This is a genomic window from Dyadobacter sp. CY312 (assembly GCF_021390535.1).
Classification (GTDB): domain Bacteria; phylum Bacteroidota; class Bacteroidia; order Cytophagales; family Spirosomataceae; genus Dyadobacter.
This window is the reverse complement of record NZ_JAJUXG010000001.1, coordinates 1-461,373: the sequence shown is the minus strand read 5'-3', so window position 1 is coordinate 461,373 and position 461,373 is coordinate 1. Positions and strand designations below refer to the sequence as shown.

The following is a 461,373-nucleotide window of genomic DNA, read 5'->3' as shown; positions in this document are numbered from 1 at the left end:
GCACAAAGGTAACGGGCTTTTGCTATGGGATTTTAAGTGTATTGTGTTGCAATTCCGGAATTATGATACAACATTTGCCATTTGTACAATTACTTCTGTGTAATAAATTTTACTTTATACAACAATAACTTGGCGTATTAATTAGAAGAAGTACAGGTTTGCAAGGATTAGATGAAATCGGTAAGATCCTATCGGGTTTTCAATAAGAGGTAACCGACCTATAAAAAAGGTCAAATGTAATACTCCCTACCCTAATATCTGGACAGCTACTTAGTTGCTCCTTTCGATGGAGAATTCGGACAGCTTGACCATCTGATTCCGTGGCAGATTGACCATTAATGGATGCTTATCCGTCTGAAGTAGCATCGCTATCAACCAATTATTTAAGCTGGTCAATTCTGACCGGAACGATGTGACCGTAATTTCCAAACTGTGGTGGTCACGGGCTCCAAATTCTCCAGTTTTTGGATTGGATTATATGTTAACACGAGTTTAATCAAACGGAGGTGCTACATACGTTGGAATTCAGTTAGTTGGTGATACGATACATGCAACGTTGGGCACCAGACACAATATGACTCACCCGTTCTACATGATGATCCTGACCAATGAGAGCCTTAAAGTTTTTAAGCTCCGCACGGCAGAAACCCTGGCACTCCGTAGCAGCAGCGCAAATCGGACAGTGGTTTTCAATCAGGAAATACTCTTCGCCTTCTTTCTTCCATTCTGCCATATAACCCTCACGGCTGCGTATGTCGACAAGGACGTCCAGTCTCTCTTCAAGCGAATCCGTTTTTTTCAGTAATGCTTCATAGCGCTCATATGTTTGTTTTTCCCGGTCCCCGATCAACAGTTCCAGGGCATTTTCACCTAACAGTTTTCTTACTGATTTTAATAGATCCACTGTGACCTCTGCATGGGTATCGGGAAATCCGGATAACCCTTTTTCTGTTAAGCAATAATACGTGGAAGGGCGTCCTACCCCTTCGCTTTTTATGGTCGTTTGTACCAAGCCGTCAGCAGCGAGGGTCAGCAGGTGTTTGCGCGCTCCTTCCTTGGTAATAGCCAGTTCTGTCGCAATGAGCAGCGAAGTAGCCTCACCTTTCATTTTCAGTAGCATGAGTATTCTGTCGGCTGGATTCTTCTTCATTTAACAAAAAAATGGTTGTTATATATAATTGAGAAATTGGTTAAACTGGAATGTTTATCCTTTACTTATAACAAAGCTACTCAATAAAATGGATATCTGGAATAATTAAACAACTATTTGGTTGTTTAATTATTAATCCTTTACCTTTGCCAAAGTAAAAACCATTATTAAAAACGCAGAAATTATGAGCAGTTTTGAATTACCGGCACTTCCATATGCCTATGAAGCCCTGGAACCACATTTTGATAGGGAAACAATGACGATCCACCATTCGCGCCATCATCAGGCCTATGTTGATAACCTTAACAAGGCCATTGCCGGCACAGAAGCAGAGGATAAATCCCTGGAAGAAATTTTACGGAGTATCAGCAAGTACAGCCCCGCAGTAAGAAACAATGGTGGCGGGCATTATAACCACTCCTTATTTTGGAAAATTCTTTTCCCAGCCAATCAGCCAACAGCGCCGAAAGGAGAACTGGCGGAAAAAATCAATACTATTTTCGGAAGTCTTGACGAGTTGAAGGCGCAGATCAAACAAGCAGGTCTGGGACAGTTCGGCTCTGGCTGGGCTTGGCTATTTGTCAAGTATAACGGAAGCCTAGGCATTTCGGCCACAGCCAATCAGGATAACCCCTTGATGGATTCCAATATTACCAACCAAGGTTATCCGATTTTAGGTGTCGATGTTTGGGAGCATGCCTATTATCTGAAATATCAAAACAAACGTGCTGATTATCTGGATTCATTCTGGTCGGTCTTAGACTGGTCAGCCGTGGAGAAAAACTACGAAGAAGCAATTTCAAAAATAAAATAAGCAAGCAACGGCGGCATCGGAATAAGTTGAAAATCCGAACTGCTATTTAAGGTATGGATAATTTTATCAATAAAGTAGAGGCGTCGGGCATCGTAGCGCTGGATCTGATAGACTTCAAGCCCTCAATGGAAATAGCGGAATTCGACATCAAAGATCATCTTTTTATGGGTGTCATCGTGAAAGAAAAGCACTTCCGGGAGTCTGTGTCCGGGATCGATTTCACTAGCTTCAACGGAAAGGCAGTGGCGGTTTTTTGCTCGGTGGATGCGATTGTACCGCCTTGGGTATATATGCTACTGGCCGAAAAACTTCATTCCAATGCCGCGTGTTTTGATTTTAAGTACCCGTCATCGTTAGAACTGGATCTGTGGAAAGCCAATCTGATGAATGCGGACCTATCCGTATACAAAGGTAAGAAGACAGTAATACGAGCGCGGCCGGATATGCCGGCTGCGCTCTACATGATCGCCACCAACCGCCTGAAACCATTGGTAAAAGCGCTGATGTACGGTGAGGTGGGCATGCCTAAGGTTATTTTTAAAAATTAATTTCAATGAAAGCAATAATATTTAACGGCGCTCTGGAAAGAAGGCCGCATTCTACCTCGGGGTTGCTTTCGGCATATATTTCCGAACAGCTAAGCGGTTGTGGTGTCGAAAACCAGGTTTTCAACCTTGCCGAATCCGGTATCCCCCTGTATGACATTACCAACACCAGGATTCCGATGGGTGTGGAGGTCATGAAAAACCTGTTCCTGGAAGCTGACGTACATTTCTGGCTGGCGCCGTTGTACCACGGCAGCATTCCAGGCGTGATGAAAAACTGTCTGGACTGGTTGGAAATTACTGCTAAAAATGCCCGTCCGTACCTGACCGACAAAACAGTGGGGCTTGTGTGCTGGGCAGATGGGCTGCATGCCTTGCAAGGCATCAACACCATGGACGCAATAGCAAAAGCACTTAGGGCATGGCCTCTTCCATTTAATGTACCAATAGCGAGGAGCGCTTTATATGATCAGGCCGGAGATTTGTCCCAGGTTTACAAAAACAAATTGGACCTGCTGGTCCATCTTGCTGCGACCAGGACCATTAAAGTAAGTTCAAATATTAATGACCAGGTATGATAGAGACTGATATATTGATAATAGGTGCTGGACCGACAGGACTGTTCACCGTGTTTGAGGCGGGTTTGCTGCGGATGCGTTGCCATATCATTGATGCATTGCCTCAGATTGGTGGACAGCTATCAGAGCTCTATCCTAAAAAGCCCATTTTTGACATACCTGGCTTTCCGAGCATTCAGGCAGCTGAGCTGATAGAGAACCTTTACGAACAGATCAGGCAGTTTCAGCCTGGCTTTACGCTTAATGAACAGGCAGTCGAATTGAATAAACTGGAAGAAAATCTGTTTGAGGTCATTACTGATAAAGGAACCGTACACCGTGCCAAAGCTGTAGTGATTGCAGGTGGTCTGGGGAGTTTTGAGCCTAAAAAGCCTCCTTTGGAAAATATTGCTGCCTACGAGGATAAAGGCGTGAATTACTTTGTAAAGCGCCCCGAGGATTACAGGGGGAAGCGCGTGGTGATAGCAGGAGGTGGCGATTCCGCCCTCGACTGGACAATCCATCTGGCAGAAATTGCCTCATCACTTACCCTGATCCACAGAAGGAGTGAATTTCGAGGTGCACTGGATTCCGTAGAGAAAGTAACAGCTCTAAAACACGAAGGGAAAATTAACCTGGTTACCCCTGCTGAGGTTATTGGACTGCAAGGGAATGATGAAGGTTACCTAACAGCCTTGACCATCACAAAAGAAGAAGTAGCAGAAATACTTGAAACAGACTATTTCATCCCCTTGTTCGGTTTGGTGCCTAAGCTGGGTGCCATTGCTAATTGGGGATTGGAAATTGAAAAGAATGCAATACGAGTAAACAATGCCAGCGATTACAGTACCAATATTCCGGGAATATATGCTGTTGGTGACATTAACACCTATCCCTATAAGATGAAGTTGATTTTATGCGGTTTTCACGAAACTTCAATCGTTTGCCAAAGCATATACCAGCGCTTGAACCCCAATAGAAAATTTATCTTGAAATATACTACCGTTAGCGGTGTGGATGGTTTTGATGGCTCGCGCAAGGAAGCAGAAAAACAAGTTGTTGCGAGTATAGAATAGCATTAAGTAATATGGAACAAGAAATAGTTATCAAAGTAAAAGACCCACAGGGAAATCTGCACACCCTGGATTGCCCTGTCGATATGGGGCTTTCCCTGAAAGATATCTGCAAAGCATATGAATTGCCCATGGAGGCAGTGTGCGGAGGAATGTGCATGTGCGCAACCTGCCATTGTTATTTGCTCAGCCATACAGAAGCATTAAACGAGAAATCGTCTGAGGAAAAAGCATTGCTGTCGGAATTATTTAATGCCAAAGCCAATAGCAGGCTTGCGTGTCAGGTTCCGCTGACTGCTGAACTGAATGGTCTGTGCATTGAAATTGTACCTGATTAACAAGTGGATATTCAGGAGCAAAGGGAGCCCACCTATTCCGGATAACTTGAGTCAGTTTAAAATAGCGAGGACCTTGACACCGACGGTCCGCCGCGCGCCATAATTGAGCCACTTGAATCGCTCTTCAAAGTTATTCCGGGAATTGAGCCAGTGAATTTTTGGTATTGAAGTAATCATTACTACCATCTTTTGTGAAAAACAAAAGTAACGGATGGAATTCGGATAATGTGACCACCAGGTTCCGAGGTAGATTGATCATCGATACTGTATGAGTTAAATGACTTTCTCACTTTTTTAAACTGGTCAATGCCGACCTAAATGATGTGTCCTTAATTTCCGAATTGCAGTGGTCAATAGCTCCTAATTCTCCAGCCACTGCGATCTGGTAGTTGTTTTATGGATAAAATATGGAAGGAGTTTTCAAACAGCATAAAAGTCGGGTGACCAAAATTTAATTTTTACGTCAAATAATCCTACACTACAAGTAGTGGAGGGTTTACGTGGAAAAATGACCTGGATCTTCCGGGTCTTTTTTTTAGAACACTTAAAGACTCGAAGTATAAACCCAAACATGAGTTCATTAACTTTATTGAAATTGCCAGCCATTTTAAAAAAATGGATAAATCTGACTGAAACGTGAGTATATGGTTAGGCTCGCTGAATTGTTTAACTATTTCGCATTAAAATCCTATACTATCTATATTTTTTATAATTTAATTTTACATTCATTCACATTCTAAAAAATCAATAAAATGATGAAGCAAGCCCTACTCGGCGAATTTTTGCACGAAGCTGAGAACACCAGAAAACTATTGCGGGCAATCCCTGATTCAGCATTGGACTACCGCCCGCAGCCGCATCTTTGGTCAGTTGCACAACTGGCATCGCATGTCGCTGAAGTGTATAACTGGTATGATGGCACTTACAATAAGGACTATTTTGATATGGGTTCTTATGTTTACGACAAAGGCGATATCAGCAGAGCATCTAACATCGTCGAAAAATTTGAAGCCAACGTAAAAGCCGCCCAACATATACTTGAAAATTCCGATGAAGAGGCTTACATGAACCCGTGGTCTATGGGGGCAAACGGCCATACTTTTTTTGGACCAATGCCAAAAGCACAAGTTATAAGAGGGTTCCTGAACAACCATCTTTATCATCACCGAGGAGAATTGATCGCGCATCTGAGAGCTTCGGGAAACAAAGTTCCGGGGCTATATGGTCCGACTTTTGAAGAATCACAGCCACAATCTTAGAGTAAAAGCATCCAAACAGATAAGCATTCAGATTCTATAAATCTGTGTTCGGTGGAGAATTCACAGATATAGGGAAATTAGCCACCTATTTTTGGATGCTTTTTATCTCATTGAACGAAATAAGAAAAAGTGAAAGTGGCCAGGCTGGTTGATTATAAATTAGGCAACCTCAAACAAAGACTATGTCCTTGATAAATCAATTTGCAAAGGCAGAGATGCTGATCCGAAAACCAGTTAGCGAAGTTTTTGAGGCTTTCATTAATCCGGAAATCACAACCAAATTCTGGTTTACACAAAGTACGGGCCGTCTTCAAGTAGCCCAGCCCGTGGAATGGACCTGGGAGATGTATAATATGACAATCCCGATTACTGTAAAGGCGATTGAACCCTTCAAAAGGATATTGATCGAATGGGGAAATCCTAGCGACCTGACTTCGGTAGAATGGAGGTTTTCGGAACTGAGCACAGATGCTACACTTGTGTCCATAGTAAATACAATTATTGGTGATGATATAGAAAAAGCAATGGCTATGGTGAGAGATTCCACCGAAGGTTTTACATTGGTGCTTGCAGGATTGAAGGCATTGCTGGAATACAATATTACCCTGAATCTTGTTGGAGACAGATTCCCAAAGGGTTTAAATCCGTAATAGTAAAAAATACTGACATACAAAATGATACAAAACACAGTATAAAAGCCTCTGGTGTTTATGTATTCTTGAATCTATCTCTTTCGGCAGTAACATTGTAAAGTCTTGGCACAACATTCAGCTCAGCCAATGTCGTGTATTTCTAAGGTTTCAAAACGGTACATCGTAAATGACCCTTTTGGTCTGGGTTTTTCCGTACCCTACCCTGGCGGTATTTACTGCTTTTACTTCTGAAACTGGTTGCTGGGATAGTTCAGCTTTGCCCCCTATAATAACTTGTGATTAATTTTACATGGATCACAGTATTTGAAGCTCCCAAAATCTGTTTCCCTTACCGTTGTCGTCTCGTCAACTTGTATGTACAAGTTGGCCAGTGCCTCTCGTCTGAGTGCATTACAGGCATCGTAGGCATTATTGGTCAGGGTTGAAGGAGGTATCTTCACCGCCGACGGATCGGATAATGGTAAATGATCTACAAACTTAGTGGTTAGCCAGTCTCGAGAATATTTTCATTGAAGCTTCCGTGTAATTGGGCATAACAGATTTTCATTGTCGGGTATCATCTATTCAGCCGTTTGACCCAATGCGACAACTCTTAAATCGGTCGTCTTAGTTCTCTTCCCTACTTTTCTAGCGCCTGTGAAATGTTTAATGACTCAATAGTTTTAAGAATTACACTTGTAATTCCTAAATAATTTAGACAAGCATATTGGGGCTTTTATACAAATTTAATGTACTGAATTTCAATAAATTAATCCAAATCATACTACCTTTTTAATGCTACTTTTTCACTCGATGGGTGGGTTCTTATTCCCTTTAACAATAAAAAATAGATAGATCTATCTATTTTTTGCACCTTTGATTAAAAACATATGGAAAAAAAAATCAGTGTGCAGCAGAGAATTTTAGATACGGCGTCCCGCTTGTTCTATTGTCAGGGTTTCAATAATACAGGGATTAATCAAGTCATTGCTGAAGCAGATATTGCCATTGGCTCATTATATAAACATTACAAGTCTAAAAACGAGTTGTTGTATCATTATCTGGAAATGCAGGAGATTGAATTCTTTTACAATCTGAATGAATATTTAAAAGGCGAAGGAAATCCGAAGGAAAAACTTTTGAAATTAATAAACTACCGTATCCAGCTTGGAGAATTCGGATGACTTGACCACTAGATTCCGTGGCAGATTGACCACCAACCCATTCTTCTATTTCATGAGTTACGCAACTATCAGTCAGTCATTTATACTGATCAATTTAATCCGAAATGACATGATCTTATTTCCCGAGTTAAGGTGGTCAACGGCTCCGTATTCTCCAATCCTGTCTACTGCGGTAAAATATTTATTACGCCGTACAAAGACGAAACAGGATATCTAGCAAATGGGCAACATGAGCCGTTAATATCCGAAGGACAATTTGACCAGGTGCAAGCTACACTGGACGGCAGAAGAAGAAATATTGAAAGTAGGCCAAAGGTTGTTGCCCCGGATAATCTTCCGCTAAGAGGCTTTCTAATGTGCCCTAGGTGCAACAGTCGGATGCTTACAGGAAGTGCCTCTAAGGGAAAGACTGCCTATCATTACTATTATCACTGTACGTCAAAATGCGGCCTGCGCTTTAAGGCTGGCTTGGCCAATGATATTTTTGTGGATGTCCTCAAGACTTTCATTCCCAAGCTGGCTGCACTGGAAATATACACGAGTGCTATTATTTCTGACTTCAAGGAAACGACCAAAGGGCAGGACAGGGAACGGCGTCAGATTATTTCTGAACGGGAAAACATTAGCAAACGAATGCAAAATGCCAGAATCATGAGGGTTGATGGTCAACTTGATGATAAAGATTTCAAAAGATTGAAGCAAGAATCAAACAAAAGAGAAGCAGAGTTGGAAAAGCAGCTGGGTAATCTTTCCGGCAAATACAGTGAAATGGGCAATCTATTGGAGACAGGACTTAAAAAGCTTTCAGGCTTAGCTAAGTTATATGAGAACGGTTCAGTTTCAGAAAAGAGGGAGATAGTGAGTTCGATATTTCCAGAAAATCTCGTTTTTGACGGAATGCGGTATCGAACTCTCAGAATTAATGAAGTCGTTCGTCTGATCTACCAGAAAACCAGCGATTTATCTTCAAAAAAAATGGGACAAATATTTTGGAAATAGATTTGTCCCATGAGGTGATCCCGCTGGGATTCGAACCCAGGACCCATACATTAAAAGTGTATTGCTCTACCAGCTGAGCTACGGAATCAGTAATTTTTTATTAGCAAATTCATCAAGCAATTTCTGTTTTAATGAATCTCACAATTTGTTGGATTAGCCGTTGCGTTTCCCGTAATTGCGATGCAAAAGTAGAATTCTTAAAAGTATAATGCAAATCCTGTTAAAGAAATACCTGTTTATTTTTCTTCTGAGCGCTGTTTTTAATAAGCCAAATACAGCCTTTTCTGCCAACTTAAAAGAGCTAAAAACAGCTGATTCTCTGTTTGCTATGGCGAAGTATACGGAGGCAGAAATACTGTATAAAAAAAATTTTACAGAAGGTAAAAAAAATAATCAAAACTTGCTTTTGAAGCTGGCTTTTTTGTCTGAAAAGCGAAATAACTATACGTCCTGCCTCTATTATTTAAGCAAACTGGCTTTAACAGATCCGTCGCGGCGACTTTTTGAGAAAATGGATAATTTGGCTGCTGAGCAAAATTTAACTGGTTATGAATTTGACGATTACAACTATTTTGTAATTTTTTACCGTCGATATGGTGACTACATTCCAATATTGCTCCTAACTTTGGGGCTCTACATCGTTTTCATCATGGTGATAAAAACGAAGAGGAAGGAATCAATTTTACCGATTCACAAGATTTCGACGCTGGTATATCTCTTGATAATACTTGCTGTGATTAACATTCCGTCGTTATACAATACGGCTGTAATTGCACATGACAATACATTTTTGAGAGAGGACCCTTCGTCGGCATCGGGCGTGGTGGAAGTGGTAAAAAAGGGGCACAAGTTGATACTGTTAGGGTCTGTAGACCATTGGAACAGGGTTATGTGGAACAACAAGATTGTATATATACGCAAGAATGATTTGCTTGCCATCTGATTGTGTCAGTCTGGTATCATTTTTGTAGGCTAGCAAGTTTATGTTTATTTTTAAGGGTTAACTGTTTTAAAATTTAAGATGTATGAAAAAGCCAATGAAACGTTTTTTACTATTTATGACCGGTATTGCCATGTTAGGTTCCATATCTTCCTGTAAAGAAGAAGGTCCTCACAAAGAAGACATCGTAAAATTCTCTGCGGCGATTAACGTTCAGCCTGCGGTTGGTACGGGAGCTTTTGAATACAACAAGAACACGAAGGAATTAACCTACAACATATCGTATAGCGGGGTTACTCCAAGTGCTGTCAACATCAACATAGCTGATCCGGGTTGGGAAAGAGGTTCTAGCCTGTTTGTACTACCGGGGTTTACAGCTTCACAGGTATCTGGCAAAACGCGTGTGCTTTCTAACACGGAGGTTAATAACCTGTTATCTGGTATGCTTTATGTAAACATTACAACTGCTGCAGATCCGCTAAAAGAATACAGAGGGCAAATATTACCAGTTGAGTAAACAGGTATTCAACAACATAAAAAATGGACTGGCGGAATTACCCGTCAGTCCATTTTTTATGGTTTAATGAAGCTACTTCTTTTTCTTCTTCTTTCTATTTCCTTCAAATTCCTCCACTTCTTTCATCAGTGCATTGAGATCGTAAGTCGTATCTGCTGTAAAATCCAATGTTTCGGAATAATCATTTGGACTGATCTTAACCACTTCTATCGGCTTGCCCAGGTACACCTCTATTTCTTCAAGCAACGTTTTTTCCTCGGGGCTGCAAAATGATACAGCAAGGCCTTTTTGAGTTCCGCGACCGGTACGTCCTACCCGGTGTACGTAATTTTCGGGCTGTTCAGGAAGATCGTAGTTTATCACATAATCTACATTAGCGATATCAATTCCCCTCGAACTTATATCCGTTGCAATAAGAACTTTGGTATCGCCTTTTCTGAATTGCGTTAAAGCTTCCAAACGGTCCGTTTGGTCTTTGTCGCCATGCAGTGTCATGCTTTTTATTTCCATGCGTTCCAGTGCGCTGAAAACACGCTCCGCTCTCACTTTTGTACGTACAAACACAAGGATCTTGCTTTCAGGATTTTCCTTGACCACTCTTTCAAGAAAAAAACGTTTGTCATCCATTCCCACAAATGCAACCGAGTGCGTGATATTTCTCGCCACCGGATTATTTGGTGAGACCTGTATCCGGATCGCATTTCGAACGAGGGAATATGCCAGCTTCTTAATCTTCTCGTTGATTGTCGCTGAAAAAAACAAGGTCTGCCGGTTTTTAGGGAGAAATTTAATCAGATCCTGAATATCCTTTATAAAACCCAGATCCAGCATGTGATCCGCTTCGTCGAGCACAAGAATTTCTATTCGATTGAGTTTAATATGTCCCTGGCTCACGAGATCGAACATACGTCCAGGTGTGGAAATAAGGACATCTATACCTTTTTCAAGCTGAGCAATCTGAGGGCCCTGCTCCACACCACCAAATACGCTGAAAGCCTTTACTTTGGTATGTTGTCCAATTTTATCAAAAACCTCGGTGATTTGTATAGCTAGTTCTCTGGTCGGAACCATCACGATACATTTAATTCCTTCGGTACGTGATGATGCTTTTTGGCTGTGAAGCAGATCAATTACGGGAATTGCGAACGCTGCTGTTTTTCCGGTTCCGGTCTGGGCTATTGCAAGCACATCCTCACCCTTCATGATGGCAGGAATAGCCTTAAACTGAATGTCGGTGGGACGCTTAAAACCTGCCGTTTCAAGACTTCTTTTTATTTCAGGGGCAATACGGTAATCCTCAAATTTCATAGCAATGTATTTCTGGCAACTTTAATAATGTTCTGATTTGAGATAATCAGCCTGCAAAGATACATTCGTTATCTGGCATTCAGCGAGATTTGCTCAAAACGGAGTTCCATCCGGAATTATTCGGGGGAATGAATAAAAAACGCTGCGAGTAAATTAACCGGTTAAACCCATTAATTTACTCGCAGCGTACGTGAAAGGCGGACGAACAATTTACCTATTCTCCTTCTTTCGTTTTGCGTTTTCTTCGTCTTCCTCCGGTGAGGTAAGTTTCGCGTTTTTAGCAGGATCGTTGGGCATGCTTCCCATTTCTTCGCGGCCTGCCTTTGCGTTAGGCGCATTGGTGTCGTTGTCGTACACTTCATCTACACCTTTGACCGTCCTATCATTTTCATTCTTATTTTTCATAACATTCAAATTTTATAGGTTAATATTTTTCGTGTCAAAATCTGCGCCACGGAATTATGCGTGTTGATTACTATGGTTAGAGAACTTTCTGGACCAAAAAAACTGACGGGTATTTTAGTCTAAATCGCTGATCAGGTTGTTGTATCTGTCCACCTGGCTCTCAAAACTTCTGATACCGGTTTCATAAATGATTTTAAGCGCGTCCAGATCAACCACATCCTTCTCATAAATTTCACCACCTTTTAAGTCCCTGTCCAGTTCCGATAGTAAGTGGACCAGCTTATCTAGCGATTGCCTGTTCTGTTCCAATCGGTAAGTATTCCAGTCTACCATTTGCTGATAGGCTTTTTTCAGTTTTGCCTTTTCGTTCATAGCGTTTTCACAAGTGTCAGTATTTTTGTAAAGTGCGATTTCTAAAATCAGTTACGTTTCTCACCCCATACTGAAACGGACTTCTCTCTGACAATAAATTCAGCCTGTCCGTTTTCGTCAATAACGAGCTCCTCTGTCACATTACCCATATAATCCACGAAGGTTTTTCCAGCGTGCCGGGTGCCAAGTTGCATCGTTTTGGTCTGGTCATCTGCATTGGATATTAACACTGCCACGCCTGATCCTTCAAATTCGTCGTTGCCTTCCCTTGTCCAGCCAATACAGTTTGGATCATCAAAATAGTCATTCTGGTTTCCGTAGGCCAAATGTTTGCGGGCATACAAGAGCGCTTCCAGTTTGTCAATTTTTTCGAGCGTTATTTCATGCTCCTTACCGTCATTGCCAGTGTCCTTATATGTCGAACCGTACAAATCAGTATAAAAGATGCAGGGATAACCCGCTTCGCGCAGTAAAATCAATGCATACGCAATTGGCCTGAACCAGCTGTCTACCGTCTGTTCCAGAGATTGTAGAGGTTGCGTATCATGATTTTCGACAAGTGTGACTGCAAGTTCCGGAAGAACATTGACAAGTGTATTGTCAAAAATGTTGCAGAGGTTAAAGTCGCTGTGCTCTTTGGATGCCTTGAAAAAGTTGGCCTGCAACGGAGCATCAAAAATTGACATTCTTCTTCCCGTTGCCTCAATGTAATTCAGTATTGATTCAAGGTCGTAGGGCGACCAATACTCCCCTACTGTATAGAATTCCTGACCGTATTTGCCTCGCAGGTGATCAAGCCATTCATTGAAAAATTCCGGATCCATGTGTTTGATCGCATCCAGTCGGAAACCATTAAAACCAGCCGTTTCGTAAAACCATTCTCCCCAGCGTTTCAACTCTTCCCGCACATGAGGGTTCCTGAATTCTATATCAGAGAGCATGAGGTAGTCATAATTCCCATTTTCAAGATCCAGAACATCCTGCCAACCTTCGCCGTACTGGTTCTGAATGCTGTATATCGCGGTTTCCTTCGTTGTAGCGTTGTAATCCACCCCCGAGAAACACTGATAGTCCCACTGGAAATCGGAGTACCGGCCCGCCCTGCCCGGAAAGGTAAATTTGGTATAGGCTTCTATTTCAAACGGTTCACTCATGAACTCGTTTCTGTTATCAGGAATTACTTGTTTCACTGTAACAGTTTCTTTCTCATCCGCGCCACCCATGTGATTAAGAACGATGTCCACATATACTTTCAAACCAGCCTCTTTACCAGCGGAAATGCAATTGATAAACTCTTCCCTGGTTCCGTATTTCGTACGGACAGAGCCCTTCTGATCAAATTCTCCCAAATCGTAAATATCGTAGGCATCATAACCTGTCGACTGGTCACCCTCCATTCCTTTGTGAGCGGGAGGAAGCCAAACAGAGTCTATTCCTAGTTTTTTGAGTCTTGTTGCCTCATTAGCGAAGTGTTTCCATAAGCTTCCATCTGCGGGATAGTACCATTCGAAAAACTGAAGCATTGTATAATTTTCCATGTGTTGGTGTTGAGTTGTATTTTAACTCTGCTTTAAATTATGAGAGCTCGTTTTCAAGCAATTTTTTTATGTCCCGCGTAAGCGTATCAATGGATCCCGACTTTTCGAGAAAATTGTCAATACCCATTGCCTCAAGTTTCGCCTGCCACAAAACAGGTATTGAGGTTGAATAAATAACAATGACGGGATGATCGAATTCTCTTAATTTTTGGAGTTGAACCAGGCATTCGTCGCCGCGCATCCTGGGCAGATTCAGATCAATGAGAACGAAACCAGGCGCTTTTGCACCTTTGTTACCAAAATGATCCAACGCTTTTTCGCAATCGGAGAAGGAAAGTAATTGTAATGGCAAATCAATCTCTCTAATGGCGATTTCAAAAATTTCATGATCTTCACTGTCATCATTAATCATCACCAGCAGATTTTTATCTTTCATCATTTTCGGAGCATTTCCTTTGTGTTATGTTAAAATTCACATTGCTTCCAGCAAGCAATTATAATCATGCCAGTCGAAGCCACTCCTTTTCTTCGCCGGATTGGCTTTACAAGCGAGACTTTAATTCAGATGTACGTACCAGAATTGGGGCTAAGTGATTTCAACCAAGGAACTGTCGCAGGGATTGCTTTTTATAAGTCAAGAACCTATGTAGCATTTCATTGCGTATTCCAGGTCTTGATGAAGGGATTTAGAATATTTAATTACTGGAATACCAAAAGTGGTCTGACTCAAACGCGAACGGGTGGTAGATTTGGAATTGGATATCATTTTGTCTGAGACCAACATAGCCATTGCTGTTGTACAACAATAGCTTGCTTGTGCTATCTGACTTAAGAACAAAACGATTACGGACATCACAATCTTTCACGGTCGTACTATTCAGTGGACCAAAATTCTGGTTCACAATGTGTAAGGATTTCTACTGAAATCGTAAAGCCCCGATTAGAAAACTGCTGCCACCGCGTCTACCTCGATGAGATATCCATGATGCAATTCAGGAACCGGAATAATTGCACGGGCAGGTTTTTCCTCGCCAAGCATTTCCGAATATATTGAATTGAATTCCTGCCAATGGGACACTCCTACTATGTATACATTCACTTTTAAGAGATTTGATGCTTCACCACCAGCCGCCTTTAAGATTTCAAGAAGATTGCTGATTGCTTGTCTGGCCTGTATTCCGAACGGTTCTTCGAATGTGTGTCGTCCATCAGATTGCACAGGTAATTGACCTGAAATATATAGCTGATTTTGAAACAAGGTCGCTTGCACATAATGTCCGCCAGCGGGTGCAGCCCGTTCTGTTTCTATTGTTCTGATTGAATTATTCATGAAATATGCTTTTGTTTTACCTTAGAACTTATGGCCAATTTCAGCAAGAAACCCACTTTATTTTAAAAATGGTGAAAATTTAATTCAGGCAAGAGAACTATTGTCATATTGTCTCAGTTAATAGGAATATCGGGAAAAGTCGATATGTAAAGATGGTAGATCAACTTGAAATTTTTAAGGCACTTTCTAATAAATCCAGATTAGATATTCTAAACTGGCTTAAAGAACCTCAATCCAGCTTTCCTGGCCAGGAAGTTTATGGTTTTGAGCACGGTGTATGCGTTGGGCAGATACAGCAAAAGGCTGGTCTGACGCAATCGACTGTATCTGAATACTTATCTATACTTCAACGTGCCGGACTTGTAAAGTCAACCCGTGTAGGACAGTGGACTTATTACCAGCGTAATGAGGAAACGTTCCAGGTTCTGAGCCGGCTCATTCAGTCAGAAATTTAATTATCTCACAAATTATCTGACAGTATTTATTAACTAATTAATTAACAATCTGGTAGTTATTGAGCTTATTGGTAATAAGCTGATGGCCAACGGCTACTCAAAATTATTCGTTTATGCAAACAGACTCGCTTTTCAGGTCGTTCAGCCTGAAGTCATTGAATATGAAGAACCGGATCGTAATGGCCCCGATGACCCGTTCTTTTTCCCCTGAAGGTGTACCAACAGACGCAGTTGCCGACTACTATGCGAGCCGCGCACAAGGCGAGGTAGGTCTGATACTTTCAGAAGGAACCGTTATTGACCGTGTATCCTCTTCCAATGATCCTAACATACCACATTTTTACGGAGAACAAGCATTGGCCGGGTGGCAGCAAGTGATTGACAAAGTGCACACTGCTGGTGGAAAAATGGGTCCGCAGATCTGGCACATGGGCGTGATGGACAACCATCGTTCGGGCTGGCTTCCATCACAACCTTTTGAAGGTCCGTCGGGTATGGGTAAGCCGGGCGTAGTGAATGGACAACCGATGACCGAGAGTGACATTGCAGACACCATCGCAGCTTATGGCCGGGCAGCTGCCGACGCCAAAAGGCTGGGCTTCGATACCGTAGAATTACATGGCGCACATGGTTACCTTATCGACCAGTTTTTTTGGCATGAGACCAACAGACGTTCTGATATTTTTGGTGGAAAAACACTTGTCGAACGGAGCCGTTTTGCAATTGAAGTGATTAAGGAAGTGCGCAGGCAGGTAGGAGAAGATTTTGCGATGATCCTGCGTTTGTCTCAATTTAAGCCTTCGGCATATGACAATAAACTGGCAGCAACTCCGGAAGAAATGGAGGCATGGCTAAATCCATTGGCGGATGCCGGCGTTGATATTTTCCATTGCTCACAGCGTCGTTTCTGGGAGCCTGAATTTGAAGGTTCGGATCTGAACTTTGCAGGATGGGCGAAAAAATTGACAGGAAAGGCAACCATCACCGTTGGGTCTGTTGGTCTTACAGGTGAATTTCTGGCTGCCTTTGCCGGGGAAAGCTCACAACCAAGTTCGTTGGACGAACTGGTCAGAAGAATGGATCGCGGTGACTTTGATCTTGTTGCCGTAGGAAGACCACTACTTTCTGATCCTGCCTGGACCAAAAAGATCCGCGAGCAACGTACCGATGAATTGAAAGGTTTTAGCGTAGAAGCACTGGGACAGCTTGTGCTGGAATAACAGATGTATATTAAAAAATCACCCGACTCCGACGATTGAAGATTTACAATTCGTGAAATCGGGTGATTTTTGTCATTTCACCAGGGAAGATGTGTTAATATCAGTGTAAAATGTCGTTTTGGTGGTGGAATTTACATTTAAACCACATCCATCACCTCTGTAACCACATCATCAGAAGACTTTCTTAATCCTTTCTTTCTGAGAAGCTGCCCGATTGTCCGTGCCATATCAACAGAAGCTTCGATCTCGGATTTACGAATCGCAACGCTTTCTATGTTGAAACCGAATGGAATGGATCGTTCGATGCAGAAGTCTGTGAGCGCCGAGGCAATTTCCATGCAGATGTTCACTGATTTTTCCAGCATGTCATCCGCTGCTCTCAAATCGTCTTTCACTTGCTCAGGAATGTGAATTCCCAACCATTCCATAAATTCCAGTGTTTTGCCAGAGCCGCAAGCTGTAATGGTGAATATAATCGTAGGAGGATTTATTTGCTTGCTTTCGCAACTGGCAGCAAGGTCTTCGATAATCTGTTTGGCATAATCCAGATTAAAAACACACTGTGAAATAAAGTACGATACTCCGCTATTCATCTTGTCGAGAATCCTGACGTCCTCATCATTTAAAACTTTGTGTCTCTCCGGGATGGTTACAGCACCAATTACAGAGGTTTCCTGATGCTTCTCCCAGATTTTATATGCTTCCGGAAGACTCGTTTTTACGGGATAATCGGGAGCTGGAATACCCACAAAAACGGGATGGAATTTCTGTTTGTGCAACTCTTCCAGCCAGTTGGATAGTTCTGTGGCTGAAAATTTACCGGCAGGACGATAGATTATTTTTGGAATCTCCAACGCAGTTAAATGCTCAGAAGCAAACGTCAGCGGATCCAGTGCATTGATGAACGGAAACGGCCTCTCGTCTTTTGTTCTGGCCGACTCATCCTGTACATCGTATACAACCAGCGCATCAATATCCAGCGCCGATAACCGGTCAATTGTTCTCTGGGCAATTTCTGCTACGCGTTCTTCCGTAGTACCGGCCTTTGGAGGTGTAATGCCATAAAGCAACACACCTGATTCTGCATTTTTTATCTTTTCTAAAAACATTGTAATAATCGTCAAGCTTGAATCCAATGAAGGATTAAAAATCTACACAAAACTATACATGTAGTACATATTCTCTACATACTTACGCAATTTTAGATTTAATATCTTCAAAATTAAAATTGTAAGATTATTTATCTTTTTTGAATGATAAGTGTATGCGTTAAAAGATGAAAATTCTGGTTGAAAATCAAATTTTCATAATGGAATAAGACAAGATGCTCCCATGATAATATTTATAAAACATAAAAAAAGCAGGACTCATATTCCAGAGATTCCTAATCTTCAACTCTTTTGGCAAAAGTCCTAGGGAATTCAGTGGTCACAGTAAGTCAATGCCTTTAGGCATGCCATATCGGTAGCCGTTTTTCAAGACGAACGTTACATACCGTTAGGTATGTAACCATTGATAAACGTGTTGGTTCAGTGATGTAATTTATTGTTGTTACATCCCTGCTGGGATTTAGTTTTCGCTAAAATGGGACTTATTTACCAATATTAAATCGCTACGCGATTTGGGTGCGGAGTCAATGTGTTTTTAAATGCCGCCAGGCATATTATACAGGTATCGAAAGTTCCGTATTTAAATCAGTGAATAAGAATCAAATGGTCGTGACCGAAACCTCACAGGAAGATTTTAAAACCATACAGCGCATTGCCAAAGAAACTTTTTTTGAAACGTTTTCGGGCTCCAATACCGAGGCCGATATGCAGTAGTACACTGATACAGGTTACCGGAAAGATCACATATAAAAAAGGTTGTTTGAAAATTGTGTAGTTGCACATCTCAAAAGTTGGGAAAGTAAGCAAGTTATAGGGATGAGACAATACATTGCTGATCATTACTGAAATAATCAGGAGGTGAATGTTATAAATTCATTCGGAACAACCAATTCCGAGTCCTTTCAGTTATTTTTGAAAGTCAACGAACTGAATAGATTGTTTTATTTTAACAAACTCTTTTAATGCACAGCATTTTACCCTTTTTATTAGCAATGGTTGCTGCCATTGTTCTTTTACAAATGTTGGCTGCCAAACTGAAAATAGCCTACCCTATTTTACTTGTAGTCGCAGGGTTATTGGTTAGTTTTTTCCCCGGTTTGCCTGCTGTGAAAATTGACCCTGACCTCATCTTTTTCATTTTCCTGCCACCATTGCTTTTTGAAGCGTGCTGGAGTATCTCATTTAAGGAGATGAAAAAATGGTACCGAATCATCACCAGTTTTGCCTTTCTGGTTGTGTTCTTTACAGCTTTATCGGTGGCGATTGTAACGAATTACTACATTCCGGGATTCACCATTGCTTTAGGCTTCCTGCTGGGTGGTATCGTTTCTCCGCCCGATGCGGTGAGTACGGGGGCTATTACAAAGTTTGTGAAAATACCCGGATCCACATCCGCTATTCTTGAAGGTGAAAGCCTGCTGAACGACGCCTCGTCACTTATCATTTTTCGATTTGCGTTGGTTGCCGTTGGTACCGGGCAATTTGTATGGCAGGAAGCAGCAGTAAGTTTTCTCTGGATGGTTATCGGCGGTGTTGGAATTGGTTTGCTGCTTGCCTGGTTGTTTGTTGAAGCCCAAAAACGCTTACCAACAGACGCGCCGTCTGATACCGTTCTGACGCTCATAGAGCCATATGTTGTGTACTGGGTGGCTGAGCAGGTACACAGTTCTGGTGTTCTGGCGGTGGTAGCAGGTGGGCTTTACATGTCGGAAAAACGGTTTGTATTTTTGAACAGTGCAAGCCGGATAAGAGGTTACAGTGTTTGGGAAAGCTTTGTGTTTGTTCTGAACGGAATTGTTTTCCTCATTATTGGCCTCGAACTTCCCGAAATTGTGAATGGCATCAGGTCAGAGGGTATCCCCATATCCACTGCAATTGGTTATGGTGTATTGGTGACCGGTATATTGGTGGCAGCCAGGATGATCAGCAGCTACGCAGCTTTGATCGCTACGCTGATTTTCAGGCGCAGCGCATTACCACATGCAGGGAACAAAAGAAGGCGATACCTCATGCCTGCCCTGCTCGGCTGGACCGGAATGCGCGGTGTGGTTTCCTTGGCAGCAGCTTTGGCAATACCTGTAACGCTGGAAAATGGCATGGCTTTCCCCCACAGGCACCTGATTTTGTTCATTACTTTTGTAGCCATTTTGCTCACACTGGTTGTACAGGGACTTACCTTGCCCTACATTATTCGGAGAAGCCGCTTATTCGACAATATTTTTTATGAATCGGGAGAAGAGCAGACTCGTAAAACAATGAAGCAGGGTCTGAAAAAGCATGTGTATGGATTCCTTAAAGAAAAATATGAGTCCGACGTAAATGGTCATGCAGGTATGGAGAGATTTTTGAAACAATGGGAAGAAAGAGCGAAGGTGGCAGACGACAGCTGGATGAATGAAAAGACAAAGGTTATTTTTGTTGAACTCCTGGAAATCCAGCGGCAGTATCTTTCTGAACTTAACAAGGACCCAGCTATCAACGAAGAAATTATTCGCCAGCAGTTATATCAGCTTGACCTCGAAGAAGAGAGATTGAAGATTATTTGAAATAATTATAAATGAGGTTGTTATGACTAATTGTTAATTTTTCTCTGCAAGAATGTGTCTTGCTTTTGCAACGAATTTTAACAAAACAAAAAACAGATCCCGATTGATTTCAGGATCTGTTTTTTGTGTGCGTCAGTGTGTGTTGGGAACTCAGGTAAATTAATCGCCCTGATTCTCTTCCTGTCTTTCGTGGTTATCTCCACCCAGGCTGTAATAGTTATTTTCTTCATCTTCCCTGCCAATCTCCTCATCCTGGTCATCTAACTCGGAGCCCGGAACGTCCAGATCGTCACCTACCAGATCTTCCTCAAAGGATTTTTCGTTCCAGTCGTCCGAATCAATATCCTGTGGAATTTTTGTCCTGGATGTGTCTTCGGGATCTACATCCGGATCCACAAGACCCTGGCGAAATATGTCCTCATTAGCTGGATAATTTCCCGGCAGATCGTCCTCGTATTCTTCTTCGTCAATTCTATTGCTTGCCATGATACTTTTGGTTTAAAGGTTTCTGTGTGTTTTCACTTCTATTAAAAAAGCATTCCCGAAATGATAATCCACAACAAATACCAGTTCATGGTGTGACTTTGTATAGCGATGAAGTAATTGTAGCATTTACCTCCACTATCCTGATGTTCGTGACGAACTGCCTATTCTTGACAAAAATTGGTTTATTCACTTTTGAGAACGTCGACTGGGTTACTCCCGGCTGCTTTCATTGTTTGCGAACCGATCATGAATATGGCGATCAGTAACACCGCCACCAGACCAGCACTCAGTTCGAAAATTTGTACTGGTTTGTGGTATGGGAATTTGGTTAGGAACATTTTTTCAAAGAATAGATAAGTTGCAGGTAAAGCTATGAGCGATGAAATTGATAGAAGCATTAAAAAACTACGGCTCAATAAGTACACCAGATTACCCGAGCTGGCGCCCATCACCTTTCTTATAGCAATTTCTTTCAAGCGCGTTTCCGTTGTGAATACAACCATTCCAAAGAGTCCCATTGACGCGATGGAAATGGCGAGCACCGAAAGGAAACCGATGATCTTGATCATAGTAGAAAACTCGCTGTATGCCTTCTCTATTTCATCTTCGTAAAACTCAGCTTTGAAGGAGTGAACGGGATCGATCTTTTTCCAGAGAGACTCGATCCGAGCCCTGGTTGCCAGTATATCAGTACTTTGTATTTTGGCGTTAACTACGGCTCCGTCGCCTGGTGTCCAAAACATGAAAGCGACGGGCTCTATCAGGTTATCCATTTTGCCGTAATGAAAGTCTTTCATCACACCTACAATCGTCATCCTTCGATTTTTTATGCCAAAACTGTTGAATGTAATTTCTTGCCCATTGCCCTTTGCGGGTCGTCGGCACTGATGTTAAATCGTTTTAATACCTTTTCATTAACAATGACCTCTCTCACCGCATCTGCCTCTGTTGGTTTGGATATGAAATTGCTGCCGGCAATGAGCTTGTAGTCGTGCAGTGCTAAATAATTTTCATCCACATGATTGGTCATTACCAAAGCAGAGTCACGTGAGTCTTTGTACTTCATATGTCCACCCCAGGCATTGCCGACGCTTGTCACGATAAGCGACCGCGATACTGCATTCACCTCGGGCAGCTCGCTCAGTTCTTTTACGAGTGCGTCGGGCTTGTTCCCCTGCATGTGAATGTTCAGGATGTTTTCGGTATTGAACCCCAAATCGAAGCCAAGAATGTTTTTATACTGCACGTAACCCACGGCGGTTGTAGTGATAAAGATCAGTGTCACAGTATATTGGATCACTACCAAAGCCCGACGGAGTGTTACGTTTTTGAAGACTTTTACGGACGAAACATTTCCCAACGCGTGAATTGCACTAACTCTGGAAAAGAACATAGCGGGTAAGAAGCCGGCAAGAACCCCTACTGTGATAGAAAAAACTACAAACGCCAAAATCGTATTAAGCGAAAGATCCAGCTTCACAGTCTGCTGCATCTCGGGGGCCATGTTGATTAACTGTGGGCGTAAAAGCAGGAATATAAAGTATGAAAGAACAAGCGCTCCCAACGAGATCAGGATTGCTTCAGTCAAAAACTGCTGCCTTATCTGACTTTTTTGAGCTCCGATGGCTTTGCGGAGGCCCACTTCCTTAAACCTGCGCATGGCACGCGCTAAGGAAAGATTAGTATAATTAAAACAGGCCGATAATATCACGATGAACGCCAAACCGGCCAATATCCAAAGCACAACGGGTGGCATGTGAGGGCCGACGGAGCCACTCATGGAGCCGGAACGAATGCTCTCCCCTACCACAATATTGTACAACGGGAGAAGCTCAAGCTGAATCCTTGTGTTCTTTTCTGCCAGATTTTCCTCTTGGGAAATGGCGTCGAGCTGAGACTGGACGGCGTTAATGTCGGCCTTTTTAGGTAACATAATATACACCGAATTGGAAAACATATTAGCCCAGTTTCCAAAGTCTTTGTCATTTTTATTGAGCTGTTCCGCTGTGGACAAGGAAATTAATGCTTCGAAGTTGATGTGGGAAAAGAATGGAACATCCCTCATAATGCCAGTCACCTGGTATTCGAGTGTATCGAACCTTACAGATTTGCCAAGTGCGGATTCCTTTCCAAACAGCTTTTTTGCGGATGTTTCCGTAAGGACAATCGAATAAGGATCTTTAAGGGCAGTTTCGGCATTGCCTTCCAGAATGGGAAAGGAAAAAATCCTGAAAAAAGACGGATCTGCCCAAAAGCCTTTAACGGGAAGGACTTTATTACCAACCTTCGCATCCTGAAGAAAGTCATTACGCAAGATGGCGACCTCTTCCACGCCGGTTACTTTCTGTCTTATAAGTTTACCCGTCTTAATTGATGTGGATGCGTATTTCTCACTTCCCTGCTCGCCTTTGAATGTCGCTACATTTGTAATGCGATATATCCGCTCCCCATTATTATGAAAGCGGTCATACGAGCGAAGGTCGAGTACGAATGCGATCAGCAACAAGCCCACAGACATGCTGATCGCAAGACCTACGACATTGATGGACGAAAAAAGCTTGTTGCGCATCAGACTGCGTCCGGAGGTTTTAAAGTAGCTTCCAATCATGATCAGGTATTTAGAGTACAAGGATCAACATTCATGTACGTCGAAATATCAATAAAATTCATACCGGATTCATAATTGTTTTTAAATCACCCATTTAAGAATTTGCGCATTGCTGAAATTGTTCAATTATGAACAATATATCCTGAAATCGTACAATGTAAAAAGGTGATATTTGCTTTCTATTTACTGGAATTGATGGAAATCAGTAACTTTTTCTGGTAATTTTTGCTAAAATAATTGATTGATATTGAATAGTTTATACTTTATAAATCGACATTTTTTAATGTTGGCGTAGAAAATACTTTGTATTGGTGTGACCTGATCGAAATATCGCGTCTAAAGGAAACTACAAAACTAGTAGTGGAGGGTTTACTAACAAAGAGATCTGGAATTTCCGGATCTCTTTTTTGCTTTTATATCTGAGACTAACTTCTATCAACGAACCCTTCTTTTAGATCGTTTTCAGTTACCCATGGTTGGCCACGAAACATCGCCAACTGTTATATTTCGATTGACGATTAATGTTGAATCAATGCTGCACTGAGCTGGTGAACCCAACTGGACTAGCAGGGTTATTAAAAAATGGATGACATGTGCAATCCTCGAATGAATTACTTTTAGGTTGAATAAAGCCAGCCTGACAAGGTGCCAGGGCTGGTAGTATCGTTCTTTCACAGTTAAAATGCCATTAGCATATTGATATTCAAATGAACTTGCAAGACCTGATTATTAACGACAAGGAAGTTGTGGATTTGGAAGATGTATTACTTAGCCGGGGAAATAAGCAAAGGGTTTTACAGCTGATTAAAGAGCACAAGTATGTAGAGGAACTTCACAAATATGGTCTGACTGTAAACAACAAGATTTTGCTGCATGGAAATTCTGGTTGCGGAAAGACGATTACAGCAAAAGCGATAGCGAATGCTTTAAAAAAGAATCTAATCACATTGAACCTGAGTAATGTTGTGAGTGCGAGAATTGGAGAAACCTCACAAAATATCAGAATGGTTTTTGAAAAAGCGGGAAAAGAGAAGGCGATTCTGTTTTTGGATGAATTCGATCAGATAGGTAAAGCACGGGGCAACGACGAAAAAGATGTTGGAGAAATGAGAAGGCTTGTCAATTCCATTATTCAGTTGATCGATTATTATCCGAAAAACGCCTTGCTGATCTCTGCCACAAACCATGTCGAAGTTATTGATACGGCGCTGTTGAGGCGTTTCCAGTTAAAGATGGATTTCGAAATGCCTTCGGGAGACACGCTGGATAAATATTATGATAAAATTCTGTCGGCTTTTCCAAATCATTTGCAATCCATTACCCGAAGGTACGATGTATCGTTCGCAGAGGCAAAGGATTACGCCCATACCGTAGTGAAGTCGATGTTGATTGAAGAATTAGAAAAACAAGAAATTGTACCATGAGTGAACATGTTATGGAGAATCTGCAAGTGATTCTTGAAAGAATAGAGATTGCCTGCATCAAATGCGGGCGGGATCCCAAAGAAGTAAGGTTGCTGCTCGCCACCAAAACCGTAACAGCTGAAAATATCAAAATCGCATTGCAGGCCGGTCAGACATTAATCGGAGAAAACAAGGTGCAGGAAGTAAAGGAAAAGTACGAAAGTCTGAAATCAGTTCCTCACGACAAACACTTCATCGGGCATCTGCAAACCAACAAGGTTAAGGATATTCTCAAATACGATATAACCTGTATACAATCTTTGGATCGCATGGATCTTGCCCAAAAGTTACATCAGCGGCTGTTAGTTGAAAATAAAACCATTTCTGTTTTCATACAGGTAAATACTTCGGATGAGGAAAGCAAATTTGGCGTGCATCCAGATGAAGCATTGGAGCTTGTTAAGCAGGTTTCAGAACTCCATACCTTGAAGATAAAAGGTTTGATGGCAATAGGATTATTCAGCGCAGAGACTGAAAAAGTGAGAGCATGTTTTAAATTACTGAAAACGTTACAACAGCGAATCATGTCCGAAAATATTCCAAACGTGTCGGTTGATGAGCTGTCTATGGGAATGAGTGGAGATCTGGAAACTGCCATTGAAGAGGGAGCTACAATGGTACGGGTTGGAACGGCAATATTCGGACAGAGAACTTATCCCGACAGTTTTTATTGGAATGAGCATGCCTGATAATTAAAACGGTAAAATCACGACCTTACTGCTTCCTGAATGGCTGTCGTTTCTTGTAAGTTAGTGAACGCCAAAGCCATTCCATTGGGCCAAAATGGAACGCTTTGATCCATAAATGACTGTAAACGATCTGAAAAACGTAGATTCCCAGTGCTATTAGCGAAAGCCTGGCCGGACCTATTTTTGCTTCCATACCAAATCCATAACTCATAAAAATGATGGCACAAAGCAGCGACTGCATGAGATAGTTTGTAAGCGCAAGCTGGCCAACCGGAGCGAAAATCATCAGCTTCGTTTTCCACTCCGGATTTTGGTACAATAACGCAAAAATGGAAGCATAACAAAGTGCAAGAGCCGGCACACCAAAAGCATATACCAACGACTGAATAATTCCCGTAGGTTCCAGATTGTAGTACGCTTCCGTGGTCATCATCATGGCAAGCACAAGGTTGCAGGGTATACCAATGACTGCTCCCCAAATCATCACCCTGCGAAAAAGTCGGCGATTTTCACCAAGGTTTGAATGAATCATGTTTTTAGCAACGTAAAAGCCAATCAGGAACATGGCTAAAACTTTAAAAAACCTGCCCGTAAAGAAAAGATCAGGGTAACGTCCCATAATGAGGCCGCCGGTGTTCATCTGGATGATTTCGAGGTAACTTCCCGTTTGAAATACCCGGATGACTTCGTCCAGAAAACGTGGTCCCTCCTCTACTACTGGTGGCGAAGGATTTATAAGATTGATGCCCCAGAAAACAGCATACTGCAGTACGGGCAGCAGAAATAGGATTATTGCAGATCGCAGGAGGATCTTGTCCGGTGCGTTGCGAAAGAGGATGAGCACAAATCCGGTTAAAGCATACACAGTTAGGATATCTCCGACAAACAGCAATACCGCGTGAAGCAAACCGATCACAAACATAATAAAAAGGCGACGGCGGAAACGAGATGTAAAATGAACATCGGATGCCGATGCCCGTTTCATTTGCAAAGCGAAACCGATTCCGAAAAGAAGTGAAAACAGGGAATAGAATTTTCCATCAATTAGAAAATGCTCCACCCATTCAACGTAGTGATCTACTTCCAAGGTACCCAACGCTTCCTGGCCCGACTTAGATATGAAGAAGTACCCTGAATGAGAAACCATGTTGGCGAGCAAAACGCCCAGTAAAGCAAACCCCCGGAGAATATCAAGCAAACTTTGGCGTTCGCTTACGGAAGTGGGATGTAAAGATTTTTCCATGTTGAGATCATATTTCCTTGTTACAAATAAATACTGGTCACTAAAAATAAAGCGCAAAGCAAAGTCAGGATAGCAAGCAGAGGCATAATGAACCGTATCCAGACTTTGAGGCTCACATTTACCAAAGCAAGCGATGGTAGCAGCAAAGAAGTTGGCGATACAAAAAACATGAGATTCATCCCGTACAGATAGGCGTTGACGATTTCACTTCCAGGTACGTTGACCAAAAGAGCCAATGTGCCAAGTATCGGCATGGTTAACACGGCCATACCAGAAGTGGAGGTGATGAATAATGAGAAGAAAATGAAGAAGGCAAAAAGCAGAAGAATAAAAACCGCTGGCGGAACCTGAGAAACAAAATTGCCGGTGTAGTATAGAATTGAATCGCTCACATGGCCATCGTTGAGAATGATTGTTACGCCACGAGCCACCCCAACGATAAATGCAACGGACAATAAACTTTCGGCACCTCTGACAAAGGAAGTGATAAAAGTGCGTTCGTCCATACCGGCGACCAGCGCCGTGAGAACGGAGGCAGCTAAAAGCAGAGAAGACATTTCCAGCGTCCACCATTGAAGAAATAACGTTCCGCCGATCATGGCTACAAACGAAGCGAAAAAGACCAACAGGAGCAATCTGGTTTTCATTTGTAACTTTTCAGGAGCAGCCTGAACGCCGGGATTTGCCTCGTAGGGAGGTGCCACCACCCCATCAATTTTGTATACCAGTGAGGCTGTCGGATCTTTTTTCACCCTGGCAGCATAACGTAAAATATACCAGATAAAAATGGAAGTAAATAAAACGAATAGTATCAGACGTTCATAAATACCGTCTTTCCAGTTGATGCCGGCAGCATTGGAAGCTATAATCGTTGAAAACGGATTAGAGAAGGCAGCAATTCCACCTACGGAATTCCCTCCGAAGATTATCGCCAGTGGGACCAGTAAATCGTAACCGGCAGCTAAAAAAACGGGTACCAGAATGGGGTAAAACATCAATGCCTCCTCCTCCATCCCATAACTTGCCCTGCAAAATGCGAAAATAAACGTAAGGACCACAATGAGGTAAGGCTCCCTTCCTTTCATTGAGAAGGCAAGCGAAGCGACTCCCTTCTCAATGGCCCTGGTTTCATTAAAAATAAATATAAATCCGCCGATTACGAGAATGAAGACAATTACATCGATGCTATCGTAAATACCTTTAATGGGAGCCTGCACAATCCGGATAAATCCTTGCGGGTTGCTATCTTCTTTTTTGTACGTATGGGGAATGGAGATTGGTTTGAGTACCTCTCCATTTTTGAATTTCTCCAAAGGAATTGCAAGGCCGAGTCTGTCAAGCGTTTCCTGCGTGAATGGTAAAATGGAGTCGCCGCTTACAGTGGTGATGGAAAATGTTTTGTTGTCGACCATCTTGAGTTTTTCGTACTGTCCTGCTGGTATTAGCCAGGTAGCTGCGGCGGCAAGTATAATTGCAACCATCAGAATCGTAAGTGGCTGTGGAAATGACTTTTTCTTCATTCAATTGGGTGGAAGGAGTGAATCAGGTAATCGTGCATTACGTGTTTTTTCCTGAATCAGGATGACGGTACCAGGTTCACACGGACGGGTAACAACACATCCGAGCTTCATTGGTCATTTGATTAAGCAAACCTGATAAATGAAATATCGCAGAAGTTACGAATCAGGCTTTAAAACATCAAAACTTATCTATTGAGCGGTAGTATCGTGAGAAGAATTGTGATTTTAATAGATTGTCACTTGTTTCTTATCACCGTATCTAAAAATAAATTAAAATTTTTTTCAAGCTTTAAACCTTTCAAATTGAGAATATTGGCTGTTTGTGATGAATAAACTTAAAAAAAATATTTGTCACAAATTTGGATTGAACCAACAAACTACTACTTTTGCACCACGATACAACGAAACGGAAACAACATCTGGTATCGCAAGTCTGAAAGTTAATAGAGATATTCGCCAAAAGATTAAAGTTGAGATTAAACTGGAATCGATCAGTTTTAAAAAAAGTCGAAAGCGATTCCGTAGCTCAGCTGGTAGAGCAATACACTTTTAATGTATGGGTCCTGGGTTCGAATCCCAGCGGGATCACCTCATGGGACAAATCTATATCCAAAAGATTTGTCCCATTTTTTATGCCTGCTAATTCACTGTGTTTTTAGTGAAATTTTTTATTTATCCCGTCTTCGCCAATAGTATACAGGTTATATTTGTTGACCCTCCGAAGATTTATGATAGTCTTGAATGATGGTATCATCAACCATTTTGGAAGTCATCCAAACCCTTTCAGTTAAACTTAAATGGCAAATATTTCCAAGCAAATTTCCGTAGGCACCAGGCTGGGGTCGATGTTATTAGATCATTTCTTTATGACCATGATCGCAGTTGTCTTTTCTCTCCCCGGTATGATTTATACCTTTGCAGACGCCTTTGAAGTAACACATGAACAACAAAGTGTTGATTTTTTGGGTGGTTCATTCTTGTACGTTAACCTACTTGGCTTTGCATTTTATTTTTGCAAAGACTGTATTGGTGGTCAGAGTATTGTAAAACGAATTTTAAAGTTACGAGTCGTTGATAATGAAACAGGGTTGTCGGCAAGCCCTATGAAATGTCTTGTACGCAATTTGTCAATTGTACTATGGCCGATTGAAGCATTAGTAACATTGACAAATACCAGTAGACGACTTGGCGACAGAATTGCGGGTACTAAACTAGTTGTTTGTGACAAAGCAATTGAACAGCCTAGGGTTCAAATTGGGCAGGTGCTAATCTCAGTTGTGATAGCATACGGGCTTATGCTGTTGCTAGTATTACCCTTTAAAAACCTCATTTCTTCGGTTGAACAAAAGAAAATAGACTTTGTTGAATCCTCGTATAATGACCTGGCAAGCAAGGAGGCGGAAAAGCTTTTTGCCGATAGCCTGGGACAGTACTTATCTGCTAGCATTAGAGTTTATGACCAGGTTCAGAACAGTCCATCGAAATATATTTCTTTAATAATTCAGCTTAAGGAAAATTATCTTGAAAGCGACCAAGACTTTGAAAGGTTAGAATCGTTAACCAAGCCGGTGCTATTTTCAAAGTTCCCTGAAAGAACTTTCGTTGGTCAAATCAAGTACGTTTATAAAACAGGTGGAAGTATTCAGATACGGATTGTTCCGATAGACTGGACGCCTCAGAAACCTTAAAGATTATTTTGTGTGATACTTGAAACTTTTCCGGTAGGTAATACATTCGCCGGCATGCGTGATTACAACTTATTGATAGTTATAACTCTATGAGTTTGCCAACCGGAGCAGCAGAGTTGTCTCACAATTGACTTCGACCTCCTCGATCAGATAATCTCCCAGTGCTCTGCGATCTTGCCGTTGCACATCCGGAACGTTCTGTATCCATAAAAAACCTCGGCTCTCCCGCTGACCTCATCTGTCATACAAACTGCGCTCACACTGATCCTGATATGGCAGATAACCAATTCTCCCAAAGTGGTCAGTCCGACTATTTCTGTTGTATGCGAAACTGTCCGGGTCAGCTCGTGCAGGTAAAGCAAAAGCCCATCCTTGTTTCGAACAGAGACATGCGGCATGGAATGATCTATATAGTCATCGTCCAGATAGACTGATAGCTCTGCGAACCTTTTCTGGTTCCAAACCCTGTCGAGGTACTTTACCACCAAATCCACATCCGGATTAGACTGTGATTCAGCGTGGTGCGCTTTTAGCATAGCCATATTGTTCATTCTTACTTAGCTATTTATTAAGTGAAACTTACCGCAGATCAATGCGCTCGGTGATCAGTTGGAGTGTTTGCGGGTCAAGCCCATAGAATTCGATGTACTCGATATCCGGCGCCAGGGCACTTCCGCCTGTAATGCGGATGTACACCCTTTTAAGCTCACAGGTCTGCTAACTCATTTTCATTTTGACCTGTTTGGGAATGCCAGCGCTTTTACCACATTCCACCCAGGCCAACCAGTGTCAAGCTCATTAGCAGCAACAATTTTGTTGTTTTCATTTGAAACCTGGTTTTAACGTTGACTGGCCAGTCCCTTTTTAATCTTCATCATGATACCATCAGGTACAAAATTTGGGAGTTTAGAGTTGAACCAGTTTTGAAAACCCACTACTTTTTTTCCATTTCCTTCTAACAGATGCTCTACACCCTGGCTTGCCACTTCTTTGGGATGCATGGCTTTGGTTTTATGAAGATTGGTAGATGCCATCTCAGCGGTGGTAAAACCAGTATCTACGGTACCTGGATACAGAGAGATAACGGTAACACCAGTGCCTTCCAATTCTGCATCAAGTGTTTCGCTGAATGCCTTTACAAAAGCTTTGGTAGCAGAATAAACAGAAAAATAAGGCATTGGTAAAAATGAAACCACCGAGCCTACATTCATGATCCGGCCGGACTTGCGGCTGACCATATCTTGTGCAAAGAGCTTGGTAAGTGCCACCAGACTGGAAATGTTTAACTGAATCATGCTTAGTTCTTCGTCCAGAGACGTTTCAGTAAAATGGCCATAGTTGCCTACACCTGCATTATTGATCAGGTGGGTTATGATAAACTTTTCCTGTTTGACCGCCTTGTAGATGCTCATCGCAGCATTTACATCAGAGAGGTCGGCAGCATAGTACTCAACATCTACGCCATATTTACTTGTTAGTTCAGCCTGCATCTGCTGCAATTTGGATTCGGTACGGGCGACCAGGATCAGGTTCAATTTTTTCGCAGCCAATTGATTGGCCATCTCATAGCCAATACCGGATGATGCACCGGTGAGCAATATGTATTTTTTCATTCTCTGTAAAATTTAAATTATTAATATTTGGCCCGTCTGAACCGGGCATGCACTATTTCAAAAAATCAGAATCTTCGTTTGCAGGGACTACGTATGTACCATCCAAATCTCCATCATTTATCACTCATCATCCATTTCATTATCAATACTTGGCGGGATGAGCTTGTACATCACCGGGGTAACGATCCGCGATAGTATCGTTGAGCTGATCAGTCCGCCGATCAGTACTATGGCAAGTGGCGCTATCTGCGGATTGGGGTTCATTGCAATCGGGATCAGACCGCATATCGCCGTTATCGAAGTAAGAACCACGGGCAGGAACCTGGTTTCACCGGCAATGCTGATCGCTTCCTCTATGCTTTTACCTTCTGCTCTGAGCTGGTTGGTAAAGTCTACCAGCAGCAGCGAGTTTTTGACCTGTATGCCTGAGAGCCCGATAAAGCCAATGATCGAGACAAGCGACATCGGGTTGCCGGTCATCAGCAGAAATACCACACCACCTAAAACGCCTAGTGGGATGATTGATAAGACAATGATAATTCCCTTGAAGGTTTTGAACTGTAAGAGCAGCACGCCAATAAAGAGAAATGTGCTTAGAATGATAACCGACAGGAAATTTCCGCCCAGCGCATCGCCTTCTGATTCGGCCTCACCGGATAATTTGTAATAATAACCCTTCGGCATTTTCAATTTGTTGAGCTGTGGCACCACATCTTTCAATATATCGTTGGCCAGCATGTTATCCTTTGTCAGAGAAGTAACCTTGGCAAACCGCGATTTGTTGAAGTGGTTAATAGCCGTTGGCGAGGTTTCAAAACCGATGGTTGCAATCTGGTCTATCTGTACCGGGGCACCCTGGATATTGCTTACATAAAGATTTTTCAATGCATCCAGATTTGAGAACTTGTTACGCGGGATGGTGATGACCACATTTCTGGCATCGCCCCTATCATCAATATAATCTCCGACATTTAGTCCGGCAACGGCCATTCTGATCACCTTATCGATGTCACTGGTCATCACGCCCAATGTCCTGGCCTTTTCTTTGTCGATGCTGATCTTCACATCCGATTTATAGGTGGTCAGCTCATTGTTGATAAAAAAGGTGCCCGGGTGTTTTCTCAGAATCTCTTCCACTTTGAAGGTAAGTGCGCGCAGCGTATCCTGATTATCTCCGAAAACCCTTACCACGATATTGGCTTCAATCGGGGTACCCTGGTCAAAATCCTTTACCTCTATTTTGGCATAAGGAAAATCGCCAAACTTGCCTCTTAATCTTTTGATCAGCTGCGTTTTGGCATCCGGACTTGTTTCTTCTTCCAATTGCACAAAAATCTGTGCAAAGTCCGGTTTAATATCTTGCTGATGAACGTTGTAATAAATTTGCGGATTACCTTTTCCTACATTGGAGGTATAATAAACGATTTCCTCATGCTCTTTCAGCTCCGTTTCCACCAGCTTAGTTGCCCGGTCAGTCTCGGGGATGTTGGCTTGCAAAGGCATTTTAATGTTGATCAGAAACATCGGTTTTTCTGAGGTAGGGAAAAGTTTAAACCCTGCCAGGGGGAAAAGTAAAAATGCCAGTACGCTCAATGCAAGCGATATACCGATCGTTACCTTTGGCCACTTTAAGGCCAGGGGCATGATCCCACGGTAGGAAAAGGTCAGAAAGCCCTGCAATTTTTTAAGGAAATAATTACCCTCGCTGTGCTCATGGGTTTTCAGGATCTTGCTTCCAATGAAAGGCACCAGCGTCAGCGCTACGATCATCGATGCCAGTACACTGGTAATGATCGCCATCGGAAGACTGCGGATGAACTCTCCTGCCATATCTGGCAGAAATGCCAATGGTAAAAATGCAATGACCAGTGTGGCAGTACAACCAACCACGGCTGCCCCGATCTGCCGGGTTCCTTTCAGGACGGCATCCTTTCTGGAATGCCCTTCCCTGAGCCACCTTTCAATATTTTCAACCACTACAATGCTGTCGTCAACCAAGAGTCCCAATGCGACCACAAGACCAACAATACTGAGCTGATTGAGCGAGTAACCCAAAAGGTTCATCGCGATAAGACCAAGAGCGAGCGAGAGTGGAATTGAGATCATTACGATCAGCGATGGTCTGAAACCCAAGGGCAGCAGCGTGACGATCACCAGCACAATGGCCAGTCCGAAATCAAAACCCAGGTGGCCTAGCCGCTTGGAAACCATATCGGCCTGATCAAAGTTTTTGACCATTTTGATGTTTGCAGGCAGTATTTCGCTGAATTCTTCCAATACAGGTGTGTACTGTTCTTTAACCTGACTGATGTCAACATCGTTTTTCATGGCAGCGGTCACCAGAATACAGCGCTGTCCGTTGATGCGGGTGATGTGACTGACCGTTCCGTCCTTGTAGCTCACCCGTGCAACGTCTTTGAGGTACACTATTTTCCCGTTGGCGTTGTAGATAACCGTATTGGCAACATCTTCTGCATTTTTGAACTTGCCGCTGGTTTTGACATTAAAAACCTTGCTGTCCATATGGATGCTTCCGCCGGGAATGTCGGCCGCTTCACTTTGCAAACTGCCTGCGACCAGGTTCATCGGGATTTTCAGCTGTGCAAGCTTATCCAGCTGCAAATCAATCCGTATTTCCTGCTCTGGCATACCGGTGTATTTCACCTCCCGAAGGTTGGTGATCTTTTCCAGTTTAGTCTTTAAGATATCTGCATTGTCTCTTAATGTTTTAGACGAGGCCGTATTGGATATGAGTGCAACCTGAATGATTTTCACATCGGAGGAAGCGATTTTTTCGGTCTTGATCTGGTAGATCTCCTTTGGAAGCTCGCTGTTTTTCAGCGCGTTGATTTCCGTGGAAATTTCCTGGTACTTATTGTCCACATCAACGCCATATTTGAACTTGATCTGGATGGCGGCTACACCGTCTTCCACCGTTGTCAGGATCTTATCAATATTCTCCAGACCGTAAATTTTATTTTCGATAGGTTTAACCACCTGTTCTTCCATGTCCTTGGGACTCGTGCCAGGGTAAATTACCGTGACCAGATATTGTGGCGGATGGGTAGTCGGGTCTTCCGAGCGTGGCATGGTCAGCAGCGTCAGCACGCCGACAACAGCAACCAGAAGGAAAATAATCAGGGTGAACTGATAATTTTTAACAGCGAAACTGGTAATTTTCATTGCTTTGAGATTACTGTATTACTTTAATGGTAGATTCTTCGTTCAGGTAGGCGCTATTGGAAATCACCACCTGGTCGGTTGGTTTAAGCCCGTCTTTCAAATACACGGTTTTGTTGTCGAAACTGGCAATATCAACAGCTACCTTCTTCACTTTTCCGGGCCCATTCAAAATGAATGCATAGGCGCTGTATCCATCCGCTTCCACCAGAGCATCGTAGGGAATGCTCATTACATGCTGCGCTTTGCCGGTAACGATCTGTGCTTTGCCAAACATGCCCACGGCAGGTTTGATGTCGGTCAGTTTCAGTTTCAATTCTACCTGAAAAGAGGCTGCGGCCACATCGGCAGTTTGAGATTTTCGCAGTACGTAGGCATCAATTGGTCTGTCCGGATATCCATCGAGCGAAACCGTTGCCTTTTGTCCGGCAGTAACAGCGGCCCACTCCTTATCAGTAAGCCCTACCTTGAGCAGAAAGCTTTTGTCCTGTTTGGTCTCATTGATAACCAGCACCGGGCTGCCCGGGGCAATCACCTCTCCTTCCGAAGCCAGCCGCTGTGCTACAAAACCATCGGAAGCGGCGTAAATCCTGGAATACTGCTCATTGAAGGAAACGGTTTCATCCCCTTTTTTGGCGATGTCAAGCTGTGTTTTGGTATTCTGCAGCTGCTCTTTGGTGTACACACTGTCACGGTAAAGATTCACCGCCCGGTCATAGTCGCGCTGCGCTTTTTCTACATTCAGATTCGACTGGCTTAATCCCGCTGCAATTTCTGTGGCGTTCAAAACGGCCAATAATTGCCCCTTTTTGAAAGATTGCCCTTCCTCGACCAGAATGCGGCTGATCACCCCGCCTATTTTAAAGCCATACTTTGCTTCGTGTTCTGTGCTCACAAGACCTGTGGCAGTGATATTTCCCGAAACATCAAGTGAGCTGACCACGGAAACTTTTACAGGAATTGCTTCCCTGTCATCGAAATGGACTTCCTGCTTAGGTGTTTGTTTGCAGCCCAGAAAGGCCGCAGTGCCTAAAATCAGTAATGGTATCGTTTTCATATATTCTATTTTTTTGAATTAGTTAAAAGTAAAACTGGCACTGGCGCGCTCGATGGATGCCTGGGTAATCCAGATGTCGAACAGCGCGATATTGGCATCCAGACGTGCATTGATCAGCTGGTTTTGCGCATCGAGCAGTTCGATGTAAATCGCCACGCCTTCCCGGTACAATTTCAGCTCGTCGTTGTAGTAGGTTTGGGCGGTTTTAAGCTGCGACTGTGCGGATTGATACTGTGCCACCGCGCTCTGCATCTGGTTCTGGCGTACTTTCAGCTCGGTTTCCAACTGCTTTGCGATGTAATCGGTCTGTGCCGAAATGCTTCTTTGTTCAGCGGCCGCTTTTTTGATTTTGTAATTATTCTTTCCAAAAGCGAAAAGGTCCCAGTCCAGTGACACACCCCAGAAGTAGTAGCGGCTCTTTTTGTTAAAATCCCACTCGAATGCCTGCGAACCCAGGTCTATAAACGTTCCTACTTTGGGTACGATGTAAGATTTGGCAAGATCCGTCAGGTTAGTGCTGATTCCTTGTGAAATTCTGAGTTTCTCCAGCTCTTCCCTTCCGGTCACATCGCCAGCCAGCAGCATGCCAAGTTCCGGCAGACTGGTAATCGAATCTATCTTGACGCTGTCAGTTAAAGGCCGGTTGAGCAGAAAATTAAAGTAGTTGCGGGCAGATTCTTTCGTTTGTCTTGCCGCACTCAAAGACGCATTAATTTTAGTTACTTCATTGGTGCTTCGGATCACCCCGGTCCGGTTAACCTTCTCATTGTCAAAAAGAACCTGGTTGATACGCTTGCCTTCCTGTACCAGACCGAGTGAGGATTCGTAGATTTCAACCGCGTTAATCGCCTTGGCATATTGATAGTAGGCGGTTTTGATCTCTTTGACCAGTTCGCGCTTGTATACAAGTACCTCCGCTTTTTGCAGATCTACCTGCTGGCCTTTGATACGCTTGTTATAAACCAGTTCCGCATTGATCAGAGGCAGCGTGGTCCGGAATTTCGCATCGTAAAAATTGTCAGGAAAAAGCTGGATGCTCTGGTTTTGCAAATTGGGAAAGGCACTACTGCCCGTCAGGTGGTTGAGCGTAGAATACACCCCATTTAAAAGATCTCCTGTCGGAAAATCGATTGTCCGTCCGCCGCTCGCCTTGGTGTAGGTGGCAGAAAATGATACGCTGGGCAGAAACATGGTTTTGGCTTCTGCCAGGGCCAGCACGTTTCTTTCCAACAGAAAATTCTGCTGTTTGATGCTCTGATTGGACCCCAGCCCTTCGGTGATGTAATCATTCAGCCTGCTCTGTCCGCGAGCCGGATAAGCTAGCATGGCAAGCATAGGAAACGACAGCGCCGTTTTCCAAACGCCTGACTTTTTTATAAATTTGTTCACTGTAATAATTTTAAACACTGTTTAATAAATATTCAAAAAAACAGACCAATTCATTCAGGATGAAAAACATCCTGTCTCAGCCGGCCTAAAATAATGCTTATACTTTTTGACTTAATTTAAATACTTCTGATCCTATTTCGACTCTATCAAGGCAATGAAGGTTTCATACCCGTGAATCATCAGCTCTTCACTTGATTTTTCAAAAAAGCCCGACATCCGGTCTTTGCAGTACAACGAACAAATACCATGTACCAAAGAAAGCGTCATTAATGTTAAGTACTTATTGTCCAGCCCCCGGAACCTTCCCTGATCCTGGCATTGCTGTATTACGCCCGATAAATGCTCAATCGCTCCCTGCGCGATTTGAAATCCTTCCCCCTCGGCTTTACCAGTCTCACTGACCAAAAACATCAGGTTGTAATAATCGGTATGGTTCTGTGCAAAACGGATGAATACCAAACCCAGCGCTTTGTAGCGCTCATACGGGTCTTCAATCACATCCAAAGCTTTCATCTGGCTTAAAAACAACCTGAACCCCTCTTTATGGAGCTCGTGAAAAATCTCGTTCTTGTCCTTAAAGTAAAAATAGATTGAACCCGGACTGTAACTGATCGCACTTGCAATGTTGCGAATGCTGGTCTGTTCGTAGCCCTTTTCAAGAAATATCTTGCGCGCACTGTCCAGTATGCGTTTGTGCATTTCTATCTTTTCCTGCTCTTTTCTTTTCGCTACCGACATGTTAAACTCATTTGATATGCAAATGTATTGAACGGTGTTCAATAAAACAAACTAACATCTAATTTTTTTGAACAGTGTTCAAAAAATATAAGAAAAGGCCTTGTAACAAACTAACCCATGTGCATCAGAGCTACCACAGGCGTGAAATGAAATGTTTTCCTGCTTACCTTGTCGTCCCGTTATTATTTGGTCATGAAACAGAAAAAAGAAATCCCAATTCTGACACTTGAAGAAATCACCCGGCATGGGCTCAAAATTACGAGGTACCAGGGAACTGACGATCAGGCCCTGCTTTCAAAAGCTGCCCATCGTGACGACCATTACATATTTGTGGTCCAGTTGACAGGTCAGAGCACAATCATGGTTGATTTTAACGAAATAGAGATCAACGGCTGTGCCATTCTTTGTATCCTGCCCGGCCAGGTTCATCAAGGCATTTCCGCTAAGGAGGTGAAGGCATTGTTCATTGCTATTGAAACAGCATTGATAAAGGATTCCCTGCAATATATTTTTGAAGACAAAGTACCTTTACAAGGTTGCATGGCTCTGGACGACGTTGATGCAGTTTTATTGGAAAGAAGTATTGAATTACTCACGGATATATCGGACAGACCTGGTGAAAGTAATCTTCAGGCTGAAATCAGCCGCTCCTTAACGGATGCCTGTATAGCCATGATCGCCAGCGCATTTGATAGCATGGAGGATGCAGCATCTGGTAGCCATCTTCGCCCGGTTATTATTGCCAAACAATTTAAAAGACTTTTGTCTCAATCCTACAAGACTGAGCGTACACCTTCCGGCTATGCCGGATTACTGAATATCTCCGCATCTTACCTGAACGAGGTTGTAAAAAGAGTCACGGGATTTTCGGCAAGCCATTGGATACAGCAGCAAATCGTCATCGAGGCCAAAAGGGTTTTGTTTTACACCGATCGTTCCGTAAAAGAAATTTCGGCGATGCTTGGTTTTGACGACCATCATTATTTTTCACGTTTTTTCACGAAGGGTGCAGGCATGTCGCCCATGTCGTTCAGACAGAAGTACCGTAAATAGTCCATCGTTTACATCCGATTCGCCATTGGTGCAGCTCCCTTTATGCCATTGTTTTGCAGTTAAAATAATTCAGAACATGAGCATACATCAAATCACAGCGAGCCCCGTAGTGAACATTCTCGGCCTGCTTGTCCTGCTTCGGATAACTTATCTACTTTTAAACTTTGTCTACACTTACATAAGGCCATCGTCAATTTTAAAGTACAAAACAGATGGAGCATACGCAGTTGTAACGGGTGCCTCAGACGGAATTGGTAAAGCTATTGCTCTTGAGCTGGCGGCAAAAGGTTTCAATCTTATCCTGCATGGCAGGGATCCGGATAAAATAGACACAGTTAACCGCGAAGTATTGACGATAAACCCTCTGCTGGATATCCGGTCTTTCATCCATGACAGCAGTGTGAACCACTTATCTGATATTTCGGAGATTCAACAATTACCAATTAAAGTGCTGGTTAATAACGTGGGAATCGGACCAATCAAGTCATTCTCCCAGCTTTCAAAGGCTGAGATTGATGCAACTGTGAATGTGAACGTACTTTTCCCTACCCATCTGACAAACTGTTTGCTTCCCTTTCTTTCGGGGCCGGCACTTGTGCTGAATATATCGTCCTATGCAGGGATACATCCACCACCCTACCTGGCGGTCTATGCGGCCACCAAGGCTTATAATAATGCATTCTCAAAATCGCTATCGGTAGAACTGGATACTATCGAGACCATTTCGATACTGACGGGAAGTGTCCATACAGGGTCCAACAAAAAACCAGTCAGTTTTCTGAGACCATCCAGCCGGCAATTTGCAAAGAAGGTGTTGTCGGTGGTTGGCTGTGGGAAAAAAAGTGTAATGCCCTACTGGCCCCACGCTGTTCAGACCTATCTTCTCTCGCTGTTGCCGGAACGGATGATGGACCGTGCTATGAAAAATGCCATTCGGCAGGAATTGAAATAGTCTGTTTAGTTACAGGCAAAATCACGGTGCAAGAGGACATTTGTTTTTATGACTTGCGGCTGTACCAAGCCGGCTTGCCAGCCTGTATATTGCGGGGAATGGGTCAGACTATGGTGTGTTTCACACACTTCGGATGAGGTAACCGATCAACAGTATACTTACAACTGTATTTGCCCTGATTCCAGCGTTTAAGGTTTGTTAATTTGCTTGTCGCCACACTACTAAATATCCGTGCCGGTTCACAAAAATCGGGAGAATCATATTTTCTCAATGTAGCGAAGTTTTCACGGCTCATCCTTCCACAGCTTTTTGAGTATGTGCACTTGTAAGTTGATGGCTTGTAGTCACTTTCAACTTATGATGAATCTTTTTTCAGGTTTTGGTATTGAAATATGAGAAAGTGACACAGACGGTTTTGCTAAATTGCAATTGTTGTCTTCTATACCCTGGAATGTTTGCCAACAATTAAGTGCTACCTATACATGAACATATACCCTTTAATAGATGGAGGTTTCTCCGTAGACAACAACAAAGTATTCAGCGATCTGGAAAGATCCGGTAATGCGCCGGGATTAAAAATGGCGGTGCAACCATTTTTGATCGAAACTGATGAACAGCTCGTTCTTCTCGATGCAGGTTTGGGATGGCTGGATGAAGGTGTGCCCAGAATTATCCGAAACATTAAAAAAGCAGATTTTCAGCCAGAGAACGTGGATAAGGTACTTTTGTCACATCTACATAAGGATCATATCAATGGGTTGGTTAGCCAGCAGGATCAGGATTGGGCACTGAACTTTCCCAATGCCAAAATTTATATGCAGAAAAGAGAATACGATTTTGCTGTTTCAAAAGCAGGAAACCATTCTTACGATCAGGAAGTCCTTAGTTTCATTACAGAACATGCAGCAATGGTGTGGATGGATGCCGACAGTGGCAATATTACCCCTGAAATTTCTTTCGAGGTTTCTGGTGGTCATACTCCCTATCATCAGGTTTTCCTGATCAGCGAAGCAGGAAAGACCGCCTTTTACGGTGGTGATAATCTTCCGACTGCTGGTTATTTAAAGTATCCAATTGCTTTTAAAACTGATTTTGATGGCAAAAAAGCATTGCAGCAACGTATCAATTGGGAAGAAAAGGCCAAGGCCGAGAATTGGGAAATACTTCTGTACCACGATCTGAAACAGCCTATACTTCGGTTTTGAAGCAGGGATACTCTTTCCTGGCATGAAAATAGCAGTTGTGCGTTTATATCTATATCCATAATTGAACCAGGCTGGAAAACGCCGGTTCTAATGTAAACTAAAACAGAAGTAAAATTGAAAAATCGTCAAAACTCCTATCTCAAAACTTCATCAATAGGATTGTTTCTTTTATTGTCAATCATAGGAACGTCCTGCTCAAAAAAGTTTACTTTTTCTGAATCCGTTATCGTACCGGCAGCTCAGGGATCAGTAAAATTTAAAAAAGATAAAAATGATAACTATGCTGTGAATTTGGTTGTTCACAATCTCTCAGAGCCAGGCAGGCTGGTCGAATCCAGAAATACCTATGTAGTCTGGACAAATACGGATAACAAGGGGGTCAAAAATCTTGGTCAGTTGAAAAACGCTTCGGGTCTGTTTTCAAAGAATTTAAAGAGCGAGTTAAAAACCACAACACCTTTCAAACCTACCGGTTTTTTTATAACAGCGGAGAATCAGGCTGACATCAGCATTCCAAGAGGACAGGTTGTTCTTACAACAAGATAAAAATCTTACTTCAATCACAAATGAGGCTTTCTTCATTGGATTGCCTCGTTTTTTTGAAGGGCTGTCATTATGACTGAAAATGAACCAACTGAACCTTTGAAAATACGATTGGCTGCGTGTTTTATCTTTCTGGCATTTGTAATCAAAGTTCGTTTGTTAGCTCTTTTATAAGTGTGCTAGCTGCAAGGTCGGCCGCCGATAGGACAATTTCCTCAGGAAATCCGTAAAAAACTTCCCTCACCGCTATGGAACGGTCACGAACCAGAAAGTGGATGAAGATAGTGCCTACAGGTTTTTCCTTCGTCTCGCTTCCGCCGGGAGTTGTCAACCCAGTCACGCCCACCTGAATGTCGGACCTGATGAGGTTTCTAAGTCGGGTAGCCAACTTCTGCGTGACTTCTTTGGATTCGGCTGTACATCCCTGAATAAATACCGGATCGATTCCTAAAACATCTGTTTTTACTTCGGCATCGTAACATACAAGTCCTCCTTTCAAAATACTTCCTGAATGTTCGGTCAGCGAAAATTCTGAGGCGATCCTTCCTGCCGTTGCACTTTCAGCGAAGGCGATGGTTAACCCAAGTTCTCTTAGTGTTTTACTACATTCAATGATAAGTTTTGATGGCATAGTTCTGCTGAAATCGATACGTTTTAAATGAGCGGTACAGTGTGGTTTAATCTTTTTTTAAGCAACACATTAAAAAAAATGTGCCATGTTCATATGATTTACAGTTGAAATTCTGTGGTGCAGGTTTGCATTTTTATACCCACAAATACGCCCACATACACCGGCTATAATCACAAGTTGTCGGTAGAACAGATGATTCATTTGAGCAGGTTTGCAGTGAATTTCGTTGGTCAGGAAATAATTGGAAAGGAAAGGTTTGTTTCTAAACATATTATTTTCAATAATTGGGAAATGATGTACTGGTTTTTATAACCACTGGCATAGGATTTGATCCTTCACCAATTGAACCTTTGGAAACTTTCCTGAATGCGTAAGAAAATTTTAATAATTGAAGATGATTCTGACATGCTCGAATTACTGAAGATCGTTTTTCGAGACTCAGGATTCGATGTCATTTTCTCCAAAACCCAAATCGACACCGATTATATACAGGTGATTCATCCAGACCTGATTCTGCTTGATGTGCGTTTGAAGGGGTCTTCCAGATCCGGTTTTGATATTTGCAAAGATTTGAAGGCTAATCCTCAGATGGAGAGCGTACCCGTAATTTTATGTTCGGGAGAATACAATTTGCCAGAGATCGCACAGGAATGTCATGCCGATATGTATATTCAAAAACCTTATGATGTAATATCATTGATGTTACAGGTGAACAAATACCTTTCCTAGAAAATTATGAATCGAAGAGACGATATTAATGTAAACCTTGATGAACTAGAAAAATTCTTTATTCACCACCTCAACAAAATATATGCTGCTAAAAAACTGCTGGTAGCAGAGCTTCCTGAGGTGCTGGACAATGCCCACTTCTCAGATCTGCGTGAAGCCATGATCGACACCATAGAGAGTGTTAAAAATCAGATAGTTAGAATGGAGGAAATTTACATGATAATGCCTGCAGCCTTTTCCAAGCTTGACTCAAATGGGCTAGAAGGTTTGGTTGAGGAGTCTTTTGAAGATATCAAACTGTACGGCGCAAGTCCGGAGTTAAGGGATATGTCAATTCTGTTTTATCTTCACAATATCGAAAGTATAGAAATGGCATCCTTTCAAATTCTCGAAATGGCGGCGGTGAAGTTGAAAAACGATCGTATCAAGGAGCTCATAAAACAGAATTATGACGAGGCAAAATCGGACAGAACTTTACTTTTGCTCATCAGTGCAAAGTATATTTCGACCGTTTGAGTCTGTTCTGGTTAGCAAATGTCATCCTGTTAGTGAATGTGCACCCCATGATTTTTCCCGTCTCAGCGTTTCTCACTAAGGGGTGCACATGCTACAAGTGTTGACCTAAATACAACTCGTCAGGTGAAATAGGATGACGTCCCTGATAAAACGCTGCTTTGCATGAGGTCCATTCAAATTCGGAAGATCCGGGACCGTTCATTTTGCAAGATTCATCGAGATTGAGTAAATCCTGAATCGGAATTACAGCCATTTTTGCAACGGAAGAATAGGCCAGTCTGCTTTTGCCGGAAGGTAACATTGTAATTGCTTCATTATTAGTGCATAATTACAATGCCTTCGTAATCTTCCAGTGTGCCGAGGTGCAACTTTAAAATGTTATTGGTCCATTCAAATTTCACAGGTTTTTTACTGTTCATGGCAAACACCTTTGATGGTTTGAAGCCCGACTGTATTTCGAATTTCAGATCATGAACCGGCAGATTATCGAAGTAAGTAATGCCGCTGAAACCTGTCAGGTTGATCAGATGCAGGATCAGGCCTTCCATTTCCGTCTTGTTCTGGTTTTCTTTTGTATTTCTTGCAAACTCTTTGAGGATCACCTCAACCCTTGCAGGAGCATTGGTTACCACCTGCTGCGCTGCTTCCGGCATAATATAGTCGAGTACATCCAGCAAAATGTTTTTGTCCTGCTGATAACCATGCATGTAGTACAGTCTACCCAGGTTGACCGGTAAAAGCACCGCCTTACTTTTTGGATGGTTTTTTATTCCCATTGCATAATATCCGGTAGCTTCATGGCCGCCAATAATTTCGGGCGGGCCAGGGCGGCCTTTGCTCATAATGGGAAGGAAAGTCTGATCAGTTCCTGAAAGGTTATACAGCCCCAGATTGTATTTCCAGAACAGCATTTTCTGTTTCTCAAACCTTTTGAAAACAGTCTTATCAGGAATCAGATAATTTCCGGCTCCGTCATTGTCTTTCTGGTCGATACTGGCGCCAAACATGGAGGCGAGCGTTTCGGGATGTGCTGCCAGTGACCGGTTGGTGGCAATCACATGGGAACCGTGATCCAGTGCGTACTGCAAAGCTTTTAATGAGGAAGAATCCAGCGAAACGATTTCAGGAATAATGATGGTTTTGTACTTTTTTAGCCGCTCCACCTGATTGCCCAATTGCGTAAATTCAATGATGTCAAAGTTAATATGTGCCTCACGCAGCATCAGCTGTATGCCCCTGAATTCCTGACCGGCTTCTCCATGTATCCACGAACCGGGTGCCACCACCACCACTTTTGCTACCGATTTGTATTTACCATAATACTGTTCAAATTTCTTATGATGACCATAGATTTTTTTAAACACCGGATAATTGCGCTCGTCTTCATATCCGCGCATATCGCCCATCATGCTCAGGTCCAGGCCCGAACCGTTCGCTATGTTTTCGTAAAGCCGTATTTGCGCCTCTACCGGCTCCACAGCATTGTAACGAGATTGAAAGGAAATTTGCTGAATGTGTGCGTTACTGATGATGTGTTCCGGATAGGAATTGCTTGCATTGCCCACATTTTCGGAGGCCGTGTATGGCCAGTAAGGCACCGACGGATTGCTTTGGGATTCGTGACGAATGATGTCCACATATTTGTCCATATAGGTGCAAATCGCTGTCTGAGGATTTTTAGCTTTTACGATCTTATGCAGCTTTTGGGACCACTCCTCAACACTATGCTTTTTAAATTCTGAATATTTCCTGAAAACAGGGTCGGCCGAATTCTCTTCAAGCGGGAGTTTCAAACCATTGCTATATACTGCAAATGCTTTCTGGTCATACTCGTTCTGATCTACTCCGTGGTATTTGTCTTCATAAGGATTACGGGTCTGGTAGCCGGGCATGTTCAGAAAAATGCCGTCAACCGGAAAGAAATCTATTATTTCTTCAATGATCCGGAAAGCCTTTTCTTGCACATAAGGCGCATTTATTGAGACCACATACATGTCCGTATTGATAATCCTTTCCCCTTTTGGTGAGATGTAACACCAGTCGGGGTTCTTTTTATAAATGCTTTCGTGAATACGGCTGAAATCTACCCGGACAATTACCCTGATATTATTTTCATGACACTTGCTGACTACTTCCTTCATAACATTCGGTCTTGCGTGAGGATTCTGATAGTGAAAATCCAGCTTCGTAGGATAAAATGCCATGATACCGCCAGCATTAATGATAAGTGTATTGGCTGAATACGCTTTGAGGTCAGCAACTAGCGAATCCGCGTTCAGCGTCGCGGCTTCGTAGTCAGGGAGATTGGTCTGGATTACACGGAGGTTATTACGTTTCCACCAAAGTTCATCGTTGTCAATTGCCAAGGCGCTTATCACGTTTCCCAACACTGCAAGCAGGATAAGTACTGTTTTTTTCATAAAAGGATAAAGCACAAGTTTCGGTATTATAATCAGGTTACGGGCGAAATTCTGCTTCTTCCGCTATTTTAACATCGTTTTGAACCTGTGGATAGAATGCTTTCCAGGAAAATGCGCTGAATTCGGGCACTACTTCCGCAAAGTCAGATTTTTCTTAATCCTGCTAAGTGTTTCCGGAGCTATTCCCAGGTAAGAAGCAATGAGGTTTTGAGGAACGCGTTCAATCATTTTAGGATTCGATTGCGTCAGTTGAACGTACTTTTCTTCGGCACTATGAGTAATCGAACTCATCAGTCTTCGTTCTTTTGTGACGATGCTGTTTTGGTAAAGTATACGGAAATAGCGGTCCATAATCGGTACGCTGAGTGTCAGGGATTCATAGTCTGCATGTGAGATCAATAGTAACTCGGAATCTTCAATTGCATCAATATTAAAAACTGCCGGATCACCGGTCAGGAAACTATTGAAGTCGGATAACCACCAGCCTTCCCAACCAAATACACTCATGTGTTCATCGCCTTTCTCGTCTACATTATAAGTACGGAGCAGTCCTTTTGCTATGAAGGTCAGGTTTTTGCATACATCACCTTCCTGCAACAGATACTGACGTTTTCTTAATTTTTTTGAAACAAAAAAAGTCTGAATTGTTTCCTTATCAGCTTCTGTCAGGATGACTTTTTCTTCAATATGGCTGAAAAGTACTTGAATCATAAGTGAAATATGCTTGGCTGGTAACAAAGATAAATTTTTCCAGCATATTGATTGAATCACGAATTTGTCAAGAAAAACTTGATTTAGATCAATCGCCTCAGTTGATGCACGTCAATCCGCAGCAATTTCGGACCAGCTACCTTTGTGCAAGAATCTGGTTCAGATTGAATCACTAAAAATCAAAATAATGAAAAATATCGCATTAGTCGTTGGAGCAACTGGTATCACCGGTAGTAACCTGGCAGAAAAACTGGTTGAGAAAGGCTGGACTACGTATGGCCTTTCCCGCAATCCGAATGATAGTATTGATGGTCTGATCACTGTATCCGCGGACCTGCTTAATCCCGACGATCTGGTAACAAAACTTGCGGCAATTGAACCAACACATGTGTTTTTTACAACCTGGATGCGCAATGACACGGAAGCTGAGAATATCCGGGTAAATGGTGCCATGGTGCGGAACTTGCTGCATGTTTTGTCCGCTAAAAATTCGGTTCAGCATGTGGCACTTGTAACAGGGCTGAAACATTATCTGGGGCCGTTTGATGCATATGCAAAGGCAGGCACATTGCCTGAAACACCCGTCCGCGAGGAACATCCACGTCTGGATCTTGAAAATTTCTATTACGCTCAGGAAGACGAAGTCTACACAGCTGCTGAACGGGACGGCTTCACATGGAGTATTCACAGGCCGCATTCGGTGATTGGTAAGGCAGTTGGAAACCTGATGAACATAGGCACAACGCTGGCAGTTTACGCATCCATTTGCAAGAAAACCGGCAGACCATTCCGTTTCCCCGGATCAGCCGAACAGTGGCATGGATTATCTGATGTGACGGATGCCCGGATATTGGCCGAACAGATGATTTGGGCAGCAACAACCGAAGCTGCGCAAAATGAAGCGTTCAACATTGCAAACGGAGACCTGTTTCGCTGGAAATGGTTATGGAAGCAAATAGCCGATTGGTTTGAGGTTGAACCTGCTGGTTTTGATGGCGAAATCCATCCCTTGGAAGTGGAAATGGCCGCAGATGCTGAATCCTGGAAAGAAATCGCTGTTAAATACAATCTCAAAGAATCTGAAATTGATCGCCTGGCTTCTGCCTGGCATACCGATCTTGACCTGGGCCGTCCTTTGGAAGTGATGACAGACATGTCTAAAAGCCGCAAGCTTGGATTTACGGCATATCAGGACACCCGTGATTCTTTCTTTGACTTATTTAAGAAATTACGGTCAGAGAATTTGATTCCGTAAAAACATTGCGAATTGAAAGCAAAGGATAAGTTTTTTTGCTTTCAATTCGCAATCCTCTGATTTTCATTAATTACCTCACCAGGGTCGAAAACCATTTGATGATTGCAGGATCTCGGTGACTGAAAAACAAGCTTTCCTTAGTATCCAAAGCTTGGATCGTCAACATATCATCCTGCGTTAGCCCAAAGTCAAAAACATCTATATTTTCTACAAGACGTTCTTTTTTTACAGATTTGGGAATTACTACAACGTCCCTTTGTATGAGCCAACGCAGCACGACCTGAGCCACAGATTTATCATACTTCTCGCCAATTGAAGTAAGAATTTCATTGGTAAACAGATCATTTCTTCCTTCCGCAAATGAGGCCCAGGATTCAATTTGTACTCCGTTTTCGTTAAGAACTTGCTGATCTTCGGTACGTTGGTAAAACGGGTGGGCTTCAATTTGATTGACTGCCGGGACAATATTATTGTTGACAATGATATCCATCACCCTATCCGGATGAAAATTACTTAAGCCTATTGCCCGAACCTTGCCTTGGGCATAAAGTTCTTCCATCGCTCGCCACGAACCGTGCACATCTCCGTAGGGCTGATGAATCAGATAAAGGTCCAGATAATCCAGCTGCAAATTCTTCAGTGAAAGCGCAAAAGCTTTCAGCGTTTTTTCATAACCTGCATCGGAGATCCAGAGTTTGGTTGTCACAAACAAATCTTCCCTTGCTACACCACTATGCTGAATTGCTGAACCCACGGCTTCCTCATTTTGATAAGCCGCAGCAGTATCAATGGATCGATAACCTACCTCGATGGCATCCAATACCGTTTTTTTACATTCATCGTAATCAGGTACCTGGTATACACCTAAGCCCAAAATCGGCATCTCAATACCGTTGTTTAATGTTATATTTTTCATGATTTTTTATAATTATTGTTCCGACAAAGACAGCAAACCTTCATCCAGTCTTGCGCCTTGCACATTGATTTTTGACATTTCTGAATCTATTTCCTGCAAGTCTTCGCTGGTCAGTTCCAGGTCAGCGGCCTTGATATTGTCTTCGATGTATTCTATTTTATCCATACCGGGAATCGGTACGATCCAGTCTTTTTGTGCCAACAGCCAGCCAAGTGCAACCTGCACCACGGTAATCCCTTTTTTGTTTGCGATGCTGGCAAGCATCTGAACCACAGGCATATTGGCTTTCATGGCTTCGGGCGTAAAACGCGGGAAATTTGCGCGTAAGTCTGTCGCAGCGTCAAATTTGGTATCCGCCGAAATTTTCCCTGTTAGGAATCCCGTACCAAGCGGCCCCCATGGTACAAAACCAATACCAAGTTCTTGACAAACAGGTAAAACTTTCTCCTCAGGTTCTCTTGTCCAGACGGAATATTGATTTTGTACAGCTGCCACAGGATGTACCGCATTGGCGCGACGGATCGTTTCGGCACCCGCTTCTGAAAGTCCGTAATGCAGAATTTTTCCTTGTTGGATGAGCTCCGTCAATGTACCAGCCACGTCTTCAATTGGCACATTAGGGTCAACCCGGTGTTGGTAATAAAGGTCGATATAATCTGTCCGAAGTCTTGTTAGAGATTCTTCAACCACTTTACGGATATGCGCTGGTCGGCTGTTAATTCCCGTTTCGGAGATCATGCCAAACTTGGTCGCAATCACAACATCTTTCCGGAACGGCGCCAACGCCTCTCCCACCAATAGTTCGTTGGTCAATGGTCCATAAGCTTCGGCGGTATCAAAAAATGTGATCCCTTTTTCGAATCCTTTGCGTATCACTTCAATTCCCTGTTTTGTGTCTACCGCTTGTCCTGTACCAAAACTCAGGTTCATACAGCCCATTCCTAATGCAGAAACTTCCAATCCGCTCGTTCCTAGTTTGCGTGTTTTCATTGCTATTAATCTTTAAATGATAATGCAAAGTTCGCGCACAGGAAGGACGGCTTTTAATGACTTTCAAACAGAAAAGTATGAAAATCAAACATGATTCAGACGCAGCGATTTGGGGACAGTTCCTGTGATGCGTTTGAAATAATTGTTGAAGTACGTTGGGTAATCAAATCCAAGCGCATGTGCGATATCGCCAATGCTCCAATCCGTATGCTGCAAAAGTGCCTTGGCTTCGCTGATAATTCTTTCCGAAATATGCGTGGTTGTGGGTTTGCCTGTGATTTCTTTTACGGAACGATTCAGGTGGTTTACGTGCACCGAAAGCCCGTTGGCAAAATCTTGCGCCGTTTTTAATTGTAACGATTCATTTGGATTTTCAATCGGGAATTGTCGTTCCAGTAATTCCAGAAAAAGGGAAGTAAGCCGGGACGATCCGTTTTTGGGAGTGAAGAAATCTTTCGACGGCGTCATTTTTAATGCTTCATGGATCATCAGGTTTATGTAATTGCAAATCACCTCATCCTTAAATACATAATCTTCCCCTTGTTCTGCCAACATCCTCTCAAAAATGGTCGTAATGAACGCACGTTTACTTTCATCCAGATGAAAAACAGGTGTACCGCCAATTCTGAACAAAGGCGACTGTTGCAGACTTTCAGCATGAATGCGGCTTCTGAGAAAATCCTCTGTGAAAACACATGCGTAACCGTTGTAGGAAGTCGAAACAATTTCCCAGGAATATGGAATGCGCGGATTACCGAAAAACAGAATACTGCCATCCGTTTCTATACCTCTGTCAGCATAGTGAATTACATTTTTGCCGGTATTCAGACAAATTTTGTAAAAGTCCCTGCGATTGTAAGTCGGTACGGCATTTACACCGCTTTGGACCTGGTACACCTTGAAACCTTTCAACTTTAAATCGCTGGTTGCAAATTCATATGGCTTGGAAATGAGGTCGTTACTCATGATTGTGGTTTGTTTATGCCCAGATTTTTGCGGACGTATTTTTCGGGAGCCTCTATAACATTGGTAATCAGCACAGCCAGACTTTTCTGAGAAATGACCGAACCTCGTTCCGGTTCGCCCTTTTCTGTTGTTTCAAAATCCACTTCATCAACACTGGTAAACCAGGCAGGTCTTAATATGGTATAGTCAAAATCCGATGCTTCAATGACGTCGGAGGCTTTGCGGTAAGGTTTCAGTACCGATTTTAGGGGAGAGTCATAAATACCAATTGAACTGATAAAAATAATTTTTCGGTTCGATTTAATGCTTTCCAATGCGCCATACTCATCTGTTTCCTGCATCGCTTTCACAATGTTGACCGCCATCGGTTCCAGTTCTCCGGCCAGATTCACATAAACAATATCCTGTCCCGCAATGGCTTCTTTCAGTTGCTGGTATTTGAGTACGTCACCTTCAATGATCTTACTTGCGCCAACATTCTTGTTGCGGAGTCTGCTTTTATTTCGCAAAAACAAAGTTAGGTTGATTTCGTTTTTATTAGCAAGAATATCAATAACGTGCCCGGCAATACCACCACTTGCGCCAAGTATGATTACATTTTTCATTGAGAAATGAGGTTTAGTTAGGCTACAAAATTAAAACGTGCTCCCTGATGGAAATAACGAATTGCAAACAGAATAGTAAGGAAATCAAACATTTTTGAATACTTGGATGCTTTGTAAATGGTTGTGACAAAAACAGCTCTGTATCATACAAAAAATGAGCTAACCGAATTATTCATCCTAAATTTATGGGGGGCTCTAAACGCAAACATACTCACTGTTGATTTGGTAAAATGTATATTAGAAATAATGGTGAGTAGTTCTTGTTGCCACTGAATTTCTGAATGAAGAACCGCAAGGAACGTTAAACATCTTACATGCAACTAACATGAAAAAAACTCTGTCGTCAGCATTAAATTTATCCAAATATCTACTGATACTTGTTTCAGTTATATTTCTACTGCGGTGTAAAACGGAAAATAGAGAACCTCAGAGGGAGGATATGAAAGATATCTATGTGGATCAGTTTAAACTGACATATTTTGTAATGTTTCTCAAAAAAAGCTATAACAATTCCAAAGCTGTCCAGGAAATAATTGCTCAGGATCACAGCGGGTTCACCGAACCTGTTTTGAGCATGCAAGACCTAAAATTCATTGACAGCTTGACGAATCATGACTATACTATTTTGAAGACCGACTCGGCTAGCAGTATTGGCCGAGTTGCCGAAGGAGCAGAAGGAAAACATCCATTAGGATTTATTATTCATAAGCTAGAGAGTAAATGGCTTGACAGTCTGGCTAATAAAAGGTACAGTGAACTTGATTCCAGCCCTTTTGAACTTTAGGTATTTGTTCGAACAAGATCCGTTTCCCTTGCAATGGGACAAAAACAATTTGTCTCAAAAAATAAATCTGTGAGACAGAAATATCTGAATCAGTTCCCTCAAACGGGCAACAGTGAAGGTTGATTTAATGATGTGTATGGCAGAGATTTATATTTGATGAAACTAGGTTTTTACACCACAAACGCCTTCAAACGAAGCATTTTACCATCGCGGAATTCCCATATGTCGCAGTAGGAATAGTCTGCGGTTGAGCCACCTTTTTCTTTCAGGCTTATCGTGCCAACAGCGGTTACAATGAAGATATCTGACAAAATCCTTCTCATAGTAATTGGCGACGAAAAGTGGCACTGCCAAAGATAGAGAATGCGGATTTTATTCTGACCGGAAACTAAATGGACATTTAATTCAGGAGTGAGCGCTTTATTTATTCATGATTGTAGTTACAATTTCTACAAAACGGGATTGCTGATCAACAAACGGATAATGTGAACAATTATCAATAGTGAAAAAATTTGCCGCCCCGGTGATTGCTTTTAATTCGGATAACTGCTTAGCAGAAAAAATACCGTCCTGCAAACCGTAAACAGCTGACAGTTTTACACCTGCACTTTTGATTTTTTTCAAAACAGGCTTTGTATCAATATTGACAAGCGACTCATTTTTGTAAAATAGCAAAGGAGCGTTGTCATTACGGATGTTGGATTTGGAAAAGCCGCTGGTTTCGTAGCGTTTATTCACTTTTTCTGACTCTTCTGTTGCTGTCGGCATGGTAAAAAATCTGAAGAGAGACGCAACTTCGTAAGTCTGTTTTCTATATGCGGCACCTTGCCTGTCCAGAGTTTTAATTTGCGCTATCTTTTTTATCGTAGCCGTGTCTTTCTTTTCAGTCGCCATTTTTAACGTGGTGCTTAAAATGTGATCATACGACTCTTGCTGTGAGAATAGCGCGCCAATCAACATCAACCGTTCGACTTTCTCCGGAAACGCTTGTGTGTATAAGGTCGAAACAATACCTCCAAAGCTGTGTCCGAGCAGACTCACTTTTGTTAGATTATATTGTTTTATCAGGTTGTTCAGATCCGAAAATGCTTCATTAAAAGTGACTTTGGCATCCTGGTCAACAGACCGGCCTTCTCCCCTCCTGTCGTATACGATCACGTAATAGCCCTTTTGTGCCAGCGTCTGCGCTGTTGTTCCTTCAAATAAAGTCGCATTACCACGCGGCCCGCCATGTATGTAGACTATCGCCGGGTTGTCCATATTGCCATATGCTTTCGAGTATAAGTTTTGTGCAGTTGATATGTTGCTGCCAACAAGCAGGAACAAAAGAAGGAATGTTAAACTGAATTTCATTGAAGTTTTTATGGTATGCAAAGCCGGATATCGACTTTTACTCCTGAATATTTTGCGAATATAAGCTTTGTAAACCGACAATCGGAAGTAAGGATCTATCGCGTATCCTGATTTGATTAATATTTCCGACGACGTTCACTAAAAACCGGACGCCGCTTTACAGCTCATCATTCTAAAACTTTCCTTAATTTAGTGTATTAATCATCTGTGAATTAATCCTGAACCGTTAAACAGAAATCAAGATGGCAACTGGCACAGTAAACTTGCACAGAGTAATAAAGGCGCCTGTAAAAAAAGTATTCAGAGCATTTTCGAATCAGGATGCAATGGCGTACTGGAGTCCGCCGTACGGTTTTTTATGTATTGTACATGAAATGGACTTCAGGCAGGGAGGAAGTTTCAAAATGTCATTTTACAACTTCACTACCGAAAGAAGTGAATCATTTGGTGGTTCATACCTGGAAATCAAGCCGGATGAAATAGTCAGATATTCCGATCGATTTGACGATCCAAACCTTCCCGGCGAGATAATTACTACGGTGAGGTTCAAGGAAGTGCCAAGTGGTACGGAGATCAATATAACTCAGGAAGGGATTCCGGAGCAAATTCCGCAGGATGGCTGCTATTTGGGCTGGCAGGAATGTCTCGAAAAATTGGTTAAACTTGTCGAACCTGTAATTAATGAATAATTCCGGATCTTAAACCAGTCTCAAAGCAATGAACACTACCGCTGTACACGACGAACGCATGGCAAAAATGACCTTCTCATCGGTATATCCTCACTATGTTACAAAAGTAGAGAAGAAAGGCCGGACAATCGAAGAACTACATCAGGTTATAACATGGCTTACAGGATTCGATGAAAAACAATTGCAGGATCAGATCGATCAGAAGGTAAATTTTGAAACCTTTTTCCAGAATGCAAGCCTGAATTCAAAAGCACATCTTATTACAGGATTGATATGTGGATACCGCATAGAAGAAATTGAAAATTCTTTGACCCAAAAAGTACGCTATCTGGACAAGATCGTGGATGAACTGGCAAAAGGGAGAAAGATGGAGAAGATTTTGCGGGAGTAGTCCTCGGCATTATTGCGGTGGGCTGCACCTGTCCCTTATCTGACCAATAAAGGTGCAGCCCACCGAAATGTTAACGGTAAGCAGAAAAATATCGATATCCAAATCTTCCGGATTTTAAGAGGAACCTTCCATACTGTCTGAACCATTTAATCTCGCTCATAAGGCCACATTTTTCAGCCTTATCAGTTTTCCATTCATCTCGTCAGAAAGTATATAGAGCTTGCCCATTGGACTTTGCGCAACTTTGCGTATTCTCAGTCGGTCATCTGCAAAAAGCTCTTCGGCACTTTTTATGGTTTCGCCGTCAACAACCATCCGCCAAAGACTGCCCCTGGAAAGTCCTCCGACGATAAGGTTTCCTTTCCAGGCCGCGAACTCATTACCTGAATAAAAGTGTAAACCAGTAGGTGCTACTGTGTGTAACCAGGACCAAACCGGATCTGTATAAACATTTTCTGTAATGGGTTTTGGCGCAAATTCAGCAAAACGATATTTACCTGTGGTTTTCATTGGCCAGCCATAATTCGCCTTCTCATTTAAGATATTGATTTCATCTCCCTGATGTGTCCCATGTTCGGAAAACCAGATTTTATTTGTTGTGGTGTTGAGCGTTAAGCCCTGTGCCGCTCTGATACCCATGGCATACAAACCGCGGGCTGCCTTATCTCCAAAATTCGGGTTGTCTTCCGGGATCGATCCATCGGAATTGATGCGATAGATTTTCCCTCTTTTATCCTCAATATTTTGAGCAATCGGGAGTGAAGGTTCATTCTTTTCACTAAACAGTCGTTCTCCGATCGTAAAGTAGAGTTTTCCGTCGCTTCCGAATACCATTCCTCCGCCATAATGATGACGGTCAAATGAGTACGGCTCGGCAACAAAAAGAACCTTAATCTGCTGTAAGGAATCATTCTGGAGTCTGGCTCTTATGATTTTCGTCGTTTTTCCTTTCGCGTTTTGCATAGCGTACGACAGATAAATAAAGTTGTTATTCTTGAAATCGGGGTCAAGTACTACTTCGAATTTGCCCGAATTGTCGCCCGGATGGTAAAATGCAATGCTATCCGCGACATCCGTCGGAAAACCTTTAATGATTATTTTTTCCTTTTTTGCTAAGTTGAATTTGACCAGATCACCCTCCTTTTCTGAAATTAAAACTTCATCTTCTGACATAAAAGCAATGCTCCAGGGACGTTTTAACCCATCCAGAATCGTTTCCTTTTCAGCTTTAATGGCATTCACATCAAACGTTTTATGCGTTTTCCGCGTAGACACCTTGTCAGCGATAAACCAACCGTCATTGGTTTTCATCAAGTTGAAATAGTCAGTAAACAGATCCTTTTCAGTGCTGATTTCCACTTTGGCACTACCCATGTTGTCCGTAATATCAACGGACACTATTCTTGTGGTCAGATTTGCCGGTCTCTTGTGTGGTTTGAACAAATTCAGATACTGTCTTTTTGAAAAAAGAGTGAATTTCCCATCCCGATAGTTTTTTAAATGGCAGGATTCGTGCATTGCCTTACCTAGTTTGACGGTATCTCCGGTCGCCCAACCGTCAAAGTATGCTTGAATGGTATTTTCTATCAATTGCCTTTCAGTGGGAGCATCCTGAGAAAACGTCGGGAAATGGGTAATAAGAAGACTTAACAATAAGATGACTCTTTTCATTTAAAGTATTTTTTGAGTTTGAAAAATGAAAAATTTTCGTTTTCCAAAAGTCAGTTATACTTTAATCATGCAGGTTCAGTAACCGGAATTCAGTAGTACGGAATTATAAATCAGGAGTAACAGACTGCCTGTAAGTGCTGGGAGTCAATTCTTTAATTTTCTTGAAAGCGGCAAAGAAAGTCGACTTGGAATTAAATCCAACTTCTTCTCCAATAGCATCCACCGTTAAGATGTTGTCATCGGATAACATTTTACAGGCTTCATTTATCCGATATTCATTGACGAAAAGAGTGAAATTTTTACCAACATTATCGTTCAGTATCTGTGATAACTGATGTCCCGAAACATTGATTTCTTTGGCAAGGTCATTCAGTTTCAGATTAGGATTTTTGAAAAGCTCTCGCTCTGTCATGGCTCTCTCCAACCGTGATATTACCATTTGGGAGTCTTCCGGATTTAATTTTTTGTCTGCATACTTCTGAGAGGAAAGAGAAGACAAATCGTCTGTTTTCCTGCGATAAAGCAATGTGAATACAACCAGATAAAGGATTAGTGAGAAGTACAATGCGCCGGAGATATAACTCCCTTTGGTGATATTCAGAATTGCCCAAACATACGATATAAAAAGTAGCAGTACCCCTCCACAAATGGTCAGAACCCATTTTTCGAAGGGTTTTACACTTTTCCGTTGCGCTAATTTTTTAAGAATTGGTATTAATAGTAACACAGAAAATGCAATGTATATACCCCATTGCAGGTAAATAAGGGGAACAATATATTCCCCCCAAAGTGAAGGAAAGTTTTTATATGGGTAAACGATCCCAACCAAAATGATAATCAACAACAAAGAAAAGATCTGTACCACCCAGGATTTTGGCATTTTCCTTACCTGCTGTACTTCGGATTTTACAAAGAAATATAAAAAGGGACCGATTAGAAAACAGGCTGTTAATCCGGCTTGCAGATATGTTTTGGATAAATTGTAATCAAAGAAGTATGCAACGGATTTGCCTATTCTGATACTTATCACCAATAATAGTGCACCCAACAGATAATTGGACAAATACTTTTTGGTAGTAAAAAAGAGGAGATAAATACCTAAAACCAGGCCGTTGAATGCGCCTAACAGGCTAAGAAAGAATAATATTTTATGGCTAAGGCTCATGCTGTAACTTTTACCAGTCAAATATACTGAGTTGTTATCATCTTAGATAGCCTCTATGTATCTTATGTGAAATCAGAGGCATAAAACTTAAAGTGCTGGTGCACGTACTGCCCGTTGTAAAGCACTATAATGTTCTTAGCTGAACGGTTTTATAACAACACTGTCCGGGTCAGGTTTTTTTATTTGGATGTTCAATATCGAACACTTCACGTCCTTTTGTGAACATTGTCTTTTTGTGAGAAATAGGCCCCAAATGCACCACAAGACATTTTTGGCAACTTTAAATTATTGGCACGTATTTGTACTATAAAATATAAACTAATCATTTAAAGTATGCGCCGAACATACCTGGGTGAATTTGAGGAGCTGGTTTTACTCATGATCGCCATTCTTGACGGGGAAGCTTATGGAGTTACAGTGAGTCAGGAGATTGAAGAACATACAGGGCGGATCGTCACTTTTGGAGCCATCCACAATACTTTAATCCGCCTCGAAGAAAAAGGGTTTGTAAAGTCCGAACTGGGCGGCGCCACGGCAGAACGCGGAGGAAGACGTAAAAGGCTATTCAAGGTTACTGCATTGGGAAGTCGTGCACTGACAGACATTCAGGAATTGCGCAACAAACTTTGGAAAGTAATGCCTGAAAACGCCTTAAATATCAGTGAATTATGAATGCTCCTACCCCTCCACGCTGGGCGCAACTACTCCTCCACTGCTTTCATCCCAAAAATACTTTGGAGGAAGTGGAAGGCGACCTGGATGAGTTGTATGTTTATTGGTACCAGAGAGCTGGTAAATTTCATGCGATTCTGCGATACATTATCAGTGTAATTTCGATCCTTCCACCGTTTGTTCGAAAACGGCACGTGAATGAAACCTATGATCAACCATTTATCCTGAATCTCGATATGTTCAAAAACTATGTCAAAATTGCCTGGCGGAATATTGTGCGTCAAAAAGCATATTCACTGCTCAACATTTCCGGCTTGTCGGTTGGAATGGCATGTAGCATTTTGATCCTGCTTTGGGTTCAAAATGAGTTAAGCTACGATCGTTTTAATGCGGACGCCGATCGGCTTTTCCGGATGACTTGTGACGCCGGTGGTTTTAAAGCTGCCGTTACACCGGTTGGTATGGCGCATGGTTTACAGCAACAAATGCCGCAGATTGAAGCCAGCGTGCGAATTAGCAAGCAGGCAGTGAGTCTGTTTGAAGCAGGGGAGAAGAAGTTCGAAGAGAAGAATGTTTTTTTTGCAGATTCTAACTTCTTGCAGGTGTTTTCCTACCCTCTTTTGAAAGGCGATGTGACCACCGCCCTGAAAAACCCAAACGCGTTACTGATCACCCAAGCAATTGCAGAAAAGTATTTTGGCAAGGAGGATGCAATTGGAAAAATTATACGGAGAAATAACAATGAAAATTTCACAGTTGCAGGCGTTCTCGCTAATGCACCTTCCAATTCCCATTTGCAGTTTGATTTTCTGATTCCACTGTCCAATCTAGCCCGCACGGATCGGGATCTGATTACCGATACATGGGGAAATTTTAATTTTTACACCTATTTCAAACTGGCAAAAAATGTTGATGTTTCGGATGCTGGCCTCACCAAAATGACCAAACGTATTGGTGAAATTTACAAGGCTCACGGGCAGATCATGAAAGTAGACTTCGTTTTACAGCCATTAACTGCAATCCATTTGCATTCAGATTTGCAGATTGATCTGCCGGGACATGGCAATATTCAATATGTCAATATATTCTTTGTGGTTGCCATATTCATTCTTGTTGTTGCTTGCATCAATTTCATGAACCTGGCAACAGCCCGCTCAGAACGCCGGGCAAAAGAAGTCGGTTTGCGCAAAGTTGTTGGTGCAGGACGTTATCAGCTGATATTTCAGTTTTTGGGCGAATCTCTGGTGTTTTCTTTTATCTCACTGTTCATCGCCATTTTGATGGTCGTTGTGCTCCTGCCGGTTTTTAAAATGCTGACTGAGAAGGAACTGGCCATTCACGTGCTTGACAATAAACTGTGGATGAGCCTCATTGGCATTGCAGTTTTGACTGGCCTGATATCTGGCAGTTATCCCGCATTATTTCTGTCGGGCTTCGCACCCGTGAAAGTGTTGAAAGGAAAACTAAGAGTTGCAGGAGCAAATCTTGTGTTTAGAAACGGCTTGGTCGTAGCACAATTTGTAGTTGCTATTGTTCTGCTTGTAGGCACTGCAGTTGTGTACAAACAATTGAATTTCATCAAGAGCACAAACCTGGGTTTCGATAAATCGAATTTGCTATACGTACACATGACCGGCGAAATGTGGGGTAAACAACAAGCTTTGAAACAATCGCTGACTCAAAATCCTCTGACAGAAAATTTTTCAATCATTTCTGACCTGCCAACAACCCTGACAACCGGAACCGTAGATCTCGAATGGGCTGGACAAACGAAGCGCAATGAGGTGATTGTTCCGTCCATTGATGTTGACGAAAATTTCACAAGCGTATTTAAAACCCATCTGCTGGCAGGACGTAGCTTTTCCCGATCTTTTTCCAGCGACAGCTCCAATTTTGTCATCAATGAAAAGGCAATGCAAACAATGGGAATGAATCTTCAAAATGCAGTTGGCCAGAATATAACCTTCGGCGAACAAAAGGGTATGATCGTGGGAGTGGTTAAAGATTTTCATTTCAAATCCTTACAGTACGCAGTTGAGCCACTTATATTGAGACTCAACAAATGGGGCGGAAAGGTGATCGTTCGCACACAAGCTGGTAAAAACGAAGCTACAATAGCTGCGTTAGAAAAAATCAACCAGGAGCTCAATTCCGTATATCCCTTGTCTTACGGCTTTCTGGATAAGGATCTTGATAACCTTTATCGCAGTGAAGAACAGATGGGAAATATATTTAATCTGTTTGCAGGTCTGGCCATTTTTATCTCGTGCCTCGGTCTATACGGATTGTCTGCGTTTATGGCAGAACAGCGTAAAAAAGAGATTGGCGTACGCAAGGTTCTGGGAGCTACTGTGACGGGCGTTGTAGCTTTGCTTTCACAGGATTTTCTCAAATTAATATTGATCGCGATCGCACTCGCTTCCCCTATTTCCTGGTATGCAATGAACCGGTGGCTTTCCGACTTTGCCTACCAAACCAGCATCGACTGGTGGGTATTCGTCCTGGCCGGAATGCTGGCAGCTTCCATTGCATTGCTAACTGTGAGTTTTCAAAGCATAAAAGCCGCATTGATGAATCCGGTTAAGAGCTTGGGGGCAGAATAAATAGGCATGCACAATAGCTTTGGTTTGCAATGGGCTTTCTATTATTTGATTTAAAACCTATTACCGGCAGTTAAATTTCTGGATTTCTGATCGTAAAACACATGTAAAAGTTTAAATAATAGCTTTAAAATCCCTTCCCCACGATTCAACTACAACAAGCCACGATTGAGCTACATATCCCAAAGTAGGTCTTCACAACTTTGTTCCATCAAAAAATTAAACAAAAAATCATGGAAACAAAGAAGGTTTGGCTTGTAACAGGAGCCTCGAAAGGTTTGGGATTGACGTTGGTTAAAAAGTTGCTTGAAAACGGTTATCGTGTTGCAGCTACATCACGAAATGCGCATTCTTTGGTTGAAGCTATTGGCGTTGCATCAGGTTCGTTTTTACCATTGGAAGTTTCGCTTACTGACGATGATGCGGTAAAAGCGGCCATTGACAAAATTGTTATGCATTTTGGAAAAATTGATGTGGTTGTAAACAATGCAGGCTATGGCCAGCTTGGTACATTGGAAGAGCTCTCAGATGCTGAAACGAAGGAAAATTTTGATGTAAATGTATTTGCTCCGCTCAATGTGGTCAGACATGCGATGCCTTATTTGAGAAGTCAGAAATCAGGAAACATCTTTAACATTGCATCGGTTGGAGGAATTTTCGGAAGTTTTGCGGGTTGGGGTGTATATTGTGCCACTAAATTTGCCATGGCAGGTTTCACCGAGGCGCTGGCCGAAGAAGCAAAGGAGTTTGGAATTCACGCTACGGTGGTATATCCGGGCTATTTCCGAACCGATTTCCTAACCGCTGGTTCGTTAAAAACACCGAAGTCTGCCATTCAGGAATATGCCGCGGCCAGACAATCGGAACAAGCGCATTTGAACGACATCAACGGAAACCAGCCCAATGATCCCGAAAAGGCAGCGGACGTGTTGATCGCTATAAGCGAAGAAGAAAATCCACCTGTTCATTTGTTGCTGGGTAGCGACGCATATGATATGCTCCAAAACAAAATTGAACTCATTACAAAAGATGCTGAACAATGGAAAGAGTACACGGTTTCAACTGGCTATTGATTCAATTAATCTTAATCATGTTAATCAGTTGTAAATCGGCAAACAATCCAGTAACAATGACCAAAACGATTGAAGAAACCCGGGAATACATTGGGATGTGGGTAACGAAAGATGGCTACATTCGTCATGAATTATTGCCTGGCAACAGATATGATGAAGCCCGTGGAACGCGCAAGAATGCCTATCAGGGCAGTTATAAGATATCCGGGAATCACATTGATTACAAAGACGACACCGGATTCACGGCTGACGGTGATTTCAGAGAAGGTGTGTTATATCACGCAGGAATGATTTTATACAAAGAAAAATAACGACGAAAAATAACAGCGATGGCAGATACATTTCGCTTTAACTCATTGACCGAGTTTCATACCTTTTGCGGTTTGCCCAAGCCGGAGCATCCGCTCATAAGCCTGATCGATTACAGCAAGGTCAATTACCCGGTAAACGACCATGAAATGAAATGGGTACAGCATTTTTACTCCATTGGGTTGAAGCGAAATGTGAACGCCAGGTTCAACTACGGCCAACAGCAATATGATTTTGACTCAGGGATTTTATGTTTTGTATCTCCGCTTCAATTTCTGAAAATAGAAATGAATCCAACGGCAATTGCTGAGCCCACGGGCTGGTTGTTATTGATCCACCCCGATTTCTTGTGGAATACGGACCTGGCGAAGAAAGTTAAATCATACGAATTCTTTCAATATTCTGCCAATGAGGCACTTTTCCTGTCTGATAAAGAGGAGAAGATCATCGTCGATATTCTTCAAAACATTGAACAGGAATACCAATCCAATATCGATAAATTCAGCCAGGAGCTCATTATCGCTCAAATTGAGAGACTGCTCATTTATTCTGACCGCTTTTATGCACGGCAGTTTATCACCCGAAAGAAATCAAACCATGATTTACTCACCCGTTTCGAGCAGATTCTCAACCAATATTTTGAAAGTGGCAAAGCGCTGGAAAACGGGATCCCGTCGGTGAAGGATCTTGCAACGGAATTGAATATTTCTCCCAATTATCTCGGAACACTCCTTCGGTTGTACACGCAGCAGAATACCCAGCAGCACATTCAAAGTAAACTTATAGAGATCGCGAAAGAGCGGTTGACCACCACGGAATTGTCGGTAAGCGAAATTGCCTATGACCTGGGTTTTGAGCATCCGCAGTCTTTCAGTAAACTGTTTAAGACCAGAACGAATCAAAGTCCGCTTGAATTTCGGGCAGCGTTTAACTGATCTTGAAGTATTCTCAATTTGCGTACACAATGCCTCGTTTCGGCTACATCCGATACCACAGGTATCCTGAAATTTGTATCAACAAATCATTAAAAAAATTGAGATGAAAAAGGTACTTATAACAGGAGCAAACAGAAGCATTGGTTTTGAAGCAGCAAAGCAGTTGTTACAAAAAGGATATTATGTGTTTTTAGGAAGCAGAAGCTTGGCTAACGGGCAAAAGGCCGTGGACAAACTAAAAGCAGAAGGTTTTACGAACGCGGAAGCTATAGAACTGGATGTAACCAACGCTGTATCGGTGCAAAATGCCCGTACAACAATTGGCAGCAAAACCGATGTTCTGGATGTGCTCATCAACAATGCAGGTATAAGCGGAGGTTTTCCTCAGTCGTACAGTACCGATGTCAGCGTTTACAAAGAGGTTTACGATACCAACTTTTTTGGCGTGGTACAGGTAACGCAGTTGTTTATGGATTTACTGCGAGCCTCACCGCAGCCGCGCATTGTGAACGTAACTTCGGGGCTAGGATCGTTGACTTTGCATAATGACTCTTCCTGGAAATACTACAATGTAATGGCGCCGATCTACAATTCCTCCAAAGCGGCCCTGAACATGTACACCATCATGCTGGCAAAAGAGCTTAGCGACACGGCTTTTAAAGTCAATGTAGTTGATCCGGGTTTCACAGCTACCGACTTCAACCACCACACCGGAACGGGAACTGTGGAAGATGCCGCGGCGAGGTTGGTAAAATGCGCGGTTCTTTCAGAAGACGGACCGACAGGAACATATTTTAGCGATGACAATAATCCTGAAACGGGTATTAGCCTCTGGTAGCCAGGACTTTAAAATGACTAACTTTGTAAGATGAAAAAAGTAGAAAATAACATTCGAAAATTCACTTCATTGTCGGATATGCACCGGATGTTTGGGTTGAACAAGCCCTTACATCCGTTGATCAGTTTTTCGGATATCTCCAATATTCATATTGATTTTGAGACATTGCCGCCTTTAATCGCTACCGATTTTTACAAAATCTCCTACAAACTATTTGCCTGCGGAACACCGCGTTACGGTCAGAGTGTGTATGATTTTAGTGAAGGCGGTTTGGCATTTACCGCTCCGCATCAGGTGCTGGAATCACCCGGGGCTGATCATGAATTAAATTCGGGATATTTGCTGCTCATTCATCCGGATTTTTTTCTCGGATTTCCGCTTGCCAAAAAAATAAAGCAGTTCGGGTTCTTCTCCTACGATACAAACGAAGCACTGCATTTATCAGATACCGAAAAAGAAACTATTTTCTCGGTTTTTAAAATGATAGATGAGGAGTTGAAGAAAAACATTGATGGTTTTAGCCAGGATGTGATCATATCTCAGATTGAGCTGCTGCTTAGTTACAGCAACCGTTTTTACAACCGCCAGTTTATAACCAGAAAAGCAGCCGGGAACCGCTTGCTGCAACAGCTGGATGAGATTTTGGAGCAGTGTTTTGATCAAACAAAATCTGCTGAAAAGGGTGTTCCTACTGTACAATATCTTTCGGAGCAACTGCACATTTCACCGGGTTACCTAAGCGATATGTTGCGCGCTTTGATCGGGCAAAATGCGCAGCAATACATTCATCAGAAGCTCATCGAAAAAGCGAAGGAAAAACTATCTGCGTCCGAGTTGTCTGTGAGCGAAATTGCCTATGAATTGGGCTTTGAGCATTCACAGTCTTTCAGCAAACTTTTTAAATCAAAAACAAATCAAAGTCCGCTGGAATTTCGGGCATCTTTCAACTGATGGTTAGATAATAATTCCTTTCAGCTACAAGTTTGCGACTTTTGGCTACAACCATTTTCTGACTGCTGATGAACTTTGCATCAACAAAATATCAGAACAATGGACTTAAAAAACAGCACAATCCTCATTACAGGCGGAACCAGTGGCATTGGCCTCGAACTTGTAAAACAACTGACCGAACAAGGCGCAAAAATCATCGTTACAGGACGCAACCTTGAAGCTCTGAACGAAACCAAGAGGAAGTTTCCACACGTTCACGGCTTTCAGAGTGACGTGAGCAATCCGAAAGACATCGAACAACTCTACAAAGATGTTACCCAACAATTCCCGGATCTGAATATCATCATCAACAACGCCGGACTCATGCGACTGATCGATTTGCAGGATACTTCTCTGGATCTTGAAAATATCAACCGGGAGATTTCAACCAACCTGTCCGGTACAATCCAGATGGTGCATCAGTTTTTGCCGCATTTGCTGACCAAAAAATCAGCTGCCATAGTCAATGTTTCGTCAGGTATTGCCTTTATGAGTTATTCTCCCGCACCCATTTACAGTGCTACCAAAGCAGGCGTTCGTGCCTACACGCAGGCGTTGCGTTTACAGCTTGAAGACACCAGTGTGAAAGTGTTCGAAATGATTCCTCCCGGGGTAAAAACAAATTTGCAAAACGATTGGGAAAAGCAACCGAACGAAGCGATGATGATGACTGCCGACAAAATGGTAAAAGTGGTGATAGAAGGGATGTTGAAGGACAAAAAAGAGCTCAAACCATTTATGATCAGCGTAATAAAATTTGCGACCAAAATAATCCCCAACGTGCTCCTGAATTTTGGCCACAGGGAATTTAAAGAAATCAAACAGCTTCAAAATAAAAATGGAACGAGATGAAAACGCTATTTTTTGCATCTTTGATGTTGTTGATATCCATTACAAGCTTTGCACAACAACCTGCCGATGGCATCATTGGGATTTGGCAAAGTGACGGTTCCGAGGTGGGGCTCAAATTTGAGATTTACAAATCCGGCGACAAGTATTTCGGAACGCTGCTTTGGGCTTCCAATATGTTTGAAGCCGACGGAAGAACACCGAAGAAGGATTTTAAAAATCCTGATAAAAATTTGCAGGGCAGATCGAGAAAAAACATCGTCAACATTACCAACTTAAAATATGAGGATGGCGGGTATGTTGGTGGAAAGCTTTACAATCCCAGTGAAGGAGACACTTACAGTTTGAAAGCCAAACTGACAAATGCAAACGAATTGGATTTTCGGGGCTACATGGGCATTTCCCTGTTGGGTAAAACAATGAAATTTAAAAGAGTTAATTAATCCGTAAAAAAAGTACACAAATGAAAATCATCAGCATCGTTCTATTATTAGCGTCTGCGTTTCTCAGCATCAAACACGGCTGGGTTGCATTTCAACCTGCCACTGCCGAACAAGCCAAAATGATGGCAAACCTGGGCATCACCAAAACCATAATGCCGTATTTCGGCGCCTTTTCGATCATCATTGGTTTGATGTTATTCTTTCCGCAAACATTTTTTATCTCCAACCTACTGAATGCGGTCACCATTGTTTTGATTATGGCTATGTCCTTACGTGCAGGGGACTACAAAACCGCATTGATCGAAATTCCGTTTTTAGCCATGCCGCTGATTATGATTTGGTTGAAGTATCCGTTGAAGTCTTAACTATGATTTTTTTGATTAACTGATTTTTATGATAAATGAAAATTATAAATATTCCGAGCTCACTTCCAAAATTATTGGATGTGCGATGACAGTTCACAAAACATTGGGTAACGGTTTTCAGCCGGGCCGGTGCGGAAGTGATTTATCAAAGAGCACTAGCCATTGAATTGAGCTTGGTTGGTATAAGTTTCCAGCGGGAATTTGAGATGCCAATATTTTATCGGGGAGAACATATCGGCACCCGAAGAGTAGATTTTCTAATTGATGGAATGATATCGGTTGAATTAAAAGCCACTACAAAACAGGAAGACGTGCATCTGGCACAAGCCATTAACTACCTGGAAGCTTACAATTTGGAAATAGGACTCCTAATTAATTTTGGCGAAGCAAGCCTAAATTTTAAAAGACTAGCGAATAAAAAGTATAAGCCTGTGTAAAGCCATTCGCGACAGGCAGGAAAAGAAGATATGCAGATGCTAAAAATCATTACAATCAAATAAATCAAAATAATCATAGTTCAGACATTATGACACCCTACCGCATAAAATCAATTTCTGATGTTCACCGGCTCGCGGGACTTGAAAGACCGCATCATCCGTTGATCAGCATTGTGGATGTTTCGAAGTTTAGCAATGATTCGGATGTCAATGCCGTTATTTTCGACTTTTACGCTGTGTCGCTCAAGAGAGGTTGCAACAACTTGCTTTACGGTCAGCAGAAATACGATTTTGACGAAGGCCTCATGGCATTTATGTCGCCGGGACAAATTTTGCGTGGCGAGGAAGGTGGGTTGCCGCCCAAGCTGGAAGGCTGGATGATGTTTATTCACCCCGACTTTTTGTGGAATACACCACTTGCCAGAAAGATTAAACAATACGAATATTTTGGTTACGCTGCCAACGAAGCATTATTTCTCTCTGACAAAGAAGAAACAATGATGAATGGCATCATTGAAAATATCAGAAATGAATACAAGGCCAACATAGATAAATTCAGTCAGGACGTGATCATTGCGCAATTGGAGCTTTTGTTTACCTATGCACAACGCTTTTACGAGCGGCAATTTATCACCCGCAAAATTACCAATCACAAGATTCTGGAAAGGCTGGAAAACGTGTTGGACGAATATTTCAAAAATGGGGATTTACTTTCCAAAGGACTTCCAACGGTACAGTTTGTTGCTGATTCATTGAATATTTCCATCAAATATTTAAGCAGCCTGTTGAAGCAGTTGACAGGCTTAACCACACAACAGCATATTCACGAAAAGCTTATTGAAAAAGCAAAAGAAAGACTATCAACCTCCGAGCTGTCTGTGAGCGAAATCGCTTACGAATTGGGTTTTGAACACTCACAGTCATTCAGTAAATTGTTTAAGTCAAAGACCAGTCAAAGTCCTTTGGAGTTCCGGGCTGCGTTTAATTGAACTCATTCCTGATTTTATTGCTAAATAGCATTCCAACTTGGGTTTAAGTATCAGCAACATATCATCCGCCGGTTTAAACAGCTACGAATTTTCGTTTACCCTCGCCAATCAACGCATGGAACTTCTCCACAAGGTGAAGGATTCAAAAAAATACCTGTCTGGAGTTATCTTATGATTTCCTACACGCCACGCCTGCTCACCAGACGATGGAATGCGCGCTGACTTTGGGAGGTTCGGAAATGTCTGTACCATACAAGATCTTAAATAGCACTGATGTTCATGACATGGGGCTGGCTATGTAATCCTGGGCTTTGCAGCAAAGTAAAATTGGGCTTTACGACAAAGTCCGGAGTGTTTTTAATGCTGAATTTTGCAGTGTTAAAAATGAAAATAGAATGAAAAACACAACAGTATTGGTAACCGGAGGAACCGGATTTGTAGCGATCCATACCATCGCACAGCTATTGCAACAAGGCTATACCGTTAAAACAACCCTTCGCTCTCCTGACAAAAAAGGCGTTGTATTACAGGCATTGGAAGGGACAGACACAACAGGACTTTCCTTCCATTTTGCAGACCTGACGCTTGACGAAGGTTGGCAAGAAGCAACCCTGGGTTGCGATTACGTTTTGCATGTGGCCTCGCCTTTTCCGGCGCAGGATCCGGAAGATGAGAATGACCTGATTATTCCGGCAAGGGACGGCGCCTTGCGTGTATTAAAAGCGGCCCGTGACGCGGGAGTAAAACGAGTGGTGCTAACCTCATCTTTTGCGGCAGTGGGTTACAGCAAAAACATAGCAGGACATGTTTTTACGGAGGAAGACTGGACGGATGTTAGCGCTCCCCTCCCGGCCTACATAAAATCAAAAACCGTTGCTGAACGCGCTGCATGGGATTTTATACAGAACCAAGGTAACGGTATGGAGCTCTCCGTTATCAATCCCGTGGGGATCTTTGGTCCGGTGCTGGGTAACATTTCATCGGCTTCGCTGGACATTGCCGTGACAGGAATTATGAAAGGAACTACCAGCATGAGCGGCAATTTTACGATGGGGGTGGTAGATGTGAGAGATGTGGCCGACATCCACATCAAAGCCATGATGCACCCGGATGCGGCAGGTGAGAGATTTTTGGCTAATTCGGACGGCGTAATGAGTTTTTATGACGTAGCCGAACTGATTAGAAAAGAACGTCCGGGTTTGTCTGGAAATATAGCCTTGATGACGCCCACGCCCGAAGAATATTACAAACAAATGTCCAGTAAAAAAGCAGAAACGGTATTAGGCTGGAAACCGCGAAGCCGGGAAGAAGCCATTCTGGCAAGTGTCGATAGTGTTACAAAAAATGTAAATTTGTGACAAATAACCAGCGATGAGTCTTGAAGTTCAATAACATACATTCCTGCCACATCGGTCCGGAAATTTCGCCAGAGCAGTTTATTCCTGAACATTTTTTCCTGTATCTGCTGAGCGGTTCGATGATTGCCTATGATGGAAAGAACAGCTATTCGATGAAACCGGGCGACTACTGTATTGCCAGGAAAAATCATCTGGTGCGTTATACCAAATTCAGGCAGGACGACAGTTTTGAAAAGATAATTATCACACTTGATGAGCCATTTCTTAGAAACTTCCAGACCAGACATCCTTTAAAGGTAGAGGCGGTCGCCAATGACAATTCTTTTTTGTTTGTGCCCGAGACCAAATTCATCAGTAATTACATCCGGTCTCTTGAACCTTATTACAATGGCGACCTGCAGATTGATGAAACTTTTGCAGACGTAAAGCGGGAGGAACTGCTTTTGATCCTGCTTAAAAGCGACAAACAACTGGCTAATGTGCTTTTCAATTACAGCATTCCCGATAAATTGGATCTTGAAGAATTTATGCTTAGGAATTTCAGATTCAATGTGAGTATGGACCGCTTTGCATTTCTTACCGGAAGAAGTCTTTCGGCGTTTAAACGGGATTTTAAAACGATTTTTAACGAAGCCCCGCGCCGGTGGTTAATGAAGAAGAGATTGGAAGAAGCGCATTTTCTGATTCAGAAGCAACACAGGAAACCGGCCGACATATACATCGACCTCGGTTTCGAAGATCTCTCACACTTTTCGTTTGCCTTCAAAAAAACTTTTGGAAAAGCGCCTACGGAAGTTACGTCTGTGAATTGATAATTACCGGATTCTGTAAATTATAAATAACAAAATGAGGGCGTCTCAATTTGAATTTGAGACACCCTCACAATTTCAGTTATTTTTCAACGAAGCCATATCAATTACAAACCGATACTTCACATCGCCTTTAAGTAGTCTTTCGTATGCATCATTGATCTGATTCATATCAATCATTTCAATGTCGGCAACGATGTTGTGTTCGCCGCAGAAGTCGAGCATTTCCTGTGTTTCGGCAATACCACCGATCATTGAACCTGCAAAACTTTTACGACCCATGATCACGCTGAATGCTGCTACCGGCAGCGGATGTTCCGGTGCTCCAACGAGTGCCAGTGAACCATCCACGCGAAGCAAACTCAAATATGCATTGATATCGTGCTGTGCGGAGACCGCGTCCAGAATGAAATGTAGTTTTCCTCTGTAGGCAGCCATTTGTTCTTTGTCTTGGGACAACACCACTTCGTCTGCACCAAGGCGTTTTGCTTCTGCAAATTTGGATTCCGAAGTTGTGAATGCAACTACCTCTGCTCCCATTGCCTTAGCAATTTTGATGCCCATGTGTCCCAAACCGCCAATACCAACTACGCCTACCTTTTTACCCGGACCAACGTTCCAGTGGCGAAGCGGCGAATAGGTGGTAATTCCTGCGCAAAGCAATGGGGCAGCAGCAGCCAGATCCATATTTTCAGGAATACGCAATACATAATTTTCGTTCACGACAATCCTTTCAGAATAACCACCGAAAGTAGGCGAACCGGGTAGGTGCGGGTCGGGTGAGCCGTAAGTACCGGTCATGCCCTTTTCGCAAAACTGTTCAAGGTCTTCCTGGCAATATTGGCACTCACGACAGGAATCGACCATACAGCCCACTCCTACCAAATCTCCCACCTTGAATTTCTTTACATGATCACCCACGCTGACAATCCTGCCCACGATTTCGTGGCCGGGAACACAGGGATAGATCGATGGTCCCCATTCGCTTCTTGCGGTATGTAAGTCAGAGTGGCATACTCCGCAGAACTGGATATCAATCTCCACATCGTGCGGTGTAGGTTTTCTTCGTTGGATGCTCATTTGATCCAATGGCGCTTCTGCTGCCTCTGTTCCGTAAGCCTTCACGTTTGTCGTTTCAGTCATTTTATTAAGTGTTGAATAAATTATAGTTGTTCTTTTACCACTTTGGCCGGAATTCCTGCTACCACAGTATTGGCAGGAACGTCCCGACTTACCACCGCACCGGCTGCAACCACTGCATTTTCCCCAATCGTAACTCCTGGTAAAATCGTGGCACCTGCACCAATCCATGCATTGCGTTTGATTGTGACCGGTTTCAGGATCAAAGCTTTTCTGTCGGCAGGATCCAGTGGATGGTTCTCGGATGTAATATTCACGCGTGGACCAATCTGCACGTCATCTTTAATAATGATGCCACCTATGTCCAGAAAGGAGCAGGCATGGTTGATGAATACGTTTTTGCCAAGGGTGATATGTCGTCCGAAATTGGTATAAAACGGCGGAAAAATGGTTGTCGATTTATCGATCTCATTTCCGATGATTTCACTCAGTCTATTTCGAACATCATTCAAGTCAGTTGCTTCGGCATTCATTCGGACACAAAGCTGAATGGTTCCTGCAACTGCAGTACCGAAGTCTTCATACCCCGGATCCTCCTTACGGATCAGCTCTCCCGTACGCATTCTTGCAAATATATCGGCTTCTTTTTCTTCCATATGGCTTTTTATTCTAACGCAAAGCTCACCTCCACACGGCCGGACCCAAGCGCTGCGGCAAGCCCTGCAACGTCATTCACCTTGCCAATCCGTGTGTAGGTATATGAAGTGGGGAATGTCTTATAAAATAATACAAGGACGTTGGAAGTGTACAACATCAGATCCCCATTTTGAATCGTTCCCGGGTTGGTTGGATTGGCTGGCAAACTGTTCGGAAACTGGTAGAGTTTTTCATTGCCGTTTAGTTCATCCATCTGAACCGTAAGAGGCAACCGGGCTTTGAACGCTGTTGCGGTTGCATTGTTCACCAGTGTTGCCGTAAAGGTCTTCGCTCCTACTTTCACGATCAGCTTTCCGGAGGTAGTGTCAGTACTTGTCCCAATTTCTTCGGTTTCGTTTCCCATATCATTTACCAGTTCGGTACTGTCTGTTTTACAAGCCATAAATGCAATGAAGACAAGGGCGAGCTGCATGAAAATCATCACTGATTTTTTCATTTCTCAAACGGGTTGTTAAATGGTTGCTGCATCGATCACATACCTGTAACGTGCCTTTTTGTCCAACACCTTCGCCCATGCCTCATTCACTTCTGCGGCTTTGATGATCTGGATCTGTGGAAATACCTTATTATCAGCACAATATTGCACCACTTCCTGGGTCTCGGGAATACCGCCTATCAGTGAAGCGTTGAAATTGACCCTTGTATTGGCAAGACCGATGTTGCTCAGCATCAGGTTGAAACCCACCGGCATACCGACCTGCGTGTAAAAACCGTCGACTTTCACAACAGACGCGTAAGCCGCCACGTCATACTGAACCGGAATTGTCGAGATCATATAGTCCAGCTTACCCTTGTATGCTTTCAATTTAGCCAGGTCATCTACTACGATCACTTCTTTTGCACCAAACGCGAGAATATCTTTTACTTTTTCAGGTGATGTGGTAAATGCGTACACTTCTGCTCCTTTGGATACAGCCAGTTTCACTGCCAGATGTCCCAGTCCGCCAATTCCGGCCACACCTACTTTGTCACCTTTCTTAAATTTGGCTTTCATTAATGGAGCGTAGGTAGTAATGCCGGCACAGAGTAAAGGCGCGGCCTCTTCCAGACTAATGTGATCGGGAATGTGAACTGCAAAGTGATCCCTGACTACGATGTTGTTGGAATAGCCTCCCTGGGTTATCCCGGAAGGAGCAGTTTTATCGGGATTCCCGTAAGTAAACAACGTTTTACCATTGTCGCAAAACTGTTCTTCGCCATGTTTGCAGCTGTCGCAGGTCATGCAGCTGTCCACCATGCACCCGACCCCTGCCCTGTCTCCGACTTTGAATTTGGTAACATTTTTTCCAACAGCCGTCACAATGCCTGCAATTTCATGCCCGGGCACCTGCGGATACGGTTGCGGCCCCCAGTCGCCTTTCATCTGATGGATATCCGAATGGCAAATGCTTGCGAATTTAATGTCGATCAGCACATCATGATCACCTACCGGCCGGCGTTCAAATTCCCACAGGCTCAGTTTGCCGGATGCATCTTTGGCTGCATAACCTTTTGACCTGATGGTTTTGGTAGCCAGATTTTTCGGTGTTTGCGAGAAAAGTTTGGTATGACCTGCCACCGATAATCCTACTCCCGCGATTGCCGTTTGCAAAATAAATTTTCTTCTGGAAGAGCCAGGTTTTATGCTGTTATGTCCTTTCATTTCTATTTTTGGTTATTATATTCCTGATCCGTTACAGGCTGCATCCATTTCACAATCCCTTTTCCAACATTGGGAATGATGTACATTTGTTGCATGCCCGAATTAGCAGTAGCACCATGCCAGTGCACCACACCAGGAGGGCATTTTACTACATCGCCTTTTTTCAGTTCCTCTCTCGGCTGGCCTTTGATCTGGTGATAACCGGAGCCTTCGGTAATTATCAGGATTTGTCCTGCCGGATGCTCGTGCCAGTTGCTTCGCGCGCCGGGTTCAAAGTAAACATTGCCTACAACGGTCGTCAGCGAGCTGTCGGCCGGTACCAGGCCATAGTTCCATACTTTTCCTGTAAAGTTTTCGGCGGGACCCTGTTTTCCTTTGGGGAAAATACCTTTGCTTACATCCGGATGTTTACTCTGGCTCTGCGCTTTGGAATAGGCTGAAAGCATCACCACCGAAGCGATCACGATTGTTCTTTTTATTGAGGTAGTCAGCCGATGGGCTTGAATTTTATTTTTCATAGACTGTATTTGTTTTAATACAAAACAAAGTTACCCGCTCAGGAGGCTGGGCGGGTAACGACAATCAAACCGAAAATTAAGAATTTCAAACTTCCGCCATACGCAATGCTTTTGGGTTGGTGCCCGTCATGCGTTTGAAAAAGTTGTTGAAGTAAGTGGGATATTCAAAGCCAAGTGCATAGCCAATTTCAGAAATGTTCCAATCGGTGTGCTGTAAAAGCGCTTTTGCTTCCGCAATCATGCGCTCCGTAATGTGGGCGGTGGTGGGTTTTCCGGTAACCTGCTTCACAGCACGATTCAGATAATTGACATGCAGATTCAGGTTTCCAGCATAATCCTGTGCAGTTTTAAGTTGCAGCGGACGGTCAGCAGTTTCAATCGGAAATTGCCTTTCCAGTAACTCAAGAAATACAGAAGTAATGCGGGAGGCCGCGTTTTTTTGCTGGCTGTAATTTTCAGAGGGTTGCAGTTTGAGTGCCTCGTGGATGATCAGGTTGATGTAGTTGCGCATGAGGTCGCTTTTGAAAGTGTAATCCTGCTTTTGTTCTTCTATCATCCTCTCAAACAGGCTGTTTAAAAACTGACGCTGCGTTTCCGTGATATGCAGTATAGGTGTTCCTCCCAGCTTAAAAAATGGAGATTGCTGCAAACTTTCCGAGCGCTCGCCCTGTAAGAGAAATTCCTCCGAAAACAGGCAGGTATAACCCACATAACTGGTCGAAAGTGTTTCCCAGGAATAAGGAATGTGCGGATTTCCGAAAAACAACACCGTTCCTTCGGTTTCAAAGCTACGGTCGGAATAATGAATTTTACTTTTACCGGTTGTCAGGCAAATTTTGTAAAAATCCTTCCTGCTGTATATCCTCGTAGCGTTGCCGTCGTCCTCGATCTGAAATACATTAAAGCCTTTCAACCTCAAATCGTTGTTGAATTCACAAACCGATCTTTGTTTTAAATCTTCCATAAAACCATATTAAGAATTACATCACAAACGCGATTACCTGTGCAAGATAAAGCTATATGATCTGCAATTATTCCTGCAACGCCTTTAATTTCATCATTTGGTTTGAAATTCTTAATAGAAGGTTTGAAAATCTTTACTGAATGGCAGCAGCAAATCTAAACTTTGTAGTTAGCTCATATAGTTTCAATCAACCGGGCTGCGGACTGAAACTGGCCTATATGGGAGCGGTCAGCGGAGCATCGATCCCCTATTGAAACAAAAATTTATGGTCATTTTATTGACTTATCTTCGCTTACCGGAATAGGTGCGACAGGAAATGGCAGTGTATGCAGCTGCAAAGTTGTTGTGAGGGCTACATGTGCAGATTTAAGAACGCAGATGAAGCAAAACCTGTTAATCAGGAAATCTAAAAGAGGGAGAATAATCAAATGTAAAAGCAAATGGCCAGAGTTTTCATTACCGGATCAGCCGACGGACTAGGCTTATTAACAGCCAGGGAATTAATTGCGCTGGGGCATCAGGTGGTGCTTCATGCCCGCAATGAAAAAAGAGCAGAACAGGCTCTTGAGAAGGTACCGCAAGCGGAAACTGCACTGGTAGCTGATCTCTCTGACATGGATCAAACAATAGAACTTGCATCAAAAGTGAATGGTTTGGGTACCCTCGATGTCGTCATTCATAATGCAGGTATTTACCAATCATCAGGTCAGAATGCAGGAAAGAGCAACCTGCCAGACCTCCTGGTTGTCAACACCCTCGCTCCCTACATTCTGACGTGTTTGATAAAAAGACCCAGACGGCTCATTTACCTGGCTTCGGACATGCATCTGCAAGGTAACTCGGGCTTGGAAAATTTAACAATCGCTGGTTTAAAAACTGGCTCAATTTCCTATTCAGATACAAAACTGCACAATGTAATTTTGTCTATGGCCGTAGCACGCAAATGGGAAGGAATCTATGCAAATGCCGTCGACCCGGGTTGGGTACCGACAAAGATGGGAGGAATTGGTGCGCCAGGAAATCTTGAACAGGGTATTCAGACTCAGGTATGGCTTGCCACCAATGAGGATTCAAGGGCCAAAGTCAGTGGCTGTTACTTCTACCATAAAAAACAGAGCGATTTTCAACTTGCTGCCAAGAACAACGATGTTCAGGACAAGTTCCTCGCCTTATGTGAAGAGATTACGGGAGTAGCATTTTATTAAAGTGCGCCAGCAGGCTAAGAGCCTCAGCATCAGGTTCTGAATTAAACTGGAAAACAAAAATATCATATTATGGAAATCACAAAAATAGGTAGCAGACCTTCTGCCAAAGGACCACAGGACTGGTTCACAGGAGCAGTTAGAATCGATCCGCTTTTCGATGCCAATGAAGCAAGGCGCGGTGCATCAGCGTTGGTTACTTTTGAACCGGGTGCACGCACCGCCTGGCATACACACCCACTCGGACAAACGCTTATCGTGACAGCCGGTTGCGGCTGGGTACAACGTGAAGGCGGTCCGATTGAAAACATTTTTCCAGGTGACGTGGTCTGGTTTGAACCAAACGAAAAGCATTGGCACGGAGCCACCGCTACAAACGGAATGTCCCACATTGCGATCCAGGAAAATCTTGATGGAAAGGTTGTAGACTGGATGGAGCATGTCAGCGAAGAGCAGTATCGTGCGACTCAAAGGTGAGTTTGTTTTATAGAAATAGTTTAAGAGATGCTCAGATGTTTGTCAGATTGAGTAACTATTTCTTGGAGCAAAAAATTGTACTCAGCATGACATTAATACCTCGAATAAGAATAATATTACACTGGAATAAAGAACTCGGTCCACATTATTAGGCATTTGAAAATTTAAAATAGCAGTAAATGAATGGTTTAACAGAAAAAGAAAAGATGCTGTCCGGAGCGTTGTACCTTGCTTTCGATCCTGAACTTTTTGAGGAGAGGCAAATCGCAATGGATTTACTATATGAATTCAATCACCTTCATCCCAGAAAAGCTGAGGAAAGAAAGCAGAACCTGAAAAAGCTGTTTGGATCGGTTGGTGAAAACTGTTGGGTAGAGCAGCGTTTCCATTGTGATTATGGTTATAACATCCGCGTTGGCGATAATTTTTATGCAAACGTTGGGTGTACCATTCTCGATTGCGCTCCGGTAACGATTGGCGATAACGTGTTACTTGCTCCGGGCGTGAGTCTGTACACGGCAGGCCACCCGACGGATACCGTTCAAAGAATTTCAGGCCTCGAATACGCTTATCCGATCAGCATTGGAAACAATGTCTGGCTCGGCGGCAATGTGGTTGTGCTTCCAGGCGTAAGCATTGGGGATAATACCATCATTGGCGCAGGAAGTGTGGTTACGAAAGATATACCGGCCAATGTAATTGCGGTCGGTAATCCATGCCGTGTGATTAAAGACAATATTTAGAATCGTAACACTTTAGCTCGGATAGTTTTAATAAAACGTATTTAAACTATTGATAATGATATACTTAAAACTGCCACCTGTTAAAGTGGCAGTTTTAGGTTTAATCGTTCAAGAACGGATAATCGGTGTATCCATGCGCGCCTCCACCATACATCGTAGACTGATCCGGCTGGTTCAATTCTGCATCCAATTCAAACCTTTCGGGAAGATCAGGATTGGCCAGAAACAGTGAGCCGTAAGAAATTATTTTCGCGATGCCCTTTTCCAGTTCTGCTTCTCCACTTTCTTTATTCAAACCACCATTGGCGATGACCAGGTGTTTACTTATTCTGCCAAATGTTTCTATTGTATTTTTAGGGTAGTTGGGGAAGCTGTCCAAAGGAAACACGCTGTTCATCAAATGAATGTAAGCCAGTGGCAATTCATTCAGCGCTTCGATCAAAGGTGAGAATTGTGCTACTGGATCACTGTTTATTATGCTGTTATAATACACAGTCGGCGATAACTTAATACCAACTTTATCGCTGCCCGCCGCCTCAACAAGTTCCTGCATTACTTCCAACACAAAGCGGTTCCTGTTTTCAATACTGCCACCATACTCGTCAGTCCTGAGATTGGCACTTTCTGATAAAAACTGGTTTGGTAAATATCCGAATGCTGCATGCAGTTCAACGCCGTCAAAACCGGTTTCTATAGCATTGCTGGCAGCCTGCCCATAATCCTTCACGATCTGTTTGATCTCATGTGTGGTTAATTCCTGTGGCGTTTCGTAATCTTTTAACCCCTGGGAGGTGAAATGCTGCTGTCCTGTTATACCTATCGCGGATGGCGCAACCGGAAGTTTCCCTTTCCTGTCCACAGAATGCCCAACACGGCCCGTATGCCAAAGCTGTGCATAGATCACACCGCCTTGGTCATGAACGGATTTTGTTACTTTCTTCCATGCGTCAATTTGCTCCTGGTTATACAAACCAGGTGTTAGCGGACTACCCAGCGCCTGTTCTGATATATTGATACCCTCCGTGATGAGAAATCCTGCACTTGTCCGTTGGGTGTAATATAAAGTCGTTATATCCGACACAACACCTTCGCTGTCAGCACGGCTGCGCGTCATGGGCGCCATTGCAAGTGCGTTCTCCAATGTCTGTGCCCCTAATTTTACCTTTTCTAATAATTTCATTGTCGTTTAATTGTCTTATGTGATAGCTCTAAATTGTATTGTTTGATCTGAAAATGGCTTGTCTTGTCGACCTGTGATCCGGTCAATTTTTATTTCTGTTTTTTGTTGAGTTAAAATCAATCTACCAAAAGGATAACCTTTCCATTTACGCCACCGGCCGCTAAAAAATCCTGAGCTAGGGCCGCTTCTTCAAGCTTAAATGTTTTGGAAACGATTGGTCTGAATTTCCCTGCTGCCATCAGGTCAATGCCATTTTGAAGTGTCCTGGAAGATATGTCGGATGCCACAAACCTGGCCTCCACTTTGTATTGTTCTGCCAGTTGCTGTGATGGTGGTATCACAATACTCAACAGTTTTCCGCCCGGCTTTAACACCTGAAAAAGTTTTTCCTGAGCTTCGCCCCCAGCGGTATCTGCCACCAGGTCGACATTGTCAACTATATGGGCTACATCCTGTGATTTGTAATCAATCACCTGGTCTGCACCAAGACTTTTGGCTAGTTCCACACCTGATCCTGATGCTGTGGCAATCACATATGCACCGGCAGCTTTGGCCAATTGAACCATTGCTCCACCGGCAGCACCTGCTCCACCCTGGATAAGAACTTTTTGCCCCTTTTCAAGTTTTCCGGCTGTGAAAAGCACCGACTGTGCAGTCCCGATATTGACACCGATCGATGCAGCCTCTTTGAAGGACAAACTTTTCGGTTTCAGGAGAACAAAATTTTCGTTTAACAAAACATACTCCGCGTAACCGTTTGTTTTAGTAAGCGCAATCACCTCATCACCCACGCTGAATGCAGACACATTGTCTCCAATGGCAACAATTACACCCGATGCCTCACCGCCGGGAGTAAAAGGCATTTCAACGGGACGCGCGGTCTTCATAAAGCCCATTCGTATTTTGATATCAATCGGATTCACACCGGCTGCCTTAACCTGGATTAAAACATCCTTTTCATTTTGGATTGTTGGTATTGGAACTTCAACCTGTTCAATTACGTCCGAATCTCCATAGGTTCTATATTGAATTGCTTTCATTATTTTGCAGTAAAAAGTAGATAATTGATAAAATCGTAAACAGCACGGATACTGTTATACGTTATTGGTAAAATATCAAGATCAGATGACGCTGATTAACAGTCCTTTGATACCATTACCAGATGCTATTTGCATTTAAAGAGGCTTTGTGGAAAGGGTGCGGATGAGTTTTTCATTTGTCATATTTAAATCCATACACAAATTTAGAAGTTGCTTATTGGGTAAAATAGCTGAAAAAGACAGAAGAATAGTCCGATCCGACGAAAGCTGTTGGATGTGAAAGAAAAAGGAGACTTATGAATTGTAGGAGAACTTCTTTGGCGTAATGCCGTATTGTTTTTCGAATAATCTGCTGAAATGGCTAAGATTTGAAAACCCGAGCTCATAGCCGACTTCGGAGACGGAATGTCTGGCTTGTTTTAGCAAAAACGCGGCTTCTTCCATTCGTGCCTTCTGGTAATAATTGTATATCGTATCACCAAATGTTTGCTTGAAGAGCTGTTTCAGTTTCGTCTCGCTCATGGAAGCCATAAGGGCTAATTCGTTCAAAACCGGCGGTTTACTCAGATCACGCAATACCTCATTTCGAATGATTAAAAGTTTCTCTGCGTCACTGCTGTTTATATTCTTGAAAGTAGCATTTTCTCTGAGTGACAACTTACTAAAAAGCAAGTACATCAGCTCCTGTACCTTGATCTGCACATAGAAATTGTTCAGGGAGTTATTCATATCAACGGATACAATGTTTTTAAGTATCAGTTGCATTTCCGGATCCAGACTTTCGAAGAAGAGAAAGGACGCGTTTTCCGCTGTGATGGTTTTTATCGTACTGTTGGGCTTTTCAATGGATAGAATAGCGCGTAACCTGTCGACACCTATCGCGACCACCACATATTGGATATTACTGCCGGCGGGAAAACGTATTTCGGTGCTCAGGTCATTGGTAGATAAAAGAATGGAAGAGTCGCCTTTCTGTGAAGATGGTACGCTCTTCTCCGTATTATATTTTACTTCAAGATTTTCCCAATGATTGTAAAAGAAAATGGCACGTACGCTAGCAGACGCCGGCGCAGGATTTCGCTTGACGATTAAATCTTCATTGAGCGTATACCTATGGATCGTTAATTTGAAATCATCTCCAAACGTTACTTTCCGCACATAACCCTCTCCCATCGCCTTTGGAATTTCCAGGAAATTATCCCGCACTGGAACATTGATTTGTTTGCCAAACAATGTGATGAAGTCAAAACCCGGAGCGGTAGTAAAGTCGAAGATCATGGTAAGACGTAAATGATTACACATCTAATATGATGTAAATTTCCCGGAATATGAATCTGTTTTTGTTAACTTTTATTTCATAAATACAATATTTAAGAAGGGTGCTTCTATTATTCAATCGTATCCAGCTGAACCCGGTATCATCAAAACAGGCTCCATTTCTCTACCCGTCTTTTTGATCCCCGACAACCCAAAGTTGTGTTGCAGATTTCCATGAGCCTGATTATTTTTTCTTTTATGTATTAATAATAAAAGATTAAAGAGGAATAAATGTGGATTTTTGATTTTAAATACTTTGTATAAAAGTTCCGAGCCGCTATTTAGACCAATTATTATTAGTTTTACTTCACTAACTTTATCTGATAAATAAAAGGACGATAGTCCAAGTAATCTTTCTTGTATGAAAAAAATATTTATCGCTGCTTTTGCTTTGTTTTCCTACACGGCTCATGCTCAGCAAAATGTGCTTTTAGAACAATCTTTCTGGAAGACCTCTCCTGATGTTAATGCTGTAAAAGCAGAGATAGCCAAGGGAAGTAATCCTGCACAATTTAATGGAGCCAGTTTTGATCCTGTGGTTATGGCGATCAATTCCGGAGCGCCAACTGAGACGATCAAATTTCTACTGGAACAGCCCGGGAATGATATCAATAAAATTACACATGACAGTCGCTCCTATTTCCACTGGGCAGCCAGCAAAGGAAATACCGAATTGATGGAGTATCTGGTTTCAAAAGGAATTAAAACCGGAACAATCGATAGCCATGGTGCTACTCCTTTGAACTTCGCTGCGGGTGGTGGCCAGAGCAATACAAAGGTTTACGACATCTGCCTTGCCAACGGTGCTGATTTGAAAAAAGACGTGAATGATGCAGGTGCCAACGCACTTTTGCTGGCCATCGCAAATGACAAGGATTTTGCGCTTACAAATTATTTTGTTTCAAAAGGGCTTAGCCTTAAAAGTGTAGATGCTGCCGGTAACAATGCTTTCAGTTACGCTGCCCGTTCAGGTAAAATAGATTTGTTGAAAGCCCTTCTTGAAAAAGGAGTTCCGGCAACAGATCAGGCATTTTTAATGGCTGCACAGGGATCTCGCGGTGGCGCCAACACAATTGAATTATACCAATATCTGGAAAGTATCAAACTTAAACCAGGTGTAGTTGGAAAACATGGCGAAACGGCTCTGCATGCTGTGGTTCGCAGACCAAAACAAAATGACATCGTCAAATATTTCCTTTCAAAAGGACTGGATGTAAACAAAGCTGACGAAGATGGGAATACACCATTTTTGAACGCGGCAGCTGCCAACAGAGATTTGGATGTTTTGAATTTGCTTGTACCAACTGTTAAGGATATTAATCAGGTAAATGGTAAGGGGGTTTCTGCACTTGCTTTGGCAGTACGAGGTAATTCTCCCGAGGTGGTTGAGTTCCTGATTGGCAAAGGTGCTTCTGTTGCGACCGTTGATCAGAGTGGCGACAACCTTGCTGCTTACCTGGTGCAGTCTTACTCTCCACAAAGAGCTGCGGATTTTACAGCCAAACTTAAAGTTTTGCAGGACAAAGGCTTCAAAGTTACGCAGGCACAAAAGAATGGCAACACGCTATATCACCTTGCTGTGGCTAAAAATGACCTTTCATTGGTCAAAAGCCTGCAACCTTACGGCGTTGATGTGAATGCAAAAAACAGCGAAGGTGTAACGCCTCTACACAAAGCTGCAATGATTTCGAAAGACGACAGTATTTTGAAATATCTTGTTTCAATTGGCGCAAAAAAAGAGATTCTTACCAGCTTTGAAGAGTCGGCTTTTGACCTGGCCAAAGAAAATGAAACGCTTGCAAAAAACAATGTTCCTGTTGATTTCTTAAAATAATACTCATGTCCAATATTTTTAAAACAGTGCTTCTGGTACTGTGTCTGTCTTTCTTCAATGCAACCAAAATGCAGGCGCAAACCGGAACGAGTAAATATAAATGCATGATTCAGATGAGCAACTATATGGGCGAAGGTGCTTATGTGGTGATCTCGTTGATCAATCCTAAAAATGCTTACGACAAAACGCTTTACGTGCTCGGACCGGATAAACAATGGTATAAAACAATAAAGGAATGGCATGCTGCCAACGCCAAAAAACCGACGAATATCAGTGCGATCACCGGTGCATCGGTAACGGGTGGCGACCGCAGCGTGAATACGATTGAAATCGATAATGCCAAAATAAATAAGGGTTACAAATTGAGGTTCGAAAGTGCAGTGGAAGACAAGGAGTATTATGTAAAAGACCTTGAAATTCCATTAACGACTGAATCACTTTCGAAAAAGAGCGACGGTACGGGTTACATCCGTTACGTTCGGTTTAGCCCTAATTAATTCTCAGCGCATTTTATGACCATTTCCGTATGGAGATACAGCCACTTAATACTGGCTGTATCTTCTTTTATTTTACTGACCCTTGCATCCATAACAGGGATTATCCTGGCCTTTCAACCTGTATCGGAGAGGCTTCACTCCTATCGTGCCGATCAATTCGACTCCATTACGCTTGCACAGTCGCTCCCTCAGTTGCGGGATAAATATCCTGGCATCAGTGAATTATCGGTTGATTCACACCAGTCGGTGCTTATTAAAGGAACTGATGCGGATGGCGAAAAATTACTTTCCTATGTGGATCCGGGTACCGGGAAATTACTTGGAGTTCCCGAACCAAAAAGTGAATTTTTTGAATGGGTAACTGCCCTTCACCGGTCTCTTTTTTTGAAAGAAACTGGTCGCTTTTTCATTGGGTTAACGTCATTTTTATTACTTCTGATCACCATTTCGGGCACCATGCTCGTGATTCAGCGTCAACAGGGTTTGAAGCGCTTTTTCACAAGTATCGTACGAGAAAACTTTGCTCAGTATTATCACGTCGTTCTGGGCAGGCTTTCATTGATTCCTATATTTGTAATAGCACTGAGTGGTACCTATTTATCCCTTGTACGCTTCGAGCTTATAAAATCCCCGATCATTTCATCAGATGTTGACTTTGATGCGATCAAAACGGAACCGGAGAAGAAAGCAACTGATTTTGAGATTTTTAAAACGGTATATCTTTCTGATGTGAAATCGGTCGAGTTTCCTTTTTCAGAGGATCCGGAAGATTATTTTACTTTAAAATTAACCGACAAAGAAGTTACGGTAAATCAGATTACAGGTGATATTCTTACCGAGGTGAAATACCCTACGACTGCAATGTTCACTGAGCTGAGCCTGGATCTCCACACTGGGCGAACCAACATTGTCTGGGCGATTGTTCTTGCCGTTGCCTCCGGTAATATCCTGTTCTTCATATATTCCGGTTTTGCCATCACGCTGAAAAGAAGGAAGAACAGAGTTAGGAACAACTTTACAGCTGATGAAAGTGAGTTTGTAATTCTGGTAGGTTCGGAAAATGGAAGCACTTTTGGTTTTGCAAATGCAATTGGCAAACAACTCATGGCTGCCGGAAAATCGGCTTATGTAACAGAATTGAATAACTATAAAGTCTTCCCAAAGGCTGAGCACATTATTGTGATGACGGCGACGTATGGACTGGGTAATCCACCAACGAACGGAACAAGTTTTGAAAAGCTGCTGGAGAAGCATCCTCAGAATAGGAATGTCCGATATTCGGTGCTTGGTTTTGGATCACATGCTTATCCTGATTTCTGCAAATTTGCTTTCGAGGCAGACAATCTCTTAGCCAAACAAAAATGGGCTGTTCCACTGCTCGAAATCCATACCATTAATGATAAGTCACCCGAGGAATTTGGTCAATGGGCTTCTACCTGGTCGCAGCATGCCGACATTCCTTTGGAAGTTTCAGCCGAACTGATTACCAGGCAAGAGCCGATGCAATCTTTTTCGGTTGTCGAAAAAACCATGGTAGCGGGGCCTGGTGAATCCTTTTTAATGAAGCTTCGAATAAATGGTGATTCCAATTTCACTTCCGGAGATTTGCTGGCTATTTATCCCGCCAATGACCACCGTGAGCGCTTGTATTCCATCGGTAAAATCGGGAATGACATTCAGCTTGGTGTTAAACTGCATGAGCATGGAATAGGCTCCGAATTTCTTTACAAGCTTGATTCCAATACTGTTTTTGATGCGCGTATTGTTGAAAATGGTCACTTTCATTTCCCTTCCGGGGTTCCTTCGGTTATGATGATTTCGAATGGAACGGGTATCGCGCCTTTCCTGGGCATGATTGATCACGACTGCCCGGAAACAAAACGTTTCCTGTATTGTGGTTTCCGTGACAAGGCGTCTTTTGCTTTATATGAAAAAGCCATTAAACAAAGTGAAGTGGATGGAAAACTGGCTTCGTTACAGGTTGCATATTCCCGCGAGGGAGAAAAACAATATGTGAAAGACCTACTGATAAAAGATCAGGAACTGGTGGCGGGTGTGCTTGCAGGCAACGGCGTTATCATGCTTTGCGGTTCTCTTTCAATGCAAAAAAATGTGATTGAACTCATTGATCACATCTGCGAAACCAGGCTTGGCAAAGATGTGAGTTACTATCAATCGCATGGTCAGATTCTGATGGATTGTTATTGAGGCTGTTGTAGCAAACAATCGAATCTCTGTGTAACTATTTAATAAGAAAAGTGGAATCTGACACCAGGCAGATTCCACTTTTCTTTTGGCGATTCATAACGATAAACATTTACCGGGATTTGGTTCGATACCTGAATCCTGTTTTTTTGACTTTACTCTAATTGGAAATCATGTTGTGAGGATCAATCACGAATTTTTTGGCTGCGCCTTTATCAAAGTCGCTGTAACCTCTGATTGCATCGTTGAGTGATATCACCTCTACATTAACGGCATCGGCAATTTTGATTTTGTCGTAGAGAATCGCATTCATGAGCTGACGATGGTACTTCATTACAGGGCACTGACCTGTATGAATGGAATGAGACTTGGCCCAACCCAGCCCAATTCGGATACTGAGGCTTCCCTTTTTGGCTGCTTCATCCACCCCTCCCGGATCTCCGGTCACGTACAAACCCGGAATACCGAGTTGCCCGCCTGCGCGGGTAACTTCCATGATTGAATTCAATACCGTTGCAGGCTGTTCCACGCCGCTGTCATGACCGTGCCCTTTTGCTTCAAAACCTACACAATCCACAGCGCAATCCACTTCCGGAACACCTACAATGGCCTCAATCTGATCTGCAAGTGAGGCATCTTTTTTGAGATCGATCACTTCGCATCCAAAGCTTCGTGCCTGTTCGAGCCTTTCATCAATCATATCGCCAACGATTACCAGCGCGGCACCCAGCAAATGACATGAAGCCGCACAGGCAAGTCCGACAGGACCCGCACCTGCAACATACACAATACTGCCCGGTCCTACACCGGCAGTAACAGCACCATGAAAACCTGTTGGGAAAATATCAGACAGAAGCGTAAGATCCTTGATTTTGGCCATAGCCTGATCACTGTCGGGGAATTTGAGCAGATTGAAATCTGCATAAGGAACCATCACATATTCTGCCTGTCCGCCTACCCAGCCTCCCATGTCCACATAGCCATAAGCAGCACCGGGACGTGCAGGATTTACGTTCAGGCAAATACCCGTTTGCCCTACTTTGCAATTCCGGCAGCGTCCGCAGGCAATGTTGAAAGGAACGGAAACCAGATCTCCTTCCTTGATGAACTCTACATCTTTGCCGGCTTCAATTACGAGGCCCGTAATCTCATGACCCAACACAAGTCCTGCCGGCGCGGTGGTTCTCCCGCGTACCATGTGCTGATCACTACCACAGATATTGGTGGAAACAATTTTAAGTATAACACCGTGCTCACATTTTCGATCGCCCAGTGCAAGTTTTGGATATTCAATTTCCTGAATTTCGACTACTCCCGGGCTTACATAAGCTACTCCATGATTCTGACACATAAGAAATACATTTTAAGTTAGAGATTATTACATGCTTTGGGGTGCAGCTATGCGTTAGGGATTGCAGCGGAAAGCCCGGAGCACAGCGCAGAGCAACGGAGCTGTGTGAGGACTTGGAGCGAAAAGCCCGGCCCGCAGGGAAACGCCATATCATTGTGCACCATTTCAATACCACATTTTTTAACTGACCGCGTCTGCTCCGGCCTGTGCCACAATGTGATCATTCTCCACGCTGTCTCCCGATACGCCTACCGCGCCAATAATATCGCCATTCCCATTTTTCACAAGTACACCGCCGGGGAAGGAAATTAATCCGCCGTTGGAATGTTCGATGTTATAGAGCGGTCCGCCAGGCTGGGAAAGTTTGCCGATCTCGCCTGTTGGCATGTTAAAATAGCGGGCGGTCCTGGCCTTTTTCTGTGAAATATCTATGGAACCCAACCATGCATCGTCCATGTGTGCGAACGCGACAAGATTAGTCCCTGAGTCAACTACGGCTATATTCATTTTCGTGTTAATTTCTACCGCTTTGGCTTGCGCAGCAGCAATTATAGTTTGTGCTTGTTCCAATGTAACATTCATAGCATTTCAGTTTTAGATTTAGAAAGACCAATGTTACCAATTTGAAGCGAGTCGAAATGGAACAATCCTCTTTACTATTGGAACAATGATATAAATTTGAATATCTTTAACCCGGATTACGCATTAGCTCATGGTCCGAAATAAAATTTTGCTTCACTGGCATTTCAGTTCTTGTTCCACAGGCCCCGGCCTGCCATCACAGCGAACTTCACGCCAATTTTGCAAAATGAAATTTCGTCCAAATTCCTATTGCATAATCCGGGTTTAAGTTTTCAGGGACAGTTTGGTCTGATTTTAGGAGTGAGTTAACCGTATTCCACAAACCTGTACTTAGCGAAATCATGGATCGAATTTGTCAGCTTACCCCAATCAATCTGAGCGACGCAACGCACTTGGATACACTCGTTGAACATCGCCGCGTGTTCAACCTTCGTCATTGTGAGTTGAATATTTTTGAAACTTTTCACCGGTGCACCGATGTAAAGCTATCTTACAATGGTCTGGTGGTGTCAAGCATGATGCGGGGAAGGAAAATAATGTCGCTTTCCGGTTCGGAAGGGTTTGATTTTCTGCCAGGAGAAAGTGTGATTCTGCCGGATGACGTGACGATGCAGGTTGACTTCCCGGATGCCGATCTGATACATCCGGTACAGTGTGCAACCCTAACGCTGGATTGGGACGTGGTCAATAAGAATCTTGAATTTCTGAATGATCAGTATCCTAATGCTCAGGCGCCATATGAATGGAAATTCAATTTCAGTAAATACCATTTTGTAAATAACAAGGAGCTTGCAGGAAGCATTAATCGCCTGATCAGTATCAGTATGGAAACGGATGTGGCCAAAGATGCGCTGGCTGATCTTTCTCTAAAATTTCTTTTATTGAGGATTATCCAGACGCAGAATTTGGCATCTGTGAAGGAAAACGCAAGAAATGACAACCGGTTTGGCGGTGTAATAGAATACATTAATCAAAACCTTGGGGAGAAAATTAGTGTGGATGTGCTCGCCCGGGAATGTTGCATGAGCAGGTCTGCATTTTTCCAGGCATTTAAAAATCAGTTTTCTATAACACCTCTTGAATATATTTTGCGGGAGCGCATTCGTCTGGCCAAGGTATTACTCGAAAACTCCCAGCAAAGTATTACCGAAATTTGTCACCAGAGTGGTTTTAATAACCTTAACTATTTCATAAAACAGTTTAAAAGACAAGAAGGCATTGCGCCTGGTCTGTTTCGTGGTTGAAATTTACCTCCCAACCTGTAATTGTGATTATAAACATACCGCGAATTTCCTATACGCAACCTTGAATAATACAGTGGTCTGCAACAAACTTATGGCCTGAGTATGTATTTTAATTCCTTTTTAACACGGTTTTAACACCTTATTAACTGTAAATAGCGGTTTTTGTATCGGAATTAAATACGAGCCAGATCTATGAAAAATGAAATTTTTTCGCCAATAGCTTTCAGTATTTCATTTTGCTCAGGATTTAGTTCAACTTCGATAGGCTTTGTTGTTTATGAATAAGTTGCCCAGGAAATATTTTTTGTCACTGTGTATTCTGCTTTTAAGCGTATACGGTCTCATCTATGCTTATTCTTCCACTAAAAATTCAGGTGTCGCTACCGACGCTTCTGAAACTTCTTTCAAACAATGTTTTCGTCCCGTTGCAGACAATCAGCCTCAGGTTCGAAATCAATTTTCATCTGATTCCAAACATTCGTTTGGGACTTATAGCGAGAAAAATGAAGAGGAAAGTTTCGGACTGATCTTTCATAAAACGTATACTCACCTAGGTAACTACTTTACGCGTTTTTTCTCAGGCAGTTCAAACGTTACTTTTCTGAATAATCAAAAGCGATTATCACGCTGGTCGCACTGGTTTCGTACTTCCACCAGGAGGTATAGCGCTTTGTGTGTATTCAGAATATGATTTGACATTTCATAGGTGAAATAGGATTAAGTACAGGGTGAACCTGTACTCCTACAACGGAAACAAAACTTTTAATAAATCAAATTGTACTAACTAAAAAAGTCATGAAGAGAATTCTCATGGTCATTGGTATGTGTGCTTCTATGCTGAACACAAGCTGTGACTCGAAAAAGGAAGAAAAAAAGGAAGAAGAAACCGAATTTCTGGTTACCAATCCTATTGAGAAAGACACCATCGTTGATAAAGATTATGTGGCTCAGATCCACGCGATCAGCCACATCGAATTACGTGCCTTGGAGAAAGGCTACCTTCAGAAGATTTTTGTTGATGAAGGTCAGCATGTGAAACAAGGGCAGCTGATGTTTGAGATTATGCCAATGCTCTATGAAGCAGAACAACAAAAGTCTCAGGCAGAGGTCAACTTTGCTGATGTAGAATATAAAAATACAAAGGCTCTTGCCGACAGCAATATAGTTTCCAAAAATGAGCTTGCAATGGCTAAGGCCAAGCTTGATAAGGCCAAAGCCGAGTTGTCTCTTGCATCTGTACACCTTGGTTTCACGAAGGTGAAAGCGCCCTTTAACGGAATTATGGATCATTTTCAGGTAAGGCTTGGAAGTCTTGTTGATGAAGGTGATTTGCTGACGACCCTGTCCGACAACAGTAAAATGTGGGTATATTTCAATGTACCTGAGGCAGAATATCTGGATTACCAGACCAGGCTTAAATCCAATAAAAAGGAAGTAGTGAAGTTGATGATGGCAAACAATCAGCTGTTTGATCATCCGGGAGTGGTTGAGACGATTGAGGCAGATTTTAACAATGAAACGGGTAACATCGCGTTCAGGGCTACATTTCCAAATCCAAAAGGACTGCTGAGACACGGGGAAACAGGGAACATTGTTATTACAACACCATTGAAACACGCCATGATGATCCCTCAAAAAGCCACTTTCGAGGTTCTGGAAAAGAAATATGTTTACGTGATTGGCAATGATGGCGCTGTCCATTCAAGAGAAATCAAAATAGCGGCCGAGTTGCCACACATTTTCATTGTGGAATCAGGTTTGAAAAAGGATGATCAGATTCTTTTGGAAGGGTTACGTCAGGTAAAAGAGAATGAAAAAGTACATGTCAAATTCCTGAAACCTGATGCTGTCATGTCTAAACTAGGGCTGTACGCAGAGTAGAACCTGTCTTTCAAACGTAACTAAGAAATATATGTTTAGTAAATTCATACGGAGACCAGTATTCGCCATTGTAATCTCGATCATGATCGTGTTTATAGGCGTACTGGCTATCAAAAAATTGCCAATTTCCCAGTTCCCTGATATTGCACCAACAACGGTGAATATCTTTATCGCCTACCCGGGAGCAAGTGCTGACGTTCTTGTAAAATCTACGCTGATTACATTGGAACAGGCGATTAACGGTGTACAGGATATGCGATACATCGCTACCGATGCAACTAGTGCGGGTGAAGCTACACTTCGGATTATTTTCGAGCCCGGTACGGATCCAAACGATGCCGTGATCAGGGTTAAAACAAGGGTCGATCAGGTGATGCCGCTCTTGCCTGAACTGGTTCAACGTGAAGGGGTTATTATTACGCCGGTTCAGCCAAGTATGTTGATGTACGTCAACCTTTATTCAAAAGATAAAAGCATTGACGAGAAATTCCTGTTTAACTACGCTACTGTTAACATGATCCCTGAAATTCAGCGAACGAAAGGTGTGGCAAGAGCGCAGATATTGGGTAGCCGCAGGTATGCAATGCGCGTTTGGTTAAATCCGGATCGCATGCGTGCTTACAAAATTTCGACGGAGGAAGTAATGAAAGCAATGGGCGAACAAAGTATTATTGGTCGTCCGGGTCGTATAGGGCAAAGTTCTGGTATTGCGGCGCAATCGCTGGAATATGTACTCACCTACAAAGGCAGATACAGTGATCCTAAAGAATATGAAGACATCATCATTCGGGCGAATTCTGAGGGGGAAAGTATTCACTTGAAGGATATTGCCACTGTGGAGTTGGGAAGTGAATTCTTTGATATTTATTCCAATCTGGATGGTCAGCCTTCGGCAGCGATTGTATTGCGTCAGAACTATGGTAGTAATGCCAGTGACGTAATCGATGAAGTAAAAGGAAAACTCGAAGTGATGAAAGCTTCCTTTCCTCCCGGCGTAGATTACAAAATCAGTTATGACGTTTCCAAATTCCTTGATGCATCTATTGAGCAGGTGATTCATACGCTGCGTGATGCATTCATACTGGTTGCGATCGTTGTGTTTATCTTCCTGGGCGACTGGCGTTCAACACTTATACCGATCCTTGCGGTTCCGGTATCGTTGATCGGTGCGTTCTTTGTGATTCAGCTTTTCGGGCTATCTATCAACCTGATCACTTTGTTTGCGCTTGTACTTGCGATTGGTATTGTGGTCGATGATGCGATTGTCGTCGTCGAGGCCGTCCATGCGAAAATGGAAGAGAAGCCCTTTCTCACGCCATTCAGGGCAGTTAAAGAAGTACTTGGAGAAATTAGCGGAGCTATTATTGCGATTACGATGGTGATGGTATCTGTGTTTTTACCGATATCATTTATGTCTGGACCGGTCGGTACTTTCTACCGCCAGTTCTCGATCACCATGGCAAGTTCTATTGTGATTTCGGCATTGATCGCGCTTACCCTGACCCCTGTGCTTTGTGCGATGTTGTTAAAAAATCACCACGGACATACAAGGAAGAAAAGCCTGATGACCAAAGCGCTTGACAGCTTTAACAGAGGTTTTGATAAACTTACCGGACGTTATGTTGGCTTGCTGAAACTGATCGTAAACAAGAGGGTTTTGACGTTTGTGATATTGATAGTATTTGGTTTGGGTATTGTTTACGAAAACCAGATTTTGCCATCAGGTTTTATTCCGAATGAGGATCAAAGTACGATTTATGCCATTATTCAGACACCTCCCGGATCTACTTTGGAGAAAACCAACGAGGTATCGCACCGACTGATGAAGATTTGCGAGGAAGTTCCGGGAATTGAGTCGGTATCATCTTTGGCGGGTTACGAAATCATGACGGAAGGTCGTGGTTCCAACGCAGGTACCTGTTTGATCAACCTTAAATCGTGGTCGGATCGTGATCACAATGTGAAGGAGATCATGGAAGAACTGGAAGAGAAATCAAAAGGACTTGGCGCGACGGTAGAATTCTTCGAACCACCAGCAATTCCTGGTTTTGGTACGTCGGGTGGTTTCTCGATGCGTTTGCTGGATAAAAATACCGATACAGACTATCATGAGTTTGACAAGATCAACAAGGAATTCATGGATAATTTGGCGAAACGTAAGGAGCTTACTGGTTTGTTCACATTTTTTGCTGCCAACTATCCGCAGTACGAACTTGAATTTGACAATAAACTGGCGATGCAAAAAGGTGTTTCTATCGGAAAAGCGATGGACAATCTGAACATCATGATCGGTAGTACCTACGAACAGGGTTTCATTAAATTCAACCAGTTCTTCAAAGTCTATGTGCAGTCCGATCCGAGCTTCAGACGTTTGCCTTCTGACCTGTTAAAGCTTTTTGTTAAAAACGATGCCGGTGAAATGGTGCCCTATTCGGCGTTCATGAAGTTGAAAAAGGGACAGGGACCAAATGAGATCACCCGTTTCAATTTGTATAATTCCGCTTCAATTCAGGGGCAACCTGCAAAAGGATTTACCAATGCGGACGCCATTCAGGCGATACGCGAAGTAGCTGCGAAAACCTTACCGAAAGGTTACGACATTGCGTTCGAGGGGCTTTCTTATGATGAAGCAGGACGTGGAAATGAGGCTTTGGTTGTGTTTATGATCGTGCTTGCCTTCGTCTACTTTGTATTGGCAGCGCAGTATGAAAGTTTCATTATTCCGTTGGCGGTTGTCTTCTCACTTCCGGTTGGGGTTTTTGGTTCATTCTTTATGTTGAAAGCAATGGGACTTGAAAACAACATTTATGCGCAGATCGGGCTGATCATGCTCATCGGTTTGCTGGGTAAAAATGCCGTACTGATCGTCGAGTTTGCCGTCCAGAAGCGACAGGAAGGAGAAACGATTCTGAATGCGGCAATTGAAGGCGCAAGAGTTCGTTTCCGACCAATTTTGATGACCTCATTCGCTTTCGTTGCCGGTTTGATTCCATTAATTGTGGCAACAGGCGCTGGTGCAATTGGAAACAGAACCATTGGTGCGTCAGCATTGGGTGGTATGTTGTTCGGAACCATTTTCGGGGTCATTATTATTCCCGGACTGTATTACATATTTGCTAAACTGGCTGACGGCAGGAAGATGATCAAGGACGAGGACGAAGGTTCGCTTACCGAAGAACTTGTACATGCCATAGACACCTTTCCTCCAACATCACACATTGACGACAATGAATAGATTAAAAATAGCGAACTGGGCCGGAATCACATTTCTGGCCCTGGTTTACACCGGTTGCAGTGTACCTGCATTAATACAGAAGAAAGAAAATAAGGTGTTACCTGTGAGCTATAGTAGCACCCAGGATTCCACCAACACCGGTAAAGTGAACTGGAAGAATTATTTCACAGATCCATACCTGACCGCTTTGATAGACAGTTCTTTTGCCAACAACCAGGAGCTGAATATCACCATGCAGGAAATTGAGATTTCGAGACAGGAAATACGCGCCCGAAAAGGAGAATACCTGCCTTTTGTTGGCCTGGGAGGCGGTGCCGGAGTTGAAAAGAGAGGTCGATATACCAACATTGGAGCTAGTGAAGCAACCACAGATATTAAGCCTGGAAAAGAAACGCCGGAGTTTTTGCCTGATTTTCAGATTGGTGCTTATGCGAGATGGGAAGTTGATATCTGGCACAAATTACGCAACGCCAGAAAGGCAGCAGTGTCGAGATATCTGTCGTCCGTTGATGGCAGGAATTTCATGGTGACCAATCTCATATCTGAAATTGCCAACTCCTATTATGAATTATTGGCATTAGACAGCCAGCTTGCGATCATTCAGCAAAATATTGAAATTCAGAACAATGCTTTGAAAATCGTAAGATTGGAAAAGGAAGCAACACGTGTGACAGAACTTGCCGTACGCAGATTTGAAGCGCAGGTGCTACATACCCAAAACCTTCAATACGATATCAAACAGCGCATTACAGTAACAGAAAACAGGATCAATTTCTTGCTGGGAAGATATCCGCAACCGGTACTGAGAAGTCGTGAGGATTTTGTGAACCAGATGCCCAATGTAATGCAGGCTGGTATTCCATCCCAACTATTGGAAAATCGTCCGGATGTGAAGCAGGCTGAAAATGAACTGGCGGCAGCGAAGTTGGACATAGAAGTTGCAAAAGCAAACTTTTATCCTTCATTAAGTCTATCGGCTGGTTTAGGTTTACGCGCATTTAGTCCGGCATACATTGCCAAATTACCCGAGTCGCTGATCGCTTCGCTTGCAGGTGATCTTGTCGGTCCGTTGATCAACAAGAATGCAATTAAAGCACAGTATGCGACTGCTAATGCAAAACAGATTCAGGCTGTTTACAATTATGAAAAAACAGTTCTGAACGCTTATATCGAAGTTGCCAACGAGCTTTCGAATATCAGTAATCTGGCAAATAGTTATGATACGAAATCCAAAGAAGTACAGGCACTTACCCAATCTACCAACATTTCCAATGCATTGTTCCGCTCCGCAAGAGCCGATTACATGGAAGTGTTGCTGACGCAGAGAGATGCCCTTGAATCAAAATTCGACCTCATTGAAACAAAGATGAAGCAAATGAATGCCACGGTTAATATCTACCGTGCGTTGGGCGGAGGTTGGAATTGATGTAGAGTTTGTGGTTGTGAAAAGTGTGAATGCCGTCTCAGTTTTGGCTGGGGCGGCATTTTTGTTGATAGCTCCTTTACAGGGGATATGATTCAGTTTAATTAGAAGAACTTCGAACAGATCGACTTTCATATGATCTAGCCATATAGCCTTGATTTTTAATTAATTTCAGCCCATTTAGTTCTGGGATTATAATAATGCTGTCATTGGGAACAACTCCCCTCTCGATCCAGTTGGAGAGCCTTGAAGGTTTAATATTGTATTTTTTACAATAGTCGGAAAGGGTCATCCAATCTTTAAGACTGTATTCCTTGTCCATGATGACGAGCTTACTATTTGTAAAATCCATCAGCCGTGCCTCTACTTCATCCAGCTTTTTATTGACTTCTACAAAAACGGTATTGTTTTGTTTTACAGCTTCCATTAATGTTATGATTTGTAATGAGATTTCTCCACTGTTTTACATTTTCATGATATTCTTCATAGTCTCCCTCAAATACCTAATTCGCTCAATTGCTTGCTGGTACTCTTCCGCCGTAACATATTAATCAATAGACTTTCGGCTTCTTCAATCATTTGCGTTAATTCATCTACAACTTTTCTTTCCTGGTCTTACTCATTTCTAGTGTGTGTTTACAGGTTAATAAAGGTACATTTTGTGAATTAAATTCACAAATAATATATTAATGTTTAGACCCAAAAATTCATAGTAGTATCCAAGCGTTCATAAGATTTTAAAAAGTGAATCGAGACAAAAAAATCTAAAAGTTCGATGGTTAAATATATAATTTATTTATATATTTAACCATGATTCACATTTAACCATTTACTATCATGGCAGCTATTGAAGAAACTGGCAATGGAAATGAGAAAAAGGACAGCAATGTGAGAAAAAGGAGAATATCGACACGAGTGGATATGACACCAATGGTCGATTTAGGATTTCTTCTCATCACATTTTTTATGCTCGCAACAACGATGAGCAAGCCAACGGCTATGTCGGTATTTTTTCCGGCGAAGGATGCTGATGGTGGCGGACAGCCTATCAAAGCGTCTGGTGTTTTGACGCTCTTTCTGGGAGCCGACGATGATATCTATTACCTGGATGGACTAGCTGCCGATGATAAAAAGGCAGAATCATCCTTAAAAACAACTCGACCGGGGTTTGATTTACGTAACGTGATATTTGATGCTCAAAAGCGTGTAAGGGCATCCAAAGGCAGTTTTGGAATGCAAGACAATCCACTGACCATTGTGATCAAACCAACTGATGTTTCCAGTTACAAGAACATGGTTGACGCCATGGATGAAATGGCAATCACGAAAACGAAAAGATATGCGCTTGTGGACGAACTAACTGATTCTGAAAGAAAGTTATTGGGAACGAGAATCTTGGAATGAAATGGGAACTTGCTGATGAAAATGAGGACAAAACAACTTCTGTTCATATCCATTGAGCAGGGGTTGTTAATTTCAAGAACACTAAAATCAGCCACCGCATTAGTTCCCTTTTCCACATTCACCGGCTGTATAGTGTTTTACGCCTGCCGCCGATGCCGCGCATGCATTTCCATAGGTGATCCCATCACAGCCGCAAACAGGATCATATTGATACGTACACACCATGTCAGTAGCTGGACCTTTACAATCTGTTTCTAAATTTTTGTCTTCGCAGCTTAACAATAAACCTATTGTTACAATCGCTGCATATACTTTTACACTTTTCATAACCATTGGGATTCTAATTTAACAATCGAACCATGAGTTAATGAATGATGCAATTTATGCCGGGAAGGTTGGAATGTATACTCAAACTCGCATATCTCCTACCCAACGCCTTCTAAATCTCCCATCCATTTCCAAAGACAACCCCTCACTCATAAAACTGCCTATTCCTGATTTATTTAGGAACATACCTTTGGTTGGTACGTAATCGATAATTGTTCACATACTTGCCCTATACTAAAATATGCTAAATATGTCCTGGGATCTTGTAGGGAATTTCCGTCGCATTCGGTCAGGCGCTATACGTTTCAAGTAAAGGTGCATCTCGTTTACATGAATATTTCTCTCAGCGATCATATCCAATTCCTGCGGCGTGGCATAATACAGATATGCCCAACCGCTACCGGGATCAACGCTTATTACCAGCGTATTCAGATTTGTATTGTAATTAAGAACCCATCTGGTGTAACTGTTGGAATATGCATAAACTTCGTAATAATCCCTTTGTAAAAAGTTGTTCGTAACAAGTTCATTCAGCTTGTCGATTGCGATGAGGTCACCATCTCTTGAATCACCAAATTCAATTCGTTCGGAATTACTATGGCTCAGTCGGAATGAAACGTATAACACTAAAAGGCAGCCTGTAAAGCTTAGCCAAAGTATGCGCGATAATTTCATAAATATTTAAGGAGAGCTGTTAAATGTTCAATAATATTAAGTTACATAATGGATCTCTCTAATTGAAAATATTTTTAAGTCAACCTCATCACCGACCTGTTGATCCTATAAACTCCCCTACTTCTCACCCAAAGCCTTCTCTATCTCCCCATTCAGTTCCGAAGACAAACCTTCACTGACAAAACTTACTTTCCCCGATTTATCTATAAGCACGTATTGTGGAAAGGAATATAATTTATAGTTCTTTGTAACAGATTCATTTCCAGTAAGAAATGTAAAAGTCAACTCCTTTTTTCTGTTTGCATAGCGCTTAGCAGTTTCCAGTTGTTTTAAGTCATTTGTGATTGCGTAAATGAGCAGGCCCCTGCTTCTATACTTCTGAAGAAGACTTTGAATTTTAGGCATGGATTCCAAACATGGTCCACACCATACTTCCCAGAAATCAAGTAATACAACCTTTCCTTTTGCATCGGGCAATGAAATCTTTCTACCGTCAAAACTTTCGAGGTTAAACTCAGGGGCGGGTTTATCCACCAATCGAAATATGCCATGTTTTGAGTTTACCGGTTTAGTTTTCTGAATATAGGTTTTGAGAAAGGGTGGAGACGTGAACTCGTAAGTTGGTGCATCTCCATTTAACTGTAGGTCTTCGATTTTAAAGTATAAATCCTGAACCTTGCCCATTGTCTCCTGATGGTGACGAACCGCAACGGGCAACATATTGCTTTTGTTGATTTCAACGAGCTTATAACGATTACGGACATCATGTTCATCCAAATCTGCATACCCCATTTTTAAAAAATAATGTTTCACTTCAGAAGATGCGTCAAAGCGAATTACCCTTGATGTATCCAGCCTGATCAGATCAGGCATGATGATCCGTCCACCTGACTGGTTCAAGAATTGTATTGGCTCGGGCTTTATTGATGTTTGATAGGACAGTTCCTCCTCATTTGCGATGTACGCCATATTCCCATTAAACACCATTTGTTGTTTTACACCATCTTCTCTCGCCCAAAAATTGAACCCTAACACAGTATTGGTAGTATCTGCTTGTATCACAGCTTTACCAGTAATAATCCGGTTATGGCCTGTAACCAATGTGTCTGTACGTGTTAGAAGGTAGGCGGCTGTTTGAACGGAACGCTGTGCTTTTGTGACAGCTGAAACAATTTCATGGGCTGATTGAGCCATTACGTTTTTGGCAAAAAGCAGCCATATGATTGTCAATGAAAGGTAAATTCTCATAAGAAATGGGTTAGATTCACCGGCAAACATACTGCGTATCAACTCAGTGTATCCGGATATTAGCTTAACCCACTGGTATTTTCGACGATCCCGATTGGTCGAATAAAGAAGCTGTTTCGTCTAAAACCGATTGCGGTGCTGTTAATTTGTTTCGGTGTAGCAAAACAAAGAGCTAATTTCAGGTTATGAAAGACCCTCGCGAACCGCACGAAATATTATTCAGTCGGACAGAAATTCTGTTCTTCGTCACATTCTTTGTTGTATTCCCGATCCTAACTTCTGTTGAACACGATATTTACGAGAAAGCCAGTCTTTCTGTAACTTTTGAATCTATTTGGGAAGAAATTTTTCTGGGTACAATCAGAATGTTTCCATACTTGCTTTATTATAAAATGGTTCTGCCTTTTCTATTTGAGAAGCGATACCTTATTTTTGGATTGCTTGTTCTGGTCCTGTTATTATTTCTCAACCTGTACAAAATTTACATTCAATACTGGCTGGTGAGTAAGTTATGGTTTCTTCCGGAACAAACAATCAGGGACGCGACAAGATGGTATGAGTCCGAAGTTGTACTATTTCATTTTAGTATTATGTACATATTTCGCGAATTGCTGGTGGTGAGTGCTCTGGGATATTTTGTTCATTCGGGCAAGCAGGAAAAACAGCTGAACGAGATAAAAAATCAGCAACTCCAATCGGAACTTACATATCTGAAAGTACAGCTTCAACCCCATTTTTTCTTCAATACTTTGAACAATATATTTGCACTTGCAATGCAGAAATCTGACAAAACGGCGCCGCTGATTGCACGTCATGCAGAAATGATGCGCTATATTCTTTATCATTCCAACCAACAAAGTGTTGGGTTAATGAAAGAGGTGGATTTTCTTAAAAATTATGTAGAAGCCGAAATGCTCCGCTATTCAGATAAAACAGAAATATCTTTTGAGACTCAGGGAATAAATGACAGCTATGTTATTGAACCTTTGCTTCTCCTTCCTTTTATTGAAAATGCTTTTAAACATGGTTTGCAGGACAATACCTTAGGTGGATTTGTTTGCATAGTCATCTGTCTTATTGAAAACGAATTAACAGTTCAGGTTCGCAATAGTAAACTTGCGGAACCGTCTCAACATCCAAAAGGAATCGGACTACAAAATGCTTCCGGCAGGTTGAAATTACTTTACCCAAAACATCAGATTTTTACCAGTGAAACGGAGAATGAATATGAAGTAAACCTGACTTTGAATCTGATTGCTCATGATTAAATGCATTATAGTAGATGATGAACCTTTGGCACGTAAGGTGTTGGAAAATCACATCAACCGATTAGAAGACATCCATTTAATAACATCCTGCTCCAACGTGCTCGAAGCCCTTGCAGCACTGAACGCATCGGAAGTGCACCTGATTTTTATGGATATTAAAATGCCGGGCATTAATGGAATGCAGTTTATTAAAACACTTAAAAATCCACCACCGGTTATTTTTACAACGGCATTTAGTGAATACGCTGCCGATAGTTACGAGCTCGATGCAGTTGACTATCTGATGAAACCCATAGTTTTTGAGCGGTTTGAAAAGTGTATATCCAAATATTTAAAACTAAGTCAGGCACCACCGGAAAACAAAACATACACCTATTTTAAAGTAGACGGCAGACTGGTAAAAATTAATCATTTAGATATTATTTGTATACAATCAATCAAGGATTATGTCCTGATCAAAACAGCAGGTCAAAATTACATAAGTCATATGACTATGAAATATCTTGGTAAGTTATTGCCGTCGAATATTTTTAAACGAGTGCACCGATCTTATTTTGTTAACGTGACACACATAACCGCATTTGAAACCAATATGATTGAATTGGGAAATATAGAAATTCCGGTTGGAGAGAGTTATAAAAGGGAAACAAACTTGCTTAGAAAGGTACTTTGAAATTTATTTAATCTGCTGTTTAGCAATAAATGCGTAGTGCTCCAATCAGCACTACGCATTTTCGTTTCACAAAATCATCCCTTTGAATTAACCAACGGTATCACCTTACTCCCAATCAAATCAATGGTTTTTAGCAATTGCGCATGGGAAAGGCCGGCGTTGTCCATTTGGAATGTAAACCTTGAAATCCCTCCCAATGCTTCGCTGTGACGGACTATTTTGTCGGCCACTTCTTCCGGATCGCCGATCACATAAGCACCTTCGGGACTTCTTTGCGCCTCAAAACCATATCTTGTTACAGGAGCCCAACCCCGTGTTTTGCCAATTTTGGTGATAATTTCGGCATGACCTGGATAATAATCTTCAACGGCCTGATCGGTCGTATCGGCAACATAGCCAAATGAATGTAAACCTACTTTCAGCTGCTCTGGTGAATATCCTGCTTTTGCGCCGGCTTTCCTGTAAAGATCCACCAAAGGACGGAAACGATGTGTTTCGCCGCCAATGACGGCCACCATCAGCGGCAGACCAAGTTCACCCGCCCGCACAAAAGATTCGGGCGTGCCGCCCACTCCCAGCCAAACAGGCAATTGCTGCTGTACAGGTCTTGGGTAAACGGCCTGGTTCTGTAAAGCAGGACGGAATTTGCCCGACCACGTAATGGTTTCTTTGTCACGGAGTTCCAGCAGCAGTTCCAGCTTTTCTATAAAGAGCTGATCATAATCCTTCAGATTGAAGCCAAATAGCGGGAACGCATCCACAGATGAACCTCGCCCTACAACCATTTCGGCCCGTCCTTTTGAAATCAGATCCAGCGTTGCATACTCCTGAAAGATGCGCACGGGATCAGCCGCACTTAAAACGGTAACAGCACTGGTGAGCTTGATATTTTTTGTTCGGGCCGCAGCAGCTGCCAGTATTATCGCCGGTGCAGCGTCCAGAAATTCCTTTTTGTGGTGTTCACCAATCCCAAAAACATGCAATCCCGCTTTATCCGCAGCTTCAATTCTTTCGAGTAGTTCACTCATTGCGTCCACAGCACTCAGTGCATTTCCGTTTTCGGTAGTTAGCATTGCCGAAGCAAAGCTGTCAATTCCTATTTCCATAGTTCGTTTTTTAATATGTATTCCTGCGCCTAGTTAAAGTCAAATAATACATCGTTACTACACATTATGCTATACCAAGCTTTTGGCACTACAAAATTACCACAATTTAGTATCAAAAATATAGTAGTATCCAAAAGCATAGTGCTATACAAATGGATACTACCATACTAAAAAAAATCAAAAACCATGTGTTGTTATATTGCTTTTTTAAGAATAAATAGTAACTTTCATTCATCGTAATTATGAACCACATCACAGTTAAAACGATGAAAAACCCTTCACAAAATACGTCTATAACTAGTTTACTACTCGCCGTTGCTGTTCTATCCTGCGTAAAGCCGGTCGATGTATTGAAAGATATTGAAGAGATTCCAAAAGTTGTGTCCGGAGATACAATCGGGACAGGAGTTACTAATCCTCAGTTTGTCAAAAATCCGGTTTTTCTGAAAAAACAGATCGATACCAATCTGATAACAGGTGTCATTGTGCGTGAAGTGGCAGACAGTCCTATCGTCAATTGGCTGCAAAAAGATGTGGCGCCTTATGATCTTGGCAGTTTAAAAATTTCAGGAAATCAATCCCCCATGTTGGTTTTTGGAGATGGCCTGTCAGCCGGATGGATGAATGGCGGGCTTTATCGTGCAGCGCAGCAGGAATCTTTTCCAAATCTGGTGGCTCATCAAATGGGAATTAAGAACTTCAAAACGCCGCTTTTTGAGAAGGAACATGGCAATGGAACTGGATATCTTGTGCTCAATAATAAAAACGGTGAGCCTACATGGTCGGAGGTAAAGAATAACGTGGGGATTGTTAAACTTACTAATGTGCCTGAACTTGTTCCCTATCTCGGTGGAGAAATTCATAACATGTCCGAACCCCGGCTAGCACAGGGCGGGATTGGTGGTACGCTATCACCGGAGAAAAATGGCTGGACTTATGATAATGATGGTAGAGGCTGGACTGACGATATGATCTTTTTCTGGCGAATGAAGCCGAATGCCGACAAATACGTGGATACGTATTGGGATTGGGTTAATGAAAATCTGAATCAGAAAAAACCAGCCCTTGTACTATCAAGTTTCGCTTTTGATAGTTGGGTAACACAGCATTTAAAAAACGATATTAATTCTCTGGACTGGCAAGCTGCTTCATCGGAAGCGACTCCTTTAACCGTTTCAGTTGCACGAGAGGCGCAACGAGCAGGTTCACAAGGCATTGCTTTTACGATTCCAGCTTTCAAACATGTCCCCTATTTTAAATGGCAAACGCATCGAAGCTATAATATCACTGAAGAGCAAATTGTGAGGTCGACACCTGATGGGTTTAATGAGAGAATTAAAAACGATGCAAAGCAAAGTGGCGTGATTGTGGTAGATATTGCAAGCTTGTATGAAAAGGTATATGCAGGGAATTATACAACCGAAGATGGCTATAAAATTGATGGGAAAGCTGGTGGGAATTTCTTTTCGGGAGACGGAATTTACCCTTCTGCAATAGGTCATGCGGTTATTGCCAACGAGATCATTAAAGTCATTAATCAACATTTCAAATCGAAAATACCATTGATTAAGGTGGGTGAATTTGCAGCTTACTACAACTGAGAATTTGTAAATCCTTTTTAATAGAGATCAAAAACAGCCACTCAAAACATATTTTCTAAGTGGCTGTTTTGTAATTTTTGAGGGACGCTTTCTTATTCCTCACTCCACGCACCGAATTTCCCTTCTCTGAAATCTTTATACGCTTGCTTTATTTCCTCCTCCGTGTTCATCACAAATGGTCCCTTTGCTGCAACTGACTCACGAAGTCTTTTCCCCGCAATCACCAGTACTTTTAAAGGTTCATTTAAGGCATGGATGTTGATCTCACTTTCTTCATCAGGCTCTTCCGACAACCATAGTACCTGCTTTTCTTTTCCGGCTGTTAGGTCAGATCCAAATTCTCCACTTCCCTCTAACACAAAAATGAATCCGTTGTAGTCCGGCGGCAGATCCTGGCTAAACTGGGAACCGGGCTTCAAAGATATTTCAACCATCGTAACAGGAACATAATTTCGTGTTTCCGCAGTCAGTTCACCCGAAGATCCGGATATGACTTTAACCGTAACACCTTCTGCTTCTTGTTTCACCATTTTTGATTCAAGAATATCCTGGTACCGCGGCTCAACCATTTTGGATTCGGCAGGTAAATTCACCCAAAGTTGTAACAGATGCGCAAATCCATTTTCGGGAGCTTCCTCGTGATGTAAAATACCTTTTCCAGCCGTCATCCATTGTACATCACCTTTCCAGAGCACCCCTCTCCCACCTTTGTTATCCATATGTTTCAACTCGCCGTCGATCATATAGCTCACTGTTTCAATTCCCCGGTGCGGATGATAATCGAATGCGCCTTGTTTCATATGGTCTTCCGCCATCAGCAGAAACGGATCAAATCGCTCCCAATTACCTGGCGCCAGCAGTAATCCTGCTTTATGAATCGGTGTGTTTTTATGATACTCCACGGACCAGAGCGCACTTACTTTTCGTTTTTTCCTATTTATATTTTCCATGATCTGCTCATTTTTTTCAATACAAATTTACCTATATTTGATATGAAAAAGATACTAGTATCCCAGAGTATAGTACTATGCTATTGGATACTGTTGAATTTAAATGAATGAACATGGAGAGGATCATATTGTCGGAAGAAGCCTGCAATAAAAGTATTGTGGAAGTGCGGGATGCATTATATGTTTTAAATGGTAAGTGGAAACTTCCGCTGATTGTTTCGCTGCTGACTGGCCCGAGGCGGTTTAATGAAATACAGCGCGAATTGAATGGCATTACGCCAAAAGTTTTATCCAAGGAATTACGCGAACTGGAACAAAATGAATTTGTTACCAGAAAAGTTTACAATACCGTGCCTGTCTCGGTCATATATGAGCTCACGGAGTATAGCAAATGTCTGGACAATGTCATTGAAGCGCTTAGAGCTTTCGGTCAGCAACACAGGGAAAGGATAATCGGAGGCAAACGGGAAATTCCCCGCATGAAACCGGAATTGGTAAGTACGGACCAAATCCAACAGGCAGATTCGCGAGTATCTGATAGTAGCGAAAAAGTGCCGGCGCATGCCTAAGAACGCAAGCAAGCAGTGAGCAGTTTTTTGCCGAAGATAATTTTGCTTCCATCACATAGGTAGAGTTTCCTTCCTGCGGAACTTATAGGGTAGCATCACTTCTACTCTTTATGGCTGACGAACACGGAAATGTTCCCCAATATCCCGATGAAAACTTCTTTGGCAATCTGTTAGAGGATCGACGTTTGTTTCTGAAACAAACGATGGCTATTGCTGGGCTGACTCTGACTCCTATTTCTTTTCTAAAGGCAACAGGGCAGGAAGAAGACGAATTACCTGTTGGAGATGAAGAAAAGGTACAGCTAACAATCCAAATCAATGGGAAAAGACGAAAGCTTTCTGTCGATCCCAGAACAACTACCCTTGATCTGCTACGTGAAAAACTATTGCTCACTGGCACTAAAAAAGGTTGCGACTTTGGTCAATGCGGTGCCTGCACCATTTTTATTGACGGTCAAAGGTTACTTTCATGTCTGAGCCTGGCAGTGATGCAGCACGGAAAGAAAATTACCACTATTGAAGGTTTGCATCAGGGGGAAAGCCTGCATCCGATGCAGGAGGCATTTGTAAAACATGACAGTTTTCAATGCGGATACTGCACTCCCGGACAGATTATGTCTGCTGTTTCCTGTATTCGTGAGGGCTGCGCGGGATCGGAGGATGAAATACGTTCGTATATGAGTGGCAACCTGTGCCGCTGCGGGGCATATCCCAACATTGTAAGCGCGATTTTGGATGTAAAAAGTAGTGGTCAGAAAGTATGAAACCATTTTTATACATTCGTCCTAAAAATTTGAAGGAGGCTATTGATGCAGTATCCTTCCACCCGCAGGCAAGTTTCATTGCAGGAGGTACAAACCTTCTTGATCTGATGAAAAGAGGTCTGGCATTTCCTGAAAAACTGGTCGACATTAATCATCTGCCCCTTAAAAAAATCGAACAAAAGCGTGGCATTCTAAGGATAGGTGCATTGGCCTTAAACAGCGATGTGGCACGTCACAAGCTGGTTAACGACCAGCATCCGTTGCTTGTGCAGGCGATTAATGAAGGCGCTTCCGGTCAACTGCGTAATATGGCAACCACTGGGGGCAACTTGTTACAGCAAACCCGTTGTCCGTATTTTTATGATACCGCATTTCCTTGTAACAGGCGGCAACCGGGATCCGGATGTAGCGCAGTGAACGGCATCAACCGTCATCACGCCATTTTTGGAGTTGATGAAGGCGATCCTGATCAATCTTGTATAGCGGTTCATTCGAGCGACATGAGCGTTGCCTTAGTTGCCCTTGACGCGGAAATCGTTATTGCCGGGCAGAATGGGGAACGTAAAGTTCCGCTCACGGGGCTGTACCGAGCGCCCGGTAACCGGCCGAACTTATCTGCAAATTTGGATAAGGGAGAGCTTATCACCGCTGTGGAAATACCAGATTCCCGTTATGGGAAAAATGTCCATTATTTAAAGGTAAGAGACAGGGCTTCCTATGCATTTGCTCTCGTTTCAGCCGCTGTTGCGCTGGATATGAGGGGAAACAGCATAAGCTCCGCGAGCATATCACTGGGCGGTGTGGCTTACATGCCGTGGCGCCTCCCGACAGTTGAGAAATTTCTGACCGGGCAGCCTGCGAATGACGCACTTTTCAAGCAGGCTGCGGATATGTCCGTTGCAGGAGCACGACCATTTAAACACAATGCATACAAGGTTAAATTAGTCAGAAACGTGATTTATGAATCGCTCAAAACAGCGGCTGGTATTGCCTGATTAACGATGATAAAGCAGATTGATACCACTTCCGAAAATAATTCTCTGGACCGCGTAGATGGACGCGTGAAGGTGACTGGTACCGCAACATATTCCGCCGAATATAGTTTTGCAAATCTGGTGCATGCCGTGCTCATTACCAGCACGATTGCAAAAGGCCATATTACCCAAATTGATTCAAAGGAGGCCGAAACAATTTCCGGCGTGTTGGCCATAGTCAGTCACTTAAACTCGCCTGGTGTGCCCGGCTACGGCACAGCAAAACAACCTCCCGAGCGCGCAGGCATGGGAACTTCATTCAGGGTGTTTTATGATAGTCTTATTTATTTTAGTGGTCAGCCCATAGCCATGGTCTTAGCGGAGACCTTGGAACAGGCAAATTATGCGGCATCTCTGGTAAAAGTGACATATCATATTGAAAAACACCAGACCAATTTTGAAGAAAACCTGTCAAAAGCGTACATCTCGCCGGGTGTCCTGAGAAACAAAAATTCACCTTTTCAGGATTACATAAGAGGTGATAGAGATGCACTGGATAAGTCAAAGTTTAAAATTGAGGCCACCTACACGATTCCGACTCAACACCATCAACCCATGGAGCCGCATGCCATAATTGCGGTGTGGGAAGCAGCAGATAAGCTGACGGTTTACGACAAAAATCAGGGCGTAAAGTCTGCTCAGGGCAATCTTGCTCAGGCGTTTAAAATCCCGAGGGAAAATGTGAAGGTAAATGCCCAGTTTATTGGCGGGGCTTTCGGTTCAGGCATTCGTGTGTGGCCTCATACTGTGGCAGCGGTGCTTGCAGCGAAAATGCTGAACAGACCTGTGAAGCTGGTTTTGGGAAGGGAGCTGATGTTTTCATCCGTCGGTTACCGGCCCTATACGGTTCAGAAAGTTTCAATGGGTGCGGATTCGGACGGACTGTTGACAGCTATTGTACATGAAGGTATAGGACAAACTTCATCCTATGAGGAACATCTGGAAAGGACCATTCTCGCCTCCAGGGTTATGTATGACTGTCCCAATGTATCTACAAAATACAGATTGCTCAGTCTGGATGCAAACACACCAACCTGGATGCGCGGCCCGGGTGATGCATCCGGTATGTTCGCACTGGAATGTGCTTTGGACGAGCTGGCATTTGATTTAAAAATTGATCCGCTGACAATGCGTTTACGCAATTACGCTAACCATGATTTAGAACGCAATCTTCCCTGGTCGGCCAAGGGACTTAAAGAATGTTACGAATTGGGAGCGGAAAAGTTTGGATGGAAGAACAGGTCGCACGAGGTGCGATCAATGAGAAAGGACGGCATGCTGATAGGTTACGGTATGGCATCCAGTTTGTATGGCTTCCATCGGCATCCGAGTAAGGCAAGGGTGGTTATGCTAGCAAATGGCACAGTGATTGTGCAAAGTGCAACCATGGACATCGGTCCTGGTACCGGCACGGCCATGACCAGTATTGCAGCCAGAGTATTGGGGATAAGTCCGGACAAAATCAGATTTGAGCTTGGTGATTCCAGCTTGCCCGATGCGCCGGGACAAAATGGTTCGTCGACGATTCCGAGTGTAGGCGCCGCAGTACATGTCGCCTGTGAAGCTTTGAAAAAAAAACTGACAGAATTAGGTGATGCAATGCCGGGTTCGGACACTGCCTCCTACGCGGATATCTTAAAATTCCATAAACTACCGGAACTAGAAGTTACCGAAGAATCAAGATCCGGACCTGAGCGAGACCAATATTCCATGTATTCTTTTGGCTGCCATTTTGTGGAAGTGCACGTAAGCCTGGTAACAGGTGAAACACGCGTAAAAAGGGTGGTGACCTGTGCTGATGTTGGCAAAATAATTAATTACAAAACAGCGAGAAGCCAGTCTATCGGAGGCGTGGTGGGGGGAATAGGCATGGCGTTGATGGAAGAATCGGTTATGGACCACCGTTATGGACGATATGTTACCAGCGACTTTGCCAGTTATCACATTCCCGTCCACTCCGATATTCCACAGATTGATGTATTGTATGTCGACAAAGCTGATACTCTTGCGAACCCGATTGGTGCTAAGGGTTTGGGTGAAATCGCAATCGTTGGCGTTGCTGCCGCGGTGGCGAATGCCGTTTTTCACGCAACCGGCAAAAGGATACGAAGTTTGCCTATCAACGTAGAAAAACTGATTTAACCGTTAATTCTTAAAATAACATTCCTTGATATGCCTGAATTTTCTCTGGCAACACCTCATCTCCCAGCATTTCGCAAAGGTCAATTTCAATATTGCGTACGATACTCGCGACAGGAACGTCGTTGATCAGCCCTTCAAAAGGATTCTCACTGATGTCTCCAACGTATTCCATGAACATAAATACCCATGAGACGATCATATTGAAAGGTATCAGCAAAAACATATATCGCTCTCCCAACTCAACAAACTGAGGCAACAGACCAAATGGCAACAATGTCATAAATACAAAGATGAAAAGCGTTGATGTAGTGGCATATTGCCTTGGAAAAGGCGTGTTTTTGATTCGCTCACTTTTCCCCTGTTCATCATAAAATGAGGAGATCAGGTTTTGCAATTCCACATGCTGGTATGCATCTACTAATCCGTTTTTCCTTAAAAGTTTGATATCCTGCGACTGGCGGTCAAGTATTTGCGCAGCGCGGTTGCTTTTGGTCTTAACCCATTCCAATTCTCCTTCCGAAAGGTATTTCTGCACCTCATCTTCGAAAGTTTCCTGTGTTTTGTGAATTGCAACCCGCTGCCTTTTACTGGCCCTGTCCCGGTGCTCCCATGTTGTCCGTTGCCGCATGGCGTATTTCAAAGCGTACAACCACCCGATGTGACGGTAGATAATAATGCGGATTATTTCGTTTATCTCCTCCTGTTTTTCCGGTTCAAAGTCCAGCTCATGACCTACGAACGATCTCACCGCAGCACTAAATGACCGGCTGTTATTGGTAATAGCGCCCCATATTTTGCGCGCTTCCCAGCTCCTGTCGTAGGACTGGTTGTTTTTAAAACCAACAAAAAACGCAGTTGCTGTACCGACAAGTGATACCGGTAACCAAGGAATTGCAACCCACTTCCAACCTAAATGTTCATAAACCACAATGGCAGTGATTCCGGTGCAGAGCGAAAACAATACCATTCGCCACGAATAAAAATAGACAATCAGGGGATTCAGGTAGCGCTTTACGTACATAAGTTTTAATAGGAGAATGAGTTAGATGTCTTTAAAAATGGCTGTCAGTTTCAAATCCAGACCTTTATGTGAAGCAAGATATGGTTAATTTTTAAAAAACGGAATATTGGAGTTTTGAAGAATTGACACCTTCGTTTGTGTCTTCACAAACGAGCATGCCGTACGTTTGTGAAAACACAAATGAAGGCAAAAAACGAATATCATGCGGTCTGCTCGTTTGCGAGGATACAAACGAGGCCATAAAACGAATCAGACCAGGATGATTTATACCTCATCGTTTCGCAACAGTACTCACTATTCCGGCTGGGGTCAGCTTACGGATGCAGTCGTTACCACCATCAATAACATAGATGTTTTGGTTGCTATCTATTGTAAGAGCACAACCCAAGGGAAAGTTGAAGAGCGCCGTAAGAGCCGGACCGTCTTTATAACCTTCTTTTGCCCGGCCACCCATATTTACATTATTGGGTTGAATGACTCCGTTGCCGGCAATAGTGGTCACTTTTTTATCTGCAATTTTAATAATTCGGTGCAGACGCCCGTCAGAAAAAATGATTTCTCCTTTTTTATCAATAACGATATCCTCAGGTGACATAAGTTCTGCTTTGCTAATATCGCCCGTAATGTAAAAAGGATGAAACTGCCTTTTACCGCATAAACCTGCCATCACGGTCACCTTACCATCCGGAGATAATCGCTTGATGCACCTTCCTGCTCCATCGCTCAGATAAACATTCTGGTCCATGTCAATTGCTATTCCAGCAATCCAATTGCTCTTAAACTGCGGATTTTCTCTTGTATTCAGTATTGTTGTTACATCACCCGCTGCACTTATTTTTCGAATAAGATAAAAATCGCCCAGGTTATCCTTGTTGCTGGCATCTCTTTCACCAACGTAGATATTGCCGTCGCCGTCGGCTTTCATGAATTCGATGCTTCCGAATTTCGCTGTCTTAAGCGTACCGTCTTTAACAGTGTAATCAAAAGGAATTCCGGCATAGTGAGCAATTTTTCCATCCAGGCTCATTTTCCAAATTATCGATCCGTCGGTGATGTAGATGTTGTCATTTTTATCGATCGCCATTGCCTCACATTTCGGATATGGTGCTCGGTTGAAGCCTTTTTGGATGTCTTCCGAAACATAAGTCATCTTACCTGTTGGAGTGATTTTAACTATAATTCCCCCATACAAGTGAGCGATCAGATTATCCTGGCTGTCTACAACAAAAGATTTGGGCTGTGAAGGTAGTTTGATCACCTCTTGTGCCAGAGACTGATTGATGACCAAGGCCAGCAACAACAGAAATGCATATTTTACAAGACTGACTGACATAATTGTTTTCATTTTCGTGAAGAATAATTACATGTTTTCAAAAAGCTGACTGGTTCACAGAAGCTGAATATTGTACCTCCTTATTGACCAAGAATACAGAGCAAATGTAACTTTGAAAATGAATTAAATTATGCGTAAAAATACGTGAAGTTAGAGTCGAAAAAGCGGACACCTCATCAAATCTGAGATGCCCGCTTTTTAAAAATCATACTTGATTTATTCCCTACCAAACCACGATCCTATCCTTTTCCGGTTTGTACATTTTATCTCCTGGCTGAACATTAAATGCTTTGTAGAATGGCGTAAAGTTCATCAATGGGCCATTCACTCTCCATTTAGCCGGTGAATGCGGGTTGGTGTTGACATACATGGCCATGTATTGATCTCTGGTTTTTACACGCCATATTCTGGCAATCGAAATGAAAAATCGCTGATCGGAAGTAAATCCGTCCAGTTTCGTCGTGTCTTTACCCTGCTCGGTTAGTTTGAAAGCGTCGTAAGCAATGGCTACACCGGCAATGTCCGCAGTATTTTCTCCAACGGTAAGTGCTCCTTTGATATGCACTGAGTCCAGCACTGTAAATGCGTTGTACTGGTCAATCACCTGCTGGGTTTTTGCTTTGAATTTGGCATAATCCGCCTTCGTCCACCAGTCGGTTACGTTTCCGACTTTATCATACTGGGCACCCTGATCGTCAAATGAATGTGTGATCTCATGACCAATAACCATGCCGATACCTCCATAATTCAAGGCATCATCCGCATTCACGTCAAAATAAGGCGGTTGCAAAATGCCAGCAGGAAAAACAATTTCATTCAACGGAGGATTGTTATAGGCCGTAACCGTCGGAGGCGTGGTATACCACTCATTGCGATCGACTGGTTTGCCCAGCCTGTTCAGGTTGTATAAATAATCGTTTTTGTTGGCCGACAAGCGGTTCTCAAAATAAGTGTCTCTCTTTACTGTCACCTTGGAATAATCTCTCCATTTGTCTGGATAACCAATTTTTTGTGTGAAGGCATACAATTTGTCCTTGGCTTTTGCTTTCGTAGAATCGCTCATCCAATCCAAACGGTCAATACGTGCTTCAAATGCTTTTTTTAGATTGTCAACCAGAACGGCCATTCTTTTTTTAGCAGACTCGGGGAAATACTTTTTCACATAAAGCTGGGCCAGCGCTTCTCCCAAAGACTGATCCACAGCCCGCGTCATTTCTTCTGCCCGAGTTTGTTTTACAGCTTGCCCGGTCAGGATTTTAGAGTAAGCGAAAGACGCATTTACAAACTCCTGGCTAAGGAAGTTAGAATAGTTTGTGAGTGCATGAGCTTTCAGATATACTTTCCAGTCAGCCACCGGAACAGATTTTAACATTGCATTCAATTTGTCGTAATAAGCTGGTTGTCCTACATTCACGGAATCGACTTTTGCACCAAGGTTCGCCAGTAATCCGGTCCAATTCATCGCGGGCTGTTTTTTAGATAAAATACTGACAGCTAATTTATTGTAATTCGCTTTTACGTCTCTCAACTCCACATTGGTTCTATGAGCCGAAGCCAGTTGCTTTTCAATGCTGTAACTAATCGTTGCGTTTTTCTGTGCTGATGTAACGTCTGTTCCGGTCAGTTCAAACAATTTAGCAAGATAGTTTTGGTAGGCTTTTTGAATCTTGATCGTTGCTGAATCACCCTTGAAATAGTAATCCCTTTCCGGAAGTCCAATGCCAGTCTGGAAGAACTGCCCAATATTAACGGTGCTTTGTTTGTCGTCAGGACCGACATAAAAACCTACGATGGTACTGTTGCCCGCTTTTTGTTCTTCAACAACCAATTTTAAAAGAGAACTGACGTCGCTGATCTCGTCGATGCGTGCAAGTATCGGTTTGATCGGTTCGAATCCTCTTTTGTTAATGGTGTTCGTGTCCATACCCGAAGCATAGAAATCACCCACTTGTTGTCCAATACTTCCGGCAGTATTTTTACTTGCCGAAACGCTGTCCAGAATGCCTTGTAATCTTAACCGTTGTGGGTAATTCAGGAAAGAGTATGAACCTACGCCGGTTTGGCTATCCGGTATTTTAATGGTGTCGTACCAGATTCCATTGGCGTAAGTAAAGAAATCATCTCCCGGTTTTTTCGTAGAGTCTATTCCGGTTATCACAACGCGTTGTTCAGTAGATTCGGTTTTTTGCTTACAGGCTCCTATTGTTAGGAGTGTCAGTGAGAAAAGGGCAAGTGATTTCATCGTTTGAGTGTTGGTGTTTTTTTATGGAGATTTCTTTAAAGTTAAAATTGGGGTATTTAAAGTTGATTTAAAAGAGTTTATGGCTCCTTGAACAGCTTGAACAGAGGAATATAGCCAATTCTATTGGGCTTCCAGTGCCTATACTTTTTTCTTGATAAAAAAGTAGCAAAAAATCAAGGCGAAAAAAAGCTTCGACACGCAAGTCACTCGCGCACCCCGCTTTTTCGCCGTTGCCCTCGCACGCTTCGCGCTTTAACCAAACAAGAATAAACCCAAATTATATTCTTATGAACAGAGCTCAAACACCAAGCCCGTTGAAACATTTGCAAATAAACATTACTAACAAAAGCTTCTAAATACGCACTTACGTTACAATTATCTTAAGCTTCCAAAGTAGCGTCTAGCACTATGTGTGCGGTGGTCGCGGCAAAAAAGCGGGGAGTGCGTAGGAGAAGCGCGCAGAAGCATTTTTTTGCCTTGACTTTTTGTTACTTTTTTGTCAAGAAAAAAGTAAGAGCACTGAAAGCTTTAATTATCCTCTGGCCAAATAAACCAATAGCTTAGTTACAGCGCCACCGCGATTATTATTTATAACAAATGATTTAATTTCTTTAAAAAAACAGGCACCTTGAATTTACTCAAGATGCCCGTTACAAAAAAATATTAAAAAAAATTTAAGCTAAATCAAAACGATCCAGATTCATAACCTTGGTCCAGGCAGATACAAAATCCTTTACAAACTTGCCTTGTGCATCGGAACTTGCATATACTTCGGCAATTGCTCTTAATTCTGAGTTGGAACCGAAAACGAGATCAGCACGTGAAGCTGTCCATTTTGGCTGGCCGGTTGTGCGGTCGCTTCCAAGATATGTTTCTTTGTCTTCCGACATTGCTTTCCAGGATGTTCTCATATCCAGGAGATTCACGAAGAAATCGTTGGTTAGCTGACCCGGACGAGTTGTGAAAATACCATGTGCCGAACCATCAAAATTCGTATTCAGAGCCCGTAATCCGCCAACCAGTACAGTAAGTTCCGGAGACGAAAGCGTCAGCAATTGAGCCTTGTCGATTAGTAACTCTTCGGTAGATACGTTGTATCTGGTCTTGCGGTAGTTGCGGAAACCGTCAGCTGCTGGTTCCAGGTAACCAACTGATTCAACATCTGTTTGTTCCTGCAATGCATCCATACGACCCGGCGAAAAAGGAACACTGATCGTTTGTCCTGCATCGGTGGCTGCTTTTTCTACTCCTGCATTTCCGGCAATAACAATCAAATCGGCTATTGAAACTTTTTTAGCTCCTGCCTGATCGAATTCCTTCTTAATTCCTTCCAACACGTCTAGTACTTTTTGCAACTGAGCCGGATTGTTTACCTTCCAATCTTTTTGTGGAGAAAGTCGAATGCGAGCGCCGTTTGCACCACCGCGTTTGTCAGAACCACGGAATGTACTTGCCGAAGCCCAGGCTGTCGATACCAGTTCAGACACACTCAATCCGGAAGCCAATACTTTTGCTTTCAGATTGGTAACATCAAAATCCTGTATCAATTCATGATCTACTGCAGGAATCGGATCCTGCCAGATCAACACTTCTGCCGGAACGTCCGGGCCCAAATAGCGGTCACGTGGACCCATGTCACGGTGCGTTAGTTTGAACCATGCACGAGCAAAAGCGTCTGCAAATGCCGACGGATTTTCCAGGAAATGTCTTGATATTTTCTCATAAGCCGGATCAAATCTCAACGACAAATCCGTTGTTAGCATCGTTGGTGCTTGTTTTTTGTTGCTGTCAAATGCATCAGGAATAATATCGCCGGCATCTTTTGCAACCCATTGATGTGCTCCACCCGGGCTTTTGGTCAATTCCCATTCGAAAGCAAACAGGTTTTCGAAGAAGTTATTACTCCATTGCGTCGGCGTTGTAGTCCAAGTTACTTCCAATCCACTTGTAATGGCGTGTGGCCCGGCACCTGTACCAAAGCTGTTGCTCCATCCAAGTCCCTGAGATTCCAGATCAGCGGCTTCCGGCTCTTTGCCTACATGCTCGGAAGTAGAAGCACCGTGGGTTTTACCAAAGCTATGTCCACCGGCGATCAGCGCAACGGTTTCCTCGTCATTCATCGCCATACGGCCAAACGTCTCACGAATATCTCTTGCCGAAGCAATCGGATCCGGGTTCCCGTCTGGTCCTTCCGGGTTCACATAAATCAGACCCATGTGTGCCGCTCCAAGCGGTTTTTCCAGGTTGCGTGAATGAATGTTTCGTCCCGGATCTTCATCGGATGAAACTACACCCTCTCCTGCAACACCAGACGAACCGTCTGCATAACGCACGTCATTACCCAACCAGGTCGTTTCAGATCCCCAATACACGTCTTCATCCGGCTCCCACACGTCGGCACGTCCGCCAGCAAACCCAAAAGTTTTGAAACCCATTGATTCCAACGCAATGTTGCCCGTAAGAATCAGCAAATCAGCCCATGAGATTTTGTTACCATATTTTTGTTTGATAGGCCAAAGCAATCTGCGTGCTTTGTCAAGACTCACGTTGTCAGGCCAGCTGTTCAATGGAGCAAAACGTTGCTGTCCGCCACCTGCACCACCACGACCGTCACCTACACGATAGGTACCGGCGCTGTGCCATGCCATACGAATGAACAAAGGTCCATAATGGCCAAAATCCGCAGGCCACCAGTCTTGTGAATCTGTCATTAGCGCATGAAGATCCTGCTTCACCGCTTCCAGATCCAGACTTTTGAAAGCTTCTGCATAATTAAATTCTCCGTCCATCGGATTCGACAGCGAGGAATGCTGACGAAGAATATTCAGTTTCAACTGATTTGGCCACCAGTCACGGTTTCTTGTACCGTCGCCACCAACATGTGATTTTGGAGCTTCATTCTGGTTCAGAGTGCCATTGTGAAAAGGGCATTGGCTAATGTCGTTTGATTCGTTTCCCATTTTTATTAGTTCATGATTTAATCAACTCTTTCCCTACGGCTATTCCGTACAGTTTGTTAAAGTTATATTATTGAGAAAAATAATCATAATCGATTAATTCTATATTTGGATAGGCAGAATCTATTGGACTGTGTAATTTTTTGAAAGCGATGCCCGAATCTAAGGCAAGCTGTTGCTGGTTAACAGTTTAATCAGATGCTACAATAGATAAACCATTTGGCTGAAACCTAAATCAGGCTTTCCAACTGCCGGAATACAGAAATAAGAGATTTTCCTTTTTCGGATAGGTTGTATTCAATATGCAGCGGTTTTAGTTTAACCACCACCTTTTCTAATAGCCCGTGTTCCTCCATTTCTTTAAGTGCAACAGCAACAGACTGCTTGTTTGAACCTTCGATTTGACGTAGAAGAGAATTGAAACGAACAGGGCCGTCGAGTGCAAGGCGGAATATTTGTGGTTTCCATTTACCCGACAACATTTTAAGCAATCCCTCCGCAGGACACGCTGGTTCGTTTTCCATGATATTAATTATGGTCATGTTTTCCTGACTAATTGACTAACCGCTTTCGCTTGCCGACCTTTGCAATATAAAAAGATTTACAACCGGCCAGACTTAAAGGTTCAAAAGGCAGAAGTTAATCTGTTAAAACTTGTTTGAACATCCGGACCCTTGTAGCCAACCGTAAACATTAATTTGTTGTAAGATGAATGAAGAAAATAAAAATCCGTTACTGTGCGACACAGATAGTGGCGTATGCGCGATACCAGGAGTGAATGAATCCGATTCCTCACAGGCTGATTTCTCAAAAGTGAAACCTGTGAAGATCACTTATTTCACAGACCCGATCTGTTCAACCTGCTGGGGAATAGAACCTCAGCTTCGGAAATTAAAACTCGAATATGGTTCCAATTTTGAAATCGATTACCGCATGGGCGGATTGTTGCCGGATTGGAGCTACAATAGCGGCGGTATAAGTAAACCAAGCGATGTGGCCTCGCATTGGGAGGAAGTGAGTGCTCATTACGATATGCCGATTGACGGAGACGTATGGCTGGAAGATCCGCTCTCGTCTTCTTACCCGCCTTCGGTTGCTGTGAAAGCAGCACAGTTGCAGGATACGGATAAAGCGGTCAGGTTCATGCGCAAGCTCAGGGAGCTGCTGTTTCTGGAAAAGAAAAACATTACCCGTTGGGAAGTAATACGTGAAGCGGCTATTGCTGTGGGGCTTGATACTTTTCAACTGAAAGATGACTATGAAGGCAAGGCTAATGAAATGTTTCAGGACGACCTGGCCTATGCGAGAAAACTGGGTGTGCGGGGATTTCCTACGTTGTTTTTTACAGATCAGGAAGACAACCAAATCACCCTGTATGGTTTTAAGCCTTATCAGGTCTTTGAAAGTTCTTTGCTTAGAGTATTTCCCGAAGCTGAGAAAAAGCAGGTGCAACTGTCTACCGAACTATCGATTTTTGACTACTATCCTACTTTAACTGTGAAGGAATATGCCGTAATAGCAGATATTTCAAGTGAGGACGCTGCTCAAACGCTGGAAGCACTGGTTTCGGAAGAAAAGCTGGATAAAATCATTATCAAAAATGGTGTGATGTACAAATCGAAAGTATCGTTCTAAACTGAAACTTGCTGCCACTTTAAAAAGCGAAGATCCGATGCAGGCTGAAAAATGGAGCTTTTCCATACAATGAGACTGCGTCGGATTTTCGTACGCCCTAGTTTAGTATTTAAGTTCTTTCAATTTCGCTATAACCCGGTTGGCTACAATTTTGTAACCCTTGTCATTCAAATGAATGTCGTCGGAGTTGACATCTGAACGCATGCCTCTTGGAAAATTAAGATTTGCAAGATCTTTGATGTCATTTTCGGTGGGGACATAACCGATCTCTGCCATTTCCGACTCGGTTGGAGGAGTCATCTCAACAAAAGCCTTCCCGTATTTCGCTGCAAGTTTTTCGTTGATCGAGGCTACCTGTGCGAAGTTAGCGGTCCCCTTCCCCTCTACCGAAGAAATGAGCACTCCCACTACGATATATCTTGCAGGTGCATTAATGTAGGCAACCGAGCTTTCAAGTGCTGCGATGATGTCAGTCTCTGCATTACCGCTCCCGATATTGTTTCTCCCATACCATAAAATTTGCGTCGCACTTTTTAACCGTTCCGCGTCTTCCAATATAAATGGTGTATCAGCAGGCACTTCCATTACACTCACTGTTGCAGGAGCAATGGTATATGTTTCACTCTCATCTCCATTAACCACCCTCCTGATCGTGCATCGCACGCCGTTAACCGACCCAGTCCTGCTGTATTCATTGCTATTTGTGGGAGTCGATAGAAATAGATTACTGAGCTTCGTAATCCTGATGGGTTTAATACTGTCCAGCTTACCTCCTTCAATCGATATTGTTAACGGTACTCCTCCCTGCCTTACAGCAATACGGGAAGCCACCTGACCAACAATTCCATCACTCAGCACCGGCCTGTTGGATAATGCAGCAGCGACAATCGTCCCATATGGAGCGGTGCCTCCGGCTCCAATTGTGAGGCTGTCACCAAAGAAAGCCAGCGTTTTGTCCTTCTCAGTTTTGCCGGGAAAAATGTCATCAATAATGTTGCATGAAGAAAGGAACGCCGCTGAAAGCATGCCAACCCCGGAATTAATAAAAAATGTTCTACGGCTTAGCATATTACCAGGCTGATCGGGGTCCGGGCGGTCGGTATGAGGTTTTGTCATTTTTAGTCGAGATAAAGGATTGTGATAATATACCTTCATGACAATAATCATTCCAAGCGTGTAAGCAATAAATCTTCCCCAAACCGATTATTATGTTGTTGCATTTTTCCACGTATCATCCCCAATAGGATTGCCAGCATCCACAGTTTAAGAGCAATCGCCAATTCTTTACTTGTGTTAAATGACGTGGGAAAACGAACATGTATGGACTACATTGGTATCTTGATCCGTTGTTAACGGTGAGTCTAATAAAGTTGAAACATTCCTATATGTTGTGATGGTGTCAATTGGAAACCGTTAAACCATACACGTTCGTATGTTTCAGGCAGTTTACAGACTGCAATTACTCATTCCGCAAACTGTTTATAGGGTTGGTTAAGGCAGATTTGATCGCCTGAAAACTAACGGTAATGAGGGTAATAAATATAGAAGTGAGACCGGCAAGTATAAATATCCACCAATTCACCTCTGTTCGATACGGATAATTGTTGAGCCATTTATTTATACCAAACCAGGCAATGGGTGAAGCAATTACAATAGCCAGCCCGACAAGTTTTACAAAATCACGGGACAATAGCGCCACAATTCCTGCGACTGAGGCACCCAAGACTTTGCGAACTCCAACCTCTTTTGCCCGCTGTTCTGCCGCTTGTACTACCAAACCGAAGATGCCAAGTGCGGATAAAAACATAGTCAAACTGCTAAAAAATACAAACAACTGTTGCAGTCTGCTTTCCGACTCGTATTGTTTAGCAAGTAAATCTTCCACAGAATCAATTTCCAGCAGTTTAGCGGTATAGAACTGTTTCCAAAGTTTTTGAATGGCGTTTGTAACATTGGCTTGCGCTCCGGGCTCAGTCCGGATCAGCATGCTTCCATACTCTGCCGAACGCTGGGCAATGATGATCGTCGGTTTGATCGGTTCGTAAAGTGATTCGTTGTTAAAATTTCCAACAATTCCAACGGGAACTGTGTTTGCATTTTTGACCACTTGCCCCAATTCATTAACCCTCAGGATTTTTGCCGCTGACTCAGTAAGCAAGGAAGCCTGATGCATTGTTTCTTCCTCATACTTTTGCCGGTTCGCATCACGCAATGAATCGGCATTGGGTGCATCGGAACCATATTTTGAGTCAAAAAGGCGCCCCTTTCTTAATTTCAAACCAAGCGTTTTTGGAAGGTCAACATCTCCTGATATGTACCAGACTTTCAACTTGTTTTTGGAATTTGCCGGATCTTCCACATCCCTGGTCATAAACCCGCCTCCTTCTGTCGGTAGCCATTGGGTCACGCTCGCACTTACCACACCCGGAATTCTGCTTAGTTCACTTTTAAAAGCATCACTTTTTCCTTCCCAAGACACGTTTCCGATGGTTAGAAGATTGTTTTGGTTGTAACCCAAATCCTTGTTCTCCATATAGCTAAGTTGCTGCCGAACCACAATCGTGACTAGCAACACAATTATGGAAATAGAAAACTGTGTGACTACCAATCCTTTACGTAACCAATTTTGCCGAATGGTCGATGACGAAAGTACACCGCGGATCGTGTCGGAGGGTTTAAGCCCTGAAATCATCCAGGCCGGATAGAAACCAGTGAGCAAGCAGGTGAGCAAAATGGCGCAGAAACCATAAGCGGCCATCGGGATATTGGATGTGAAAGTCTGAACCAGTTTGTGTCCAAGAAAAGTCTCAACGGATTGTATAGAAAAATAGTAAATCACAATAGCTGCTATCAAGGAAACTCCAAAAATGAGGATAGTTTCCGTCAGGATCTGCGTCATCAGCTGGGAACGCGAGCCGCTCAAAATGCGTCGAACACCTGTTTCTTTCAACCTTGAAAATCCCTTTGCAGTACTCAGGTTAACAAAATTGACACAAGCGATAAATAGAAGCATCAATGCCACACCTGCAAAAATATAGATCGTCCGAGCATTGCCTCTGATATCCTGACCCTGTGCAAAATCGGAATGTAAATAAATTTCCTGCATCGGCTGAAATTCAAAAGTATGTTTAAATGGACCTTTTGAGATTTCGGCAAACCAGTTGTTGACCCTGGCAGAAAAACTGGACATATCCGTTCCGGGCTTCATCAGTATGTAATTCTGAGAATACCCCACCATTCCATCCAGTTCGAACGGCTCCACTCTGTTTTTGTGTAACCAGATAATATCGGCTCTAAGATGTGAATTATATGGTAAGTCTTCCATGACGCCGGAAATCAGGTAGGGGTTTGACTGTCCTCCATACTTTGGCGTGTCGTAAACGATGGTGCCAACCGGGTTTTTACCTTTGAAAAATCTGTCACGAAAAGTTTCTGAAATAACGATATTACTACTACCCCACTGAATCTGACGCGGGTTGCCAGATAAAATTTTAACATCCAGCATCTCCCAGGCCGTCGTGTCCATATGAAGCACATTTGTCTTTATGCCATTAATTTCGCCTTTCGACAAATTCAAATGAACAGTTCCAAGTGACAACGCAGCGTAAGCTTCTACTTCCGGATAGTTCTTTTTTAGTTCTGGTGGCAGGCTTGTCATAGAAGATGCATTGCGTTCGAACAAGCCTTCACCCCTTTTATCGATCGTTATGATTCTATAAATATCTTTGCTCCTCGCCCAGTGCTTGTCATACGACAGACTGTCGATCACCACAGTTGCCACCATCATACATGCCCAAAGGCCAATGGAGAGCCCTACCAGATGTATAAATGAGTAACCTTTGTTTTTAAGCAAAACGCGCGATCCGATTTTAAAGTAATTTGCGAGCATATCAGATTGAAAAAACGATGGAGAGGAATACGTCGATTTTTGTCTTTTTATAATGGATGGCCTGATCATCCCCAGTACTTCCTTTCTGTAAAATGCATCGGCTTTTTTCGTACCAAAACGATTTACACGCAATGCATACCGTTCATGCAGATCGCCAATTAAAGTTTCGTGAAGATGTGGTGCGCAAATCCAATGAGCAATCCGATCCAGCCATTTTGGAGGTTGCGGCGTTTCAGAATGAATATTTTGTCTTGATGACATGAGAGCGGAGTTAGATTTGTTCAGGATAGATCCAGGCCGATTTTTGATATAACCTCAGGTAATATGCGATCCCATAGATTGTTGCGTACAGCCCTTGCCTCGCTCAAAACACGCATTCCATGGGCCGTTATTGTAAAAAGTCTTTTCCGTCGGCCACCACGCTCGGGTGTTGCATCCCCAAATGACGAACCCAGATACCCCTTATCTTCCAATCGTTGCAAAGCAGCATGAACTGCCCCGGTGCTGACCGGGTTCCTGGTCTCTTTTTCCAGCTCTTCCGCGATCACCACCGCATAGGCTTTCGGTGACAACGCGGCCACAGCCAACAACACAATTTCCTCAAATTCTCCAAGGTCGCTTCGTCTCATGCGCCAGCATTTTATGTTTAGACTTGTATATCATCTATTTCTGTATATTAAATACATGCCAGAATTTAAAAATAATCATCAGGAGCTTCATTGCCGCTTTCCTGGGTTTTATGATGACAAGAATTGTTCGATTTCGGACATGAATTTGTGCGGCTTTGGACGGTCAGTATGTGTCAGCGTTTCGTGCACAGTTTTCGCAAAATAATAAGCCAAAGTTTATTGTGCAGTAGAATCAGGTGGAAAAGATATTATTAACGGAATGTATGGCGTGGACGGAAACATCTGACTACGCTCAGGGTGCAGCAAAAAATGAAATATGCCTACTTCCCCAACAACTCCGCCAGTTTCAAATTCAACTCATTTCCTCTCAAATCTTTAGCTACGATTTTTCCATACGGATCAATCAGGAAATTGGAGGGAACTGCCTCTACGGAGTACAACTGACCTGCTTCATTCTTCCATCCTTTCAGATCAGATAGCTGTGTCCAAAGCAATCCATCTTTCGCAATGGCCTTTAACCAGGCTGATTTGGCATTAGGACTATCCAGGGAAACGCTCAGAATGGTGAAGTTTTTGGTATTGAATTCATTGTAAGCACGTAGCAGGTTGGGATGTTCCTCGCGGCATGGTTTACACCAGCTTGCCCAAAAATCGAGCAGAACGTATTTGCCTTTGAAATCTTTTAAAGCAACAGCATTGCCTGCTGTGTCCGGTTGAGTAAAGGCAGGAGCCTGATTGCCAATAACTAATCTACTTAACATTCTGAGTTTCTCCGCATAAATCAACCCATAAGGGCTTTTTCTAACGGACTCGCTCATACGAGCAAATTGCGGTCTGATAGCATACACATCTGTTTTTGTTCCTGCAACACTCGCAAGAGCGTAAATTGCAGCCATGTTATTTGTGCGATCCCTTGCGAATGTTTCGTAAATCCGGTTCTTTTCAGTAACAAAAGAATCACTTTCCAGATTTCTTTTAGCCATAAACTCCTGATCCTTTTCTTTTTCCGGGTAGTTTGCCAATGTTGCCTCATGCCGTGCACTTGCCTTTCGTCTTCTGGCATCCACCGCATCTGTAAGCCTCCGTAATTCGACAAAATCTTTATTTATTCTACCCGCGGTTATTTGGGCATTATCCAGAGAATCTGCGCTGTTTACAATAGTTGTTCCCTGTTCCACGAAAAAGTGAAGTCTGCTATTGTTATGGTAAGCAAAAAGTATAGCCTTTAATGGAGCACCTACTTTGCCGATAAACTCAAAATGACCATTAACAACTTCGGCGGAGTCCGTCATATTGGTATTTGTGATGATATCCGCGACAAACAGAAAGACCTTGATCGCTTTTGCGTCATTTATTTGCCCGACAATTTTATACGGTTTTGTTTGTCCGGAAACCATAATTGGGAACATGCTAATAATACAAACAAGAATGTTGCGTAGCATAAACTGTTATTTGCGTGAAGAATGTGAGATGTTACCTAAAGAGCAATACATGTTAAATTTACTTTGTATGGAGGATGCCGTTTATTGCAGTTTTACAATTGTCATCGGAGGTATTTTATAAGGAAATATACCCCCTTGCCTTAGCATTTTAAATATTGGTGCATCATTGGCTCTATTGTTTTGTTCTACAAATGGGTTCGGAAAGCTACCTTTTTCCTCACCAGTTCATTTTTTTTACCGAGGAATAATATTTGTATGTGCTCCTTAAAAGTAAAAATCATGAACGAGGAAAATTTAAGGAACACCGGTAGGATGCTTTTGGGAGCTGCACTGATATTTGCCGGTGTGAGCCATCTTACATCAGGCAGAAAAGCATTTCAGGCCCAGGTGCCAGATTTTGTTCCTTTTAAAAAAGATGATGTGGTAGTTTACTCAGGGATCGTTGAAATCGCTCTGGGGACTGCACTGGTTGCAACTCCCAAAAGATATAGGCAAGAAGTCGGCAAAACAGCCGCCGCATTTTTTACAGCCGTCTTCCCCGGTAACATCTCGCAGTTCGTTAATCATAAAAATGCATTTGGATTGGATACCGATACCAAAAGATTTGTCAGGCTTTTCTTTCAACCAGCACTGGTTTGGTGGGCATTGGCGTGCACGCGTAAAAAATGAGTTGTAAGAAATCCTTCGAATTTCCCACATTTGCGAATAAACCGTAAAATACAAAACGACTCATGCCCCCGCACTTACCTGACGTTGCCAGATTACAGCCAACTCCGGAATCTCTGAACGTCATTTTGAAGAGTACAAACTTCAAAAACGATGTACTTGCTAGTGGAGAAAAGATTAAGTTCAGGCTGGATTATCGTACTCAAATCCCGGTACTTGTATTCAGATTCCCGGAGCCTTACTACGACTTCTTACAAATTTTTACACCAGATACCAGCTCGGCAAAAGGCGAGGAATGGCTAAACCAAAATCCGGTTATAATCACTCTAATGATATCTAATCCCGTTATTGCAGACCAATTGTCCGCAATGTCGTTCATTGTCGGTGAGGATGAGGTTAAAAATTTAAAAAATAGCCTGAACGCCATGAAACTACTTTCAAAAACAGAGGTACAGGAATTGGAAAAAATCATTGCTGCACATACGAATGATTTTTTTATGTAAAAGGACACGTTTGAAATTTCTTGTATGACCAAAAAAACAATTGTTATTGACGGTAATAAATTTGACGATTTGGCTGGTTTTTATGAAGAGATAAATAACCTGTTTATGAGTGGAATTGAGTGGCGACTGGGTCATAGCCTTGACGCCCTGAATGACATCCTATATGGTGGATTTGGAGTTTTTGAGCCTGGTGAACAAGTTCTGGTGATCTGGAAAAATTCAGTAAAAAGTACATTGGATTTAGGAACTGAGGAGACGGTGAATAACTATCAAATGAAGGTTGACAAGGGGCTTCCTTACAATGTGAAGCTTTTTAAAGACAAGCTTGAAGAACTTAGAAAGGGCACCGGACAAACGCTTTATCAAATCATCATAGAGATTTTTGAAGATCATAAGAATATTGAACTCAGGTTTGAAGCATAAAAGTCATTTGTTTTTATGATTTTTATGAATTGCAAAACACCTTACAATTTCTAAATGCATAGAGAGCAGCCACAAACAATTTGCCCGGGTAACAGGAATGAATGGAGAATGTGGTTGGAGGAGAATCACACTACAATCGATTCTGTGTGGCTTGTTTATTATAAAAGGAAATCAGGCCAACCAACCTTGACGTGGAGCGATGCGGTGGATGAGGCACTGTGTTTCGGGTGGATCGACAGCATAAAAAAGCCGCTTGACGACGACAGATTTATGCAATTTTTCAGTCGGCGAAAGCCGACCAGTATCTGGTCGAAAATCAACAAGGAAAAGATTGAAAAGCTTATTCTCAATGGACTGATGCTACCGGCAGGGCTGGAAAGCGTTGAGAGGGCAAAACGAAATGGTTCGTGGACAATTATGAATCAGGTTGAGGAATTGGTAATACCGGAAGATCTGGAAAAGGAATTTGCACTAATACCCGGTTCGCAGGAGTACTTCTCCGGATTAAGCAAGTCGGCTAAAAAAATCATTTTGCAATCCCTTGTCCTTGCCAAAAGACCCGAAACCAGAAAGAAAAGAATCGAGCAGATTATGGCACAAATGACTGGTAAATTGAAACAATAGAAACCAGATTTCGATATTGTAACGGTTTAAATTGTTGGGTCTTTAAATCTATTATGGCCAGATTATATAGTCAGGAGCATTCGCTAATTTACTCCTGACCATTGATAATCAACCTTTCTCTACACCTGGCTTCGACTCCACTCCCCTTTTCTTACGAAACGCCGGGAATTGCATAGGGCTGCGTTGCGGACGGGCATCACCGAGCAGAACACCCCATTGTTTGAACATATCGGTTCTGTCGAAAATAACTTTCAATACAGCAATAATCGGCATGGAAAGGAACATTCCCGATACACCGGCAATATTCCCACCGATGATGACTCCGAGAATTGCAAAGAGTGCGTTTATCTTCACTTTGGAACCTACAATCCGGGGCATCAGTATGTTATTATCCAGGAATTGAACAGCAGCAATTACCAACAACACAGTAACAACCGGCCACAGTTCGGTTGAAGATGTGAGCGTTAGCAAAACACCCACGATATTTCCAATGAGCGCTCCGATGTAAGGAATCAGGTTGAGGAAGGCGAAAATGACGCCGATCAGTAAGGCGTGCTTGATACCGATTGCCATCAGAATCCCACCTAATAGAATGGTCATATAGGTAACCTGAATCAGCAAACCAACCAGATAATTCTTGATTATTTCTTCTGATTCATAGATCGCTTCTTTCACTTTCGGATGGTGATCGGGAGTGAACCACATAAATATAAACCGGAGAATTATGTCCTTATAAAAAAGCATCAGGTAAATGTAAATAGGCAGTAAGCCAACAAATACAAACAGTGAGCTAAGCGTGAGGGCTGCACCACTGACACGTTTCCCAGCAAAGCTCACCAGCTCATTGGTATTTTTATTGATAAAATCTACCTGTTCCTTGGTGGAATAATGGCTGATGGTCGACACCCAATCACTTAAAGCTTTCAGGTGAATATTGACATTATTCTTGATCTGGGGAAAATCAGCTACGAGTACACTGACCTGGGATGAAAAAAACCAAAGAATCCCGGCCAGAATGATGGCCAGTAAAAGAATGGGCAAAACGATCGCCAGCACTTCCGGAAACCTGTGTTTTTTTAGAAACCGAAAGACCGGTAGTAATACAATGCTGATGAAAAATGCCATAATTACTGGCATAATGATATCATTCCCAATAACTAACAGCGTACCGAGCAATACTAGTCCAAGTAATTCAATGGATCTTTTTACGGTGAGTGGCAGATCTTTCATTTTAGTGTAATAATAAGTTCATGTTATAGAATGCTAAGTTTTAATTCGTTGAGAGTTTTTTTAAATTTTGATAACGTATATCCCACTGTGAGATAGTTGCATATACGCATATATCGTGCCAGAGGATTTCCAACGCATCGAAAGGCGACACACGACCTGGAAATCGTCAGAAAAAATATCGCAGAGCGGGTAATCTGTTTAGCGTTCATATCCAAATACTTAAATCAATACCGCCAGAAATATTCGCAGAACCAGTTGCAAAACCGTCCTGCCGGGGTTGCAACGTATTATTTTAATTGTATTTTTGCATCCTCATTGAGCAATAGCTCAGTCGAAGTACAAAAAAGTCTATGGCCAGGTGGTGGAATTGGTAGACACGCTACTTTGAGGGGGTAGTGCCCTTACGGGTGTGGGAGTTCGAATCTCCTTTTGGTCACGTTTGAATTATTTAACAGCCTGTAAATTAACAATTTACAGGCTGTTTTGTTTTTCTGCATAAACAGTGCAGAAACATCATTTGGTAATTTGAGATTACCCTAAATTATTGCATCTGTAATTTCCCATATTGTTACACCGGTATTAGGGTTTGTTTCGGTACTGCTCACTAAATGTATCCAGTTTAAACTAAGACTATGGACTTTAGGTTTAATTGCATATTTTCATGAATTAATTAAACCTCTACAATATGAACAGAAAACAGTTTACCTCATTTATTATGGGTCTGGCTTATGTGCTTATGATACAAGTACATTCATTCGCCAATCCAAAAATTGATCCCATTCGGTTCTCCATCGGAACAACCGCCACACAAGTGTCGTTAAATGAAGAATTCGAAATCAAAATCTCTGCTAAGTATTTGAACATTCCTTCCAGTGTTGCTTTTGTTTTTGAAGGGTCTAATTCATTCAAGCTGAAGCTGATTGTGCCGGAGGGTTTCGTGCAAACAGGTGGTGACTTCCATGATTTTACCGGGGCTGAACTGACAAAGTCAAAGCCAACAGCAACGTATACCGTTCGAGGCAAGTTTGTTTCTTCCTCTGACAATGGAACATTCCAGCTATTGAGAAGCCACAAAAATTCGGACAATCAAAGTACATTTGTTGAGGTTGGAAGGCTTTCATTTACACTAAAAGAAGGTGGAGACATTGCGGCAAATGATCCCGCGGCAAGGATTATGTTATCACCAGCACCTGCGTATGTTCCTTACATGACTATGGCTCAGTTGAGAGTTGGTCTCGCAGATACGGCAAAGGTAGTGTATATCACGGAAGGACCCAGAAGTGGGATATTTTTATATCAACCTCAGGATAGTCTATCCACCGACGATTCAGCAATATATTTAGTAACAGGTACTCGCCGATATAAAAGACAGTATAGCGGAGCGGTCAATGTAGCTTGGTTTGGTATTGTACCAGATTATGACACTACTTCTAAGACTGGATCACCTTGGTATGATACCTTTCAATACAGTATAGTAAATAAAGGATATAAGAATATCTTTTTTCCTAAAGGTAATTACAGTTTTGGTGTTTTTCCTCCTGTTAACAACTCGACCATTAGCGGTGAGGTTGGTACAGCTATCTATTTCAAATTTGTCAATACTCCTGTCTTTCTTCAATTCGGGAATAACACTATTTTGAAAAATATCAAATTTCAGTCTACTGAGGCCGATTTAGAAAATTCAAGAGCCGATATAAGCAATGTAACTAATGTGTCTATTGAGAATTGTGGTTTTATCAATTTTAAAAATCCAAGTAAAATAAACTCTTGGGGACTCTATATTAAGAATAGTAAAAATGTTAGGATCGACAATTGCTATTTTGGAGGGAATAGCCAATCAGACATAGCAATTTTAGAAGGCAGTGAAGATGTTACAGTTATAAATCCGGTAAACAATATTGACCCAAATGGAATTCATCTGAATGTAGAACCTAATGTATCTCCAGGAGTCAGAGGCTTAACTGTAATTGGGGGCGTCTATCGCCAAATCAATTTACTAGAAAGTAGTTTCGTTGCTTATGGTAATCGGAACATCAACTTTCTTGGAGTTAAAGCAAAGATGCTTGTTTATGATGGAGCAGAGGCAAATTTTCATAACTGCACAATTGATGATGTGCTACAGGAATCAAAGGTCGCTAATTATGCCGGTGCACTAAACATTAATGTTAGAGCGTCAAATAACCTGATAGAGGATCCAAGCATAGTTGATGTAATGCATAATGGGGCAAATACGTTCTGGACCACGCATACTGCCGCTAATTTCAATGTTGACAGAATTAAGGACTCTGACGGAATTTATACAAGAATAAATTACCTTAACGTAGCTCAGCAGTTTATTATTCAATCGCGAAATTTTATTAACATATCGGGAGGGAAAAAGTTAATGATAATTGCTAATAGTAGAGCTATCATACCCTCTGAGGCCGCTTGGATTAGTCAAAATTTGCAAATTGTTTATTATGATAGCTTAAACACACTGATTGAAACCGATAAAATATCTATTAACAGGGGGCAAACGAATTCAAGAACTCCATTTTTGAATCATGTGGCATTTTCTTCTCCCCCAGAGAGAGCAGCGAAAGTCAAGATATTTATTGGAAATATGTTATGGTCCTCAGTAGCGTCTGACTGGAAAGCACTGGGACTTTTTGAAATAGAGAATTCCCTTGGGCAAGGTGAGAGTATTGAAAGTTTGTTTGATAGAATTACAAAAAATAACAATTACAGTATTGCCGCACTACCAGTAAATGCGAGTTCGCCGCGTTACTTTGTTGGGGATGAAGTACAACTCACAACCATCTCTAATAATCTACCCAGTAGGTATGTTTGTATCACCGAAGGGAAACCAGCGGTTTTTACTCCGTCCAACATGTTAGGCAAGGTGACAAGTTATTTAACTAATGTTTCACTGTCAGCGCCGACCAAGACTTCACTTAATGGTCTATATGGGGGCCTAAAATCAGGTAGTATAATTACTTATCCGAGTATTTCAAGTGGTGGTAGGGAATATAGAAAACTATCAGATGATTCGACATCGGACTGGGTTCAAACCGTTTGGACCACAGGTGTTAAATCGTTGGCTTTATAGGAAGTATGCATGTATGTAAAAAGGGAGCTCTAAACAGCTCCCTTTTTACATACTACCCAAATCACCTCAACCGAATATCACTGCAACGATAGCGACCGCAATTGTTCCCAGCACTGCCAGAATTAGCCAATCTCTACCGGGCTTTTCCTGCTCACAAACCTCGGGCACTTCTTGTACCTTAGGACCAAACGGAGCGGACTTTCTACCGTACCAGTTTACGCCAGTTCCGCAGCGCTCAGACTCCAAGTGAACCGCCAGCAGTTCCGGAACAAACACCCGTTTGTTTCGTGGCCATAAGCGGGAAAATACCAGATCGCAATGATCAGCGCCTTTTGTTTCCTGAGGGTATTTGTCAAATGCGGATCTGTGAGCAAGTTGAAAGAAGCCCAACGGTCGCCATCCTTCAAAACGTCCATTCTCACCCTCATGACCGTAATAATGTACCAATCTTGCTCCCATCTCTAAACCGGCAGGCGTAAGCATCCAATTTTCAATTAGTACGCCTCGGCTGTCCTTGTACTGCTCCCAGGCTTCGTACCCAACGCAGTTGACGCGATCAAGACCATAAAGAACGCTCTCATCCAGGTTCAATTTTTCGAGCACACGGCGCGTATCTTTCTGCATGACGATATCAGAGTCGATGAATACAACCCATGCGTCCCGATCAATCAATTTCAGCCCTTCATTGATTCCGGCGTACTTATTGAAGCTTGCGCCACCTTCGTAGAAAACGTCGGTTTTTACGCATTCATAGCTATGCTCTTTACACAGTGCGGTCACCTCTGTGTCTTTGATATCAGTTACGACAATCATTTTGTCGAATATTCCTTTATTCGCTTTGCCAGTTTCTTTGAAGAAATCAGCATAATTCACGCAGACGGTTACTGCTTGTAATTTCATAGTGTGTTAATTGAAAAATAATAGTTTAGTTCCAAGGGCACCGGCTACGCCAATGCTCGCATACTTCCAGAAGTGAGCCCAAAAAAGTTTTTGTTTCATCAGCCGGATCGTTTCAGCGTCCCTCAGTATCTGGTTTTCCTGCTTTAAGTTTCTCATCGTCACCTCCGCAAGCTTTCCGGTTTGGTTGCTTAGTGTCTGGTCTGCGAGTCGATATTTCCCCTCATACATTTCTGCGTCAATCTTCGCTTTCAATGCCAGCTTTGCACCTGCTTCGGTAAGATTGTAGCCTTTTGGTGTAAGTGGCTGAATAGTGTCACTTGGGATGATTGAACACGCTGTCAATGGCGCGCTGCAACTCCTGATCATGAAGATCATCAACAAGCTTATGAGCAATTTGGCGGCTGCTGGAAATGCTGTCGAGCTTTGCCTCAGTAATCGAATCATACATTGGAATTATTATAGTGGGTGTTGGTTGGGAAAAGCGGTCAAACTTATCTTGCACGGTCTGCTCTATACTTCTCTTTTGGAGCCAGACCGTGAACATGGCCAGCAGCAGGAAAAGAATCACTACTCCCGCTGCAAAGGCTAATCGTTTCAGGTTTTTTTGCACATCCGGATTCATATCACATCAGCAATTTTGTAGAACATCTTAATTTTCCTCTTCACAAAGTATACGCCCTGGCCTTCACGCTCAACTGTATTGGCCGCATTCTTTCCGCTTGTGTTCGCACCAACACAATAAATATATCCTTCGTCCAAGTCGATTCGGTCCAGGATCTCAATATGACTGATTGCATTTCCGTAAAAAATATAGCCGACAACAGCCCCACGCTCGGGCAGCTTCATCATACGTTGGTTGCCTCGCATGGTCTGCTGAGTCATTATGGTACGAGATGGCACTAAAAACCAGTCTCGGGCCCGTGCAGGATTTGGAACACTTGTTACCTTCACACCTGCCGATTTCATAATGTAATTCACGAATGATGCACAGTATGGTTGAGCTGGCCGGTAGTTGGCCAGCCAGTCAGATACAGACTTGTGATACACAGTGATTCGTGGATGATCATTCTTTCCTGTGCGCTCAACCACGCCGACTTCTTTACGTGCCAGCAACAAAACCTTTTCTCGGATTTTGTATTTTGCGCTGTCTACTGCCAGTACTGAAGGAGTATTAAGGTTTGAAGGGGCAACGGTTTTTTTCTTAACCGCTGCGCCACTTCCTAATCCAACTTGCCCGAGACCGTCATTACAAAGGCCAAGAGTAATAACGAGAATAATGCAAGAGATATAATATTTCGCTGCCATGCTGATAGTGTGGTGAAATCGTCGTAAAAATCTAATTGTTTTGAATTGAAGGGATTGAAGTACTTGGCAATGCCTGGGAAAAAGACGCTTAATGCTGCGATCACAGCCGCCACGGCGCAAATGAAAACGGCGAATCCGAAAAGTACTTTTTGGAAACTCACCTCGTTGTAAATAGCGGCATTGGGATATTTGCCAAGAATCCAGTTTCCGGAAAACAAAACAAAGATCCCGCACATTGAGATGATACCTCCAACTTTCAGAACTGTTGCCCTCAGATGTCCCGCCTGTGTTTTCTTTTCTGCTTTTACCTGTTGAGCCTCTTCAAAACCTGTTTGGGTAATCTGATATTCAGATTCGATCTTACTGATTTTGTGAAGCAATTCCGTACGCTGACCGGACAATTTCTTAGCGTCCGAAAGACTGAGATTTCCCGCCAGCTTTGCTGCCTCGTCCAGGTTATCCAGTTCAAAACGCAAAACATTCAGCTCTTCCAGATCACTAGCTTTCTTGCGCTCCTGCCGCTCCTGGTCCTGACGGTACTTCTCTGCGCGCTGGGCTTGAACTGTTTCAAGTAAACGCTTTGCCTCTTCTTCCATATCTGATATGGAGCGAGCTGTTACCCCTTGAAATGGGGTTTTTGATTTCTCTGCAATTTCTGGCATGTGTGTTGTGTGAAACTTAATTGATTATTTACTTTTAAAATCCTCAATGGCTTTGTTGATCGCTTCGATGAGATCCACCTTGCTGGCCTCGGTAAGGTTGTCTTTATTGAATTGGTCGTTCTGAAAACCGCTGATATATTCTGTTGCAACAACCTGTCCGTTGGCAAGGGTGCGTTTTTGACCGTTTACCGTCACTTGAATAAAAATGTCGGTAATTTCTGCATCGGTACTGATACTAACTTTCTCCTTCTTGGTGCTTGTGAACTTCGTTTCCATATCTTAAACTGGTTTTTGTGATAGTGCTTTAACTTTTGCTTTTGATATTGGGCGAGTCGGCGTCTGTTCTACGCTTCCCAACCCTACATCCTCTTTCGATAATGATTGAAGAACAAACCCTTCAAACGGAGTAAGCCAACTCTCATGCAAATCTTTTGGAAGCGAAGTGCAGATAAAAGGCTCAATTTCTGCGTTCTCTGGATCAGTGAAATACTCCTCAATCTCAGCATCCTTCGCAACGAGTCCCTCTTTGCTGAACTTGTAAGTTCTTACGCCCAGAGAAGACTCAGTGAACAATACGCAACCGTCCGTATCTTCTTTGGCGTGTTTTAGGTCGATTTCAGACAACTTTTTGTTATATGTATTGAATAATGGCTCACATCTTTCACGTACTTTTTCAAGAGCATATTTGAGCTTCGTTTCCTTTGGGAATTTCTTTAAATAGTCGCCCGACGCCCGGGAAAATTCAATGATTCGTTTGTAACTGGTTTTCATTCTATAATCGATTTGATTGATAATTTTTACTAAGGCGCTCCACCACCGCCTGACCATACTCTGGTGGATAATATTCTCCATCCTATTACTGAACCATAGTAACACCATAGCCCATGCCCTGATGCTACTCCACCTGATCCGTTATCACGGGCAACATACGCAATCATACCTTCTTGTAGTCCAGGTATGCTATTAAGTTGACTTTCTAAGCGGGGTTGTAACGCCAATCCGCTGGATAAATTAAGTGTAGAAAACACATTAAGTACACCACCCACGGTTAAGTGTGTTTGGACTCGTACTTGCGAGTATATTTGCATTTCTGATGACCCGTCGTCAAAAATTCGACTATATGTGAGAGCGTTATTTGCTGAATTCCATCGTGTAAGATAATTACTCGCGCCGCTACCTGAAACACCACCAGAAACACTGAAACTAGGATTATCCCTCATGTTTTGAGTGCTTCCGTTTATAGTGATTGTGGCGTTGTATCCGATAACATTATAATTCGGGTTGTCCCTTAAATTCTGGGTAAACCCATTAATGGTAATGGTTCTATCGTCTCTCAACGGTGTGTATCCAAGGGCTCCGGTAACATTTCCTGAGTTAATAGACTTTAAATATCCCTGACTCGCATGGTTACCCCATTGCCACGCCTGATCCCATGCGGATTTGCTTGATAAAGTTGGCATGAAGTACGCTGAATTTATTTCAAACGAAACGTTGCCCGATCCAGTGACCGGAGAGCTTGTTACATTAAATCCGGTCGGAACTACGAGCCCTACTTGGGTAACAGTGCCGGTATTTGATGTGGCCGCATTCCATTGAGCGATATTTGAGCCCGTAAACTGTCTGGAAGTCCATACCTGGTAGATCGGATTCCAGTTCACTCCATTTCCAACACCGTTACCTCCACCTGTTCTCACATACCAATCCTGGCCTGTGCCGGCCATAAGCTCGTTAACCCAAGATCCAGAAACCGCCTCTCCTGTGAAAGTTCCTGCAATGAATCTGAAAATAGTACCATAAGAGTTGCCTGGTCTGTTTGCCGCAGTAGGAGCCCATCCTGTAATGCCTGTAATACCTGCCCGTTCGTTAAAATCCTGACCTGTTCCGGTGCCACCTGCCCAACGTTCGTAACTTATTTGACCATTGTTAATCCGCTGATCGTTACCTTGTGCTACGGTACCAACAGTGTTGCCATAAACCACAGAAATGGTCCTGTCTATTGATAGGGGTCCTCCGCCTGTTAGTCCGCTACCGGTATTAACCGCACGAGAGGAACTGATTCCGGTCGATGATGTCAAATATCCCGCCAAGGCGTGGTTATTCCAACCAAACGCAGTATTCCAATTACTCACGTTCGCACTGGTAAATTGACGGGAAGTCCACATTTGATAAGTTGGATTCCAAGTTGAACCGCCAGTCCTTACAAACCAGTCTTGACCAGTAGTTGCAATTATCTGGTTATTCCATGATCCAGAAACAGAATTTCCCGTTGCAGATCCTCCAACAAATGTGAAGATAGTACCGTACGTCGATGGAGCGTTTGCCGCAGCTCCATATGCATCAACCCCGCCATTTATAGGACGTGTATTTAAATCAGTTCCGGTACCGAATTGAGCGATCCATCTTGTATCTATAAATCCCGAAACCCATTCACGGCTTGCAACTTGCAGCCAATTATAGTTTGTAGACGCGTTTTTTCTCCTATAAAAAAAAGCGTCTTGATCTGCGGGATTAAACCATGTTTGAAAAGCAGAAGTTGAGCCAGTACTTCTTGTACTGATATACCCCGGAGCTGCTTGCCCTGTTGGTCTGCCTGTTCCTGTTGAAACATAGCCTTCACTCGTGACCGAAATTGAATTTAAATCAACTGTTCCAGAATCTGGAACTACATAGCCCGCATTAGCTCCTAGTGATACATAACGTTCTGTTATGCCGTAATCAGCCAAAGTTTCAGGATTAGTACCTCCGGTAACATGCCCCTGTGTATTGACAGTAACACTTCTATAAGTACCCGCAGTAACGCCCGATGCCGGATGCGTGTAGTTGACAGAAGCATCGAGTTTGATCTTATCTGCTGCGGACATGAAACCAGCTGATGAAGTGGTAGCATTTGCGTGAATATGCGATAGTGGAGCCTTACCATCCAAAGCAGCTTGCAAGCCTGTGACATCCGAAATACTATGCCCGTGAGCCATAACAGCAGGAGGGCGGCGCGTTCCTGTATTGTCCGTTAAATATAAAAGATAAGACCCATCCACAGGTACATACTCCATCTTCCCCGGTACTGGCGCACCAAGTAAAGCTGAAACCCTGTCGTGTCTTATATTTTGAGCTGCCATTAGTTAGTTCTCTTCTTCGCTACTTTGTCATTCGTGCCTGGCACAACTATCTGATCTTCGGATATTTGTTCGCCTTGATCCCATTCATTCACTGGCTGGGCTAGAAATTTGTTTATCAGTTCCGGCTCAGGAGTGTTTAGCAATGTGGCGACTAATTGAAGATCTGGAACGATTTGCATTGCGTCTCTAAGACCAAATGCGCCAGCCTGAAATCCCTTGTCCATATTTGACATAATGCGATCAAAGGCGTCTATTTCTGTTTTTAGTGTCATTATTATATTCGATTTATGATTACCATTCCGGATCAGCCCCGCCATTCCAAAGCATTGCGCTTGCCGCGTTGTTCCAGCTATTAATGTTTGTTTGCGTAAATTGCTTTGATGTCCAGATTTGGTACTGAGCGCCCCAGTTAGAGGTTTCTACACCAGTGCCGCCCCCAGTCTGCACAAACCAGTCGCCGCCTGTTGTTGTCATAATTCTGTTATTCCAACTGCCACTTACTGCATTTCCTGTGGTTGAGCCAGCAACCCAAGTAAGTATGGAGCCAAATGAACCAGGAGCATTTGGTGCGCCACCTCCCCAACCACCAACACCACCAAGAACAGCTCTTGTATTCAAGTCAGCCGCTGTCCCTGCTCCAAATATCCACCTGTTAGCACCTGCCGAAGCGGCTGTGAATCTTGCATCATCACCCTGTGCGAACGTACCGGCAGTTGACCCGAACGCAATACCCAAGTTCGCCCAACCTTGCGCTTTTTGAGGTGCTGTTAAGGCCTGAGCTGCATCGAATTTAATTGCAGTACTGTTAATTTTTGCCTGCATTCCCGCAGGGTGTACCGCTGCGTTACTAATTGCGCCTGCAAGGTTTTCTGCATTCGTCGCATATCTTGTAAATCCAGCAACAATTTCTGTGGCCTGGTCAAGATCAGATTGAATGATCGTCCAGTTAGCACCCACAGCCGCAAGTGTTCCGGCGGCTGTGACAGCTTTTGCGACAAGCATGTTTCCCACGCTTACCTCTTTACCTGCCGCTCCGCCAATTTTTCCGGCTGTTGATATGATGTAAGTATCCCCAATTGCAGCCGCTGGAAAGTTCGGATTTGTTGAAGCATCAATATCCCCTTTGTATTTTAAACCAGTAGCAGCAGTTGTATTTAGATTGTCAATCTGTGTTTGCAAAGCCGCATCAGCGGTAGTTACCTGACCATACGCCGCCGCCTGATTGGCGTTGCTTGCGTTGGGAACAACAGGCGAAGCGGAGAATGTTTTAATTCCAGCGACGGTTTGATTGCCGGTTAATTTAACAACATCCGCATCGTTTGCCTTTAAAGCCAACGCTGCTACTACTGCAGTGGAAAGAGGTTTGTTTGCATCAGAAGTATTATCAACATTTCCAAGTCCAACAGCACCTTTGTTAAGCAACTTCCATGTCTTATCATCGGCATAATAAGATCCAGCGGGCCCAACTGGAATAAGATTTTGTTTCAAGTCAAGACCAGCGGCCATTTCGGCAACCGTTGGCGCGTCGAGCTGAATCAGAACACCAGCGGCATTCGTTAAAGCTGGTCGGTATCCTGTGTCAGAAGGGGCTTTTTTATTGTAGCGCCTTCCAGGAGTAGGAACAGCAGGAAAGTTCACAACTCTCCAATCGCTTAATTGTTCAACTGCCATATTTCAATGTGTGTTTAATGTAATTTCTACCATTCCGGATCAAATCCGCCGTTCCATAATAGTGGTCCACCTCCTTCGCTGCAACAATCCTTTATTTCAGGCTCAGGTAGTGGCGCAACCAGGTTAAAAATAGATGATGTTTCATCAATCAATACGTCATTCAGATACCCTTTTACAATCACCTCATAAACATCCGGCTCGTCAATATTACCTGTGGCTGTTGTCGGAAATATGAATAACTTTCTCTTCCCATCTCCACCGGTTGCAGTCCCCCATACGTACGGATAATTATCAACTGCATTATTGATCGGCTCGTCGTATTCATCATAAGCCATGAACTCGTCAAGCGGTCCCCTGTGGCCTAAGATGACACCGTTCCGTTTTAACGTCATGGTTAGTCTATCAAACGTAGCGCCGGATTTAAACTCATGAAATCTGACAGACCAGTACTTTGGTAGAACAGGAATTTCGTAAGTTGCCCCAGTTGATGGCATATCCGGATCAATCTGAGTACTTCCACTCTCAGCTACATTCCAGAATTCTAAACCTGAATAATCCCCAGGTGCTAGTTTTTCACGAAACGTCCAATCCGCTTTAACAAGTTGTAAAATCTTACCAGATGCATCACGTGCAATACCATCAGCGCGAAAACGCCCGACTTCGTGAATGTCTGTTATTTGAGTTGATTTCTTACCTCCAAAAATAAGTATTTTCTCGTTAACAACAGGCTCTGAGAAGGTTATTTTTTGAGGATATCCGGTTAAACTTTCAATATCAACCTCAGTAAAACCACCATCATCAAGTTTATAGTATTTCCACTCAAATGAGCTGATTTCTATGTCTGGCACAAACATTACTCCGTACGCGTCGGGAAGTTCAAGAAACCCGTTTGTTGCTGGTAGATCGCCAACAACTGTATAGTTACTTGTGCCTGGTTTGTATGAAATTAATTCAAACCCTGCATCAGGTTTTGGATCAGCTGCTGATATTTCAAACTTGTAAGTCCTTTTCAAAACCTCAACACCTGCCAGTTTTGTTATTAACCCTACGCTATATACGCCACTTTGAAATTCCTGATCTTCTTCGAACAAAGAATAAATTCCGGACAATGCAGATTCTTCCAGTGAATACGTTCTGGTATGTTCACCCATGGTAAGAATTACCTCGTCGTGCTCGACGTCGGTAAGCTCAAAAACAGGATTCCAGTTTTCGTAATTGTCAAATACTGTTGAGCCGTCTGGATTGATCTCGCCAACGCTGACGCTGGCCACTGTCAGGAATGCTTTCAGCTTTGCAAGATATTCCTCATCATACAACACAAAGTCAACCGTATTGGAGCTTACCAGAGCCGAACCCAAATAGACCTCTTCTGTGTATGTGAACTGGCCAGCCTCGGTAATTACTCCGCCCGTATCCTGGAACATCCGGTAAGTTGCCAGATCTGTTTCAGTTACTTCCTCATCTTTGGAAATATCAAGCTCATCACTAAGTGGACCGCCTCCTTTCAGCGTCCGGACAATTCGGTCGTGTTTTCCTTCAACCTTGCTGCGAAAATCCCATTTTGCAGGCAATTCATACGAGCCGGGCACTTCACCAACAATAGAAACCAAATCGGTATCCATGATCGTGTAAGTGTGTTTAGGAACTGGCAGAACAACCAGGTTGATAGTAATCAGATCCTTTCTTCCAATTGAATCTTTGATCTCAACTAATATCTGACGAGCTTCAAGAGTTGTTGGTTTGCCTGTTACAGCCAAATTCATAAATATCACAGTATGTTCACTTACCCATGCAGGACTACCAAATATTCGGAATGAGTAACCCTTAGCCAATGCATGCTCTTCATCCATGTAATCAGTAAGCAGGATCTCAGCAGTGGATTCCTTGCCAATGGTGAAATACATGTCCGGAAGATCCGTAAAAACCGGTGGCCAGGTTTCGGCAAAGTCTTCGGAAGGTTTGACTGTAATTATAATCTTACCTGTCGAAATATCTTCAAACTCATCAGTAACTGTATACATTGCTGTAAAGGACCCACTTTGCGGCGGGATGCCTGACAATATCCATACACCATCATCGCCCATCTCAATATTTAACCAGGTAGGCTTAGAAATCACATCAAAAGTTAATCCTTCAAGATCTTCTATTTCGATTCCTAAAATGTCCAGGATATCAATATCCTCTTCGTTTTCCTCAGCAACAATGAATTCAACGGTAATATTCTCGGTGTCGAGCACCACTTTTTCACCTTCAAGATCATCTTCAACCGGTTTCGTTCCTGTTCCTGTGGTTGATTCAACAACCTCGCTTACTTCTCCCGTACCATTATTATCAAATGAGGTTTGGTCGCCGATTTGAGACATTCCTGTTAGATCCGCAGGAACCAGATATTTAAGCTCAACAGCTGTAATTTTTGCAGTTCTCGAATGTTCAATATATTGATAACGGACAATTTTAAAGCGCTCTTCGCCTGCATCATTAAAAATCAGGAAGTTTTCATAAAGTAAATCCGGTTGCTCTGGTAATACCTTTATTTCAACTGCGATTACTTTCAATGGGGGTGAAGTCAGGGCAATTCTTTCAAATATCATCAACCCTAAAAGTGACCGTCTTTCATCAACGAAACCTGGTCTGCTCCATCTGGCCGTATTGATATCGTTGTTCAGGTCAAGGGTAATTCCGGTAAGATGATTACCATGCACTTCGGCTGTTAACAACTGTACCGCCCGGCTATCATCTTCAACCGTACTATTCGCGTTGATCGTGTATCCTACGGTAGTCGGTCCGGTAAAGGTGGTATCAGTTTTGTTTACATAAATTCCATAAATTTTTAATTCCAGCATGTCAACACCTGGATATCCGCCCCATCCTATAACCTGATAGATTCTAACGCGCAGTATTTTGTATGGAGGTGGTAGCTGAGAGCTTGGAACCCAGTTTTTTACAGCATTTAGAGTACGTGTGTCTACTTCTAATCTTGCCTCAGTAGGTTCTTTATCAATTTGACTTGATCCTCCTTTAAATGGAATAACAGTCCATCCAGATCCCCACTTACCATCCTCTTGTAACCAAATTCTATCAGCTCCATTTTCACGTTCAGTCCATACTGCAACAATTAATGATAATTCTGCCGGATCAATCCTTGCTTCCAGTCTGTAAGGAATTGTGATAGTAGTTTTTTCTTCTTGTGGGTTAAAAACGAGCTGCGCAGATTCAATATATTTAGCCGGTTCCTGCGGTGTAGTTTTAACACGCCCCCAAAAGTTTCTCTTATGCTTAACAAGGTCTTGAACTGCCGTAAAGCCAGTTATTTTGATTGCAAAAGGGGTCTTTGGGTTTCCTGTGTCAAACTTTGACCAGTTCCCTTCCATTGGTGCGAGGTTCCATCCCGGGAAAGTAGTTCCGTCCCAATTCCGAAGATCTCCGTTTTGGAAAGGATTTGTATACGGTAAAAGATTAGCAGATGCTGACCACTTTTTAATTGGACGCAAAGCCGATCTGTTGCCGGTGCTAAGAGATACCGCCTGATTGGTGTTGATTCTGTAATCCAATTCCTGTGCGACCGTTCCGAGACTAGATCCATCAGGAGTGTACCTTCGCTTACTGGTGTAGCCTCTTGCTTGATCCGGAAGGCTGCGAATTACCCATTCGTTCCGCTCCTGAAAAATCTCTGAATTGTGCTTTTCTAAAATATCCGCAAGAATATCATAGGCATACAGTCGGACCGTACCATCATAGTAACGGTCGGTATTAATTCTATACCCGGCCAGTGGGTCACCTGGTGGCATTACTTCCTCAGTAGCAAAAACCGAAGTGTTCAAGTTGAGCGAATGACCTGTTAGAAAAAGACATCTTCTAACGATCTCAATAGTCGGTTTTCTGACAACCTCTGTAACGGCTTGTGTCCATTTGATACGCTTCAATTGAGCAAGTCCACAACTGGCCTTGAAAACCATGAGGTGTGGAGGCTTACTGTATGGTGAATTACCGTCGTGAGGTTCCACCCATCCAGACCACATGATCTCGTCAGTGTCGGTATTTACCAGGTTTACCAAATGGCTTTGTCTGGATGTTAGAAACTCCGTAAAATCAAACCTTTCTTCCAGAAGCACTTCAATGGTAGCGACAGAAGAAACGATTAGCCCATCAAACAAATCATCAGCGGCACCCTTCTCAATGATCCACGGCTTGGAACCACCTTTCCATTCAATAGGAGGCGCGCTGTATCCGTTGGCAAATATCTGTATTTCCCTTTTACTTCCTCCCTGACCTTCGTATGGCACAAAATACTTTTTACCAAATGCTCCTATTGCCATTTAAAATATTGCGTTTTGAGTTTCCCTTGCGCGATCTGAGATTAATAGAATATCACTACCAGATATGCGACCTATAACTTCGATTTGCCCAATGCCTCTTCCTCCACTTTCCGAAATAGATTTTTTGATTGATTGATCCACTTTCGAATATGGCGCTATCATCTCAGGATCAAATCTTGCGTTTCGGTTATCTCCGACACGAGCTATCATATCTTTGTGAGCAAAACCGCCGTCCGCAAAAGCCGTCATGGATGTTTTGTCAAGAGACTTTCCGATGTTGTTATTCAGCGCTTGCCCGACCGCCACAAGCCCAATACCGGCAGCAAGTGTTAATGCTGGATTCTTCATAAGAAGTTTAAGAGCCAATCCGGCAGTACCTGCCGCAATCATCGCCTTGCCCATTTCCTTCAAGAGGCCAGACAAAGCGCCTACCACCTTACCAGCAAAAGAATCCAGTCCGTCAATTCCTGTCATCAGATCGCCAAGCATTTCACCAAACCCAACAGAAACGTTCACTGCCATATCTTTGAACGCTGATGACATTTGGGAACTTAGTTGCGCCGAAACAGCACCAAACCTTTCAAGCTTTGCCTCATATTCCATTAAAGACTCGCCTGCTATCCTTGGAATTGCTGCAAAATATTTTTGAATCTTTCCGATATCCATTGACCCCTCAAAAGCGCCAAAAAGTTTTTTGGTAGCATCTTCTTTTATTGATCGATCTGTATATTCACTACTTGCGATTTTTGAAACATTACTTGATGCTCGCGACCTTACATCCGACTGAACATCCTCATAACTCCTGGTTTTAAGTGACCATCCAATAGGCTTGGCCATCTCAACCTGAATATCCTTATACCCTTTAAGATATTCTAGCTGCTTCTTTTTTGCGGCTTCAAGTGCATCAGCTTCCTCATAATATTTATTGGCTAAGTTTACAGACCAAAGCTCAAACTGAATTTGGGTAAGTTTTTCTTGTGCATCTGCTGCGTCTCCAACTGCTTTTGTTGACTTTTCTATTGGAGGAACCGTACCGGTAAAGGCTTTTCCAATGCCTCCAATAGCCTCTTTTGCAAAAGAAAACGAATCTGGAACGTCGAATTTCATTTTGTCGACCATCGGATCTATCCCTTTCACAAACTTGCTAATCCCTTTTCCAAGAGCATCGAATCCGATAGCCTCATTGAAAGTTCCGAACAACCCTAAAACACCCTTCGCCATCCCGGCGACGGCAGTTAAAACAAGGTTAGCGGAATTTTTAAAGATATTCACGAGCGCTTTACCCATATTGCCCCAATCGCCTTGAATGAAATTGATTACTACCTTGAAGGTTTCTGTAATCATTCCTAGTCCCGATTTTGCAGCACCTACTAGCGTATTCCACCAGGTAGATTCCACCAGAAAAGCTTTTACGCTATCCCATTGTGTAATAATTGCAGCAGCAGCAATACCTACCACCGCAATAGTGGCTGCGATCGGAGCAGATATTAAGCCAAAACCAGTAGCTAAAAGAGGCAACAGTTTTATCAATCCACCAATCGCACCCACAACCGCGGGCATCACCACAGCGATGGCGCCAACTGCGAATATTGATTTCTGAGCCTCGGGAGTGAGGTTGGCGAAGTTGGTTGATAAATTGTCCAGCACTCCACCAATAGCGTGCAGTTTCTCGCTGACTTTGAATGTCTCGTCAATCCCTTTGCCAATAGATGCAGAGAAGAAAAGAAAACTGTCTCCTAATTGTTCCATGGCCGTGGCTGCGCCTCCACCAGCTTTAGGAATTTTTTCCAGCTCCTTAATGAATTTGTCAATAAAAGCATCAGAACCCATTTCTGACATTTTTTTGTTCAGCTCTTCGGTATCCTGAGTTTTGAATGCACCCTGCATTGCATCCATTGTTTGCGGCATACGAGCCGCAAGCTGACGCAAGTCAACCTGATTGATGTGTTTGGTTGATTGGAATTGTCGAAGGTTAACCAATGCAGGTTCCAGATCAACAGCTGAGCCGCCCGCATCGGTGATAGCGTTGGCAAATGCTTTAATTGATCGAGTAGCAAGGTCGCTACTCATTTTCATGGCCTTTAAGCTAATCAGAGATTTTGCAGCATCAAAAACACCAATGTTTGGCAATTTGGCAATCTCTCTTACAGTTTCCAGCGTCTCGCCGTAGCGGGTCAAACCTTTTTCAAGCTTTTCAAGTTCAGAGTAGTCCTTGAATGCTTTTCCTGCTGCCATGAGCGTTGGCAAAGTGCCAATCATAGCCATTTTACCGGCTATGCCTTGCAGATCATCCCCTAACTTTAACAGTCCGCCACGAAAAACGCTTTGCTCTTTATTGGCGCGACGGTATGCGTCGGCGAGCCGGTTATTCATATCGAAGGTCATGGTTTTTACTGCCGATGATCCTCTTTTTAAGCCATCTAATAAACCCTGAATACTTGCGCCAATACGTATGTTACTTGCGCTAACATCTCCTGCCATTATTTCCCAGGATTAAATAATTTGTGTAATTTTTCTTTTTGAGCCTCTGTATATTCAGGGATTTTGGCGAACGAAGGCGCTACATTTAAATCATCCTGAGAAAGTGGCCTAAACTGTTCGATAGAAATATCTCCACTGGCTACCTTGCCAGCCATGGTATAAACCCAATAGGCTACAAACCGGGATCTTTCCCATTCGTGAACCTGGCCCTGTTCGTAACCTTCCCGCATAAGGTTGAACTGCCCGGGTGTGATGTGTTCAAGCTCAGAAGGAGCTAAACCCATTTTGCCAGCATCCCGGTACCAATCCTGCCACTCGAACTTTTGACGTTTTACTCTTTTGCCTTTTGCATTGCTGCGATTGCGTCGAGTGCGGGTTGAATCTTTTTTGAGACATTCTGCGCAGCGCTCATATAAGCAGTGGCTACTTTGGATATTGCAGGATCTTCGCAATCATCATACAAATCGTTCAACTCTTCAATGCTGGTCCATCCGCGGTCTTCCGGCTTAATAGCAGCATTAATCAGCAAGATTACAGCCTCAAAAAAAGCTTTCTCTTCCAACAAATGGAATGGCGTGGATACATCTGGATTTTCGGCTTTGATTCTAATGAAAGTATTGATTCCAAAGTTGAGCAAATAGATTTTGTCGCCAAGTCTTAAATTGAACTTGGTTTCGGATGGTGCGATTTCAGTTGTTTTTTTTGACATGATTCGGTATTGTAAAACCCCGCCTTTTTAGTGCGGGGTTAAGTGTGTGATAGGTTTGATTAAGCAGGATTTTTTGTCAGCGTCCCCTTCTTTCTCGGGGTAATGGTAGCCGTGTAGGTTTGTAAACCGTTTGGCGCTCCCTCCTCTGTGTAGTTGGTTACAAAACCTTCAAACTCCCTGATTGTATCGCCCTCGTGCGGACGGGCATATTTGAATTTTTTCAATGTTCCGTCGTCATGCCATTTTTCAATCTCGAAAGAGGAAACATTGGTAGCCGCATTGGCCGCGCTGTATTCCTTTACCTGGCCGTTTATTGTCATCGACTTTACGGCATCATCACCGGAAGGGAGAACTTCTTTACCTCCGTAGCAATTGGCTTCCAGCATAGCTTTATCAGAAGACCAGTTAATTTGAGTGGCGCAATTGATCACAACAAAGGTGTCATTGTCGGCCTTATCCACTGCAAGGGTAGTTTCAATACCCCTTACGGTTTCGACAGCTCTTGTACTCATGGTATAAATGTGTGTTTAGTGTTTATTTTGGCTCTGCCACAGCATCAAATTCAATTACCTTGATGTGTAGCTCTTTTTTTTCGTCATACTCGTCAGATACTTCTTTTCCTCGCATCATAAGCAAACCCACATTGTTAACAATGCCGGTAAAATCGTCAAGTGCGGTACGGATGGCTTGTATGATTAACCTGGCTTCATTATAGCTTTTGGCAAATACTCCTATCTCAACAACTCCCTCTTTTACGCCAGCAGCATCGTAACAGCCTTGTTTTTCCATCCGGTCACAAAAGACATAGATTGCAGGAAAAGCACTGTTTGCTTTGATGATATTCGGATTGATTCTGTCTCCAACTATTGCGGTCAACTCCGGAGTTGCTACCAGTTTTTGAATTATGGCTGTTGTAATCATTAGTATCTGCCTTGCGGTAAATTTCGTTTGGTCCATTTCTGAAAACTTCCAGCCATTTCACGACCGAAAGAATTACGGGCAATTTCAATTGTTGCGTCGAAAGACCGTTTTAAGAATTGGTTTGCTCCGTGTTTTTTGCCTCCACGGTCGGTAAATCCTGTTGTAATAAAGTGTGTTCGCCATCCTACCCGATTCTTTTTGGAAGAAATACCGACAAATCCTCTTGCAACTTCGCCAGCGCTGGTTTTGGCTGGTATAATTTTGATCCTGGCATCTCGCCGAGTATAACCACCTCTGGCATATTCTCTACCAGTCCTTTTACCCCAACCGTTTGGCGCTGATCGTTTGCCAATAGGAGCCTCAGATTTTACTTTTTGAAGCATTGGTCTGATTGCATTCCGAAATGCACTGGCTGCTACACTTTTGGGCAAAACGGTTCTGTACTGACTAAGTCCTTTTTCAAGTCGGTCCAAATCCGATGTATCAATCCTGATCATTGTGCAATCTCAGTCAACAAACGGTAGCCTTCCCTGAATCCGATTTCGGTTGGTGGCGCTACAATGGTGTACATGGTTCCATCAAAAATATCTCTGATCTTCCAGTCCGTTTTTATTCCCAATTTCGGTATGAAACGAATCTCCCAGGCTACGCGAACTTTGCCAGACACTAAATTTGAATCAAGATTCTCGCCCTCGCCTGTCGGTCTATCATCCCGGTATGCCGGATAGCTCGAATATGCGACAACATCTTCAATTTTCTCTTCGTTGGTAACAGGATCTCGAACCGCTGTTGGTTTGATCAGCTGCAAGCGACGATTGTAGTGGCCAGCAACAATTTTATCTTTACCCAACATAAGGAATAATAAAAGGGGTTAACAATCTGTCGGACAATGTTCTCTTTTCTGATACTCCATCGCTACGACTTCCTAGATAATACTCTCCAATTCTCGCCCTAATAGCCTGCAACAAATCCGGTTCCACTTCTGTCAACCCTGCCTTAAAAACAATTTCATAGAACGGAGCCTTGACAGGGGTTTCATACCAGATTATTACTGACGAACGCTCGCTGGTCCGTAATAAATAGTACGTGCTGCCGTCAATAACAGTCTCTCCATGTTTGATGCTTACAATCTCTTTGACATAACATGTGTCGTTGAATTTGTATGGCAGGCAAGGAGAATGCCAGGTATAAGTCGATATACCAAGCTGAAAATTTAGCTCGGTTTCGACGCTGGCAATTGCGGATTTGATACAGTTCTCAATGATACCGTCTTTCCCTTCATAGCCCTCAATATCCATTTCCAACCACTCCTTTGCTCGCGCAAGTGGAACGATTTCGGTTAGATACTTTTGGGTTATAAAGGGATATGTTTTCATTGATTTTACAGTGCTCTGGCGTATCCTTTTTCAATCAGTTCATTTGCCTTTTCTTCGGTCAAAGTTGGCGTTTCCTTCACGTCGTGAGCAATCATCGGATGAAATTTGATAATTTCGACCTTCTTGGTTTTGACATTGGACTTAACATCCTTTTCTGTCGCTTCTTTTTCTGCCATTTTAAATATAGATGTGGCCGGATTATCCGGCCTTGTTATGAGATAATTCAGATTGGATACTAAAACGTCAGAGCATCTTTGATCCCTGCGAATGATTTCGCACGTTTCACTTTAACACCCCAAAATGCGTTGGCTGTTACTTCGATTTGCCCCTTCTTTGCCTTAGTATATGGGTTGGTAATGAATCGTGTGCCACCCCAACGCCCTACGGCTAAACCTTTTGGATCGCCGAAAATGATTGCTGATCCATTGTTAGAAGTACCTTTCGTCAAAGTTGACGGCACCATATTTGTGGTAACTGCGGAATATCCATTAAGATCGTTGCTATCTCCCCAGACCGGAATGCCATTAGTGCCAGTAAATTTCTGAGTGACTTTCAGCTTACCTTTAACCTTAGCATTGGTTAAATACTTCGGAGATCCCTGCAAATGATCTATACTGTCAATCATTGTTTCCAATTTGACAATATCCTCCCACGTAGCCGTTGCGCCATCTGTTCCAAGCGCAAGCAAGTTGTCATTTGCGGAAGTAATAGCGGTAAGTAAGTGAGCAAGAACTTCACGGTTCAATTTTTGAGCTAACTGACTGGAAATCTCATTCAAAACAAATCCTTGCATATCAATAGATGATTGATCCAGGATCTGATAGGAAATAGGTACAGTTGCACCGCGGCGGCTTGGCTTCATCTCGAATGAGCTGAAAGTGATCTCATCATCTTCCATTTCTTCGATTTCCGTCAGCTCCTGAATATCGATGGTAGTTTCTTGAACAGGGAACACTAGGTCGCCTTTCAATCCGCTCATAATTTCAACTCCCCATTCACTAAGGAATGTCTTTGCCTGAATCAATTGCTGGATACTTTGAAGTTCTTTCTTGACAAACAAACCTCCCAAATCACCAGGAGCAGTATTTTGAATTGTCACACCCTGACCAAGCGCACGACTTTCATAAACCTCATCCAGTACGATAATACCTTTGCGAGGCCCCGGAATGGATATACCATCCTGCAAAGCACGCTTTTCTCCTTCCTGCGACACTTCAAGTTCAATGCCATCCAATGAGCGTTGCTCGGCATCAAGTAATAAAGCGCGGTTCAAATTGAAACGAGCCATATCCTTGCGATCCTGTTTTGAACTATCACGGTTGCCCATACCAGCTCCGCCCGCAGCAGCACGACCGATCTGGAACGACTCTTGCACTTCCAGTTGAGCAATTTGCGTTTGCAAGGATCGGATTTCAGCCGACTTTGTCTCAAATGCAGCATGTTCGTCACTGTTCAAATTTCTTTGCTCAGCATCACCCGCTTCAAGAAGTTTGTCAGCCTCCGCGGATCGCAAGGCCAATTCATCCTTTAAATCTTTTAGTGTTTTCTTAGCCATTATTATTTGTATGTATAGTGTAAAATTTATAATCCTATCGCAAGGCGCATTTTTGCGAGCTGTGCGTTGTATGATTTTTCTTCCTGTTGAAACGTAGCAATAAAATCGTCAAAAGATCTAGAAACAACCTCAGTAGTAGTATCAAGGAAAGCGGGCCTAGAAACTGGACCCCACTCTGATATAACTGTAATTTTCTTCACGTACCTGGTTACCAAACCATTCGATCCTCTTTCCCAATAATCTCCATCTGGAGCAATATTAAATACAAAAGAGCTTCCTGTTACGTCTCTTCGATCAATAGGCGCAAATACCATATCTCGGATCAACTGAGTATCCGGAGGAAGAGTTTTGTAAGGCATTCCCGTTTGATCAATCTCGTATGTTGCTGTACCATTCCGGACTGATCCTAAAATATAGTCCACGTTGTGATTCCAGCAGGAAATTGCATTTGAGAAGTCAGCCCCGTCAAGCGCATTTTTGTCAATCACTTCCTGGAAATTGTTAACCCCTCTGGAAACAGACTTGAGTGTACGCATAATTCGGGAAGGTGAATCAAATACAATCGCCAATCCTTCAATCCTTCGAACACCTTCCTCATCCTGTAAAGTCCTTACCTCACTCAGTTCCTGAGGCAGAAACGTCTTTTCCATCTTGCTCTCCTGTTTTAACTTCTTTTATCAGTCCTATGGGTGTCATAGTTCCGTTCATATATGCATCGTCTCCTCCTTTTTTGAGAGGTTTCAGATTATCAAAATATCTACCCTCATTAGGTGTCATCGTACCGGCATTGACAGAATTGATGATGTGCTCGGATTGTGATTTAAAATCACCTCTCAGTAGTCCTTTAAAGTTGTGTTCGGTAAAGTAACCGTCCTGAATTTCGTCCTTCCTGAAACACTTATAATCAACTTCTTCTTCAATCTGGCGCGCCCATGGCATAAGGACTGAATTTGTCACAATCGTATTCATCGCCTCAACACCCGTTCCCCATGAACTTTGAACCGTGGTGTCCCCTATAACAGTAAGGGGAAGATTAAACATCTTCGCTATGTCCTTGTCAGATTTGTCGAAAATCTCCAATAGCCGTGAGTCCGCAGGATTGAGGCCGATTTTTATGTATTCCGAACCCGTTGGTAAAATAGAGACGCCGGTTCCATCTCTATACGAGGCCATCACGCGGCTCTTAATTTCCATCGCAACTTCTTCTTTCTTAACGCCATTTACAGAAGGGTGAGTAATAAAACCGCCCATAAACGTCCCGTTCTCAAAAAATTTGGAAGTAAACCCCATAGCTTGAAGATTTACACGCAAGCAACTATTTTGAAACTCAGTTATAGACTTGCCTTCTCTGCCATCGAATGATATATCCTTTAAAAAAATAACATCATCCTGTGATAGTGTCCTGCCTGTTTTTGTGATATGAAAAAAATAGCTATCACTACTTTCGTCAAATATCGGATAGACTTCTGAACACGCATAAGGGACTATTGACTCTGTACGCCTCATTTCATCCCTCACAATTTCTGAAATGCTCCAACCGTGAACGAGTACATTGATAAGCATAGTTCTGCGTCCAATGAACGGAGACATATTTCTGTTCATCCTTGTCTCCAATGCGTAACTAAGTGGATGGGTTAAATCCCGGTCCGTCCAAATTTCATCATAACGGTATACATTATACGGAAGGCTTGAAATTTGATTACTGATGTATTTTACGAATCCATAAAAGGTTGCAATACCCATTGAATTGTTGGCCGTAACGCTACCAATCAAATGTTCCAGTCCTAAATTTTGCAGGAATACGGTAGCCGTATCCATTGTTGAAGCCTGAATTGACCTTTCTTCGTCAATGGGCTCAATATCAATGGATGGCTCCGGTACGAGAACACCTCTACTGAAAACGTTTTTGATCCAACTCAATATACTGGGATTTGCAATACTATTTAGGTCATAAAGTTAAGATAGTAAGGCGGCAATGTGACTGATGAAATGCAATTACTAGGTACTGCGGGTATCCATTATTTTTTGTCTGATGTGTAGATAGCTTTTTTTAATGAAGATATCGAAGTATAATGGCCCTGGCATCCATTGGCATCACAAAGCGAAGAGACCTTGTTAAATGCCTTCTGAATTGACATCCCTTCCTTTCTAAAATCATTAAAGAGCCTAAAAAAGCCTTCTTTGGTCAATTTAAGATCCTGATTTTTAATAAATTCCATAATTTTCATCTATTTCATAAGTGTCTGCTACCACATGCCACAATGAGTGCTCCCCAACTGCCATGATCGCGGCAATAATTCCATCAATCTTGTCCTTACTCTTGTCTTTGGCTGGCTTGATCTGCCCTAAATGGTTTGTCACAAGTGCAACATTACCAAGCATCCAGGTTGTTACAGGGTTTCCGTCGTGTCGGAGAATGCCATTGGTAACCATTTCTTCAAACATTCGTGTAGGAGAGTTGAAAGCAGCAACGGCTTGCGAGAATTTTTCCAGTTTCGCATGGTTTGCCCATTTCACCTCTCCATTTTGCAGGTTCTTTCGGGCTCCCCAGCTGACGCCAAGGCCTTCGGAAACCTGATCAAAGAAAAGCTGACCATGATTTGGGTCCATTCCAATAAATCTGATATCCCACATCTGTGCACACTCGAAGATGTCATTCTTAATAAATTCGTAATCGGTTGTCTTGCCTTCGGTGGCGTGCAAATGTCCTTCGTCAATCCAGTCCTGGTAGCTGATACCTCCTTTTGCTGCATACTCAGCAGCTTCCTTTGCCACGTAGTTGTAAGATTTCAGATAATGGAATTCAGGGAAATACAATGAGAAAGAGGAAATGTCGCTACTATTACCAAGGTCAATTCCTCCGAAACAGACAGCACCGCGGGGAGGGATAAATTCAGTATCTTCACAAGCAACCCAATTCTCTTTTGGTATCCAGGTGACATCTGCATCAACCCACAGGTTTAAGTGTTTGGTTTTAAATTCAACCTCTTCACGTCCGTTTTTCTTTGCCTTCTCGTATTCCTCTTGCAAAAATTGAGGGCGTACAGAAACACCGTAGTTCGGGTTAGCCTTGCGCCACATTGCCGGATCTTCCCAGTTGTCCCCTTCATCAAGGGTGTAAATCATCGTGAATAAGTTATCACGATCATACACCCGCTTTAATACATCAATACATCCGCCACGATATTTATAACATGGCCCCTGTTTGTTGGATCCTGATGTTGTGATTGTGAAGAAGAGAGGTTGTTCCCGTGCTGCCATCCCGGAGCGGAGCGAGGTTTTTACATCGTCTGTTTTGTGAACGTGGTATTCATCGAAAAGTACACAACTGCTGTGCTTCCCTTCTGTGTTGTCGGCATCGTGTGAAACGGCCAACATTGTTCCTTCGTTGTAATCGCAGTAAAGGTTATGGGCGTTGATACTCAGATCATGCCTGATGAACTCCGATTGCCTGGCCATGGATTTAGCGGCCTTAAAGCAAATGTTCGCCTGGTCTCTGGTTGCAGCAGCGGCATAAACTTCCGGAGTATTTTCATCATCCAGAACCAACATCAACAGACCTACGCCCGCAGCCAGCTCCGTTTTGCCATTTTTTTTCGGAATCTCGATGTATACTTCTGTGAATCTTCTGTTTCCATCATCAAGGCGAATCCACCCGTATATATTGGCAACTATGAAGCATTGCCATGGCTCCAAAGAAAACGGGCGACCTTTCCATTTACCCTTCGTAAAACAAAGCATTTCAAAGAAGTCAAGCCCCTTCTGAGCTTCTTCCTCATCAAAATAAAATCCTTTGGTTTCCGCATTTAGTAGATCATCCCTAAATCTTTTAACTGCATCCTTGATTAATTCACCCACAATGATTTCTCCCGACTCAACGCCGGTGGCATAATCATAAGCTTTTGTAAGCGGGTTAATCATGGATTACTCTTACCTCTGTTGCGCAATTCTTGTAATGGATTCTTTCTCTCTCCTATCGCTGTTTTTACTTTGGCACGGCTTGCCGGAGTCATTCCAAATTCCGTTAAGAGTTTAAGCAGAGTCTTCTCGGAATCAGCCAGGATATCATACAGCGGATTCTTCTTACTTACTTTTGCACCAACATCTGATGTATGCATGATCAGATATTTTTTTATATCGGGCATTTCGTCCGTCAGCTTCTTAACCCTTACAAAAGTCTTACACAAAAGACCGAAAGCTACCTCGTCCGTTTCCTTGAGGATCTCATTTTTCTGAAGGTATTCATACCACTTTGCCCAGACTTCTTTTTCCTCGTCGCTCAACCAATCCACCGGTGATTTAGAAAGTGATTCGTCAATGGCAATTCTTTTTCCGTGACGGTCTTTCCTGAACGTTCCCTGTGCTTTGAGTACGTCCGTGTTTTTTGGTTTTCTCCCCGCTCCCATTTTTTAGTGTGCATTTATTTTTACCCTGTCGGGGAATTCAGTTTCAATTTTGACACGATGTACAGAAGGGGGCATGGGGTGTTGCCATAAAAAGCCCTTTAAACTTTTGACCCCTCCCCCTGCCTACCCTTTGGTTGTATTTTGTACATTTCCAAGATGATCGAAGTGTTTGCGGCTGTTTTTAGGATACTTTCATTGAACTATTCCACCTAATACACCTGGAATACCCTTTAGTTTCAAGCTTCTCGTTCTAGCTTCCTCTGCAGACTTGATCACGTGACAGCGCTTACATAAACTCTGAAGGTTCTCTGGATCAAATGGATCACCACCGGCTTCCAGCGCTGTGATATGATCAACTTCAACCGCTTCTTTTAACTTACCTTTCTCATCGCAGATCTTACAGTAAGGAAAGTCACGCAGTTGCTGAGGCCTTACCCGGTCCCGCCATTGGCGACTGTCTCGGATCCTCCGTACCTCAGACTTTGATCTTACTTCTGTGGTCAATATTAATCTTCAATAGTGTGTATGATGTTCGGATTAGGTCGCTTAACAGCCGAAATAATTCGAAAATAATCTTCCTTACTCTTCTTTTCTTTAGTGGATACACAAGTAATTGCTGCTTTGATACCGTCTTTGCAAGCATCTTTGAGTGATTCAATTTCAATAATAGCTCGCTCACCTGGTTTTAATTGGTAAATGGCTTCAAGTATCTGCTTAGTCTTACACATATGGCCCATTAATTCACAAATTCAAATATAGTTTTTATATATTGAATTTCTTGAATTATAGATGTTATTTATTAATATCTATTTGAACAGTAGTTTTTTGAGAGTTTAAAACGATATTGTTTCATTTAGTATTTTTTATAGATATTATTGGCTTTAATTATTTACTATCCTTCACATTAACAAAATTCTTATGGCCAATTTACCTTACGGGTCTATCTCGGATCTTCGCTCGTTCCCTGATCTAACAATTACCGCATTTCAAGTGACGACCGCTGATAAATCGGGGTTGTTTATTCATGATCCGTTATCTACCGCTGTTGATGATGGCGTCATAACTGTCAAACAAGGGACTAGGGTTTTCACAAGAGAGATCAGCGCAGATATTAATATTAAATGGTGGGATGTCAAGGGTGATGGTGTTAGCGACGACACAACAGAGTTTAGGAAGGCCCTCACTTTTTGGGCGGGAAATGGTGGGAATTTGATAATTCCTCCTGGGCTTTTTCTGATTAAATTAATAGGCTCCGAAGGTAATTACATATCTGTAAATACAAATATTAAGAGTTTATCAATATCGGGTTTAGGCGGGCAACTTAAGACAAAAAAATCTTTTGCTGCTTTTGCAATAAAGGGACACGAAAATTGTGATTTAGTCATAAAAGAGTTGAATGTATTAGGAAGCAGGGATTCGGAAGAGGATGATTATGATCACATTCTTAAAAATATCTATGTTCCTTATAATGCTAGAACTTACAATAACAGTTATGGAATGTTGGTGACTAGCTTCAAGAATGTTACAATTGACAATAGTAGCGTGCAAAAACTTCATGGACGTGCCGTATCCTTAAGCAATTGCAGTTCTGTAATGGTAAGAAATTCACAAATTATAGACATTTCCAGATCTGGAATTGAGACTAACGATACGGTCGGGTCCCTATCCGTGTTGGGTTGCAGAATAGTAGATATTGGTGTGTTTAGAAATAGCTTCAATGTCTATTCCGATGGAGTTTGGAATAATTATCAGTTTGATGATGACCCATCAGGAAGAGTGTGGTATACGGATGTGGGCGATTGCATTTATTCAAATTCTCCAATTCTATTCGTATCCGACAACTACCTGAGGAATTTTAATAGAATGGGTATTGTCGCAGATCCAGCTGGATTAAATGTAAAAACATACCTACTAGCTGAGTCAAACATATTTGAGACTGATAGTTTAAGACTTAGATGCTCAAATCCGCAATCTTCGATTTGGATTGAGAATGCCCAAACCGGCTTAATTACCAATAATACCATACGATACATTAATCGTGCGGTGTCTGAGGCATTACACGGTTATGCAATCGTAACCGCCGTAACCCTTAAAGAAAATTGTAGTTTTGTAATTGAAAACAACAAAATTTACAGCGAAAACTATAATAAATCTCAATTGGCTGGAATAAAAACCATAAACAATTCTGGAAGTGTAATCGTAAGAGGAAACGAAATAACCGGTAAATACTATGCTAATATTTACCATTCCAATGTAACTAACATAGGCGAAGGCCAGTCAGTAGGTGTAAGATTACTGGAAAAGTTAGTCGTTGAAAATAACACTTGCAAGAACACTAATATCAATGGTTCTTGTTTTGTGTTCGACAACACTTCTACGAATGGAATACACTTACAGCGCTTGTATTTAACAGGCAATATTTTCAGTCAAGTTACAAAAAGTAATGTGACTGTGTACCCTTATGCCACACTTCTTAACTATATCAAAGATAACGATTTGGATGGAACTAGTGTCGATATAAGATCAGCCCCGTACCCTCAGAACAACTTCTATTTCATCGGAAATATTAACGTTGGAGCAATGTTACCCAAAGTTGGGGTCGCCGGTGAGAATAATTTTATGTACATCAACGAAAATGTTTTTGTTAGTGATCTCATTGCCTCATATTTGACTGGGATAACTAGACTAAGTGGAGAAATAAAAAATAATAGAATTAACGGAATGCTGTATATAAGATCTTGTTCCAATCTAACTATCACTGGTAATTCTATGAAAAGCATAGTTTTTGACAACGATGCTCAGTCTTCTGGCTTTATCGATATTAAGGACAATAACATTAGGGTATCGGAAAATAGTACGGGTATAGCATTTAAAAACAGCAATCAGTTTACTTATAACAATGTGACTATTGTTGGAAATACTATTGCAGCTGAGAGCTCTTTAATCACCAATGCTACGGGCATAGCATTTACTACCAATTTGGGGGGCAAGATTAACCTATTTATTGAGGCAAATTCCTTCCCTTACATAACCACCCTAGAAGTTAATACGGATAGGTTATTGCCTAAAAAGAAAATAGTGGCATTCAATCCACCGAACGTACCCGCAAATAGTACGGTGATAACTCCAATGGTATTTGCGGATGTTGCCTTTGGACAAACTATCGCTGTCGCCTTTGCCGCAGATTTAGGTGGGCTGCTGCCACTGACAGCATATGTAACTAGCCCGGGTAATATCAATATCGTTTTAACAAATCGAACTGGGACCGCCGTTGATCTAACCTCAGCCAACATATTCCTTACTGCGATATAGTCCTAAGAATAATTACACATCGGTCCTTGGGAACACTAGGAGCTAATTACGTTTCTGTTCCCAAGGATTATGTTAATTTTTTTTCACAACCTTATCTTTAAATTTCTTCAATCTGTCTCCCTTAAATAGATAGTGTGGATTGATGTGATAAACTTGGTCAATAGAGGTAACACTTAGAAATTTATTGTCAACCAATTCTTTCACAGCACCTTTATAAGTATTCAGAGATTTGATGCCCTGTTCCTTTTGGAATCTTTTATGATTTATCCACAGATAGGACTGCCCGTGGCTAACCTCATAAATAATCCATAGTAAAAGCTCCTTAGCTCGTAATGACAATTTATTTACAGCCAGCCGCCGTTCCGATGAGCAATACATCTTCCCAAATGGTGTATACTCTATTCTCTTCTGAACCGGTTCGTACTCGTCGCCCTTTTTGGTGAACTGATTAGGTGATTTAAATTCAGTAATCGGAATCTCTAAATTTTTGAGGAATGGATTCGGAGTAAGTTCGCCTTCATTTACTTCCGGCTTAGTATATTTATTCATCAGATAGCTTGCTTATTTATATAATATTATGCATTGGGTGTTTTTGTGCGCAGTGTCAAAATTTTGACAATTTCGGTCTGTTTTGGGTGTTCTCTGTCAAAATTTTGATAGCGGATTTAGTTGAATATTGTTCAAAAAATGTCGTTTTCGTTCAGTCAGGTTATATTTTCAGTGTTTTTTCGAAATTGATCAATTTGTTATATTACTATAGACAATTTCATCATCCCGGAATCCTTCAAACTTGGCGTGTTTACAAGGTGTCTCCGACGGTTTTATTGATGGATTTTTTTGGCATGGAACATGTTCTAGCATTTGGATCATAGCAAGGCTGTGGATAGAATCAACCCGAATATTGCTATCCGGGCTGGTGACAGCTGTCACATGTTATCCCATATTCCTGGGCGGTTGCTTCCCAGCAGAGCCGCTTGCGCTTCGGGGAGTTTCTTCTAAGGCGATACGGCAGAACACCGTCCCTTATTCAAGTTGTCAAATGAAGTTGATATCAGTCGAATAGTTCCAGTATTTCATTGAAGGGTCTACGCAGCGTCAACATAGCAGATAGATGCTCAAAAAACCGGTTGTAGCCATCGAGAACACCCTCATCACCAATTTCATTCAAAACCTCTGTCAGCTCTACATAATGATCCCTAGTGGGCAGTAAATTTCCAACGATTGAGCTGCAAATTGAGATAGCGTGAAGGTTTTCGTGGGGATTTTCAATGATATTGTCGACGTCATCTGTATGATAATCTTCTGACCTCCTGGTCACTGGCCCGACACATTCAGAAAAGCGTTTTAATTCGGAGTGTAATAGAGTTAATTTGTCAATTATATTCTTCATTTGCTGTTGACCTTTGACCAATACGGCAACTTGCGTTAATATTCTTTCACTCGTTTCAGATCCGTATGAAACGTTACCCAGTAGAATATAGTCGTCACTAGTCAGAAGGGGTTGCTTCTTCATATGAGCGTACATTTCGTTCAGTGATTGGATGTTAATCATGATTTTGTTGTTTAAAAGATTTGAAAAAATGGAAATAGCTTTCCTGTACGCCACCAAATGGCGTTTATTGTTGTACAAGAAGTTTTCGTTGTTAAATTATTCTAACATCGATATGATGTTACGGTTTGCGGATTAGCTGTTTAATTTCCAGGAACATGTCCACTAGCATTGCAAGCAGAAGTGGAATAAACACCCAGAGCCAGCTGAACTTCTGGGGGATGAGAAAATTGCAGAGTGCCAACAAAAAGGCCATGTTGATGAGAATATTCCAGATTCTGGATTTTGTCATTTTCGTTTTCATCTTACAAATTGTTGTTGTGAAAAAAATCATATATCAGCTTTGCGTCTGCTTTCGTGATCTCCACGGGACCATTATCACTCACACCGGTCAATTGCAGCGAGTACATTGAGTGGAACTTGTATTTTCCAAAAAGATCCTCAGAGGTAGCGGAAACGGACTTAACAAGCATTGATTTTGAAATAAAAATCATGTCCTCTGAAAGCCCTTCTGCCTCTATTGCCACTCGGGATTTAGGATCCAGCTCAATGAATTTACCTTCCAATTTGAGTATCTCGGATCCCAGTCTAAATATGGAATGTCGCCACTTATTCACTTTTTCCAGGAATTCCTCTGTTCGCTCCTGTCCTTCCGGTCTGGCCAGATCTTCATCCTTATATTTGGCCCTAATCTCCTGATAGAAGGCCATTAGTACCTTCTTACCTATGAGGATTGCTTCCGGGCCGTATTTCTCAAATTTCCTGAGACATTTTTCGATTACGATTTGGGAAGATTCGGATGGATCCCGCAGTGCATCGCTGTACCTGTTAAGGTTCTTCAGAATTTTTCGTGCTTTTCTTTCTGCCGGTGATTCTTTTTCTTGTATGATGGACATAGTTTTCCTGTTGTGGAATTTTTCAATTCCAGTTAAGTGATGGTGATTTAAAAAATGTTTTGGTAGATTCGTGTTAAAACGAATTCTTGATTAGTAATTGATTATCAGTAATTTACAAAAGCGTGTTTAAACGTTTTTATAAATACGGGATTTCCCGCTTTTATGGATATATTAATTCAAGGATTTCCATAAATTCAGACTTCCCTAAAAACATACGTACGGATCTTACACCTACGAATCAATACGTTTATCGCTTCGTTATTTTAACCTCGTGTTCCGCGAGCCACCGATCCAATTCACTTTTTCTGTATAATATCAATTGTCCTCTTTGGATAAATGCCAGCTCTTGCCTGTCTCTCAGAGTTTGGAGGTACCTTTTCGAGACATGCATATAGGCCTCAGCGTCTTTGGCAGACAGGAGTTCGTTGAAGATATCCTTCTTTTCTTCAAGCGTTTTCTTTATTTGCGACAATTGCCTGCAAATAAAGTCAATGGTCGGTTGGTCGGTTTGGATTGTATTCATAGATTTTTCTGGTAAATGCCTCAAGTTAAAAGGTGATCGTAAGTGAAAGGATGTTTGCACTATCTACTGTTGTACTCTTCACGGATATCGGAACATAGCTGCACTTTCTCTTCATAAGTAGCTGGCAAATGTGCCAACAAGCCCTTACAGCAAAGTTCCCTGATTTCGTTTTCCGCCTCCAATTCCTTTGAAGTCAAAGTATCAAGATATAGATCGTCCACAAGGGCTATCATTTGAATAATAACCTCGTTTTCTTTTCTTTTGTTTTCGGCAAAAAGGACTTGTTGCAATGTCACAATATCCTCTTTGGTTGCCACCTTGGGTGTTTCAATTTGGAAAACTAAATCGATCAATTCCCAATGCTCACGAAAGAGGATATACGCATCAAGCGGATCCGTCGAGTATCCGTTTATTGAGCTCACGAGCGACAATTCGTATGATGGAAGTTCAGTGTTCATCTTCGGCTATCTGGATAAGTTGTTGATATTGTCAATTGGCCCATCGGAAGTAGGCCTCTTTCCCGATCCTTTTTTTCATAGAAGTTGATCAGGCGGCGCTGGCCATAAGGAGTTACCTTAGTCTGATAATAAACCTCACCGGACTTGGGTCCATGTTCGATCACCCGAGGCTTATATTCGAACCATCCCTTCTTAACATACTCTGAATACGGCTCATTCCATCGGAAGTCCGACATTAAGAATTTGTCCTTACGGAGGTCCTCGAAGAACTTATTTGGCTGTTTATCAATACTTTTTGCGAACGTCTTGATATCGACTGATTTTGTTCCGGCAGTTAACTTTCTACCAACCTCTGCAATAGGAGCTAAATAACCAATCTCAGCTTCTTGCCGGTCAATAACTGCATCCTTCCGCAATGTTTCAGACTTTAATTGTTCTTCTCGCTCCGAAGTGTCAGCGAGCATTCGCAATGCTTCGGAAAAGTTGGACGGAAGATTGAAAATCGGTGCTTTGGTAAGTTGCTCCTCCATGCGGTTAAACGCCTCAATAAATTCTAGTTTAAATGCAAGCGCCTTTTTTCCAGTGAATCCCATGACCAGCAAAGTGAAGCCGTCTCTGTTCATGGTGTACATTGCTTGCGTTCTTCCGTAGTAGTCTAAATACTCTGCTTCCGTGAACATTGTGAGAACAGCCGGATTTTCGGCCGATCTTATTTCTCGGATCAAGTCAAGCACGTGTTTATGTTGCTTTCCGAATTTTTCAGCGACTCTGAGGCTATCAGTGGTTACCGTGCCGTGTTTGCTTTCTACCAGCTGGTTAACAACCGATGAGTGTTTCTTGTCTAATATTGCATCCATGGTTATGCTGAGATTAAATTTGAAAATTTTTCCATCAGGCAGACAACGAGCCTCCTTGCGTCGACAACTTGCTTTCCACACGCTTTCGAATTTGGTGTAGCGTGGCCGTTGAACGGAGCTTGTACTTTTCATTAATGATTTTCGCGACCTGAGTTTTCATGGCTCCTGGGATTGACGAAAGATTTTTAAATTCTCTGTAAATTTCCATCTCTCTTGCTTCTTTTTCCACGGCATGGGGTGTTCTTAGTTCTTCCATCGTAATTTTGTTTGATAACCGGTTGATACTTTTTGCTATATTTGTTACTAACATTACAAATGTAATACAAACATGTTAGTAAAAACAATAACATGTTTGTATTTATTTTTAAATTTAGTTAGCAATATGAGTGACATTGCCAGTAGGCTTGCATTGATTATGGAACAAAGGAAGATCACGCCATATGCACTGGCTAAACATCTTCCAATTTCTCAGCCAACTATTGGCCGAATTTTGAAGGGAGTAAGCATCCCTAGTAAAACAACCATTTCGTTGATATCGCAACACCTCGGGGTGAATGAAGCTTGGCTAGTTTCAGGAGAGGGGTCGGTAAATAGAGACGACGCACCGAAACAGGAGGATCCGATTCAAGTTAGGGTACGTAGTATAATAGAGTATCTTAATATTACTCCCAAAGAGTTTGCGAAAAAACTAGGTTATAAAAAAGTTCAAACCATTCAAGATTTTTTAAATGGTAAAACAAAACTCAACTTTGATCTTTTAGATAGGATTGATAGATCTGAATTTTCAGGCATAATTGACTTAACTTGGCTTATCACTGGTCAAGGAAGTATGCTCTTTAAGGATAAAATTGATTTGTATGGATCACACCTCGAAGCTGTTAATTTCGATAACTTAGACCCAAGTGTTGTAAAGGAGAGTTTATTAGGCATTTATGAGAATTTTAGAAAATACCGTGAACTGAACACACTGAAGACTTTACTTCACGAGGAAAGTTTAGGTGAGAAGAATGATGTAATAAATTCTTTAAACTCCGCTTCGACAAATCTCAAAATTATACGTAGCGAAGAGTTAACAGAAATAAGAGACCTTGGGCAAGGGCGCACCCTTCTAGTTACGCCATTTATTAGTCACGAAGCAAATCAAGCTTATATCCAGGGGCTGAATGATCCAGAATTCCTGAATAGTTTGCCACGCCATGCAGTCTCTATGCATTCGATCAGTTTCGATGTGTACAGAAGCTTTGAAATGAATTTGGATCCATATACTAAGGATGGCAATTCTCCGGTGGATCTTGTAATGGAACAAGGTACAATTTTCACTGGTCGCAGAATTCAGCAAATTTCACGGCGACATCTTGAGTTTAATCAACTATATGTCTTAGTACTTGTTGAAAGAATAGTGATTGCGAGAGCAAAAAAATATGATGCAGCAAATCACATAATGGAGTACAGAACACTTGAGACTGATTCTGAGGTATATCAAATCGACCTTCAAAAGACTCTGGAAATTTTTGTGGTTGTCGCAACAACGCAGTATTGAATCATAACAACAAAACAATAGGAATCATCAACTACCAATATCCCTTTCACATGTTCCCATTTCTTAATAATACAACTAGGTGCCCGCACTGTCAGAAAACCTCTTTCGAATTGGTTCAATCCAATGTAAGAGATGCGGCTTCAATGGAAGATCTATCATACTTGTTTAACTTCATTAGGTGCACTAGCTGCAAAACGGCAATCGGTGTTTCTGATGTAAATACAGCATATAAGGTCAATAGGATAATAGACCATTTAAATATTGACCTAAAATAAGTTCTCTTACACCGGTGGTTAGCACTTGGCATTTTTAGGGCTAATTTCTGTGAAATGCCAAATTTATCAACGCCCAAAATATGAAAATACACACGCATGATGGTTATGACGCCACACTAGAGTCACACCCCGATCAATGCCCTTTCTGCCATAGAAAAATCACCCCAATACCATTACATGGTTATACAAAGGACCAAAGAATGCAAGCATTTTTGCTATGCCCGTCATCTCAGTGCAATAGTACGTTCATCGCTCATTTCTTCAGGTATGGACAATCATGGAACTTTGATGGCAAGACATCTGCAGGAAATCTCAAGGAAAAGGAATTTTCTGAAAAGATAGAGGAGATATCCAAGTCGTTCACAATTATCTACAACCAGTCTTCTTTTGCGGAGCAAAACGGCCTACTTGAAATATGTGGAGTAGGATACAGGAAAGCGCTTGAGTTTTTGATCAAAGATTATTCTATCGCAAATCACTCAGATCAGAAGGATACCATTGAAAAAGCAACGTTGGGTAATTGTATTGAATCTTACGTAACTGATAATCGCATAAAGGGTGTGGCAAAACGGGCAGTTTGGCTTGGAAATGACGAGACACACTACGTAAGAAAATGGGAAGGCAAAAATCTTGAAGATCTCAAAAAACTAATTGAACTTACAGTTCATTGGATTGAAATGGAAGCACTAACTAAAACTTTTTATGAAGATATGCCGGGGTGATGATGGATTGATTTCACCTCCCCAATAGATTGCAAGTAATCTGGGATACTGTATTGTATAAAATTTAACAAACTTTTAGTGAAAGAACCCGAATCACATGAGGAATCTCGCCAGCCATTGACCGCTGAAGAATCGTTTGATTTAAGATCCATAGTTATGGAGTATGATGTATTGACTATCGATACGAGCACAATTAAGAAACTAGGATATCGCTTCGATAGCGGTCTTTTAGATCAGTTGAGCCAATTTAAAAATAACGATACCCTTCTTATTTTTTCTGATGTAGTTGTCCGAGAGATGGAGAAGCATATTACGGATGACATAAGTGAAGCGAGAGAAAAGCATAAGAACTCATTAAAAGAACTTAGAAAAAAGTCTGCTATGGATAATGCATCCATACAGAAGATAAACGATCTGTTGGACGTACAGCTTCCGGTAGATGAGCTGGCGAATAATATTATTGAGTCATTCCTGGATAAAACGGATGCATTAGTAATTGATTCAGTACAAATTACATCGGATCAACTCTTAAATCGTTATTTTAACACCAAACCTCCCTTTGAAAATACATCAGCGAAGAAAAATGAATTCCCTGATGCCATTGCTTTACTAGCCCTAGAAAAATGGGGATCATTCAATGGCCGAAAGGTATTAGCTGTTTCAGAAGACAAAGGTTGGGTGTCATATGGAGAGGAATCAGAAATTATTGATGTTCAAACGGACTTAGCCACAGCCCTGAACATTATTAATAGTTTTGATATGTCCAAGAAAATAAATGATGTGCTTCATTTTGCCCTTGAAGACATTATGAATAACGAACAATCTGAACAACGTGAAGAGCTTCTATTTGAAATCGAGGGTCAAACAAACGAAGTTGACGCCACATCCATTGGCTACTCAACGGAGGCAACAGTGATATCAGCTTTCTCGGGAGTTACATTGTCTTACAATTCTGTGTCCTTTCAAGAACAGAAGCCTAGTAAGTTAAAAGTAGTAAATAGGCAGGACCGTGCTATAACTGTCCAGATCCCAATCATTGCGAATGCGCGTGCAATAACTACATTTGTTTTGCTGAGAAATGTGACCGGCTATGAAATCACCCCTGGGGCATTTATAACCTCAGAAGAGAAATTTGAACAGGATGCAAGTAAAGACTTTACATTCCCTGCCAACTTGCTCTTGACCCTTGAAATAGATACACTACGCGATTCATCTGAGATTGCAGAGATTGAGATAATTGATACTCCAGCATCATTCGATTTTGGGGATATTAATGAGGAACAAAGGAATTATACCCTACTACATTTAAGATAATTATATGAAAACTTATAAAGCCGGTCCTGAATTAGAGACTGTTTTGGCAAGACATGGAATTTTGGAATTCACTAGCAAATCGCCCGGGAATCCATATAAAAGGAAGTTCAAAACAAGCTTGTCTTCAAGTAAAGTAATTCGATACGACCACATTAACATTGAGATAGATCAGAAAGGTCACCACGGTACGGACTCGAGAATAACCCTGACGGAACAAGATATGAAAGCATTGTTGTTCTTTTTTAAGGCAAATTCTGTTGATTTTGCGTTCGCAGTGCCATTTAACAAGTTCACTTTTCAGGGTGTTACCAAAGCAATAGAGACCCTTCGGAGTAGATTGGAGATGTATCGAGAGCTTGAAAGCGCAAAAAGGGATGTGGTTAAATTGGAGCGGATACTGAGGATTTATGATGATATCGAGATTTGAGGCGGGCAGGAATGTCGAATAGTATTTGCCGTAAGATCATTCGTAAACCACTGTTAAAATCACTCTGAAATCACTGCAATTATCACTCTAGAATCACTGTTAAAATCACTCTAGCATTTGACTTAGTCCGGCTTCATACCCCCTACTAAACCCCATTTGCAACCCCCTGTAAAACCCCCTCATTAACGGGGTATCAAACCGGGTGCAAAGCATATAGGGTTTGGTTTATAGGTTTACTGAAAAGTTGGGAATTGCTCCAGATTTTAAACCCTAAATTCTTAAATTATGGACAGTGTCCATAATGTCTACAACTATTAACAATCCGTCACTCTATCCAAGGCATATGTTTAAAATTTCTTGGCAATTGTATACATTTCAGCATATTCCAGAGGTCGTGCACTACTGATCAACGCCGATTGTAGACAATCCATATTGACCAATAAGTCTATACGTCAATCTTACGCAACCCTCTATACTTCAATCAATTGATTGAAGTAAACTATAACGGTTAAATTATACTTAACTCATTTTAAGGTAGTTAAGAAAAAATATATTCAAGAATCCTATAATTTATTTGTAAAAAGAAATGTTAATTTGTGGTAGGTAATAATATTTTATTACGCGTGTCACATAGAGGTAAAATATATTAAAGTCATGACATCGACACAAGATATCCATGTATCACACAATGTAACTGAGTTCATTGATGATACTATTGCATCTTTGGAGATAGATAAAATGAATATTGGTCTTGGAGTAGCTAACCCTTACACAGTGGATTTCTTCTCGAAATTATCAGCTGGTAAAGTCAATGATGTTTTTTATCAATTATCCCAAGAGATTAAGAAAAATGCTGCTCAGGAGATGATTAGACAATTTTTGTCTCATTTGCCCAAACTAAAAGAGTTGCCATTTAACAGGTTAGCCGTTGGGGTAGATTCATCATATCTACGAGTTTGGGTGGAAATGAATGAGTACAATGAAAGTTGGGAACGCGACCTATATTTGGCCGAAGCCTTTGTAAATAGCAAATCGGGAAGTGTTGGTTTACAGCTGGATGTATTTATAATTGAAAAAGAGGATAATTTTAGTATACCAAGCGGCTACCAGTTGCTTTACCCTTCTAAATAATAATTGAAACAAGAACATCATTTTGCTCAGGCCAAAAATAATTTGAAGTTTCTAGAAAAAGCTAATGCTTCTGCATTGGAGTTTTACGACTGGCAAGTTACAGTTTGTTTTTATTCGGCACTTCACATAATGTCTGGTCACCTTAAGGCGAAAGGAGTGGAGAGTAGTTCTCATGTATCCACGCTAAGAGCCTTAGATCCTTCAAATCAACTTTCTATTACCAAGCTTGGTGAGGACGAGTATGTAGCATATAGATCGTTGTATAATCTATCACGTAGAGCAAGGTATCTTGTTGAGGTCAATTCTCAGGGAATAGTTACAACTGGTGATACTCCCCTGGCTACAAGATGTGTTCATTTAGCGCGATCAATTAGGAATCTCGATAGAATTTTGGCGTTTCTTAAAACAGAGTATAAAGTTGATCTTGATAAGATAAAGATTAAGTGCTCTGATCTTTCTCAAAGTGATAATTTAAAATTCGTAGCCATTCAATAAATCTCGATATTTTGGGTTTTAATCAAATATATCGCCCATAGCTTCATCCAGTGATTCTTTATCAAAGGAATTGAGATAACCCTGTGTTGTCTCAATTTTTTTATGCCCCAGGCTGTTCATAATATCAACAACGGTAATTTTGTTGGAGCTCTTCATTGCTCTCCGGGCTTTGTCAGCAAATGAGTGTCGGGAAGTATGAAAAGAGATATTTTTATCAAGTTCAAGTAACTTCGATATATCTTTCAGATTGTTATTGATCTGAGAAGTCTTTCCGGATAGGTGATTGTGTAAATCGATTCGTAAAGCCCTGTCCATCTTCCTCTTTTCTGCATGGGTTACAAAGGCAGCATAATCTGCGTCATTCTCCAGAATTGGGAACAGGTAGTTATTGGCATTAGCTTCAGTATCGTGATATTCCTTTAAGATACCGAGTGCTGAGCTGTTCAGCTTTATACTTTTCTTGTGGCCAGTCTTGTCCATCTCATATTCCAGCCTACCCGCTTTAATATTTCCTTGTCTCAACTGTATGAGGTCCGCTACTCTGATACCGGCATTATAGTAAGAAAACAAATAGTAATTCCTAGTGTGGTGCATCCAATTTTTAAGGGATAATTTTTGCAGCTTTTCTATTTGCTCATCTGTAAGTTTTGCTTTGTTAGACTTTAGAGTCTTTGCCCGGACGTGGGCGCGGAATGGATCCTTATCGAGTGTGTCATCAGCCAACGCAGCCTTAAAAACGGTGTATATTTTGTCAATAATATTATTTACGGTTGTTCCGGCCAGATTTCGTACCAATAGGCTGTTTTTAAATTCCGCAATGTTCTGCGGTGTTATAGATGACATCGGTGTATTTTCTCCGAAGTAATCTTTGAACCGGTTAAGTTTTGATTCCTGCTGCTTATAGTAGCTGATCGCTGAGTCAGCTTCCAGATGTTTTAGGTAGTTTGCGAAGTAGTTTTTTAAGGTAGCCCCCTCAGGTGTATCATTTTTTATATTAGCAAGTGCCGGTACGTTTGACTGTTCCAGTAATTCATATTTGGCCCGTAACCCGTCAATTGCGATTTGAATATCTCTGTTGTATTTGACGTGTTTAATGTTCGCTTTCCGAATCCAGAAACCGAATTTTGCTTGTTTGTTGAAGTGCTCAGCTGGGATAGTAAAATCCAGTTTGATTTTCTTACTTTTACGGTTGTGAGTAACACGGACGAACAAAGCATACAAGCCATCTTTGCCGGCTCGCGAGTTAAGTTCTATGTTGAAAGTGGCCATCTAATGAGTGTTTTTACAGAAACATTTGCAGAAACAAATATAGATATTTCAATACTTACTAGGTATGCGCACCGCACAAAAAAGTTGATTTAAACAACATAGATGCGGTTTTTGGTCGGTGAGGGTAGTGTGTGATAAGTCTCCTTTTGGTCACGTTTGAATTATTTAAAAGCCTGTAAATTAACAACTTACAGGCTGTTTTTTTTGCATAAACAGTGCAGAAACAAAATCTTCCGGAATTTCTTTTTTGGGTCATCTTAGAATTTGATTGTCCACGACAATCCTAACGTACGATTTGTTAATAATCCGCTGGGTTGCTCTTAAAACCAAGAATGATCGGATCCGGAAACAAATACGCAGTATAAGATTTATTGCTTTGCTCTTCAATTTTCGCGAGTGAAAAACATATTAATAAAAAAACAATAAGACATGGTTTGAAAAAGAACTTCATTTTTTTAAAAGTTTAGGCATTCATTGGATTCGCATACAAAGTAGCGCACCGGTATTTTATCGATGCGCTATTCCCATCCCCCCCTCCGGCTCAATCCTTTTAAGCCATAATGCTGTCAAATCGTAAACGGCAGCCCAAGCCATTTCGACGCTATACCTAAATTAAAACTGGCGAAATTCCTGACTAAATAAGGTTTCTATCCAACCGCGCCAGTTCCTGATTAATATCACAATTCCTTAACACCCCGGTAACAGTAGCTTTTTACGGTGCAACTACCTTTGCAGCCTTATTACAAATTGCTCTTCATTGGTCAACGTACTCTTTTGGAGCACTTTAACTCAAAAAAAGTTATGAATAAACGATTACGTCCGACATTTTTTGCCGTGCTGTTGGGTCTGTGTTTACCCTTGTATTTACAAGCACAAGCTACAATTTCCGGTAAAGTGACAACTTCAACCGGAGAGTCTCTTCCCGGTGTGAACATCCTGATTAAGGGGACCAACTCCGGAACTACGACTAACGCACAAGGTGAATACAACCTGAGCAACTCCAAATCCGGAAATACACTGATCTTTTCGGCCATCGGTTTTATATCACAGGAGAAAATAATTGGAAATCAGACTGTCGTTGACGTTGTTTTGGTTGAAGACACCAAGATTCTGAATGAAGTCGTTGTAACCGCCTTGGGTATCAAAAGAGAAGAGAAATCCCTCGGTTTTGCTGCACAAACGATCAATGAGAATGCGGTAAAAGATGCAAAGTCGAACAACTGGGTTAATACACTTTCCGGGAAAGTAGCCGGACTAAATATACAGGGCGCAGGTGCAGGACCAATGGGATCGGCACGTATCACTTTGCGTGGTGAATCTTCGCTTAACCTGGATAACAATCAGGCTTTGATCGTTGTTGACGGCGTACCGGTCAGCAGCAGAATAACAGGAACTGGATTTAATTCCCACCTTTCCGCTGACAGTCCGGTCGATTACGGTTCAAGTTTGTCAGACATCAATCCCGATGATATTGAGAAAGTTACCGTACTGAAAGGCCCGGGTGCAACAGCGCTTTATGGTAGCCGGGCAGCTGGTGGCGCCATCATTATCACGACAAAATCCGGAGTTCGTAAAGACAAAGGGATAGGTGTTACAGTTAATTCAAATTTCAGTTTTGAACAAATAAACCGATATCCTGACTACCAGTTTGAATACGGTGAAGGACGTACAAACAAATACTATTCCTATCTGGACAATGAAGATGGCCCCAATACAGCAACCACAGTGGGTGCAGGAAGAGCATGGGGACCAAAATTTGATGGTCAATCCTATTTCCAGTACAATCCCGACGCAGCAGATGGACGGCCAACGGTGAGAACGCCCTGGGTTGCCAATAAAGACTACATATCAGGCTTCTTTCAAACTGGAACTACTTTTTCAAACAGTATTTCCCTGGAAGGCGGAACAGAAAAAGGCTCAGCCCGACTGTCTTTGACACACATGAAAAACAAATGGATCATCCCAAACACCGGATTTGAGCGTCTGAATGCTGCACTTTCACTTAGTCAGAAAGTCTCGGATCGCCTGAAAATCAATGGAAAAGTCAATTATACCAACAAGAAAAGCGACAACCTGCCTATGGCTGGCTACAACAACCAGTCACTGATGTACTTTTTGATCCTGGGAACAGCGCCCAACCTGAAACCGGAATGGTTCAAACCTTACTGGGTTCCGGGTAAAGAGAACATCCAGCAGAGAAATCCTTTCAACCCGACACCCGACAACCCTTACCTGGGCATGTATGAAATGCTCAACAAGATGAACAAACACGGGGTGATCGGGAACGTTTCGGCAACTTATGAAATCTCCGACAAACTGGATTTCCTGGTTCGTACCGGTCTGGATATGGCATATGAGTTCCGTTCCCAGCAGCGACCTTTCAGCATGACACGTTACCCGAGAGGCATGTACCGGGAGCAGAATGTTTTCAATTATGAATCCAACACCGATTTCCTGATCAATTATAAAGACAAGATTGCAGGCATTATCGATGTAACTGCTTCTGCAGGAGGAAACGCCATGCGTCAATCCTACGATTTCGCCGGACTTTATGCGGATCAATTGGCTCAGCCGGGAATTTATCAGATCTCCAATAGTCTTGACCAGGCGGTGGCCGACCCTTTAAAAACAAAAAAAGCCATCAACAGTATTTACGCCGCTACACAGTTTTCATATGATGAAAAAATCTTTCTGGATGTAACAGGCCGTAACGACTGGTCGAGCACGTTGCCTTACGGAAACAATTCGTTTTTCTACCCATCGGTGAGTTCCAGCTTTTTGTTAAATGAAATATTTAAACTTCCGGTCGCAGTTTCCTTTGCCAAAGTGAGAGCTTCCTGGGCGCAGGTTGGAAATGATACAAGACCTTACCAGACAGCCCGTTACTACGACAGAGTTTATGGTAACAGTTTCACAAATTCATCGACATTGTTTAATGCCGACCTGAAACCTGAGATAACGGCGAGTTATGAATTCGGGCTTGATGTGCGTATTTTGAAAAACCTCCTGGGACTGGATGTTGCCTATTACAACAACAATAGCCGCAACCAGATACTTGCCATTCCGCTGGATCCGGTGTCGGGTTATTCCAATGCGCTGATTAATGCAGGTTTGATCAACTCCCGTGGTATCGAAGTCAAACTTACTGCCAAACCGATCACCAACAAGAATTTCAGCTGGAACACGACATTGCTGTGGTCCACAAACAGGAGTTATGTACGCGAGCTTGCATCGGGTATTACCAACCAGGTCATCTATGCCCACGATGCCAATGTTTCGGTGGAAGCCCGGGTTGGCGGATTGATGGGCGATATGTACGGCCGCGGTTTTCAGCGTGCTCCCGACGGACAGATCATTTATTCGTCTGTTGGACTACCGGCTGCACTCGATCCTACTACTAAAAAGTGGGGAAATGCATTTGCAGACTGGAAAGCCAGTTTGTCCAATGAGTTTACGATTAAAAACGTGCGTGTAAGTATACTTTTGGATGGCCAGAAAGGCGGAAGCATGTTCTCTCAAACCAATCACAAAAATAATACGCTCGGAAAAACAAAAGTTACTTTGCCAGGACGCGAAGACGGAATTATTGGTCAGGGTGTTGTAAAACAAGCCGATGGAAGTTTCACAGCAAATACGGTAAAGGTTGCCGCGAGTTCTTACTACGACAATTACTATCAGATTGCCAATGCGGAAACCAATATTTTCGATGCATCCTTCCTGAAAATCAGGGAAGCAAGGATTGAATTTAACCTGCCTGCTGCATTGCTAAACAGAATTGGCGTGCGCCAGACCAGCCTGGCTCTTTTCGGAAGAGACCTTTTCAATTTCACAAAATTTCCAGGCTTTGACCCGGAAGGCGGAAACCTGAACAACGGAACGCTCACACCGGGTGTTGAGCTTGCCCAGTTTCCATCCACAAGAACGATGGGTATGAATCTTACCCTTAAATTTTAATCATCAGAAAAATGTTTAGAAAAATATATATCCCGATCCTTTTAATAGCAGGTCTGCTGTTTTCTTGCAACGACGGTTTCGAGGAACTAAATACGGATCCTAATCGGCCAAAGGAGATTACACCAGGCGTCATGTTGGGCCAACTTCAATACAAGATCATCAACAGTACCGTCAACGCGAGTCGTAATTTCACTCACGAGCTGATGCAGGTAGATGCGCCCCGCGCAAGTGCAGGTGGTGGTGGGTTACACCGTTATCTTGTGAATCCGGGTACAGGTGTGTGGACCAACTTTTATACTTATTTGAGTGACATTCAGGACCTTTACGTCATTGCGGATAAGCTGAATGAGAATAACTACAAAGCAATTTCCCTGATTTATAAAAGCTGGAGTTATTCGATTCTGACGGATCTCTATGGCGATGTGCCTTATTCGCAGGCTACAAAAGCACTAGACGGGAATTTCAAACCAACTTTTGACAAACAGAAGGATGTGTACATTCAAATCCTGAAAGATCTTGAAACTGCCAACAGTTTGCTGGATGATACAAAAGCATTGACTTATGCAGGCGACATGTTGTATAACGCTAATGCACTTTCAGGAGCCAAAAATCCGGGAATTTTGAAATGGAAAAAGTTTTGTAACTCACTCCGTTTACGGTTACTGATGCGGGTATCCAAAAGAGAAGGCGAAGTAAATGCCAGGGAACAAATCACCGCGATTCTCGCAAATCCAACAAACTTCCCCGTTTTTACGGCGAATGCGGACGAAGCAATTTTCAGATATCCGGGCACATTTCCATTTTTTAACCCGTTTTACAATGCCCGTCAGGTTGACTGGCGTGACGGAAATTATTTTACCAAATTCTTTATCGGTAAAATGAACCAGATCAACGATCCAAGAAGAACCGTTTGGGCCACGCAGGTAAAATCTGGCACGGAGAATGTTTATCAGGGAATAGACAGCGGATATCCAACCGCCACAGAATATGCCGTAGGAAGCAATTCAAGTTATGCCGATGGATTAAAAACGTTGCCACAGCTTGGGGTGATGATGACTTTGGCGGAAGTAGAATTTATTAAAGCTGAACTGGCTCTCAAAGGATTTAACACCGGCTCAACTGCTGAAAAACATTACGAAGCAGGCATCACAGCATCCATGACCCAATGGGGCGCAACCATGCCGGCAGGTTTCACAAAGCAGGCGGGTGTGTTGCTTGAAACAACTGCAACGGTCGAAAAACAACTGGAACAGGTGATGTTGCAAAAATATTACGCTTATTTCTTCGTCGACTATCAGTCGTGGTTTGAAAAGCGCCGGACAGGATATCCGGTTTTACCAAGAGGAGCCGGAATTCCGGCAGAGAATGCCTTCCCGGCACGTGTCCCCTACCCGACTTACTTGCAGTCGCTTAATCCGGAAGCATTGAAAAGCGCAGTAGCTTCGATGGGCGGCGACAACAGCGATATCAAGGTTTGGTGGGAGAAGTAGATATTAATTGATGTAAAATGAGAAATGTCAGATGGGAAATGTAAGAAAGGTAACCGGGCCGCCGGGCGGAGGTAAAATGAAAAGGGATGGCTTTGGGATTGTAGGGGTTTTATTTGTGGTTCTGTTTTCGGCCAGCATTGTCCAAGCGCAAAAGTCAAAAGTAACAATGCCGGAACGTGGTTTGTGTGCACATCGCGGTGCCATGGACACGCATCCCGAAAATACGTTACCAGCTTTGCAGGAAGCTGCAAGGCTGGGTGCGCAAATGATCGAGTTTGATATCCAGCTTTCGAAAGACAGTGTGATGGTGATCATGCACGATGACGATGTCGATCGGACTACGAATGGAACCGGAAAAGTGTCAGATCTGACGTATGAGTATTTGCGTTCACTTGATGCCGGTATGAAAAAATCACCAAAATTCAGGGGTACTTTGGTGCCTACTTTTGAGGAGGTATTGGCGGTGATGCCTGAGAACGTGTGGCTAAATTGTCATCTGAAAGGCGATGAAGCCGTTGGCAAAGCGGCAGCGGCAATGCTCAAAAGGTCAGGAAGGCTCCACCAGGCATTTCTGACCTGCTCAGTAAAAGCGGCGGGAGCTGCAAAAAAACAGGTTCCGGAAATACTGATCTGTAATGGAGAAAACAGCTATCGCCGTAACACTTCCAGATATGTAGCAGAGACGATCAAGTTGAAAGCAGAATTTATACAACTGCTTCGTCCCGAATCAAAAGAAGATCGCACGGCATTGATGGCATCTTTAAAAGACAATCACATAAAAATCAACTACTTTTTCGCGGAAACCGCGCAGGAGCTTGCCGATTTATATAAACAGGGTGTAGACTTTGTACTGGTAAATAATGTTGGCGAATTGCTTCTGGAGACGGAAAAGATGGGTATCAAAACCTGGAAACCAGTTTATAAAAAACAATAACATTCGTCGGGTTGTTACAGAAAATTTCGGTTTAGATGATATGTAATTAAACTTGAAATTAGTCAAATAGGTAGCTTTTGGGCTCGAATTAGCATCTTACTTTTTTGTCTTAACACAAAAAAGTAACAAAAAAAGTCAAGGCTGCATGCAAATCTTAACGAAAATCGACTCGCTCATCACCTAAACAAAAAAAACTCCTCCTAACGTCGTCAAACAATTTTTTGTTTTTAACGGTGCTGAACAAATCGATTTTCTAATTTGCATAAGGCCGTCCAGAATAGAGAGTTTACACTTATTATAATCCAAGAAATTATCTACCTACGGTGATCCTTCCAGTCCCGAAACTTTAATCAGAAATGAAAAGTACTTTTTTAAAATCATCTGCCAATCTTTGTTTGGCGTTTGCACTGGTCTTATTTTTTTTACCTGATTCGTACGGACAGAAGAAAAATACACTTAAAAATAAAACACTGATATTCTTTTTTGACGGGCTAAGACCTGACTATATCACGGCTGAGCTCATGCCCAACCTGCATGATTTCAAGCAAAAGGCATCTGTCGGAACTCATCACCATAGCGTTTTCCCCACGGTTACCCGGGTAAATTCAGCTTCTTATGCGACAGGTTCTTATCCCGGCACACACGGACTTTTGGGAAATACAATTTATTTTCCCGCTGTTAACAAGTCAAAAGCGATTGGAACGACTTACGAAGAGCTGATAAAAGTACAGGCTGCCGAATCCAACCAATTGCTTACCGCAGTATCTTTAGGAGAAGTGCTACAATCCGCGGGCGAAAGCATGATGGTTTTCAGTTCCGGAACCACCGGACAAGCCTTTTTGCAAAATCATAAAGTTGGAAATGGCGCAATAATCAATCCGGATCTGATACTGCCGGAATCACTCAGGCCAGCTGTTTTGCAGGCTATTGGCGATGTTCCTCAAAAAGGAGAAAATGGACTTGTCAAACACAAATGGGTAACCGACGCACTGTTAAAATTCGGATTAAAAACAGATGGACCACTGGTAAGTGCCGTTTGGTTGTCGGATCCGGACGGTTCGGCTCATCGTTATGGTATGGGATCAGACCAGGCTGTGGCTGCCCTGAAATTCGTGGATCAGCAATTTGGCCGGGTAATGGATTCACTAAATACCAGAGGTTTGAAAGATAATTTTAATATCATCATCTCCACCGACCATGGTTTCGTCACGCACAAAGGCAAGCAGAGCCTTACCGAATTTTTAATCAGCAGCGGCCTTAAAAAGGATAAGGAATCCGATGACATTGTGATCGCCGAGGGCGCTTTGTATGTTAAAGACCACGATGAAAATAATATCAAAAAAATTGTTGCCGCTTTACATAAGGAAGACTGGGTTGGAGCGGTCTTCACCAAACCTGAAAGAAAAGGCAGTATGCAGGGTTGGGTGGATGGAACACTTTCATTTGAAGCTATTCATTATAACCATCCGACCCGGTCCGGCGACATCCTGGTTGCAAATAATTGGAACGATGAAGTGAATGAAAAAGGATACAAAGGAACCGACTATTCAATGGGCGTAGCAGGCCATGGCGGATCGAGCCCGTACGAGATCAACATTGCTTTAATGGTATCCGGTCCTGATTTCAAAAGTGGCGCTACCAGCGGACTGCCCACATCAAATATCGACATCACGCCTACCGTTTTGGGGATTTACAACCTGCCTGTTCCAGCCGCAATGGATGGACGGGTTATGAAGGAGTTCCTAAAAAAGTCTGCGGCTCCTGTGAGCAAAAAAAGAAATGAGAAGGTAGAAACAAGTGTAACCTATCCGTGGGGAACTTACAAGCTTTCCCTGGACATGTCTGTTATGGATCGTTACCGGTATTTCAATTTCAGCAAAACGGAGCGGATGAAATTGTAGTGTGCATCATGCACTTGAACCATCCGGATTTTCTTCCTTCTGTAATCTTTTGAAGTTGTTAAAATAAATGGCCCATCCGCGGGTGAGGAGTGCGGTTATTCCCAGAATTGGTAAGCACAATAGCACTTCTTAATGGCGAATCGGGTGCGGTGCGAACCACTTCCATTTTGTACGTCAATGTTCCTGTTGGGGAAGTGGACTGAGCAAAGCGCCAGCTCAAACTTCCAAATAAAAGCAAAGTGAAACGTAATAATAGGGATATCGTATTCATCGCCCAAAAGTAGGTTTGGGTACGTAATCCGGTTGTTCCCATATTCCCGAAAGAGGTTAGAGTAGTGCCGGACTACCCTACTTTTATATAAACATAGGATTAGGCGCTTTGATGGTTCTTTAATTTAGCCACATATTCCGATGGTGAAACACCGTATTGTTTGGTAAAACTTTTGGAGAAATAAGAAGGTGTGTTAAACCCGACTTCATAGGCAATCTGGTTAATATTCAGTCGGCCTTCCTGCAATAGTTTCAATCCCTTTTTTAGCCGTATGGATTTGATAAAATCATGAATTCCCTGCCCGGTTAATGATTTAAACTTGGCATACAGCACCGTCCGGCTCAGATTTGTGAGCTGGCTGATTTTCTTATTGTCCAGGTCAGGATCGGCCAGGTTCTCTTCAATGTAGTTTACAATTTTATCCAAAAACTCTTTATCCAGCTGGTTCGCGACAAGGTCCGAGGGATAAAGGTCAACCGACTGAACAAACTTCTGCCGAATGATGTCCTGGTTACGAATAAAATTATATACCACCTGGAATAGCATATGCTGCTTGACAGGCTTCATCAGGTAGCTGTCGGCGCCCGCTTCGTAACCCGATAGCTGGCTGTTTTCGTTGGCCTGACTGGTGAGTAGAATTACCGGAATATGGCTGGTGTTCGGGTTATTTTTGATTGTCTGGCAAAATTCCAGTCCGTTCATTACCGGCATGATCATGTCTGAAATAATCACATCGGGCTGAGATCGGGCTGCGACCTGAATAGCTTCTGCACCGTTTTCTGCCTCAGAAACAGCGAATACATCCGAAAGCAGAAGCCGAAGAAACGTGCGTATCTCAGGGTTGTCATCCACAATCAGAATTTTCTTTCCATGTAAGGCCTCTAGTTTTTCAGGCGATAATGCCTCGGCAATTGTGGTTTCAGGGGTTCGCTGCAACGAAATGGATGCAGTACTTTTAGCGGATTTGATCGCTGTATTTTTTGATTTTGGAAGCATAACGGTAAAAGTCGTTCCCTGATCCGGCGTACTTTCGACGGAGATGGATCCCTTGTTAACGTCGATAAATTCTTTGACAATGAACAGCCCCAGTCCGGTGCCGGTTTCGCCGGCAGTACCAATCGCAACGCTTTGCCGCTGAATATCGAATAGACTAGTAGCCTGCTCCTGACTCATGCCAATACCTGTGTCGATGAAGGACAGGATAATCTGATCTATATTTTCTTTGGATTCAACAGTTATCGCACCATTTACGGGAGTGAACTTTATACTGTTACTCAATAGATTACGCAAAACAGTGTCTATCATTTGTACATCAGCAAAAACGTCGTGTAGCTGATCTACACGTAACGAAAAATGAATGTTCTTACTCTTCATTTGCTGTTCCAGAAGCGCCTCATTTTTAATCAGAAGTTCATGCAAATTTAGGTCTTCGGGAATGTAGGCGATGTTCTGAGTCTGTGTCTGAGCCCAGTCGAGCAGGGTTATGAGCAGATTCTGAATCGAATTCGAACTTTTGTTGATATCATTAATGTAGCTGTAAATTTCCTCGGTACTCAACGTAGAAAACTTCATTTTGAGCAAATCGGAAATTCCGGACAAAGCGGCAACCGGATTTTTGAGGTCATGTGCAAGTATCGAAAAGAAGCGATCCTTGGTATGATTACTCAGTTCAAGATCTTCATTGGCTTCTTTTAATTCGCGCGTTCGGGCAGTAACCACCTCTTCCAACTGCCGGTTCTGTTGTTCAACAGAGGCGAGTCGCTGGTAGAAGAGCAAAAGTATGATCCCGACAATCGCCACCAGAATAAGCAACCTGAACCACCAGGTTTTCCAGTATGGTGGCGTTACTATTAGTACTATTTCCGCGCTGTTGGCAGACAATTCTCCGTTATTGGCAACCGTTTTCACCCTCAGCAGATACTCGCCCGCATCCAGGTTGGTATAAGTTACATTGTTTTTTGATCCGATCCGGCTCCACTGTTTATCAAACCCTTCGAGCATATAAGCGTAGTTGATCTTCTCTTTATTGATGTAATTCAAAGCAGCAAATTCGAATGTGATGACCGACTCGGCATAGGAAAGTACAATTCTCCTGACCGTGTTGATGCTCTCGCTCAAAGGAGAGTCATGCTTAGCCACCGGCACCTCTTTGTTGAATATCTGAAATCCGGTAAAAATTATAATCGGTTCATTGTCAGATATTTTTGTATCCTTTGGCTGAAATTCATTGAATCCGTTAAATCCCCCCAGATACATTTTTCCGTTACGGCTCAGGCAGCGTGCTGCTTTAAATTCATTTCCCTGCAGTCCGTCGGTAATGCCAAAGTTTTCAAATGTATTCTTGCCGATGTTATACTTGGAAATTCCTTTAGTTGTACTAATCCACAGGTTGCCCGCTTCGTCCGAAATCAGACCGGTAATAACGTCACTGGGCAGACCGTTTCGGGTATACCATTGGGTAATCTCACCCGTTTTCGGATTGAGCCGGTTCATTCCGTAGTTGGTACCCAGCCACAGATTTCCCTCCCCGTCTTCCCAGATGGACGTTACGCTGTTATTACTAAGGCTGTTAGCTGATTCAGCGTGTTTGAAAGACCGGAATTTGCCGGTCTTCTTATCCATAATACAAATCCCTCCTCCGTCAGTTCCTATTAGCAAATGTCCGCTACGACTTTCCTGAATAGTAAGAATATAGTTTCCACTCAGGCTGGCGGAATTTTTAGGGTCATTTACAAAATGGGTAAATGAATGATCGGACGGGTTGTAGCGGTCGAGCCCGCCACCATAGGTCCCTACCCAGAGTTGTTCCTGGCTGTCTTTGAAAAGGTAAAAGGCATAATTACTGTTTACGCTTTTCGGGTTTTTAGGATCGTTTACATAATAGCGGTAGCTATTTTTCTCTGGATTCAATACCGTGATGCCTTCACCCCAGGTACCTATCCACAGGTCACGGTTCTTATCCTCGGCAACCGTCAGGACGTAGTCGCCGGCAATGGAGTTGCGGTTGTTTTTGAAGTGTTTATAATTTCTGAACTCATTTTTTGAACGATCAAAGCGGTCTACCCCACCCCCGTCAGTACCGATCCAGAGCACTTTTTTTGTGTCCTCATAAATGACGTTTACAATGTTATTGCTCAAACTATTGGTTCCCTGCCGATGCCGGTAATGATTGAACTTGTCAGCTTCCGGATTAATTACATTGACCCCGCCATTCAGCGTTCCCAACCATAAATTACCCTGACGGTCTTTCTGGACCGAGTTTATCGTATTGCTGCTAATGCTGGTTCTGTCATTTTCGTTGGCCCGGAAGTGGGTAACGTTATTCTTTTGGGGATTGAAAAGGATAAGCCCGCCGTTTTCGGTACCGATCCACAAATTACCCAGATTGTCTTCGGCCATAGAAAGCAGCACGTCGTGACTGAGCTCTTTTCGCTTAAAAGGACTAAGTACCCCCGATTTTCGGTCGAGCTGACTGAGTCCGCCGCCGTAGGTCCCAGCCCAAAAATTTCGATGACTGTCTTCGAATACAAACTTGATCTTATTGTAAGGAGCCGAATTCGTTTGCGGAATAGTTTGCGTAAAATTTCGGAAGGTCCGTGTTTTCTTGTCGTAAAGATTAAGTCCGGTCGTGGTCCCTATCCAGATATTTTTGCTTTTGTCTTCATAAATATGGGAGATATTGTTGCCCGTTAATCCGCCAGGTTTACCAGTTGTTACAGCGTAATGGAAGAACTGTTTTTTCTTAGCGTCATAAAAATCGAGACCGTCGGAAGCGGTGCCGATCCACACGTTATTATCACTGTCGACAAAAATACATTCGATGTAATCACTGGAAATTGTTCCGGTTGCTGAAGACTTGACCCCTTTCCGGTAGCGGGTAAATTGATCAGACTTTGGATCAAATACATTTACACCACCCTCCCATGTTGCAAGCCATAATCTCCCATCGGCATCTTCGGCAATGGACTTGATATCGTTTGAACTTAAGCTATTCGGGTCGCCGGCATCTTTCTTATAGACGGTAAACTTATAACCGTCGTATTTATTAAGACCGTCCATTGTACCCAGCCAGATAAGTCCTTTTTTGTCCTGAAAAGTGCAACGAACAGTATTCTGTGATAACCCGTCATTGCTTCCTATGTTGATAAATTTTACATTACTGGTTTGGGCAAAAATGAAATTGGACAGCAAAACAAGCAAAAACACCGTAATTCTATATAGCATACTAAAATATTATGATCGAGGGCTTTCGCCATCTTTAATTCTTCAAGTTATAACTTTGAGGATTCAGTTTTATTGAATTTCTTGAAAATACTACCAAAAAATTCGTTTATATAGGCTAAAAAGCAGGTTTGCGGACAGAACTACCGCAAATCGGGACTATTGGAACACGACACGGATTGCCTTGCTGGTAATTTTATCGAACCAATCATCAATGCGATTATCATTAAAATACCCGTAAGTGATTTTAAGATCAATGCCCTTCTGTTTGCCAAATTTTTCGGATCCATTATCGATTAAAATGATGTTAAAATTTACGAAAAGACTACGTGACGCCCTATTCCTTACCGCCTCAGGAATGTTGGTGCTCAGTACAACGGTGGTATCGGTGTATGCTGCGCCGAATGCAATTACCAGCAAGTTAAAGAAGATTACCGTTTCGGGGAAGGTAGCGTCAAAGGACGGCGAGCTTCTACCGGGTGCCAGTGTGATGGAGAAAGGAACACAGAACGGCACCAGTACTGATGTCAATGGCAAGTTCAGCCTGGTAGTTGAAGACGATGCGATCCTTATTTTTAAAATGCTCGGCTACGAAACACAGGAATTGACGGTTGGCGGTAAATCGGTGCTGGACGTAACCCTGGTTACTGAAATTGCTTCGCTGAACGAAGTAATGGTAGTAGGCTACGGCAGCAAGAACAAAAGCAGCTTTACAGGTTCGGCGGTAACATTGGGTTCGGAAGATCTTAACCAGGCTTCCCTATCCATGGCGAATCTTCTACAAGGTAGAGCAGCCGGTGTGCAGGTTACCCAGAATAATGGTACGCCCGGAGCAGCACTTTCTATCCGGATTCGTGGTACCAACTCTTTGAACGCTGACAGTGAGCCGTTGTATGTCATTGACGGCTTCCCCGTGAACGGCGGGGTTGGCTTTTCCCTGAATCCGGAAGATATAGCTTCCATCACCATTCTTAAAGATGCAGCCTCAACTGCTATCTACGGATCACGTGGTGCCAACGGGGTAATTTTGGTTACGACCAAAAACGGATCAAATAAAACGAGCCGGGTTAGTCTGCATAGCTCTTACGGTATTCAGAGGGTAGTGAATCGCTTTGATCTGGTTGGCCCTTATGACCATGCCGTTCGACTAAATAAGTTGGCGGGGATCAACGGGGAATTACCTCCCTACGGTGCGGGTCGGTTGGACTCCTTACAACGTGGAATATTGGGTACAGACTGGCAGGATGAGCTTTTTCGTACAGCTTCGGTGCAAAATCATACGATTAGTTTTACCGGTGGTACCGACAAAACATCGGTTTTCTCCAGCTTTGATTACCTGAATCAGGAAGGTATCATCGTTCATTCCAACTTTAAGCGGATTGGTGGTCGTGTCAACGTAGACCACACCGTGAATGATAAATTCAAAATGACTGCCCGTATTTTTGGAAACTACGGGGTTCAAAATGACCTGCCTCTTTCTCCTTCAACAATCAACGGATTTTTGAAGCAGGTTTTGAGAGCCAATCCCGCTTCTACTTACGATTCGGGCATGTCTCCGCAACGCGATGCACGTAACCCGTTGCACTTTGTTCAGGCAGAAGATCGTGAAAATACATCCTACCGTACCAATGGTTATTTCTCTTTGAAGTATGAGATTATCAAAGGTTTGTTGCTGCAAGGTGACTTCGGTGCGGATATAACCAAAAGCAAGTACCGCTACTTCGCTCCCTCGACGGTTCCTAATGCCATTTCGACAAAAGGTTTGGCTACCGTAACCGACATAGATGAGCTGGATTTGATCTTTAACCCGACAATTAACTACGATATTAAGAAGGGCGACCATTCCATCAAATTATTGGCAGGTTATAACCATCAAAATTTCACGTATCAGGAAACAGGTTTGACAGCTACCAACTTCAGTAGTGATGACCTTGGATATAACAACCTGGCAACGGCTCAGGATTTCAATGCTTACTCAGGAAAGAGTATGATCAAGCGCAAAAGTTGGTTTGGACGTGTGGATTACGATTTCAACGATAAGTATATTTTTACCGGTATTTACCGGATAGACGGTTCTTCGGTTTTTGGAAACAACCACAAACTAGGTTATTTCCCGTCAGCAGCATTCGCATGGAAGTTTGCTCAGGAAGAAGCATTGAAAGACCTGCCTTTTCTATCTTCTGGTAAGGCGCGTGTGAGCTACGGTATCACAGGTAACGACCGTATCGGATCAGGAATTTCCCTGGCTACTTTTGCGGCAAATAGTTCCACCCGCTATACTTTTGACGGCGTTACTTCGGTGAGTGGTATCGCGGTTACGCGTCTGTCGAACCCCGATCTGAAATGGGAACAAACTGCAGCCTGGGACTTGGGGCTGGAAGTAGGATTGTTCAAAAACAGAGTTATTGTAGAAGCTGATTACTACGACAAACAAACCAATGATCTGTTGCTTGACAGAAGTATTTCTCCATCAACCGGTTTTGAAACTCGTTTCGGAAATGCAGGTAAGGTGCAAAATAGAGGGTTGGAGCTTTCGATTCAAACAGTGAATATAACCGGTAAGGATTTCAAATGGAACAGTACCATTTCTTATGCCAACAACAAAAACAAAGTGAAGTCATTGGGTGTCAACGACTCGGACATTTATGTAGGAAGCTTCAAGCCGGATGGAGCAGCGAACTTTGAAAGTCCGTTTATCATCCGTGTCGGCGAGCCTATCGGTGCGATTTATGGCTACGTTTACGAAGGAATTCTTCAGGAGAACGACCCGGCTTTGAAAACACATCCTAACGCGAAGGCAGGAGATCCTAAATTCTCGGATCTTAACGGAGATGGAGTCGTGAATGCTGACGACCGCAAGGTGCTTGGAACCGGGGTGCCAAAAGTAAATTTCGGTTTTACCAATAACCTGACGTACAAAAATTTCAGACTGGACGTGGTTGTTCAGGGACAAGCCGGAGGAAAGTTGGTGAATGTCCAGAAAGTCGATTTATTGAACCCCATCACCCAGGGAAATGTACTTAATCAGGTGATAACCGATACGTGGTCTCCAGAGAATACAACTGGTACAATCCCGGCCCGCAGTTTTTATGGTAATACACACGGAGGGTTTGTTAACTCCCGTTTTATCGAAAGCTCGGATTTCCTTCGGTTGAAAAACGTAACGCTAACTTACAGCATTCCTGCTCCGGTATTGAAGAGCATAGGCATAGCCGGATTCGATATTTATGTAAATGCGCAAAACCTGGCTACACTCACCAAATATTCGGGGTTAGATCCTGAGATTGGTAACCTGGTTTCTAACACACAGCAAAACCGCAATGTGGCGAGAGGGATAGATTTCAATGCATATCCGGTGAGTACTATGTTTTTATTAGGTGGAAGATTGACGTTTTAATCAAAATATAAATCGAATCAGAAATGAAGAATGTATATCGAATACTTAATGTAGCCTTACTCTCCGGACTTATTCTGGTGATGGGTTGTGAAAAGGGATTGGAGGATGAGACATTTTCGGTCTATGATCAGAATGTGCTTACCAAGCCCGAGCATGCTGAGCAGGCAGTTCGCGGAGCTTACGCAGCGTTGAAAGACAATGGCGGATTTGGTTACTATGCGGGTCACTTGTACTGGCTGTACGAATATCCGGGAGAGGTGGTAACTACTACAGGTACGGCTCGTCAGGGTGGCCAGATCGACCAGTTGACCTACGATGCTTCTAACTCAACATTCAATGGAGTATGGATTAGTATTTTTAAGCTGATATCGAGAACCAATGAAGCGGAAGAATTGATTTCCAATGTTGATTATACAGGAAACTCGTCGACTGTTGCACTTCAAAACCAGAATTTGGGAGAAGTTCGTTTCCTGAGAGCATTGGCCTATTACGATGCTACCTCACTTTGGGGAGCAGTGCCTTTGTTTATCAAATCATCTTCTAAATTCACAGAAAGTGATGAAAATCCCCCGTTGACCGAACAGTCCGTTATAGAAGATGCGATGATTACGGATCTGCAATTTGCAGAACAACACCTTCCGCAGTCATATGCTGCAACAGAGGTAGCCCGTGCAACAAGCGGTGCGGCCAAGGCACTATTGGCACGTCTTTACTTGCGTCGTGGTGAGTTTGCGAAAGCTGCTGAAAAATCTTTGGAAGTAATGAACAAAAACTATGACCTGAGAACGCAGGCCGAAGGCGGTATCAAATCACTTTTTGCGACAAACAACCGCTCTGACAATGAGTTTATTTTTGTTCTGAAATCATCAAACGAGGCGGGCTCTTACGGTATCAATAGCAACAGTTTTGGTATTAACTCTGTGCCCTGGGATTTCAACAGAGGTTGGAACAACTTCCCGATTCACCTGCAGTTCTATGCGCAATTTGCGAAGGAAGACGCAAGAAGAGAACTCCTGACTGGCATTTATAAAGCACTTTACGGGACAATTGTCAGTGTTCCGAAAGAGTTTGGCGGTCCAGGCGGAAAAGCGCCTGATACCACTGCGGCCAAATACGTTTATAACTTAAAATACCCTCACGTTAACAACTACAATTATGCAGGTTTTAACAACGTAGTTATCATTCGCTATGCGGACGTATTATTGATGCGTGCAGAAGCATTGAACGAAGTAAGCGGTCCAAACGAGGAAAGCATAACCCTGCTGAATCAGGTTCGTACCCGTAGTGGACTTCCGGCTCTTACATTAGCTGCCTTTACTACTAAAGACAAACTGCGGGATGAAATTTTTGAAGAGCGTAACAAAGAGCTATTTATGGAAGGCCGTAAGCGGGATGACCTCTTCCGTTGGGGAAGAAGTGCCAGCAATGGTGCTAACCCGTTGTTGAAATTTAAGGAGAAGATAGTACCAAGATTGCTGTCACCATCTACTTATTCGGATGCGGTGGATTATACCAAGTATCCTTATCCTCAAAATGAAATCCAGAGTAACACATCGCTCGAAGCCAATGTGAATGCGGGGCGGGTTAGGTAACGCAATAGATGCTTAAAGTAAGGTGCCGGTTTATTTAAATCCGGCACCTTACTTTACGTAAACAGTCAATTCAGTATGCAGAAGTTGAAGAAGCCCCTTATTTTAATTGCCTTAATTTTAGGAGGAATCGCGCTGCTCTGGCAGCTGGATTCGGTTAAAGATTATGTCGCTCCCATCCAGATTGGAGCGATCGATTTAGTCCATGTACCCGAGAACCGGCTTCGTTTTAAGGTCAATGTGAAAACAAACCGTAATTCTGACGCTTATTTGAAATACTGGAAACGGAACAGCAAAGACACATTGTATTCTACCGTTTCAAAAAATACTGATTCGCACACACTCTGGATTGTCAATACAACCGGAGACACGCGTTATACTTTTCAGGTAATAGCTTCGACTGGCACCAAAACCGTGCTGAGTAAAAAATACCCGCTCGAAACCCGCTCTATTTACCAGGCAACCCCTTACTTTACGCTGGAACACATGGATAGTACTTTCTCCAAAGAAATGGAGAATAAATACTTCCTGACCCAGATTTTGTCTGAACCGGGATCGGCAGTTATTATTGACCATAAGGGTGAAATTGTCTGGTATGAGCCGTTTAAAAAAGGCGTAAAAGTCTCGCACTGGACGCCGGAAAAAACGGTTTTATGTATTGTCGGCGCAGAGAAAATACCCTCTTCGGGAGGCGATGAAATTATTGAAATGGACCTTACCGGAAAGGTCGTAACGCACTTGCAGGTAGGCAAAGGCGACATGGATAAGCTGGTTCACCATGAAGTCCGTACCGATAAGGATGGCAACATTTATGCACTCACTTTTGATAAAAAACTATTTGACCTGACCTCCGTTGGCGGAGTAAAACAGGATACAGTAAAAGGTGATGGGATTGTCATCTTTAGCCGTGAGGGAAAGAAACTGTGGGAATGGACAATGCTTGATCACCTGGATCCACTGTCGGATCCGGAAATTATGAAACATAAAAAGGACTGGGTACATGCCAACTCCGTTTACCGGGAAGAAGATGGCAACTTCCTTATCTCCTACCGTGATCTGAATCAGATCTGGAAAATAGATTTCAAAACCGGGAAAGTACTTTGGAAACTGGGCGAAAAAGGGGACTTTCCTTTGACCGAGGACCAGCTTTTCAGCGCACAGCATTTTGCTCATACTACTGTGAACAACGAGTTGATGATGCTGGATAACGGTATTAAGAATGAGACTACGCGTGCGCTTTCATTCAAACTGGACACCAAAAACAAGACAGCGCAAACAGTGCTGGATATTAAATTACCCAAGGAATATTATACCACAGCTAAAGGGAATGCTCAGTTTATCAACGGCGATAAAGTAGTGTTCAGTCTGACCGACCCGCGCTCTTTCCTGATCACTGATTTAAAAGGTAAGATTCTGTGGAAAATTCTGATTGGCGGCGATCCGTACCGATTGGAACAAACTCCGGGTTTTACATTGAACAAACCGAAATTTTAAAATGGCAGTCACCCTCGAAACGGCTACTGTGCGGGAAACAATTAGTTTGCGCTACCTGTTTTTCACCTTTCTGAAAATAGGAACGGTCTCTTTTGGAGGACACATGGCGCTGATTTCCGTTATCCAGCGCGAAATGGCGGAAAAGGATAAGACGATCTCCGCTGAGGCAATTCTTGATGCGGTAGGAATCGCAAGTCTGTTGCCCGGCCCGATGGCGGTTAACGTCGTCACCTATCTTGGTTATCACTTGAAAGGAAAAAGTGGGGCTTTGGTCAGTATGCTGGGAATTCTGCTTCCCGCATGTACCCTTATGCTTGTGCTCTCCTGGGCTTATTTTGCTTATTCGTTTACCTCTGAAGGGGTGGGAAGTATGTACTTTGTGCCGGCAACGGTTGCGGCAATTATCCTATCCACAGGCGCTCAAATGTACCAGAAAGAAGTGGGAATAAAGTCGTTGAAGCTGGTTTTGTGTCTCACTACAATTCTTCTTCTGTTATTCTTCAAAAGCTACTTTCTAACCGTTCTGCTGCTGCTAGCCGGAGGCATAGCGGGGGTACTATTGAAATTGGGAACTGAGAAAAAAACACAGACCGGTTCAATGGCAGGATTTAGTTTGAAGCCAGGCAAGGCTGCCGGATGGACACTGGCACTCCTGGCGCTGATAGAAGTTTCCTTTGTCGCCAATGTGGCGCGGTATTTTGAAAATATTTATATAAAAATAAGCCTCATTTTTTCAGGAATCAGTTTGTCGCTCTTCGGAGGAGGTTATGTGATGATCCCTATTATGCAGGCACTGTTTGTCGATGACCTGAAATGGCTACTGAAACAGGAGTTTGTGGATGCCATCGCCTTCAGCCAGATTACCCCCGGCCCCATTCTGGTAAGTGCGACTTTCATTGGATACAAGTTAGCCGGTGTTGGCGGGGCGTTGCTCGCTACCGCCGCGATCTTTATTCCGTCGGCAATTGTGATGATCGTAATTTCAGGGATTTTTGAAAAAAACAAACACCGTCAGTTTTTACAAAATCTATTAAGTGGTATAAAGGCAGTGGTTGTAGGTATGATTCTGGTCGCAGGGGTCAACATCGCACAGGGATTTGCCGGAGATTACCTGCTGGTTGGGGTTACGGTTATCGTATTTGTACTTAGCTATCGCCTCAAAGTAAGTCCTGTATACCTGATTCTGCTATCGATACTTTCGGGTATCAGTTTTTATTCCTGGCAATAAAATTTAAAGGGCTGAGGGGATCATAGTGGATAGAGATTTTTTTCGATTATCAAAAATATAGTTTCACTATCGGGAACGGCCTTATGCAAATTAGGGAATTGACTTGTTCAGCACCGTTAAAATCGCAGCGGCGCCCGCCAAAAAACTGTTTGACGACGATAGGAGGAGTTTTTTTGTTTAGGGGCTGAACGAGTCGATTCCCGTTAAGATTTGCATACAGCCTTGACCTTTTTTGTTACTTTTTTGTGTCAAGACAAAAAAGTAAAATACTAATTCGAGCATCGAAATTACTCAAATGACAAATTTCAAGTTACCCACTAAAAATCATGTTAGAACCGTCTTAAGCTATGGCCAAAGAAATTAATAGTGAGTTTATATCAGTTGCCGAAAGCCTATCGCCCCAGGGAATTCAGATCGTCGGTACTCAGCGCTCCGGATCGAATCTGCTCCGGGTTATCCTGGATCAGTCGGCAGATATTGCGTCTCCTCACCCGCCACATATTCTGGTAACATTCGGGCCTCTTATGTCAAAGTACGAGCCGTTGACCAAAGAAAGTTATCAAACGCTGGTTAGCGATGTGGTCGATTTTGTAAATGCGAATCCCGTTCCCTGGGAAGGAGTTGTGTTGGACAAAGAAGCGATTTTCAAAGCTTCGGAGCGCTACACGCTTTTTGATCTTAACCGACATATTTACGAGGCAGCAGCCAATGCGAAAAACGCCCGGTATTGGTGCTGTAAAAGTATGGCCAACGTCCACTATGCGGAAGAGCTGGAAAGATACGGGACAATTGATAAGTACATTTTTCTTTATCGCGACGGACGGGATGTGGCAGCCTCGTTCAAAAAGGCTGTTGTAGGTGATAAGCATACCTATTTCCTGGCCAGGCAATGGAAGGAAGACCAGGAAGCTTGCTTGTCGCTGGCTTCGCAGCTGGATCCTGAGCGTTTTTTTGCGTTAAACTACGAAACGCTGATCAGCGAACCCGAGCGTACAGTTAAAGAGTTGTGTGCGTTTCTGGATATTGCTTACAATGAAGAAATGCTCAATTTCCATACTTCGAATTCTTCTAAAATAACGGCAGCGGCGGGTGAAATGTGGGCTAATCTGGAGAAACCGATCATGAGCGACAATACGGGTAAATTCCTTAAATCATTCCAGGAAGGAGATCTCGAAATATTTGAAATGGTGGCAGGTAAAACGCTTCAGAAACTAGGCTATCCGCTGTATACTTCCATGGATAATTCGGAGCTGATTTCGGAGGAAAGTTTGAAAAAGTATCAGGAACAGAACAGCTTGCTCAAAAAAGAAATTCTGACAACCGTAAGGAAAAGTGATCTGGAAAAAAGGGAGCCGCAGCAAGTATTGCTCGACGCCATCAAGAACAGATAGGCAGGCATAAGGAATGCTACTAAAAATGGATTGTAACCTAAAAGGCTAACAGCCAAACGCTAATAGCCATAAAAATGAAAAAATACATAGCAATAGTAAGTCTGGGGTTGATGTTTTTCGCTGGTTGTAAATCCGATGGGCAAACGAATGAGCCGACGCCGGTACCGGAAGAAGAACCATTGGACGGTGATCCGGATATAGGAGATTTGTCGGCTCCCGGCATTTTTTATGACAAATTCGAAGGACCGATAGACGAAACCAAGTGGAATAAGATGAACCGGTTATGGGGACAGTCGACAAATCCATTGCATCAGCATGGCGGGGTAATTCCTGAAAACGTGTATACCAAAAGTGGCTATGCAATCATGCGCGCATTGGGCGACCAGTATACGGGAACCCTTCGCGGGCCACAGGGCCATACTAAACGGTTGGGAGGAGTTCTCACTTCCAAACAGCGCTTTGCTTCCGGGCGATATGAATTCAAGATGCGGGTTCTGCAGGCGCCTGATATGGGCGTACTGTCGGCAGCGTGGTCATTTTGGTACAAAGAAATTACAAAAGCTTCCGATCCGGTTGTTTGGGACAAGGCAATTGCGGCAGGGAATATTCCTGATAGTAATGGTAAAATTATCCTGAACCATGAAATTGATATTGAGGTAAAAGGCGCGAATCTGAGTAACCCGATTTACACCAACTGGATTGGAGAGAAAACCGGGGAATTCGATAGTAAAAATGTAGTTTATCCGACAGGGTTAAACGACAAGAAGTTTCATGTGTACCGCTGGGACTGGCATACGGGTGGTAACGGACAGGAAGCTCGGGTGGAATACTATATTGATGACGTGCTGATGCGTACAAGCACCACAAGAGTTCCCTATTTTGCTTCCAATATTAACGTGGGTAACTGGTTTGCCTGGTGGGCTGGCAATGACAGCGGAACATACAAAGCGCCTAATTTTGAATCGATGGAAATGTATGTGGATTGGGTTAAATTTACCCCTTTCAATGAGCCTAACGATGATTTCTTAGATAATAAATAGCTCTAGCTTACACAGGAATAATTGCTTTGTTCAATAATAAGCAGGATACTTGTATTGTAGCATTGGAGTCGGCTTTTATATAAAAATTAGTATGGGTATTGATATAAACGAGTTGTTAAATATTGCAAGGGAAGCAGGAGAAGCAATTTTAAAGATTTACAACGATCCTGAAAAGGCAGACGAAGTTACATTTAAAACGGACCATTCACCTTTGACACTTGCTGATGAAGCATCCAACGAGGTCATTACGACCCGTTTAAAAATGCTTACGCCAGACATTCCAATACTGTCGGAGGAAGGCAGGGACATTCCTTATTCCGAGCGAAAAAACTGGGAATATTTCTGGTGTGTGGATCCACTTGACGGAACAAAGGAATTCGTGAAAAGAAACGGCGAATTCACAGTTAACATCGCTTTAATTCACGACCAGTCCCCTATTTTAGGCGTAATATATGTGCCCGTCACCGATACAATGTATTACGCAAGTGAGCAAACTGGTGCGTGTAAAATCGATGCCAGTGGAAACAAGACAGCTTTGCAGGTTAACAACAAATCGTCGGACTGGACCGCAGTGGGAAGCCGGACACACAGCGCTCCGGAAGAGGCTGAACTTTTGGCAAAATACCCTGTTGTAAAAAGTGTTTCAATTGGAAGTTCTTTAAAATTCTGTTTGCTTGCTGAGGGACTGGCGCAAATTTATTTCCGCCAGGGACCTACCATGGAATGGGATACAGCTGCGGGCCAGGCGATACTAACACTGAGCGGCGGGAGCTTAACCAAGCCAGACGGAACGCCATTTTTATACAATAAAGAATCACTTTTAAATGGTAGCTTTCTGTGCGTTGTCAACGCGTAGTTTAAACTTTTAACCTGATATGAAACAAAATAATCCCCATCAAAAAGGCATGGTAATTTGGCTGATGGGACTTTCAGGAGCAGGTAAAAGTACGATAGCAACGGGTTTGGAAGCGAAGCTAAATGAAAACGGATTTTTCACTTTCGCAATGGACGGCGATTTGATCCGCTCCGGAATAAACAGCGACCTGACATTTTCGGAAGCGGATCGGTTGGAAAATATTCGACGGGTGGTTGAGATAAGCAAAATGCTGGTACATAAAGACATCATCACAATTTGTTCTTTCATTACGCCCATGCAGAAACAGCGTGAACTTTGCAGGCAAATTCTGAACGGTAAATACTTTGAAGTTTTTGTAGATTGTCCTGTTTCAATTTGTGAAGACCGGGATGTAAAGGGACTTTATAAAAAAGCCAGAAACAACGAAATTTCCAATTTTACCGGCGTTAATGCTGGTTTTGAAATTCCTTTAAACTCAAATCTTGTTTTAAATTCCAACAAGAATTCCCCTCAGGAATGTGTTGAATTAGTCTTCTCGGCAATCCTTCCTTATATATTTCAAAAATAAAATTTTATTAACTCAGTGCATTCAAGCCTGGATTTAGATAAATTATCCAATAGCATTGAAGCTGAATCCTGTCAGTACTACTCAAGCCATAAACCTTGTACCGGCCATTAGGAAAAACACTTCTTTGATTGATACTGTTATCGGGGACCATCTCATATGTTACAATGCTTAGAATATTGTCTTTGACCTGATGGTAATTCCGCTGTGGCATATAACCATTGAGCTTACGAAATACTGATGTTTAGAGATAAGAGTCCTGCTGCTTCCGCAAAGCCTTATAGTCATAGATGATATCACAGCGAAACATTAACTCCTATTTTTTGCTCTGGATTGTCAACAACCATGCGCGCAAATTCTTCTGAGCTGAATGCTGGTTCAAGGCTGATCAATGTCACATTACCAAAGTGAGCGGCAAAGGTATTATTGAACGGTAGTTGGTACAACTATCCCATGCGATTGCGGTTACTTCGGAGAGAATTCTAAATATCAACTCGGCAAGCCCTGTTTCCGTCTCTCATTTATGATGAACGAGTCGCATCGTTTAGCCAAAATTATCCTCCTTTCCACATAACCACGATGTTATCTCAAGCAAATCGCATAAAATCTCAGTTTTACTTACAACCACTTTGAACAAGCCGATTTACTTTTGCAGTGAAATAAGCGGGGCTGGTGGTGGTCCGTAATACTTGATTATCCGCGTTACGACTCAGAGTGAACCTGAAAGATCCAAGAAATAAATCACAATATAGAGATATGGAAAAAATGGAAATTACCAGACAAGACGTTGTTGAGGCTGAAAACAAGCTTTTTTCGGCTCAGCTTGTGAGCAACGTGGACATTCTTGACCAACTGTTACACGATGATTTAATTGCAGTTGCGCCAACGGGACAAGTCCTGACAAAGAAAATGGACCTGGATTCACATAAAGCGAAAACAATGATTATTGAAGACGCTTCAACATTCATTGATGAGATTAAACTAATTGGTGACACTGCACTTTCTATCGTTACAATGACAGCGAAAGGAAAAATGATGGGAACACCATTGGAGGGGAAATTTAGGTATTTTAGAGTTTGGAAACGCTTTGGTGATGGGTTAAAAGTGATCGGTGCAAGCTTTATGCAATTACCATAGGATATACAATTGAAGTAGGTATTTACATATAAAAATGCTGTTACCAGTTGTCCGTATTCGCTTCAAATAGCTGCTTGTACTTTTACTTTTTATTCCATAGCAGTTCCGAGCCGGACCAGTAATGAATTTTGGCACTGTTGCAAGCTGTACCTGTCGCTGGTTAACTTACTGAGATTTAGAATGGATTTACAAAAAAAATGAAATGAAAATCATACTATCTTTATTTTTTGCTTTTACCACCTTTTTATGCCATTCTCAAGACAAGGGTATAAAAAAAGAGAAGTGGCATTGGGATAACGCTTCCAAACAGGATTCAAGCGCCGGCTATGTGCAGGTACTAAAAGTAGACAACGTTCTATACATTTCTGGTGCCGTGACAAACCAAGTTACCCCGGAAGGGATACGGCAAGTTTATCAAGCTTTGGAAAAATCGTTGAATAGCTTTGGTGCAACTTTTCAAAATGTAGTCAAAGAGAATTTGTATACTACAGACATTGAAGCAATGAAAAAATACAACTCAATAAGAAAAGCATTTTATAATGGCGATTTTCCAGCGGCTACGTGGGTTCAGATATCAAGACTTTACATGAGTGACGCGAAATTGGAAGTCGAGTTAACCGCACATCTGCGAAAATAAAAATGGACACTCTGATAATGGCAACTGCGGTTTGTTTCACAATTGTCTTGATTAATTCCTGCGTTAGCTGCCCGGCGATTTCTCAGTAATTCGATTCCATGCCTGGCGACTTCCCGCATCTGACTGAATGAGTATCCCGACAGCATCCATGATGCGTTAGATAAATTTGCAAATTTAACTCTTGTGACCTGGAAACACTTTGTCTGGCACCAGTGGTATTAAATAATCAACCTTTTAGAAATGATAAGATATATTGCTATACTTTTTACAATGCTCCAGACGATCGGCAGCGCTGAGTGTGTTGCACAAAATGCATCGTTAAACCAGGGTGTATCCAGCAGGACGGGAATTATCACAGGTGCAGACCAGACTGAAAAATATCTACCTTATCTAAAAGGAAAACGAATTGGACTGGTTGCCAATCAGAGTTCTGTGATCGGCTCAGTAAGTAGTGTGGACAGCTTAGTGAGCCTTGGAATCAAAATTGTGAAAGTATTTGGACCTGAACATGGTTTTAGAGGCAATGCCAGTAACGGAGCTGTGGTGAACAATGAGACAGATGCTAAAACAGGTATTCCGATCATCTCTTTATATGGTAAAAACCAGAAACCAAATAAGGAACAGCTGGCAGATATCGACCTTTTGGTTTTCGATATTCAGGATGTGGGCTGCCGCTATTATACCAATATCAATACGCTTGAATATGTTATGGAGGCGTGTGCAGAAAACGGCAAAGAACTGCTTATTCTTGACAGACCCAATCCTAATGCATATGTAGTAGACGGGCCGGTAATGACAGATGATAAATTTAAATCGGCCATCGGAATTCATTACACGCCTATGACCCATGGCATGACAATCGGTGAATTTGCTCAGTACCTCAACGGTGAAGGGTATCTGGAAACCCCTTGCAAAATAAAGATTATTAAAGTGGCAAACTACAACCATGATATGTCTTATGTATTACCAATAAATCCCTCACCGAATTTAAATACACAGCAGGCTGTAATGCTTTTTCCGAGCCTATGTATGTTTGAAGGCACGGCTATCAACGAAGGCCGCGGGACTTATATGCCATTTACCATACTGGGAGCACCCGCATTAAAAGGCAGGTATGCATTTTCATACAAACCGGAAAGCATTTCCGGAATGAGTGAACGGCCCAATCACAAAGATTCGGTTTGTTATGGCCTGGATCTCCGTAATTATGATATTGATAAGCTTGTCAAGAGCCGGCAAATTAATCTATCCTGGTTAATTGAATTATACAATGCCTATCCAGACAAGGCTAACTTCTTTACCCCCGGAAGAGCAAACCAGGATGTATCCGCATTCGATCTGCGCATTGGTACTGATCAGTTAAGAAAGCAGATCATCGCCGGCGTATCAGAAGCGGATATCAGAAAAAGCTGGGAACCAGGATTGCAGAAGTTTAAGGCAATACGTATGAAATACCTCTTATATCCGTGAAGAGTAATATGTTCATCTCCAATAATTCAAATAGCATCTCTGAATACCGTATTTGACCGGAATCAAGGCAATCACTAGGCCAAACTTAATTTCCCAACACATTCCTAGTTTTTGACCACTTTCATTGAAGTGCCGTCATTGAATAGAATAAAATAAACACCGGCTTGAAGCGATTGGATATCCACATATTCTTCGTCGGAGCGGAATTTCCACGTTTTCAAATATGACCCGAACATGTTAACCAGGCTTGCGGTTGCTCCCGCAGCTCCCTGCCTTTTAATCCAGAAACCTTGATTAGCTGGGTTAGGATAGGCGTACGCCCGTTTCAGGTCCCGAATTTTCAAACTGATAATCTTGCTATAACTTTGAGCACCATCCGCTTCCGAGATGAGCAACCGGTAATAGAGGACCGAACTGCTAAGCGGCGGGCGATGACGAAAAGTGTAACTGGTTTCCGCTGTTTGCGTAGCTGCTACCGTTCCGGCGTGCTGGAAATCCCGGCCATTGGTACTATACTGAATGTGATAGGCCGCGATACTCTCCTGCTCAACTACCCGCCAATCCAACGCGACGGCATTTTCTGCATCAACTGACCCTGCAAATGAAATCAGCTTCACAGGCAATGGACTGGCCACCGAGCCAATAAAGAAACCGCTAAAACCTTCAACGCCAAAACTGACTTCCCACCGCTTCGTCGCCTCGTCCCATTGTATATCGTCGTCGTCTGGGTCAATAACTGATGGAGCGCCCTGGAAATCACCCGGTCTGCTTCCCGCCGTGCCCTCATATTGAAATACACGCAAATTACTTTTATTAACTTCATCAGCGGCGTTGCCGGGAAGCGGACCGGAAGGCAACTCTTCACTGAAACGATCGAACTCCGCTTGTGTAAAATAGAGGGTCATCGTGGCCGAACCACCGGCAGGCGCATTTACCAGATAATGTCTCTGCACATACGGGGAGCCGTTGTGGAAGGACACTTCGGGATCAATTTCTACGCGGGCTGTTACACTGCCCGAGACCGGGGTGGTACCTGTTGGTTGCAGCCGCGCAACCAATCGGCAGGCTTCGTCATTGGCCAGGAAGTCGGTGAGGCCGTTGATCGTCCTGGAACTTTCGTCTCCGTTTGTCGCCAGCGCATCAGCCGCTGTCCGAAGCCCACTCTGGTACTCAAAAGCACCCATATCGACCACCTCATGAGCCGTTCGCATATCACCGTTTGCGTCAAGCGTTATAATTTGGGGAAGCAATGTATTGTCACCCTTGTTAATTGCCGGACTGCACGCTTCCAAGCGATAATCGCCCCCATTTATGGGTGCAAGTTCGTGGCTGGCCTGATCAACAAAACCGGGGTTAATGTTTCCTTCGACATTACCTATTCCGCCCGATTGGCCCTGAACGAGGCTGTAAGTCAGATTGGGACTGCTGCCTCCATAGCTATTGATACCCGAGCTGTTGCCATAAACGATGGTATTGTGAATGCCTGGCGAAGCATTAACATTGTTGAATATCCCACCCCCGTCATTGGCCTTGTTACCCGCGATTGTGCAATTAATGATTTGGGGCGAAGATGCGTTTCGGTTGAGTATTCCGCCCCCGTTGTTAGCAGCGGCATTACCGGTGATCTGGCAGTTGACCACCAAAGGCGACGACTGCTCATCGTTGAATATTCCGGCGGCATAGCTTGCATAATTATTCCGAATGATCAGATTGGCAAACCGGAGTTTTGAACCTACACCATTTTGTTTACTGTAAATCCCGCCACCATAGTTTTGCGCCACGTTAACTCCATTGAAAGTCGCACTTCCGCCTCCATTTGCATAACTATCAGTGATCACAAAACCGTCGACCTCGATACTATCCGCTTCCGACGGAATCCCTGCTATCACCATTACATGATAACTATTGTCGGTCGCCGAGCTGGCATCTCCTATTGCCCCGCTCAGGATCGTGCGATTTTCCGCCAGATTTCTCTGACCGGTTCCGGCATCGTATCCACCAAGGATTTTGATGCCACCACGGGCGATATGAAACGCACTTTCACGGTCTGTCCCCGTAGCAATACCAGTCGGGTAATAGACACCTTTTGCAACCAAAATGGTATCTATATTGGTATCTGTGTTTGCCAGGGTCAATGCGTGGGATAAGGTTCTGAATGCTGTTCCCCAGGAAGTACCATCGTCGCTGTCGTCCCCGCCCGTTGCATCGACATACAAAACCTGCATCACAGTTTCCACATGTTGATTTTCGTAAGCACCCATATCGATTGATGGACCAAAAGACCGCGGACTACCTGCCAGATCCTGGTCATTGGCCAGATTACCCCCCGCCGTGGTGTAGGCATTATTGCTCCCTGCGTCACGCGCAGGACTTGAATCTGTCAGATGCAGGTACTTTGCGTTTCCAGGCGTGACAGATACAAATTCCGGGTCAACATCGATATTCCCTCCGCCGTTTACCCCCCAGAGGTCGTTCCAGGTATCACTTCCACCCCAATTTGCTACTAAACTGTTCGTAATGACCGGCAATTGGCCCGTATTGTAAATGGATGCTTCGGGACTATTGGTAACCTTGATTGCCTCATTGTGCCAAATAATGGTATTGGCTATTGTAAGAGGTGCCTGAAAGTTCAACAGGCCGCCGCCGCCGAACGCGCTAGCTACATTCCCCCAGATTGTGCAGTTGGTAACCACAACGGATCCGCACACCCCACTCATCATTCCTGCACCCATTTGCGCCGTATTGCCCGACATCACGCTATTGATCATTAAAATGGAGGGGCACGATTCGTTAATAATTCCACCGCCTTGTGGAGAGTTGTTTCCAGCGACACGGCTGCCTTTGATCGTCACCGTGGCGCGATCATTTCGCATAGCCCCTCCCCGCTGATCAGCTCTATTCCCTTCAAAATGGCATTTTGAGAATAAGACCTCGGTCCCAATATTGTGTAAGCCTCCCCCGTCCGCCGTGGCCGAATTTCCTGAAAAGTCGCACCCGTTCAGCGTAATCAACCCTCCGCCACCGAACATTCCCCCACCGTTTCTGGCGGTGTTTTCTAGGAAGCTACTATTAGTTGCAGTGAGGTTACTCTGTGCATTGCTAATTCCGCCACCGCTATCGGCAGCGTTCTTTACAAACTGGCAATCTGTAAGTACGGGGTTGGCTTGCATATTGTACATTCCTCCTCCGCCCTGAGAGGCGGTATTCTCAGAAAACCTACATTCATTGAAAATTGAAGTAGCCTGCCAATTGATAACTCCTGCGCCCTGCTCAGCCGAATTCCCATGGAAGATACATTTGGTGAGCGTGGGCTCCGATGCCGAACCGAAAATGGCAGCCGCCCCTCCCAAATTCGCTGTATTCCGGTAAAACAAGCAGTTATTCAAAGTTGGTGATGAGTTCGCCAGATATGCTCCGGCTCCGGTTCCGGCCATTACCTGCTGCCCACTTACAATAAGAGTAAGAGGTGAGTTCGCGTCAGCACCGCCGCCAGATATCGTAAAACCATCCATGCGACCAACACCAACCTGCCCACCTGCAAGAACCAGGTGATGCACATTTTCCGCATGGCCTTCAAAATCGTCAGGATTATCATTTCCCCCCAGGTCGCCACTCAACACAGTGCCCTGGCCTGGCGATGCGACGTTGGGAAGGATGCGCTGATCGTCGAGGTCATCTACTCCTCTGGTCGGGTCAAACCCACCATAAAGCTGCACGTCGCGTACCAGGACAAACCCATTGTGTCTGCCACCGTCCGTAGTGTAATTCCGGTCGTCTGCGTGATACTTGGGCAAATACACCCCTTTGGCAACGAAAATGCGAAGGGGATTCGCGCTGCTCCAACCATGGCCTCCTCCACTATACTCTTCTCTGGCCCACTTGAGAGCATCCGCTAATTGAGGAACCGCATTGGCCCATGAATCTCCGGCACCGGTGTAGCCGCCAGCCCCGGTGTTTACATTCACGTCGACATACAAAATGTTGCCTCCGCCGGGAGAAATCCCTTGCCCCAATGCGGGTATACTAAAAAATGTAATTCCCTGCCAGCACAGAAGAATAGTCCATAAGGCTCGACGAACGATAACCAAACCATCGGAACCTGTCGATATTATTTGTAGAAGTTTATCCATAGCATTGCAAAGTGAATCAATTCGCAATTACTATGGTATCCCTCTTTTGGGGGGGCTATTTGTATTTCCGGCTAATGAGCGCGTGGCGGCTGTTTACCTGAAGTTTTTCGTAAATGTTTTTGATGTGGTATTTGACGGTTTCCAGGGATATGTCCATGCGAATGGCTACCTCCTTGTTCGTAAGGCCTTCTTCGATCGCCAGGACAATCTGCGACTCCCGGGGTGTCAGATTGTCTGATAGCTGACCTGCATGCTTGGGATTGAAATATTCAACAACCTTTCGGGCTATTCCGGGCGACATCGGCGCGCCACCCTCATACAAGGATGTTACCGCCTCTTTGATCTGCGGCAAAGGGGTTTGTTTCAGCAAATAGCCGGATGCCCCGTTGCACAGGGCCTGAAAGATCCGGTTCGCATCGTCGTAAACGGTGAGCATCATCACGCTGCATTTGGGCGCCCGTCTTTTAATACGCGAAATGCCCTTAATGCCCGACTCACCAGGCAAGCCAATATCGGACAAAACCATATCCAGATAGATCCCATCCTCCCAATGCTCAAAAAAGGACTCTACCGACGGTGCCGACAACAAAACGGAAATGCCCGGTTGGCTACCGAAATAATGGATCAGCATGTTCCTGATCTCATCGTCGTCTTCAATAATGCCCAGTCGTATCATTATACAAAGTTATCCTGTACCTCTTTGAGTTTAAATCCCCCTTTTGGGTGGTATCTCGAAAACAACGCAAAAAACGCCTCCCGTATCATTCACCGAAAGGTTTCCGCTGACCTTCCCGGCGCGCAATTCCATATTTTCCAGCCCGCGACCACCCTGACGATCGCCCAGGGAAACCGGCTTTTCCGGGTAGCGGTTGGATACGACAAGCCTGATGATCGGTTCAAACTGTAATGAAATAAGGATTTCAGAACCGTCGCTATACTTAATGGCATTGATCAGGGCTTCCTTAAAAATCAGGAAAAGATTCTGGCGAACGGCTTGGGAAACTTTGCCCGATTCTACTACCGCACCTTCCTCAAACCGGTAACTGAAATCCAGCTCTTCCCTGAGCCTGTACACATAATCTTTCATACGGATCACAAGGTCTTTCATGGTATCAAACCGCGAGTCAATAGACCATACCATGTCGCTCATCGTCAAAAGGGCCTGCTTGCTCGTATCAGCGATCAGTTCCAATTGCCTGCCTTGCGTTCCGGCTTTCTCCTGATTGCCAGCCACCGGACTGCCGGCCACCGGACTGCCGGCCACCGGATTGCCGGCCACCGGATTGCCGGCCAAAGCATTGGCTTGAAAAAAAATTCGTGTTAGCGAACTTCCCACTTCATCATGCAGGTCTGCTGCGATACGGTTACGGATATCCTGCTCACGACGGATCTTCGCGATACGGCTGCGGTACCATACCACTACGATCAAAATGGCGCCAAGTACAAGCAATCCACGGAACCACCAGGTCTGTGAAAAGTGCGGTTTCTTAATGACCGTTACAACCTTCAACTTGCTTTCCAAACCGAAGCTCCGCGTCCGCAAATTGAATTTGTATTCCCCTGGCGACGGTTCGATGAGCGAGATAAACTGCCCCCGGATGAGTGGTTCCCAATCCCCCGCATTAAGGGAGTATGTCACCTCGCTGTTGGCACGGTAATTACCGGGTGTGCCAACATACAGTGCGGTAAGGCTTTGATTATGGTCGAGCGACAAATGCCTCTCTCCGCGGTAAGGCCAGGTATAATCCCTCGCTCTCTGCCCGGCTTTCCCGGTTGAAGTGTGAATCTCTGTCACATAACTTTCCAGCTGATCATTCTTGTCGAACCAATCCTGGTTCATGTCTAAAACAGTATAACCCATTAACCCTCCCACATATACGCGCTTTCGCGCATTGTCCACAAAGGAGGCACCCGAGTTAAATTCCGACTGGCCCAACCCCTCTGCCGTACCGATACGCCGTACCCGCTGCTTCACATCCACCAGGTTCAGCCCGTCGGCGGTGCCCAGGATCATCACACCATCGATCCGTTCCAGACTGTAAATCAGATTATTGCTCAACCCATTCTCAGTAGTCAAATGCTGCACCAGCTTGCCACCATTATTAATCGCCACCAGCCCGGCACCTTGCGTGGCAATCCAGAGCTTATCACCATCCACAGCAACTTTATAAACTCCCATGTTGCCGGATTTCGGGTACTTTTTCGTTAACCTTCCATTATTCAGCTCAAAGAGCCCGAGGTTAGTACTCAGCAACAAGCGTGCTTCGGAGATCAGTTGAATATGCCGGATCTGCAAATCGAGTGCATGGGGCGAACCGCTGGTAAGTTCGTAGCGGTCAAGCTCGCGGCTCTTTTTATCCAGTTGCCAAAGTCCATTCATTCCACCGATCAGAAACTTACCGGGGGTTTCAGCCAGGCACATTACATAAGTCGGCAGATGTGCAACATATTTTGCCCGCGCATTTGGCGAAAGGTTATATTTCAATGGTTTGATACTTCGGTCACGCCTGTTGAACACTTTCAGAAATCCACCTTCCGTACCTACCAGCAGCTCGTTGTCGTTCATCGGCAACATCGTGTAGGCATGCTTCAATTCGGGAAACGTAAAAGCCTTTCCGCCAGGCTCTATATATCCCGCCCCACTATACGTGGCAAAGAAAAGAGAGCCATCCGGATAAACGTGGATGCCCCGCGTGCTCGTATTGGGCCCGGGATTTGTGTTGCTTAACTCCGAAAGCCCCTTTGTTTTAGGATAAGCGACAAATATCCCTTCTTCCGTTCCCAGCAAAATTTCTTTCTTTGAGATCTTCGCGGCTACGGTCCTGAACTTGCGTTTGGTGGGAATTTTCAGCTTTTGGCGTAGACGTAACTCAGTATCCATCACGTACAATGCATCGTCTTCGGCGTAGACATGCATATCGGCACCCTCTTTCATTACAAAATATTTATCTGCCGACAACTCAAAGCCTCTCGGCCGCATTTGCCGGCCAAAGCCATCATCCAATTGGAAACTTACACGTTCGGGAACATCCACAAAAAGCGTATCCGCGCAGCCTATCAGTGTCCTTACATTGCTATCCTCAACCGGTAACTTACTGATTTGTGTTCTGTAACCTCGCTGTGGGTCGATAGACAGCAGGCTACCGTTGCTGGTACCTACCCAGATTTTATTTTTCCAGATTGTCATGCTGCGCGGAGACAATTTATTGCTGGATTTCTTGCCAAGCTCGAAAAGATCGTCCACGCGAAAAAACTGATTCCCTTTCACAAGCAGTAAATGTCCGTTTTCGTAGGCTATGACAACCGTTGCATCGGAGAGCTCCGTAATCGAAAACACCGCACGGTCCTCAACTGGCGGAAGCAGGGTCGAAGCAACCGGATGTACCCTCCATGTCCTGAGATCCAGGTAACTGAGGTTGGCATTGCCAGCCATCCACAATCTGTCGTGGCGATCAACAAGGATCCGTTGCGGCATATCGGCAGTATGCACCTGGTCTGCGATTGTTCTCAAGACATCGAGCGACCGGTATCCATCGTACCGGTATATTTCACCATTGGTCAGAAACCAGACAAGTCCTTTGCTATCGGTCGCAAGGTCTTTGATCAGCACTTCATCACGATCGGGAAATAGTTTGAGTTTAGTGATAGCGTAATCCTGCGCCATAGCCGGTTGGAACAAACTTTCCACCCATATTCCGAGAAAAAAGATAGCAGATGGTAGCCACTTGACGCCGAAAGTACTCATAACGTGATTGACCGTTGAGATGTAACTTCGGTTAAACTATAAAATTCCTGCAACTTTTGATTATTTTTTGGATATTAGTTCCTCAAATAATGAAGAGATTTTTTTATTCTAAACGGGCCTCCCGGTATTAAACCATCAGCAGCCTGGGCCTTAGGATTTCTTTCCCGTCTCAAAAAGGTTTTGAAACACCACCAGATTTGAAAAGCCGGTCTCCATCTTCAACTGTATAAAACACACTCTGCCAGCTACGCCCTCCTGCGGAGCAAGTCCAAACCGGCTACTCGGACGAGAATACCGAGCGTTTATTAGTGTCAATAAGAACCTAAGCATCTTGATACTAGATTTACGTAACGCAAAAGGCTATCTCCGTTTTATTACGAAGATAGCCTCAATGGAGTATACCGATATAATTATTGATTATTGACGCTGACATTCTTGATAAGTCAGGTCTATCTTGTCTGAGCTCAATCCACTTCATGTTAAAACACTCGTGAGTATTTCTCACAACCTTACCTCCGCAGCGACAATATTACCAAACCTAACTACTTACCTGCTGGTTTGGCCGGAACTGGATTCATTGCAGCAATGTCAGCACGGTAGCTGACAGTAGTAGCCGTGGGAAAATTTGCAGGTACCTTTTGGGTAACTTTTCCTGTTGCCACCCACTCTGTCCCGCGTAGCAATAAAACACCAAAATCCACAGAGCTCATTCCTATCGGATCGTGCCCGGTTGTATGGTGAAAAATTCTGCCCTTGCCATAGTTTAGAACCATGATCTGTGGTTCATCATATCCGGTCCCGTGATTGTTTTTATCCGAATAACCAGTTGCAAGTACGGTCATATTTTCACCAGGCCCACGCAGTTTCGCGTACAGCTCATCATTATGATGCATCCAGACCGCTGGTAATCCTCTGGTTACAGGATGATTTGTATTGACGAGCTTTATTGGAAATGGCAACCTGGCCCCGTGACTACCTGCACTACCTGGCTTCTTGTCCTCCACTAATTTTCCATCCTTGTAATACCAGTATGGCCCGCTTTTCTCGTCGCGGTCGCGCCATCCACCAACACCAACCATTTTGTTGAATTCAACCCAGCCGGGAAATGAGTTGTTGGCCGCATGCACAATTACCAGACCACCACCATTAGACATGTACTGTTCAAATGATTTTTTCAGGGCATCAGGCCAGCGCTCTGTCGGTACATCATAATTCAGTACAATAGCCTGGTAGTCTATAAATCTTGGCATAAAATTACTAAAATCGCCGTCCTTCCCGGGTGCGGAAACAACCTCCACCTGAAATGGTTTGTACTCCTCCAACAGCTTTTTCATAATCTGTGTACCGATATCAATGCGGTGATATGGGTTGGACTCTCCATCCAGAATCATGATACGCATCGGTTTTTGCGCTGTAACAGCACAGATGGAAATCAGAAAGAGAATCCCAATACTAAAAATCACCTTTTTCATAACTGCTGATTTACATTTCTGAATAAAAACTAAACTACAATGAACTGCGGATAATTACTGCAATAATCCGCAGAAAAAAGCGATCTGCCTCAGGAAATATCGCAAATGGTTACAGCTTGTTTTAAGGACGCAATGTCATCCTTACGGCTTGGTATAAATTCTTGCCCTACAAATCCCTTGTAACCGGTGTCAACGATTGCTTTCATTATCGCAGGATAAAAAACCTCCTGGCTTTCATCTATTTCATTCCTGCCCGGAACGCCCCCCGTGTGGTAATGCGAAATGTATTTATGGTACTTTTTAATCGTTGCAATCACGTCGCCTTCCATGATCTGCATGTGATAAATGTCATACAATAACTTAAATTTTTCGGAACCTACCATTTCGCATAAACCTGCTCCCCAGGAAGTACGATCACACATATAATCCTTGTGATTCACCTTGCTATTGAGCAGCTCCATTACCAGTGTCACATTGTGTTTTTCGGCGGTCGGCATGAGTTTTCTTAAAGCTACAGCACAGTTTCTCATTCCGTCCAGATCACTCATTCCACGTCGATTGCCCGAGAAACAAATCACCTGATCATATCCCGCTTGTTGGACCTGCGGTATCAAATCTTCAAAACCCTTGATGAGTTCTTCATGATTTGCCGGATCACAGAAGCCCTTTTCCAGATTTCTGGTGATTCCTTCTCCCCATGGCAATGCACAGGTAAGACCGTACTTTTTAAGAACCGGCCATTCTGAGGGACCACACAACTCAATTGATGTAATGCCCAATTTTTTCACTTCATGAGCAAATGTCTCAAAAGGGATTTTATTATAACACCATCTGCATACCGAATGTCTGATTTTACCATGAAGGACCGAGCCAAGTACCTTTTGAGTTTCGCCAAATACGTTAGTTAAGGTCAAGGGCAAAGCCAGTACACCAGCCCCCTTCACCATATTTTTCAAAACAGAACGTCTGTCATTATTGATTGTCATTATTAAAAGCGTTTAAAAAGAATCAGAGAAAAATAAATACAACTGACAAGCTAGTTTCAACATTGGATTTTGCTTCCGGGCCTGCTTTAAGTTAATCATCAAAAACTGACCAATTAGCAGAACCCGAAAGCAAAATCCATATTAATCGTAAAGCGGATTTTGAATCAGAAGTTTATTTCTGTTCATTTCATCCAACTTGATAGGCAGCAAATAATGCCGGTCTCTCCACCCGCGTTCCTGCACTTCTATCACCTTGTAAACTGGTTTGGTTGCCGTTGTTCTGTCAGCATTCAGCGGATATCTTACATCCACACCTTTTGCATGACCAAAAGTGCTGCCTGCAATCATCCATCTTCTCACGTCAAAATACCGGTGATCTTCGTAGGCAAGTTCAATTTTACGTTCGTTGCGGTAACGCTCCACCAATGCAGCGCCGGTTTCGGTAATGTCGGGCATCCCAGCCCTTTTCCGTATCATATTGATGTACGTTTTAGCTTCTGTTTCCTGTCCAAGGCCTATACACGCTTCTGCATAATTTAGCAGTATTTCCGTGTAACGCATGTATCTCCAAGGCCAGTCCTGCTTTACATATTGTGCATCGATTTTAGGATCGACAAACTTACGCAGGTAATAGCCAGTGTAAGTTCCATTCCAGTCTTCTATTGGTCCTTTTCTGGTATCCAGACCCGGAATTACATCCGTTTGACTTGTTGTGGCATTCCACCGCTCCCAAAATCCAACCTGAATAATCCCAACAGGGTCACTGGCTATCACGTCCGAAGGGCGCTTTCTCCATGGAGCTCCTTCGTAAAGAATGGAGGCATAAAAACGGGGTTCTCTGTTTTTATAAGGATCCTTTGCATGTTCAGGATTTGCCCAGCTAAATTTGGTGCCGTCCTTCATTTCATAAGAGTCAACCAGCTGGCCAAGGGGCGTATTGCTTCCCCAACCATGGTAGCCATTTGGGTTATTGTACAATCCCGGATTGTAACCGTCCCATTCCTCATCTGTTTTAGGAAGGAAAAAGCGTACGAAAATATCCTCAGAATTCTCTTTGGTCAAAAACATTTCGGCATAATTATCGGCTGCTGACTCACCAGTACCCGGTACCGGCTTGTACATACTGTATACTCCCAGATCCATCACTGCTTTGCAGGCAGCCTTGGCCGATTCCCAAAGCGCAGTTCTGTTTGCTCCAACGTAACCAACTAATTCAGGATTGGCATAACCTGTTGCCCATTTGGATTGATTATGATACAAATCGCTGGCAGCATAAAGTAACAATCTTGCTTTAAGTCCCAGAGCTGCCCCTTTTGTAGCACGACCTTTCAGCGCCGCATCCGAATAGACGGCAGGCAACATCGAAGCTGCTTTATCAAGCTCTTCCGAAATAAATTTCACACACTCTTCAAAGGTATTGCGTTTAACCTCATAGTTTTCACCAAGCCCGTAGGCCTCTGTAACAATTGGAACTCCACCATAAATGGAAAGCAGGTTGAAATACAAGTATGCTCTTAAAAAATGTACTTCACCCGTAAGCCGGGTTCTCATTGCTGCATCGTCGACCGGGGCGGCTTGTATTCTGCCCATAAAAATGTTGGCAGCACGAATGTACTTGTATTCGTTTTCCCAGATCATCCCCTCTTGTCTGTTATAGGTATTCCAGATCGAATAATCACTCGGAGTGACCAGGCTCTTGGTAACATTACTACTCCCGAAATCACCATTGTACATGGATTCGTCAGATATAGACGCCATCATGATGTTACTAAATCCATGAGGGATTCCGAAATAAATACTATTTACAAAAGCCTGAATAAGCGCTGGATCGTTCCAGACAGCAGCTTCGGAGTATTGATCCAAAGGAGCTTTGTCAAGAAAGTCGGTGTTGCAGGAACTACTGAAAAACAACAAAAAGTATATGGTAATAATATGTGCGATTTTTTTCATCTGTTGTTCTGATTAAAACGTAAATAGTAAACCTGTGTTAAACACTTTCTGCGAAGGATAGCCCTGTCCGGATTCACTGCTTGTTTCAGGATCAAAATCCTTGTAATCAGGAGTGAATGTTAGCAGGTTGAGACCGCTCACATAAATTCTCGCTACCGACATACCGATTTTTTTGGTAAACGCAGCCGGCACGGTGTATCCCAGCTGAAGGTTTTTTAAACGCACGTAATCGGTATTTATCAGAAAGAATGTATTTCGGTTATTGCGCCAGTATTCGTTGCTGCGGTTGAATGTTCTGGGTCCGCTTGCATCCGGGTTCTCAACAGTCCATCTTTCGTCGTAAAAACTTTTGAGGAAATTACCGATCTCACCAGACTCGGTGTTGATGTATTGCACAGCACCCATCGAACCCTGGAAAAGTACGGCCAGGTCAAAACCTTTATATTGCGCATTGAGAGACAACCCTGTTGAAAAGCGCGGAATGTTTGTTTTGTGGTTTCTCACACGGTCGTTACCATCGATTTTTCCATCGCCGTTCACATCTTCAAATCTGATATCACCAGGTCTGGCCCCATCCCAATGAGGATAAGCGTCGATCTCTGCTTTATCCCTAAAAATACCACTCGCCTGATAAAAGAGATCGTTGTTGGGGTTTAATGGATCCGTAGGAATCGGGAAACCTGTTGATCGCTGATAGTCGGGTACTCCGGCAGACTCATCCCAGAATTTGATCTTGTTGCGCTGATAGCCTCCGTTAAAACCAACCTGATACTTGAAATCTCTGATTTCGTCGCGCCATCCCAAATTGAATTCAAAACCGCTGTTAGCAACCTTTCCAATGTTTTCACGCGGCAGTGTCAGTCCGGCAGATGTAGGAATAGAAGCATTTCTTCTCCATAATATCTGAGAGCGCACGTTACTGAAATAATCTGCTTCCAGTGTCAGTCTGTTGTTTAGAAATGCGGTTTCAAAACCGATATTGGACTGATTGGCAACTTCCCAGGTTACGTTAAGGTTTGGAATACGAGCCTCATAAAGCGTTTTATGCTCTTGATCTATACCAAAAATAGCATTCTGATTGCGGATCGGGCTGGTTGCACCACCTTCCCAACGACCAAAAAGGTAGGATGCCAGAAACTGATATTCATCGATACGGTCGTTTCCGGTTTGTCCCCACGAAGCACGGAGTTTGAGATTATCCATAAACTTGACAGGCTTGAAAAAGTCTTCTTCCGATACTCTCCAGCCCAAAGAAACGCCTGGAAAAAATCCGAATCTTTTCTGTTGAGGAAATATATAGGAGCCGTCGTATCTCCATACGAATTCTGCCAGATACTTTTCCTTAAGATTGTAATTCACACGACCAAAATAGTTGAGCCTTGCACTTTGAAATGGCATACCGGTGTTGTCCTTCTGGGCATCACCTCCTGCAAAAAGCTCATCGATGGAAGTAGAGAGAAAAAACCTGCGAAAAGCTTCAAAACGTCCGCCGGAACCGGTTCTTCTTTCAGCCCCAAACAATACTTTTAGATTATGGATATTGTTGATCGAAGTCTCATAATTTAACAATCCGTTTATCAGGATATCTAGTCTGTCCTCCGATCTTTGAGTCAGGCGTGCATCTTCAAATCCTTTTTTACCGCGGATCAAAACTGGCTTTCCCTCGGCATCATAAGTTTGCTTATCCCAAGAATAGAGGTACCAGGGCGTTTCGAATCGCTTTTGAAAACGGAATGTTTTGTCTACACCCGAATTGGTTGAGAATGATAAGCCTTTCACCCACGGAACCTGAACATTGAGACGAATATTGCTCTGTAAGTAATACCACTTATCGTTATCATAACCGGTAGCGTCCGTGCTTACAACCACAGGGTTATCTCCGTATTCGATATCAGGGCCTGGTGTTCCGTCGGGCCAGTAAGCAACTTCATTCGGTTTGCCGCGCATCACCATCCGAAAAATATTCCCCGCAGAGCGGATTGGATAGTTTTTGTCTTCCAAACGACCAGTAACATCAAATCCAACAGTGATATATTTGTTGATTTTACCGTCCAGATTGCTTCTGAAATCTGTCTGCTTATATTTATTTGCGCTGTTTTTGTAAAAACCATCCTGAGTTTTTGAACCCACGGAAACAAAGTATTTGACGGCTTCACTACCTCCTGAAATGGTAACATTTGTATAGTTTTGACCCGACCACGGTTTCAATACTTCCTTGTACCAATCTGTATTGGGATACTTCCATGGATCGGAGCCATCTCTGAACTTCTGAATTTCTTCGGGAGTGAATTTGGGAACGTAGTTGGCAACATCCGCCTGCTTATAGTATTCTATTTCATTTTGCAGTGTTGCATATTCTGCGGCGTCCGTAAGTTTAGGAAGCCGTGTTGGTTTTCCCCATCCCTGGTTGAAATTCAGTGTCACTTCCGGCTTACCCAGCTTCCCTCTTTTGGTTGTAACCAAAATTACTCCGTTAGCCGCCTGAGCACCATAAATTGCCGCAGAAGCATCTTTGAGAACGGAAATACTCTCGATACTGTTTGGGTCGAGCCTTTCGAGCGATCTGCCCGGTATACCATCAACTACGACCAAAGGATCGTTGTTGCCAAGACTATTTACACCGCGGATTCGCAATGTAGAATTGTCACTTCCCGGCTCACCAGACGGTGTTACAGCAACTAACCCTGGCAAACGACCAGACAAGCTGCTTCCAACATTCATCGCAGGCGACTGCTGAATATCCTTACCTTGCACTGCAACTACTGCACCGGTAATGGTTGCTCTTTTTTCAGTTCCATACCCCACAACAACTACTTCTGATAGCGATTTCACATCAGTGGCCAGGGTAACATCAACCACCGAACGGTTGCTAACGGGCACTTCCTGGGTGTGATAACCGATGTAGGAGAATACGAGTGTTTCGCCTCCCTTTGCTTCAAGTGTAAATGTTCCTTCAACATCAGTCACAGTACCGGTAGTAGTACCTTTCACCAGTATGCTCACACCAGGGAGCGGCTGTCCTTGTTCATCGGCAACTTTTCCTTTAATCGAGGAATTTTGTGCTAAAAGCTGGGTAGCAAAAAGTAGGAATAAGGGAACGTAGAGTATTCTCCTGCTGATACAAAAAGTTAAATTTCTAATAAATGTTGTCATGAATTGGCAAGGCTTAAATAAAATGGACATTTAAAAATTTACGCATAGGTTCTTCACGATCAGATCATGAAGCAAAGTAGAACAGACCGTAAAAGATGGATTGGATTATAGTTTTCGGCTGTAAAGCCGTTGCGTTATATTTTCTTTAAACTCCCCAGGTACTCGACCATATTCACTAGTTCGTCGGTAGTCATTGCGTCCTGAAGACCTGCCGGCATCATGGAATCCTTCATTTGTTTCATTGATTTCACCTGAGACATTTTGTATTCCTGGGTTGAGCCGCCTGGAAATTTGAGAATAAGATCTGTTTCGGTTTTACTTGAAACAATTCCCGCTACCACGGAGCCGTCTTTGAGGGTTACTTCGAAACCTTCGTAGCCGAAGCCAATACCGGCATTTGGCTCGAATATAGCCGAGTACAACGCCTCTTTGGGTAGCTTGCTACCTATTTCGGACAGTTTCGGACCAAAGTCCATTCCTGTGTTGTTAACCTGGTGACATACAGAACAGTACACTTGGAAAACCTCCTTACCTTTTGAGGCATTTCCTTTCATGGCGGTCAGCTCTTTTAATTCAGGATGTTTTCTGGTATTAGTCAGAGTGCCTTCCAGATACCTAGCGGCTTCTACTTTAACAGATTGCCTCCATGCACCACTCACGCCCTGAACTGCGGCAATTTTCAGGTCTCCCGATAGCTTATCTGACTTTAATAAAAGTAAAACCTGATCCTCTCCTTTCATTGTACCTCCAAGCGACTTGACAGCCTCAGTTCTGACTGGTAAAGAGTATGAAGGATCAAGGGAAACTTTTTCAAGAATTTCGAGTGACTCTTTACTTCCGGCGGATCTAATGGAAGATAGAACGGCCTGGGCTTTGGTTTTATCCTGTCCTTTTATTGTCTTCCATATCAGATCAGAACCGCCCTGTATTAATAATTGCTGCCCGGCCATCCTAACCAAATTCACCTGAGAACCAGACAATGCAAGATCAAGCAGACGCTTGTTTTCGCCAACCAGCTCATAGCGTGCTACCAATTCAAGATAAGTTGCTGTGCCATAAGATGCATCCAGTAGTTTTTTTAGCGAAGCCATCGCCTGGGGTGATTTTTTTACAAAATCCGGATCAAGATGTCGCAATGCCAACTCGTTAATCTCACTTTGATTTACAGCATTTCCATTCATTATTTTAACCAAGGCCGCAGATTTTTCCTTTGCCGCTGGATTAAAATCAAATGCACGGAAATAGCGTAAACGCTTTTTCAAATCGACCGCATTGTCGCTCGCCAGGGAAGCCAGCAGGGTAACTGATTCCTTGCTACGTGAGCGCCAAACGATATCCTTGCCAGCCTGGCTGTCAACAGGGCTGGGGCCAGCAATTTTCAGCCAGGCTGTAAAAAACGAATCCCACTGCCCCTCAGCTCCAATTCCAAGCGCTTCCAGATACCAACGGTCTTTCCCATCATACTGTTTGGCTAACGTGGCCCACAAATCCGCTGCACCGTTGAGCTTACTTCCATATAAAGCCAGGGCACATTCACGGCGAACCTGCGCATCCGCATCATTAACGACCTGACCTAAATATTTTACCAGATCCTGACTTTGTTTTTCAGCAACAATCCGGATGGCAGCTATTCGCATGTCAGGATTTTTATCCTTCAGGGCATTTTCAATATATGTTTTATTTGAAACATCAATATTTGCCAATGCCCAAAGCGCACGTGCGCTCATTCTTGGATTTTCCTTATTGACTAATAATTTTTCAAGGTCAGGCTTTGCCGCAGCACCCATTTTCATCAATGCGGTCCAGGCCAGATAACGCACGGAAACGTTAGGACTTTGTAGCGCAGAAACGGCACCCGCAGCAGTTGAAAAATTTGTTTCAGGTATTTTGTACGATGTTTTTGGAGGCGCAATCCGGTACAGACGCCCCTTACTTTGATCTTTTGCCTGATGGCCTCCCACGCCCGGATCATACCAGTCCGATATGATCAGCGAGCCGTCCGGTGCAACACAAACATCCGATGGTCGAAACCACTGATCTCTTTTACCATCCACCAGGTTAACAATGCTGGCTGTATAACCGGCACCCGAATTTTTAACTGGATAAGAACGGACTACATTGTGACCTGGCTCGCAGTGAATCATCTGATCCCAAAACTTCCTGGGCAGCAAACGTCCTTCATACACTACCATTCCGGTTGGCGATCCCGATCCGGTCTGTAATAAATTAGGTACCACACCCGGGTCATTCAAATGCCAGTGGCGCAGGGGAATTGAATCTTCAACATTGGTGCGATTTGCACGCCAGCTTGCACCGGTCAACTCATCCGTATAGCCATAATTACCGTTTTGCATCACGTAATTGATCCTCACACTCTTGTTGCCATCATCATCATTATCCGATTGCCACATGGTTCCGTAACTATCCACAGCCACTTCGAAATTGTTTCGGAAATTATTACCCACCACTTCTATGTTTTTGAAGTCGGGATCGCAGCGAAACACCATTCCCTGTTTGAGTTTTTTAAAATCGATAGGTTGTCCGTCTTTTCCTATAACCGGCTTTCCTTTCCCGTCAAGAAGATGCCCGCCTTCGTTTCCAAAATTGAAGTATAATTTTCCGTCAGGGCCAAATGTAAATGCATGCATTCCATGATCGTGTTGCTCGCCGCCCACCCCTTCAAAAATCACTTCCTTTTTATCGGCTTTCCCATCACCATCCACATCTGAAAACTTCCATACGTAAGGGCTTTGTGAGACAATCACATCGTTACCCATTACCCATATACCCAGAGGCGCATTAATTTCTTTCCCCTGATAAAATACTGTGGTTTTATCAGACTTGCCGTCACCATCAGTATCCTCCAAAATCAATATCCGATCCCCTTCGCTGTTGGTCGGATTTCCCGTGATAGCCGGACGATAATTGTATGCTTCACATACCCAAACCCTACCCCGATAGTCAATATCAATATTTGTAGGGTTGACAAGAGTGGGTTCCGATGCGAAAAGAGTCGCTTCCAATCCTTCGCTAACCGACAATCCAGCAGTGGCGTATTTAGGAGATCTTTTTTGTTCATCTGTCAAATCCTTGTACAAACTGTCAATTGTAGAACCGCTGAAAGTACTCGGGTTGGTGCGTTGGTAAAAAGCCGCCATTACTACCATGAGAACGCAGCCCGCCAAGGACAGGCCAAAAGTTTTCCTTGCCTTCATAAACTGATTGGTTAAAATTGGTTTCATAAATTGATAAATGTGCGTACTATGGCACTCCAAAAACAGATAAAAAAATGAGCTTTTATTTGGTCATGCATGTACCATCTGCTATGCATTTTTGTTTTTCCCCTCACATGCATTTTGTACAGATGCCATGTTTGAATCAGTGCTTTAAACTGCATCTTGACTCTGGCAAAGGAATTACAATCCAGCTTGAAAATGTTTCGATATCGTACATTTAAATATTCCAATCGTACATAATTTACGCCTTTGGAGCTCAGAAAGGGCAAATTTGAATTTTGGCTCCTTATTGCCTGGTCAAAATTGTCGGCAATAGCACCATGGGAATGTGTAGGAGAAAAATTTAAATTTTTCTTACAAAAAGAACACACTCGACGATTATGTACTTAATCGTTTCTACGGCATATGCGAATCGCAAATAGCATAACTCGGAAAGACTGCCCAAACCTTGGCGTTAATAAGATTGTGGTAATCCTAAATTTATCACTAAGGTGTAAGACGCATTAGAATAGCTGCTCTACTATGACCTCCTCTCGGAGAAGAGCGGAAGTTTGAAAAAGAGTTTGTCGATACAGAAATGAAGGTAAAAAATGCTAAAAGCAGATCAATACTGAAAGAATGGAGTCCAATCTTGCAGGTGATCTAACTTTAATGAGAATTTGGATGATCATCAAGACCGATGCATACATCTTTGGCTATCCAGTAAAATATAACAACGAGTCTCACGCCTGGCTATATTGCTCGACCTTTTGGGTAGCCTTTATGGTTTGTAAAAACTGCAATGGTGATTTACCAAACTCTTTTCTAAAAGCTGTTGAAAAATAAGATGTGCTTGTGTAACCGACCCTTGCCGTTATTTCCGAGATTGAAATATCCTCGTGTGTCAGTAGATGAAGTGCTTTTTGTAACCTGGCAGTACGAATAAAATCGCCTACGGATTGCCCTGTTATAGCCTGAATTCTTTGATACAGCTTTGTCCTGCTGATAAACATTTCCTGACATATAAATTCAACATCAAGATCCGGAGTCTGAATATTGTCTTCAATTACGGTTATGACTTTGTCCAAAAACTCTTTATCCTTGATGGAATGTACACGATCCGAAGCCTCAACATAATGATCTTTCGTGTATTTAGATCTCAGTTTCCGCTTTTGATTGAAGAGATTATGCACTGTCAGCATAAGCATGTCCACACTTAAAGGTTTAGGAAAATAGTAGTCCGCTCCGGATTCCAGTCCCAAAACCTGTGCTTCAAGAGATTCTTTGGCTGACACAATGATAAAGGGAATGTGGCTTGTCTCCAATCCTTTTTTTATTTTGCGGCATAATTCCACTCCATTCATCACTGGCATCATCACATCACTAATGATCAAATCAGGCATTTTTTCACAAGCTATATCGTAGCCTTGCTTTCCATCAAATGCCTCATAAACTATATAGTTTTGTTTTAACCGCTCTTTCAGAAAGAATCTTAATTCATCGTTATCCTCAACCAGTAAAACATGAGCTTTTTGATCCGGGTGAACAGGTTGATCCACCTCGTTTTTTTGAGTATTGAAGTATAAAATGTCTGTATTATCTACATTTTCAAGCCTTGCTCCACGGTATGAAATGTGATCACTTATTGATAAATTCTCACTGAAATAACTATGTTCATCAAGGGGAAGGCCAATGACAATTTCTGTACCCTCGTGCCGATTGCTATACACATAAATATCTCCCTGATGTAGAAGTGTGAGCTTTTTGACAAGCGCAAGTCCAATCCCCGACCCCAAATGATCATTACTAACGCGATAATATCGGTCAAAAATGTGGCTGATCGAATCGGCAGAGATACCAATACCGGTATCCAATATACGAAAATACACATAGCGGTCGGCCCGCAAGGTGCTCAGTAGTTTGAACTCGGCTTCATGAGCTTTTTGAGGCTCTTGAAAATCAAGCAATACCTCAATTCTCACCCTCCCTCCAGCTTGAGTATATTTGAAAGCATTGGCCAGCAAGTTATGCAGAATCTTTTGCACAACTTGTTCATCAAGAAAGGCCGTTACATTTTCATGCGGGCAAAAAACTTCAAACTGAATATTCTTATTTAAACCAAGATCTTCAAATGTTGTATAAATTCTGTTGACAAAAGCGTCCACATATATCCTCTTAACCTCCAGTGTTATCGCGGAGTCCGAAAGCTTCCTGAAATTCATCAGTTCGTGGATCAAATTCATAAGCCGTTTTGCATTTCGATGCATCATTTTGAATGAATCGAAGTATTCCGACCGTGTTGCTTCTTTCATCAAACCTTCAAGCGGACCAAGTATCAGTGTTAATGGTGTACGGAATTCATGAGAAATATTGGTAAAAAAATCCAATTGCTGTTGATACAACTCTTCACGTTGCTGGTGTATTTCTTCTCTTTTTTGTTCCTCAATATTTCTAACCGCTAATTCACTTTTCAACCTGAACCATCTGGCTTGATAAATGTAGATTCCTGCCAGCACCGTAATGACCAGTATGCTGTAAAAAATGTTTGCTATAGGTGATTTCCACCATGGTGGCGACACGGAAATATCAAGCGTTGCTCTATCAGATCCCCAAACGCCATCATGATTTGTCCCTTCAACAAGCAAAGTGTAGTTTTCATAGTTAAGGTTGGTATATGATGCAGAAGGATTTGTGCCATCAGTGTATTTCCAATCTGTATCAAATCCTTCCAGTTTGTATCTATACTTACATACCAGTGGATTGGAAAACTGCATTGATGAGAAATAAATCACAAAATTATTCTGTCTATAATCCAAATGCAGGCTGTTGCTGTGATTTATGACGTGTTCCAATTCAGGAACGGGATTGTCTTTATTGCCAACGTTTACCTTTTTATTATTGACAATGATATCTGTAAAAACCGGACGCACACTTACCCCACTAGTCTTTATACTATCGGGATTAAAGTAGTTGAGCCCGTTAACTCCACCAAAATATAACCTTCCGTTTTTACCTGTATAAGATGCTCCAACTTTGAAACTATTTCCCTGTAAACCACTTTTTTGGTCATAGGTAACAAGTTTTTTTGTTTTAGGGTCAAAACATTGCAGACCATTGCCTCCCATCCAGATTTTTCCCTGGCCATCAATTTCAATGCTTTCTACATCGTTGAAAATCCCATCATCTTCTCTGTACGAACTTATAGTATAAGTATTGTTTTTACGCACAATCAGCCTGTTAAGTCCCCCTCCCATAGTGCCAATCCAATAGGTACTGTCGTTTTGCTTTTTTATTGGCCAGGCATAAGGAGAACTCAGAGAGTTGGCTTTGCCATTAACACTGTAATGAAAGCTTTTGAGAATCAATCCATCTTCATTGACAAGGTAGCGCCTCACGCCATCCATGTTGGCTACCATGATTTCAGGAATATTTTCATCAGCAGAAATATAATGTCCCTCACCGTAATAAAGTACCCTGATAATTTTATTCTCCCTCCGTACTACACAACCGATCCGTTCATTATAAAGCGAAAACCAAATGTTTCCATAGCAATCTTTGCTTAATGCGGTTATGGTTTGTGTGGGAAGTTTGTCTAGTCCGATAAAGTCTGCGACTTTGTCAGCTTTAAGAATATCAATTCCTTTTCCGGTTCCAACCCACAAGTTATGATCCTGATCAAAAACCAAAGCACTAACCTGATTGCTTTTAAGTTTTATGGGACTGTTGGTACTATAGTGTTTATAAACTTTAGTCTTGAAGTTATATTCATTAAGGCCAGTGGTGTTGGTCCCAATCCAGACCTTGTTTTCGTTCTCTTCAAGAACAGCCTTAATCACGTTTCCTGACAACCCGTTTGTGATCTGCGGGTTCTTCTGAAAAGTATAAAATAATTTGGGATTCAGATCACAGAAATTCACTCCTCCTCCATACGTACTAGCCCAAAGACATCCACTTCTGTCAATAAACAATCGGGTAAGAGAGTTTGTATTCAGGCTTTTTACAAAACTGTCAGTGGTAATCAACCTATTAGATCCCAGTTTGTGGTCCAAAGATATGAGCCCTCCTTCGGAAGAAATCCAATATCTGAACCACTTATCCTGGACCAAATCCAGAAGTGCTAGTCCTCTGGGAATTAATGTTTCCTGATACACATACATTTTCCCAAATACCGGGCGATGTGTACTTGTCTCGATTTTAAAAGTTTGATCTATACACAGAAGCTTGTTTCCTACATATAATAGCAATTCATTTTTTTGGTTAAAAAAAACTCTTGAGATCACTTCACTGACCGTTCCAGCTTTACTTATTACCTCATAGTGTTTGAAGCTAAAATTGTGATCCAGAGTCCATACTCCATTATTTGCTGATAAATAAACCACACCATTTTTGTCAATCGCAAAGTCAGTAAAATTTGTGTTCTTGGGATTGTGTAAATCATTTGCAGTAATACGCTCGCCAGATACATTATATAGTTTTAACTCAGCACCGATTAAAACTGCAATTGTATTACTACTCAATTCGACTATCTTCTTGGGATTTTGACTTTTTGAGTATTTTATCCTTGGATCGCAGTCCAGGTATCTCTCCTTTTTGGAGTCAAAACATTGAATGCCACCCTCGGTAGCCAACCAGATCCTACCATTACTGCCAATAGCCAGACTTTGTATTCTGTTTTTGGCGGCGTTATTGAGCGGGTGATTTGAGTTGTAAAATTTTTTGATTGTATGACCATCATATCTGCTGAGACCATACAAGGTCGCAATCCAGATAAAACCAGTGGAATCCTGTCTGATATCTCTGGTGTCAGTGTGTGACAAACCATTATCAACAGTAAGATATGAAAATTTTAGAGGTAGATCCTGTGCCTTAACCCAAACCTGTGACGCAGGACATAAATACAATATTACAAGTATCCGCCACGTCAGTACTTCAAGTTTGAGAGGTAAAATCATACACGGAGCAATTTGAGATATGGACCTGACTGCTGATAGATAATGCTTTGCTATGGGGATAAGTCAATCTAATTAAGCTTACAACCTAAGCAACTGCACGTTTTTTATACAATTTGACATTTTCGAACCTAACCAATAGATTTCACAATTAACTGTTGATCCTTCCATCTCCCTTCCTTTAATAACACTAGTTTACCATTAAAGGAATTTGACAAAATTATATACAAATATAACCAATTTTACCAAGTGTGTTAATTTGACACATAATTTTATTGATATTTAATTGTTTTTAGTAAACATTAAACTCTCTCCCATGCGGCTACGGGGATGGTAAGCTCAATCGGCCGACCACCTTTCAGAACATCGACCTTGAAAAATAATGTGTCTATACCCGATGCGTAAAATTGTATCACCTTGATTATCATAAGCAGTTAGACTTCAATTAATTCCATTACTGTCTACGCCAAGAAAGTAATCCGATTGTATAGGTTTAGTTATAACTATTTTAACAATCTTATCGAACCCATTAAAACTTCCCGGGATCAATTGATTTTTGTTTTCGCAACCTACTAAAAAATGCAAGCACAGCAATAGGATGCTAATTGATACGAAAGTCGATTTTCGTTGAATTTTCAGGAAAGAGTAGGGTAATGTCTGATAACTATCTTAGCATCGGTAAACTCTATTTCGAGTTATTGCTGATACACCGTAAATTTAATACTGGTCACAAAAAAAATGCATTCAGGTGTTCTGAATGCATTTTTTACCTTTAAGCTTCAAATAATTATACGTAAAACAACTCCTTATCCAGCTTCTCGGTTATGAACTTAAAGTCAGCGGCGTTGTTGGCAAAGTCCATGTTGTTGACATCTATTTCGAGAAGACGGCCATGATCATAGTTTTTGGCAAAATCCTCGTAGTAAACATTCAGGCTTTCAAGATATTCCGTGGAAATATCCGACTCAAAATCCCTTCCTCTTTTCTTGATCTGGGAAACAAGTTTGGGGATATCCGCTTTCAGGTATATGAGCAGGTCCGGCTGAGAAACAGTATTGATGATGGAATTGAACAGCAGAAGGTATGTCTGATAATCACGCTCTGACATGATTTGGGATTCGTACAGGTTTCTTGCAAAAATGTAAGCATCCTCGTAAATGGTGCGGTCCTGAATGATGGTTGCGTAAGTTGTTGAGCGAATCTGCTGAACCTGTGCAAAACGGCTGTTGAGGAAATAAATTTGCAGATTGAATGCCCAGCGCTCCATATCCTCATAGAAACTGGCCAGATAAGGGTTTCCCTCCACTGCTTCATACATCACGTCCCATTTGTAATGTGCTCCCAGCATCTGGGTCAGAGTGGTTTTACCTGCGCCGATATTTCCTACGATAGCGATGTGCATAGCTGAATTATAATGATAAATGAATGGTTAACTCATCGGGAGATTTTTGCAAAAGTAGAAAATTGCGTCGAATAGTGAAGGTTGATGAAAGTCAGTTTCTCACCATTTTCTATAAACTTGCAATATTCGTATATTTGCAGCGATTTCGATGGCAGGCAGATGAGCCTGCCGCTGTTTCAAATGTTAAACTTTGGAGTGTAACATTCCACAAGACAAATTTAAGTTAATGAAGCCATTTAAGGTTATTTTATATTACTGCTATTCTCCTATCGAAAATACGGAGGTATATCGCGACGAACATCATTTATTTTGCGTCGAGAACAACCTGTTGGGCAGAATTATTATTGCTCCGGAAGGCTTGAATGGAACTGTTTCGGGCACGCCGGAAGATTGCGAAGCATATATGAACTACGTTCGCTCAGACGCTCGTTTCGCACATGTTCAGTTCAAGATTGAGGAACATGATACAATTGCCTTTCAGAAATTACATGTTCGGGTGAAAGATGAGATTGTAAATTCGGATCTTGGTGTTGATCCTTTGGTTAGAACCGGAAAACATCTGGAACCATCAGAGTTCAAAGCATTATTGAATGACCCGGAAGTGGTGCTTGTTGATATGCGTTCGGACTACGAGCATGAGGTTGGCAAATTTAAAGGGGCAATTACTTTTGACATGCATAATTTGCGTGAGCTTCCTGATCACGTTCATGAGATCGAGCATTTGAAAGACAAGAAAATTGTTACTTACTGCACCGGTGGCATCAAGTGCGAAAAGGCCAGTGCATATCTGATTGAAAAAGGCTTTACTGATGTATATCAGCTTCATGGCGGGATCATACGCTATGGACTGGAAGAGGGAGGTGAAAATTTTGACGGAAAATGTTACGTTTTCGACAACCGGATTACAGTGGATGTGAATAGTGTCAACCCTACCGTAATTTCGAAATGTCACATTTGCGATGAGCCATGTGACCGCATGATTAACTGCGCAAATGCCGAATGTAATACGCACGTTCCGGTTTGCCACAAATGCGGTGAGGAAATGGAAGGCGCATGTTCTCCGGAATGCAAAGCGCATCCCGGAAAACGTATTTACGACGGAACGGGTTACTACGTGAGCAAAAGCAACCATTATCATCCCTTGCAGGGATTGAAAAGCCAGAAGAAAAACATTAAGAAAATGAAACTGGCAGCGCAGCAAGCTTCGGTTTAATTTATACCAGTTTTTTTTCAAGCACAAAGTCATTCATCCAATAAGGGCCTACCGGAATATCCTCCTCGCGGATTATCTGGTAGGCCATTTTTTCATAAAAATACCTCGCCCTGTTGTATCTGTTCACGTTAAGCGAAATGGTATTTGCGCCTCGCTCCTTCGCAAAGTTTTCCGCAACGGAAATCAGGTATTTACCTGCTCCGGTACCCTGGAATGATGGCAGGATGTATATCTTGTGCAGTTTAAAATTTTGGTGCATCTCTTCGGAAAGTGATGCAAACCCACAAGGAACACCGTCTGCATGCAAGATCAGGAATTGATGACCTTTTTCTGAAATTGAATTTTCCAATGCGGCGGTTGAATAAAATTCTTCCGACATAAATTTGATCTGCTCTGGGCTAAGTATCTCCCTGTAAGTTGGTTCCCAGGTATTTTGATGGATGTCGATGATGACAGGTATGTCTGCTGTTGTGGCCAGCTCTATTGCGAATGAAGGCATTTTAATTAAATTTGATAAAACGGCATGAGTTAAGCGGATTTGTCCGTTGTAAATCTATATAATATTTTATCCCTAATCCACTCTTCATAAATTCTGCTGACCTTGCTGGAGTAGAATTTAATACAGAAATATGAAACCCCTGATTTTAGTAACAAATGACGATGGTATTACATCGTTAGGAATAAGAACGCTGGTTGAAACCATGCAAACGATTGGCGATGTGATTGTAGTTGCACCCAATAGCCCGCAGTCTGGAATGGGTCATGCCATCACCATCGGTGAGCCGCTCAGGCTTTATGAAACACACATTTTTGAAAACGTAGTAGAGTACGAATGCTCAGGTACGCCTGCCGATTGTGTTAAGCTTGCAAAACATTATGTTTTACAGGACCGCAAACCCGACCTGGTGGTAAGCGGGATCAACCACGGAAGCAACAGCTCGATCAGCGTGCTGTACTCAGGTACGATGTCGGCTGCGATTGAAGGCGCTATTGAGGGTATTCCTGCTATCGGTTTTTCGTTGTGCGATTTTAGAGAAGATGCTGATTTTAGCCACGCCGTACCTTTTATCAAAGCAATCACGGAATCGGCACTTAAAAATGGTATTCCAAAAGGCGTCGCTTTGAATGTTAATATTCCGGCTAAAACAGAGGTTCCGCTCCGGGGCGTAAAGGTATGCAGACAGGCACATGCCAAATGGCAGGAAAAGTTCGATTACCGTGTAGATCCTAATGGACGCGGCTATTTATGGATGGCGGGCGATTTTGTTAACTTTGACACCGAAAAGGAAGATACGGACGTTTGGGCGCTTGATAACAATTATGTTTCAGTAGTTCCTTGCCAGTATGACCTTACAGAGTATGAAGCGTTGAAACAGCTAACTACCTGGGATTTATAGTTCACGTTTGAAAAATTAGTTATGGCATTAGTAGGAAGTTTACTTAAAAAAGGAATTCTGTTCAGCAACATCGTTGCCAACCGGAAAAAGGCAAGTCTTCATCAGCAACAGAAGAAAACACTTGCCAAACTTCTGGCGAAAGCGAGGTATACAGAATTTGGAGAAAAGTATAATTTCGACGAGCTTCTGTCGTCCATTCTCTTTGGTGATAAAGGGACGTTTTATGAGGAATACAAAAAAACAGTTCCTGTTTTTGACTATAATAAAATCTTCAACGAATGGTGGCACCGTTCGCTGGATGGAGAAAAAGATATTTGCTGGCCCGGACAAATCAAGTATTATGCACTAAGCTCTGGCACTTCGGAAGCTGCAACCAAGCATATTCCCGTGACCAAAGCCATGTCGCGGGCGATACAAAAGACAAGCATTCGTCAGATTCTTTCTCTTGGTCACTACAAAGATTTGCCTGATGATCTTTATGAGAAAGGATTTCTGATGCTGGGCGGAAGTACCAACCTGAATAACCAGGATAAACATTTTGAAGGTGATTTGAGTGGTATTACCGCGAAACAAATCCCCTACTGGTTTCGTCCCTATTACAAGCCGGGAGAAAAAATAGCTTCTCAAAAGGACTGGGGAATCAAACTGGAAGAAATTACCAAGCAGGCGCATGAATGGGATATTGGGTTCATAGTAGGTGTTCCCGCGTGGATTCAGCTATTGATGGAAAAGATCATTGCGCATTATAATGTGAAAACCATTCACGACATCTGGCCTAATTTGCAGGTTTTTGCTCACGGCGGCGTTTCGTTTGAACCTTACCGGAAAGGTTTTGAAAAATTGCTGTCACGCCCGTTAATTTACATCAATACCTATTTGGCGTCAGAGGGTTTTATCGCATACCAAACCCGTCCGGGTGCAGTCGGAATGGAACTGGTTTGTGACAATGGATTATTTTTCGAATTTGTACCCTTTAACGAGCAGAACTTCGACTCCGAAGGCACGCTGCTGGCGGATCCCGAGACCCTGATGGTTGATCAGGTTGAAGAAGGTAAGGAATATGCTCTTTTGCTTTCAACCTGCTCAGGTGCATGGCGTTACCTGATCGGCGATACCGTTAAGTTTGTTGACAAACAAAAAGGTGAAATTGCCATTACAGGACGTACCAAACATTATCTGAGTCTGTGCGGCGAGCATTTGTCAGTTGACAACATGAACAAGGCAATTGATCTGGTCTCCGATGAAATGGGACTTACCGTGAAAGAATTTACCGTTTGCGGAATACCGCACGAATCCCTCTTTGCGCATCACTGGTACATTGGCGTGGAAGAAACGGAGGTGGATACAGCGGCATTAAAGCAAAAACTGGACGCTCGTCTCTCGGAATTGAATGATGATTATGCTATTGAAAGAAAGCATGCTTTGAAGGATATTTTTGTAACTGTGCTACCCAACAAGGCATTTTATGGCTGGATGGAATCCAAAGGAAAAATGGGCGGTCAGCACAAATTTCCAAGGGTATTTAAAAACTTCCTGATCGACGATTGGAAAGACTTTTTGAAGAAAAATAATTATCCTGTTAACCAGTAAGAAGATATAAGTAGTCGGCGAGGCCGACTACTTAATAAAAGTGGTGTAGGCGATCTGCCCGGCAATCAGTATAAAAACTGCGCCTGTTACTCTGTTAAAAATCAACACTACTTTTGGAGTAAAAAGTCTTTTAAGCTTGTTGGCGTAAAAGGCAATAGCACATTCTATTACAAACACGGCTATTACACTTGCTCCAAAAAAGGTTACAACCTGCCCCATATGAAAATGAAGATTGGACCTGATGTAAGTTGCAATGGTTACCCACGTAATGAAGTTGACGGGGTTGAGCGCGTTCAATAAAAAGCCGGTTGTGAAGTAGTACAAAAGATTTCCGAAACGGGTTTTAGGATAAGCGATTTTGGGTTGTCCGTTGACAAAATTGTTTACTCCGAGAATGAGAAGAAAAACAATACCGGCTGCTGCAATCCATTTCTGGAAATTGGAAACATCAGGTAGAAAGGTTGTTCCGAAGATGGCAAAAAATACAAAAATAACATCGCTGATAAAGACACCGAATGCTATTTTAACTCCTGTTCTAAAACCATTGTCTACACTGTTTTGAACAAGTGAAAAGAAAACGGTACCAAAAGTAAGACAAAGTCCAATTCCGGTAAGCGTACCATATAATAAAGCTTCCAGCATATTAGATCCCTTTAAGCTTTGCAGCCATTAAGATGGCACACACTGAAAGGGAATCTGTAATTTCAGACCTCATCACCATTTCCACCGCTTCACTCAGTGCAACTTTTTTTACCTGTAATTCTTCAGTGTCTTCCGGCTCGGCTTCCAGCTGATTCAGGTCCTCAGCTATAAAAAGGAAACCTTCTTCATTGGTTGCGGAATTGGAAGTATGAATTCGTCCCAACTTTGTCCACTTTTCTGCTACCAAACCCGTTTCTTCTTTTAATTCTCTCTTTGCGGCTATCAACGGATCGGCGTCCAATGGCCCACCTCCCTCGGGAATTTCCCAGGAGTATTCGTCAATAGCATATCGAAATTGACCTACCAGATATATATTATTGTCTTTGTCAATTGGTAAAATTCCAATTGCCTGATTTTTGAATTTTACAAGACCATATATTCCATTGGAGCCACCCGGCGTTATCACCTCACGATGACTGAGTTCGAGCCAGGCATTTTCATAAACGGTTTTAGTGGAAAGTGTCTTCCAATTATTTTCTGTGGTTAGAACCCGCATTTTCTTAGTATTTTTATGCTCCGATTTATCAAAATAAAATGCAAATAAACCAAAATAAGCGTAAACAACGTCTCATACTGCTATCTTTTGTGGCGAGCATTGTGCTCACAGGTATGAAGTTTTTCGCTTATCACATCACTTCTTCTACTGCTATTTTAAGTGATGCACTCGAATCAATTATCAACGTAATTGCCAGTGGGTTTGCGTTTTACAGTATATACCTCTCAGCTCAGCCCAAAGATCGCAACCACCCGTACGGACATGGTAAAATAGAATTCTTTTCCGCAGGATTTGAGGGCGCTCTCATCATGATTGCTTCTTTATTTATCATCATTGAAGGAGTGAGGCGATTGATGGAACCCGCACCCATTGATAATCTCGAACAGGGTTCTCTCTTTATATTGTTTACGATTCTGGTCAATACTGTAATTGGGTACAAGCTGATCATAGAAGGGCGTCGATCGCATTCCATGGCTTTAACAGCCGACGGAAGGCATTTATTATCGGATAGTATTAGCAGTTTGGCTTTGATATTAAGTGTCGGGCTCATACTCGTTACTGGATTAACCTGGATTGACAGTGCAGCCTCGCTCCTGTTCGGTGTTTTTCTGGCCTTCAATGGTTTCCATCTTGTGAGTAAATCGGTTGCAGGACTGATGGATGCAACGGATGAGAAACTGCTGGATAAGGTTGTACAAACATTAAATGCGAACAAGAAGAGCTATTGGATTGACGTTCATAATTTACGTGTGCAGCAATATGGTTCAGATCTGCACATTGACTGTCACCTAACCTTGCCTTATTATTGGGAATTACAAAAGGTACATGAAGCAATTCATAAATTTGAAAACACAATAAAAGACAGTCACACAGGCGAGACAGAAATTTTTGTTCATGCAGACCCTTGTCTGCAGGAATGCTGTTACTTTTGCCGGGTAGAAAATTGTCCTGTGAGGCAGCATAACTTCGTCCATGATCTGGAATGGGACGCTATAAAGCTTGTGAAGAATGAAAAACTTTACACCGATGCGCAAATCAATTTAAAAGAGTATCTATAATTTCTAAATTTCTAACCATGATGAATTTTTCAAGACGTGATTTCCTTAAAAAAGCTGGTGCGACTGCGCTAGCTGCCACGACAATTACCGACCTTCTGGCTGATTCCGCTGCCAAGAAACTTTGGTTTGATATTTCCCTGGCTGAATGGTCGTTACACAAAGAATTATTTGCAAAGAAAATTACCAATCTTGATTTCCCTGAACTGGCAAAAAAGGAATTTGGAATTAGCATTGTCGAGTATGTGAATCAGTTTTTCAAAGACAAAGCAGAAGACAAAACATACCTTGCCGAGCTATTGAAAAGAGCCAAGGATAATGGTGTTAAAAATAACCTGATCATGATCGACGGTGAAGGTGGACTTGGAGAGTTGGATGCAGCAGTGCGTAACAAAGCAGTTGAAAACCACTACAAATGGGTTGAAGCGGCGAAGTATCTGGGCTGCAAAACCATCCGGGTAAATGCTTTTGGTAAAGGATCTAATGAAGATGTTGCCAAAGCAGCCATTGAAGGTTTGGGTAAATTGGGTGAATTTGCTACTAAAACCGGTATCAATGTCATTGTAGAAAACCACGGAGGTTCTTCTTCCAATGGTCAATGGCTTGCTGGTGTGATGAAGCAGGTGAACATGAAAAATGTTGGAACGCTGCCTGACTTCGGAAACTTCTGTATCAAGAGAAGCAGCACTGGTTGTGAAGAATCTTATGACAGATATCAGGGAACGAAAGAACTGATGCCGTTTGCAAAAGGTGTTAGTGCCAAAACATACGACTTCGACGAAAAAGGAAATTGCATCGAAACGGATTATACCAAAATCTTGAAAATCGTAAAAGAAAGCGGTTTCAAAGGCATAGCAGGTATCGAATATGAAGGAAGCAAACTTTCTGAATACGATGGTATCAAAGCGACCAAGGCGCTGCTTGAAAGAGTTGGACCAACTGTTTAATGGTTGGTTATTAATTGTTAAGTGTCAATGAAAATAGCCCGGTTAATCTTACGATGGCCGGGCTATTTTTTTAATAATTTGGGCTGATATAACTATCCGATGAATTCTAGAAAGTCAGTTTCAAACGTAATTAATACTTTATCATTAACAACTAACCATTATCTTCTTACATACCCAGATAGCTCAAAAACTCTTTCCTGGTCGCTTCGTTCTCAAATTTACCTCCGTAATAGGCTGTAACTGTCGAACTTCCTGAATCGCGCACACCTCTCGACTGAACACACATGTGACGGGCGTCGATAACAACGGCGATATCTTCGGTTTGTAATGCTTGTTTAAGCTCGTTGGCGATTTGAACTGTAAGGCGTTCCTGCACCTGAGGACGTTTGCTGAAATACTCAACAATACGGTTCAGTTTGGACAGGCCAATTACCTTTCCACTGGAAATGTAGGCTACGTGTGCTTTTCCGTATATGGGCACAAAATGATGCTCGCAATTGGAGAACACCGTTATGTCCTTCTCAACCAACATCTGGTCGTATTTGTATTTGTTGTCGAATAGCGCGATATCCGGTTTGTTCTTAGGGTCTAGTCCGCTAAAAACTTCCTTGATATACATTTTGGCTACTCTTTTAGGAGTTCCTTTCAAACTATCGTCGGTAAGATCCAGCCCCATGATTTCCATGATGTGGCGAAAATGCTTTTCGATAAGCTCTATTTTCGTGTCATCCTCCATGGCGAATGCATCGGCACGCATGGGCGTTTCGATAGAAGAAAAAAGATGGTTGTCCCCTACTTCTTCTGCTTCCAGCAAATCAATCGACGGGATATTCGACAAAGTTCCGTTCTGTTTCATATAATCTTATTTTCAGGGCTAGCCCTGCATCAATTTTGTTTCGTAAGATATTGTAAATAACGATGGCGATATTTTCCGCCGATGGATTCAAGTCGGAAAACTCTTCTACATCCAGGTTCAGGTTGCGGTGATCGAAACGGTCAAGCACAAACTCCTTTATCAGAGCGCTTAGAATCTTCATATCTATCACATAACCAGTTTCGGGATCAACTTCTCCGGTAACCTGTATGATAATTTCGTAATTGTGTCCGTGAAAATTGGGGTTATTACATTTGCCAAATACAGCTTCATTCTTTTCATCTGTCCACTGAGGATTATGAAGACGGTGCGCCGCATTGAAATGTTCCTTGCGAAACACAGCTACTTTATGAGCCATATATTACCAACTAAAATTTTAAATGCCTTAAATGTCGTTACAAAGTATGTGTCCAACACACTTAAAGCCGCCGAGCTGTTGAGATCGCTCTTTGGAGTTACTTGCATTGGGTAAACGCCGAAGAAAACAAAATTGTTCAATCGCCTCGAAAATTGATTCAATATGCCCGACGAAGACCCTTATTTTTTAGTTTATTAAAAAATTTAAAAATGTATTATTTCCACGTATATTGCACCCTTACAGTCTCAAAATACTCTTAAACCTATAACCCTTTTAACTGCTGCCTCAATGAGCAATAAGAACAACAACTATCTGGTTCCTCTTGTTATTATCGGTGTTTTATTTTTTGTGATGGGCTTTGTTACCTGGGTAAACGGAACCCTGATCACCTTCTTCAAAAAAGCATTCAGCCTCGACAACACAAGTTCTTATCTGGTTACATTCGCATTCTTTATTTCCTATACTTTAATGGCCATTCCATCGTCGATGGTTTTGAAAAAGACAGGATTTAAAAATGGAATGTCGCTTGGCTTGCTCGTAATGGCCGCAGGAACGCTCATTTTCATTCCGGCTGCGGAAATGGCCAGTTATAACCTTTTTCTGGTAGGTCTTTTTACAATCGGTATTGGTCTCACCGTATTACAGACCGCTTCCAATCCGTACGTTACAATTCTCGGTCCGCGCGACAGCGCTGCACAAAGGATCAGTATCATGGGTATTGCCAACAAAACTGCTGGAATTATAAGCCAGGTTGTTGTAGGTGGTTTGCTGCTTGCCGGTACCTCCTCGGTTGACCCAAAAGATGAACTCGATAAAGTTGTTGTTCCATATCTGGTTCTAACTGGCGTACTTGTTGGCCTTGCCCTGCTTATTCGCATGTCCAAAGGACTGGTTGAAGTAAGTGAAGAAGAGGAAGCTCCTGTTGCTACGCAGCAAATAGTTGTGGAGAAAACCAGTGTGTTTCAGTTTCCAAACCTGGTACTTGGTGTAATCGCTCTTTTCTGTTACGTGGGGGTTGAAGTGATAGCAGGTGATACAATTATTAATTATGGTGTTTCGCTGGGCTTTGCTGAGGAAGAAGCAAGGTTATTCGGTACCTACACGCTAGGTGGAATGATGTTTGGATATGTTTTGGGAATTGTCCTTATTCCTAAATATGTTTCCCAGCAATCTTATTTAATGTTTTCTGCCGTATTAGGAGTTTTGGTAACCATTGTAGCCATATTCTCAACTGGCTTTACATCCGTGTTGTGCATCGCAGTTTTAGGTTTCGCGAATGCCGTTATCTGGCCTGCATTGTGGCCGCTTGCATTGAGTGGCTTAGGTAAATTTACCAAAATTGGTTCTGCGTTATTGATTATGGGTATTTCAGGAGGAGCAATTATGCCATTGGTTTACGGTGGTATTGCCGATTCGATCGGAAGTACACAAAAAGCTTACTGGCTCATGTTGCCACTTTACCTGTTCATTCTTTATTTTGGACTGGTTGGGCACAAAAAGAAAAGCTGGTAAGCTCGTTTTTAAATTTTGCGATCCCGGAATCTGTAAAGCTTCCGGGATTTTTTTATGCTTTTCAGGACAGTACAAATGATCACGGACTCTTGTAACCGGTCAATTTTTAGGTCTGAAAGAATAAATGCACGAATGTAATTCTTATTGTGTTTTAGTTTTGTGAACTTTGCAACTCGGCTGATCCAGTTTACAGCTGATTCAAAAAACGAATTTACTTCTGATAAACTGCCTTCGCAGCTTTACCAGAATGACTACATATCGCTGATGACATTAATAACAGCTCCTGAAAAGACCAACATTTACTGCCCGTCGCTGACGGAATACAAACGCCGTAAAACAATTACGATTAAAATCGGAGATGTTCCTATGGGCTCCGACTACCCCATCAGAGTGCAGTCCATGACTACCGTAGACACAATGGATACGCAGGGATCGATCGATGAGGTAATCAGAATGGTGGATTCCGGTTGCGAATATGTCCGTATTACTGCCCCGAGTGTCAAAGAGGCTCAGAATCTGGAAAACATTAGAAAAGGACTACATAAGGCGGGCATTTTTGTTCCGCTTGTAGCTGATATCCACTTCACACCTAATGCTGCCGAACTTGCTGCCAGAATTGTAGAAAAAGTCCGGATTAATCCTGGTAACTATGCCGACAGGAAGCGTTTTGAGGTGATTGATTATACAGACGCTTCTTATGCTGCCGAATTGGAGCGTATCAGAGAGAAGTTCATTCCCTTGATCAAGATCTGCAAGGAATATGGTACCGCCATGCGGATAGGCACCAACCACGGATCGCTGTCCGACAGGATTTTGAGTCGTTATGGCGATACACCGCTTGGAATGGTTGAATCTGCATTGGAATTTTTGAGAATCTGTGAGGAGTTCAATTACTTCAATATAGCCCTGTCCATGAAGTCTAGCAACACGCAGGTCATGGTTGAGGCTTACCGTCTACTTGTGCAAAGACTTGATGAGGAAGGATTGAATCCTTATCCGTTGCATCTGGGCGTTACCGAAGCAGGCGAAGCTGAGGATGGCCGTATCAAATCGGCAGTGGGGATCGGAACATTGCTGGAAGACGGATTGGGTGACACTGTACGCGTTTCGCTTACAGAAGCTCCTGAGAAAGAAGCACCTGTTGCCAGAGCGTTGATTGAAAGATATACGAATCGTCCGGGACACGATTACATTGAACCGGTTTCTTCATGCCCGATTAATCCTTTCCAGTATACACGAAGAGAAACCAAAGAAGTTTACAATTTTGGTGGATTAAATGTACCAAGAGTTATTGCTGACTATTCGGATATTGTTATTAATGGATATGATGAACTTAAAAGCATCGGGCACTTTTTCCTGCCTGTCCCCGACAAATGGGCAATGAATGACCAAGGGGCGGATTTTATTTACACGGGAAAAAATCCATCTCCGTTTATGTTGCCAAATGGCCTGAAAGAGATTTTGGACTTTCCGCAATGGGTTTCACAAGCTGACAAAACCAACAGATTTCCATTACTCACAGTTGAAGAGTGGCAGGCAAGTGAAGAGATTTCTTTATCCCTGAACTTCGTTAAAGGGACTATTCATTCTTTCAGCGATTCATTTTTGGCAGGTATTAAAGATAACGTGAACGTGGTGCTCGTGCTTCATACAGACAATGCCCATGCAATGCCTGAGATGCGCAGGTTTTTCTATAAACTGGTTGAACAGAAAATTAAAGTTCCTGTTGTGATTCAGAGAAATTACCCTGTAAGGCCTACGGACGAACTTACCTTGTATTCTGCAACGGATATTGGCGGCTTACTTGTGGATGGTTTTGGTGATGGTATCCTTCTGTCACCTTTATTTGACAGCGACGAAATGGAGAAGCTAAAACTGGCATCAACCTTTAATAGTGTCGCTTTCGGTATTTTACAGGCAGCCAGAACACGTATGTCCAAAACGGAGTATATCTCTTGTCCGTCGTGCGGCCGTACACTTTTCGATTTGCAGGAAACAACAGCCATGATCAGGAAACACACCGAACACCTGAAAGGTATCAAGATCGGTATCATGGGATGTATCGTGAATGGTCCCGGTGAAATGGCAGATGCGGATTACGGTTATGTGGGAATGGGGAAGGATAAAATTGCGTTGTACCGTGGGCAGGAAGTGATAAAACGATCTGTTACAGCTGCCAAAGCAGTGGATGAGCTCATTGAACTGATCAGAGAGGACGGTCGCTGGATTGATCCGTCAGAAGTAGAAGTTTTGAACTAGTGGTTTGACCACTTGAAACTATAATAATAATGAAAAAGTATTTTCAGCTTGGAGATGTATTTGGCTACTTTATTCGGGTATTCAAAAAACCGGATCCGAATGCGCCGACTTCTTTCAACCTGCGGATGATGCACGGTATCAACCGTATATCAATTGTAATGTTTGTTATTTGTATGATCGTCATGATCTTTCGAGCGTTCACAAGATGAATCAGGAGACGTTGCGGGATTATTGTCTATCGCTGGCCGGTGTGACAGAGGAGTTGCCTTTTGGTCCGGATATTCTCGTGTTCAAGGTCATGGGGAAAGTCTTCCTACTCACACCTCTGGATGGAGCATCCTTTACTTTCAACGTTAAATGTGATCCCGAGATAGCAGAGGATCTTCGATCGCGCTATGATGACGTATTACCTGGTTTTCATATGAATAAGAAACATTGGAATACGGTACGCGTAAACGGTAGTATTCCAAGCGATCTGCTGTTTTCTTTCGTAAAAGATTCTTATGATTTGGTAGCCAAATCGTTGATAAAATCTTTGAAACAGGACCTTGAAGATATGAAGGGATTGCAGCGGATTGAAGAACAATGAAAAGACCAAAACAAGGTCAATATTTTCCGCTTCCTAAATGAAATAGCTTGGAACTGATGGCGACTATCTATGCTTTGCAGAAATAATTTCAAAAGGCAAAGGAGTTAAATTCATTGTCTCTAATTCTTTAGAAGTCAGGAAGTAGCCAGTTACATAAATGGCCAAGCTATCCTGCGCAAACTGAGCGGGAAGATTGCATCCACCCCAAGAAACCCCATTAGATGCCTTCAATTGTTTACCAAGAGCTAATCCACCGCTCAGTTGCACTGTTACAGGTGCATCCACTACGAACTCGCCACGCCTTAGGTCTTTATACTGGGAGTAACAATCTAATGCCGCAGTATTAATTTTGTCTTCCTTGCAGCTTAATATAGCCAGCAAAAATACAATTGATATTAAACGTATCATGAGCGTAGTTGGTCTAGATAATTAATTGAGGTATTTACGGACCACAATTTAGTCGATCATCTTACAGACAATCAATAGCATGGATTGGTTGGAAGTCACAATCTAAAAAAGTAATGTTGATTTCTATTAAAGCTGGATACGAAACTTTAAGAAAAGTAGTCTACTTTAAACAAAAGACCCGAAGCTCACACTCCGGGTCTTTCAATCTTTACTTGGCTGCTTTCATTTCTTCGTCGAGCTTCTTGCTCAGATTCTCACAAAGACCCTCAATGGCCTCTCCCATTGCCCGGTCATTTGTGGCAGTCAGGAGTGTGTCTGCAATACCGCTCATGATTTCGATATAGAATCGCTTCATTTCGAAAACCTCCATTTCTTTAGTCCAAAGATCTATTTTCAGCGTTCCTCTATGGTAATGATCCCATACCGCAATAGCAATCGCCCTGGTGTCGTTAATCCCCTCATTTGGATTATCGGTTGCATTCCAGTGGATTTTCTCCGGTACATTCTGCGCATCAAGTTCTATGGTGAAATTTATTTCTGAATTTTTCATATAGGTGTTAAAAATTTCCCAAAAGTAAGCAATAAACGTTCATGGGGGATATATTGAATCTATTTCCCTCCTTGTCCGAACACCTTTTTCAGAATATCGTTCACTCTGGCCATAGGATCTTTTCTGATCTTCTTCTCCTCCTGGGCAATCAGAATGTAAAGTCCATCTATCGTTTTTTGCGTAGCATATTCTTTCAAATTTGGATTTACTTTCTTCACCAGAGGGATCTGATTGTAAATATTTACAAGATCGGAATAGTACTGGGTAGCTTTGTTAATCTTCAACGTACTATCTACAACAGGGAAGAAAGTTTTAAAAAGCTCGTCATTTGTGGTCTTTTGCAGATACACCGTTGCCGCGTCATCCTGCCCTTTCAATATGCTCACCGCATCCGTAATAGTCATTGACGTGATTGCCTTTACAAATATCGGCTTCGACTTTTTGGCTGCGTCTTCCGCCGCACGGTTGAGTGACAAGGTGAACTTATCTACCTCTTTACCCATTCCCATCTTTCTAAGAGTTTCAGCAACCTTTTGCGCTTCCGGAGGTATTACAATTTTGATCAGTTCATTTTTAAAGAAGCCGTCTACCTTCGACGCCTCTGCCGATCCGTTATTGATCCCGACGTTGAGTGCTTCTTTCAATCCTCTTGCTATATCCCCTTCGCTCAAAGCGCCACCGGGAGTTTGTACCTGTTCAAGAATTTTACCGAGTTTGGTTTTGAACTGAGCCTCAGAAGCACAGCTTGACAAAACCAATAGCATGGCAGCCATAATCATTTTTTGGTTCATTACACTTTAAGTTTGTTAATATTCATCTAGGATTCAAACGTAATCAATAACGATTAATTTTACTTATTTTTGGGAAATATACGCTTAAATTCAACCGGTTTATCATTTATGAATCCCACAGTAAGGGCTGAAATTATAACAATTGGAGACGAGATTCTCTTTGGTCAGATCGTCGATACCAATACACAATGGATTGGTTCTGAGCTGACAGGGATAGGCGTTCGAACTGTTCGCAAAACATCAGTTGGAGATAATAAGCACGATATTTTGTCCGCATTTTCCGATGCCTGGAAACGCGCAGATATTGTTATTGTAACCGGAGGCCTCGGTCCTACTAAAGATGATATTACCAAGCATACCTTTTGTGAGTATTTTGGAAGTACTTTAAAAATGAATGAGGATGCCCTGGCGCACGTTACAGCTTTCTTTGCAAAAAGAGGCCGGGCTATGACCGAACTCAACATTCAGCAAGCAGCATTACCCGATAATTGTACTTACATTCCAAACCAATGGGGAACGGCTCCCGGTATGTGGTTTGAAAAAAATGGTGTGGTATATGTTTCTTTGCCCGGGGTTCCATATGAGATGAAAAATCTGATGGAATTTGAAATACTTCCAAGACTGAAAGCACGCTTTACTTTAAACGTAATTCAACATAAATCGGTTAGAACAATCGGTATTGGAGAGTCCTTTCTGGCTGAAAAAATTGCACCTTGGGAAGATGCTCTTCCTGCTCATATAAAACTTGCTTATTTGCCTCATTTCGGGCAGGTTAAGCTACGCCTTACTGGTACAGGTTCTGATGCAGTTTCGTTAAATGGCGAGCTTCAGGATCAGGTCAATTTACTCTTGCCAATGATTGAAGAACATGTGTATGGCTATGATCTTGATGAACTGGAAACTGTAATTGGAGCGTTACTTGTAAAAAATAATGCGACAGTAGGTACTGCGGAAAGCTGTACGGGAGGATTTCTGGCACACAGACTGACAAACATTCCAGGATCGTCGGCCTATTTTGAAGGTTCGGTTGTGAGTTACAGCAATTCCATCAAAATGAATGTTTTGGGTGTGTCAGAAGATACGCTTATCAAACATGGTGCAGTGAGTGAAGCTACGGCTATTGAAATGGCAGAAGGTGCGAGAAAATTGCTTAACACAACCTACGCATTGGCAACGACGGGTATTGCCGGGCCTGATGGTGGCACGGCTGAAAAACCGGTTGGTACAGTATGGATTGCCTGCGCAACGCCGACCGGGACTGTAACGCAGCTTCTTAAACTGGCCAATGTCAGAAGTATCAATATCGAAATGGCGTCGACCTATGCATTGAATTTGCTGAGGAAAACCATAAGGAAGGAAGAAAAGATTCAGATCTGAATTTGAAAAAAGTATTTGGAAAAGCCAGATGCGAACAAACTAATTTACCTGAACACTTTTGACAAACAGGTGTTCGGTTTAATAGAATAGTATGAAAATAGTTGAAATGCTGATGCCCCCAATGGGCGAGAGTATCATGGAATGTACGGTTTTACACCGTTTGAAAAAAGAAGGTGATAAAGTCTCTATTGATGATTCCATATTAGAAGTAGCCACTGACAAAGTGGATACAGAAGTTCCTTGCCCATTTGAAGGAACTCTGAAAGAATGGCTTGTAAAAGAGGATGAGGTCGTCCCAATTGGAAGCCCTGTAGCGTTGATAGAAACAGCAGACTCAGGAGAAACCGAAAATAGCACAACCGGAATAATCTCCGACTCGCCAGAGGCAATTACTGCCGAGACTTCGGCTGCCGTTCTTGAAAAGGATTTCCAGGAAGCTCTATCTTCAAAGTCGCATGCCCCTGTTTCTGCCCCGAGTAACTCCGTGGATAATAACAGCTTTTACTCTCCTCTTGTTTTGAGTATTGCTCGGGAAGAAGGGATTAATGCAGATGAACTTGCCCGAATTCAGGGAACAGGAGTTGAAAATAGGGTGACTAAGACTGATATACTCGGTTATATCGAAACGCGTGTAGATGCGGGGTCTCAGCCTCAGCCCGTTAAAGCGGTTTCTCTTAACGGAGGAAATGAGATAATAGAAATGGATCGGATGCGTAAAATGATTTCACAGCGCATGATCGAATCCAGGAAGATTTCGGCTCACGTTACTTCATTTATTGAGACGGATATGACCTCGGTTGTGAAGTGGAGAGAAGCTGTTAAAGCGGATTATCGTAAAAAATCTGGAGACAGCATCACATTCACGCCTATTCTGATTGAAGCTGTTGTTAAGGCTATTAAAGATTTTCCGATGATCAATATCTCTGTGGACGGAGATAAAATTGTGCGAAAGAAAGACATCAATATCGGGATGGCGGTGGCTTTGCCCGATGGTAATCTGATCGTTCCCGTAATTCATCATGCTGATCAGTACGATCTGGCCGGTCTGGCTAAGAAGGTGAACGAATTGGCAAAAAAGGCACGGGAGAATAAATTAAAAGCCGACGATGTTTCGGGTGGAACTTACACTGTTTCTAATATCGGAGCGTTCTCCAATCTGATGGGAACACCAATTATCGTGCAGCCACAGGTGGCGATCATGGCCTTTGGAGCTATAAAAAAGAAACCTGCCGTTATCGAAACTCCGCAGGGAGATTTGCTGGGAATCCGTAGTTTAATGTTTATCTCTCATTCTTACGATCACCGCGTGGTTGACGGATCCCTGGGAGGAATGTTTCTTAAACGAGTAAATGATTATCTTGAAGGTTTTGATTCGCATCGAATATTGATCTAATGCTGAGACTTACTTTGGGCATGGATGATGTACTTGCAAACACCCATGAAAAATTGATCAGTGTGATATTGAATGATTTTCCGACTAATCTGACGGAGAAGGATCTGACAGCAGGCGCTTTAAAGGATCTTTTGCATCCGAAGCAGCTGGCTAAACTGAAAAAGATTATTAATTCACCGGGATTTTTCACAGACATTGAAGTGAAAAAGGATGCAATAGAGACCGTTAAGGCGCTGTCAGGATTTTATGAAATTTACATAGCAACGGCCTGTATGGAGTTTCCGAATTCCTTTAAAGATAAGTTTGACTGGCTGTTAAAACATTTTAGTTTCGTTCCCTGGACCAACATTGTGTTTTGTGGCTACAAGACCATCATTCAGTCGGACTACCTTATTGACGATCACACGAGTAATCTGCAAGTTTTTAAAGGAGAAGGAATATTATTTACTGCCGCTCACAATGTGCGGGAAACTGGTTTTCGGAGGGTTTCGAGCTGGAAAGATGTCTCAGAATTATTTTTACCCATAAGATGAAATTACTGCTAATTGAGGACGAACCAAAAACCGTGCAGTCGCTGAAACAGGGACTGGAAGAAGACGGCTACGAAGTGGACATTGCCTATGATGGTCTTATTGGTAAACAATTGGCAAAGAATAACACGTATCAGTTGATTATCAGCGATATTATTATTCCTGGGATCAACGGTATAGAGCTTTGCAGGGAAATCAGAAGCTGGGGTGATGAAACACCTATTCTGATGCTGACAGCGCTGGGAACTACCGATGATAAAGTTACCGGGCTGGATGCAGGTGCTGATGATTATCTTGTGAAGCCCTTTGAGTTCAAGGAACTCGTTGCAAGAGTTCGTGCCCTCACAAAACGTGGTTCTGGTATTTTACATACGGCTCAGCTGCTTCGTTTCGCTGATCTTGAAGTTTCTCTGGATGCAAAAACGGTACACAGGTCGGGCAATAAGATTAACCTGACAGCACGGGAGTTTAATCTCCTGGTGTATCTTATCCGGAATCAGGGGCGCGTGGTGTCGAAAGTGGAAATCGCCGAGCAGGTATGGGACATTGGCTTTGATACAGGAACAAATATTATTGAGGTATATGTAAATTATCTTCGTAAAAAAATTGATAAGGATTATCCGGTAAAGCTGATCCATACACAGTTCGGCATGGGTTACGTTCTTAAAGTTGAGGATTAATGCAAATACGCACCAGGCTCACCGTACAGTTTTCCCTGCTGGTAAGTAGCATATTACTGGTTACCTTCCTGGCGATATATTACTTTTCTTACGAGAATCTTACACAGGATTTTTATGACCGCCTCAGGTCAAAAGCAAATTCCACAGCTGGTCTGCTCGACGGCCCGGTTGTGAGCCCAGACGTAATCAGGGCGCTGGAAGGCTCAAACACGGACCGGATCTACAATCAGATCATATTGATTTTCGATGAACAGAACCGGCTGATCTACACCAATTCCAATACCAAAACCATCCATGTCTCCAGATACTGGTTGGATGAAGTACGTAAAGCTGGCGAAATAAGATACACCGACGGTGATTCAAAAGTTGTAGGTCTTTACACCAACTTTCCATTTACAAGAGCGGTTGTCCTGATGGGTGCACAAGATAAGGTCGGGGAAGTGAACCTGATCAACCTGCTGCAACTGCTCACGGCATCATTCATCATTGTTACGATCATTGTCACTTTTGCAGGATGGATCTTTGCCAAACGCGCTCTACGACCAATTTCCAAGGTAATGAACGAAGTGGAAGGAATACTTCCTCAGAACCTGCATACAAGGCTGGATGTGCCTAATCAGAAAGATGAAATTGGACGGTTGATCACCACCTTCAACAATCTGCTCGAAAGAATTGAAACTGCCTTCCAGATGCAGAAAATTTTTGTGGCCAATGTTTCGCATGAACTCAAAAATCCACTTACCAAAATCCGCTCCCAATTGGAAGTAAGTATTTTAAAAGAGAGGAGTCAGACAGAATATCAATTCACAATACGTTCCGTTTTAGAGGATATACAGGAGCTCGCTCAACTTTCAAATACCTTGCTGGAACTGGCCAAGGTCAGCGAGGATCAGGGTGATTTGCTAACCGAGACCGTCAGACTGGATGAATTGCTGCTGGATTCACGTCAAATGCTCATTGAATCGAATAATAGTTACAATATTAACGTTGATTTTGACGATTTGCCTGAAGATGATACCTGGCTTGAAATAGCTGGCAATTCCACCTTGCTTAAAACTGCTTTTCTTAATCTGATGGACAACGCATGTAAGTTCTCGGATGATCAGAGTGTATCCGTAGTTCTGAAATGTTCAGCAAACGACATTCAACTCACCTTTTCCGATCAAGGTAAGGGCATTCCGGAGAAAGACCAGAACCTGGTGTTTCAGCCATTCTATCGAAGCGAGAATACGGCAAACATACGAGGGTACGGTATAGGCTTGTCGCTTGTGGACCGTATCGTAAGGCTTCATGGCGGCACGATTATTATTAAATCCAATCACCCCAAAGGAACAACCTTTATCCTAAATTTTTAGTACAGAATTGGGCTAATGGAATAAAAGTCAGAAAGCGGGAGAAGGTGACTGGACTGTTAACTGAAACCTGTCAACTTATTTTTCTTCTCTAAGTAAATTCTAACTTTTTATTAACTCCCTTTTAAGTATTGTTATATTTATTTGTATTGTTCTTATAGAGCGATACCTCGCGAAGAGGTTTCCTAAATAGATTTCATTTTTTGTGGTGTTAATAAGCAAACTTGGCAGGTGTATCTCACACCTGCCAAAGTTTTTATAGGGGTACCTGATAAAAGCGGTCATAAAAAAAGCGGCAAGATTACCTCGCCGCCTCTACTTATATTTTTTTCTAGTGCTTCTTCCTGATTTCAATGATCTTCATCTTATTGAGAAGTTTGATCACCGGATAGGTAGGATCAACTTCCCACCATCTTGATCCGAAATTAATGCTGTTTGGACGTTTGTGGTGATTGTTCTGAAACAACTCTCCCATCATCAGGAAATCAAAAATCAATGAGTTTTTAGACTTGTCATCATTATCAAAATTCTGATAGCCATATTTATGACCACTCCAGTTCACAATAGCACCATGAATTGGCCCCATCAGGAAGTGTATAGGAAGCAAAAAGAAAAATGCCCAATGCATATCCAGATAAACGTAGGCCAGTATGTAGAACGCAGTATATAGTAGAGCCCAGCCTGCACGCGAAATCCAGGAATCTCCCAATTTCTCCACCAGGCGCCATTCAGGGTAATTCCGCTCAAAACGAGTTTCAACCGCTCTCTTGCGATTCAATACGGCGTTGTAAATATCTTTCGTTTCCCACATCATTGTGAACACATTCTTAGTGTGATGCGGCGAATGCGGATCCTTTTCCGTGTCACTAAATGCATGGTGCATCCGGTGCAGAATCGCATAGGCCCGTGGGCTTAAATAAGAAGATCCCTGAGAAATATAGGTAAGCAAGTAAAAGAATCGCTCCCATGGTTTGCTCATAATAAACATCTTATGAGCGGAATATCGGTGAAGGAAAAAGGTTTGACAAAAAAGTGACAAATACCAGTGTACTACAAAAACGGCAATTATTATGTACATGAAAACGGATTGATTATAACTAAGTATGTACAAAAATAACGGTAACCATGCAGAATCCCATACAGTTCAGCGCATAATTTTGAAATTATTTATATTGATTCTACTTTATTACGTAGCTGTCTCCTCAAAAAACGATTTCCTTATAAAATCATAAAGGCATAGCTTACGAGATTGGCTCCCATTTGTAGTGCTTTTCTCCGCAGTTCCTCCGGATCATTGTAGACACTTTGATCTTCCCAGCCGTTTCCAAGGTCAGTTTCAAAGGAATAGTAGCAGATCAATCGCCCTTCCCAGATCAATCCGAAACCCTGCGGATTTTTTCCGTCGTGCTCATGTACTTTCGGAAGCCCATCCGGAAAGTTATATTTTACTTTGTATACTTCGTGATCAAAAGGAAGCTCTATAAACGACAGTTCAGGAAAAACCTTTTTCATTTCCCTGCGTATAAATGGATCCAGGCCGTAGTTATCATCAATATGAAGAAACCCTCCTGACAGCAGATAACTGCGAAGATTTTGTGCCTCTGAATCTGTAAAAACCACATTGCCGTGGCCTGTCATGTGGACAAACGGATAACCAAAAATATCGGTGCTGCCTGTTTCCACAACGTCTTCAACAGGATTGATATTCATTTTAAGTTCTGTATTGCAAAACTTAATAAGGTTCGGCAGCGAGGTTTTGTTTGCATACCAATCTCCTCCTCCTCCATATTTTAGCTTGGCTATTTTAAGTGCCGATTGAGCCTGAGTAGCCTTAGAACTTAACAGGGTTAGAAGCAATATTATACATTTTACTAGTGCTCTGCTTTTCATATCAGTATGATAAATTATAACGCTGTTAAATTGGCAAGATTTATGGCATGACAACCAGCAACAGCGGCGGTTTCCGTACGCAGGCGGGTTGCACCCAAAGATACCGTTTGAAAACCGTTATTCAGCGCAAACTCCACCTCAGCAGCAGTAAAGTCACCTTCTGGTCCTATGAGTAATGTAGTTTCACTGTCTCTGGGTGTAACGTGTAGCACGTGCTTCACAAGGTGGTTGTCAGGAACATAGGCAATTAGTTTCGCCGCATCTTTTCTGCTTTCTATAAACGCATTAAAGTTTAAGTTTAATGTAATCTCCGGCATATAATATTGCTGAGACTGCTTCATCGCCGCAGCTGCTATCTTGCCGAGCCTGGACATGTTCACTACCCTGTTCAATGATTCCTTCACTGTGTTACCGGTAACGATGAAATCAATGCTTTCAACTCCTAACTCAATCATCTTTTCTACCATCCATTCATTTCGTTCAGCTTTTCGCGTTGGAGCGATAGCCATGTGAACGCCATATGACCTGCGTGGTTTTATTTCGGAGTCGATCACTTTATACCGGATTTTTTTGCCATGCGTATCCAGAGAACATTTCTGTAACAAGCCTTGCCCATTCGTTACATGTATAATATCTCCCGAACTTAAGCGCAACACTTTGGTACAATGCCTGGCTTCTTCGTCATCCAATTCCATGATCCGGATATCCGGCTGGTAAAACAAATGCATAATCTATAATTCAGTAAAATGGGTGTGAATTATTCAAATGTACCAAATAATTAATCATTTCAGGTGAGAAGAAAAGTGACATTTCTAAGATTTGTTGATTAGTGAGACAAACCTGTTTATAGGATTTTATGACGATCATATCGTAAAAGTCTTCATTTTTAATCCTGATTTAATCCATTTAACAAAAAACATTATTTGTTAATGAAATAAACGATCCTTTGTAAAATTATTAAAATAGTGCACTTTTTACTGACAATACTACCACAAACACAATAAAATTCTGTATTTATTTAAATTTTATTACATTTTATTTCTTGCAATTACATTTTTGCATTAATATTGTGTCGTTATAATAATTCGTCACCACCTTATCTAGTACTATTATGTCAAAATCCAAGCTGGAATATATTTGGTTGGATGGCTATAAGCCGACCCAAAGTTTACGTAGCAAAACCAAAATCGAAGAAAATTTTAGTGGCAAATTGGAAGATTTGAGCAACTGGTCTTTTGATGGTTCATCCACAGAACAAGCTGCTGGTGGTTCATCCGACTGTTTGCTAAAACCTGTCGCTGTTGTTCCTGACCCGCAACGTAAAAATGGGTATCTTGTTATGTGTGAAGTTTTGAATGCCGATGGCACTCCTCACGTAACAAATGGCCGCGCGACAATCGAAGATGATGACAATGATTTTTGGTTCGGATTTGAACAAGAATATTTCCTTTGGGATAACGAAACTAACAAACCTCTTGGTTTTCCTGCAAACGGTTATCCTGCACCACAGGGACCATATTACTGCTCTGTAGGCGCAAAAAATGCTTTCGGACGTGAAATTATTGAAGAACACCTTGATGCTTGTATCGATGCAGGTCTTAACATCGAAGGTATCAATGCAGAAGTTGCAGCTGGACAGTGGGAATTCCAAATGTTCGCAAAAGGAGCAAAACAAGCTGGTGATGAAATCTGGCTGGGACGTTACCTGTTAGAACGTATCGGTGAAAAATATGGTGTTTCTATAAACTGGCATTGCAAACCCCTTGGTGAACTTGACTGGAACGGAAGCGGAATGCACGCAAACTTCTCAAACTCAGTATTGAGAACTGCTGGTAGCAAAGAAGTATTCGACAAAGTTTGCGAATCTTTCCGTCCTGTTGTTAAAGAACACATTGAAGTTTACGGAGCCGACAATCACCTTCGTTTAACTGGAAAGCATGAAACTGCAAGTATCCATGATTTCAGCTATGGCGTTTCTGACCGTGGTGCTTCTATTCGTATTCCTGTTCTTGTTCCTCAAAAAGGATGGAGCGGATACATGGAAGATCGTCGTCCAAACTCTGCTGCTGATCCTTACAAAGTTGCAGCTCGTATTATCAAAACTGTTAAGTCGGCTGTATAATTCAGATATAAGTTCTTATCGAAAGGACACAAAAAAACCACCGTTATGGTGGTTTTTTTGTTTATCGGGCTTTTATTTTTTGCAAGTCAGCGGGTTCATTCCACTGACTTGTAAAAAAAGATCAGTCTTCTTCTTCACTGCCAGTAAATGAATACAGCGTCGAGTCGAGCTGTATTCTGCCCGCGTTAAAACGAATAATGAAATCATTAATCACTTTTTCATTGATCTCTGTTTTATTCAAACCCACTTCCAGACCAATGCCGTATTCGAATTGATCGTCCGTTTCAACGTGTTCCTTTACCTTGATCTCCTCGTTTTCTTCGATCTCTTCGATAAATTCAGTCAGAAGCATTTCCGCTTCCTCGTCTTCCTCCGGATTATCCTTGTAGTTCTCGTCTCTTTCGTCAGGAGAAACATAGTTCGGAATTTCCTTTTTCAGTCTTTCCAGAGCCGCATCGTATACAAGTGTTGAATGATGAAGTCTTAAAGTATAAATAAGCGCGTCATAAACCACTTCCTTGTCTTTGTAGGTTCCCACAAACTGCACATGAGCATGTTCGTTGTTTTCTTCCTCCTCGTCTTCGAATTCGTCTGCTATGTAAACAAAGTTTAATCGTTCAGCTTTACATTCTCGTCTCAACTGAGCAATTTCTTCTGGATCAAATCCCGGATTCATAATTTAAAAATTATTTGTTTTGAGCACTTTTTACAAATTTATTCCAAAAATAGCATTTCACGGTATTTTGCCAAAGGCCAATCTTCATCATCGATCAATAATTCGAGTTTATCTACGTGATAACGTATTTCTTCAAAGTAACCTTTTACTTCTGAACCGTAAAGCTTGGCCTTCTCAAACAGTTCGTCCACATTATTCGCCCTCTTCCTGGCTTCGGTCATTTCGTGAACCAGTTTTTTTATTACAACCACGTGCGACGAGATATCTTTGATGATCTCTTTAATCGGTTCTGCTTCTTCCAGCATGTCGAGGTCTGTGAGAGAACGAGCAGTTTGGGCGAGTTTAAACTGATATTTTACTACTGTCGAAACAATGTGATTTAAAGCCAGATCACCAATCACACGAGATTCAATCTGTAACTTCTTTACATAGTTTTCCAGCTCAATCTCATAACGCGCATGCAATTCACGGCTGGATAATACACCTGTTTTCTCAAAAGCCTTAATTGTGCTCTCGGTTACATAGGCGTGCAAAGCATCATAAGTTTCACGGATGTTACTTAATCCTCTCTCTGCCGCTTCCTTCACCCATTCTTCCGAATAACCATTTCCCTCAAAAAGAATTTTCTTTGATTCTTTGAAATATCTTTTCAGGATTTCAACGGTCGCAACCTTTTTCTCTTCACCAGCACTCAGTCTTTCATCCATTTCTTTTTTGAACTCAATAAGCTGGTTGGCTACAATCGTATTGAGTACGATCATAGGCGAGGCACTGTTTTGAGCGCTGCCCACTGCACGATACTCAAATTTGTTTCCGGTAAAACAGAACGGCGACGTACGGTTACGATCCGTATTGTCTCTTTGAAGATTCGGAATACGGGTAATACCAAGTTTGTAGTAGAAGTTTTCGCCTTTTTCGAGTGTGATCTCCCCTTTGCTAACCAGTTCTTCCAGCATGTTGGTGAGCTCTCCACCCAAAAATACCGACACGATTGAAGGAGGGGCTTCATTAGCACCAAGCCTGTGCTCATTACCAGCAGATGAGATTGATGCGCGAAGAAGATCCGCGTGATCATGAACAGCCTTTACGACATTAAGAAGGAACGTCAAAAACCTGAGATTTTCCTTTGGTTTGGTGGTTGGCGCAAGCAAGTTAATTCCTGTATCCGTAGATAATGACCAGTTGTTGTGTTTGCCACTTCCATTTATACCCGCAAAAGGCTTTTCATGAAACAGGACCTGGAAATTATGTTTATCTCCAATTTTCTGCATCAAATCCATCAGCAAAGCGTTATGGTCAATGGCAAGGTTCACCTCTTCAAAAGTAGGCGCACATTCAAACTGTCCGGGCGCAACCTCATTATGGCGCGTCCTAACAGGAATTCCCAGTTTCAACGCTTCAAATTCAAAATCTACCATAAACGCATTTACACGTGGCGATATGGAGCCAAAGTAATGGTCGTCCAGCTGTTGTCCACGTGCAGGACTATGGCCGAATACAGTCCTGCCAGCCATAAGCAAATCTGGTCTTGCATAATAGAGCGCTTTGTCAACCAGGAAGTACTCCTGCTCAATACCCAGCGTTGGTGTTACTTTATCGACGTCACGATTAAAAAACTGGCAAACCGATGTTGCAGCTTTATCAAGCATTACCAGCGACCGAAGTAATGGAGCTTTATAATCGAGCGCTTCACCTGTATAGGAAATAAAGACCGATGGAATACACAACGTCTTACCTCCTGCCCCATTGTCCATCAAAAATGCGGGGGAACTCGGGTCCCAGCCTGTGTAACCTCTTGCTTCAAATGTTGCACGAAGTCCGCCACTTGGAAACGACGATGCATCCGGCTCTTGTTGAACGAGTGCGCTGCCTTTGAATTTCTCAACCGCTTTTCCGTCAAGTGTTAAGTCAAAGAATGAGTCGTGTTTTTCAGCCGTTGTTCCTGTGAGAGGCTGAAACCAGTGCGTATAGTGCGTGGCTCCCTTGGATATTGCCCAGGATTTCATTGCTGCTGAAACTTCGTCTGCAACTTCCCGGTCTATTGTTGATCCGGATCTGATCGCATTGGAGATTTTTGTATAAGCCTCGGGAGATAACAACGTACGCATCACATCGTCACTAAAAGTATTACTTGCATATAAGTCTGCTACTTTTTCCGTTGGGGGGGTTAAAACGGGCGCAACGCGACCCTGAGCTATCTCAAAAGCTTTGGAACGAAATGTCATTTCTAGTATTGATTAAGTATTATTTCTTCCCAAAATTATTTATTTACTGATACCAACTACTATTTATTCCTAATTTTTATCCATTTTGATCATTTCCTTCGAATTTTATCATTGAATTGACTCCATTTTTTCGGAATTTTGCAAATTCTTACAGACACCAATGCGTAAACGATTAGAATTTGTAGCCCTCCTGGGGCTCATGTGGATACTTGTCTTCCAGCTTTTCCGGATTTTATTCCTCACATATCATTATAAAAAAACACTTGAACTGCCAGCATCATACTGGGTTAAAAGTGCGTGGCACGGATTGCGTATGGATGTGTCATTTACGGGTTACATACTTGTAATCCCTACACTCCTGCTCGTATTCACCTCAACCAAATGGAAATGGTACGCGACAACCACAAAAATTTACCTGGCGGTGGTGTCAATTGTCATCGTGTTTCTCACCATTGCCGACCTGGAACTGTTTCGTGCCTGGGGTTTTCGTATAGATGCTACATCCTTACACTATCTTAAAACGCCAGCAGAAGCCTGGGCTTCTATGGGTGCCGCGCCGGTATTCCCTCTGTTCTGCCTGATTTTAGTTTTTTACTTTCTCATACTGAAACTGTCGGCTACCATTATCAGCAGAACGGTTCCATTTTTCACCAAAGTGCCCTGGCCCTATCTGGGAATCAGTTTCCTTTTACTAACAGGATCCCTTATTATTCCAATCCGTGGCGGTTTGCAACTGGCACCTATGAATGAGAGCGCTGTTTTTTTCAGTGACAAGAGTTTTGCCAACTACGCTGCTATTAACGTTCCGTGGAACTATATGAGCTCTGTAGTGCACCTGAGGTATTCAAAGAAAAATCCGTTTGCATATTTTCCGGCAGAACTGGCAGCGACACAGGTTAAAAATCTCTATAATACCCCTGGAACAACGGAGCGGATCATCGATTCCATCAGGCCGGTTAATGTAGTGGTCATCATTTGGGAAAGTTTCACTGCTAAGGTTGTGGAAAGTATGAATGGTGTGAAGGGTGTTACTCCGCAATTTGATGCGCTCACAAAGGAAGGAATTCTTTTTACCAACATGTATGCGAGCGGCAACAGAAGTGACAAGGGAATGGTTGCTATTCTCAGTGGCTATCCTGCACAGCCTACCACCTCTATTATCAAAATACCTAACAAAACGATTTCATTGCCTTCCGTACCTCGCACGTTTCAACAAGCAGGCTGGAAAACATCTTTCTACTATGGCGGCGAGACTGAGTTTGCCAATATGAAGTCTTATTTTCTGCAACAGGGCTTTGACAATATTACTGACAAAAATGCTTTTGCAGACAAGGACATGAATTCGAAATGGGGTGCTCATGACCATGTCGTGCTTGATCGTCTTTTACATGATCTGGATTCTCAGAAACAGCCCTTTTTTAGTACGTTATTTACTTTAAGCAGCCATGAGCCTTTTGAAGTTCCTGTTAAATCAGTAATTCAGGGAAACGATCCTGAACATTTGTTTCTCAATGCATTACATTATTCCGATGCGTCGATTGGTGACTTCATAAAAAAGGCAAAAACCAAATCCTGGTGGGAAAATACACTCATCGTAATTATTGCTGATCACGGTCACCCACTACCCGACCGTTCCGGAACAAAACCAAGTGAATTCCATATTCCAATGCTTTGGCTAGGCGGTGCAGTCAAACAAAAAGGCATCCGAATTGATACCTTATGTTCACAAACAGACCTGGCTGCTACTTTACTGAACCAGATTAAACTTCCTTCACAATCATTTGAATGGAGTAACGATATTTTCAAGAAGAACAGAGTTTCATTTGCCTATTTTGCATTTAATAATGGTCTTGGCTGGATAAATTCTGGTGGTTTTGTTGTGCGTGATAACATTGGAGGTAATTTAATTGAACAGGGAGGCAAGCCCGGAACCGGTGCAGTTGAAGTGGGCAAAGCATACTTACAGGCCTCCTACACTGACTATTTAGCCCGTTGATGGCAAAAAAGGTGTAATTTTGCAGAATTAAGATGTCATTATGAAAAAAGTAGCTTTTTATACATTAGGTTGTAAGTTGAATTACTCTGAAAGTTCGTCCATCGGAAGGATGTTTGAAGACAAAGGGTATTCAAAAGTAGAGTTCAACGAAACGCCGGATATATTCATTATTAATACCTGCTCGGTAACTGAAAACGCCGATAAGAAGTGCAGAAAAATCGTAAGGGAAGCGCAAAAGATCAATCCGGACGGTTATGTGGCTATCATTGGGTGTTATGCACAATTAAAGCCAAAAGAGATATCTGAAATACCTGGTGTGGATGCTGTCCTTGGAGCAGCCGAGAAATTCAGATTGGTTGAACTTATCGATACGTTTGAAAAAGAGCCGGGAAACCATCCCGCTCAAATACTTGCTTCGCATATTGATGATGCTGTTGACTACCATACCTCTTATTCTTTAAACGACAGAACGAGAACATTCCTTAAAGTACAGGATGGTTGCGATTATCCTTGCGCCTATTGTACAATACCACTGGCTCGCGGAAAAAGCCGGTCAGATACGATTGCAAACGTGGTTACGGCGGCGATGGATGTGGCGGCAAGAGGCGTAAAAGAAATTGTACTTACAGGCGTAAACATTGGGGATTTTGGTATTCAAAGCGGAGAAAAGAAAGAAACATTTCTTCAACTGATCCAGGCTTTGGATGAAGTTGAAGGTATCTCACGGTTCAGGATTTCATCTATTGAACCGAATTTACTCACGGACGAGATCATCGAGTTTGTTGCTCAATCCAAAAGATTTGTACCTCATTTTCATATACCGCTGCAATCGGGTTCAAATAAAACTTTGAGCCTGATGCGCAGGCGTTACAAACGTGAGCTATACGCTGAACGCGTTGAAAAAATTAAAACCCTGATGCCAGATTGCTGCATCGGTGTTGATGTGATCGTGGGGCATCCGGGTGAAACGGAAGAGCTGTTTTTGGAAAGTTACCAATTCCTAAATGAACTGGATATATCTTACCTGCACGTATTCACTTATTCCGAAAGAGAGAATACAACGGCGATTGCTATAAAACCGGTCGTTCCAAAATCGCAACGGGCTGATCGCTCCAAAATGCTTCATATTCTTTCTGAAAAGAAAAAGAGATATTTTTATGAGCAGCAAATTGGCAAGCAAGGAACTGTGTTATTCGAGGATGAAGTACAGAATGGCCAGATGCTGGGCTTTACAGAAAACTACATCCGGGTTGCAGTAAAATATGATCCCCTGCTAATTAATGAAACTAAGACGATTCGTTACGATCATTTGAATGGTGAAGGTTTGATGGAAGTAACAGAATTGAATGAGGAGATTTTGGCTCATTAATATATCTATTGGTTTTTATTCATAATTGCTGCCCCAATTTTGGCATAAAAAAAACCCCGGGAATCCGGGGTTTTTTAATGAAATAATATCCAAATCCATTCTATTAAGCCTCTACTAGGAATTCATCGTGCTGGCTAACATCCAAACCAACTTTCTCATCTTGTTCAGAAACACGAAGCGGAAGGATAAGGTCAGTGATTTTAAGCAGAGCAAAAGATCCTCCAAAAGCAAATACAGATACACCTACAAGAGCAATCACGTGATTGATGAACAAAGTAGTTTCTCCGAAAGCCAATCCCTGATCTGTTACCAGAGGGTTAACAGCACTTGTTGCGAAAACGCCGGTCATCAGCATACCAACCATACCACCAACACCGTGGCAAGGGAAAACGTCCAATGTATCGTCCAAAGTAGAACGTGTACGAAGGTGAGCAACATAGTTACTTACGATAGACGCCACAGTTCCGATGAAGATTGAAGCGGGAACCGTTACGAAACCAGCCGCTGGCGTAATAGCTACCAAACCAACCACAGCTCCGATACAGAAACCAAGCGCTGATACCTTTTTGCCTTTTGCTGCATCAAACAATACCCATGACAAACCTGCTGCACCTGCTGCTGTGTTTGTAGCTGCGAAAGCTGAAACTGCCAATGGTGAAGCTGACAATGCAGAACCTGCGTTGAAACCGAACCAGCCGAACCAAAGTAAACCTGTTCCCAACAGAACAAAAGGAATGTTTGCAGGAGGAAGAACGTGGTCTTCAAGCAATGACTTACGTCTTTTCAGGTAAATAGCACCTGCCAAAGCAGCCCAACCAGCAGACATGTGTACCACGGTTCCACCAGCAAAGTCAAGTACGCCCATTTTGAAAAGGATGCCTTCTGCATGCCAGGTCATGTGAGCAAGAGGAGAGTAAACGAAGATGCAGAATAAGATAATAAACAGAACGTAAGAGCGGAAATTAACACGCTCAGCCATAGAACCTGTAACCAACGCAGGAGTGATTACAGCAAATTTCAATTGGAACATCGCGAACAAAGCGAAAGGAATTGTTCCGAAAACCGGGGCATCCAATACACCTTTGAACATGAAGAATGTCATTGGGTTTCCAATAAAACCTCCGATATCATCACCGAATGCAAGGCTGAAACCCACAACAACCCATAGAACGCTAATCACACCCATGGCAATAAAGCTCTGCAACATGGTTGAAATAACATTTTTGTTATTCACCATACCGCCGTAGAAATAAGCAAGACCAGGAGTCATAAGTAAAACAAGAGCAGCGGATACAAGTAACCATGCGGTGTCACCTGAATCGAGTCCTTCTGTTGCAATCTGTGTAGGTACGCTTGGTATGAAAGCACCCAGGATGCTAATAACCAAGAGAATGATCAGTGGGATGTAACTTCGTTTTTCCATTGTTGTAGATGTTATAATGTTTATAGATTTAAAGAAGGTATATGATTAGAATTTGTAAATAAATGCTAGTCCGAAGGTTGTCTGGCTGTTTTTAGTCCATGCTCCGTCTGAGTCTTCGAATTGCTGCAGGGCATTAGCTCCATTCACTTTTGGATAAACATCCATTCTGAATTCCGGTTTAACAAGGATATGTCCGTCAGCCAGGTTGATATTACCAGTAAGCGTAATCGAATTTACACTTGTTCCCAAATCGGCAGCTGTGCGCAAACCGCGTACGCCACTGTCATTGTTGAAGTATTCGTAGCGTGCTCCAAGTCCGAAGTTTTCAGTAATTGCTGTGTTGGCATATACAGCAACCCCACCCCATGAATCGGTTATGTTAGCATGTTCGTCGCCTTGGAAATCACCTTTTTGTGAACCATAAGAGGCATTCAAACCCAAAAGGAATTTTTCAGTAATCTGGTAACTGGTCGCAAGATCGAACATGGTGTAAGAAGCGCTTGGTGTTTTGCCAGTCTCTTCAATTGGGTTTGCTTCATTACTGTTAATGAAGTTCAGATATACATTCCAGTTTTCAACAGGAGAAAGATACAGCTGACTGATAGTTCCCTTTTTTCTGTTGTTGTCTTCTATTCCATCCACATTGTTAACAACACCAACCATTAAAGAAGCTCTGTCAGAGAAAGCATAAGTTGCTTTAAGACCAGTGTGGTAGAAAGGACCGTTGTTAAACTGATTTGATAGCGAGTAGTTGAAGTTTGCAGGTGCATCAATTACTTCATATCCGATGTGCGTTCCGAACTGACCAGCGGTCATCGAGAATTTGTCGGTAAACTTATAAGTGAAGTATGCTTGTTTGATTGCAAGAGCAGTGCTGAATACTTCATTTCCGTAGTTACCCATGTTAGCGTTAGGTCCGAAAGTAAGGTCTACTACGGCTTCCGATTTGCTATTTGTGTAAGCTACCCTTGTTTGAACAAGTCCAAGTGAAAACTGACCAGATCTGGTATCGAATACTCTGGCTGTTTCAGCTGCTCCTCCGTTGCTACGAGACAATGGTTTGTTGAAGTTCGCTGAATAATAAGAATCCAGATAACCTGAAAAAGCGAATGCGCCTTTGGACTCTTCATCCTCTTTCACTTCTGCAACAGTTGTCAAGGTGTCGGCCTTTGTCTTGTGATCTTCAAATGACTTCGTAAAACCCAAAAAAGGTATCATTAAAGATAATACTGTGCAATAGACTTTTTTCATAATTATATTCTGTTTAAGTTAAATTTCACTTCGTTCCTCAATTGTGATTCAAATATTGTACTTAATTTATATTTATCAAATATTATCATTAAATTTTATCTCACAAAGTACAATTTTCATTCTTTTGTACTCTTTTTTATAGTTTTAAAAACATAAAAATGAAAAATATTAACTTTTTACAATAACATTAATATTCTGTCTAAACTTTAAATTGCAAAATATTATAAATTCAAATCGGCGAATAATCAGTATGGAGTTTATACAGAAATTACCATTTTAGGATTGGCTGGGCACAAAAAAAGCCCCGCTGTTGCGGGGCTGCAAAATCTAATTTGGTGAAATGGGGCTATTCGCCGTGCATCCAGGCTTTCTTGGCCAATAATGTTTCCTCTTCCTCTTCATTGTCGGGATCATCCACGCAGCAATCTACCGGACAAACTGCCGCACATTGTGGCTCTTCATGGAAACCAACGCACTCAGTACATTTATCTGTTACTATATAGTAGAATTCATCAGAAACCGGAGATTGTTTTTCCTTACCACTAACGACCGTTCCGTCGCCGAAATCTACCTCGTCTAAATTTGTGCCATCTCCCCAGGTCCATTCAACACCTCCCTCATAAATAGCCGTGTTGGGGCACTCTGGCTCGCACGCCCCGCAATTTATGCATTCATCGGTTATCATTATAGCCATAGTCGCCGGATTGTTTATATTTGTTCTTATTTTCTCGCTTATACAGAAACAAATATAATTATTTAAAGTTTCACAACAATCAGAAAATTAAAAACCTTAATAACCATTATACTATTTATAGTTCTGCTAGAATGATATCAAGAAATCAACGTATAAATGCATTCATTAAATTAGGTCAATATATCGCTGACGCCCTGCATGAGGAAGAAATAGAGGAATGGATAGCAGATGCCAACAGCAAGAATAATTGGTTCACTCCCCAAAACGTTAAAACTTCCCTGCTTGCGATATCCGGCGAATATTTGAATGAAATGCCACTCAGGCAGTGGGCAAGCCAATATTCCGAACCATTAAACATTAAAAAAGTTGGTGTGGTTATGGCTGGCAACATTCCCGCCGTAGGTTTTCATGATGCCTTGTGCGTCCTGTTGAGCGGACATATCCTGCTGGCCAAACCGGCTTCCGACGATCAGATTCTGATTCGCCATCTTTTAAAAAAACTTGTTGAAATTGAGCCAGGCTTCGAAGGGTACATTCAGTTTGTAGAACGCCTCAATGATGCTGACGCTTATGTTGCCACAGGAAGCGACAATACAGCACGGTATTTTCATTATTATTTTTCTAAAAAACCAAATATCATTCGCAAGAACAGAACGTCGGTGGCGGTACTTAGCGGAAATGAAAGTGAAGAAGAGTTAACAGCGTTAGGCCAGGATATTTTTCAGTATTATGGACTGGGTTGCCGAAATGTTTCAAAACTCTTTGTACCAGCGGGATATGACTTTACCAAGTTTTATGAATCTATTGAATCATACAGCACCCTTGGTTTACACCATCATAAGTATTTCAATAATTACGAATACAACAAATCGATATTACTTGTAAACCGGGTTCTGCACTTCGATAATGGTTTTCTTATTCTGACCGAAGGCAAGGCGCTTGTTTCAGCCATCAGTGTGGTGCATTACGAATTTTACGATTCAATAGAAGATGTAAAATCTGTATTACAGGAAGAATCTGAGAAAATACAGTGTGTGGTGGGAAGCCAGGAGCTTGGTATTGAAAATACAATCACATTTGGCTTAGCGCAAAAGCCATCAATATCTGATTATGCCGATTCGGTTGACACGATGGCATTTCTTGCAGGTCTTTAAAATATATATTTTTGCCGGAGTGGTGTATTTCTCCGGCATTTATTTTACCAGATCGCTGTCAGAACTTCCTTTTCTGATTTTTCCTTCTCAATACTAAAAGCCCAGGTGAGAAATGAAGGCATTGCCAATGCCCAGGTTGGTACATTGTGTTCGCCTTCCGGCATTTCCAGATAAGCAATGTCCCTGTGCCAATGGTAACCTTTTCTTTCCAATTCTCCGATACATTCCAGTGTATCCTGCATCGAATCAATAATTCCGTCCCCGTCCCGGTCATCGGTTTCATCTTTTCCACCACACTGAAACCAGAATTTTAATCCCGGCTTATAATCCGAGTTTCTGATTAAAGCGTGCATGATTCTGTCACTATCGCAATAGCCGGCGTCCAGCGCTTTCTGTCTCCACCATAACGCACCCGAAAAAACAGCGGCGGCGGAAAATATCCCGGGATACTTCCAGACCATGTCAATCGCCATGAGCCCGCCCAGGGAAAAACCTGCGTACACGACGTTGGTTTGCTGAAAAGCGTACTTATTATTCAAAAACGGAAGAAGCTCATCCAATACAAACGAAGTTGTGGCACCAGCCAAACTCCCCCTGTTAGCATAGTCGGCCTGTCCGGCGGTACCGTACTCCTGAATCCTGTTTTCGCTTGCATGAAGACCAACCGTTACAAACCGCGAAACCTTGTTCTCTATATAAAGATCCGAGAGTATAGATACGTAATTCATGGCAGCCAGATCCTGACCATCGTTGATGAGAAGCAACGGATAAGATTCCGATTTCGTAAAGTTTGCCGGAAGGATGATGCTAAGGGTAACTTCCCGACTTAAAGCGGAAGAGTAAAGCTTTGTTTCTGTTGATGTAATTTGTTGCTGATGGGAGTTCAAACCGTCTACCTTAAATTAATAAATTGTTAACCGGGCAGCAAAGTAACAGAATAGGATCTTTTAAAAACACATTTGCTTGTTATATTTTCTTTCGTATATTTCAATTATTAACCTATAAAAACAAGCTAAATTTGGAAGAGAAGCACATTAAATACTACTCGCACCACCTGGGGCGGGACATAGACATGCTTGTTTATGGTGATTGGGGTTACCCTATTTTGTTGTTCCCTACCACCCTCGGAAAATACTATCAGGCCAAAGACATGGGGCTTATTGAGTCTGTGAGAGGTTTGGTAGAATCAGGCAAATACAAAATTTACTGCATTGACTCCATAGATGCCGACTCCTGGTATGGCAAACATCTTAATTCTGAATTCCGGGTTCTGAATCATATGGTTTATGATCAGTTTCTGGTCAACGAGCTTATCCCATACATCCGGCATGAGTGTAATGTTGATAAAATTGGAGTCGCCGGTTGCAGTTTTGGTGGTTTTCATGCGGCAAACCTTGCTTTTCGTCATCCAAACCTTGTTGCCTACCTTGTTAGTATGAGTGGCGCTTTCGATATCAGAAGTTTCCTGGATGGCTATTACAGCGACAATGTATATTTCAACAATCCGGTGGATTACATGCCAAACGAGCAGGGATGGCGCTACGGGCACATGAAGATTGTGTTGGGTACTTCCGACTGGGATATTTGTCTGGACAGTAACATTAAAATGTCCGACATTCTCAACTCCAAAGGTATTGATCACTGGCTTGATATCCGCGGTTGGGAAAAGCACGACTGGCCGCTTTGGAATGCCATGTTCCCACATTATCTTTCAAGAATATTATAAACAATATCATTACATCATTCACTTTTCAATCAACACAAAAAATTAAACCTGATTATGAAAAAAATTGGAATTCTCTTTGGCATGGAAAATACCTTTCCGCAAGCTTTTATAGATCGTGTCAATAGTAAAGGAGAAGAAGGTATTATTGCCGAGGCGGTCCGTATTGATAAAGTCGTTCAGGCTGATCCAACAGAATATGCTGTAATCATTGACAGAATTTCACAGGACGTACCATTCTATAGGGCCTATCTTAAAAATGCCGCTCTGAGCGGAACGGCGGTAATCAATAACCCATTCTGGTGGAGTGCCGACGAAAAATTTTTCAACAACGCTCTGGCTGAAAAAATAGGCGTTCCGGTGCCTAAAACTGTATTACTACCTTCAAAAGAACGCCCGGCAGATACCAGCGAAACTTCATTCCGGAACCTGACATTTCCGCTTGCGTGGGAAGAAATGTTTCAGTATGTAGGGTTTCCTGCTTATATGAAACCGCACGACGGAGGCGGTTGGAAAAGCGTTTACAAAGTAGAAAACGTTCAGGATCTCTGGAACAAACACCAGGAAACCGGGCATCTGATCATGATGCTTCAGGAAGAAATAGAGTTCGACGATTATGTACGTTGCTACTGCATAGGACAAAAAGACGTACTTATTATGCCTTATGAACCAAGAAACCCGCATCATCTTCGTTACGCGTCCGAATTAAAAGCCACAGGTGAAGAAAGAGAAAAGCTTCTGGCTACCATTAAGGATTACGTTCTTAAACTGAACGTAGCTTTGGGATATGATTTCAACACAGTGGAATTTGCGGTAAGAAATGGCGTCCCTATTGCGATCGATTTCTGTAATCCAGCTCCGGATGCTGATATTTATTCGGTGGGTCACGAGAATTTCGAATGGGTTGTGGAAGCTGCGGCTAATATGGCTATTGAACGTGCAAAGAATCACAAACCCGGACAGACAAACCTGACCTGGGGTACATTTGTTCAGGAATCCGCTGCATTTACTGGTGCGCTGATACCGCAACCGGCAGCGGAAACTGCTGTTGAAAAGGAAGTAGCAGCCGCGGCGCCGAAAACAGCCTTGGATAAAATACCTGCCAAAACGAAGCAGACTGCGGTTAAAACTGAAACCACCAATCCATTGGTTAAAGATGACGCAGCAGCCAAACCAGCAGTTAAGAAAAGTGCTCCGAAGAAGGCAATTGCTGCAAAACAACCGGAAATAGCACCCACAGCGCCAGTGAAAAAAACAGCCAAAAAGAAAGCATAACATCATCAGAAACTAAAAAAGTAACATCAACACATGGCTATGTTCACCCTCGGAATTGAAGAAGAATTCCAAACAATAGATCCGGTAACGCGCAACTTGCGATCGCACATGTCCAAGCTTGTGGAAGACGGCAAGATCACTTTAAAAGAACGTGTGAAGGCGGAAATGCACCAGGCTGTGGTGGAAGTGGGAACCAACATTTGCCATAATATTCAGGAAGCGAGAGAAGAAGTAACCTATCTGCGTAAAATGATTCTGGATCTTGCAGCCAAGCAGGATTTACAGGTTGCAGCAGCTGGAACGCATCCTTTTGCGGACTGGGTGGAACAGCTCATCACACCTGATCCGCGTTATGATGAGATCATTGATGAAATGCGTGACGTGGCACGGGGAAATCTGATATTTGGTCTTCACGTACACGTTGGAATAGAAAATAGAAATGAAGGTATTGAGATCATGAATGCAGTGCGTTATTTCCTGCCTCACATTTATGCGCTCTCTACCAATTCACCGTTTTGGTGCGGCCGGAACACAGGCTTTAAATCCTATCGTTCCAAGGTATTCGACAAATTTCCAAGAACGGGTATTCCTGACTATTTTTCAAGTGCCGCGGAATATGACGAGTACGTGAACCTGCTCATCAAAACAAAATGTATTGATAACGGAAAGAAAATATGGTGGGATATTCGTGTGCATCCCTTCTTCAATACCATTGAGTTCCGGATGTGCGATGTACCCATGCGTACAGACGAGACTATATGCCTTGCCGCAATCATGCAGGCTCTGGTAGCTAAAATTCACAAGCTGCACAGAGCCAATCTAAGTTTCAGACCCTATCATCGGATGCTGATCAACGAAAATAAATGGCGTGCTGCGCGTTATGGTATTCAGGGAAAACTGATTGATTTCGGAAAGCAGGAAGAGGTGGAGTACAAAATACTTGCCGGAGAATTGCTGGAATTTATTGATGACGTGGTGGACGAACTGGGGAGCCGGAAAGAAATAGAATACATTCACCAGATTATGGAAATGGGGACTGGCGCCGACCGGCAACTGGCTGTGTTTGAACAAACGGGTGATATGAATGCGGTGGTAGACTACATTGTTTCTGAAACCAAAATAGGCATATACTAACTGGCCGACGATCGGGGCGTTAACTGACTCCCGATCGTTGCTTTATGTTGACTTTTGAGACAAAACCATAGGCAGAGGTTTACATTAAGGTTAATAATGCCGAACTTTGCGCAAGAAATGGCGGTAACATAGGACCGCCACGCAACAAATTATCGCTGACAGATTACAGCCAATTATAAAAATGAACGATACTAAGAAACACTTCCGGATTGCCATTCTGGATATGTACAACGGATTTGAGAATGAAGGAATGCGCTGTATTAAGAAGATAATCACCGCATTTGGGGAAACTGAGGGCCTGGAACTTGAATACCAGGTGTTTGATGTACGTCAAAAATTAGAAATTCCTTCGCTTGATTTTCATGCGTATATCTCTACCGGTGGACCAGGAAATCCTTCGCCTGCGGGTGAGGCATGGGAGAGGAAGTATTTTTATTTTCTTGATGGCATACTTAACTACAATGCCAATCGGCACAATCGTACCAAAAAGCATTTATTCCTTATATGTCATTCGTTCCAAATGGCATGTATTCACTGGCAGCTTGCTGGTGTAAGTAAGAGAAGAAAGACATCATTTGGAACATTTCCTGTTCACAAGACATCGTTCGGGCGAAAGGATAGTATGCTCAGCAAGCTGGAAGATCCGTTCTGGATCGTTGATTCTCGGGATTTTCAGGTAACCCAGCCCAATAACCTTGCGATGGAACATATGAAAGCCAAAATACTTTGTCTGGAAAAAATAAGACCGCATGTACAATTGGAGCGTGCGGTGATGGCCATCCGTTTCTCAAACGAGATTGTCGGAACTCAGTTTCATCCGGAAGCGGACGCAGAGGGTATGTTGCGTTATTTCCTGCGAGATGATAAAAAGGTTTCAATTATTGCCAATCACGGTGAACAGAAATACAATGACATGATCGAGCACTTGAACGATCCCGACAAGATTCTGATGACCGAGTCGGTTATCATTCCCGCATTCTTAAAAAATGCGCTCACCAAAAGTTTCAGCGGTGATTCAGTTACTGCATAGCACCCTCTGAGCATATACTTCATTCAAACTTAAATCCGATCATTCGATATTATGCATCCCGGATCCCGAAAAGAATTCAATGCGTCGTTTAATGAAAATGCCTACAGTCAGTTTGTAAAGGCTATCGATTCGGATTATCCGGGTATGCTGGATTTCAGGATTGCCGAAACCCCGGTTTTCATTCCATCCCCGCTAAAGAAGAATTTGCTTCTGGCTTGCGACGAAATTATTGAAACGCTGTTATCTCCTGATTTTAGAGAGAAAACTGAAAGGGCTGTTCCGGCAGATCAAAGTGTACCAAATGAGAATGAACACACTTCTTTTCTGGCAATAGATTTTGCAATTTCTAAAACCGAAACGGGAGAGCTTGTTCCACAGCTTATTGAATTACAGGGCTTTCCTTCTCTGTATGGTTACCAGGCCTATTTGTCTGAAACTTTTCCAAAACATTTTTCTATTCCTAATAACTTTGAATATACGCTGAATACACATTCGTATCAGGAGTACATTGATTCTTTAAGGGATTTGATTGTAGCTGGCGAGGATCCGGAGCAGGTTATTCTTCTGGAGATATTTCCTGAAAAGCAAAAGACTAGAATTGACTTTGCCATTACGGAAGAGATGATCGGTGTTAAAGCTGTGTGTTACACAAAGCTGATACGGGAAGGAAAGCAATTGTACTACGAAAAAGATGGCCGGAAAATCCGCATTAAGAGAATTTACAATCGGTTGATTTTCGACGATCTGGCGAAATACAATGATTTGAAAACCAGTTATCAATTTACGGACGACGTGGATGTAACCTGGGTTGGTCATCCAAATTGGTTTTATAGAATAAGCAAGTTTGCACTTCCTTTGCTAAAAAGCCGTTTTGTTCCTGAAACCAAATTTGTAAGCGACTACAATATGGTTTTCCCGGCAGATCTTGAAAACTATGTATTAAAACCTCTTTTCTCCTTTGCCGGAAGCGGCGTAAAAATTCATGTCACAGAAGACATGCTGACTACCCTACCCGATCCTGAAAATTACATATTGCAAAAGAAGGTGGTGTATGAGCCAGTGATTCAGGCACCTGATGGACTGGTAAAATGTGAGATCAGGATGATGTATGGCTGGCCCGATAATTCAGAGCGCCCCGAATTGATGATCAGCCTGAGCAGGTTGAGCAGAGGAGAAATGATCGGGGTCGATTTTAACAAAAACTTCACCTGGGTTGGTGGCAGTGCCTGTTATTTTGAGAAGTGAGCATAAATCCCTAACGGTTTCCTGACGTTGATACCCCGTGCGTACCGTACTTTGAGTGCAGGCCAATGTTTGTGATTGAATATCCTGTAACATTTACATTTAATACTTTATTATAAATAAAAAAGATGTATACTTTTTAAAAGTATATTACATTAACAAATGCATATTTCCCACCGCCAACACTTTTTTGATCATATTGCCCAAACTTCTGATTATCCGCTTGCACTGGAAATAGATCGCGCCGAGGGCGTGTATATGTATGGAACAGACGGAAAACGTTATCTGGATCTTATTTCAGGAATTGGCGTAAGCAGTGTTGGGCACCGTCATCCGGAGGTTTTGAAAGCGATCTATGACCAGCTCGATAAACATATGCATTTGCTTGTTTATGGTGAGTATGTACAAGGAACTCAGGTCCAACTAGCCAAGGCATTGGCGGACACGCTGAAATTTGAAAGCAAAAATCCATCTCCGTACGGTTTGATAAATAACGTCTATTTCACCAATTCGGGCACCGAAGCGGTTGAAGGCGCAATGAAACTTGCCAAACGCTTTACCGGCAAAGCGGAATTTATATCCTGTTTTAATGCCTACCACGGTGCGACGCAGGGAGCTCTTAGTCTTTCCGGAGCCGAATCATTTAAACAAAGCTTTCGTCCATTACTTCCCCAGATCAGAAACATCAGGCATGGTGTAATTGATGATATTGAACAGATTACTGAAAAAACAGCCGGTGTTATTATCGAAATCGTGGGTGGTGAGTCTGGGATTCGCCTGGCGAATACAGAGTATTTTAAAGCCCTTCGCGATAAATGTACTGAAACGGGTACTTTGCTGATTTTTGATGAGGTACAAACAGGCTTTGGCCGAACAGGTAGCTTTTGGGCTTTTGAACAATACGACATCTACCCTGACATTTTATTGAGTGCGAAAGGAATGGGGGGAGGAATGCCTATCGGAGCTTTCATGGCTTCACAGGAAGTGATGCAGGTGCTTAAAACCAATCCGGTGTTAGGTCACATCACTACCTTCGGCGGACATCCAGTGAGTTGCGCATCTTCTCTGGCGGCCTTGCAGGTTACGCTTCGCGAAGATTTGCCAGCAAAGGCTATCGGAAAAGGAGCCCTGTTGAAGTCGTTATTAGTACATCCAAAAATAATAAAAGAAGTACGCGGCAAAGGACTCATGCTCGCAGCTGAAATGGAATCATTCGAAAAACTTAAACAAACTATTGATCTTTGTATTGATGGAGGTGTCGTTACCGATTGGTTTTTGTTCTGCGACAATTCCATGCGCATTGCTCCGCCACTGACTATTACAGAAGACCAGATCCGTGAAGGATGCAGCGTAATTTTGGCGGCACTTGATAAGATATAATTGTTGTATAATCTCAGCGTAGAAAATTATGGTATTTGAAATAAAAAATGACAAGCTCCGGATCACAGTGAAACAAACGGGTGCTGAGCTAAGCAGTATACAGTCCGTTGTTACGGGTAAAGATTTTATGTGGAATGGGAATCCCGATGTTTGGGGTAGCACCTCTCCTGTTCTGTTTCCGGTAATTGGTGCGATTAAGAATGGTTTTGTAAAATACAAAGGCGGCGAATATGCGGTTCCCCGTCATGGTTTTGTCAGAAATAATGACAAGGTAAAACTTACTGAACAAACCGATAATAGTCTCACTTTCGGACTTGATTCTGATGAAGCGTTATTGAAAATATACCCTTTCAAATTCTCGTTTCGGATAACTTACAGGTTAGATGGGGACAAAATCATTGTCAGTCACAAGATTGTAAATCAGGGTGAAGATCAGATGCTTTTTTCTCTTGGTGCACATCCGGCATTTAAATGTCCGTTGAACGAAGGTGAAGTATACGAGGATTATTACCTCGAATTTGAACAGATAGAAACAGACTCTACCTGGCTGCTTGAAGACGGAGGCTTGGTAGGAAGCCGGACAAAACCTGTTTTACACAATACCAATGTGCTTCATTTAAACGGTCATCTATTTGATCAGGATGCGCTGATATTTAAGAATCTGAAATCCAGACAGGTTAGTCTCCGAAGTACCAAATCGGGCCAGGTTATCACAGTTAAGTTTGACGATTTTCCATATCTCGGAATATGGGCAAAGCCAAACGCTGAGTTTGTATGCATTGAGCCATGGCTTGGCATTGCGGACAATGTTGATTCGGATCAGCGGTTCGAAAATAAAGAGGGAATTTTAAGGCTTGCTGCCGGAGAGACGTTTGAGGCTTCATACAGCATCGAAATCGCAGAGTAAATTTTTGACTGGGAATAGGTGCGCCCTGTATATATTCCCAGTCAATACCACAGCTTCACACAATTATCCCCTTACTTCTTGCGCTTAAAACGGCTTCCATAGCATTTCCTGCGTTCAATTTTTCAAGAATGCGCTGGCGATGTGTATTAACGGTATGCACACTTATGGAAAGCATGTGAGATATTTCTTTACTCAAATTGCCGCTTCTAATCATTTCCAAAATCTGTTTTTCACGTAATGTCAGATCTTTCGTTACAGGTTTTTCTTTCGGCATCAGATCAACTAATTCTCCGTTATGACAATTGATTAACTGGAATTGCACACCACGCCCTACCGCCTGATTTGGCGAAACATCTATCACTCCCAACGAAAGAGATACATTTCCGCTACGATCAAGTTCTAATACATGGTGTTGCTCGGTTACCTGAATGTAGTCCCCAGTACTGTTCCTGATCCGATACTCCGTGATCATCTTGTAATCTCTGCGAAAGCATGCTGGGAGCTTCATGATGTATCTCATCGCCAAAGCTCCATTGTGTGCCAATTTGCGCAGGTCGTCCGGATGTACCCGAGAGTCAAAGACCTCATTGGGTACATTTTGCTGGCCTAATCCCTGGAAACCAAATACCCGATAAAATGAAGAGGATGTGTAGATATGGACACCTTTTTTCAAATCATAAATAGTTACCCCGCTGTTACATAACTGAGCCATGGCCTTTACGAGTGCCAATTGTTTGCCACCAATCCCATAGCCCCAATTGGTAGTTTCTCCGGGTATTTGTAATGATAAATCAGTATTTCTTTCCATGGTGTTGCCGTCTTTCTTTGTAAAAGTTATTGGTGTGGAACATCCTGACAGATGCTTTTCGGATACGACAACTAACTACGGGTTTACCTTAAAAAGAGGGAAAAATAAATTTGAGAACGCCATGAATTTCCATGTAATAACAAATGCAGATACAGTTATAGGACGGGTCGTTGCCAGGGAACTGGCACAGCAGAAGAGAAATCTGATTTTGCTCGGGGAAAATATAACAGAACTGGAAGAATTAAAAAGACTTATTAAGCTGCAATACTTCGTTCATATCCATATTTTGGGACTGACCCAACCGAACCGTGCCCGGATTATTGAGCTATGTGACTTTATTAATGATCTTTTTTTTGTAGAAAGTCTTGTTGATATTGTTCCGGATGATGACAATGCTGTTTTACCTGAGCTCATAATATCCAAACTGGATCAACAGCTAACCGCAGACCTGGTACTGCCATTACTTGTGATTCATCAATTACTACCCAACCTGATGTTATGCGCAGAATCAAAATGGATAAGGGTGATGAGTAATGACCATAGCCTGAGCTTTGAAACATACCTATTTTCGGAAACAGGAGGTTTGTTCAAATGTAAAACGTGTGTTTTAACCAATGATTATGCGGTCGGGAGCGAACGAAAGTGTTCGTTACCGGACATTATGAGTATGATAAGTAGCTGTTAATGAGCGGATATAGACCATGGCATGTTTTTTAAATCAAAACTTAAAATTAGCCCTGACGTGTTCGCAGTTATTCAATATAGTTTTGTGGAGTTATGATCAAAAATTATTTCAAAATCGCTTGGCGTAATCTTACTCGTAATCGTTTGTACGCCATTCTTAATGTTGCCGGTTTGTCGATTGGCCTTGCCTGCTCCCTGATCGTTTTCTGGTTCATTCGTTTTCAGACTACTCATGATCATTTTCACAAAAACATTGACAGGATATATCAGATAACCACAGAGTTCCATTTTGACGGAGTAGGTTATTCCCGAGGTGTCCCTATGCCTATGTGGAAAGCAATGCGTACTGAAATGCCTGCCTTCACCTCGTCTATGTGCGTTGAAAATTATGATCCGTTTTTGTCTGTTCTGGATAATAGTGGAAAAACCAATCAAGAAATTCAAAGAGGAAGGTCCTATGCTGGCCTATGTTCATCCTGAATACTTTTCAATTTTTGATGCAAATTGGCAGATTGGGAATCCTAAATCTTCGCTGACCAAGCCGAATACGGTAGTCATCAGTGAAGCGATAGCCCAGAAATACTTTGGAAAGGAAAATCCGATTGGAAGAGTGATCAAACTATCCAACGAGCTCAACCTGGAAGTAACGGGCATTATAGATAATCCGGCAGACAATACAGATTTACCATACGAGCTTTTTGTGTCGTTTGAAACGCTGACGGCGAATCCTAAATTCAGATATGGCGGAAGCGGTCTGGATCACTGGGGTGGTGTCAATTCAAGTACTTTTTGTTTCGTTTTGTTGCCTGAAAATGTGGACATCAATACTGCCAATAGACAAATGGCGGCGTTGAACAAGAAATACCACGGCACTGACTACAAATCTTACGCGCACAATTTGATACCTTTTAAGGAAATGCACCATTCCATTCCTTATTATGGTGCGATGCCAATGAAGTGGATCTGGATCATGAGCGCAATTGGTATATTCCTGATTGTAACTGCCTGCTTCAATTTCATTAATATGGCCACTGCTCAGGCGCTGCGCAGGTCCAAAGAAGTGGGTGTGCGTAAGGCTGTCGGTGGTACCAAAGGACAGGTTTTTACACAGTTTCTGCTGGAAACTGCTTTGATCACTTTTTCAGCCATGGCGATAGGGTTCGTACTTGCTTCATTAATTTTACCAAACATCACCGAATGGCTGGACCGCCCCGGATCCTGGCCAAAAGTTGTGATATGGGGTGACCCGCTTCTATGGTCGTTTCTGGCTTCTCTTTTCGTCATAGTTGTGTTACTGGCCGGAACATATCCGGGTACCATACTTGCGGGATTTCGTCCGGTGCTTGCGTTAAAAGGTAATGTTACGGCCAGGCATATTGGTGGAATATCGTTAAGAAGAGGGCTTATTGTCTTCCAGTTTGTACTCATTCAGTTACTCGTTATTTGCACTTTGGTGGTAAACAATCAGGTGGATTTTATGTTATCAAGTTCTGTTGGATACGAAACCAAGGGAATTGCCAGCATTGAAATTCCAACACCCGATAAAATCAACCAGACCACATTCCGTCAACGGCTATTGGAAATTCCTGGTATTTCCGATGCTTCGTTCTGTCTTTTTCTACCAACAACTTCATCGAATAACACGAGCAATTTTAGTTTTGATACCCGTCAGAAAGATGAATTGTGGCAGATCAATACCAAAACTGCCGACAATAATTACGTCAAGACCTTTGGCTTAACACTAGTTGCCGGACAAAATATACCTTTGAGTGATACCGTTCGTGGATATTTGGTCAACGAAAAGGTGGTTGAAAAACTTGGTTTTAAGGATCCCAACGATGTGGTAGGAAAGAACATTAAAATTTGGGGTGTAAGCGCTCCTGTTTATGGTGTTTTAAAAAACTGGAACAATACATCCTTTCAGAATGGCATTGATCCGGTCGCTGTTTTCACGCACAACAGCAGCAATTACCGCTGTGCCGTTCAGCTCAATTCCACCAATCTGCACAGCACTATGAAGAGCGTAGAAAAACTCTGGAATGAGTATTTTCCTGATTACCTCTATGAGCAGACATTTATGAATGAGCAAATAGCCAGAAGTTACGAATTGGAAAATATCATGTTGAAACTCATCCGCGTTTTTTCCATGATTTCGATCTTCATTGGCTGCCTCGGACTATATGGTTTGGTTAAGTTTATGGCTTCTCAAAAAACAAAGGAAATCGGGGTTCGTAAGGTCCTGGGGGCCAGTTTGGGGAGTATTTTAGGAATATTCGGTAAGGAAATCGCTTTGCTTATCGTGGTTGCATTTGCACTAGCCGCTCCTATTGGCTGGTACGTGATGCACGCCTGGTTACAGGACTATGAATACCGTATTCCAATTGGTGCCGATATTCTAAGTTTAGCGATTCTGATCACTTTCATAGTAGCTGCGGTTACAGCTGGTTATGAGTCGCTAAAAGCGGCGTTGAATGATCCGGTGAAATCTTTGAAATCGGAATAATTGACTTCCTGGGTTTAAAAACAGTAAAGGGGCTCGAATGAGCCCCTTTACTGTTTTTAAGTGATTTAAGCTGTCATATACAGGCCTGAATTTTAAAACAACCGCTTTACATTTTAAGTAATTTTAAATCCTGTAATTGTTTTGTCAAATCGTCTCCTCTAAGATTACGACTAACAACGCTGCCGTCGGGACCAACCAAAACCACATAAGGATAGCCCTCAATTTTGTAGGTCTCAATTAACTTATTAAGGCTATCGGACATAATCTGCGGCCAGGGCATATCATGTTTATCAAGGAATTTTGTTAGCGCTTCGGGATTCTGTAAACCCGCAATACTTATAAATTCTATTTTCTCTTTATCTGCCAATTTATATGTTTTTTGCAGTTCGGGTATGCTGGCAACACAGGGTTTGCACCAGGTACCCCAGAAATCAATGAATACATATTTACCCTTGTAATCTGTAAGCGAAATTTGTTTGCCCGTCCTGAATTCCCTGGCCTTGAACGGCTGAAATTTGTAGCCGCTCTGAAGTGAATAACTTTCTTTTTCATCAGGATTTACCCTTTCGAGAATGAGCACATTCTTCACGCGATCAACGCCTTTATTCCTGTAAGTTATTTTATTTGTAATGCCGCCAACAGAAATAAATTCATCCTTATTTATTCCCGCAAACACTGGAATTTTTTTATCCTTTTTAAGCCCATCCATGAGAACGATTTCCGGCAACTCATAATCAACGGTAGAAAATCCTCTTCTAACACCTATTTTATAATCCTTCCCGTCGTATTTTAAAACCGTAGTGGCATATTGAGGACTACTGTAGGCGTAATCCATTCCCTCGGGCGCATCAGTGATTTTTTTAATCACTATTGGAAGTTTTGTGGTTAAAACTCGACCGTTGCGGTAATATTCGTAATCGACCAATTGTGTTTTTTTATATGACTCAATAGATTTCTGAGTACCCGTTTCCGGATAAAAAGGTGTTTCATCGCTGAAATCAAAGTTGTTATTGGAGTCCATTATTACTGTCCAATTACCTGTTTTATCAAGTCCATGAATTACGTAAACTTCGCATTTAATTGGTTTTTTAGAAAGAAGAGCTGTGTCAGGCTCCCATTTCCAGGAAGTCTTGAACTCATCAAACATGTCCTGACTTACGTTACCGAGATAATAATGCTGATAGACCAGTTGTTTATAATCAAATACCATATGCGACTTTGTTACCTTCTTCCAATCATCAGGAATTCCTTTTAAGGGCATATACATTGCATTCCAAGGTACACGCATGGAATCATTTTTGGAATACTGTGGGCTAAGATTACCATACTCATAATGAAATGGTCCGAAACCATCTTCGATTGCTAACGGCAGTTCGAGAATTTTGCTGTCTCTGTTATCCGCCTCTTTACATGAAAAAGAGAGAATGGTGAGGATGAGTAAATAAACTACGTTCCTAGTCATGTATAATTCTTTTAGTTTGTTGATTTAAAAGGCTGATACTACACTAATCAAATATTGAACATATGTGTTTGATACTATTCATTCTTTACATATTTTAAATATAACTAAACTTTATATAAAACTTAAACTTCATTTCATCAGTAACGCAAAAAGGGGCTCGAATGAGCCCCTTTACTTAATATATGAGATACAAAGCCTACTTATACAGTAGCTTCAATCTGTGCGTTTAGCTTATCTTCCAATGTAGTTTTTGGTACAACACCCACTACTTTATCCACCAATTGACCATTCTTGAAGATCATTAGAGTTGGAATACTACGGATACCGAATTTAGCAGGAATAGACGAGTTCATATCTACATCCATTTTCCCAATAACCGCTTTGCCTTCGTACTCTCCGGCAAGTTGTTCAACAACCGGCCCGATCATTTTACAAGGTCCGCACCATTCTGCCCAAAAATCTACAAGAACTGGCTTGTCGCTTTGGATCAATTCTTCAAAGGTGCTATCGGTAATTTCAAGTGCTTTTCCCATTTCAAAAAAATGTCTAAATGTTTTTAATTTAATCTGTTGTAGTAATCAATATCCCATACTAAAAGTTCCGTGCCAACTGTACTTAAAGCTATAATTTGGTCTTCTAAAATCGCTCTGGTTGTAATTGAAGGCCAAAAAGTCTCTAATTCAATGAAAATTTAACACCTTCCATGCTGTCGAGTGCCTTAAAGAGCTCATTGGACGGTGCAACACGATAACCACGTGACAACATTTCCACTTCCAGGCGGGTTTCCGGATCGGTTACCGTCATATTGACAGTGCACGAGCCGGGATTATTACCGAAGGTCTCATTAAGGATCATGATGGTCCGCTCGTCAATGAAGTCAAGCGGTAGATTGATCTTAATTTTACGGCAAAGCTTTTCACGAATTTCAGTCAACAACTGGATGAAGACAATCTTGAATTCAAACTGATCTTCCTGCTTCCAGCGATTCTGAACTTTGCCTTTAATGTGCAGGAACTGACCCACCTGCAAATAGTTGCGGTACTTTACGCAGTCTTCGCCACCAAGCAGCATCTCAATGGAACCCTTGTAATCTTCAATTTTGAAAATTATAAACGGACTACCGTTTTTCGACATTCGTTCCATCACACTAGTGACGATTCCGCCAATGGCAACCTCCTTATCAAAATGTTTGGGGCGTCGTTCGCCTTCGGCAATAAACATAACCTGATCAGCGGTGCAGGTGCAGAAATTATCCAGCTCAATCCGGAAAGTATCAAGGGGATGTCCGGAAATATAAAACCCGACAACATCCTGCTCATAGCGCAGCCTTTCCAAATCACCCCAAGGAGCTACGTCTGCTGCCTTTGGCTTGCTCATCAGCATTTCGTTCCCGCCAAAAGCACCAAACAATGATGCTTGTGCCGAGGCTTTTTCAGCATGATAATTATTGGCATAACGAATCAGGCGTTCTATGAATGTGCCATTCTCGCCTGGTTCATTTGCAAAGTATTGCGCTCTGTGGTAGTCCGTGAAGCAATCAAACCCACCTGCGTAAGCAAGACTTTCAATTGTCTTTTTATTTACAGTCCGTAAATTGACTCTGGTTATGAAATCAAATATATCTTTAAATGGTCCGCCATTTTTTCTTTCTTCAATAATCGCTTCAACCGCCGCATCCCCGCTTCCTTTAACACCAGCAAGACCGAATCGTATTTCATGTTTTTTGTTTGCATTAAACTGGCGATCCGACTCGTTCACATCAGGCCCAAGTACAACAAGTCCCTGTGCTTTACACTCTTCCATGAAAAAGGTAATCTTCTCAATGTTGCCAAGTGAGCTGGTTAGTACCGCAGACATGTACTCAGCAGTGTAGTGTGCTTTCAGATAGGCTGTTTGATAAGCAACGAAGGCATAACAGGTTGAATGCGACTTATTAAAAGCGTAGGACGCAAAAGCTTCCCAGTCGGTCCAGATCTTTTCCAGTTTTTTCAGATCCAGTCCCTTTTCTCCGCCACCTTTCATGAAATCCCCTTTCATTTTGTTCAGGGTTTCAATCTGTTTTTTCCCCATCGCTTTACGCAATGTATCCGCCTGTCCCTTTGTAAACCCTCCCAGCTTCTGGGACAAAAGCATCACCTGCTCCTGATAAACCGTGATTCCATAGGTATCAGACAGGTATTCTTCAAGTTCTGGCAAGTCATAGGCTGTTTCTTCCAGCCCGTTTTTCCTTCGTATAAAACTTGGGATATAAGCAATAGGGCCCGGCCTGTAAAGGGCGTTCATGGCAATAAGGTGTTCGAAACGGTCCGGAATAAGATCACGCATGTGTTTCTTCATCCCGTCTGATTCAAACTGAAATATGGCGTTGGTTTCACCCTTTTGAAATAGCTCAAAAACCTTTGGATCATCGAGTGGAATGTCGTCAATAACGATTTCAATTCCATGATTCTGTTTAATAAGACGTAATGCTTCCTTAATGATGGTCAGATTTCGCAGTCCCAGAAAGTCCATTTTAATAACGCCGGCATCCTCGATGATTTTTCCTTGATACTGGGTAATCAAAAATTCCGAATCCTTGGAAGTACTCACCGGTATAATTTCAGTCAAATCACTTGGCGCGATGATGATACCAGCCGCGTGAATACCGGTATTTCGTACGGTTCCTTCCAAACGTCTCGCTTCCTGCAATACACTGGCCTGCAAATCTTTACCTGAAATGATTGCCCGCATTTTCTTTACGTTGTCAATCTCCTCGGGTGCAAGACCTTCCTTTTTGGCAAGACTTCCCTCTCCTTCAAGTGGTGCAGTAAAAATCCTGTTAAGCGTCATGTTGTAAGCTGGCTTGTCGGGCACAAGTTTAGCAAGGATATTCGCTTCCGATAAGTGGAGGTCCATAACGCGCGCTACGTCTTTGATCGCAGATTTGGCCGCCATCGTACCGTAGGTTACAATTTGAGCAACCTGGTTATAGCCGTACTTTTTAACCACGTAATCGATTACCTTCTGCCGGCCTTCGTCATCAAAGTCCGTATCAATATCGGGAAGTGAAATACGGTCAGGGTTAAGAAAACGCTCAAAAAGCAGATCGTATTTAATCGGGTCAATGTTTGTAATTCCGGTGCAATAGGCCACTACTGAACCAGCAGCAGAACCACGACCGGGGCCGATGAAAACCCCCATTTTGCGTCCTGCATCAATAAAGTCTGCGACGATCAGGAAGTAACCAGGAAAACCCATGTTACGGATGGTATCCAACTCAAATTTAAGCCGTTCCTCTATTTCGGGGGTGATGGTGCCATATTTAAACCTCGCACCTTCAAATGTAAGGTGTTTTAGATATTCCCACTGATTGAGAACATCTGCGGTCAGTTCCTTTTTACCTACCATTTCCGACAGCGTATGCGTCTTAAATTCCTCTGGAATCGGGAAATTTGGAAGGAGTATATCTTTGTTCAGATTAAGTGTTTTAATCTTATCAACGATTTCGTTGGTGTTGTCAATAGACTCGGGTAAGTCGTTGAACAACTTCATCATTTCGCTGGTGTTCTTAAAATAGAACTGGTCATTGAAAAACGCGAACCTTGATCCTTTCGGAATACCTTTGTCGTCGTCAAAATCCTTGGCCGAAGGAGTACTTTGCTTGTCTCCTGTATTGATACACAGCAAAATATCATGCGCATTCCAATCTTCCTGGTCTACATAATGCGAATCGTTGGAAGCAATTATTTTGACATTATATTTCCTTGCAAACCTAATCAGAACCTCATTCACAATATACTGATCACGGATTTCATGCCTTTGAAGTTCGACATAAAAATCCTCACCAAACAGATCCAGCCACCAGCGAAACTCTTTTTCTGCTTCCTCCTCTCCTTTTCTGATGATCGTTTTTGGAATAATAGCACCAATGCAGCAAGTCGTTGCGATAAGACCTTTGTGGTACTTCACGATCAGCTCCTTATCTATCCTTGGATACTTACCATACATACCCTCAATAAAACCAAGGGAGCACATTTTCACCAGGTTTTTATAGCCGATTTCATCTTTTGCAAGCAGCAGCTGATGATGCCGTACATCCTTCTTCTCCTTGGTAAATTGTCGAATGTGTCGATCTTCAACTACATAAAATTCACACCCTACAATCGGCTTTATTCCCTGCTTGTTTCCCTCGGCCACAAACTCGAACACGCCAAACATGTTACCATGATCTGTAATGGCCACGGCAGGCATGTTATCAGCCTTTGCTTTTTTGAAGAGTTTTTTAATATCAGCAGCCCCGTCGAGAAGTGAAAACTGCGTGTGGCAATGTAAATGGGAAAATTGCATTTTTAATTTTTTAATGTTAAAACCAAAACGGTTTATGTCTACGGGGCGATTTAATCGCACTTCTTGCTAGTATCAAGTTAACAGTATGGCGTTTACAGTAAACAGGTTAAGCGTCTGAAAATTAATTATTTGAATTAATCCAATCAAGTACTGTATACTAAAAACTAATACTGTAAACTCCTTTACTCCTCGCTATGGCTAAGAATATAATTCATATAATCGCAATATGGTTTCAGTAGTCTGACACCTTTTACTATCTGGTTGGCAAAATCTTTGGAAGTCACATCCTTATCCGAATATTGATGCATGAAAAAAAGCTGTTTTCTTTTTAGCAGTTCAATTTCAGGATGGTCCTTGGGATATCCCTTCGGCATTGTTTTCAGAGCATCGCCATGTATCTCAGGGAAGTACTCGCGGAAGTCGCTGTTATGAATGATTTCTTTAAGTTCCCGGGCGTTGTAGTCCACTTCCTGCCGGTACTTTGCGAGCTGTTCGGTGGTTGGCGACCACATTCCGCCACCAAGAAACGACTGTCCGTCTGGCTGAATATGTAAATAATAATCAATCTTGCCGGAGCTCTTTCCTCCCGGTCCGATACCCGCACCCATGTTATTCTTATAAGGATCCTTATTTTTGGAAAAACGCACATCCCTGTTGATACGAAATAGACAGTCCTTTACATGCAAATTCCCCAGGTCGTGAAACGTGCTTATTTCTCTGATTAAAATTGAAACAAGCTGCTCAAGATCGGCTTTGGCGTCATCGTACTTTTTCCTGTTTCCCTGAAACCAATCTCTGTTATTGTTCTGAACCAGTTCTCTTAAAAAATTGAGAGTTTGCGTTCTAAGCATATTGAAATATTGAATTTTATCGTTCTGATCCGTTAAAAATGAAGCTTACTGCTGCGGCTCCTTTGTGGGGCTATGGCCTCCGGAAATCTATATATTTTCAAATTTACTACCATTTTCTGATTCAATTTAACGAATTTTGGCTTTTGGAATGATGAATGTTTCTTAAAAACTGATAATCAACCGAAAGTCATGAATCTTCAATTTTTGTCAGACGAGAGAGGGAAGAAAACGGCCGTAGTGATACCCATTAAAGACTGGGAAGAAATTCAGGTGAGGTTGAAACAGGATAAGTCTGATTTTTAGGACGACTTGTCTCAACATGTTATTAATGGAATTGAGCGAGGGAAAAAGCAAAGTGATGAGGGAGAAACAAAATCTCACAGTGAGGTGATGTTAAAATATGACAAATATTCATGAGCTTCATTTTTCATTGAATAGAAATTAACAACTATATAATTATTAATGGCCAGAATCCTTACAGGAATTCAAAGTAGCGGGCGTCCTCATTTGGGCAACATTTTAGGAGCAATCCTGCCTGCGATTGAACTTTCTAAAAACCCACAAAACGAATCTTTCTTTTTTATAGCGGATCTTCATTCGCTTACTACACTTAAAGACGGAGCCCAGCGTGCCGAATATGTAAGAGCCATTGCCGCAACCTGGCTCGCTTTTGGTTTCGATTACAAAAAAAATGTTTTCTGGAGACAGTCAAGGGTTCAGGAGCATACGGAATTGGCATGGTACCTTAACTGCTTCACTCCGTTCCCGATGTTGGCAAATGCTACCTCTTTTAAAGAAAAATCGGAGAAGCTGGCAGATGTAAACGCTGGTCTGTTCACCTATCCGGTATTGCAAGCGGCGGATATCCTGCTTTATGACGCCAATATCATTCCCGTTGGCAAAGACCAAAAACAGCACCTGGAAATGACCAAGGATATTGCGAGCCGTTTCAACCAGCTTGCCGGGCAAGATATTCTGGTGCTTCCTGAACCGCAGATTGATGAGCGGATCATGACGATCCCAGGGATTGACGGACAAAAGATGAGCAAGTCGTATCATAACTACATTGATATCTTCCTGCCGGAAAATGAACTTAAAAAGGTAACCAAAAAAATTCTGTCCGATTCTACAGCTTTGGAAGAACCGAAAGATCCGGACAACGACATCACGTTCAAGCTGTATTCACTCCTGGCTAACGAAAGCGAAGTTGCAGAGATGAGAACCAGGTATGTGAACGGCGGATATGGTTACGGTCACGCCAAACAGGCATTGTTTGAATACATTCTGGAAAAATTTGCTGAACCACGCCGCATTTTCAATTACTACATGGAAAATAACGCTGAGCTGGAAGGCATTCTGACAGAAGGTGAAGGCAAGGCTCGATCCATTGCGCAGCATACAATTGGCAAAGTCAGAAGCGTCTTAGGGTTTAATTCATGACAGAAACAGTAAACAGCCTGATACATACGGACCAGGAATTGTTTCTCTGGCTCAATGGGATCAATGCACCGTGGGCCGATACATTGATGTATTGGATTACATTTAAGTACACCTGGATTCCGCTTTACGTTGTTTTGATCGCGGTTTCCGTGAAGACCGAAGGGAAAAAGTCGGTTGCTATTCTGGTTACAGTTATAGTAGCTGTGGTATTTGCAGACAAAATCACTTCGGGGATTATGAAACCTTATTTCGAACGTTTCAGACCTTGCCATGAACCTACGCTTGCCGGACTTGTACATGAGGTTGCGGGCTGTGGAGGTTCCTTTGGCTTTGCTTCCTCACATGCTTCCACTAGCTTTGCTTTGGCAACTGTCTGGTTTGTTTTACTGAAAGACAAAATAAAGTACATGTGGTTGGTACTCGCCTGGGCAGGTTTATATTCTTACAGCAGAGTATATGTAGGCGTGCATTACCCGGGCGATATTCTGGTTGGTGCTATGGTAGGCATCCTATCCGCCTGGCTTTGTATTCGCCTCTATTTCATATTTTTAGTGAAATACTATCGTATTAATTGATTTTTGTTTAATTTTGCGCAAATTTTAAGTTAGCCATGGGCTCATTCAACACCGTTAAAATATTTTCAGGAAGTCAATCAGAATATCTTGCAAAGAACATTGCACGGTATTATGGTAAAGAACTGGGTGGCTACACATTAAGGAAGTTTAGTGACGGAGAATTATCTCCAAGTTTTGAAGAATCAGTACGGGGATGTGACGTATTTTTAATACAATCCACTTTCCCTCCTACCGATAACCTGATGGAATTGTTACTTATGGTTGATGCCGCTCGCCGTGCTTCTGCCCATTATGTAACAGTTGTGATTCCTTATTTCGGATACGCCCGTCAGGACAGAAAGGACAAGCCACGCGTAGCAATTGCTGCAAAAGTGGTAGCCAACCTGCTTACTTCTGTGGGTGTTGACCGCCTCATGACACTTGATTTGCATGCCGGACAGATTCAGGGATTCTTCGATTTACCGGTTGACCACCTGGAAGGAACCTCCATTTTTGTTCCATACATTCAGTCGCTGGGCCTTAAAAATCTATTGATTGCCTCTCCCGACATGGGCGGTGCGGCCCGTGCAAGAAACTTTGCCAAGTTCCTGAACGTGGATATGATCCTTTGTGATAAACACAGGAAAAGAGCCAATGAAATTGCCAGTATGCAGGTAATTGGAGATGTGGAAGGTATGGATGTAGTGTTGGTAGATGACCTTATTGATACGGGTGGTACGCTTTGCAAAGCAGCAGAACTCATCCTTGATAAGGGCGCCAATTCTGTACGTGCTATAAGTACACACGCAATTATGTCTGGCAAAGCGCACGAAAACATTGCAAATTCTGTTTTGGAAGAACTGATCATTACTGATACGATTCCTCTGAAACAACACAACGAAAAAATCCGGGTACTATCTGTCGCTGAAATATTTGCAAAGGCCATCGGACGGATCCGTGATCATGAATCTATTAGTTCATTATTTATAAATTATAATCAGTAAATTTTATTTTTTTTAACTTTCAAATTAAATATTCTTATGAAAACGCATGAGATTGTAGGGTTTAAAAGAGCGAATCTCGGTAAGGTGGAAGCCCAGGAACTTCGTTCACAAGGTTATGTTCCGTCTGTACTGTATGGTGGAAACGAGCAAGTACATTTTTATGCACCTGCTATGTTGTTCCGCGAGTTGCTTTTCACACCGGATATTTTTAATGTTACCCTCAACATCGAGGGAACGATTTACAATGCCATTTTACAGGAAAAACAATTTCACCCGGTTAATGACTCATTGATTCATGCTGATTTTTTGCAGATCATTGACGGTAAAGAGATAAAGGTTGATGTGCCGGTAAAACTTACAGGTACTTCTACTGGCGTAATGAAAGGTGGTAAAATGAACCAAAAATTGCGTAAATTGCGTGTACAAGGTCTGGCTGAAAACATTCCTGACTATGTAAACGTAGACGTAACTGAGCTTGAATTAGGAAAATCAGTTAAAGTGGGTGCAGTAAATGCTGAAAATTTTGTTATATTGACAGCTGCTAGCAACCCGATCGCCTCTGTGGAGATCCCACGTGCACTTCGCGGTACACTAGGCAAATAATAAGTATTTTATTTTTCATGGCTAATAGATGCAAATGTGCCGACCTTTGGTCGGCATTTTTGTTTTATAGCAATCGCAGAAATTTATTACTGTCATGGAAAAGCTTATTGGCATACATTGGGACGACATGTTTATACCCAGTTTGTCGCTCCTTGAAATATTTGTAAGGGGAACCATTACTTATTGGGTTATCTATTTATGCCTGCGGATGTTCCGCCGCGGAACGGGTCAGCTTAGCATCAGTGATCTTTTACTGATTACCATGATCTCCGATGCCGCTCAGAATGCTATGGCGGGAACCTATAATTCAATCACAGAAGGAGCTGTCTTGATTTGCACGCTAGTTTTTTGGGATTACGCTATCGACTGGATGGGCTATAAAAAAATCCTGTTCGGAAAATTGGCCAGACCTGAGCCTATCCTGCTGATCAGAAATGGCAGGCTTCTCAGAGCAAACATGGAAAAACAGCTCATGGATGAGGATGAGCTGAATGGGCTGCTTCGAGAAAATGGTGTTGACGACTACAAGAAAGTAAAAACCTGTTATCTTGAATCAACTGGTAATCTGAGCGTGGTTTTAAAGGAAGAAAACTAACAATTATCCAAGGTCAGTGCACGCTGGAAATGGTGCTGGTTACGTCTAGCCAACGCTCGATCTGACTAACAAGAACTTCGTTTATCCTGTAATAGCTTTCATGTGTCCAGCCGCCGATATGTGGTGTCAGTACTACGTTATCCACCGAGCAGAGATAATCAAAAGCTTCCTGCTGATCGGGTTTAAGGTTTTTCAATTTCTCATTTTCGAGCACATCCAGGCAGGCACCTTTAATTTTGCCAGACTTTAATCCATCTGCAATTGCACGAAGGTGTGCAGTTTCTCCTCTTGAAAGGTTAAGCAAATAAAACGGCTTAGTAAAACCTTGGATAAAATCTTCATTTACAAGGAATTTAGTTTCGCTCGTTAAAGGAATGTGTAAGCTTAAAATGTCCGCTTCTTGCATAATACGCTCGATTGAAGCTTCTTCTGCAAACGCATCACTATAATTGTCACGGTATTTGTCATAAGCCAGCACTTTGCAACCAAATCCACTAAGTCTTTTTGCTGTTGCACCACCGTTGTTACCGTAACCGATGATTCCAACCGTTTTTTCCATGATTTCAACACCACGGTTGCCTTCTCTGTCCCAAGTCCCCTGCCGCACCTGGCGATCGGCACGAATAATATTATTAAACAGAGCCAACAACATACCTAGTGCATGTTCTGCCACCGCGTCCCGGTTACCTTTTCCTGCATGAAAAACATCGATTTTACGCAAAGCGGCTACATCAAGGTCAATCAAATCCAACCCCGCTCCTGCTCTTGCAATGAATTTCAGCTGCTTTCCGGCTTCCATTAGCTCGTTATCAACAAAAGTTTTGCTTCTGATTACAAGACCGTCATAACCTGGCAAAGCATCTATAATATCCTGACGCTTAAACTCTGGTTGATAAGAATAGGTCCATCCCCGTTCTTCAAACATTGTAAAAAGAGAAGAATGCATAGAGTCAGCTATCAGGATTTTCATGGGAGCACGGGATTTTTTGTAACTTGCCGGTGGAATACTTCCGCAAAAGTAATATAGAAAAGCACATTAGAATTGTTGTAATATCTTTTTAAGTTCATGAGCGATCAAATAAGTAATAAACCCGTCATCGGAATTACGTTGGGCGATTACAACGGCATAGGGCCGGAAGTAATCCTTAAGGCATTAGAAGGAAACCAGTTAGCCAAGTTGTGCACGCCTATTATTTACGGCTCACTGCGCGTGCTAAATCAATATAGAAATCTTTTTGAAATGAAGGACTGGACGCTGCATGGCATTCAAAAAGCAGAGCAGGCCAACCCTAAACTAGCCAATGTTATTACCTGCTGGCACGACCATCAGACTGAGATTACTCCTGGTCAGATCACAGCAGAAGCCGGACAAGGATCACTTGCAGCTTTAAAAAGAGCGGTTGAAGATTTGCGGTCGGGAAAGATACAGGCCATTGTAACGGGGCCGATCAATAAGGATAACATTCAAAGCGACGATTTCAAATTCCCGGGACATACGGAATACTTTGCAAAATCATTCGAGGTTGATGAAGCCCTGATGTTTATGGTTGCAGGGGATTTGCGCGTGGGTGTTCTCACAGGTCATATTCCATTAGAAAATGTTAAAGCTCAAATTACAGCCGAGAAATTAACAGCCAAGATCGACCAGATGCTTAAATCTCTTAAAAATGATTTCGGTATCAAAAAGCCAAGACTAGCAGTTCTGGGCCTCAATCCGCATGCAGGTGAGAACGGCCTTCTGGGCAGCGAGGAAATAGAGGTGATCCAGCCTGTGATCAAGACATTCAAGGACAAAGGGCACCTTGTGATTGGGCCGTTTCCAGCCGATGGTTTCTTTGCAGCCGGCACTTACAAAAAGTATGACGCCGTTTTAGCGATGTATCACGATCAGGGATTGATCCCTTTCAAAACACTTGCATTCAATGAAGGTGTCAATTTCACAGCGGGGCTACCGGTAGTTCGTACTTCTCCTGATCACGGGACTGCTTACAACATTGCCGGGAAAAACCAGGCTTCGGAAGGTTCAATTCTGCAAGCAATATATCTGGCTTGCGATGTATCCAGATACAGAACCGACAGCAGTGAGATTGATAAAAACGCCTTGGTATCCAAACCGCAGCAGTCTGAAAGCCAGCATCCTGCAAAATCGGGTGGAAAACAGCGATTTAACTAGACAGCTGATTTGTGAACGTCAAATTCAGCAATGCTTTCGGCCACATTCATACATGTAATTCTTTACTTCTTATCCTTTAACTCCTTGTTTGCGACATGTTAAAATCTATGACCGGGTACGGTGTATCCAACATCGAATCCGAATCTATAAATGTTACGGTTGAAATAAAGACACTCAATTCAAAATTCCTTGATATATACTGCCGCATCCCACGTCAGTACTCTGAGCGGGAAATTGAAATCAGAAACTTACTGACGCAGTCACTTGAACGTGGTAAAGTAGAATTTACTTTAACAGTACATCCGGTCGGGAAAGCAATTGCTTCAACCACTGTAAACAAAGCGCTCGTTAAAGCTTACTTTAACGACTTGTCTGAAACCGCAACTTCAATTGGCTTCATACCAGATCACACAGAGTTGTACAGAATCGCACTTCAACTGCCAAATTCCTACAATACGGAATCGGTTGACGAATCAAGCCGTGAAAATGACTGGTCGCAGATAAAAGTGGCAGTGCTGGAAGCGATCCGGAAATGTAATGTATTCAGAGAGCAGGAAGGCAAAATGACCGCTGACAAGTTTAACGACTACATTACCACAATTGATAACTTGCTAGGCAGCGTTACTGAACAGGATAAACTAAGGATTCCCGCTGTACGTGAACGTTTGGAAAAACAGGTTCGCGACCTGCTTTCTGACGACAATTTTGATCCGAACCGCTTTGAGCAGGAATTGATCTACTACATAGAGAAATTTGATATTTCGGAAGAGAAAATAAGACTAGCCAATCACCTTACCTACTTCAGAGAAACACTGGAATCTCCGGAAAGCAACGGTAAAAAGCTGAACTTTATCGCGCAGGAAATTGGTAGGGAAATCAATACAATTGGTTCTAAGGCTAATGACGCCACCATCCAGCATCTGGTCGTTCAAATGAAGGACGAACTGGAAAAGATAAAGGAACAAACCATGAATATTATCTAAGAAAATGGGAGACAACAGGCTTCCACTTTCATTTTATCAATCGCTCGATACCATTTCACTCGCCAGAGCGCTGCTGGGTTGCGAGCTCGTTCATGATAGTCCCGATGGCTCCACCAGCGGGATTATTGTTGAAACGGAGGCCTATTTATGCGACGATCCCGCCTGCCATGCTTTTAACAGACGAACAGCCAGAACGGAACCCATGTACCGAACTCCGGGTACCATCTATGTTTATCTGATTTATGGCATGTACCAGTGCATTAACGTTGTAAGTAACCAGGAAGGCATTGGCGAAGCCGTACTGATAAGAGCATTACAACCATTACGCGGCATAGCGCTTATGCAGCAAAGGCGTATGTTAAGTAGAAAAGTGAATTATGATCTGCAAAAGCCTTTTTCTGTAAGAGACCTTTGCCGCGGTCCGGGAAAACTTGTGCAAGCCATGGGCATAGAACGCACTTACCACAACAATAAGTCGTTTATAGAAGGAAACTTGTATATAACGGAAGGTATAGAGGAGAAAAAAGAAATCACAGTTTCTCCCCGAATTGGTATCAATGTAGGCATAGATTTACCCTATCGTTTTAGCATAAAGGGAAGTCTATATGTCAGCAAATAGGATAATTCCGAATTCTATTTAATTTATTGCCTATACCAACAATTCCGCCATTCGTTTTTATATTTGAAAAATGAACTCAACGTCCTTTTCAAATGAACTAACATTACCCGAGAATATTGCCATCCCACCTGGTATACGATAATATGACTACTTTATACAAGTTAGGGATTCTGGTCGTTTTCTCGCTCCTGCTCACAGGTCTTCAATGTACCTCGTTTGACTCAAAGCTCACCGCTGTCAGAGACTCAGAGTTTAATCTTACTGAAAATCGCCAGGCTGATTTTGAACAGGATACCGTTCGTATCTATGAGTGCCTTGCTCTCGCCAGGTCTTACCTGTACAAGGATGCTGAAAAGACGATGGTCAACGCAAAAGAAGTGCTTAAACTGGCTCAGAAACATCAGTGGAATAAAGGTAAAATTCTGGCATACAACTTGCTGAGTACTTTTTATCTGATGGATGGAAGCTACGATTTGCTACGTGAGCTTTCCAATGAAACTTTACTTTTGGCACAGAAGGAACATCTACCCCTTTATGTTGCTCATGCAAAGCGATTTGTGGCGGAAAGCTATTCTGAATATCGCCAATGGGATTCAGCTAAGGTTAATTACGAATATGCTCTGAAGGTATTCATTGCCATGGACGACGACAGCTCAAAAGCTGTCTGCCTGGAAAATATGGGCACTATGCACCGCGAGCAGAATCAGCTGAAAGAAGCGTTCGAATGTTATGATCAGGCTTTTTCGATTTATGAAAAGCTGAAGATGCCGAATGGAAAAGCGTCTGTGCTGCAAAACCGGGGTTACCTGTATGTCCGCGGGGAAAATCATAAGGACGCAGAGAAGCAATACCTTCAGGCTTTGAAATTGTACCAGACTACTCAAAACTTTTACGGAGAGCTTAGTTTGCTTAATGACCTGGGTAATTCTTATTATTGGGACGGCAAATATGATAAAGCGATTGAAGCTTGTAACCGCGCACTGGTTTATTCAAAAAAGTACAACACAACCCAGCAAACCAACTGGGCCCACCAAACACTTGGACGTTCTTACAAAGCAAAGAGTATGCTGGAACAGTCCATTTATCACAGTGAAAACGCCTATTACTACCGCCGGCAAATTCATGACGACTACATCAGGCGACAGTATACGATGTACCAGCTTATGTACGAAAATGAGCAGATGGATTCTGCCATACAGAAGCAGATTATTGACGATCAAAATCAGGTTCAGCGCGTTTTGATTGGTTTCAGCTGTCTCATCATAGCATTTGCAGCCTTTTTGTGGAATAATAATAAAAAGCTTCGCAGGAAAAACGCTGAGATACAGGAGGCAATGATCCAGGGTCAAACCATTGAACGTAAACGGGTTGCAGCTGAGCTGCATGATCACCTGGGTGGAACACTCGCTTCCTTGAACTGGTATCTTTTTGGTATTGACAAAAAATCGCTTCCGGAAGAAGAGCAAAAAATATACAATCGGGTGCATGAAATGGTAGGTGCGGCCTACAAAGAAGTACGTAGTCTTTCACATAACCTCATGCCGGCGGAACTGGAAGAGCATGGTTTGATTATGGCTTTGGGTAGACTGACAAGTAAACTGAGTGAAAACAAAAATATTCAGTTTACCTTCGATCACAATACGCAGGATAAACGATACGGGAACAAAACGGAGTTTGAATTGTACAGCATTGTACTGGAACTGGCCAACAACATTATTAAACACTCCAATGCAACTTCCGCGTCCATCAGTCTGGCCGAAACTGCAAAAACAATCCAGCTCCTCGTATCCGATAATGGCCAGGGTATTGATGCGACTTCTAAACAGGGAATTGGTCTTAACAATGTGAAAAACCGGGTGCAAAGCCTCTCCGGAAAAATAAAGATCAGCAACCAGCCAGAACAGGGAACACTTATTGACATTGAAATACCCAATACGCAAAGAAGCTAGGCAGATAAGAATACAGATTATTTACCAGCAATACCTCTCGATTTCGTTAACGAGCTATAACAGCTCGTTATGGTTAAATAAAAAGACATCACGACATTATAATGAACCAATTACCCATTCAGGAATTCGTATCCGCACTCAAAGACAGCATCAGTAACAATACTTTCATAAGCCTTTCATTGGGTAATTATAAGGGTACGGAGGAGCATCTCAAAAACATTTACGGCAAAAAAATTCTTGTTAAAAGAGAAGAAAAGCTGAGTTTAACATACCGGTTCAAAACCCGTGACATTGTTAAGAACTTTCCAATAGAAGAGACTGAAAAGATTATCACGAAAAAACTGGACGAAGGGTTTCTGGTGGCAGGACTTTTCACGACAGAGTATGATTGGAATCTTGACATTAACCATAAAGGCAAAGCCACTTTGAAAAAGAAGGAGGCCAAGTCGAAAACTTTACCGCCTTCCGGACATGATAAGGAAAAAAATCGCCAGATATCACCCAAGGACAAGGGATACCTCACAGCGCTGAAAATTACGGATGAGGATGGAAATGTATTTAAAAATGCCCAGGACAAGTATAAACAGATCAATCATTACGTAGATATTCTGAGTCCGTTGATAAGGGAAATTCCTGAAACCGACAAGCTTAAAGTGGTAGATATGGGCTCCGGAAAGGGGTATCTCACTTTTGCGCTCTATGATTATTTAAGCAATGTGGTTAACCGCCCTTCACAAATAACTGGTGTGGAGTTCCGGGAAGACCTTGTAGAGCTGTGCAACAAAATTTCGGATCAATCAGGTTTTCAGGGGCTGGACTTTGTAGAAGGAACGATTGAAGATTACCAAACAGAAGCAGTCAATATTCTTATCGCACTTCACGCCTGCGACACGGCTACGGACGACGCAATTTCAAAGGGAATTAAGGCAAACGCCGACCTGATTGTTGTTGCACCTTGCTGCCACAAACAGATAAGAAGGGAGATCGAAAAAAACAAAGCAAGTAATGACGTGGATTTTCTCACGCGCCATGGCATCTTCCTGGAAAGGCAAGCGGAAATGGTAACAGACGGAATCAGAGCGTTAGTACTCGAATATTTCGGATACAAAACCAAAGTATTTGAATTTATCTCAGATGCTCACACCCCTAAAAATGTAATGATTGTGGGAACAAAGGGAAGCAAGGCTGACAAAAATGTAATTCTGCAAAAGATCAAACATGCCAAGAGCTATTTCGGAATTGAAAAGCATCATTTGGAAAAAGTGCTTGATTTGTAACCGTTACAGCTTATAATGACCACTGTTTCGGTTCTTAACATTAATAATTAAGGAAATCCCTTTCTGGCAATGCGTATAATTGAATCCCGGATAGCTCAATATATTTCGGCAGTTTATATCTTTGCCACCTTTGCCAAACAACCAAAAAATATATGTGGAATAAAATAGCGACCTACATCATTCGATACAGGATTATGTGGGTTGTATTAGTACTGGTATCTACCATCTTCATGGCCTATGAAGCCAGTAAAATTGAATTATCTTATCAGTTTGCCCGCATATTGCCGTCGAATGATCCCGTAGAAAAGGAGTATCAGGATTTCAGAAAGTTGTTTGGTGAAGATGGAAGTGTCATGGTGATCGGCTGGCAGGATCCACAGCTATTCGAGGTGAACAAGTTTAGCGACTGGTGTAAACTTAGCCAGCGTATACGCGAAACGGACGGAATAAAGAGTGTGTTGTCGCTTGCCAATGTACAACGTGCCATCCGTAATGACAGTCTTCGCCAGTTTGATTTTGAGCCTGTTATCAGGCAAATTCCTACCACACAAACAGAAGTTGACAGCTTAAAAAAGGAGATCCTTAACCTTCCCATTTATGAAGGATTGGTGCTGAATTCCAAATCCAATGCTACGCTTATTGTTATTACCTTCAACGACAAAGAGTTAAATTCAAAGCGCAGACTGACCATTGTAAGTGATATTGAAGCGATTGCAGAAGAGTTCGCTACCAAATACTCCACTGATCTTCACTATTCCGGGATGCCATATATCCGAACCGTGAATATGAAGAAGATTTCTGGCGAAATGCAGCTGTTCATGGGTCTTGCCGTTTTTGTAACGCTTTTTATTCTCTGGGCATTTTTCCGTTCTTTCCGCCTTACGCTGTTATCGATTATAGTGGTGCTAATCGGTGTGGTTTTTTCTGTCGGCACGCTGCATCTGTTCGGATATAAAATTACAGCACTTACCGGTTTGATCCCGCCCCTTCTCATTGTAATAGGTGTACCAAACTGCGTTTTCCTGATCAACAAATATCAGTCCGAGCTACGTGACAATAAAAGTAAGGATGATGCGATTAGCGAAATGATCCATCAGATCGGACTTTCCACATTTCTTGCAAATACCACAACCGCCATTGGTTTTGGCGTGTTTTATTTTACCAACAGCAGCTTGCTTGTAGAATTTGGGGTCGTGGCGGCCATAAGCGTGATGGTAACTTATGTGCTTTGTTTGCTTCTGCTACCTATTACGCTTCATTATATGAACGTGCCCAAGGCAAGGCATATGAAACACCTTGATGGAAAATGGGCATCCGGATTTTTGTCTGCAGTAAACAAACTTGTTCATTACCGCAGAAAAGAGATTTACATCGCCATGGTTGTGATGATTATTGTCTCTGCCTACGGAATGACAAAAATTGAAACCATTGGTTACGTGGTTGATGACCTGCCTAAAAAGGATGTGGTATACACAGACCTTCGTTTCTTCGAAAAGAACTTTAATGGTGTACTTCCGTTTGAAGTAATGATTGATACAAGACAGAAAAACGGGGTATTTGGCGAGCAGGCGCAGGTTTTGTACAAAATTAAGTCGCTGCAAAACATGATGGAAAGTTATCCTGAATTTTCAAAACCGGTATCGGTTGTGCAGGCTTCCCGATTTTTATACCAGGCTTACCGTGGCGGCGATGCAAAATACTTTGTTTTACCCGGGGCGCTGGAATTGGCCAAACTAACAGGTTACGTTGAAGGCAAACAGGGCGCTGCCAAACAGGTAAATTCGTTTCTTAATGACGATAAAAGTGTGACAAGAGTAAGCTTCCAGATGGCCGATGTGGGCTCAGAAAGGATAAAAGAGCTTATGAATGAGATTCGCCCGAAGGTTGATTCCATCTTCAGCCCAAAGCAATATAAGGTAAGCCTTACGGGGCATAGCCTTGTTTTCCTGAAAAGCAACGATTACCTGCTTAGCAATTTATATGAAAGTCTGCTGATTGCCATCGTATTGATCGCCATCGTGGGAATGGTACTTTTCCGCTCTATTCCCATTATTCTTTTATCAAAACTACCCTGCCTCATTCCTTTGGCACTTACTGCCGGTATAATGGGTTACTTCGGCATCTACTTTAAGCCCACTACGATACTTATATTCAGCATCACTTTTGGCATTGCTTCTGATGGTACTGTGTATTTTCTCACGCGATACCGCCAGGAATTGTACGAAAAAGGATTGAGTCCTTCCCAGGCGGTAACCAACTCCATATTTGGAACCGGATTGAGTATGATATACACCGCTGTGATCCTTTTTTGCGGGTTTATCATCTTTGCAGCATCCAGTTTTGGTGGTACAGCAGCAATGGGTGTTATGGTTTCTATCACTTTGTTGGTAGCAATGTGTACCAATCTTATTTTGTTGCCGGCGTTGCTATTATCCATTGCCAAAAGGCAGGGAAAAGATGTGAAACCTTCTTAAATTGGAACATCTTACTCCGATTTAAAACCCGTTTCTATACCAATGAAAAAAACAATTTTAGTAGTCCTGTTATTAGCTCCGCTGTTTGCAACAGCACAATCAGACTACAAGGAAGATTCCATCTTCATCCGTAAAATATTTAATACAGCACTCACAGATGGTAAAAGCTATGAAATGCTTCGCCATCTGACATTGAATGTTGGTCCAAGATTAAGTGGTTCCGCAGGAGCAGCCAAGGCGGTAGAGTACACGAGAGATGTGATGAAAGATGAAAAATTCGATCATGTGTTTCTTCAAAATGTGATGGTACCACATTGGGTCCGTGGAGCGAAAGAACAGGCTGCTATCGTGAATGGAAAGCAAAAAGTAAGTGTGCCGCTGGTTGCCTTGGGTGGCTCAATTGCTACTCCTAAAACGGGAATTACAGCCGGGGTTATAGAAGTAAAGACTTTTCAGGAATTACGCGATCTTGGTACTGAAAAAGTGAAAGGCAGAATTGTGTTTTTCAACAGACCAATGGATACTACCAAACTGAACACATTTGACGCTTATGGCGGTGCAGTGGATCAGCGTGGAGCCGGAGCCAGCGAAGCCGCAAAATTGGGTGCAATTGGCTGTATTGTGAGATCGGTAACAACCCGGCTGGATGATGTACCACATACAGGAAGTATGCGTTATGCAAGCGGTGCTCCCATGATTCCCGCAGCGGCGATCTCAACCAATGCGGCTGAATTGCTCAGCAAAACTTTGAAATCCAATCCGGAAACTCAGTTTTTTTTCAAACAAAATTGTGAAACCTTTCCCGATGCTCCTTCCCATAATGTGATTGGAGAATTAAAAGGATCCAAAAATCCGGCTGAATTCATGGTCGTAGGCGGTCACCTTGACTCATGGGACATTGCGCAGGGGGCTCATGACGACGGAGCGGGCTGTGTCCAGTCCATTGAAGCGGTCCGATTGCTCAAAGTTTTGGGATATAAGCCCAACAATACTTTACGTGCCGTGATGTATATGAACGAGGAAAACGGGCTAAAAGGCGGTATTGCTTATGCAGATTCTGCAAAGTCAAAAAGTGAGAAGCACGTAGCCGCAATTGAATCTGACAGAGGAGGATTTACACCACTTGGTTTTGGAATAGTAGGCACAGCTGCACAAAAAGCCAAAATCATCGGCTGGCAAAAGCTCTTTAAACCTTACGGTTTGCACGAGATAGGTGTAGGCGGCGGTGGCGCCGATATTGGTCCGCTTGGTCAGCAGGGAACTGTTTTGTTAGGTTTAATTCCTGATTCCCAGCGTTATTTCGATTATCACCACGCAGCCAATGATACATTCGATAAAGTGAGCCGTCGGGAATTGGAACTTGGCGCGGCTTCTATGGCTGCGATGCTATACCTGCTCGATAAATACGGAGTGAATTAATATGCAGCATTTAATTGTTAAAAAAGCCCGGTTCGTAGTATAATTACAAGCCGGGCTTTTTGACACTATTTCAGTTTACTGATCATTGCATTTTATCAAATGACTGATCCATCCATTCCTCCGGAATGCTATCAAGAGCCTCTTTCAGCTTATCAGCCCACATTTCAGAGACTTTTTCCAAGTCCTTTTTTTCGTATCTATGTTCGATAATCTGAAAACTGTCCTTTTTATACAGCACCACATCAATCGGAAACTCTACATCGTTGTTACTGACGCGTGTTGAGTCGAAAGATAAGAAACCCGCTTTCAGCGCCTGCTTCATTGTGGAATCTTCATTGAGAACACGGTTTAGAATTGCCTTTCCTTGTCCTGAATTACCAATAATAACATATGGCGAACCTTCATCGAGTTCCACCCAGTTTCCTTCGGAATACAACAGGAACAACTTGTGTTCGGGGTCATCTTTCAGCTGACCACCTACGATGGTATTCAGGTTGAACTTCAATCCTGCTCTCTCCAATGACTGCCGGTCTTCTTCGGCAACCTTCTTTATTTGTTCACCAAAGGCGTTTACGGCCTTATAAAGTTTGTTGTAGACAACTCCTTCGCTAAGCAATTCTTCAAAATAATGTACCGCTTTGTCTCTAACCGACCGCAATCCGCTTGTCATGATAAACAGCGAGTACCCGTCCTTTTGGGTAATGTACATTTTCTTTTTAGTGGTGGTATTGGTTCCTGCGGTAATGCGTGTATCAGCAATTGCAACCAAACCTTCTTTTACTTTTATTCCAAGGCAATAAGTCATTTTTTCTCTTTTACAATTGATTCAGAAAACTTTTAAAAGTGTGAATTGTGCTCTGAATGATTCGTTTGAATAAGCCCAAAATTACCAAAATGACATCGTTAGCACGAGGTTTTAACGATATACTTTTCTTTTTTTAATTTAAAGTTAATTCCCATTGTTGGCTAAGTGTCTATTATTCAAGTCATTTTAAGTTATTCTAAAAATACTTTTGACCTTATCCATTTATCTCAGCGAGCACTTTAATAGTACATTATTTTTCCGATTCCTCTGCCTACATTTGCCAGCAAACAGAATTTCTCATTTCCTCAGCCAGTGTTAAAAACTTACATTATGACAACCAACGAACAGCTTATACATCAGTTTTACTCCGCCTTTCAAAACAAAGACTTCGCTACCATGCAGGCTTGTTATGCCGACGATGCGACCTTCACCGATGCGGCTTTTGTAGACCTGAATGCAGATCAGGTGCGTGCTATGTGGGAAATGTTATGCAAAAATGGAAAAGACCTGAAACTGACTTTTGGTAAAATTCAGTCTCACCAAGATATCGTTAATGCCGAATGGACGGCGGTTTATTTGTTTTCGAAAACCGGGAAAATGGTTACTAACAATGTTATGGCGGAATTTGTGATAAAGAATGGGCTGATCGTAAGCCATAGAGATAAATTCGATTTCTATACCTGGGCGAAGCAGGCTTTTGGATTTACCGGATTACTCATCGGATGGACCAGCTTTTTCCAAAATAAGGTTCAAACTACAGCGAAGGCCAGCCTGGAAAAGTTTATGAATAGAAATGCTTAATTAGACAAAATTGCTTCTGCTTTCAATTCTCTATTGATCTGAAGGAAGTAAAATTTGGTATATAGAGTATCAGATAATCTAAAATCTGCATTCTATGAAACCAATAACAATCGCTTTTGCACTTCTTTTATTTATTGGCTGCACTTCCTCAAACGAGGAGATGCAGAACACTCCCGAGCCTGGGCCAATTTCCGAAGTAGGACTCTCCTATCTTGCTTTGGGCGATTCATACACCATTGGTCAAAATGTAACTGTAGACGAACGCTGGCCGGTAATTTTGGCAAAAGAGTTGGGCAACAATGGCAGACAGGTGCAGTCACCTGAAATCATCGCTGTAACCAGCTGGACAACTGCAAATTTGCTTAATGCGCTGGATTCAAAAAATATTACCAAAAAATACGATCTGGTATCCCTGCTTATTGGTGTCAACAACCAATATCAAGGCAGAAGTCTTGAAGAGTATCGCCGGGAATTCCGCCAACTGCTCGTAAAAAGTATTGGTTACGCCAAGGGCGGAAGCAGCAAGGTATTTGTGCTCTCCACACCCGACTGGGGAGTGACACCCTATGGTTCTGGTACAGATACCGATCACATAGCACGAGAAATTGATCAGTTCAATGCTGTTGCCAAAGAGGAATGCGAAAAGCTAAGTATCAGTTTTGTCAATATCACACCAACGTCACGTCTTGCCTTGAACGATGCAACAATGGTAGCAAGCGATGGCCTTCATTTTTCCGGGAAAATGCACCAACTGTGGGTGAATGAAGCATTTACGATTGTAAAGCAAAAGATTTGAGGATAATAAAAAACCTTCAACCCAAAACGGGATGAAGGTTTAAATACTATTATTCCAAAATTCTATACTCTTTAAGCTTCCTGTAACGCCCGTAGTCTGAGCGACAGTCCGTTCATATTTTCAGCTGGCCGGATCTGACACGCAAGCCTGCTGTTTTCATCAGCATCTGGCAAGGTATCAAGCGTGTCCAGTTCATTGTCATTACATGGATTTAGATTTTCTGCTCCTTGCAGAACCTCAATGTGACAAGTTGCACAAAGTCCCATTCCCCCACAGGTGGCCATGATATCATACTCATAAGCCTTTAAAACTTCCATCAGATTCAGCCCGATGTCGGTAGGAACCTCCAATGTTTGACGTTCTCCCTCAGCATTTTCAACGGTTACATTTATCATGGCTAAAATGCGTTTATACCATTCACGGTGGTGTATTTAAAACTTAGCTTCTGTTCAGGATATACGAATTTGAATGCACTTTGCATCATAATTGCCGCTTCGTGGAATCCGCAAAGGATCAATTTCAGTTTTCCCGGATAGGTATTTATATCACCGATTGCATATATACGCTCAACGTTGGTAGAATAATCGAGTGTAACAACGGTAACGGCTGCTTTGTCTATTCCCAGGTTCCAGTCGGCAATAGGTCCCAGTTTCGGACTCAACCCAAACAGTGGAATAAAACTGTCTGTTTCGATTGTGGTTAGTTGCTTTTTGTTATCCAGAATGGAGATTTCTTTCAGAACACCATTTCCTCCCAGGCTACTTACCTGAGATTGGAGAATAAGATCTATTTTGCCTGCCTCAGCAAGTTCAAATACTTTAGAAGCCGAGTCAGGAGCGCCTCTGAAAGTCTCACCTCGATGCACAAGTGTTACCCTTGAAGCAACATCTGCAAGGAATATGGTCCAGTCCAGAGCTGAGTCACCTCCACCGGCAAGTACGATTTTCTTGTCCCGGAACTGCTCGGGTCTTTTCACCATGTAGTGCACACCTTTTCCTTCAAAATGTTCAAGGCGTTCTACAGCCGGTTTACGCGGTTCAAAACTTCCTAAGCCAGCAGCAATAACAACTACCTTACAATGAACTTCGGTGCCTTCGTTTGTACCAACGATGTATGAACCGTCGTCTTGTTTGGTGAGTGCCTCAACACGTTCGCCTAATGTGAAACCAGGCTTGAATTCCTCAATCTGAATCAACAGGTTTTTTACCAGGTCTTCGGCAATGATTCCGGGAGCTCCGGGAATATCATATATTGGTTTTTGCGGGTAAATTTCCGAAAGCTGACCTCCAACAACAGGAAGTGCATCAATCAGATGGCAACGCATTTTTAATAATCCAGCTTCAAATACAGCGAAAAGCCCAACCGGCCCCGCTCCTATAATACATATGTCAGTGGTGATCATGATAACTTTTTAGAATGTTGGAAAAGAAAGAAATTCAAAGTCATTGTTAGCGAATACTGAATTTCCATGTAGCAAAAGTATACTGCCAGGCTTTACCAGGACAATCACATTTTGTTATAAACTATAACCAAAAGTTATCAATCTAAGATTTTCGATAGTCAGTCGCCGGCCACCATAAATTCCAGCATACCCGGTAGTATTTCAACGGAAACCCGTATCGGACTTTCGGGCTTCAATCTTTCGTCATCCACATGTAAGTCTTTTCCCTCCCATTCTATCTCCAATTTCTTCGCCCTGATTGTTGTGAAGCTAAAAGTCTCCTGCCCTTCATTCAACTGGTTTAAAAGAAAAAGACCAAACTTTTGCTGATCTTCCTCAGATATTAAAACCACATCAAACTCTCCATCGCCCGGATCGCCGTTGGGAGCCAGTTCCAGCCTTGGACCGATAGATCGTGTATTCATTACCTCAACCATTATGTACCTACCCGAATATTCTGCGCCATCCGCAACGATCTTACACTTCTGGGGCTTATAATTGAGCACGATATCATATAGGACAGCCTGAGCTACTTTGAGTTTTTGATCAACATCATCACCAATATCGTCGTCCATTTTTTCCATTACTTTTATTAGTCTTGGAAAAATACCTAGTCCAAATGCTTCCAGAAAGAAAGTTTGGTCTTTTAATCCACCCACTTTACCAATATCAAATCTTTTTAGCGTAGCTGTTTGCCAGGACTTTACGATGTCTTTTACTTTGCCATCTATCTTTAACGTTCCTGCAATGTTGTTGGCGGTTCCATGCGGTAATATCGCAATTGGATATTGTTTCTCAATTCTTTCCCGCTTCATCAGCACTTTTGCTACTCTTCTCACAGTTCCGTCTCCGCCAGCAATAATCAAAAAGTCCGTGTCGTTCGAAAACTTATCCCAATCATCTTTTTTCACCGAAGCATAAGAGACGTCAAAACCTTGTTTCTTAATCGTATCCAACAGTTCAGTTTTTGTGAAATCGTTTTCTCCCGCGGTTGGGTTGTGTAAAAGGGTGGCTTTTTTCATAGGAATGTCTGATGATTATTTATTCAGGAGCTATAAAAAACATACCAGGCATAATTTTATTGCTGTATCGGAAAAAATGAAAAGCTTATGAAAATCCTGGTAACAAACGATGATGGAATCTACAGCCCGGGTCTAGCAGCCCTGGCTAAAATTGCCAGCAGGTTCGGTGAGGTAAAGATAGTGGCACCCGATGTTGAGCAATCATCTATGGGTCATGCAATAACAGCCTCACGCCCATTATCTTATAAGAAATCGCCAATTGTATTTGAAGGGATAGACGCGTATAAGGTCAATGGTACGCCGGCAGACTGTGTAGCGCTGGGACAACATTTGTGGGACAAACCTGATGTAGTTCTTTCCGGTATCAACATGGGACCCAATCTGGGGAATGCCATGTGGCACTCAGGAACCCTTGCAGCTGCCAAACAAGCGGTTCTCTTTGGAATGAAAGGAATCGCACTCAGTACACCAGCTGGTGATATTGAGCCCGACTTCGAGCTCTTGGATCCTTTCGTTGAAAAGGCATTAGCACTTCTTTTTAAAAATCCCCATCTCAATCTGGTAAACGTAAATTTCCCAACAAAGCCAACAGGTGTGCGGTGGACCCGTCAGTCTGTGAGGCTGTACGACAACCGAATTGAACCCGGACTGGATCCGATGGGAAGAAAACATTATTGGTTTATCAATATCCCGCTGGAACCCGCCGAAGAAGGCACAGATCGTTGGGCAGTAGAAAATGGCTTTGTTTCCATTACCCCGCTACGACTGGATCTTACCAATGAGGCAGAGCTGGTTAAGGCGCAACTGGCCTACCCGATCGTTTAAAGATCGGTCTGGTTTTGTAAATTATAAGTGACATTAATCCTGTCGTTCCTATCACATGAGGCACGGCGGGATTTTTCTTTGTCAAAACTTGGGTGATTACATTAAGGGGTAGAATGGCTTAATTGCAGTCTTATCCCCAAAGAATGATTTTGAAACCTATCCCCTTAAACGAAAGAAGTCACCTAGTTTCATTATGAAAGATCCTAAAACAGGTAATTATCGTTGGGTCGTCTGCGCCTTACTTTTCTTCGCAACAACGATCAATTACGTTGACAGACAAATCCTTGGCTATTTAAAACCCACTCTCGAAGTAGAATTTAACTGGACAGAAACAGACTACGCCAATATTGTAATGGTATTTGCAGCATGTTATGCCTTCGGTTATGTCATTTTTGGAAATTTTATTGATCGTATCGGTTCAAAGCTTGGTTATACCATTTCCATCGTTGTCTGGAGTATTGCTGCCATTGCACATGCGTTTGTAAGAAGCACTTTGGGATTTGGTGCGGTTCGCGCGTTACTTGGTTTGGCTGAGGCAGGTAATTTTCCCGCGGCAGTAAAAGCAACGGCAGAATGGTTTCCTAAAAAAGAGCGCGCGCTGGCAACCGGTATTTTCAATTCCGGAACGAGTATCGGCGCCGTAGCGGCTCCAATTTTGGTTCCGTGGTTGCTTGGGGCGTACGGATGGCAGGAAGCCTTTATCATCACCGGTGCGCTGGGATTTATATGGCTTGTTTTTTGGATCATTTTGTATGAAATACCTTCGCGAAGCAAAAGAGTAAAAAAGGAAGAATTTGAATACATCCACAGCGATAATGAAGAAGCTGTTTCCGGAAATGAAGCGAAAATTAAATGGTCCAAGCTTTTGGGTTTGAAACAGACCTGGGTTTTCATTGTTGGTAAATTATTGACAGATCCTATCTGGTGGTTCTTCCTGTTCTGGCTGCCTGCTTACTTCGCAACAACGTTCTCTCTGGATCTGAAAAAACCAAGTTTACAGCTGGTCGTAGTCTACACTGCCACCACATTTGGAAGTATTGGCGGAGGCTGGTTGTCATCTTATCTGATCAAAAAGGGCTGGGCTCCCCTTCGTGCACGTAAAACAACATTATTGATCGTAGCATTCGCAGTGTTACCGATTATTCTGGCAAAATTCGCAACAGATATCTGGGTAGCCGTTGGTATTATAAGTATTGCAGCTGCTGCGCACCAGGCCTGGAGTTCAAATATTTTTACGATTGTTTCAGACATGTTCCCCAAGCGCGCCGTGAGTTCGGTTGTGGGTATAGGTGGTATGGCGGGTTCACTCGGATCTACCTTCTTCCCGCTGCTTGTAGGTGCCTTGCTTGATTATTACAAAGGACTTGGCAACATTGGTGCAGGTTATAACATCCTGTTTATCATTTGCGGCCTTGCCTATATGCTAGCCTGGATTATCATTCATTTTTTAACCAAAAGCATGAAGCCGGTTGAAGAAGCACTGGTTGAATAACATTTTGAGACTTACACCGTTCAAAATCTGCAATCCACCATATACTGAATCGCCTGAAAGATTATTCATACAATGAAAAAGTTACAATATCCTTTTGTCATCCTGGCCATTTCGTCTTTGCTCTTTTATTGCAAAACGAATAAGCAGGTACAGAGCTCTCAAAACACAACTACTTCTTCGGCTACAACTGCGCAGGAAGAAGTAATTGATTTCAGCAAATCACCATTTGTTTCTCCGGAAGCTTCATTAGGTAAAATGAAGGTGGAAGAAGGTTTCGAAGTTAAGTTGGTAGCTGCGGAGCCGCTGATCAGTACACCTGTGGCGATGTTATTTGACGACAAGGCTCGCATGTGGGTGGTTGAAATGATGGGTTACATGCCAGACACAACCGGTGCCGGCGAAGATATTCCCAATGGGAAAATTGTAATTCTGGAAGATAAAAACAAAGATGGCGTTTACGACACCAGAAAAGTTTTTCTGGACTCGCTTATTTTGCCAAGGGCCATTTGCCTGATCGACGGCGGTATACTCGTTGCAGAGCCAACAAATTTGTGGTTTTATCAAATCAACAATGATAAACCTGTTAACAAGGAGTTGGTAGATGACAAATATGCAGTAGGCGGGAATGTAGAACACCAGCCAAACGGTTTGCTTCGCGCTTTGGATAACTGGATATACAATTCTAAGTCAGACAAACGTTACCGCAAGATTGATGGAAAATGGGTGGTAGAACACACGCATTTCAGGGGCCAGTGGGGCATTACGCAGGACAACTACGGCAGACTTTATTACAACAACAACTCGCAGAATTTACTTGGTGATTATTTTTCACCGGGTTTTGGGGCGATGAACAAGAATCAGCGTGGTGTTGCCGGTTACAACGAAAAATCCGTTGCCAATAACAAAGTGTATCCGATACGACCGACACCGGGCGTGAATCGCGGATATATGAAAAATGTTCTCAATGATAGTTTGAAGCTCAATGAATTTACCGCAGCGGCAGGTCCGGTGATTTACCGCGGCGACCTGTTCGGTAAAGAATTTGAATGGAATGCTTTCACACCTGAACCTTCTGCCAACCTGATCAAAAGGAACATTCTGAATGAAAACGGCTATGTAACAAAAGGTGAACAGGCGTACAAAGGCAAAGAATTCCTCGCCAGTACCGACGAACGTTTTCGTCCTGTGAATTTGTACAATGCGCCCGATGGCTCTATGTTTGTGCTTGATATGTATCGCGGGATCATCCAGCATAAAACGTATTTGACTCCTTATCTGGCCGGTCAGATCGGAAAGCGAGGATTGACGCAGCCCCTTGCCAGCGGAAGAATCTATAAAATTGTTCCTAAAAACAAAAAGACAGAAATGGTCACACTGTCAGACAACCCGGAGCAACTCGTTAAATTGTTGAGCCATTCCAATGGCTGGGTTCGTGACAAAGCACAGCAGAAACTAATCGATACAAAATCGACACAGATAATTCCGTCACTTCGCTCAGCGGTTCAGCAAAAAGAGAACACGCTGTTTGCACTTCACGCCTTATGGACACTGGAAGGACTTGGAGCTCTGCAAACTGATGAAGTTTTGGGCTTACTTAATCAACCAGCCTGGCCTTTGAGAATGGAAGCGCTTACCGCCATTCCCTCGGTTATTTCACAAGATAATTATCAAAAATTTTCTACTGCATTTGATCAGCTATTGAGTAAAAAGGATACACTTGCTGCACCATATGTTGCTTATCTCGCTCCCTGGATAAAGAAATATGATCAGAAAGCGGCTACAAGTTTGCTGACCCGGATTGCGGTTACCTATCCTCAGAACAGGTATGTAGCCGATGCAGTTATCAGTAATTTGCAGGACGATGAAGAAGTATTTCAGAAGGAGCTGACCGCTTCTTTAAAAGGAGCAGATTTCACAGTGAGCAAACAATTACAAAAGGCCATTGCTAATGCCAAAAGCGCTGCTGCAAACCGGAATCCTGAAATCCTTAAAAAGCAATTCCCGAAGGGAGAAGCCTTGTTTACCTCCATCTGCCAAACATGCCATGGAATAGACGGTAATGGTGTTAAATCGCTGGGGCCGCCTCTTAACCAATCGGAATGGGTTACAGGCAACCGTGAGAAACTCATTTCCATTGTTTTGTTCGGACTGACCGGACCTGTAAAAGTGAATGGTCACGTTTATGAAGCACCGGAAATAAGTGGCGACATGCCCGGCATTGGTTATGACAAAGAGATGCCTAGCGAGGATATTGCACAGTTATTGAGTTATATACGAAAATCTTGGAGGAACAACGCCGATAATGTGGGCACCGAAGAGGTTGTAAAAATGAGACAAAAACTTAGCGGACGCCAGAAAGCATTTACTGAAGCCGAGCTAAATGGGATTTGATAATCTAAATTAGTTATGGCTCAAAAACGCAGGATTTTCGGTTCTGCGTTTTTTTATTGATCTTTTATGTCTCAGATTTGAGACATGTTTCTTATATTTGCCAAATGATCCAGGATACACAGCAAGCGATTATAGAAGCAGCCATCACGGTTTTTAACGAAGACCTTTCAGCTCCGCTGGAAAAGGTTGCTGAAAAAGCAGGCACAACCCGCAGGACTTTGCACAGATATTTTAAAGACAGAAAGGAATTGATGGCAAGTTGCGAAGCAGAAATGCAAAAAGCCTGCAAAATTGCCAACATAACAGCCTACAACGCCAGTGATGATCCATTGAAACGATTGGAAAATATGTTTTACGCCGGACTAAGCTGCGGTACAAAAAGTGCTTTTTTGAGTAAAATACACAACCGGCAAGACCATAAGCATAACCACAAAGACAAAAACTGTTCGGAGTACGACAATACGGTGTCGCTATGGAAAGGTCATCTTATCTTTTTACAGGAAAATGGATTCATCAGTAAACAACTGACCATTTGCTGGATCAATGCCTTTTTTACCAGCGTTGTCTCAGCGTCCATCAGCTCGCCAATGGCTGCTTCAACGGATGTAGAAACAACCAGAAAATTCGCATGGTATTCTTTTAGCAAAGGTATCGGACTTTAAAAAAATTTACCCATTAATGTCTCAGATTTGAGACATATTATTAATCTAAAATCATAAAAATGGAAAACTCAGATTACGACGTTGTGATTGTTGGAGGAAGTTATGCCGGTTTATCGGCAGGTATGGCGCTTGGTCGGGCGCTACGAAAAGTTCTCATCATCGACAATGGGAAGCCCTGCAACATTCAAACACCACATTCGCACAATTTCCTCACTCAGGATGGTGCTACGCCTGCTGCAATTGCTGAAATAGCCAGAGCCCAGGTTTCCGCATATCCTACTGTAGAAATGCTCACCGGTAGCGTGTTGTCAGTGGAAGGCTCAAATAATGACTTTGTAATTAATACGGATCTTAACAAGACATTCACCGCAAAAAAGGTGTTGTTTGCAACAGGTGTGAAGGATATCATGCCGGATATTCCCGGACTAGCCGCATGTTGGGGAATCACTGTGATTCACTGCCCGTACTGCCACGGATATGAAGTCAGGAATCAAAAAACCGGAATATTGACCAATGGAGAAGCTGCTCTGGATTTTGCGCAACTCATAAACAACTGGACCAAAGATCTAACCATTTTCACCAATGGTGAAGCCACATTTTCCGAGGAAACGAGAAACAAAATTGAAAATTTGGGTGTAACAATTAATGAAAAACTCATTTCGGAGATTGAACATGAAAATGGAAAATTACGGCAGATTGCTTTCCCGGATGGCACTACCACCGTTTTAAGCGCATTGTACGCACGCTTACCGTTTACACAACACACCGATATTCCGGAAAAGCTCGGTTGCGAAATGAACGAACATGGTTTAATTAAAACAGATGAGATGAAACGAACCAGTGTTTCCGGTATTTATGCGGCAGGAGATAACACAACCATGATGCGTGCTGTTTCTGGCGCAGTTGCCGCCGGTGGAATGGCCGGAGCGATGATAAACAGAGATATCATCGGTGGACTATGATCAGAAGTGAACAACAAACATTTTGGATAATACCTGAAACTTCAAAGGCAAACCAGTAAGTTTGCAGCTAGTTTAATCCATAATTTCAGCCTCCGTGGCTGTTCAACGCAGTTTCATGTCTTTATATAACACCATAGCACCGGTAACGATCACTTGTAACAAACGCCTGGCGCCTTATCTGGAACAGGAAGTTAAGGATCTTGGATTTGAAATTCAGGAAGCTTTTGTTACCGGCGTACGTGTGAAAGCAAGTATCAACGATTGCATAAGACTCAATCTCAATCTTTATTGTGCGAGTCAGGTTTTATATAGCTTGCAACAGTTTGAAGCAAGCAATGCGGATGATGTCTATAACCATCTTCTGAAAATAGATTGGGAGAATATCATTCCGGATCCCGGATATTTTTCGGTGACGAGCAACGTTCAGAATCCTACGATTAACAACAACATGTTTGCCAATGTGCGGGTTAAAGATGCGGTTGTGGACCGTTTACGTGAAAAGCGCGGCACTCGCCCGTCAACCGGCTCAGACCTTATCGGTACAGTCTTACACCTATTTTGGAAAAATGACTTTGCCGAAATTTTTATAGATACAGCTGGTGATTCATTGGCGCGCCATGGCTACCGGAAAATTCCGGGTCGTGCTCCGATGCTGGAAGCCCTTGCCTCTGCCACAATCCTGGCAAGTCGCTGGGATCGGAAGTCCCCTTTCATCAATCCGATGTGCGGCTCAGGTACGCTCGCCATAGAAGCCGCCCTGATTGCCAGCAACAGCCGACCCGGATTGTTCCGGGATAACTATGCGTTCATGCATTTGCAGGGTTACGACGAGGAAGTCTATTTCGCTGAGCAGGATAAGCTCGAAGAACAGATTATTGAAGTGCCAGAAGTGAAAATTATAGCGACAGATTACAGCGATCTGGCGATCATGAATGCCAAGAAAAACGCTGTTGCTGCAGGCGTGGTGAATATGATCGAATTTGACGTATGCGATTTTGCGGAAACAGAAGTACCACAGGGCGAAAAGGGTGTATTTTTTGTCAATCCCGAATATGGCGACAGACTTGGAGATGTGACTGAACTTGAAGAAACCTACGGCCGGATTGGTGATTTCATGAAACAGAAATGCGGTGGTTATTACGGATATGTTTTCACGGGAAATCTTGATCTTGCCAAAAAAATAGGGCTGAAAGCGAAAAGAAGGATCGAGTTTTACACAAGTACCATCGATTGCCGCTTATTGGAATACGAGCTTTATGAAGGAAGCAGAGCAGTGAAGTAATTGGCACGCTTTTGGATGTCTATGATTCATAACCAACGATTACTTGTTATGAAACAGGCACAATCATCCAAAACGGCACATGTTACGCCTACCGCACAGCAACATGTAGAAAATAAAGATAATCTTGACAGCCGGCATAAAGAAGAGGAAATGGTGAAGGGAAACCACATCACCAACAATGAAAAGGAAAACCGAAGTTTAGGCAAGAATAAGTAATAAAGAGAGCCTGGATGCAGCTTTAATCTGCGTCCAGGCTCTCCTTTTAAATACCACATACGTTTTTACATGATAGTTAATTACCTGGATGGACATTGGCAAATTGTAGCTCAGCGTACGCATGCGCTCCTGGCAGGGCAGCTGTGTTTTCAATGGGTAAAAGTGAAAGGAATAGATCGGTGGTTTGAAACAATCATCGCCACAGCAGAACATGATGACGTTTACAATGAATTCGAAAATGACGATCATTTGCTCAACGAAAACGGCGGACCGGTAAACTACAAAATGCGGCCATTTCAAAAAGTCAAATGCGAAGCGTTGCTCGAAAATGCCAAAACACGCAGCCAGTACATTGCAATTTTAACTTCGCGCCACATCCGGTTTCTTTATGAGGACTTTGAAAATAAGGCCGTTAAGGAATACGTCACACATCTGAAACGAACGGAAACAAAATGGATTTCCCAAGGCGGCTTTTCGGAGCAGCAAATTGCCCTTGCGTATAGCTTACTGCAATGGTGCGACGCACTTTCACTTCTTATTTGTCAGAAGCTCCTTCCTCCCGATCAGCGAAAAATTGAGATTAGTACCGGACCTGGTGAGCAAACCTATTACCTTTACGCAATAGATGATGCGACATTGGTAGTGGAACCGTGGCCATTCGAAAAAGAAGCGTTTGACATCAGCTTTGAATTCAGGACACTCAACCAGCTGGCCTTTGGATCGGTCGAAGAATTCAGGCAACTTCTGTACGAAGCCTCCCCCTCTGTACAGTCTTACAGAATAGTTTCAAAAAAACAGGATTGATTACCCGTTCTTTTGAAGAATCATTATTGCACAGAAAGGCTTTGCACTATTTGGCCCAACAAAAACGTTGTTTAGCATACAGAAAAATAATAGATGAAAATTTACCTTTGGTCATTACTGATTTCTCTTACGTTCATGTCATGTGGATGGTGGGGAAATTCTCCGAGTTTTAGTGACGATTTTATCACTTATACCATCAAAACGGGTTCGCACGAAGTTGAAAACAATACCAACGGACTGTTCACTTCCAGCTCCATGCGCTTCCAGGCTGTATTCGACAGCAGTTGTATTTACAAGAACCGGTTTGCAGAAAATCAGAATGACATAAATAAACTCATGGGCTTCTCCGATTGCAGCTCACCACATCAATCGAACAGTGCACGATTTGGCTGGAACTGGCGCGACAATGCCCTTCGCATATATGCATATATTTACGTAGATGGTCAGCGTCAGGAAAAAGAACTGGGTACTACCGAAATTGGTAAAGTAACGAGCTTCGGGATCAAAACGGATGGAAATTCCTATATTTTTACCTTCAATGGTCATGATACCGCTATGCCTCGCCACTGTTCCGGTGGGACCGGTATTGCATACAAATTACTCCCCTATTTTGGTGGAGACGAGCCAGCTCCCCAGGATATCCGCATTAAGATCCGAAATCTGTAATTTCCGGACGATTCGCCTTTTGTGGAATAAATGCTACGCTTTTTATACAATTATCGAAAAAATAGTCATTTTTGGATACGCATAGTCTTTGCAATCTTGCAGAACTTAGTTTAATCCGCGTATTATTGGGTAACTATTTCCATATACCGCGGCTAAATCAACAAGAATAACCTTATTCAATGAGTTTACCGACACATTTTTCGCAAAATCAGCTCGTTGAGATGCGGAATTTCATGGAGAGCGTTAGCGACACCAATGAGGACACCCGCTTCAAAACATCTCAGGAAGCAATCGTAAATGCAATTATTGAGCTGATGAACAAAGAGAATAAAACCTCTATTGTTGAGGACTTTGCAGTGCCATACATCCATCCGATGATCACCATTCAAAAGTGGAATGTGGAAATCAAGCAGATCATTGATGATTTAATCTTGCAGGGTTAGTTTAAAACTGCTACCTTATCGTTGTAACCGAAGGTAAAAATTACTTACGGATGGTATGATATTTTACCATTGTTAAATTGGTTCTCGTATAGGTCATATCGTTTGAAACCTTGAGACTTACCAGATTTATTCAAAGTAATTTTATGCTGATGTCATACAAATTAAACACATGAGGATATAATTGTAATTATTTGGCCTTTCATCACACACCAGTACCAGCGTTTACGACAGATTAAGATTTGAATTGGCACATGCATTAATATGCGCGATGCGAGCCAAATCCGTTGACAAGCAAAGGAACTGCAATTGAAAAGGAATCTCAAACGTGGTGAAAACAGAAATTTATTAGTACGACATGATTCTTATTGTTGACGACAGACCTGAAAATATACTTCCTCTTAAACGTATCCTTGAAATGCATGGCTTTGAAACCGATTCAGCCGAGTCGGGAGAAGAAGCGCTTAGAAAAATCCTGTCGAATACCTACTCTGTAATCATCATGGATGTGCAGATGCCTGGTATGGACGGGTTTGAAGTTGCTGAGGCCATCTTGGGATATAGTAAAGCGAAAGACACTCCGATCATCTTTTTATCAGCAGTAAATAAAGAGAAGCGATTTATCACAAAAGGCTATACATCAGGCGGGATAGATTATCTTACAAAGCCGGTTGATACAGACATTCTTCTACTAAAAATAAGAACATTCAAAAAGCTCTACGATCAGCAGCAGGAGCTCAAAATGATACAGTCTTCGCTGAGAAAAGAGATAGAAATCCGCAAACAAACTGAACAGGAACTTGAAGAACGTAACAATGAACTTCAATTTGTGCTCGAATCTCTTCCTCAGATCGCATTTACTATTGGCATTGATGGTAAAGTAGAATATGCCAACGCCCACTGGTTCCAGTACTCAGACGATATATCCACATTCCCGGAAGTTCATCCCGACGACCATCACATCTGTGATACATTTCTTGGTCAACTCGAAGTAATCCATGAGTTTTCAAGTGATTTGAGGCTCAGGGACAAAAGAACGCAAACCTACAGGCACTTCCTGTTAAAAGCCATTCCCGTGTTGCAGCAGGGTGCAACGATCAGATGGGTTGCGACTTTTACGGATATAGATCAGCAAAAGATAGCCAACGAACAATTGGAGCAGCAGGTAAACCTGCGAACAAGGGAACTGATGGGAAAAAATGAGGAATTAGAGACCTCTAACCACGAGCTTCAGCAATTCGCCTGGGTAGTTTCTCATGACCTAAAGGAGCCTTTAAGAAAAATTCAGACTTTCAGTCATTTGGTTAAAGATAAGTTTCTTAAAGACAACCATGAGGCAATATCCTATCTCGACCGCTCCATCGGTGCTTCTGCCCGAATGTCTTCCCTGATCAGCGATCTGCTCGATTATTCGAGGCTTTCAGTCCAGTCCAAATTTCAATTTACGGATGTGAACGAGCTTATCGCCGACATCCTGTCTGATTTCAATGAGACAATCCTGGAAAAAGACGTAGTGATCACAATAGACCCCATTCCACCTATCGAAACCATTCCAAGCCAGATCAGGCAGGTTTTTCAAAATTTGATAAGTAATGCTCTGAAGTTCTCCAAAGCCGATTTACGTCCTGTCATTAAAGTGTATGCCGAGCTAATCGATTCGAAAGATATTAATGGCCGGATAGCCGACAGCGGGGAGTTTTGCAGAATTGTGATTGAAGACAATGGAATCGGATTTGACGAGAGCTTTCTTGACCGGATTTTCGTCATTTTCCAGAGATTGAATAACCTCAAAAATTACGAAGGAACTGGAATAGGACTCGCTATTGCCAAGAAAATTATAGACAAACACAATGGGCTCATTTCAGCACAGAGCAGGGAAAACGAAGGTTCCCGTTTCATTGTGGTATTGCCAGTGTCCCAATCAGACATTCCTTCCAATTAATTTATAAGTCCTACTGCCCAACATGAAAAGAACTTCTAATTCCATTATTTTCCAACTCCAGGTTGTTTTCACAGCCTCGGTAGTATTACTGCTTCTCAGCCTCGTCGCTTCCTTTTACAGCACACAAAAGCTGATTCACAATTCCCAGCTGGTAAACCACACCAATCAGGTTCTGATAGAAGCAGAAAATATAATCTCTTACATAAAAGATGCTGAGACCGGCCAAAGGGGTTACCTGCTCACGTCGGACGAAAGTTTTTTGCAGCCATATACCGGTTCATACGCAAAAACCACCGCGGCATATAACAATTTGATAGCGCTTACACTAGATAGCCCTATTCAGCAACAAGCACTGAAGCCGCTCAAAGAACGGTATGAGGCAAGGTATGCACAAATGGATCGGGTGATTGATCTGACCAAAAACAACGCCAGCTACATGCTTTCGTCCGAACAGAGGCTGGCAGAAATGAGACGTGGGAAGAAGATCATGGACGATGTCCGCCTCATTGTGGATCAGGTCAAGACTGAGGAGGAAAATATGCTCAAAAACAGATTGAGCCAACAGGAAATTTACATCCAGTATACGCCGTTCTTATTGCTGTTTGCCGCACTGGTTTCGATACTGATCACCGCATTCGCTTACTTCCGGATAAAACGTGACATGGCACAGCGTCTTGCGCAACAACAAATTGAAGAAGAAAGATATAACAATACCCGTATCAGAATATCAAGAATGGAGGAGATTACCCGGGAAATTTCCGAAGGTAATTATTCTGCAAGAATCGTGGACAGAGAAGATGACGATCTGGGACGTATTGCTTACGCGCTTAGCCGAATGACCGCATCGTTGGAACAAACCTTTAACGATCTCAATGACAAAGCATGGCTTCAGGCGGGAAGCATGGCCATTGCGGACGCAATTCGTGGTGAACGGATTCTGAAAAATCTCTCCTCGAACCTCGTATCAGCACTGACGGGATATATGAACGCCCCAATGGGAACGATCTATATACAGGACAAAGATTGGAATTTTAAACTAACTGCCGCCTACGCTGCTATTAATGCTCCGGAATACCTTTTCTCAGGAAATGGGATCACCGGACAGGCCATTGCTACAAAAAGACCGGTAATTATTACGGACATTCCTGAAAACTACGTTAAAGTAACTTCAACCATCGGCTCGGCGAAGCCAGTTGCACTTGCCATACTGCCACTTATTTATTCAGGGGAATGTATTGGTGTGATAGAACTTGGATTGCTCACCACTCCCACCGAACTTCAGATACAGTTTCTCAAGGAAAACCTTGAAGCTATTGCCACTGGAATAAACGCTGCACTGGATTACGTTAAACTTCAGAACTTCCTGGAAGAAACCCAGGCACAATCCGAGGAATTGCAGACGCAACATAATGAACTGGAAAATCTGAATGCAGAACTGGAGGCGCAGTCGCAAAAGTTACAGGCGTCAGAGGAAGAGCTCAGGGTGCAACAGGAAGAATTGCAGCAAACCAACGAGGAATTGGAAGAGCGAAGCGTATTACTTGAAGAAAAGAATTTCGAAATACAGAAAAAAGCACAGGAGCTGGAAATTACAACCCGCTACAAATCAGAGTTTCTGGCGAACATGTCTCATGAACTTCGAACACCATTAAATTCTATATTGCTGTTAAGCCGGTTGCTCGCAGAAAATGAGGAAAAAAATCTGAGCGCCGATCAGATTGAGTATGCAACAGTGATCCGGTCTTCCGGCAATGGCTTGCTGGGCCTGATTGATGAGATTCTGGATCTCTCGAAAATTGAAGCCGGCAAAATGGAGCTTGAATACGTCAACACATCTGTAAAAGAAATTGCGCATGGGTTACAGTCACTTTTTGGCCCGGTAGCCAAGGATAAAGGACTGGATTTCGGCATTAACATTGCGCACGATGTAACGCCGGTAATAGAAACGGATAGAACAAGGCTGGAACAGATACTCAAAAATCTGGTGTCCAATGCGTTGAAATTCACATCAGAGGGCTCTGTAACAATTGAAATCACCAAAGCAAAAGATCCGAATCAGGTCTGCTTTACAGTGAAAGATACCGGAATTGGGATCGCCGCTGAGAAACAGCACCTCATCTTTGAAGCGTTCCAACAAGCAGACGGCTCGACAAAGAGAAAATATGGAGGAACCGGTTTAGGTCTGTCCATCAGCAGGGAATTGGTAAAATTGCTGGGTGGGGAAATAGGTATTAGTAGTAAACCTGGCCAAGGAAGCGAGTTTACTGTGACTGTTCCAACACGGCAGGAGTTTGCTTTGATTAACCACGATGCTCCAAAACAGGAGAAAGCAAGCATTGCACCCGCTCCTGAAAATAAAAAGCAGGCGCAGTATTTAAGCACAGTGATCCCGGAAAACATTCCGGATGATCGTAACGATGTTATCGATGGAGATCGGGTAATCCTGATTGTAGAGGATGATACGCTTTTTGCAAGAACCCTTCTTGAATATACAAGAAAGAAAGGATACAAAGGAATTGTGGCTGTACGAGGTGATGAAGGTTTACAATTAGCAGGTGCTTTTAAACCAATGGGCATTTTGCTTGATATTGAGCTGCCGGTCATGAGCGGCTGGGAGGTGATGGATGCCCTGAAAAAGGATCCTGAAACCCGCCATATTCCCGTACACATCATGTCATCGCACAGGATGAAAAATGAAAGTTTGCTCAAAGGCGCAGTTGACTTCATTGATAAACCGATGGTGATTGATCGTTTGAAGGAGGTTTTTGAGAAAATCGAATATGTGATCAGCAGAAAATCCAAGAAAGTGCTTATCGTTGAAGATAACAGCAAACATGCTAAGGCGCTCGCATACTTTTTGAGTACTTTCAATATAAACTCGGAGCTGAAAGGCAATATTTCCGAAGGTGTGGAAGCGCTACAAAACAACGAGGTGGATTGCGTTATTCTGGATATGGGAATTCCTGACCAGCGTGCATACGAAACCCTGGAAGAGGCCAAGAAGAACCCTGGTTTTGAAAATATTCCGATCATTGTATTCACCGGGAAAAGTCTGTCGATGCCGGAAGAGCTTAGGATTAAAAAATATGCAGATTCTATTGTAGTCAAAACAGCGCACTCCTATCAGCGTATGCTCGACGAGGTCTCGTTGTTTTTGCATGTTGTTGAAGAGAACAAAAAACCGGTGCAGGTGAGCGATTTCCGCAAACTTGGAGCACTGAGCGAGATATTAAATAACAAGACTGTCCTGATCGCAGACGATGACGTAAGGAACATATTTTCACTTTCCAAATCGCTGGAAAACTACAAGATGAATGTAATTACAGCTTTGGATGGCAAGGAAGCATTGAAAAAGCTTCACGAAAATCCCGATATTGATGTGGTGCTGCTGGACATGATGATGCCGCAAATGGATGGCTACGAAACGGCAAAACGGATTCGTGAGAACTATAAATGGAAAAATCTGCCGGTAATTGCTGTTACTGCCAAAGCCATGACCGGCGACAGAGAAAAGTGCATTAACGCAGGGGCGTCGGATTACATCACAAAACCAGTTGATATCGATCAGCTCATGTCTTTGCTGAGAGTGTGGTTATATGAAAAATTTTGATTGACTAACTTCCCTTACCCGAATAAATAAGCTATATGAGCAAAAAAAAGGTGTTGATCATAGACGATGATGCAAGAAATATATTTGCACTTACTGCAACGCTAAAAGCAAAGTCGTACGAGTGCGTTTCAAGGCCAGGTGCTCCCGAAGCAATTGAACTTCTTAAAAGCGACGAGGTTATTGATGTCATTTTGATGGATATGATGATGCCCGACATGGATGGGTACGAGGCAATTCCAATTATTAAAGGTTTGGAGAAAAGGAAAGATACCCCCGTTATCGCGGTAACGGCTCAGGCCATGCTGGGCGACCGCGAGAAGTGCCTTGAAGCTGGCGCCGACGGCTACGTATCAAAACCCATAGATGTGGATCAATTATTGCAGTTGTTAGAGAAAATTTGAATGCAATGATTGAGGATGATGAGATCGAACTTTTACTTACTGACCTGTTCGACATACACGGTTACGACTTTACCAGCTACTCACGCGCGTCGCTCAAACGGCGTGTTAACAGGTTATACTCTCTTGATAAATTCCCAAGTTTTGCGGAATTGCGCTATCGTGTCAAAGCAGATACCAACTATCTGAAAAGGTTTGTTGAGGAGATTACGGTTAACGTAACGGAGATGTTCCGGGATCCTACGTTTTATTTGTCGTTGAGAACGGATGTACTTCCGGTACTCGCGACGAAGCCATTTATACGAATCTGGCATGCGGGGTGCTCCACAGGTGAAGAGGTATACTCGATGGCGATTATGCTTAAAGAGGCTGGTTTGCTGCATAAATCGCTGCTTTACGCTACTGACCTGAACCCCAGCGTACTTGAAAAAGTTAGAAAAGGGGTATTTCCGTTAAACCAGATGAAGCAGTATTCAGAAAGTTATATTGCTTCGGGAGGTCTGGGCGATTTTTCGGCCTACTACATAGCAAATTACGGACAGGCCAAGTTTAACGAGGATTTGGCTGAAAAAATAATTATTTCAACACACAACCTGGTGTCCGACAGCTCCTTTAATGAGTTTGACCTTATACTTTGCCGGAATGTGCTGATCTATTTTGATAAAGATTTACAAGACCGCGTTTTACAACTTTTTGATGCGAGTTTGGGCTCACTGGGACATCTCGCTTTGGGTTCGAAGGAAACCCTGAAATTTTCGGCCGTACAGGACAATTTCAAGCAGCTTAACCGCGAGAAAATATGGAAGAAAGTGGTGTGAAAAATCCCGTAAAGATCGTAGTCATCGGCGGATCTGCGGGAAGTCTGGAAGTGCTATTCAGACTGTTACCTCTGTTGACGAAAAATCTGTCGGTTCCTATCCTGATTATTCTCCATCGCAGAAGCACAGCCGACTCTTCCCTTTCCGATCTTCTTGGAAGCAAAACTACATTGCCATTACAGGAAGCTGACGACAAAGATCAGATATTGCCCGGTAACATCTACCTGGCTCCGGCCGACTACCACCTATTGGTTGAGAAGGACTTTACTTTGTCTCTTGACTATTCCGAAAAAGTGAATTTCAGCCGCCCGAGTTTGGATGTAACATTTGAAACGGTGGCCGATGTATACGGTAGAAGTGCTGTGGGCATCATTCTCTCGGGTGCTAATGAAGACGGTACGGCCGGTCTGCTGGCAATAAAAAAGGCGGGTGGATTGGTGATTGCTCAGGATCCTGAGACAGCTCAAATGCCTGTCATGCCTCAAAATGTGATCAACTTCATTGGTGTAGACTTTATTTATGGTATTGAGGAGATAGCCAACTATATTAATGGATTGAATACATCTGGTCTACACCCGACAGGCGGCTGAACGAAAACAAGTAACTCTGTAGCTTAATGCCCTAAACTTTTCTAGCTATTGTCATTATTTCGTTCAGCCTGCTTCGCATGCAGATCGGCTTTCACGTTGCATCGTTCCCATAATCGTTGATTAGTACCATAGAATACAGCATTAGTGTTTAGTATTACATTGGAAAATAATGAACTTTGCAAGAGTTCATACAGGCAGAAAAACATGCTGTCATGAACACTTATTACAAATAACCTGATATAGTCATGGCAGCTACAAACCGTATGTACAGCGTACTCTTCAATAAATGTCCACGTTGCGGCGAGGGTGATTTTTTCATAACCAAGAGTGCATACAGTCTTAGGAATTTCGATAAAATGAATAAGCATTGCCCAAAATGTGGTGAAAACCTGGTTCCTGAACCTGGCTTTTATCAGGGTGCTTTGTATATGAGCTACGCATTTTACGTAATTTTTATGCTCGTGTACTTTTTGATATATGTGAACTTTTTTGAAGAGTACATCGACTACTTCCTTTTCAGTATCATCCCGGTTCTGGTACTGCTTACGCCCTACTTTTACCGATTGGCACGCCGGTCCTGGCTGGCATTGTTCATCAAGCCTGTTGAGAGAAATGTTACAGAATAGATGTGATTAATGCCGGAGCAGTGAACGATCAGGATGTTTGATTTTGAACCGATTTTTCGCGAAAAGCCTCCGGTGTTATTCCCCCATACTTTCGGAAAAACCTGGTAAAGTAGGAGTTGTCATTAAAATTGAGTCTGTAAGCAATTTCCGATACGCTCAAATCCCTGTTTACCAACAGCCTTTTTGCTTCCAGGAGGATGCGTTCGCGTATCACCTCCCCTGCCTGTTTTCCGAGATTTTCTTTTACCAAGGCATTGAGATGATTGGGCGTTACATTGAGCAGACTGGCATACGCGCCGGGAAGTCTCATTTCAAGAAAATTCTTCTCAACAAGTTTACTGAAATTACGGATTGTGGTATTCTGAGCAGATTTGGAGGTTTGTGACGGAGTATTGTAGTGACTTTGTTCGAGGGTAATAAATATCTGCAACAGCAATATGCGGATCATATCCTCCTGCATTACGGTCTGATGTATAGACTGGTCAATCAGCTTTTCAAACAGGTCTGAAACTTCCGTTCCATATTGCGAAGGCAGGTTGATCACACTATCACTCGTCAGACCATTCAGGAAAGGAAAGGATTCGAGGTACTCCGGTCGCAGCAGGAAAGATTGAAAAAAAGTACCGGAAAAATTAACCACATATCCCTGCATCTCACCCTCGAAATCCCAGGAATGAACCTGTCCCGGTGCCATGAAATAAATCTGAAATGACTGGACATCAAATCGCTGGAAGTCTATGGTATGCGATCCTGCCCCTTTTGTAAAAAATACCAGATGATAGAAACTATGGCGGTGCGGAAATACCAGATTCTGATGCTCCTCAAGATAATCAGCCAGTCTGCTGATAATCAAATCGTCTTTTCTGGAATCAGAAAGAGTACAAATATCAAGTCTTGGAATGTTCGCCTGCTTTTTCGACATTGGTGAATGTATTGCCTGAGCCGCAATTTAGCATATAAATGGCTATTCGAAACCCTGAAGATCATTTTCAGAATTTACCATATAAGGAATTGTTGAAAAATATTTCTCATGTGACGATCAAGTTAGTTTTACGTATAGAATCTAAACTGTCATTTTTAGTTAACCAAAAAAAATATGATTAAGCTGTACAAAACCCTCTTCATTTATCTCCCGCTCACCTTTGCTACTTTCAATTACGCCGATGCACAGGTTCAATATGGTTTCCGGATTGGCGGTAATGCTTCGCGATTTAACCTTGAATCAGATGAGACAGAAGTTACTAATTCTTACAAGCCAAAGTTAAACTTTGCTGTGCTATTCAATCTGCCTCTTGGTAAATCACTGAGTTTGCAAATTGAGCCTGGTTTTACACAACTTGGGGGTGGTCACGAAACAGAATATACCGAAGAAATTAATAACCACGTGTATAAGCACGTGGGCGAGGCTAATACTTATTTGTCCTACCTTGAACTGCCCGTTCTTTTTCAATACAGTTACAAAATTGGAAAAATTGAGACGTTGTTTTCATTGGGACCAGAAGTGAGATTGCTCACAAAACCGATGAGAAGCAAATACACTGGTTACGAATACATTGACAACATTTTGGATGCAGAATCGTCCATCAACGCAATGAGTGGAGGTTCCGAAGGAATTAAAAAAGTGGATTATGGCCTGGCCGCAGGCATAGGAATTGGCATTATGGTCAAAAACATTAAACTTTTTGGTGAATGCAGGTACCACCAGGGATTCGCTGATATTATTGCTCCATTGGATGAAGATTTCAAGATCAGAAACAGTTATGGATCAGTCAATTTCGGTGTTCTCATTCCATTGAAAAGTATCGACTGATACAGACACCTAACCAAAAGAAGAATCTTTAATTTTTAAAATTTTCGTAGACCAATGAAGAAATTATATACCATAATAATTGTGGCAATTATGCTTCAATTGAGCCATATAGAAAAAGTGGATGCCCAAATATCTCTGGGCTTTCGAGCCGGAGCGAACATCGCCCAATTTTCATTTCATACATCCGAAACATATGGTGTATCCCAATCCAAAACAAGGCTGAATGGTGCATTTCGGGTAAATGTTCCTCTAAATTCACTTTTTAAGATTCAGTTAGAGCCCGGTTACACCCAGCTTGGTACAAAGTATTTGACTCACTCTAAATACAAATCCAGTGATGGCACAACTGAAGACATTGAAAAATTGGATGTTGCAACCAACTATTTTGAACTTCCACTATTGCTTCAATTGAATCCACGTTTGGGAAGGTTTGAAACCATTATAAATCTTGGACCTGAAATACGTTACAGAACAGGTAAAGTGAAAGGCAAATCCAGCTATAGCTATTCTGAAAACGGCACAATAGTTGAAGAGGATGAGTCTGGACCTGAGGATGATTTTGATGAAGATTTTAGCAAATTTGATTACGGAATTGCGGGTGGTGTTGGAGTTGCATTACCTATAAAATCCTTCAAAGTTTTCGCTGAGGCTCGTTACCATTTTGGTCTTACCAATTTGGTAAACAAGGATAACTATCAGGATTTTGACGGTACAGTTCAGAATCGGGCTGTATCATTGAATGTTGGAGTACTTTATTCACTTCAAAAGAAATGATCAAAAACCGAACAATAGAAGTCATTCGGTATTAGTAACCACGAACAACAGCCCCGGATTCTTGTCCGGGGCTGTTGTTATTAAGAGGCTCCATGTTACTTCTGATTTTTCACATCTTCCGCAATCTTTGTTACGCCCTGTTTGGTCTTGTCATATACCTGCTCTGCGCCAACGGCTACTTTTTTGGCTATTTTCTTTGACTCCGCACCAACGATTTTAGCATCCTTCGATACTTCCTCGCCTACAATCGCCGCTCCTCTCCTTACGCCGTTGCCCACTTTATGGGCGGTTGTTTTGGTTACCTCTACAATTCGATCCGTTTTATTCTGCGTTGTTTCCTGAGCGTAAGAAACAGTCGCCAACATCACTCCTGCAACAAAAAGCAATACCTTTTTCATCTAATATCTGTCTCGTTTTGATGTACAGATAACGCAAAAAAATGGAATTATTATATGAACTTATAATGAAAGCCGGCAACGGTTACAAAGCCAGCAAGCCGGCGCTCCATTGCAGCGCATAAATGGTCTTGTAGTACTTGGTTTTAAGCTCAACCAGTTTTTCCTGCGCTTCCAACGCTTTATTTTCTCTTGTGTTAATCAGGAATAACGAACTCTCTCCATTTTGAAAAAGCATCCCCTCAGCTCTTACCAGCTGCTGGTAATTGAGATAATTATTACTTTGAAGCGCTATCTGAGCCTTTAAGTTTGTCAGTTCATTATAATAGCTTTTCACTTTGAGCTCAACAGCCAGCCGTTTTTGATCCAGATCCAGGTTGGCTGCTTCTATTTTAAGTTTGGCTTTTCGGTACTCACCTCTTCCTTCGGAAAGGCGCAGTGGTAAGCCAAATTTGAAACCATAACGGTAGTTGTTATCAAAAAGCGGCGTGACATATTCACTGGAAACTATGCCGTATCCTTTGCTTAGATGATTATAAGTAAAATCTGCTTTTGGTAATAGCAGCTGAAATTTCAGTCGCTTTTCAATATCCAGTACATCCAGCTTGGCGTCATATAGCTGAATTTCGGGATGAGTCTTCGAGGCGATGGAAAGTAATCCGTCCAGTTGCGTATTGAAGGAATTTATATTGGTTTCATTCTCCCAGCCATCCTGTGGAATAACCGAAACGGGCAGTACGTAAGGTTGATTATCTTTTGTCCATAAAAAAGCCGATAATTCCAGACCGGCATTTTGGAAAGCCAGCCATTTCTCATTTTGCTGGTACTGGAAGCTTTGCAGTTGTGTAAGCGCTTCGGTGGTGTCAATCGCAGGTCGTTCTCCGTTTGTGTAAGCTCTCCTGACGAGCTCCATTCTTCTTTGATTTACAGCTACGTTATTTTCGACTATTTTGAATGTCTGGTAAGCGCGGACCCAAAGCCAGTAGGTTTCCATGGCATTCATCAGCAGGTCGTTAACGACTGCCCGCTGCTCGGTGACAGCCATGGTGTTGAAAATTCGTGCTTGTTTAAGAAAGGCTCTTCTTTTATCCATCAACAGGTCCTTGGCCAGCGGTATGGTAACACCAACGTAGCTGGATTTACCAGCCGTCATGGTAGGATCCAGTCGGCTGCCTGTGAGGTTTTCAAGACCGGAATGGATTTCAATCCCAAACCAGGTCGGGATGGACAGCTGAGGTGAGGTTTGATTGTAATAATTGGTACCTCCAAAGGTTTTTTTCGATACGTATGCCCCTATAACCGGATCAAACGCACCTCTTGCAATCAGGATATCTGCCCGGGATTGTTCAATCCCAATGTTCGTCTGTCGCGCTATCGGATGATGTTTTCTGACAATTTCAAGAACCTGTTCAGCATTGAACTGCATAAGGGAGTCCTGCGCCATAACCCGACCGCTAACAAGCAGGAAGATTAAGGTGCCAAAAACTAAATATAATTTAGGAGAACGGTGCATTACTTAATTTTAACTGTTTCGTTTTTCTTCGATTTGACTTCCTGCAGATTATAGTAGTCGGGAGGGAAACCATTGATATTCCGCCATAACTCATACCATACCGGTACGTCTTTGAGCAGCGCAATCCCCTGCGCACCTGTACCCAGTTTCAACTGTGGCGGCCAGTCCTTATCGGTATTATCTTCTTCCACCAGTACTCTGAATAAACCATTGGGGCTGATTGTGTTTTCAAAAGCGACAATTTTACCGCCAAATGTTCCGTAGCTGTTATTGGGCCAGCCGCTGAAAACGATAGCCGGGAAACCATCAAACATAAATCTGACTTTTTGCCCCACGCTGATCAGCGGCAGGTCAACCGGCTCTACGAACATCTCAACTGCATAATGTACCCGCGTAGGAACGATAATCGCGATCCGTTCGCCATCCTTTAAAATCTCCCCTATTCCCGCCTTGCTGGCCTGCACGATTTGTCCGTCCTGTGGAGCCAGAATAATATACATTTCGTTCCGGATGGTGTAATTGCTAACCTGATTTTCCAGCTTGGCTACTTCCCCTTCACCTGTGGCAATGTTGCTCATGCTTTGAAAACGATCTCCCTGAACCTTACTGATTTTCTCAGCATATTCCTGCTCAACACTATTCTGCTCAATTCTGGTATTAATCACCTCCTGCTGTGTCTGAGCAAGCTTGTTGTCGACCATGATCCGTTTTGCCTGCGCGTTCTGAAAAGCCAGGTTTCTTTGTTGAAGCTGCGTTTGAGACACCAGACCTTCCTCATACATCTTTTGCTGTCTTTCGTACTGGTTTTTGGCGAGTTCAAATTCATTTGTTGCTGCTGCCAGCTCGGCCTTTTCACCTTCCAATTTATTATCCAGCTGTTTCAACTTGTTGTTCAGCTGATCTATTTTTAGTTTTCTGGCAGTGTTCAGGGCGCTGATCTGAAAATCGGACGTTTCCGCCTTTTTTTCATAAAATTCAATCGTACCTTTCTTTGCTTCCAGTTGCTGTTTGGTACGGTTAATCAGATTGGGGTCCAGATAATCTTCCTTAATCTCCGTGATTTGCATGATGGTGTCTCCTTTCTTGACGAAATCACCTTCTCTCACCGACCATTTGGCAATTTTACCAGGAATCGGAGAATTTATATTTTGTGCACGCTGCTCCTGGTAAAGCGTCGTAACGTTTCCTTTGGACTTGATATTCTGCGTCCAGGGAAGGAAAAGAATAGCGATCATGAAAAGACAAAAGCCAAAAAACCATTTCCGGATTTTACTGTCGTCATTAATCTTGTATATCTGATCAAAGGACTTTAAAGGAATCTGATATTTTTCCTGATCCATTTTATTAGTTTTTAGTAATGTTTGCAATCCCGGCTTTCAGGGAAATGATATAGTCGCTTTCAGCGGAAAATTCCTCGTCATTTGTGGCAACGACAACCGTCACATGCTGGGGAAGACTCCGTAGATATGCGATCAGGTTACCTCTGGTTTCTCCATCCATTTGATCCCATGGCTCTTCCAGGATCAATACCTTTGGCTCGCCGATAAATGCCCTGAGTAACAATATGCTTCTAAGCGTACGTCCCTGAAGTTGCTTTCCTCCGGGACTAACCACCGTAGTAAGTCCGTCCGGCAGAGATTTCAAATGTTTAATCAACCCTGTTTTTTTAGCAAAATCAATAATTTGCTGCTGCGTAATATCTGTTTTACCCATGGTGATATTCTCAAAAACGGTTCCACCAAAAATCTCTTTCTGATTGAGGTAAACACCGAAATTGCTGCGCAGAGATTCTGAATCGTAATTGGTAAGCGGAATGTTGTTGACCATAAACGAACCGCCCAGATCCCGGTAATAGCCTGCAAGCACTTTCAGGAGAGACGTTTTTCCGGTAGATTCTCCGGTAGCGATCGCAATCGTGCTTCCTGCCGGGATTTTGAGCGTAAAGTTTTCAAAAATTTTGCGTCCTGCCGGATAACTAAAGGAGAGTTCGTTCAATTCGATGTCCAGTCCTTCGGACGTTTGGCTGAACTTCACATCTCCGTTTCCTTCTGTGAGTCCTTCTGTAACAGTCGCTATTTTTTCCAGACCAGTAACTACGTCATATACACTTTCAAGACTGACTATAAGCTTTTCAACTGCATTGATCACAGTCAGGATAACGATTTCCGCAGCAATAAACTCACCAATATTCAGCTGCTGGCTTAAAAGTAGGTATGTACCAACAGAAAGCATCGCCAATGTAATGGCAACTTTGAATGAAACCAGTGTTTTGTATTGAAATAATAACACCCTGAAGTGCGTCGTCCGGGAATTAAGGTAACCCGTCACGTAATCATCCGTTTTACGCAGGTTAAGGTGAGATTCCGTGCTTGCTTTGAAAGGATTGATACTTCTGGCCATTTCAGTATGCCATTCCACCACCCGATACTTGTATCTGCTTTCCTCCAGACTGGAATCCAGCCCGTCTTTACCTGTAAAGTAGAAGATCAGCCATAGAATCAGCAACAGTACTAAACCGAAAATGATAAAAAAGGAATGGTAAACACCAAGCAACAGCAAGCCGAATATAATCTGAATACTGGCTATGGGTACATCCAAAAGTAATTTGGACAGCCCTTTCTGAACATTCAGGGTGTCAAAAAAACGGTTCACCTTCTCCGGTAAATAGTAGGAATCTGTTTTTAAAAGGTCGAAGCGGGGAATGATATCTGCGAACTGGAAGGCATTCCGGGTGAAGATTTTTTGCTGTATCTTCTCAATAATCTTCATCTGATTGATCTGAAGGATTCCAACGGCAGCGACCCCAAGCACCACCAGGAAAATCAGAACATATATAGACGTAACCATTGATGCGCCCAATACAAAACCTATAATTGCCTGAATACCAACAGGCACACTCAGCTGAATAAGCCCGCTTAGTATCGCATAGAAATAGATGGATACAATTTCTGGTTTCTCAAGTTTGATGAGCCTCCATAGCCTTTGTAAAGGTGTAACTTTTTGCATGGAATGTTCTTTTTCACAAAGATAACAATACAACTATAATTAATAGTAATACTATCATTAGAAATAGCTTAAACATTTCTAATGTAATTTTAACTTTCATTTGAAAAAGTTTTGCAACTTTGTCAAAATAAATGGCGTTTTATGGAATTTCAAGTTTCCTTTCACCTCAATCAAAGTATATATCTCCGTGATCCGGAGAGTACTGAAATTGGCCGGCACATTGTTAAAAGCGCAATCGATCTGATATATAAACTTGGATTTGAACACTTTACATTCAAGAAACTGGCAGTTGAAATACATACCACAGAGGCCACGATTTATCGCTATTTCGAAAACAAGCACCGTCTGTTGTTGTATATTCTGAACTGGTATTGGAGCTACATGGAATTTCTCGTTGTGTTCCGGCTTCAGAATGTTACAGATAAAAAGGTGAAGCTGAAGACCATCACAGATCTTCTTACACATGATTTACCAGAAAGTTCGGGTCGGTTGGATTACAGCAAAAAGTTTCTGAACGACATTGTGATTGCAGAGAGCAGCAAAGTTTATCTGGTGAAAGAGGTAAGCGAATTCAATAAAAATGAAGTTTTCAAACCTTACAAGGACCTTTGTGCACAAATTGCAGAAGTGATCAAGGAATACAAGCCCGACTATGACTATCCTCATTCACTCAGCAGCACACTCATAGAAACGGCTCATTCCCAGCAGTTTTTTTGTAATTTCTTGCCAAAACTTACAGATGTGAAATCACAGAATAAAAGTGAGTATACCTCTGACTTTCTGACAAGTTTGTTGTTCAAGGTTTTGAATTGAAAATGTGTTCAAGCTTCGTTAAAAGCATCCAAATTCAGGACCCCTATTCACACAAATGCCATACATTTGCAATCCAACATTTCACAAACATAAAAATTGGAAAAGCAAATTTACAGCAACCGTGGATGGCAACGGGTTTTGCTCATTTTAATCCCCTACTTTCTAATTGTCGGCGGCTTTAACGGACTTGGTCTCTATGTGGCCGGAATGGATTTCACCAAAAATCTCGACACAAAAACCAGTGAACAAACACTCATTGTGATGAGCTTCACGTTACTGGGCACACTTGTTCTCCTGGCCATTTTCTTGAAGTATGTAGACAAAAAGAAGTTTTCAGATCTTGGATTAAACTGGTTACATGCCGGGAAAGATATCTTCACCGGTGTTTGGCTCGGACTTGTCATCATGCTCATCGGTTTGACAGTTTTGCTCTTCACAGGCCAACTCCAGATCACCGATTTTTCTTATAGTACCTACGAGATTCTTATTGCCATTTTACTTTTCATATTTGTTTCTGTGAATGAAGAAATTTTCATCCGCGGTTATGTGCTACAAAACCTGATGGTTTCCTTCAACAAGTATATAGCACTTGTTGTGTCTTCACTTCTTTTCAGTTTGATGCACATCTTCAATTCTGATCTCGATCTGGCGGGCATCATTTCGCTTTTCCTGGCTGGGTTACTACTCGGGCTTTGTTACTTGCGTACCGGAAGTTTGTGGCTTCCAATAGCCCTGCATTTTAGCTGGAATTTTTTCCAGTGCCTGTTTGGCTTTAATGTTAGCGGTCAAGATCAATATTCCTTAATCACCACCACTTACAATGAAGCAAACATTTGGAATGGCGGCAAGTTTGGATTCGAAGGATCCTTGCTGGGATCTCTGTTTCAAATTCCTACCATTGTTTATGTGTATCTTAAATATCGCAATCGTCCTGTAAACGTTTCTCCCACAGAAGTAGCTGTGACAAATGTTGAATAGACTTTCCTGTATACGTTCACAGCCGTTAACTAAGTAAAACTGAAACCGAAGAAAAGATCCATTAGTTTTAGTGAAAATACAGGCTATACAAAGATTATTATTTTGTTACCTTAAACTTCACTGATCAATGAACACAAGAAATTTCTCCACGAAAGGATGCCATCTGCTCCTGTTAAGTCTTTTTGTTCTGGCTCTGTCATGCACCGATCATGAACTCCCTGAGACACCCGACAACCTTCCAGAATCCAAATGCAAAGCCGTTGACGGCTCGGATCGCCTGTATCCCTGTGAATTTATTATTGAGAAAATTGACTTTTTGTCGAAGGATGGAGCAGTTCTTGCAACTGTTACCGCCGATGCGCAAAGTATTGGCATCTCCCGTTTTCAGGCAAAAACAAACACTTATGCAGGTAATGTAGAGGGTCAGACAGGGGCAGCGACATTTGACATTCGCATAAGAATAAAACGCGTAGCAAGCCCATCTTTTCCAGTTAATGTTGGCTATCTGATTGGCTATACACATAATTCTTCCGGAAAACGAATATTACATACGCCATCTTCTCCAGGAGATACGTATGGCGAAAGGATAAAATTTGGAGATCCAGTGACCCTGGACATGGCAATTGGTGAAAGCAGAGATGTAACAGTTTCCATGCTCTTCCCATATAAGATAGAGAACTTTGGGGGATTGAGACCAATCACAATTATCACATCTACTTCATTCTTCATTGACAATGATGAGACAACCTTGGCGCTACCCAGAGCGACATACCCGTACAGTCAGGTCGGGAGTGTGGTGGAGGCCTATATCGAAAAAATCTACATTGGAATTACAAATTGAAGCTAAGTCTATGTTCTTCTTGTGCATATTTACAAAACCGCTCAGTGGCGGTTTTGTAGTTTCTTGGCTTCTCTAATGAAAAATATACACAGCCAGAATCACGATTGCAACACCAACAATGAGCGTCATCTTACCAAGCTTTCCATTTTTTTTAACTCTTGATCCGCATTCGCGGTACGTGCTTTCCTGGTCAAAATACCAATAAGCGCAATTAATACGGTGAGGACCACGACCAGAACCAACTTTAAAATAAGCAATGGAGTAGTTGGTAGTATAGCCCAATATGGCGTGATCAGGTAGAATCCCGAGAGGATGAGCAATCCTAGTCCAATATGTCCCATTCTACTCAAAACCATGGCATGCATCTGGAACCTGACTGCCTCATCCCGAGACATTTTAGATGTGGCAATCGACAAAAAACCATGTGCAAAACTCGTTCCCAGTCCCATGGTAAGACCAGTAAAATGAAGTATCAGCATTACTTCTCTCATTGTGTATATCGATTTAGTTGTAGGGCACAAATTAATCAATCTAAATCCTGAGGCGCCGCCGATGAATAGGTTAATTCAACCGTTAAATAAATGATTCGTTTTGAGGCAGCCTTTCTTATTTGACTAAATAGAAATCAAGTAGCTGAATCAGTGCCGGGTTTTCCGGTGAAAGGGTGAAAAATACTTTCACATTACTCACTCTGCCGCGCATGATAAAAGAACCTCTCAGCTGATTTTCCGGGATTATTTCGCCTATGGACAAAATCTCACCTGCTTTTTCATAAATAGCATCAAGCTCAGCTTTCCGGTGACGGACAGACTTGTCGGGAAAGAAATTCTCAGCAAAAATACCTGACTTCTCTGCATTTGTCCAGGCTGGCAACAGTTTAACGAGCTCGTCTTTTCGTTGGGTCAGTATTCTGGAAACAGTACGGGGAATGGGTTTCAATTGCGCCAATGTAATTAATGTGTCAAGCACGGTTGTGTTAATTCCAGACATCCCTGCATACGTACGGTTGGCATTGGAAACAATTCCAATTCCGTATTCAGGGAGAATTTGCCAATTGCTTCCAAAACCCGGCAAACCTCCACTGTGTCCCACAGTAACCAGCCCGTCACAATCCCTCGTCCAGCGCAGGCCATATCCATAAGCTGATACAACCGGACAGAGACGCCCATCGGCGTATTTAAAGTTGGAATTTAATCCGCTGAAATTCCAGGGTTGCTGCATTTCCCGCACGTCGCTTCTTAAAACGGGCCCAGTCTCAGGCTTGGAACTTGCCGGCCATGCCGATAAATGAAAAGCCATATACTTACCCCAGTCGTCGATAGATGTAATGAGCCCTCCCATAGCTCCGTAAGTCCCGTCGTGTTCCAGTTCCTCCTCCTTCCATGTCCCGTCTTCAAATCGGTATCCATGTGCGAGCAAATCCTTTGGAGCTTCGGTATACTCCCAAATGGTGTGCGTCATTCCCAGGGGTCGGAATATCTTCTCGTTTATATATTGCTGATAGGGTTTGCCGGAAACGTTGGTGATAATTCGCCCAAGCAAGGCAAAACCCAAATTACTGTATTCGTAACCGATTCCCGGAGTATTGGAGAACGATATACCTTTCTTTATCAAAGCGATCAGATCAGAATCCTGTGTATCTAGCTGTCTGTCTCCCCAGGGATTATCCTCCGGAAAACCGGCCATGTGTGTGAGTAGGTGGCGCACGGTAATGGGCGGCGAGTCACTAGTAAGTGAAGGCATCGCTTTCAGTTCGGGGATGAACATCCAGGCCGGATCATCGAGTTTGAGTTTGCCTTCGTTTCTCAGTGCCAGAATGCCCATTGCTGTCACACTTTTTGACATCGACGCTATCCTGAATAGCGACTTTTCAGTGGCTTTTGTAGACTTGTCGATCTCTGTATAACCTTCCCCTTTTCCGTACACCAGCTTTCCATCAACCACTATTCCAATGGCGTAACCTGGAATACGATTCTTTTCAGCATAATCCTGATAAAGTTTTTCAATAACCGGTATGGCTGATTTTACCTTACTAATGCGCTCCTCAGAAGATTGAGCTAAGGTTTTTAAGGAAAATAAACCGGTTAGAATACAGAGTGTAATGAACTTCGTCATTGGAAGCAGAGAAAAATTAAGAATACAGCGTTACCAAATCTATTCATAAAAATCTGCATTCTCAATAAGGGCGAGGAATCCTAACTGGATTCTATATCAACCACAAAAGAGAACAAAAGGCCTGTTGTGAACTTTTGTTCTCTTTTGTAGTGAAAAACTTTTCACAATAATTCATTAAAAATCAACCACTACCTTTCCTGCAAATTAACACCATGATATCCCGCTCCACAGGTTGCCCCATATTACCAACGGTGATATCAATCTGTTCAATAACATCAACAATTTCAAACCCTGCGCCGGTCATCAGTTTGGCAACGGATTTACGGTCATATAACTGAAAGCCATATTTGGTAAACGGCAATTTTTCCATAAAAGATTTGTCGGCCAAGGCAAGATTAAAGATGCCGCCGGGTTTCAGTACACGTAAAATTTCTTTGGCATAATGAAGCGGATCTTTCCAAAAATAAATGGTGTTCACGGTGAAAATCCTGTCGAAAAAATGCGGGGTAAAAGGAATCGTTTTCCCATTAGAAAGTACAAAATTAACGGATCCATCCATCACACGAGTACTATTGAGCTGCGTGGCTTCTGCAATCATTGTCTCCGAAATATCCAGTCCTGTATATTGCAGCTCTTCGGTTGATTCAAGGATGGCACTCACGTGTTTGCCGTTACCAGGACCAATTTCAAGAACGGTGTGCCCGGCCCTGATACCAAGCAACGCCACAGTTGTAGCGATCATCCCATTGTTACTAAGGTTCATCATTTCGCCGGTTTTCACACCACCCTTTCCGGTAGGATTTCCAAGCTGACTGGCTATTTCTTTCAAATCATCTTCTGTCCATTCTCTTTGCATGGCTATGCTCAATTAAATTTATTGCTTGCTTAAAAACATAAATTAGTTCATCGAATTTCAAAAGAGCGACTATTCGGATTTAAAAACAAGTCAGTGGGCGCTAAACCAACAATTATGTATCACTAATGAAAGATTTAGCATTCCGAAAACAGTGTATGGTATTGGCGGTTTCCATGTTCAGTTCAAATTGATTATGTTTGAAAATACAGATTCCTAAGATTTTAACTTTCCCATCATTTCAAATGAGAAAAATTTTCCTGACCACCTGTGTCGTCCTTTTGAGCTTCCCTGGCTGGTCGCAACAGAAAAAAAGTAAAAAACCAACTGGAAAAGCCGCTGCACCAGTTATCAAGAAACCGCTCAACCACAATGTATACGACTTTTGGCAGGATAACACCGAGCGGTTTGTAAGCAACGACGGCAGGTTTTTTGTCTACGGTCAGAATCCGCAGGAAGGTGATGGTAAAATTGTGATTCGTGAAATTTCAAACGCCCGTATTGATTCCGTCCCAAGAGGATCAGGCGCACGGATCACAGCCGATTCCGAATTTGCTCTGTTCAAAATCAAACCGCAGCTCAATCTGGTAAAAGATGCGAAAAGGGCTAAAAAGAAAAAGGAGGAATTGCCAAAGGATTCTCTGGCGATCTATAATCTCAAAGCAAGAACGGTTCAGAAAATTCCTGGTGTGTCAAGTTTCAAGGTACCCGAAAAAGCCGGCAGCTGGGTCGCTTATCAGCTGGAAGCCGTTGTACCACCAAAAGAAAAGAAGGATACAACGGCAAAGGCACTAAAACCTGCAAAAGCTCCTAAAAAGGAAAGCGAAGAAAATGGATACAAATTAATTGTTCAGGATCTGAAAACGGGTAAGCTGGAAACTTTCGCTTATGTAAAAGAATACGAAGTTTCCGAGGATGGAAAATGGCTGGCATTTGCCACTGCCGGTAACGATTCAACCTTAAAGGCAGGTGTTTACGTTTGGGAGGCAGGTGCAAATGCCTTAAAATTGATCCATGAAGGTTTGAGCAAACACAAGTTCTCAAAACTGGCCTTCGCAAAGACAACCGGTCAACTTGCATTTATAGCTGACGCGGACACCAATTCCAAAACACAGGTACGTCTCCCAAAACTTTACTACTGGAACCAGCCAGCAGAGAAGGCTACACTTATTGCCGACGAAACCAATCAGCCTGGTGTCTCCGGATGGCTTGTAAGTGCTAATTACGCTCCTGAGTTTTCCAGGGATGGTACCAAGCTCTATTTTGGTACAAACCCAAAACCCGTAGTTGCCGATACCACGCTCCTGCCAGATGAAATCGTGAACGTTGAAGTATGGCATTGGCAGGACAAAAACCTGCAAACCCGCCAAAAGGTTACGCTGGAACAGGATAAAAAACGATCACACCTGGCGATTTACCATACAGACAGTAAAAAACTGGTACAGTTGGGAAATGAAAATCTGACACGAACGCAGCTTGTCAATGAAGGTAATGCAGATTTTGTTTTGGCAACTTCAGATGGTAAATATTCCCATGAACACTGGGACTGGAATCCCAAGCAGGACGTATACATTATTAATTCGCAGGATGGCTCTGAGAAACTTTTAAAGGAAAAGCTGGAAGGAAACGTACGCATGTCACCGGAAGGAAAATATGCTTACTGGTTTTCGAATCCTGACACGGCCTGGTTTGCATACGATGTTGCGAAAGGGCAAACCATCCAACTTACAGATAACAAAACAGTTAACTTTGCCGATGAACTGGATGACCATCCAGACTTTCCCAATCCTTATGGATTGGCCGGCTGGACAAAAGGAGATGAAAGTGCACTGATCAACGATCGCTATGACATTTGGGAGGTTTCGCCATCTGCGCCACAGAAGATTCGGAAGCTTACAAATGGGCGCCCCGACAAACGGGAGTTTCGTTACGTAACGCTGGATCGTGATGAAAGAAATATTGATATGGCCAAGCCGCTACTGCTTTCCTCTGTGCATGAGATAACAAAGCAGCAGGGATATTACAGATTAAACACTGCCAATACTACCATTGCCAGGCTGTATGAAGGAGATTTCAAAACCGGATATGGTGTATTGAAAGCAAAGAATGGCGAACAGCTGTTTTTTACAAAAGAAACTTTTCAAAATTATCCTGACTGGTACGTTGCAGATCCGGACTTTAAAAGCGTAACCAAAATTACAACCACCAATCCGCAGCAGGACCAGTATTCCTGGGGAAGTGTAGAACTGGTAAGCTGGCTTGCGGGTGATGGTACGCCATTACAAGGGCTGCTTTACAAACCCGAAAATTTCGATCCGGCTAAAAAGTACCCGATGATGGTGTATTACTATGAGAAAAACACCGAAAACCTGCACAGTCATTTTGCTCCGAAACCGATCCGTTCCTATATCAATTTCAGCTATTTCACCAGCAACGGATATATTGTTTTTGTGCCGGATATCGTGTATAAAATCGGTTACCCGGGCCAAAGCGCTTACAATTGTCTAATTCCGGGTGTACTTAGTCAGATAGACAAAGGCTTCGTTGACCGGGACAGAATCGGTATTTCCGGACATAGCTGGGGTGGATATCAAACGGCTTACCTGGTAACACAAACGGACCTTTTCCGTGCGGCGGAAGCAGGAGCACCAGTGTCGAACATGACGAGCGCCTACGGAGGAATTCGCTGGGACACTGGCTTAACCCGCCAGGCGCAATATGAAAAAACACAAAGCAGAATTGGCGGTACGCTGTGGGAGAAACCAATGCAGTACATCGAAAACTCTCCTTTATTTTATGCTCCCAAAGTGAATACTCCTCTGCTTATGATGCACAACGATGAAGATGGTGCTGTGCCCTGGTATCAGGGAATTGAGTATTACATGGCACTCAAAAGACTTGGAAAACCGGTGTGGATGCTCAATTATAACGGCGAGAAACATGGTCTTGGAAAACGCCAGAATATGAAGGACTTCGCTGTGAGGATGTATCAGTATTTTGATTATTACCTGAAAGACGGTCCGTTGCCATCATGGCTTGGTGAAGGTCTGCCCTATGTTGAAAAGGGAATAAATCAGCACCTGGAACCGATGAAAAAATAACTAAAAGGGAGGCCGTCCATATGTGACAGAGCCTCCCTTTTTGCTTCAAATCGAATAGCGCCAGTTATTCCACCACACGCACACCAACGTAAGAACCGTTCATTCCGGATGTATACACACGGTGCGCAGCTTTCTGAAAATCCTCTTCCGATGCCTTGTATATGTTCACAAATTTCTGCGGATTACGATCTACCAGCGGGAACCAGGAACTTTGCACCTGGACCATTATTTTATGTCCTTTTTTGAATCGATGCGCTGCATCCTGCATATCAAACTTAACGTTTTCGATGCTGTCGGGGACCATTGGTTCAGGCTTTGAAAAACTCTTCCTGAATTTGGCACGCATCACCTCCCCCCGAACCAGAAGCTGAAATCCACCCATTTTCATGGCCGGATTTACCGGACTGTCATTGGGCGCGTCTCCTGGATAAACATCAATCAGTTTCACTACGAAATCGGCATCTGTTCCTGTTGTAGACACAAAAAGATCAGCAAAAACATTCCCCGCAATCGTGACATCTTCTGTCAACACTTCGGATTCGTAAACGAGTACATCTGGCCGGGAAGCGGCGAAACGCTGGTCTTCATACATAAAATCACTGCCGCGAATGATCCTGATCTCCGAAGTATAAGGAACCGGTTTCGCAGGATCGCTCACATACTCATGGAAAGAGGGCTTCACTCCCACCTGCATAATGGACATTGTTGGTGAAAAAGACAAAGTACCATCAGGATGAAAATAAAGCTTTTTCTCAACCGTATTTTTTGGAGGCCATTGGTCATATTTCCGCCACTCATTCGCTCCGGTTTCAAATATATACGCCTTTGGAAGCTCGTGGTCTTTACCATCTTTAAGATAATGGTTGAAGAAGGGAAGTTCGATATCCTTTTGGTAAAAGTGGCTCGTCTTTGATCCGAAACGGATATTTCCCAATGATTCACCACTACCACGCGACCAGGTTCCGTGTATCCAGGGCCCCATCACCAGTAAGTTCGGCGACTTAGGTTTGTTTGCTTCAATACCTGCATAAGCTTTCAACGGTCCATAAAGATCCTCCTGATCGAACCAGCCTCCTACCACCATCACAGCCGGTTTGATGTTTTTAAGATACGGAACAGGCGTTCGTGATTGCCAGAATTCATCATAAACCTCATGTTCCATCAGCTGATTCCAAATCCTGTTTTCACCTTTGAATATCTTTTCATTTACATTTTTAAGCGGACCCAATTTTTTGTAAAACTCGTAGGAATCCGGTGTCCCGTATGCGGAAAATCCGGGCGTACCTTTTGTTGTAGGAACTGGTCGGGGTGCGCCGTAGGAGGAAATGAACGAGAAAGTCCCCATCAGGAAAAACGCTCCGTTGTGGTGCCGATCGTCGCCCATAAACCAATCCGTTACGGGAGCCTGAGGTGAAGCAGCTTTTAATGCCGGATGTGCCTCCACAGCACTCATGGTGGCATAATACCCGGGAGCAGATATTCCCCAGGTGCCTACTTTCCCATTGTTCCCCTCGACATTCTTAACAATCCACTCAATGGTATCGTAGGTGTCCGAGCTCTCATCTATATCCTTATCCGATTTTTTTTCGGAAATAAATGGCCTGTACGCTTCAAAATCACCCTCAGACATGTACTTGCCCCTCACATCCTGATAAATAATGATATAACCATCCCGCGCAAAATGCATACTTGGACCTATTGACGTCTTGAACAGCTTTTCGCCATACGGTGCTACGCTGTACGGTGTTCTGTTGAGCATCACAGGGTACGTTTTGGAGGCTGATGCGTTTTTAGGAATATATATAGAGGTGAAGAGTTTCACCCCGTCCCGCATCGGTATCTGCCTTTCAATCTTAGTGTAATGCTTTCTGATGTAAAGGGAATCCTCGTTGATCTTTTTTTGTGCAAAAACCTGATTTGAAATGAGGAAAAGTAAAACCAGTTGACAGCACAGGAAGGGGTTCTTAAAATTAAACATAGGCTAATAATGCTAGATGTTGCTGATTTTTTTGGAATGATAGATTAGTACACTGACACAGCTAATTTAGCTATTTTAAATACAGCATCGATGAAATTAAGTAATCTCCCGGGAGTAATTCTTAAATGGAGGTGCTTTTACATTCAGTCAAACATTATTCCGAATAATCGCCTGAACCACCTTAAAAAGACATGTCCTACTTCAACATTGACTCAATAAAAAAACAAACCTTCGATGCCATCGTTGTCGGAACGGGCATCAGTGGCGGGTGGGCGGCCAAAGAACTCACCGAAAAAGGACTAAGAACTTTGGTGCTCGACAGAGGCAAGGATGTAAAACACATCGTGGACTACCCCACCACCAATATGCAGCCCTGGGAATTTGAACATCTGGGGCAGCCTACGCTTGCCATGCGGGAGCAAAATCCCATTGCAAGCAAACACTACATTTTCAGAGAAGATGCGATGCACTTTGTGGTAAAAGACGCTGAACATCCTTATGTGCAGGATCAACCGTTCGATTGGATGCGGGGCTATCAGGTGGGTGGGCGCTCGTTGTTGTGGGCAAGGCAAACACAGCGTTGGTCCGATTTCGACTTTGAAGGACCTGCTCGTGACGGTTTTGCAGTAGATTGGCCGATACGATATGCAGATATTGCTCCCTGGTATAGTTACGTTGAGAAGTTTGCCGGGATATCGGGAAACAAAGACGGGCTGGACCAACTTCCGGACGGAGAGTTTTTACCTCCCCACGAAATGACCTGCGTAGAAAAGCATTTTAGCGATGCAACTGCCAGAAAATACAACAACAACCGACCAATCATCATTGGCAGAGTGGCTCACATTACAGATCCGCAGCCAATACATACAGAGCAAAACCGAGCCAAATGCCAGCACAGGAACATGTGCCAGCGAGGCTGTCCGTTTGGAGGTTATTTTAGTTCGAACGCGTCGACCCTACCCTGGGCTGAACGGACCGGCAATATGACTTTGCGTCCGCATTCAGTTGTACATTCGGTGATTTACGATGAGAAGAAAAAACGTGCTACCGGTGTGAGAGTCGTGGACGCACTTACAAAGGAAATGACGGAGTTTTATGCCAATATTATATTCATTAATGCGTCTGCCATCAATTCCAACCTGATCCTGCTCAATTCGACATCCCACCGTTTTCCGAACGGGCTCGGAAATGACAGTGGGCTACTTGGAAAAGCGATTGGGTTTCACAATTATCGCGGAAGAATCAGTGCGGATTACGACGGATTTCATGATTCAACCACCGATGGCCGCCGACCAAACGCTTCTTATCTGCCAAGATTCCGAAATGTCTTTAAGCAGGAAACAGATTTCCTCAGAGGTTATGCGGCATCTGTTTCCTCTTCCAAAATACCTAACACAAAAGAAGGATTGGGAGAAGAGCTTAAATCAAGTTTGTTCAAACCCGAGACCGGAGGATGGAGCATAGGCGCACAAATGATGGGCGAAGTACTTACCAAAGAGAGCAACATGGTGAGCCTGGATCCCGTAAAAAAAGATAATTGGGGAATTCCACTCCTTCGAATGTCTGTAGGCTTCGACGATAATGACATGAAAATGGTCCAGGATTTTTACACAGAACTTTCTGAAATGCTGGATTCAGCAGGATTTACCAATATTAAAACCGCTGACACAAAACGGAACCCGGGAAGTGAGAACCACGAAATGGGCGGCGTCCGAATGGGGAAAGATCCGAAAACGTCACTGCTTAACAAGTGGAATCAGCTTCATCATTGTCAAAATGTGTTTGTCACCGATGGCGCCTGTATGACCTCCACCTCCACTCAAAATCCATCCTTAACTTATATGGCACTTACAGCGCGTGCTGTTGATTATGCGGTAAAGGAGAAAAGAAAGGGAAATTTGTAAATCAATTCCGGAGCAATTCAATGCGGTTCACAATTTGTCTACATTTGCCTTTTAATTAAACAAAACAAGAATGGCAGTTCAGAAGTACAATGACGGGACACGCGTTACAGTCAAAAACAATCCCGGAGTCTGGATTATATTGGAGCACGAAACCATTAAAAAAGGTGCTACCACCAAAATCACAGGCAAAGTAAAATGCAGAAATAAAGAGACTGGAATGGTAAAGTTTTTCAGTGAAAATGGCTGCACACCGGTTGAAAGTTATGAGAAATAATGGCAGCCAAAATCTGGTCAGATTATATTAAAGTATGCTTCGCTGTGTAACAGTGGAATAGCCAAATTTTGACTCATAAGAACGCAGTCACTGAACTACTGTCAAACTATTAAGGTTAAAAAAAGTAAAACTCAAAAATGAAACATACGTTCCGAATTCTGGCAGTAGTGATGCTATTTGCTTCGTCCACATTTGCGCAGGCAACATTGGGATTGAAAAAGATAGCCCCCTTTAATATTAAACTTACCAATGGACAAACTTACACTGCGGCCCAAATGGCACCAGGTCCTTCGGTGCTGATGTACTTTTCTCCTGATTGTGACCATTGTCAGAATTTCACCGCCGACATGATCAAAAATTACAGCGCGATTGCCAACAAGCAGGTCGTTATGATCACGTTCCAGGATATGAACATGTTGCAGCCTTTCGCTAAAAAATACAAAATCGCACAATATCCAAACATCAAAATAGGGACAGAAGGTTTAACTTACGCCGTGCAGCGTTACTACCAAATCAGGTCTTTCCCTTACATTGCTATATACGACAAAGCAGGTAAGCTCGTCAAAACTTATGAGGGAGAACATCCGCATTCGGAAATTTTCAAAACCCTGAAAAGTGTTAACTAAGCTTTAGAACTGCCGGATTTTCCGGCAGTTCTTTTTTTGAAGGCGTATTTACCTTTTATGGACTGATTCAAAAAGGTCCCTTTTGAAAAGGCTGCTTTCATCTTTTCATATTCTTCCTCAGGCACGTCAAGGTAGTCGTACAGCGTCCCCGAAACGTACTTAACCGTCAGAATCCTGGACAGCGGATCATAGAAAAAACCGGCGACAACAGAAGATGGCATCGTTCTGATATTTGAGGTTAACAATGACTGAGCTAACTTTCCGGGGAATAAAAACTGTTCCAGGCTTTACTTTTTATAGTAGCTTGTGTACTTTACAACGAATTCAGTATTCACTGGTGAGCGTAAAAATTGGCGGCACACCAACACATTACTTCTAAAAACATATACATAGAATGCATATCGTTATCATTGGAGGTGGATTTGCGGGCGTAAACCTCGCTTTGGCACTTGGGAAAAGAAAGGGTTACAAGATCACAGTAGTCGATAAAAATAACTACAATTTTTTCCCGCCGCTTATCTATCAGGTAGCCACTGGCTTTCTTGAACCGTCCAGTATCAGCTACCCTTTTCGTAAGTTGTTTTCCGACCAGCCCAACACAAGTTTTCGACTGGGAAAACTAACCAAAGTTGTGCCTGAGGAAAACAAAGTAATACTCTCGAACGGTGAATTGACTTATGATTACCTCGTGTTCGCGACTGGCGCAAAAACGAATTTCTTCGGTATGGAGAATGTACAGCGAAATGCGATCTCGATGAAAACGCTCGACGATGCCATTGAAATGCGTAATAAACTATTACAGCAGATGGAACAGGCTACCATTTCCACCGATCCGGATGATGTGCGTAAACGACTGACTGTTGTGATTGCCGGCGGCGGGCCTACGGGTGTTGAACTTTCGGGGATGTTTGCTGAAATGCGCAACGGGATTCTTCGAAAAGAATATCCTGAACTGGTTGGCAAAGGCAGCGAAATCTACCTTATCGACGGTAGTGAAGCACTTCTCTCGCCCATGAGTCTGCAATCTCAGAAACACACGTACGACGATTTGAGAAAGCTGGGGGTGAAAATCATGCTTAACAGCCGGGTGAAGGATTATGTGAATGATACGGTGTATCTCGGAAGCGGCGAAACCATCGAAACCAAGACGCTTATCTGGGCGGCAGGCGTAACGGCAAACGTTTTCGAAGGATTGCCCGCCGAAACTTATGGTCGGGCGGGAAGGATTATCACAGATGAATTTAACCGGGTGACTGGTACTGCCAACATTTTTGCGATTGGCGATACAAGCATTCAGTTATCGGACACCGACTTTGCATTCGGTCATCCACAGGTTGCTCAGGTTGCGATACAACAGGGAAGACATCTTGCCAAAAATTTCAGGCTTATCACTGAAAACAAACCATTGGTTCCCTTTAAGTATAAGGACAAGGGCTCAATGGCGATTATAGGGCGGATGAAAGCTGTGGTTGACTTACCTAACAAAGCCCACTTCAACGGAACCATAGCGTGGTTCGCATGGCTATTTATACACTTAATCTCACTAATAACACACCGTAACAGGGTGAGGACATTGTATAACTGGATGATCGCCTATTTTACCAAAGACCAGTCGTTACGAATGATCATCAAACCAACGCTGCGTCCTGACAGTGATCAGTAGAGTGGCTCTATTCCACAATATTTCAAAAAGGCTCACTAACCGTTAATTATGCGGACTGAGCCTTTTTGTATTCATGATACCTGTTTTCCCATACCAACTGACCTCTTGGTTTTACTTGACAATGAAACAGACTCTTGAAAACTGATCAAATAATGAATTAATTATTCGGTATCGGACACATTGCTCAATCTCTTTTTAAGCACTTTGGTAAATTCCTTGATGGTTTTAACCTTGTCTTTTTTGAAAACGTCCGGCAGTGTACTGTTCAATTCAGCGGTGCTATTCTTTGATCCCCATATTGACAATTCGATTATGACAGGAAGCAATGATATCGCCTTGTCGGTCAGCGTATAGATGAACTTTGACTTGTTTTCCGGCGACACCGACTTGATTACAAATCCATTATCTGTCAGTGCATTGAGTCTGTCAGCGAGAATATTGGTGGCAATTTTTTCGTCCGACTGCAAAAATTCCCCATATGAAGATTTCCCCGCGAATATCATGTCCCTTAGTATAAGTAAGGTCCACTTGTCACCCACCAGATCCAGCGCGTAGCTGATGGGACAATCAGATCTGTTTAGCGTTTCCTTTCCTGCTTTCATGGTAATGACTCTTTATCGGTTCGATGAGAATATTTCCTGCCGTTTTCAATCTCTAACCCATAAATATAGGTTAAAATGGCACGGAGTAAAAATAAACGTATATGGTAGCCTGATTACTTGAATTTTGGTACGATTCTTTTAATTTTAATACAAAGTAAAGGGATGTAAAATCTTAAAGCTTAATAAAAAGTTACTATCAAAAACACATACAATATGAATGCCGAAGCAATAAGTCTTGTCGAAAAAGAAGTAAAACCGGTTGTTGATCTGCTCAATGACTACCTTGCCAATTACCACATACATTACCAAAAACTGAGAGGATGTCACTGGAATATCAAGGGACAGAATTTCTTTACGTTGCACGTTAAATTTGAAGAACTTTACACCAGTGCACAACTGACCATAGACGAAATAGCCGAACGCGTTCTCACATTGGGCAAACCGCCGCACAGCCGATTCTCGGATTATATCAAGGAATCGGTCATAAAGGAAATTGATACCATTGGGATGAAGGATCTGGATATGGTGGATGCCATTCTGGATGATATGGCAAAGCTGATTGAATTGGAAAGAGAATTACTGGAAGTTTCCGACAAAGCCGGAGATGACGGTACCAATGACATGGTAAACCGCTTTATGCAGTTTAAAGAGAAAAACACGTGGATGTTGCGCTCTTTTGCAGGTAAAAAGTAGTTTGACAAATTGACTGCAAACAACATACGTGTAGCTTTCTGATATAAATAAACAAGGCCCGGATCTGAAACTTCCGGGCCTTGTTTATTATGATAAAAGTATTTTGTCTGATATGCTCTGATCAGGATCCAGCCTGACCAATCTTTCAAAAGCCTCTTTTTTCGACTTCACATCACCTTTGTCAAAACTGCGGAAACAGTCCCAACTTACCCAGGCATGATTTAGCTCTACATGCAGAAATCCCCAGTCGCCCGTTTTATCCAGCTGCGGTACATAGTTGACAACCAGGGTAATTGCCTTTTCATATTTTGGATAAAAGGTCCAGGTCAGTTTCATAAAGCCTGGTTTTCCGCAATCGCTTTGCGCTCGGCTCTAACCTGCGCACTAATCGTTTTAATCGCGGGGCGAAGTATTCGCTGTATTGCAGGAGTTTGCAGCCCCACACCAATGAAGACCAGTTCAGAAACCGGTTCGTGTGTTTCCCATGTCCCGTGACTTTCCAGAGTCAGTCGTTTTCCAGTCGATTGCAATAAGATCTTTTCATTACTTTTCTCCAACTTGATAAATCCCTTAATCCGGTAAATCTGACGGTAATGGATCATCAGACTTACATTAAGTGTATGAAGCAGATAATCTTTGTAAAACTCATTATCAGTTCTGTATGTCACAGTCACGATTTTGTGCTTGTTCACGCCCAGGAGTACACCATCGCCGGATGCAGCAATGGACTGTTCATCCCTGGCAGGCAACTCGAGCAAACCCGCAGGAATACTGCCGTCTTTGGAAAAAATCACTTCCGCGAAGGGGTTAACCCTCGTCATGATCTCTTTAAGTTTTAAGGCGTACTCAGGAGAAACAAAATCAGTTTTGTTAATCACGATAAGGTCCGCACACACGAGCTGACGGATTGTTTCATTCGTTTCATCCAGATAATCTTCAACTGTCTCGGCATCGGCGATACAGATGACGTGTTTTAGTGCGAAAACCTTGCCTACATCCTCTCTTTTAAAAATAGCCGCAACATTGCCCGCATCCGCCACACCAGTCGTTTCAATGAAAAGGTTATCTGGTCGCTTTTCACTCTGAGCAAGCATGTTAAGCACGTCGTAGAGTTCTTCATCCAGCGAGCAGCAAATGCAGCCGTTGCTCAGTTCATACATTTCACTGTACGATTTACTAATCAGTCTCCCATCAACAGAAGCTTTTCCAAACTCATTTTCTATCACCACATTAATCTGCCCTTCCTTGCTTTGCAGGAGATGATTAAGCACCGTGGTTTTTCCTGCACCCAGAAAACCGGTGATCAGGTATACATTTATTCTTTCCTGTGTCTCCATAATTACCTACTTGCAACAGTATTGCAATTATAACGCAACGTAATTTCTATCGTTCCTTTTCAGACCAAAATTCTTTCCCCTACCGGACATACCGATGCAAGCATCTTTCTTTTTCCGGTTTGCCGGTCAAAGAAATAGTCCAGACGTCCCAGATTTATTCCTGCAAATCCAACCTGATTGATTGTTGTCATCTTACCATCCAGATTCATCACATCTTCCGGTAATTTCATAAAAGAATGCGTATGTCCGCCTATGACCAGATCAATATTGCGGGTCGACTTGGCTAACACCTGATCGGACACCTTATTCTCCTTGTACTTGTAGCCCAGGTGCGACAAACAGATCACCATGTCACAATGTTTGTCATTTTTTAAAAACGCAGCCATCTCATTCCCTTTTACAATGGGATCCTGATAGACCGTATCCCCGTAATTTTTCTTGTCAACCAGTCCCTGCAATTCAATCCCAAGACCAAACACACCGATTTTGATACCTTGCTTTTTGAAAATTTTATAAGGTTGTGTTTTCCCTTTCAGATCCGTGTTGGAAAAATCGTAGTTACTAACCAAAAAGGGAAATTTCGCGTGAGGAAGTTGTTTTACAAATCCTGCTATACCGTTGTCGAAATCGTGGTTCCCCAGCGTGGATGCGTCATACTGCATATCGCTCATGAGCTTGAATTCCAACTCACCTCCGAATACATTGAAGTATGGGGTTCCCTGGAAAATATCTCCTGCATCAAGCAGAAGAACATTTTTTTGTTCTTCTCTGATCTTATTAATCAAAGCGGATCGACGTGCAACACCGCCCAGTCCCTGATTTCTGGAACCGTCCATGGGAAATGGTTCGATGCGACTGTGTACATCATTTGTATGTAAAATGGTGAGCTGCACTGTTTCCTGTCCCGCGAGAGCAGAAAAAGGAGAACCAGCCAGTGCAAACAGACCGGCTGCCGCCCCGGCTTTTCTTAAAAACTCCCTCCTGTTATTTGTTATCGATAATAATTCTTCCATCTGTTTGTGGGATTATTTTTTTACCGTTTTTAGTTTGTTCTCCAATGTAATCCAGTAGCGCAGTGCGAATAATTTTACCTGCATTCCTGCGTTCCAAAGGATTTGCCAGGCTGCTTTGATCATCACCGTTATTTGCAATGTAATCGGACGTTACCATCAGGTAATTCCTGGAAACGTCAAACGGCTTGCCACCAATAGTTACTTCGTACGCTTTTTTATCCTTCACTTTCATTCGGATTCCGGACACCGGTTGTCCGTTACTCGCCGCCAGGTAATCGATCATTTTCTGGACACTGGTTCCGGAAAGTTTCAAAATAACCATTTCGTTATCGAATGGCATTAACTCGAAAACATGTGAAACCGTTATTGCACCCTTAGGAATTGAATTTCTGATTCCGCCTTTCGTAGTTGGGAAAGAAAATTCGATAGCCGGTTCAATCTTCTGAGCCTCGGCGAGTATGGCATCCGCGTAAAAGTTGCCAAGTGAAGTTTCAGGATCCGAAGATTTTATAAGGTCTCCCGAAGCCTCACCCACTACCCGGTTCATTTCTGACTCCATTTTTTGCTTAAATGGCGTATAATACCGGATCAGGGAGGAATCAGCAGCAACTTCACTGCTCATGCCGTACTGTTTGTATTCTGTGTTTTTAAGGGTAAAATGTTTGTTACAGGAAAAATTCAGTAGCAGGGGAATCCAGAGTACCGAGAGTTTCGTGGCTAGGCTTTTATAATTGTTCATAGAAATGCAAAATGAATTGCAAAGGTAGCAACCCGTTTCAGAGTATTTCTAACTCAAACCCAAATCATTTTCATCAAACGTGTCGATCTGGCCAGCGTGGTTGTTTTGTTTTAATTCTCCATTCAAAAATCATATTTAACATCCGCCGGTAAGGGTTCTACCCGTACCTTCATCCATTGTCCGTCTACTTTAATCACCACAATATTGCGGTCTTTGTCGTAAAACATGGTGCCATTGCCACCGCCTTTCAATTCCTTAAAGTTCACATGCTTCGCATCTTCCTGATAATTCTTCTCCGCATCCTCGCCGGGCTGCTCCTTCACGATATCCTCCTTGCCTATGTTTCCAAGCGTAAAAGCATTGGAAAGTTTCAACGAACCGTAAAACACCGCTTTGTCCCTACCGAAGAGAAAGGAATGCTGCTTCACATCCGAACCTATTTTAAACCAGTTGTAGGCACTTTCGGAGTGATCATAAACGGTGCTGTAATAATACGTTTCCGCCACGGACCTTTCAAGTTCGGTATGTTTGTTGACAAGCATGGTGATCCTTGATTTGTCGTCGCTCGCATATCCTTCAAAAACATGATAGCCCCATCTTTTCCGGTTACGCTCCTGTGCGTTTCCCCTCACCTGTATCATGTAAGGTGTACTCAGTATACCTTCTACGGTTGTGTACATGGGGGTAACCTTTGGATTGAAACCAAAATTATAACCGCGTTCCAACCAACGGGACCAGGTGGTATCGATGTCGGACGATAGAACCAGTCGTCTACCCGGAGACTGCTCACTTCCTGAGACAGCGCGCACATAGGGCTGTAAACTGGTGTCATTTCTATTTTGAGCACATACCATATCGCACATTCCCGTACAACACAGAAAAATAAACAGCGAAAGACGATGAAATTGATTCATGTAAAACGGTTGAATTTGATTCATTGGTAAAAACTGGATATGACTGATAAACTGGAAAAGGATTTGCGGCAATTCACATACTTTAATTCCGACATTACACAACAAAAAAAGTGCGTAACTACCGAATGGCAATCACGCACTTTTTTCAACCAGAATAGCTCAATTACCAGAGTTCGTGTTGTTTCAGATTAGGATTGGCGTCAATCTGAGACTGTGGTGTAGGATAAATTTCCAATTTTGGCGTATACGGTAACAGTACGTTGTCGACGATCTGATCTGGCGACATGGCTGCTATCTCCTCATTTAGCGTGCCCCACCTGCGTATGTCAAAAACAGTATTAAATTCACCTGTCAATTCCAGTCGACGTTCCTTCCGGATTGCGGCCCGTAAATCTGCAACCGATGTAGCCTTCGATGCAGTTGCCTTGGCCCGCAGCCTCACCCGATTCAGCAATGGCAGCGCTTCTGCCGGCTTTCCTGTTTCGACCAATGCCTCAGCCAGGCAAAGAAGAACGTCAGAAAAACGAAGTTCAATCAAATCGGCACCGTAACCCTGAATTGCAGCACCGGCAGGTCGTGGCTCGCGAGCGAGTTTACCAAAGGCCATACCATATTTATAATCGTCTGTCCCAACAGATGTTTTGGTTCTTTTATTAATGTAGTTTGCTTTCGTGGTATCATACACAATGCTGTCACCCGGCTGAATATCTCCTCTTGGAATTCCCTTGTAAACATACTTTTCAATGACAGTAAAATCCCTTCTAACGTCTGTTTTTTCAAATAGTTTATAAAATTCGTAGGTAAGACCGTAGTTTGTCTGCTCATCACCGTTTACAAGCCCCGGGGGAAACAGATTAAAAGGAAGAATGTTCCCGTTTGGATTCGAAGAATTGATGAAATAGCCAAAGGACAAAATGATCTCGCGGTTGCGTTCATTTGTAAGCGCAAATATGTTGGCGAAGTCAGGCATTAACTGAAAACCGTATTTTTGCTCATTGGCAGTTCCCGTTATCTCTTTGAGTTTGTCCACCGCTTTCTGATAATTCTCTGTCTTGTTCAACGGCTTTCCGGCCATGGTCAGGTATACCTTTGCAAGCATGGCTTTGGCAGCACCTGCTGTTACACGACCTAGTTCGGCTCCTCCGCGTGCATCAGGTAAGTTTGCTTCTGCAAAAGTCAGATCCGCAATGATCGCGTCATAAACTTCGACATCCGTTTTTTTGCCACCGAAAATAAGATCGGTGTCTTTAAGCGAGTTAATCTCATTCAGAATAAGTGGGACGCCGCCGAAAAACCTCACCAGATTGAAGTAAGCATATGCCCGTAGAAATCTCGCTTCGGCAATGTATGGATCTGCTTCTTCTTCCTCACCCGGCACAGCCAGCTTCGCATTGGCGATTACTGTATTGGCACGAAAAATGATTTTGTAAAATCTACTCCAAACCGATCCGAAAGCGCCCGAATTGGGAAGATGCCCGAAACGGTAATAAGGGTCTGAGCCAATACCAATGCCGGCAGTAGCGTATCGATGGCCTGATTCAGTCAGCACAAACCGGCTGCTGATGTCAGTAAAGTCAGGCGCGGTGTAGGCATGATAAACGCCAATGGTTGCCTGGTTCAGCCCATCTTCGTCCTGAAAAACCACCTCCTTACTTAGTGATGAAAATGGCTTTTCATCCAGATTATCCTTGCAGGATACAAACGCCAGCAGTAAAAAGGCCGGCAATATGATATTATATTTCATACAGGTCTAGATTAAAAATTACATGAAAAACCGATTGTGTAGGAACGTTGCGTAGGGTAAGCGCCGTAATCGATGCCCTGTTGAAGCAGCGACTGTGCGTAGGAGCTTACCTCAGGATCGTAACCGGTATATCGGGTTAGTGTCCACAAGTTGGTCCCTGTTACAAACAATCTTGGATTTTGAACTGGCCCCAGCTTAGGAAACGTATACGAAAGTGAGAGCATTTTGAGTCTCACGAAACTACCGTCTTCGAGCATGGTTGAATTGATATCACCCGAAGCAATACCCCGTTGAATGCCCGGATACTTGGGATCGTTGTGCGGATTGCTCTCTGTATAACGCTTGTTGTACCACTCCTCAGACTGGTTAAATCCTACTCCGCCATAATCCACAACACCATTGTTGATGTAGAAGCTCGTCAGGTTGAGTACGTCATTCCCTACTGATCCGGTGAAAAGCGCGTTCAAAGCGAAATTTTTCCAGGTAAGATCGTTAGTCCAGCCGAAGGTGAAATCAGGATTTGATTTACCCAAAACAACACGGTCTGCATCATCTATTTTGTTGCTACCGTCGGTATCTGCATATATCCAGGATCCGTAAACCGGCGTTCCCTTAGCTCCCGGAGGTGCTGGTCCTTCAAAGGTTGCAAACGTTGGGTTCCCGTTACTGTCAAAGTCAGAAGTCTGGGTAAGTCCGGCAACCCGGTAACCGAAGAAACGGCCAACATCCTGCCCGGGAGTTAATATCCCCGACACACCACCTAACAAATTGCCATTGATGTTCACGTAATCCGATTGCGTACGATCGCCTAAGTCGACGAGTGTTGTAACATTTTTAGAGATATTGATTCGTGAAGAAAAGGTTACGTTTTTTCTTTGAACGATGTTTGCCTGAATACTTAACTCGGCACCGCGGTTACGCATCGTTCCGTAATTATCAATAATGGAGTTAACGCCAGACTGGGTAGGCAGCACTCTGTATTGAAGCAGATCCGATGTTACTTTATTGTAGTAGTCGAAACTCACGACCAGTCTATCCTTAACGGTGTTAAAATCTATACCTGCATTAAACTGTCTTGTACGCTCCCAGGTAAGGTTTGGATTGGCAAGGGAGGTAGGAAAAATACCTGTGTTGATCACACCACCTTCACCCTCGCCAAGCTGATAAAATCCGCTGTTGTATTGGGAAAGCGAAGAGTAAGGTCCGATGGCCTGGCTGCCGGTCTCGCCGAAAGAGGCTCTCAGTTTTGTATTGGAAACAAACTTCACATTTTTCATAAATTCCTCGGCATCCAGGTTCCAGGCAAGCGCTACGGAAGGGAAAAGTCCATACTTGTTATTCTCTGCAAACGCCGACGCCCCGTCCATCCTTAGCGACGTATTCAGTACATACCTGCCTTTGAAAGAATAATTGAAGCGACCGAATGCCGATTGTAATATTCTTTTTTCTTTAAAAGATCCGATCGACTGTGATTGTGCGCTTCCAATATTGTCAACTCCGAAGTATGGGATGTCAAAACCTGACGAACTTGTGTTGACGAATTCAACAACCTGGTTGTTATATTCTACACCACCGGTTACATTGACATAGTGATTTTTCTTGAATGTCTGTTCATATTGCAGGTAAGCATTCAGGTTGTAGCTGTATGTATTGGATGTGTTGTTACTTCCGCGGCCTCTTGCCTGATTACCTTCCGCAGTGCTCGGAGGAAGAAAGACGTTACGTCGTGTCAGATTCTGATTGCTACCCAAACTCACCACAAATTGTAGCCCGGGTGCCAGTTTGAAGTAATTTTCAAGATTGATAATCGAATAATCGTTCTGTGTGACATCCGACTTTGCCATCAGCTCGTTGTATGGATTGGCAAAATAATATCCCTGATAGTCAGGGATACCCAGACTGTTGAATCCAAGATAATCGATCCCAAGTGTTGGTGCCGCACGAAGCCCATCCATCAAACCACCCGAATTAGGCCATGCACGCGATGCCGTAACAGCTCTGTTGGATTTTTGTCTTGTAAAGGCAAGCTGACCCTTAATGGTAAACCAGTCATTTACTTCGTTGTTCAGATTGGCTCTGATACTACCCCTATTATTGTTTGAGTTGATAATCGTTCCTTTTTCAGACAGATAATTCCCTGAAATGTAATACGAAGATTTCGCGCTTCCACCGGATATGCTCAGTGTAACATCCTGACGGAAACTGGGTTGCGTAATGGCAAACACCCAGTCTGTGTTGGTTAATGCGCTATCCAGATTGGTAAACGGCGCGGTTCTTCCGGTTTGCGTAAAACTTTCGTTGATAATCTGAGCGTACTGGTTGGAATTCATCATCTTTATCGGATTGGAGACCGTTCCGAAAGATGTCTTGTTAACCAGCTCCACACGTCCTGTCCCGCGTTTCCCTGCCTTCGTCGTAATTAAAACAACGCCGTTTGCACCTCTCGATCCATAAATGGCAGTTGCCGAGGCGTCTTTCAGAACCTCCATGCTTTCAATATCATTGGGGTTAATTCCGTACAACCCGTTCTGAGAATACGCTCCGGTAAAATTGGCTCCCGCTTCCCGGTATGGCGGCATTGGAAACCCGTCAATCACATACAAAGGCTCATTGTTTCCGCTAAGCGAATTGTTCCCTCTGATACGCACAACCGCTGAGGCACCAGGCTCGCCCGAAGTTTCCACCACTTGCACACCGGTCGTTCTTCCTTGCAGCGCCTGATCCACCGTATTAACAACAGCAGATTTATATTCCGTACCGGAGACCCTGGTGGTGGAGCTTGCCAGATCCCGTTTACTCTGAGCTCCGTAGCCAACAACGACAACTTCTTTGAGCGCCTTGGCTTCCGGATTGAGTTGAACATTGTAATTCGATTGTTTCCTAACCGGTACTTCCTTGGTGGTAAAACCAATGTAAGTGAACACCAGAATAGATTTGAGTGCAGGAACCTTCATTTCAAAAGTGCCCTGATCGGTTGTAACAACCTGAATTTTAGTATTTTTCACTACGACACTAACTCCGGGAAGCCCCGTTCCGTTTTCGTCAACTACTAATCCTTTTATTACGCGGGCACCGGCTCCGAGATCAGGAATACTGTCTTTGCTCACAGCAGTGGCGGTTGAGTCGGTAGTAATGGATGTGGAATCGTTCACTGCATTTGCCGGGGCGTTGACGTTGCCGGGTATACGGTTCATGGCAGCACTGTCGGAGAGACTTTCATTACCGCCTGCGGGCTTTGTTTTAGCTGTGTCCGGCTTAGCGGCTTGCTTTTTGGTTGTGTCGGCTTTTACTTTTCTTGTAGTATCAATCGGCGCAGCAGGCTTTACCAGTGGATCAACACGCTGTGCAGGTTTAGTTAGAGAGTCGATTTTGGGTTTAACCAGGCTATCTGGCTTCTGTACTGGTTTTGGAAGTGTGTCCGACTTGGGCTTGGGTATACTGTCGCTGCTTACCTGTTGCGCATTTATTTGAAAGGATGCTGCGACCGCAAACAGGAGCATACACGCCCGTCGGACCAACATGTAAGACCAGGTACAGACCCGCTTCTTACGCTTTTGTTGAGTTTTTTTCATAGAAATTTGTGGCTAAGTAAATGGAATCTTTGTTCCGGGTAATCGTATACTGTCCACGTATGTCAAAAATCGTACCTTCATGCAATTCAAATACACAATTCTGACGCATTGTGAACAGCTTTGGACCATTTTATGGTAAATGGATGAAGATAAGATCCTGAAAAATGCACTGGCCTATGATTTTATTTTCAGAAATAATGATAAAGAGAAGTGTTTATTTTTGGAAAAAAGCTGTTACCGCTTACATTTGTCGAAATGCTCTTATACGAGGGTATTGCGAATTCGCATTAAGAGATACTACAAGGAAAAACATATTACACCATGAGCCAGGAACAACTGCTTACAGCCGACTACATTGATTCTCAAATAGGAAATGTGATCGAATATTACACCAAATGGGAATTTGAAGAAGATCCTTTCTATGGAAAGGCGCGGATAAAAGGACTGGCAGATGATGACTTTGGCAAGCTTAAAATTATTTGTGATGTGATCAGCGGCAGCGATCTGGAACTCGCTTTCGAAGTGGAGGAGGTTTTCCACCTTTCGGATAACCGACCATTGTTCACTGGCTCCCTTCCGGAGATTTATTCCGCAAACTGGGTATCTACAGACGGAAAGAAGAAAAAACAAATTTTCATTTCGCCTCCCAATGAAAATGCAAAGGAATATGCGATTTCCCAAACCAATAGCAAGGTAGTTGTAAAACGAATTCTTTAATAAAGTCATAAGCAAAGAGCCGGTTCTTGTAACAATAGCCGGCTCTTTGCTTATACAATATCCTGTTATTTTAGTTTAACGAACTTTTTGGTCAATACCCGGTCGCTGAATACAGCTTTAACGACATACAGCCCTGGTGAGCAATACTTTAGGTCGAAGTCGTAAATATTCCCGGGCACGGCACCATTCCTGATAACCCGTTCTGCCACCAACTTCCCTGAGACATTGTATATGTAGATTCCTGTCAGTTTTTCGGGATGCGGATAGAACTGGACTGAAACGTCTTTATCAGTCGGATTAGGTGAAACAAGGAATCCAGCCTCCTTTAAATTGGGATTCACAGTGACTGTGCGGATATTAATATCGTCCAGGTAAATATTATTTCCATTACCCGTTATGTTTTGAAAAGCCACAAGGACCTCACCGCTGGAAATAAAGTTACCGATATTGATTTCTTCCTTTCGCCATTCCCCGGTTCCCGGTACAAATGTTGTCCTGGTACTTCCCGTTCGCGTAACCAGTGATGATCCCCACTTTTTATATAGGCTGGTGTACGTTTTCCCGCAGTCGGTGCTTATCAGCACTTGCAGTGTATCCCACACAGCGGCCTGCGCCGAGGAATTCGCATAACTGGCCGCAGCCACCTGAAACGATACAAATGCCGAGTCGGTATTGGCAATGTTGATAGTTGGGCTGCGTAAATAGTCCTTTTGCCCCACAACCAAATAATCAAAATTGCCTATTGTGGCAGAAAAAGCTCCCGTCGCGGATGCCGATTGCGTTCTTTGCCAGGTGATTCCATCATCTTCATTTACAACATCCCAGCCACGCGGTAAAAACTCTCCCTCAAATCCATCGTTAACCGGTGCTGATACGGGCAGGAAATACATAAATTCTTTTGACAGTTCATCATTGGAATCATCTTCATCAGCCCCTCCGTTAGGGTTAACAGTGTTAATCACAATGGTATGGCGGCCTTCTTCAGTTTGCATGGCGGGTAAATTGATCGTAGCCTGCTGATAGGTACTGAGTGAGCCTATCCAGCGGTAAGTTACAGGCTGTCCGTCATCAATGCGCGTTTGAATTGTAAGAGAAGTCAGTACCTCGCTTCCCCGGTTTTCAACAGTGACCTGCGGAGTGAATTGCGGTTCACACAAACGCTGTTCAGGATTAATGATACTTCTCAAACTTGCATCCTTACCTTTAAGACTCACAGGCACGCATGCGTCCGAGGAACCAAGCGAGAGTCTATACGTGTTGAATGCCGCCTCCATGCGGGCCACCTGTAATTTTGTAAACATAAACAGAGCTGCGTCAGGTGTGTAATCCATGAAATTCTGGTACATGATTCCTGGGGCCGTAGAGGTACAATTATCAGTGAGCACACCGGTGTGCAAAGCATTTGTGAGATTTCCCTGATTGGGTGTGTCATCCACATGGTCAGAACCTGAACACGCACCAAAATCATCACCCCAAATATGAAAAAGGTTGAAGAAGTGACCCAACTCATGTGTCAGTGTTTTTCCATAGTTGTAACCTGTTTGCGATCCGCCTGGCAAACTTGTCAGATCGACCACAACACCTTGCTCATCCTCCCGCCCTGTATTGGGAAATGTGGCGTAACCCAGAACGTCTGCACCTACATCACAAATCCAGATGTTGAGGTATCGATCCGGATCCCATGCATCTGCTCCACCTGTGCTTGCGTGTTTTAGAATATTGGTGCTGGCATCTTCATCATAAGTAAAGGAGGTACGCGTTGTGGTGTATCTCACAATACCGGTCGTGGGCTGGTTATCCGGTGTTCTTTGTGCAAGACAGAATTGCATCCCCGACTGGCCGAATACCTGGCGAAATGCAGAAATTATCCTGGAATCAGCACCGTTCAGGCCTGCATAATCCTTATTAATGGTATCCAGTTGCGCCATCACCTGTGCATTGGAAACCTGAGCCTGCTGCCTTAGCACGATGTGGAAAACGACAGGAATTGTCACAGGACCTGACGTACGCATGGTTTTTCCGGCAGCAACGCGTTGATTTATGATTTGCCGCAACTGCATTTCCCGGTTATCAAAACTGATTTTAAGAGCCGGATCTTTACTGAATTGACCGGCAAGTACTTCCATTGTTGCACAACGATTCTGCGCATAGGAGAAAAAAGAAAGTAGTAGCAGCAAAAAGCTAACAGCAAATCTTTTGCAAGACTGGCCCGAAGGTAATTTTATATTCATTTCTAACGTTGTTAGGACACTTTTAACCTGCGCCATGCCTGAGATACAGTCCACGCACACTTTTGTACATACGATAAAAGCACTGCAAATGATGCGATCCTTTCTTTATTAATTCTTATGGTTCGATAAACTTACGACGTAAATGCATATTTGAGCCTTTGAAATTGTGAAAACGAGAATTTATTTTTAATGTGAATCGTTAGATTTGAAGAGCTCTGAACACTTTGCAAGCACGAAAGCCCTGGTTATGACTGAACCCGTTGTAAGAACACGCAAGATCATCCACATTGATATGGATGCATTTTACGCGTCGGTTGAACAGCGCGACAATCCTGAGTATCGGGGAAAACCTATTGCTGTTGGAGGATCGCCAACAGGTCGCGGCGTTGTTGCAACAGCGAGTTACGAAGCAAGAAAATTTGGGGTACGATCCGCTATGCCTTCCCGTAAAGCCATGCAATTGTGCCCGCACATCATTTTCGTATATCCAAGATTTGAAGCCTATAAAACTGCATCAAGAGCAATTCGTGAGATTTTTCACAGGTACACTGACATCATTGAACCCCTTTCTCTTGACGAGGCGTTTTTGGATGTGAGTGAGGACAAGTTAAATATTGGATCAGCACTTGAAATTGCCAGGCAAATAAAAGAAGCGATCAAAGATGAGCTGAATCTTACAGCTTCCGCAGGAGTATCAACAAACAAATTTGTCGCCAAAATAGCCTCTGACATCAACAAACCAGATGGTCTTACTTTTATTGGTCCTTCAAAAATTGAGGCTTTTGTCAATAACCTTCCGGTGGAAAAGTTTTTCGGGGTCGGTAAAGTCACCGCCGATAAGATGAAGGGTATGAACCTGTTTACCGGGGCGGATCTCAAACAGTTATCAGAAAACGAACTTGTCAAACATTTCGGAAAAACCGGGCACTTTTATTACAGAATTGTACGCGGAATCGATGACAGGGAAGTACAGCCCCACAGAGAGACAAAGTCACTCGGAGCCGAAGACACCTTCACTTATGACCTGGCAACAACCGGGGAAATGCATAAGGAGATTGATCGGATCGGTCTGACCGTATTTAACAGACTCCAAAAAAATCAACTTGCAGGCAGAACTATAACGCTTAAAATTAAGTACAGCGATTTTACACAAATTACACGTAACCAGTCCTTTGCTCACCCTGTCAGCGATTATGATACCATTACGGAAGTCGCGCGACAACTCCTTGAAAAAGTTGACACGGAAGAAAAGACTGTAAGATTGCTCGGTATTTCCCTTTCTAATTTTGGAGAGCCACCGATACGATGGCGTAAATCCAAAGATCCTGACCAGCTGGATCTTTTCGATTAGTTACAACAGCAGTGCGTCCACCCGATGGGCCTGAACTTTTTCTTCACAGCCAGACCAGGAAAAAATTGTAAAACGACCATCCTGAGAAGCCACAAGGGCAATTGCATCGTGTTGATCATGTATAAACTGTGCGGCGGACAAATGCCGTGTTCCTCCATTTTGGACCGGGTGAACAACCATACCTTCGTTACCGATAATCGGCTCTGTAACCAACATTTCTTCCACGGGTTTTCCATGCGGAGACCTACCGATTTTAGCACCAAATGCCAGTAATTCATAGCGGTCATTGATAATAGTAGCACCATCCACAGCGGTTAACCCGGCAAGATTGTGAATGGCTGACGTAAGCTGGCTTTGCCAAATGACCTTACTGATGCTGTCTGAGTGTTGCTGTTGCAATTGGGCCAATTCGGAAAATGCAGGCGCCACGGCATATGAGATCGGGTGAATGATGGAGTCACGCCAATTGTCTGACCCGGACGGTACAACCAGCAAAATACCTCCCCTGCCATGCTCTCTCATAGACACGGACAGCTGAACGAGCACATTAAGTGAATCATTCCAGATGGAAGACGAAGTGAAGCCAATCATTGAGTTAATAAGTGAAGGGCAATCCCGGACCTTTCCGCTTTCTTCGTTAATAACTTTTATCTGATCTCCTTTAAGTACGGCTACGTTAACAAACTTGCCAAAACCATCCACCCTGCGGTGTTTGATGACCAGCATACCTGGTTCAATTACCTCTGCTACAAAACACAATCCAGGTATATATCTCGTGGTACCCCAAATGTAGAGCTCATTGTCATAATACCACACACCCAAGTGAATACCCGACCGCTCCACAGCAGGAGCTAGCTTGGTAAGCGTGTTGGCTGAGAATTTCAGTTTCTCACCAAACACGAGTGGGTTTTCCGCGCTGGCAGGATCAAGATAGGCAATCGATATTTTGGGTGATCTCCCCTCCTCACGTCTCAGGCTCGCCCAAAAAACCGTATCGATGATCGCTTCAATGGCTCTTGCGTCCGGCTTTGGCGCCAGTTCCTGTTCATAGTGTTTGATGGCAGATTGATGGTGGTTATTAAAGTGCTTTTCCACTACGTGTGCAACTGCGCGTGCAGCCTTATAAGTGGCGACCGGAAATGTATCTGACGTGGGTGTATTATAATCCAAAGTATTCATCAATGAAAGACGCAGAGCTTAGTGAACGGGTATAATTGAGTAAGGTGCGTCACCGGCAGCGATGGAAACATCTCACAACTCTGTCAACAAATGAGCGAGCCAAAAAGTTGAATTTAGCTTATTGAAAACTCTAAATTCCTCTTAATTTCTACAATAAACAATTACCTTGAACGCTTGATGATGACTAAAACTGAGAAACTTTTACCCATTTTGACCACAAAACACCAATTGTAAAATATGATCATTTGGCTGAAAATCAATCATTACAGATAAAATGCGAAAAAAATATGAGAAAATTTACCTTTTTTTTCTCTACCTCTACAACCATTTCAGCTATTTCGCCGTCTTATATCTATCCACTGAAAAGCAGGTGGAAATTTATAATCGGGATGGCTTTGTAGGTAAGTTCGTATATTACGCTCAAATTAAATTAAGATGCCGATATGGGAGCATCTAAAACACCAATGACTAAAAAAATCGCAAAAAATGATATTTCAAAAAGGTATTTTAATATCTCAATGCCCAATAGTAGGTTCAGGCCACCAGATTCCGAACCCATCGGCATAGTCAACCCGCAACAAGAAAATTTTCTCATACCCTACTCTTTCGCAAATAAATAAAAGCGGTTGTTCTGTAACATAGCATCAGTAACGTGCGTACCTGCTAGTAGGTTATAGTCAATTGTGGTTCAATTATTGCATGCGCCGACGAGGGTGGTTTTTTGAAACCAGGCTTGTAAGTGTCTTGAAAGAGCAAAAATTACATCTAAACAACCAACTGTATACTGATATCGAATACACGCTTTACAGTACACTTTAACCAGCATTGTTGATGAGAAGCATCTCTGTGGTGATTCCGAATTATAACGGAAAACATTTATTCGAAAAATATTTCGATCATAATCTTAATATACTGAGTGAGCTGGAAACAGATGTGCAGGTCATCGTGATAGACGATGCCTCCACGGATGACTCCGTTGCCTACCTCAAAGAAAAATACAGTGGTCGCATTACGCTTATTGAAAAGGAGGTTAATTCCGGATTCTCCAATACCTGCAACCTCGGGATCAAAGAGGCAAACAATGAGCTAATTTTCCTTCTTAATACTGATGTAACTCTTGAAAAGGACTATTTTGAGAAGCTCTATAAATACTTCGAAAGAGAGGATACGTTTGGAGTGATGGGAAGGATAATAGGAATGGACGATGACCTGATCCGTGAAGCTGCCCGTTCTCCAAAGATTATGGGTCGCAAAATTAAGTCGGGTGATTTCTTCCATGTGAACGAACAGGAATCATTCACACCAACGTTCTATCTATCAGGTGCGATTGCTCTTATGGATACTCAGAAACTTAAGTCCATCAATGGATTTAATGAAATGTTTAATCCTTACTATGGCGAGGATCAGGAGTTGTCTATCCGCGCCTGGAGGTTAGGTTGGAAATGCTATTACGAACATGACGCCGTTTGCCGCCATGAAGTGTCAGCAAGTACAAAGATTCATAATCACAAAAGAGCCATCAAGAAAATCCACTTCCGAAACAGATATTACGTTCATTTTCTTCACTTGTACGGAAGCGACCTACTTTTCTGGCACATTCAGGTATTATTGTGTGATGTACTTTTGGGACTGTTTACCCTGCAATTTTACAAAGCAGAAGCATATCTGGATTTCCTTAAAAATCTGAAAGGTCTGCGCAGGAAAAAGAACTCGTTCAACCGACAAATGAAACGCTATCATTCGGAAATAGGTATTATTGACGTGATTCAAAAAATACATATCATGCTGAAATACAAGCAGGTAATCAAACTTTAATATAAATTTAAGTCCACATATTATCATTCAAACCCTTGAATGGGCAATCTTTGTATACGCTTTGAGCGTTTATAAAGATTCACGGTCGCATTTTGCCGACCATTAAATTAACAAATGAAGACCTATTTCAGACTCCTCTCTTTTGCAAGACCGATTGAGAAATTTGCTATACCGTATATCCTATTAACCCTTCTCGGGGTATTTTTTACTACGATGCAGCTGGTGTTGCTGGCACCTCTGCTCGACACACTTTTTGTCAAAGGTGTGGAGAATCAGATACCGCTAACAAAGCCCGACAGCTGGCTTAACGTTACAGGATATCTGAATTACTACGCCGAACAGATCAGCATCAATGAGGGACCTTTTCAGGCTCTTAAAATTGTCTGCGGAGTTACGGTTTTGTCTGTTCTTTTAGGCAATGTGTTCAAGTACTTCTCGCAAAGAATCATGGAAAATTTGCGGATATACACCCTGCTCAATATCAGAAAAACCGTGTTTAACAATGTTATGAACCTTCACGTAGGCTATTTCAGCAACCAGCGTAAAGGAGATATCATTGCGAAGATCGCCTCTGACGTAGGTGTTGTACAGTTTTCCGTAACGGGGACGCTCCAGGTTGTATTTAAAGAACCCTTGCAGCTTCTGGCTTATGTCTTCATGCTTTTCAGCATTTCATTCAAGCTTACCATATTTGCCGTACTCGTTATTCCAATCTCTGCGTTTTTAATTTCTAAAATTGTTAAACGCCTTAAAGAACAAGCTGCGGAAGCGCAGCACTTATTTGGTCTTATGATCAGTTACCTTGATGAGGCGCTATCGGGTATCAAAATCATTAAGTCTTTCAACGCTACTGAATCCATCAAGGATAAGTTTCACAATGAAAACATACGTTTTTCCGAGTTAGGTCGTAAAATGGCCAAACGCCAGCAATTGGGTGCCCCCGTCTCTGAGTTTTTGGGTGTGGCTATGGTTAGTTCAATTGTACTTTACGGCGGGTGGCTTATATTGAACGGGCAATCGGATCTGACGGGTGCCCAGTTCGTAGCATACATAGCCATTTTCTCACAGGTAATGCGTCCGGCAAAGGCTATTACAGAGTCATTCAGCAGCATTCATTCCGGTATCGCCGCAGGTGAAAGGATTTTGGAACTTATCGATGAGAAACCCGTTATTTCCGACGCTCCCGACGCCATTGATGTAACAAGCTTTAACCAAGCTATCAAACTGGAAAATCTATCGTTTTCCTATCCGGGCAGACGTGTTTTGGATTCCATTAACCTGACCATTCCAAAGGGAAAAACAATTGCTCTGGTTGGCCCATCCGGTGGTGGAAAATCGACCTTGATGGATCTGATTCCAAGATTTATTGAAGCAGAAAGCGGCCAGGTTACTGTGGATGGAGTGGATGTCAAAAACATAAAACTGGAATCGCTCTGGTCACTTATCGGTGTTGTTAATCAGGAATCTATGCTATTCAATGATACCATTTTTAACAACATTGCCTTTGGTCGCCCCGACGCAACCTATGAAGAAGTGGAAAATGCTGCAAGAATTGCTAATGCACACGAATTTATATTGCAGACCGAGAATGGCTATGAAAGCAATATTGGTGACCGCGGCATGAAACTGTCAGGCGGGCAAAAGCAACGGATTTGTATTGCAAGAGCGGTCCTGAAAAACCCGCCGGTGATGCTGCTTGATGAGGCCACATCTGCGTTGGACACCGAATCGGAAAAGCTGGTTCAGGAGGCTCTCAATAACCTGATGAAAAACCGTACCTCTCTGGTGATTGCGCACAGGTTGAGCACAATACAAAATGCAGATATGATTGTGGTGCTTGAAGACGGAAGAATACGCGAACAGGGCAACCATCAGGAGCTAATGGCCAGAAACGGTCTTTATCGAAGACTAATTGACATGCAGACTTTCAATGAATAAAATAGCTGACGAGATCTAATTGAAAAATAATATGTTTAAAAAGAAAAATCTTGTTGCACGACTTTGGCTAAAACATACAGACAGGATAAAGTATAAGCAGTACAAGTGGGAACTTGCAAACCACAAACATGTTGAGTTTGCCAATTTTATAAGTAATGCAGAAAAGCTGACTACTCCTGGCAAAATCATTGAGTATGCGAAGAAGAATGGCAGAATCCGGCTGTGCCACAGTGGTAACGCCGGCGATGTGATTTATGCTTTACCCACGATCCGGCAGATAAAAGCTCTCACAAATGTGCCGGTGGAGTTGTATCTGAGACTTGGTCAGCCTTTGAAATTGTCCGGCTATAACACCCACCCTTTGGGAAATGTAATGCTGAATGAGAAGATGGCAGATATGCTCATGGCTTTACTTCGCCCACAACCTTATATTGACCTGTGTGAAATTCTGACTGACCAGACCATCGATATTGATCTAGATTACTTCCGTTCCGGAGGTGTTCCGCTCGACAAAGGAAATATTGCCCGTTGGTGCAGCTACTTAACTGGCGTAAATCCAATTTTGTGGACACCCTGGGTGACAGTTGAGCCAAATAAATTCTATGCTGATACCATTGTAATGGCTCGAAGTGAGCGTTATCGCAATTTTACAGTCAACTACAAGTTTCTCAACGATTATCAGAATATAGTTTTCATAGGGGTTGAATCGGAATATAAGGATATTAAGAAAACGATACCGCATATTAAATGGGTGCAGGTTAGCAACTTCCTGGAAATGGCGCAAATTATTGCCGGATCCAAATTTTTCATTGGTAATCAGTCATTTCCGTTCTCCATTGCTGAATCTCTGAAAGTACCGAGGATTTTGGAAACATCTTTTGAAGTGATCAACGTGATACCGGAGGGTGAAAATGGGTATGACTTTTTCTTCCAGGAGCACCTTGAATCTATTGTGGAAATGCTGGACAAAAAATAGGACAGCGTAACATTGTAATATGAAAGACAAAAAGAGGGTTGCGGTTGTAGTCCCGTTTTACAAGCCGGAACTTACTGATCTTGAATCGATTTCATTGAAACAATGCTTGAATGTTCTGGGTAAACACCCCATTCTGGCCATAAAACCTGCTTCCCTTAGTTTGGATAAAATAGAGGGGGCAGATAGGTTTACTGATACAATATCTTTTGATGATGTTTATTTCAACGGAATTCAAGGATATAACAAGCTCATGCTTTCTGCTGAGTTTTACCAGAGTTTCGATGAATACGAATTTATACTGATTCATCAACTTGATGCCTTTGTTTTGCGCGATGAGCTTTTAACTTGGTGTTCCCGAAAATACGATTACATCGGAGCACCATGGTTAAAGCGTCTTGCGAATCCAGATTTTGTTAAAGAATGGAAAACGAGGCTGAATACCCGCTACAATATATTTTTCAATACTTTGGAAGATGGTGTACCAAGCGATAGGCAATTTGATAACATGGTTGGGAATGGTGGATTTTCCCTGCGAAGAGTAAAAAAATTTTACAACCTGGCTATTTCATTTAAAGAGAAAATAAATGAATATAATCAACGCGAAGAACATCAGTTTCACGAGGATGTTTTCTGGAGTGTAGAGGTCAATCGTAAATGGCCTAGGTTGAAAATACCGCTGTACAAAACAGCATTAAAGTTTTCATTTGAAAACAGATTGACACAATCCATGTTCCACACCAAAAATCAACTTCCATTCGGCTGTCATGCGTGGGACCAGCACCTGTGGTTTTGGGGCCCGTATCTAGCCGAACTTGGTTATGAACTACCCGAGTCAGATCATTAGTGCTTGCCTTCCCTTATTCTCTCCCTACTTACTTTCCATAAATCCAGATAAAGCTTTGGATGAACCCGTAACGGAAAAATCCTGGATTGTCTGGCGTAGCCGATAATCGTCATTAATTTTTTGTACGAGATATTCTTATCCAGCGATTTATTAAAATATACCTTGTAAGCACGCCTCTCATATCGCGACAATGTGGACTCATCCAGCCTATCCGTGTTAACAGGCAATATCCGGCTCCATTTCTTGTGCACTTTCAACGTGTCTTCTTCCCAGCCATCATCAAACTTACCTTCGGAGAAGTGCCTAAGTAAGATTTCATAGGTTACGGCAACGTTGTATTCCTGACTTACGGCCAGAGAGAAATCAAGGTCATAGCCATGAAATGACTGCAATAAATCCGAGTCAAAAGGATACTTTTCCGAAATACTTTTTCTTGTACACATCCAGCAACCATCTATACAAGCAACCAAAGAAAGTTGTTGGTTGCGGGGGTTTCGGTAATCATGAAATTCAGGTTTGCGTGAGTATTTAAAACCCTGAATCAAATTACAGTAGAAGGCTCCGTTACTTTCCAAATCTGCATTATACCAACTGGATGGCACAACAGACTTATAACCGCCCCCTGCAACTCCGACAAGTCCGATTTTTGGATTCATTTCAAAAATTTCAATCAACTTCCTACCCCAGTCCTGCGATACCATCTCAATATCCTCGTGCATAAAGCACATTACATCATACTGCGCTTTCCTGGCCCCAATATTGTAAATTTCACAAATACCCTTTTTCCCGTCAGAATTATCAATAGCGATAATCTCATGAACGACGCCGATGGTCTCTGAGATATTCTGGCTTACTGCCTTTAAATCCTGCTCATTGGCAGAGCAGATAATAATTGAAATCATGTACTTAAATTGTAGTAATCCATTCTAACATTTTCTTGCGGCCTTGCACGTCGGGGAGTTGCCCAAAGCCTGCTCCAAGGTTGTCTGTAATATGTTTAACGTCGGAAGTGCCGGGAATGACGCACGTCACACCCGGATCACTGATGATATATTTCAGAAAAAACTGGGCCCACGATTTAATACCATAGTCTTCAGACCATGCCGGCAGCGATTTTCCTTTTACAAATCTAAACAATTCGCCTTGTTCAAATGGCTCATTGATGATGACGGCTACACCATTATCCCTGGCTGCCTTCAGCAAACTTTTCTCAGCATTCCTCGACCTGATGGAATAATTAAACTGGACGAAATCCACAACTTTTGATTTCACAATACTTTCCAACCTGTCGTGGGCAGAGTCAGTATAATGCGTTACTCCAATATACCTTACTTTTCCTGATTCCTTCCAGCCCTGCAGAGTTTTCAGATGCGTTTGCCAGTTTTGTAAATTATGTACCTGCATCAGATCAAGGCTTGTCCTTTTCATTTTTTGGAGGGATGCGGTCATTTGTTCTATACCCTCCTGCTTTCCGGTTGTCCAGACCTTTGTAGCTAAAAAGAACTTATTGTTCAGCGCCAGTTCTGTACTCAGATCACCAATGACCTGTTCTGCACGACCATACATGGGAGATGCATCAATCATCTTTCCACCCATTTCGTTCATTTTCAGCAAAACCTCTTTAAGCGGATTTCGCTCTGCATTAGCTTCCCCAACATCGAATTGCTGCCACGATCCCAATCCTATAACTGGAATTTTTTCTTTGGACGAAGGAATAGCACGGTTGATCATGGTGTTATTGAATGCAAACAAGGGCAGCGTGTTAAACCCAGCAGCCCCAATGATGGCGCAACTTCCTTTAATCATCTTCCTCCTTGTTATTATTTTGTCCATGTCTGCACGTTATTCCGCTGTACAATAACTGGTTATTAATAGATTAGAATCTGAAATGGCACGAATTGAATGCAGCACATGCGGATGAAACGCCACCGCCTGCCCTTTTGTAATATCCCGCTCCACATCATCGGTGGTGATCACAACTTCACCCTGTAATACCATGACAGTGAAAAGCACGTCCGCCGCACTATTCCTGATTTCTGCACCCGCTTTAAGGGCTGAAACTACGATTGTAATTTCTTCCGATTTAAAGACCGTGATGCTATTTCGATCACCTTTGTCCCAACTTTTTTCTTCTCTTAACTGGTCGGTAAATGCAGGGATATCCATGAAAACATATGGCGCATCAATAACACGGCTACCCTCCGGCCGGTTGATGGTGGCATCGTTACGTTTGATTTCCATAAACATGCAAATTTAAGGGTGGACAAGAATTTATTATTTAACCAAAAATCCTCCAAATCCATGCCAGGAGATTCTGCTGCACCGACCCGCAATCTTATGAAACCAAAGTACTCAAAATGGTTGTAAACGCAGCCGCTATTTAGTACAAAATCTCAGAAGTAGTTATTTGCAACAGCGATATATGAGTGATTGTCTGTTCCGGTATTCAGTGAAATGCAGGATAATTCCCTTATATAATTTCATTCATCGTGCATATGCAATTTTACATCCGAAAGTAATTGCTATTGCAGCGGATTAATCAGAAATTGCGCCCCCAAATTTTTGAAATTTAACATGACCAAGATTTCCTGCGGAATAGATTTCGGCACCTCCAATTCAAGTATAGCCAATGCAAACAACGGAGACATCCGTCTCGTGCCCGTAGAAGGCAGCAGCGTCACAGTACCTAGTGCCATGTTTTTTCTGAGAAAAGGAAATGTTCCTTATTATGGAAGGGAAGCCGTAAACAAGTTTTTAACCCGCCAGCCAGGACGTTTGATGAGGAGTTTGAAACGTGTTCTCGGCACTCCTATTATGAAGCAGGGCACGATGGTCAATGGAGAGCACATGAAATTTGACCAGATTATCGCTTCCTTTCTTCAAAATCTCAAAGAAAAGGCGGATGCGCAAGCCGGACAGGAAATTGAGAACGTTGTGATGGGTCGTCCCGTACATTTTGTCGATAATGACCCGGAAGCTAACAACAGGGCTCAAGCAGAGTTAAGATCGGTAGCACAACTTTTGGGGTTTAAAAACATTGATTTTCAATACGAGCCAATCGCAGCTGCGTTTGCTCATGAGGTAAATATCACAGGCGAAAAACTGGCTCTAGTAGCCGATCTTGGAGGCGGCACTTCTGACTTTACGGTGATTAGGCTATCCAACAAATACATCAACAAACACGACCGATCTGGTGATATTCTTGCCAATACTGGTGTAAGAATTGGCGGTAATGATTTTGACAAAGATCTGAGTCTGGCTGCCATCATGCCTGAGATTGGATACAAAAGCACATACGGTGTGAAGAATCTCGAAGTGCCGCTTCGTCACTATTATGACCTATCTGAATGGAGCAAAGTTAACATGCTTTATACGACCAAAATTATTTCGCAGACCCGGCAACTGCTCTACGAATCACACGATAAACCTCGTTTTAAGCGATTGTTGCAGGTTTTGGAGCAAGAGACTGGACATGCGTTACTCGCTATAACGGAAGAAACCAAGATCGCCCTTACAGATTCCGACCAGTATGAAACTCCTTTCACCTTTATTGAAGAGGGACTTTCAACCACCGTGACACGTGAGCAATTTGATGGAGCCATTTCCCAGCAAATTCAGAAAATTTCGGAAGCAGCAATGCAATGCCTTCGCGAAGCGGGTGTTGCCAGAGAGGACATTGATCTTGTGATTTTAACGGGTGGAACCACCGAGGTACCCTCTGTGCAGTCGGAATTCAAGAGAATGTTCCCCAATGCGCAGCTGGCAGATGAAAACAAACTATCCAGTGTTGGACTGGGTCTGGCGTATGATAGCCAGAACAAATTCAGCTAATATTTCATCGTTTAGCACAGTGCCTTGTAACAAAGAAAGTGGCCAAATCTCATTGAGATCTGGCCACTTTGTCTTGCTATATACTTATTGCAATTACTCTACATTATTGCCGTCCTTGTCCAGCTTAACCCTGGCTGACTCATCACCATTTTTTACATTCAGTTCGTAATACTGCGTTTTATCAGTGTTGGTGACCAGGAAGGCTGAAATAACTTTCCAGCCGGAGAATGCGTCGCTCGCAATTGTCTTTTTCACGCCATCAGGCAAACTTTCCGGCTTCACGCTAACTTTTTCCTGAGAATCATAGGCACTGTTTGCCATGACGCCTGCTGTCTTCAAGGTATTATCAGCCTGTACAGAGGCGAAAGAGATAAGGGTTAAGGCAAGAGCCGATACTATTAGCTTTTTCATGATCTGTCTTTTAATAGTTAACTTTTAGTTTTTAAGCTTAAACGCTCTCACAGAACCATAATAAAAGCAAACCAAATTATACAATGAATTGACAATAAGAATATTACATATTTTATCTCTACAAACTATTGTTTAAAAAATACCCGTTTTTGGGACAATTCTCCGCACTTGATGTGTCATTGTCAGTTGAATACCTTTCCCTCCTTATCCACCTTCATCCAGGTTTCACCATCCGGTTTCTGAACAAATAACTCATAATATTGTGTCTTGTCCGTATTGGTAATCAGATATGCTTTGAGTATGGTCCATGCCAGTTCCGTGTCGTGACCCACAGAGGCTTTCACCTTTTCAGGTAAGTTCTTTACCTCTACCTCCACTCTTTCCTGGTTGTCATCCGCAGTTGCTACCATAAAAACCCTTTCAGCTGATGCTTTGGCGGCATTACCGACAACTGCTCGGCCACAAAAAAGTGCGAGCATTAACGTTACAAATAATCTGGTCTTCTTCATTTTCATCTTTTCGAAGTTTAGTGGAAATGTGATTTTAAACGATGGCTTCAAACACCCGACAGCACTTATCATGGCTACAACTTCATCTCACCTTCATCCATACCCTGCCAATATTTTATTCTGTGCGCCTTCACTTCAATCATCACCATACCAGGCGTATCTATTCCTTTTTCAAGCTACTGATCAAGTTGTTTGACCCAATGTGCTTCCATGAGCTTACGGTCTGTATTAAGTTGTGCCTTGCCTGCAACCGATACAAAATTCCTTCTTACCCCGGAAAGTGACATGATTATTCTTTTCAATATCAGCAAAAGTGCGGGGTTTTTCTCTGGTATAGAAATAGGAATTCCCGTTGTACTCTACTATGTTCATTGTTGCTCATCTGGCGCGATACCAGCTGTCTGTAGACGGTAGTTGTAGGCAACATACAGAGATGCTATGTCTTTCATAACCTTACTAAGGTCTTTCAATGTCTTATCTGCCATGATATAAACGTTTAGAAAGAAGACATTATCAAAACAATGCCGGATTAAATTGCCCGAAGATGAGAATGACGGTTCAACCAAATGACATTTATTGACCAAAATTCATAAAACAAAAAAATAATACTAACTTGCTACTGTATAATACCAAGTACCTTGTTTTACATTTACAAAAAAGCCATGAAATTAAAAGAAAAAATTATCGCACAACTGTTTCTATCCGTGCTGATTCTTACGTCCTGTTCAAGAAATAAGGACTTAAAAGTTTCGGTGAAGGATTCGGATACAGAGTTCATCTTCACTGCGCACTATGACCGAAAGAAAACGGTTGAAGTTCAGCAGTACGTCAACAAAATGTTGAAACCCAACCGAATTTTTGCAGACCATGAAGAGGATGCAGAGAAAGACATCAAATTGGCTAATGGAACCACTTTTCATGTGGAGTCCACGCCAGGAGATATGCTTGTCAAATTCAATAAGCAAGACAATAACAATGCCGCTTATCAAGAGATGCGCGAGCTTTGCCAGGGCATCAGAGAGATTGTAGTAGATTAACAAGCAAAAAATCCGGCGCAGCAGCCGGATTTTTTGTTAACCCTTTTTGATCTTCATATTCAGAGGATCCCAGTGAATTACCTTCTTTTCAAAATAGCTGCTGTTGCAGGCCAATACAGGTGCCGCGGCCCTGAAACCGAAAACAGGATCTTCTACCGTGCCCAGGCTGCCTTTTCTGATGTTCTCAAAAAAGTCCCGGAAATGATTTGCGTGGGCATCATCTTCCTGAGGTGCAACGAACTTTACTTCCTTAACCGGCTCAGCCTTTCGGGTGCTTTCAGGATACCGCGAATCATACTGCTTTTTAAATGCGAGTTGCTCGCTTTCCGAAAATGTGTTGTAGCTATCATATCCTCCGAAGCCGGGCGCCTCAGGAAGTTTCTTACGGGTTAGTATGAGATTATTTTCTGTGAATTCAATTTGTCCTTCTGTCCCAATAATGCGGGTGTTGTTAGCAATGGCACCGGCATTGGCGAAATTCACTCGCAGCACCATCTGAAAATTAGCATGAAGGTCGGTTTTTGGGTATTCCAGTATTGATACCAACACATCCGGTACATCGCGCCCGTCTTTCCAGTAACTAAGCTCACCAGAGGAGAAAATCCTTTCCGGGCCGAGTGTGTTGGTCACAAAGTGCACACCTGTGATGAGATGGACAAAGAGATCGCCCGCTACACCCGTTCCATAGTCGCGGTAGTTTCGCCAGCGGAAAAATCTTTTGGCATCAAAAGGAACCTTCGGCGCATCTCCCAGAAAGGTGTCCCAATCTACCGTGCTCAACGACGCATCTGTTGGAATGGAGTAGTTCCAGGCTCCGATGGCGTTAAAACGGTCACTGTTGGATTCCACATAGTTGATATCGCCTATATCTCCCGCCTGAAAGAGGCGCTTGGCTTCACGAAAGGAAGCTGAGCTGATCCGCTGGCTTCCGATCTGCATCGTTTTCCCCGACTTTTTCCAGGCATCAATCACAGAAAGCCCTTCATTAATTTGCTGAACCATCGGTTTTTCACAATACACATGTTTACCAGCTTTTAATGATGCCTTGGTTATATGGTCGTGCCAGTGATCCGGAGTGACAATAAGTACCGCATCCACATCCTTTCGATCTAAAATCTCCCTGTAATCTCTGGTCGTAAAAATGTCTTTCCCAAACACTTCCTTTACCCTTGTCAACCTACCGTCGTAAAGATCCGCAGCTGCTACAAATTCCGTACTACCTGCCCGCAAAGCCGCCCTGGTGTCCTGATGCCCCTGAATTCCCATACCGATGGTGGCAAACCTGATCTTATCGTTAGGACTACCTTTTTTGAGGTCACGGATAATACTGAATGGCTTGGCAACACTTTCCGTTGCCAGCAAAGCGGAAGCAGCAGTTACATTCCTGAGAAAATTTCGGCGGTTAAGGCTCATGCAGGTTAAATTTCGAGTGAATAAGAATTTCAAACTAAACGCTCCGGATAAGAACAATATATTTACAGCTCGCGAATAACGAGGTCTTTAAACGCAACCAACGCGCTTCCGCCACCGTGAATCTGCAATCCAATAATTCCTGATTGCGGAAGCGACTTGTCTTCTTCGGTGTAATCGACCGTCATTGTTCCGTTTAAATACAATCTAATTCTCCCTTTTTGGCTATGTATCTCATAGTCGTTCCACTCATTTGGCTTCAAAATTTTTGTTATGAGTGCCGTGTCGGGTGCAGCAAGAGTCTTATTTCTTCTGGATTCATCATAAAGACTTGCCCAAAACTTATCTCCCAAATCCGCCTGGTAACCGACCATTTCGTACGCTGGTTCTGTGGCGCGCTTACTATGAAACTGAACTCCGGAATTGATAAAACCTTTTGTACCGGATAGTTTAAATTTGACTTTCAGCACAAAATCGGAGTAACTTTTGCGGGTACAAAGGAAATTATTGTGGGGAACTTCCTTATCCAGTGACCCACCTACAATCGTACCTTCCACAATACGCCAGGTATGCGTGGTATCGCCCTCCCACCCTTCGAAATTCCTGCCGTTAAAAAGTTTAACCGGCTCGATAACAGCGGAGTGCAGACATGAAGCCAGCAACAAGAAACCCGCCAACAGTGCTAAATGAATATGTCTTGCCATGGTTAGTCAGCTTAACTGGGATGAAAACTTTTCAAGAATGAAATTTTACTTTAAAATTTCCTAATAAAACCTCCATTAAAGACATTTATACTATTAATTTTATTAGATACGCGTATTTTGGTTGTTCAGGGCAATATAGCCAGTGTATTACAGCACCTCTGTCACGAAGAATTTTACAATGATTGAGAATAATATTCACCTTCAAAATGAAACTGAATTGGCAAGCGAAAGATTTAATCTTGTCGCAAAAGCCACGCACGACGTCATCTGGGATTGGGACCTGTATGCGAATACCGTTTGGTGGAACGAGGGTATGAGGGAAATATTTGGTTTTTCGGTGGAAGAGCTTGAACCTGGTCCGGACTCCTGGTACAACAGAATACATCCTGAGGATCAGGAAAGAGTTCTCTTGTACATCCACGAGGTAATAGACAACGGAGGCGCTAACTGGTCCGACCAATACAGATTTCGCCGTGCAAATGGCTCATACGCATATGTACACGATCGCGGTTACACCATTCACAAAGATGGAAGGGCTATAAGAATGGTGGGCTCCATGCAAGACATCACCGAACAGATGGCTCACCAGCATGCGCGTGAAGAAAGTGAGAAAATGCTCAGTTTTGCGCTTAAAGCGGCTCAGCTTGGAACCTGGAATCTCAATCCGGCCACCAATCAGATCGCCTGGGATGAGCGATGCAGGGAACTTTTTGGCTTTCCTGAAGTAGAAAATCTGAGTTACGAAGGCAGCCTGCAAAATCTGCATCCCGAAGACAGGCCGAGGGTTCAGGCGGCCGTAAAACAAGCACTAGCGCCCGGTTCAGACGGTATTTACAACATCCAGTTTAGAACTGTAATTCCTGGCACACACACATTACGCTGGTTGCAATGCAAAGGACAGGCTTATTTTGTAGGTGATCAGGTAGATCGTTTTTCCGGCATCGCGCAGGATATCACCGATCAGATCGCGAGCCAGGAAAAGGCCTATTTTGCAGACCAACAGGCCACCATGACCATTGAAGGAACAGGTGCAGGTTCTTTTTTGCTTGACGTCAGCAGCAATGAGCTGGTATACTCCCCCACCATGGCAAGGATATTGACCGGCAATACTTCAGAAAATCTATCAAGAAGCATATTTATAGATCATCTTCATCCGGACGATATTGCTGTCAGAGATGGTGCATATGTTGTTGCGGCTGAAACCGGAGAACTGAATTATGAGGCAAGATTTATATGGACCGATAATTCTGTTCATTGGGTGAAGGTAATCGGACGCTATCTGTACGACAATTCTGACAAAGGTGTATCGCTTTCAGGCATTGTGCTCGACATCACCGATCGTATTGAAAAGGAGCAAATGTTGCGCGCCAGTGAGGAGTATTTAAGGAGTATGATCGAGCAGGCACCCATTGCTACGGCACTTTTTGTTGGGCCCGATATGGTTATTGAAATACCGAATGAACCTATGCTCAAATTCTGGGGAAAAGGTGCCGACGTTATAGGAAAACCGCTGCGTGAAGCTGTACCGGAGCTTGTGGGTCAGCATTTTCTGGAAATTCTGGATGAGGTTTATCGTACCGGAAAAGCGTATCATGCCTATGGCGCTCCGGCCGACCTGGTTATTGACGGCCTTAAACAAACGATATATTTTGATTTTACCTACAAACCTATTCTCGACAAAAACGGGCAGGTCTTTGCGATCATTGATATGGCGGTTGATGTGAGCGCCCAGGTTATTTCAGCCAGAGAACTTAAGGAAAGTGAAGAACGCTACCGGCAACTTGCCGACGAACTTGAACAACGTGTAGAACAAAGAACAAACGAGCTTTATCTGACCAATCAGGAACTGACTAATTCCAACAATAATCTTGAACAGTTTGCATACGCTGCTAGCCATGATATGCAGGAACCGCTGCGTAAGATTCAGTCGTTTAGTTCCCGTTTACAATCGCAGTACAACCACTCATTGGACGAGAATGGCAGTTTTATGCTCAACAGAATTCAGGATGCGGCAAGAAGAATGTCCTTACTGATAGACGATTTGCTCACGTATTCACGGCTTAGCAAGAAGGATACGGAGTTTGTAAATGTTGATTTAAACAAAATCGTTAGTGAGGTTATCTCCGACCTTGAAATAGGCATTCAGGAACAGAACGCTAAAATAGAAACCGGTAATCTTTCCGTAGTGCATGGCAATCCAAGACAACTGGTTCAGTTGATGCAGAATCTGATAAGTAACGCGATAAAGTACCGTTCACCAGATCGTGAACCTATGATCAAAATAACAGAAGAGCGGCCCGGCAGAGTCGAGCTGTCCTCAATCCCGCACCTGCTCAGAAATCGCAGGTATTGCAGGATAACAATTGAAGACAACGGTATTGGTTTTGAGGAAAAATATGTGGATCGTATTTTCCAGATGTTCCAGCGCCTGCACGGAAAAAGCGAATACAGCGGATCCGGAATAGGTTTGGCATCTTGCAAAAAAGTCGTGCAAAACCACAATGGTTACATCACCGCAAAAAGCAAACCTGGCGAAGGATCAAGGTTTATCATTTATCTGCCACAACCGGAATAAATACATTCCGGTTATTTTTTCCAGATATCTTCGTAAAGCTCCGGATGGCGTTTAAGCTGCGCATGCACATATTGGCACAATGGTATCAGAGTTAAATTGTTGTCCCTTACATACTTTATCATTGCTTCAAACATCAGTTTTGCCAAACCTTTTCCTTCATGTTTGGGATCAACTTCGGTATGATACACGGTTAATGCCGTTCCGGAAATGCCTATCACCATTTCTCCCAGCTTTTCATCGTTCTCTTCCAGATAAAAGGCGCCGCGGCCCCTTTCACCAAGTTGTAATTTTACGTCTGCCATTTTTGTATATCAAAGATTAGTAGCACAAATCTAACTTTAAAAGAGCTTCAAAGCGCACATCATACTCGGGAAAGCGCCAAAAGGTTCAGAATATCCGGTAAATTCCAGCTACGGTTTCCTTGTAATTACTACCTATTCAAAGCTAATTTATACCCTTTATTTATAGGCTATGAATGCAGAATATCAGACAATCCTTCTATATTCAGGTTTTCAAGTATTAGTTACTTATTCCCGAAAAATGTTCAGAAATCTAATCTCCGCCTTTCTTATTATTTGTTCCATTCCCTCGTTTGGTCAGCTCATAACCGACTCCATTTTGATTGAGAAACACTACCGTGTGTTTTATTTCAATGCGCCCAAAACTTCCGGTAAAGATGTGAGCCTTATGTTCGCCATTCATGGTTCAGGAGACAACCCCTTGAATTTCATGAAGAATGCCGTCAAATTGGAGGGAAAGTCGGCCAGTGAGAACGTTATTCTTGTATACCCGAAGGGATATAAATCCTACTGGAATGAATGTCGCAAAGCATCCGTTGTGGAGGCCAATCGCATCAATATTCACGAGGAAGCATTTTTTACCGCAATGATCCTCTACTTTAAGAAAAAGTATGGTGTGAATGAACAGAAGGTATTCGCTTCTGGTTTTTCTGGTGGCGGACAAATGGCTTACAAAATGGCTATCACCATGCCTGAAACTTTTAAAGCGGTGTGCGCCATGGTAGCCAACATGCCAACTCCTGAAAATATGGACTGCCAGGAGTCAAAGAAGGCGGTACCCATCCTGATCATCAATGGAACTGCGGATCCTGTAAATCCTTACACGGGAGGAGAAATGAAAACCGCCGGCCTAACTTTGGGAACAGTACAGTCAACGGATCAATCTTTCGCCTACTGGGTCAAACTTGCCGGATACGAAGGTGACGCTAAGAGTAAAACTTTACCAGATCCCGACACAACAAATGCCATAACAATAGAAAGTTTTACTCATAAAAAACGGAACAAACCCGAGGTTACGCTATTGAAAGTAAACAATGGAAAACATGAGTTTCAGACGGATATAGACTTCTTCGAAGAAGCGTGGACGTTTTTCAAGAGACAAATTGCTGTGAAGTAATTTTTGATGGAGGTAGTTACAGACAAAAAAGCCCAACCCGGAGTTAAGACCATCAGGTTGGGCATTTATTATACCTGCTGAGTTATCAATCACCCCACGCTTAACTTACGGCTGTAAAGGATTTTGAAACCCAGAGCCGATGTTAACGTTATCAAAATCAACAATATCCAAAGCGAATTGTAGCCCCATTTCTCTGCAACAAATCCACAACTTGCCGGCCCGATAACCTGCGCCACGGACCAGGATAACTGATATGCAGCCGAATACTTTCCCCGGTTGAGCTCGGTAGTTCTGGACATTACAATAGTGCTGATGTACGGTAGGGTTAGCATTTCACCTATTGTAAAAAACACCACCGCCAAAGCGCCGGCAATCAATGCAGAAATACCCGGCATAAGCAGAGACAGGAATGCAATGGTAGTTAAGAGGATTCCGAAGATGATGTAATGAAAATCAGGACGGCGATTGCCAAGCACCTGGATAAACACCATTTCGAACAATGCGATAATAACGCCGTTCATCCCAAGCAAAATACCAATTGTTGCTTCACCGATATGCATTTCCTCTTTCCAGTAAACAGGTACAAGTCTGAAAATTACCACAAAGGCCATCATGTAAATTGTAACCATTACAATGAATCGCAGGAAAAAAACATCCTTCCAAGGTGAAATGGAAGTTGTCTCTTCTGAGGTTGTGCTTTCCGGTTTCTTAAATTGTTTGGCCGTTGGAAGCAAAACAACAATGAGTAGTCCCGCCGCAACATACACAACGCCATCGACCCAAAACAACAGATGGTAATCTATCGCCGCCAAAATACCTCCTACCGAGGTACCAAAGCCAAAGCCGATGTTGGTTGCGAGTCTGTTCAGGGCATAAGATCTCGTCATGTTCTCACGGGTAGAATACGATGCAATGGCGGAGTTGTTGGCGGGTTTAAACGCCTCAACAAAAAAACTCAATACCACCGTAAGCAGGCACAGTGCGTCGAAGTCATTTACATGTGAGAAAAGTACAAACAGAAACCCACTAATAATCAAACTCGCTACCTGGACCGGTCGAAAACCGATTTTGTCAGTAAGAAAACCACCAGCCATTGCCCCTAGTACGGATCCAACTCCGAAAAGCGTAATGATCAATCCGGCATCCGCAATACTCCTGTGCAGGCTTTGGGTGATGTACATACTCATAAATGGCACAGCCATGTAACCACAGCGATTGACAAGCACAACTATACTCAACAGCCAGGTTTCCCTGCTCAAACCACTAAATGATGTTTTGTAACTTCGTAAAATTCTTTTGATCATAGCTGTAACAAAAAAAGTCCGCCTGGTTTAACACCGGGCGGACGTACTGATATTTTTACAAATATGAAGTATAGCTATCCTGCCCGGAGTTCCTTGCGGTTCCAGTTGACAAGCGGGCTATACGTCTGTTTGTTGTTCATAATGCAAATGTACAAATTTTATATATCACGATATCAAAACAGGAAGATTTACGAGCAGATTGTTAGCGAAAAAATATAATGGTTTGAATTACAACCATTTTTACGAAAATCGTATCTTACAACAGGACATATGTCGGCTATGAAAAAATATCCAACCAATGAAAACTTATCAGATCATACTTTGCTTCTTGCTGGCACTTCCGGGTTGCAATGAGAAGAACTCAAACCTTCAACCGTGCTCCTGTTCGGGAACGGAGGTTTGTACCGACCAATTTGTGAGCGTTGGTATTGCTATAAAAGACAAAAACGGCAAACCTTATCAACTGGATTCTTACCAGATTAAACGTGTTTCAACGGGTCAAATTTTTGTTCCTTTCCATGGTTCTCAAACAGGCTACGATTCCATTGCCAAAGCCTCAGGAAATTACATTCTGGCAGCAGATACCAACATAAAAAATATACAAAAATGTGGAGAAGATTTTCTTTTCACAGGCATTAAAAATAACAAAACGGTCATAGAGAATACCTACACCATTGGGCACGACTGCTGCCACGTCAAACTTTTAAAAGGAGTAACAGATATTATTTTAGAATAATAGCTGCGGTTATTTTCATAATGGCGCGATTTTTAAGTGTAAGCAAGAATAGAGCATGAGCCTATTCTTTACTGACCTTAAACGTTAAAGCCATGAAAAACATAATTCTTTTCATTTTCCTGACGGGTATCTTCACTACCTGTACCAAAGAAGATGTTGCACCTTGCGCCTGTGTAGACAACAGAGCCTGCACCGAAGAATATCGCATTCTCAATATAGAGATTACCAACGCAGCTGGGCAACCGTATATTCTGGATTCGTACTACACCACCAAAGTTGAAGATAACCTGAAATTTAACCTTCAGACGGACAGCAGGGATTCCCTGGCCAGTATTACCGGAGAATATCCCGTTGCAGAAGACCAGCTGTTTCAATTCACCGACCGTTGTGGTAAAGAATTCAAATTTACAGGTATAAAAAACGGTGTTGAAGTGATTTCTCAAACATATACAGTCGCTCACGATTGCTGTCATGTTGTGATCAATGAAGGAGAGGTGAAAATTGTGGTAAACTAATCTTTTCCTTTTCGGTTTAGAGAAATCGAAATTTTACAAATGCCATGCAACTTTGTTGACGAAAATACCATCCTTGTCGGGTAAGCCGTGTAAAACCAAAAGCTCTTACCCCATGACTGGAAAGGAATTATTCGATCATCATCAATCTGCCGCCCTGCGAAGCGGCTTTGGTTCACCGGAATTTCGCTATGGAAACCTTTTATTTGAAGCTCTAAAAATTGAAGGAGAAGAGAATGTTTTCCAAAAGCTGGAAGAAGCAAGTCTGACAGGAAAGCGTATAGCGCTAAGCTATTCGGTCACTCCAGAAAGCAATGAAGGGGAACCGGATCTGGTGGTAGTCATATAGTAAAAAGCCAGATCCCAAATTTGAGACCCGGCATCTGAATTTATGAGGGACGGGTTTACGGATGAAAAACTCTTTCTGACAAGCTAGTTACTGCCGGTCTCTGATAACTTCCAAAACGTTCACAGAATGCTTTTTCCAAAGCTTCACGGTGATCGGGATGGGCAATACTAATTAATTCTCTTGCTCTTTGTTTCAGGCTTTTCCCAAAAAGATCAACCATTCCATATTCGGTTACTACCCAATGAATGTGCCCTCTGGTGGTAACCACACCCGCTCCTTCTCTCAGAAACGGAACGATCCGGGATTCTCCTTTTGATGTAACCGAAGGCAAGGCAATAATGGGCTTTCCACCTTCCGACAAAGAAGCGCCGTGGATGAAATCCATTTGTCCGCCAATACCCGAATACTGGTAGGTGCCCAGAGAATCAGCACAAACCTGTCCGGTAAGATCAAGTTCCAGCGCTGAGTTTATAGCAGTAACCTTCTGATTCTGGCGAATGATACTTGTATCGTTCACATAACCGATGTCCATGACACGAACCGCCGGATTGTCATTCACAAAATCATACAACCGCCTGGTGCCGACCATAAACGACGTTACAGACTTTCCACGATTGAGTTTTTTGAGGCTATTATTGATCACCCCATTCTCAATGAGTGGGATAACCCCGTCTGACAACATTTCTGTGTGCAGTCCCAGGTTTTTGTGATGGGTAAGATTTTTCAAAACCTGATCAGGAATTGCTCCGATCCCAACCTGAAGAGTAGCACCGTCTTCGATCAGAGACGCAACATTTTCACCTATCTGAACAACTGCAGGCTTTGCATTAAGGGAATAATCCACCTCAGGCAGGTCCGATTCATGCCAAACCAGAGCATCAAACTTGCTTACGTGAACGAAGCCGTCACCGTGTGTACGTGGCATGTTGGGATTCACCTGAGCGATCACATATCTTGCCGTGTCCACCACCGCCCGGGCAATGTCAACGGAGGTACCCAGCGAGCAAAAGCCGTGGGCATCCGGAGGTGAAACCTGCACCATGGCTACATCCACCGGCATTTGCCCGCTTTTGATAAGCTGGGGAATCTGGCTCAAAAAAATCGGCACATAATCGCCGTAGTCGCTGTTGACAACAGACCTGGTAGCACCGGATACAAAAAGTGAGTTAAAAAAGAAGCTTTTATGGTGAACAGGATTATTGAAGTCGACATCTCCCAGCGTTGTGATACTGATGAGCTCTACATTTTTCAATTCCCAATGACGGTTTTGCAAAGCCTTCACCAAATGCACGGGCGTTGCCGCACTGCCGTGAATAAAAACCCTGTCGCCCGACTGAACGTATTTTACCGCCTGATCTGCCGAAACGTATGTTGGAATCATCATATACAAATGAATATTTGAGTAAGTTCAATGACCAGTTCCGTTATCATGACCCGGATCATTTTTGATTTTTTACCCTACAAAATTCCACCTAAACACTTCGTGAGGAAATGATCCTGATTAAGTGATTTTTATGACCATCGTCAGTTTTTAAAAGTATTCTCGGCTGTAAACAAACCGATGGCGTGATTTTTGAGCATGAACTAAAAAAAGGAAACAGATCATGGACGACATAGAAAAGCAAAAAAGAGATCTTTCAGAGAAGATACTCGCAAAGCGCCAACAGTTGGAGTTTGAAAAAACCAACATTGAATTTGCGTCAGAGTTCTCAGCGGACAATACTGAAAACCCTGACGTGAGCGAAGAATTCAAAAATTTTAATGATCCTGCAAAGAATGTCATCGAAGCTTCTGAGTTGAAAGAACTCAGCAAAACAGAGCAGGAGCTGATTTATCTCATTGACAAATTAAATAAGCTCAGCAAGCAATTTTGAGATGCCGCATGCGACAGTGTTCAGGATAAAAGCCCTTTAAGTATTTGTACAGAAGCTTCCAGCTCTTGAAAATTGGAAGATGCAAAACCAAGCCGCGTGAAATTTTCTCCGGCAGGTAAGCCATGTCCCAATCCATTGGACATTCCGAGACCTTTACGAAACGCATTTTCACTCATTGCTTTCATATCAACCGATTTGTCAAATTTGGCCCATACAGCAAGACCACCATCGGGCACCTGAAAAGTTATATGTTGGCTCAATTCCGAGCCGAGTAGTTCACAGAAAAAATCTCTGCGGCTGCGGTAAGTTCTCAACGACTTTCTCATATGCCTTTGAATGACTCCGGTCTGCAACAATTCAGCGATGGCGTTTTCCAGCACCACATCGCCCTGCCGGTCAATGATGCGCCGTATGCCTGCAAAACGATCAATTACATTTTCGGCACCGACAAGATATCCAACTCTGAACGCAGGCGCGATGGATTTTGTAAATGAACCGCAATACAGCACCATTCCCTTCGGATCCGCGCCCGCCAGGGGTAAAAGCGGCTTACTGAGGTAATGAAAATCATAATCATAGTCGTCCTCAAAAATCACGAATCCAAACTGCCCGGCAAGTTTGAGAAGCTTCATACGCCTGTCGGCCCTTAAAGCAACCGTAGTTGGATAATGATGGTGGGAGGTCACATACACCATTCTTATCTTTACATTCTGGCAAAGAGATTCCAACGCGTCCACGTCTATTCCATATTCATCCACCGGTATGGTGTGTATTTTGGCACCAGCCTGTGCAAAATTAGTGTTTGCACCCGCCCAGGTCGTCACCCCGGTGACAACAGAATCCCCTTTCGAAATCAAACCATTTGAACTCAGGTATAATCCCATAATCGTCCCCCGAACAATCAGGATGTTCTCAGGAGTTGTGTGAAGACCTCTGCTAGTATTCAGGTAGGCCGACAATTGCTGACGCAACCAGATAGAGCCTTTCGTGTCTCCATAACCAAGACGCGTGTAAGCATTACCAGTGAGCAACTGCCCTCTGTACGCTCTGGACAGCTCTTCCAGCGGAGCCAGCCGAACATCCGGAAAGCCATCGTCAAGATGCAGCCCCTGCCCGTAACTCATAATTGGACGCTCTGTGTAGGATGCAGGATTTAAAGAAAAGCCAGCTGTTTTTAAGCCATTCGTAAAGGGTTGCGATCCAATACCTGACGGTTTCAATATCGGTAAGTTGGCTGCAACAAAAGTACCCCTACCCGTATGGCTTTCCAACCAACCCTGCGCGAGAAGTTCATCGTATGCCTGCACAACTGTTTTTCTGTGCACACCCAATAACCCAGCTAGCTCCCTCGTACTAGGGAGCCGATGGTCTGCCGGAAGAATTCCGTCCTTGATAAAAACCATGATCTGATTGCTGATCTGAAGATATACCGATTGACGGTCTGTACGCTCAATGGTGATAAGCGAGGAAAGAGGACTCATAAAATTGGACTATCTGAATTTAGCATATTGGATGATTAGAACAATCCAATTAGCACACAATTTTGTAAAAAAACAAAATCATGAGCACCACAAATCCATATCTCATTCCAAGTCGTTCGGCAAAACGAGCGCACCATGATGCCGAAAGCATTAATCCAATACTGGACGAAGCACTTTTCTGCACCATTAGCTACGCAGTCGATAACCAGCCATTCTCCCTCCCGACATCATTTGTACGTTATGAAGACAAAATTTACATTCATGGCTCGGTCGGCAGCCACTTTATCAGAGAAATAGAAAAGGGAATTCCGGTTTGTATTACGGTGATGCTTGCCGATGATCTCGTTGTAGCGAAATCGGCTTTCAGCCATTCAGTGAATTACCGTTCTGTTGTTATTTTTGCCAAAGCTGAGAAAGTTGAAGATTATCAAACCAAATACGACGCATTTAAATGGCTTACTGAGAAGATCGTACCGGGGAGCTGGGATTACCTGCGGCCTATGACCGAAAAAGAGGTACGCAAAACGACTGCGCTAGCATTTTCGCTCTCAGAAGCATCAGCGAAGGTGCGCTCGGGAATGCCCAAAGATGAGGAAGAAGACAAACCACTTCCAATATGGTCGGGGCTTATTCCATTACAAACTAGGAGGATGCCTGTAATAGCAGACGATCTAAGTATAGATATCCCCGTTCCTCCGCATTTGCAGATCTGACTATTATTTTAGGCATTTGCGTAAATAATGTATTGTATTGGCTTTACTGATATATCTCAATATTGCAACGTCAATCCGATCAACTTAGAATGAAAATAGGCGCTCTTGTTTTGCTTTCAGTGGTTCTGGGCTTAGTTAGTGGTCAATTTGTAAAAGCCCAGGACGAATCTCTATATAAAAGAATCAGAGAGATAGAAGCTGATACTTCGAAAGACAACTTACAGTATGCGGCCTGGCAATTTTCTTTCATTGGAGAATACCAAAAGGCGATGGCTGCATATGATAGTGACATAGAAGGTAATTCGGATCCGAAAGCGAAAGAAATTCCCAAAGATTTGAAACCACAACCGGCAGTGGAATACATTCTCAACCTGAGCCGGAACAGCCAGGTTGTTATCCTTAATGAGGCACATCATCAGCCCTTGCACAGGGTTTTTACCGAATCTTTGTTGCAAGGGCTGTATAATAATGGATTCAGATATTTGGGTCTTGAAGCTTTGGCCGAAGATTCACTGATCAATATTCGTAAATATCCGCTGCAATCAGACGGTTACTACACTGTTGAGCCACAATTTGGCAACATGTTACGTAAAGCGCTGGAACTTGGATTTACGGTATTTGGCTACGAAGCAGATAGCTCGGGAAGTGTGCGTGAGAAAGGTCAGGCGGCGAATATTAATAAAATATTATTAAAGGACCCGACTGCCAAAATGCTGATTCACTGTGGCTTTTCACATGTAATAGAAGGACCCGTTCCGAATTGGGGAAAGGCTATGGCGGGTGAATTAAAAGAGTTGACTGGGATAAATCCGCTCACTATTGATCAGGTCGATTTGACCGAGCAGAGTTCGGAAAATTACGAGTCAGGGTATTACCTTCCGGATGGTATCAATGAGCCAACAGTTTTCATCAATCCAAAAGGAGAACCTGTTAATTTGTCTACTGATAGCAGGGAAACGGATTTGCAAATAATGCATCCCAGAAGTCAACTTATACATGGAAGACCCAACTGGTTGTTACGAGGAAATTCTTACAAGCCATTCAAGCTTGACAAACTTGCACACAGGATTAAGTTCCCGTGTCTGGTTGCGGCGTTTCGCGCTAATGAAAGTAAAGACAGTGTTCCTGTTGATCAAATTGAGGTCAACAACCATAACGACAAAGCGCTCATGCTGCCTGCTGGGAAATACAGAATTGTACTAACGGATGCAGATGGGAAAATTCACGAGAAGATTACAACAATCCTGTGAACATTCTTCCCTATTTTGACTTGCCTACGATATATTTTGCTTCCAGTTTAAAAGTTTTGTTTTGAAAGGACACACCAATATTCTCTTCCAGATAACTCATTATAGAGTTCATTTTCAGGAGGACATCATTCCATTTGATATCGCTATCAATGAAGGGATCGTAGTGTAAATTGAGCCTGCCTACAATGCGAAATAAGTCATCGCCAACAGGTTGTACCGCAGAGGTAAGCTTCTGGCTGGTAAATACCTCTAGAATTTGACATGCCTTCTCCCTCTTATAACTGCCCACAGTACAAAACAGGAGTGATCCGTTTTTATAGTGACATACTACTTGCTTTTTCATGGTTTTTTAGTGTGATGATATTTTCATAGATAAAAAATTCTATACCAATACTCAGCTTAGGGATGTAATTCTATTACTGGATAATTGATTGTTAAAAAATTATGTGATATTGTCGCAAACAAAATCACAGACTAAATTCAATAATGAATAGAATATGCGTTGTTATACTGCTCTGCACCATGGCAGTAGCATGTAAGAGTAAAAAAAAACAGTTGCCCGAAGTGGCTGTAAGGGATACGACGATCACCGTTGAAAATTCCTTTACGGAGCTTTTTATTGATACAACAGCTCTGGAAAGCTTTATTGCAAAAAATCCCATGCAAGACAGCTTGTCCAACAAAATGCACAGTTTTTACAACCAGAGAAACCATCAGTACGCCTGGTTTTTCCCGGATGGTATGGCTGAATTTGTTCCAACATTCCTCAGTCTTCAAAACGACTACATTCATTACTCGGGGGACAGCAGCTTGTACAACCCCGCCTTGGTTGCAACCGTGGATTCCCTTTCAAAGCTCAAAAAGATAAACCCCAACGACTCGCTGGTGAGAAATACAGAATTACAACTCACCAGACAGTTTTTCCAATATGCGAGTCTGGCCTATTCGGGAGATAATAAATTGAATGCCCAGGAATTGAACTGGTTTATTCCTCGTAGAAAACTAGATCCACAGGTGTTTCTTGACTCCTTGATTAAAAACAAAGGACAAAATCTGGCCTCATACGAACCAGTTAACAGACAATACAATTTGCTGAAAGAAAAACTTCTGAAATATTATGAGGTTGACAAAAGTGCTGAATGGGAGATTCTTCAATCCGGCAAAAAGTTAAAGAATGGAAGTACTGATCCAATGGTAATAAAGATTAAGGAGCGACTGGTAACATTGGGAGATCTCTCCACGACAGATAGTACCAATGTGTTTGATTCCACACTCACTGTGGCGGTGAAACAGTTTCAAAAAAGAATGGGTATGAAACCAAGCGGAGAAACTGGTCCTGCGTTTTTTACTGAACTGAATGTACCCGTAGCCGACCGGATCAAACAGATTTTGATTAATATGGAACGCATAAGATGGATGCCTGCCACTCCTACTACCGACTATTTACTTGTCAACATTCCGGAATTTACACTTCATGCATACGAAAAAGGGAAACACGCTTTCGATATGAATGTGGTTGTGGGGTCGGAGGCAAACAGCACGGTAATTTTTTCAGGAACCCTCAATCAGGTCGTGTTTAGTCCGTATTGGAATATTCCGCCAAGTATTCTTAAAAATGAAATTTTACCTGGAATAAGGAAAAATAAAAACTATCTGGCCAGACATAATATGGAATGGAATGGCTCATCGGTTCGCCAAAAACCTGGAAAGGCGAATTCACTTGGCCTGGTGAAGTTTTTATTTCCAAACAGCTACAATATTTATTTGCACGATACCCCTTCAAAAAGCTTGTTCGAAGAATCTCAAAGGGCGTTCAGTCACGGCTGTATCCGTTTGTCGGAACCGAAGAAGCTCGCGGAGTTCCTGTTAAGGCGTGACAGTACCTGGACGGAGCAAAAGATAACGCAGGCGATGAATGCGGGGAAAGAAAAATATGTCCGGCTCAGAGGAGAAAACGAGATTCCGGTATACATTGGTTATTTCACCTCGTGGGTGGATCAGGATGGCCTGCTTAATTTCCGTAAGGATGTATACGGACATGATAAAAAAATGGCTGACCGATTGTTCAGCAAGGATGAGCCAGCGATGGCAGATTAGTATCTTGGATTTCAGATATAACAGAAAAGGGACTTTCGCTGGCACGAAAGTCCCTTTCTATATATTTTCCGGATGAAAGCTACATCCTGCTTTGATCGTCGAGCACTTCTACAACCGCCGGTGTTGATTCAGGCTTGCTGTCGTCATCACCAAGCACCATCCCCCAAGGTTTAAGTCCGTCGACTCTATCGAATACCACTTTGATAATTGCGATAACTGGTATTGACAAAAACATACCTGTTATTCCCCATATCATCTCTCCCAGTACAAGGCCGAGAAGCGCAACCAATGTATTGATTTTCACTTTTGAACCCACAATTTTTGGCATGATGTAATTGCTGTCTACGAGATGGATAGCGATCACAGCGATTAATACAAAGAGAATTTTGGTTGTGGTAGCCGTTGCAAAGGTGATTAATATCGTGAGCAGCAAAGCTGTTACAATTCCAATATAAGGAATTAGATTAAAAATTCCCGTGATCAGACCGAGTAAAAAGGCGTATTTGACGCCAATAATCCAGAATGCGATGCATGACATAATCGTCACAATCAGCATTTGCAGAAAAAGTCCCACAATGTATTTTTTGACAATATATTGAACCTGTGCAACGACATCGTAAACAACTATGACGTGTTCTTCACTAAAAAGTGATACGATAAACCGAAGTAACAAACGGCGGTGAAGCAGAATAAAAAAGGTGTACAGAAAAATGAAAAGAAGAAACAACAGCACAGACGAAACCGATAGTAGTGTTTGTCCGATCAGCGAAGTACCTGTGTCCAGGGCTTTGGTCGCGGAATCACTCAGATAATTGATCTGCTCATCGGCATTCACATGGAATGTAAGAGCAATCCATTTTTGCAAGTCAGCCGTTGCAACGATCACCTGTCTTTTAAAGGCCGGCCAGTCCTGTGCCAGTTCTGTCACCTGAGAGCCAAGAATAGCGACAATTACAAAGACACCTGCAACCAACGAAAGCAGGGCAAACATGGAAGACAATGACCTCGGAAGCTTGAACCGTCTTTCTAAAAATCCAGCCAGCGGTAGCAGCAGCAGAGAGAATAAAAAAGCGAAAATAAGAGGTGCTAATAGTGTTCTGCCGACTATTGCAATATAACAAAGGCAGATCAGGCTGATCAATATATGCGCCAACCTCGTGTAAAATGGGGTAACTCGAATCATTGGGAAAGCCCGCTCCGGAATGTTATGTTAAAATGAGAGTACAAATTACTATAATCGTGCCAGAATTGTTACAGGTCAGCTCACTAAATTCTGTCAACATTTGTCAGGACCAGACGTCGCTGCCTGCCTACGGCAGTGCAAATGCAACGTACTGATTACCTTTCTTTGTACCCAGCTTGGTGCCTCCGCAGGCTATGACCACATATTGTTTTCCGTTAACTTCATAGGTAGACGGTGTGGCAAATCCGGCAGCCGGTAAAGTGGTTTCCCATAACAGCTTGCCTGTTTTTTTATCGTAAATTCTAAACTTTTCATCTTTTGTAGCTGCTATGAACAACAGTCCGCTGGCTGTCACAACGGGGCCTCCGTAATTTTCGGTGCCCGTATCAGGTATCCCCTTTTTCTTTAAAGCAGCAACTTCTCCAAACGGTATTTTCCACAAATATTCGCCGGTGTTCAGGTCGATTGCGTTGAGTGTGCCCCAAGGCGGTGTAATCGCCGGTAGCCCCTGACTATCCAAAAATTTATTGTAGCCAGTGCTCTGATAGGGCAAGTACACCTTTTTCGACTTTGGTGAAGAAGCGACTGCCTCCGTTTTTTCATCCCCGAACAGAAAGGAAACAAGCGCATGCTTTTCACCAGCAGACAGCATCGTAAAACCGGGCATCATACCTTTTCCGCTCGTGATAAGATTAGCGACGAACGCCCGATCCCTTCTCTGACCGATGTCAACCAGTGAAGGGTAACCACTTTTTGCGTTGCCTTTTCTTTGGGGGCCATGGCAGTTGGTACAGTAGGTTGCATATACCTTTTCTCCCGGACTAAGTGCGGACAACTCACTTTCTTTGGGCGTGTCCTTCATGTTAAGGATCCATGCCATTTCGTTACTGTTCACATACAGTATCCCGTCCTGAGGATCGGCCGCAGCACCACCCCACTCTGCTCCCCCGTCGAATCCGGGAAGTATCACTGTTCCCTGTTTGGAAGGAGCCGCAAACAGGCGTCTGTCGTAAGTTTTAAATTTGGCCAGGAGCGAGTCACGATCCTCTGCATACGAACTGATGTCATCCCCGGTAAGCATATGCGCCTGTCTTGCAAAAGGAGCAGGCTTGGCAGGCACCGGCTGTGTGGGCCACGAATGTTCACCGGGCAATGCCGACTTTGGAGCAGCAACTTCTGTTACCGGGAATAGCGGCTTTCCCGTTACACGGTCAAATACAAAAATGTACCCCTGTTTTGTCACCTGAGCAACGGCGTCGACCTTCTTGCCCTGATGTGTAACTGTGATCAGATTTGGTGGCGCCGGCAAATCCCTGTCCCACACATCGTGATGTGTAGTTTGAAAGTGCCAGAGGCGTTTTCCTGTCTTCGCATCAAGCGCTAGCAAACAGTTTGCAAAGAGGTTTTTACCCTTTCTTTTACCACCATAAAAATCATATCCAGCCGAACCGGTCGGTACGTACAATATTCCCCTTTTCCGGTCAATAGCCATGCCGGCCCAGTTATTCGCTCCGCCTGTGTAGGTATTTTTGTATGCATCGGGAGGGAAAGTCTCATAGCCAAATTCCCCCGGATAAGGTATGGTGTGAAAAGTCCATGCTAACTTACCAGTACGCACGTTGAAAGCCCTGATATCTCCCGGCGCTGCATCAGAATCTTCCGAAAGACGTAACGGCATGATGATCAGATCCTGATAGATAGTACCAGGCGTGTTGGAAACCATGAATTTTTCTTTGGCAACGTCGGGTAAGCCGGTGTGCAAATCCAGACGACCTTTGTCTGCAAATGTCTGGACAGGTTCACCTGTTTTTGCATCAAGAGCGTAGAGATAAGAGCCCATGGAGTGCAAAATCCGCTTATCATTCCCATCACGCCAATACGTTACACCCCGGCTGGTATTGGAGCCAACTTTTGATTTATCACCAAACATCCATATTTGCTTGCCCGTAGCTGCATCCAGAGCGAACGCCTGCACGGTAGATGTCACCCCATACAAAATGCCGTCTACGATAATTGGATTTACCTGCATTTGTCCTGAATCCGGTGTGGAATAGCTCCAAGCAACTTGCAGATTTTTCACATTTTCAGGATTAATCTGAGTCAGAGAAGAGTAATGATTCCTATCAGGGCCACCGAGATACTCCTCCCACTTATCATAGGACAGGGGCTTTTCTTCGGTAGAAAACCGTCCGGCTGCTAAAAAAAGAAACAATGATACAACAGCCAGAAATGATCGTAAAGTCATGGAAAGAAATTATTCAACTATTGAAATTTATTATTTACCGTTATCCCAGGCCAGGTGTCTGTCCGGAATGGAGCCAGCGGCAATCCTGCTGCATTAAATATCTGCCCTTCCTCTGTTGCATCTGACCAATTGTATCGCACCGCTACCGGATTTTTAACTTTTGCAGAAGAAACAACAAGCTTCTTATCCTGATAAACCGCCTGAGCATAGTGAAATACTTTGTCTTCGCCAGCTATTTCAAAACCCTCTATATAACCATATTTGTTTTTGACAACAATATCGCCATCCAGATACTTAACGCTGATTACCGCTTTGTCATTTTCAATGTTGAGTTTTTCAAAACGAGGTGAACTGTAAGAAATATCTTGTCCGTAATCGAATTTAAGCGCATTTACGGCCAGTCGGTGCGCAACATCCTGTTTGTTTGTCGGGTGAATATCTTTGGGATTTCCAACATCAGTAGTTACCGCCATTCCCGTTTTAGGCAGACTTAAAGTCATATCCTGGGCTTCACGAAGTTCCGCCCAAACACTACCTTGATTGCTATTTAGTTCTTTGCCAAAACTGGAAAGCTGAACCCAATAAAACGAGAACTCATCGTTCCACAACCGCCGCCAATCGTTAATCATCAATGGAAATGTTTTCCTGTATTGGTAGGATCTTCCGGCATTGGCCTCTCCCTGATACCAGAGCGAACCGCGCACCGAAAACGGAATAAGCTGGACGATCATGGCATTGTAAATGGTAGTGCCTACGTTGTTCATCAAATGCGCATACTCATGTTTTCCGGCAAAAGATGGCATTAGTTTCCAATCGGTCGCCAGGCTAATTTTTTGCTGACCAGCCTCCAGATATAAATCTGATGAACTTCCCATGAGTCCGGGCCCAAACCAGGCAGTGCCAATCATCTTTCCAACTTTAAGTACCAATTGGTTTTCACCAGCTTTCCAGGTATTGGCAGGAATTGAGATTTTCCTCGACCCTTTCACAGCGCTGGAATTTACAAGTTTTCCATTCACATACACATCAACATTATTATCGTTCTCCGCCAGCGAAAGTGTGGTAAGCTTTGAAGCAATGTCATCAGAGACAGATATTGTTTTAGCCATAAAACCTTCTCCTCTGTAACCCATCAAACCTTTCCAGTCCCACTGTCCCACCGGATCTCCTGTCGATTGCCAGTTTTTGAAGTCAGCTGTACCGCTTGTATATAACTTTTCATCCTGCTCGCCGGGTATATAATCCGCATTTTTAAATAGCTGCATTCTTAGCTTTTTATCCATTAACACATCCGCCTCTTCCCATGTTTTTGGTAGATTTTCAGCATAACTTTTCAACTCCTCATTTCCCAGCATACCTTCCTTGCTGATCCAACCCTCGATCTGCGAACCTCCCCAGGAAGAATGTAAAATACCAATGGGGACATTGAGCTTTTGGTAAATTTCCCTTGCGAAGAAAAAGCCTATGGCAGTAAAGTCACCCACTGTCTCAGCAGAAGCCAGTTTCCAATCACCTGACTTCAAGTCTTTTTCAGGTGTCAATGTTACCTCGTGTGCTACTTTAAAATGACGAATTTGCGGAAACTCTGCATTCGCCTTTTCCTTTTCAAAATGATTGGCATTACGTACCGGCCATTCCATGTTTGATTGTCCGGAGCATAACCAAACTTCCCCGATCAAAATATCGGACACAGCGGCTGTCCCTGACTTCGCTGTTACAGCCATTGTATGCGGACCACCCGCTTCTAATGGCGAAAATTTAACCATCCATTTTCCATCAGCACCTGCTTTGGTGTTCTGTGTTTGTCCTGCCAGCGTAACTTTTACCTTTTCACCCGCATTTGCCCATCCCCACACCGGTATTGGCTTCTGTCGTTGCAAAACCACGTGATCAGAAAACAGCCGTGCTAGTTTAACTTGTGCAAAGGCAGCGGAATGAATAACTAGGAAGGCTAGTAAGAGATAACGTTTCATTATATAGGTAGATAATTATTTCTGATAAAATGCCTGGAGATGGCTGTTTCTACTAAGTAGATAACAGTAAACATTATATTTTCTTCATCCTGAGTCCATCTCTTACGGCACATACTTTATTCAGATACTCCTGTTTACACATGAGAAGCCCCCAGCGTCATTATGAATGTATGGCTAGAATTGTTATTTTTGTTTGTAATAAACAAAGTCATGGAAACTACATATCGGTTTAATACGAAGGAAATTGATCTCGATTTTTTGGAGTCTGTAAGAGCCATGTTCGCTGATCAAGAAATTGAAATCACTATTCGGTCATTATCTCTAATCGGGGGGCTGGCATCAGATCGAAAAAAGGCATTAACTGATATGATTAGGGATAGTAGATACATTGCGCCGAAAATAGATTCTGCAATTGATATTCGTACCATTATAGACCAAACACACGAATAATTTTATGGATTACTTTGATACCGATGTCTTAATCAATGCGTTCGTTTTACAAAACATCAACAGACATGAAGAATCAATTGCTTTCATTGAGCAAAGCATTTTTAAGGATTCCTTTTTGGTTTCCTGGATAACGATTCAGGAAGTTGGCTTTGTTTTAGGTAAACTCAGGCAAGATTATTCTTATACAACACTGAAAATAAAGCAATTAATTACTTCGACCCCTGTCTCCCATAGCAGACAAGAATTCGATAGAGCCATTCACCTTGCATCCATTATTGGTTATTCGAACTTCAATGACTGCCTCCATCTCGCCATCGCAGAACGATATTGTAAAAATCTGTATACCTATAATCGTTCTGATTTCAGCAAACTCATTGATCATACAATATTAAAAATTAAGATTTTAGAGTAATAAATCAGAACCGTTTTCGAGAACTCTACGCAAAAAATAACAGCTCCGAAATCGAAATCCCGGAGCCGCTCATACTTGAAGTACTACAAAAATCTACTTTCGATGAATAGATCCCGTGTAGGTATGATTATCTTCCTTCCAGTTATAAACGATTTCCGTTCCTTTCTCTTTCAGGTATTTGCTTTTAAACTTTGAGTGAACCTTATCGGATAATTTCTGACCATTTACAATAAATTCGTTCTCGGTGATCCTGAAAGATAAATTCTTCTTATCCTTTCCGTAACCTTCACTTTCCAGATCACGAAGAAAATTGTCCATCATCTTTTCATGATCTTGACGTATCGTTTCAGCTTCAAGTCTTGAAACCTCAGCCTGTTCTTTCAGTACAGTCGCCTCAACACGAAGTTTCTCAGCCGATTTTTGTAATTGTGCAGCACTTTTGCGCAACTCATCCGTATTAAGATTCTGATTGTTTTGACCTGATAACTGTTTTCTTACAAGTTCTGCCTCTTTTTTCACAGCAATCATCTGCTCCCTGTTAAGCTCCATTTGGCCTTTCATTTTCTCGGCATCAAGCTTCATCAAAGTCGCCTGTTTGCGTAATTCTAGCGCCTCTGCTTGAAGATCAGCTGCCTCCTGGTTCAAATCCTCAGCTTCTGACTGCATTTCCTCCGCGTGCTCCTCCTCCTCTTGACGCTCTTCATTCACTTCTTCAATAATGGACCGTATCTCATTATCGTATTCCCCAAATTTGTTTTTAGCAATCTGCTTGCCATTAATTTTCAACTCAGTTACTTCACCATCCACCTCAGTAATCTCGTATCGTTTTTTGTCGCGGGTAACATGAATCGTATTTACCTCCGAGCCTGGTTCCGCTGGTGCAGGTACCGTGTCACACAAAGTATGCGGAGCTACAGGTGACGGAGGCAACGGTGGTGGTGCGGGAACATCGAACTTCGGTGGCTTTGGAGCTTTGGGAGGTTTAGGTAATTCTGGTGAAAAAGCGGCTAAAAGTACCGTGGCTGTTAGCACGCTTGCTGTTACAAATAATTTTTCCATGGCATTTAATTGTTTATTGTTGTTGTAAATAATTCGTTTTATTCTGTCCAACAAATGATTACGTTTTCCGGCAAAAGCAAGAGCCTGCCTTTGTTCGATAAGTTTATGTTCCTGAAATACAACCAGCGCGTTAACAAAGGCAGTTTTACTTTGCATCACTGCAATTGCCAAATCGTCGCAGCAGTGTTCTCTTTCTTCTCTTATCAAACGGGAAAGCCAGATCACAGCCGGATTAAAGAAATAAATGCTTTCTGCAAAACTCTGGAATACATTCACCAGGAAATCCTGGCGGCGAATGTGGGCGAGTTCGTGCAGCAAAATAGCTTCGACCTGTACGTATGGAATGCTGGTTAAAAATCCAACTGGTACCAGTATCAAGGGCTTGAAAAAACCGATCACAGCTGGTACAGAAACCATTTCCGACTCCATCAGCATCACCCCTGAACTGATGTTCAGCTTGTGAGCTAACTGCTGTAATTTCTGCTGCCAATGATCCGCAGCGCCAAATGTTCCTTCATGCCTCAATCGGTTGATGTAAATCATTCCTGTAACAGCCCTAACCGACTTTGCAAGAAAGACCACAAGCCAGATCATGACTATTAACAAGGCGTTGCTGCTGCAAAAATCCAGAAGAGAGTGAAGCCAGTCGCCGGTCTGTTGCTGAACAGTTGTGAGCGTGATAACATTTTCAGTGGAAGTGCTCTTGCCTAAACTTATAAGGTTGTTAACCTGAGTTTTTACACCTTCACTTTGATTGAATTCGTAATAGAAAGTGGCACCGTTTGCAATCACAAAAAGCAACATCAGACCGGTTAACAAATTGTATCTTAAAGCCGGTTTAGACTTTTTTGATGCCAGCAATACTACTCCCACTGCAATAGCGAGCACAAGTCCCTGCCAGAGTGAATGAATGAGTGTCCAGCTAAAAGCCTGGATGAGATCAGCGGAGATTGGTAAATTGAAAGAATTAAAATTCATGGCTAATAGATTTTACAGTTTTCAATTTTTAATCAAGCTTTTTCAGGAAATCCTTTATCTCATCCAGCTCCTCTTTACTGGTACTTTTATTTCCAAACAACTGCATCACGAGACTCGAAGCAGAACCGTTGTACATCGAATCCACGAAGCGTTCCAGCAATTTTGTCTTGGTTTTACCCTCCTCTTCTGCCGGACTGTATACGTGTTTCATGCTGCTTTCATCCCTTGTCACAATCCCCTTATCAGTCATGATCTGCATCAGTTTCAAGGTCGAGGAATATTGAACCGCCCGTTTCTCTTCATTTAATGTATCGTTAACAAAACGGACTGTCGACGGTCCGTGCTGCCACAACACTTGTAAAATTTCTAACTCTGATTTGGTAGGTTCCATAGCCGTATTATTGATATCGTTTCAAAGGTAGGAAATATTTCGTATGAACAAATATCGACCTTGTTAATTTCTGTTAATTTTTTTTGTTGTTAAGAATACTGTGTAAAAAAAATAAAAACCTGCCGGTTAAGCAGGTCTAATAATTAATAAATCATGTAACCAGAAACTATTCATGGCGGAGTACATATCTCCCTTTTGCTTTTCCTTGTAACAATTCATCCAATTTTTCCGATAGCTGGTCCATTTCAATCTCCTGTACCATTTCATCCAGATATTGTGGTTTCCAAATCGTTGCCAGATTGTTCCAGACTTTTTGCCGTAAAGACATCTTAGCCTGAGCCGAATCAATACCCGACAACGTGATTCCCCTTAAAATGAACGGAAATACGGTTGTAATAAGATCCGCAGAAGCCACATTGCCGCAACTTGTTACCACACCGCTATGCTTTACTGCTTTAAGAATACCCGACAAAATATCACCACCCACGTTATCAACCCCGGCAGCGAAGTCGGCACCTGACAACGGCTTAGTATTGTATTTCTCGACAAACTCATTTCTACCTGTAATGGTCCTGGCCCCGAGTACATCCAGCAAAAACGAATTCTCAGTCTTGCCGGAAATTGCTGTGACTTTAAACCCCAAATGAGATAAAATAGCGGTTGCCATACTTCCCACACCACCCGTTGCACCACTCACCACAATAGCCCCATCCTTTGGTTCAATCCCTGCGTTCAATATCTTTTGTATTGACAAGCCAGCCGTCAAACCTGCCGTTCCAAAACTCATTGCCTCTTTAAGTGAAAGCTCAGGAGGAAGAATTACCACCCAGGACGCAGGCACAGAAATGTATGCTCCAAACCCGCCCCAGGTGTTCATGCCCAAATCAAAACCAGTTACAATGACAAGTGTTCCAACCGTCAGTTCCGGTACAGTGGATTTTACCACAGTACCCGCAGCATCTATTCCAGGCACATGAGGATACTTACGCGTAACACCCTTATTTCCCGATGCCGAAAGAGCATCTTTATAGTTAATAGACGAAAATGATACACGGATCAAAACTTCATTTTGAGGCAATTCGTCAAAACCAACTTGTCTTATCTCTTTACGAATTCCTTCTTCGTTTTGGCTTATATAAAAGGCTTTGAAAGTTTCGCTCATGACCTATAAAATCGATTTGACTTTGTATTGTATATTTCAAGCTAAACAAAATCTCTCATACTTGAAAACTATTATTGCTAATTTGGTGCCAAAAGCAGTCGGTAACGTATACATTAAATTATGAGCAACAGAAAAGCATTATTAATCATTGACATGCAGAAAGGTTCGTTCACGCCATTGACTCCCCGGTACGACGCCACTGGTGTTGTCAAAAGAATAAACCTTGTTGCTGATGCCTTTCGGTTCAACTCATTACCCGTATTTTATATTCAACACGACGGAACCGCTTCGGGAGAATTTGTACCAAACACTTCAGAATGGGAACTACTAGACGAGTTGGTAGTAAAGGAAGGGGACATTTTTGTTGACAAATACGCCAATAATATATTTTACAACTCCGCTCTTCAGGCAAAACTGATACAACATTCTGTTAAGGAGCTAATTATTTCAGGATGTGCAACAGATTTCTGCGTAGAATCAACCATCCAGGCAGCGTTAACTATGGACTACGATATAACTGTAATTGAGAATGGTCACACTACCGGCGAAAGACCTCATCTAACAGCTTTACAGGTGATAGAGCACTACAATTGGGTTTGGAAAAACATGATACCCACAAAGGGAGTTTTAAAGGTTAAACCTCACACTGATATCTTAAACGCATTATCTGAAAAACAAAACTGAATTAAAACCCAGCAAACCATTTTTGTGCTTACCATATTGACATCAAAAAGACGGATAAATCTATATTGAGTTTACCCGTCTTCTCTCACGTCAATTGCTAAATACTGGCTAAACCAACTTTTCAGTCTTGTGAATGATAACTTCTGCAGCTAATATTCCGCTGGCAGCAGCCTTAAATTCATCTATATGTGGTTGACTATTGTGAATGTCTAGACCGGCCTGGTCTGTCCATTCTTCATGAAAAATAAAATAACCCGGTTTCTCAACAGACTCATGCAAATCATATTGAATACAAGCTTCTTCATTTCTTGACTTGGCAGTCAGTGTTTCCAAAAGGGTTCTTACCTGGCTTTCGTGCCCGGGTTTTGCCTCAATTATAGCTGTGAGATAAACTGACATCTTCGATGGAATTATGGATAAATGTTTGAGTTAAATGATTCAGATACTTTTTTAGATCCGTCTCAATATCGGCGTTTTTTTCGACATCATGAAAGTGCATTCCTTCAAGCGGAGTCATTCCTGTGAATGCGTTCATCCTGTGAAACCCAAACAAGACACCTTCGTCTACACTCGTTTCGTTGAAAAATTCGCCCGGAAGTGTGAAAGCAGTTGCCGGAGCATTCCAGGAAGAAGTTACCATATATTTCTTTCCATGCATCGAGCCACCGGTGCCATAATTGACATTCGGATTATCCATTTTCCTGCCATCGCTTCTGTAAATACCCTTTCTATGACCTTCTGTAAATACCACGTCAATGTATTTTTTCAAACCATGCGGTACCTGGAACCACCATATGGGTGTGTGATAAATCACTACATCAGCCCAAACATAATTCTCAACTTCTTTCGCCGGGTCATAATCCTGATTAATATCCGTTGACCTCACTTCAAACCCGTCCGTTTCGTTAAAAAACGCAATCGTCGTCTCAGCAATTGTTTTATTAAATCGACCTCCGGAATGTCCAAAAATCTGACCACCATTGATTACAAATATCTTTTTAACTTCCATTTCTTCACTGTTTAAATTTCTGACAGCAAAATTAGAACAGGTTGTACTATTATTAAAATAAGTTAAATCATAACTTTGTATCATAATTATGATAGATAAGAAATGGTTAATCTGGAATGGTTCAGGACATTTAAGGCGATATATGAAACCGGCACACTCACCGGTGCGGCGGAAACATTGTTCATATCGCAGCCGGGTGTAAGCCTTCACCTCAGCTCATTGGAAGCGCACGTTGGATACAAGCTTTTTGACCGGACATCGCGTAAAATGGTTTCGACGGAACGCGGCAAAATCCTGTACAATTACATACAGGAGGCGATATGCAAATTGGAGGATGCCGAACAGCACTTTCACAAGAGTACAGATAAGGAAAAGCCGACCATCAGTATCGGCATGTGTTTTGAAACGTTTCAGTTCACGCTGGAACAATACTTGCCAACCCTCCCGTTTAACGTGATCATTAAGTTTGGCGATTATCCTGAGATGCTGAAAGATCTTGACAACGGCATTCTGGACCTGATCATTACGCCACACAAAGGCGATTACAAAACGCTGCTTTACAAGCCGTTTTTTAAAGAGCGTATTGTGGTCATAGCCGGTGCGAAAACGGATACTGCGGAATTGGAAACGCATCTAAAATCGCGGGACCTGAACGAAATTCAGCACTGGCTCAAAGAACAGATATGGTATGGAACCACCGGAGATATGGAGCACCTGCGGCGATTTTGGCATCAGAACTTCAATAAACGTCCCGATTTCAAACCAAACTACATCGTTCCGAATATGAGTTCTATCATTCGTTGCCTCAGCGCAGGAGAAGGAATCGCGGTCGTTCCTGATTTTCTTTCCAAAAAGGAACTGGATTCGGGAAATGTGAAGATCATTTGGGAAGGTTATAATGTGATCGAAAACACCCTCTATTTCGGTACAAGAAAGCGCACCATTTATGCAAATGAAATAGAACAGATTCAGAAAATATTTGAAAAAGAGATGAGTTAATTATAGTTGATTTAAAGCCCGTGATCAGATTTAAGGTCGAAAAAGAGTATATTAGGATTGACTTTTACTATTAGGATTATATGCAATTTGAAAGTCAGGCACCAGGTCGTTCCAGGTTCTGCCAAACATATCTAACGCTGATCTAATGAGACGTAACATTGTACTCTATTTTTGTATCGTTTTCCCACTATTTGTGAACGCGCAAAACGTTAGTGACCATATGAAAGTTAAAAATGGTTCTGATGTTACCAAGGCGCTGCCCTACGCCGAAAGATTCCGCTATGATACTTTCAAAGAAGGGAAGGTTTACTTCCGGAACGGTCGCATTGTTAACGCGAAGTTAAATTACAGTATACCTCACGGTGAAATTCAATTCATCGACCCTAAAAATGACACACTCATTCTGAATGACAAAAATTTTATGGATCGAATAACCATCGATGCTGACACATTCTTCTATTATCAACAGCATGGTCATGTGAGAAAAGTTGCTTCCTTTAAGCAGGTTTCTCTTGCGGAAAAGCAAATAATTGGCAAGGTGGGGACAGAGCGCAATGCCGCTTACAACCAGTTCAGTGCCACTACTGCCATATCAACCTATTCAACGCTAACCAACAATGCCGGCCAGCAGGACTATGAGGGCGGAAGCGACAAGTTACTTTTAAAGAGACGTTCGGTTTATTTCTTTCTCGACAAAAATAGAGACATTTATACAGCAACGAAAGGTAATTTATTGAAAATATATCCGAGACATAAAAAGACCATTAACGAGTATTTCAAAACTAACAAAGTTGAGTTCTACGACCCAAACGAGATCACAAAAGCGTTGGAATTTGCAAGCCGTTTATAGCTATTAATGAATTCTTTGAAATCAATATCATCTAAAAAATTTACATCTCCACACCGTTTTAAAACCATGAGACATCTCCTGTTCCTGCTCAGCTTTGCCGTTCAGATTTGCGTACAAGCGCAGGTTTCCAACGACGTGGTGAGGGTAAAAAATGGTTCTGACATTACTAAACTGATGCCCTTTACCGACCGATTTCAATATGAAAGTTTTAAGGACGGAAAGGTATTTTTCCGAAACGGGCGCGTGGTTAACGCCAAGCTCAATTACAGTCTCCCTCACGGAGAAGTGCAGTTTGTCGACGCGAAAAAGGATACAATGATACTGACTGACAAAAACTTCATCAGCAAGATTACAATTGCCGCGGACACTTTTTTCTACTCCGAAAAACACGGGCATGTAAGAAAAATAGCAGATTTTGGAGACGTTGGACTCGCCGAGAAACAGTTTATTGCCCAAATTGGCAGTGAACGGCATTCCGCTTATAACCAATATACTTCCACCTCAGCCATCTCCACTTATTCTTCTTTTACCAATAGCTCGGGGATGCAGCAGGCCCTGGAAGGTAACGATAAAGTATTGATAAAAAAGAGAGCTGTTTATTTCTTCATAGACAAAAACCAGGATTTACATCTAGCCAATAAAGGAAGTATTTTAAAGGTATTTCCTAAACACAAAAAGGCCATTAATCAGTACTTCAAAGATAACAAAACGGAGTTTGAAGATTTGAAAGAGATCTCTGCTGCTCTTGAATACGCCAGTAGCTTATAGCTAACAAAACTAAGTACTACATAACATATGCGCCTCAGGCTACTAATCATCTCGTTTTTAATTTCGCAAATCGCAAATGCACAAATTGATCTCATCAAACCTTTCACTGATTGCGGACTGGAAGGCAGCATCACCATATACGATTACAGTCAGAAAAAGTGGATTACAAGTGATGAAAAGGACAGCGCCAGGGAAATGCAACCTGCCTCGACTTTCAAAATTATAAATCTGCTGATTGCCTTGGAAACCGGAGTAATTGAAGATGAAAACGAGGTTATCAAATGGCCGGGGTCTACTGATACAACACTTTACGGTTACCGTCCCGATATTTACAAGGACATTTCGGTAAAAGAAGCTTTCGAAGTTTCAGCCGGCTGGGCCTTTATAGAAATTGCCAAAAGGATTAAAAGAGAGCAATATCTGCATTACCTCAAACTGGCAGATTATGGAAATAAAGATTTTTCAGAACATGGAGACGATTTCTGGAATTTCGGCCCAATGACCATCTCTCCAAAAAATCAGGTTGAGTTTTTGATCAAACTTCATGAGAACAAACTCCCTTTTTCCAGGCGTAATCTTGAGATACTTAAAAAAGTGATGATTACCGAACAAAATTCAGACTCTGTGATCCGGTCTAAAACCGGATGGACACGGCTGGACGGTAAAGACATCGGTTGGTGGGTTGGTTACCTCGAAAGCAAACAGAACCTGTATTTTTTTACTACCCGCTTAACCAAGCCACGCAGTACAACTAACAAAAATTTTGGTCCTTGCCGGAAAGATATCACCAAAAATGTGTTACGTCAGTTGGGAGCTTTAAAAAAATAACACAAGCCTTTAACGAAGATATGCTGATACTTCGGGCATTTCGTCGGCGTGAGAAAATGCCTTAACATAGGCATTTTTGTATGTATCAAGTCCTTTTTTCTTGTTCTGAGCCAACAGACTGCTGTACAAGCCAAGGTTTGACCAGCCATTACCGGGATTAACGGTCAGATCTTGCCGGTAAATGTTTTCTGCGGCAGCAAACTTTTTCATCTTCATCAAATACGTGCCCAAGAACTGACGGGCAGGGATAGGCCAGTCATTTGGTTCGGTGTAAATCAGTTTGTCTTCGGCAGCAATTGCCAGTTGCAACGCTGCAATGGACCCATCATAATTTTTATCGTCAAAAAGTATAGCCGCATGCAGTATCTGCTCTGCTACGGGAGCAATTTGAGATGGGGAATTGAACGGTATCCGTCTGTTTTTAAGAACTGGATCTTTCATCTTTTCTCTCAGTTGGGACAAATGCCACGAAGCAGAGTCAGAATTTCCTGTGTTAACATAGGCCATTCCGGCAGAAAAATGACGGATCAATTGGGCGTATGACCATGTTTTATCCGGCAGCTCCGTCTGATTTAGTATCTCTTTCCATTTGCCGAGACGAACCATTGTCAGCTCCGGCATCATATACAAGTATTGGTCGTAAGTAGTTGTTGCAGTCGGCGACACACTCTTTCTGCAACGCAAAGCACTTGCCATACCTTTTTCATACATACCGCCACTTAGGGCACAATAGGTCTGTACCGCAAAGTAATGTGGGGAATGTTTATTAAGTACAAGATTGGGAGCTAGTGAATCATAGCTAAGCAAATTATCGTCCGCCAGATCATTCACTTCTACCCCACTTGCATACAGTCCGTTTCGCTGGTACTCGTGGCTGGCCATGTGCACCATGTGTGCAACACCGGGCAACAACTTTTTGAGCGCATCCGCATTGGCCAGGGCTACTTCCGGGTGTCGCGATGCCTCAGTTAGGTGAATGTGGTAATGCAGGGCGGCGGGATGTTCCGGATTTTGTTTCAGTACTTTCTCACAAATTCGCACCGCTTCCGGCGTCCAAGCTTTTGCATTTCCTTCCTGATCCCAAAAATCCCACGCATGCATCAGCATGATAGCATCTACATAAAGCACTGCAATATCCTGATCTTCCGGAAAAGCGGCTATTAACATTTTCAATTCATCCGCATAGGCAGCGTCGGAAGTTTTAACCGCATTTCCACCCTTTGCAGGATCATACCGTACATTCATTGCCTTGATCAGGCTCATTTCCTTTGCACTGCCCCGGCTCATATTCTGATTCATCAAAGCTAAAACCTCCGATATACGTTCTGGTTTTGCATAAGTGTGAGCGGCATTGTAATACGGTCCCATGGTAAGTGCTTCTCCCCAATAAGCCATGGCACAGCCCGGATCAAAGCGAGATGCCTCCCGAAATGAGGCCGTTGCCTCTTTCATGTGGTAACTGTAATACATACTCAGTCCCTGGTTAAAGTAGTATTGCGCGCTGTCACTGGTAGTGGAAACCGGGTAATTGTAACTACCCCAGCCTGGAAGAGCTACAACAAATTTCCCATTTGCGCCGGTTCTTATATCGCCAGTCGACACAGGTCCGCACATGGTGATGCTTTCTGTGATTTCAGGCGAAAGTTTTTTACCAAAATCAACACGGAACACAAATGCGCTCGTTAAAACCGTTAGAAGTGTGAAGGAAAAAGGTAGGTATTTCATTGTATGTAAGAAGTTGTAATAACGTCACCAATCAAGCACATTTTGGAGTCCAGGCTATAACTACCCGTCAAATGTGCTTCTAAATTAGCGATTCTGACTAAAAAACAGACGTTTTACAAAATAATTGATTTCCCTCACTCACCGTTCTTTCAATAAACACTCAGATTGGCATTTGGATTATTGGCACTTTTCTCACTTACTTTAAATACAACAATTGAATAATGTGATGACAGTCTTTCTAATCGTCCTCAAACATGACCTACATTAAACTCATATTCTTATTCATCCTGGTTTTGCTGGATCGCTGCGGAATCATCAGACGCAATGAAGGTATAATTCCTCTGGAAAAAAGAGCAGCAAGAGTAATTAATGTAAGTCCTGATGGCACCTGGCGGCTGACAGAACTTCCTGAGATACCATCGGCTGGCAATTCACAGGATACGTTACCTAAGCCCCAAACAAGCCAGCCTCAGACCGCAGCAATAATTTCATTCTTCCCCGACAGTACCTTTACTGAGTTTGATACCGATGGCAAGTACGTAACCGGAAACTGGAAGTACGCAGCAAGCGACAGCTCAATTACACTTTTGAAAAAAGATGGATCAATTAAATTCAGCACGTTATTTGGTAGTGAAGCAAACGGATTGAGGCTGATGACACTGACTGATCACCGAAATGAGGCCATGGCTTATGCCGGCTTTGGGAAAAGCCTGAATCGATATAAGGAGGATCCGTTTTATGCGGCCAATAACGAATGGCGGATCAGACCCGATAAATCAGAAAACAAACAGGAGGTACTTGCGAGGTTGCGTGGTTACCTGCTCCACAGTGCATATCTGCTGAAAGCTGCGGAAACACGTAAGCAGCAGCTTATTTCCTGGGAATTTTCAAAGGGTATAATCAGGATTTACAGAAGTGGGATTGGATTAATTGACCGTGAACAAATTCCGGAAACCTGGGTCAATAGCTTTCACTCCCGGCAGGAAGCGCTGCTGGCGTATGCTATCCTTGAAGATTTTCTGATGACCACAAGTTATAAAGGAGATGCGACAGGCAACTGGGTGATAGACGATTACCAAATATTAATGAGCACTTACGAGAGGCTCAAAACAAGAAATCTGGCTTCGGTGAAAGCCATTTAGGTACAAAAAAAGGGTAGATATAAATCCACCCTTTTTAAACAATCTCATTCTCAATCCAAAACCTTGCTAAACCAAGGTTATATTTTCTTACTTCGCAGACTGACTTTTTAGCTGAAGTTCTACGATAGCTGCTTTTTGTACTGCATTTTGTTTGTTGGTGTCATTTGATGACTTTACAACCTGAGGAGCAGGAGTTTCCAATACCGGAAGCGTTGCTGGCAACGTGTTGGTAAGAACTGATACCTTTCCCTTTTCCTCAACAGATGTATTTATGGTTGTATTTGCGTTAGCGTAAGTAGCGATAGTCAATACCATCATGGCAGCAGCTATCATGTTTTTTGCATTTTTCATTGTTCTTCTTATTTATGTGTCTTTCGTATTGTTCTTTCTAATTGTGATACAAAGGTAATACATTATTCTGATTTCAAACACATCACACAAGTAATTACAGAATAATATTCCGATATGAATGCGCCATTTTAACCAAAACAAGCAATAATAAATAGTACTATTCAAATATTTCAATTTGAAATCTTATGTGTTTCCCGATATTTGTCCGTTGGAAAATTTTGCAATATGTCACCCATGATTTTGCTTCTATCTCACTTCATGTAGCCGCACGCCAATTATGCGTTACTTGGTTCTCAAAACCAAATATTATTTGGAATGGACTTTACCAATAGCCTTTTTTGCCCAATTTGCTTAGGCTGAGCATCATGACAGATAAAAAAATTTAAAAAAAATTAATTTTTTTTTTTCGATACCCGTTTTTTAGGCTGCCTGAAACAGGAATGTTTGTTTTTACTAACATTCGGGACCGGACTTCTGTTAAAGTTACGGCTGCGATATCAGGAAAAATGACAAACTTTGCCTTGTAATTATTTTTGATTTGAACCACTTCAAATTGGTTCGCAGGCCCGAGTATGAAAGTTTGTATTGCTGAAAAACCAAGTGTTGCAAAAGACATAGCTGCCGTTTTGGGTGCAAACCAACGCAGGGACGGCTATTACGAAGGAAATGGATACCAGGTAACCTGGACATTCGGACACTTTTGCACGCTTAAAGAACCCCACGACTACACCGAACGCTGGAAATCCTGGCGGCTTGAAGATCTCCCAATGATCCCATCCAGCTTTGGGATCAAGCTGATCGATAATGCCGGAGCTCTTAAACAGTTTGGTGTGATCGAAAATCTCGTTCAGCATTCAGAGGAAGTGATCAATTGCGGTGACGCGGGCCAGGAAGGTGAGCTGATCCAGCGCTGGGTTCTTTTAAAGGCTAAATGTGCCGTTCCCATCAAAAGGCTCTGGATTTCGTCCCTTACTGAGCATGCCATTAAGGAAGGTTTTGATAAACTTAAAGAAAGCGCTCAATACGACAACCTATACGCTGCCGGCAGTGCCCGCGCCATTGGCGACTGGCTCCTGGGAATGAACGCGACCAGATTATTTACAAAAAAGTTTGGACAGGGAAAGGTAGTCCTGTCGATCGGCAGGGTGCAGACTCCTACCCTGGCACTGATCGTTGCACGACAGAAGGAGATCAATGCATTCGTTCCGGAAGAATACTGGGAGTTGAAAACGATATATAGAGAAACGGAATTCACGGCCAACATTGACCGGATTAAGAACGCAGAGAAGGCAAACAAGGGCCTTGCCTATTTGCAGGAGCATCCGTTCGTGATTACTTCGTTTGAGAAGAAGGAAGCGAAAGAAGGTAATCCTAAACTATTTGACTTGACTTCCCTCCAAGTAGAGGCAAACAAAAAATACGGTTACTCCGCAGAAGATACACTGAAACACATCCAGAATCTTTATGAGAAGAAGTTTGTGACTTATCCGAGGGTTGATACAACCTATTTGTCGGAGGATCTTCATCCCAAGATTGAGGGTATCATGCGCGACCTGACCTATTACAGCCAGTACACCGCTTCTATACTGGAAAATCCTATTCCAAAATTAAAGGCAGTATTTGACGATAAGAAGGTAACCGATCACCATGCGATTATCCCGACGGGCGTTTTACCGGTGCACGTTAGCCAGGATGAGAAACGCATTTATGATATGATTGTCAGAAGATTCCTTGCGGCTTTCTATCCCGAATGTAAGGTGTCAAATACCACGGTTTTAGGAATGGTGGGTCAGGTAGAATTTAAGGCTACGGGAAAACAAATATTGGATCCCGGCTGGCGCATTATTTATGCAAACGACGCAAGTGCCAAAAAGGAAGCGGCAGATGAAGAAAAGGTAATGCCAAACTTTGAAGTAGGCGAAACCGGTCCGCACGAACCGTGGGTGCATCAGGGGAAAACGACACCGCCAAAACCCTACACTGAGGCGACGCTACTGCGTGCTATGGAAACTGCCGGACGACAGGTGGAAGATGAAGAAATGCGCGAACTGCTGAAAGACAACGGCATAGGTCGCCCATCTACACGAGCCAATATTATTGAAACGCTTTTCAAAAGAAATTATATTGAAAAGAAAAAGAAAAACCTGTTCGCTACGCAGACAGGGATGGATCTTATTGACACGATTAGCAACGAGCTACTCAAAAGCGCTGAGCTCACCGGAACCTGGGAAAGAAAACTACGCTTGATCGAGAAAGGAGAATACTCCATGGAAACCTTTAAGCAGGAACTGATCCAAATGGTGGTGGATTTGACGCGTGAAGTAAAAATGAACACGGGCCGCATGATATCCATTGCAGAGGAGAAGGTGGAAGTGAAAGAAGAAAAGGTCAAAAAGGAAGCTAAGCCAAGAGAACCCAAGGAGGAGATTTCCATTGAAACGCTAACCTGCCCCAAGTGTAAGGAACATTTGCTCAAAAAAGGCCGCACAGCTTACGGTTGTGCCAATTTTCAGGCTTGCGGCTTCAAAATCCCCTTTGAATTTCTTGGCAAAAAACTAAATGACAAAAACGTATACGACCTTTTGAGCAAAGGTAAAACGGCTAAGCTCAAAGGTCTGATGATTCCGGGAAACCCGGAACCGGTAAATGCCAAACTGGTTATGAATGGCGATTTCAATTTTGAAGTTGAATAAAAAAACCGAAGTTTCGGTTACATTGGGTTTTTCGGCGTTTCTACCGACGGCAGATTAAATGTGATCCCCGAAATCTCGCATAACGCCAGAAACTCATTGAGTGCGGGAAGCTTCTTACCTGAAAGGATTTGTTCAACCTCCTTTGCTGAAATACCCGCATCGCCAAGTGCCTCCGAAAGATTTAGACCTTTGGCATCAATGATCTCTCTCATATCGGCAATAATATCCTTTGCCTGTTGCTCATAATTACGATTTTTCATGTTGACGCGTTTTTGTTGATACCTAAGCTCCGTAGAAAACCGTGCCAATTACCTAAAAAGCAGCCGACAGAAATACTCTGTCAACTGCTTTAAACTTTCTCGACTAATTAATCGGCTCAAATTTTAACAATCCTATTCATGTTCCGAATAGCAACTGATCGAATTCAAAAGCCTGTATACTGAAAACTTGAAACTGTTAACTTAATATTCCGGATCACTTAACACTTTTCACATTCTGCGCATTCTTCTGCGCCTTCAGTGCCAGTTCTGTTGCGAGGAAACAATGCTCCTGCGTCATCGCTGTTTCGGTTCTGTTGAGCACATCGTCCACAAGCTGTCTTCCATAGGGCAGCTCGGTTTTACTGCAATCTACGTACTGGGTTTCTTTGTTATTAACCAAAAACAAGTGATTTCCACCATCACGCCCGGCAATGTCTACATTTTTCCTTATTTCGATAAAACCCTCGGTCCCTAAAATAGTGAGACGTCCGTCTCCCCAGCTTTTAAGCCCGTCAGGTGTAAACCAGTCAACACGGATATACCCGGCTCCACCGTCTCCGCGTAACATGGTATCACCAAAGTCTTCGAACTGCGGATATTGCGGGTGGCTGACATTGCCAACCTGAGAAGCGACAATCTCCGCCTTTTTAGACCCGGTAAAAAATAAAAACTGATCAAACTGGTGGGAAGCTATATCGCAGATGATACCGCCGAATCTTTTTTTATCCCAGAACCACTCTGGCCTGGAATTGGCACTGATGCGATGCGGCCCCAGACCGATGGTTTGAATTACCTTTCCGATGGCACCTGCCTGAACAAGTTCACCTGCTTTCACAGTTGCCCTGTTTTCCATCCGTTCGCCGTACATGATCGAATAGATGCGCTTCGTCTCTTTCTGTACTTTCCTTACCTGAGCAAGCTGTTCCAGTGAAGTGATTCCCGGCTTATCAGCCATGTAATCCTTTCCACTTTTCATAACGCGAATGCCAATCGGTGCCCGCTCATCCGGGATAGCCGAGCTGAGCACGAGCTGTATGGATTTGTCATTCAGAATTTCCTGCTCACTTGCTGCCTGTTTTGCATTGGGATAACGCTTTGCAAATGCAGCGGCCAGATCGGCCTCCTTTGCATAAAACGAAACCAGTTCACCCCCACCCCTGGTCACAGCTTCCACTTGCCCGTAAATATGTCCGTGGTTCATTCCTATGACAGAAAATTTGATGCGGCCCGCAGCGACCGGCGTCACTGTATTTGTATCTTCCACCGGCTCCGTAATGCTGTCTGCTGCTAAGGCCTGACCGGGAATAATGGGAAGCATAAACAGTCCCGCCGCTGTGCCAACGGAGTTTTTAAGGAAATTACGACGATTCTCTTGTGATTCTTTCATGTTACGGATAATGTTTGCCTTGTAATAAGCTGGATTGGGGAAAGATATAATCATACATATAAATAATAGCATGACACACATTCCCTGCTCTCTCCCTGACAACGTAAACATCCGATTGTCACATGCTTTTTTGTATCCATGTGTATTTCGCCGATTTGAAAGACCTTGGAAATTTTCACTCGCGGTGACATATAGGACATTTTCAAAAACAAATGGTGTTTGAATGATATTTTGAAATAAACCGTACTTATTGCCGCCGGAACAAGTCCCGTTTTAACTTTTACCTGCTATTTTTGCGCATTATCGCAATTTCCGGGCAACAAGTCTACTTGCAATCGTTTGCATTGACCGCTTTAACCCATTATTATCCCTTAATATTTTCACCGTATGTTAAAAATTACATTAAGCCTTTTTTCTGTGCTTCTGTTTTTATTCTGGATCAATCCAACAAAAAAACAATCGGCAGATAACAGGCAAACCTACCTTGTGCAAACCAAGGCAGACTCCTTACCCAATGCAGCCAGCTGGCCCGCAGAGCTCAAAATCACTAATTTTACAGGCCCTTCGTTAACCCCAAGTCCCTCCTGTCTTGCAGTAGCTGCTACCGGTGAAGTTTTTGTAGGAATTGATATGATGGGTTCTCTTGGAAAAGAGATGGGAAAAGGAAAAATCTTAAAGCTGGTAGACAGCAATAATGATGGCAAAGTGGACAAGCATACTACTTTCGCTATTGTTGACAACCCAAGAGGAATTATTGCCAACCGCGATCAGGTGTTTGTTCTGCACACGACATTTTCCAAAGAAACTGGTATTGCTACCGGAATGGACCTTGTGGTATTTGAAGATAAAGATGGCGACGGTATCGCTGACGGACCTTCCAAGCCTCTGATTCAAAATATCAGCTCCCCTAAATTCATCCAGTCAAGAGGAACCGACCATGCTACCAACGGTATTCGCATGGGTATCGACGGATGGATTTACATTGCAGTAGGTGATTTTGGTTTCCACGGCGCTACTGACAGATCCGGCAAAAAATTAACCCAGCTTGGCGGAGGAATTGTTCGCGTGAGACCTGACGGAACGGAAATGGAAGTATATACCCACGGAATGCGTAACATTTACGACGTGGCAATTGACCCGTACATGAACATTTTCACACGCGGGAACACCAATGATGGCGGCGGATGGAACATTCGTTTCAGCAATCAGATACAGTCTGGTGAATACGGATACCCGGTTCTTTTCAAACATTTTACAGAAGAGATCATTCCTGCACTTGTTGACCTCGGTGGTGGATCGGGAACGGGTGCTTTGTTCATGGATGATGACACCTGGCCTGCGAAATACAACAACGTTCCAATGATGGCTGACTGGGGAAGAAACCAGTTATACATTCACCGCGTGACACCGGACGGACCAAGTTTTACCCAAAAGGAAGAAGATTTTATCAAACTTGCTCAGGTTACTGATATTGACGTAGATGCATCAGGACGTGCATACCTTTCGGCCTGGGACGGAGCAGGTTACTCAGGTAGTGACGCCAAGGGATTTGTTGTTCGCGCAGTTCCTCAGGATTGGACCTACAAAGCTTTCGCGGATGTAAAAAAAGCCTCAGTAAAACAGCTTGTGACTATATTGAAGTCCGGAAGCGGTGTTGCCCGACTTGCAGCTCAGCAGGAATTGCTGGTTCGTCCTGCAAAGACGACTTCATCCGCTGTATGGAAAGTAGCTGCTGATACCAAACTTCCATTGTATGCACGTGCTGCCGGCTTGTTCACCTATGCACAAATTGCGGGCGAATCAGGAAATGCCAATATCCTTAAACTTGTTTCTGACGATAACATGCGTGAACTTGCTTTGCGTGTGCTCGCAGACAGAAAAGACATTGCTAAAAACCTCTCAATTGAGCCATTCCTGAAAGCACTTACCGATGCTTCTCCTCGTGTCAGGATTGCTGCAACAGTTGCATTGGGACGTATCGGACGCTCGGAGGCAGCTCAGGCTTTACTTGCAACCAAAGTTCCGGCGTCATTTGTAGCACCTGCAAAAGGAACCGAAGGTCCACACGCCACACCAAATCAGTCGATCATTGCGCCGCACATTGCGGTACGTGCATTGGTTAGCCTGAATGCAGTAGACGCTTGTGTGAATGCAATTGGAACTGAAAATTCGACTTTGGCACTTTGGGCGTTGCGTTATATGCACGACGACAAAGCTGTGAAGGGTTTGATCGCAGCCTATTCAAAAGCAACCGAGCCAAAATTGAAAGCTGAGATATTGACTACATTGTCCCGCCTTTATAAAAAAGAAGCAGATTACGATGGATCCTGGTGGTGGAGTACGCGCCCGGATACCCATGGCCCGTATTACAAAGCCATCACATGGGAATCGTCTCCTGCCATTAAAGAGATTTTGATGCAGGAATGGAACAAAGCTGATGCAGCAGGTAAGCAATTTTATGCAGATCTGAACAACAAACACCGGATGGAGATCACCGAGTTTGGTGGTGATGAAGTTGTTGCTGCAAAAGAAGAAGTGAAAGTAGATCTTGAAAAGATTAGAAATAAAAAAGGACAAGTTGGCGAATCGTCTATTGAAGATGTAATGCTGGCGATGGCTAAAATTCCTGGCAAGGCTTCACTGGGTAAAGAATTGTTCACCCAACAAGGTTGCATCGCCTGCCACAGCATCAGCAAGGGTGAAACGATGAAAGGACCTTTTATGGGACAGATTGGATCGATCATGAACCGCGAGCAAATCGCAGAATCAATCCTGAAACCAAATGCATCTATATCACAAGGTTTTGCATCGGTACTGATCAATGCCAAAGGAGACAAGAGTTATATGGGTTTTGTAACGGAGGAATCTGCCGACAAACTGGTACTTCGTGACATTACAGGACAGGTTACCACCATCAAGGTAAAAGACATCATTTCCCGTGAAGAACTGGAAACATCCATGATGCCTCCTGGCCTGGCCAACTCATTGTCGTACGAAGAACTGGCATCGCTGATTACATTCCTTTTCGAACAGAAGAAGTAGGTTTGTAAGTTAACAGTCAGGAGTTTAAAGTGAACAGGTCTGGAAGTTGATCGTGAGTCGATAGTTAACCTCCACAGTCAATAGTCAACAGTAGACAATATTTGATAGTCAGCTCCTGACGTGTTATAAAAGAAGCGAGACCTTGTTATTATGTTAAAGCAAAAAGACGAAGCGGATTCATTTCCACTTCGTCTTTTTGTTTTACAATAGTCTCGTTCAGAATAGAAAAAACGTTTATTTCTCCTGATCAGGGCATTTTACATACCACCGGTTTGATGTATTTCAAGTTTGCAGGTTTTTCTACCAATGAAAGTGTGCTGCTTCTTCGTCCACTCTGGAAACCATTAAAGGCTGTAGGCAACCACAATGCATAGTTGATAGAATGTCTAACCCGTCTGGATTGCTGAACAGTAAAGGAGTTGCTGTAACAATAATAATAGTCCATAAAATTGGTGGCTACATATTGCCCACCATTGCACGCCGACCTGTTGAATCTCTGTGCATAAACACTTGGCATATTCCGCCCATATGCGTTGCGGTCGTAATATGGTGTATCCGAGCAATAATCCGGATCCTCAGTTGAGCAATTATTAAATTCACTTCCATCCCCGTCAAACACATGTGCAAGTCCGAGCATGTGACCCGCTTCATGCGCAAGAATTTCGTCGGTATTTTGGTCTACCAGGTGATTGGCATTCAAGAATATACCAAACGGTAAAAATGGTTGTTCGCCCTTGGTTGCGCTACCCACTCCAACCAACGGAACCGTTACATAGGGATAATAGGCCCAGGAAGAATTGGCGTAACCTCCCTGAATGTTCGGATAAACCCATACATTAATAACCTGATCGGGGTTCCAGAAATGATTAAATGCGTCCGAGAATGTTTCCTCTTGTGTAAAGTTCACATTGGTTGAGGTTACTCTTTCCAGCCCCGGAGTCGCAAGCTGAGTACCGTCCGGTCCGGTTGTCATTGGATAAAATTCAATGAAAATATCTGCCGAATTAGCATCTTTGACCGCATTGGCGTTATTAAGCGTATTTCGGTAAGCCTTGGTCATTCCATCAGTCAGTTCTTTTATTTTGGCAGCTGTGAGCGTTGTACGGTTCACTTCATGAAAAATGACTGGCATCCTTACCAGCGGGTAAGTTGGCAACGTAACCGACTTAATGGTAATTGCGTTGCTAGTCAGTCCAAAACCTTTGGCAACAAATGTGTAGTTGCCCGGTGTTCTGGTAGTGAAAATACTGCCGGTTTGCACTTCATTTACAAATAAAACAATGGGAAAATCACCTTCAATAACGTCGTCGCCATGGCGTAGCTCAATCCCAAACTCTACCGAATCGGTACCATTGGATAAAATTTCGCTATCAGAATCCACAGCCGTGATGACGATTGATAAAGTTGCGGGATCCCAAACGTTGACCTTAACTGTATCGCTCACCGCGTCGGCTAACTTGCCAATCAGATTGAAAGTACCCGCCTGAGTTGGCAAAAATGACTCTCCCGCCAGCTTCTCACCATTGGCATAATAACTGATGGTCTGGTTCGGTGTCTTAACCTGTGTACCTCCCAGCTGATAAGCAACTGCCGATAATGGGATTGCCTGCGTGTCGAAGCCGAGAAAATAATTTACTTCATTCAGTTTGCTCATTTGCAACCTGTTGAGTTTATCAAACCGATAATAGTCATCAACCGGCAAAAGGTTATTTTTATCGCAGCCTGCCAGGAAAACAGAAAGAAAAGTAAGGCAAAATAAGAAATGAGTTATTCGAAAATTAGCTTTCATTGATGATGAATTTCGTACGTCCGGATTGTAAGCATTGGTTTATGCAAGACCAGGAGCGCGTGATAGTTATAGGGCGATGGATAGAGTAAGAGTACGGTTTTTGATGTTCGAAGTCGACGACACAGCGTTCAAACCACCATCGTAACGGAGCTCCGCGAACGATTTTTTCCTGACATACACGCCAACTGATACGGAGTAACCGACATCATTTTTCTTGTCAAGATTACCGGCTGCAATGGCATCGTCTTCCCATTCAGCACCTGGTTTCCATTTAGATTTAATTCCTACTCTCTGGGCATAATATCCACCTAAACCAATGTAAGGACTAACTTTTCCCAGATTCGTTTTCAGGATCAGGGGTAATATGCTGAGCTGTATATATTGTAGCTTGTTCACACTTTCGATCTCAATCCGATCGTTTCCAAATGTCTCCCTGGCACCTTTGGTTATATACGAAAGCTCCACCCTGGTTTGATAATGTTTTTTGCGAAACATATCCATTACAAGACCGGCATGCCAGGAAATCAGCGATTTGCTACCTGGAACTGGCGCCTCAATTCCGCCATTATGTGCGAAAGAACTTACTGCTCCGCCAACTTTAAAAGCCAAATTTTCTTTTAAATATTTACCAGCTTTCGATGAAGAACTGTCCGAGACAAAAGTTTGGGCACTGGAGGATAAATAAAAAAGAAGCAACACACAGGTGAAAGTTATTCTCATACTAGTTTGATGAAGGTTTATTTCCGTTAAGAACGAAACAGAGTGAAAAAGTAATGCTTATTTTGAAAAATTTAAAATCAAATTCGCCGACAACGGTCTGCATTTAAGATTTAACTATATTGACAGAATGAAAAAGGATATACAACTACATCTACGTCACTGGGTTTACGTTGATGGAAATAAATTCTTCGGACCGGGTCGACTGGAACTGCTTGAAGGAATTGAAGCAACCGGTTCCATTGTGAAAGCCGCAAAAGCGATGGGCATGTCCTATAAAAAAGCATGGGCAATGGTGGATTCTATGAATTCGCATGGGCAACAACCCTATGTAATTACGCAAAAAGGAGGGCAGCTTGGAGGCGGTGCCCAACTCACCGAAACAGCAAAAAGTGTTATGGCCGCGTACAGAAAACTGGATGCCCGGTTACAGGCAATTGCCCGGAAAGAACAGGATATACTAGCCTTGATCTAAGTTTATTTATACAAAGCATTCCCGGAAGCGAAAGTCTCTTTATATATTTACGATATGGTCAGGCATACATATCGAAATGATAAAAAAACTTCTGCTTACAATTGCCAGTACATCATCTATTTATCATTACTCTATCGCCCAGGAAACGGCAGAAGCTCCTGTAAGCTGCACCTTCGAACTGGGCGAAGTAACCGTGTCAGGATTGACCCGAAAGGACAGCACTCAGTCATTGTCCATTCAACGCATTGAAAAATTCAACAGAACCGATCTTGCCTCGGCGCTCAATCTTCTGCCTGGCGTAACCTGCGCAAATGTAGGTCCAAGAAACGAGGCTGTGGTTTACGTTCGTGGTTTTGATCTCCGCCAGGTCCCGGTATTTGTGGACGGCGTGCCAGTATATGTTCCCTACGACGGCTATATTGATATGGGCAGGTTCACCACATTTGACCTTGCCGAAATAAATGTTTCCAAAGGATTTTCATCCATCCTGTATGGCGCCAATACCATGGGAGGTGCCATCAATCTGGTTTCACGCAGACCTGTAAGCAAATTCGAAATCAACGGCCGCGCAGGTGTTTTCAGTGGCGATGGTTTCCGGTGGAATGTCAATGCAGGTTCACGATTGGGCAAATTCTACTATCAGCTTGGAGCGTCGCAGCTGAAACAAAAAACATATCCGTTATCAGCCGATTTTCAGCCACGAAGATATCAGCTCACACCAGACAGAGAAAACGCCTCCCGCAATGACTTGAAATTCAGCGCCAAGGTGGGTTTCAATCCCAATGCAACCGATGAGTATGTGATAGGTTATGTAAACCAGAACGGAGAAAAAGGGAATCCGCCATACGTGGGAGATGATTCCAGGATTATGACGCGTTTCTGGAAATGGCCAAAATGGAACAAGCAAAGCCTTTATTTTATTTCAAATACTGCCATTGGAGAGAAAAATAAAGTTAAAACAAGGCTCTACTATGACACTTTTGTAAACAGTCTTTTCAGTTTCGATGACACTACGTACACCAAACAAACCCGTGGATACGCATTTCAGAGTTACTACAATGATTACACCGTTGGAGGTAATGCCGAGTTTGAATCCAGGGTGATAGGCAATAATATACTGAGATTAAATATACAATATAAACGTGATGTACACAGAGAGAACGATCTCAACGAACCAGTGCAGCCTTATGTTGACAACACCATGTCCATCGGTGTTGAAAATACCTACCAGATCACACCTTCACTGGCAGTAATACCCGGCGTCAATTTCAATATTCGCAATGGAGAGCAGGCTCAGGAATACAATGCCTCAACCAATGAACTGATTGATTTTGACGAAAGTAAAAACAATGCAGTAAATACGCAGATTGGCCTTTTCTGGGATATTACCGCCAATCATTCCATACGTGGATCAATCGCCAGAAAAACACGTTTTGCAACAATTAAAGATCGCTATTCTTACCGAATGGGCCAAGCCATTCCAAATCCGGGTCTTAAAGCGGAAGCTGCTATCAATTATGATTTGAGTTATACCGGCAAACTTGGCAGTCGATTTGCATTGCAAGCCAGTCTATTCCGAAGCGATATCAACGACATCATTCAACAGGTTGATAATGTGCAGCCGAACAGATTTCAGTTACAGAACGCAGGTAAGGCACTATTTTATGGAACGGAATTGGGATTTGACCTGCTAGCATTTAAAGGTTTCAAGATCGGATCAAACTACACGTACATCAAGCGTAAAAACGAAACCAATCCGGATATCAAATTTACGAATGTGCCTGCAAACAAAGTTTTTGGCTATGCCGATTATTCTTTCCTGAAACGTGCAAATGTGCTGGTGAGTCTGGAACACAACAGTGAGCGGTTCAGTACCAGTTATGGCACCAAGACAGGATCTTACACGTTGGTTAACAGCAAAGCATCGGTAAATCTTTACAAATCGGTTTCGGTGGAAGCAGGAGTAAATAATATTTTTGACCTGAATTACAGTCTGGTGGAAGGTTTCCCGGAGGCGGGGCGCAACTTTTTTGTAACCCTGGTTTTTAACCATTTCTGATAGCATGCAACAACTTCGAGCATGGATACGAAAGCAATTACCAACTGATGGTTTGGGCTTTTTCGTGTCAGTTCTTATGCTTTCAATTTGCAGTTTTGCACTGTTTATAGCGGCAGTAAACAGGAATGTACCAGAACCCTACCCTTTTAAATTTCCCGCTAATTTTGGCAATCGATTTATAATTCCTGCTGATAATCCTACGACCAAAGAAGGTGTCCACCTGGGCAGGATGTTGTTTTATGAAACCAAACTATCTGCAAATAACAAAATGTCCTGCGGCACTTGTCATGAGCAGAAACTAGCGTTTTCGGATGGAAGACCTGTTAGTTTGGGCGTAGACAATTCCTTTACCAAACGAAACTCCATGGCGTTGGTGAATCTGTTATGGGTCAGAAATTTCTTCTGGGATGGCCGTTCGCCAAGCCTGGAAACGCAGGCTGTATTCCCTCTCACTGATCCACACGAAATGGGACAATCCCTGGAAGTTTCGGTTCTAAAACTAAGCAAGACCAAAAACTATCCCCGCTTGTTTGAAAAAGCTTTTGGTATCCCGAAAATTTCCCCTCAACTAATCCAGAATGCCTTGGCGCAATTCGAGAGAACGCTGATTTCTGCCGATTCCAATTACGATCGGTATCTTGCAGGAACCTACACGCCGACGGAAAGGGAATTGAGGGGTATGAATTTGTTTATGAACCCGCCTTCTCCCGAACGCAGCCTGAGAGGAGCCAACTGCGGTCATTGTCACGGAGGTCCGAAAACGTTTAAAGAACTGTTTCACAACAATGGAATAGACAGTACATTTAGTGATCCCGGCCGCAAGAACTTCACCGGTGATTCAGCAGACAACGGAAGATTTCGTGTGCCAACATTAAGAAACATCGCTTTAACTGCTCCTTACATGCACGACGGGAGGTTTCGCACACTGGAACAGGTTCTGGATCATTACAGTGATCATGTTCAGGAGAGCGAAACACTGAGTACGTTTTTAAAAGGCGTTTCCAATGAAAAAAATGGAAGCCATCTGTCGCTGACGGGCGAGGAAAAAGTGAGCATTATATCTTTCCTGCACATGCTCACCGACACCACATTTATCAACAATCCAGAATTTTCCAATCCTCATTTATTTTCAAAAAAATAGCAACCATGTTTCTAAAAAAGACCTTATTCGCTACCCTGGTTATACAGCTTTTTTGTGTAGTCACATTGTGGGCGCAAACAGAAAGCACGCTAGCCATCAGCGGAGAAGTGAGCGTGCCATTAACGTTGAAGAAATCTGATTTAGCGGCTTTTGAAACGATCAGTCACAAGGTGAAAGATCGGGACGGGAAAGAGCACGAGTTCAAAGGCGTAGCTCTCTTTGAGTTGTTAAAAAAAGCAGGCGTTAGCAACGGTGCACAACTTCGTGGCGAAAATCTGGTCAAGTATGTGCTCATACAGGCCGCGGACGGTTATGAAGTGCTGTACGCCCTGCCTGAAATTGACCCTGATTTTACAGACCAGATTATTTTGTTGGCAACTGAAAAAGACGGAAAAGCTTTGGAAAATGGCGAAGGTCCTTTCCGGATTATCACTCCAAACGATAAAAAACAAGCACGCTGGATAAGGGAAGTTAGGTCGATAAAGGTCGGGTTTGCTAAGGAGTAGAAATAGTCAGGAGTTCAGCGTTTTTAGTAAACAGGTGGAAGCAAATGGGTTTAGTTGAACAGTATCTTGTAGAAAATCCGTATTTATCTATCATCTTAACTAATTATTAAACAACTGCTTTACCAGCAATAACAGCTATTTACTGTTAACTTAAAACTGAGTAAACAAAGCGCTGTTTTACTTTCTTACTGTTAACTTAAAACCAATCAAACAGTAGTTTTCCTGTCAAACTGTGTCTTTATTGCAGACGATCTTATTCACTAAACCAAAATCTATGAAAAGCATTTCATTTGGGATACTTGCACTTGGCGTTTCACTTTTTTGCTGTGCATCAGAAGACAAAAAACAGGATTCCGAAAAGCAATCGCAGGAAGCTGTTGCCGCAAGCAACGATGATCATAGCAAGTACCGGATTGTATACAAAGGTGAAGCCGGACCCGGTTTGGGTAAAAATATTGTATTCCTGGCCTCTGACCACGAATATAGGAGCGAAGAATCACTCCCTGCACTAGCAAGGATTTTGGCCAAACACCATGGTTTTACCTGTACTGTAATTTTTGGGCTCGATTCTACCGGTCACATTCTTCCGGGAAGCTCGGATATAAAGGGTTTGGATGTACTGGATAATGCCGACCTTCTCGTTATTTTCGCACGATTCCTGAACCTGGAAGACGGAGAAATGCAGCACGTCGACGATTATTTAAAAAGTGGAAAACCCGTCGTAGGGCTTCGCACCTCTACCCATGCTTTCAGTAACAAGGAAAATGCGAAATGGGGGCATTACAGCTGGGATTACAAAGGAGATAAGGCAGCATGGAAAGATGGGTTCGGGGAATTGGTACTGGGCGAAACCTGGGTATCTCATTATGGAACGAATCACAAGCAATCCTCCAAACTGCTCATTGAGGAGAGCCAGTTCGAACATCCGATCATGAGAGGAGTGAAAGAAATGGCTGTCCAGTCGGGCGCATATACCACTTATCCAAAAGGCGTGGTACTTGCACGGGGACAGGTTCTTAACGGCATGACGGCCAACTCCGAACCTGACAAAACAAAAGAGCTTCTTCCTGTTGCCTGGATCAGGGATTATTCGTTGGAAGGAGGCAAAACCGGACGCGCGTTCGCAACCACTCACGGAGCTTCGGAAGATATCTTAAATGACGGATTCCGTAGAATGCTTGTGAACAGTACTTTTTGGGCATTGGGTATGGAAAACGAAATTAAAGGGGATAACAACATTGAACTTGTAGGGCCTTACAAACCTACCACCTTTAATTTCAACGGGTATAAGGCCAATGTTAAGCCATCGGATCTTGCAGGTTATGAATCACTTATCATGCCGGGGGAAGTGGTCAAAAAGAAGAAATAAGTACGCTCCTAGAACAATGCCGTACCAATCGGGAAAGCTCCTGAATGATGCGGCATTTATATGGGCTTAAAATAGCTATCAGCTGTAACTTGCAAAAGATTCATCTGCATAACACCAAAGCCACTTTTCACCTGGCTCCGCTGAAATAACAACCGGGTGACCGCTTGCATGAAAATGCGCAGTGGCATGTTTTTGCGGAGAACTGTCGCAGCATAAAGTTACACCACAGGTTTGGCACGTTCGCAGGTGTACCCACCGGCTTCCATTTTTGGCGCACTCTTCGCACACCAACTCCGTAGGCGGAGTGACCTGCGTGATGCCGAGTATATGATTACAAATTTCCTCTGCCATTATGATTCGCTTAAATATTGATGTACAAAACTGATTGCCATAGATCCTTCACCCACTGCTGACGTAACCCGGTTCATAGCCCCTGCCCTTACATCGCCCGCGGCAAAAATTCCCGGCGAACTCGTTTCCAGTAAAAACGGATCGCGGTCTTTTTTCCAAACCTGCCTGAAATTATCATACGATTTCAAATCGCGGCCTGTTTCTATAAATCCCTTGTCGCTTTTGATCACTTCACTTCCGATCCAGTCCGTGTAGGGTTTGGCACCGATAAAAATAAATAGTGCATCTGCTTTCACAGATCGCTCCCCGCTTGTATTCAAATCCACAAGTTTCAACTCTTCCAAATGCTCGTCCCCACTGGCTTGCAGTATTTCGGTACATCCCAAAACCTTCACATTGGTAGCATTATGTAACTGATCGATAAGGTAAGATGACATGGACGAAGTGAGGTCATTTTTCCTTACAACGATATACACAGCTTTGGCAAATTTGGAAAGATACATGGCAGCCTGTCCAGCCGAATTGCCTCCACCCAGTACGAATACTTCTTTTTGACCGCAAGTTGGTGCTTCCGTGCTGGCTGCGCCATAATAAATACCCCGGCCGGTGAAGTCTGCAATTCCATCCGTTTCAAGCTTTCTGTAATCCACACCCGTGGTAATTACAACCGCCTTCGCATTCAGTTCGGTATCGTCACCCAGCACAATTGTTTTGTACTGGTCTTTCAGTTTGATTTCCTTGACGTATTGCGGAGAGATAAATTCGGTTCCGAATCGGGTTGCCTGCGTAATGGCTCTGCGTGTAAGATCAGCTCCGCTCAACCCGCTCGGAAAACCAAGATAATTTTCAATTCTTGAACTCGTTCCAGCCTGTCCGCCTGGTGCTTTCCGTTCTATGAGTAGCGTACTGAGTCCTTCCGATGCCCCATAAACGGACGCCGCCAAACCAGCCGGACCTGCCCCGATAATGACCACATCATAAATCGGCAATTTTACCGTAGCGTTTAGTCCGATATGAGAAGCCACTTCCGGTAATGTAGGAGTTTTTAAAATGTTTCCGTCCTCGAAAACGACGCAGGGGTAATCTGCCGGTGTGAGACCATTTGTCGTAATAATCTGTTTTGCCTGATCACTACTTGCCGCATCCAGCCAAAGATATGGCACCAGATTTCCTGCGAGAAAATCCTTTATTTCATGCGACTTTGGAGAAAACTGATAACCAATTACCTTAATCCCTCTAAAAACCGGTCGGTAGTTTCCCTGCCAGTCGTTCAACAATTCATCAATCGCAGGATAAAGTTTCTCTTCCGGCGGATCCCACGGTTTCATCAGGTAATAGTCGAGCTGCACCTCATTTATAGCCTTGATTGCAGCATCGGTATCAGAGTAGGCCGTAAGTAATACGCGCTTCGCATAAGGGAAAAATACCATCGCTTTTTCCAGGAAATCTACACCCTGCATTTCAGGCATGCGCTGATCTGAAATAAATATTGCAACTTCCTCACCTTTATTTTGAAGGTCTAGCAGTGTTTCCAGTGCCTCCTTCACGGATGCAGTGCTAAGCACTTTGTATTTATCACGGTAATGCGTTTTCAGGTCTCGACTTATAGCCCTCAAAACCTGCAAGTCGTCGTCAATAGAGAATATAATGGGTAGCCCCATAGAAGGAATAAATTTAGATATGAGATAATGTTGACTTTAAATCGTCAATCAGACTGTATGCAAGTTAACCATTTCTTTCAGCCATTGATAGGAAAGCAAACCTGAAACTCGGTGTTTCCTGGTTCTGAATGGACGGTAATGCTCCCATTGTGTTGTTTTACAATTCGGGTAACCACATCCAGTCCCAATCCCGTTCCTTTTCCAATGGCTTTTGTTGTGAAAAACGGATCAAAAATTCTGGACTTGATTTCTGCCGGTATACCCGGACCGTTGTCCAGAATGGAGACTTTTACAAAATCCTTTTCCAGACGTGTTCTTATGGTTAGTTTCGCATCGGACTGGGATTCCAGTGCATCTGTTGCGTTATCGATCAGGTTGGTCCACACCTGATTCAGTTCACCAACCATTGCGTTTACAGGTGGAATGGTATGATCAAAATCCTCTACCAAAGTTACATTTGCTTTTTTAATCTTGTAGTTAAGCATGATCAGCGTGTTACGTATGCCAACGTGGATGTCAACAAACTCTTTGTTACTGCCCCGATCCATGTGTGTGAAGTTCTTCACCGAACCGATCAGATCCGCAATTCTTTTCGAAGCTTCCTGAATGTCGGCTACCATACGCTCGGTTGTAAAATTGTTGTTGATCCACGTCAGTACCGGAGCAAGATCACGGTCGGGAACGTGACTTTGAATCTCTTCCAGCTCACTCAAAGAAAAACCGAATTCCACAAAATTCTCGGCCATATCTACACATTCATTCGCACCCGCATTTTCAAGCCAGTCTGTAACATCATCTTCCAGATCAGACCGCTGCATCATGGTCAACACCGGACGCTCTTTGTTTGCCAGAGCAGCAAACATTTTGGCATTTACAAAGTCAATTTCATCCGATGACATTTGGATTGAAATCAATCTTTTGAAAGACTCAGGTTCAAGTTGCAGGTGATGTTTTAAAGATGCCGCACCGCGTACAATGGCAGCGGCAGGATTGTTGAGCTCGTGAGCCAGCCCGGCAGACAGTTTACCCAAAGCCATCATTTTTTCATTCTGCTGTTCCAGTTCGGTATACTCTCGTACACGGGATGTCATCACGATCACCAATGCCTGAGTAAGTTCGTAATGTAGCGCGATCATATCTCTGAGTTTCTCCTTTGGAAACGTCATGATCTGGGATTCTTCCACACAGCGCACATTGGCAATGGTTAGTTTGGCTCTGGAAAAAGGCAGGGTTCCTGTTATAGAACCTTTGGTCAACTCGGCAACCACCAGTTTTGAATTGTTCTGCGTACGATACAATTCCAGGTGCCCGTATATCAAAAAATAGGTTCCTCTTAAATCTTCGCCTGTTTTGCCAAGAAACTCCCCTTCCTGTAATACCTGATGCTCACTTTCGTCAATCAGCCATTGGAGCTGAGCCTCGGGAACGTCGTGTAACGCAGGAATTTCAAGCACATCCTGAACGGTAACTTTTACCATTTTACTGAGGTTTTGTTTTCTATTTAATCCATAAACTGTCAGTAAAATAGTGTTTGCAATCCATAAAATGAGCTACAATGCTAAAATTATTTGCGACCGCCAGCTCGCCGATTTCCTCTAATGTGAATTTTTTAGATAATTCTGTCCAGATAAGCTCATTCTGAGCGAAGGAATAGTGCTTGTCGGTCTTGCCGATATAAACCCGCTGGGCAACCAGACTTACAAGGTAACTTTTAACCTCGCCATTGGCTGGGTCATAATGGGAATAAAAGTCAAACTGTCCAAGTTCGAAATTCGCATTCAGTTCCCGGTTAATACGTGTCAGCAAATTAAGATTGAAAGCCTTCGTAATGCCTTGTTTATCGTCATAAGCATTTCGGATCGTAGCAGGATTTTTACGCAGGTCAAAACCCGTCAGAAGTTTATCACCTGGTCTCATATTGGATCCGAACTGCGAAAAAAGCGCGTTGGCTTCCTCATTCTGGTAGTTCCCTATATTACCTCCTAAAAACAGAAACAAGGCGGGAGTTTCGCCGTGCGACAAATCTTCGGCCATAGAAAAATAATTACCGACCATGGGCCTTATTTTCATTTCCGGCAGCGTGGCAAGCATATTATTTTTAAGTTCTCTGATCGCCCTGGCTGATATATCGATAGGAACATAAGTGAAATCTATTTTTTGAGCCATCAGTTTTTTCAACAGCTGACGGGTTTTAATCCCATCTCCAGCTCCAAATTCAACGATATTAAAAGGCTCTTTGAAGTTCAGTTGTTCAATGATCTTATCACTTTGTAAGGATAAGATTTCAAACTCACTCGCTGTCGGATAATATTCGGGCATCTTCATGATCTGCTGAAAGATGCCGCTGCCAATATCGTCGTAAAAATATTTTGATGAAATGTGTTTGAAGGGTGCGGACAATCCCGCGTCTATATCTCTTTCAAAAGTACTGTCTTCCATAATACGTTATTTAACCAGCCTTATACCCGTGTACTGCCAGCGTTCATGTGTGTGAAAAAAATTCCGGTAACTGTTCCTGCTGTGATTGGGAGAGGTGGCCACAGATGCTCCGCGCAGCACCATCTGATTGATCATAAACTTGCCATTATACTCTCCCACCGCGCCGCTGGCTTTACTGAAACCAGGATACGGTAAGTACGCACTGTTTGTCCATTCCCAGCGCTGCCCCCATGAAAAATGACCTGATGCCACCTCCCATTCAAATTCCGTAGGCAGTCGCATTCCTTTCCACTGTGCAAATGCAGCAGCTTCAAAAAAACTCACATGACAGAGTATTGCATCCGGATTCACCTTTTGAAGTCCGGCCAGCGTGTAGTAATGCCAATCGCCGTCGATCTTATACCAATACAGAGGAGCATTGATCTGATTTTCATTCACCCACGACCAACCTGCATCCAGCCACAAATTGAAATCCTGGTAACCACCTGCTTCCATAAATTCGAGGTATTCTGCATTGGTAACCAAGGACTTGCTTATCTCAAAATTTTGAATGTAAGTTTTGTGCCTGCCAAGTTCGTTATCGAAGCAGAATCCTTCTCCTGCATAACCCACTTCATACACACCTTCCTGTAAGGCTGCAAATCCGTTTTCCGAATTCACATCATCTACGAGATTGTGCTGTTTTTGATAAACCGGAAAAAGCGGATTATGCCCGAGTATGTATTTGATATCGGTGATCATTAATTCCTGATGCTGCTGCTCGTGTTGCAGGCCAAGCCGCAAAAGTTGCAACAGCTCATCTCCTGGTGGGTTTGCCAGCAGCTCGTTCATGCGGGTATCTACATGTTGGCGGTAAGCATACACATTTTTGATTGTTGGCCGTGTAACATTTCCCCTGTCGGTGCGCAGTGTTCTGTCCCCTACATTATTGTAATAACTGTTGAACAGAAAGTTATAAGCGGGATCAAAAACCTCATAGTTTTCCTGAAATGCTTTTAGAATAAAAGTTTCAAAAAACCATGTAGAATGCGCCAAATGCCACTTTGGAGGGCTCACAAAAGGAACCGGCTGCGGAACGTAATCTTCTGTTTCCAAAGGTTCGCATATTGTTTCGGACAGTTTTCTTACCAGATTATATTCGTCCCTAATGTTGGTGGTTGTCATTAGATATGAAATTGTTTTTAATTCATTTTAATTAAACAAGTATTGTGCCCGTGTACGAAGTTCGCCCCGCCTTTCGCAGCCAATTATTGCACGTACATACACAGTTCTAATTTTTATCGGCAAATGTCTTCAGATCACTGATCGTTTTAATCTGATTTTCGTTGGCCTGGCTTCTGCGCATCATAAGTGCATAGGCATTATTAAAGCCGATTGGACTGAGCCATTTTAACCGATATTGTTTTTCAAATTCCATTTGCACAAAATCGAAAACGCGTTCCTTACTGCCATCCAGCTGCTTCATTTGTGCGGGTGTCGGTTTTAACAATACCAGCAAACCCGTGCCGGTATATTCCGGATACATGTCTATCTCGTTGTTGTTTAGCGCATCGAAGCAAATTTTAGTACCACCCAACCCTGTTTTAGTTTCGACACGCATATTGGTATTTCCCTCAATAAGCATCTTGTAAATTTGAATCAGAATGTATTGTTCAGCAAAAATTTTGGATCCGAGCCTTACCACACCCGACTTTCCCTGCCTGGAAACTTTGTATAAACCTCGTTCCATCAGAAAATCAAGTGCTACCTTTTCAGGAAGTTGTTTGAGGTAGTCTACACGGTAATTGAGATCAGTCATCACAGAGTCGTTTATCTGTCCTGCCAACAAGTTGAGAACACCTTCGAGGTCCGGTAGCCGTTCAAGGGCATCCTGCCGCACAAGCGGAGCGGCGTAATAAGGTGGAAATATCCGCCGGTCATCTTCCAGGGTAATCAGGTCGAATGCTTTGAGGCGACCATCGGTACTGTATCCGCTTATTACATCCAGCTTCTTCTCAAATGCTGCCTTATACATTACAGCATCGCTGATCACGACTGTTGGAATATTAAGTCCGTATTTCGATTTCAAGCCCAGATAACCGTCTTCCCTGCCCATGAATTCGGGGGTAAAACCTCCTAAAATCTTTTGTTGCGCATTTGGAAAAATATAAAAAGAAGAAAAAAGCAATAGCAACACGGGAAGTACGAGGCTGGCTTTACGCATTTTTTTAAAATCTGCCTTCTGGATCAGAGATAACAGGAAATCAAGAATGATGGCCAGCAGCGCAGCCGGAATGGCGCCTGCCAGAATCATGTTGGTGTTGTTAAGCGCTATTCCACCGAAGATAAATTCTCCAAGTCCACCGGCGGCGATGTAAGCGGCAAGTGTAGCTACACCAACGTTAATTACCGTTGCGGTTCTTACTCCTGCCAATATTACCGGCATGGCAAGTGGCAGTTGTATTTGCATCAGCACCTGCCGGGTGTTCATTCCCATGGCTCTTGCGGACTCCGTTACTGCTGCGTCTACCCCACGGATGCCCGTGTACGTATTGCGGATCACCGGAAGCAATGCATACATAAACAGCGCGGCAATTGCAGGCATGGCACCAATGCCCAATAATGGAATCATAAAACCAAGCAACGCAATACTCGGAATGGTTTGGAGAACGCCCGCCACTCCAAGAATCGCTCTGGCTGCTCTATTTCTGTCTGCAATCCATATTCCTAGGGGAAGCCCTATGGCCACAGCTATTAAAAGAGATATACAGGTCAGACCGATATGTGCCAAAGTCTGAGCCCAAAGTTTATCGGACTGCTGAACCATAAATCCCCATAAGCTCTGAGTCTGCTCCATCAGCGATTTTGTTTAATTCTTGTGTAAGCCGACTGTATGTTTTCCAATGAGACTGATTTTATATCGTTCTCCGCATTTTTAATGGTTAAAACCTTTTCCTTATGATCGGACAGCAATTCCAATACCTCCCAAAAGCTTGAATTACTAGTGATCGCAGTACTGTTGCTGTCAGGGGCGGCGTCGCGCAACGCATGCCATATCTCATGAATTTTTAGAGAACTTAATTCAAGCTGTAATTTATGATGGCTGAAAAAGTTGCTCACAAAATCATTGGCAGGTTTAAAAATCAGATCCTGCGCGGAGCCGCTTTGCACGATCCTGCCCTTGTCCATCAAACTGATCTGATCTCCCAGTTCAAAGGCTTCCTGTACATCGTGCGTTACAAGTAAGATCGTCTTCCGTTTCAATTCAGGAAGTTCCAGAAACTCTTTCCGTATGTCCGCTCTGGTAATAGGATCGAGTGCACCGAAAGGTTCATCCATCAACAACAGAGACGGATCAGCAACCAGCGCCCTGGCAAGTGACACTCTTTGTTTCTGACCTCCGCTAAGTTCGTCAGGGTATTTGTGCGCGTATTTCACAAAAGGCAATCTGAGCTGTTCAAGCAGTTCAGTCGTCCGTTTTTCTGTCTTGCTTCTGTCCCATTTCAATAACCTGGGCACTACCGCAATATTTTCCGCTACCGTAAAGTGAGGAAACAAACCATTATTCTGAGAAACATAACCTATTCCACGCCTCAGGATTTCGGGTTTGGCGGAAAAGACATCACGATCATCAATACGAATCTCACCAGAGGTAGGTTCTATGAGTCTGTTTAGCATTTTCAGGGTGGTGGTTTTACCGCATCCGCTCGTACCTAGCAACACCATTGTGTTGCCTGCACTTACTTCAAACGAGATATCACTCACCGCATCTACGCCTCCAAAATTTTTAGAAAGATTCCGTACCGATATCATTTATAAAGCTATATCCTGAACTAACATTTAAGCCTGACACTCTTGCCGGCTACTTGTCCAGCGTCATAAACAAATTATTAAGAGACTCAGAATAGGTAGGATGTGCAAATATGCCATCTCTGATTTCCTGATAGGTAATTCCACCTTTTATAGCCATTTGTAACACCGAAACAACCTCACCGCCCTGTTCTGCCAATACGGCCGCACCAAGTATTTTTCCCGTTCTGGCGTCCACAACTGCTTTCATCATTCCCCTTTCGTCTCCGGTTTCTATACACCGGGCTATACTTGAATTAGATAAAACGGCCACCAGCACATCAATTCCCTGCTCTTTCGCCTGCTGTTCGGTAATGCCTATTCTCCCCAACTGCGGATCGGTAAACATACAGTAGGGCACTTGCCGGTTTGTAATGGTCGCCCTGCCCTTCTCTAAAAGATTGGTTCTGATGATGCGAAAATCGTCATACGAAATGTGGGTAAACGCAGGACCGGGCTTCACATCTCCAAGTGCATATATACCTTTGGCGGATGTCTCTAAGCGGCTATTTACGACAATAAATCCATTTTCATCCGTTTTTACACCAGTTTTATCGAGCGAAAGAATACCGCTGTTGGGCATCCTTCCTGCCGCTATCAAAACATGTGTACATGCTATCGTTTCTCTTTTACCCCCTACATCCACTTTGGCAGATATCCCGCTTTGCGTCTTTGCTAGAGAACTGACCGTCGCCTTCAGAAATATCCGAATATTTTCCTGTTCCAATATTTTAGACATTTCCGCCGAGATATCTGGGTCCTCTTTACTCAGCAATTGAGCAGCATGCGAAACAATTGAGATTTTACTACCAAACCTTCTATACATTTGCCCAAATTCCAGACCAATATAACCGCTACCTATTATAAGTAAATGCTCCGGAATTTCCGGAAGTTCCAAAATGGTTGTAGAGGTGAGGTAGTTTACCTGATCAATCCCTTCAATTTCAGGAATTTCAGGACTGGCACCCGTATTAATGAATATTTTATCTGCCTTCAAGTGGGAAACGTTACCGTCCTCATCCGTGACAGATATCTCTTTCTTGCCTGTAAAAACTGCCGTTCCGTAGATCAGATCAAGGTTCCTGGTTTTTTTGATGCCCTTTTCACTACTATCACGCATCATTTTTACAATGTCGTTTTTGTGTTTGAAGACAGCCTTAATATCAATTCTGACGTTGTCCGCATAAACCCCGATCTTCTGAGAATTTGCCGCAACCCAGGCTGCTCTTGCCGATGCGATCATAGCCTTGGTCGGTGAACATCCATCATTTACGCACGTTCCACCTACCCAGCGTTTTTCGATCAGCGCCGTTTTTAGTCCTTCCATCGCGAGTCTTTTGGAAAGCGGCGTGCCGGCTTGTCCTGATCCGATTACAATTGCATCATAGGTTTTCATAGAGCGGTAGAGTTTGTTCTAAGTTTAATCTCGTCAGTTGAGTCTACAAAAGCACGCCCACGTATATCCCAGTGATGAAATCAGGCTTTAATATACGAGTTCACATTGCGAAATATAATCCATAATCGGACTGGGGGTTGAAATGCTGTCGGATTTTAAATTATTAGTCTTTATTTTTTGCACCAGTGCTCAAATTAAACCTAACTTGTCGGGCAGAAAAACCACCCAAGCTACGGGATGTACTACCACACTACATAAAATGAATTACCTTAAGGCAGAGCTCTTCAATAAGATGGATGAGGACGAGGCATTTTTTGATTTTATCCGCACACATGCGGAGCATGGATTACTGTATTCGGACAAAAACACCCACCGAACATACCGGGCAGACAAAAGATTTTTAAACTTCTTCTACGGCACTGCGCATAATACTGACCTTATAACGGAATCGGTAGCAAATGTACTAGACAATGCCGAGGCGGAAGCCCGAAGTTTTTGGAATAACAAAAATACGATCTATCAAACATCTTTTCTACTTACGCGCGAAGACGGATCGGATGTTAATTACCTCGCCTCAGCAATGCGTATAGGGGAAAGAGACAGCAGGCGGATTGCTTGGGGTTTAAAACTAATGCCTGAGGATACCCGGTCCGAGTCAGGCAAGCCGGTAAATCCTGTTGAGTCGTCCCGTGAATATCAACTTTCCCGGCACGATATGGCTTCCCTGCTTGCTAACGCACGGGATGTTCTTTTTATAATCGCAGCGGATGGCACATTCCTATATGTCTCTCCGAATTGGACGGAGTTTTACGGTTATGAGGTAAGTGAAACCGTCGGAAGGTCATTTATGAATTACGTACATCCTTACGACCTGGACATTTGCATTGAAGCACTTAACACAACTGTTTCCAGAGGCGTTGCCGTCCCGAGTGTAGAACACCGGATACTGCATAAAAACGGAACATGGTCATGGAGCCTGACGACGGCAAAAATAGATGCTGTGAGCAAAAATATCATTTTGACCAGCCATGATATAACCCAACTTAAAACGTCCGAGGAAAAGCTGAGAGAGCTTGCTTTGGTAGCATCAAGCACGAAAGATCTCATTATCATCGCCAATGCGGAAGGTGAAATTATCTGGACAAACGACGCATTTAAAAAACAGACCGGCAAAGATGAGCAGAACACCTACCGGAAAAAGCTGACAGATTTGCTTAAAGGTCCGCAAACAGGTTCGGATACGATCGGGCGCATCACAAAGATATTCGCAAATCCAGAAGTTATTCATGATGAAATTATGCTTTTCAACAGTTCAGGAGACGCCTTCTGGGCTGAACTAACTGTTACTCCTGTTTTCAGTGACCTTGGAAAAAGGACGAACCTTATTGCTGTTTGCCGGGATATTACGGTTAAGAAAAAGTCAGAAAGCGAGCTGAAACAGACCCGGGAAATGCTGGAACAAACCAGCCGCATTGCGCGTGTAGGCGGTTGGGAATATAATACTGACACGCAGGAAGTATACTGGGCTTCCATTTCCAAAGAAATTCATGAGGTTGCTGAGGACTACCAGCCCACGCTGGAATCTGCCCTGGCATTTTACAAAGACGGAGAGAGTAAGAACCGCATGCTAATTGCGCTCGACCAATGCATTGAATCTGGAACGAGCTACGACATTGAGCTGGAAGCTGTAACAGCAAGGGGAAAGGAGATTTGGGTAAGAGCGATTGGTGCAGCAGTGTTTTCACATGGCAGATGCAGTCGTGTTTACGGTAGTTTTCAGGACATTACCCCAAGAAAACTGAACGAAAGAAAATTGCTGGAATCGTCGCAAATGCTTGAAAAACTGACTAATCAGGCGCCGGGCTCCCTATTCCAGTTTGAGCTTTTTGAAGATGGCAGTATGAATTTCCCTTTCTTCTCGAAAGGCCTGATCAAAGTGAACGTCCCTGATCTGATATTACAGGATATGGATGGTGCGCAAATATTGTCCATGATTCACCCGGCGGACATACATGAGTTTAAAAGATCAATTCATGAATCAGCAAAAACCCTTCAAAACTGGCAGTTGGATTTCCGGGTACTGGTGCCGGATGGCAAGGTAACATGGCTCGCAGGTGAAGCAACGCCGGAGAAACTGGAAGACAGCGTATTATGGCACGGCTATCTGCAAAACATCACTCAAAAAAAACTTGCGGTTGCCGAACTCCTTCGCTCGGAAGCCAAGTTCAGAACACTCTACGATGCGACCAGCGACGCGGTTGTTTTGCTAGACAAAAATGGCTTTGTGGATTGCAATGAGGCGACGCTGACGATGTTCAACGTTCCTAATGATCCGGAATCAAAGGCATTTTTACTATGCAATATGCTGACGGACATTCAGCCTGACGGGAGTGACTCAGAGTTCCGATCGCAACAACACATGGCCCTTGCGTACGAAAAGGGAAGCCACAGCACAGAACTCACTTTTTGGCGAAATAAGGACGGTAGCAGGGAAGAGTTTATAGCTGAGGTATTACTCAATGTGATCAATATAAACGGTCAACAGGTGATGCAGGTCGTGCTCAGGGATATCACCACACGTAAAATGGCAGAGCTGCAACTCAGCAAAGCGAGGGAACACGCAGAAGCTGCCAGCAAGTCCAAGTCCGAATTTCTTGCGAATATGAGCCACGAAATCCGCACGCCGCTCAATGGAATTATCGGTTTTACGGACCTGCTGATGAAAACAAAGCTGGATAATGCGCAAAACCAGTACATGTCCATGGTACAGCAGTCGGCAAATTCGCTGCTTGAAATTATTAATGATATTCTTGATTTTTCCAAAATCGAAGCCGGGAAACTGGAACTTGTTTGGGAGAAGACTGATCTGCTCGAACTTTGCGGTCAAGTCACTGATTTGATCACCTATCAGGCTCATCAGAAGAACCTTGAAATTTTACTTAATATTTCGCCCGGCATTCCTCATTTTATATTTACCGACCCGATCCGTCTCAAACAAATTCTGCTGAATCTGGTAAGTAATGCCGTAAAATTTACTCCTGAGGGCGAGATTGAGTTAATGGTGGAAGTGCTTTCGGAAAGTGACCAAAAACCCTGGCTTTTCAGGTTCTCGGTGCGGGATACAGGAATTGGCATTGAATCTCAGAATCAAAGAAAAATTTTCGAGGCGTTTTCGCAGGAAGATTTGTCTACCACAAAGCGTTTTGGTGGCACAGGACTGGGAATTAACATTGCAAACAACCTGCTCGAATTGATGAACAGTCAGTTACAGCTTCGCAGCGAGTCAGGGGAAGGAAGTGTGTTCTACTTCGATGTCGAATTTGAACCTGCCGATGAAGGCACAGAACAGGTTTGGAATTATCCTGATAGTATAAAGAAGGTGCTCATTGTGGATGATAATATCAAAAACGGGAGCATTATTGGCGAAATGCTTCACAACAAAAATATTATCTCCGATTTTGCTCATAACGGTACACAAGCACTACAGTATGTACAAAACGGCAGCTTTTACGATGCCGTCATTATGGACTATCACATGCCTGAAATGGATGGTTTGCAGCTTGTGAGACAAATGCAGCAGCATGGCGTTATACTGCCCGTTATTTTGTTGAGCCGATCTTCTGAGGAGGAGATTCTCACGGATGTGAAAGAATATTTCGGGATACAACACAGACTTGTCAAACCTGTCAAAATACATCAGCTTTTCCGGGTTCTGGGAGAAATAGCTGCAAGGAAAACGGACCTTCCCGCAGGTCACATACGTGTTGGACGAAAAATTACGGAACCGATATTAACAGCCAACACCACTGGCAGCCTTACTGTTCTTATCGCGGAAGATCATATGATCAACATGCTGCTTGTGAAGACGATGCTTTTGAAGATCAATCCGAACACCAGAATAATAGAGGCAAAAACAGGCTCTTGTGCAATCGAAGCGTTTAAGACTACAAGGCCTGATCTGATATTGATGGATATTCAAATGCCGGAAATGAATGGCTACGAGGCCACAAGGCAGATACGACTGCTTGAAAACGGGCTTGCGATTCCGATCATTGCCCTTACTGCCGGAACTGTGAAAGGCGAAAGGGAAAAATGCCTTGAAGCCGGCATGAATGATTATCTGACAAAACCAGTGGTGAAGGAAACACTGGAAAAGGCAATTGAAAAATGGGTCTGGAATTATGTTTAAACGCTTGCTATCAGTCTAAGTGACCCCAGTCTCATTTACCAATTAAACCAAGCAGATCTTTTCTGGTCAGGGATTTCAGAATCGAAACATCCGTTTTGACAAGATCGTCGGCGAGGTCTTTTTTGGATTCCTGTAAATCCATAATTTTCTCCTCTATGGTTCCCGGGCAAATGAGCCTCACAGCAATTACGTTCTTCTTTTGACCTATTCGGTAGCTTCTGTCAATTGCCTGGTTTTCGACCGCGGGATTCCACCACGGATCTACCAGGTACACGTAGTCAGCCTCAGTAAGATTTAGCCCTGTTCCACCAGCCTTCAGACTGATCAGAAACACGCGGATGTCCTCATTTTTCTGAAAATTATCAACTCTGGCTTCCCTGTCATTTGTCTGGCCTGTAAGATATTCAAACGCAATACCTCTTGTTTGCAACTCCTCTCTGATCAGGTTGAGCATGGTAACGAACTGCGAAAAGACAAGTATCTTATGTTGTGGTGACTTGGTCTCAATCTGGTCCATGAGTACCTCAATTTTTGCGGAAGCGTTTCCATAGTACAAATCGTCGTTCAACAATGCAGGTGAGTCACAAATCTGCCTCAATTTCGTTAAACCTTGCAACACATGCAGGCTTTCCCGCGGAATATCAATTTCCTGTGTCGTGTTGAGATAGGTATAAAACTCCTGCTCGTAAGCATTATACACCTTTCGCTGCTCATCACCCATTTCACAATACAGCACCATTTCTGTTTTTTCAGGAAGTTCGCTGGCAACCTGCTTTTTGGTTCTCCGCAGAATAAACGGATTGATTTTCCTTTGCAGTTCACGGGCCTTCTCGTAATCCTGAAACCGGTCTATCGGAACAGAATAGTAATTTCTGAACTGTGTTTTATTGCCAAGCAGCCCCGGGCATGCAAAGGAAAGCTGACCGTATAGATCGAAGGTATTGTTTTCTATGGGTGTACCTGTGAGTACGATTCTGTTTCTTGCAATTAACAGCCGTGCCGCTTTGTAGCGCTGAGAGTCCGGATTTTTTATGGATTGCGATTCGTCAAGAAGTATATAGTTAAACCTGTATTTTTTGAGGAAACCGATATCCGACAGCAGCGTTCCATAGGATGTAAGAATAATCTCGTACTGATCAAAATCGTGTATATCCTTCACCCTGCCGGCTCCATAAACAGTCATTATTTTTATGGAAGGTGCAAATTTAGCAACCTCCGCCTGCCAGTTGAAAATCAGTGAGGTGGGTACCACAATAAGGTTGGTATTGTGCGACTGTTTTGCTCTCTGGGACAAAATAAAAGCAATGATCTGGACCGTTTTTCCCAGACCCATGTCATCGGCAAGGCAACCTCCAAACCCAAAATCGTCAAGAAAGTTGAGCCAGTTTAACCCATCCTTCTGATAATCACGCAAAGTAGCTTCCAAACCCAACGGGACTGCTATCTCCTCAATAGATTCAAAATCTGCAAAGCGGGATTGGAAAAATGAAATTTGTTCACGGGCTTCACGCGTAAGTACCTCCGCTTCATACATCTCACCGATTGCCGCGAAGTTGATTTTAGCAGTTTGTATTGTTTCACCAACCACCTCACCCGCTTCAAAATAAGTCGTAAATTTTTCAATCCATTCGACAGGTAAAATGCCGGTGGTGCCGTCATCAAGCGCCACATATTTGCTGCGATTCTTTACAGCCTTGTGAAGGTTTTTCAAAGAAACCTTCTGCTTACCAAAATTGACATTTGCCGTTGTATCAAACCAGTTAATGCCACTGGAAACGTTCACTGTAACCTGTGCTTTATTAGCATTCAGTCTTTTTTTGGTAAGATTACTAAAGCCCATTACCTCAATGCCCTCGTCTTTCCATTTTGCAAAAGTTTCCAAAAACCAGTTCTCATCAAGCAGCGCGTTTTTGGGTAAGTAGAAAAAACTCTTGCCCAGCTGTTCCCCGAAATCGGGATGCTGACGCACAAGTGAAGAAGTGAAACGAATTTCCTCGTCCTCATCACGTAATACTGTGAATGGATTACCGTGTGAATCAATGGAATAAATCTGCTTTTTGGAGAAGACAGGCACTTCTGTCTGTCCGTATTTCATCACCGGGGTAATCATTACATAATTCCCGAAATCTTCCAGATAAATAATTTTTTCAGGATCTGTGTTGTACCCATTTCCCTCCCTCTGTGCCGCTGTTGCCGGTTTGAGGAACGAATAAGTAAGCTTGATACGGTTTTCCAGTTTGCTCAGTACGTTCAGTCTGAACTCCTCAAACTTGGACTGATGAATGACGATTTTCTGGTGATACTGTTTAAAAAACGAAATAACCCGCAACGCATCCACATTTTCGATCAGGTGAAGTGTATCCTGAATAAAAACGAAATACTCATACTTCACAACGATCTTTTCCAGATCAAGCGCTTTATCGTTCAGTATAAGCTTACCAGAAACTTCGAAGAAAACACCTTTCTTATCCACATTGACGTGAAGATCCATCACCGATTTTGACACGGAAACCGGCACAACAGATGCAGCGTTGATATTCTCCGATGCAGAAATGTTATGATAAAAGAAATCCAGCTGTCCCGGATTTGCGATTACAGATCTAAGCGCATCAATATCTGTCTCAGGTTTCTTTTCCCGGTGGTTGTTTTGAAATTTGGCAACAGCGGAAAGAAATTTCAGATTACCTGCCTCTTCGGCCTCCCAAATAACATCAAATGGATTTACGGCAGTTAATGGATTTTTTATCTTACCATCTTTGTTGATGGCTGCCTCGTAAAGTGATATCTGAAAATTGTCGTAATACTTGTGCTGGCCAATCACAACTACCCTCTTCACATGCTCGATCACCTCGGCTTTTGGCACGTCCGAAAAACCCGTAATTAGTTGGTTTTTAAGTATTGAAACCGTTTCAGGATTTATGGCTATCAAATCCTTGTCTCGTGGAGTTATGTTTAGTATCCTGTTCTGAAACTCCAGTTCAAAATATTGATCCAGATCCGCTTCATTTTCGAGTCCGTAATCTCTGGCTATAATTTCAATCCGTTCGTCACGATTTTTTCTATCAAAAAAGATCCGTAAATCTTTCTTTTCAAGCAAATTATATAAAACCCTTGACTGATGACTGCACAGCTTGGTCTTGGGAGAATTACAGGTGCAATTCACATGCAAGTCTGCTCCCAGCTGCCTCACCCTGACCTGTACCGGTTCGGCATAAGGAGGACTTACAACAAAAATGGCGTCATCTATCCTGATCATTTCCGGCTGCAAATCCAGAAAGCCACGCGCATCTGTTTCCGGCAGTTCTGCACTATTTTTCAGGATGATAGAATTAGATAAAGCAGCAACATTATATCCGTTTAATACAAAGTCCACCGACCTTATCTGTTCTTCATTTCTATCCTGGAAACCTGTTTCCTGCATGGTACTTACGCAATATTATGGGAGGACTTTACGGGGCAAATCGCACAATTCACCGACTGTTTAATAACTTTTCAAAACACTTTTCAAAACAGAATCTTTTTGTGCAGGCGTGAGGTCATAGCGATAATTATACAATGTGTTTTCCCAATCGCCGTAAACAGGATTTGGGAGCACTATAAACTTCCTGCCAAACTCAGATGCCGACAAAGCCGCGTTGTGGTTGCGTTCATCAGCTGGTTTCTTGTCAAATAAAGCGCTGAAATCTCCCAGATTATCACCAACAAGCATTACAATATCATACTTTTCGGCAATGACCTGCCTGCGTGGTTCCTTGGAAGAAACAGATGTTTTAAGAATCAGTTGTTCATTTACTGCATCCGGAAATCCCTTTTGGATCAGGTTTTCCAGTGTTCCCTTCCTCTCCGTTTCAGCACGATTGGTAAGATAAAATATCTTTACGCCTTTTGAAGAGGCATACTTAAAGAATAAAAGTGCTCCCGGAATGGTATCCGCTTTGGCAAGCGCAGTCCACTGCTCCCACGACTTTTGCTCATAATCCTTTCCAACCAACGATTGTTTCACATCGTAAGGGCTGTTGTCCAGCACAGTTTCATCAATATCGGTAACAATGGCGAGCGGTCGTGCCGGGGATTTGGACAGGGCTTCATCCAACCTTATTTTTGCAATGTTATAGGCCTGAAAACAGAGTGCATTGTATTCGGCTGCACGCTGTTGAAACACTGCCGTAAATAATTTCCCGTTAGCAGTGATGTGCTGAGGCGAAGAGGTGGATGTAGGCTGTCTGGCCGTGGAGCATGCTGTTACAAAAGCGATCAGAATAATAAAACCTTTTTTCATAGGACAAAGTAAGGGATAAAACTTAATAAAATTAACCAAATTGCATCCGGGAATTGCATCAAAAAGAGATGCGGTATTTGATCAAATTTAAAATTGACTTACATGAAAATTGGAATTGCAGCCGATCACGGCGGATATGAACTCAAAGTAGCGTTAAGAGATTTCCTGGTAGGACAAGGCCACCAGATACAGGATTTTGGCGCTTATGAGCTGAACAGTAAAGACGATTATCCTGACTTTGTCATACCACTTGCGGAAGCAGTCGCCAAGGGTGATGTTGAGCGTGGAATCGCTGTTTGCGGAAGTGGTGTAGGTGCATCCGTGGCTGCGAACAAGGTTGCGGGTGTCAGAGCAGCGCTTATCAACGATCATTTCTCCGCCCATCAGGGAGTTGAAGATGACGATCTGAATATACTTTGCCTGGGAGGCAGGGTAACAGGACCGATGGCTGCACAGGAACTGGTCGGTTCGTTCCTGAATGCCAGATTCACCGGCGAAGAGCGCCACAACAGAAGACTAGCCAAGGTGAAAAAGCTTGAACAACGCTGATTCGCTCCCATTTTTTGACGCTGGCATCATTATTTGAAAGGTGATTGTTCAAGCAAACCATGAAAATTATGAAAGCGATAAAAAATCTATTGATATTGACGTTGTTATCGGCACCGGTCGTTTCCTTTGCCCAGCAACAGGATACGGTTTATTATAAAAAGAAGGTAAAACGGACCACTACCACGACCAATCCTGCCGACATTATAAAGGATACGCTCAACAAGGATACCGGTCCAATATTGAACGACAATGGCAGTATCAGCACCACCGGAACTATTGACGGACGCAGCAGTACCGGCCGGAAGGGTTCAGATACTTTGACCAATTATTCAGTAAGAAAGAACAAAAAGGTATTCAGGAGCGGTGATGGAACAAAAGCAGATTCCACACGGAGAAAAAAGAAGAAACAGTAGTTACAAATACAATGAAAGGGGGAAAAGCACAAACTTCATTCCCCCTTTTCTCTTATGATTCTATCAGAGAAAGAATATTTCCCGCGGGATCCTTAAACCAGGCTATGTTCGGCCCATTGCCACGCATGATGTTGTCGTCATCTGTTTTCAAACCTGGCCAATCATAGCTTTCGAAACTAATTCCATGATCTTTAAGCTCTTTAACCGCTTCTTCAATGTTCTCAACAGGAAAATTCAGGACGGTGAATGTCGCCGGAATGTGATTTTCCTTCTCGTACAATATCACATTATTACCTCCCGCCAGATTTAACGTGAGCACAGGCATTTCTTCATCTTGCGTTACATCAACTTTCAGGAGATAGCCATAAAACTGTTTTGCTTTTTGCAGGTCGTTCACTGAAAACCCGCTGAATGCTTTCGAATTCCTGAACATAATTATGTGGTTTAAATGAATTTAAAAGATCAATCAACAATCTGCTTTTCCGGTACTTTGTAAAAACCTGAAAGTTTTTTGTAAGCACCGGACTGCATAGCCAGCAGGGTGATGATCAATCCTATCACACCTGTAACCGAAAATAATAATGCCAGACCACGATCCGTTCCGGTTCCAAACCATGTTCCTATCAGATCGACACCGGCTCCGGTCGTCATGAAAGGAATAAAAATAAACTTGGCAATAGGGCCAATCATGAATGCCGTTATGGGTGACGCGGCTTGTTCTATGCTTTGGGCGAAGCCAAAAACCCTGCCTTGTCTTGAAGGAGGAATTACTTTTTGAAGAATGGTCTGCTCCGAAGCTTCCACGACCGGAATCAGGCACATGTACACAAATAGACCTGCGGACAGCAAAACGATGGACGCCTTAATTGTAAAAAATATGCTCACTGTCCACATCAGAATGTTTGAATAAAACAATGTGCGCAGCGGACTTTTGCCGAGACCCACTTTTGCTACAACCAGGCCACCGACTATAAAGCCTAAACTGAGAAATCCCCACAGGACACCCCATACCTGAACAGAAACAAGGGACAAACCATAAGCGTCCATCAGAGACATGTATACGCCACCCAGGAAATTATTAAATGTGTTGAAGAAAATGAGCCCGAACAGTCCCGGTACGGCAGCCACTACCGCAATTGTACCGCGAATGTCGATACTGTCAAGGTGACTCTCGGTATGTACCACTTCCGGTTCTTCAATAGAGATCGTGAACAGATGCACCAAAACAAGCACACTGAGTACCAATGCCAGAATGAGCATCCAGAAAATTCCCAGAAAGCCGATGACCAGTCCACTGAAAATAGATGCGGCAAGAAATGAAACACCATTTGCAGTTCCTACAAGCCCGTTGGCCTTATCACGACCTTCCTCCGGAATCATGATGGTAACCACAGTGGAAAGTGCGATACTTCTTATATTGCCGGTTATGGCTCCCATAAGAATCAGAATGATGAAGATCCACAGGTTTATTCCGGAGGCATTGGCAAACTCACTTTCCGGTGTGACCAGGTATATCACAAGTGCCAGGACATATAGCGCCAACGACAGAACCCCCGAAATGATCATGGCTGTCTTTTTTCTGTATCGGTCTACAACAGAGCCAAGAAAGAAACCGGAAACTGCAACCGTGGCCAGATAAATGCCAGCCATGACCGATGTCGCAATCACTGATTTTGTCTGGAGGTATACCCAAAACGTCACTGCAAACCATACAAATGTATTTGTAAGTGAAGCTGCCAGAGAATTCGCGACCACAGAATAAAACGCCCTCATAAGTAAAATTGAAGTTCCGAATCAAAATTAGAAAACAATATCACTAAAATGAGAGGTTATATCGGACAATGTGTAGGGGCATAAATGACAATTAGGGCCTGCTCATAATGACGCTCCTGCCTTGATCTTTTAATCCGGCAGGAGCATGCCATAAAATACGGAAGCTGAATATTACCTGTCCCAGAAAGCGGGTGGCTCCACTCCTAACGCCCGGAGATATACATAAGCCTGTCCGCGGTGATGAATTTCGTTATCAATGAAATACAAAACACTGTTAATCACTGAATTTTCGTACATACCAAAAGCAGAATCAACTTCCTGAAAACGCTCAGGTTTCATAGCCGGCCATATTTCATTCATCTGGTCAGTGACTTTATCCCAAAGTACAAGCATCTCCCCTTTGGTAGCCGGAGCAATTGAGCTATGGTCCAGCGAAAGCCCTTCGTCTGTTTGCCAGTTGCCGGTAACAGCTCCACGGACTCCGGGTGCGGCTATGCCGATCAATTCCATAATGAGTTCTGCGAAGGACCTCATCCCGCCAATAGAGAATGTGTAAAAATGTTCTTCGGGAAAAGCTTCAATTGTTCTCCTTGTCAGCCGGCGATGGCCCTGCCAGTGATCCATTAAGGCCTCAGAAGTTATCACAGAAACTGAGGATACTGTTTGTTGCTCATTTAAGATTTCCATTGCTAAAAAATTTAAGATTGCTACTTATTTCAATGCAAAGGAAACAAGCCGGACTGACAGCCCTATGTCAGCAAGAATTCGAAATTTTATATTTTTTTTACCGAACCGCGTGACGAAAACGAACCTTGGTGGTACCAATGCATGAGCAGAAAAGTGAAGCGCGCAAAATTCAATTTGAAGAACCGTATGTTTTTGTAACTTTGTTTTTAATCAAAGATTACGTTTATTAGTATTAGAAATTTTGCTACATTCGCATTCTATTAAATTCTACAACCTTTAAATAATCAGCGAAAGCATGTAACCAGACGCAGTTTCTTGCTTAAAACCAGGCTGTCAGACAGCTATCTTCTTAGTGACTCCCCTCCCAACATCGTTCCATTTAGCCGAGATTCGAGACTTATCGAATGAATCCCGGAACGAATACCTTTTTTTTAATCAATAATTTCTAGTTCTTTATTACCCATTAATTAATAAACTTTTTGTCTTTGTATGAAAATTTTACTTAAACTGGCATTATCCGGAGGGATAGCAGTCTGTATGGCAGCGACTTCCCAAATGGTAATTGCATCCACGCCGGAAGGCAAAGAAAACACTACAGTAACCAGCGAAGTTGGCGCAGGCAAAACCGCAAATGATCCTGGTTACTCCTCTGATCCCTTAGGTCAGACACTTCAAATCAACAATCCTTACACGAACAATGCAGACAAACCTTTTACAATTGTAGAGGAATCTTACGAAGCGGCGGGACCTTTGGCGTCACAGGTATATTGTGGAGAACGCTATTGGGTACATGGAGAGGTGCTGGGGCACAACAGGGATAACGGCGAAATAAAAACCGAACTTATTGAAGGAAGAATTTACATTCGCCTTGACTCGCGTGAATGGGGCACTAACAGGATCACGAAAACCGAAATTCTTAAAGATTGGGGAACACTATTTCATACGATAGAAGGACGATTTCCAGTTGGCGAATGGGACGCCAGATTTAAGAGATGCCTTAACGGGGCTGACCCAAGCGCTTTTTTAAGTAATGGCATCCTTCAGGGTCCACAGGATGGTGGGATAAAATGTGGCAACTATATTTTTAAAGATGGCGATTTCATAGGTGCATTCCATAGATCAACAGATCCAAACCCAATAAAGGACATGCAATATGCTCGGATTCGTGATGGTCGACTGAGAGTTCAGCTCCACCAGTCCGGAACGACTTTCAATCCGGATGCATTAAGTTTTAACTTAATACTACAAACTGTAACAGGCGAAAATGGCAGCACAGTAAATCCAGCTTTCACACCCCTTACAGAACTCATGATAAAAAGCTGTTTCTGGGATCAACTTCCCGTCTACCCGGAACCAGACCCTATGCCAACCTGTAATACAGCTCCCACCATTGGTACCATCGGAAATACTACTCAGACAAGTCTGCAATATACATACAGCGGAAACGGTGTAACCTCAGTAAAATGGAAAATCAGACTTGCGTCCAACAATAATGAAGTGGCTTCGGGAACTTCTAACAGTACATCAAATACAATTACCTTTAACTCGCTGGCTTTCGGAGATTACAAACTTGAAATTGAGGGAAACAACTGTAAATCAGATATTAATTCAAGAAATTTCAAAATTGAGCCGCCAGTGGTGGTGGTACCTGACTGCCAAAACGGACCGTCTATCAGTAGCATTACGAACATCACGCCAAGCACTGCTGCAATTAACTTTGCCGGTACCAACCTGAGCGATTTTTCATGGAGAATCCTTAGCGGTAGCAATGTGGTTGGTTATGGAAAAACCGGTAAACTAAACACAAAAACTGCAAATGTGGAGTTCAATTACTTACCAGCTGCGAATTACACATTTGAATTGACTGCTCAGGATTGCAAGACAACTACGAAGCCAACGCAAACTTTTGCAGTACCGTCAGTAGCTGATAGCAGAACAAACTGTGACCGGGGACCATCTTTGGAGAGCATACAGGCTTCCAGTGAAACAGGACTAACCTTTAAGTTTGACGGAAATGGTGTGTACGGCATCGACTGGAAGATTATGCAAGGAGGTACCGTGATTCGGCAAAACAGAGTGAAACCTCAGAGCAACACACCTTACTTCGAATATCCATCACTGCAGAACGGAACTTACACATTGCAAATCCAGGGAGGTACGTGTACTTCTGACGTCACAGCCAGAACCTTCACTGTAAACAACTCATTACCAATTTACATTGCCAATTTTAAAGGAAATGTGGTTGAAAAAGGTGTTGAGCTTTCTTGGGAAGTTGTATCTGAAAAGAATGGAGAAGGATTTGAGATTCTACGTCTTGATGATCAGGCGAAGTCGAGCGAAGTGATCGGAAAAATATCTCTTACCGATAAGAAAACCGGAACGTACAAATTCGTTGACGAAGCACCATTGTTAGGAACAAACTACTATCAGCTAAAACAAATTGACCTGGATGGCAGCTTTATGAAAAGTAACATCATTTCGGTTACTCCAGGCATTATCACAGGAACCGTGGTAGCCCCAAATCCTGCGAGAGATTTTGTAAACATCCAGTTCTCTTCCCGCGCCGCGGGTACAGCCGATCTTGAAATTTACAATATTTCCGGAATCAAGATATCCACGTCGCAGCTAAGTATTAAAGAAGGCAAAAACAACCACCGGATTCCGGTTGGAAAGCTTTCGGAAGGCAATTACTTCATGAAGGTTTCACATGGCGGAGAATCTTCGAAACTAAGATTTATAAAAGCGAACTAGATATTCGTAAACCATTCTCTAAAAGAACGGCAGCCATGATTTCCATGGTTGCCGTTCCTTTTTTAAAATAGTACCTTCAGTTACAGGAAACTTTTCTTTAATTATTCCTTCCCAACTGGCCGTTTGAAGTTGTGTCTTCGCTGGTTCCCATTTTTTTATTCTTTTTCATCTTTCCCTTCCTTGCAGGCACCGAATCCTGCAACATATCGCTGGTTTTCATCTTCTTTCTGTTGCCGCGTATCAGCGTATCTTCCGATGGATTACCAGTTTGGGGCGTCTCAGGTGATGATGTCAGGGTGCCAGGTCTGTAAACAGGTTCCTGCTGAGGAGAAACGGGGGTAGTTGTAGGCGACGTTGGTGTTGGTTGCGTAGCCGGAACAGTGGTCGTTGGTGTAGTCGGCTGTGCTGGCTGCGGCGTTGTAGGTGTTGTAGTCTGGGCAAATGCGGCACCTGTTGTAAGGAATGTTGCAAGAGCCATTGCTGTGATATTTTTCATAACGAATATAGTTTAAAGTGTAAATGACGTTGATGCATTCATATCCTCAAATCCTGTTCCATCAAATTTAACATTTGACCAAAAAATCACTTAAACAGGCTCAGATGTGCTCAGCCACAAGCTTTGTTAATATTATGGCACAATTTGCAGCTGACTGATTCATAGCATTTTGTGGAAATTTTACACCGTATATTCCGAATTCAGAAGGTCGCTATATACGTTTTTGGGCAAACAATTTGTTGTGGTGGCACTATTTTTTGCGGAAGCGAGGCAATCCAATAGTCTCGTTTATGAAAGAATTCAGTATCGTTAAATTTGCCTTTGCATTTCTTGTCCAGTTTCTATTCGTTCAGCTGTTGACTCCTTCTCTGGGCATGTCTCACATGCAGCAGGACACCATTCCCGCCGGCGCTGGTAAAGTCATTCCGGACACACTTCTTTTCAGACTGGAAAAAGTACAGGCAGAGCTCGCGCAAATAAACGCCTCCAACAAAAAAGGGTATAATACGGGTAAAATAAGAAAGGAGCTTTCAAGTAATAAAACCAATCTGGATCAGATTACTGCTGCATTGCGCATCAGCAACCCGTTGCCCGCTTCCAAAGACCTGGTCAATTATCGGATCATGCTCACCGACATTCAGAAAAATACAGGACAGCTGCGCGACGCTCTTTCCAAATACAATTCGGACCTGCAACGCATGTCCGAGAATATCATTGGTTTTTCGGGTGATTCCCTGTTGAATATCGATGATCGTGACACCACGCAGAGAACACTCTATAACAGCCAGATTGCAGATCTTAAAAACCGCCTTCAAAAAACCGGAGAAGTAACTGTTGCTCATCTTGACACTCTGAGCCGGCTACTCGCAGATGCTTCTGCTATATACTTTTCGGCCAATGACGTACAGGTGACTATTGACGACTACCTGAAAGATGCAGACAACAATGTACTTCAGCAAGAGGCTGGCTACCTTTGGAAATCGCCCATTACGGACAAGTCGCAGAAAATGGCACGGATGATAAGGGTCTCCTACGCCGGACAGGATAAGATTTTACGATACTTTTTCAACTCCACGTGGGACAACCGCATTTTGTTACTTCTGATTGTTTCAGGCTTTTTTGCGTGGGTATATTTCAATTACCGACTCGTTCGAAAACCATACATGGCGGCACTTGCCGGTGATCTGAATTTCAGATTTATAAAGCCTGTCCCGATATTGGCATGTCTTGTTATTCTTTTCAACCTCACACCCCTTTTTGAGCCCAATTCCCCATCCATTTACATTGAGATGAATCAGTTCCTGCTGCTGATCACGCTCTCGCTTCTGTTTTATAAAACATTGGACAAAAGCAAAATGAAGTGGTGGATTATAATGGTGGCGCTTTATGTTGCTACCATTCTTTTCAACGTAATTGTTAATGATAGTCTTATTTTAAGGACAGGACTTATCGCGCTCAGCATCGCCTCAGTTTATATAGGAATTCGTTTTTATCGCAGGGCGGATATCACCAGCATTGGATCAGGCTACATTAAGCCCGTGATTGTAATTCATGTAATTCTTACTTTATTATCCGTCCTGCTCAATATTTTCGGAAGACTAAGCCTTGCCAAATCACTCAACATAACCGGCATAAGTGGTATCATCCAGCTTCTCAGTCTGGCGGTTTTCGTTCAGGTGGTAAGTGAGGCGCTAGAACTGCAAATAAAGGCGAGCGCCTGCTCTGGCGGGATCTTCTCCAAAATCAACATTTCCAGAACGCGGCAGTCATTAAAAAAGGGGCTTGCCTTTTTGTCGCTTTGGTTGTGGGGACTCGTTTTTTTGATAAACCTTAACATTGTGGGACCAGTTGGAAGACTCACAAGCCAAATTCTAGAAAAACAACGAACCATAGGAAGCCTTGCTTTCACATTTGAAAACATCCTGTTCTTCTCCATAACGATCTGGCTGGCCAATCTTTTACAGAAAAATATCGGTTTGTTTTTTGGTGAAGAAGACATGGACTTCACAAATAACAAGATTAGAAAGGGATCCAAAATGGCACTGGTTCGGCTGCTTGTCATTGTTATAGGCTTCCTTTTTGCGATTACAGTGTCGGGTGTTCCCCTGGATAAAATCACGGTGCTGCTTGGTGCCCTGGGTGTCGGTATCGGTCTGGGTCTTCAGACCATCATAAACAATTTTGTGTCAGGAATCATCCTGATATTCGAGCGGCCTTTCAGCATCGGGGACTATATTGAGCTTGCGGACAAAAAGGGAAAAGTTATGGAAATAGGTATCCGGGCAAGTAAAATGCTGACGCCACAGGGTTCCAGAATCATCATTCCAAATGGTGATCTGCTTTCCGGAAGGCTTGTTAATTATACCACCCATAATGCCAGATTAAAAATTGAACTGACCCTAAAAGTTAGCATCGAAGCAGATGTGGAGATGGTAAAGAAGTTGATTGGCGAGATCGTCAATAAAGGAGACGGAATTGTTAAAAAAGCTCCGAAACAGATTTTGTTCAACGCCTTAACAGTCGACAGCATTGAATTAAAAACACTTGTGTGGGTAAATGATGTGTATGCAGAGCCTACATTCCGTAGCTATTTCCTTGAACAGGTGTATCAGACTTTCCCTAAAAATGGAATTAAACTGATGTGAGTGCGGGTATGTGGTTACTCAGATTGTTGTTGCATCGGCTAGCAAGGAGGAGATCGTAAATTTCAAACACTGCATCATACAACTTATAGTTGTAAAGTGTAGAATTTTCATTAAAAACCAATAAGAATCTCTTAATTCTATTTTAATGGTCTGCTTATTGCAGTTGCATGTTTCAAAGGCATCGACTACTCTAACTATACATTCAAATGGACAGCGAAGGGCTATATATTGTTGCCAATTCGATTGAATTTCAACTTATCACATCGCGAATTTTTCAAAAAAATATTCCGCATGTTCCGATCCGGTTCTTTGGTGGGAGCAACGAACTTATCGACCTGCTTTCTGCTCCGGAAACCGAGCAGCTTCCTTCCGTTATTATTTTGGTAATGAACAATCCGGGTGCAGATGTTATTCAAATATTAGCCCGGCTTAAAAATCCGGTTGATCTAAATACGGAATATCTTAGAAGAATTCCGGTCATTATCCTGACCGGCGAAAAGTACAACTTAGAGGTAGCAGATTGTTACCGGGCTGGCGCTAACGCAGTATTAAGTAAGCCGGAAGACAAAGAAAAGCTAACCAAAACATTCGAATCCATTTGCGACTTCTGGATTAATATCAATAAGGGCCCGGAATTTCGCAGGCAAAGCCTGTTTTAGCCGTCTCAAATTGTAATCGTATTTGTCGCTATAAATGCGCGCCGTTTGAGAGGAATTTCATTGAAATCAGGTACAGCTCTCGTGAATAAAAACCTTGATGGAATCCTGATTGAGAAGTAACATGATGAAATCAGGTCACCATTGCGCTTGCATCCTCGCTAACAGGAATTGAAATATAGAAGCAGGTGCCCCCCTGAGCAACATTCTCATACCAGATACTGCCATTCTGAGCCGTCATATACTCGCGACATAAAAGCAAACCTAGCCCTACCCCCTTTTCTCCTTTGGTACCGTAAGTAGACTTTGCATTCAGTGAAAACAACTTATCACGACGCTCTGCCGGGATACCAATGCCTGTGTCTTTTATGCTAATTACACACTCTTTGTTACTACACTTCGCCCTGACCATGATACTGCCGCCTGGCGCAGTAAATTTGATAGCGTTCCCGATAAAGTTGCGTACTACCAGCTGCATCATTTCCCTGTCGGCAAACACGATATGATCGGGTTCAAAGTAGTAATCCAGTTCTATTCCTTTTAATGCTGCAGCGGAAACTTCAAGCAAAAGCGTACTTTCCAAAAGCCCGGACAACTCCATATATTCAGGATTGACGACCATGCCGTGAGACTGAGATTTGGACCAGGCCAAAAGTTTGGAAAGCATCGACAAAGTTTCCTTGGTTGCATTCAACAGGTCTTTTTCAATCTCAGCTTTCTGATTTTCGTCCAGTTCAAAATCCCCCAGTACCTCCAGATAATTCTGAATGTTGGCCAAAGGCGACCTCAGGTCATGAGCCACTATTGACATCAACTTGTTCTTCTGCGCGTTGAGCTTTTCCAATTCTTCGTTCTGCCGCAGGATAAGGTGATTCTTCTGCTGAATCGCCAGCGTTTTTTCGATCGCCGACTGCTTTTCCATCTCATATCCCCGCCTGATGTAGTCCATACAGAAAAATGCAATAATCGCGATCACGAGGTACGCCGAGGCCTGGTCCAAAAACTGGTTGAACCTGTTGTCGTATGTATCGGGCACGTATTCCGGATTATAATACTCAAAACAGTACAACGCGAGTACAATCAGGACATTGAACGGTATCCATATCTTGTATTGATTGACAGGGTTAATCCCAATCGTAATAAGCAGGAACAACAGAAAAAACAGCGCTGTGGGTCCGTTTATACCAGAATTCAGGAAATAGTTTAAAAAAAACAAGGCAAGCCCTACGAAGTTGGTTACAAGAACACTAAGAGAAGTATTGCCTTTGAATCTTGAATTATAATACAACCCTGCTACTATCAGCATCATCACCAGACTGACTACACTGACAGTAGGAAGCCCGACAAAAAAATTGAAAGGAATATTATACCCCAGACCAAAAATCGATATGATACAAACGGAATGAAAAATACGCGCATGAAGCGGAAACGCCGTTGTATCGCCGGATAACCTGATCCAGTATTTTTGAAGTCCTGACGTGGGTAGCAAGAGAGTTGGCTTAGTATAAGCACAAAGATAACCTCACTCACTATGAAATCTACAACAAATAGTAAAAATATATTGCCTAAATGTAGAATCAGTTGTACAACTAATTAATTTAATCCAACATAATATATGATAAAGAATAGTTAATAAAACATAGAAGAACATTTACCCTTTCAGAAAGGCGTTGATTGTTAAATAACAACTACAAAACCAGTGGAAAATATCTCTCCTCAATGATGCGCATGTGGTGAATAGAATGCCCGATAATAACGAATGCCAGCGCCAGAGCCGAGATTTCACTCTTGTAAGCCACACCACTTCTCAACATCATTTCATCATTCATTCCTCTGAAAAGGGATATTGTAGACAATCTTATCTCATTAAATTCCAGCATTAAGTCAGCAACCGTACGATTAGCCGCGTTGGTGTTGGCCGCAAACAACTCTTCATCGTAACCCGGAAGTACAGTCTTGTCATTTCGGGAGAAACGGAGCGCACGATAAGCCATGATGCGTTCATTATCAATTACGTGCTGCAAAATATCTTTTACGGTCCATTTACCCGGTTGATAAACCCTGTCTCCAACTTCGGAAATCTTGGGAATATTAGAATAGATAGAATCAGGTGCATAAAGCTGAAAGGCTTCAAGGATGTCAATGTCATCAACAATATTAATGTATCTGTCAAAAAACGCAGGCATCGGGGAAATAGCAGACTTTTTCATGGTTAAATGTTTTAAGATTACCCAACTGAATCAGTACCGAAACAGCTCTTACTGATTGGGTTGATTCTGCTAAAATATAAAATTCGCTGATTACAGGCTCGAAAGGGAATTTTTTAAAACAATAATATGTCCTGATTGTAGTTAGATTATGGTTAAAGTCCTTAAAAAACGGATTATTATTATATGAACAAATCGATTTTAATTATAGGTGCGGGTCCTGGTTTTAGCACAGGAGTTGCCGAAAAGTTTGGTTCGGAGGGTTATAGCGTGGGCTTGGTTAGTAGAAATGCAGAGAAGCTTCAATCGCTCTCGGACCAGCTAAGTAGAAAGGGCATAACGAACTATTATGCAGTAGCCGATGCCAGCATTCAGTCAGAACTTGAACATGCGATTACGGATCTGAAAACAAAGTTAGGCGGCGTGTCCGTTTTACTTTATAATGCGGCAGCATTAAAGAATAAGGACATCTGGACGGAAACAACCGATGATCTTGTACAGGATTTCAAGCTTAATGTGGCGCATGCATTGTATAGTGCGCAAATTTTGCATGACGATCTGAAAAACAATCAGGGAGCGATTCTGTTGACTGGTGGAGGTTTGTCTAAAAATCCCAATCCACAATACGGCTCTCTGGCACTTGGAAAAGCAGGAACATTGAATCTTGCTTTGCAGCTAAACAAAAGGCTTAAAGCAGACGGGATTTTTGCAGGGACCATTACAATTAATGGTTTTATACGTCCTTTCAGTCCTACACACTCTCCAGAGATTCTTGCAGAAAAGCTTTGGAGGTTATTTCAGAATCGTACGGATGCGGAAGTGCAGCATTGATTTCACAAGTATCTAGTCGGGAGTTTAAAGTATACAACTGCTGTAAAATTAAGAGACGGGTGGGTGTTCCAGCGAATTGGAGCACTCACTCGTTTCTTATTTACGCGCTTAGCCGTAATTTTTGACACAATCCCGAAAAACGATACTATTTTTACCCATTCCCGAATTTGAACCTTCTGAGATGATCAGTAACGACGCGACTGTACTAGGCTTACTCATGGTAATCCTTGCCATCATATTTTATACCGCTTCATTGCCCGGCAAAGGTTGGCAGCGATTTTACAGTATCATCCCTCCTTTGCTACTTTGCTATTTCATACCAGGTTTGCTCAACTCGATTGGTATAATCAATGGCGTAACATCCCAGCTTTATCCGGTGGTTTCACGTTACCTGCTCCCTGCTTGTCTGGTTCTTTTCACGATTGGAATGGATTGGAAATCGCTGACCAAACTTGGTCCGCAGGCGCTCATTGCTATGCTCGTTGGAACAGTTGGCATCATGCTTGGCGGACCGATTGCTTTATGGATTGTCGGCTCAGTTAGTCCGGATACCGTTGCAGGTGAAGGCGCGGATGCCGTTTGGCGGGGACTGGCGACCATCGCAGGCAGCTGGATCGGCGGGGGGGCCAATCAGACCGCTTTACGTGAGGTATTTCAGCCGAGCGACAAACTTTTCTCTCAGATGGTTGCTGTGGACGTGCTTATTGCCGAACTATGGATGGCCTTCCTGATTTATGGTGCAGGAATATCGGGTAGAATTGATAGCTGGCTGAAAGCAGATAGCCGTGAAATTGACGCAGTGAAAGCGCATATGGATTCTGAAAATAATGCGAATCTGCGAATCCCGGCCATGCGTGACTATATTTATCTGGCTGCCGTAGGTTTTGGCGCAACAGGAATTGCGCATGCGTTGGCAGAAATCATTACGCCCTATTTATCGGAAAATTATCCTTCGCTGGAAAAATACAGCCTCACCTCAAACTTCTTTTGGGTAATCGGTATTGTCACTTTTATTGGTATTGCATTGTCAGCTACGCCGCTACGCAAGCTGGAATATGCAGGAGCTTCCAAAATGGGAACTGTCTTTCTTTATATTCTGATTGCGACCATTGGAATGCAAATGGACCTGGGCGCCGTTGCCGACAACCCGGGTCTGTTTGCTATTGGTTTCATATGGATTCTAATCCACGCAATCATTCTAATTGTAGTATGCCGCCGGCTCAAAATCCCGTTTTTCTTTCTGGCTGTGGGAAGCCAGGCCAATGTTGGAGGTTCTGCCTCAGCTTCGGTGGTAGCGGCATCTTTTCATCCTTCACTGGCTCCGGTCGGCGTTTTGCTTGCCATCCTGGGCTATGCCATTGGCACCTACGGTGGTTACCTCACAGCACTCATGATGCAGTGGATCAGCGAGGGTTAATGAACCGCTGATGTATCCACTTTACCTTTCCCACTTCTGGTCCACAATACAAATGGTACACAGATCAGGAACAGAATACCGAGATAAAGAAATACATCCATATACGACATCACCATTGCCTGCTTCGTAACACCAAGATCCATAATCTTGTATCCGCTTTTCAGCGCAATATCAGGTGCCATTCCTTTTGCCATAAAACTGTGTTGAAGTCCTTCAACTCGTTGTTGCACCACCGGATTATTTACATCCAGCTTACTTACCAGATCGTTGCGGTGAAGCATGTTTTGACGCGCAATGAAAGTAGTGATCACAGCAACACCAAACGAGCCTCCCAACTGGCGCATCATCCCTGTAAAGGCAGCACCCTCTCCTATTTCTCTTCCTTTAAGGGTAGATAACGCAAGAGTGGAAATCGGTACAAAAAGCAGCCCCAAACCAATACCGCGGACAATGAGCATATTAAAAAACGCATCTTTTCCGGTATCAGGTGTCAGGATTAAATATCCCCAATAGCTGTAAATAAAGAAGAATATCATCCCAATCGCTACCAGATATTGCTGCTTAACCCCACGTTGCAGAAGTTGTCCAACCACAGGCATCATCATGGCCGTTACAATAGCAGCCGGAACCATGAGCATACCCGACTGTGTCGCAGTCCAGCCCAAAGTAGCTTGTGTGTAAAGCGGGATAATGAAGGTTGATCCATACAATCCAAATCCTAAGATGAAGGAAAGTACTGTTCCAACACGAAGATTTCCATTTTTCAAAACCCTGAGATTTACAATCGGATTTTTGTAGGTAAGCTCGCGCCAGATAAAGAAGAAAAAGCCTAAAATAGCTGTTCCTGTTAAAACAGTGATGATCTCGTCATTAAACCAGTCTTCCTCCTGTCCTTTTTCCAAAACATATTGCAAAGAACCGACCGCAACGGCAAGCAACACAATACCCCAATAATCAATTTCACTTGCTGACTTTTTCTCTGAATACTTGGGACTTCTTACAAATTGTAGTGTCAGCAGTGCAGCAATAATTCCAAGCGGAATATTGATGTAAAATATATAAGGCCAGCTGTAATTATCCACAATGTAACCTCCAAGCGGCGGCCCCAGTGTAGGTCCTACAATTACACCCAATCCATAAATAGCCTGCGCAATACCCCGTTTTTCGGGTGGGTAACTTTCAGTGATGAGCGTTTGAGCCGTAACCAGCAAGGCGCCACCACCAAATCCCTGAATGAGTCGAAAAAAGACCAGTTCCCAGATATTATCAGCATTTCCGCAAAGGAAAGAACTTACTGTAAAAATGATGATTGATGCCGCAAAATAGTTACGGCGGCCAAACTGCTGCGACAACCAGCTTGTCATCGGAACAATAATCACATTACCAATCGCATAAGCGGTAATTACCCAGCTCACTTCCGACAAAGTTCCTCCCAGGTTACCCCGCATGTCGTTCAGCGCAACATTCACGATGGTGGTATCCACAATTTCGAGAAGTGCACACAACACAGCCGTAAGCGTAATGATAACCCTCCGGAAGCCGTATTCAACCAACGATTCCTGTAATTCCATTTGGTATAATTTTAGCGTTAGTTTACAGAAACTGGCATATCCGCACTACTGTAAACTAAAAACTGTTTACTTTTTTAAATTAATCCAGCAACACATCCACGAATACGTTCATACCCGGGCGAAGCTCTGCGATAAACTCACCTTTTGACTCTTCAAATTCAATACGGACCGGAAGTCGCTGAACCACTTTTACAAAATTTCCGCTCGCATTGTCAGGAGGAAGCAGGGCAAACCTAGCACCTGTTGCCGGAGAAAACGAAGTTACTTTTGCATCAAATTCATGGTCAGGATAGGCATCCACGTGAATTTTAACTTTTTGTCCAAGCTTCATTTTGGTAAGTTGCGTTTCCTTAAAGTTGGCAACTACCCAAGGTTTATGTGTTGAAATGATGCTGAAAAGTGATTGTCCTGCCTGTAAAAACTGCCCTGGTTGTGCGTTCACTTTTGACACTCTTCCATCCGTTGGAGCGGTGATAACCGTGTATGACAAATTCAATTCTGCATTGGCAATTTCTGCCTGACGCGCTTTGATGGTTGCATTCGCAATGGATGTTTGTCTGGAAGTAGCCTGTGTTTGAGAACTTGCTGCTTTTGCCTGACGTTCCGCTGCGGTTTTCTGCGCTTCCAATACGGCTAGCTGGCGTTCCGCTTTCTGTTTCGTTGCCTGAGCCTGCTCAAATTCCTGCTGAGTAATCGAATGGTCGCGGATCAGATTTTCGTAGCGGGTAAAATCCTGATTGGCTCTCCATACATTCACCTTCGCTTCTTCGATCTGCGCTGCCACTACCGAAACATTTGCCTGATACGTAATTCCCGTTGCTGCCGAAGCCGTAGTAGATGCATTGGCAGCGGTAAGGTTTCCTTCCGAACCGGCCAGACCAGCCCTCGCCTGTTCCAGTTTGATGATCTGATCCCTGTTGTCGAGCACAAGTAAAGTATCCCCTTTTTTCACTGCCTGATTATCCTTCACACGGATCTCAGTTACGTAGCCGGATATACGCGGGATAACAGGGCTGATGTCTGCGTCGATCTGAGCATCATCCGTTTCTTCGTGATGCAGACCATGGTTGTATTTCATATAACCCCACGTTCCTCCACCGATTACAAGGAGAGCCAGGATGATGACGAAGGTGAAACTTTTCTTTTTAGGTTCTTCTGCGGTATTCTGATTGGTTTCCATATTTTTTATGAATAGAATGTTCTTGAAATTTCTGTTAATTGATGATACCTGCTGTTTGTTCCAATTTTTTGTAAGCAACAATGGCATCCGCCTTCGCAGCTTCGAAATTGATCTTCGACTGCACCTGAGCTACATCTGCGTCCAGCAGTTCGGTGGTTGTAACCAGGCTGTTATCAAATTTATTTTTGGTGATCCGGTAATTCTCATCTGCCTGTTCTACGGCACGAGCGTAAACATCAATTTTCCGTTTGCTCAGTACGTAATTATAATAGGCTGTATTGACTTCCAAATGGATACGGTCAGCCAATATCTCTTCCGATGTTTTCAGCTGTTCTACATGTGTGCGGGCCTGTGCAATTTTCGCTCCTGTTTTCCAGAAAGATGCAATGTCATATCTGACACCGATGCCGGCGTTCATTGCATTGGGTATCACTGCCACACCAGGAATGTTTAGTGCCACATAACCGGCGGTAAGCGCTACACTAGGATACCAATCTGCCTTTGCCGTTTTAATATCAATATTTGCAGCCTTCTGGCGAATACCATTTGATGTAATGTCTTTTCTGTGTGTCAATGCTGTTTGTTCCCATTCCGCCAGTTGTCCTTCCGTTTTAAGCGTAATGAAACTGTTTGGATCCGCTTCCAGCGCCGTGTTTTCGGGCAAGCCTAACAACAGATCCATGTTAACAATGGTCAGTTTCAGCTCATTTTCCGCATCCAGCAATGCCAGCTCTACATTTGATTCCTGCAATTGGGCCTTCATCAGGTCGTTTCTTGCAAGCAAACCGTTCTTTTCGCGGTTCGTAAACTCCACTACCCTTTCGTGCTCACGTTTCAGGTTTTCAGAAACCAGCTCAACCGCCCTGCGCGATTTGTACAAGTTGCTATAAGCAGCAACGGTATTCTGAATTACGGCGTCACGGTCAAACTCAGCATCCAGTTTTGCAGCCTGTTCCAGGTAGCGCGCCGATTCCAGACCATACTTAAATCTGAATCCCGAAAAGATGGGTAAAGATGCACTTGCCATACCATACATCACCTGATGAACCTCAGGCGAACCTGCCGATCCGGATGTACTATCGCTTCCACTGCGATTGATCTTCAAATCAATATTAGGAGAGTTTAATCTCAAATAGGATGCAGATACGCTCAGAGAAGGAAGTTGATTTTCTTTGATCTGCTTGATATTCAGAGCTGCCAGATCTACATTTTTCTGGCTTAATTTCAATTGTTTGCTATTCTGCAAACTTAGCGCCACAGCCTCTTCCAGGCTGATTACCCTGGCCGTCTGAGCCATGGAACGGGAGGCTGTGACAATCAAAACAATGCCGATCGCTATCCGAAGCATGTTTCTATTACTGATTGTTGTGTTCATTGGATACTGTTAATTTAAATAGATTTTTTAGGTGTTGGCTAAGCCGGCGTTTGATCAGTGTGCGGAATTCCTCCTCACTCAAATCTTCAAGCTTGTTGATTTTTCTGTAAAATTCCTGTGTTGCAATTGCGTGATTAATTGTTCCGTATAATGTGGTTGTCATCAGGCTCAGGTCAATGTTTTTTCTGAAAACGCCAGCCGTTTGTCCATCCGTGATCAGGCGGTTCATCAGTTCACCATTCTTGATTTTCAATTCCAGAATATGTTGTGATATGTAAGGGGTGCGCTCCGAAGAAAGCTGTTCCCGCATCATGATATTGTGAAAGCACTGGTTTCCCCAAAGACGGTCGAGAACACTGTCGATCATGATATACACCTTTTGAATATGCGTCAGATCTTCAAGCAAAAGAATATTCTCAATTCGTAATCTGGATTCACTCGTCCGCAATTCAAACAGCGCTTCGATCAGCTTTTCCTTTGAACCGAAATAATAGGAAATCATAGACACGTTGACATCGGCCTCCTGCGCAATATCCCGCACCGACGTTCCAGCAAAACCTTTCATGGCAAAAAGCCGTTCTGCCACGTATATAATCTGTAACTGCTTCGCATTGTACTCCATAGCCATCTCTTTTCGTACCGCCGACACTATTTCCAAACCGACGATACAAACGTAGGAGATAAAAAAAACAAAATCAAACGACTGTTTGATTTTAACAAACAAACGTTTAATTCATTCAAGGTTTTATTAATTTAGTACCATTAAATTTTTTTTAATGTGGGTTTGGGAGGCGCGACTCATGAAACTAACCTTGATTTGTAATTGGGGTAAAAGTGGCGTAGCATTTGCAATGCACCTCTAGGCTATGCTCATTACAAAAGCTTAACATTCTGAATTGTTGCAAATTCGTGTGAGCGTGATACCCCCACGTTAGCGAAAAAAGCGTAGAAACGATCAAAAGTCCTCTGGATAATATGGAATAACAGAAGTGCGTATTTTATATTGTTGAACAATCAACTCAAGCAAGCCAACAAACACATAAACCTGATTATCAGCAAATTAACAGAAATTGTATTATTTATCATGCAACACAAGAGGCAAAAATATACACATAAGAAAAATCTGGTAACTTGCGTATATTTAGAAAGTTAGCGGTAATTTTATGAAGACGACCTACATACAATTTGACGCACCGAAAAGTGACAGCCAGACAGCAGAAGATGGACTGATAAAAAGCTCATTGAAAAAAGCATTGGTAGGTATTCTGACAACGATTATTCCCAAAGCAAACCCAGAATTTGACGACAAAATAGACAAAGTTCAATATTGGCTTGTAGAGTGCGACAATGAAACTGGAATACCTGAGCGTGAAATTGGTTTGGACAAGGAAGGACGAGTAATATTAAAAATGCCATTCAAAGACAACTACGGCTACTGGACTGACAACAATTTATTACTTACTAACTTCAAAGAACATTTTGTTGTTTCCGAAATTAGTAAGGACAGTTTTGAGCAAAGCTGGGAGTTGTTCGACAAAATATCAAACTTTGAAATCGAAATATCGGACTTTAAAACTCTATCAACCGGTGCAGACGGTGGACATATTTATTTAACCACTGAAATTAGCTATAAAGCACAACCGAGAAAGTTGGTTATATATTTCGCTGACAAATCGGACGAACAGAAAGTGAAGACAAATGATAAATTGAAGTTAAGCGGACTACTGTTTGACGAAGGTGTTGAGCAATCATTATCGTTGCTCGACACAAAACTAATTGACTGATGGAAATAAAACTACCACTAACAGGCGTTTGGCAAAAAAGCGGGTTCAGTGCTTAAATGAAGTTTTGTGCTTCGTATCAAGTTCTGTGCTGGTAGATAGTTTAGTGCTTCGAAATCCGCTTCTTCGCCAAGCGCCAAAACGTTATAGCCAATTTTATGAACGACACACTTAACGACTTTAAAGTATCGGACAGACAAAGCTTCATTAAGTTTCTTGACTTATTACGACACGACTTTTTGAACAATCCTGAAAGCTGGGAAAACAAATCATTACCCAACTTTTTAGAAGCGTTGAGTGCTTACACGGAAGACATTCAAGGTTATTACGATAATACAAAGCAATACATAAATGCTGACAAACCAGACTGGTCAACATTTGCTGACATTTTCAAAGGTGCTAAAATTTATGAATAAACAATCGACAAAAATTAATTTTAAACTGTGGTTAAAGTTTGAAGAAGTTGACCCGAATAACTGGGACATTAAAAATGAATTTTGTAATATTCACGTTGACTTGGAGAACGGGCGACATTATGGAATTAACGTTCGGACTTATAAGTTTTAAAAAACTGCAATTGACAAAGACAAGAAGTCAGTACAGAATTTAAGCGGACTTTATCAAAAGCCACCAGACTTGTTTGTAAAGGAGTTAACAAGAGAGTGTATTCAGCCGACTTTCGAAGATTTACTCAAAATTGATGATTTAGAAAAAGTCCTGAATTCGAGTATATATGAGAAACAACAACAGAAATAAAAACTGGCTATAAAAGTGCAATAGCGGGACGAAACTGCAAAGTTCAACGGTACTTCTTCAATTGAACTTTTGCGGCGGTCCGATTCGATTAGGGCCACAGGTCACACCATCGCAAAGTCCCGAAACGTTATGGGGCAAGGCTAAAAGACAATCGTTCATTGAAAATATCGTCCCGACAATGGGACAAAAGAGCCTGAGTTTAAAGGTGACGTTGACTGTTGAATTTGCAATGTCCTTAGTTCGAGTGGTGACATTCTCCTCATTGGCGACAATGATGTTAATTCAAAACTTTACGACTATGATAGACAAAATCAAAAGTGTAGTAGTTGGGGTAGCTCTCGTGGGGAGAATGGTGCCAAACTCCAAACTATAAGACATTGAAACCAATAGTTGATTAACCTGAATTCGGGACAGAGAGCAGGGGGGTCGAGTCCCCCTCTCCCCACCCTTTTAATTGAATTGTAAAATGAAAAAATTAGAACCTAAATTAGATTTGTTTGCGAAGTTCCTTCAGGTATTCCAAAAGGAGACTGATAGGGGTGCTTCTATTTTGGCAGCAAGTTTACTTGACCAAAAACTAAAAGACATACTTCAGGACTTCCTTATTGACTGCAAATCAACTAAGAATTTACTTGAAGGATTTAATGCTCCAATTGGCACATTTAGCTCAAGACAAAATTTAGCATACTCATTGGGACTTATTTCAGACTATGAATTTCACGACTGTGAGATAATTAGAAAAATAAGGAATGAATTTGCTCACAAATTTGAATTAGAGTTTTCTTTTACCGACAGTAAAGTATCAAGCCTTTGCAATAACTTGAAAGCACCAACTCCAGGTGACAAGAGTGAGTTCAAAAACAAACCTCGATTTCTATTTGTTAACGGGGTGACAATGCTCTATACAAATCTACTGTATAGGGAAGAATATGTAAAAAAAATCAAATTAGTTAGACATGATTGGCAGGACATAACTTGGAACAAACGAAAAATAGAGAAATAAGCTCAGCCACTAACAGGCTTTGGCTCAATGGCGGGTTCAGTGGTTAATTGAACATTCTACCTCGCATCAACTTTTGTGGTGTATTGACAGTTTTATGTTCCGAAATCCGCCACTGCGCCAAGCGCCAAAACGTTAGCGGCAATTGTAGAGCGTCCTCACAACAAACCAATAGCACTAACAGATTATTTAGAAACTGTAACTTAGAGAACAAAAAATGACAATAATTATGGACGTGAAATTTGAAGCAGGAATTAATATCGCAATAAAAATCCCTAAAAGCAAATACGAAAAAACAGTTGCTTTTTATAAAGATATTTTGAAGTTGGAAGTTGAAGAAAAGCCTATTGACAATCCAACAGTTTCCAGAACACACGAAGTGAAATTTGGCAATAATAGTGTATGGCTGGACTGCGTTGACAACTACACTCATTCCGAAACCTGGTTACAGCTAACAGTTCCAAACGTAGAAGAAGCGACAAACTATTTACAATCAAAAGGTGTGGAGACTTGTGATGAAATTGAAGAGCTTCCCAAAAATATGCATTGGGTTCAAGACCCGGCAGGAACTGTATTCAACCTACAAATGAAAGAAACAAACTGAATAGACGGATTAAAATAACTAGCTAACCCCGATTTGCAATCGGCGTTGAAATGGATTAGCGTTGGTAACGCACTTTCAATACCACGCGTTAAAACTGCTAAACCAGCACCGCCCCGATTGCAAATCGGGGCGAGCTATAATAACATTACCAGGACAATGATCAAAAAATCAATAGAACGACTTGAATATCTGTGCGGCACAATTCCAGATTTGCTATTGAAAATTGATGAAGTGGATTTTAGCGAAAAACCCATTCCTGAAAAGTGGAGCAAAAAGGAGATCATAGGGCACCTCATTGATAGTGCAACAAACAATCATCATAGATTCATTCGCGGACAGTATGAAGAGATTCCTACAATATCATATGACCAAAACAAATGGAACCAGTATAATTACTACCAACAGATAGATAGTTCGCAAATCATAGCCTTTTGGACAGCGTATAACAGGCAGTTGTTAGAATTAATCAAACGGATTCCTGAGGAAAAATTAGGCTGTAAAGTGAATACCGGCAGCAACAATAGTTTCACAATAGAGTTTTTGGTTCACGACTATGTTGAACATCTGGAACATCATTTACGACAGGTTGTTGAGTATTGATAAACAGATAGTAATAATCAGGAAACGCAAATCGGGTCAAGACCGGAAAAGTAAATATGTAACAGCAAACGAAAAAGTAGGAGGTCCGAAGGATATCGAGAGTTTGTTTTCAATAGAGAAGTCAAAGCCGACTTTTCGAACTATGAGATATTGGAATTGTAGTAAAAGGTTATAGAGCTGAACGAGGGTTTGTCTCTCTCATGATGGAACAAGTTCGGTAATAAGTTTTCTAAGAAGAAAGAATGCTGTAAATGGCTAGTGGAGTATTTTTGCCAGTTCAACCGAATAGAACGAAAATTACCTGAGCCATTATTCAACTTGATAGTCCAGAATTTTGACCATGTTTACAAACATAATTTTACTTTTGATTTTTGGATCGTTGGTCGGCTTAGTGTATCTAACATTACATTTCCTGACCCTTTCTCTTAATAAACGGACGACGAATCCAACTTTTATAATAGAGAATAAAGGAAAATTCCTGTTAACATGTTCCTTTTTAATAGTAGGTATTTCGATATACTATATTTTATTTACCTCTCCTTCAATAAATTATAGAACCGCGTTTATCGTACAGAAAAATAATAAGTTCATTTTGACTGTCAAAGGCAAACGTTCACTGATGGTGCACGACCCAGTCTCTTTACTCTTACGCAAGACCTATGAAGACAGTGCAAGTTACACCATCCCAAGAAATCTAGGTATTGTACACGGTGAAGAATTTTCTCAATCCTCTGACTCTTCTAAGCTTTCTGGAACAATAAATATTCAGGGTCATCAAGTTATAATCAACCTAGCTTCCTACAATTCTGATGGTCAAAAATTAAACTCAGAAAGTTGGAACGGAGAATACAAATTGGTTTGGCTTGACCGGTAAGCGTTTATGGAAAGTTCTATTTGTTCTTGTAAAACTGACTGAGAAATCTGAATCATTTGACAATGCCAGATTGTTCATCAGTCTTTCCTGGTGCCCCCCTTTCCAATAGTAGAAACGGACTAATAAACGAGCGTTCCGCAGGAACACCTGGTGAAGAATACGAAGATTAACCGCAAGCCAACCACACCGGTTTTATTTACATAAAACATTACTTTTGCCCTACCAATTAATCTCAACACAAGTATGATTTCATCCTCTACGTATAAACTTCTCATTTTCTGCATTTTGCTCTCTTTTGTAACCAAAAGTTATGGCCAACATACCGCTCCTGCTTGCGGTACCAGCGACTCAACAGTAGCTTCTTATCTTGCCAAATACGTTCAAAAAAGAGATCTGACAGCAGCGAGAACTTCTGCCGGCGAAAAACTGGAGTACAGACTTGCACTTGACATTAACTACCAGACTTATCTGTTATACCAAAAGGACAAAGAGCTGCTCACTAAAACCGCATATCGTTTCATACAAAAGGCGTCTGAGATTTTTGAGCGTGAGATCAATGTCAAACTTGTGGTAACATCCATTTTAATATGGGATAAACCTGAGCCATATACACTCACTCAGGATTACGAATACTTTGATAATGTACTGCAATACTGGACCAATAACCGGTTTGAAGAACGCGATGCCGTGGTGAGCCTTTCGTGCAGAGACGGATGGTTTTACGGTGGCGGAAGGATGGCATCCTCCAATATGCCCCGTCCCAATAATCCGGATCTGGCGGTAGATTTGTTCTGTCATGAACTAGGGCATACACTCGGCTCGCCACATACGCAGTACTGCTCCTGGCCAGGCGGTCCAATTGACAGATGTACAAATGTAGAAAACGTCGGTTCCGACTGCCAGGATGGATATCTGGAATCCACCACCGGAACGCTGATGTCCTATTGCCGCTCTATCCTTAGTTTTCATCCGCTTTGCCGGAATCTGATGCGAGACTATGCGGAGGGCAAAATTGATACTTTCTTTAAACTAAACAGCCTTACTGCAACGCCTGACACGCCACTTGGTTTGAAACTGAGCGGAGGTTTGTCGAACTCGCCTGCATTTGAATGGAAGGCAACCTTCAAAGCTGATAAGTTTCGAATTCAATTAGCAAAGGATCAAGCCTTTACACAGATTATTGAAGATACGTTGGTGAACCAGCCCTTTTTTCAAACAAACGCACATCCGGAGGGCACCTATTACGTCAGGGTAAATGCCAAAAATTTATCAGGGCAGTCACCCTGGTCTGAGATCGTTACCGCCGCTATGCCACCCTTTTCCGAAAACAGCATCCCTCCCATTCTGTCAAACGTTACGCTTTGGAATAACAACACCGTTACCGGAAACTTTCGCACATTTGAAGGAATTGATGCCTATCAAATTCGCCTGACGCCAACCTATGGAGATGGCGCAGGCGTTACGCATGAAAGAAATGTCGGCCCCTCTTCGATTCAATCGTTTGTTTTGCCATCAACCGGAGATGTTGCATACTATTTTCAATTACAACTACGTGTCAGGAAGAATCAGATGTGGAGCCGTTGGTCAGAACCCAGATACATGACAGCACCCTGGAGCAGCTACTTTTATTATACAACTAACCTCGCCAATACTTCCGACAAGCCCGTTATGGACGTTCAGTTGGCCTCGGCCACTTTCCCGATTGACGCCCCGTTGGTGCATCAGATGGAAGTAGCAGAAGATTCTGAATTTAAAAACATTGTTTTCTCAGATTCTGTAGCTACAAACGAGCCCGAGACAAGGTACACCGACAGAGCAACGTATGTCCCGCAACTTAGAGAAAAAACTTCCTACTATGTCAGGACACGTGTTAAATGGTCGTTTGACAAATACTCTGGCTGGTCTACTTATCAGCTCAACACCGGCAATGAAGACACCCGATTCCAACATATAGGCACTCCCTCCAAAGAACTTCGGTATTCGGGCGGCGGCGGAGGTGATCATTTAAAAAACAGGTTTTTCTCCTCTGATAACAAGCTATTTGTTTTTGACAAAAACCGCGGATACTATGCCACCAGTGATCTAAAAAGCTGGGAAAAATTCAGTTCACATGCTACGCAAGGGAAAAGTCCTAACTCGCTTAGTTATTTTGGTGCAAAAGACGATGAGATTTTTGCCATCGACCCTCTTGGAACGCTCGTGACCAAGACTAACAATGTTTACGCAACACACTATTCCCTTTCTTACCTGAACAGTTTCGGACCTATTGCCGTAACTAAGGATGAAGGGATATTTTTTGCTTCTGAGAACACTGGTGTAATCAATTTCAAGGACAACTCATGGACATACTATGGTCAGAATAATATATCATCGAACAGGGCACTTTTTGTAACTGCCGATTCGGAGAGCCGCATTTGGGCGATTATGGAAGGAGGATCAGTTTGGTCTTATAAAAACCTATCATGGAAAATGGAACCGCTCTTGCAAAATTGGACCAACCTCTATGGTATTGTCACGGATCATAACAACACTTTATATGCATACGGTGATTGGGGCGTGATGCGCCTGGATCCAGCCGGGCAAAGATGGGAAAACATTCCATCGTTATCCGGGTATCCTGTCAGAAAGGTCATATTTGACAAGCAAAACCAGATGTGGATTGCTTCTTATAAATTCAATGGTACTAATTTTTCCCCATTCGCTCTGATAAAATACAAAGACGAGAAAGCGAATATCTATTACGATGGACTTAATCTTACAAATGAGCCATTTGACATAACTTACTTCAAAGATCAATTACTGATCCTTTCAAACTCTGGTGAGATCCATTCATTTGATGAAAGTAATGTTCTCCGTATTGACCCCAAAACGAACTATTGCGCCGGAGAAGAACTGACAGTTTCGGTCGCTTCCAATTCGACATTTGCAAAAGAAAATAGAACCAGTTTTCTGCTCCATAATACGCAAAATCAGGAAACTACACCTATGGAACTGCTTAGACAGGACGGTAATCGAATCACCACCACCATACCTGCCACAATTTCGGAAGGAACCTATAACCTTAACATAATGACCACTTCACCAGAACTAAAAAGTAATTTCAGCGGGAATTTCAGTGTTTATTCTTTGCTCAAAGCCGAGATTACTTCATCGCAGAGCAGTTCATACAAAACTACCCTTAAAACCAACGAAGTGCCGGGATTCGCGTACCAATGGCAATTAGACGGCGTGGATTTGCCCAACGCGGCTGCATCAACACTTTCCGCTGACCGATCCGGAAGTTATTCCGTAACCATTACGAACCAGGGTGGTTGTAAAACCAATTCCGCAGCTGTTTCAGTTGTGGTGGATGAGCCCCGGGAGATAATGCTTCTGCAAAACGTACCTAATCCGGTAGGCGCACAGACAGAAATCGCCTTTTATCTTCCGGCGGCTGATAACATCAAACTGGAACTATTCAATACCAGTGGCAAAAAGATGTTGTCTCTTGGGGAAGGGAACTTTCAACGAGGCTGGCACTTTGCAAAAGTGAATGGCGCGCAACTTGCCAACGGTATCTACATTTACCGACTTACGGCTGGAACATTTACCAAATCACTTCAAATGGTGAAGTAAAACGCACATTAATCCGTTTAGCAAGTCTGCTCTTTGGACCTCTGCTAAACAGTTAAGGTAAAAACCATATATATTTGCCTGATCAACAAATTACCTTCACAAATATGAAACAAGCACTGTTTGCCATCTTGTTAGCCTCTGGAATAATGGGCTGCGAAACACTAGGATTAAAAGATGAAAAGTGGACGCATCAGGTAAAGGATGTCAAAAACAATGACTATTTTACCATTGACAATAAAGGACCTGCCGCATCTGTCACTTTCAACATAGAAGGAGAATTGAGCCATGACGCGAGAATACTCTGGTATTACGAAGAGCCTGATGCAGATACAACTTTCGCGAGAGCCGAAGAAATTCTTTTACCAAAAGGGAAAGTAACTATTGGCGGTCTGCAAAAAGATTATTATAGCAACAAACTTTACGTAAAATACGAGTCGCTTAATGATTCCACTTCGGGTAACTTGCAGATTAAGATTACAATTTAGAGGTAAGGACTCGCTACTACTAAAAAAGCGTTGTTGACTTTAACGAAACTGAAATTTTTGTATCAGCAGAATGTATCCCCTAAACATAACGCATTATGAAAAAATTACAATTCAAAGTAACAATTAACGCCCCTAAGACTATGGTTTATGATATAATGCTTGGCATTAACAATAAATCAACTTATGAGCAATGGGTTTCTTTGTTTAACCCGACATCCACCTATGAAGGAAGTTGGGAGAAGGGAAGTAAAATTCTATTTATTGGGGTAGAGAATGGAGAAAAAGGAGGTATGGTTTCCAAGGTAGCCGAAAACCTTCCCAACCATTTTGTTTCAATTCAAAATTATGGTCTTTTAGTAGCTGGCAAGGAAATTACAGAAGGACCAGATGTTGAGAAGTGGGCAAAGGGATTTGAAAATTATACTTTCGACGAAAGCGATGGAACTACAATCGTCACTATTGACTTAGACACACCAGAAGATTTTGTAGATTATATGAATGAAAACTACCCAAAAGCACTGGATAAGTTGAAGGAGATATGTGAACAATAAAGCCTTATGAAATATTAAGTAATTATAAGTCGGGTAACACAGCCTATAACTTCGGTTTGGCAATATGATGGCTGAACCAAACTCGCGTTGCAGCCGGTTTGCAATCGGGGTCGAGAAACATACTTTTTAAATACCAAAATAGTGTTGCTGGCTTTAAGGAAACTGAAATTTTTGTATCAGCAGGGAATAGAAAAGGCCTAATGGCTTGCTGAACCAACCGTTCCGGTATGTCCTAAGCTGTTAAAAGCCCGTCACCACGTATTCTTTTTCGCTGAGCTGATTAGTACAGTAAAAATACTTTTGCAGCACGAGCAAAGAAATGATATCTTCCAATTCCCCATTCATAAATTGCTTAACGTACGCATTTGCATTTGTCACAATATTTTGGGCTTCCCGTGGATGTTCGATATAATACCGCAGCTTTTCCACGAGATCAGAATAATCTCTTTTAATACAAATAAAATGGAAATCAGGAATTAGATTGCCTTCCATAAACCATGTTTCATATTTGGGCGTGGGCATTACCGCGATCGAATTGGAGGACATGATCCATTTAAGATTGGTAGCTACATCGTTGCCTTCAAGGCTAAGAATGAACTTGTTTTGCAAATGATCAATGACGGAGATTTTCGGTTTAAGCCAATCTGGATTGCCTCCTACCCGATTTACCTGACCCAGATCACACAAAGGATGGCCAAAATACATTTCCATAAAACGAACACGGTGTGGTTGTGGAGAGTTTGGCGTATTGAGGTGGTCTAGAAAAGCGGCACACTTTTTTGCATAAATTTTGCAAAAATGGAGAGTCAAAAAGCGAACAAAGGACGTCGCAGTTACGAACCCGATTTTAAAGCCG

General features: G+C 42.8%; 403 protein-coding genes, 3 tRNA genes and 3 pseudogenes. 208 read left to right on the top strand and 201 right to left on the bottom strand.

The window, feature by feature from the left end; translation table 11 throughout:
• Positions 1-529 precede the first annotated feature (529 nt).
• Positions 530-1,150: a metalloregulator ArsR/SmtB family transcription factor gene (locus LZG71_RS02025; protein WP_233816463.1), complete on the bottom strand. Its 621-nt coding sequence runs from the start codon at positions 1,148-1,150 to the stop codon at positions 530-532.
• A gap of 184 nt (positions 1,151-1,334) precedes the next feature.
• Between LZG71_RS02025 and LZG71_RS02020 the strand changes: the two genes are divergently transcribed.
• From LZG71_RS02020 to LZG71_RS01980, 10 genes and pseudogenes are all read left to right on the top strand, one after another.
• Complete coding sequence (locus LZG71_RS02020) at positions 1,335-1,964, top strand: superoxide dismutase (protein WP_233816462.1); 630 nt, start codon at positions 1,335-1,337, stop codon at positions 1,962-1,964.
• Between the two features lie 53 nt (positions 1,965-2,017).
• Entirely contained in the window at positions 2,018-2,512 is a 495-nt protein-coding gene (locus tag LZG71_RS02015; protein ID WP_233816459.1) for a DUF2480 family protein, read from the top strand.
• A gap of 5 nt (positions 2,513-2,517) precedes the next feature.
• Positions 2,518-3,087 (top strand): NADPH-dependent FMN reductase, encoded by a 570-nt coding sequence (locus tag LZG71_RS02010; protein WP_233816458.1) that lies wholly within the window; start codon positions 2,518-2,520, stop codon positions 3,085-3,087.
• Positions 3,084-4,142 (top strand): NAD(P)/FAD-dependent oxidoreductase, encoded by a 1,059-nt coding sequence (locus tag LZG71_RS02005; RefSeq protein WP_233816456.1) that lies wholly within the window; start codon positions 3,084-3,086, stop codon positions 4,140-4,142. Before LZG71_RS02010 ends, LZG71_RS02005 begins: the two co-directional genes overlap by 4 nt.
• Positions 4,143-4,153: 11 nt before the next feature.
• Positions 4,154-4,477 carry a 2Fe-2S iron-sulfur cluster-binding protein gene (locus LZG71_RS02000; RefSeq protein ID WP_233816454.1) on the top strand — a complete coding sequence of 108 codons (324 nt, stop codon included), beginning with the start codon at positions 4,154-4,156 and terminating at the stop codon, positions 4,475-4,477.
• A gap of 752 nt (positions 4,478-5,229) precedes the next feature.
• The gene (locus LZG71_RS01995; RefSeq protein ID WP_233816452.1) at positions 5,230-5,736 is read left to right on the top strand and encodes a DinB family protein; all 507 of its coding nucleotides are present in this window, start codon (positions 5,230-5,232) and stop codon (positions 5,734-5,736) included.
• 182 nt (positions 5,737-5,918) lie between these two features.
• The gene (locus LZG71_RS01990; protein WP_233816450.1) at positions 5,919-6,386 is read left to right on the top strand and encodes an SRPBCC family protein; all 468 of its coding nucleotides are present in this window, start codon (positions 5,919-5,921) and stop codon (positions 6,384-6,386) included.
• 872 nt (positions 6,387-7,258) lie between these two features.
• A complete protein-coding gene (locus LZG71_RS01985; RefSeq protein ID WP_233816448.1) occupies positions 7,259-7,552 on the top strand; it encodes a TetR/AcrR family transcriptional regulator in 294 nt (97 codons plus the stop codon).
• A 132-nt stretch (positions 7,553-7,684) separates the two neighbouring features.
• Positions 7,685-7,828, top strand: a pseudogene (locus LZG71_RS30680) (recombinase family protein); the annotation flags it as partial.
• Between the two features lie 102 nt (positions 7,829-7,930).
• Positions 7,931-8,551 carry a hypothetical protein gene (locus LZG71_RS01980; RefSeq protein ID WP_233816446.1) on the top strand — a complete coding sequence of 207 codons (621 nt, stop codon included), beginning with the start codon at positions 7,931-7,933 and terminating at the stop codon, positions 8,549-8,551.
• A 15-nt stretch (positions 8,552-8,566) separates the two neighbouring features.
• On the opposite strand, the gene LZG71_RS01975 is transcribed toward LZG71_RS01980, so the two are convergent.
• Positions 8,567-8,639 (bottom strand) — tRNA-Lys (locus LZG71_RS01975).
• Between the two features lie 120 nt (positions 8,640-8,759).
• Between LZG71_RS01975 and LZG71_RS01970 the strand changes: the two genes are divergently transcribed.
• Both LZG71_RS01970 and LZG71_RS01965 read left to right on the top strand, forming a co-directional pair.
• The gene (locus LZG71_RS01970) at positions 8,760-9,494 is read left to right on the top strand and encodes an SH3 domain-containing protein (protein WP_233816444.1); all 735 of its coding nucleotides are present in this window, start codon (positions 8,760-8,762) and stop codon (positions 9,492-9,494) included.
• 82 nt (positions 9,495-9,576) lie between these two features.
• The gene (locus tag LZG71_RS01965; protein WP_233816442.1) at positions 9,577-10,008 is read left to right on the top strand and encodes a CHRD domain-containing protein; all 432 of its coding nucleotides are present in this window, start codon (positions 9,577-9,579) and stop codon (positions 10,006-10,008) included.
• Positions 10,009-10,080: 72 nt separating this feature from the next.
• Here LZG71_RS01965 and LZG71_RS01960 read toward each other — a convergent pair whose 3' ends face one another.
• The 6 genes from LZG71_RS01960 to LZG71_RS01935 form a co-directional block, all read right to left on the bottom strand.
• Positions 10,081-11,316, bottom strand: a complete 1,236-nt coding sequence (locus LZG71_RS01960) for a DEAD/DEAH box helicase (RefSeq protein WP_233816440.1) — start codon at positions 11,314-11,316, stop codon at positions 10,081-10,083.
• 210 nt (positions 11,317-11,526) lie between these two features.
• Positions 11,527-11,721, bottom strand: coding sequence for a hypothetical protein (locus LZG71_RS01955; protein ID WP_233816438.1), 195 nt, complete (start codon positions 11,719-11,721; stop codon positions 11,527-11,529).
• 114 nt (positions 11,722-11,835) lie between these two features.
• A complete protein-coding gene (locus LZG71_RS01950) occupies positions 11,836-12,093 on the bottom strand; it encodes a hypothetical protein (protein ID WP_233816436.1) in 258 nt (85 codons plus the stop codon).
• Between the two features lie 47 nt (positions 12,094-12,140).
• Positions 12,141-13,631 carry an alpha-amylase gene (locus tag LZG71_RS01945; RefSeq protein WP_233816434.1) on the bottom strand — a complete coding sequence of 497 codons (1,491 nt, stop codon included), beginning with the start codon at positions 13,629-13,631 and terminating at the stop codon, positions 12,141-12,143.
• A 37-nt stretch (positions 13,632-13,668) separates the two neighbouring features.
• The gene (locus tag LZG71_RS01940; RefSeq protein ID WP_233816432.1) at positions 13,669-14,070 is read right to left on the bottom strand and encodes a response regulator; all 402 of its coding nucleotides are present in this window, start codon (positions 14,068-14,070) and stop codon (positions 13,669-13,671) included.
• A gap of 501 nt (positions 14,071-14,571) precedes the next feature.
• Entirely contained in the window at positions 14,572-14,961 is a 390-nt protein-coding gene (locus LZG71_RS01935; RefSeq protein ID WP_233816430.1) for a RidA family protein, read from the bottom strand.
• Between the two features lie 152 nt (positions 14,962-15,113).
• Here LZG71_RS01935 and LZG71_RS01930 point away from each other — a divergent pair, with 152 nt between their 5' ends.
• Together LZG71_RS01930 and LZG71_RS01925 are read left to right on the top strand one after the other, a co-directional pair.
• Positions 15,114-15,416, top strand: coding sequence for a helix-turn-helix transcriptional regulator (locus tag LZG71_RS01930; RefSeq protein ID WP_233816428.1), 303 nt, complete (start codon positions 15,114-15,116; stop codon positions 15,414-15,416).
• A gap of 113 nt (positions 15,417-15,529) precedes the next feature.
• On the top strand, positions 15,530-16,636 hold the full coding sequence (locus tag LZG71_RS01925) for an NADH:flavin oxidoreductase (RefSeq protein ID WP_233816426.1): 1,107 nt from the start codon (positions 15,530-15,532) through the stop codon (positions 16,634-16,636).
• Positions 16,637-16,773: 137 nt separating this feature from the next.
• Here LZG71_RS01925 and LZG71_RS01920 read toward each other — a convergent pair whose 3' ends face one another.
• Entirely contained in the window at positions 16,774-17,745 is a 972-nt protein-coding gene (locus LZG71_RS01920; RefSeq protein ID WP_233816424.1) for a methylenetetrahydrofolate reductase, read from the bottom strand.
• Positions 17,746-18,333: 588 nt separating this feature from the next.
• Between LZG71_RS01920 and LZG71_RS30425 the strand changes: the two genes are divergently transcribed.
• Positions 18,334-18,459, top strand: coding sequence for a hypothetical protein (locus LZG71_RS30425; RefSeq protein WP_255712639.1), 126 nt, complete (start codon positions 18,334-18,336; stop codon positions 18,457-18,459).
• A 248-nt stretch (positions 18,460-18,707) separates the two neighbouring features.
• Positions 18,708-20,291, top strand: a complete 1,584-nt coding sequence (locus tag LZG71_RS01915) for a Na+/H+ antiporter (protein WP_233816422.1) — start codon at positions 18,708-18,710, stop codon at positions 20,289-20,291.
• Positions 20,292-20,450: 159 nt separating this feature from the next.
• Here LZG71_RS01915 and LZG71_RS01910 read toward each other — a convergent pair whose 3' ends face one another.
• The 3 genes from LZG71_RS01910 to LZG71_RS01900 form a co-directional block, all read right to left on the bottom strand.
• Positions 20,451-20,777, bottom strand: coding sequence for a hypothetical protein (locus tag LZG71_RS01910; RefSeq protein WP_233816420.1), 327 nt, complete (start codon positions 20,775-20,777; stop codon positions 20,451-20,453).
• Positions 20,778-20,959: 182 nt separating this feature from the next.
• Positions 20,960-21,592 (bottom strand): ABC transporter permease, encoded by a 633-nt coding sequence (locus LZG71_RS01905; protein WP_233816418.1) that lies wholly within the window; start codon positions 21,590-21,592, stop codon positions 20,960-20,962.
• Positions 21,593-21,603: 11 nt separating this feature from the next.
• Complete coding sequence (locus LZG71_RS01900) at positions 21,604-23,385, bottom strand: ABC transporter permease (RefSeq protein ID WP_233816416.1); 1,782 nt, start codon at positions 23,383-23,385, stop codon at positions 21,604-21,606.
• A 707-nt stretch (positions 23,386-24,092) separates the two neighbouring features.
• Here LZG71_RS01900 and LZG71_RS01895 point away from each other — a divergent pair.
• Together LZG71_RS01895 and LZG71_RS01890 are read left to right on the top strand one after the other, a co-directional pair.
• Positions 24,093-24,809 (top strand): AAA family ATPase, encoded by a 717-nt coding sequence (locus LZG71_RS01895; RefSeq protein WP_233816414.1) that lies wholly within the window; start codon positions 24,093-24,095, stop codon positions 24,807-24,809.
• The gene (locus LZG71_RS01890) at positions 24,806-25,537 is read left to right on the top strand and encodes a YggS family pyridoxal phosphate-dependent enzyme (RefSeq protein ID WP_233816412.1); all 732 of its coding nucleotides are present in this window, start codon (positions 24,806-24,808) and stop codon (positions 25,535-25,537) included. Before LZG71_RS01895 ends, LZG71_RS01890 begins: the two co-directional genes overlap by 4 nt.
• A gap of 25 nt (positions 25,538-25,562) precedes the next feature.
• Here LZG71_RS01890 and LZG71_RS01885 read toward each other — a convergent pair whose 3' ends face one another.
• Both LZG71_RS01885 and LZG71_RS01880 read right to left on the bottom strand, forming a co-directional pair.
• A complete protein-coding gene (locus LZG71_RS01885) occupies positions 25,563-26,780 on the bottom strand; it encodes a DUF418 domain-containing protein (protein WP_233816410.1) in 1,218 nt (405 codons plus the stop codon).
• 20 nt (positions 26,781-26,800) lie between these two features.
• Positions 26,801-28,300, bottom strand: coding sequence for a YfcC family protein (locus tag LZG71_RS01880; RefSeq protein WP_233816408.1), 1,500 nt, complete (start codon positions 28,298-28,300; stop codon positions 26,801-26,803).
• A 515-nt stretch (positions 28,301-28,815) separates the two neighbouring features.
• Here LZG71_RS01880 and LZG71_RS01875 point away from each other — a divergent pair.
• Positions 28,816-28,888, top strand: a tRNA-Lys gene (locus LZG71_RS01875).
• A gap of 209 nt (positions 28,889-29,097) precedes the next feature.
• Complete coding sequence (locus LZG71_RS01870) at positions 29,098-29,988, top strand: RDD family protein (RefSeq protein ID WP_233816406.1); 891 nt, start codon at positions 29,098-29,100, stop codon at positions 29,986-29,988.
• Positions 29,989-30,134: 146 nt separating this feature from the next.
• Here LZG71_RS01870 and LZG71_RS01865 read toward each other — a convergent pair whose 3' ends face one another.
• The 7 genes and pseudogenes from LZG71_RS01865 to LZG71_RS01840 form a co-directional block, all read right to left on the bottom strand.
• On the bottom strand, positions 30,135-30,539 hold the full coding sequence (locus tag LZG71_RS01865) for an ester cyclase (RefSeq protein ID WP_233816404.1): 405 nt from the start codon (positions 30,537-30,539) through the stop codon (positions 30,135-30,137).
• A 28-nt stretch (positions 30,540-30,567) separates the two neighbouring features.
• Positions 30,568-30,693 (bottom strand): annotated as a pseudogene (locus tag LZG71_RS30675) (DUF4833 domain-containing protein); the annotation flags it as partial.
• 134 nt (positions 30,694-30,827) lie between these two features.
• Complete coding sequence (locus LZG71_RS01860) at positions 30,828-31,601, bottom strand: SDR family oxidoreductase (protein ID WP_233816402.1); 774 nt, start codon at positions 31,599-31,601, stop codon at positions 30,828-30,830.
• A 120-nt stretch (positions 31,602-31,721) separates the two neighbouring features.
• Positions 31,722-34,784: an efflux RND transporter permease subunit gene (locus LZG71_RS01855; RefSeq protein WP_233816400.1), complete on the bottom strand. Its 3,063-nt coding sequence runs from the start codon at positions 34,782-34,784 to the stop codon at positions 31,722-31,724.
• A gap of 10 nt (positions 34,785-34,794) precedes the next feature.
• Positions 34,795-35,838, bottom strand: a complete 1,044-nt coding sequence (locus tag LZG71_RS01850) for an efflux RND transporter periplasmic adaptor subunit (protein WP_233816398.1) — start codon at positions 35,836-35,838, stop codon at positions 34,795-34,797.
• An 18-nt stretch (positions 35,839-35,856) separates the two neighbouring features.
• Entirely contained in the window at positions 35,857-37,227 is a 1,371-nt protein-coding gene (locus LZG71_RS01845) for a TolC family protein (protein ID WP_233816396.1), read from the bottom strand.
• 132 nt (positions 37,228-37,359) lie between these two features.
• Positions 37,360-37,965: a TetR/AcrR family transcriptional regulator gene (locus tag LZG71_RS01840; RefSeq protein WP_233816394.1), complete on the bottom strand. Its 606-nt coding sequence runs from the start codon at positions 37,963-37,965 to the stop codon at positions 37,360-37,362.
• Positions 37,966-38,157: 192 nt separating this feature from the next.
• On the opposite strand from LZG71_RS01840, the gene LZG71_RS01835 reads away from it, so the two are divergent.
• The 4 genes from LZG71_RS01835 (at position 38,158) to LZG71_RS01820 (ending at position 41,721) form a co-directional block, all read left to right on the top strand.
• Positions 38,158-39,018 carry an AraC family transcriptional regulator gene (locus LZG71_RS01835; protein WP_233816392.1) on the top strand — a complete coding sequence of 287 codons (861 nt, stop codon included), beginning with the start codon at positions 38,158-38,160 and terminating at the stop codon, positions 39,016-39,018.
• A 76-nt stretch (positions 39,019-39,094) separates the two neighbouring features.
• Positions 39,095-39,970, top strand: coding sequence for an SDR family NAD(P)-dependent oxidoreductase (locus LZG71_RS01830; RefSeq protein ID WP_233816390.1), 876 nt, complete (start codon positions 39,095-39,097; stop codon positions 39,968-39,970).
• Between the two features lie 482 nt (positions 39,971-40,452).
• Positions 40,453-41,175 (top strand): MBL fold metallo-hydrolase, encoded by a 723-nt coding sequence (locus tag LZG71_RS01825; RefSeq protein WP_233816388.1) that lies wholly within the window; start codon positions 40,453-40,455, stop codon positions 41,173-41,175.
• A gap of 114 nt (positions 41,176-41,289) precedes the next feature.
• On the top strand, positions 41,290-41,721 hold the full coding sequence (locus LZG71_RS01820; protein ID WP_233816387.1) for a hypothetical protein: 432 nt from the start codon (positions 41,290-41,292) through the stop codon (positions 41,719-41,721).
• Positions 41,722-41,863: 142 nt separating this feature from the next.
• On the opposite strand, the gene LZG71_RS01815 is transcribed toward LZG71_RS01820, so the two are convergent.
• A complete protein-coding gene (locus LZG71_RS01815) occupies positions 41,864-42,349 on the bottom strand; it encodes a CinA family protein (RefSeq protein ID WP_233816384.1) in 486 nt (161 codons plus the stop codon).
• Positions 42,350-42,715: 366 nt separating this feature from the next.
• Between LZG71_RS01815 and LZG71_RS01810 the strand changes: the two genes are divergently transcribed.
• Positions 42,716-43,078: a two-component system response regulator gene (locus tag LZG71_RS01810; RefSeq protein ID WP_233816382.1), complete on the top strand. Its 363-nt coding sequence runs from the start codon at positions 42,716-42,718 to the stop codon at positions 43,076-43,078.
• 6 nt (positions 43,079-43,084) lie between these two features.
• Positions 43,085-43,594, top strand: a complete 510-nt coding sequence (locus tag LZG71_RS01805; RefSeq protein ID WP_233816380.1) for a DUF892 family protein — start codon at positions 43,085-43,087, stop codon at positions 43,592-43,594.
• Between the two features lie 91 nt (positions 43,595-43,685).
• On the opposite strand, the gene LZG71_RS01800 is transcribed toward LZG71_RS01805, so the two are convergent.
• The 3 genes from LZG71_RS01800 to LZG71_RS01790 all read right to left on the bottom strand — a co-directional run bounded on the left by LZG71_RS01800 (position 43,686) and on the right by LZG71_RS01790 (position 46,725).
• On the bottom strand, positions 43,686-43,895 hold the full coding sequence (locus tag LZG71_RS01800) for a 4-alpha-glucanotransferase (protein WP_233816378.1): 210 nt from the start codon (positions 43,893-43,895) through the stop codon (positions 43,686-43,688).
• A gap of 16 nt (positions 43,896-43,911) precedes the next feature.
• Positions 43,912-46,014, bottom strand: a complete 2,103-nt coding sequence (locus LZG71_RS01795) for a hypothetical protein (protein ID WP_233816376.1) — start codon at positions 46,012-46,014, stop codon at positions 43,912-43,914.
• A gap of 129 nt (positions 46,015-46,143) precedes the next feature.
• Entirely contained in the window at positions 46,144-46,725 is a 582-nt protein-coding gene (locus LZG71_RS01790; RefSeq protein WP_233816374.1) for a Crp/Fnr family transcriptional regulator, read from the bottom strand.
• A 187-nt stretch (positions 46,726-46,912) separates the two neighbouring features.
• On the opposite strand from LZG71_RS01790, the gene LZG71_RS01785 reads away from it, so the two are divergent.
• On the top strand, positions 46,913-47,980 hold the full coding sequence (locus tag LZG71_RS01785; RefSeq protein ID WP_233816372.1) for an SDR family oxidoreductase: 1,068 nt from the start codon (positions 46,913-46,915) through the stop codon (positions 47,978-47,980).
• A gap of 70 nt (positions 47,981-48,050) precedes the next feature.
• Here the strand turns inward: LZG71_RS01785 and LZG71_RS01780 are convergent, their stop codons facing one another.
• The 4 genes from LZG71_RS01780 to LZG71_RS01765 form a co-directional block, all read right to left on the bottom strand.
• On the bottom strand, positions 48,051-48,896 hold the full coding sequence (locus tag LZG71_RS01780) for an aldo/keto reductase (RefSeq protein ID WP_233816370.1): 846 nt from the start codon (positions 48,894-48,896) through the stop codon (positions 48,051-48,053).
• Positions 48,897-48,908: 12 nt separating this feature from the next.
• Positions 48,909-49,886 carry an aldo/keto reductase gene (locus tag LZG71_RS01775; RefSeq protein WP_233816369.1) on the bottom strand — a complete coding sequence of 326 codons (978 nt, stop codon included), beginning with the start codon at positions 49,884-49,886 and terminating at the stop codon, positions 48,909-48,911.
• Positions 49,887-49,970: 84 nt separating this feature from the next.
• Entirely contained in the window at positions 49,971-50,852 is an 882-nt protein-coding gene (locus tag LZG71_RS01770) for an AraC family transcriptional regulator (RefSeq protein ID WP_233816368.1), read from the bottom strand.
• A complete protein-coding gene (locus LZG71_RS01765; protein WP_233816367.1) occupies positions 50,849-51,457 on the bottom strand; it encodes an NAD(P)H-binding protein in 609 nt (202 codons plus the stop codon). Before LZG71_RS01765 ends, LZG71_RS01770 begins: the two co-directional genes overlap by 4 nt.
• A gap of 439 nt (positions 51,458-51,896) precedes the next feature.
• Between LZG71_RS01765 and LZG71_RS01760 the strand changes: the two genes are divergently transcribed.
• Entirely contained in the window at positions 51,897-52,241 is a 345-nt protein-coding gene (locus LZG71_RS01760; RefSeq protein ID WP_233816366.1) for a hypothetical protein, read from the top strand.
• Between the two features lie 170 nt (positions 52,242-52,411).
• On the opposite strand, the gene LZG71_RS01755 is transcribed toward LZG71_RS01760, so the two are convergent.
• Entirely contained in the window at positions 52,412-52,564 is a 153-nt protein-coding gene (locus LZG71_RS01755) for a hypothetical protein (protein WP_233816365.1), read from the bottom strand.
• Positions 52,565-52,661: 97 nt separating this feature from the next.
• Positions 52,662-53,594, bottom strand: coding sequence for an alpha/beta fold hydrolase (locus tag LZG71_RS01750; RefSeq protein WP_233816364.1), 933 nt, complete (start codon positions 53,592-53,594; stop codon positions 52,662-52,664).
• 242 nt (positions 53,595-53,836) lie between these two features.
• On the opposite strand from LZG71_RS01750, the gene LZG71_RS01745 reads away from it, so the two are divergent.
• The gene (locus LZG71_RS01745; protein ID WP_233816363.1) at positions 53,837-54,283 is read left to right on the top strand and encodes an SRPBCC family protein; all 447 of its coding nucleotides are present in this window, start codon (positions 53,837-53,839) and stop codon (positions 54,281-54,283) included.
• A 28-nt stretch (positions 54,284-54,311) separates the two neighbouring features.
• Positions 54,312-54,674, top strand: coding sequence for a DUF2200 domain-containing protein (locus tag LZG71_RS01740; RefSeq protein ID WP_233816362.1), 363 nt, complete (start codon positions 54,312-54,314; stop codon positions 54,672-54,674).
• A gap of 156 nt (positions 54,675-54,830) precedes the next feature.
• Here LZG71_RS01740 and LZG71_RS01735 read toward each other — a convergent pair whose 3' ends face one another.
• Positions 54,831-56,345 carry a PQQ-dependent sugar dehydrogenase gene (locus LZG71_RS01735; RefSeq protein ID WP_233816361.1) on the bottom strand — a complete coding sequence of 505 codons (1,515 nt, stop codon included), beginning with the start codon at positions 56,343-56,345 and terminating at the stop codon, positions 54,831-54,833.
• Between the two features lie 103 nt (positions 56,346-56,448).
• A complete protein-coding gene (locus LZG71_RS01730) occupies positions 56,449-57,510 on the bottom strand; it encodes a helix-turn-helix domain-containing protein (RefSeq protein ID WP_233816360.1) in 1,062 nt (353 codons plus the stop codon).
• Between the two features lie 333 nt (positions 57,511-57,843).
• Between LZG71_RS01730 and LZG71_RS01725 the strand changes: the two genes are divergently transcribed.
• The 14 genes and pseudogenes from LZG71_RS01725 to LZG71_RS01660 all read left to right on the top strand — a co-directional run bounded on the left by LZG71_RS01725 (position 57,844) and on the right by LZG71_RS01660 (position 70,180).
• A complete protein-coding gene (locus tag LZG71_RS01725) occupies positions 57,844-58,182 on the top strand; it encodes a PadR family transcriptional regulator (protein ID WP_233816359.1) in 339 nt (112 codons plus the stop codon).
• Positions 58,179-60,785, top strand: a complete 2,607-nt coding sequence (locus LZG71_RS01720; protein ID WP_233816358.1) for an ABC transporter permease — start codon at positions 58,179-58,181, stop codon at positions 60,783-60,785. The genes LZG71_RS01725 and LZG71_RS01720 overlap by 4 nt, the downstream gene beginning before the upstream one ends.
• 230 nt (positions 60,786-61,015) lie before the next feature.
• Positions 61,016-61,855: an SDR family NAD(P)-dependent oxidoreductase gene (locus LZG71_RS01715; RefSeq protein WP_233816357.1), complete on the top strand. Its 840-nt coding sequence runs from the start codon at positions 61,016-61,018 to the stop codon at positions 61,853-61,855.
• A 56-nt stretch (positions 61,856-61,911) separates the two neighbouring features.
• Entirely contained in the window at positions 61,912-62,166 is a 255-nt protein-coding gene (locus LZG71_RS01710) for an Atu4866 domain-containing protein (protein WP_233816356.1), read from the top strand.
• A gap of 18 nt (positions 62,167-62,184) precedes the next feature.
• Entirely contained in the window at positions 62,185-63,099 is a 915-nt protein-coding gene (locus LZG71_RS01705; RefSeq protein WP_233816355.1) for an AraC family transcriptional regulator, read from the top strand.
• Positions 63,100-63,202: 103 nt separating this feature from the next.
• Positions 63,203-63,937, top strand: a complete 735-nt coding sequence (locus LZG71_RS01700) for an SDR family NAD(P)-dependent oxidoreductase (RefSeq protein WP_233816354.1) — start codon at positions 63,203-63,205, stop codon at positions 63,935-63,937.
• A 30-nt stretch (positions 63,938-63,967) separates the two neighbouring features.
• Entirely contained in the window at positions 63,968-64,888 is a 921-nt protein-coding gene (locus LZG71_RS01695) for an AraC family transcriptional regulator (protein ID WP_233816352.1), read from the top strand.
• 99 nt (positions 64,889-64,987) lie between these two features.
• A complete protein-coding gene (locus LZG71_RS01690) occupies positions 64,988-65,779 on the top strand; it encodes an SDR family oxidoreductase (RefSeq protein ID WP_233816351.1) in 792 nt (263 codons plus the stop codon).
• The gene (locus LZG71_RS01685; protein WP_233816350.1) at positions 65,776-66,219 is read left to right on the top strand and encodes a DUF2147 domain-containing protein; all 444 of its coding nucleotides are present in this window, start codon (positions 65,776-65,778) and stop codon (positions 66,217-66,219) included. The genes LZG71_RS01690 and LZG71_RS01685 overlap by 4 nt, the downstream gene beginning before the upstream one ends.
• 20 nt (positions 66,220-66,239) lie before the next feature.
• Positions 66,240-66,584, top strand: a complete 345-nt coding sequence (locus LZG71_RS01680; RefSeq protein ID WP_233816349.1) for a hypothetical protein — start codon at positions 66,240-66,242, stop codon at positions 66,582-66,584.
• Between the two features lie 28 nt (positions 66,585-66,612).
• Positions 66,613-67,021, top strand: a pseudogene (locus LZG71_RS01675) (GxxExxY protein).
• Between the two features lie 89 nt (positions 67,022-67,110).
• Positions 67,111-68,010 carry an AraC family transcriptional regulator gene (locus LZG71_RS01670; protein ID WP_233816348.1) on the top strand — a complete coding sequence of 300 codons (900 nt, stop codon included), beginning with the start codon at positions 67,111-67,113 and terminating at the stop codon, positions 68,008-68,010.
• A gap of 395 nt (positions 68,011-68,405) precedes the next feature.
• The gene (locus LZG71_RS01665) at positions 68,406-69,368 is read left to right on the top strand and encodes an aldehyde reductase (protein WP_233816347.1); all 963 of its coding nucleotides are present in this window, start codon (positions 68,406-68,408) and stop codon (positions 69,366-69,368) included.
• Between the two features lie 20 nt (positions 69,369-69,388).
• Complete coding sequence (locus LZG71_RS01660) at positions 69,389-70,180, top strand: AraC family transcriptional regulator (RefSeq protein WP_233816346.1); 792 nt, start codon at positions 69,389-69,391, stop codon at positions 70,178-70,180.
• A gap of 75 nt (positions 70,181-70,255) precedes the next feature.
• On the opposite strand, the gene LZG71_RS01655 is transcribed toward LZG71_RS01660, so the two are convergent.
• The 6 genes from LZG71_RS01655 to LZG71_RS01630 all read right to left on the bottom strand — a co-directional run bounded on the left by LZG71_RS01655 (position 70,256) and on the right by LZG71_RS01630 (position 75,098).
• The gene (locus tag LZG71_RS01655; protein ID WP_304488661.1) at positions 70,256-71,320 is read right to left on the bottom strand and encodes an NAD(P)-dependent alcohol dehydrogenase; all 1,065 of its coding nucleotides are present in this window, start codon (positions 71,318-71,320) and stop codon (positions 70,256-70,258) included.
• Positions 71,321-71,340: 20 nt separating this feature from the next.
• Positions 71,341-71,913, bottom strand: a complete 573-nt coding sequence (locus LZG71_RS01650) for a DapH/DapD/GlmU-related protein (protein ID WP_233816345.1) — start codon at positions 71,911-71,913, stop codon at positions 71,341-71,343.
• 8 nt (positions 71,914-71,921) lie between these two features.
• Positions 71,922-72,410: a cyclophilin-like fold protein gene (locus tag LZG71_RS01645; RefSeq protein ID WP_233816344.1), complete on the bottom strand. Its 489-nt coding sequence runs from the start codon at positions 72,408-72,410 to the stop codon at positions 71,922-71,924.
• 15 nt (positions 72,411-72,425) lie between these two features.
• Complete coding sequence (locus LZG71_RS01640) at positions 72,426-73,616, bottom strand: NAD(P)-dependent alcohol dehydrogenase (RefSeq protein ID WP_233816342.1); 1,191 nt, start codon at positions 73,614-73,616, stop codon at positions 72,426-72,428.
• A 2-nt stretch (positions 73,617-73,618) separates the two neighbouring features.
• Entirely contained in the window at positions 73,619-74,134 is a 516-nt protein-coding gene (locus tag LZG71_RS01635) for a cupin domain-containing protein (protein ID WP_233816340.1), read from the bottom strand.
• Positions 74,135-74,219: 85 nt separating this feature from the next.
• Entirely contained in the window at positions 74,220-75,098 is an 879-nt protein-coding gene (locus LZG71_RS01630) for an AraC family transcriptional regulator (protein WP_233816338.1), read from the bottom strand.
• Between the two features lie 440 nt (positions 75,099-75,538).
• Between LZG71_RS01630 and LZG71_RS01625 the strand changes: the two genes are divergently transcribed.
• From LZG71_RS01625 to LZG71_RS01615, 3 genes are all read left to right on the top strand, one after another.
• Positions 75,539-76,303, top strand: a complete 765-nt coding sequence (locus LZG71_RS01625) for an SDR family NAD(P)-dependent oxidoreductase (RefSeq protein ID WP_233816337.1) — start codon at positions 75,539-75,541, stop codon at positions 76,301-76,303.
• 69 nt (positions 76,304-76,372) lie between these two features.
• Positions 76,373-76,777 (top strand): cupin domain-containing protein, encoded by a 405-nt coding sequence (locus LZG71_RS01620; RefSeq protein ID WP_233816335.1) that lies wholly within the window; start codon positions 76,373-76,375, stop codon positions 76,775-76,777.
• A 179-nt stretch (positions 76,778-76,956) separates the two neighbouring features.
• Positions 76,957-77,520, top strand: coding sequence for a sugar O-acetyltransferase (locus LZG71_RS01615; protein WP_233816333.1), 564 nt, complete (start codon positions 76,957-76,959; stop codon positions 77,518-77,520).
• A 100-nt stretch (positions 77,521-77,620) separates the two neighbouring features.
• Here the strand turns inward: LZG71_RS01615 and LZG71_RS01610 are convergent, their stop codons facing one another.
• The 3 genes from LZG71_RS01610 to LZG71_RS01600 form a co-directional block, all read right to left on the bottom strand.
• A complete protein-coding gene (locus LZG71_RS01610) occupies positions 77,621-78,700 on the bottom strand; it encodes an alkene reductase (protein WP_233816331.1) in 1,080 nt (359 codons plus the stop codon).
• Positions 78,701-78,816: 116 nt separating this feature from the next.
• Positions 78,817-79,740 carry an NADP-dependent oxidoreductase gene (locus tag LZG71_RS01605; RefSeq protein ID WP_233816330.1) on the bottom strand — a complete coding sequence of 308 codons (924 nt, stop codon included), beginning with the start codon at positions 79,738-79,740 and terminating at the stop codon, positions 78,817-78,819.
• 294 nt (positions 79,741-80,034) lie between these two features.
• Positions 80,035-81,042, bottom strand: a complete 1,008-nt coding sequence (locus LZG71_RS01600; RefSeq protein ID WP_233816329.1) for an AraC family transcriptional regulator — start codon at positions 81,040-81,042, stop codon at positions 80,035-80,037.
• Positions 81,043-81,418: 376 nt separating this feature from the next.
• Between LZG71_RS01600 and LZG71_RS01595 the strand changes: the two genes are divergently transcribed.
• The 3 genes from LZG71_RS01595 to LZG71_RS01585 are packed head-to-tail and all read left to right on the top strand — an operon-like array spanning position 81,419 to position 85,596.
• The gene (locus LZG71_RS01595; RefSeq protein ID WP_233816328.1) at positions 81,419-82,891 is read left to right on the top strand and encodes an ankyrin repeat domain-containing protein; all 1,473 of its coding nucleotides are present in this window, start codon (positions 81,419-81,421) and stop codon (positions 82,889-82,891) included.
• Between the two features lie 5 nt (positions 82,892-82,896).
• Complete coding sequence (locus LZG71_RS01590; protein WP_233816327.1) at positions 82,897-83,388, top strand: DUF2271 domain-containing protein; 492 nt, start codon at positions 82,897-82,899, stop codon at positions 83,386-83,388.
• A gap of 15 nt (positions 83,389-83,403) precedes the next feature.
• The gene (locus LZG71_RS01585) at positions 83,404-85,596 is read left to right on the top strand and encodes a PepSY domain-containing protein (RefSeq protein ID WP_233816326.1); all 2,193 of its coding nucleotides are present in this window, start codon (positions 83,404-83,406) and stop codon (positions 85,594-85,596) included.
• Between the two features lie 157 nt (positions 85,597-85,753).
• Here the strand turns inward: LZG71_RS01585 and fdhA are convergent, their stop codons facing one another.
• Together fdhA and LZG71_RS01575 are read right to left on the bottom strand one after the other, a co-directional pair.
• Positions 85,754-86,944 carry a formaldehyde dehydrogenase, glutathione-independent gene (gene fdhA / locus LZG71_RS01580; protein ID WP_233816325.1) on the bottom strand — a complete coding sequence of 397 codons (1,191 nt, stop codon included), beginning with the start codon at positions 86,942-86,944 and terminating at the stop codon, positions 85,754-85,756.
• A 180-nt stretch (positions 86,945-87,124) separates the two neighbouring features.
• A complete protein-coding gene (locus LZG71_RS01575) occupies positions 87,125-87,526 on the bottom strand; it encodes a heme-binding protein (protein ID WP_233816324.1) in 402 nt (133 codons plus the stop codon).
• A gap of 341 nt (positions 87,527-87,867) precedes the next feature.
• On the opposite strand from LZG71_RS01575, the gene LZG71_RS01570 reads away from it, so the two are divergent.
• From LZG71_RS01570 to LZG71_RS01555, 4 genes are all read left to right on the top strand, one after another.
• Positions 87,868-88,770, top strand: a complete 903-nt coding sequence (locus tag LZG71_RS01570; RefSeq protein ID WP_233816323.1) for a helix-turn-helix domain-containing protein — start codon at positions 87,868-87,870, stop codon at positions 88,768-88,770.
• Between the two features lie 795 nt (positions 88,771-89,565).
• Positions 89,566-90,651 (top strand): efflux RND transporter periplasmic adaptor subunit, encoded by a 1,086-nt coding sequence (locus LZG71_RS01565; RefSeq protein WP_233816321.1) that lies wholly within the window; start codon positions 89,566-89,568, stop codon positions 90,649-90,651.
• Positions 90,652-90,682: 31 nt separating this feature from the next.
• Positions 90,683-93,886 (top strand): efflux RND transporter permease subunit, encoded by a 3,204-nt coding sequence (locus tag LZG71_RS01560; RefSeq protein ID WP_233816319.1) that lies wholly within the window; start codon positions 90,683-90,685, stop codon positions 93,884-93,886.
• A complete protein-coding gene (locus LZG71_RS01555) occupies positions 93,879-95,312 on the top strand; it encodes a TolC family protein (RefSeq protein WP_233816317.1) in 1,434 nt (477 codons plus the stop codon). Before LZG71_RS01560 ends, LZG71_RS01555 begins: the two co-directional genes overlap by 8 nt.
• A 97-nt stretch (positions 95,313-95,409) precedes the next feature.
• Here the strand turns inward: LZG71_RS01555 and LZG71_RS01550 are convergent, their stop codons facing one another.
• A complete protein-coding gene (locus tag LZG71_RS01550) occupies positions 95,410-95,736 on the bottom strand; it encodes a hypothetical protein (protein WP_233816315.1) in 327 nt (108 codons plus the stop codon).
• A 410-nt stretch (positions 95,737-96,146) separates the two neighbouring features.
• On the opposite strand from LZG71_RS01550, the gene LZG71_RS01545 reads away from it, so the two are divergent.
• Entirely contained in the window at positions 96,147-96,713 is a 567-nt protein-coding gene (locus LZG71_RS01545; RefSeq protein WP_233816313.1) for a biopolymer transporter ExbD, read from the top strand.
• 99 nt (positions 96,714-96,812) lie between these two features.
• Here the strand turns inward: LZG71_RS01545 and LZG71_RS01540 are convergent, their stop codons facing one another.
• From LZG71_RS01540 to LZG71_RS01530, 3 genes are all read right to left on the bottom strand, one after another.
• Positions 96,813-97,040: a Kazal-type serine protease inhibitor domain-containing protein gene (locus tag LZG71_RS01540; RefSeq protein ID WP_233816311.1), complete on the bottom strand. Its 228-nt coding sequence runs from the start codon at positions 97,038-97,040 to the stop codon at positions 96,813-96,815.
• A 234-nt stretch (positions 97,041-97,274) separates the two neighbouring features.
• On the bottom strand, positions 97,275-97,715 hold the full coding sequence (locus LZG71_RS01535; protein WP_233816310.1) for a hypothetical protein: 441 nt from the start codon (positions 97,713-97,715) through the stop codon (positions 97,275-97,277).
• Positions 97,716-97,832: 117 nt separating this feature from the next.
• Positions 97,833-98,963, bottom strand: a complete 1,131-nt coding sequence (locus tag LZG71_RS01530) for a TlpA disulfide reductase family protein (protein WP_233816309.1) — start codon at positions 98,961-98,963, stop codon at positions 97,833-97,835.
• A 185-nt stretch (positions 98,964-99,148) separates the two neighbouring features.
• Between LZG71_RS01530 and LZG71_RS01525 the strand changes: the two genes are divergently transcribed.
• Together LZG71_RS01525 and LZG71_RS01520 are read left to right on the top strand one after the other, a co-directional pair.
• Positions 99,149-100,231, top strand: a complete 1,083-nt coding sequence (locus tag LZG71_RS01525) for a sensor histidine kinase (RefSeq protein WP_233816308.1) — start codon at positions 99,149-99,151, stop codon at positions 100,229-100,231.
• Positions 100,224-100,904: a LytTR family DNA-binding domain-containing protein gene (locus LZG71_RS01520; protein ID WP_233816307.1), complete on the top strand. Its 681-nt coding sequence runs from the start codon at positions 100,224-100,226 to the stop codon at positions 100,902-100,904. Before LZG71_RS01525 ends, LZG71_RS01520 begins: the two co-directional genes overlap by 8 nt.
• Positions 100,905-100,978: 74 nt before the next feature.
• Here LZG71_RS01520 and LZG71_RS01515 read toward each other — a convergent pair whose 3' ends face one another.
• Positions 100,979-102,010, bottom strand: a complete 1,032-nt coding sequence (locus tag LZG71_RS01515) for an Atu2307/SP_0267 family LLM class monooxygenase (protein WP_233816306.1) — start codon at positions 102,008-102,010, stop codon at positions 100,979-100,981.
• A 242-nt stretch (positions 102,011-102,252) separates the two neighbouring features.
• On the opposite strand from LZG71_RS01515, the gene LZG71_RS01510 reads away from it, so the two are divergent.
• Positions 102,253-103,611 carry a hypothetical protein gene (locus tag LZG71_RS01510; RefSeq protein ID WP_233816305.1) on the top strand — a complete coding sequence of 453 codons (1,359 nt, stop codon included), beginning with the start codon at positions 102,253-102,255 and terminating at the stop codon, positions 103,609-103,611.
• 92 nt (positions 103,612-103,703) lie between these two features.
• Here the strand turns inward: LZG71_RS01510 and LZG71_RS01505 are convergent, their stop codons facing one another.
• Positions 103,704-104,561 carry a pirin family protein gene (locus LZG71_RS01505; RefSeq protein ID WP_233816304.1) on the bottom strand — a complete coding sequence of 286 codons (858 nt, stop codon included), beginning with the start codon at positions 104,559-104,561 and terminating at the stop codon, positions 103,704-103,706.
• 113 nt (positions 104,562-104,674) lie between these two features.
• On the opposite strand from LZG71_RS01505, the gene LZG71_RS01500 reads away from it, so the two are divergent.
• From LZG71_RS01500 to LZG71_RS01485, 4 genes are all read left to right on the top strand, one after another.
• On the top strand, positions 104,675-105,130 hold the full coding sequence (locus LZG71_RS01500) for a helix-turn-helix domain-containing protein (RefSeq protein WP_310587699.1): 456 nt from the start codon (positions 104,675-104,677) through the stop codon (positions 105,128-105,130).
• 110 nt (positions 105,131-105,240) lie between these two features.
• Positions 105,241-105,894, top strand: a complete 654-nt coding sequence (locus tag LZG71_RS01495) for a (2Fe-2S)-binding protein (protein ID WP_409013597.1) — start codon at positions 105,241-105,243, stop codon at positions 105,892-105,894.
• Positions 105,891-106,889, top strand: coding sequence for a xanthine dehydrogenase family protein subunit M (locus tag LZG71_RS01490; protein ID WP_233816302.1), 999 nt, complete (start codon positions 105,891-105,893; stop codon positions 106,887-106,889). The genes LZG71_RS01495 and LZG71_RS01490 overlap by 4 nt, the downstream gene beginning before the upstream one ends.
• Before the next feature lie 6 nt (positions 106,890-106,895).
• A complete protein-coding gene (locus tag LZG71_RS01485) occupies positions 106,896-109,070 on the top strand; it encodes a xanthine dehydrogenase family protein molybdopterin-binding subunit (protein WP_233816300.1) in 2,175 nt (724 codons plus the stop codon).
• A 10-nt stretch (positions 109,071-109,080) separates the two neighbouring features.
• Here LZG71_RS01485 and LZG71_RS01480 read toward each other — a convergent pair whose 3' ends face one another.
• From LZG71_RS01480 to LZG71_RS01460, 5 genes are all read right to left on the bottom strand, one after another.
• Positions 109,081-110,091 carry a bestrophin family protein gene (locus LZG71_RS01480; RefSeq protein WP_233816298.1) on the bottom strand — a complete coding sequence of 337 codons (1,011 nt, stop codon included), beginning with the start codon at positions 110,089-110,091 and terminating at the stop codon, positions 109,081-109,083.
• Between the two features lie 271 nt (positions 110,092-110,362).
• Positions 110,363-111,424 carry a hypothetical protein gene (locus LZG71_RS01475; protein WP_233816296.1) on the bottom strand — a complete coding sequence of 354 codons (1,062 nt, stop codon included), beginning with the start codon at positions 111,422-111,424 and terminating at the stop codon, positions 110,363-110,365.
• A gap of 223 nt (positions 111,425-111,647) precedes the next feature.
• Positions 111,648-113,666: a M13 family metallopeptidase gene (locus LZG71_RS01470; RefSeq protein ID WP_233816295.1), complete on the bottom strand. Its 2,019-nt coding sequence runs from the start codon at positions 113,664-113,666 to the stop codon at positions 111,648-111,650.
• A 674-nt stretch (positions 113,667-114,340) separates the two neighbouring features.
• Positions 114,341-116,626: a catalase/peroxidase HPI gene (katG, locus tag LZG71_RS01465; protein ID WP_233816294.1), complete on the bottom strand. Its 2,286-nt coding sequence runs from the start codon at positions 116,624-116,626 to the stop codon at positions 114,341-114,343.
• A 227-nt stretch (positions 116,627-116,853) separates the two neighbouring features.
• Positions 116,854-117,147 carry a helix-turn-helix domain-containing protein gene (locus LZG71_RS01460; protein WP_233816293.1) on the bottom strand — a complete coding sequence of 98 codons (294 nt, stop codon included), beginning with the start codon at positions 117,145-117,147 and terminating at the stop codon, positions 116,854-116,856.
• A 184-nt stretch (positions 117,148-117,331) separates the two neighbouring features.
• Between LZG71_RS01460 and LZG71_RS01455 the strand changes: the two genes are divergently transcribed.
• The gene (locus LZG71_RS01455; protein WP_233816292.1) at positions 117,332-118,258 is read left to right on the top strand and encodes a ClpXP adapter SpxH family protein; all 927 of its coding nucleotides are present in this window, start codon (positions 117,332-117,334) and stop codon (positions 118,256-118,258) included.
• A 102-nt stretch (positions 118,259-118,360) separates the two neighbouring features.
• Here the strand turns inward: LZG71_RS01455 and LZG71_RS01450 are convergent, their stop codons facing one another.
• From LZG71_RS01450 to LZG71_RS01435, 4 genes are all read right to left on the bottom strand, one after another.
• On the bottom strand, positions 118,361-119,374 hold the full coding sequence (locus tag LZG71_RS01450) for an SGNH/GDSL hydrolase family protein (RefSeq protein WP_233816291.1): 1,014 nt from the start codon (positions 119,372-119,374) through the stop codon (positions 118,361-118,363).
• A gap of 343 nt (positions 119,375-119,717) precedes the next feature.
• Positions 119,718-122,408 carry an ABC transporter permease gene (locus LZG71_RS01445; protein ID WP_233816290.1) on the bottom strand — a complete coding sequence of 897 codons (2,691 nt, stop codon included), beginning with the start codon at positions 122,406-122,408 and terminating at the stop codon, positions 119,718-119,720.
• A 20-nt stretch (positions 122,409-122,428) separates the two neighbouring features.
• Positions 122,429-122,776, bottom strand: coding sequence for a PadR family transcriptional regulator (locus tag LZG71_RS01440; RefSeq protein ID WP_233816289.1), 348 nt, complete (start codon positions 122,774-122,776; stop codon positions 122,429-122,431).
• Between the two features lie 320 nt (positions 122,777-123,096).
• Positions 123,097-124,218: a TlpA disulfide reductase family protein gene (locus LZG71_RS01435; protein WP_233816288.1), complete on the bottom strand. Its 1,122-nt coding sequence runs from the start codon at positions 124,216-124,218 to the stop codon at positions 123,097-123,099.
• Positions 124,219-124,497: 279 nt separating this feature from the next.
• Here LZG71_RS01435 and LZG71_RS01430 point away from each other — a divergent pair, with 279 nt between their 5' ends.
• From LZG71_RS01430 to LZG71_RS01415, 4 genes are all read left to right on the top strand, one after another.
• The gene (locus tag LZG71_RS01430) at positions 124,498-124,887 is read left to right on the top strand and encodes a hypothetical protein (RefSeq protein ID WP_233816286.1); all 390 of its coding nucleotides are present in this window, start codon (positions 124,498-124,500) and stop codon (positions 124,885-124,887) included.
• A gap of 62 nt (positions 124,888-124,949) precedes the next feature.
• The gene (locus LZG71_RS01425) at positions 124,950-125,387 is read left to right on the top strand and encodes a hypothetical protein (RefSeq protein ID WP_233816284.1); all 438 of its coding nucleotides are present in this window, start codon (positions 124,950-124,952) and stop codon (positions 125,385-125,387) included.
• Positions 125,388-125,411: 24 nt separating this feature from the next.
• Positions 125,412-125,810: a ribonuclease inhibitor gene (locus LZG71_RS01420; RefSeq protein ID WP_233816282.1), complete on the top strand. Its 399-nt coding sequence runs from the start codon at positions 125,412-125,414 to the stop codon at positions 125,808-125,810.
• Between the two features lie 54 nt (positions 125,811-125,864).
• On the top strand, positions 125,865-126,434 hold the full coding sequence (locus LZG71_RS01415; RefSeq protein ID WP_233816281.1) for a YdeI family protein: 570 nt from the start codon (positions 125,865-125,867) through the stop codon (positions 126,432-126,434).
• 108 nt (positions 126,435-126,542) lie between these two features.
• On the opposite strand, the gene LZG71_RS01410 is transcribed toward LZG71_RS01415, so the two are convergent.
• On the bottom strand, positions 126,543-127,664 hold the full coding sequence (locus tag LZG71_RS01410) for an AI-2E family transporter (protein WP_233816280.1): 1,122 nt from the start codon (positions 127,662-127,664) through the stop codon (positions 126,543-126,545).
• A gap of 352 nt (positions 127,665-128,016) precedes the next feature.
• On the opposite strand from LZG71_RS01410, the gene LZG71_RS01405 reads away from it, so the two are divergent.
• Positions 128,017-128,100: transfer RNA gene (locus LZG71_RS01405), tRNA-Leu, on the top strand.
• Positions 128,101-128,349: 249 nt separating this feature from the next.
• Positions 128,350-130,752 (top strand): hypothetical protein, encoded by a 2,403-nt coding sequence (locus LZG71_RS01400; RefSeq protein WP_233816279.1) that lies wholly within the window; start codon positions 128,350-128,352, stop codon positions 130,750-130,752.
• A 66-nt stretch (positions 130,753-130,818) separates the two neighbouring features.
• Here the strand turns inward: LZG71_RS01400 and LZG71_RS01395 are convergent, their stop codons facing one another.
• From LZG71_RS01395 to LZG71_RS01270, 27 genes are all read right to left on the bottom strand, one after another.
• Positions 130,819-131,625, bottom strand: a complete 807-nt coding sequence (locus LZG71_RS01395; protein WP_233816278.1) for a hypothetical protein — start codon at positions 131,623-131,625, stop codon at positions 130,819-130,821.
• Between the two features lie 33 nt (positions 131,626-131,658).
• Complete coding sequence (locus tag LZG71_RS01390) at positions 131,659-131,994, bottom strand: hypothetical protein (RefSeq protein WP_233816277.1); 336 nt, start codon at positions 131,992-131,994, stop codon at positions 131,659-131,661.
• A complete protein-coding gene (locus tag LZG71_RS01385) occupies positions 131,966-132,274 on the bottom strand; it encodes a hypothetical protein (RefSeq protein WP_233816276.1) in 309 nt (102 codons plus the stop codon). Before LZG71_RS01385 ends, LZG71_RS01390 begins: the two co-directional genes overlap by 29 nt.
• Positions 132,271-132,957: a hypothetical protein gene (locus LZG71_RS01380; RefSeq protein ID WP_233816275.1), complete on the bottom strand. Its 687-nt coding sequence runs from the start codon at positions 132,955-132,957 to the stop codon at positions 132,271-132,273. Before LZG71_RS01380 ends, LZG71_RS01385 begins: the two co-directional genes overlap by 4 nt.
• Positions 132,873-133,619 (bottom strand): hypothetical protein, encoded by a 747-nt coding sequence (locus tag LZG71_RS01375; RefSeq protein ID WP_233816274.1) that lies wholly within the window; start codon positions 133,617-133,619, stop codon positions 132,873-132,875. Before LZG71_RS01375 ends, LZG71_RS01380 begins: the two co-directional genes overlap by 85 nt.
• 24 nt (positions 133,620-133,643) lie before the next feature.
• Positions 133,644-133,895: a hypothetical protein gene (locus tag LZG71_RS01370; protein WP_233816273.1), complete on the bottom strand. Its 252-nt coding sequence runs from the start codon at positions 133,893-133,895 to the stop codon at positions 133,644-133,646.
• Positions 133,896-133,898: 3 nt separating this feature from the next.
• Entirely contained in the window at positions 133,899-134,390 is a 492-nt protein-coding gene (locus LZG71_RS01365; RefSeq protein ID WP_233816272.1) for a hypothetical protein, read from the bottom strand.
• A 29-nt stretch (positions 134,391-134,419) separates the two neighbouring features.
• A complete protein-coding gene (locus tag LZG71_RS01360; RefSeq protein WP_233816271.1) occupies positions 134,420-136,735 on the bottom strand; it encodes a hypothetical protein in 2,316 nt (771 codons plus the stop codon).
• Entirely contained in the window at positions 136,735-137,007 is a 273-nt protein-coding gene (locus LZG71_RS01355) for a hypothetical protein (RefSeq protein WP_233816270.1), read from the bottom strand. The genes LZG71_RS01360 and LZG71_RS01355 overlap by 1 nt, the downstream gene beginning before the upstream one ends.
• Before the next feature lie 19 nt (positions 137,008-137,026).
• The gene (locus tag LZG71_RS01350; protein ID WP_233816269.1) at positions 137,027-138,406 is read right to left on the bottom strand and encodes a hypothetical protein; all 1,380 of its coding nucleotides are present in this window, start codon (positions 138,404-138,406) and stop codon (positions 137,027-137,029) included.
• Positions 138,407-138,432: 26 nt separating this feature from the next.
• The gene (locus LZG71_RS01345; RefSeq protein ID WP_233816268.1) at positions 138,433-142,722 is read right to left on the bottom strand and encodes a hypothetical protein; all 4,290 of its coding nucleotides are present in this window, start codon (positions 142,720-142,722) and stop codon (positions 138,433-138,435) included.
• Complete coding sequence (locus tag LZG71_RS01340; protein ID WP_233816267.1) at positions 142,723-145,203, bottom strand: hypothetical protein; 2,481 nt, start codon at positions 145,201-145,203, stop codon at positions 142,723-142,725.
• A complete protein-coding gene (locus LZG71_RS01335) occupies positions 145,203-145,487 on the bottom strand; it encodes a hypothetical protein (protein ID WP_233816266.1) in 285 nt (94 codons plus the stop codon). Before LZG71_RS01335 ends, LZG71_RS01340 begins: the two co-directional genes overlap by 1 nt.
• Before the next feature lie 47 nt (positions 145,488-145,534).
• Positions 145,535-145,912, bottom strand: coding sequence for a hypothetical protein (locus LZG71_RS01330; RefSeq protein ID WP_233816265.1), 378 nt, complete (start codon positions 145,910-145,912; stop codon positions 145,535-145,537).
• A gap of 59 nt (positions 145,913-145,971) precedes the next feature.
• On the bottom strand, positions 145,972-146,424 hold the full coding sequence (locus LZG71_RS01325) for a hypothetical protein (protein ID WP_233816264.1): 453 nt from the start codon (positions 146,422-146,424) through the stop codon (positions 145,972-145,974).
• Positions 146,425-146,446: 22 nt separating this feature from the next.
• The gene (locus LZG71_RS01320; protein WP_233816262.1) at positions 146,447-146,833 is read right to left on the bottom strand and encodes a DUF3168 domain-containing protein; all 387 of its coding nucleotides are present in this window, start codon (positions 146,831-146,833) and stop codon (positions 146,447-146,449) included.
• Entirely contained in the window at positions 146,833-147,330 is a 498-nt protein-coding gene (locus LZG71_RS01315; protein ID WP_233816260.1) for a hypothetical protein, read from the bottom strand. The genes LZG71_RS01320 and LZG71_RS01315 overlap by 1 nt, the downstream gene beginning before the upstream one ends.
• The gene (locus LZG71_RS01310) at positions 147,327-147,686 is read right to left on the bottom strand and encodes a hypothetical protein (protein WP_233816258.1); all 360 of its coding nucleotides are present in this window, start codon (positions 147,684-147,686) and stop codon (positions 147,327-147,329) included. Before LZG71_RS01310 ends, LZG71_RS01315 begins: the two co-directional genes overlap by 4 nt.
• Positions 147,676-148,209 carry a hypothetical protein gene (locus tag LZG71_RS01305; RefSeq protein ID WP_233816256.1) on the bottom strand — a complete coding sequence of 178 codons (534 nt, stop codon included), beginning with the start codon at positions 148,207-148,209 and terminating at the stop codon, positions 147,676-147,678. Before LZG71_RS01305 ends, LZG71_RS01310 begins: the two co-directional genes overlap by 11 nt.
• A gap of 5 nt (positions 148,210-148,214) precedes the next feature.
• The gene (locus LZG71_RS01300; protein WP_233816254.1) at positions 148,215-148,385 is read right to left on the bottom strand and encodes a hypothetical protein; all 171 of its coding nucleotides are present in this window, start codon (positions 148,383-148,385) and stop codon (positions 148,215-148,217) included.
• Between the two features lie 59 nt (positions 148,386-148,444).
• Complete coding sequence (locus tag LZG71_RS01295; RefSeq protein ID WP_233816253.1) at positions 148,445-149,764, bottom strand: phage major capsid protein; 1,320 nt, start codon at positions 149,762-149,764, stop codon at positions 148,445-148,447.
• A gap of 26 nt (positions 149,765-149,790) precedes the next feature.
• Positions 149,791-150,414: an HK97 family phage prohead protease gene (locus tag LZG71_RS01290; protein WP_233816251.1), complete on the bottom strand. Its 624-nt coding sequence runs from the start codon at positions 150,412-150,414 to the stop codon at positions 149,791-149,793.
• Entirely contained in the window at positions 150,380-151,684 is a 1,305-nt protein-coding gene (locus LZG71_RS01285; protein WP_233816249.1) for a phage portal protein, read from the bottom strand. Before LZG71_RS01285 ends, LZG71_RS01290 begins: the two co-directional genes overlap by 35 nt.
• Before the next feature lie 285 nt (positions 151,685-151,969).
• Positions 151,970-153,685, bottom strand: coding sequence for a terminase large subunit (locus tag LZG71_RS01280; protein ID WP_233816248.1), 1,716 nt, complete (start codon positions 153,683-153,685; stop codon positions 151,970-151,972).
• Entirely contained in the window at positions 153,682-154,170 is a 489-nt protein-coding gene (locus LZG71_RS01275; RefSeq protein WP_233816247.1) for a phage terminase small subunit P27 family, read from the bottom strand. The genes LZG71_RS01280 and LZG71_RS01275 overlap by 4 nt, the downstream gene beginning before the upstream one ends.
• 192 nt (positions 154,171-154,362) lie before the next feature.
• Entirely contained in the window at positions 154,363-154,674 is a 312-nt protein-coding gene (locus tag LZG71_RS30670; protein WP_409013596.1) for an HNH endonuclease, read from the bottom strand.
• A 2-nt stretch (positions 154,675-154,676) separates the two neighbouring features.
• Entirely contained in the window at positions 154,677-154,898 is a 222-nt protein-coding gene (locus LZG71_RS01270) for a hypothetical protein (protein ID WP_233816246.1), read from the bottom strand.
• Positions 154,899-155,088: 190 nt separating this feature from the next.
• Between LZG71_RS01270 and LZG71_RS01265 the strand changes: the two genes are divergently transcribed.
• The gene (locus tag LZG71_RS01265) at positions 155,089-157,482 is read left to right on the top strand and encodes a hypothetical protein (RefSeq protein WP_233816245.1); all 2,394 of its coding nucleotides are present in this window, start codon (positions 155,089-155,091) and stop codon (positions 157,480-157,482) included.
• Between the two features lie 72 nt (positions 157,483-157,554).
• On the opposite strand, the gene LZG71_RS01260 is transcribed toward LZG71_RS01265, so the two are convergent.
• From LZG71_RS01260 to LZG71_RS01230, 7 genes are all read right to left on the bottom strand, one after another.
• Positions 157,555-158,031 (bottom strand): replication/maintenance protein RepL, encoded by a 477-nt coding sequence (locus LZG71_RS01260; RefSeq protein WP_233816244.1) that lies wholly within the window; start codon positions 158,029-158,031, stop codon positions 157,555-157,557.
• A gap of 502 nt (positions 158,032-158,533) precedes the next feature.
• Positions 158,534-159,034 carry a hypothetical protein gene (locus LZG71_RS01255; RefSeq protein ID WP_233816243.1) on the bottom strand — a complete coding sequence of 167 codons (501 nt, stop codon included), beginning with the start codon at positions 159,032-159,034 and terminating at the stop codon, positions 158,534-158,536.
• A gap of 302 nt (positions 159,035-159,336) precedes the next feature.
• A complete protein-coding gene (locus LZG71_RS01250; protein ID WP_233816242.1) occupies positions 159,337-159,927 on the bottom strand; it encodes a hypothetical protein in 591 nt (196 codons plus the stop codon).
• A 247-nt stretch (positions 159,928-160,174) separates the two neighbouring features.
• Positions 160,175-160,450, bottom strand: coding sequence for a helix-turn-helix domain-containing protein (locus LZG71_RS01245; RefSeq protein WP_233816240.1), 276 nt, complete (start codon positions 160,448-160,450; stop codon positions 160,175-160,177).
• A 59-nt stretch (positions 160,451-160,509) separates the two neighbouring features.
• A complete protein-coding gene (locus tag LZG71_RS01240; protein WP_233816238.1) occupies positions 160,510-160,908 on the bottom strand; it encodes a hypothetical protein in 399 nt (132 codons plus the stop codon).
• Positions 160,905-161,765, bottom strand: a complete 861-nt coding sequence (locus tag LZG71_RS01235) for a Rha family transcriptional regulator (RefSeq protein WP_233816236.1) — start codon at positions 161,763-161,765, stop codon at positions 160,905-160,907. Before LZG71_RS01235 ends, LZG71_RS01240 begins: the two co-directional genes overlap by 4 nt.
• Before the next feature lie 34 nt (positions 161,766-161,799).
• A complete protein-coding gene (locus tag LZG71_RS01230; protein ID WP_233816235.1) occupies positions 161,800-162,021 on the bottom strand; it encodes a hypothetical protein in 222 nt (73 codons plus the stop codon).
• A gap of 72 nt (positions 162,022-162,093) precedes the next feature.
• Here LZG71_RS01230 and LZG71_RS01225 point away from each other — a divergent pair, with 72 nt between their 5' ends.
• The 6 genes from LZG71_RS01225 (at position 162,094) to LZG71_RS01200 (ending at position 167,669) form a co-directional block, all read left to right on the top strand.
• Positions 162,094-163,305 carry a helix-turn-helix transcriptional regulator gene (locus LZG71_RS01225; protein WP_233816234.1) on the top strand — a complete coding sequence of 404 codons (1,212 nt, stop codon included), beginning with the start codon at positions 162,094-162,096 and terminating at the stop codon, positions 163,303-163,305.
• 355 nt (positions 163,306-163,660) lie between these two features.
• The gene (locus tag LZG71_RS01220; protein ID WP_233816233.1) at positions 163,661-164,302 is read left to right on the top strand and encodes a DUF4145 domain-containing protein; all 642 of its coding nucleotides are present in this window, start codon (positions 163,661-163,663) and stop codon (positions 164,300-164,302) included.
• 78 nt (positions 164,303-164,380) lie between these two features.
• Positions 164,381-165,616 carry a PIN domain-containing protein gene (locus tag LZG71_RS01215; protein WP_233816232.1) on the top strand — a complete coding sequence of 412 codons (1,236 nt, stop codon included), beginning with the start codon at positions 164,381-164,383 and terminating at the stop codon, positions 165,614-165,616.
• Between the two features lie 4 nt (positions 165,617-165,620).
• Complete coding sequence (locus LZG71_RS01210) at positions 165,621-166,043, top strand: hypothetical protein (protein WP_233816231.1); 423 nt, start codon at positions 165,621-165,623, stop codon at positions 166,041-166,043.
• A gap of 654 nt (positions 166,044-166,697) precedes the next feature.
• Positions 166,698-167,174: a hypothetical protein gene (locus tag LZG71_RS01205; protein WP_233816230.1), complete on the top strand. Its 477-nt coding sequence runs from the start codon at positions 166,698-166,700 to the stop codon at positions 167,172-167,174.
• A gap of 3 nt (positions 167,175-167,177) precedes the next feature.
• A complete protein-coding gene (locus tag LZG71_RS01200; RefSeq protein ID WP_233816229.1) occupies positions 167,178-167,669 on the top strand; it encodes a hypothetical protein in 492 nt (163 codons plus the stop codon).
• A gap of 18 nt (positions 167,670-167,687) precedes the next feature.
• Here LZG71_RS01200 and LZG71_RS01195 read toward each other — a convergent pair whose 3' ends face one another.
• Positions 167,688-168,938 (bottom strand): tyrosine-type recombinase/integrase, encoded by a 1,251-nt coding sequence (locus LZG71_RS01195; protein WP_233816228.1) that lies wholly within the window; start codon positions 168,936-168,938, stop codon positions 167,688-167,690.
• 801 nt (positions 168,939-169,739) lie between these two features.
• On the opposite strand from LZG71_RS01195, the gene LZG71_RS01190 reads away from it, so the two are divergent.
• The 4 genes from LZG71_RS01190 (at position 169,740) to LZG71_RS01175 (ending at position 177,217) form a co-directional block, all read left to right on the top strand.
• Positions 169,740-172,892 (top strand): SusC/RagA family TonB-linked outer membrane protein, encoded by a 3,153-nt coding sequence (locus LZG71_RS01190; protein ID WP_233816227.1) that lies wholly within the window; start codon positions 169,740-169,742, stop codon positions 172,890-172,892.
• Positions 172,893-172,903: 11 nt separating this feature from the next.
• Positions 172,904-174,382: a SusD/RagB family nutrient-binding outer membrane lipoprotein gene (locus LZG71_RS01185; RefSeq protein ID WP_233816226.1), complete on the top strand. Its 1,479-nt coding sequence runs from the start codon at positions 172,904-172,906 to the stop codon at positions 174,380-174,382.
• Between the two features lie 31 nt (positions 174,383-174,413).
• Positions 174,414-175,316 carry a glycerophosphodiester phosphodiesterase family protein gene (locus tag LZG71_RS01180; protein ID WP_233816225.1) on the top strand — a complete coding sequence of 301 codons (903 nt, stop codon included), beginning with the start codon at positions 174,414-174,416 and terminating at the stop codon, positions 175,314-175,316.
• Positions 175,317-175,672: 356 nt separating this feature from the next.
• On the top strand, positions 175,673-177,217 hold the full coding sequence (locus LZG71_RS01175) for an alkaline phosphatase family protein (protein ID WP_233816224.1): 1,545 nt from the start codon (positions 175,673-175,675) through the stop codon (positions 177,215-177,217).
• A gap of 58 nt (positions 177,218-177,275) precedes the next feature.
• Here the strand turns inward: LZG71_RS01175 and LZG71_RS01170 are convergent, their stop codons facing one another.
• Positions 177,276-177,488 carry a hypothetical protein gene (locus LZG71_RS01170; protein WP_233816223.1) on the bottom strand — a complete coding sequence of 71 codons (213 nt, stop codon included), beginning with the start codon at positions 177,486-177,488 and terminating at the stop codon, positions 177,276-177,278.
• A gap of 99 nt (positions 177,489-177,587) precedes the next feature.
• Complete coding sequence (locus tag LZG71_RS01165; RefSeq protein ID WP_233816222.1) at positions 177,588-181,712, bottom strand: hybrid sensor histidine kinase/response regulator transcription factor; 4,125 nt, start codon at positions 181,710-181,712, stop codon at positions 177,588-177,590.
• Positions 181,713-182,010: 298 nt separating this feature from the next.
• Here LZG71_RS01165 and LZG71_RS01160 point away from each other — a divergent pair, with 298 nt between their 5' ends.
• The 11 genes from LZG71_RS01160 (at position 182,011) to LZG71_RS01110 (ending at position 196,513) form a co-directional block, all read left to right on the top strand.
• A complete protein-coding gene (locus LZG71_RS01160) occupies positions 182,011-185,106 on the top strand; it encodes a TonB-dependent receptor (RefSeq protein WP_233816221.1) in 3,096 nt (1,031 codons plus the stop codon).
• A 23-nt stretch (positions 185,107-185,129) separates the two neighbouring features.
• The gene (locus LZG71_RS01155; RefSeq protein WP_233816220.1) at positions 185,130-186,698 is read left to right on the top strand and encodes a RagB/SusD family nutrient uptake outer membrane protein; all 1,569 of its coding nucleotides are present in this window, start codon (positions 185,130-185,132) and stop codon (positions 186,696-186,698) included.
• 75 nt (positions 186,699-186,773) lie between these two features.
• The gene (locus LZG71_RS01150) at positions 186,774-188,189 is read left to right on the top strand and encodes an aryl-sulfate sulfotransferase (RefSeq protein WP_233816219.1); all 1,416 of its coding nucleotides are present in this window, start codon (positions 186,774-186,776) and stop codon (positions 188,187-188,189) included.
• 1 nt (position 188,190) lies between these two features.
• A complete protein-coding gene (gene chrA, locus LZG71_RS01145; RefSeq protein ID WP_233816218.1) occupies positions 188,191-189,417 on the top strand; it encodes a chromate efflux transporter in 1,227 nt (408 codons plus the stop codon).
• A 347-nt stretch (positions 189,418-189,764) separates the two neighbouring features.
• Complete coding sequence (locus LZG71_RS01140; protein ID WP_233816217.1) at positions 189,765-190,808, top strand: sulfotransferase; 1,044 nt, start codon at positions 189,765-189,767, stop codon at positions 190,806-190,808.
• Positions 190,809-190,882: 74 nt separating this feature from the next.
• Positions 190,883-191,848, top strand: a complete 966-nt coding sequence (locus LZG71_RS01135) for a glycoside hydrolase family 16 protein (protein ID WP_233816216.1) — start codon at positions 190,883-190,885, stop codon at positions 191,846-191,848.
• 91 nt (positions 191,849-191,939) lie between these two features.
• Positions 191,940-192,704, top strand: a complete 765-nt coding sequence (gene cysQ / locus LZG71_RS01130) for a 3'(2'),5'-bisphosphate nucleotidase CysQ (protein WP_233816215.1) — start codon at positions 191,940-191,942, stop codon at positions 192,702-192,704.
• A 19-nt stretch (positions 192,705-192,723) separates the two neighbouring features.
• Complete coding sequence (gene cysC, locus LZG71_RS01125; RefSeq protein WP_233816214.1) at positions 192,724-193,272, top strand: adenylyl-sulfate kinase; 549 nt, start codon at positions 192,724-192,726, stop codon at positions 193,270-193,272.
• A 753-nt stretch (positions 193,273-194,025) separates the two neighbouring features.
• Entirely contained in the window at positions 194,026-194,406 is a 381-nt protein-coding gene (locus tag LZG71_RS01120; protein WP_233816213.1) for a nuclear transport factor 2 family protein, read from the top strand.
• 202 nt (positions 194,407-194,608) lie between these two features.
• Complete coding sequence (locus LZG71_RS01115; RefSeq protein WP_233816211.1) at positions 194,609-195,043, top strand: RidA family protein; 435 nt, start codon at positions 194,609-194,611, stop codon at positions 195,041-195,043.
• A 240-nt stretch (positions 195,044-195,283) separates the two neighbouring features.
• The gene (locus LZG71_RS01110; protein ID WP_233816209.1) at positions 195,284-196,513 is read left to right on the top strand and encodes an exo-beta-N-acetylmuramidase NamZ domain-containing protein; all 1,230 of its coding nucleotides are present in this window, start codon (positions 195,284-195,286) and stop codon (positions 196,511-196,513) included.
• Between the two features lie 104 nt (positions 196,514-196,617).
• On the opposite strand, the gene LZG71_RS01105 is transcribed toward LZG71_RS01110, so the two are convergent.
• From LZG71_RS01105 to LZG71_RS01060, 10 genes are all read right to left on the bottom strand, one after another.
• Positions 196,618-200,643 (bottom strand): choice-of-anchor Q domain-containing protein, encoded by a 4,026-nt coding sequence (locus tag LZG71_RS01105; protein ID WP_233816207.1) that lies wholly within the window; start codon positions 200,641-200,643, stop codon positions 196,618-196,620.
• A gap of 55 nt (positions 200,644-200,698) precedes the next feature.
• A complete protein-coding gene (locus tag LZG71_RS01100) occupies positions 200,699-201,319 on the bottom strand; it encodes a response regulator transcription factor (RefSeq protein ID WP_233816206.1) in 621 nt (206 codons plus the stop codon).
• Positions 201,320-201,349: 30 nt separating this feature from the next.
• Entirely contained in the window at positions 201,350-204,388 is a 3,039-nt protein-coding gene (locus LZG71_RS01095; protein ID WP_233816205.1) for a hypothetical protein, read from the bottom strand.
• Positions 204,389-204,930: 542 nt separating this feature from the next.
• Complete coding sequence (locus tag LZG71_RS01090; protein WP_233816204.1) at positions 204,931-205,860, bottom strand: ThuA domain-containing protein; 930 nt, start codon at positions 205,858-205,860, stop codon at positions 204,931-204,933.
• Positions 205,861-205,949: 89 nt separating this feature from the next.
• A complete protein-coding gene (locus LZG71_RS01085) occupies positions 205,950-206,846 on the bottom strand; it encodes a hydroxypyruvate isomerase family protein (protein ID WP_233816203.1) in 897 nt (298 codons plus the stop codon).
• 141 nt (positions 206,847-206,987) lie between these two features.
• Positions 206,988-208,796, bottom strand: coding sequence for a RagB/SusD family nutrient uptake outer membrane protein (locus LZG71_RS01080; protein WP_233816202.1), 1,809 nt, complete (start codon positions 208,794-208,796; stop codon positions 206,988-206,990).
• Positions 208,797-208,808: 12 nt separating this feature from the next.
• The gene (locus tag LZG71_RS01075) at positions 208,809-211,949 is read right to left on the bottom strand and encodes a TonB-dependent receptor (protein ID WP_233816201.1); all 3,141 of its coding nucleotides are present in this window, start codon (positions 211,947-211,949) and stop codon (positions 208,809-208,811) included.
• Positions 211,950-212,083: 134 nt separating this feature from the next.
• Complete coding sequence (locus tag LZG71_RS01070; RefSeq protein WP_233816200.1) at positions 212,084-215,191, bottom strand: PVC-type heme-binding CxxCH protein; 3,108 nt, start codon at positions 215,189-215,191, stop codon at positions 212,084-212,086.
• A 716-nt stretch (positions 215,192-215,907) separates the two neighbouring features.
• Entirely contained in the window at positions 215,908-220,116 is a 4,209-nt protein-coding gene (locus LZG71_RS01065) for a hybrid sensor histidine kinase/response regulator transcription factor (protein ID WP_233816199.1), read from the bottom strand.
• A gap of 784 nt (positions 220,117-220,900) precedes the next feature.
• Entirely contained in the window at positions 220,901-221,515 is a 615-nt protein-coding gene (locus LZG71_RS01060) for a deoxynucleoside kinase (RefSeq protein WP_233816198.1), read from the bottom strand.
• A 226-nt stretch (positions 221,516-221,741) separates the two neighbouring features.
• On the opposite strand from LZG71_RS01060, the gene LZG71_RS01055 reads away from it, so the two are divergent.
• A complete protein-coding gene (locus tag LZG71_RS01055; RefSeq protein ID WP_233816197.1) occupies positions 221,742-222,728 on the top strand; it encodes a rhodanese-related sulfurtransferase in 987 nt (328 codons plus the stop codon).
• A gap of 1 nt (position 222,729) precedes the next feature.
• Here the strand turns inward: LZG71_RS01055 and LZG71_RS01050 are convergent, their stop codons facing one another.
• Positions 222,730-223,227: a GNAT family N-acetyltransferase gene (locus LZG71_RS01050; RefSeq protein WP_233816196.1), complete on the bottom strand. Its 498-nt coding sequence runs from the start codon at positions 223,225-223,227 to the stop codon at positions 222,730-222,732.
• 130 nt (positions 223,228-223,357) lie between these two features.
• Between LZG71_RS01050 and surE (LZG71_RS01045) the strand changes: the two genes are divergently transcribed.
• Both surE (LZG71_RS01045) and LZG71_RS01040 read left to right on the top strand, forming a co-directional pair.
• Positions 223,358-224,125: a 5'/3'-nucleotidase SurE gene (gene surE, locus LZG71_RS01045; protein WP_233816195.1), complete on the top strand. Its 768-nt coding sequence runs from the start codon at positions 223,358-223,360 to the stop codon at positions 224,123-224,125.
• Positions 224,126-224,146: 21 nt separating this feature from the next.
• Entirely contained in the window at positions 224,147-225,715 is a 1,569-nt protein-coding gene (locus LZG71_RS01040) for a GH3 auxin-responsive promoter family protein (RefSeq protein ID WP_233816194.1), read from the top strand.
• A 27-nt stretch (positions 225,716-225,742) separates the two neighbouring features.
• Here LZG71_RS01040 and LZG71_RS01035 read toward each other — a convergent pair whose 3' ends face one another.
• Together LZG71_RS01035 and LZG71_RS01030 are read right to left on the bottom strand one after the other, a co-directional pair.
• Positions 225,743-226,357: a LysE family translocator gene (locus LZG71_RS01035; protein ID WP_233816193.1), complete on the bottom strand. Its 615-nt coding sequence runs from the start codon at positions 226,355-226,357 to the stop codon at positions 225,743-225,745.
• A gap of 1 nt (position 226,358) precedes the next feature.
• Positions 226,359-226,913, bottom strand: coding sequence for an NUDIX hydrolase (locus LZG71_RS01030; protein ID WP_233816191.1), 555 nt, complete (start codon positions 226,911-226,913; stop codon positions 226,359-226,361).
• 38 nt (positions 226,914-226,951) lie between these two features.
• Between LZG71_RS01030 and LZG71_RS01025 the strand changes: the two genes are divergently transcribed.
• Both LZG71_RS01025 and LZG71_RS01020 read left to right on the top strand, forming a co-directional pair.
• Entirely contained in the window at positions 226,952-227,971 is a 1,020-nt protein-coding gene (locus LZG71_RS01025; RefSeq protein ID WP_233816189.1) for a cation diffusion facilitator family transporter, read from the top strand.
• A gap of 20 nt (positions 227,972-227,991) precedes the next feature.
• Positions 227,992-228,915: a sugar phosphate isomerase/epimerase gene (locus tag LZG71_RS01020; RefSeq protein ID WP_233817295.1), complete on the top strand. Its 924-nt coding sequence runs from the start codon at positions 227,992-227,994 to the stop codon at positions 228,913-228,915.
• 166 nt (positions 228,916-229,081) lie between these two features.
• On the opposite strand, the gene folE is transcribed toward LZG71_RS01020, so the two are convergent.
• Complete coding sequence (folE, locus tag LZG71_RS01015) at positions 229,082-229,771, bottom strand: GTP cyclohydrolase I FolE (RefSeq protein WP_233816187.1); 690 nt, start codon at positions 229,769-229,771, stop codon at positions 229,082-229,084.
• A complete protein-coding gene (locus LZG71_RS01010) occupies positions 229,731-230,147 on the bottom strand; it encodes a 6-carboxytetrahydropterin synthase (protein ID WP_233816185.1) in 417 nt (138 codons plus the stop codon). Before LZG71_RS01010 ends, folE begins: the two co-directional genes overlap by 41 nt.
• Before the next feature lie 288 nt (positions 230,148-230,435).
• On the opposite strand from LZG71_RS01010, the gene LZG71_RS01005 reads away from it, so the two are divergent.
• The 4 genes from LZG71_RS01005 to LZG71_RS00990 all read left to right on the top strand — a co-directional run bounded on the left by LZG71_RS01005 (position 230,436) and on the right by LZG71_RS00990 (position 234,507).
• Entirely contained in the window at positions 230,436-231,659 is a 1,224-nt protein-coding gene (locus LZG71_RS01005) for a sugar MFS transporter (protein WP_233816183.1), read from the top strand.
• Positions 231,660-231,923: 264 nt separating this feature from the next.
• The gene (ispG, locus tag LZG71_RS01000) at positions 231,924-233,918 is read left to right on the top strand and encodes a (E)-4-hydroxy-3-methylbut-2-enyl-diphosphate synthase (RefSeq protein ID WP_233817294.1); all 1,995 of its coding nucleotides are present in this window, start codon (positions 231,924-231,926) and stop codon (positions 233,916-233,918) included.
• A 29-nt stretch (positions 233,919-233,947) separates the two neighbouring features.
• Positions 233,948-234,127, top strand: a complete 180-nt coding sequence (locus LZG71_RS00995) for a DUF6728 family protein (RefSeq protein ID WP_233816182.1) — start codon at positions 233,948-233,950, stop codon at positions 234,125-234,127.
• Positions 234,124-234,507, top strand: a complete 384-nt coding sequence (locus LZG71_RS00990) for an MmcQ/YjbR family DNA-binding protein (RefSeq protein ID WP_233816181.1) — start codon at positions 234,124-234,126, stop codon at positions 234,505-234,507. Before LZG71_RS00995 ends, LZG71_RS00990 begins: the two co-directional genes overlap by 4 nt.
• Before the next feature lie 63 nt (positions 234,508-234,570).
• Here the strand turns inward: LZG71_RS00990 and LZG71_RS00985 are convergent, their stop codons facing one another.
• The 3 genes from LZG71_RS00985 to LZG71_RS00975 form a co-directional block, all read right to left on the bottom strand.
• Entirely contained in the window at positions 234,571-234,915 is a 345-nt protein-coding gene (locus LZG71_RS00985; protein ID WP_233816180.1) for a hypothetical protein, read from the bottom strand.
• A gap of 208 nt (positions 234,916-235,123) precedes the next feature.
• Complete coding sequence (gene gldC, locus LZG71_RS00980; protein ID WP_233816179.1) at positions 235,124-235,465, bottom strand: gliding motility protein GldC; 342 nt, start codon at positions 235,463-235,465, stop codon at positions 235,124-235,126.
• A gap of 59 nt (positions 235,466-235,524) precedes the next feature.
• Positions 235,525-236,256, bottom strand: a complete 732-nt coding sequence (locus tag LZG71_RS00975) for a DUF4197 domain-containing protein (RefSeq protein ID WP_233816178.1) — start codon at positions 236,254-236,256, stop codon at positions 235,525-235,527.
• A gap of 108 nt (positions 236,257-236,364) precedes the next feature.
• Between LZG71_RS00975 and LZG71_RS00970 the strand changes: the two genes are divergently transcribed.
• The 5 genes from LZG71_RS00970 (at position 236,365) to LZG71_RS00950 (ending at position 241,591) form a co-directional block, all read left to right on the top strand.
• Positions 236,365-237,633 carry a competence/damage-inducible protein A gene (locus tag LZG71_RS00970; protein WP_233816177.1) on the top strand — a complete coding sequence of 423 codons (1,269 nt, stop codon included), beginning with the start codon at positions 236,365-236,367 and terminating at the stop codon, positions 237,631-237,633.
• 91 nt (positions 237,634-237,724) lie between these two features.
• The gene (locus LZG71_RS00965) at positions 237,725-239,026 is read left to right on the top strand and encodes a dihydrolipoamide acetyltransferase family protein (RefSeq protein WP_233816176.1); all 1,302 of its coding nucleotides are present in this window, start codon (positions 237,725-237,727) and stop codon (positions 239,024-239,026) included.
• Positions 239,026-239,559: a 5' nucleotidase, NT5C type gene (locus LZG71_RS00960; RefSeq protein ID WP_233816175.1), complete on the top strand. Its 534-nt coding sequence runs from the start codon at positions 239,026-239,028 to the stop codon at positions 239,557-239,559. Before LZG71_RS00965 ends, LZG71_RS00960 begins: the two co-directional genes overlap by 1 nt.
• Positions 239,556-240,236 (top strand): response regulator transcription factor, encoded by a 681-nt coding sequence (locus LZG71_RS00955; RefSeq protein ID WP_233816174.1) that lies wholly within the window; start codon positions 239,556-239,558, stop codon positions 240,234-240,236. The genes LZG71_RS00960 and LZG71_RS00955 overlap by 4 nt, the downstream gene beginning before the upstream one ends.
• Positions 240,236-241,591 (top strand): HAMP domain-containing sensor histidine kinase, encoded by a 1,356-nt coding sequence (locus tag LZG71_RS00950; protein ID WP_233816173.1) that lies wholly within the window; start codon positions 240,236-240,238, stop codon positions 241,589-241,591. The genes LZG71_RS00955 and LZG71_RS00950 overlap by 1 nt, the downstream gene beginning before the upstream one ends.
• A gap of 328 nt (positions 241,592-241,919) precedes the next feature.
• On the opposite strand, the gene LZG71_RS00945 is transcribed toward LZG71_RS00950, so the two are convergent.
• From LZG71_RS00945 to LZG71_RS00935, 3 genes are all read right to left on the bottom strand, one after another.
• Complete coding sequence (locus LZG71_RS00945; protein ID WP_233816172.1) at positions 241,920-242,666, bottom strand: acyl-CoA desaturase; 747 nt, start codon at positions 242,664-242,666, stop codon at positions 241,920-241,922.
• A 140-nt stretch (positions 242,667-242,806) separates the two neighbouring features.
• Entirely contained in the window at positions 242,807-243,478 is a 672-nt protein-coding gene (locus LZG71_RS00940; RefSeq protein WP_233816171.1) for a DUF4159 domain-containing protein, read from the bottom strand.
• 14 nt (positions 243,479-243,492) lie between these two features.
• Positions 243,493-244,206, bottom strand: a complete 714-nt coding sequence (locus LZG71_RS00935) for a 16S rRNA (uracil(1498)-N(3))-methyltransferase (protein WP_233816170.1) — start codon at positions 244,204-244,206, stop codon at positions 243,493-243,495.
• 383 nt (positions 244,207-244,589) lie between these two features.
• Here LZG71_RS00935 and LZG71_RS00930 point away from each other — a divergent pair, with 383 nt between their 5' ends.
• Complete coding sequence (locus LZG71_RS00930; protein WP_233816169.1) at positions 244,590-245,600, top strand: glutamine synthetase beta-grasp domain-containing protein; 1,011 nt, start codon at positions 244,590-244,592, stop codon at positions 245,598-245,600.
• Between the two features lie 121 nt (positions 245,601-245,721).
• Here the strand turns inward: LZG71_RS00930 and LZG71_RS00925 are convergent, their stop codons facing one another.
• Complete coding sequence (locus tag LZG71_RS00925; protein WP_233816168.1) at positions 245,722-246,276, bottom strand: hypothetical protein; 555 nt, start codon at positions 246,274-246,276, stop codon at positions 245,722-245,724.
• Between the two features lie 38 nt (positions 246,277-246,314).
• Positions 246,315-248,501 (bottom strand): glutamine synthetase III, encoded by a 2,187-nt coding sequence (locus tag LZG71_RS00920; RefSeq protein ID WP_233816166.1) that lies wholly within the window; start codon positions 248,499-248,501, stop codon positions 246,315-246,317.
• Between the two features lie 160 nt (positions 248,502-248,661).
• Between LZG71_RS00920 and LZG71_RS00915 the strand changes: the two genes are divergently transcribed.
• Both LZG71_RS00915 and mtaB read left to right on the top strand, forming a co-directional pair.
• A complete protein-coding gene (locus LZG71_RS00915) occupies positions 248,662-250,497 on the top strand; it encodes an LTA synthase family protein (RefSeq protein WP_233816164.1) in 1,836 nt (611 codons plus the stop codon).
• Positions 250,498-250,537: 40 nt separating this feature from the next.
• Positions 250,538-251,866 carry a tRNA (N(6)-L-threonylcarbamoyladenosine(37)-C(2))-methylthiotransferase MtaB gene (mtaB, locus tag LZG71_RS00910; RefSeq protein WP_233816162.1) on the top strand — a complete coding sequence of 443 codons (1,329 nt, stop codon included), beginning with the start codon at positions 250,538-250,540 and terminating at the stop codon, positions 251,864-251,866.
• Positions 251,867-251,969: 103 nt separating this feature from the next.
• Here the strand turns inward: mtaB and LZG71_RS00905 are convergent, their stop codons facing one another.
• The 3 genes from LZG71_RS00905 to LZG71_RS00895 form a co-directional block, all read right to left on the bottom strand.
• The gene (locus LZG71_RS00905) at positions 251,970-253,289 is read right to left on the bottom strand and encodes an ammonium transporter (protein WP_233816161.1); all 1,320 of its coding nucleotides are present in this window, start codon (positions 253,287-253,289) and stop codon (positions 251,970-251,972) included.
• 45 nt (positions 253,290-253,334) lie between these two features.
• Complete coding sequence (locus tag LZG71_RS00900) at positions 253,335-254,540, bottom strand: porin (protein WP_233816160.1); 1,206 nt, start codon at positions 254,538-254,540, stop codon at positions 253,335-253,337.
• Positions 254,541-254,886: 346 nt separating this feature from the next.
• Positions 254,887-255,234, bottom strand: coding sequence for a 4Fe-4S binding protein (locus LZG71_RS00895; RefSeq protein WP_233816159.1), 348 nt, complete (start codon positions 255,232-255,234; stop codon positions 254,887-254,889).
• Positions 255,235-255,365: 131 nt separating this feature from the next.
• Between LZG71_RS00895 and LZG71_RS00890 the strand changes: the two genes are divergently transcribed.
• Entirely contained in the window at positions 255,366-256,388 is a 1,023-nt protein-coding gene (locus LZG71_RS00890) for an acyl-CoA reductase (protein WP_233816158.1), read from the top strand.
• A 44-nt stretch (positions 256,389-256,432) separates the two neighbouring features.
• Here the strand turns inward: LZG71_RS00890 and LZG71_RS00885 are convergent, their stop codons facing one another.
• On the bottom strand, positions 256,433-257,275 hold the full coding sequence (locus tag LZG71_RS00885) for an esterase family protein (RefSeq protein ID WP_233816157.1): 843 nt from the start codon (positions 257,273-257,275) through the stop codon (positions 256,433-256,435).
• 131 nt (positions 257,276-257,406) lie between these two features.
• Between LZG71_RS00885 and LZG71_RS00880 the strand changes: the two genes are divergently transcribed.
• The 7 genes from LZG71_RS00880 (at position 257,407) to LZG71_RS00850 (ending at position 265,079) form a co-directional block, all read left to right on the top strand.
• Positions 257,407-258,114 carry an esterase family protein gene (locus tag LZG71_RS00880; RefSeq protein ID WP_233816156.1) on the top strand — a complete coding sequence of 236 codons (708 nt, stop codon included), beginning with the start codon at positions 257,407-257,409 and terminating at the stop codon, positions 258,112-258,114.
• Between the two features lie 54 nt (positions 258,115-258,168).
• Positions 258,169-259,386, top strand: coding sequence for a RimK family alpha-L-glutamate ligase (locus tag LZG71_RS00875; protein ID WP_233816155.1), 1,218 nt, complete (start codon positions 258,169-258,171; stop codon positions 259,384-259,386).
• 33 nt (positions 259,387-259,419) lie between these two features.
• Entirely contained in the window at positions 259,420-260,520 is a 1,101-nt protein-coding gene (locus tag LZG71_RS00870; protein WP_233816154.1) for a carboxylate-amine ligase, read from the top strand.
• A gap of 181 nt (positions 260,521-260,701) precedes the next feature.
• Positions 260,702-261,550 (top strand): type 1 glutamine amidotransferase, encoded by an 849-nt coding sequence (locus LZG71_RS00865; RefSeq protein WP_233816152.1) that lies wholly within the window; start codon positions 260,702-260,704, stop codon positions 261,548-261,550.
• A 51-nt stretch (positions 261,551-261,601) separates the two neighbouring features.
• Entirely contained in the window at positions 261,602-262,795 is a 1,194-nt protein-coding gene (locus LZG71_RS00860; RefSeq protein ID WP_233816150.1) for a hypothetical protein, read from the top strand.
• Between the two features lie 159 nt (positions 262,796-262,954).
• A complete protein-coding gene (locus tag LZG71_RS00855) occupies positions 262,955-264,172 on the top strand; it encodes an aspartate aminotransferase family protein (RefSeq protein ID WP_233816148.1) in 1,218 nt (405 codons plus the stop codon).
• 28 nt (positions 264,173-264,200) lie between these two features.
• Positions 264,201-265,079: an aldose 1-epimerase family protein gene (locus LZG71_RS00850; protein ID WP_233816146.1), complete on the top strand. Its 879-nt coding sequence runs from the start codon at positions 264,201-264,203 to the stop codon at positions 265,077-265,079.
• 55 nt (positions 265,080-265,134) lie between these two features.
• Here LZG71_RS00850 and LZG71_RS00845 read toward each other — a convergent pair whose 3' ends face one another.
• Positions 265,135-265,887, bottom strand: a complete 753-nt coding sequence (locus LZG71_RS00845; protein WP_233816145.1) for a LuxR C-terminal-related transcriptional regulator — start codon at positions 265,885-265,887, stop codon at positions 265,135-265,137.
• Positions 265,888-266,008: 121 nt separating this feature from the next.
• Between LZG71_RS00845 and LZG71_RS00840 the strand changes: the two genes are divergently transcribed.
• The 3 genes from LZG71_RS00840 (at position 266,009) to LZG71_RS00830 (ending at position 269,074) form a co-directional block, all read left to right on the top strand.
• Complete coding sequence (locus tag LZG71_RS00840) at positions 266,009-266,572, top strand: hypothetical protein (protein ID WP_233816144.1); 564 nt, start codon at positions 266,009-266,011, stop codon at positions 266,570-266,572.
• Positions 266,573-266,664: 92 nt separating this feature from the next.
• Positions 266,665-267,051 (top strand): ABC transporter permease, encoded by a 387-nt coding sequence (locus LZG71_RS00835; protein WP_233816143.1) that lies wholly within the window; start codon positions 266,665-266,667, stop codon positions 267,049-267,051.
• Positions 266,990-269,074, top strand: a complete 2,085-nt coding sequence (locus LZG71_RS00830) for an FtsX-like permease family protein (RefSeq protein WP_233816142.1) — start codon at positions 266,990-266,992, stop codon at positions 269,072-269,074. The genes LZG71_RS00835 and LZG71_RS00830 overlap by 62 nt, the downstream gene beginning before the upstream one ends.
• Positions 269,075-269,180: 106 nt before the next feature.
• Here the strand turns inward: LZG71_RS00830 and LZG71_RS00825 are convergent, their stop codons facing one another.
• The 4 genes from LZG71_RS00825 to LZG71_RS00810 all read right to left on the bottom strand — a co-directional run bounded on the left by LZG71_RS00825 (position 269,181) and on the right by LZG71_RS00810 (position 275,713).
• Positions 269,181-270,536 carry a TlpA disulfide reductase family protein gene (locus tag LZG71_RS00825; protein ID WP_233816141.1) on the bottom strand — a complete coding sequence of 452 codons (1,356 nt, stop codon included), beginning with the start codon at positions 270,534-270,536 and terminating at the stop codon, positions 269,181-269,183.
• Positions 270,537-270,736: 200 nt separating this feature from the next.
• Positions 270,737-271,069 carry a thioredoxin gene (gene trxA, locus LZG71_RS00820; protein ID WP_233816140.1) on the bottom strand — a complete coding sequence of 111 codons (333 nt, stop codon included), beginning with the start codon at positions 271,067-271,069 and terminating at the stop codon, positions 270,737-270,739.
• Positions 271,070-271,211: 142 nt separating this feature from the next.
• Positions 271,212-274,862: a DNA polymerase III subunit alpha gene (gene dnaE / locus LZG71_RS00815; protein ID WP_233816139.1), complete on the bottom strand. Its 3,651-nt coding sequence runs from the start codon at positions 274,860-274,862 to the stop codon at positions 271,212-271,214.
• Between the two features lie 182 nt (positions 274,863-275,044).
• Positions 275,045-275,713: a DUF2461 domain-containing protein gene (locus LZG71_RS00810; protein ID WP_233816138.1), complete on the bottom strand. Its 669-nt coding sequence runs from the start codon at positions 275,711-275,713 to the stop codon at positions 275,045-275,047.
• 462 nt (positions 275,714-276,175) lie between these two features.
• On the opposite strand from LZG71_RS00810, the gene trpS reads away from it, so the two are divergent.
• The 5 genes from trpS to LZG71_RS00785 all read left to right on the top strand — a co-directional run bounded on the left by trpS (position 276,176) and on the right by LZG71_RS00785 (position 279,909).
• Positions 276,176-277,153 (top strand): tryptophan--tRNA ligase, encoded by a 978-nt coding sequence (gene trpS / locus LZG71_RS00805; protein WP_233816136.1) that lies wholly within the window; start codon positions 276,176-276,178, stop codon positions 277,151-277,153.
• Positions 277,150-277,728, top strand: a complete 579-nt coding sequence (locus LZG71_RS00800; protein ID WP_233816134.1) for a phosphatase PAP2 family protein — start codon at positions 277,150-277,152, stop codon at positions 277,726-277,728. Before trpS ends, LZG71_RS00800 begins: the two co-directional genes overlap by 4 nt.
• A 35-nt stretch (positions 277,729-277,763) precedes the next feature.
• Entirely contained in the window at positions 277,764-278,711 is a 948-nt protein-coding gene (locus tag LZG71_RS00795) for a ribose-phosphate pyrophosphokinase (protein WP_233816133.1), read from the top strand.
• Positions 278,712-278,747: 36 nt separating this feature from the next.
• A complete protein-coding gene (locus LZG71_RS00790; RefSeq protein ID WP_233816132.1) occupies positions 278,748-279,314 on the top strand; it encodes a 50S ribosomal protein L25/general stress protein Ctc in 567 nt (188 codons plus the stop codon).
• Between the two features lie 94 nt (positions 279,315-279,408).
• On the top strand, positions 279,409-279,909 hold the full coding sequence (locus LZG71_RS00785) for a DUF421 domain-containing protein (RefSeq protein WP_233816131.1): 501 nt from the start codon (positions 279,409-279,411) through the stop codon (positions 279,907-279,909).
• 13 nt (positions 279,910-279,922) lie between these two features.
• On the opposite strand, the gene LZG71_RS00780 is transcribed toward LZG71_RS00785, so the two are convergent.
• Positions 279,923-280,879 carry an NAD(P)-dependent oxidoreductase gene (locus tag LZG71_RS00780; protein ID WP_233816130.1) on the bottom strand — a complete coding sequence of 319 codons (957 nt, stop codon included), beginning with the start codon at positions 280,877-280,879 and terminating at the stop codon, positions 279,923-279,925.
• Between the two features lie 96 nt (positions 280,880-280,975).
• Between LZG71_RS00780 and pdxA the strand changes: the two genes are divergently transcribed.
• From pdxA to LZG71_RS00745, 7 genes are all read left to right on the top strand, one after another.
• On the top strand, positions 280,976-282,082 hold the full coding sequence (gene pdxA / locus LZG71_RS00775) for a 4-hydroxythreonine-4-phosphate dehydrogenase PdxA (RefSeq protein ID WP_233816129.1): 1,107 nt from the start codon (positions 280,976-280,978) through the stop codon (positions 282,080-282,082).
• A 95-nt stretch (positions 282,083-282,177) separates the two neighbouring features.
• Positions 282,178-283,065: a YicC/YloC family endoribonuclease gene (locus LZG71_RS00770; RefSeq protein ID WP_233816128.1), complete on the top strand. Its 888-nt coding sequence runs from the start codon at positions 282,178-282,180 to the stop codon at positions 283,063-283,065.
• Between the two features lie 4 nt (positions 283,066-283,069).
• The gene (locus LZG71_RS00765) at positions 283,070-283,684 is read left to right on the top strand and encodes a DNA-3-methyladenine glycosylase (protein WP_233816127.1); all 615 of its coding nucleotides are present in this window, start codon (positions 283,070-283,072) and stop codon (positions 283,682-283,684) included.
• Between the two features lie 143 nt (positions 283,685-283,827).
• The gene (locus LZG71_RS00760; protein WP_233816126.1) at positions 283,828-285,633 is read left to right on the top strand and encodes a tetratricopeptide repeat protein; all 1,806 of its coding nucleotides are present in this window, start codon (positions 283,828-283,830) and stop codon (positions 285,631-285,633) included.
• A gap of 101 nt (positions 285,634-285,734) precedes the next feature.
• Positions 285,735-286,910 (top strand): SAM-dependent methyltransferase, encoded by a 1,176-nt coding sequence (locus LZG71_RS00755; RefSeq protein ID WP_233816124.1) that lies wholly within the window; start codon positions 285,735-285,737, stop codon positions 286,908-286,910.
• Between the two features lie 152 nt (positions 286,911-287,062).
• Positions 287,063-289,384, top strand: a complete 2,322-nt coding sequence (locus LZG71_RS00750) for an RND family transporter (RefSeq protein WP_233816122.1) — start codon at positions 287,063-287,065, stop codon at positions 289,382-289,384.
• Between the two features lie 42 nt (positions 289,385-289,426).
• Complete coding sequence (locus LZG71_RS00745; protein ID WP_233816121.1) at positions 289,427-290,803, top strand: M28 family peptidase; 1,377 nt, start codon at positions 289,427-289,429, stop codon at positions 290,801-290,803.
• 82 nt (positions 290,804-290,885) lie between these two features.
• Here the strand turns inward: LZG71_RS00745 and LZG71_RS00740 are convergent, their stop codons facing one another.
• Positions 290,886-291,608, bottom strand: a complete 723-nt coding sequence (locus tag LZG71_RS00740) for a peptidase (protein ID WP_233816120.1) — start codon at positions 291,606-291,608, stop codon at positions 290,886-290,888.
• Positions 291,609-291,938: 330 nt separating this feature from the next.
• Here LZG71_RS00740 and LZG71_RS00735 point away from each other — a divergent pair, with 330 nt between their 5' ends.
• Both LZG71_RS00735 and LZG71_RS00730 read left to right on the top strand, forming a co-directional pair.
• Entirely contained in the window at positions 291,939-292,409 is a 471-nt protein-coding gene (locus tag LZG71_RS00735) for a nuclear transport factor 2 family protein (protein WP_233816119.1), read from the top strand.
• A gap of 94 nt (positions 292,410-292,503) precedes the next feature.
• On the top strand, positions 292,504-293,205 hold the full coding sequence (locus tag LZG71_RS00730; protein WP_233816118.1) for an SGNH/GDSL hydrolase family protein: 702 nt from the start codon (positions 292,504-292,506) through the stop codon (positions 293,203-293,205).
• Positions 293,206-293,276: 71 nt separating this feature from the next.
• On the opposite strand, the gene LZG71_RS00725 is transcribed toward LZG71_RS00730, so the two are convergent.
• From LZG71_RS00725 to LZG71_RS00715, 3 genes are all read right to left on the bottom strand, one after another.
• Entirely contained in the window at positions 293,277-293,600 is a 324-nt protein-coding gene (locus LZG71_RS00725) for a 2Fe-2S iron-sulfur cluster-binding protein (protein WP_233816117.1), read from the bottom strand.
• Positions 293,601-293,602: 2 nt separating this feature from the next.
• Complete coding sequence (locus tag LZG71_RS00720) at positions 293,603-294,607, bottom strand: NAD(P)/FAD-dependent oxidoreductase (RefSeq protein WP_233816116.1); 1,005 nt, start codon at positions 294,605-294,607, stop codon at positions 293,603-293,605.
• A 158-nt stretch (positions 294,608-294,765) separates the two neighbouring features.
• Entirely contained in the window at positions 294,766-295,668 is a 903-nt protein-coding gene (locus LZG71_RS00715) for a diacylglycerol kinase family protein (RefSeq protein ID WP_233816115.1), read from the bottom strand.
• A gap of 87 nt (positions 295,669-295,755) precedes the next feature.
• On the opposite strand from LZG71_RS00715, the gene surE (LZG71_RS00710) reads away from it, so the two are divergent.
• The 16 genes from surE (LZG71_RS00710) (at position 295,756) to LZG71_RS00635 (ending at position 313,392) form a co-directional block, all read left to right on the top strand.
• Positions 295,756-296,493 carry a 5'/3'-nucleotidase SurE gene (gene surE / locus LZG71_RS00710; RefSeq protein ID WP_233816114.1) on the top strand — a complete coding sequence of 246 codons (738 nt, stop codon included), beginning with the start codon at positions 295,756-295,758 and terminating at the stop codon, positions 296,491-296,493.
• 193 nt (positions 296,494-296,686) lie between these two features.
• Entirely contained in the window at positions 296,687-297,985 is a 1,299-nt protein-coding gene (locus LZG71_RS00705; protein WP_233816112.1) for an MFS transporter, read from the top strand.
• Positions 297,986-298,057: 72 nt separating this feature from the next.
• Positions 298,058-300,376: a c-type cytochrome gene (locus LZG71_RS00700; protein ID WP_233816111.1), complete on the top strand. Its 2,319-nt coding sequence runs from the start codon at positions 298,058-298,060 to the stop codon at positions 300,374-300,376.
• Positions 300,377-300,480: 104 nt separating this feature from the next.
• A complete protein-coding gene (locus LZG71_RS00695; protein WP_233816110.1) occupies positions 300,481-301,038 on the top strand; it encodes a TetR/AcrR family transcriptional regulator in 558 nt (185 codons plus the stop codon).
• Positions 301,039-301,097: 59 nt separating this feature from the next.
• Entirely contained in the window at positions 301,098-302,000 is a 903-nt protein-coding gene (locus tag LZG71_RS00690) for an NAD(P)/FAD-dependent oxidoreductase (protein ID WP_233816109.1), read from the top strand.
• Positions 302,001-302,115: 115 nt separating this feature from the next.
• Positions 302,116-303,282: a class I SAM-dependent RNA methyltransferase gene (locus LZG71_RS00685; RefSeq protein ID WP_233816108.1), complete on the top strand. Its 1,167-nt coding sequence runs from the start codon at positions 302,116-302,118 to the stop codon at positions 303,280-303,282.
• A 48-nt stretch (positions 303,283-303,330) separates the two neighbouring features.
• Positions 303,331-303,498, top strand: a complete 168-nt coding sequence (locus LZG71_RS00680) for a hypothetical protein (protein WP_233816107.1) — start codon at positions 303,331-303,333, stop codon at positions 303,496-303,498.
• Positions 303,499-303,567: 69 nt separating this feature from the next.
• Positions 303,568-304,302: a DUF3891 family protein gene (locus tag LZG71_RS00675; RefSeq protein ID WP_233816106.1), complete on the top strand. Its 735-nt coding sequence runs from the start codon at positions 303,568-303,570 to the stop codon at positions 304,300-304,302.
• 93 nt (positions 304,303-304,395) lie between these two features.
• The gene (locus LZG71_RS00670; protein ID WP_233816105.1) at positions 304,396-304,968 is read left to right on the top strand and encodes a hypothetical protein; all 573 of its coding nucleotides are present in this window, start codon (positions 304,396-304,398) and stop codon (positions 304,966-304,968) included.
• A 179-nt stretch (positions 304,969-305,147) separates the two neighbouring features.
• Positions 305,148-305,411 carry a hypothetical protein gene (locus LZG71_RS00665; RefSeq protein WP_233816104.1) on the top strand — a complete coding sequence of 88 codons (264 nt, stop codon included), beginning with the start codon at positions 305,148-305,150 and terminating at the stop codon, positions 305,409-305,411.
• Positions 305,412-305,766: 355 nt separating this feature from the next.
• Positions 305,767-307,350, top strand: coding sequence for a response regulator (locus LZG71_RS00660; protein WP_233816103.1), 1,584 nt, complete (start codon positions 305,767-305,769; stop codon positions 307,348-307,350).
• A gap of 22 nt (positions 307,351-307,372) precedes the next feature.
• A complete protein-coding gene (locus LZG71_RS00655; RefSeq protein ID WP_233816102.1) occupies positions 307,373-310,960 on the top strand; it encodes a response regulator in 3,588 nt (1,195 codons plus the stop codon).
• A 35-nt stretch (positions 310,961-310,995) separates the two neighbouring features.
• Positions 310,996-311,361 (top strand): response regulator, encoded by a 366-nt coding sequence (locus LZG71_RS00650; RefSeq protein ID WP_233816101.1) that lies wholly within the window; start codon positions 310,996-310,998, stop codon positions 311,359-311,361.
• Between the two features lie 5 nt (positions 311,362-311,366).
• Positions 311,367-312,176 carry a protein-glutamate O-methyltransferase CheR gene (locus LZG71_RS00645; RefSeq protein WP_233816100.1) on the top strand — a complete coding sequence of 270 codons (810 nt, stop codon included), beginning with the start codon at positions 311,367-311,369 and terminating at the stop codon, positions 312,174-312,176.
• Complete coding sequence (locus LZG71_RS00640; protein ID WP_233816099.1) at positions 312,158-312,766, top strand: chemotaxis protein CheB; 609 nt, start codon at positions 312,158-312,160, stop codon at positions 312,764-312,766. Before LZG71_RS00645 ends, LZG71_RS00640 begins: the two co-directional genes overlap by 19 nt.
• 245 nt (positions 312,767-313,011) lie before the next feature.
• The gene (locus LZG71_RS00635) at positions 313,012-313,392 is read left to right on the top strand and encodes a DUF983 domain-containing protein (RefSeq protein WP_233816098.1); all 381 of its coding nucleotides are present in this window, start codon (positions 313,012-313,014) and stop codon (positions 313,390-313,392) included.
• Positions 313,393-313,420: 28 nt separating this feature from the next.
• Here the strand turns inward: LZG71_RS00635 and LZG71_RS00630 are convergent, their stop codons facing one another.
• On the bottom strand, positions 313,421-314,314 hold the full coding sequence (locus LZG71_RS00630; protein ID WP_233816096.1) for a helix-turn-helix transcriptional regulator: 894 nt from the start codon (positions 314,312-314,314) through the stop codon (positions 313,421-313,423).
• Between the two features lie 174 nt (positions 314,315-314,488).
• Here LZG71_RS00630 and LZG71_RS00625 point away from each other — a divergent pair, with 174 nt between their 5' ends.
• Both LZG71_RS00625 and LZG71_RS00620 read left to right on the top strand, forming a co-directional pair.
• Positions 314,489-315,202: a porin family protein gene (locus tag LZG71_RS00625; RefSeq protein ID WP_233816095.1), complete on the top strand. Its 714-nt coding sequence runs from the start codon at positions 314,489-314,491 to the stop codon at positions 315,200-315,202.
• A gap of 54 nt (positions 315,203-315,256) precedes the next feature.
• Complete coding sequence (locus tag LZG71_RS00620; RefSeq protein WP_233816093.1) at positions 315,257-315,976, top strand: porin family protein; 720 nt, start codon at positions 315,257-315,259, stop codon at positions 315,974-315,976.
• 95 nt (positions 315,977-316,071) lie between these two features.
• Here LZG71_RS00620 and LZG71_RS00615 read toward each other — a convergent pair whose 3' ends face one another.
• The 4 genes from LZG71_RS00615 to LZG71_RS00600 form a co-directional block, all read right to left on the bottom strand.
• The gene (locus LZG71_RS00615; protein ID WP_233816092.1) at positions 316,072-316,374 is read right to left on the bottom strand and encodes a hypothetical protein; all 303 of its coding nucleotides are present in this window, start codon (positions 316,372-316,374) and stop codon (positions 316,072-316,074) included.
• An 82-nt stretch (positions 316,375-316,456) separates the two neighbouring features.
• The gene (locus LZG71_RS00610; protein ID WP_233816091.1) at positions 316,457-317,815 is read right to left on the bottom strand and encodes a TolC family protein; all 1,359 of its coding nucleotides are present in this window, start codon (positions 317,813-317,815) and stop codon (positions 316,457-316,459) included.
• A 68-nt stretch (positions 317,816-317,883) separates the two neighbouring features.
• A complete protein-coding gene (locus LZG71_RS00605; protein WP_233816090.1) occupies positions 317,884-319,224 on the bottom strand; it encodes an HlyD family secretion protein in 1,341 nt (446 codons plus the stop codon).
• A 4-nt stretch (positions 319,225-319,228) separates the two neighbouring features.
• Positions 319,229-320,890, bottom strand: a complete 1,662-nt coding sequence (locus LZG71_RS00600) for a peptidase domain-containing ABC transporter (protein WP_233816089.1) — start codon at positions 320,888-320,890, stop codon at positions 319,229-319,231.
• 141 nt (positions 320,891-321,031) lie between these two features.
• Between LZG71_RS00600 and LZG71_RS00595 the strand changes: the two genes are divergently transcribed.
• The 3 genes from LZG71_RS00595 (at position 321,032) to LZG71_RS00585 (ending at position 323,522) form a co-directional block, all read left to right on the top strand.
• Positions 321,032-321,703 (top strand): TetR/AcrR family transcriptional regulator, encoded by a 672-nt coding sequence (locus LZG71_RS00595; RefSeq protein WP_233816088.1) that lies wholly within the window; start codon positions 321,032-321,034, stop codon positions 321,701-321,703.
• 96 nt (positions 321,704-321,799) lie between these two features.
• On the top strand, positions 321,800-322,681 hold the full coding sequence (locus LZG71_RS00590) for a CPBP family intramembrane glutamic endopeptidase (RefSeq protein ID WP_233816086.1): 882 nt from the start codon (positions 321,800-321,802) through the stop codon (positions 322,679-322,681).
• A gap of 127 nt (positions 322,682-322,808) precedes the next feature.
• On the top strand, positions 322,809-323,522 hold the full coding sequence (locus tag LZG71_RS00585) for a hypothetical protein (protein ID WP_233816084.1): 714 nt from the start codon (positions 322,809-322,811) through the stop codon (positions 323,520-323,522).
• A gap of 125 nt (positions 323,523-323,647) precedes the next feature.
• On the opposite strand, the gene LZG71_RS00580 is transcribed toward LZG71_RS00585, so the two are convergent.
• The 3 genes from LZG71_RS00580 to LZG71_RS00570 all read right to left on the bottom strand — a co-directional run bounded on the left by LZG71_RS00580 (position 323,648) and on the right by LZG71_RS00570 (position 326,493).
• Positions 323,648-324,013, bottom strand: a complete 366-nt coding sequence (locus tag LZG71_RS00580; protein WP_233816082.1) for a hypothetical protein — start codon at positions 324,011-324,013, stop codon at positions 323,648-323,650.
• A 115-nt stretch (positions 324,014-324,128) separates the two neighbouring features.
• Positions 324,129-325,637 carry a serine hydrolase gene (locus LZG71_RS00575; protein WP_233816080.1) on the bottom strand — a complete coding sequence of 503 codons (1,509 nt, stop codon included), beginning with the start codon at positions 325,635-325,637 and terminating at the stop codon, positions 324,129-324,131.
• A gap of 181 nt (positions 325,638-325,818) precedes the next feature.
• Positions 325,819-326,493 carry a class I SAM-dependent methyltransferase gene (locus LZG71_RS00570; RefSeq protein ID WP_233816079.1) on the bottom strand — a complete coding sequence of 225 codons (675 nt, stop codon included), beginning with the start codon at positions 326,491-326,493 and terminating at the stop codon, positions 325,819-325,821.
• A gap of 242 nt (positions 326,494-326,735) precedes the next feature.
• Here LZG71_RS00570 and LZG71_RS00565 point away from each other — a divergent pair, with 242 nt between their 5' ends.
• Positions 326,736-329,591, top strand: coding sequence for a S9 family peptidase (locus LZG71_RS00565; RefSeq protein WP_233816078.1), 2,856 nt, complete (start codon positions 326,736-326,738; stop codon positions 329,589-329,591).
• 64 nt (positions 329,592-329,655) lie between these two features.
• On the opposite strand, the gene LZG71_RS00560 is transcribed toward LZG71_RS00565, so the two are convergent.
• Complete coding sequence (locus LZG71_RS00560; RefSeq protein ID WP_233816077.1) at positions 329,656-331,569, bottom strand: CocE/NonD family hydrolase; 1,914 nt, start codon at positions 331,567-331,569, stop codon at positions 329,656-329,658.
• Positions 331,570-331,760: 191 nt separating this feature from the next.
• Between LZG71_RS00560 and LZG71_RS00555 the strand changes: the two genes are divergently transcribed.
• The 3 genes from LZG71_RS00555 (at position 331,761) to LZG71_RS00545 (ending at position 334,373) form a co-directional block, all read left to right on the top strand.
• Entirely contained in the window at positions 331,761-333,473 is a 1,713-nt protein-coding gene (locus LZG71_RS00555; protein WP_233816076.1) for a GMC oxidoreductase, read from the top strand.
• 70 nt (positions 333,474-333,543) lie between these two features.
• Positions 333,544-333,747: a hypothetical protein gene (locus tag LZG71_RS00550; protein ID WP_233816075.1), complete on the top strand. Its 204-nt coding sequence runs from the start codon at positions 333,544-333,546 to the stop codon at positions 333,745-333,747.
• Between the two features lie 137 nt (positions 333,748-333,884).
• Complete coding sequence (locus LZG71_RS00545; RefSeq protein WP_233816074.1) at positions 333,885-334,373, top strand: peroxiredoxin; 489 nt, start codon at positions 333,885-333,887, stop codon at positions 334,371-334,373.
• Here LZG71_RS00545 and LZG71_RS00540 read toward each other — a convergent pair.
• On the bottom strand, positions 334,370-334,594 hold the full coding sequence (locus LZG71_RS00540) for a KTSC domain-containing protein (protein WP_233816073.1): 225 nt from the start codon (positions 334,592-334,594) through the stop codon (positions 334,370-334,372). The two genes, LZG71_RS00545 and LZG71_RS00540, sit on opposite strands and share 4 nt — an antisense overlap.
• A gap of 173 nt (positions 334,595-334,767) precedes the next feature.
• On the opposite strand from LZG71_RS00540, the gene LZG71_RS00535 reads away from it, so the two are divergent.
• The gene (locus tag LZG71_RS00535; RefSeq protein WP_233816072.1) at positions 334,768-336,036 is read left to right on the top strand and encodes an NAD(P)/FAD-dependent oxidoreductase; all 1,269 of its coding nucleotides are present in this window, start codon (positions 334,768-334,770) and stop codon (positions 336,034-336,036) included.
• A gap of 161 nt (positions 336,037-336,197) precedes the next feature.
• On the opposite strand, the gene LZG71_RS00530 is transcribed toward LZG71_RS00535, so the two are convergent.
• Positions 336,198-336,638, bottom strand: coding sequence for a helix-turn-helix domain-containing protein (locus tag LZG71_RS00530; protein WP_233816071.1), 441 nt, complete (start codon positions 336,636-336,638; stop codon positions 336,198-336,200).
• A gap of 213 nt (positions 336,639-336,851) precedes the next feature.
• Here LZG71_RS00530 and LZG71_RS00525 point away from each other — a divergent pair, with 213 nt between their 5' ends.
• On the top strand, positions 336,852-337,331 hold the full coding sequence (locus LZG71_RS00525; protein ID WP_233816070.1) for a Dps family protein: 480 nt from the start codon (positions 336,852-336,854) through the stop codon (positions 337,329-337,331).
• An 87-nt stretch (positions 337,332-337,418) separates the two neighbouring features.
• Here LZG71_RS00525 and LZG71_RS00520 read toward each other — a convergent pair whose 3' ends face one another.
• The 7 genes from LZG71_RS00520 to LZG71_RS00490 form a co-directional block, all read right to left on the bottom strand.
• Entirely contained in the window at positions 337,419-337,667 is a 249-nt protein-coding gene (locus LZG71_RS00520; RefSeq protein WP_233816069.1) for a hypothetical protein, read from the bottom strand.
• Complete coding sequence (locus tag LZG71_RS00515) at positions 337,664-338,668, bottom strand: GTP-binding protein (RefSeq protein ID WP_233816068.1); 1,005 nt, start codon at positions 338,666-338,668, stop codon at positions 337,664-337,666. The genes LZG71_RS00520 and LZG71_RS00515 overlap by 4 nt, the downstream gene beginning before the upstream one ends.
• Before the next feature lie 59 nt (positions 338,669-338,727).
• The gene (locus LZG71_RS00510) at positions 338,728-339,681 is read right to left on the bottom strand and encodes a bifunctional UDP-sugar hydrolase/5'-nucleotidase (RefSeq protein ID WP_233816067.1); all 954 of its coding nucleotides are present in this window, start codon (positions 339,679-339,681) and stop codon (positions 338,728-338,730) included.
• Positions 339,653-340,420 (bottom strand): 5'-nucleotidase C-terminal domain-containing protein, encoded by a 768-nt coding sequence (locus LZG71_RS00505; protein WP_233816066.1) that lies wholly within the window; start codon positions 340,418-340,420, stop codon positions 339,653-339,655. Before LZG71_RS00505 ends, LZG71_RS00510 begins: the two co-directional genes overlap by 29 nt.
• A gap of 122 nt (positions 340,421-340,542) precedes the next feature.
• On the bottom strand, positions 340,543-341,334 hold the full coding sequence (locus LZG71_RS00500) for a hypothetical protein (RefSeq protein WP_233816065.1): 792 nt from the start codon (positions 341,332-341,334) through the stop codon (positions 340,543-340,545).
• Positions 341,335-341,497: 163 nt separating this feature from the next.
• Positions 341,498-343,078 (bottom strand): RagB/SusD family nutrient uptake outer membrane protein, encoded by a 1,581-nt coding sequence (locus LZG71_RS00495; protein ID WP_233816063.1) that lies wholly within the window; start codon positions 343,076-343,078, stop codon positions 341,498-341,500.
• An 11-nt stretch (positions 343,079-343,089) separates the two neighbouring features.
• A complete protein-coding gene (locus tag LZG71_RS00490) occupies positions 343,090-346,650 on the bottom strand; it encodes a TonB-dependent receptor (protein WP_233816062.1) in 3,561 nt (1,186 codons plus the stop codon).
• A gap of 321 nt (positions 346,651-346,971) precedes the next feature.
• Between LZG71_RS00490 and LZG71_RS00485 the strand changes: the two genes are divergently transcribed.
• Entirely contained in the window at positions 346,972-347,367 is a 396-nt protein-coding gene (locus LZG71_RS00485; protein WP_233816060.1) for a hypothetical protein, read from the top strand.
• A 65-nt stretch (positions 347,368-347,432) separates the two neighbouring features.
• Here the strand turns inward: LZG71_RS00485 and LZG71_RS00480 are convergent, their stop codons facing one another.
• Positions 347,433-349,598 carry a M43 family zinc metalloprotease gene (locus LZG71_RS00480; RefSeq protein ID WP_233816059.1) on the bottom strand — a complete coding sequence of 722 codons (2,166 nt, stop codon included), beginning with the start codon at positions 349,596-349,598 and terminating at the stop codon, positions 347,433-347,435.
• Between the two features lie 247 nt (positions 349,599-349,845).
• Here LZG71_RS00480 and dinB point away from each other — a divergent pair, with 247 nt between their 5' ends.
• The gene (gene dinB / locus LZG71_RS00475) at positions 349,846-350,949 is read left to right on the top strand and encodes a DNA polymerase IV (RefSeq protein ID WP_233816058.1); all 1,104 of its coding nucleotides are present in this window, start codon (positions 349,846-349,848) and stop codon (positions 350,947-350,949) included.
• On the opposite strand, the gene LZG71_RS00470 is transcribed toward dinB, so the two are convergent.
• The gene (locus LZG71_RS00470; protein ID WP_233816057.1) at positions 350,950-352,128 is read right to left on the bottom strand and encodes a putative sensor domain DACNV-containing protein; all 1,179 of its coding nucleotides are present in this window, start codon (positions 352,126-352,128) and stop codon (positions 350,950-350,952) included. It abuts the gene before it with no gap.
• An 831-nt stretch (positions 352,129-352,959) separates the two neighbouring features.
• On the opposite strand from LZG71_RS00470, the gene LZG71_RS00465 reads away from it, so the two are divergent.
• The 4 genes from LZG71_RS00465 (at position 352,960) to LZG71_RS00450 (ending at position 357,701) form a co-directional block, all read left to right on the top strand.
• Positions 352,960-353,943: a glycosyltransferase family 2 protein gene (locus LZG71_RS00465; protein WP_233816056.1), complete on the top strand. Its 984-nt coding sequence runs from the start codon at positions 352,960-352,962 to the stop codon at positions 353,941-353,943.
• Between the two features lie 114 nt (positions 353,944-354,057).
• Complete coding sequence (locus tag LZG71_RS00460) at positions 354,058-355,881, top strand: ABC transporter ATP-binding protein (protein WP_233816055.1); 1,824 nt, start codon at positions 354,058-354,060, stop codon at positions 355,879-355,881.
• Positions 355,882-355,912: 31 nt separating this feature from the next.
• Positions 355,913-356,857: a hypothetical protein gene (locus LZG71_RS00455; protein ID WP_233816054.1), complete on the top strand. Its 945-nt coding sequence runs from the start codon at positions 355,913-355,915 to the stop codon at positions 356,855-356,857.
• Between the two features lie 160 nt (positions 356,858-357,017).
• Positions 357,018-357,701, top strand: a complete 684-nt coding sequence (locus tag LZG71_RS00450; RefSeq protein WP_233816053.1) for a DUF5672 family protein — start codon at positions 357,018-357,020, stop codon at positions 357,699-357,701.
• Here the strand turns inward: LZG71_RS00450 and LZG71_RS00445 are convergent.
• The 3 genes from LZG71_RS00445 to LZG71_RS00435 are packed head-to-tail and all read right to left on the bottom strand — an operon-like array spanning position 357,698 to position 359,942.
• A complete protein-coding gene (locus tag LZG71_RS00445) occupies positions 357,698-358,603 on the bottom strand; it encodes a glycosyltransferase (protein WP_233816052.1) in 906 nt (301 codons plus the stop codon). The two genes, LZG71_RS00450 and LZG71_RS00445, sit on opposite strands and share 4 nt — an antisense overlap.
• Before the next feature lie 4 nt (positions 358,604-358,607).
• A complete protein-coding gene (locus LZG71_RS00440; protein ID WP_233816051.1) occupies positions 358,608-359,534 on the bottom strand; it encodes an aldo/keto reductase in 927 nt (308 codons plus the stop codon).
• A 9-nt stretch (positions 359,535-359,543) separates the two neighbouring features.
• Positions 359,544-359,942, bottom strand: a complete 399-nt coding sequence (locus LZG71_RS00435) for a cupin domain-containing protein (protein ID WP_233816050.1) — start codon at positions 359,940-359,942, stop codon at positions 359,544-359,546.
• A gap of 333 nt (positions 359,943-360,275) precedes the next feature.
• On the opposite strand from LZG71_RS00435, the gene LZG71_RS00430 reads away from it, so the two are divergent.
• Positions 360,276-361,532: an Hsp70 family protein gene (locus LZG71_RS00430; RefSeq protein ID WP_233816049.1), complete on the top strand. Its 1,257-nt coding sequence runs from the start codon at positions 360,276-360,278 to the stop codon at positions 361,530-361,532.
• 93 nt (positions 361,533-361,625) lie between these two features.
• On the opposite strand, the gene LZG71_RS00425 is transcribed toward LZG71_RS00430, so the two are convergent.
• Both LZG71_RS00425 and LZG71_RS00420 read right to left on the bottom strand, forming a co-directional pair.
• Positions 361,626-361,943 (bottom strand): hypothetical protein, encoded by a 318-nt coding sequence (locus tag LZG71_RS00425; protein ID WP_233816048.1) that lies wholly within the window; start codon positions 361,941-361,943, stop codon positions 361,626-361,628.
• Between the two features lie 182 nt (positions 361,944-362,125).
• Entirely contained in the window at positions 362,126-362,458 is a 333-nt protein-coding gene (locus LZG71_RS00420; RefSeq protein WP_233816047.1) for a hypothetical protein, read from the bottom strand.
• A 656-nt stretch (positions 362,459-363,114) separates the two neighbouring features.
• Between LZG71_RS00420 and LZG71_RS00415 the strand changes: the two genes are divergently transcribed.
• Positions 363,115-363,489, top strand: coding sequence for a hypothetical protein (locus LZG71_RS00415; RefSeq protein ID WP_233816046.1), 375 nt, complete (start codon positions 363,115-363,117; stop codon positions 363,487-363,489).
• 36 nt (positions 363,490-363,525) lie between these two features.
• On the opposite strand, the gene LZG71_RS00410 is transcribed toward LZG71_RS00415, so the two are convergent.
• On the bottom strand, positions 363,526-364,902 hold the full coding sequence (locus LZG71_RS00410) for a Gfo/Idh/MocA family protein (RefSeq protein ID WP_233816045.1): 1,377 nt from the start codon (positions 364,900-364,902) through the stop codon (positions 363,526-363,528).
• Between the two features lie 62 nt (positions 364,903-364,964).
• The gene (locus LZG71_RS00405; RefSeq protein ID WP_233816044.1) at positions 364,965-365,603 is read right to left on the bottom strand and encodes a DUF1080 domain-containing protein; all 639 of its coding nucleotides are present in this window, start codon (positions 365,601-365,603) and stop codon (positions 364,965-364,967) included.
• A 178-nt stretch (positions 365,604-365,781) separates the two neighbouring features.
• Here LZG71_RS00405 and LZG71_RS00400 point away from each other — a divergent pair, with 178 nt between their 5' ends.
• Positions 365,782-368,178 (top strand): PAS domain-containing protein, encoded by a 2,397-nt coding sequence (locus tag LZG71_RS00400; protein ID WP_233816042.1) that lies wholly within the window; start codon positions 365,782-365,784, stop codon positions 368,176-368,178.
• Positions 368,179-368,189: 11 nt separating this feature from the next.
• Here LZG71_RS00400 and LZG71_RS00395 read toward each other — a convergent pair whose 3' ends face one another.
• Positions 368,190-368,480 (bottom strand): GNAT family N-acetyltransferase, encoded by a 291-nt coding sequence (locus LZG71_RS00395; RefSeq protein ID WP_233816041.1) that lies wholly within the window; start codon positions 368,478-368,480, stop codon positions 368,190-368,192.
• Between the two features lie 238 nt (positions 368,481-368,718).
• On the opposite strand from LZG71_RS00395, the gene LZG71_RS00390 reads away from it, so the two are divergent.
• Positions 368,719-369,594, top strand: coding sequence for a PHB depolymerase family esterase (locus tag LZG71_RS00390; RefSeq protein ID WP_233816040.1), 876 nt, complete (start codon positions 368,719-368,721; stop codon positions 369,592-369,594).
• Positions 369,595-369,683: 89 nt separating this feature from the next.
• Here the strand turns inward: LZG71_RS00390 and LZG71_RS00385 are convergent, their stop codons facing one another.
• Complete coding sequence (locus LZG71_RS00385) at positions 369,684-370,898, bottom strand: MFS transporter (protein WP_233816039.1); 1,215 nt, start codon at positions 370,896-370,898, stop codon at positions 369,684-369,686.
• Between the two features lie 298 nt (positions 370,899-371,196).
• Here LZG71_RS00385 and LZG71_RS00380 point away from each other — a divergent pair, with 298 nt between their 5' ends.
• The 3 genes from LZG71_RS00380 (at position 371,197) to LZG71_RS00370 (ending at position 372,495) form a co-directional block, all read left to right on the top strand.
• On the top strand, positions 371,197-371,634 hold the full coding sequence (locus LZG71_RS00380; RefSeq protein WP_233816038.1) for a hypothetical protein: 438 nt from the start codon (positions 371,197-371,199) through the stop codon (positions 371,632-371,634).
• A gap of 92 nt (positions 371,635-371,726) precedes the next feature.
• Complete coding sequence (locus tag LZG71_RS00375) at positions 371,727-372,149, top strand: hypothetical protein (protein ID WP_233816037.1); 423 nt, start codon at positions 371,727-371,729, stop codon at positions 372,147-372,149.
• A gap of 112 nt (positions 372,150-372,261) precedes the next feature.
• Positions 372,262-372,495, top strand: a complete 234-nt coding sequence (locus tag LZG71_RS00370; RefSeq protein WP_233816036.1) for a hypothetical protein — start codon at positions 372,262-372,264, stop codon at positions 372,493-372,495.
• A 55-nt stretch (positions 372,496-372,550) separates the two neighbouring features.
• Here the strand turns inward: LZG71_RS00370 and LZG71_RS00365 are convergent, their stop codons facing one another.
• Positions 372,551-373,879, bottom strand: coding sequence for an acetyl-CoA hydrolase/transferase family protein (locus tag LZG71_RS00365; protein WP_409013595.1), 1,329 nt, complete (start codon positions 373,877-373,879; stop codon positions 372,551-372,553).
• A gap of 220 nt (positions 373,880-374,099) precedes the next feature.
• On the opposite strand from LZG71_RS00365, the gene LZG71_RS00360 reads away from it, so the two are divergent.
• Positions 374,100-374,369, top strand: coding sequence for a hypothetical protein (locus tag LZG71_RS00360; protein WP_233816035.1), 270 nt, complete (start codon positions 374,100-374,102; stop codon positions 374,367-374,369).
• Positions 374,370-374,389: 20 nt separating this feature from the next.
• Here the strand turns inward: LZG71_RS00360 and LZG71_RS00355 are convergent, their stop codons facing one another.
• Positions 374,390-375,850, bottom strand: a complete 1,461-nt coding sequence (locus LZG71_RS00355; RefSeq protein WP_233816034.1) for a PLP-dependent aminotransferase family protein — start codon at positions 375,848-375,850, stop codon at positions 374,390-374,392.
• Positions 375,851-375,930: 80 nt separating this feature from the next.
• On the opposite strand from LZG71_RS00355, the gene LZG71_RS00350 reads away from it, so the two are divergent.
• The gene (locus tag LZG71_RS00350) at positions 375,931-376,563 is read left to right on the top strand and encodes a pyridoxamine 5'-phosphate oxidase family protein (RefSeq protein ID WP_233816033.1); all 633 of its coding nucleotides are present in this window, start codon (positions 375,931-375,933) and stop codon (positions 376,561-376,563) included.
• Between the two features lie 89 nt (positions 376,564-376,652).
• A complete protein-coding gene (locus LZG71_RS00345) occupies positions 376,653-377,813 on the top strand; it encodes a hypothetical protein (protein ID WP_233816032.1) in 1,161 nt (386 codons plus the stop codon).
• A gap of 10 nt (positions 377,814-377,823) precedes the next feature.
• On the opposite strand, the gene LZG71_RS00340 is transcribed toward LZG71_RS00345, so the two are convergent.
• Complete coding sequence (locus LZG71_RS00340; RefSeq protein WP_233816031.1) at positions 377,824-378,156, bottom strand: hypothetical protein; 333 nt, start codon at positions 378,154-378,156, stop codon at positions 377,824-377,826.
• A 143-nt stretch (positions 378,157-378,299) separates the two neighbouring features.
• On the opposite strand from LZG71_RS00340, the gene LZG71_RS00335 reads away from it, so the two are divergent.
• Positions 378,300-379,910 (top strand): murein L,D-transpeptidase, encoded by a 1,611-nt coding sequence (locus LZG71_RS00335; RefSeq protein ID WP_233816030.1) that lies wholly within the window; start codon positions 378,300-378,302, stop codon positions 379,908-379,910.
• A 79-nt stretch (positions 379,911-379,989) separates the two neighbouring features.
• On the opposite strand, the gene LZG71_RS00330 is transcribed toward LZG71_RS00335, so the two are convergent.
• From LZG71_RS00330 to LZG71_RS00320, 3 genes are all read right to left on the bottom strand, one after another.
• Positions 379,990-381,093 (bottom strand): AI-2E family transporter, encoded by a 1,104-nt coding sequence (locus LZG71_RS00330; RefSeq protein WP_233816029.1) that lies wholly within the window; start codon positions 381,091-381,093, stop codon positions 379,990-379,992.
• Positions 381,094-381,220: 127 nt separating this feature from the next.
• Positions 381,221-383,338, bottom strand: coding sequence for a PQQ-binding-like beta-propeller repeat protein (locus LZG71_RS00325; RefSeq protein ID WP_233816028.1), 2,118 nt, complete (start codon positions 383,336-383,338; stop codon positions 381,221-381,223).
• Positions 383,339-383,355: 17 nt separating this feature from the next.
• Positions 383,356-385,311, bottom strand: a complete 1,956-nt coding sequence (locus LZG71_RS00320) for a sialate O-acetylesterase (protein ID WP_233816027.1) — start codon at positions 385,309-385,311, stop codon at positions 383,356-383,358.
• Between the two features lie 210 nt (positions 385,312-385,521).
• Between LZG71_RS00320 and LZG71_RS00315 the strand changes: the two genes are divergently transcribed.
• Both LZG71_RS00315 and LZG71_RS00310 read left to right on the top strand, forming a co-directional pair.
• Positions 385,522-385,761, top strand: coding sequence for a hypothetical protein (locus LZG71_RS00315; RefSeq protein WP_233816025.1), 240 nt, complete (start codon positions 385,522-385,524; stop codon positions 385,759-385,761).
• Between the two features lie 4 nt (positions 385,762-385,765).
• Entirely contained in the window at positions 385,766-386,173 is a 408-nt protein-coding gene (locus tag LZG71_RS00310) for a type II toxin-antitoxin system VapC family toxin (protein WP_233816024.1), read from the top strand.
• Positions 386,174-386,266: 93 nt separating this feature from the next.
• Here LZG71_RS00310 and LZG71_RS00305 read toward each other — a convergent pair whose 3' ends face one another.
• The 3 genes from LZG71_RS00305 to LZG71_RS00295 all read right to left on the bottom strand — a co-directional run bounded on the left by LZG71_RS00305 (position 386,267) and on the right by LZG71_RS00295 (position 389,763).
• Positions 386,267-388,210 (bottom strand): M56 family metallopeptidase, encoded by a 1,944-nt coding sequence (locus LZG71_RS00305; RefSeq protein ID WP_233816023.1) that lies wholly within the window; start codon positions 388,208-388,210, stop codon positions 386,267-386,269.
• A 28-nt stretch (positions 388,211-388,238) separates the two neighbouring features.
• A complete protein-coding gene (locus LZG71_RS00300; protein WP_233816022.1) occupies positions 388,239-388,601 on the bottom strand; it encodes a BlaI/MecI/CopY family transcriptional regulator in 363 nt (120 codons plus the stop codon).
• Positions 388,602-388,767: 166 nt separating this feature from the next.
• On the bottom strand, positions 388,768-389,763 hold the full coding sequence (locus tag LZG71_RS00295; protein ID WP_233816021.1) for a YhdH/YhfP family quinone oxidoreductase: 996 nt from the start codon (positions 389,761-389,763) through the stop codon (positions 388,768-388,770).
• Positions 389,764-389,883: 120 nt separating this feature from the next.
• Between LZG71_RS00295 and LZG71_RS00290 the strand changes: the two genes are divergently transcribed.
• A complete protein-coding gene (locus LZG71_RS00290) occupies positions 389,884-390,447 on the top strand; it encodes a cysteine hydrolase family protein (protein ID WP_233816020.1) in 564 nt (187 codons plus the stop codon).
• A 108-nt stretch (positions 390,448-390,555) separates the two neighbouring features.
• On the opposite strand, the gene LZG71_RS00285 is transcribed toward LZG71_RS00290, so the two are convergent.
• Both LZG71_RS00285 and LZG71_RS00280 read right to left on the bottom strand, forming a co-directional pair.
• Positions 390,556-390,846 carry a putative quinol monooxygenase gene (locus tag LZG71_RS00285; protein WP_233816019.1) on the bottom strand — a complete coding sequence of 97 codons (291 nt, stop codon included), beginning with the start codon at positions 390,844-390,846 and terminating at the stop codon, positions 390,556-390,558.
• Positions 390,818-391,456, bottom strand: a complete 639-nt coding sequence (locus tag LZG71_RS00280; protein WP_233816018.1) for an NAD(P)H-dependent oxidoreductase — start codon at positions 391,454-391,456, stop codon at positions 390,818-390,820. Before LZG71_RS00280 ends, LZG71_RS00285 begins: the two co-directional genes overlap by 29 nt.
• Positions 391,457-391,558: 102 nt before the next feature.
• Here LZG71_RS00280 and LZG71_RS00275 point away from each other — a divergent pair, with 102 nt between their 5' ends.
• From LZG71_RS00275 to LZG71_RS00260, 4 genes are all read left to right on the top strand, one after another.
• A complete protein-coding gene (locus LZG71_RS00275) occupies positions 391,559-392,455 on the top strand; it encodes a LysR family transcriptional regulator (RefSeq protein ID WP_233816017.1) in 897 nt (298 codons plus the stop codon).
• Between the two features lie 145 nt (positions 392,456-392,600).
• A complete protein-coding gene (locus LZG71_RS00270) occupies positions 392,601-393,305 on the top strand; it encodes a hypothetical protein (RefSeq protein WP_233816016.1) in 705 nt (234 codons plus the stop codon).
• Between the two features lie 66 nt (positions 393,306-393,371).
• Positions 393,372-394,073 carry a hypothetical protein gene (locus tag LZG71_RS00265; protein WP_233816014.1) on the top strand — a complete coding sequence of 234 codons (702 nt, stop codon included), beginning with the start codon at positions 393,372-393,374 and terminating at the stop codon, positions 394,071-394,073.
• Between the two features lie 27 nt (positions 394,074-394,100).
• Positions 394,101-394,901, top strand: coding sequence for a penicillin-binding transpeptidase domain-containing protein (locus LZG71_RS00260; RefSeq protein WP_233816012.1), 801 nt, complete (start codon positions 394,101-394,103; stop codon positions 394,899-394,901).
• A 9-nt stretch (positions 394,902-394,910) separates the two neighbouring features.
• Here LZG71_RS00260 and LZG71_RS00255 read toward each other — a convergent pair whose 3' ends face one another.
• The gene (locus LZG71_RS00255) at positions 394,911-396,626 is read right to left on the bottom strand and encodes a hypothetical protein (protein ID WP_233816010.1); all 1,716 of its coding nucleotides are present in this window, start codon (positions 396,624-396,626) and stop codon (positions 394,911-394,913) included.
• A 254-nt stretch (positions 396,627-396,880) separates the two neighbouring features.
• Here LZG71_RS00255 and LZG71_RS00250 point away from each other — a divergent pair, with 254 nt between their 5' ends.
• Complete coding sequence (locus tag LZG71_RS00250; RefSeq protein WP_233816008.1) at positions 396,881-397,768, top strand: hypothetical protein; 888 nt, start codon at positions 396,881-396,883, stop codon at positions 397,766-397,768.
• A gap of 87 nt (positions 397,769-397,855) precedes the next feature.
• Here LZG71_RS00250 and LZG71_RS00245 read toward each other — a convergent pair whose 3' ends face one another.
• Positions 397,856-398,119: a hypothetical protein gene (locus LZG71_RS00245; RefSeq protein ID WP_233816006.1), complete on the bottom strand. Its 264-nt coding sequence runs from the start codon at positions 398,117-398,119 to the stop codon at positions 397,856-397,858.
• 572 nt (positions 398,120-398,691) lie between these two features.
• Between LZG71_RS00245 and LZG71_RS00240 the strand changes: the two genes are divergently transcribed.
• Positions 398,692-400,812 carry a DNA topoisomerase 3 gene (locus tag LZG71_RS00240; RefSeq protein WP_233816005.1) on the top strand — a complete coding sequence of 707 codons (2,121 nt, stop codon included), beginning with the start codon at positions 398,692-398,694 and terminating at the stop codon, positions 400,810-400,812.
• A 17-nt stretch (positions 400,813-400,829) separates the two neighbouring features.
• Here the strand turns inward: LZG71_RS00240 and LZG71_RS00235 are convergent, their stop codons facing one another.
• Positions 400,830-401,072 carry a transcriptional regulator gene (locus LZG71_RS00235; RefSeq protein ID WP_233816004.1) on the bottom strand — a complete coding sequence of 81 codons (243 nt, stop codon included), beginning with the start codon at positions 401,070-401,072 and terminating at the stop codon, positions 400,830-400,832.
• A gap of 214 nt (positions 401,073-401,286) precedes the next feature.
• Complete coding sequence (locus tag LZG71_RS00230; protein WP_233816003.1) at positions 401,287-402,459, bottom strand: Gfo/Idh/MocA family protein; 1,173 nt, start codon at positions 402,457-402,459, stop codon at positions 401,287-401,289.
• A 387-nt stretch (positions 402,460-402,846) separates the two neighbouring features.
• Between LZG71_RS00230 and LZG71_RS00225 the strand changes: the two genes are divergently transcribed.
• Entirely contained in the window at positions 402,847-405,501 is a 2,655-nt protein-coding gene (locus LZG71_RS00225; RefSeq protein ID WP_233816002.1) for a HEAT repeat domain-containing protein, read from the top strand.
• Positions 405,502-405,748: 247 nt separating this feature from the next.
• On the opposite strand, the gene LZG71_RS00220 is transcribed toward LZG71_RS00225, so the two are convergent.
• On the bottom strand, positions 405,749-407,290 hold the full coding sequence (locus tag LZG71_RS00220; RefSeq protein ID WP_233816001.1) for a M43 family zinc metalloprotease: 1,542 nt from the start codon (positions 407,288-407,290) through the stop codon (positions 405,749-405,751).
• A 66-nt stretch (positions 407,291-407,356) separates the two neighbouring features.
• Positions 407,357-408,010, bottom strand: a complete 654-nt coding sequence (locus LZG71_RS00215; RefSeq protein ID WP_233816000.1) for an outer membrane beta-barrel protein — start codon at positions 408,008-408,010, stop codon at positions 407,357-407,359.
• A 127-nt stretch (positions 408,011-408,137) separates the two neighbouring features.
• Here LZG71_RS00215 and LZG71_RS00210 point away from each other — a divergent pair, with 127 nt between their 5' ends.
• The 5 genes from LZG71_RS00210 to LZG71_RS00190 all read left to right on the top strand — a co-directional run bounded on the left by LZG71_RS00210 (position 408,138) and on the right by LZG71_RS00190 (position 413,557).
• Complete coding sequence (locus LZG71_RS00210) at positions 408,138-408,482, top strand: winged helix-turn-helix domain-containing protein (RefSeq protein WP_233815999.1); 345 nt, start codon at positions 408,138-408,140, stop codon at positions 408,480-408,482.
• Between the two features lie 76 nt (positions 408,483-408,558).
• The gene (locus tag LZG71_RS00205) at positions 408,559-410,541 is read left to right on the top strand and encodes a TonB-dependent siderophore receptor (protein ID WP_233815998.1); all 1,983 of its coding nucleotides are present in this window, start codon (positions 408,559-408,561) and stop codon (positions 410,539-410,541) included.
• A 4-nt stretch (positions 410,542-410,545) separates the two neighbouring features.
• Positions 410,546-411,682, top strand: coding sequence for a cytochrome-c peroxidase (locus LZG71_RS00200; RefSeq protein ID WP_233815997.1), 1,137 nt, complete (start codon positions 410,546-410,548; stop codon positions 411,680-411,682).
• A gap of 5 nt (positions 411,683-411,687) precedes the next feature.
• Positions 411,688-412,188 (top strand): molybdopterin-dependent oxidoreductase, encoded by a 501-nt coding sequence (locus tag LZG71_RS00195; protein ID WP_233815995.1) that lies wholly within the window; start codon positions 411,688-411,690, stop codon positions 412,186-412,188.
• Positions 412,189-412,462: 274 nt separating this feature from the next.
• Entirely contained in the window at positions 412,463-413,557 is a 1,095-nt protein-coding gene (locus LZG71_RS00190; RefSeq protein ID WP_233815994.1) for a ThuA domain-containing protein, read from the top strand.
• Positions 413,558-413,635: 78 nt separating this feature from the next.
• Here LZG71_RS00190 and LZG71_RS00185 read toward each other — a convergent pair whose 3' ends face one another.
• The 8 genes from LZG71_RS00185 to LZG71_RS00150 all read right to left on the bottom strand — a co-directional run bounded on the left by LZG71_RS00185 (position 413,636) and on the right by LZG71_RS00150 (position 423,232).
• Positions 413,636-413,908 carry a UBP-type zinc finger domain-containing protein gene (locus tag LZG71_RS00185; protein WP_233815992.1) on the bottom strand — a complete coding sequence of 91 codons (273 nt, stop codon included), beginning with the start codon at positions 413,906-413,908 and terminating at the stop codon, positions 413,636-413,638.
• The gene (locus LZG71_RS00180) at positions 413,908-415,569 is read right to left on the bottom strand and encodes an FAD-dependent oxidoreductase (protein WP_233815991.1); all 1,662 of its coding nucleotides are present in this window, start codon (positions 415,567-415,569) and stop codon (positions 413,908-413,910) included. Before LZG71_RS00180 ends, LZG71_RS00185 begins: the two co-directional genes overlap by 1 nt.
• Positions 415,570-415,646: 77 nt before the next feature.
• Complete coding sequence (locus LZG71_RS00175; RefSeq protein WP_233815990.1) at positions 415,647-417,047, bottom strand: ATP-binding protein; 1,401 nt, start codon at positions 417,045-417,047, stop codon at positions 415,647-415,649.
• 19 nt (positions 417,048-417,066) lie between these two features.
• On the bottom strand, positions 417,067-418,008 hold the full coding sequence (locus tag LZG71_RS00170; RefSeq protein WP_233815989.1) for an L-histidine N(alpha)-methyltransferase: 942 nt from the start codon (positions 418,006-418,008) through the stop codon (positions 417,067-417,069).
• Between the two features lie 6 nt (positions 418,009-418,014).
• Complete coding sequence (gene egtB, locus LZG71_RS00165; protein ID WP_233815988.1) at positions 418,015-419,172, bottom strand: ergothioneine biosynthesis protein EgtB; 1,158 nt, start codon at positions 419,170-419,172, stop codon at positions 418,015-418,017.
• 106 nt (positions 419,173-419,278) lie between these two features.
• Complete coding sequence (locus LZG71_RS00160; protein WP_233815987.1) at positions 419,279-420,844, bottom strand: ABC transporter permease/substrate-binding protein; 1,566 nt, start codon at positions 420,842-420,844, stop codon at positions 419,279-419,281.
• Positions 420,844-421,800 (bottom strand): ATP-binding cassette domain-containing protein, encoded by a 957-nt coding sequence (locus tag LZG71_RS00155; protein WP_310587691.1) that lies wholly within the window; start codon positions 421,798-421,800, stop codon positions 420,844-420,846. The genes LZG71_RS00160 and LZG71_RS00155 overlap by 1 nt, the downstream gene beginning before the upstream one ends.
• A 49-nt stretch (positions 421,801-421,849) precedes the next feature.
• Positions 421,850-423,232, bottom strand: coding sequence for a mercuric reductase (locus LZG71_RS00150; RefSeq protein ID WP_233815986.1), 1,383 nt, complete (start codon positions 423,230-423,232; stop codon positions 421,850-421,852).
• A gap of 259 nt (positions 423,233-423,491) precedes the next feature.
• Here LZG71_RS00150 and LZG71_RS00145 point away from each other — a divergent pair, with 259 nt between their 5' ends.
• Positions 423,492-427,421, top strand: coding sequence for a PAS domain S-box protein (locus LZG71_RS00145; protein WP_233815985.1), 3,930 nt, complete (start codon positions 423,492-423,494; stop codon positions 427,419-427,421).
• 31 nt (positions 427,422-427,452) lie between these two features.
• Here LZG71_RS00145 and LZG71_RS00140 read toward each other — a convergent pair whose 3' ends face one another.
• Together LZG71_RS00140 and LZG71_RS00135 are read right to left on the bottom strand one after the other, a co-directional pair.
• Positions 427,453-430,842, bottom strand: a complete 3,390-nt coding sequence (locus tag LZG71_RS00140; protein ID WP_233815984.1) for a DEAD/DEAH box helicase — start codon at positions 430,840-430,842, stop codon at positions 427,453-427,455.
• Positions 430,843-430,902: 60 nt separating this feature from the next.
• On the bottom strand, positions 430,903-431,700 hold the full coding sequence (locus LZG71_RS00135) for a 5'-nucleotidase, lipoprotein e(P4) family (RefSeq protein WP_233815982.1): 798 nt from the start codon (positions 431,698-431,700) through the stop codon (positions 430,903-430,905).
• Positions 431,701-431,802: 102 nt separating this feature from the next.
• On the opposite strand from LZG71_RS00135, the gene LZG71_RS00130 reads away from it, so the two are divergent.
• Together LZG71_RS00130 and LZG71_RS00125 are read left to right on the top strand one after the other, a co-directional pair.
• Positions 431,803-432,249, top strand: coding sequence for an RpiB/LacA/LacB family sugar-phosphate isomerase (locus LZG71_RS00130; protein ID WP_233815981.1), 447 nt, complete (start codon positions 431,803-431,805; stop codon positions 432,247-432,249).
• A gap of 68 nt (positions 432,250-432,317) precedes the next feature.
• Complete coding sequence (locus LZG71_RS00125; RefSeq protein ID WP_233815980.1) at positions 432,318-432,662, top strand: hypothetical protein; 345 nt, start codon at positions 432,318-432,320, stop codon at positions 432,660-432,662.
• A 52-nt stretch (positions 432,663-432,714) separates the two neighbouring features.
• Here LZG71_RS00125 and LZG71_RS00120 read toward each other — a convergent pair whose 3' ends face one another.
• From LZG71_RS00120 to LZG71_RS00110, 3 genes are all read right to left on the bottom strand, one after another.
• Positions 432,715-433,095: a VOC family protein gene (locus tag LZG71_RS00120; protein WP_233815979.1), complete on the bottom strand. Its 381-nt coding sequence runs from the start codon at positions 433,093-433,095 to the stop codon at positions 432,715-432,717.
• A gap of 29 nt (positions 433,096-433,124) precedes the next feature.
• Positions 433,125-434,435, bottom strand: a complete 1,311-nt coding sequence (locus tag LZG71_RS00115) for an MFS transporter (RefSeq protein ID WP_233815978.1) — start codon at positions 434,433-434,435, stop codon at positions 433,125-433,127.
• Positions 434,436-434,606: 171 nt separating this feature from the next.
• On the bottom strand, positions 434,607-435,122 hold the full coding sequence (locus tag LZG71_RS00110) for a DinB family protein (RefSeq protein WP_233815977.1): 516 nt from the start codon (positions 435,120-435,122) through the stop codon (positions 434,607-434,609).
• 489 nt (positions 435,123-435,611) lie between these two features.
• Between LZG71_RS00110 and LZG71_RS00105 the strand changes: the two genes are divergently transcribed.
• Positions 435,612-437,873: a T9SS type A sorting domain-containing protein gene (locus LZG71_RS00105; protein WP_233815976.1), complete on the top strand. Its 2,262-nt coding sequence runs from the start codon at positions 435,612-435,614 to the stop codon at positions 437,871-437,873.
• A gap of 97 nt (positions 437,874-437,970) precedes the next feature.
• On the opposite strand, the gene LZG71_RS00100 is transcribed toward LZG71_RS00105, so the two are convergent.
• Positions 437,971-438,369 (bottom strand): hypothetical protein, encoded by a 399-nt coding sequence (locus tag LZG71_RS00100; protein WP_233815975.1) that lies wholly within the window; start codon positions 438,367-438,369, stop codon positions 437,971-437,973.
• Positions 438,370-438,659: 290 nt separating this feature from the next.
• On the opposite strand from LZG71_RS00100, the gene LZG71_RS00095 reads away from it, so the two are divergent.
• Positions 438,660-441,014 (top strand): mechanosensitive ion channel domain-containing protein, encoded by a 2,355-nt coding sequence (locus tag LZG71_RS00095; RefSeq protein ID WP_233815973.1) that lies wholly within the window; start codon positions 438,660-438,662, stop codon positions 441,012-441,014.
• A 206-nt stretch (positions 441,015-441,220) separates the two neighbouring features.
• Complete coding sequence (locus LZG71_RS00090; RefSeq protein WP_233815972.1) at positions 441,221-441,673, top strand: hypothetical protein; 453 nt, start codon at positions 441,221-441,223, stop codon at positions 441,671-441,673.
• A gap of 130 nt (positions 441,674-441,803) precedes the next feature.
• Here the strand turns inward: LZG71_RS00090 and LZG71_RS00085 are convergent, their stop codons facing one another.
• Entirely contained in the window at positions 441,804-443,159 is a 1,356-nt protein-coding gene (locus LZG71_RS00085; protein ID WP_233815971.1) for a sensor histidine kinase KdpD, read from the bottom strand.
• 199 nt (positions 443,160-443,358) lie between these two features.
• Positions 443,359-443,880, bottom strand: a complete 522-nt coding sequence (locus LZG71_RS00080; protein WP_233815970.1) for a DinB family protein — start codon at positions 443,878-443,880, stop codon at positions 443,359-443,361.
• A 183-nt stretch (positions 443,881-444,063) separates the two neighbouring features.
• Between LZG71_RS00080 and LZG71_RS00075 the strand changes: the two genes are divergently transcribed.
• Complete coding sequence (locus LZG71_RS00075) at positions 444,064-444,708, top strand: SDR family oxidoreductase (RefSeq protein WP_233815969.1); 645 nt, start codon at positions 444,064-444,066, stop codon at positions 444,706-444,708.
• 181 nt (positions 444,709-444,889) lie between these two features.
• Positions 444,890-446,125, top strand: coding sequence for a DUF819 domain-containing protein (locus tag LZG71_RS00070; protein ID WP_233817292.1), 1,236 nt, complete (start codon positions 444,890-444,892; stop codon positions 446,123-446,125).
• Here the strand turns inward: LZG71_RS00070 and LZG71_RS00065 are convergent.
• From LZG71_RS00065 to LZG71_RS00050, 4 genes are all read right to left on the bottom strand, one after another.
• Complete coding sequence (locus LZG71_RS00065; RefSeq protein ID WP_233815968.1) at positions 446,122-447,696, bottom strand: DHA2 family efflux MFS transporter permease subunit; 1,575 nt, start codon at positions 447,694-447,696, stop codon at positions 446,122-446,124. The genes LZG71_RS00070 and LZG71_RS00065 overlap by 4 nt on opposite strands.
• 79 nt (positions 447,697-447,775) lie before the next feature.
• Complete coding sequence (locus LZG71_RS00060) at positions 447,776-448,876, bottom strand: HlyD family secretion protein (protein WP_233815967.1); 1,101 nt, start codon at positions 448,874-448,876, stop codon at positions 447,776-447,778.
• Positions 448,877-448,910: 34 nt separating this feature from the next.
• A complete protein-coding gene (locus LZG71_RS00055) occupies positions 448,911-450,251 on the bottom strand; it encodes a TolC family protein (protein ID WP_233815966.1) in 1,341 nt (446 codons plus the stop codon).
• Complete coding sequence (locus tag LZG71_RS00050; protein WP_233815965.1) at positions 450,232-450,975, bottom strand: TetR/AcrR family transcriptional regulator; 744 nt, start codon at positions 450,973-450,975, stop codon at positions 450,232-450,234. Before LZG71_RS00050 ends, LZG71_RS00055 begins: the two co-directional genes overlap by 20 nt.
• A 439-nt stretch (positions 450,976-451,414) precedes the next feature.
• Between LZG71_RS00050 and LZG71_RS00045 the strand changes: the two genes are divergently transcribed.
• From LZG71_RS00045 to LZG71_RS00010, 8 genes are all read left to right on the top strand, one after another.
• Positions 451,415-452,035: a hypothetical protein gene (locus tag LZG71_RS00045; protein ID WP_233815964.1), complete on the top strand. Its 621-nt coding sequence runs from the start codon at positions 451,415-451,417 to the stop codon at positions 452,033-452,035.
• A gap of 155 nt (positions 452,036-452,190) precedes the next feature.
• Positions 452,191-452,448 (top strand): hypothetical protein, encoded by a 258-nt coding sequence (locus tag LZG71_RS00040; protein ID WP_233815963.1) that lies wholly within the window; start codon positions 452,191-452,193, stop codon positions 452,446-452,448.
• 806 nt (positions 452,449-453,254) lie between these two features.
• Positions 453,255-453,791 (top strand): MltR family transcriptional regulator, encoded by a 537-nt coding sequence (locus LZG71_RS00035; protein WP_233815962.1) that lies wholly within the window; start codon positions 453,255-453,257, stop codon positions 453,789-453,791.
• Between the two features lie 226 nt (positions 453,792-454,017).
• The gene (locus LZG71_RS00030; protein ID WP_233817291.1) at positions 454,018-454,392 is read left to right on the top strand and encodes a VOC family protein; all 375 of its coding nucleotides are present in this window, start codon (positions 454,018-454,020) and stop codon (positions 454,390-454,392) included.
• 156 nt (positions 454,393-454,548) lie between these two features.
• A complete protein-coding gene (locus tag LZG71_RS00025; RefSeq protein WP_233815961.1) occupies positions 454,549-454,992 on the top strand; it encodes a DinB family protein in 444 nt (147 codons plus the stop codon).
• A gap of 1,117 nt (positions 454,993-456,109) precedes the next feature.
• Positions 456,110-459,481, top strand: coding sequence for a M12 family metallo-peptidase (locus LZG71_RS00020; RefSeq protein WP_233815960.1), 3,372 nt, complete (start codon positions 456,110-456,112; stop codon positions 459,479-459,481).
• Between the two features lie 104 nt (positions 459,482-459,585).
• Positions 459,586-459,966, top strand: a complete 381-nt coding sequence (locus LZG71_RS00015) for a hypothetical protein (protein ID WP_233815958.1) — start codon at positions 459,586-459,588, stop codon at positions 459,964-459,966.
• A gap of 95 nt (positions 459,967-460,061) precedes the next feature.
• Entirely contained in the window at positions 460,062-460,517 is a 456-nt protein-coding gene (locus LZG71_RS00010; protein ID WP_233815956.1) for an SRPBCC domain-containing protein, read from the top strand.
• 240 nt (positions 460,518-460,757) lie between these two features.
• Here the strand turns inward: LZG71_RS00010 and LZG71_RS00005 are convergent.
• Positions 460,758-461,373: glycosyltransferase family 90 protein (locus tag LZG71_RS00005; protein ID WP_233815954.1), on the bottom strand; the 616-nt coding region annotated here is incomplete at its 5' end.

Bases quoted from the DNA above. Each gene is read 5' to 3' on its own strand.
- LZG71_RS01950 (WP_233816436.1), bottom strand. From the start codon at position 12,093: ATGAACGAAAAGGCAAAACTGAAAAAAGCCTATCAGCAAATGGTAGAC.
- LZG71_RS01755 (WP_233816365.1), bottom strand. From the start codon at position 52,564: ATGAGAAGGATTTTGTCAGATATCTTCATTGTAACCGCTGTTGGCACG.
- LZG71_RS00175 (WP_233815990.1), bottom strand. From the start codon at position 417,047: ATGGTAAAAGTTACCGTTCAGGATGTGCTTGAAATTCCTGCGTTACAC.
- LZG71_RS00665 (WP_233816104.1), top strand. From the start codon at position 305,148: ATGAGTTTACCGACACATTTTTCGCAAAATCAGCTCGTTGAGATGCGG.
- LZG71_RS00040 (WP_233815963.1), top strand. From the start codon at position 452,191: ATGAACGACACACTTAACGACTTTAAAGTATCGGACAGACAAAGCTTC.
- LZG71_RS00540 (WP_233816073.1), bottom strand. From the start codon at position 334,594: ATGCCATCTTCTGTTGTCGCCGGTTTTTTCTATGATCCGCTGTCCAGG.
- LZG71_RS00360 (WP_233816035.1), top strand. From the start codon at position 374,100: ATGGACGACATAGAAAAGCAAAAAAGAGATCTTTCAGAGAAGATACTC.
- LZG71_RS01270 (WP_233816246.1), bottom strand. From the start codon at position 154,898: ATGTGTAAGACTAAGCAGATACTTGAAGCCATTTACCAATTAAAACCA.
- LZG71_RS00470 (WP_233816057.1), bottom strand. From the start codon at position 352,128: ATGAATACTTTGGATTATAATACACCCACGTCAGATACATTTCCGGTC.
- LZG71_RS01585 (WP_233816326.1), top strand. From the start codon at position 83,404: ATGACCATTTCCGTATGGAGATACAGCCACTTAATACTGGCTGTATCT.
- LZG71_RS00035 (WP_233815962.1), top strand. From the start codon at position 453,255: ATGAAAAAATTAGAACCTAAATTAGATTTGTTTGCGAAGTTCCTTCAG.
- LZG71_RS01595 (WP_233816328.1), top strand. From the start codon at position 81,419: ATGAAAAAAATATTTATCGCTGCTTTTGCTTTGTTTTCCTACACGGCT.
- LZG71_RS00795 (WP_233816133.1), top strand. From the start codon at position 277,764: ATGGGCTCATTCAACACCGTTAAAATATTTTCAGGAAGTCAATCAGAA.
- LZG71_RS00975 (WP_233816178.1), bottom strand. From the start codon at position 236,256: ATGAACCAAAAAATGATTATGGCTGCCATGCTATTGGTTTTGTCAAGC.
- LZG71_RS00760 (WP_233816126.1), top strand. From the start codon at position 283,828: ATGACTACTTTATACAAGTTAGGGATTCTGGTCGTTTTCTCGCTCCTG.
- katG (WP_233816294.1), bottom strand. From the start codon at position 116,626: ATGGGAAACGAATCAAACGACATTAGCCAATGCCCTTTTCACAATGGC.
- LZG71_RS01935 (WP_233816430.1), bottom strand. From the start codon at position 14,961: ATGAATAATTCAATCAGAACAATAGAAACAGAACGGGCTGCACCCGCT.
- LZG71_RS01905 (WP_233816418.1), bottom strand. From the start codon at position 21,592: ATGACGATTGTAGGTGTGATGAAAGACTTTCATTACGGCAAAATGGAT.
- LZG71_RS00465 (WP_233816056.1), top strand. From the start codon at position 352,960: ATGAGAAGCATCTCTGTGGTGATTCCGAATTATAACGGAAAACATTTA.
- LZG71_RS00130 (WP_233815981.1), top strand. From the start codon at position 431,803: ATGAAAATTGGAATTGCAGCCGATCACGGCGGATATGAACTCAAAGTA.
- LZG71_RS00375 (WP_233816037.1), top strand. From the start codon at position 371,727: ATGAAAAACATAATTCTTTTCATTTTCCTGACGGGTATCTTCACTACC.
- LZG71_RS00625 (WP_233816095.1), top strand. From the start codon at position 314,489: ATGATTAAGCTGTACAAAACCCTCTTCATTTATCTCCCGCTCACCTTT.
- LZG71_RS02020 (WP_233816462.1), top strand. From the start codon at position 1,335: ATGAGCAGTTTTGAATTACCGGCACTTCCATATGCCTATGAAGCCCTG.
- LZG71_RS00785 (WP_233816131.1), top strand. From the start codon at position 279,409: ATGGAAAAGCTTATTGGCATACATTGGGACGACATGTTTATACCCAGT.
- LZG71_RS00210 (WP_233815999.1), top strand. From the start codon at position 408,138: ATGAAAAAGGATATACAACTACATCTACGTCACTGGGTTTACGTTGAT.
- LZG71_RS00435 (WP_233816050.1), bottom strand. From the start codon at position 359,942: ATGGAAATCAAACGTAACGATGCCACCATCAACCGGCCGGAGGGTAGC.
- LZG71_RS01175 (WP_233816224.1), top strand. From the start codon at position 175,673: ATGAAAAGTACTTTTTTAAAATCATCTGCCAATCTTTGTTTGGCGTTT.
- LZG71_RS00535 (WP_233816072.1), top strand. From the start codon at position 334,768: ATGCATATCGTTATCATTGGAGGTGGATTTGCGGGCGTAAACCTCGCT.
- LZG71_RS00055 (WP_233815966.1), bottom strand. From the start codon at position 450,251: ATGAACACAACAATCAGTAATAGAAACATGCTTCGGATAGCGATCGGC.
- LZG71_RS01445 (WP_233816290.1), bottom strand. From the start codon at position 122,408: ATGTCATCAAGACAAAATATTCATTCTGAAACGCCGCAACCTCCAAAA.
- LZG71_RS01475 (WP_233816296.1), bottom strand. From the start codon at position 111,424: ATGTCAGTCAGTCTTGTAAAATATGCATTTCTGTTGTTGCTGGCCTTG.
- LZG71_RS00570 (WP_233816079.1), bottom strand. From the start codon at position 326,493: ATGCAAAGAGAATGGACAGAAGATGATTTGAAAGAAATAGCCAGTCAG.
- LZG71_RS00640 (WP_233816099.1), top strand. From the start codon at position 312,158: ATGGAAGAAAGTGGTGTGAAAAATCCCGTAAAGATCGTAGTCATCGGC.
- LZG71_RS01615 (WP_233816333.1), top strand. From the start codon at position 76,957: ATGAATGGTTTAACAGAAAAAGAAAAGATGCTGTCCGGAGCGTTGTAC.
- LZG71_RS00105 (WP_233815976.1), top strand. From the start codon at position 435,612: ATGAAAATTTTACTTAAACTGGCATTATCCGGAGGGATAGCAGTCTGT.
- LZG71_RS00455 (WP_233816054.1), top strand. From the start codon at position 355,913: ATGTTTAAAAAGAAAAATCTTGTTGCACGACTTTGGCTAAAACATACA.
- LZG71_RS01355 (WP_233816270.1), bottom strand. From the start codon at position 137,007: ATGACACTAAAAACAGAAATAGACGCCTTTGATCGCATTATGTCAAAT.
- LZG71_RS00095 (WP_233815973.1), top strand. From the start codon at position 438,660: ATGAAAGAATTCAGTATCGTTAAATTTGCCTTTGCATTTCTTGTCCAG.
- LZG71_RS01280 (WP_233816248.1), bottom strand. From the start codon at position 153,685: ATGATTAACCCGCTTACAAAAGCTTATGATTATGCCACCGGCGTTGAG.
- LZG71_RS01810 (WP_233816382.1), top strand. From the start codon at position 42,716: ATGCGTAAGAAAATTTTAATAATTGAAGATGATTCTGACATGCTCGAA.
- LZG71_RS01435 (WP_233816288.1), bottom strand. From the start codon at position 124,218: ATGCTACGCAACATTCTTGTTTGTATTATTAGCATGTTCCCAATTATG.
- LZG71_RS01460 (WP_233816293.1), bottom strand. From the start codon at position 117,147: ATGGAAAACGAACCAGCGTGTCCTGCGGAGGGATTGCTTAAAATGTTG.
- LZG71_RS00545 (WP_233816074.1), top strand. From the start codon at position 333,885: ATGAAACATACGTTCCGAATTCTGGCAGTAGTGATGCTATTTGCTTCG.
- LZG71_RS01625 (WP_233816337.1), top strand. From the start codon at position 75,539: ATGGCCAGAGTTTTCATTACCGGATCAGCCGACGGACTAGGCTTATTA.
- LZG71_RS00745 (WP_233816121.1), top strand. From the start codon at position 289,427: ATGAAAAAAACAATTTTAGTAGTCCTGTTATTAGCTCCGCTGTTTGCA.
- LZG71_RS00350 (WP_233816033.1), top strand. From the start codon at position 375,931: ATGAGCACCACAAATCCATATCTCATTCCAAGTCGTTCGGCAAAACGA.
- LZG71_RS01310 (WP_233816258.1), bottom strand. From the start codon at position 147,686: ATGTTGGGTAAAGATAAAATTGTTGCTGGCCACTACAATCGTCGCTTG.
- chrA (WP_233816218.1), top strand. From the start codon at position 188,191: ATGGCAGTCACCCTCGAAACGGCTACTGTGCGGGAAACAATTAGTTTG.
- LZG71_RS01185 (WP_233816226.1), top strand. From the start codon at position 172,904: ATGTTTAGAAAAATATATATCCCGATCCTTTTAATAGCAGGTCTGCTG.
- LZG71_RS01115 (WP_233816211.1), top strand. From the start codon at position 194,609: ATGAAAATCATACTATCTTTATTTTTTGCTTTTACCACCTTTTTATGC.
- LZG71_RS00265 (WP_233816014.1), top strand. From the start codon at position 393,372: ATGAGACATCTCCTGTTCCTGCTCAGCTTTGCCGTTCAGATTTGCGTA.
- LZG71_RS00875 (WP_233816155.1), top strand. From the start codon at position 258,169: ATGAAAAAAATTGGAATTCTCTTTGGCATGGAAAATACCTTTCCGCAA.
- LZG71_RS00920 (WP_233816166.1), bottom strand. From the start codon at position 248,501: ATGACATTTCGTTCCAAAGCTTTTGAGATAGCTCAGGGTCGCGTTGCG.
- LZG71_RS01105 (WP_233816207.1), bottom strand. From the start codon at position 200,643: ATGGATAAACTTCTACAAATAATATCGACAGGTTCCGATGGTTTGGTT.
- LZG71_RS01150 (WP_233816219.1), top strand. From the start codon at position 186,774: ATGCAGAAGTTGAAGAAGCCCCTTATTTTAATTGCCTTAATTTTAGGA.
- LZG71_RS01645 (WP_233816344.1), bottom strand. From the start codon at position 72,410: ATGAAAAAATCAGTGATGATTTTCATGCAGCTCGCCCTTGTCTTCATT.
- LZG71_RS01925 (WP_233816426.1), top strand. From the start codon at position 15,530: ATGCAAACAGACTCGCTTTTCAGGTCGTTCAGCCTGAAGTCATTGAAT.
- surE (WP_233816114.1), top strand. From the start codon at position 295,756: ATGAAAATCCTGGTAACAAACGATGATGGAATCTACAGCCCGGGTCTA.
- LZG71_RS01375 (WP_233816274.1), bottom strand. From the start codon at position 133,619: ATGCCAGAAATTGCAGAGAAATCAAAAACCCCATTTCAAGGGGTAACA.
- LZG71_RS01490 (WP_233816302.1), top strand. From the start codon at position 105,891: ATGAAACCATTTTTATACATTCGTCCTAAAAATTTGAAGGAGGCTATT.
- LZG71_RS00655 (WP_233816102.1), top strand. From the start codon at position 307,373: ATGAAAAGAACTTCTAATTCCATTATTTTCCAACTCCAGGTTGTTTTC.
- LZG71_RS01765 (WP_233816367.1), bottom strand. From the start codon at position 51,457: ATGAAAAATGTAATCATACTTGGCGCAAGTGGTGGTATTGCCGGGCAC.
- LZG71_RS00660 (WP_233816103.1), top strand. From the start codon at position 305,767: ATGATTCTTATTGTTGACGACAGACCTGAAAATATACTTCCTCTTAAA.
- LZG71_RS00460 (WP_233816055.1), top strand. From the start codon at position 354,058: ATGAAGACCTATTTCAGACTCCTCTCTTTTGCAAGACCGATTGAGAAA.
- LZG71_RS01455 (WP_233816292.1), top strand. From the start codon at position 117,332: ATGAATGAAGAAAATAAAAATCCGTTACTGTGCGACACAGATAGTGGC.
- LZG71_RS00140 (WP_233815984.1), bottom strand. From the start codon at position 430,842: ATGCAGGAAACAGGTTTCCAGGATAGAAATGAAGAACAGATAAGGTCG.
- LZG71_RS01930 (WP_233816428.1), top strand. From the start codon at position 15,114: ATGGTAGATCAACTTGAAATTTTTAAGGCACTTTCTAATAAATCCAGA.
- LZG71_RS01220 (WP_233816233.1), top strand. From the start codon at position 163,661: ATGAAAATACACACGCATGATGGTTATGACGCCACACTAGAGTCACAC.
- LZG71_RS01920 (WP_233816424.1), bottom strand. From the start codon at position 17,745: ATGTTTTTAGAAAAGATAAAAAATGCAGAATCAGGTGTGTTGCTTTAT.
- LZG71_RS01400 (WP_233816279.1), top strand. From the start codon at position 128,350: ATGAACAGAAAACAGTTTACCTCATTTATTATGGGTCTGGCTTATGTG.
- LZG71_RS00565 (WP_233816078.1), top strand. From the start codon at position 326,736: ATGAGAAAAATTTTCCTGACCACCTGTGTCGTCCTTTTGAGCTTCCCT.
- LZG71_RS00180 (WP_233815991.1), bottom strand. From the start codon at position 415,569: ATGGGGCTACCCATTATATTCTCTATTGACGACGACTTGCAGGTTTTG.
- LZG71_RS00135 (WP_233815982.1), bottom strand. From the start codon at position 431,700: ATGAAAAAAGGTTTTATTATTCTGATCGCTTTTGTAACAGCATGCTCC.
- LZG71_RS01890 (WP_233816412.1), top strand. From the start codon at position 24,806: ATGAGTGAACATGTTATGGAGAATCTGCAAGTGATTCTTGAAAGAATA.
- LZG71_RS00405 (WP_233816044.1), bottom strand. From the start codon at position 365,603: ATGGCAAGACATATTCATTTAGCACTGTTGGCGGGTTTCTTGTTGCTG.
- LZG71_RS00605 (WP_233816090.1), bottom strand. From the start codon at position 319,224: ATGGATCAGGAAAAATATCAGATTCCTTTAAAGTCCTTTGATCAGATA.
- LZG71_RS01565 (WP_233816321.1), top strand. From the start codon at position 89,566: ATGAAGAGAATTCTCATGGTCATTGGTATGTGTGCTTCTATGCTGAAC.
- LZG71_RS01305 (WP_233816256.1), bottom strand. From the start codon at position 148,209: ATGAAAACATATCCCTTTATAACCCAAAAGTATCTAACCGAAATCGTT.
- LZG71_RS01555 (WP_233816317.1), top strand. From the start codon at position 93,879: ATGAATAGATTAAAAATAGCGAACTGGGCCGGAATCACATTTCTGGCC.
- LZG71_RS01730 (WP_233816360.1), bottom strand. From the start codon at position 57,510: ATGAGCCTTAGCCATAAAATATTATTCTTTCTTAGCCTGTTAGGCGCA.
- LZG71_RS00080 (WP_233815970.1), bottom strand. From the start codon at position 443,880: ATGAAAAAGTCTGCTATTTCCCCGATGCCTGCGTTTTTTGACAGATAC.
- LZG71_RS01665 (WP_233816347.1), top strand. From the start codon at position 68,406: ATGAAAAACACAACAGTATTGGTAACCGGAGGAACCGGATTTGTAGCG.
- LZG71_RS00220 (WP_233816001.1), bottom strand. From the start codon at position 407,290: ATGAAAGCTAATTTTCGAATAACTCATTTCTTATTTTGCCTTACTTTT.
- LZG71_RS00425 (WP_233816048.1), bottom strand. From the start codon at position 361,943: ATGAAAAAGCTAATAGTATCGGCTCTTGCCTTAACCCTTATCTCTTTC.
- LZG71_RS01295 (WP_233816253.1), bottom strand. From the start codon at position 149,764: ATGGCTAAGAAAACACTAAAAGATTTAAAGGATGAATTGGCCTTGCGA.
- LZG71_RS01090 (WP_233816204.1), bottom strand. From the start codon at position 205,860: ATGAAAAAGGTGATTTTTAGTATTGGGATTCTCTTTCTGATTTCCATC.
- LZG71_RS01225 (WP_233816234.1), top strand. From the start codon at position 162,094: ATGTTAGTAAAAACAATAACATGTTTGTATTTATTTTTAAATTTAGTT.
- LZG71_RS01230 (WP_233816235.1), bottom strand. From the start codon at position 162,021: ATGGAAGAACTAAGAACACCCCATGCCGTGGAAAAAGAAGCAAGAGAG.
- LZG71_RS00120 (WP_233815979.1), bottom strand. From the start codon at position 433,095: ATGTTCAGGAATTCGAAAGCATTCAGCGGGTTTTCAGTGAACGACCTG.
- LZG71_RS01945 (WP_233816434.1), bottom strand. From the start codon at position 13,631: ATGGAAAATTATACAATGCTTCAGTTTTTCGAATGGTACTATCCCGCA.
- LZG71_RS00305 (WP_233816023.1), bottom strand. From the start codon at position 388,210: ATGAATTTTAATTCTTTCAATTTACCAATCTCCGCTGATCTCATCCAG.
- LZG71_RS00250 (WP_233816008.1), top strand. From the start codon at position 396,881: ATGACCTACATTAAACTCATATTCTTATTCATCCTGGTTTTGCTGGAT.
- LZG71_RS01335 (WP_233816266.1), bottom strand. From the start codon at position 145,487: ATGGGTTTAGCTCCTTCTGAGCTTGAACACATCACACCCGGGCAGTTC.
- LZG71_RS00010 (WP_233815956.1), top strand. From the start codon at position 460,062: ATGAAAAAATTACAATTCAAAGTAACAATTAACGCCCCTAAGACTATG.
- LZG71_RS00780 (WP_233816130.1), bottom strand. From the start codon at position 280,879: ATGAAAATCCTGATAGCTGACTCTATGCATTCTTCTCTTTTTACAATG.
- LZG71_RS01380 (WP_233816275.1), bottom strand. From the start codon at position 132,957: ATGGCAGCGAAATATTATATCTCTTGCATTATTCTCGTTATTACTCTT.
- LZG71_RS01180 (WP_233816225.1), top strand. From the start codon at position 174,414: ATGGGAAATGTAAGAAAGGTAACCGGGCCGCCGGGCGGAGGTAAAATG.
- LZG71_RS00320 (WP_233816027.1), bottom strand. From the start codon at position 385,311: ATGAAACGTTATCTCTTACTAGCCTTCCTAGTTATTCATTCCGCTGCC.
- LZG71_RS01550 (WP_233816315.1), bottom strand. From the start codon at position 95,736: ATGGAAGCTGTAAAACAAAACAATACCGTTTTTGTAGAAGTCAATAAA.
- LZG71_RS02010 (WP_233816458.1), top strand. From the start codon at position 2,518: ATGAAAGCAATAATATTTAACGGCGCTCTGGAAAGAAGGCCGCATTCT.
- LZG71_RS00510 (WP_233816067.1), bottom strand. From the start codon at position 339,681: ATGGAAGAATTATTATCGATAACAAATAACAGGAGGGAGTTTTTAAGA.
- LZG71_RS00380 (WP_233816038.1), top strand. From the start codon at position 371,197: ATGAAAACTTATCAGATCATACTTTGCTTCTTGCTGGCACTTCCGGGT.
- LZG71_RS01705 (WP_233816355.1), top strand. From the start codon at position 62,185: ATGGCAGATACATTTCGCTTTAACTCATTGACCGAGTTTCATACCTTT.
- LZG71_RS00170 (WP_233815989.1), bottom strand. From the start codon at position 418,008: ATGGAAGACAGTACTTTTGAAAGAGATATAGACGCGGGATTGTCCGCA.
- LZG71_RS00635 (WP_233816098.1), top strand. From the start codon at position 313,012: ATGGCAGCTACAAACCGTATGTACAGCGTACTCTTCAATAAATGTCCA.
- LZG71_RS00825 (WP_233816141.1), bottom strand. From the start codon at position 270,536: ATGACTAGGAACGTAGTTTATTTACTCATCCTCACCATTCTCTCTTTT.
- LZG71_RS00620 (WP_233816093.1), top strand. From the start codon at position 315,257: ATGAAGAAATTATATACCATAATAATTGTGGCAATTATGCTTCAATTG.
- LZG71_RS00200 (WP_233815997.1), top strand. From the start codon at position 410,546: ATGCAACAACTTCGAGCATGGATACGAAAGCAATTACCAACTGATGGT.
- LZG71_RS01815 (WP_233816384.1), bottom strand. From the start codon at position 42,349: ATGCCATCAAAACTTATCATTGAATGTAGTAAAACACTAAGAGAACTT.
- LZG71_RS00575 (WP_233816080.1), bottom strand. From the start codon at position 325,637: ATGACGAAGTTCATTACACTCTGTATTCTAACCGGTTTATTTTCCTTA.
- LZG71_RS00705 (WP_233816112.1), top strand. From the start codon at position 296,687: ATGAAAGATCCTAAAACAGGTAATTATCGTTGGGTCGTCTGCGCCTTA.
- LZG71_RS00835 (WP_233816143.1), top strand. From the start codon at position 266,665: ATGATCAAAAATTATTTCAAAATCGCTTGGCGTAATCTTACTCGTAAT.
- LZG71_RS01385 (WP_233816276.1), bottom strand. From the start codon at position 132,274: ATGAATCCGGATGTGCAAAAAAACCTGAAACGATTAGCCTTTGCAGCG.
- LZG71_RS00235 (WP_233816004.1), bottom strand. From the start codon at position 401,072: ATGAAAAATCGTAATTATGAGCAACAGGCAAAGGATATTATTGCCGAT.
- LZG71_RS00490 (WP_233816062.1), bottom strand. From the start codon at position 346,650: ATGAAAAAAACTCAACAAAAGCGTAAGAAGCGGGTCTGTACCTGGTCT.
- LZG71_RS00940 (WP_233816171.1), bottom strand. From the start codon at position 243,478: ATGAAAAGCAGAGCACTAGTAAAATGTATAATATTGCTTCTAACCCTG.
- LZG71_RS01265 (WP_233816245.1), top strand. From the start codon at position 155,089: ATGGCCAATTTACCTTACGGGTCTATCTCGGATCTTCGCTCGTTCCCT.
- LZG71_RS01165 (WP_233816222.1), bottom strand. From the start codon at position 181,712: ATGCTATATAGAATTACGGTGTTTTTGCTTGTTTTGCTGTCCAATTTC.
- LZG71_RS00295 (WP_233816021.1), bottom strand. From the start codon at position 389,763: ATGAGCGAAACTTTCAAAGCCTTTTATATAAGCCAAAACGAAGAAGGA.
- LZG71_RS01320 (WP_233816262.1), bottom strand. From the start codon at position 146,833: ATGATTACAACAGCCATAATTCAAAAACTGGTAGCAACTCCGGAGTTG.
- LZG71_RS01865 (WP_233816404.1), bottom strand. From the start codon at position 30,539: ATGAACAATATGGCTATGCTAAAAGCGCACCACGCTGAATCACAGTCT.
- egtB (WP_233815988.1), bottom strand. From the start codon at position 419,172: ATGACAACCACCAACATTAGGGACGAATATAATCTGGTAAGAAAACTG.
- LZG71_RS01985 (WP_233816448.1), top strand. From the start codon at position 7,259: ATGGAAAAAAAAATCAGTGTGCAGCAGAGAATTTTAGATACGGCGTCC.
- LZG71_RS00355 (WP_233816034.1), bottom strand. From the start codon at position 375,850: ATGAGTCCTCTTTCCTCGCTTATCACCATTGAGCGTACAGACCGTCAA.
- LZG71_RS00965 (WP_233816176.1), top strand. From the start codon at position 237,725: ATGAAAATAGTTGAAATGCTGATGCCCCCAATGGGCGAGAGTATCATG.
- LZG71_RS02000 (WP_233816454.1), top strand. From the start codon at position 4,154: ATGGAACAAGAAATAGTTATCAAAGTAAAAGACCCACAGGGAAATCTG.
- LZG71_RS00525 (WP_233816070.1), top strand. From the start codon at position 336,852: ATGAATGCCGAAGCAATAAGTCTTGTCGAAAAAGAAGTAAAACCGGTT.
- trxA (WP_233816140.1), bottom strand. From the start codon at position 271,069: ATGGGAAAAGCACTTGAAATTACCGATAGCACCTTTGAAGAATTGATC.
- LZG71_RS00615 (WP_233816092.1), bottom strand. From the start codon at position 316,374: ATGAAAAAGGTATTGCTTTTTGTTGCAGGAGTGATGTTGGCGACTGTT.
- LZG71_RS00065 (WP_233815968.1), bottom strand. From the start codon at position 447,696: ATGGAATTACAGGAATCGTTGGTTGAATACGGCTTCCGGAGGGTTATC.
- LZG71_RS00480 (WP_233816059.1), bottom strand. From the start codon at position 349,598: ATGAATATAAAATTACCTTCGGGCCAGTCTTGCAAAAGATTTGCTGTT.
- LZG71_RS01620 (WP_233816335.1), top strand. From the start codon at position 76,373: ATGGAAATCACAAAAATAGGTAGCAGACCTTCTGCCAAAGGACCACAG.
- LZG71_RS01005 (WP_233816183.1), top strand. From the start codon at position 230,436: ATGAGCAATAAGAACAACAACTATCTGGTTCCTCTTGTTATTATCGGT.
- LZG71_RS01740 (WP_233816362.1), top strand. From the start codon at position 54,312: ATGAACACTACCGCTGTACACGACGAACGCATGGCAAAAATGACCTTC.
- LZG71_RS01770 (WP_233816368.1), bottom strand. From the start codon at position 50,852: ATGAGTAACGACCTCATTTCCAAGCCATATGAATTTGCAACCAGCGAT.
- LZG71_RS01795 (WP_233816376.1), bottom strand. From the start codon at position 46,014: ATGAAAAAAACAGTACTTATCCTGCTTGCAGTGTTGGGAAACGTGATA.
- gldC (WP_233816179.1), bottom strand. From the start codon at position 235,465: ATGAAAAATTCAGAAATAAATTTCACCATAGAACTTGATGCGCAGAAT.
- LZG71_RS01135 (WP_233816216.1), top strand. From the start codon at position 190,883: ATGAAAAAATACATAGCAATAGTAAGTCTGGGGTTGATGTTTTTCGCT.
- LZG71_RS01415 (WP_233816281.1), top strand. From the start codon at position 125,865: ATGCATAGAGAGCAGCCACAAACAATTTGCCCGGGTAACAGGAATGAA.
- LZG71_RS01695 (WP_233816352.1), top strand. From the start codon at position 63,968: ATGAAAAAAGTAGAAAATAACATTCGAAAATTCACTTCATTGTCGGAT.
- LZG71_RS01750 (WP_233816364.1), bottom strand. From the start codon at position 53,594: ATGAAATTCAGTTTAACATTCCTTCTTTTGTTCCTGCTTGTTGGCAGC.
- LZG71_RS00900 (WP_233816160.1), bottom strand. From the start codon at position 254,540: ATGAAAAAAGTCTATTGCACAGTATTATCTTTAATGATACCTTTTTTG.
- LZG71_RS01050 (WP_233816196.1), bottom strand. From the start codon at position 223,227: ATGCCTTCATTCGCAATAGAGCTGGCCACAACAGCAGACATACCTGTC.
- LZG71_RS00985 (WP_233816180.1), bottom strand. From the start codon at position 234,915: ATGATACGTTTAATATCAATTGTATTTTTGCTGGCTATATTAAGCTGC.
- LZG71_RS01600 (WP_233816329.1), bottom strand. From the start codon at position 81,042: ATGTGTAATCATTTACGTCTTACCATGATCTTCGACTTTACTACCGCT.
- LZG71_RS00970 (WP_233816177.1), top strand. From the start codon at position 236,365: ATGAATCCCACAGTAAGGGCTGAAATTATAACAATTGGAGACGAGATT.
- LZG71_RS00755 (WP_233816124.1), top strand. From the start codon at position 285,735: ATGAACCAATTACCCATTCAGGAATTCGTATCCGCACTCAAAGACAGC.
- LZG71_RS01410 (WP_233816280.1), bottom strand. From the start codon at position 127,664: ATGAAAGATCTGCCACTCACCGTAAAAAGATCCATTGAATTACTTGGA.
- LZG71_RS00720 (WP_233816116.1), bottom strand. From the start codon at position 294,607: ATGATCACCACTGACATATGTATTATAGGAGCGGGGCCGGTTGGGCTT.
- LZG71_RS01995 (WP_233816452.1), top strand. From the start codon at position 5,230: ATGATGAAGCAAGCCCTACTCGGCGAATTTTTGCACGAAGCTGAGAAC.
- LZG71_RS00730 (WP_233816118.1), top strand. From the start codon at position 292,504: ATGAAACCAATAACAATCGCTTTTGCACTTCTTTTATTTATTGGCTGC.
- LZG71_RS00725 (WP_233816117.1), bottom strand. From the start codon at position 293,600: ATGATAAATGTAACCGTTGAAAATGCTGAGGGAGAACGTCAAACATTG.
- LZG71_RS01710 (WP_233816356.1), top strand. From the start codon at position 61,912: ATGACCAAAACGATTGAAGAAACCCGGGAATACATTGGGATGTGGGTA.
- LZG71_RS01515 (WP_233816306.1), bottom strand. From the start codon at position 102,010: ATGGAAATAGGAATTGACAGCTTTGCTTCGGCAATGCTAACTACCGAA.
- LZG71_RS01630 (WP_233816338.1), bottom strand. From the start codon at position 75,098: ATGGAAGATTTAAAACAAAGATCGGTTTGTGAATTCAACAACGATTTG.
- LZG71_RS01065 (WP_233816199.1), bottom strand. From the start codon at position 220,116: ATGATTTTACCTCTCAAACTTGAAGTACTGACGTGGCGGATACTTGTA.
- LZG71_RS01990 (WP_233816450.1), top strand. From the start codon at position 5,919: ATGTCCTTGATAAATCAATTTGCAAAGGCAGAGATGCTGATCCGAAAA.
- LZG71_RS00400 (WP_233816042.1), top strand. From the start codon at position 365,782: ATGATTGAGAATAATATTCACCTTCAAAATGAAACTGAATTGGCAAGC.
- LZG71_RS00555 (WP_233816076.1), top strand. From the start codon at position 331,761: ATGTCCTACTTCAACATTGACTCAATAAAAAAACAAACCTTCGATGCC.
- fdhA (WP_233816325.1), bottom strand. From the start codon at position 86,944: ATGTGTCAGAATCATGGAGTAGCTTATGTAAGCCCGGGAGTAGTCGAA.
- LZG71_RS00185 (WP_233815992.1), bottom strand. From the start codon at position 413,908: ATGGCAGAGGAAATTTGTAATCATATACTCGGCATCACGCAGGTCACT.
- LZG71_RS01560 (WP_233816319.1), top strand. From the start codon at position 90,683: ATGTTTAGTAAATTCATACGGAGACCAGTATTCGCCATTGTAATCTCG.
- LZG71_RS01485 (WP_233816300.1), top strand. From the start codon at position 106,896: ATGATAAAGCAGATTGATACCACTTCCGAAAATAATTCTCTGGACCGC.
- cysQ (WP_233816215.1), top strand. From the start codon at position 191,940: ATGGGTATTGATATAAACGAGTTGTTAAATATTGCAAGGGAAGCAGGA.
- LZG71_RS00675 (WP_233816106.1), top strand. From the start codon at position 303,568: ATGATAGTTAATTACCTGGATGGACATTGGCAAATTGTAGCTCAGCGT.
- LZG71_RS01345 (WP_233816268.1), bottom strand. From the start codon at position 142,722: ATGGCAATAGGAGCATTTGGTAAAAAGTATTTTGTGCCATACGAAGGT.
- LZG71_RS01110 (WP_233816209.1), top strand. From the start codon at position 195,284: ATGATAAGATATATTGCTATACTTTTTACAATGCTCCAGACGATCGGC.
- LZG71_RS01940 (WP_233816432.1), bottom strand. From the start codon at position 14,070: ATGATGAAAGATAAAAATCTGCTGGTGATGATTAATGATGACAGTGAA.
- LZG71_RS01170 (WP_233816223.1), bottom strand. From the start codon at position 177,488: ATGAATACGATATCCCTATTATTACGTTTCACTTTGCTTTTATTTGGA.
- LZG71_RS00740 (WP_233816120.1), bottom strand. From the start codon at position 291,608: ATGACTTATTGCCTTGGAATAAAAGTAAAAGAAGGTTTGGTTGCAATT.
- LZG71_RS01850 (WP_233816398.1), bottom strand. From the start codon at position 35,838: ATGAAAACGATACCATTACTGATTTTAGGCACTGCGGCCTTTCTGGGC.
- LZG71_RS00145 (WP_233815985.1), top strand. From the start codon at position 423,492: ATGAATTACCTTAAGGCAGAGCTCTTCAATAAGATGGATGAGGACGAG.
- LZG71_RS01140 (WP_233816217.1), top strand. From the start codon at position 189,765: ATGGCCAAAGAAATTAATAGTGAGTTTATATCAGTTGCCGAAAGCCTA.
- LZG71_RS00215 (WP_233816000.1), bottom strand. From the start codon at position 408,010: ATGAGAATAACTTTCACCTGTGTGTTGCTTCTTTTTTATTTATCCTCC.
- LZG71_RS01520 (WP_233816307.1), top strand. From the start codon at position 100,224: ATGATTAAATGCATTATAGTAGATGATGAACCTTTGGCACGTAAGGTG.
- LZG71_RS00020 (WP_233815960.1), top strand. From the start codon at position 456,110: ATGATTTCATCCTCTACGTATAAACTTCTCATTTTCTGCATTTTGCTC.
- LZG71_RS00680 (WP_233816107.1), top strand. From the start codon at position 303,331: ATGAAACAGGCACAATCATCCAAAACGGCACATGTTACGCCTACCGCA.
- LZG71_RS01240 (WP_233816238.1), bottom strand. From the start codon at position 160,908: ATGAACACTGAACTTCCATCATACGAATTGTCGCTCGTGAGCTCAATA.
- LZG71_RS01025 (WP_233816189.1), top strand. From the start codon at position 226,952: ATGCAAATAAACCAAAATAAGCGTAAACAACGTCTCATACTGCTATCT.
- LZG71_RS01980 (WP_233816446.1), top strand. From the start codon at position 7,931: ATGCTTACAGGAAGTGCCTCTAAGGGAAAGACTGCCTATCATTACTAT.
- LZG71_RS01535 (WP_233816310.1), bottom strand. From the start codon at position 97,715: ATGAAATTATCGCGCATACTTTGGCTAAGCTTTACAGGCTGCCTTTTA.
- LZG71_RS00500 (WP_233816065.1), bottom strand. From the start codon at position 341,334: ATGAATCAATTTCATCGTCTTTCGCTGTTTATTTTTCTGTGTTGTACG.
- LZG71_RS00410 (WP_233816045.1), bottom strand. From the start codon at position 364,902: ATGAGCCTTAACCGCCGAAATTTTCTCAGGAATGTAACTGCTGCTTCC.
- LZG71_RS00695 (WP_233816110.1), top strand. From the start codon at position 300,481: ATGATCCAGGATACACAGCAAGCGATTATAGAAGCAGCCATCACGGTT.
- LZG71_RS00310 (WP_233816024.1), top strand. From the start codon at position 385,766: ATGGATTACTTTGATACCGATGTCTTAATCAATGCGTTCGTTTTACAA.
- LZG71_RS01725 (WP_233816359.1), top strand. From the start codon at position 57,844: ATGCGCCGAACATACCTGGGTGAATTTGAGGAGCTGGTTTTACTCATG.
- LZG71_RS00955 (WP_233816174.1), top strand. From the start codon at position 239,556: ATGAAATTACTGCTAATTGAGGACGAACCAAAAACCGTGCAGTCGCTG.
- LZG71_RS01650 (WP_233816345.1), bottom strand. From the start codon at position 71,913: ATGGAAGAAAAAGAAGCCGATATATTTGCAAGAATGCGTACGGGAGAG.
- LZG71_RS01325 (WP_233816264.1), bottom strand. From the start codon at position 146,424: ATGAGTACAAGAGCTGTCGAAACCGTAAGGGGTATTGAAACTACCCTT.
- LZG71_RS01610 (WP_233816331.1), bottom strand. From the start codon at position 78,700: ATGAAATTATTAGAAAAGGTAAAATTAGGGGCACAGACATTGGAGAAC.
- LZG71_RS01450 (WP_233816291.1), bottom strand. From the start codon at position 119,374: ATGACAAAACCTCATACCGACCGCCCGGACCCCGATCAGCCTGGTAAT.
- LZG71_RS00930 (WP_233816169.1), top strand. From the start codon at position 244,590: ATGTCAAAATCCAAGCTGGAATATATTTGGTTGGATGGCTATAAGCCG.
- LZG71_RS00190 (WP_233815994.1), top strand. From the start codon at position 412,463: ATGAAAAGCATTTCATTTGGGATACTTGCACTTGGCGTTTCACTTTTT.
- LZG71_RS00365 (WP_409013595.1), bottom strand. From the start codon at position 373,879: ATGATGATTCCAACATACGTTTCGGCAGATCAGGCGGTAAAATACGTT.
- LZG71_RS00345 (WP_233816032.1), top strand. From the start codon at position 376,653: ATGAAAATAGGCGCTCTTGTTTTGCTTTCAGTGGTTCTGGGCTTAGTT.
- LZG71_RS00935 (WP_233816170.1), bottom strand. From the start codon at position 244,206: ATGCATTTGTTTTACCAGCCGGATATCCGGATCATGGAATTGGATGAC.
- LZG71_RS01745 (WP_233816363.1), top strand. From the start codon at position 53,837: ATGGCAACTGGCACAGTAAACTTGCACAGAGTAATAAAGGCGCCTGTA.
- LZG71_RS01235 (WP_233816236.1), bottom strand. From the start codon at position 161,765: ATGGATGCAATATTAGACAAGAAACACTCATCGGTTGTTAACCAGCTG.
- LZG71_RS00125 (WP_233815980.1), top strand. From the start codon at position 432,318: ATGAAAGCGATAAAAAATCTATTGATATTGACGTTGTTATCGGCACCG.
- LZG71_RS01545 (WP_233816313.1), top strand. From the start codon at position 96,147: ATGGCAGCTATTGAAGAAACTGGCAATGGAAATGAGAAAAAGGACAGC.
- LZG71_RS01900 (WP_233816416.1), bottom strand. From the start codon at position 23,385: ATGATTGGAAGCTACTTTAAAACCTCCGGACGCAGTCTGATGCGCAAC.
- LZG71_RS01440 (WP_233816289.1), bottom strand. From the start codon at position 122,776: ATGAGACGAAGCGACCTTGGAGAATTTGAGGAAATTGTGTTGTTGGCT.
- LZG71_RS01690 (WP_233816351.1), top strand. From the start codon at position 64,988: ATGGACTTAAAAAACAGCACAATCCTCATTACAGGCGGAACCAGTGGC.
- LZG71_RS01195 (WP_233816228.1), bottom strand. From the start codon at position 168,938: ATGGCCACTTTCAACATAGAACTTAACTCGCGAGCCGGCAAAGATGGC.
- LZG71_RS00585 (WP_233816084.1), top strand. From the start codon at position 322,809: ATGAACACAAGAAATTTCTCCACGAAAGGATGCCATCTGCTCCTGTTA.
- trpS (WP_233816136.1), top strand. From the start codon at position 276,176: ATGGCCAGAATCCTTACAGGAATTCAAAGTAGCGGGCGTCCTCATTTG.
- LZG71_RS00945 (WP_233816172.1), bottom strand. From the start codon at position 242,666: ATGTACATAATAATTGCCGTTTTTGTAGTACACTGGTATTTGTCACTT.
- mtaB (WP_233816162.1), top strand. From the start codon at position 250,538: ATGAAAAAAGTAGCTTTTTATACATTAGGTTGTAAGTTGAATTACTCT.
- LZG71_RS01035 (WP_233816193.1), bottom strand. From the start codon at position 226,357: ATGCTGGAAGCTTTATTATATGGTACGCTTACCGGAATTGGACTTTGT.
- LZG71_RS01245 (WP_233816240.1), bottom strand. From the start codon at position 160,450: ATGAATACAATCCAAACCGACCAACCGACCATTGACTTTATTTGCAGG.
- LZG71_RS01885 (WP_233816410.1), bottom strand. From the start codon at position 26,780: ATGGAAAAATCTTTACATCCCACTTCCGTAAGCGAACGCCAAAGTTTG.
- dinB (WP_233816058.1), top strand. From the start codon at position 349,846: ATGACTGAACCCGTTGTAAGAACACGCAAGATCATCCACATTGATATG.
- LZG71_RS01370 (WP_233816273.1), bottom strand. From the start codon at position 133,895: ATGGAAACGAAGTTCACAAGCACCAAGAAGGAGAAAGTTAGTATCAGT.
- LZG71_RS00245 (WP_233816006.1), bottom strand. From the start codon at position 398,119: ATGAAAAATGCAAAAAACATGATAGCTGCTGCCATGATGGTATTGACT.
- LZG71_RS00090 (WP_233815972.1), top strand. From the start codon at position 441,221: ATGGACAGCGAAGGGCTATATATTGTTGCCAATTCGATTGAATTTCAA.
- LZG71_RS01910 (WP_233816420.1), bottom strand. From the start codon at position 20,777: ATGGCAAGCAATAGAATTGACGAAGAAGAATACGAGGACGATCTGCCG.
- LZG71_RS01155 (WP_233816220.1), top strand. From the start codon at position 185,130: ATGAAGAATGTATATCGAATACTTAATGTAGCCTTACTCTCCGGACTT.
- LZG71_RS01670 (WP_233816348.1), top strand. From the start codon at position 67,111: ATGACACCCTACCGCATAAAATCAATTTCTGATGTTCACCGGCTCGCG.
- LZG71_RS01350 (WP_233816269.1), bottom strand. From the start codon at position 138,406: ATGGCAGTTGAACAATTAAGCGATTGGAGAGTTGTGAACTTTCCTGCT.
- LZG71_RS01785 (WP_233816372.1), top strand. From the start codon at position 46,913: ATGAAAAATATCGCATTAGTCGTTGGAGCAACTGGTATCACCGGTAGT.
- LZG71_RS01525 (WP_233816308.1), top strand. From the start codon at position 99,149: ATGAAAGACCCTCGCGAACCGCACGAAATATTATTCAGTCGGACAGAA.
- LZG71_RS01470 (WP_233816295.1), bottom strand. From the start codon at position 113,666: ATGAAATCACTTGCCCTTTTCTCACTGACACTCCTAACAATAGGAGCC.
- LZG71_RS00560 (WP_233816077.1), bottom strand. From the start codon at position 331,569: ATGTTTAATTTTAAGAACCCCTTCCTGTGCTGTCAACTGGTTTTACTT.
- LZG71_RS00690 (WP_233816109.1), top strand. From the start codon at position 301,098: ATGGAAAACTCAGATTACGACGTTGTGATTGTTGGAGGAAGTTATGCC.
- LZG71_RS00325 (WP_233816028.1), bottom strand. From the start codon at position 383,338: ATGACTTTACGATCATTTCTGGCTGTTGTATCATTGTTTCTTTTTTTA.
- LZG71_RS01590 (WP_233816327.1), top strand. From the start codon at position 82,897: ATGTCCAATATTTTTAAAACAGTGCTTCTGGTACTGTGTCTGTCTTTC.
- LZG71_RS01430 (WP_233816286.1), top strand. From the start codon at position 124,498: ATGAACGAGGAAAATTTAAGGAACACCGGTAGGATGCTTTTGGGAGCT.
- LZG71_RS00515 (WP_233816068.1), bottom strand. From the start codon at position 338,668: ATGGAGACACAGGAAAGAATAAATGTATACCTGATCACCGGTTTTCTG.
- LZG71_RS00895 (WP_233816159.1), bottom strand. From the start codon at position 255,234: ATGGCTATAATGATAACCGATGAATGCATAAATTGCGGGGCGTGCGAG.
- LZG71_RS00520 (WP_233816069.1), bottom strand. From the start codon at position 337,667: ATGAAACTGACCTGGACCTTTTATCCAAAATATGAAAAGGCAATTACC.
- LZG71_RS00890 (WP_233816158.1), top strand. From the start codon at position 255,366: ATGATATCAAGAAATCAACGTATAAATGCATTCATTAAATTAGGTCAA.
- LZG71_RS00650 (WP_233816101.1), top strand. From the start codon at position 310,996: ATGAGCAAAAAAAAGGTGTTGATCATAGACGATGATGCAAGAAATATA.
- LZG71_RS01205 (WP_233816230.1), top strand. From the start codon at position 166,698: ATGACATCGACACAAGATATCCATGTATCACACAATGTAACTGAGTTC.
- LZG71_RS00110 (WP_233815977.1), bottom strand. From the start codon at position 435,122: ATGGAAATCTTAAATGAGCAACAAACAGTATCCTCAGTTTCTGTGATA.
- LZG71_RS00995 (WP_233816182.1), top strand. From the start codon at position 233,948: ATGAAAAAGTATTTTCAGCTTGGAGATGTATTTGGCTACTTTATTCGG.
- LZG71_RS00610 (WP_233816091.1), bottom strand. From the start codon at position 317,815: ATGGCGCAGGACTCCCTTATGCAGTTCAATGCTGAACAGGTTCTTGAA.
- LZG71_RS01960 (WP_233816440.1), bottom strand. From the start codon at position 11,316: ATGAAATTTGAGGATTACCGTATTGCCCCTGAAATAAAAAGAAGTCTT.
- LZG71_RS01505 (WP_233816304.1), bottom strand. From the start codon at position 104,561: ATGGAAAATATAAATAGGAAAAAACGAAAAGTAAGTGCGCTCTGGTCC.
- LZG71_RS00860 (WP_233816150.1), top strand. From the start codon at position 261,602: ATGCATCCCGGATCCCGAAAAGAATTCAATGCGTCGTTTAATGAAAAT.
- LZG71_RS01800 (WP_233816378.1), bottom strand. From the start codon at position 43,895: ATGTTACCTTCCGGCAAAAGCAGACTGGCCTATTCTTCCGTTGCAAAA.
- LZG71_RS01965 (WP_233816442.1), top strand. From the start codon at position 9,577: ATGAAAAAGCCAATGAAACGTTTTTTACTATTTATGACCGGTATTGCC.
- LZG71_RS01970 (WP_233816444.1), top strand. From the start codon at position 8,760: ATGCAAATCCTGTTAAAGAAATACCTGTTTATTTTTCTTCTGAGCGCT.
- LZG71_RS00385 (WP_233816039.1), bottom strand. From the start codon at position 370,898: ATGATCAAAAGAATTTTACGAAGTTACAAAACATCATTTAGTGGTTTG.
- LZG71_RS00415 (WP_233816046.1), top strand. From the start codon at position 363,115: ATGAAATTAAAAGAAAAAATTATCGCACAACTGTTTCTATCCGTGCTG.
- LZG71_RS01420 (WP_233816282.1), top strand. From the start codon at position 125,412: ATGACCAAAAAAACAATTGTTATTGACGGTAATAAATTTGACGATTTG.
- LZG71_RS01640 (WP_233816342.1), bottom strand. From the start codon at position 73,616: ATGAAAGGACATAACAGCATAAAACCTGGCTCTTCCAGAAGAAAATTT.
- LZG71_RS01070 (WP_233816200.1), bottom strand. From the start codon at position 215,191: ATGAAACCAATTTTAACCAATCAGTTTATGAAGGCAAGGAAAACTTTT.
- LZG71_RS01635 (WP_233816340.1), bottom strand. From the start codon at position 74,134: ATGAAAAATAAAATTCAAGCCCATCGGCTGACTACCTCAATAAAAAGA.
- LZG71_RS01530 (WP_233816309.1), bottom strand. From the start codon at position 98,963: ATGAGAATTTACCTTTCATTGACAATCATATGGCTGCTTTTTGCCAAA.
- LZG71_RS00160 (WP_233815987.1), bottom strand. From the start codon at position 420,844: ATGGAGCAGACTCAGAGCTTATGGGGATTTATGGTTCAGCAGTCCGAT.
- LZG71_RS01720 (WP_233816358.1), top strand. From the start codon at position 58,179: ATGAATGCTCCTACCCCTCCACGCTGGGCGCAACTACTCCTCCACTGC.
- LZG71_RS01040 (WP_233816194.1), top strand. From the start codon at position 224,147: ATGGCATTAGTAGGAAGTTTACTTAAAAAAGGAATTCTGTTCAGCAAC.
- LZG71_RS00100 (WP_233815975.1), bottom strand. From the start codon at position 438,369: ATGAAAAATATCACAGCAATGGCTCTTGCAACATTCCTTACAACAGGT.
- LZG71_RS00530 (WP_233816071.1), bottom strand. From the start codon at position 336,638: ATGAAAGCAGGAAAGGAAACGCTAAACAGATCTGATTGTCCCATCAGC.
- LZG71_RS01085 (WP_233816203.1), bottom strand. From the start codon at position 206,846: ATGACAATCAATAATGACAGACGTTCTGTTTTGAAAAATATGGTGAAG.
- LZG71_RS00905 (WP_233816161.1), bottom strand. From the start codon at position 253,289: ATGGAAAAACGAAGTTACATCCCACTGATCATTCTCTTGGTTATTAGC.
- LZG71_RS01080 (WP_233816202.1), bottom strand. From the start codon at position 208,796: ATGAAAAAAATCGCACATATTATTACCATATACTTTTTGTTGTTTTTC.
- LZG71_RS01500 (WP_310587699.1), top strand. From the start codon at position 104,675: ATGGAGAGGATCATATTGTCGGAAGAAGCCTGCAATAAAAGTATTGTG.
- LZG71_RS00015 (WP_233815958.1), top strand. From the start codon at position 459,586: ATGAAACAAGCACTGTTTGCCATCTTGTTAGCCTCTGGAATAATGGGC.
- LZG71_RS00670 (WP_233816105.1), top strand. From the start codon at position 304,396: ATGAAAATTTACCTTTGGTCATTACTGATTTCTCTTACGTTCATGTCA.
- LZG71_RS00230 (WP_233816003.1), bottom strand. From the start codon at position 402,459: ATGAAAGAATCACAAGAGAATCGTCGTAATTTCCTTAAAAACTCCGTT.
- LZG71_RS00735 (WP_233816119.1), top strand. From the start codon at position 291,939: ATGACAACCAACGAACAGCTTATACATCAGTTTTACTCCGCCTTTCAA.
- LZG71_RS01805 (WP_233816380.1), top strand. From the start codon at position 43,085: ATGAATCGAAGAGACGATATTAATGTAAACCTTGATGAACTAGAAAAA.
- LZG71_RS01680 (WP_233816349.1), top strand. From the start codon at position 66,240: ATGAAAATCATCAGCATCGTTCTATTATTAGCGTCTGCGTTTCTCAGC.
- LZG71_RS01330 (WP_233816265.1), bottom strand. From the start codon at position 145,912: ATGTCAAAAAAAACAACTGAAATCGCACCATCCGAAACCAAGTTCAAT.
- LZG71_RS00845 (WP_233816145.1), bottom strand. From the start codon at position 265,887: ATGGAAAGAAATACTGATTTATCATTACAAATACCCGGAGAAACTACC.
- LZG71_RS00300 (WP_233816022.1), bottom strand. From the start codon at position 388,601: ATGGAACCTACCAAATCAGAGTTAGAAATTTTACAAGTGTTGTGGCAG.
- LZG71_RS00580 (WP_233816082.1), bottom strand. From the start codon at position 324,013: ATGAGAGAAGTAATGCTGATACTTCATTTTACTGGTCTTACCATGGGA.
- LZG71_RS01700 (WP_233816354.1), top strand. From the start codon at position 63,203: ATGAAAAAGGTACTTATAACAGGAGCAAACAGAAGCATTGGTTTTGAA.
- LZG71_RS01095 (WP_233816205.1), bottom strand. From the start codon at position 204,388: ATGAGTACTTTCGGCGTCAAGTGGCTACCATCTGCTATCTTTTTTCTC.
- LZG71_RS01360 (WP_233816271.1), bottom strand. From the start codon at position 136,735: ATGGCAGCTCAAAATATAAGACACGACAGGGTTTCAGCTTTACTTGGT.
- LZG71_RS01020 (WP_233817295.1), top strand. From the start codon at position 227,992: ATGAATTTTTCAAGACGTGATTTCCTTAAAAAAGCTGGTGCGACTGCG.
- folE (WP_233816187.1), bottom strand. From the start codon at position 229,771: ATGAAACAGAACGGAACTTTGTCGAATATCCCGTCGATTGATTTGCTG.
- LZG71_RS00340 (WP_233816031.1), bottom strand. From the start codon at position 378,156: ATGAAAAAGCAAGTAGTATGTCACTATAAAAACGGATCACTCCTGTTT.
- LZG71_RS00505 (WP_233816066.1), bottom strand. From the start codon at position 340,420: ATGAACAATTATAAAAGCCTAGCCACGAAACTCTCGGTACTCTGGATT.
- LZG71_RS01830 (WP_233816390.1), top strand. From the start codon at position 39,095: ATGAGCATACATCAAATCACAGCGAGCCCCGTAGTGAACATTCTCGGC.
- LZG71_RS00765 (WP_233816127.1), top strand. From the start codon at position 283,070: ATGGGAGACAACAGGCTTCCACTTTCATTTTATCAATCGCTCGATACC.
- surE (WP_233816195.1), top strand. From the start codon at position 223,358: ATGAAACCCCTGATTTTAGTAACAAATGACGATGGTATTACATCGTTA.
- LZG71_RS01315 (WP_233816260.1), bottom strand. From the start codon at position 147,330: ATGATCAGGATTGATACATCGGATTTGGACCGACTTGAAAAAGGACTT.
- LZG71_RS01210 (WP_233816231.1), top strand. From the start codon at position 165,621: ATGAAAACTTATAAAGCCGGTCCTGAATTAGAGACTGTTTTGGCAAGA.
- LZG71_RS00855 (WP_233816148.1), top strand. From the start codon at position 262,955: ATGCATATTTCCCACCGCCAACACTTTTTTGATCATATTGCCCAAACT.
- LZG71_RS00550 (WP_233816075.1), top strand. From the start codon at position 333,544: ATGGCAGTTCAGAAGTACAATGACGGGACACGCGTTACAGTCAAAAAC.
- LZG71_RS00800 (WP_233816134.1), top strand. From the start codon at position 277,150: ATGACAGAAACAGTAAACAGCCTGATACATACGGACCAGGAATTGTTT.
- LZG71_RS01075 (WP_233816201.1), bottom strand. From the start codon at position 211,949: ATGACAACATTTATTAGAAATTTAACTTTTTGTATCAGCAGGAGAATA.
- LZG71_RS00225 (WP_233816002.1), top strand. From the start codon at position 402,847: ATGTTAAAAATTACATTAAGCCTTTTTTCTGTGCTTCTGTTTTTATTC.
- LZG71_RS00030 (WP_233817291.1), top strand. From the start codon at position 454,018: ATGGACGTGAAATTTGAAGCAGGAATTAATATCGCAATAAAAATCCCT.
- LZG71_RS01685 (WP_233816350.1), top strand. From the start codon at position 65,776: ATGAAAACGCTATTTTTTGCATCTTTGATGTTGTTGATATCCATTACA.
- LZG71_RS00915 (WP_233816164.1), top strand. From the start codon at position 248,662: ATGCGTAAACGATTAGAATTTGTAGCCCTCCTGGGGCTCATGTGGATA.
- LZG71_RS01250 (WP_233816242.1), bottom strand. From the start codon at position 159,927: ATGTCCATCATACAAGAAAAAGAATCACCGGCAGAAAGAAAAGCACGA.
- LZG71_RS01510 (WP_233816305.1), top strand. From the start codon at position 102,253: ATGAACCACATCACAGTTAAAACGATGAAAAACCCTTCACAAAATACG.
- LZG71_RS01300 (WP_233816254.1), bottom strand. From the start codon at position 148,385: ATGGCAGAAAAAGAAGCGACAGAAAAGGATGTTAAGTCCAATGTCAAA.
- LZG71_RS02005 (WP_233816456.1), top strand. From the start codon at position 3,084: ATGATAGAGACTGATATATTGATAATAGGTGCTGGACCGACAGGACTG.
- LZG71_RS00840 (WP_233816144.1), top strand. From the start codon at position 266,009: ATGAATTTCCATGTAATAACAAATGCAGATACAGTTATAGGACGGGTC.
- LZG71_RS01160 (WP_233816221.1), top strand. From the start codon at position 182,011: ATGATGTTAAAATTTACGAAAAGACTACGTGACGCCCTATTCCTTACC.
- LZG71_RS00495 (WP_233816063.1), bottom strand. From the start codon at position 343,078: ATGAAATATAATATCATATTGCCGGCCTTTTTACTGCTGGCGTTTGTA.
- LZG71_RS01120 (WP_233816213.1), top strand. From the start codon at position 194,026: ATGGAAAAAATGGAAATTACCAGACAAGACGTTGTTGAGGCTGAAAAC.
- LZG71_RS01480 (WP_233816298.1), bottom strand. From the start codon at position 110,091: ATGTACGTAAAGCGCTACCTGAATCCCCTGATTGTCTATTTTTATTCG.
- LZG71_RS00150 (WP_233815986.1), bottom strand. From the start codon at position 423,232: ATGAAAACCTATGATGCAATTGTAATCGGATCAGGACAAGCCGGCACG.
- LZG71_RS00390 (WP_233816040.1), top strand. From the start codon at position 368,719: ATGTTCAGAAATCTAATCTCCGCCTTTCTTATTATTTGTTCCATTCCC.
- LZG71_RS01605 (WP_233816330.1), bottom strand. From the start codon at position 79,740: ATGAAAGCAATTCAATATAGAACCTATGGAGATTCGGACGTAATTGAA.
- LZG71_RS01100 (WP_233816206.1), bottom strand. From the start codon at position 201,319: ATGATACGACTGGGCATTATTGAAGACGACGATGAGATCAGGAACATG.
- LZG71_RS02025 (WP_233816463.1), bottom strand. From the start codon at position 1,150: ATGAAGAAGAATCCAGCCGACAGAATACTCATGCTACTGAAAATGAAA.
- LZG71_RS00240 (WP_233816005.1), top strand. From the start codon at position 398,692: ATGAAAGTTTGTATTGCTGAAAAACCAAGTGTTGCAAAAGACATAGCT.
- LZG71_RS01275 (WP_233816247.1), bottom strand. From the start codon at position 154,170: ATGGGAGCGGGGAGAAAACCAAAAAACACGGACGTACTCAAAGCACAG.
- cysC (WP_233816214.1), top strand. From the start codon at position 192,724: ATGAAACAAAATAATCCCCATCAAAAAGGCATGGTAATTTGGCTGATG.
- ispG (WP_233817294.1), top strand. From the start codon at position 231,924: ATGACATTAATAACAGCTCCTGAAAAGACCAACATTTACTGCCCGTCG.
- LZG71_RS00335 (WP_233816030.1), top strand. From the start codon at position 378,300: ATGAATAGAATATGCGTTGTTATACTGCTCTGCACCATGGCAGTAGCA.
- LZG71_RS00070 (WP_233817292.1), top strand. From the start codon at position 444,890: ATGATCAGTAACGACGCGACTGTACTAGGCTTACTCATGGTAATCCTT.
- LZG71_RS01575 (WP_233816324.1), bottom strand. From the start codon at position 87,526: ATGAATGTTACATTGGAACAAGCACAAACTATAATTGCTGCTGCGCAA.
- LZG71_RS01735 (WP_233816361.1), bottom strand. From the start codon at position 56,345: ATGAAAAGAGTCATCTTATTGTTAAGTCTTCTTATTACCCATTTCCCG.
- LZG71_RS00275 (WP_233816017.1), top strand. From the start codon at position 391,559: ATGGTTAATCTGGAATGGTTCAGGACATTTAAGGCGATATATGAAACC.
- LZG71_RS01760 (WP_233816366.1), top strand. From the start codon at position 51,897: ATGAAAGATATCTATGTGGATCAGTTTAAACTGACATATTTTGTAATG.
- LZG71_RS00925 (WP_233816168.1), bottom strand. From the start codon at position 246,276: ATGAATCCGGGATTTGATCCAGAAGAAATTGCTCAGTTGAGACGAGAA.
- LZG71_RS00950 (WP_233816173.1), top strand. From the start codon at position 240,236: ATGCAAATACGCACCAGGCTCACCGTACAGTTTTCCCTGCTGGTAAGT.
- pdxA (WP_233816129.1), top strand. From the start codon at position 280,976: ATGAGCGATCAAATAAGTAATAAACCCGTCATCGGAATTACGTTGGGC.
- LZG71_RS00850 (WP_233816146.1), top strand. From the start codon at position 264,201: ATGGTATTTGAAATAAAAAATGACAAGCTCCGGATCACAGTGAAACAA.
- LZG71_RS00285 (WP_233816019.1), bottom strand. From the start codon at position 390,846: ATGTCAGTTTATCTCACAGCTATAATTGAGGCAAAACCCGGGCACGAA.
- LZG71_RS01880 (WP_233816408.1), bottom strand. From the start codon at position 28,300: ATGAAGAAAAAGTCATTTCCACAGCCACTTACGATTCTGATGGTTGCA.
- LZG71_RS00270 (WP_233816016.1), top strand. From the start codon at position 392,601: ATGAGACGTAACATTGTACTCTATTTTTGTATCGTTTTCCCACTATTT.
- LZG71_RS01495 (WP_409013597.1), top strand. From the start codon at position 105,241: ATGGCTGACGAACACGGAAATGTTCCCCAATATCCCGATGAAAACTTC.
- LZG71_RS01060 (WP_233816198.1), bottom strand. From the start codon at position 221,515: ATGCACATCGCTATCGTAGGAAATATCGGCGCAGGTAAAACCACTCTG.
- LZG71_RS01840 (WP_233816394.1), bottom strand. From the start codon at position 37,965: ATGTCGGTAGCGAAAAGAAAAGAGCAGGAAAAGATAGAAATGCACAAA.
- LZG71_RS01825 (WP_233816388.1), top strand. From the start codon at position 40,453: ATGAACATATACCCTTTAATAGATGGAGGTTTCTCCGTAGACAACAAC.
- LZG71_RS01775 (WP_233816369.1), bottom strand. From the start codon at position 49,886: ATGAAAACACGCAAACTAGGAACGAGCGGATTGGAAGTTTCTGCATTA.
- LZG71_RS00395 (WP_233816041.1), bottom strand. From the start codon at position 368,480: ATGGCAGACGTAAAATTACAACTTGGTGAAAGGGGCCGCGGCGCCTTT.
- LZG71_RS01540 (WP_233816311.1), bottom strand. From the start codon at position 97,040: ATGAAAAGTGTAAAAGTATATGCAGCGATTGTAACAATAGGTTTATTG.
- LZG71_RS01915 (WP_233816422.1), top strand. From the start codon at position 18,708: ATGCACAGCATTTTACCCTTTTTATTAGCAATGGTTGCTGCCATTGTT.
- LZG71_RS00430 (WP_233816049.1), top strand. From the start codon at position 360,276: ATGACCAAGATTTCCTGCGGAATAGATTTCGGCACCTCCAATTCAAGT.
- LZG71_RS00260 (WP_233816012.1), top strand. From the start codon at position 394,101: ATGCGCCTCAGGCTACTAATCATCTCGTTTTTAATTTCGCAAATCGCA.
- LZG71_RS00485 (WP_233816060.1), top strand. From the start codon at position 346,972: ATGAGCCAGGAACAACTGCTTACAGCCGACTACATTGATTCTCAAATA.
- dnaE (WP_233816139.1), bottom strand. From the start codon at position 274,862: ATGCAATTTTCCCATTTACATTGCCACACGCAGTTTTCACTTCTCGAC.
- LZG71_RS01340 (WP_233816267.1), bottom strand. From the start codon at position 145,203: ATGGCAGGAGATGTTAGCGCAAGTAACATACGTATTGGCGCAAGTATT.
- LZG71_RS01055 (WP_233816197.1), top strand. From the start codon at position 221,742: ATGAAGCCATTTAAGGTTATTTTATATTACTGCTATTCTCCTATCGAA.
- LZG71_RS00045 (WP_233815964.1), top strand. From the start codon at position 451,415: ATGAAGACGACCTACATACAATTTGACGCACCGAAAAGTGACAGCCAG.
- LZG71_RS01860 (WP_233816402.1), bottom strand. From the start codon at position 31,601: ATGAAAAAATACATATTGCTCACCGGTGCATCATCCGGTATTGGCTAT.
- LZG71_RS01715 (WP_233816357.1), top strand. From the start codon at position 61,016: ATGGAAACAAAGAAGGTTTGGCTTGTAACAGGAGCCTCGAAAGGTTTG.
- LZG71_RS00645 (WP_233816100.1), top strand. From the start codon at position 311,367: ATGATTGAGGATGATGAGATCGAACTTTTACTTACTGACCTGTTCGAC.
- LZG71_RS02015 (WP_233816459.1), top strand. From the start codon at position 2,018: ATGGATAATTTTATCAATAAAGTAGAGGCGTCGGGCATCGTAGCGCTG.
- LZG71_RS00790 (WP_233816132.1), top strand. From the start codon at position 278,748: ATGAAAACGCATGAGATTGTAGGGTTTAAAAGAGCGAATCTCGGTAAG.
- LZG71_RS00865 (WP_233816152.1), top strand. From the start codon at position 260,702: ATGAACGATACTAAGAAACACTTCCGGATTGCCATTCTGGATATGTAC.
- LZG71_RS00685 (WP_233816108.1), top strand. From the start codon at position 302,116: ATGTCTTTATATAACACCATAGCACCGGTAACGATCACTTGTAACAAA.
- LZG71_RS00370 (WP_233816036.1), top strand. From the start codon at position 372,262: ATGACTGGAAAGGAATTATTCGATCATCATCAATCTGCCGCCCTGCGA.
- LZG71_RS00420 (WP_233816047.1), bottom strand. From the start codon at position 362,458: ATGAAAATGAAGAAGACCAGATTATTTGTAACGTTAATGCTCGCACTT.
- LZG71_RS01255 (WP_233816243.1), bottom strand. From the start codon at position 159,034: ATGATTAACATCCAATCACTGAACGAAATGTACGCTCATATGAAGAAG.
- LZG71_RS00315 (WP_233816025.1), top strand. From the start codon at position 385,522: ATGGAAACTACATATCGGTTTAATACGAAGGAAATTGATCTCGATTTT.
- LZG71_RS01790 (WP_233816374.1), bottom strand. From the start codon at position 46,725: ATGATTCAAGTACTTTTCAGCCATATTGAAGAAAAAGTCATCCTGACA.
- LZG71_RS00195 (WP_233815995.1), top strand. From the start codon at position 411,688: ATGTTTCTAAAAAAGACCTTATTCGCTACCCTGGTTATACAGCTTTTT.
- LZG71_RS00155 (WP_310587691.1), bottom strand. From the start codon at position 421,800: ATGATATCGGTACGGAATCTTTCTAAAAATTTTGGAGGCGTAGATGCG.
- LZG71_RS01570 (WP_233816323.1), top strand. From the start codon at position 87,868: ATGGATCGAATTTGTCAGCTTACCCCAATCAATCTGAGCGACGCAACG.
- LZG71_RS01290 (WP_233816251.1), bottom strand. From the start codon at position 150,414: ATGGAAAAGACGTTTCTGCCTCAGGAACTGAGTGAGGTAAGGACTTTA.
- LZG71_RS00255 (WP_233816010.1), bottom strand. From the start codon at position 396,626: ATGAAATACCTACCTTTTTCCTTCACACTTCTAACGGTTTTAACGAGC.
- LZG71_RS00770 (WP_233816128.1), top strand. From the start codon at position 282,178: ATGTTAAAATCTATGACCGGGTACGGTGTATCCAACATCGAATCCGAA.
- LZG71_RS00870 (WP_233816154.1), top strand. From the start codon at position 259,420: ATGGCTATGTTCACCCTCGGAATTGAAGAAGAATTCCAAACAATAGAT.
- LZG71_RS01425 (WP_233816284.1), top strand. From the start codon at position 124,950: ATGCCCCCGCACTTACCTGACGTTGCCAGATTACAGCCAACTCCGGAA.
- LZG71_RS00290 (WP_233816020.1), top strand. From the start codon at position 389,884: ATGAGCAACAGAAAAGCATTATTAATCATTGACATGCAGAAAGGTTCG.
- LZG71_RS00330 (WP_233816029.1), bottom strand. From the start codon at position 381,093: ATGATTCGAGTTACCCCATTTTACACGAGGTTGGCGCATATATTGATC.
- LZG71_RS01260 (WP_233816244.1), bottom strand. From the start codon at position 158,031: ATGAATAAATATACTAAGCCGGAAGTAAATGAAGGCGAACTTACTCCG.
- LZG71_RS00060 (WP_233815967.1), bottom strand. From the start codon at position 448,876: ATGGAAACCAATCAGAATACCGCAGAAGAACCTAAAAAGAAAAGTTTC.
- LZG71_RS01870 (WP_233816406.1), top strand. From the start codon at position 29,098: ATGGCAAATATTTCCAAGCAAATTTCCGTAGGCACCAGGCTGGGGTCG.
- LZG71_RS00630 (WP_233816096.1), bottom strand. From the start codon at position 314,314: ATGTCGAAAAAGCAGGCGAACATTCCAAGACTTGATATTTGTACTCTT.
- LZG71_RS00445 (WP_233816052.1), bottom strand. From the start codon at position 358,603: ATGATTTCAATTATTATCTGCTCTGCCAATGAGCAGGATTTAAAGGCA.
- LZG71_RS00810 (WP_233816138.1), bottom strand. From the start codon at position 275,713: ATGCTTAGAACGCAAACTCTCAATTTTTTAAGAGAACTGGTTCAGAAC.
- LZG71_RS01780 (WP_233816370.1), bottom strand. From the start codon at position 48,896: ATGAAAAATATAACATTAAACAACGGTATTGAGATGCCGATTTTGGGC.
- LZG71_RS00715 (WP_233816115.1), bottom strand. From the start codon at position 295,668: ATGAAAAAAGCCACCCTTTTACACAACCCAACCGCGGGAGAAAACGAT.
- LZG71_RS00075 (WP_233815969.1), top strand. From the start codon at position 444,064: ATGAACAAATCGATTTTAATTATAGGTGCGGGTCCTGGTTTTAGCACA.
- LZG71_RS00990 (WP_233816181.1), top strand. From the start codon at position 234,124: ATGAATCAGGAGACGTTGCGGGATTATTGTCTATCGCTGGCCGGTGTG.
- LZG71_RS00115 (WP_233815978.1), bottom strand. From the start codon at position 434,435: ATGAGGGCGTTTTATTCTGTGGTCGCGAATTCTCTGGCAGCTTCACTT.
- LZG71_RS00600 (WP_233816089.1), bottom strand. From the start codon at position 320,890: ATGCAAAAAGTTACACCTTTACAAAGGCTATGGAGGCTCATCAAACTT.
- LZG71_RS00440 (WP_233816051.1), bottom strand. From the start codon at position 359,534: ATGGACAAAATAATAACAAGGAGGAAGATGATTAAAGGAAGTTGCGCC.
- LZG71_RS01655 (WP_304488661.1), bottom strand. From the start codon at position 71,320: ATGACTGAAACGACAAACGTGAAGGCTTACGGAACAGAGGCAGCAGAA.
- LZG71_RS01190 (WP_233816227.1), top strand. From the start codon at position 169,740: ATGAATAAACGATTACGTCCGACATTTTTTGCCGTGCTGTTGGGTCTG.
- LZG71_RS00700 (WP_233816111.1), top strand. From the start codon at position 298,058: ATGAAAAAGTTACAATATCCTTTTGTCATCCTGGCCATTTCGTCTTTG.
- LZG71_RS00025 (WP_233815961.1), top strand. From the start codon at position 454,549: ATGATCAAAAAATCAATAGAACGACTTGAATATCTGTGCGGCACAATT.
- LZG71_RS00960 (WP_233816175.1), top strand. From the start codon at position 239,026: ATGCTGAGACTTACTTTGGGCATGGATGATGTACTTGCAAACACCCAT.
- LZG71_RS01835 (WP_233816392.1), top strand. From the start codon at position 38,158: ATGAAACAGAAAAAAGAAATCCCAATTCTGACACTTGAAGAAATCACC.
- LZG71_RS01010 (WP_233816185.1), bottom strand. From the start codon at position 230,147: ATGGCTCATAAAGTAGCTGTGTTTCGCAAGGAACATTTCAATGCGGCG.
- LZG71_RS00750 (WP_233816122.1), top strand. From the start codon at position 287,063: ATGTGGAATAAAATAGCGACCTACATCATTCGATACAGGATTATGTGG.
- LZG71_RS01955 (WP_233816438.1), bottom strand. From the start codon at position 11,721: ATGAAAAATAAGAATGAAAATGATAGGACGGTCAAAGGTGTAGATGAA.
- LZG71_RS01030 (WP_233816191.1), bottom strand. From the start codon at position 226,913: ATGCGGGTTCTAACCACAGAAAATAATTGGAAGACACTTTCCACTAAA.
- LZG71_RS00595 (WP_233816088.1), top strand. From the start codon at position 321,032: ATGGAATTTCAAGTTTCCTTTCACCTCAATCAAAGTATATATCTCCGT.
- LZG71_RS00205 (WP_233815998.1), top strand. From the start codon at position 408,559: ATGATAAAAAAACTTCTGCTTACAATTGCCAGTACATCATCTATTTAT.
- LZG71_RS01855 (WP_233816400.1), bottom strand. From the start codon at position 34,784: ATGAAAATTACCAGTTTCGCTGTTAAAAATTATCAGTTCACCCTGATT.
- LZG71_RS01365 (WP_233816272.1), bottom strand. From the start codon at position 134,390: ATGAAAACCAGTTACAAACGAATCATTGAATTTTCCCGGGCGTCGGGC.
- LZG71_RS01895 (WP_233816414.1), top strand. From the start codon at position 24,093: ATGAACTTGCAAGACCTGATTATTAACGACAAGGAAGTTGTGGATTTG.
- LZG71_RS00280 (WP_233816018.1), bottom strand. From the start codon at position 391,456: ATGGAAGTTAAAAAGATATTTGTAATCAATGGTGGTCAGATTTTTGGA.